The 447375-nt window shown below is 70.5% G+C and carries 447 protein-coding genes, 4 tRNA genes and 5 pseudogenes; 255 read left to right on the top strand and 201 right to left on the bottom strand.

Features of this window, described 5'->3' with window-relative positions; genetic code table 11:
- Nucleotides 1–137 precede the first annotated feature (137 nt).
- From ACIBP6_RS41880 to ACIBP6_RS41870, 3 genes are all read left to right on the top strand, one after another.
- A complete protein-coding gene (locus tag ACIBP6_RS41880; protein ID WP_043629845.1) occupies nt 138–488 on the top strand; it encodes an STAS domain-containing protein in 351 nt (116 codons plus the stop codon).
- Between the two features lies 1 nt (nt 489).
- Entirely contained in the window at nt 490–909 is a 420-nt protein-coding gene (locus tag ACIBP6_RS41875) for an ATP-binding protein (protein WP_132623740.1), read from the top strand.
- A gap of 3404 nt (nt 910–4313) precedes the next feature.
- Nucleotides 4314–6629, top strand: a complete 2316-nt coding sequence (locus tag ACIBP6_RS41870) for a sodium-translocating pyrophosphatase (protein ID WP_397060140.1) — start codon at nt 4314–4316, stop codon at nt 6627–6629.
- Nucleotides 6630–6837: 208 nt separating this feature from the next.
- Here the strand turns inward: ACIBP6_RS41870 and ACIBP6_RS41865 are convergent, their stop codons facing one another.
- On the bottom strand, nt 6838–7443 hold the full coding sequence (locus tag ACIBP6_RS41865; protein WP_397060138.1) for a TetR/AcrR family transcriptional regulator: 606 nt from the start codon (nt 7441–7443) through the stop codon (nt 6838–6840).
- A gap of 85 nt (nt 7444–7528) precedes the next feature.
- Between ACIBP6_RS41865 and ACIBP6_RS41860 the strand changes: the two genes are divergently transcribed.
- Together ACIBP6_RS41860 and ACIBP6_RS41855 are read left to right on the top strand one after the other, a co-directional pair.
- Entirely contained in the window at nt 7529–8701 is a 1173-nt protein-coding gene (locus ACIBP6_RS41860; protein WP_397060136.1) for a DUF418 domain-containing protein, read from the top strand.
- 168 nt (nt 8702–8869) lie between these two features.
- Nucleotides 8870–9337, top strand: coding sequence for a SixA phosphatase family protein (locus tag ACIBP6_RS41855; RefSeq protein WP_397060134.1), 468 nt, complete (start codon nt 8870–8872; stop codon nt 9335–9337).
- Nucleotide 9338: 1 nt separating this feature from the next.
- On the opposite strand, the gene serB is transcribed toward ACIBP6_RS41855, so the two are convergent.
- From serB to ACIBP6_RS41840, 3 genes are all read right to left on the bottom strand, one after another.
- Nucleotides 9339–10559, bottom strand: coding sequence for a phosphoserine phosphatase SerB (serB, locus tag ACIBP6_RS41850; RefSeq protein WP_397060132.1), 1221 nt, complete (start codon nt 10557–10559; stop codon nt 9339–9341).
- A 110-nt stretch (nt 10560–10669) separates the two neighbouring features.
- Nucleotides 10670–11677 (bottom strand): S-adenosylmethionine:tRNA ribosyltransferase-isomerase, encoded by a 1008-nt coding sequence (locus ACIBP6_RS41845; RefSeq protein ID WP_397060131.1) that lies wholly within the window; start codon nt 11675–11677, stop codon nt 10670–10672.
- Nucleotides 11674–12330, bottom strand: a complete 657-nt coding sequence (locus ACIBP6_RS41840; protein ID WP_397060129.1) for an SDR family oxidoreductase — start codon at nt 12328–12330, stop codon at nt 11674–11676. Before ACIBP6_RS41840 ends, ACIBP6_RS41845 begins: the two co-directional genes overlap by 4 nt.
- 94 nt (nt 12331–12424) lie before the next feature.
- Between ACIBP6_RS41840 and ACIBP6_RS41835 the strand changes: the two genes are divergently transcribed.
- On the top strand, nt 12425–13540 hold the full coding sequence (locus ACIBP6_RS41835) for a GAF domain-containing sensor histidine kinase (protein ID WP_397060127.1): 1116 nt from the start codon (nt 12425–12427) through the stop codon (nt 13538–13540).
- Complete coding sequence (locus ACIBP6_RS41830) at nt 13537–14157, top strand: response regulator (protein ID WP_132608740.1); 621 nt, start codon at nt 13537–13539, stop codon at nt 14155–14157. The genes ACIBP6_RS41835 and ACIBP6_RS41830 overlap by 4 nt, the downstream gene beginning before the upstream one ends.
- Before the next feature lie 3 nt (nt 14158–14160).
- Here ACIBP6_RS41830 and ACIBP6_RS41825 read toward each other — a convergent pair whose 3' ends face one another.
- Entirely contained in the window at nt 14161–14877 is a 717-nt protein-coding gene (locus ACIBP6_RS41825) for a hypothetical protein (RefSeq protein ID WP_397060125.1), read from the bottom strand.
- 68 nt (nt 14878–14945) lie between these two features.
- On the opposite strand from ACIBP6_RS41825, the gene ACIBP6_RS41820 reads away from it, so the two are divergent.
- The 4 genes from ACIBP6_RS41820 to ACIBP6_RS41805 all read left to right on the top strand — a co-directional run bounded on the left by ACIBP6_RS41820 (nt 14946) and on the right by ACIBP6_RS41805 (nt 17757).
- A complete protein-coding gene (locus ACIBP6_RS41820; protein WP_132608741.1) occupies nt 14946–15734 on the top strand; it encodes an ABC transporter ATP-binding protein in 789 nt (262 codons plus the stop codon).
- 95 nt (nt 15735–15829) lie between these two features.
- Nucleotides 15830–16744, top strand: coding sequence for an SPFH domain-containing protein (locus ACIBP6_RS41815; protein WP_223189502.1), 915 nt, complete (start codon nt 15830–15832; stop codon nt 16742–16744).
- Nucleotides 16745–16752: 8 nt separating this feature from the next.
- On the top strand, nt 16753–17508 hold the full coding sequence (locus ACIBP6_RS41810; RefSeq protein ID WP_397060123.1) for a sulfite exporter TauE/SafE family protein: 756 nt from the start codon (nt 16753–16755) through the stop codon (nt 17506–17508).
- A 12-nt stretch (nt 17509–17520) separates the two neighbouring features.
- Nucleotides 17521–17757 carry a hypothetical protein gene (locus ACIBP6_RS41805; protein WP_246074378.1) on the top strand — a complete coding sequence of 79 codons (237 nt, stop codon included), beginning with the start codon at nt 17521–17523 and terminating at the stop codon, nt 17755–17757.
- Here the strand turns inward: ACIBP6_RS41805 and ACIBP6_RS41800 are convergent.
- From ACIBP6_RS41800 to ACIBP6_RS41775, 6 genes are all read right to left on the bottom strand, one after another.
- A complete protein-coding gene (locus ACIBP6_RS41800; protein WP_397060121.1) occupies nt 17750–18565 on the bottom strand; it encodes an SDR family oxidoreductase in 816 nt (271 codons plus the stop codon). The genes ACIBP6_RS41805 and ACIBP6_RS41800 overlap by 8 nt on opposite strands.
- 29 nt (nt 18566–18594) lie before the next feature.
- Nucleotides 18595–19506: a Rieske 2Fe-2S domain-containing protein gene (locus ACIBP6_RS41795; protein WP_397060119.1), complete on the bottom strand. Its 912-nt coding sequence runs from the start codon at nt 19504–19506 to the stop codon at nt 18595–18597.
- 30 nt (nt 19507–19536) lie between these two features.
- Nucleotides 19537–20148, bottom strand: a complete 612-nt coding sequence (locus tag ACIBP6_RS41790; protein ID WP_397060117.1) for an HD family hydrolase — start codon at nt 20146–20148, stop codon at nt 19537–19539.
- Between the two features lies 1 nt (nt 20149).
- Nucleotides 20150–22318 carry a molybdopterin-dependent oxidoreductase gene (locus ACIBP6_RS41785; RefSeq protein ID WP_397060115.1) on the bottom strand — a complete coding sequence of 723 codons (2169 nt, stop codon included), beginning with the start codon at nt 22316–22318 and terminating at the stop codon, nt 20150–20152.
- A 135-nt stretch (nt 22319–22453) separates the two neighbouring features.
- Nucleotides 22454–23104 (bottom strand): hypothetical protein, encoded by a 651-nt coding sequence (locus tag ACIBP6_RS41780; RefSeq protein ID WP_397060113.1) that lies wholly within the window; start codon nt 23102–23104, stop codon nt 22454–22456.
- 1 nt (nt 23105) lies between these two features.
- Nucleotides 23106–23237: a hypothetical protein gene (locus ACIBP6_RS41775; RefSeq protein WP_397060112.1), complete on the bottom strand. Its 132-nt coding sequence runs from the start codon at nt 23235–23237 to the stop codon at nt 23106–23108.
- A 748-nt stretch (nt 23238–23985) separates the two neighbouring features.
- Between ACIBP6_RS41775 and ACIBP6_RS41770 the strand changes: the two genes are divergently transcribed.
- Nucleotides 23986–24849, top strand: coding sequence for a helix-turn-helix domain-containing protein (locus ACIBP6_RS41770; RefSeq protein ID WP_132608747.1), 864 nt, complete (start codon nt 23986–23988; stop codon nt 24847–24849).
- A gap of 44 nt (nt 24850–24893) precedes the next feature.
- A complete protein-coding gene (locus ACIBP6_RS41765; RefSeq protein ID WP_132608748.1) occupies nt 24894–25121 on the top strand; it encodes a DUF397 domain-containing protein in 228 nt (75 codons plus the stop codon).
- An 846-nt stretch (nt 25122–25967) separates the two neighbouring features.
- Here the strand turns inward: ACIBP6_RS41765 and ACIBP6_RS41760 are convergent.
- From ACIBP6_RS41760 to ACIBP6_RS41750, 3 genes are read right to left on the bottom strand one after another with little or no spacing between them, the layout of a single operon-like run.
- The gene (locus ACIBP6_RS41760; RefSeq protein WP_397060110.1) at nt 25968–27416 is read right to left on the bottom strand and encodes a catalase; all 1449 of its coding nucleotides are present in this window, start codon (nt 27414–27416) and stop codon (nt 25968–25970) included.
- Between the two features lie 19 nt (nt 27417–27435).
- A complete protein-coding gene (locus ACIBP6_RS41755; RefSeq protein WP_397060108.1) occupies nt 27436–27843 on the bottom strand; it encodes a Fur family transcriptional regulator in 408 nt (135 codons plus the stop codon).
- 55 nt (nt 27844–27898) lie between these two features.
- The gene (locus tag ACIBP6_RS41750; protein ID WP_397060106.1) at nt 27899–29275 is read right to left on the bottom strand and encodes an MFS transporter; all 1377 of its coding nucleotides are present in this window, start codon (nt 29273–29275) and stop codon (nt 27899–27901) included.
- 133 nt (nt 29276–29408) lie between these two features.
- Between ACIBP6_RS41750 and ACIBP6_RS41745 the strand changes: the two genes are divergently transcribed.
- The 3 genes from ACIBP6_RS41745 to ACIBP6_RS41735 all read left to right on the top strand — a co-directional run bounded on the left by ACIBP6_RS41745 (nt 29409) and on the right by ACIBP6_RS41735 (nt 32603).
- A complete protein-coding gene (locus ACIBP6_RS41745; protein WP_397060104.1) occupies nt 29409–30239 on the top strand; it encodes a helix-turn-helix transcriptional regulator in 831 nt (276 codons plus the stop codon).
- Between the two features lie 60 nt (nt 30240–30299).
- Nucleotides 30300–31373: a CapA family protein gene (locus ACIBP6_RS41740; protein ID WP_397060103.1), complete on the top strand. Its 1074-nt coding sequence runs from the start codon at nt 30300–30302 to the stop codon at nt 31371–31373.
- 666 nt (nt 31374–32039) lie between these two features.
- The gene (locus ACIBP6_RS41735; RefSeq protein WP_397060292.1) at nt 32040–32603 is read left to right on the top strand and encodes a TetR/AcrR family transcriptional regulator; all 564 of its coding nucleotides are present in this window, start codon (nt 32040–32042) and stop codon (nt 32601–32603) included.
- A 4-nt stretch (nt 32604–32607) separates the two neighbouring features.
- Here the strand turns inward: ACIBP6_RS41735 and ACIBP6_RS41730 are convergent, their stop codons facing one another.
- A complete protein-coding gene (locus ACIBP6_RS41730) occupies nt 32608–32928 on the bottom strand; it encodes a hypothetical protein (protein WP_132608754.1) in 321 nt (106 codons plus the stop codon).
- A gap of 171 nt (nt 32929–33099) precedes the next feature.
- Here ACIBP6_RS41730 and ACIBP6_RS41725 point away from each other — a divergent pair, with 171 nt between their 5' ends.
- The gene (locus ACIBP6_RS41725) at nt 33100–33630 is read left to right on the top strand and encodes a tetratricopeptide repeat protein (protein WP_397060101.1); all 531 of its coding nucleotides are present in this window, start codon (nt 33100–33102) and stop codon (nt 33628–33630) included.
- A 48-nt stretch (nt 33631–33678) separates the two neighbouring features.
- Here the strand turns inward: ACIBP6_RS41725 and ACIBP6_RS41720 are convergent, their stop codons facing one another.
- Entirely contained in the window at nt 33679–34233 is a 555-nt protein-coding gene (locus ACIBP6_RS41720) for a TetR/AcrR family transcriptional regulator (protein WP_397060099.1), read from the bottom strand.
- A 95-nt stretch (nt 34234–34328) separates the two neighbouring features.
- Here ACIBP6_RS41720 and ACIBP6_RS41715 point away from each other — a divergent pair, with 95 nt between their 5' ends.
- Nucleotides 34329–35708 carry an MFS transporter gene (locus ACIBP6_RS41715; RefSeq protein WP_397060097.1) on the top strand — a complete coding sequence of 460 codons (1380 nt, stop codon included), beginning with the start codon at nt 34329–34331 and terminating at the stop codon, nt 35706–35708.
- A complete protein-coding gene (locus ACIBP6_RS41710) occupies nt 35705–36070 on the top strand; it encodes a nuclear transport factor 2 family protein (protein WP_397060095.1) in 366 nt (121 codons plus the stop codon). The genes ACIBP6_RS41715 and ACIBP6_RS41710 overlap by 4 nt, the downstream gene beginning before the upstream one ends.
- A gap of 98 nt (nt 36071–36168) precedes the next feature.
- On the opposite strand, the gene ACIBP6_RS41705 is transcribed toward ACIBP6_RS41710, so the two are convergent.
- The 7 genes and pseudogenes from ACIBP6_RS41705 to ACIBP6_RS41675 all read right to left on the bottom strand — a co-directional run bounded on the left by ACIBP6_RS41705 (nt 36169) and on the right by ACIBP6_RS41675 (nt 44284).
- Nucleotides 36169–36858, bottom strand: a complete 690-nt coding sequence (locus tag ACIBP6_RS41705) for a hypothetical protein (RefSeq protein ID WP_397060093.1) — start codon at nt 36856–36858, stop codon at nt 36169–36171.
- A gap of 144 nt (nt 36859–37002) precedes the next feature.
- Nucleotides 37003–39573, bottom strand: a complete 2571-nt coding sequence (gene clpB, locus ACIBP6_RS41700) for an ATP-dependent chaperone ClpB (protein ID WP_397060091.1) — start codon at nt 39571–39573, stop codon at nt 37003–37005.
- A gap of 31 nt (nt 39574–39604) precedes the next feature.
- Nucleotides 39605–39928, bottom strand: a pseudogene (locus ACIBP6_RS41695) (heat shock protein transcriptional repressor HspR); the annotation flags it as partial.
- A gap of 4 nt (nt 39929–39932) precedes the next feature.
- On the bottom strand, nt 39933–41105 hold the full coding sequence (dnaJ, locus tag ACIBP6_RS41690) for a molecular chaperone DnaJ (protein WP_132608761.1): 1173 nt from the start codon (nt 41103–41105) through the stop codon (nt 39933–39935).
- A 21-nt stretch (nt 41106–41126) separates the two neighbouring features.
- Nucleotides 41127–41744 carry a nucleotide exchange factor GrpE gene (grpE, locus tag ACIBP6_RS41685; protein ID WP_397060089.1) on the bottom strand — a complete coding sequence of 206 codons (618 nt, stop codon included), beginning with the start codon at nt 41742–41744 and terminating at the stop codon, nt 41127–41129.
- Nucleotides 41744–43606, bottom strand: a complete 1863-nt coding sequence (gene dnaK / locus ACIBP6_RS41680) for a molecular chaperone DnaK (protein ID WP_132608763.1) — start codon at nt 43604–43606, stop codon at nt 41744–41746. Before dnaK ends, grpE begins: the two co-directional genes overlap by 1 nt.
- Nucleotides 43607–43822: 216 nt before the next feature.
- Complete coding sequence (locus ACIBP6_RS41675) at nt 43823–44284, bottom strand: hypothetical protein (protein WP_397060087.1); 462 nt, start codon at nt 44282–44284, stop codon at nt 43823–43825.
- Nucleotides 44285–44351: 67 nt separating this feature from the next.
- On the opposite strand from ACIBP6_RS41675, the gene ACIBP6_RS41670 reads away from it, so the two are divergent.
- Together ACIBP6_RS41670 and proC are read left to right on the top strand one after the other, a co-directional pair.
- A complete protein-coding gene (locus ACIBP6_RS41670; RefSeq protein WP_397060085.1) occupies nt 44352–45233 on the top strand; it encodes a proline dehydrogenase family protein in 882 nt (293 codons plus the stop codon).
- A gap of 45 nt (nt 45234–45278) precedes the next feature.
- The gene (proC, locus tag ACIBP6_RS41665) at nt 45279–46073 is read left to right on the top strand and encodes a pyrroline-5-carboxylate reductase (protein WP_397060083.1); all 795 of its coding nucleotides are present in this window, start codon (nt 45279–45281) and stop codon (nt 46071–46073) included.
- Between the two features lie 182 nt (nt 46074–46255).
- On the opposite strand, the gene ACIBP6_RS41660 is transcribed toward proC, so the two are convergent.
- The 4 genes from ACIBP6_RS41660 to ACIBP6_RS41645 all read right to left on the bottom strand — a co-directional run bounded on the left by ACIBP6_RS41660 (nt 46256) and on the right by ACIBP6_RS41645 (nt 49742).
- Nucleotides 46256–46996: an ABC transporter permease subunit gene (locus ACIBP6_RS41660; RefSeq protein WP_397060081.1), complete on the bottom strand. Its 741-nt coding sequence runs from the start codon at nt 46994–46996 to the stop codon at nt 46256–46258.
- Complete coding sequence (locus tag ACIBP6_RS41655; protein WP_397060079.1) at nt 46993–47883, bottom strand: ABC transporter ATP-binding protein; 891 nt, start codon at nt 47881–47883, stop codon at nt 46993–46995. The genes ACIBP6_RS41660 and ACIBP6_RS41655 overlap by 4 nt, the downstream gene beginning before the upstream one ends.
- Nucleotides 47884–47964: 81 nt before the next feature.
- Entirely contained in the window at nt 47965–48618 is a 654-nt protein-coding gene (locus tag ACIBP6_RS41650) for a response regulator (RefSeq protein ID WP_397060077.1), read from the bottom strand.
- A complete protein-coding gene (locus ACIBP6_RS41645) occupies nt 48615–49742 on the bottom strand; it encodes a sensor histidine kinase (protein ID WP_397060075.1) in 1128 nt (375 codons plus the stop codon). The genes ACIBP6_RS41650 and ACIBP6_RS41645 overlap by 4 nt, the downstream gene beginning before the upstream one ends.
- Nucleotides 49743–49872: 130 nt before the next feature.
- Between ACIBP6_RS41645 and ACIBP6_RS41640 the strand changes: the two genes are divergently transcribed.
- The 8 genes from ACIBP6_RS41640 to ACIBP6_RS41605 all read left to right on the top strand — a co-directional run bounded on the left by ACIBP6_RS41640 (nt 49873) and on the right by ACIBP6_RS41605 (nt 56202).
- Nucleotides 49873–51036, top strand: a complete 1164-nt coding sequence (locus ACIBP6_RS41640; protein WP_397060073.1) for an acetoin utilization protein AcuC — start codon at nt 49873–49875, stop codon at nt 51034–51036.
- A gap of 16 nt (nt 51037–51052) precedes the next feature.
- Nucleotides 51053–51835, top strand: coding sequence for a phosphatase (locus ACIBP6_RS41635; protein WP_397060072.1), 783 nt, complete (start codon nt 51053–51055; stop codon nt 51833–51835).
- Nucleotides 51836–52147: 312 nt separating this feature from the next.
- A complete protein-coding gene (locus ACIBP6_RS41630) occupies nt 52148–52351 on the top strand; it encodes a helix-turn-helix domain-containing protein (RefSeq protein ID WP_026214222.1) in 204 nt (67 codons plus the stop codon).
- A gap of 174 nt (nt 52352–52525) precedes the next feature.
- Nucleotides 52526–52624 carry a 30S ribosomal protein bS22 gene (locus tag ACIBP6_RS41625; protein ID WP_018654693.1) on the top strand — a complete coding sequence of 33 codons (99 nt, stop codon included), beginning with the start codon at nt 52526–52528 and terminating at the stop codon, nt 52622–52624.
- Between the two features lie 23 nt (nt 52625–52647).
- The gene (locus ACIBP6_RS41620) at nt 52648–53643 is read left to right on the top strand and encodes an NAD-dependent epimerase/dehydratase family protein (protein WP_132608772.1); all 996 of its coding nucleotides are present in this window, start codon (nt 52648–52650) and stop codon (nt 53641–53643) included.
- Nucleotides 53643–54545: a lysophospholipid acyltransferase family protein gene (locus ACIBP6_RS41615; RefSeq protein WP_397060070.1), complete on the top strand. Its 903-nt coding sequence runs from the start codon at nt 53643–53645 to the stop codon at nt 54543–54545. Before ACIBP6_RS41620 ends, ACIBP6_RS41615 begins: the two co-directional genes overlap by 1 nt.
- Before the next feature lie 71 nt (nt 54546–54616).
- Nucleotides 54617–55195 (top strand): RNA polymerase sigma factor, encoded by a 579-nt coding sequence (locus ACIBP6_RS41610; RefSeq protein ID WP_397060068.1) that lies wholly within the window; start codon nt 54617–54619, stop codon nt 55193–55195.
- 2 nt (nt 55196–55197) lie between these two features.
- Complete coding sequence (locus tag ACIBP6_RS41605; protein WP_397060064.1) at nt 55198–56202, top strand: LCP family protein; 1005 nt, start codon at nt 55198–55200, stop codon at nt 56200–56202.
- 122 nt (nt 56203–56324) lie between these two features.
- Here the strand turns inward: ACIBP6_RS41605 and ACIBP6_RS41600 are convergent, their stop codons facing one another.
- Genes ACIBP6_RS41600 through ACIBP6_RS41590 form a run of 3 tightly spaced genes read right to left on the bottom strand, consistent with a single transcriptional unit; the run spans nt 56325 to nt 58583 of the window.
- Nucleotides 56325–57197 (bottom strand): HAD family hydrolase, encoded by an 873-nt coding sequence (locus ACIBP6_RS41600; RefSeq protein WP_132608776.1) that lies wholly within the window; start codon nt 57195–57197, stop codon nt 56325–56327.
- 18 nt (nt 57198–57215) lie between these two features.
- Nucleotides 57216–57884 (bottom strand): DUF5667 domain-containing protein, encoded by a 669-nt coding sequence (locus ACIBP6_RS41595; protein ID WP_397060062.1) that lies wholly within the window; start codon nt 57882–57884, stop codon nt 57216–57218.
- A 60-nt stretch (nt 57885–57944) separates the two neighbouring features.
- Nucleotides 57945–58583 (bottom strand): sigma-70 family RNA polymerase sigma factor, encoded by a 639-nt coding sequence (locus ACIBP6_RS41590; RefSeq protein WP_132608778.1) that lies wholly within the window; start codon nt 58581–58583, stop codon nt 57945–57947.
- A gap of 229 nt (nt 58584–58812) precedes the next feature.
- Here ACIBP6_RS41590 and ACIBP6_RS41585 point away from each other — a divergent pair, with 229 nt between their 5' ends.
- The gene (locus ACIBP6_RS41585; protein WP_132608779.1) at nt 58813–60249 is read left to right on the top strand and encodes a putative quinol monooxygenase; all 1437 of its coding nucleotides are present in this window, start codon (nt 58813–58815) and stop codon (nt 60247–60249) included.
- Here the strand turns inward: ACIBP6_RS41585 and ACIBP6_RS41580 are convergent.
- Nucleotides 60246–60482: a glutaredoxin family protein gene (locus ACIBP6_RS41580; RefSeq protein WP_397060059.1), complete on the bottom strand. Its 237-nt coding sequence runs from the start codon at nt 60480–60482 to the stop codon at nt 60246–60248. The genes ACIBP6_RS41585 and ACIBP6_RS41580 overlap by 4 nt on opposite strands.
- A 119-nt stretch (nt 60483–60601) precedes the next feature.
- On the opposite strand from ACIBP6_RS41580, the gene ACIBP6_RS41575 reads away from it, so the two are divergent.
- From ACIBP6_RS41575 to hemL, 7 genes are all read left to right on the top strand, one after another.
- Nucleotides 60602–61276 (top strand): redox-sensing transcriptional repressor Rex, encoded by a 675-nt coding sequence (locus ACIBP6_RS41575; protein ID WP_132608781.1) that lies wholly within the window; start codon nt 60602–60604, stop codon nt 61274–61276.
- Nucleotides 61273–62529: a glutamyl-tRNA reductase gene (locus ACIBP6_RS41570; protein WP_397060057.1), complete on the top strand. Its 1257-nt coding sequence runs from the start codon at nt 61273–61275 to the stop codon at nt 62527–62529. Before ACIBP6_RS41575 ends, ACIBP6_RS41570 begins: the two co-directional genes overlap by 4 nt.
- On the top strand, nt 62526–63437 hold the full coding sequence (gene hemC / locus ACIBP6_RS41565) for a hydroxymethylbilane synthase (RefSeq protein ID WP_397060055.1): 912 nt from the start codon (nt 62526–62528) through the stop codon (nt 63435–63437). Before ACIBP6_RS41570 ends, hemC begins: the two co-directional genes overlap by 4 nt.
- A gap of 35 nt (nt 63438–63472) precedes the next feature.
- Entirely contained in the window at nt 63473–64981 is a 1509-nt protein-coding gene (locus ACIBP6_RS41560) for a bifunctional uroporphyrinogen-III C-methyltransferase/uroporphyrinogen-III synthase (protein ID WP_132608784.1), read from the top strand.
- Nucleotides 64978–65961: a porphobilinogen synthase gene (gene hemB, locus ACIBP6_RS41555; RefSeq protein WP_397060053.1), complete on the top strand. Its 984-nt coding sequence runs from the start codon at nt 64978–64980 to the stop codon at nt 65959–65961. The genes ACIBP6_RS41560 and hemB overlap by 4 nt, the downstream gene beginning before the upstream one ends.
- Nucleotides 65962–66094: 133 nt before the next feature.
- The gene (locus tag ACIBP6_RS41550) at nt 66095–66724 is read left to right on the top strand and encodes a bifunctional DNA primase/polymerase (protein WP_397060051.1); all 630 of its coding nucleotides are present in this window, start codon (nt 66095–66097) and stop codon (nt 66722–66724) included.
- Between the two features lie 31 nt (nt 66725–66755).
- Nucleotides 66756–68045 carry a glutamate-1-semialdehyde 2,1-aminomutase gene (gene hemL / locus ACIBP6_RS41545; protein WP_397060049.1) on the top strand — a complete coding sequence of 430 codons (1290 nt, stop codon included), beginning with the start codon at nt 66756–66758 and terminating at the stop codon, nt 68043–68045.
- Nucleotides 68046–68048: 3 nt separating this feature from the next.
- Here the strand turns inward: hemL and ACIBP6_RS41540 are convergent, their stop codons facing one another.
- Nucleotides 68049–68897 (bottom strand): EamA family transporter, encoded by an 849-nt coding sequence (locus tag ACIBP6_RS41540; RefSeq protein WP_397060047.1) that lies wholly within the window; start codon nt 68895–68897, stop codon nt 68049–68051.
- Nucleotides 68898–69081: 184 nt separating this feature from the next.
- On the opposite strand from ACIBP6_RS41540, the gene ACIBP6_RS41535 reads away from it, so the two are divergent.
- From ACIBP6_RS41535 to ccsB, 6 genes are all read left to right on the top strand, one after another.
- Nucleotides 69082–70002 (top strand): LysR family transcriptional regulator, encoded by a 921-nt coding sequence (locus ACIBP6_RS41535; RefSeq protein WP_397060045.1) that lies wholly within the window; start codon nt 69082–69084, stop codon nt 70000–70002.
- A 49-nt stretch (nt 70003–70051) separates the two neighbouring features.
- The gene (locus ACIBP6_RS41530; RefSeq protein ID WP_132608790.1) at nt 70052–70693 is read left to right on the top strand and encodes a histidine phosphatase family protein; all 642 of its coding nucleotides are present in this window, start codon (nt 70052–70054) and stop codon (nt 70691–70693) included.
- 71 nt (nt 70694–70764) lie between these two features.
- Entirely contained in the window at nt 70765–71337 is a 573-nt protein-coding gene (locus tag ACIBP6_RS41525) for a TlpA family protein disulfide reductase (RefSeq protein ID WP_397060043.1), read from the top strand.
- Nucleotides 71330–72052 (top strand): cytochrome c biogenesis CcdA family protein, encoded by a 723-nt coding sequence (locus ACIBP6_RS41520; protein WP_397060041.1) that lies wholly within the window; start codon nt 71330–71332, stop codon nt 72050–72052. Before ACIBP6_RS41525 ends, ACIBP6_RS41520 begins: the two co-directional genes overlap by 8 nt.
- Nucleotides 72052–73611 (top strand): cytochrome c biogenesis protein ResB, encoded by a 1560-nt coding sequence (gene resB / locus ACIBP6_RS41515; protein ID WP_397060039.1) that lies wholly within the window; start codon nt 72052–72054, stop codon nt 73609–73611. Before ACIBP6_RS41520 ends, resB begins: the two co-directional genes overlap by 1 nt.
- A complete protein-coding gene (ccsB, locus tag ACIBP6_RS41510; protein WP_397060037.1) occupies nt 73601–74557 on the top strand; it encodes a c-type cytochrome biogenesis protein CcsB in 957 nt (318 codons plus the stop codon). The genes resB and ccsB overlap by 11 nt, the downstream gene beginning before the upstream one ends.
- Nucleotides 74558–74572: 15 nt before the next feature.
- Here the strand turns inward: ccsB and ACIBP6_RS41505 are convergent, their stop codons facing one another.
- Nucleotides 74573–74866 (bottom strand): PLD nuclease N-terminal domain-containing protein, encoded by a 294-nt coding sequence (locus ACIBP6_RS41505; RefSeq protein ID WP_132608795.1) that lies wholly within the window; start codon nt 74864–74866, stop codon nt 74573–74575.
- Between the two features lie 138 nt (nt 74867–75004).
- Here ACIBP6_RS41505 and ACIBP6_RS41500 point away from each other — a divergent pair, with 138 nt between their 5' ends.
- Nucleotides 75005–75994: a hypothetical protein gene (locus tag ACIBP6_RS41500; protein ID WP_397060035.1), complete on the top strand. Its 990-nt coding sequence runs from the start codon at nt 75005–75007 to the stop codon at nt 75992–75994.
- 10 nt (nt 75995–76004) lie between these two features.
- Complete coding sequence (locus ACIBP6_RS41495) at nt 76005–76247, top strand: hypothetical protein (protein ID WP_397060033.1); 243 nt, start codon at nt 76005–76007, stop codon at nt 76245–76247.
- 196 nt (nt 76248–76443) lie between these two features.
- Here ACIBP6_RS41495 and ACIBP6_RS41490 read toward each other — a convergent pair whose 3' ends face one another.
- Nucleotides 76444–76665, bottom strand: a complete 222-nt coding sequence (locus ACIBP6_RS41490; protein WP_026214226.1) for a BldC family transcriptional regulator — start codon at nt 76663–76665, stop codon at nt 76444–76446.
- Between the two features lie 256 nt (nt 76666–76921).
- Here ACIBP6_RS41490 and ACIBP6_RS41485 point away from each other — a divergent pair, with 256 nt between their 5' ends.
- A complete protein-coding gene (locus ACIBP6_RS41485; RefSeq protein WP_397060031.1) occupies nt 76922–77140 on the top strand; it encodes a DUF4229 domain-containing protein in 219 nt (72 codons plus the stop codon).
- On the opposite strand, the gene ACIBP6_RS41480 is transcribed toward ACIBP6_RS41485, so the two are convergent.
- Nucleotides 77137–78342, bottom strand: coding sequence for a hypothetical protein (locus ACIBP6_RS41480; protein WP_397060029.1), 1206 nt, complete (start codon nt 78340–78342; stop codon nt 77137–77139). The two genes, ACIBP6_RS41485 and ACIBP6_RS41480, sit on opposite strands and share 4 nt — an antisense overlap.
- Before the next feature lie 103 nt (nt 78343–78445).
- Between ACIBP6_RS41480 and ACIBP6_RS41475 the strand changes: the two genes are divergently transcribed.
- The 17 genes from ACIBP6_RS41475 (at nt 78446) to ACIBP6_RS41395 (ending at nt 97250) form a co-directional block, all read left to right on the top strand.
- Nucleotides 78446–79162 (top strand): demethylmenaquinone methyltransferase, encoded by a 717-nt coding sequence (locus ACIBP6_RS41475; protein ID WP_397060027.1) that lies wholly within the window; start codon nt 78446–78448, stop codon nt 79160–79162.
- A 557-nt stretch (nt 79163–79719) separates the two neighbouring features.
- A complete protein-coding gene (locus ACIBP6_RS41470; RefSeq protein ID WP_132608801.1) occupies nt 79720–80958 on the top strand; it encodes a geranylgeranyl reductase family protein in 1239 nt (412 codons plus the stop codon).
- Nucleotides 80959–81022: 64 nt separating this feature from the next.
- Entirely contained in the window at nt 81023–81418 is a 396-nt protein-coding gene (locus tag ACIBP6_RS41465; protein ID WP_111175515.1) for an NADH-quinone oxidoreductase subunit A, read from the top strand.
- Between the two features lie 2 nt (nt 81419–81420).
- Entirely contained in the window at nt 81421–81972 is a 552-nt protein-coding gene (locus ACIBP6_RS41460) for a NuoB/complex I 20 kDa subunit family protein (RefSeq protein WP_132608802.1), read from the top strand.
- A complete protein-coding gene (locus tag ACIBP6_RS41455; protein ID WP_397060025.1) occupies nt 81969–82664 on the top strand; it encodes an NADH-quinone oxidoreductase subunit C in 696 nt (231 codons plus the stop codon). Before ACIBP6_RS41460 ends, ACIBP6_RS41455 begins: the two co-directional genes overlap by 4 nt.
- Nucleotides 82661–83986 carry an NADH-quinone oxidoreductase subunit D gene (locus tag ACIBP6_RS41450; RefSeq protein ID WP_397060023.1) on the top strand — a complete coding sequence of 442 codons (1326 nt, stop codon included), beginning with the start codon at nt 82661–82663 and terminating at the stop codon, nt 83984–83986. The genes ACIBP6_RS41455 and ACIBP6_RS41450 overlap by 4 nt, the downstream gene beginning before the upstream one ends.
- Nucleotides 83983–84639, top strand: coding sequence for an NADH-quinone oxidoreductase subunit NuoE (gene nuoE, locus ACIBP6_RS41445; RefSeq protein ID WP_397060021.1), 657 nt, complete (start codon nt 83983–83985; stop codon nt 84637–84639). Before ACIBP6_RS41450 ends, nuoE begins: the two co-directional genes overlap by 4 nt.
- A complete protein-coding gene (gene nuoF, locus ACIBP6_RS41440) occupies nt 84636–85925 on the top strand; it encodes an NADH-quinone oxidoreductase subunit NuoF (RefSeq protein ID WP_397060019.1) in 1290 nt (429 codons plus the stop codon). Before nuoE ends, nuoF begins: the two co-directional genes overlap by 4 nt.
- Complete coding sequence (locus tag ACIBP6_RS41435; RefSeq protein WP_397060017.1) at nt 85922–88297, top strand: NADH-quinone oxidoreductase subunit G; 2376 nt, start codon at nt 85922–85924, stop codon at nt 88295–88297. The genes nuoF and ACIBP6_RS41435 overlap by 4 nt, the downstream gene beginning before the upstream one ends.
- Nucleotides 88294–89595: an NADH-quinone oxidoreductase subunit NuoH gene (gene nuoH, locus ACIBP6_RS41430; protein ID WP_397060015.1), complete on the top strand. Its 1302-nt coding sequence runs from the start codon at nt 88294–88296 to the stop codon at nt 89593–89595. The genes ACIBP6_RS41435 and nuoH (ACIBP6_RS41430) overlap by 4 nt, the downstream gene beginning before the upstream one ends.
- Nucleotides 89582–90097, top strand: coding sequence for an NADH-quinone oxidoreductase subunit NuoI (gene nuoI, locus ACIBP6_RS41425; RefSeq protein ID WP_132608809.1), 516 nt, complete (start codon nt 89582–89584; stop codon nt 90095–90097). Before nuoH (ACIBP6_RS41430) ends, nuoI begins: the two co-directional genes overlap by 14 nt.
- Nucleotides 90090–90890, top strand: coding sequence for an NADH-quinone oxidoreductase subunit J (locus ACIBP6_RS41420; RefSeq protein WP_397060013.1), 801 nt, complete (start codon nt 90090–90092; stop codon nt 90888–90890). Before nuoI ends, ACIBP6_RS41420 begins: the two co-directional genes overlap by 8 nt.
- Nucleotides 90887–91183: an NADH-quinone oxidoreductase subunit NuoK gene (nuoK, locus tag ACIBP6_RS41415; RefSeq protein ID WP_132329277.1), complete on the top strand. Its 297-nt coding sequence runs from the start codon at nt 90887–90889 to the stop codon at nt 91181–91183. The genes ACIBP6_RS41420 and nuoK (ACIBP6_RS41415) overlap by 4 nt, the downstream gene beginning before the upstream one ends.
- 73 nt (nt 91184–91256) lie before the next feature.
- The gene (gene nuoL, locus ACIBP6_RS41410; protein ID WP_397060290.1) at nt 91257–93104 is read left to right on the top strand and encodes an NADH-quinone oxidoreductase subunit L; all 1848 of its coding nucleotides are present in this window, start codon (nt 91257–91259) and stop codon (nt 93102–93104) included.
- On the top strand, nt 93104–94660 hold the full coding sequence (locus ACIBP6_RS41405; RefSeq protein ID WP_397060011.1) for an NADH-quinone oxidoreductase subunit M: 1557 nt from the start codon (nt 93104–93106) through the stop codon (nt 94658–94660). Before nuoL ends, ACIBP6_RS41405 begins: the two co-directional genes overlap by 1 nt.
- Nucleotides 94657–96249, top strand: coding sequence for an NADH-quinone oxidoreductase subunit NuoN (nuoN, locus tag ACIBP6_RS41400; protein ID WP_397060009.1), 1593 nt, complete (start codon nt 94657–94659; stop codon nt 96247–96249). Before ACIBP6_RS41405 ends, nuoN begins: the two co-directional genes overlap by 4 nt.
- A gap of 11 nt (nt 96250–96260) precedes the next feature.
- Nucleotides 96261–97250 (top strand): polyprenyl synthetase family protein, encoded by a 990-nt coding sequence (locus tag ACIBP6_RS41395; RefSeq protein ID WP_397060007.1) that lies wholly within the window; start codon nt 96261–96263, stop codon nt 97248–97250.
- Here ACIBP6_RS41395 and rarD read toward each other — a convergent pair.
- Nucleotides 97218–98141 (bottom strand): EamA family transporter RarD, encoded by a 924-nt coding sequence (gene rarD, locus ACIBP6_RS41390; RefSeq protein WP_397060005.1) that lies wholly within the window; start codon nt 98139–98141, stop codon nt 97218–97220. The two genes, ACIBP6_RS41395 and rarD, sit on opposite strands and share 33 nt — an antisense overlap.
- A gap of 135 nt (nt 98142–98276) precedes the next feature.
- On the opposite strand from rarD, the gene msrA reads away from it, so the two are divergent.
- The 4 genes and pseudogenes from msrA to ACIBP6_RS41370 all read left to right on the top strand — a co-directional run.
- Nucleotides 98277–98927, top strand: a complete 651-nt coding sequence (msrA, locus tag ACIBP6_RS41385) for a peptide-methionine (S)-S-oxide reductase MsrA (RefSeq protein ID WP_397060288.1) — start codon at nt 98277–98279, stop codon at nt 98925–98927.
- Nucleotides 98928–99007: 80 nt separating this feature from the next.
- Complete coding sequence (locus tag ACIBP6_RS41380) at nt 99008–99214, top strand: hypothetical protein (protein WP_397060003.1); 207 nt, start codon at nt 99008–99010, stop codon at nt 99212–99214.
- On the top strand, nt 99211–99627 hold the full coding sequence (locus ACIBP6_RS41375; protein ID WP_397060001.1) for a type II toxin-antitoxin system VapC family toxin: 417 nt from the start codon (nt 99211–99213) through the stop codon (nt 99625–99627). The genes ACIBP6_RS41380 and ACIBP6_RS41375 overlap by 4 nt, the downstream gene beginning before the upstream one ends.
- A gap of 13 nt (nt 99628–99640) precedes the next feature.
- A pseudogene (locus ACIBP6_RS41370) lies at nt 99641–99748 on the top strand (peptide-methionine (S)-S-oxide reductase MsrA); the annotation flags it as partial.
- Between the two features lie 72 nt (nt 99749–99820).
- Here ACIBP6_RS41370 and ACIBP6_RS41365 read toward each other — a convergent pair.
- Nucleotides 99821–100993, bottom strand: coding sequence for a Fic family protein (locus ACIBP6_RS41365; protein WP_397059999.1), 1173 nt, complete (start codon nt 100991–100993; stop codon nt 99821–99823).
- Nucleotides 100994–101304: 311 nt separating this feature from the next.
- Here ACIBP6_RS41365 and ACIBP6_RS41360 point away from each other — a divergent pair, with 311 nt between their 5' ends.
- Nucleotides 101305–101616 (top strand): hypothetical protein, encoded by a 312-nt coding sequence (locus tag ACIBP6_RS41360; protein WP_397059997.1) that lies wholly within the window; start codon nt 101305–101307, stop codon nt 101614–101616.
- The gene (locus tag ACIBP6_RS41355) at nt 101592–102008 is read left to right on the top strand and encodes a PIN domain-containing protein (protein WP_397059995.1); all 417 of its coding nucleotides are present in this window, start codon (nt 101592–101594) and stop codon (nt 102006–102008) included. The genes ACIBP6_RS41360 and ACIBP6_RS41355 overlap by 25 nt, the downstream gene beginning before the upstream one ends.
- Nucleotides 102009–102712: 704 nt before the next feature.
- On the opposite strand, the gene ACIBP6_RS41350 is transcribed toward ACIBP6_RS41355, so the two are convergent.
- The 3 genes from ACIBP6_RS41350 to ACIBP6_RS41340 all read right to left on the bottom strand — a co-directional run bounded on the left by ACIBP6_RS41350 (nt 102713) and on the right by ACIBP6_RS41340 (nt 107003).
- Nucleotides 102713–103807, bottom strand: a complete 1095-nt coding sequence (locus tag ACIBP6_RS41350; protein ID WP_397059993.1) for a helix-turn-helix domain-containing protein — start codon at nt 103805–103807, stop codon at nt 102713–102715.
- A 611-nt stretch (nt 103808–104418) separates the two neighbouring features.
- Nucleotides 104419–105876 carry a M81 family metallopeptidase gene (locus tag ACIBP6_RS41345; RefSeq protein WP_397059991.1) on the bottom strand — a complete coding sequence of 486 codons (1458 nt, stop codon included), beginning with the start codon at nt 105874–105876 and terminating at the stop codon, nt 104419–104421.
- A gap of 14 nt (nt 105877–105890) precedes the next feature.
- Nucleotides 105891–107003, bottom strand: a complete 1113-nt coding sequence (locus ACIBP6_RS41340; RefSeq protein WP_397059989.1) for an ROK family transcriptional regulator — start codon at nt 107001–107003, stop codon at nt 105891–105893.
- 309 nt (nt 107004–107312) lie between these two features.
- Here ACIBP6_RS41340 and ACIBP6_RS41335 point away from each other — a divergent pair, with 309 nt between their 5' ends.
- From ACIBP6_RS41335 to cpt, 6 genes are all read left to right on the top strand, one after another.
- Nucleotides 107313–109151, top strand: coding sequence for a peptide ABC transporter substrate-binding protein (locus ACIBP6_RS41335; protein WP_397059987.1), 1839 nt, complete (start codon nt 107313–107315; stop codon nt 109149–109151).
- A gap of 67 nt (nt 109152–109218) precedes the next feature.
- Nucleotides 109219–110172 carry an ABC transporter permease gene (locus tag ACIBP6_RS41330; RefSeq protein WP_397059985.1) on the top strand — a complete coding sequence of 318 codons (954 nt, stop codon included), beginning with the start codon at nt 109219–109221 and terminating at the stop codon, nt 110170–110172.
- Nucleotides 110169–111068 carry an ABC transporter permease gene (locus ACIBP6_RS41325; protein WP_397059983.1) on the top strand — a complete coding sequence of 300 codons (900 nt, stop codon included), beginning with the start codon at nt 110169–110171 and terminating at the stop codon, nt 111066–111068. Before ACIBP6_RS41330 ends, ACIBP6_RS41325 begins: the two co-directional genes overlap by 4 nt.
- Before the next feature lie 11 nt (nt 111069–111079).
- Nucleotides 111080–112720 (top strand): ABC transporter ATP-binding protein, encoded by a 1641-nt coding sequence (locus tag ACIBP6_RS41320; protein WP_397059981.1) that lies wholly within the window; start codon nt 111080–111082, stop codon nt 112718–112720.
- Between the two features lie 36 nt (nt 112721–112756).
- On the top strand, nt 112757–113680 hold the full coding sequence (locus ACIBP6_RS41315; protein ID WP_397059979.1) for a GNAT family N-acetyltransferase: 924 nt from the start codon (nt 112757–112759) through the stop codon (nt 113678–113680).
- Between the two features lie 63 nt (nt 113681–113743).
- Nucleotides 113744–114283 carry a chloramphenicol phosphotransferase CPT gene (gene cpt, locus ACIBP6_RS41310; RefSeq protein ID WP_397059977.1) on the top strand — a complete coding sequence of 180 codons (540 nt, stop codon included), beginning with the start codon at nt 113744–113746 and terminating at the stop codon, nt 114281–114283.
- Here the strand turns inward: cpt and ACIBP6_RS41305 are convergent.
- Nucleotides 114277–115083: a helix-turn-helix domain-containing protein gene (locus ACIBP6_RS41305; RefSeq protein ID WP_397059975.1), complete on the bottom strand. Its 807-nt coding sequence runs from the start codon at nt 115081–115083 to the stop codon at nt 114277–114279. The genes cpt and ACIBP6_RS41305 overlap by 7 nt on opposite strands.
- A 91-nt stretch (nt 115084–115174) precedes the next feature.
- Here ACIBP6_RS41305 and ACIBP6_RS41300 point away from each other — a divergent pair, with 91 nt between their 5' ends.
- The 6 genes from ACIBP6_RS41300 to ACIBP6_RS41275 all read left to right on the top strand — a co-directional run bounded on the left by ACIBP6_RS41300 (nt 115175) and on the right by ACIBP6_RS41275 (nt 121328).
- Nucleotides 115175–115993, top strand: a complete 819-nt coding sequence (locus ACIBP6_RS41300; RefSeq protein WP_397059973.1) for an SDR family NAD(P)-dependent oxidoreductase — start codon at nt 115175–115177, stop codon at nt 115991–115993.
- A gap of 123 nt (nt 115994–116116) precedes the next feature.
- Nucleotides 116117–117679, top strand: a complete 1563-nt coding sequence (locus tag ACIBP6_RS41295) for an alkaline phosphatase D family protein (RefSeq protein ID WP_397059971.1) — start codon at nt 116117–116119, stop codon at nt 117677–117679.
- 2 nt (nt 117680–117681) lie between these two features.
- Nucleotides 117682–118563 carry a discoidin domain-containing protein gene (locus tag ACIBP6_RS41290; RefSeq protein WP_397059969.1) on the top strand — a complete coding sequence of 294 codons (882 nt, stop codon included), beginning with the start codon at nt 117682–117684 and terminating at the stop codon, nt 118561–118563.
- A gap of 113 nt (nt 118564–118676) precedes the next feature.
- Complete coding sequence (locus ACIBP6_RS41285; RefSeq protein ID WP_132608830.1) at nt 118677–118967, top strand: hypothetical protein; 291 nt, start codon at nt 118677–118679, stop codon at nt 118965–118967.
- A gap of 186 nt (nt 118968–119153) precedes the next feature.
- A complete protein-coding gene (locus ACIBP6_RS41280) occupies nt 119154–119981 on the top strand; it encodes an SDR family NAD(P)-dependent oxidoreductase (RefSeq protein WP_397059967.1) in 828 nt (275 codons plus the stop codon).
- Between the two features lie 66 nt (nt 119982–120047).
- Nucleotides 120048–121328, top strand: a complete 1281-nt coding sequence (locus tag ACIBP6_RS41275) for a CynX/NimT family MFS transporter (RefSeq protein WP_397059965.1) — start codon at nt 120048–120050, stop codon at nt 121326–121328.
- 6 nt (nt 121329–121334) lie between these two features.
- Here ACIBP6_RS41275 and ACIBP6_RS41270 read toward each other — a convergent pair whose 3' ends face one another.
- On the bottom strand, nt 121335–123317 hold the full coding sequence (locus ACIBP6_RS41270) for a glycerophosphodiester phosphodiesterase (protein WP_397059963.1): 1983 nt from the start codon (nt 123315–123317) through the stop codon (nt 121335–121337).
- Nucleotides 123318–123611: 294 nt separating this feature from the next.
- On the opposite strand from ACIBP6_RS41270, the gene ACIBP6_RS41265 reads away from it, so the two are divergent.
- Nucleotides 123612–124712 (top strand): esterase-like activity of phytase family protein, encoded by a 1101-nt coding sequence (locus ACIBP6_RS41265; RefSeq protein WP_397059961.1) that lies wholly within the window; start codon nt 123612–123614, stop codon nt 124710–124712.
- Between the two features lie 86 nt (nt 124713–124798).
- A complete protein-coding gene (locus ACIBP6_RS41260; RefSeq protein WP_397059959.1) occupies nt 124799–125767 on the top strand; it encodes a CapA family protein in 969 nt (322 codons plus the stop codon).
- A 246-nt stretch (nt 125768–126013) separates the two neighbouring features.
- Here the strand turns inward: ACIBP6_RS41260 and ACIBP6_RS41255 are convergent, their stop codons facing one another.
- Nucleotides 126014–126355 carry a hypothetical protein gene (locus ACIBP6_RS41255; protein WP_397059957.1) on the bottom strand — a complete coding sequence of 114 codons (342 nt, stop codon included), beginning with the start codon at nt 126353–126355 and terminating at the stop codon, nt 126014–126016.
- A gap of 199 nt (nt 126356–126554) precedes the next feature.
- Between ACIBP6_RS41255 and ACIBP6_RS41250 the strand changes: the two genes are divergently transcribed.
- The 9 genes from ACIBP6_RS41250 (at nt 126555) to rfbB (ending at nt 131533) form a co-directional block, all read left to right on the top strand.
- The gene (locus tag ACIBP6_RS41250) at nt 126555–126974 is read left to right on the top strand and encodes a VOC family protein (protein WP_132608837.1); all 420 of its coding nucleotides are present in this window, start codon (nt 126555–126557) and stop codon (nt 126972–126974) included.
- 33 nt (nt 126975–127007) lie between these two features.
- Nucleotides 127008–127379: an MmcQ/YjbR family DNA-binding protein gene (locus ACIBP6_RS41245; RefSeq protein WP_397059955.1), complete on the top strand. Its 372-nt coding sequence runs from the start codon at nt 127008–127010 to the stop codon at nt 127377–127379.
- A gap of 11 nt (nt 127380–127390) precedes the next feature.
- Nucleotides 127391–127873: a GNAT family N-acetyltransferase gene (locus ACIBP6_RS41240; protein ID WP_397059953.1), complete on the top strand. Its 483-nt coding sequence runs from the start codon at nt 127391–127393 to the stop codon at nt 127871–127873.
- Nucleotides 127874–127922: 49 nt separating this feature from the next.
- A complete protein-coding gene (locus tag ACIBP6_RS41235; RefSeq protein ID WP_132608839.1) occupies nt 127923–128300 on the top strand; it encodes a hypothetical protein in 378 nt (125 codons plus the stop codon).
- A gap of 53 nt (nt 128301–128353) precedes the next feature.
- Nucleotides 128354–129250, top strand: coding sequence for a DMT family transporter (locus ACIBP6_RS41230; RefSeq protein ID WP_397059951.1), 897 nt, complete (start codon nt 128354–128356; stop codon nt 129248–129250).
- On the top strand, nt 129247–129879 hold the full coding sequence (locus tag ACIBP6_RS41225; protein ID WP_397059949.1) for a GntR family transcriptional regulator: 633 nt from the start codon (nt 129247–129249) through the stop codon (nt 129877–129879). Before ACIBP6_RS41230 ends, ACIBP6_RS41225 begins: the two co-directional genes overlap by 4 nt.
- A gap of 77 nt (nt 129880–129956) precedes the next feature.
- Nucleotides 129957–130307 carry a hypothetical protein gene (locus ACIBP6_RS41220; protein WP_132608841.1) on the top strand — a complete coding sequence of 117 codons (351 nt, stop codon included), beginning with the start codon at nt 129957–129959 and terminating at the stop codon, nt 130305–130307.
- A gap of 63 nt (nt 130308–130370) precedes the next feature.
- Nucleotides 130371–130610: a hypothetical protein gene (locus ACIBP6_RS41215; RefSeq protein ID WP_397059947.1), complete on the top strand. Its 240-nt coding sequence runs from the start codon at nt 130371–130373 to the stop codon at nt 130608–130610.
- Nucleotides 130607–131533, top strand: a complete 927-nt coding sequence (rfbB, locus tag ACIBP6_RS41210; RefSeq protein ID WP_397059945.1) for a dTDP-glucose 4,6-dehydratase — start codon at nt 130607–130609, stop codon at nt 131531–131533. The genes ACIBP6_RS41215 and rfbB overlap by 4 nt, the downstream gene beginning before the upstream one ends.
- Before the next feature lie 52 nt (nt 131534–131585).
- Here rfbB and ACIBP6_RS41205 read toward each other — a convergent pair whose 3' ends face one another.
- The 4 genes from ACIBP6_RS41205 to ACIBP6_RS41190 form a co-directional block, all read right to left on the bottom strand.
- Nucleotides 131586–132659, bottom strand: coding sequence for a 2-oxoacid:ferredoxin oxidoreductase subunit beta (locus ACIBP6_RS41205; RefSeq protein ID WP_397059943.1), 1074 nt, complete (start codon nt 132657–132659; stop codon nt 131586–131588).
- Nucleotides 132649–134496, bottom strand: a complete 1848-nt coding sequence (locus ACIBP6_RS41200; protein WP_397059941.1) for a 2-oxoacid:acceptor oxidoreductase subunit alpha — start codon at nt 134494–134496, stop codon at nt 132649–132651. The genes ACIBP6_RS41205 and ACIBP6_RS41200 overlap by 11 nt, the downstream gene beginning before the upstream one ends.
- Nucleotides 134497–134621: 125 nt before the next feature.
- Nucleotides 134622–134711: a putative leader peptide gene (locus ACIBP6_RS41195; protein WP_369122762.1), complete on the bottom strand. Its 90-nt coding sequence runs from the start codon at nt 134709–134711 to the stop codon at nt 134622–134624.
- Between the two features lie 38 nt (nt 134712–134749).
- Nucleotides 134750–136222: a polysaccharide deacetylase family protein gene (locus ACIBP6_RS41190; RefSeq protein ID WP_397059939.1), complete on the bottom strand. Its 1473-nt coding sequence runs from the start codon at nt 136220–136222 to the stop codon at nt 134750–134752.
- Between the two features lie 109 nt (nt 136223–136331).
- Here ACIBP6_RS41190 and ACIBP6_RS41185 point away from each other — a divergent pair, with 109 nt between their 5' ends.
- The 6 genes from ACIBP6_RS41185 (at nt 136332) to nuoH (ACIBP6_RS41160) (ending at nt 140853) form a co-directional block, all read left to right on the top strand.
- Nucleotides 136332–136703, top strand: a complete 372-nt coding sequence (locus ACIBP6_RS41185) for an NADH-quinone oxidoreductase subunit A (protein WP_111180690.1) — start codon at nt 136332–136334, stop codon at nt 136701–136703.
- The gene (locus ACIBP6_RS41180) at nt 136684–137463 is read left to right on the top strand and encodes an APH(3'') family aminoglycoside O-phosphotransferase (RefSeq protein ID WP_397059937.1); all 780 of its coding nucleotides are present in this window, start codon (nt 136684–136686) and stop codon (nt 137461–137463) included. Before ACIBP6_RS41185 ends, ACIBP6_RS41180 begins: the two co-directional genes overlap by 20 nt.
- A 50-nt stretch (nt 137464–137513) precedes the next feature.
- Complete coding sequence (locus ACIBP6_RS41175; RefSeq protein ID WP_397059935.1) at nt 137514–138773, top strand: M48 family metallopeptidase; 1260 nt, start codon at nt 137514–137516, stop codon at nt 138771–138773.
- Nucleotides 138774–138867: 94 nt separating this feature from the next.
- The gene (locus ACIBP6_RS41170) at nt 138868–139383 is read left to right on the top strand and encodes an NADH-quinone oxidoreductase subunit B (protein WP_132608848.1); all 516 of its coding nucleotides are present in this window, start codon (nt 138868–138870) and stop codon (nt 139381–139383) included.
- Nucleotides 139380–139919 carry an NADH-quinone oxidoreductase subunit C gene (locus tag ACIBP6_RS41165; protein ID WP_397059934.1) on the top strand — a complete coding sequence of 180 codons (540 nt, stop codon included), beginning with the start codon at nt 139380–139382 and terminating at the stop codon, nt 139917–139919. The genes ACIBP6_RS41170 and ACIBP6_RS41165 overlap by 4 nt, the downstream gene beginning before the upstream one ends.
- Nucleotides 139912–140853 (top strand): NADH-quinone oxidoreductase subunit NuoH, encoded by a 942-nt coding sequence (nuoH, locus tag ACIBP6_RS41160; protein ID WP_397059932.1) that lies wholly within the window; start codon nt 139912–139914, stop codon nt 140851–140853. Before ACIBP6_RS41165 ends, nuoH (ACIBP6_RS41160) begins: the two co-directional genes overlap by 8 nt.
- Nucleotides 140854–140859: 6 nt before the next feature.
- On the opposite strand, the gene ACIBP6_RS41155 is transcribed toward nuoH (ACIBP6_RS41160), so the two are convergent.
- Nucleotides 140860–142026, bottom strand: coding sequence for a serine/threonine-protein kinase (locus ACIBP6_RS41155; RefSeq protein WP_397059930.1), 1167 nt, complete (start codon nt 142024–142026; stop codon nt 140860–140862).
- A 207-nt stretch (nt 142027–142233) separates the two neighbouring features.
- Between ACIBP6_RS41155 and ACIBP6_RS41150 the strand changes: the two genes are divergently transcribed.
- The 7 genes from ACIBP6_RS41150 to htpX all read left to right on the top strand — a co-directional run bounded on the left by ACIBP6_RS41150 (nt 142234) and on the right by htpX (nt 150702).
- The gene (locus ACIBP6_RS41150; RefSeq protein ID WP_397059929.1) at nt 142234–143544 is read left to right on the top strand and encodes a 4Fe-4S binding protein; all 1311 of its coding nucleotides are present in this window, start codon (nt 142234–142236) and stop codon (nt 143542–143544) included.
- Nucleotides 143541–144236: an NADH-quinone oxidoreductase subunit J gene (locus ACIBP6_RS41145; protein ID WP_397059928.1), complete on the top strand. Its 696-nt coding sequence runs from the start codon at nt 143541–143543 to the stop codon at nt 144234–144236. The genes ACIBP6_RS41150 and ACIBP6_RS41145 overlap by 4 nt, the downstream gene beginning before the upstream one ends.
- Nucleotides 144236–144721, top strand: a complete 486-nt coding sequence (nuoK, locus tag ACIBP6_RS46855) for an NADH-quinone oxidoreductase subunit NuoK (protein ID WP_449595887.1) — start codon at nt 144236–144238, stop codon at nt 144719–144721. Before ACIBP6_RS41145 ends, nuoK (ACIBP6_RS46855) begins: the two co-directional genes overlap by 1 nt.
- Nucleotides 144718–146634, top strand: a complete 1917-nt coding sequence (locus ACIBP6_RS41135) for an NADH-quinone oxidoreductase subunit L (RefSeq protein WP_397059926.1) — start codon at nt 144718–144720, stop codon at nt 146632–146634. Before nuoK (ACIBP6_RS46855) ends, ACIBP6_RS41135 begins: the two co-directional genes overlap by 4 nt.
- Nucleotides 146634–148277 carry a NuoM family protein gene (locus ACIBP6_RS41130; RefSeq protein WP_397059924.1) on the top strand — a complete coding sequence of 548 codons (1644 nt, stop codon included), beginning with the start codon at nt 146634–146636 and terminating at the stop codon, nt 148275–148277. The genes ACIBP6_RS41135 and ACIBP6_RS41130 overlap by 1 nt, the downstream gene beginning before the upstream one ends.
- Nucleotides 148274–149767 carry an NADH-quinone oxidoreductase subunit N gene (locus ACIBP6_RS41125; protein ID WP_397059922.1) on the top strand — a complete coding sequence of 498 codons (1494 nt, stop codon included), beginning with the start codon at nt 148274–148276 and terminating at the stop codon, nt 149765–149767. Before ACIBP6_RS41130 ends, ACIBP6_RS41125 begins: the two co-directional genes overlap by 4 nt.
- A gap of 83 nt (nt 149768–149850) precedes the next feature.
- Nucleotides 149851–150702 carry a zinc metalloprotease HtpX gene (gene htpX, locus ACIBP6_RS41120; RefSeq protein WP_397059920.1) on the top strand — a complete coding sequence of 284 codons (852 nt, stop codon included), beginning with the start codon at nt 149851–149853 and terminating at the stop codon, nt 150700–150702.
- On the opposite strand, the gene ACIBP6_RS41115 is transcribed toward htpX, so the two are convergent.
- The gene (locus ACIBP6_RS41115) at nt 150699–151163 is read right to left on the bottom strand and encodes an NUDIX hydrolase (RefSeq protein ID WP_397059918.1); all 465 of its coding nucleotides are present in this window, start codon (nt 151161–151163) and stop codon (nt 150699–150701) included. The genes htpX and ACIBP6_RS41115 overlap by 4 nt on opposite strands.
- A gap of 156 nt (nt 151164–151319) precedes the next feature.
- On the opposite strand from ACIBP6_RS41115, the gene ACIBP6_RS41110 reads away from it, so the two are divergent.
- Nucleotides 151320–151778 (top strand): hypothetical protein, encoded by a 459-nt coding sequence (locus ACIBP6_RS41110; RefSeq protein WP_397059917.1) that lies wholly within the window; start codon nt 151320–151322, stop codon nt 151776–151778.
- A 632-nt stretch (nt 151779–152410) separates the two neighbouring features.
- Here the strand turns inward: ACIBP6_RS41110 and ACIBP6_RS41105 are convergent.
- Nucleotides 152411–152911: a YajQ family cyclic di-GMP-binding protein gene (locus ACIBP6_RS41105; protein ID WP_397060287.1), complete on the bottom strand. Its 501-nt coding sequence runs from the start codon at nt 152909–152911 to the stop codon at nt 152411–152413.
- Nucleotides 152912–153145: 234 nt separating this feature from the next.
- On the opposite strand from ACIBP6_RS41105, the gene ACIBP6_RS41100 reads away from it, so the two are divergent.
- Nucleotides 153146–153230 (top strand) — tRNA-Tyr (locus ACIBP6_RS41100).
- A gap of 918 nt (nt 153231–154148) precedes the next feature.
- Here the strand turns inward: ACIBP6_RS41100 and ACIBP6_RS41095 are convergent.
- A complete protein-coding gene (locus ACIBP6_RS41095; protein ID WP_397059915.1) occupies nt 154149–154718 on the bottom strand; it encodes a DUF6461 domain-containing protein in 570 nt (189 codons plus the stop codon).
- Nucleotides 154719–155095: 377 nt separating this feature from the next.
- Here ACIBP6_RS41095 and ACIBP6_RS41090 point away from each other — a divergent pair, with 377 nt between their 5' ends.
- The 3 genes from ACIBP6_RS41090 to ACIBP6_RS41080 all read left to right on the top strand — a co-directional run bounded on the left by ACIBP6_RS41090 (nt 155096) and on the right by ACIBP6_RS41080 (nt 158774).
- The gene (locus ACIBP6_RS41090; RefSeq protein WP_397059913.1) at nt 155096–155851 is read left to right on the top strand and encodes a hypothetical protein; all 756 of its coding nucleotides are present in this window, start codon (nt 155096–155098) and stop codon (nt 155849–155851) included.
- 1383 nt (nt 155852–157234) lie between these two features.
- Nucleotides 157235–157696 carry a hypothetical protein gene (locus tag ACIBP6_RS41085; protein WP_397059911.1) on the top strand — a complete coding sequence of 154 codons (462 nt, stop codon included), beginning with the start codon at nt 157235–157237 and terminating at the stop codon, nt 157694–157696.
- A gap of 373 nt (nt 157697–158069) precedes the next feature.
- Nucleotides 158070–158774: a hypothetical protein gene (locus ACIBP6_RS41080; protein ID WP_397059909.1), complete on the top strand. Its 705-nt coding sequence runs from the start codon at nt 158070–158072 to the stop codon at nt 158772–158774.
- Between the two features lie 572 nt (nt 158775–159346).
- On the opposite strand, the gene ACIBP6_RS41075 is transcribed toward ACIBP6_RS41080, so the two are convergent.
- Nucleotides 159347–162157, bottom strand: a complete 2811-nt coding sequence (locus tag ACIBP6_RS41075; RefSeq protein WP_397059907.1) for an AfsR/SARP family transcriptional regulator — start codon at nt 162155–162157, stop codon at nt 159347–159349.
- A gap of 121 nt (nt 162158–162278) precedes the next feature.
- Here ACIBP6_RS41075 and ACIBP6_RS41070 point away from each other — a divergent pair, with 121 nt between their 5' ends.
- From ACIBP6_RS41070 to ACIBP6_RS41040, 7 genes are all read left to right on the top strand, one after another.
- Complete coding sequence (locus ACIBP6_RS41070; RefSeq protein WP_397059906.1) at nt 162279–162860, top strand: dihydrofolate reductase family protein; 582 nt, start codon at nt 162279–162281, stop codon at nt 162858–162860.
- 326 nt (nt 162861–163186) lie between these two features.
- A complete protein-coding gene (locus tag ACIBP6_RS41065) occupies nt 163187–163699 on the top strand; it encodes a group II intron maturase-specific domain-containing protein (RefSeq protein WP_397059904.1) in 513 nt (170 codons plus the stop codon).
- Nucleotides 163700–164441: 742 nt separating this feature from the next.
- Complete coding sequence (locus tag ACIBP6_RS41060; protein ID WP_397059902.1) at nt 164442–165110, top strand: alpha/beta hydrolase; 669 nt, start codon at nt 164442–164444, stop codon at nt 165108–165110.
- A gap of 46 nt (nt 165111–165156) precedes the next feature.
- Nucleotides 165157–165363, top strand: a complete 207-nt coding sequence (locus ACIBP6_RS41055; RefSeq protein ID WP_397059900.1) for a hypothetical protein — start codon at nt 165157–165159, stop codon at nt 165361–165363.
- A gap of 649 nt (nt 165364–166012) precedes the next feature.
- Complete coding sequence (locus ACIBP6_RS41050) at nt 166013–166246, top strand: lipopolysaccharide assembly protein LapA domain-containing protein (RefSeq protein ID WP_397059898.1); 234 nt, start codon at nt 166013–166015, stop codon at nt 166244–166246.
- A 164-nt stretch (nt 166247–166410) separates the two neighbouring features.
- Nucleotides 166411–167415 (top strand): DUF389 domain-containing protein, encoded by a 1005-nt coding sequence (locus ACIBP6_RS41045; RefSeq protein WP_397059897.1) that lies wholly within the window; start codon nt 166411–166413, stop codon nt 167413–167415.
- Nucleotides 167416–167496: 81 nt separating this feature from the next.
- A complete protein-coding gene (locus tag ACIBP6_RS41040; protein WP_397059895.1) occupies nt 167497–169302 on the top strand; it encodes an alkyl/aryl-sulfatase in 1806 nt (601 codons plus the stop codon).
- 16 nt (nt 169303–169318) lie between these two features.
- Here ACIBP6_RS41040 and ACIBP6_RS41035 read toward each other — a convergent pair whose 3' ends face one another.
- From ACIBP6_RS41035 to ACIBP6_RS41025, 3 genes are all read right to left on the bottom strand, one after another.
- Nucleotides 169319–169867 carry a DUF6114 domain-containing protein gene (locus ACIBP6_RS41035; RefSeq protein ID WP_397059893.1) on the bottom strand — a complete coding sequence of 183 codons (549 nt, stop codon included), beginning with the start codon at nt 169865–169867 and terminating at the stop codon, nt 169319–169321.
- A gap of 51 nt (nt 169868–169918) precedes the next feature.
- Nucleotides 169919–170515: a DUF6230 family protein gene (locus tag ACIBP6_RS41030; protein ID WP_397059891.1), complete on the bottom strand. Its 597-nt coding sequence runs from the start codon at nt 170513–170515 to the stop codon at nt 169919–169921.
- 343 nt (nt 170516–170858) lie between these two features.
- Complete coding sequence (locus ACIBP6_RS41025) at nt 170859–171719, bottom strand: SDR family NAD(P)-dependent oxidoreductase (protein ID WP_397059889.1); 861 nt, start codon at nt 171717–171719, stop codon at nt 170859–170861.
- Between the two features lie 50 nt (nt 171720–171769).
- Between ACIBP6_RS41025 and ACIBP6_RS41020 the strand changes: the two genes are divergently transcribed.
- On the top strand, nt 171770–172219 hold the full coding sequence (locus ACIBP6_RS41020; RefSeq protein WP_397059887.1) for a GbsR/MarR family transcriptional regulator: 450 nt from the start codon (nt 171770–171772) through the stop codon (nt 172217–172219).
- A 148-nt stretch (nt 172220–172367) separates the two neighbouring features.
- Here ACIBP6_RS41020 and ACIBP6_RS41015 read toward each other — a convergent pair whose 3' ends face one another.
- The 6 genes from ACIBP6_RS41015 to ACIBP6_RS40990 all read right to left on the bottom strand — a co-directional run bounded on the left by ACIBP6_RS41015 (nt 172368) and on the right by ACIBP6_RS40990 (nt 177711).
- Nucleotides 172368–172523, bottom strand: coding sequence for a hypothetical protein (locus ACIBP6_RS41015; protein ID WP_397059885.1), 156 nt, complete (start codon nt 172521–172523; stop codon nt 172368–172370).
- Nucleotides 172524–172578: 55 nt separating this feature from the next.
- Complete coding sequence (locus tag ACIBP6_RS41010; protein ID WP_397059883.1) at nt 172579–174135, bottom strand: ABC transporter permease; 1557 nt, start codon at nt 174133–174135, stop codon at nt 172579–172581.
- Complete coding sequence (locus ACIBP6_RS41005) at nt 174132–175004, bottom strand: ABC transporter ATP-binding protein (RefSeq protein WP_397059882.1); 873 nt, start codon at nt 175002–175004, stop codon at nt 174132–174134. Before ACIBP6_RS41005 ends, ACIBP6_RS41010 begins: the two co-directional genes overlap by 4 nt.
- A complete protein-coding gene (locus tag ACIBP6_RS41000) occupies nt 174997–175668 on the bottom strand; it encodes a TetR/AcrR family transcriptional regulator (protein WP_397059880.1) in 672 nt (223 codons plus the stop codon). Before ACIBP6_RS41000 ends, ACIBP6_RS41005 begins: the two co-directional genes overlap by 8 nt.
- Nucleotides 175669–176178: 510 nt before the next feature.
- Entirely contained in the window at nt 176179–176547 is a 369-nt protein-coding gene (locus tag ACIBP6_RS40995; protein ID WP_397059878.1) for a hypothetical protein, read from the bottom strand.
- Between the two features lie 546 nt (nt 176548–177093).
- Nucleotides 177094–177711: a TetR/AcrR family transcriptional regulator C-terminal domain-containing protein gene (locus tag ACIBP6_RS40990; protein ID WP_397059877.1), complete on the bottom strand. Its 618-nt coding sequence runs from the start codon at nt 177709–177711 to the stop codon at nt 177094–177096.
- A 58-nt stretch (nt 177712–177769) separates the two neighbouring features.
- Between ACIBP6_RS40990 and ACIBP6_RS40985 the strand changes: the two genes are divergently transcribed.
- The 3 genes from ACIBP6_RS40985 (at nt 177770) to ACIBP6_RS40975 (ending at nt 180375) form a co-directional block, all read left to right on the top strand.
- Nucleotides 177770–179194, top strand: a complete 1425-nt coding sequence (locus ACIBP6_RS40985) for an FAD-dependent monooxygenase (protein WP_397059875.1) — start codon at nt 177770–177772, stop codon at nt 179192–179194.
- 275 nt (nt 179195–179469) lie between these two features.
- On the top strand, nt 179470–179799 hold the full coding sequence (locus ACIBP6_RS40980; RefSeq protein ID WP_397059873.1) for a PadR family transcriptional regulator: 330 nt from the start codon (nt 179470–179472) through the stop codon (nt 179797–179799).
- Between the two features lie 108 nt (nt 179800–179907).
- Nucleotides 179908–180375 carry a hypothetical protein gene (locus tag ACIBP6_RS40975; RefSeq protein WP_397059872.1) on the top strand — a complete coding sequence of 156 codons (468 nt, stop codon included), beginning with the start codon at nt 179908–179910 and terminating at the stop codon, nt 180373–180375.
- A gap of 304 nt (nt 180376–180679) precedes the next feature.
- On the opposite strand, the gene ACIBP6_RS40970 is transcribed toward ACIBP6_RS40975, so the two are convergent.
- The 3 genes from ACIBP6_RS40970 to dnaE all read right to left on the bottom strand — a co-directional run bounded on the left by ACIBP6_RS40970 (nt 180680) and on the right by dnaE (nt 186370).
- On the bottom strand, nt 180680–181978 hold the full coding sequence (locus ACIBP6_RS40970) for an MFS transporter (RefSeq protein ID WP_397060285.1): 1299 nt from the start codon (nt 181976–181978) through the stop codon (nt 180680–180682).
- A gap of 224 nt (nt 181979–182202) precedes the next feature.
- Nucleotides 182203–182622, bottom strand: a complete 420-nt coding sequence (locus ACIBP6_RS40965) for a YciI family protein (RefSeq protein WP_397059870.1) — start codon at nt 182620–182622, stop codon at nt 182203–182205.
- 205 nt (nt 182623–182827) lie between these two features.
- Nucleotides 182828–186370, bottom strand: a complete 3543-nt coding sequence (dnaE, locus tag ACIBP6_RS40960) for a DNA polymerase III subunit alpha (protein ID WP_397059868.1) — start codon at nt 186368–186370, stop codon at nt 182828–182830.
- A gap of 68 nt (nt 186371–186438) precedes the next feature.
- On the opposite strand from dnaE, the gene ACIBP6_RS40955 reads away from it, so the two are divergent.
- From ACIBP6_RS40955 to ACIBP6_RS40920, 8 genes are all read left to right on the top strand, one after another.
- Complete coding sequence (locus ACIBP6_RS40955) at nt 186439–187437, top strand: LysR family transcriptional regulator (RefSeq protein ID WP_397059866.1); 999 nt, start codon at nt 186439–186441, stop codon at nt 187435–187437.
- Nucleotides 187438–187683: 246 nt separating this feature from the next.
- Complete coding sequence (locus ACIBP6_RS40950; RefSeq protein ID WP_397059865.1) at nt 187684–188820, top strand: HupE/UreJ family protein; 1137 nt, start codon at nt 187684–187686, stop codon at nt 188818–188820.
- Nucleotides 188821–188850: 30 nt separating this feature from the next.
- Nucleotides 188851–193551: an outer membrane protein assembly factor BamB family protein gene (locus tag ACIBP6_RS40945; protein ID WP_397059863.1), complete on the top strand. Its 4701-nt coding sequence runs from the start codon at nt 188851–188853 to the stop codon at nt 193549–193551.
- Nucleotides 193552–193726: 175 nt separating this feature from the next.
- A complete protein-coding gene (locus tag ACIBP6_RS40940; protein ID WP_397059861.1) occupies nt 193727–194272 on the top strand; it encodes a methyltransferase domain-containing protein in 546 nt (181 codons plus the stop codon).
- A gap of 70 nt (nt 194273–194342) precedes the next feature.
- Nucleotides 194343–195242 (top strand): AraC family transcriptional regulator, encoded by a 900-nt coding sequence (locus tag ACIBP6_RS40935; RefSeq protein WP_397059859.1) that lies wholly within the window; start codon nt 194343–194345, stop codon nt 195240–195242.
- A 178-nt stretch (nt 195243–195420) separates the two neighbouring features.
- The gene (locus tag ACIBP6_RS40930) at nt 195421–195864 is read left to right on the top strand and encodes a nitroreductase/quinone reductase family protein (protein WP_397059858.1); all 444 of its coding nucleotides are present in this window, start codon (nt 195421–195423) and stop codon (nt 195862–195864) included.
- An 84-nt stretch (nt 195865–195948) separates the two neighbouring features.
- Nucleotides 195949–196977, top strand: a complete 1029-nt coding sequence (locus ACIBP6_RS40925) for an aldo/keto reductase (protein WP_397059856.1) — start codon at nt 195949–195951, stop codon at nt 196975–196977.
- A gap of 78 nt (nt 196978–197055) precedes the next feature.
- Nucleotides 197056–198108 carry an aldo/keto reductase gene (locus ACIBP6_RS40920; protein ID WP_397059854.1) on the top strand — a complete coding sequence of 351 codons (1053 nt, stop codon included), beginning with the start codon at nt 197056–197058 and terminating at the stop codon, nt 198106–198108.
- A 155-nt stretch (nt 198109–198263) separates the two neighbouring features.
- Here the strand turns inward: ACIBP6_RS40920 and ACIBP6_RS40915 are convergent, their stop codons facing one another.
- Entirely contained in the window at nt 198264–199238 is a 975-nt protein-coding gene (locus ACIBP6_RS40915) for a GlxA family transcriptional regulator (RefSeq protein ID WP_397059852.1), read from the bottom strand.
- Between the two features lie 343 nt (nt 199239–199581).
- Between ACIBP6_RS40915 and ACIBP6_RS40910 the strand changes: the two genes are divergently transcribed.
- The 6 genes from ACIBP6_RS40910 to ACIBP6_RS40885 all read left to right on the top strand — a co-directional run bounded on the left by ACIBP6_RS40910 (nt 199582) and on the right by ACIBP6_RS40885 (nt 204854).
- Entirely contained in the window at nt 199582–200220 is a 639-nt protein-coding gene (locus tag ACIBP6_RS40910) for an HD domain-containing protein (protein ID WP_397059850.1), read from the top strand.
- A 222-nt stretch (nt 200221–200442) separates the two neighbouring features.
- On the top strand, nt 200443–201381 hold the full coding sequence (locus ACIBP6_RS40905) for an NADP-dependent oxidoreductase (protein WP_397059848.1): 939 nt from the start codon (nt 200443–200445) through the stop codon (nt 201379–201381).
- On the top strand, nt 201378–201839 hold the full coding sequence (locus ACIBP6_RS40900) for a cupin domain-containing protein (RefSeq protein ID WP_397059846.1): 462 nt from the start codon (nt 201378–201380) through the stop codon (nt 201837–201839). Before ACIBP6_RS40905 ends, ACIBP6_RS40900 begins: the two co-directional genes overlap by 4 nt.
- Before the next feature lie 300 nt (nt 201840–202139).
- Nucleotides 202140–202784, top strand: coding sequence for a pyroglutamyl-peptidase I (gene pcp / locus ACIBP6_RS40895; RefSeq protein ID WP_397059844.1), 645 nt, complete (start codon nt 202140–202142; stop codon nt 202782–202784).
- Entirely contained in the window at nt 202768–203802 is a 1035-nt protein-coding gene (locus ACIBP6_RS40890) for a DUF2891 domain-containing protein (protein ID WP_397059843.1), read from the top strand. Before pcp ends, ACIBP6_RS40890 begins: the two co-directional genes overlap by 17 nt.
- Before the next feature lie 251 nt (nt 203803–204053).
- Nucleotides 204054–204854: an SAM-dependent methyltransferase gene (locus ACIBP6_RS40885; protein WP_397059841.1), complete on the top strand. Its 801-nt coding sequence runs from the start codon at nt 204054–204056 to the stop codon at nt 204852–204854.
- 221 nt (nt 204855–205075) lie between these two features.
- Here the strand turns inward: ACIBP6_RS40885 and ACIBP6_RS40880 are convergent, their stop codons facing one another.
- The 3 genes from ACIBP6_RS40880 to ACIBP6_RS40870 all read right to left on the bottom strand — a co-directional run bounded on the left by ACIBP6_RS40880 (nt 205076) and on the right by ACIBP6_RS40870 (nt 207371).
- A complete protein-coding gene (locus ACIBP6_RS40880) occupies nt 205076–205342 on the bottom strand; it encodes a hypothetical protein (RefSeq protein WP_397059839.1) in 267 nt (88 codons plus the stop codon).
- A 294-nt stretch (nt 205343–205636) separates the two neighbouring features.
- Entirely contained in the window at nt 205637–205993 is a 357-nt protein-coding gene (locus ACIBP6_RS40875; protein WP_397059838.1) for a hypothetical protein, read from the bottom strand.
- Nucleotides 205994–206474: 481 nt separating this feature from the next.
- A complete protein-coding gene (locus tag ACIBP6_RS40870) occupies nt 206475–207371 on the bottom strand; it encodes a YihY/virulence factor BrkB family protein (RefSeq protein ID WP_397059837.1) in 897 nt (298 codons plus the stop codon).
- A gap of 317 nt (nt 207372–207688) precedes the next feature.
- On the opposite strand from ACIBP6_RS40870, the gene ACIBP6_RS40865 reads away from it, so the two are divergent.
- A complete protein-coding gene (locus tag ACIBP6_RS40865) occupies nt 207689–208699 on the top strand; it encodes an acyl-CoA desaturase (RefSeq protein ID WP_397059836.1) in 1011 nt (336 codons plus the stop codon).
- Here ACIBP6_RS40865 and ACIBP6_RS40860 read toward each other — a convergent pair.
- Nucleotides 208656–208871, bottom strand: coding sequence for a hypothetical protein (locus ACIBP6_RS40860; RefSeq protein ID WP_397059834.1), 216 nt, complete (start codon nt 208869–208871; stop codon nt 208656–208658). The genes ACIBP6_RS40865 and ACIBP6_RS40860 overlap by 44 nt on opposite strands.
- A gap of 299 nt (nt 208872–209170) precedes the next feature.
- On the opposite strand from ACIBP6_RS40860, the gene ACIBP6_RS40855 reads away from it, so the two are divergent.
- Complete coding sequence (locus tag ACIBP6_RS40855; protein ID WP_397059832.1) at nt 209171–210568, top strand: FAD-binding oxidoreductase; 1398 nt, start codon at nt 209171–209173, stop codon at nt 210566–210568.
- A 573-nt stretch (nt 210569–211141) separates the two neighbouring features.
- Here the strand turns inward: ACIBP6_RS40855 and ACIBP6_RS40850 are convergent.
- From ACIBP6_RS40850 to ACIBP6_RS40830, 5 genes are all read right to left on the bottom strand, one after another.
- The gene (locus tag ACIBP6_RS40850; protein ID WP_397059831.1) at nt 211142–212341 is read right to left on the bottom strand and encodes a cytochrome P450; all 1200 of its coding nucleotides are present in this window, start codon (nt 212339–212341) and stop codon (nt 211142–211144) included.
- 233 nt (nt 212342–212574) lie between these two features.
- A complete protein-coding gene (locus ACIBP6_RS40845) occupies nt 212575–213336 on the bottom strand; it encodes an ABC transporter permease (RefSeq protein ID WP_397059829.1) in 762 nt (253 codons plus the stop codon).
- A complete protein-coding gene (locus ACIBP6_RS40840; RefSeq protein ID WP_397059827.1) occupies nt 213333–214130 on the bottom strand; it encodes an ABC transporter ATP-binding protein in 798 nt (265 codons plus the stop codon). Before ACIBP6_RS40840 ends, ACIBP6_RS40845 begins: the two co-directional genes overlap by 4 nt.
- Entirely contained in the window at nt 214130–214543 is a 414-nt protein-coding gene (locus tag ACIBP6_RS40835) for a DUF1048 domain-containing protein (protein ID WP_132607870.1), read from the bottom strand. Before ACIBP6_RS40835 ends, ACIBP6_RS40840 begins: the two co-directional genes overlap by 1 nt.
- Before the next feature lie 2 nt (nt 214544–214545).
- On the bottom strand, nt 214546–214875 hold the full coding sequence (locus tag ACIBP6_RS40830) for a PadR family transcriptional regulator (RefSeq protein WP_397059825.1): 330 nt from the start codon (nt 214873–214875) through the stop codon (nt 214546–214548).
- Here ACIBP6_RS40830 and ACIBP6_RS40825 point away from each other — a divergent pair.
- Complete coding sequence (locus ACIBP6_RS40825; protein WP_397059823.1) at nt 214874–215146, top strand: hypothetical protein; 273 nt, start codon at nt 214874–214876, stop codon at nt 215144–215146. The two genes, ACIBP6_RS40830 and ACIBP6_RS40825, sit on opposite strands and share 2 nt — an antisense overlap.
- 243 nt (nt 215147–215389) lie before the next feature.
- Here ACIBP6_RS40825 and ACIBP6_RS40820 read toward each other — a convergent pair whose 3' ends face one another.
- The gene (locus tag ACIBP6_RS40820) at nt 215390–216139 is read right to left on the bottom strand and encodes an SDR family NAD(P)-dependent oxidoreductase (RefSeq protein ID WP_397059821.1); all 750 of its coding nucleotides are present in this window, start codon (nt 216137–216139) and stop codon (nt 215390–215392) included.
- 124 nt (nt 216140–216263) lie between these two features.
- Between ACIBP6_RS40820 and ACIBP6_RS40815 the strand changes: the two genes are divergently transcribed.
- On the top strand, nt 216264–216698 hold the full coding sequence (locus ACIBP6_RS40815; protein ID WP_397059820.1) for an Rrf2 family transcriptional regulator: 435 nt from the start codon (nt 216264–216266) through the stop codon (nt 216696–216698).
- Nucleotides 216699–216736: 38 nt separating this feature from the next.
- Here ACIBP6_RS40815 and ACIBP6_RS40810 read toward each other — a convergent pair whose 3' ends face one another.
- Nucleotides 216737–217051 carry an SCO4225 family membrane protein gene (locus ACIBP6_RS40810; RefSeq protein ID WP_397059818.1) on the bottom strand — a complete coding sequence of 105 codons (315 nt, stop codon included), beginning with the start codon at nt 217049–217051 and terminating at the stop codon, nt 216737–216739.
- 280 nt (nt 217052–217331) lie between these two features.
- On the opposite strand from ACIBP6_RS40810, the gene ACIBP6_RS40805 reads away from it, so the two are divergent.
- Nucleotides 217332–218765: a cellulase family glycosylhydrolase gene (locus tag ACIBP6_RS40805; RefSeq protein ID WP_397059817.1), complete on the top strand. Its 1434-nt coding sequence runs from the start codon at nt 217332–217334 to the stop codon at nt 218763–218765.
- Between the two features lie 244 nt (nt 218766–219009).
- Nucleotides 219010–219483, top strand: a complete 474-nt coding sequence (locus ACIBP6_RS40800) for a hypothetical protein (protein WP_397059815.1) — start codon at nt 219010–219012, stop codon at nt 219481–219483.
- 126 nt (nt 219484–219609) lie between these two features.
- On the opposite strand, the gene ACIBP6_RS40795 is transcribed toward ACIBP6_RS40800, so the two are convergent.
- Nucleotides 219610–220308, bottom strand: a complete 699-nt coding sequence (locus tag ACIBP6_RS40795; protein ID WP_397059813.1) for a winged helix-turn-helix transcriptional regulator — start codon at nt 220306–220308, stop codon at nt 219610–219612.
- A 100-nt stretch (nt 220309–220408) separates the two neighbouring features.
- On the opposite strand from ACIBP6_RS40795, the gene ACIBP6_RS40790 reads away from it, so the two are divergent.
- Nucleotides 220409–220771: a DsrE family protein gene (locus ACIBP6_RS40790; protein ID WP_397059812.1), complete on the top strand. Its 363-nt coding sequence runs from the start codon at nt 220409–220411 to the stop codon at nt 220769–220771.
- Nucleotides 220772–220796: 25 nt separating this feature from the next.
- Here ACIBP6_RS40790 and ACIBP6_RS40785 read toward each other — a convergent pair whose 3' ends face one another.
- Genes ACIBP6_RS40785 through ACIBP6_RS40765 form a run of 5 tightly spaced genes read right to left on the bottom strand, consistent with a single transcriptional unit; the run spans nt 220797 to nt 223879 of the window.
- A complete protein-coding gene (locus tag ACIBP6_RS40785) occupies nt 220797–221075 on the bottom strand; it encodes a muconolactone Delta-isomerase family protein (protein ID WP_397059810.1) in 279 nt (92 codons plus the stop codon).
- 13 nt (nt 221076–221088) lie between these two features.
- On the bottom strand, nt 221089–221796 hold the full coding sequence (locus ACIBP6_RS40780) for an alpha/beta fold hydrolase (protein ID WP_397059808.1): 708 nt from the start codon (nt 221794–221796) through the stop codon (nt 221089–221091).
- Nucleotides 221793–222644 carry a class III extradiol dioxygenase subunit beta gene (locus ACIBP6_RS40775; RefSeq protein WP_397059806.1) on the bottom strand — a complete coding sequence of 284 codons (852 nt, stop codon included), beginning with the start codon at nt 222642–222644 and terminating at the stop codon, nt 221793–221795. The genes ACIBP6_RS40780 and ACIBP6_RS40775 overlap by 4 nt, the downstream gene beginning before the upstream one ends.
- Nucleotides 222637–222987 (bottom strand): protocatechuate 3,4-dioxygenase, encoded by a 351-nt coding sequence (locus ACIBP6_RS40770; protein WP_397059804.1) that lies wholly within the window; start codon nt 222985–222987, stop codon nt 222637–222639. Before ACIBP6_RS40770 ends, ACIBP6_RS40775 begins: the two co-directional genes overlap by 8 nt.
- Before the next feature lie 10 nt (nt 222988–222997).
- Nucleotides 222998–223879, bottom strand: coding sequence for a methylenetetrahydrofolate reductase (locus tag ACIBP6_RS40765; RefSeq protein ID WP_397059802.1), 882 nt, complete (start codon nt 223877–223879; stop codon nt 222998–223000).
- A gap of 221 nt (nt 223880–224100) precedes the next feature.
- Here ACIBP6_RS40765 and ACIBP6_RS40760 point away from each other — a divergent pair, with 221 nt between their 5' ends.
- From ACIBP6_RS40760 to ligM, 3 genes are read left to right on the top strand one after another with little or no spacing between them, the layout of a single operon-like run.
- Entirely contained in the window at nt 224101–224823 is a 723-nt protein-coding gene (locus tag ACIBP6_RS40760; RefSeq protein WP_397059800.1) for a PIG-L deacetylase family protein, read from the top strand.
- The gene (locus ACIBP6_RS40755) at nt 224820–225515 is read left to right on the top strand and encodes a 4-carboxy-4-hydroxy-2-oxoadipate aldolase/oxaloacetate decarboxylase (protein ID WP_397059799.1); all 696 of its coding nucleotides are present in this window, start codon (nt 224820–224822) and stop codon (nt 225513–225515) included. Before ACIBP6_RS40760 ends, ACIBP6_RS40755 begins: the two co-directional genes overlap by 4 nt.
- A gap of 53 nt (nt 225516–225568) precedes the next feature.
- Entirely contained in the window at nt 225569–226972 is a 1404-nt protein-coding gene (gene ligM, locus ACIBP6_RS40750; RefSeq protein WP_397059797.1) for a vanillate/3-O-methylgallate O-demethylase, read from the top strand.
- A gap of 55 nt (nt 226973–227027) precedes the next feature.
- On the opposite strand, the gene ACIBP6_RS40745 is transcribed toward ligM, so the two are convergent.
- The 3 genes from ACIBP6_RS40745 to ACIBP6_RS40735 form a co-directional block, all read right to left on the bottom strand.
- Nucleotides 227028–228491, bottom strand: coding sequence for an aldehyde dehydrogenase family protein (locus ACIBP6_RS40745; protein WP_397059796.1), 1464 nt, complete (start codon nt 228489–228491; stop codon nt 227028–227030).
- A gap of 215 nt (nt 228492–228706) precedes the next feature.
- Entirely contained in the window at nt 228707–229345 is a 639-nt protein-coding gene (locus ACIBP6_RS40740; RefSeq protein WP_223189376.1) for a response regulator, read from the bottom strand.
- 57 nt (nt 229346–229402) lie between these two features.
- Nucleotides 229403–230917, bottom strand: coding sequence for a sensor histidine kinase (locus ACIBP6_RS40735; RefSeq protein ID WP_397059794.1), 1515 nt, complete (start codon nt 230915–230917; stop codon nt 229403–229405).
- Nucleotides 230918–231048: 131 nt separating this feature from the next.
- Here ACIBP6_RS40735 and mdlC point away from each other — a divergent pair, with 131 nt between their 5' ends.
- Nucleotides 231049–232650, top strand: coding sequence for a benzoylformate decarboxylase (mdlC, locus tag ACIBP6_RS40730; RefSeq protein ID WP_397059793.1), 1602 nt, complete (start codon nt 231049–231051; stop codon nt 232648–232650).
- Between the two features lie 142 nt (nt 232651–232792).
- Nucleotides 232793–234115 (top strand): MFS transporter, encoded by a 1323-nt coding sequence (locus ACIBP6_RS40725; RefSeq protein WP_397059791.1) that lies wholly within the window; start codon nt 232793–232795, stop codon nt 234113–234115.
- A 44-nt stretch (nt 234116–234159) separates the two neighbouring features.
- Here the strand turns inward: ACIBP6_RS40725 and ACIBP6_RS40720 are convergent, their stop codons facing one another.
- From ACIBP6_RS40720 to ACIBP6_RS40700, 5 genes are all read right to left on the bottom strand, one after another.
- Nucleotides 234160–235689, bottom strand: coding sequence for an FAD-dependent monooxygenase (locus ACIBP6_RS40720; protein WP_397059790.1), 1530 nt, complete (start codon nt 235687–235689; stop codon nt 234160–234162).
- A 469-nt stretch (nt 235690–236158) separates the two neighbouring features.
- Nucleotides 236159–236605: a hypothetical protein gene (locus ACIBP6_RS40715; RefSeq protein ID WP_397059788.1), complete on the bottom strand. Its 447-nt coding sequence runs from the start codon at nt 236603–236605 to the stop codon at nt 236159–236161.
- A gap of 57 nt (nt 236606–236662) precedes the next feature.
- Nucleotides 236663–237451: an SDR family NAD(P)-dependent oxidoreductase gene (locus tag ACIBP6_RS40710; protein ID WP_397059786.1), complete on the bottom strand. Its 789-nt coding sequence runs from the start codon at nt 237449–237451 to the stop codon at nt 236663–236665.
- Between the two features lie 51 nt (nt 237452–237502).
- Complete coding sequence (locus ACIBP6_RS40705; protein WP_397059785.1) at nt 237503–238078, bottom strand: TetR/AcrR family transcriptional regulator; 576 nt, start codon at nt 238076–238078, stop codon at nt 237503–237505.
- A gap of 89 nt (nt 238079–238167) precedes the next feature.
- Nucleotides 238168–239265: a hypothetical protein gene (locus ACIBP6_RS40700; protein ID WP_397059784.1), complete on the bottom strand. Its 1098-nt coding sequence runs from the start codon at nt 239263–239265 to the stop codon at nt 238168–238170.
- Nucleotides 239266–239440: 175 nt separating this feature from the next.
- Between ACIBP6_RS40700 and ACIBP6_RS40695 the strand changes: the two genes are divergently transcribed.
- Entirely contained in the window at nt 239441–240295 is an 855-nt protein-coding gene (locus ACIBP6_RS40695; protein WP_397059782.1) for a hypothetical protein, read from the top strand.
- 9 nt (nt 240296–240304) lie between these two features.
- Here the strand turns inward: ACIBP6_RS40695 and ACIBP6_RS40690 are convergent, their stop codons facing one another.
- The 3 genes from ACIBP6_RS40690 to ACIBP6_RS40680 form a co-directional block, all read right to left on the bottom strand.
- Nucleotides 240305–240496, bottom strand: a complete 192-nt coding sequence (locus tag ACIBP6_RS40690; protein WP_397059781.1) for a hypothetical protein — start codon at nt 240494–240496, stop codon at nt 240305–240307.
- 155 nt (nt 240497–240651) lie between these two features.
- Nucleotides 240652–241017, bottom strand: a complete 366-nt coding sequence (locus tag ACIBP6_RS40685) for a hypothetical protein (protein WP_397059780.1) — start codon at nt 241015–241017, stop codon at nt 240652–240654.
- Between the two features lie 80 nt (nt 241018–241097).
- Nucleotides 241098–241649 (bottom strand): hypothetical protein, encoded by a 552-nt coding sequence (locus ACIBP6_RS40680; RefSeq protein WP_397059778.1) that lies wholly within the window; start codon nt 241647–241649, stop codon nt 241098–241100.
- 234 nt (nt 241650–241883) lie between these two features.
- On the opposite strand from ACIBP6_RS40680, the gene ACIBP6_RS40675 reads away from it, so the two are divergent.
- Complete coding sequence (locus ACIBP6_RS40675; RefSeq protein ID WP_397059776.1) at nt 241884–242321, top strand: ester cyclase; 438 nt, start codon at nt 241884–241886, stop codon at nt 242319–242321.
- A gap of 44 nt (nt 242322–242365) precedes the next feature.
- Here the strand turns inward: ACIBP6_RS40675 and ACIBP6_RS40670 are convergent, their stop codons facing one another.
- The 3 genes from ACIBP6_RS40670 to ACIBP6_RS40660 all read right to left on the bottom strand — a co-directional run bounded on the left by ACIBP6_RS40670 (nt 242366) and on the right by ACIBP6_RS40660 (nt 245529).
- Nucleotides 242366–243529, bottom strand: coding sequence for an NAD-dependent formate dehydrogenase (locus ACIBP6_RS40670; RefSeq protein ID WP_397059774.1), 1164 nt, complete (start codon nt 243527–243529; stop codon nt 242366–242368).
- Nucleotides 243530–243624: 95 nt separating this feature from the next.
- Nucleotides 243625–244554 (bottom strand): LysR family transcriptional regulator, encoded by a 930-nt coding sequence (locus ACIBP6_RS40665; protein WP_397059772.1) that lies wholly within the window; start codon nt 244552–244554, stop codon nt 243625–243627.
- Between the two features lie 51 nt (nt 244555–244605).
- Nucleotides 244606–245529: a substrate-binding domain-containing protein gene (locus tag ACIBP6_RS40660; protein WP_397059770.1), complete on the bottom strand. Its 924-nt coding sequence runs from the start codon at nt 245527–245529 to the stop codon at nt 244606–244608.
- A gap of 55 nt (nt 245530–245584) precedes the next feature.
- On the opposite strand from ACIBP6_RS40660, the gene ACIBP6_RS40655 reads away from it, so the two are divergent.
- From ACIBP6_RS40655 to ACIBP6_RS40615, 9 genes are all read left to right on the top strand, one after another.
- Nucleotides 245585–246433, top strand: a complete 849-nt coding sequence (locus ACIBP6_RS40655; RefSeq protein ID WP_397059768.1) for a substrate-binding domain-containing protein — start codon at nt 245585–245587, stop codon at nt 246431–246433.
- Nucleotides 246434–246442: 9 nt separating this feature from the next.
- Complete coding sequence (locus tag ACIBP6_RS40650; RefSeq protein WP_132607930.1) at nt 246443–247144, top strand: ABC transporter permease; 702 nt, start codon at nt 246443–246445, stop codon at nt 247142–247144.
- Nucleotides 247141–248148 carry an ABC transporter ATP-binding protein gene (locus tag ACIBP6_RS40645; protein WP_397059766.1) on the top strand — a complete coding sequence of 336 codons (1008 nt, stop codon included), beginning with the start codon at nt 247141–247143 and terminating at the stop codon, nt 248146–248148. Before ACIBP6_RS40650 ends, ACIBP6_RS40645 begins: the two co-directional genes overlap by 4 nt.
- Nucleotides 248149–248180: 32 nt before the next feature.
- Entirely contained in the window at nt 248181–249026 is an 846-nt protein-coding gene (locus tag ACIBP6_RS40640) for an NTP transferase domain-containing protein (protein WP_397059764.1), read from the top strand.
- A gap of 53 nt (nt 249027–249079) precedes the next feature.
- Nucleotides 249080–250846 carry an aldehyde ferredoxin oxidoreductase family protein gene (locus ACIBP6_RS40635; RefSeq protein WP_397060283.1) on the top strand — a complete coding sequence of 589 codons (1767 nt, stop codon included), beginning with the start codon at nt 249080–249082 and terminating at the stop codon, nt 250844–250846.
- 136 nt (nt 250847–250982) lie between these two features.
- Nucleotides 250983–253910 carry a formate dehydrogenase subunit alpha gene (fdhF, locus tag ACIBP6_RS40630; protein WP_397059762.1) on the top strand — a complete coding sequence of 976 codons (2928 nt, stop codon included), beginning with the start codon at nt 250983–250985 and terminating at the stop codon, nt 253908–253910.
- Nucleotides 253911–255656: an NAD(P)H-dependent oxidoreductase subunit E gene (locus ACIBP6_RS40625; RefSeq protein WP_397059760.1), complete on the top strand. Its 1746-nt coding sequence runs from the start codon at nt 253911–253913 to the stop codon at nt 255654–255656.
- The gene (locus tag ACIBP6_RS40620; protein WP_397059758.1) at nt 255653–256873 is read left to right on the top strand and encodes a molybdopterin molybdotransferase MoeA; all 1221 of its coding nucleotides are present in this window, start codon (nt 255653–255655) and stop codon (nt 256871–256873) included. The genes ACIBP6_RS40625 and ACIBP6_RS40620 overlap by 4 nt, the downstream gene beginning before the upstream one ends.
- Nucleotides 256870–258789 carry a molybdopterin biosynthesis protein gene (locus ACIBP6_RS40615; RefSeq protein ID WP_397059756.1) on the top strand — a complete coding sequence of 640 codons (1920 nt, stop codon included), beginning with the start codon at nt 256870–256872 and terminating at the stop codon, nt 258787–258789. Before ACIBP6_RS40620 ends, ACIBP6_RS40615 begins: the two co-directional genes overlap by 4 nt.
- A gap of 65 nt (nt 258790–258854) precedes the next feature.
- On the opposite strand, the gene ACIBP6_RS40610 is transcribed toward ACIBP6_RS40615, so the two are convergent.
- From ACIBP6_RS40610 to ACIBP6_RS40595, 4 genes are all read right to left on the bottom strand, one after another.
- On the bottom strand, nt 258855–259709 hold the full coding sequence (locus ACIBP6_RS40610) for a hypothetical protein (RefSeq protein WP_397059754.1): 855 nt from the start codon (nt 259707–259709) through the stop codon (nt 258855–258857).
- 92 nt (nt 259710–259801) lie between these two features.
- The gene (locus tag ACIBP6_RS40605; RefSeq protein ID WP_397059752.1) at nt 259802–260944 is read right to left on the bottom strand and encodes a serine hydrolase domain-containing protein; all 1143 of its coding nucleotides are present in this window, start codon (nt 260942–260944) and stop codon (nt 259802–259804) included.
- A gap of 87 nt (nt 260945–261031) precedes the next feature.
- Nucleotides 261032–261436, bottom strand: coding sequence for a hypothetical protein (locus ACIBP6_RS40600; protein WP_397057241.1), 405 nt, complete (start codon nt 261434–261436; stop codon nt 261032–261034).
- 269 nt (nt 261437–261705) lie between these two features.
- Entirely contained in the window at nt 261706–263007 is a 1302-nt protein-coding gene (locus tag ACIBP6_RS40595; protein WP_397059750.1) for an aminotransferase class V-fold PLP-dependent enzyme, read from the bottom strand.
- Nucleotides 263008–263302: 295 nt separating this feature from the next.
- On the opposite strand from ACIBP6_RS40595, the gene ACIBP6_RS40590 reads away from it, so the two are divergent.
- The 3 genes from ACIBP6_RS40590 (at nt 263303) to ACIBP6_RS40580 (ending at nt 266060) form a co-directional block, all read left to right on the top strand.
- Nucleotides 263303–263656, top strand: a complete 354-nt coding sequence (locus tag ACIBP6_RS40590) for a hypothetical protein (RefSeq protein ID WP_397059748.1) — start codon at nt 263303–263305, stop codon at nt 263654–263656.
- A gap of 92 nt (nt 263657–263748) precedes the next feature.
- Nucleotides 263749–264828, top strand: a complete 1080-nt coding sequence (locus tag ACIBP6_RS40585) for a PLP-dependent cysteine synthase family protein (RefSeq protein ID WP_397059747.1) — start codon at nt 263749–263751, stop codon at nt 264826–264828.
- Complete coding sequence (locus ACIBP6_RS40580) at nt 264825–266060, top strand: MFS transporter (RefSeq protein WP_397059745.1); 1236 nt, start codon at nt 264825–264827, stop codon at nt 266058–266060. Before ACIBP6_RS40585 ends, ACIBP6_RS40580 begins: the two co-directional genes overlap by 4 nt.
- A 22-nt stretch (nt 266061–266082) precedes the next feature.
- On the opposite strand, the gene ACIBP6_RS40575 is transcribed toward ACIBP6_RS40580, so the two are convergent.
- Complete coding sequence (locus tag ACIBP6_RS40575) at nt 266083–266670, bottom strand: TetR/AcrR family transcriptional regulator (protein ID WP_397059743.1); 588 nt, start codon at nt 266668–266670, stop codon at nt 266083–266085.
- A gap of 90 nt (nt 266671–266760) precedes the next feature.
- Here ACIBP6_RS40575 and ACIBP6_RS40570 point away from each other — a divergent pair, with 90 nt between their 5' ends.
- Nucleotides 266761–267945 (top strand): cytochrome P450, encoded by a 1185-nt coding sequence (locus ACIBP6_RS40570; RefSeq protein WP_397059741.1) that lies wholly within the window; start codon nt 266761–266763, stop codon nt 267943–267945.
- Nucleotides 267946–267974: 29 nt separating this feature from the next.
- Here ACIBP6_RS40570 and ACIBP6_RS40565 read toward each other — a convergent pair whose 3' ends face one another.
- From ACIBP6_RS40565 to ACIBP6_RS40550, 4 genes are all read right to left on the bottom strand, one after another.
- Nucleotides 267975–269165, bottom strand: a complete 1191-nt coding sequence (locus tag ACIBP6_RS40565; protein ID WP_397059740.1) for an RNA polymerase sigma factor — start codon at nt 269163–269165, stop codon at nt 267975–267977.
- A complete protein-coding gene (locus ACIBP6_RS40560) occupies nt 269162–269500 on the bottom strand; it encodes a YciI family protein (protein WP_165969497.1) in 339 nt (112 codons plus the stop codon). The genes ACIBP6_RS40565 and ACIBP6_RS40560 overlap by 4 nt, the downstream gene beginning before the upstream one ends.
- Before the next feature lie 20 nt (nt 269501–269520).
- Nucleotides 269521–269919 (bottom strand): VOC family protein, encoded by a 399-nt coding sequence (locus ACIBP6_RS40555; RefSeq protein ID WP_397059738.1) that lies wholly within the window; start codon nt 269917–269919, stop codon nt 269521–269523.
- 142 nt (nt 269920–270061) lie between these two features.
- On the bottom strand, nt 270062–271867 hold the full coding sequence (locus ACIBP6_RS40550; RefSeq protein ID WP_397059736.1) for an LVIVD repeat-containing protein: 1806 nt from the start codon (nt 271865–271867) through the stop codon (nt 270062–270064).
- Between the two features lie 196 nt (nt 271868–272063).
- On the opposite strand from ACIBP6_RS40550, the gene ACIBP6_RS40545 reads away from it, so the two are divergent.
- Nucleotides 272064–272702 (top strand): DUF305 domain-containing protein, encoded by a 639-nt coding sequence (locus ACIBP6_RS40545; RefSeq protein WP_397059734.1) that lies wholly within the window; start codon nt 272064–272066, stop codon nt 272700–272702.
- A 78-nt stretch (nt 272703–272780) separates the two neighbouring features.
- Here ACIBP6_RS40545 and ACIBP6_RS40540 read toward each other — a convergent pair whose 3' ends face one another.
- Complete coding sequence (locus ACIBP6_RS40540; protein ID WP_397059732.1) at nt 272781–273506, bottom strand: alpha/beta fold hydrolase; 726 nt, start codon at nt 273504–273506, stop codon at nt 272781–272783.
- A gap of 133 nt (nt 273507–273639) precedes the next feature.
- Here ACIBP6_RS40540 and ACIBP6_RS40535 point away from each other — a divergent pair, with 133 nt between their 5' ends.
- Complete coding sequence (locus tag ACIBP6_RS40535; RefSeq protein WP_397059730.1) at nt 273640–274458, top strand: helix-turn-helix domain-containing protein; 819 nt, start codon at nt 273640–273642, stop codon at nt 274456–274458.
- 43 nt (nt 274459–274501) lie between these two features.
- Here the strand turns inward: ACIBP6_RS40535 and ACIBP6_RS40530 are convergent, their stop codons facing one another.
- Nucleotides 274502–277822 carry a S8 family serine peptidase gene (locus ACIBP6_RS40530; protein WP_397059729.1) on the bottom strand — a complete coding sequence of 1107 codons (3321 nt, stop codon included), beginning with the start codon at nt 277820–277822 and terminating at the stop codon, nt 274502–274504.
- 328 nt (nt 277823–278150) lie between these two features.
- Here ACIBP6_RS40530 and ACIBP6_RS40525 point away from each other — a divergent pair, with 328 nt between their 5' ends.
- Nucleotides 278151–278987 carry a helix-turn-helix domain-containing protein gene (locus ACIBP6_RS40525; RefSeq protein WP_397059728.1) on the top strand — a complete coding sequence of 279 codons (837 nt, stop codon included), beginning with the start codon at nt 278151–278153 and terminating at the stop codon, nt 278985–278987.
- A gap of 5 nt (nt 278988–278992) precedes the next feature.
- Complete coding sequence (locus ACIBP6_RS40520; protein WP_397059726.1) at nt 278993–279388, top strand: VOC family protein; 396 nt, start codon at nt 278993–278995, stop codon at nt 279386–279388.
- Here the strand turns inward: ACIBP6_RS40520 and ACIBP6_RS40515 are convergent.
- Nucleotides 279383–280471 carry a winged helix-turn-helix domain-containing protein gene (locus ACIBP6_RS40515; protein ID WP_397059724.1) on the bottom strand — a complete coding sequence of 363 codons (1089 nt, stop codon included), beginning with the start codon at nt 280469–280471 and terminating at the stop codon, nt 279383–279385. The two genes, ACIBP6_RS40520 and ACIBP6_RS40515, sit on opposite strands and share 6 nt — an antisense overlap.
- 253 nt (nt 280472–280724) lie before the next feature.
- Here ACIBP6_RS40515 and ACIBP6_RS40510 point away from each other — a divergent pair, with 253 nt between their 5' ends.
- Together ACIBP6_RS40510 and ACIBP6_RS40505 are read left to right on the top strand one after the other, a co-directional pair.
- Entirely contained in the window at nt 280725–281147 is a 423-nt protein-coding gene (locus ACIBP6_RS40510; protein ID WP_397059723.1) for a peptidase inhibitor family I36 protein, read from the top strand.
- 354 nt (nt 281148–281501) lie between these two features.
- Nucleotides 281502–282158 carry a maleylpyruvate isomerase N-terminal domain-containing protein gene (locus ACIBP6_RS40505; RefSeq protein ID WP_397059721.1) on the top strand — a complete coding sequence of 219 codons (657 nt, stop codon included), beginning with the start codon at nt 281502–281504 and terminating at the stop codon, nt 282156–282158.
- A 153-nt stretch (nt 282159–282311) separates the two neighbouring features.
- Here the strand turns inward: ACIBP6_RS40505 and ACIBP6_RS40500 are convergent, their stop codons facing one another.
- The 5 genes from ACIBP6_RS40500 to ACIBP6_RS40480 form a co-directional block, all read right to left on the bottom strand.
- Nucleotides 282312–282776: an ABC transporter permease gene (locus tag ACIBP6_RS40500; RefSeq protein ID WP_397059719.1), complete on the bottom strand. Its 465-nt coding sequence runs from the start codon at nt 282774–282776 to the stop codon at nt 282312–282314.
- 1 nt (nt 282777) lies between these two features.
- Nucleotides 282778–283509 carry an ABC transporter permease gene (locus ACIBP6_RS40495; RefSeq protein WP_397059717.1) on the bottom strand — a complete coding sequence of 244 codons (732 nt, stop codon included), beginning with the start codon at nt 283507–283509 and terminating at the stop codon, nt 282778–282780.
- An 11-nt stretch (nt 283510–283520) separates the two neighbouring features.
- Nucleotides 283521–284426 carry an ABC transporter ATP-binding protein gene (locus ACIBP6_RS40490; protein ID WP_397059715.1) on the bottom strand — a complete coding sequence of 302 codons (906 nt, stop codon included), beginning with the start codon at nt 284424–284426 and terminating at the stop codon, nt 283521–283523.
- Between the two features lie 93 nt (nt 284427–284519).
- Nucleotides 284520–285170: a response regulator gene (locus ACIBP6_RS40485; protein ID WP_397059713.1), complete on the bottom strand. Its 651-nt coding sequence runs from the start codon at nt 285168–285170 to the stop codon at nt 284520–284522.
- A complete protein-coding gene (locus tag ACIBP6_RS40480; protein ID WP_397059711.1) occupies nt 285167–286330 on the bottom strand; it encodes a sensor histidine kinase in 1164 nt (387 codons plus the stop codon). The genes ACIBP6_RS40485 and ACIBP6_RS40480 overlap by 4 nt, the downstream gene beginning before the upstream one ends.
- Before the next feature lie 544 nt (nt 286331–286874).
- Here ACIBP6_RS40480 and ACIBP6_RS40475 point away from each other — a divergent pair.
- Nucleotides 286875–287222, top strand: coding sequence for an STAS domain-containing protein (locus ACIBP6_RS40475; protein WP_397059709.1), 348 nt, complete (start codon nt 286875–286877; stop codon nt 287220–287222).
- Here the strand turns inward: ACIBP6_RS40475 and ACIBP6_RS40470 are convergent.
- Nucleotides 287204–288127 carry an SDR family oxidoreductase gene (locus ACIBP6_RS40470; RefSeq protein ID WP_397059707.1) on the bottom strand — a complete coding sequence of 308 codons (924 nt, stop codon included), beginning with the start codon at nt 288125–288127 and terminating at the stop codon, nt 287204–287206. The genes ACIBP6_RS40475 and ACIBP6_RS40470 overlap by 19 nt on opposite strands.
- An 83-nt stretch (nt 288128–288210) precedes the next feature.
- On the opposite strand from ACIBP6_RS40470, the gene ACIBP6_RS40465 reads away from it, so the two are divergent.
- Nucleotides 288211–288777, top strand: a complete 567-nt coding sequence (locus tag ACIBP6_RS40465) for a TetR family transcriptional regulator (RefSeq protein ID WP_397059705.1) — start codon at nt 288211–288213, stop codon at nt 288775–288777.
- A gap of 28 nt (nt 288778–288805) precedes the next feature.
- Here the strand turns inward: ACIBP6_RS40465 and ACIBP6_RS40460 are convergent, their stop codons facing one another.
- Together ACIBP6_RS40460 and ACIBP6_RS40455 are read right to left on the bottom strand one after the other, a co-directional pair.
- Complete coding sequence (locus ACIBP6_RS40460; protein ID WP_397059703.1) at nt 288806–290545, bottom strand: ABC-F family ATP-binding cassette domain-containing protein; 1740 nt, start codon at nt 290543–290545, stop codon at nt 288806–288808.
- 212 nt (nt 290546–290757) lie between these two features.
- Nucleotides 290758–291441 carry an NADPH-dependent F420 reductase gene (locus ACIBP6_RS40455; RefSeq protein WP_397059701.1) on the bottom strand — a complete coding sequence of 228 codons (684 nt, stop codon included), beginning with the start codon at nt 291439–291441 and terminating at the stop codon, nt 290758–290760.
- Between the two features lie 98 nt (nt 291442–291539).
- Here ACIBP6_RS40455 and ACIBP6_RS40450 point away from each other — a divergent pair, with 98 nt between their 5' ends.
- A complete protein-coding gene (locus ACIBP6_RS40450; protein WP_397059699.1) occupies nt 291540–292517 on the top strand; it encodes a hypothetical protein in 978 nt (325 codons plus the stop codon).
- 67 nt (nt 292518–292584) lie between these two features.
- On the opposite strand, the gene ACIBP6_RS40445 is transcribed toward ACIBP6_RS40450, so the two are convergent.
- Nucleotides 292585–294048, bottom strand: coding sequence for a SulP family inorganic anion transporter (locus ACIBP6_RS40445; protein WP_397060281.1), 1464 nt, complete (start codon nt 294046–294048; stop codon nt 292585–292587).
- A gap of 445 nt (nt 294049–294493) precedes the next feature.
- Between ACIBP6_RS40445 and ACIBP6_RS40440 the strand changes: the two genes are divergently transcribed.
- Nucleotides 294494–294895, top strand: coding sequence for a MerR family transcriptional regulator (locus tag ACIBP6_RS40440; RefSeq protein WP_397059697.1), 402 nt, complete (start codon nt 294494–294496; stop codon nt 294893–294895).
- Between the two features lie 85 nt (nt 294896–294980).
- Here the strand turns inward: ACIBP6_RS40440 and ACIBP6_RS40435 are convergent, their stop codons facing one another.
- On the bottom strand, nt 294981–295217 hold the full coding sequence (locus ACIBP6_RS40435) for a hypothetical protein (protein WP_397059695.1): 237 nt from the start codon (nt 295215–295217) through the stop codon (nt 294981–294983).
- Between the two features lie 127 nt (nt 295218–295344).
- Here ACIBP6_RS40435 and ACIBP6_RS40430 point away from each other — a divergent pair, with 127 nt between their 5' ends.
- From ACIBP6_RS40430 to ACIBP6_RS40420, 3 genes are read left to right on the top strand one after another with little or no spacing between them, the layout of a single operon-like run.
- The gene (locus ACIBP6_RS40430; protein ID WP_397059693.1) at nt 295345–295785 is read left to right on the top strand and encodes a PadR family transcriptional regulator; all 441 of its coding nucleotides are present in this window, start codon (nt 295345–295347) and stop codon (nt 295783–295785) included.
- Nucleotides 295728–296429 carry an RDD family protein gene (locus ACIBP6_RS40425; protein WP_397059691.1) on the top strand — a complete coding sequence of 234 codons (702 nt, stop codon included), beginning with the start codon at nt 295728–295730 and terminating at the stop codon, nt 296427–296429. Before ACIBP6_RS40430 ends, ACIBP6_RS40425 begins: the two co-directional genes overlap by 58 nt.
- Nucleotides 296426–297067, top strand: coding sequence for a CPBP family intramembrane glutamic endopeptidase (locus ACIBP6_RS40420; protein ID WP_397059690.1), 642 nt, complete (start codon nt 296426–296428; stop codon nt 297065–297067). Before ACIBP6_RS40425 ends, ACIBP6_RS40420 begins: the two co-directional genes overlap by 4 nt.
- On the opposite strand, the gene ACIBP6_RS40415 is transcribed toward ACIBP6_RS40420, so the two are convergent.
- Together ACIBP6_RS40415 and ACIBP6_RS40410 are read right to left on the bottom strand one after the other, a co-directional pair.
- Complete coding sequence (locus ACIBP6_RS40415) at nt 297060–298610, bottom strand: hypothetical protein (protein ID WP_397059688.1); 1551 nt, start codon at nt 298608–298610, stop codon at nt 297060–297062. The two genes, ACIBP6_RS40420 and ACIBP6_RS40415, sit on opposite strands and share 8 nt — an antisense overlap.
- A complete protein-coding gene (locus tag ACIBP6_RS40410) occupies nt 298607–299362 on the bottom strand; it encodes an ABC transporter ATP-binding protein (protein WP_397059686.1) in 756 nt (251 codons plus the stop codon). The genes ACIBP6_RS40415 and ACIBP6_RS40410 overlap by 4 nt, the downstream gene beginning before the upstream one ends.
- A gap of 200 nt (nt 299363–299562) precedes the next feature.
- Here ACIBP6_RS40410 and ACIBP6_RS40405 point away from each other — a divergent pair, with 200 nt between their 5' ends.
- Entirely contained in the window at nt 299563–300240 is a 678-nt protein-coding gene (locus ACIBP6_RS40405; protein ID WP_397059684.1) for a carbonic anhydrase, read from the top strand.
- A 223-nt stretch (nt 300241–300463) separates the two neighbouring features.
- Here ACIBP6_RS40405 and ACIBP6_RS40400 read toward each other — a convergent pair whose 3' ends face one another.
- From ACIBP6_RS40400 to ACIBP6_RS40380, 5 genes are all read right to left on the bottom strand, one after another.
- Nucleotides 300464–300904 carry a hypothetical protein gene (locus ACIBP6_RS40400; RefSeq protein ID WP_397059682.1) on the bottom strand — a complete coding sequence of 147 codons (441 nt, stop codon included), beginning with the start codon at nt 300902–300904 and terminating at the stop codon, nt 300464–300466.
- A gap of 53 nt (nt 300905–300957) precedes the next feature.
- Nucleotides 300958–301704, bottom strand: coding sequence for an ABC transporter ATP-binding protein (locus ACIBP6_RS40395; RefSeq protein ID WP_397059680.1), 747 nt, complete (start codon nt 301702–301704; stop codon nt 300958–300960).
- Entirely contained in the window at nt 301701–302783 is a 1083-nt protein-coding gene (locus tag ACIBP6_RS40390; protein ID WP_397059678.1) for a FecCD family ABC transporter permease, read from the bottom strand. Before ACIBP6_RS40390 ends, ACIBP6_RS40395 begins: the two co-directional genes overlap by 4 nt.
- Nucleotides 302780–303787, bottom strand: a complete 1008-nt coding sequence (locus ACIBP6_RS40385; RefSeq protein WP_397059676.1) for an ABC transporter substrate-binding protein — start codon at nt 303785–303787, stop codon at nt 302780–302782. The genes ACIBP6_RS40390 and ACIBP6_RS40385 overlap by 4 nt, the downstream gene beginning before the upstream one ends.
- 108 nt (nt 303788–303895) lie before the next feature.
- Nucleotides 303896–304795: a LysR family transcriptional regulator gene (locus tag ACIBP6_RS40380; RefSeq protein ID WP_397059674.1), complete on the bottom strand. Its 900-nt coding sequence runs from the start codon at nt 304793–304795 to the stop codon at nt 303896–303898.
- Between the two features lie 74 nt (nt 304796–304869).
- On the opposite strand from ACIBP6_RS40380, the gene ACIBP6_RS40375 reads away from it, so the two are divergent.
- Nucleotides 304870–305262 (top strand): RidA family protein, encoded by a 393-nt coding sequence (locus tag ACIBP6_RS40375; RefSeq protein WP_397059672.1) that lies wholly within the window; start codon nt 304870–304872, stop codon nt 305260–305262.
- A gap of 106 nt (nt 305263–305368) precedes the next feature.
- On the opposite strand, the gene ACIBP6_RS40370 is transcribed toward ACIBP6_RS40375, so the two are convergent.
- The 3 genes from ACIBP6_RS40370 to sigJ form a co-directional block, all read right to left on the bottom strand.
- Nucleotides 305369–305869, bottom strand: a complete 501-nt coding sequence (locus tag ACIBP6_RS40370) for a nucleotidyltransferase domain-containing protein (RefSeq protein ID WP_397060279.1) — start codon at nt 305867–305869, stop codon at nt 305369–305371.
- A 51-nt stretch (nt 305870–305920) separates the two neighbouring features.
- Entirely contained in the window at nt 305921–306850 is a 930-nt protein-coding gene (locus ACIBP6_RS40365) for an NAD-dependent epimerase/dehydratase family protein (RefSeq protein ID WP_397059670.1), read from the bottom strand.
- A 102-nt stretch (nt 306851–306952) separates the two neighbouring features.
- Nucleotides 306953–307840 carry an RNA polymerase sigma factor SigJ gene (sigJ, locus tag ACIBP6_RS40360; protein WP_397059668.1) on the bottom strand — a complete coding sequence of 296 codons (888 nt, stop codon included), beginning with the start codon at nt 307838–307840 and terminating at the stop codon, nt 306953–306955.
- A gap of 99 nt (nt 307841–307939) precedes the next feature.
- Here sigJ and ACIBP6_RS40355 point away from each other — a divergent pair, with 99 nt between their 5' ends.
- The 3 genes from ACIBP6_RS40355 (at nt 307940) to ACIBP6_RS40345 (ending at nt 310280) form a co-directional block, all read left to right on the top strand.
- Nucleotides 307940–308371 carry a nuclear transport factor 2 family protein gene (locus ACIBP6_RS40355; protein WP_223189401.1) on the top strand — a complete coding sequence of 144 codons (432 nt, stop codon included), beginning with the start codon at nt 307940–307942 and terminating at the stop codon, nt 308369–308371.
- Complete coding sequence (locus ACIBP6_RS40350) at nt 308368–308919, top strand: YceI family protein (protein ID WP_397059666.1); 552 nt, start codon at nt 308368–308370, stop codon at nt 308917–308919. The genes ACIBP6_RS40355 and ACIBP6_RS40350 overlap by 4 nt, the downstream gene beginning before the upstream one ends.
- Nucleotides 308920–309047: 128 nt before the next feature.
- Nucleotides 309048–310280 carry a M14 family zinc carboxypeptidase gene (locus ACIBP6_RS40345; RefSeq protein ID WP_397059664.1) on the top strand — a complete coding sequence of 411 codons (1233 nt, stop codon included), beginning with the start codon at nt 309048–309050 and terminating at the stop codon, nt 310278–310280.
- Between the two features lie 337 nt (nt 310281–310617).
- Here ACIBP6_RS40345 and ACIBP6_RS40340 read toward each other — a convergent pair whose 3' ends face one another.
- Complete coding sequence (locus ACIBP6_RS40340) at nt 310618–310839, bottom strand: hypothetical protein (protein ID WP_397059663.1); 222 nt, start codon at nt 310837–310839, stop codon at nt 310618–310620.
- 41 nt (nt 310840–310880) lie between these two features.
- Here ACIBP6_RS40340 and ACIBP6_RS40335 point away from each other — a divergent pair, with 41 nt between their 5' ends.
- Entirely contained in the window at nt 310881–311450 is a 570-nt protein-coding gene (locus ACIBP6_RS40335; protein ID WP_397059661.1) for a hypothetical protein, read from the top strand.
- A gap of 116 nt (nt 311451–311566) precedes the next feature.
- On the opposite strand, the gene ACIBP6_RS40330 is transcribed toward ACIBP6_RS40335, so the two are convergent.
- Together ACIBP6_RS40330 and ACIBP6_RS40325 are read right to left on the bottom strand one after the other, a co-directional pair.
- The gene (locus ACIBP6_RS40330) at nt 311567–311821 is read right to left on the bottom strand and encodes a hypothetical protein (RefSeq protein WP_397059659.1); all 255 of its coding nucleotides are present in this window, start codon (nt 311819–311821) and stop codon (nt 311567–311569) included.
- Between the two features lie 188 nt (nt 311822–312009).
- Nucleotides 312010–312750 (bottom strand): annotated as a pseudogene (locus tag ACIBP6_RS40325) (glycoside hydrolase family 11 protein); the annotation flags it as partial.
- Between the two features lie 368 nt (nt 312751–313118).
- Here ACIBP6_RS40325 and ACIBP6_RS40320 point away from each other — a divergent pair.
- Nucleotides 313119–313529 (top strand): hypothetical protein, encoded by a 411-nt coding sequence (locus ACIBP6_RS40320; protein WP_397059657.1) that lies wholly within the window; start codon nt 313119–313121, stop codon nt 313527–313529.
- 212 nt (nt 313530–313741) lie between these two features.
- Here ACIBP6_RS40320 and ACIBP6_RS40315 read toward each other — a convergent pair whose 3' ends face one another.
- Entirely contained in the window at nt 313742–315016 is a 1275-nt protein-coding gene (locus ACIBP6_RS40315; RefSeq protein ID WP_397059656.1) for a flavin-dependent oxidoreductase, read from the bottom strand.
- A gap of 154 nt (nt 315017–315170) precedes the next feature.
- Here ACIBP6_RS40315 and ACIBP6_RS40310 point away from each other — a divergent pair, with 154 nt between their 5' ends.
- The 6 genes from ACIBP6_RS40310 to ACIBP6_RS40285 all read left to right on the top strand — a co-directional run bounded on the left by ACIBP6_RS40310 (nt 315171) and on the right by ACIBP6_RS40285 (nt 320932).
- Nucleotides 315171–315929, top strand: a complete 759-nt coding sequence (locus ACIBP6_RS40310; RefSeq protein ID WP_397059654.1) for an IclR family transcriptional regulator — start codon at nt 315171–315173, stop codon at nt 315927–315929.
- A gap of 204 nt (nt 315930–316133) precedes the next feature.
- Nucleotides 316134–317624 (top strand): UbiD family decarboxylase, encoded by a 1491-nt coding sequence (locus ACIBP6_RS40305; protein ID WP_397059653.1) that lies wholly within the window; start codon nt 316134–316136, stop codon nt 317622–317624.
- On the top strand, nt 317621–318658 hold the full coding sequence (locus ACIBP6_RS40300; protein WP_397059651.1) for an ABC transporter substrate-binding protein: 1038 nt from the start codon (nt 317621–317623) through the stop codon (nt 318656–318658). Before ACIBP6_RS40305 ends, ACIBP6_RS40300 begins: the two co-directional genes overlap by 4 nt.
- Nucleotides 318655–319455 (top strand): ABC transporter ATP-binding protein, encoded by an 801-nt coding sequence (locus tag ACIBP6_RS40295; RefSeq protein WP_397059649.1) that lies wholly within the window; start codon nt 318655–318657, stop codon nt 319453–319455. The genes ACIBP6_RS40300 and ACIBP6_RS40295 overlap by 4 nt, the downstream gene beginning before the upstream one ends.
- On the top strand, nt 319452–320294 hold the full coding sequence (locus ACIBP6_RS40290; protein WP_397059647.1) for an ABC transporter permease: 843 nt from the start codon (nt 319452–319454) through the stop codon (nt 320292–320294). The genes ACIBP6_RS40295 and ACIBP6_RS40290 overlap by 4 nt, the downstream gene beginning before the upstream one ends.
- Nucleotides 320291–320932 carry a UbiX family flavin prenyltransferase gene (locus tag ACIBP6_RS40285; protein WP_397059645.1) on the top strand — a complete coding sequence of 214 codons (642 nt, stop codon included), beginning with the start codon at nt 320291–320293 and terminating at the stop codon, nt 320930–320932. The genes ACIBP6_RS40290 and ACIBP6_RS40285 overlap by 4 nt, the downstream gene beginning before the upstream one ends.
- A 74-nt stretch (nt 320933–321006) precedes the next feature.
- Here the strand turns inward: ACIBP6_RS40285 and ACIBP6_RS40280 are convergent, their stop codons facing one another.
- From ACIBP6_RS40280 to ACIBP6_RS40270, 3 genes are read right to left on the bottom strand one after another with little or no spacing between them, the layout of a single operon-like run.
- A complete protein-coding gene (locus tag ACIBP6_RS40280) occupies nt 321007–321696 on the bottom strand; it encodes a maleylpyruvate isomerase family mycothiol-dependent enzyme (protein WP_397059644.1) in 690 nt (229 codons plus the stop codon).
- Entirely contained in the window at nt 321693–322520 is an 828-nt protein-coding gene (locus ACIBP6_RS40275) for a fumarylacetoacetate hydrolase family protein (protein ID WP_397059642.1), read from the bottom strand. Before ACIBP6_RS40275 ends, ACIBP6_RS40280 begins: the two co-directional genes overlap by 4 nt.
- Entirely contained in the window at nt 322517–323593 is a 1077-nt protein-coding gene (locus tag ACIBP6_RS40270) for a cupin domain-containing protein (RefSeq protein WP_397059640.1), read from the bottom strand. Before ACIBP6_RS40270 ends, ACIBP6_RS40275 begins: the two co-directional genes overlap by 4 nt.
- A gap of 100 nt (nt 323594–323693) precedes the next feature.
- On the opposite strand from ACIBP6_RS40270, the gene ACIBP6_RS40265 reads away from it, so the two are divergent.
- Nucleotides 323694–324449, top strand: coding sequence for an IclR family transcriptional regulator (locus ACIBP6_RS40265; RefSeq protein WP_397059638.1), 756 nt, complete (start codon nt 323694–323696; stop codon nt 324447–324449).
- On the opposite strand, the gene ACIBP6_RS40260 is transcribed toward ACIBP6_RS40265, so the two are convergent.
- Nucleotides 324427–325647 (bottom strand): MFS transporter, encoded by a 1221-nt coding sequence (locus ACIBP6_RS40260; protein ID WP_397059636.1) that lies wholly within the window; start codon nt 325645–325647, stop codon nt 324427–324429. The two genes, ACIBP6_RS40265 and ACIBP6_RS40260, sit on opposite strands and share 23 nt — an antisense overlap.
- 141 nt (nt 325648–325788) lie before the next feature.
- Here ACIBP6_RS40260 and ACIBP6_RS40255 point away from each other — a divergent pair, with 141 nt between their 5' ends.
- From ACIBP6_RS40255 to crcB (ACIBP6_RS40230), 6 genes are all read left to right on the top strand, one after another.
- Nucleotides 325789–326784: an ArsR/SmtB family transcription factor gene (locus tag ACIBP6_RS40255; protein ID WP_397059634.1), complete on the top strand. Its 996-nt coding sequence runs from the start codon at nt 325789–325791 to the stop codon at nt 326782–326784.
- 34 nt (nt 326785–326818) lie between these two features.
- Nucleotides 326819–327223 (top strand): ArsR/SmtB family transcription factor, encoded by a 405-nt coding sequence (locus tag ACIBP6_RS40250; RefSeq protein WP_397059632.1) that lies wholly within the window; start codon nt 326819–326821, stop codon nt 327221–327223.
- Nucleotides 327223–328134, top strand: a complete 912-nt coding sequence (locus ACIBP6_RS40245; RefSeq protein WP_397059630.1) for a cation diffusion facilitator family transporter — start codon at nt 327223–327225, stop codon at nt 328132–328134. The genes ACIBP6_RS40250 and ACIBP6_RS40245 overlap by 1 nt, the downstream gene beginning before the upstream one ends.
- 156 nt (nt 328135–328290) lie before the next feature.
- The gene (gene crcB, locus ACIBP6_RS40240) at nt 328291–328755 is read left to right on the top strand and encodes a fluoride efflux transporter CrcB (RefSeq protein WP_397059628.1); all 465 of its coding nucleotides are present in this window, start codon (nt 328291–328293) and stop codon (nt 328753–328755) included.
- Nucleotides 328752–329096, top strand: a complete 345-nt coding sequence (locus ACIBP6_RS40235; protein WP_397059626.1) for a DUF190 domain-containing protein — start codon at nt 328752–328754, stop codon at nt 329094–329096. The genes crcB (ACIBP6_RS40240) and ACIBP6_RS40235 overlap by 4 nt, the downstream gene beginning before the upstream one ends.
- A complete protein-coding gene (gene crcB / locus ACIBP6_RS40230) occupies nt 329093–329467 on the top strand; it encodes a fluoride efflux transporter CrcB (RefSeq protein WP_397059625.1) in 375 nt (124 codons plus the stop codon). The genes ACIBP6_RS40235 and crcB (ACIBP6_RS40230) overlap by 4 nt, the downstream gene beginning before the upstream one ends.
- A 4-nt stretch (nt 329468–329471) precedes the next feature.
- Here crcB (ACIBP6_RS40230) and ACIBP6_RS40225 read toward each other — a convergent pair whose 3' ends face one another.
- Nucleotides 329472–330959 carry a phosphoesterase gene (locus ACIBP6_RS40225; RefSeq protein ID WP_397059623.1) on the bottom strand — a complete coding sequence of 496 codons (1488 nt, stop codon included), beginning with the start codon at nt 330957–330959 and terminating at the stop codon, nt 329472–329474.
- A gap of 184 nt (nt 330960–331143) precedes the next feature.
- Here ACIBP6_RS40225 and ACIBP6_RS40220 point away from each other — a divergent pair, with 184 nt between their 5' ends.
- The 3 genes from ACIBP6_RS40220 (at nt 331144) to ACIBP6_RS40210 (ending at nt 333777) form a co-directional block, all read left to right on the top strand.
- Nucleotides 331144–332139, top strand: a complete 996-nt coding sequence (locus ACIBP6_RS40220; protein WP_397059621.1) for an acetamidase/formamidase family protein — start codon at nt 331144–331146, stop codon at nt 332137–332139.
- 344 nt (nt 332140–332483) lie between these two features.
- A complete protein-coding gene (locus ACIBP6_RS40215; RefSeq protein WP_397059619.1) occupies nt 332484–332840 on the top strand; it encodes a hypothetical protein in 357 nt (118 codons plus the stop codon).
- A gap of 34 nt (nt 332841–332874) precedes the next feature.
- The gene (locus ACIBP6_RS40210; protein WP_397059617.1) at nt 332875–333777 is read left to right on the top strand and encodes a TIGR03619 family F420-dependent LLM class oxidoreductase; all 903 of its coding nucleotides are present in this window, start codon (nt 332875–332877) and stop codon (nt 333775–333777) included.
- A gap of 4 nt (nt 333778–333781) precedes the next feature.
- On the opposite strand, the gene ACIBP6_RS40205 is transcribed toward ACIBP6_RS40210, so the two are convergent.
- The 6 genes from ACIBP6_RS40205 to ACIBP6_RS40180 form a co-directional block, all read right to left on the bottom strand.
- Nucleotides 333782–334192 carry a VOC family protein gene (locus ACIBP6_RS40205; RefSeq protein WP_397059616.1) on the bottom strand — a complete coding sequence of 137 codons (411 nt, stop codon included), beginning with the start codon at nt 334190–334192 and terminating at the stop codon, nt 333782–333784.
- The gene (locus tag ACIBP6_RS40200; protein WP_397060277.1) at nt 334189–334650 is read right to left on the bottom strand and encodes a helix-turn-helix transcriptional regulator; all 462 of its coding nucleotides are present in this window, start codon (nt 334648–334650) and stop codon (nt 334189–334191) included. The genes ACIBP6_RS40205 and ACIBP6_RS40200 overlap by 4 nt, the downstream gene beginning before the upstream one ends.
- Nucleotides 334651–334785: 135 nt before the next feature.
- Nucleotides 334786–335937 (bottom strand): GEVED domain-containing protein, encoded by a 1152-nt coding sequence (locus ACIBP6_RS40195; RefSeq protein ID WP_397059614.1) that lies wholly within the window; start codon nt 335935–335937, stop codon nt 334786–334788.
- An 86-nt stretch (nt 335938–336023) separates the two neighbouring features.
- The gene (locus ACIBP6_RS40190; protein ID WP_397060275.1) at nt 336024–337190 is read right to left on the bottom strand and encodes an NAD(P)-binding domain-containing protein; all 1167 of its coding nucleotides are present in this window, start codon (nt 337188–337190) and stop codon (nt 336024–336026) included.
- Between the two features lie 45 nt (nt 337191–337235).
- Nucleotides 337236–338348 carry an ATP-grasp domain-containing protein gene (locus tag ACIBP6_RS40185; RefSeq protein WP_397059613.1) on the bottom strand — a complete coding sequence of 371 codons (1113 nt, stop codon included), beginning with the start codon at nt 338346–338348 and terminating at the stop codon, nt 337236–337238.
- A gap of 545 nt (nt 338349–338893) precedes the next feature.
- The gene (locus ACIBP6_RS40180) at nt 338894–339100 is read right to left on the bottom strand and encodes a hypothetical protein (protein ID WP_397060300.1); all 207 of its coding nucleotides are present in this window, start codon (nt 339098–339100) and stop codon (nt 338894–338896) included.
- Here ACIBP6_RS40180 and ACIBP6_RS40175 point away from each other — a divergent pair.
- Nucleotides 339099–339182 (top strand): annotated as a pseudogene (locus tag ACIBP6_RS40175) (hypothetical protein); the annotation flags it as partial. The gene ACIBP6_RS40180 and the pseudogene ACIBP6_RS40175 overlap by 2 nt on opposite strands.
- 245 nt (nt 339183–339427) lie before the next feature.
- On the opposite strand, the gene ACIBP6_RS40170 reads toward ACIBP6_RS40175, so the two are convergent.
- The 8 genes from ACIBP6_RS40170 to ACIBP6_RS40135 are packed head-to-tail and all read right to left on the bottom strand — an operon-like array spanning nt 339428 to nt 348288.
- Nucleotides 339428–340651 carry a glycosyltransferase gene (locus ACIBP6_RS40170; protein ID WP_397059611.1) on the bottom strand — a complete coding sequence of 408 codons (1224 nt, stop codon included), beginning with the start codon at nt 340649–340651 and terminating at the stop codon, nt 339428–339430.
- Entirely contained in the window at nt 340642–341772 is a 1131-nt protein-coding gene (locus ACIBP6_RS40165; protein ID WP_397059610.1) for a GNAT family N-acetyltransferase, read from the bottom strand. Before ACIBP6_RS40165 ends, ACIBP6_RS40170 begins: the two co-directional genes overlap by 10 nt.
- Nucleotides 341769–342323, bottom strand: coding sequence for a hypothetical protein (locus ACIBP6_RS40160; RefSeq protein ID WP_397059608.1), 555 nt, complete (start codon nt 342321–342323; stop codon nt 341769–341771). Before ACIBP6_RS40160 ends, ACIBP6_RS40165 begins: the two co-directional genes overlap by 4 nt.
- Nucleotides 342320–343420 carry a glycosyltransferase gene (locus tag ACIBP6_RS40155; protein WP_397059606.1) on the bottom strand — a complete coding sequence of 367 codons (1101 nt, stop codon included), beginning with the start codon at nt 343418–343420 and terminating at the stop codon, nt 342320–342322. The genes ACIBP6_RS40160 and ACIBP6_RS40155 overlap by 4 nt, the downstream gene beginning before the upstream one ends.
- A complete protein-coding gene (locus ACIBP6_RS40150) occupies nt 343417–344118 on the bottom strand; it encodes a polysaccharide deacetylase family protein (RefSeq protein WP_397060273.1) in 702 nt (233 codons plus the stop codon). The genes ACIBP6_RS40155 and ACIBP6_RS40150 overlap by 4 nt, the downstream gene beginning before the upstream one ends.
- A 5-nt stretch (nt 344119–344123) precedes the next feature.
- A complete protein-coding gene (locus ACIBP6_RS40145; RefSeq protein WP_397059604.1) occupies nt 344124–345626 on the bottom strand; it encodes a lipid II flippase MurJ in 1503 nt (500 codons plus the stop codon).
- A complete protein-coding gene (locus ACIBP6_RS40140) occupies nt 345623–346945 on the bottom strand; it encodes an O-antigen ligase family protein (RefSeq protein ID WP_397059602.1) in 1323 nt (440 codons plus the stop codon). Before ACIBP6_RS40140 ends, ACIBP6_RS40145 begins: the two co-directional genes overlap by 4 nt.
- A 2-nt stretch (nt 346946–346947) precedes the next feature.
- The gene (locus ACIBP6_RS40135; protein WP_397059600.1) at nt 346948–348288 is read right to left on the bottom strand and encodes a sugar transferase; all 1341 of its coding nucleotides are present in this window, start codon (nt 348286–348288) and stop codon (nt 346948–346950) included.
- 346 nt (nt 348289–348634) lie between these two features.
- On the opposite strand from ACIBP6_RS40135, the gene ACIBP6_RS40130 reads away from it, so the two are divergent.
- On the top strand, nt 348635–348997 hold the full coding sequence (locus ACIBP6_RS40130; protein WP_397059598.1) for an ArsR/SmtB family transcription factor: 363 nt from the start codon (nt 348635–348637) through the stop codon (nt 348995–348997).
- A 140-nt stretch (nt 348998–349137) separates the two neighbouring features.
- On the top strand, nt 349138–349590 hold the full coding sequence (locus ACIBP6_RS40125) for a hypothetical protein (protein ID WP_397059596.1): 453 nt from the start codon (nt 349138–349140) through the stop codon (nt 349588–349590).
- Nucleotides 349591–349685: 95 nt separating this feature from the next.
- Here the strand turns inward: ACIBP6_RS40125 and ACIBP6_RS40120 are convergent, their stop codons facing one another.
- Both ACIBP6_RS40120 and ACIBP6_RS40115 read right to left on the bottom strand, forming a co-directional pair.
- Nucleotides 349686–350327, bottom strand: a complete 642-nt coding sequence (locus ACIBP6_RS40120; RefSeq protein ID WP_397059594.1) for a class I SAM-dependent methyltransferase — start codon at nt 350325–350327, stop codon at nt 349686–349688.
- A 107-nt stretch (nt 350328–350434) separates the two neighbouring features.
- Nucleotides 350435–351160, bottom strand: a complete 726-nt coding sequence (locus ACIBP6_RS40115; RefSeq protein ID WP_397059592.1) for an SDR family oxidoreductase — start codon at nt 351158–351160, stop codon at nt 350435–350437.
- Between the two features lie 242 nt (nt 351161–351402).
- On the opposite strand from ACIBP6_RS40115, the gene ACIBP6_RS40110 reads away from it, so the two are divergent.
- On the top strand, nt 351403–351798 hold the full coding sequence (locus tag ACIBP6_RS40110; RefSeq protein WP_397060272.1) for a nuclear transport factor 2 family protein: 396 nt from the start codon (nt 351403–351405) through the stop codon (nt 351796–351798).
- A gap of 7 nt (nt 351799–351805) precedes the next feature.
- On the opposite strand, the gene ACIBP6_RS40105 is transcribed toward ACIBP6_RS40110, so the two are convergent.
- A complete protein-coding gene (locus tag ACIBP6_RS40105; RefSeq protein ID WP_397059590.1) occupies nt 351806–352267 on the bottom strand; it encodes a GNAT family N-acetyltransferase in 462 nt (153 codons plus the stop codon).
- Here ACIBP6_RS40105 and ACIBP6_RS40100 point away from each other — a divergent pair.
- The 3 genes from ACIBP6_RS40100 to ACIBP6_RS40090 all read left to right on the top strand — a co-directional run bounded on the left by ACIBP6_RS40100 (nt 352266) and on the right by ACIBP6_RS40090 (nt 354071).
- Entirely contained in the window at nt 352266–352868 is a 603-nt protein-coding gene (locus ACIBP6_RS40100; RefSeq protein ID WP_397059588.1) for an NUDIX domain-containing protein, read from the top strand. The genes ACIBP6_RS40105 and ACIBP6_RS40100 overlap by 2 nt on opposite strands.
- A 61-nt stretch (nt 352869–352929) precedes the next feature.
- Complete coding sequence (locus ACIBP6_RS40095; RefSeq protein ID WP_397059586.1) at nt 352930–353307, top strand: DUF2255 family protein; 378 nt, start codon at nt 352930–352932, stop codon at nt 353305–353307.
- 62 nt (nt 353308–353369) lie between these two features.
- Nucleotides 353370–354071, top strand: coding sequence for a flavin reductase family protein (locus tag ACIBP6_RS40090; RefSeq protein ID WP_397059584.1), 702 nt, complete (start codon nt 353370–353372; stop codon nt 354069–354071).
- Here ACIBP6_RS40090 and ACIBP6_RS40085 read toward each other — a convergent pair.
- The 3 genes from ACIBP6_RS40085 to ACIBP6_RS40075 are packed head-to-tail and all read right to left on the bottom strand — an operon-like array spanning nt 354008 to nt 356226.
- A complete protein-coding gene (locus tag ACIBP6_RS40085) occupies nt 354008–354541 on the bottom strand; it encodes an NUDIX hydrolase (RefSeq protein ID WP_397059582.1) in 534 nt (177 codons plus the stop codon). The two genes, ACIBP6_RS40090 and ACIBP6_RS40085, sit on opposite strands and share 64 nt — an antisense overlap.
- Nucleotides 354542–354557: 16 nt before the next feature.
- On the bottom strand, nt 354558–355301 hold the full coding sequence (locus ACIBP6_RS40080; protein WP_397059580.1) for an ABC transporter permease: 744 nt from the start codon (nt 355299–355301) through the stop codon (nt 354558–354560).
- Complete coding sequence (locus tag ACIBP6_RS40075) at nt 355282–356226, bottom strand: ATP-binding cassette domain-containing protein (RefSeq protein ID WP_397059578.1); 945 nt, start codon at nt 356224–356226, stop codon at nt 355282–355284. The genes ACIBP6_RS40080 and ACIBP6_RS40075 overlap by 20 nt, the downstream gene beginning before the upstream one ends.
- Nucleotides 356227–356709: 483 nt before the next feature.
- Here ACIBP6_RS40075 and ACIBP6_RS40070 point away from each other — a divergent pair, with 483 nt between their 5' ends.
- The 6 genes from ACIBP6_RS40070 to rpmG all read left to right on the top strand — a co-directional run bounded on the left by ACIBP6_RS40070 (nt 356710) and on the right by rpmG (nt 359343).
- A complete protein-coding gene (locus ACIBP6_RS40070; protein WP_397059576.1) occupies nt 356710–357714 on the top strand; it encodes a GH25 family lysozyme in 1005 nt (334 codons plus the stop codon).
- Between the two features lie 43 nt (nt 357715–357757).
- Nucleotides 357758–358279: a C40 family peptidase gene (locus ACIBP6_RS40065; RefSeq protein WP_397059574.1), complete on the top strand. Its 522-nt coding sequence runs from the start codon at nt 357758–357760 to the stop codon at nt 358277–358279.
- Between the two features lie 67 nt (nt 358280–358346).
- Entirely contained in the window at nt 358347–358577 is a 231-nt protein-coding gene (locus ACIBP6_RS40060) for a transposase (protein ID WP_397059572.1), read from the top strand.
- A gap of 39 nt (nt 358578–358616) precedes the next feature.
- A tRNA-Thr gene (locus ACIBP6_RS40055) sits at nt 358617–358692 on the top strand.
- Nucleotides 358693–359033: 341 nt separating this feature from the next.
- Nucleotides 359034–359107: transfer RNA gene (locus tag ACIBP6_RS40050), tRNA-Met, on the top strand.
- Nucleotides 359108–359178: 71 nt separating this feature from the next.
- Nucleotides 359179–359343, top strand: coding sequence for a 50S ribosomal protein L33 (gene rpmG, locus ACIBP6_RS40045; protein ID WP_019632658.1), 165 nt, complete (start codon nt 359179–359181; stop codon nt 359341–359343).
- Nucleotides 359344–359449: 106 nt separating this feature from the next.
- Here rpmG and ACIBP6_RS40040 read toward each other — a convergent pair whose 3' ends face one another.
- Entirely contained in the window at nt 359450–360352 is a 903-nt protein-coding gene (locus ACIBP6_RS40040; RefSeq protein ID WP_397059571.1) for a LysR family transcriptional regulator, read from the bottom strand.
- A 113-nt stretch (nt 360353–360465) separates the two neighbouring features.
- Between ACIBP6_RS40040 and ACIBP6_RS40035 the strand changes: the two genes are divergently transcribed.
- The 6 genes from ACIBP6_RS40035 to ACIBP6_RS40010 all read left to right on the top strand — a co-directional run bounded on the left by ACIBP6_RS40035 (nt 360466) and on the right by ACIBP6_RS40010 (nt 365609).
- Complete coding sequence (locus tag ACIBP6_RS40035; protein ID WP_397059570.1) at nt 360466–361683, top strand: MFS transporter; 1218 nt, start codon at nt 360466–360468, stop codon at nt 361681–361683.
- A 117-nt stretch (nt 361684–361800) separates the two neighbouring features.
- Nucleotides 361801–362250, top strand: a complete 450-nt coding sequence (locus ACIBP6_RS40030; RefSeq protein ID WP_397059568.1) for a MaoC family dehydratase N-terminal domain-containing protein — start codon at nt 361801–361803, stop codon at nt 362248–362250.
- A gap of 1 nt (nt 362251) precedes the next feature.
- Nucleotides 362252–362680, top strand: coding sequence for a MaoC family dehydratase (locus ACIBP6_RS40025; RefSeq protein WP_397059566.1), 429 nt, complete (start codon nt 362252–362254; stop codon nt 362678–362680).
- Between the two features lie 79 nt (nt 362681–362759).
- Nucleotides 362760–363767 carry a hypothetical protein gene (locus tag ACIBP6_RS40020; RefSeq protein ID WP_397059564.1) on the top strand — a complete coding sequence of 336 codons (1008 nt, stop codon included), beginning with the start codon at nt 362760–362762 and terminating at the stop codon, nt 363765–363767.
- A gap of 11 nt (nt 363768–363778) precedes the next feature.
- Nucleotides 363779–364816 (top strand): UDP-N-acetylmuramate dehydrogenase, encoded by a 1038-nt coding sequence (locus tag ACIBP6_RS40015; protein ID WP_397059562.1) that lies wholly within the window; start codon nt 363779–363781, stop codon nt 364814–364816.
- A gap of 223 nt (nt 364817–365039) precedes the next feature.
- A complete protein-coding gene (locus ACIBP6_RS40010; RefSeq protein ID WP_132608127.1) occupies nt 365040–365609 on the top strand; it encodes a TMEM165/GDT1 family protein in 570 nt (189 codons plus the stop codon).
- Here ACIBP6_RS40010 and ACIBP6_RS40005 read toward each other — a convergent pair.
- Together ACIBP6_RS40005 and ACIBP6_RS40000 are read right to left on the bottom strand one after the other, a co-directional pair.
- Nucleotides 365606–368461 (bottom strand): ATP-binding protein, encoded by a 2856-nt coding sequence (locus ACIBP6_RS40005; protein ID WP_397059560.1) that lies wholly within the window; start codon nt 368459–368461, stop codon nt 365606–365608. The genes ACIBP6_RS40010 and ACIBP6_RS40005 overlap by 4 nt on opposite strands.
- Before the next feature lie 123 nt (nt 368462–368584).
- Nucleotides 368585–368731 (bottom strand): hypothetical protein, encoded by a 147-nt coding sequence (locus ACIBP6_RS40000; protein ID WP_397059558.1) that lies wholly within the window; start codon nt 368729–368731, stop codon nt 368585–368587.
- Between the two features lie 199 nt (nt 368732–368930).
- On the opposite strand from ACIBP6_RS40000, the gene deoC reads away from it, so the two are divergent.
- From deoC to ACIBP6_RS39980, 4 genes are all read left to right on the top strand, one after another.
- Nucleotides 368931–369860, top strand: coding sequence for a deoxyribose-phosphate aldolase (gene deoC, locus ACIBP6_RS39995; RefSeq protein ID WP_132608177.1), 930 nt, complete (start codon nt 368931–368933; stop codon nt 369858–369860).
- A complete protein-coding gene (locus ACIBP6_RS39990; protein ID WP_449595886.1) occupies nt 369860–371314 on the top strand; it encodes an aldehyde dehydrogenase family protein in 1455 nt (484 codons plus the stop codon). Before deoC ends, ACIBP6_RS39990 begins: the two co-directional genes overlap by 1 nt.
- A gap of 179 nt (nt 371315–371493) precedes the next feature.
- Nucleotides 371494–372339 carry an aldehyde dehydrogenase family protein gene (locus tag ACIBP6_RS39985; protein WP_397059556.1) on the top strand — a complete coding sequence of 282 codons (846 nt, stop codon included), beginning with the start codon at nt 371494–371496 and terminating at the stop codon, nt 372337–372339.
- Between the two features lie 377 nt (nt 372340–372716).
- Nucleotides 372717–377147, top strand: a complete 4431-nt coding sequence (locus tag ACIBP6_RS39980; protein ID WP_397059554.1) for a ThuA domain-containing protein — start codon at nt 372717–372719, stop codon at nt 377145–377147.
- Between the two features lie 66 nt (nt 377148–377213).
- On the opposite strand, the gene ACIBP6_RS39975 is transcribed toward ACIBP6_RS39980, so the two are convergent.
- Entirely contained in the window at nt 377214–378632 is a 1419-nt protein-coding gene (locus ACIBP6_RS39975; RefSeq protein WP_397059552.1) for an amidase, read from the bottom strand.
- 91 nt (nt 378633–378723) lie between these two features.
- Complete coding sequence (locus ACIBP6_RS39970) at nt 378724–379359, bottom strand: hypothetical protein (RefSeq protein ID WP_397059550.1); 636 nt, start codon at nt 379357–379359, stop codon at nt 378724–378726.
- Nucleotides 379360–379592: 233 nt separating this feature from the next.
- Between ACIBP6_RS39970 and ACIBP6_RS39965 the strand changes: the two genes are divergently transcribed.
- Nucleotides 379593–380129, top strand: coding sequence for a GNAT family N-acetyltransferase (locus tag ACIBP6_RS39965; protein ID WP_397059548.1), 537 nt, complete (start codon nt 379593–379595; stop codon nt 380127–380129).
- A gap of 4 nt (nt 380130–380133) precedes the next feature.
- Here the strand turns inward: ACIBP6_RS39965 and hrpB are convergent, their stop codons facing one another.
- Together hrpB and ACIBP6_RS39955 are read right to left on the bottom strand one after the other, a co-directional pair.
- Complete coding sequence (hrpB, locus tag ACIBP6_RS39960; RefSeq protein WP_397059546.1) at nt 380134–382605, bottom strand: ATP-dependent helicase HrpB; 2472 nt, start codon at nt 382603–382605, stop codon at nt 380134–380136.
- A 51-nt stretch (nt 382606–382656) separates the two neighbouring features.
- The gene (locus ACIBP6_RS39955; RefSeq protein ID WP_397059545.1) at nt 382657–382986 is read right to left on the bottom strand and encodes an ArsR/SmtB family transcription factor; all 330 of its coding nucleotides are present in this window, start codon (nt 382984–382986) and stop codon (nt 382657–382659) included.
- Between the two features lie 44 nt (nt 382987–383030).
- On the opposite strand from ACIBP6_RS39955, the gene ACIBP6_RS39950 reads away from it, so the two are divergent.
- The 3 genes from ACIBP6_RS39950 to ACIBP6_RS39940 all read left to right on the top strand — a co-directional run bounded on the left by ACIBP6_RS39950 (nt 383031) and on the right by ACIBP6_RS39940 (nt 385482).
- Nucleotides 383031–384224 carry an MFS transporter gene (locus tag ACIBP6_RS39950; protein WP_397059543.1) on the top strand — a complete coding sequence of 398 codons (1194 nt, stop codon included), beginning with the start codon at nt 383031–383033 and terminating at the stop codon, nt 384222–384224.
- 45 nt (nt 384225–384269) lie between these two features.
- Nucleotides 384270–384704, top strand: a complete 435-nt coding sequence (locus ACIBP6_RS39945; protein ID WP_397059541.1) for a hypothetical protein — start codon at nt 384270–384272, stop codon at nt 384702–384704.
- Between the two features lie 79 nt (nt 384705–384783).
- On the top strand, nt 384784–385482 hold the full coding sequence (locus ACIBP6_RS39940; RefSeq protein ID WP_397059539.1) for a hypothetical protein: 699 nt from the start codon (nt 384784–384786) through the stop codon (nt 385480–385482).
- Here the strand turns inward: ACIBP6_RS39940 and ACIBP6_RS39935 are convergent.
- From ACIBP6_RS39935 to ACIBP6_RS39910, 6 genes are all read right to left on the bottom strand, one after another.
- Complete coding sequence (locus tag ACIBP6_RS39935) at nt 385451–386281, bottom strand: undecaprenyl-diphosphate phosphatase (RefSeq protein ID WP_187368252.1); 831 nt, start codon at nt 386279–386281, stop codon at nt 385451–385453. The two genes, ACIBP6_RS39940 and ACIBP6_RS39935, sit on opposite strands and share 32 nt — an antisense overlap.
- Before the next feature lie 100 nt (nt 386282–386381).
- Nucleotides 386382–387257 (bottom strand): Gfo/Idh/MocA family protein, encoded by an 876-nt coding sequence (locus tag ACIBP6_RS39930; protein WP_397059537.1) that lies wholly within the window; start codon nt 387255–387257, stop codon nt 386382–386384.
- A 17-nt stretch (nt 387258–387274) separates the two neighbouring features.
- On the bottom strand, nt 387275–388474 hold the full coding sequence (locus ACIBP6_RS39925) for an ROK family transcriptional regulator (protein WP_397059535.1): 1200 nt from the start codon (nt 388472–388474) through the stop codon (nt 387275–387277).
- A gap of 20 nt (nt 388475–388494) precedes the next feature.
- Nucleotides 388495–389361 carry a carbohydrate ABC transporter permease gene (locus tag ACIBP6_RS39920; protein WP_397059533.1) on the bottom strand — a complete coding sequence of 289 codons (867 nt, stop codon included), beginning with the start codon at nt 389359–389361 and terminating at the stop codon, nt 388495–388497.
- Nucleotides 389358–390374: a carbohydrate ABC transporter permease gene (locus ACIBP6_RS39915; RefSeq protein WP_397059531.1), complete on the bottom strand. Its 1017-nt coding sequence runs from the start codon at nt 390372–390374 to the stop codon at nt 389358–389360. The genes ACIBP6_RS39920 and ACIBP6_RS39915 overlap by 4 nt, the downstream gene beginning before the upstream one ends.
- A gap of 20 nt (nt 390375–390394) precedes the next feature.
- On the bottom strand, nt 390395–391789 hold the full coding sequence (locus ACIBP6_RS39910) for an ABC transporter substrate-binding protein (protein WP_397059529.1): 1395 nt from the start codon (nt 391787–391789) through the stop codon (nt 390395–390397).
- Nucleotides 391790–391942: 153 nt separating this feature from the next.
- On the opposite strand from ACIBP6_RS39910, the gene ACIBP6_RS39905 reads away from it, so the two are divergent.
- From ACIBP6_RS39905 to ACIBP6_RS39890, 4 genes are read left to right on the top strand one after another with little or no spacing between them, the layout of a single operon-like run.
- Nucleotides 391943–392989 (top strand): zinc-binding alcohol dehydrogenase, encoded by a 1047-nt coding sequence (locus tag ACIBP6_RS39905; RefSeq protein WP_397059527.1) that lies wholly within the window; start codon nt 391943–391945, stop codon nt 392987–392989.
- Nucleotides 392990–392992: 3 nt separating this feature from the next.
- Complete coding sequence (locus ACIBP6_RS39900; RefSeq protein ID WP_397059525.1) at nt 392993–393793, top strand: TIM barrel protein; 801 nt, start codon at nt 392993–392995, stop codon at nt 393791–393793.
- Nucleotides 393790–395142, top strand: coding sequence for an MGH1-like glycoside hydrolase domain-containing protein (locus ACIBP6_RS39895; RefSeq protein ID WP_397059523.1), 1353 nt, complete (start codon nt 393790–393792; stop codon nt 395140–395142). Before ACIBP6_RS39900 ends, ACIBP6_RS39895 begins: the two co-directional genes overlap by 4 nt.
- Nucleotides 395139–397070: an amylo-alpha-1,6-glucosidase gene (locus ACIBP6_RS39890; protein ID WP_397059521.1), complete on the top strand. Its 1932-nt coding sequence runs from the start codon at nt 395139–395141 to the stop codon at nt 397068–397070. The genes ACIBP6_RS39895 and ACIBP6_RS39890 overlap by 4 nt, the downstream gene beginning before the upstream one ends.
- 2 nt (nt 397071–397072) lie before the next feature.
- Here ACIBP6_RS39890 and ACIBP6_RS39885 read toward each other — a convergent pair whose 3' ends face one another.
- Nucleotides 397073–397552, bottom strand: coding sequence for a cupin domain-containing protein (locus ACIBP6_RS39885; RefSeq protein ID WP_397059519.1), 480 nt, complete (start codon nt 397550–397552; stop codon nt 397073–397075).
- 64 nt (nt 397553–397616) lie between these two features.
- Between ACIBP6_RS39885 and ACIBP6_RS39880 the strand changes: the two genes are divergently transcribed.
- The gene (locus ACIBP6_RS39880) at nt 397617–398261 is read left to right on the top strand and encodes a TetR/AcrR family transcriptional regulator (RefSeq protein WP_397059517.1); all 645 of its coding nucleotides are present in this window, start codon (nt 397617–397619) and stop codon (nt 398259–398261) included.
- Here the strand turns inward: ACIBP6_RS39880 and ACIBP6_RS39875 are convergent.
- Nucleotides 398258–399061, bottom strand: coding sequence for an NmrA family NAD(P)-binding protein (locus ACIBP6_RS39875; protein WP_397059515.1), 804 nt, complete (start codon nt 399059–399061; stop codon nt 398258–398260). The two genes, ACIBP6_RS39880 and ACIBP6_RS39875, sit on opposite strands and share 4 nt — an antisense overlap.
- A 75-nt stretch (nt 399062–399136) precedes the next feature.
- Between ACIBP6_RS39875 and ACIBP6_RS39870 the strand changes: the two genes are divergently transcribed.
- The 4 genes from ACIBP6_RS39870 (at nt 399137) to lipB (ending at nt 401526) form a co-directional block, all read left to right on the top strand.
- Nucleotides 399137–400057 (top strand): AraC family transcriptional regulator, encoded by a 921-nt coding sequence (locus ACIBP6_RS39870; RefSeq protein ID WP_397059514.1) that lies wholly within the window; start codon nt 399137–399139, stop codon nt 400055–400057.
- On the top strand, nt 400054–400560 hold the full coding sequence (locus tag ACIBP6_RS39865; protein ID WP_397059512.1) for an HAD domain-containing protein: 507 nt from the start codon (nt 400054–400056) through the stop codon (nt 400558–400560). The genes ACIBP6_RS39870 and ACIBP6_RS39865 overlap by 4 nt, the downstream gene beginning before the upstream one ends.
- 60 nt (nt 400561–400620) lie before the next feature.
- The gene (locus tag ACIBP6_RS39860; RefSeq protein ID WP_397059510.1) at nt 400621–400812 is read left to right on the top strand and encodes a PspC domain-containing protein; all 192 of its coding nucleotides are present in this window, start codon (nt 400621–400623) and stop codon (nt 400810–400812) included.
- Between the two features lie 78 nt (nt 400813–400890).
- Complete coding sequence (lipB, locus tag ACIBP6_RS39855; protein ID WP_397059508.1) at nt 400891–401526, top strand: lipoyl(octanoyl) transferase LipB; 636 nt, start codon at nt 400891–400893, stop codon at nt 401524–401526.
- A gap of 4 nt (nt 401527–401530) precedes the next feature.
- Here the strand turns inward: lipB and ACIBP6_RS39850 are convergent, their stop codons facing one another.
- The 5 genes from ACIBP6_RS39850 to ACIBP6_RS39830 all read right to left on the bottom strand — a co-directional run bounded on the left by ACIBP6_RS39850 (nt 401531) and on the right by ACIBP6_RS39830 (nt 405224).
- A complete protein-coding gene (locus tag ACIBP6_RS39850) occupies nt 401531–401920 on the bottom strand; it encodes a type II toxin-antitoxin system VapC family toxin (RefSeq protein WP_397059506.1) in 390 nt (129 codons plus the stop codon).
- Nucleotides 401917–402069 carry a hypothetical protein gene (locus tag ACIBP6_RS39845; protein ID WP_397059504.1) on the bottom strand — a complete coding sequence of 51 codons (153 nt, stop codon included), beginning with the start codon at nt 402067–402069 and terminating at the stop codon, nt 401917–401919. Before ACIBP6_RS39845 ends, ACIBP6_RS39850 begins: the two co-directional genes overlap by 4 nt.
- 64 nt (nt 402070–402133) lie before the next feature.
- Entirely contained in the window at nt 402134–403666 is a 1533-nt protein-coding gene (locus tag ACIBP6_RS39840; protein ID WP_397059502.1) for an amino acid permease, read from the bottom strand.
- A 591-nt stretch (nt 403667–404257) separates the two neighbouring features.
- On the bottom strand, nt 404258–404803 hold the full coding sequence (locus tag ACIBP6_RS39835) for a type 1 glutamine amidotransferase domain-containing protein (protein ID WP_397059497.1): 546 nt from the start codon (nt 404801–404803) through the stop codon (nt 404258–404260).
- Nucleotides 404804–404867: 64 nt separating this feature from the next.
- The gene (locus ACIBP6_RS39830) at nt 404868–405224 is read right to left on the bottom strand and encodes a ribosomal maturation YjgA family protein (RefSeq protein ID WP_132610723.1); all 357 of its coding nucleotides are present in this window, start codon (nt 405222–405224) and stop codon (nt 404868–404870) included.
- A gap of 148 nt (nt 405225–405372) precedes the next feature.
- Here ACIBP6_RS39830 and ACIBP6_RS39825 point away from each other — a divergent pair, with 148 nt between their 5' ends.
- Genes ACIBP6_RS39825 through ACIBP6_RS39805 form a run of 5 tightly spaced genes read left to right on the top strand, consistent with a single transcriptional unit; the run spans nt 405373 to nt 411089 of the window.
- Nucleotides 405373–407190 carry an ABC transporter substrate-binding protein gene (locus tag ACIBP6_RS39825; RefSeq protein WP_397059495.1) on the top strand — a complete coding sequence of 606 codons (1818 nt, stop codon included), beginning with the start codon at nt 405373–405375 and terminating at the stop codon, nt 407188–407190.
- A complete protein-coding gene (locus ACIBP6_RS39820; protein ID WP_397059493.1) occupies nt 407187–408239 on the top strand; it encodes an ABC transporter permease in 1053 nt (350 codons plus the stop codon). The genes ACIBP6_RS39825 and ACIBP6_RS39820 overlap by 4 nt, the downstream gene beginning before the upstream one ends.
- Nucleotides 408236–409117, top strand: coding sequence for an ABC transporter permease (locus ACIBP6_RS39815; RefSeq protein WP_397059491.1), 882 nt, complete (start codon nt 408236–408238; stop codon nt 409115–409117). Before ACIBP6_RS39820 ends, ACIBP6_RS39815 begins: the two co-directional genes overlap by 4 nt.
- The gene (locus ACIBP6_RS39810; RefSeq protein WP_397059489.1) at nt 409114–410088 is read left to right on the top strand and encodes an ABC transporter ATP-binding protein; all 975 of its coding nucleotides are present in this window, start codon (nt 409114–409116) and stop codon (nt 410086–410088) included. The genes ACIBP6_RS39815 and ACIBP6_RS39810 overlap by 4 nt, the downstream gene beginning before the upstream one ends.
- Nucleotides 410085–411089 carry an ABC transporter ATP-binding protein gene (locus tag ACIBP6_RS39805; RefSeq protein WP_397059487.1) on the top strand — a complete coding sequence of 335 codons (1005 nt, stop codon included), beginning with the start codon at nt 410085–410087 and terminating at the stop codon, nt 411087–411089. The genes ACIBP6_RS39810 and ACIBP6_RS39805 overlap by 4 nt, the downstream gene beginning before the upstream one ends.
- On the opposite strand, the gene ACIBP6_RS39800 is transcribed toward ACIBP6_RS39805, so the two are convergent.
- Together ACIBP6_RS39800 and ACIBP6_RS39795 are read right to left on the bottom strand one after the other, a co-directional pair.
- Nucleotides 411086–411733, bottom strand: a complete 648-nt coding sequence (locus ACIBP6_RS39800; protein ID WP_397059485.1) for a response regulator — start codon at nt 411731–411733, stop codon at nt 411086–411088. The genes ACIBP6_RS39805 and ACIBP6_RS39800 overlap by 4 nt on opposite strands.
- Nucleotides 411734–411758: 25 nt before the next feature.
- Nucleotides 411759–412883, bottom strand: coding sequence for a sensor histidine kinase (locus tag ACIBP6_RS39795; RefSeq protein ID WP_397059483.1), 1125 nt, complete (start codon nt 412881–412883; stop codon nt 411759–411761).
- 109 nt (nt 412884–412992) lie between these two features.
- On the opposite strand from ACIBP6_RS39795, the gene ACIBP6_RS39790 reads away from it, so the two are divergent.
- Complete coding sequence (locus ACIBP6_RS39790; RefSeq protein ID WP_397059481.1) at nt 412993–414051, top strand: alpha/beta hydrolase family protein; 1059 nt, start codon at nt 412993–412995, stop codon at nt 414049–414051.
- On the opposite strand, the gene ACIBP6_RS39785 is transcribed toward ACIBP6_RS39790, so the two are convergent.
- Entirely contained in the window at nt 414048–414683 is a 636-nt protein-coding gene (locus ACIBP6_RS39785) for a maleylpyruvate isomerase N-terminal domain-containing protein (protein ID WP_397059479.1), read from the bottom strand. The two genes, ACIBP6_RS39790 and ACIBP6_RS39785, sit on opposite strands and share 4 nt — an antisense overlap.
- Before the next feature lie 83 nt (nt 414684–414766).
- Complete coding sequence (locus ACIBP6_RS39780) at nt 414767–415495, bottom strand: nucleotidyltransferase domain-containing protein (protein ID WP_397059477.1); 729 nt, start codon at nt 415493–415495, stop codon at nt 414767–414769.
- A gap of 25 nt (nt 415496–415520) precedes the next feature.
- Between ACIBP6_RS39780 and ACIBP6_RS39775 the strand changes: the two genes are divergently transcribed.
- The gene (locus tag ACIBP6_RS39775; protein WP_397059475.1) at nt 415521–416318 is read left to right on the top strand and encodes an SDR family NAD(P)-dependent oxidoreductase; all 798 of its coding nucleotides are present in this window, start codon (nt 415521–415523) and stop codon (nt 416316–416318) included.
- Here ACIBP6_RS39775 and ACIBP6_RS39770 read toward each other — a convergent pair.
- A complete protein-coding gene (locus tag ACIBP6_RS39770) occupies nt 416305–417243 on the bottom strand; it encodes a ribose-phosphate diphosphokinase (protein WP_397059473.1) in 939 nt (312 codons plus the stop codon). The two genes, ACIBP6_RS39775 and ACIBP6_RS39770, sit on opposite strands and share 14 nt — an antisense overlap.
- 21 nt (nt 417244–417264) lie before the next feature.
- Nucleotides 417265–417891 carry an HAD family hydrolase gene (locus ACIBP6_RS39765; RefSeq protein WP_397059471.1) on the bottom strand — a complete coding sequence of 209 codons (627 nt, stop codon included), beginning with the start codon at nt 417889–417891 and terminating at the stop codon, nt 417265–417267.
- A 109-nt stretch (nt 417892–418000) separates the two neighbouring features.
- Between ACIBP6_RS39765 and ACIBP6_RS39760 the strand changes: the two genes are divergently transcribed.
- Nucleotides 418001–419797, top strand: a complete 1797-nt coding sequence (locus ACIBP6_RS39760) for an alkyl/aryl-sulfatase (RefSeq protein WP_397059469.1) — start codon at nt 418001–418003, stop codon at nt 419795–419797.
- Here ACIBP6_RS39760 and ACIBP6_RS39755 read toward each other — a convergent pair.
- Nucleotides 419787–420257, bottom strand: coding sequence for a hypothetical protein (locus ACIBP6_RS39755; RefSeq protein WP_397059467.1), 471 nt, complete (start codon nt 420255–420257; stop codon nt 419787–419789). The two genes, ACIBP6_RS39760 and ACIBP6_RS39755, sit on opposite strands and share 11 nt — an antisense overlap.
- A gap of 27 nt (nt 420258–420284) precedes the next feature.
- On the bottom strand, nt 420285–421706 hold the full coding sequence (locus ACIBP6_RS39750) for a purine-cytosine permease family protein (protein ID WP_397059465.1): 1422 nt from the start codon (nt 421704–421706) through the stop codon (nt 420285–420287).
- 84 nt (nt 421707–421790) lie between these two features.
- On the opposite strand from ACIBP6_RS39750, the gene ACIBP6_RS39745 reads away from it, so the two are divergent.
- Nucleotides 421791–423200 (top strand): MFS transporter, encoded by a 1410-nt coding sequence (locus tag ACIBP6_RS39745; RefSeq protein WP_397059463.1) that lies wholly within the window; start codon nt 421791–421793, stop codon nt 423198–423200.
- Here ACIBP6_RS39745 and ACIBP6_RS39740 read toward each other — a convergent pair.
- Nucleotides 423183–424166, bottom strand: coding sequence for an NAD-dependent epimerase/dehydratase family protein (locus tag ACIBP6_RS39740; RefSeq protein ID WP_397059461.1), 984 nt, complete (start codon nt 424164–424166; stop codon nt 423183–423185). The two genes, ACIBP6_RS39745 and ACIBP6_RS39740, sit on opposite strands and share 18 nt — an antisense overlap.
- Before the next feature lie 239 nt (nt 424167–424405).
- Here ACIBP6_RS39740 and ACIBP6_RS39735 point away from each other — a divergent pair, with 239 nt between their 5' ends.
- Together ACIBP6_RS39735 and ACIBP6_RS39730 are read left to right on the top strand one after the other, a co-directional pair.
- Nucleotides 424406–425767: a sensor histidine kinase gene (locus tag ACIBP6_RS39735; RefSeq protein ID WP_397059459.1), complete on the top strand. Its 1362-nt coding sequence runs from the start codon at nt 424406–424408 to the stop codon at nt 425765–425767.
- Nucleotides 425768–425790: 23 nt separating this feature from the next.
- The gene (locus ACIBP6_RS39730) at nt 425791–426099 is read left to right on the top strand and encodes a pyrophosphatase (RefSeq protein WP_397059457.1); all 309 of its coding nucleotides are present in this window, start codon (nt 425791–425793) and stop codon (nt 426097–426099) included.
- Between the two features lie 6 nt (nt 426100–426105).
- Here the strand turns inward: ACIBP6_RS39730 and ACIBP6_RS39725 are convergent, their stop codons facing one another.
- On the bottom strand, nt 426106–426654 hold the full coding sequence (locus tag ACIBP6_RS39725) for a YciI family protein (RefSeq protein WP_397059455.1): 549 nt from the start codon (nt 426652–426654) through the stop codon (nt 426106–426108).
- Nucleotides 426655–426736: 82 nt separating this feature from the next.
- Nucleotides 426737–428524: a bifunctional metallophosphatase/5'-nucleotidase gene (locus ACIBP6_RS39720; RefSeq protein ID WP_397059453.1), complete on the bottom strand. Its 1788-nt coding sequence runs from the start codon at nt 428522–428524 to the stop codon at nt 426737–426739.
- A gap of 109 nt (nt 428525–428633) precedes the next feature.
- Between ACIBP6_RS39720 and mshD the strand changes: the two genes are divergently transcribed.
- Nucleotides 428634–429515, top strand: coding sequence for a mycothiol synthase (gene mshD / locus ACIBP6_RS39715; protein WP_397059451.1), 882 nt, complete (start codon nt 428634–428636; stop codon nt 429513–429515).
- 1 nt (nt 429516) lies between these two features.
- Here the strand turns inward: mshD and ACIBP6_RS39710 are convergent, their stop codons facing one another.
- The 3 genes from ACIBP6_RS39710 to dcd form a co-directional block, all read right to left on the bottom strand.
- A complete protein-coding gene (locus ACIBP6_RS39710) occupies nt 429517–430521 on the bottom strand; it encodes an anion permease (protein WP_397059449.1) in 1005 nt (334 codons plus the stop codon).
- 4 nt (nt 430522–430525) lie between these two features.
- Nucleotides 430526–431143, bottom strand: a complete 618-nt coding sequence (locus ACIBP6_RS39705; protein WP_090770239.1) for a DUF47 domain-containing protein — start codon at nt 431141–431143, stop codon at nt 430526–430528.
- A 247-nt stretch (nt 431144–431390) separates the two neighbouring features.
- Complete coding sequence (gene dcd, locus ACIBP6_RS39700; RefSeq protein ID WP_397059447.1) at nt 431391–431966, bottom strand: dCTP deaminase; 576 nt, start codon at nt 431964–431966, stop codon at nt 431391–431393.
- A gap of 100 nt (nt 431967–432066) precedes the next feature.
- Here dcd and ACIBP6_RS39695 point away from each other — a divergent pair.
- Nucleotides 432067–432137: transfer RNA gene (locus ACIBP6_RS39695), tRNA-Gly, on the top strand.
- Nucleotides 432138–432230: 93 nt separating this feature from the next.
- On the opposite strand, the gene ACIBP6_RS39690 is transcribed toward ACIBP6_RS39695, so the two are convergent.
- Nucleotides 432231–432404, bottom strand: coding sequence for a hypothetical protein (locus ACIBP6_RS39690; RefSeq protein ID WP_397059445.1), 174 nt, complete (start codon nt 432402–432404; stop codon nt 432231–432233).
- 151 nt (nt 432405–432555) lie between these two features.
- On the opposite strand from ACIBP6_RS39690, the gene ACIBP6_RS39685 reads away from it, so the two are divergent.
- Both ACIBP6_RS39685 and ACIBP6_RS39680 read left to right on the top strand, forming a co-directional pair.
- Nucleotides 432556–433356 (top strand): DUF5919 domain-containing protein, encoded by an 801-nt coding sequence (locus tag ACIBP6_RS39685; protein ID WP_397059443.1) that lies wholly within the window; start codon nt 432556–432558, stop codon nt 433354–433356.
- Nucleotides 433353–434177: an inositol monophosphatase family protein gene (locus tag ACIBP6_RS39680; RefSeq protein WP_397059441.1), complete on the top strand. Its 825-nt coding sequence runs from the start codon at nt 433353–433355 to the stop codon at nt 434175–434177. Before ACIBP6_RS39685 ends, ACIBP6_RS39680 begins: the two co-directional genes overlap by 4 nt.
- Before the next feature lie 135 nt (nt 434178–434312).
- On the opposite strand, the gene ACIBP6_RS39675 is transcribed toward ACIBP6_RS39680, so the two are convergent.
- The 4 genes and pseudogenes from ACIBP6_RS39675 to ACIBP6_RS39660 form a co-directional block, all read right to left on the bottom strand.
- Nucleotides 434313–435173, bottom strand: a complete 861-nt coding sequence (locus ACIBP6_RS39675; protein WP_397059439.1) for a TIGR02391 family protein — start codon at nt 435171–435173, stop codon at nt 434313–434315.
- Nucleotides 435174–435480: 307 nt separating this feature from the next.
- The gene (locus ACIBP6_RS39670; protein ID WP_397059437.1) at nt 435481–435810 is read right to left on the bottom strand and encodes a helix-turn-helix domain-containing protein; all 330 of its coding nucleotides are present in this window, start codon (nt 435808–435810) and stop codon (nt 435481–435483) included.
- A gap of 157 nt (nt 435811–435967) precedes the next feature.
- Nucleotides 435968–436294: pseudogene (locus ACIBP6_RS39665) on the bottom strand (replication initiator); the annotation flags it as partial.
- An 8-nt stretch (nt 436295–436302) separates the two neighbouring features.
- A complete protein-coding gene (locus ACIBP6_RS39660) occupies nt 436303–436521 on the bottom strand; it encodes a hypothetical protein (RefSeq protein WP_397059435.1) in 219 nt (72 codons plus the stop codon).
- A gap of 305 nt (nt 436522–436826) precedes the next feature.
- On the opposite strand from ACIBP6_RS39660, the gene ACIBP6_RS39655 reads away from it, so the two are divergent.
- The 6 genes from ACIBP6_RS39655 (at nt 436827) to ACIBP6_RS39630 (ending at nt 443971) form a co-directional block, all read left to right on the top strand.
- A complete protein-coding gene (locus tag ACIBP6_RS39655; protein ID WP_397059433.1) occupies nt 436827–437660 on the top strand; it encodes an ABC transporter permease subunit in 834 nt (277 codons plus the stop codon).
- Entirely contained in the window at nt 437657–438949 is a 1293-nt protein-coding gene (locus ACIBP6_RS39650; protein ID WP_397059431.1) for an ABC transporter substrate-binding protein, read from the top strand. The genes ACIBP6_RS39655 and ACIBP6_RS39650 overlap by 4 nt, the downstream gene beginning before the upstream one ends.
- Nucleotides 438942–439952 carry an ABC transporter ATP-binding protein gene (locus tag ACIBP6_RS39645; RefSeq protein WP_397059429.1) on the top strand — a complete coding sequence of 337 codons (1011 nt, stop codon included), beginning with the start codon at nt 438942–438944 and terminating at the stop codon, nt 439950–439952. The genes ACIBP6_RS39650 and ACIBP6_RS39645 overlap by 8 nt, the downstream gene beginning before the upstream one ends.
- Complete coding sequence (locus ACIBP6_RS39640; RefSeq protein WP_397059427.1) at nt 439949–440830, top strand: carbohydrate ABC transporter permease; 882 nt, start codon at nt 439949–439951, stop codon at nt 440828–440830. The genes ACIBP6_RS39645 and ACIBP6_RS39640 overlap by 4 nt, the downstream gene beginning before the upstream one ends.
- An 18-nt stretch (nt 440831–440848) precedes the next feature.
- Entirely contained in the window at nt 440849–441319 is a 471-nt protein-coding gene (locus tag ACIBP6_RS39635; RefSeq protein WP_397059425.1) for a hypothetical protein, read from the top strand.
- Between the two features lie 258 nt (nt 441320–441577).
- Nucleotides 441578–443971 carry a WD40/YVTN/BNR-like repeat-containing protein gene (locus ACIBP6_RS39630; protein ID WP_397059423.1) on the top strand — a complete coding sequence of 798 codons (2394 nt, stop codon included), beginning with the start codon at nt 441578–441580 and terminating at the stop codon, nt 443969–443971.
- A gap of 369 nt (nt 443972–444340) precedes the next feature.
- On the opposite strand, the gene ACIBP6_RS39625 is transcribed toward ACIBP6_RS39630, so the two are convergent.
- From ACIBP6_RS39625 to ACIBP6_RS39605, 5 genes are all read right to left on the bottom strand, one after another.
- A complete protein-coding gene (locus tag ACIBP6_RS39625; protein WP_397059422.1) occupies nt 444341–444859 on the bottom strand; it encodes a DUF4240 domain-containing protein in 519 nt (172 codons plus the stop codon).
- Between the two features lie 247 nt (nt 444860–445106).
- Nucleotides 445107–445520: a type II toxin-antitoxin system VapC family toxin gene (locus tag ACIBP6_RS39620; protein WP_397059420.1), complete on the bottom strand. Its 414-nt coding sequence runs from the start codon at nt 445518–445520 to the stop codon at nt 445107–445109.
- Entirely contained in the window at nt 445517–445744 is a 228-nt protein-coding gene (locus ACIBP6_RS39615; protein WP_397059419.1) for a CopG family transcriptional regulator, read from the bottom strand. The genes ACIBP6_RS39620 and ACIBP6_RS39615 overlap by 4 nt, the downstream gene beginning before the upstream one ends.
- Before the next feature lie 234 nt (nt 445745–445978).
- A complete protein-coding gene (locus tag ACIBP6_RS39610) occupies nt 445979–446413 on the bottom strand; it encodes a hypothetical protein (RefSeq protein WP_397059417.1) in 435 nt (144 codons plus the stop codon).
- 8 nt (nt 446414–446421) lie between these two features.
- The gene (locus tag ACIBP6_RS39605; protein WP_397059416.1) at nt 446422–447168 is read right to left on the bottom strand and encodes an SDR family oxidoreductase; all 747 of its coding nucleotides are present in this window, start codon (nt 447166–447168) and stop codon (nt 446422–446424) included.
- Nucleotides 447169–447375 lie beyond the last annotated feature (207 nt).

The raw sequence follows: 447375 nt of genomic DNA, 5'->3' as shown, positions 1-447375 counted from the left end.
CCGGGAATCGTGATTTCGTATAGACACAAGCCAGGCGCGTGGTTGAATGCCGCGCGTCAGGATCGGACAGTCTGGGGCCACGTTCCAGATTGCCAGTCCCAAAAGGGTAGTTTCGCAGGCGAGGCGCTGGAGGATCTGTGGATCTGAAGTTGGATCACCGCACCGAAGACCGACTCACCATCGTGGAGGTCGAGGGTGAGATCGATGTCTACACGGCGCCGAGATTGCGTGAGCTCCTCATCGACCTGGTCAACAAGGGCAACTTCCACCTTCTCGTCAACATGGAGAAGGTCGACTTCCTCGACTCCACGGGCCTCGGTGTCCTGGTCGGGGGGCTCAAGCGGGTCCGTGCCCACGACGGCTCGCTCGAGCTGGTCTGCACCCAGGAGCGGATTCTCAAGATCTTCCGGATCACCGGTCTGACGAAGGTCTTCGGGATCTACGCTTCGGTCGACGAGGCCAAGGAAGCTCACGGCAAAGACAAGTAGCATGGCTACCGTCGAGCTGACGTTCAGCGCCCTCCCCGCGCATGTGCGCACCGCCCGGCTGGTGGCGACGGCCATCGCTCGCCGCACCGGCGTGGAGGAATCCCTGCTGGACGAGGTCAGGCTCGCCGTGGGTGAGGCGTGTTCCCGGGCAGTCGAGGCGCATCGGGTCCACTGTCCGGGTGAGCCCATCCGCATCGAGCTGCGTGACGATTCCGGACGCTTCGAGGTCACGGTCAGCGACCAGGCCCCCAGCGAGGAAATCAAGCAGGAGCAGCCCCTCGACCTCGGCATGCTCTCTGACTCGTTCATGTCCAACTTCGGCATCGCGGTCATCGAAGGACTGGCCGACGACGTCGAGGTCTTCCCCAGCCCCAAGGGGACCAACATCCGCATGAGCTGGCCCGCCGCCGTGGCGGTGTGACCGCCGTGCCGGTGTGCCGGCCCAGGCCCGGTGCGGCCTCGGCCGGCTGACGGCTTCTCGCCGGGTCTCGACTGCCCCTCGGCTGGATGTGAGCGGGCAGACCCTCGTGGGGCCTCGGGTGGTGGTCGAGCGTGCCCGTGAGGATGCCTGGCGCCCGCCTCGCCGCTGGGCGCCCTCGCGGGTGCGCGGTGTCCCGCCGTACAGGGCGAAAACCCGCATCTTGTACGGCGGAGCCGACGGCACACCCCTCGCCGACCGTGGCTGAGCACCTCCAGGGAGACGCCCGCTGACCCGCACGGGGCGGGCCGCCGTCACGGCGCATGGTGGGCTCGGCCGCCGTGACATGCATCAGCCGGATGACGCACCGGCTTTTCGGGCACCTGAAACCCCGGGCGATTACGGACACCAGGAATCCACTGATGCGGCCTCCGGAAGGCCGCGTATGGTCCCAAGCGCTTCGACCGAGGGCGGCAGGCTCTCGCAGCCCGCTTGAGGGCATGGAGGAAACCATCCGAGGTGGTCTGGACCGGCCGCCTTGACACACCTTGTTGCCGGTCGGCACCAGCAGGCGGGGGCACACAGCCTGCCACGCTAGCCATCAACACTCGGCACGACCCGCGGGCCATCGAGCGGGAAAGCACCCTGCCCCGGCCGGCCCCTCGGCATGGCCTGCGTCCTGCGGTGCCTGGCATTGCCTGCGGCCTGTGGTGCCTGGCATTGCCTGCGGCCTGTGGTGCCTGGCATGGCCTGCGGCCTGCGGTGCCTGGCATTGCCTGCGGCCTGTGGTGCCTGGCATGGCCTGCGGCGTGCGGTGCCTGGCTGGCCCGCGGCTTGCGGCCCGGCATGGCCTGCGATGCCTGGCTGGCCTGCGGCCTGCGGTGCCCGCAGCCCTGGGGACGCGCTGGACGCAAATGCGCCGAACCTGTCCAGCGCAAGATGGCAAACACCATCCTTGGGCGCACCTGCCATGTCCAGACGGCCATGTCCAGACGGCCATGTCCAGACGGCCATGTCCAGACGGCCATGTCCAGACGGCCATGTCCAGACGGCCATGTCCAGACGGCGAAATCACCGGCCGTCGCTGTTCGTCATGCTCACTCTGCCCTTGTACGGACGACCTTGTCGGCCGACGTTTCTATGCCCGATCCATAACGATCACTACACCGTGCTCGCCGGCATCCGTTCCGGCTGGAAGGGCGCGCTGATCGGCAACGTGGGCGGGAGCCGCACCGCGAACACCGGCAGGGGAGGGTGAGGCGGTCCTCGCCTTTCGCCGTGTGGTTGTGCTGTTGGAGTGGGCTTGAGGTGCTTACATCGGGCCTGCTTACCTTCCTAGCCATGGATGTGGTGAAACCCGGGGCGGGCCCAGGGCGGGAAAACGGAGGCGGGCCTAGCGCGGTAAAGCCGAGGCGGTCTAGGGCGAGGCGGGGGCCCAGGGGTCGGAAAGCCGGGGCGGGCCCGGGGCGGGAAAGACGAGTCGGGTTCTGCGGGGGGCCGGGGGCCCGGGGTGGGAGGCCGGGGCGGCCGAGGGGGAGGCCGGGGCGGCCGAGGGGGAGGCCGGGGCGGCCGAGGGGGAGGCGGGGGGCCCAGGGGTTGCCGGGGCAGCCCGGGGTGGGAAAGGCGAAGCGGGTTCTGAGCGAGGCTGGGGCTCGGGCGGTGGGAAAGCCAGGGCGGTCAGAGCGGGGAAAGCGGGGGCGGTCCAGAGCAGGAAAGCGGGCGGTCCAGGGCAGGAAAGCCGGGGTGTGCCCGGGGTGGGAAAGGTGAGGTGGGTTCTAACTGCCGAGGCGGCCCAGGCGGAGGCCGGGGGCTCAGGGGTTGGAAAGCCGGGGCGGGCCTGGGGGTGGGAAAGGCGAAGCGGGTTCGGAGCGAGGCTGGGGGCTCGGGCGGTGGGAAAGCCAGGGCGGTCAGAGCGGGGAAAGCGGGCGGTCCAGAGCGGGGAAGAGGTGGCGGTTCAGAGCAGGAAAACGGGCGGTCCAGGGCAGGAAAGCCGGGGTGGGCCCGGGGTGGGAAAGGGGAGGTGGGTTCTGGGCGAGGTGGGGGGCCGGGGTGGGAAAGGTGAGGTGGGTTCTAAGCGCCGAGGCGGCCCAGGCGGAGGCCGGGGGCTCAGGGGTTGGAAAGCCGGGGTGGGCCTGGGGTGGGAAAGGTGAAGCGGGTTCTGAGCGAGGCTGGGGGCTCGGGCGGTGGGAAAGCCAGGGCGGTCCAGAGGGGGGAGAGCGGGCGGTCCAGGGCAGGAAAGCCGGGGTGGGCCCGGGGTGGGAAAGGTGAGGCGGGTTCTAAGCGCCGAGGCGGCCCAGGGGGAGGCCGGGGCCCAGGGGTTGGAAAGCCGCGGCGGGGCCGGGGTGGGAAAGGCGAGGCGGGTTCTGAGCGGGGCCGGGGGCCTGGGGTGGGAAGCCGAGGCGGTCCAGGGCGAGGACCGGGCGCAGGGGTTGGAAAGCCGGGGTGGGCCCGGGGTGGGGAAGGCGAGGCGGTTCTGAGCGAGGCTGGGGGCTCGGGCGGTGGGAAAGCCAGGGCGGTCAGAGCGGGGAAAGCGGGCGGTCCAGAGCGGGGAAGAGGTGGCGGTCCAGGGCAGGAAAGCCGGGGTGGGCCCGGGGTGGGAAAGGGGAGGTCGGTTCTGAGCGAGGTGGGGGGCCGGGGTGGGAAGCCGGGGGTGGGCCCGGGGTGGGAACGGCGGAGGCGCCTTCATGGGGAGTCAAGGTGCTTTCGTGAAGATGCAGAGAGTCCCCTCCTGAAGATGTAGAGGTCCTGAAGATGTCGACGGTGCTCGTGAGAAGTCGGGGGCGTTCTCGTGGGGAAGTCGAGGGTGGCCTCGCGGGCAAGTCGAGGGTGGCCTCGCGGTAAGTCATGGTCGCCTTCGGGGGCAGCCGGGGGAGTATTTGTGCGGGTCAATGGGGACCCCGGTCCGACCCCGGTCCGGGAGAAAGGGTGGATTTCTGCCGATTCATATTCCGCCCGTACACTTGCCATGCGCCAAGATCTGTCAGAGCTTCGGTCAAGCTACGGTTAGGGTCCTGAACAGCGCCTTCGTAGGCGCGGGGTGCCGTGGGCGCGAGTGCTCGCGTGGCGGCGCCGAGGCGTTCTCAGGATTCACTCGTGTCCATGTCGCCCTAATTTCGGTCTGGCCGAATTATCGCCTTGCAGTGACCCCAAACCTCCGGAAATTTCGCATGTCAGGTCCCAAACCCGGGCGCTGGCAGGGGATTGCTAGACACTCGCACAATTAGCGACGCTCAGAGCCTTCATATCGGTTGTGCGCCTGCGTAGACTCCGGGAACCGGCCAAGGTGATCCGGCGGAACGCGGATTCAACCGGAAGCGGCACCCACAACCCGGATGGTGCCGCAACACCCGCCGAGGTAGCCGGGAGGCACCGCCCGGGCAGGACGACCGGTCTTGCCGAGGAGAACGATGAGCAGGCACATGCTGGCAGCTGAGCCAGCGTCCAATCTGGTTCTGAGCGGAAACAATCTCACCATCGTGATCGTGGTCGCCGCGGTCGCACTGATCGCGCTAGCCGTCGCCGGCGGACTGGTGCGGGAGGTGCTGTCCGCCGGCCAGGGCACCGAACGCATGCAGAACATCGCGCGCGCCGTACAAGAAGGCGCCAGCGCCTACCTCGCGCGCCAGTTCCGCACGTTGGCGATCTTCGTCGTCGTGATTCCCTTCCTGTTGCTCCTCCTGCCGGGAGAAACAGACGTACGCATCGGGCGTTCCATCTTCTTCGTGGTCGGAGCGGTGTTCTCCGCGCTGACCGGGTTCCTGGGCATGTGGCTGGCCGTGCGCGGCAACGTGCGCGTGGCGGCCGCGGCCAAGGAGTCGGGCGAGAAGCGGGCCATGCGCATCGCGTTCCGCACCGGCGGCGTGGCGGGCATGGTCACGGTGGGCCTCGGCCTGCTCGGAGCGGCCGTCGTGGTGTTCGTCTACCAGGGTGACGCGCCCTACGTGCTCGAGGGGTTCGGGTTCGGGGCGGCGCTGCTGGCGATGTTCATGCGGGTCGGCGGCGGCATCTTCACCAAGGCGGCCGACGTGGGCGCCGACCTGGTGGGCAAGGTCGAGCAGGGCATCCCGGAGGACGACCCGCGCAACCCCGCCACCATTGCCGACAACGTGGGCGACAACGTCGGTGACTGCGCCGGCATGGCGGCCGACCTGTTCGAGTCGTACGCGGTCATGCTGGTCGCGAGCCTCATCCTGGGGCGGGCGGCGTTCGGCGAGGAGGGGTTGATCTTCCCCCTCATCGTCCCGATGATCGGTGTCCTCACCGCGATCATCGGCATCTTCGTCACCGGCATGCGCGACCGCGACCGCAGCGGCATGGCGGCGATCAACCGCAGCTTCTTCATCTCGGCCGCGATCTCGGCGGTGCTGGTGACCGCGGCCGCGTTCTGGTACCTGCCGGACAGCTTCGCCGGTCTGACGGGCGCCACCGTGCAGTCCGACGCCGACCCGCGGCTCATCGCCATCGTCGCGGTGCTGATCGGGCTCGTGCTGGCCAGCGCCATCCAGCTGCTCACCGGGTACTTCACGGAGACGACGCGGCGTCCGGTCCGGGAGATCGGCGAGAGCTCCGTCACCGGCCCCGCCACCGTCATCCTGTCCGGCATCAGCGTCGGCCTGGAGTCGGCGGTCTACTCGGCGCTCATCATCGGCGGCGCGGTCTACGGCGCGTTCCTGCTCGGCTTCGGGAACGTCACGATCGCCCTGTTCGCGGTCGCGCTCGCGGGCACCGGTCTGCTGACCACGGTCGGCGTCATCGTCTCCATGGACACCTTCGGCCCCGTCTCCGACAACGCCCAGGGCATCGCCGAGATGTCCGGCGACGTCGACGGCGAGGGCGCCCGCGTGCTGACCAGCCTCGACGCCGTCGGCAACACCACCAAGGCCATCACCAAGGGCATCGCCATCGCGACCGCCGTGCTGGCCGCGACGGCGCTGTTCGGAGCATTCCGTACGGCGGTCGAGGGCGAGCTGGCGGCGGCGACCACGTCCGTCAAGGAGGCGCTCGGCACGTTCTCCACCTTCAGCCTCAGCATCGACCAGCCGAACGTCCTGGTCGGTCTGATCATCGGCGCCGCGGTCGTGTTCCTGTTCTCGGGACTCGCGATCATGGCGGTCGGGCGGGCCGCGATGCGGGTGGTCTTCGAGGTACGCGAACAGTTCCGCAAGAACCCCGGCATCATGGACGGCACGCAGAAGCCGGAGTACGGCCGGGTCGTGGACATCTGCACCCGCGACTCGCTGCGCGAGCTGGCCACGCCCGGTCTGCTGGCGGTCATGACGCCGATCGCGGTCGGGTTCGCCCTGGGGTACGCCCCGCTGGGCGCCTTCCTGGCGGGCGCCATCGCCTGCGGGACCCTGATGGCCGTCTTCCTGGCCAACTCGGGCGGCGCGTGGGACAACGCCAAGAAGCTCGTCGAGGACGGTCACCACGGCGGCAAGGGCTCTCCGGCGCACGAGGCCACGATCATCGGCGACACGGTCGGCGACCCGTTCAAGGACACGGCCGGTCCGGCCATCAACCCGCTGATCAAGGTGATGAACCTGGTGGCGCTGCTGGTGGCGCCCGCGGTCGTGCTGTACGCGGGCAACCCGGTGCTGCGCATCGGCATCACCGTGGTGGCGGTGGGCGTGGTGGTCGCGGCCATCGTCGTGTCGAAGCGGCGTTCCGTGACCATCGCGCCGACCAGCAACAACGACCGCACCCACGAGCCCGTCGCCTCGTAGACGGCGACCCGAACCGGCGACGCCCGCTTTCCCGCCCGCAGCTGGGGAGGCGGGCGTTTCCATGTCCGAGGTGGCGGCGGCGTTCGGCGTGGGTGGCGTGGCGGAGGTAGGCGGCGAGTACCTGTCGGGCGCTTGACGGGTGCCGGGCCACCGCCGGCAGGTCACGGCGGAGAGCGCCGGGCCTGGCGGTGCCGGCTTGGGGATGAGGTCACTCCGGTTCGGCGGGCATCAGGCCGATGGCGGGGAGGATGGCCTGGTCGACGATGGCGGCCAGGTCGGTGTCGGTGGGTGGCTTGCCGGTGTCGAGGAGGCGTTTGGTGATGAGGGCTTCGCCGATGTCGGCCACCACCGGGGTGAGGAGTTCGGCGGGGAAGTGGCCCCTCTCGGCGTAGTGCCGCAGCACGGTGCTGGTGAACGTGCCGCCCCGGTTGGCGAAGACCTTCTCGAACAGGGCGTCGGAGACCTTGGCCGAGCCTTTGGGGTCGGTGAGGATGGCCGCGACCGCGAGGCCGGCCGGGCTGAGCGTCCACCTGACCATGAGCTGGAGTGCGCGGATCAGGTCGCCGCGCAGGTCGTCGGCCCCCGGCGTCGGCTCCTCGACCGGATGGGCGTGGTAGAGCGCGTCCACGAGCACCTCGATCGGGTCGGACCAGCGGCGGTAGAGCGTGGTGCGGGCGGTGGCCGCCCGCTTGGCGATGCCGTCCATGGTCAGCCGCCCGACGCCGACCTCCAGCACCTCCTGCAGCACCGCGGCGTGGATGGCGCTGATCAACTCCTCGCCGCGCCGCCGGGTGCGTCCGTCGCGTTCGCTCATCGTTGCCCCCTTGCTTAGCTACAGCGATGTAGCCTACCGTCGAAGAAGTAAGCTACAGTCGTGTATCTAATTGCTAGGGATACCCATGTCCATCACCGCGTCGGCCCCCACAGGCAGGGCCGTGCCGCTCGCTCAGCGGTCACCCGCTCCCGACCTCGCGCGTGGCTTCATGCTGCTGCTCATCGCGGTGGCACACGCGCACATGTACCTGTCCGGCCATGAGGTCGGCTTCCGCGGCTACACCCTCGACGGAGGGACCCTCGACCGGCTGGTGGCCGGGGTCCAGATCCTCCTGGTGGACGGGCGGGCGCTGCCCATGTTCGCCGCGCTGTTCGGTTACGGTCTCGTCCAGATCGCGAACCGGCAGGCCGCCGCCGGGCGGAGCTGGCCGGAGGTGCGGCGGGTGCTGCGCGCCCGGAGTCTGTGGCTGCTCGCGTTCGGGTTCTGCCACGCGCTCCTGCTGTTCTTCGGCGACATCCTGGGCGCGTACGGGCTCATCGGCCTGCTGCTCGTCGGCTTCGTCCGACGCAGCGACCGGGCGCTGTTCTGGGCCGCCGGGATCGGCGCCGTCCTGCACGTCGTCGTGCTCGCCGGGTTCGGGCTGCTGACTCTGAGCGCGCCGAAGGGTGACACCCCCGCGGCCATGGCCGACCCGATGGAAGCCCTCATGACGCGGGTGATCGGCTGGGCCGGGATGACGCCCACCTACTTCGCCGTCGGCGTCGTGTCGGCCTTCTTGCTCGGCATCTGGGCGGCCCGCCGCCGCCTGCTGGAGGAGCCGCGGGCGCACCGGGCGCTGCTCGCCCGCGTCGCCACGTTCGGCACGGCGATCGCGGTCGTCGGCGCGGTGCCGCTGACGCTGATCGACACACGGCTCTGGGGGCCGTCGGACGCGGTCAGCGTGTCGGTGTACGCGTTGCACAGCGTCACCGGCATCGCCGGCGGCCTCGCCTACGCCGCGCTGGTCGGGCTCTTCGTGGCGGGCAGGGAAGGACGGACGGGCCCGGTCGGCAGGGCGCTCGCCGCCTGCGGCCAGTGGTCGCTCACGTGCTACCTGCTCCAGTCCGTGGTCTTCGTCGCGCTCTTCACGCCGTACCTGGGCGGGCTCGGCACCCGCGTCGGCGACGCGGCCGCGTCCGGCGTCGCCGTGCTGACCTGGCTGGGCACCGTGCTGCTGGCCGCGTCACTGTCCCGTACGGGCAGGCGCGGACCGGCGGAGACGGCGCTGCGGAAGCTGACGTACCGCCGCGCCGGCTGAATCCGGCTTCCCCTGGGGGCCGGAGGGGCGGGGTGGGATGGGAAACTGGGCGCGTGGACGATGACAAGCGGCCCAGCGGCGGGAAGACCCTGGGCCTGATCCTGCTGGCGATGATCGCCATCCTGGCCGTGATCGTGGGCCTGTCCGTGTGGGCCACGAGGTGATCTCGTGCGGACCTTGATCGTGCTGCGACACGCCAAAGCCGCGCAGCCGGACGGACTGGCCGACCGCGAGCGACCGCTGACCGACCGGGGCGAGCGGGACGCCAGGCGAGCGGGCGAGGAGCTCAGGGCGGCCGGCCTCGGCCCCGACGTGGTGCTCTGCTCGCCGGCGCTCAGGACCCGCCGTACGGCCGAGCTGGCCTTCCCCGGCGCGGACATCAGCTACGAGCGTGACATCTACGAGGCGTACCCGGACGAGTTGCTGGAGCTCGTACGGCGATGCGACCCGGACGCGCGGACGGTCGTGCTGTGCGGGCACAACCCGGGCGTGCACGAGCTGGCCATGGGACTGGCGGGCGGCGACTACGTGTTCCGGCCGGGGGCGTTCGCGGTGATCCGGGTGGGGACGCCCTGGGAGGAGCTCACGCCGGGCGAAGGCCGCCTGGTGACCCACTGGGACCCGAAGGAGCGGTGAGTCACCGCGGCGTGAGGACGCCGTCCTCCGCGTCGGCGGCCTCGACCTCGTCGCGTGAGATGCCGAGCAGGTAGAGGATCGAGTCGAGGTACGGCGTGTTGACCGCCGTGTCGGCCGCCTGCCGCACCACCGGCTTGGCGTTGAACGCGATGCCCAGCCCCGCGGCGGCGATCATGTCGAGGTCGTTGGCCCCGTCGCCGATGGCGACCGTCTGCGAGATCGGCAGCCCGGCCTGGCGCGCGAACCTCTCCAGCGCCCGGGCCTTCCCCGGCCGGTCGACGATCTCGCCCACGACCCGCCCGGTCAGCCGGCCGTCGACCACTTCGAGGACGTTCGCCGCCGAGTAGTCGATGCCGAGCTCCTCGACCAGCCCGTCGGTGATCTGGGTGAACCCGCCGCTGACGATGGCGAAGCGGTAGTCGAGGCGCTTGAGCGTGCGCACGAGCGTACGGGCGCCGGGGGTGAGCACGACCTCTTTGCGCACCCGGTCGAAGACCTCGGCCGGCAGGCCCTCCAGCAGGGCCACCCGGCGCTTGAGCGACTCGGCGAAGTCGAGCTCGCCGCGCATGGCCTCCTCGGTGACCCGGGCGACCTCCTCCAGGCAGCCCGCGTGCGCCGCCAGCAGCTCGATGACCTCGCCCTGGATGAGGGTGGAGTCGACGTCCATGACGATGAGCCGCTTGGCCCGCCGCGACAGGCCGGTGCGCTGGACGGCGACGTCCACCTCCTGCGCGGCGGCCTCGGCGGCGAGCTCGACGCGCAGCGCGGCCGGGTCGGCGCCGGAGACCGACAGCTCGATGCAGGTGACCGGCCACTGGGCGAGGCGTTCGATGCGGTCGATGTTCGCGCCGGCGGCGGCGATGCGGCCGGCGATGCCCGCGATGGCGGCCGGCTGCAGGGTCGCGCCGAGCACGCTGACCGACAGGCGGCCGCGGCGGCGCTGCTCCCTGGCCTGCGAACCGGTGGACAGTTCGATCTCCATGCCGAGGTCCTCTGCCAGCCGCTCGACGGCGGTCCACAGGGCGCCGAGGGTGCTGCCGGTGCCGGTGGGGACGCCGCCCGCGTAGGAGACGAGGACGCCGAGCGTGAGCCGGCCTCGGATGACGACCTGTTCGATGTCCGCGACCGTCACCGGGAACTTCGACAGCACCGAGAAAAGTCGCGACGTGACGCCCGGACGGTCGGGGCCGGTCAGGGTGATCAGGAGGGTGCGCTGGTCCACATCCAGCCACGGTACTGCGCCTGGCGCGGTGCTCGCGCGGCAGGTTGCGCATTCGTGCGCCGGTGCGCGGATGGTGACGACGCTGGATGGAAAAATCTCAGTAAAGCTGGCTACTTCAGGATCAGGTGGGTGTCGCCGAACTCGTGCCACAGATACCCCATGCTCAGCGCCTCCTCGTAGGCGCGGGCCAGGGCCGCTTCGCCGGCGATCGCGGTGAGCATGAGCAGGTGGCTGGAGCGCGGCTCGTGCAGGCCCGTGATCAACCCCGTGACCGCCCGTACGCCGGTTTCCGGGGTGACGACGTGGCGGGTCCATCCGGCGGAGGGGGAGACGTGCCCGGGTGCGTCCGCGACCGTCTCCAGAGCCCGTACGACGGTCGTGCCCGCCGCCACCACCCGGTTGCCGCTCTCCAGGGCCAGGTTGACCAGGCGTGCGGTGGCGGCCGGCACGTCGTACCGCTCGTCGTAGGGCGGCTCGTCCTTCTCCGGCGACGCCACGCCCGTGTGCAGGGTGATCGGCGCGATGCCCACCCCGCGCGCCACCAGCGCCGTGACCAGTCCGGTGGTGAACGGCCGGGCCGCGCTCGGCATCTCGGCGCTGCCCGGCACGGTCGCGAACACGGTCTGGTACGCCTCGATCGGCCAGTCCCGCTCCACGTACGAGTAGCGGATCGGCACCCCGTGCACCCGCAGGTACGCCTGCACGTCCCGGTTCAGCGAAGCGCGCCACAACCGCGGCGTCTCGCGGTCGATCAGGCGCAGCGTGGCCCGTCCCGGCATCGGCAGCCACTCGCCAGGTTCGCCCCCGGCGTACGGCTCGGTGCCCTTCGTGGTGCGGCGGCGCAGCTCGACCAGCCAGGTGCCGTCCGGGCGGGAGGTGGAGAAGTGCACGGCCAGCCGGTCCAGCCGGACGGCCGCGGGCAGGGTCGCCGAGTTGTTCACCACGATGAGGTCGCCCGCGTCCAGCAGGTCGGGCAGGTCGCTGAAGAGGTGGTGGGACGGCGCCAGGTCGCCGCGCGAGACCAGCAGGCGCACCGCGTCCCTGGCCAGGCCCCTGGCCTCGGCGGGTTCGCGGGCCGACAGGCCGGGCGGCAGCGTGAAGTCCAGCGAGGCGGTCATTGCAGGCTCACCCTTCCGCCGGCGGGGCGGGAGGCGATCAGGTCGTACAACGCCGCGGCGACCTTGGCCGGGTCGGCGGCGGAGGCGGCCTCCTCGGCGCCCACGGCGGCGGCGAGCATCCGGGTGTTCATCTCGCCCGGATCGACCCACCAGACGCGCACGCCGGGCTCCTCGGCGGCCAGCACGTTCGACAGCTGCTCCAGCGCGGCCTTGGTGGCGCCGTAGCCGCCCCAGCCCTCGTACGCGCCGGTGGCGGCGTCCGAGGTGACGTTCACGATCGCGCCGCCCGAGGCGCGCAGAGCGGGCAGCGTGGCCTGGACGAGCGTGAGCGGCGCGGTCACGTTCGTCTCCAGCAGCGCCCTGAACGCCGCCGGCGGGTAGTCCGCGAGCGGCGGCAGCGGTGTCACGCCCAGGTCGGAGGCGTTGTTGACCAGCAGGTCCAGGGACGGCGCGGCCGCGGCCAGCCGCCGGACGTGCGCCGGGTCGGTCACGTCGCCCGGGATCGCGGTGGCGCCCAGCTCGGCGGCGGCCCGTTCCAGGTCGCCGGCCCCGCGGGCGGTGAGCACGAGGTTCCAGCCGGCGCCCGCCAGCGACCTCGCCAGGGCGAGGCCGAGTCCGCGGGAGGCGCCGGTGATGAGTGCGGTCTTCGTCATGGATCCGACGCTAGGCACGCGGCGGCCGGCGGACATCGGGCCGCGGACCGGCTCAGGGCTCGGCACATGGTCCTAGGACCCTAGAGTTGGTCGCGTGACCTCCGACCGCGACGAGATCCTCCAGGCGGTGAGCTCGGCGGTGCTCGCCGTCACCCGCCACCTGTCGGTCCGCGAGGTGCTGCAGGTGATCGTACGCTCGGCGCAGCGCCTGCTCGACGCCCGCTACGCCGCCCTCGGCGTGCCCGACGACGACGGGTCGTTCGGCGAGTTCGTCGCGGAGGGCCTCTCCGACAAGCAGTGGGATGCGATCGGGCCGCTGCCCCGCCAGCACGGCATGCTCGGCGCGATGCTGCGCGACGGCGATCCGGTCAGGCTGCCCGACCTGCGCGAGGACCCGCGCTTCGAGTGGTGGCCGAAGGCCCACCCGGTGATGAAGGACTTCCTCGGTGTGCCGATCCGCGACGGCGACCAGGTGCTCGGCATCATCTTCCTGGCCAACAAGCGCACGCCCGGCGGGTTCACCCAGGACGACCAGGAGCTGCTGACGCTCTTCGCCGCCCACGCCGCGATCGCGCTGGCCAACGCCAGGCTCTACGAGCGCGGGCGCGAGCTCGCCATGCTGGAGGAGCGCAACCGGATGGCCCAGGAGCTGCACGACGCGGTCACCCAGAAGCTGTTCTCGCTGCGGCTCAGCGCCCAGGCCGCCGGCGCGCTGCTCGGCAAGGCCCCCGACAAGGCCGCCGCCGAGCTGGAGCGCGTCCAGCGGCTGGCCGGGGAGGCCCTGTCGGAGCTGCGGGCGGTCATCGTCGAGCTGCGCCCGGCCGAGCTCGACCGCCACGGGCTCAACGAGACGCTGCGCAAGCACGTCCGCCTGCTCGACCGGCTGCATCCGTCGCTGGTCGCGTTCGAGTGCGGCGAGCTGCCGCCGCTCGACTCCGCGGTCGAGGTCGCGCTGCTGCGGGTGGCCCAGGAGGCGCTGCACAACGCGCTGCGCCACTCGGGGGCCACCGCCGTGTCGGTGTCCCTGGTGTACGAGGGCGGCAGGCTGGTGCTGACCGTGCGCGATGACGGCAGCGGGTTCGAGCAGGCGGGTTCGCGCGGTCTCGGCCTGGTGTCGATGCGCGACCGCGCCGAGTCGGTCGGCGGCGTGATGACGGTCGAGTCGGTCCTCGGCCGGGGGACCATCGTGCGCGTGGAGGTGAGCGTGTGATCCGGGTGCTGATCGCCGACGACCATCCGGTGGTGCGGCAGGGGTTGCGGACGTTCCTCGACCTGCAGGACGACATCACCGTGGTCGGGGAGGCCGCCGACGGCGAGCAGGCCGTCGCGCTGGTCGCCGAGCTGGCGCCCGACGTGCTGCTGCTCGACCTGAAGATGCCGGTGCTCGACGGGCTCGGGGCGCTGCGGCGGCTGTCGGAGGCCGAGACCAGGGTGGTCGTGCTCACCTCGGTGAGCGACCGGTCCGACGTGGGCCCGGCCATGCGGGCGGGCGCGGCCGGCTTCCTCTACAAGGACGTCGACCCCGGCGCGCTCGTCCAGGCCGTGCGGGCCGTCCACGGCGGGCAGGTGCTGCTCGCGCCCGAGGCGGCGGAGGCGATGCTGACCGTCTCCGGCGGAGTCGCCGCGCCGGGGCCGATGCCGCTGACCGAGCGCGAGCGGGAGGTGCTCGCCCTCATCGCGGCCGGCCGCTCCAACAGGGAGATCGCGCGCAGCCTCGCCGTGGCCGAGAAGACCGTCAAGACCCACGTCTCCAACGTGCTGATGAAGCTCGGCGTCCAGGACCGCACCCAGGCCGCGCTCTACGCCGTGCGCCACGGCCTGGCCTGACGGTCACATGTTCCTGACCGGCTCGAAGATCGCGTGGTGGGCGGCCACGAGGGCGCGGCGTACGGCGCGGTCGAGCTCGCGCAGCGCGGCCCCGCGTACGGCGGTCTGACCCGAGGTGAGGCCGCGCTCGTCGGCCAGGCTCAGCGCGGAGGCCAGCCGTGTGGCGAGAGTGGAGACGCGGTGGGCGCGGGCCGGGTAGCCGGGCGCCAGCTCACCGCCCCGGTCGAGCCGGTCGGGGCGGCCGGGCATGGGGCCGTCGACGGAGGTGAGGGCCTCGGTGGCCGAGCGCATCGCGTCCGACAGCTCCCGCTCGGCCTCCGCCAGCGACGGCAGATCATGACGTACGGGGCCGGAGCCGTGCACATCCAGGCGTACGCCGACATAGGACGATCCGCGCCGGTCGAGTGTCGGCACGAGGCCGAGGTTGCGGTCGTCGAGCACGGCGATCGCGGCCTGCCCGGCGTCGACGGCGGCCGCGTTGAACGGCGCGGGCCCCGACAGCCCGAGTGGGTCGCCCGGCGCGGGCAGGGCGAGCCGCAGCTCCCGCAGCCCGCCCACGCGCAGGTTCGCGAGGTACTGGCGCAGGGGGACGTCGCCCGCGACGACGGGGCCGCCGGCGGCTTCCACGTGGTCGGCCGCCTCGTCGAGGCTCGCGTGACCCGCGAGCCACGCGTTGCCCCAGGCGACCAGGGATGAGCAGACAGTCGATTCAGGGCGCACCGGTCCACGATAAGCGCTCGCCCTGCAATAGGTTTGTCCCGAGGGTGACTCCTAAGGAGGGATCGGGGATGGGTGGTCAGGTGCTGCGGCTCCAGGACGTCGCCGTCAGGCGAGACGGAGCGGCCCTGCTGCGCGGCATCGACTGGGAGGTCAACGAGGACGAGCGCTGGGTCGTCATCGGCGCCAACGGCGCGGGCAAGACCACGTTGCTGCAGGTCGCGTCCACGTTGCTCTATCCGAGCGAGGGCGTGGTCGAGGTGCTCGGCGAGCGGCTGGGCCAGGCCGACGTCTTCGAGCTGCGGCCGCGGATCGGGCTGGCGAGCGCGGCGCTGGCCGAGCGCATCCCGCCGGAGGAGAAGGTCATCGACCTCGTCCTGACCGCCTCGTACGGCGTCATGGGCCGCTGGACGGAGGAGTACGACTCCAACGACGTCACCAGGGCCGTCGAGCTGATCGACATGATGGGCGCGGCCCACCTCATCAGGCGCCGGTTCGGCACGCTGTCGGAGGGCGAGCGCAAGCGGGTGCAGATCGCCCGCGCCCTCATGCCCGACCCCGAGATCCTGCTGCTGGACGAGCCTGCCGCCGGGCTCGACCTGGGCGGCAGGGAAGACCTGGTGCGCCGCCTTTCGCTGCTGGCCGGCGACTACCGCTCGCCGACGCTGGTGCTCGTGACGCACCACGTGGAGGAGGTGCCGAGCGGGTTCACCCACGGGCTGCTGCTGCGGCACGGCTCGGTGGTGGCCCAGGGGCCGCTCGAGCACGTGATGACGGCCGACCACCTGACGCAGACGTTCGGCGTGCCGCTCACGCTCGACCGCGGCGGCGAGGGCCGCTGGTACGCACGCGCGCTGTAGATCCCCTGCTTATGCGTCCCGCCGAACCACCTCGGTGGAAAGGCCGCACCAAATAGGATCTACGGAATCGGTTCCCTCGGCTTCGGAGCGTGGCCATGTCCGTGGAGCAGCTCATCGTCGCCCTCGTCCTGGTCGCGGCGGTCGGCTTCGGCGTGGCGCGTACGGTCCGCGTCATCCCGCAGGCCACGGCCGCCGTCATCGAGCGGCTCGGCCGCTACCACCGCACGCTGGCGCCCGGGCTCAACCTGGTGGTGCCGTTCATCGACCGGGTCAAGGAGATGATCGACCTGCGCGAGCAGGTGGTGTCGTTCCCGCCGCAGCCGGTCATCACCTCCGACAACCTCGTGGTCTCCATCGACACGGTCGTCTACTTCCAGGTCACCAACCCCAAGGCGGCCACGTACGAGATCGCGAACTTCCTCGTCGGCGTCGAGCAGCTCACCATCACGACGCTGCGCAACGTGGTCGGCGGCATGGACCTCGAACACACGCTGACCTCGCGCGAGGACATCAACACCGCGCTGCGCGGCGTGCTCGACGAGGCGACCGGCAAGTGGGGCATCCGGGTCAACCGGGTCGAGCTCAAGGCCATCGACCCGCCCGCCTCCATCCAGGACTCGATGGAGAAGCAGATGCGCGCCGACCGCGACAAACGCGCGGCGGTGCTGGCCGCGGAGGGGCAGCGGCAGGCGGCGATCCTGGCGGCCGAGGGGGAGAAGCAGGCGTCGGTGCTGCGGGCGCGCGGCGAGGCGGAGGCGGCGGTGCTGCGCGCCCAGGCGGAGGCCGAGGCCCAGGCCATGCGGGCCAAGGGGCAGGCCGACGCGATCCACATGGTGTTCAAGGCCATCCACGAGGGCAAGCCCGACCAGCACCTGCTCGCCTACCAGTATCTGCAGACCCTGCCGGAGATCGCCAAGGGCGACGCCAATAAGATCTGGATCGTCCCATCGGAGATGGGCAAGGTCTTGGAAAATCTCGGCGGCCTCTTCACACCCCCCAAGGACACGTAAGGAGCCTCGTGACGGGGTGGGAACTGGCCGCGGTCTGCGCGGCCGGGGTGGTGGCCGGTGCCATCAACGCGGTGGTCGGGTCCGGCTCGCTGATCACGTTCCCCACTCTGGTGGCGCTGGGCGTCGACCCTGTCACGGCGAACGTCTCCAACTCCATCGGCCTCGTCCCGGGCAGCTTCACCGCCGCGTACGGCTACCGCGCCGAGCTCGCCGGCCAGCGCGCCCGGCTGCTGCGCCTGGGCATGGCCTCGGCGCTGGGCTCGCTGATCGGCGGCATCCTGCTGCTGCTTCTCGATCCCGGCGTCTTCGAGGTCGTGGTCGTGGTCCTGATCGCGCTGGCGTGCGTGCTGGTCATGGCGCAGCCGCGGCTCAACGTGTGGGTGGCCGCGCGGCGCCGCGACCCCCATCCTCACGGGGGCGCGGAGCTCTGGCTGGGCGTGCTGCTCGCCGGGGTCTACGGCGGCTACTTCGGCGCCGCCCAGGGCGTGTTGCTCATCGGCCTGCTCGGCGTCTTCCTCGACGACGGCCTGCACCGGGTGAACGCCGCCAAGAACGTCCTCGCGCTGCTGGTGAACGCCGTGGCGGCGGCGCTGTTCATCCTGGTCGCCGACGTGGACTGGCAGGCCGTGGCAGGGGTGGCGCTGGGGGCCGTGGCCGGCGGGTTCGTCGGAGCGCGGCTGGGCCGGCGCATCCCGGCCCGGATCCTCCGCGCCGTGATCGTCTTCGTGGGGATCGCGGCGATTATCGTACTGGTGTACGGATAGTAGTTTTTGGGTATGAACCTGGGCATGAAGGGTGACCGGGTGGAGATCGTCATCGACGCCGGCAACGGCACTCCCCGTACCTACGAGATCACGGCCACCCGCGCGGGCCGGCGGGTCGAGGTGGCCAACCGGCGAGGGCTCGTGGAGGTGAGCGAGGTCACCCGCAGCGGCACGCCGGTGCGTACGGCCAGGTTCATGTCCAGCCGCATCCTCGCCCTCGTGGAGCACCCCGCCGACGAGGTCAGCTGAAGTCGGCGGCGTGGTCCTCGGCCCACTGCCGGAACGACAGCGCGGGCCGCCCCAGCAGCCGCTGCACGGTGTCGGTCGCCCGCTCGGGGCTCGCCACGAAGCTCTCCCACGTCCGCAGCGCGCTGTCCACGAACGCCGGCTCGCCCCAGGCCGCCATGAGCCGCTCGCGGGCCTCCCGCGGTGGCTGCTCCTCCCAGCGCACCTCGCGCCCGACCACCTCGCCGATCACGCGTACCTGGTCGGCCTGGGTGAGCTCGTCGGGGCCGGTGAGCGGGTAGGCGGCGCCGTTGTGGCCGGCCGAGGTGAGCGCGTGCACGGCCACCGCCGCGATGTCCTTCTCGTGGATCAGCGCCCTCGACGCCTTCCCGTACGGCCACCGGACGACGCCCTGCCTGATCTGCTCGGCCCACATCAGCGTGTTCACCGCGAAGCCGCCGGGACGCAGGAACGTCCAGCTCACCCCGGAATTCCTGATGAGCTGCTCGATCTCCCCGTAGTGCGAGGAGGAGTCCGCGCCCAGCGCCGACAGGTAGACCACCCGCCGCGCGCGCCCGGCGATCCTCGCCACCACCTCGGCGGCGTCGCCGGTGGTGAAGCCGGGCCAGAGCAGGAAGACGCTGTCCACGTCGTCCAGCGCGGGCTCCAGACTCCGCGGGTCGGTCAGGTCACCGCGTACGGTCTCCACGGGCAGCCCGGCCCGCTCGGGGTCGCGGGCCAGCGCCCGCACCTCCAGCCCGGCCTCGGAGAGCCGGGACACCACATGCCTGCCCACATTGCCGGTCGCGCCGGTCACGAGAATCGCACTCATGGGCCCGACCGTAGAACCTCAATCGAACTTCAGGTCAAGCCCGGACGCACCTGGACCGTGCCGTCGCGCCTGAGCCGGGTCTCGAACATCGGCGCGGGAGCCGTCGCCGGTCCGTGCTTGACCGAGCCGTCGACCAGGCGGAAGGTGCTGCCGTGCCAGGGGCACACCACGCAGGGGTCGCCGTTCTCCATCACGAGCCTGCCCTGGTGCAGCGGGCCCGCCAGGTGGGGGCAGCGGTCGGCGAGCACGCTCACGTTCTCGCCGCGGCGCAGCACGAAGAGCTGGATGTAGCCGAGCCGCCGCGCCACCGGCCGCCCCTCGGGCAGGTCGCGCAGCAGGCAGAGGTCGTGCCAGCCGAGCGGCACCAGGTGGGTGACCTGGGGGGCGTGGTTCGCGCCCGCGGCCTGCCGGTAGGCCAGGTGCCCGCCAAGATAGGCGCCCAGCCCGCCCACCGCGAGCCCGGCGTACGACAACGCCCGGCCCGGCCGCTCGCTCCCGCGTACGCGGGCGAGGAGGGAGGCGGAGAACAGGCCGAGAGCGGTCAGGTTTGACAACATGTGGACAAAACCGACGCGCTGCTGCTCGCGATGGAGGGAGGACCAGTCGGTCAGCCCGGCCGCCGCCGTCGGCAGCGCGTTGACCAGGCCGGTGGCCAGCAGCAGCCGCGCGGCGCGGGGGTCGGCCCCGGCCAGGTCCAGGATGGCTGTGGAGAGCCAGCAGCCCAGGCTGACCGTCGCGAGCGGCGGGTGCACCGGCTCGCCCAGGGGGACGCCGTGCAGCATGTCACGGAGCCGGCCTGGGCGCAGGCGCTGGCGCACGGCCTTGGCCAGCACCCTGACCGGTTTGTCCATGGCCTTCGACTTCTCCAGCCGGTCGGCAAGGGCAACGGGTCCGGCGAAACGCCCCAACTGCCAGCGCTTCGCTCGTACTTGCTCTTTCACGACAGGTCCCCTACCCCAGCCTCGCTGGCATCACTCGGCCAGGTGACCCCTCGCGACCGAGAGCTCCACGAGCTGCAGGGCGTACGCGCCCAGCGACGGGGAGCCCTCCTGGATGATGCGCACCTTCTCCTTCACCTGGGCGGCCTTGACCTTGAACAGCGGCCACGTGCCGCCCTCGGTGAGGTGGTTGGCCAGGATCGGGGCGAACCGGTCGAGCGCCTTGGCGAACCTGGCCTCCGGCGTCTTCATGGCCTCGAACTCCTCCCACAACTCCCGCATCCACACCCCCTGATCGGCGGGCAGCAGGCCGAAGATGCGGTCCGCGGCGGCCCGCTCGGCCTCGGCCTGCGCGGCCACCTCCACGGGGTCGTAGATGAACGTGTCACCGGCGTCGATCTCCACCAGGTCGTGGACGAGCAACATGGCGACCACCCGCTGCAGATCCGTCCCCGGCGGGGCATGCTCGCCGAAGACCATCGCCAGCATGCCCACGTGCCATGAGTGCTCGGCGGTGTTCTCCCGCCGGGAGCCGTCGATCAAGTGGTTGCGGCGGATGATCCGCTTCAACTTGTCGATTTCGACGGCGAAGGCGATCTGAGCGTTCAGGCGGTCCTCTTCTGGCGCGATAGTCACGCGCGACACCCTAATGTGCGCTGATCACCCCGGTTGGTGAAATCGTGACCGGAACTCCGTTGAACACTGCGTTACCACTCGGAACGTCGATCGTGGAATCGTCGGTCAGCGCGTTGGCGCTGACGCCCGCGTGCCGGGCCGCGACGCTCTGCGCGCTGTCCTCGTGCCCCCAGCCGTGCGGCAGGCTGACCACGCCCGGCATGATCGTCTCCGTGGGCTCCAGCACCACCGTGACCTGGCCTTTCGCCGAGCGTACGACCGCCTCGCCGGCCAGGCCCAGCCGGGCCGCGTCGGCCGGGTTGATCTGCAGCGTGCAGGTGTTGCTCCCGCCGACCAGCGGGGCCACGTTGTGCATCCAGCTGTTGTTGGAGCGCAGGTGGCGCCGTCCGATCAGGACGATCTCCGGCGGCTCCTCCTTCAGCTTGGCGCGCAGCCGCCGCACGTCCTCGACCAGCAGCGGCGGGGCCAGCTCGACCAGCCCGGAAGGCGTCCTGAGCAGCTCGTCCAGCCGGGGCTCCAGCGGGCCCAGGTCGATGCCGTGCGGGTGGTCGAGCAGCCGGCGCAGCGACAGGTCGCCCTTGCCGGACCACTCGCCGTACGGGCCGAGGCGCAGCATGAGATCGAGCCGGCGTTCGGCGCCCGTCGCGCCGTCCAGCAGGTCGCGCAGCTCGGCCGGGTCGCGGCCCTCGACGCCGGAGCCGGGCGTCTGGGTGGCCTTGCCCAGCAGGTCGTCGATGACGTACGCGTCGAGGTCGCCGTCCATGCCGGAGGCGATCTGGGCCAGCCGCGCCAGGATCCCGCCCTCGGACGGCCGGCCGTCCAGCGGCAGCGCGGGCGGCGAGTACCGGGCGTAGTTGCGTACGGCGAAGCCGAGCAGCGCGAAGTCGTAGTGGCCCGACTGCAGCATCCGCGGCGGCGGCAGGATCACGTCGGCGTGCCGGGTGGTCTCGTTCAGGTACGGATCCACGCTCACCATGAAGTCGAGCCCCGCGAACGCCCGGTCGAGGCGGTCGCCGTGCGGGGCCGACAGCACGGGGTTGCCCGCGACCGTGATCAGGGCCTTGACCTGGCCTTCGCCGGGCGTCTCGATCTCGTCGGCGAGCGTGGCCACCGGCAGCTCGCCGTTCACCTCCGGCAGCCCCCGCACCCGGCTCCTCCACCGCCCCACCGCATGGGGACGCCGTCGCGCGAGGAACTCCGTGGCCGGCTTGGGGAACATCGCGCCGCCCGGCCGGTCGAGGTTGCCGGTCAGGACGTTGAGCACGTCCACCAGCCACTGGGCCAGCGTGCCGAACTCGGCCGTGCAGGTGCCGATCCGCGCGTAGACGGCCGCCGTACGCGCCGCCGCCAGCTCCCTCGCCAGCCGCACGACCACCTCGGCCGCCACCCCGGTACGCCGCGCGACGTCTTCCGGCGGGAAGTGCTTGGCCGCCTCGCGCAGCTCGGCCAGCCCGTTGACCTCGTGCGACGGCGTGACCAGGTCCTCGGCGAACAACGTGTGCACCATCCCGAACAGCAGGTAGGCGTCCGTCCCCGGGCGGATGAACACGTGCTCGTCGGCCAGTGCCGCCGTCCGCGTACGGCGGGGGTCCACGACGACGAGCCGGCCGCCGCGCCGGCGCAGGGCCTTGAGCCGGCCCGGGAAGTCGGGCGCGGTGCACAGGGAGCCGTTCGACTCCAGCGGGTTGGCGCCCAGCATGAGCAGGTGGTCGGTCCTGTCGAGGTCGGGCACGGGGACCGCCATCGGATGGCCGAACATGAGCCCGCAGGCCACGTGCTTGGGCATCTGGTCGGCGGTGGCCGCGCTGAAGACGTTGCGCGTGCCGAGCGACTTGACCAGCGGGGCGACGTAGAGCGCGCCGGCCATGGTGTGGGCGTTCGGGTTGCCGAGGTAGACGGCGACGGAGCGGCGGTCGGCGACGCGGCCGAGACCCGCGCGCACCGCGGCGAACGCCTCCTCCCAGGTCGCCTCGCGGCCCCCGACCAGCGGTGTGCGCAGCCGGTCGGGATCCTCGTCGAGCCGGCCGAGGCTGGCCCCCTTGGGGCAGATGAAGCCCTTGCTGAAGGGGTCGTCCTTGTCGCCGCGGACGCTGGTCACGTGCCCGTCTTCGCCGAGGGTCAGCGTCAGGCCACAGACGGCCTCGCAGAGGGGGCAGGTCCGGTGGACGATCGACGTCATCGCGACTCCCTGAGTTCGTTAGATGAACTCATCTTGGCGCGTACCCCCGGGCATGGGGAAGCCCCGGAGCCCCCGCGGTCTCCGGGGCTTGCACCCCTGGGAATGGCCCCTATCCCCAGGCTTCACCGCGTCGCCTCAGGCGGCGACACGCGGCAGGAGGACCTCGGTGCGCAGATCAGGCGGCTCCTCGAGGTCGGACCTCAGGCAGATCCAGGAGCGGCGCCCGTACAGGCGTTCCAGGCCGGGGGAGAAGGCGCCGGGCGCCTCGTCGCGGCGGACGATCTCCACGATGAGGAACTGGGCGCGGGTGCGGTGCCGGTAGACGTTGACGCTGCGCGCCCAGCAGGCCGCCGCGATCTCCTCGCGGTACGCCTCGAACTCCTCGGCGGAGATGCCCGCCCTGGTCATGATCAACGCCTTCTCGCCCGCGGTCGTCGGCGTGATCCACCACACCAGCGGGATCCGGCCCGCCCTGGTGTGCATCGTGGTCTCCAGGCAGACCCGCTGGACGCGGTGCCGGGAGACCACGCACCAGAAGTGGGCGGCGATCCAGCTCCGGCCCGTCCTGGTGGCGGCGGGCGCCGAGATCGCGCTGGTCAGCACGACGAACGGCAACCACCGTCCCTCTCCGGCGGCCTGCATCAGGGCCACTGCGACCAGCCCCAGCCCGGCGAGCATCAGCAGCTCGGTACGGGCCCGCCAGAGCCTGAGCAGGAGACCCGCGCGGCCGGCGGCGGGGAGATCCTCGATGGCGGGGTAGATCTGGTTACGCGGGTTCCTCGGCATGTCAGGACACCTCCTCGGTCACTCGGCTTGGGCTGCGCAGCTGGTCGAAGCGTGGGTCACGGTAGCGGCGGGAGCCGAACCCGGTGCGGGCCACGGTCCAGCCCATGCGGTGTGCGAACTCGTCGGGCTCCATGCAGATTTCGCGATCCGCCCACACGATGAGTTCCCGGATCCGGGACTTGATTCGGTGGATTGCCTTGGTACCTTGTGAGTACATGAGAAGACCCCTTTCGCGGCAATTCAGAGGTGGCTTCTTGGCTGGTCCGCAGGCTGATTGACCGGTCGGCCGCAGGGTGGCAGCCCATAATGCGGTGACCTGGTGGTCAGCCTCGGTCCGGCTTTGTGCGTGCTCGATCGAGCAGAGATGCGCTGAATTCGTCAGTCGACGGTGTGATCCTTCCGGCAAACGGCCTCCCTGGTGCACAGCTTCTTTTCCGGGACGGCGCCGTTGCCGGTGACGCGAGCCCCGCGGGGCCGCTTGATCGATGCTGGAAAGCCCGGTGTGTACGGCCGTGTCGTCATCTCCGGCCTCCTCGCCACTCGAGAACCTTCCTGGTTCAGATCGTCCCCCGAGCTTGCCGATGCTGCAATACTTCGAGCAACGGAAGATTTAATTTTCTTCGCTTCTTGTTCTGCAACTTGCACCGGAAGTATCGACTCAGGAAGGGTTGCCCGGCAGTCGCCGGAAAACCTGATCCACTCCGGGCATCCTCGCGGAGGTTGTCTTGCCTACTACGCTCTACCCATGAAAGCCTTCTGGCAAGGCTGTGTGGGACTCCTCGTGCAAGTTGCAGTGTAAGATTGAGCGAACGGCCCCGAAAGCCGGGCCCCAAACAATCCTTCCGGCTACACCTCCATTCCCCCGAGAAGGAGTGTCGACGGTGCCATCGCAGCAGGGCAGTCCGACGGTCCGGCGGCTTCGGCTGGGCCAGGAGTTACGCCTCCTCCGAGAGCGTTGCAAGCTCACAGGCGCCAAGGCGGCCCGAGACCTCGGCTGGTCGGCGAGCAAGGTGAGCCGCATCGAAGCGGCCAAGACCATGCCGAGCACCGACGACATCAAGGCTCTGGCAAAGCTCTACCGCGTCGACGGTGACAAACTTGACGAACTCTTCGGCCTGTTGCGAGATGCGGAGCAGCGGGGCTGGTGGGAAGATTACGAAGACACCCTGCCCGAGGAGTACACAAGATTCCTCGGGCTGGAGGCTGAGGCGACGGTCCAGCGCAACTGGGAACCCCAGATCGTGCCTGGCACCCTGCAGACCGAGGATTACGCCAGGGAGGTCATTCTGGCGACCCGTGGCATCGCTCGCATCACGCACAGCGGTGTCCGGAGCCGGGTCGAGGCGCGCCTCAGCAGGCAGAAGCGGGTCCTGCACCGACCGGACCCGTGTGAGGTCACCGTGGTTCTCGACGAGTCGGCGTTGATGCGCCGCTTCGGAGAGCCCACGGTGATGCGGGAGCAGATGGAGCACCTCCTGGAGGTCTCCCTGCTGCCGCACGTACGCATCCATGTCCTGCCGCTGGAGGCACTCCATGCGGTCAATACCGGCGCGTTCATCCACCTGAAGTTTGCGGCGTTTGACGATGTCGTATATCTAGAGCAACTGTATTCTGCCGATTTCGTCGAAGACCGCGGGCGCGTGGCGGGATATGAAGCAGCTTTCGACCACATCCGGTCGGAGGCGCTGGACGAGGACGAGTCGCGAGTTCTCATCCAGCGAAAAGCCATGATCTGGCGACGATAAACCAAAGAGGGGCAATGGCGCCCCTTTACGTATTTGGGGAGAGCATGGACATCCACACCAAGGTGGCGGCCTGGCGGAAGAGCAGCTTCTGCAACGGCGCATCCGCCTGCGTAGAGGTCGCCCCGCTGGCCGACGGCAACGTCGCGCTGAGGGACAGCAAGGAGCAGGACGGCCCTGTCCTGGTCTTCACTCCGGCGGAGTGGGCCGCGTTCACGGCCGGCGTCCGCGACGGTGAGTTCGATCTGGCCTCGTTGCAGGTCAGCGCGTCCTAAGAGAACGGCCCTGGCGAGTTGCTGGCACAACCAATCAGGGCCGTTCGGATGGAGACAGCGCCTCCGAGAGGCTCCCCCGCTCCTTGGCCTCGAGCGTGGAAGACCCGCACAGCATGGCACATCCTCCACCATGTTGATCAAGCTTCGGCACACCTCATCGGCCGGTGTTGACCGGGTGCTCCCCAACCGGATGCCCGCCGAGCATGCCCGGCACCTTGACGAAGAAGCCGACTGGCCGGCTGCAGCGGGATGCGCGCACAAGAAAGCTCGGCACCACCGGTGAGCCGGATCGGCATCTGGATGATTTGGCGGCCATTTCTTGCCGAAAAGCATTGACGTCGAAAGAAACGGCCCGCGTTCTGGAGATCGGCCGGCCGCGCCCAGACGGTATTGGACGCGGCCGGCCGATTCCGTATTCGACGGCGTGCCGTCTGGTTCTGCCGAGAAGCCATCGGGCGGCTCTTGCCGCCGACCGGGGTGCCGGCGGGCGTGGCAGTCCGCCGGTGTGCCCGGGCGATCAGTCCGAGGCGCGACCGATGAGCATCACAGTGGGTTGAGGCGGGCGCCGCGCAGTACGCTCGGGGGCGCCTCGGTGAGCCGGAGGACGTCGCCCAGGCGGCGCTCTTCTTCGCCGGCCACGGACGCGAGCTCGTACGTGACCGGCCAGACCGTGAGCGTCGACGGAGGCTGGGTCTCCGCGCTCGTGCGCTGTGCCGCGTCCGGTCAGCGGGCACCCGCGTCGTTCTCCCTGCCCGGCCTCGGCCGGAAGCGTTCATCGGCGGGAACGCGCGTCACAGGCACGGCCCGCGTTTCGCGGAAACGCGGGCCGCGCCGGGGTGTTTCGGGTCAGGCGATGCCCAGGCCCTGGGCTACGCCGTGGCCGAGGTCCTTGTGGATGTTGGTCCAGTACTCCACGACGCGCTTCTTCATGTCGGAGGTGACCTCGGGGGCCGAGGCGTGGCCGACGATGTTGCTCACCAGGTGGGCGCGGTCCGTGTCGGACAGCACGTTCTCCCAGAGGGTGCGCGGCTGGACGTAGTCGTCGTCCTCGGCGTGCTTGGTGTACGCCGAGCGGATGATCTCGCCCGTGACGTGGTAGTTCTCGCCCTCGTACAGGGACGGGTCGGCGGCCGGGCCGCCGAGGGAGTTGGGCGCGTACACCGGACCCGCCGGGTTCTGGAAGGTCATCGGCCCGTCGAAGTTGTAGGAGTTGACGGGGACGCGCGGCTTGTTGACCGGCAGCTGCAGGTAGTTGGGCCCGATCCGGTAGCGGTGGGCGTCCGGGTACGAGAACAGCCGGCCCTGCAGCATCTTGTCCGGCGAGGCGCCGATGCCGGGCACCAGGTTCGCCGGCTCGAAGCCCGCCTGCTCGACCTCGGCGAAGTAGTTCTCCGGGTTGCGGTTGAGCACGAACCGGCCGATCGTGATCTCGGGGTAGTCGCTGTGCGGCCACACCTTGGTCAGGTCGAACGGGTTGAACCGGTAGTCGGCCGCGGCCTCGAACGGCATGATCTGCACGTTCACCGTCCAGGACGGGTGCTCGCCGCGCTGGATCGCGTAGAACAGGTCGCGGGTGTGGTGGTCGGGGTCCGTGGCCTGCAGCGCCGCGGCCTCGGAGGCGGTGAAGTTCTGGATGCCCTGGTCGGTCTTGAAGTGGTACTTCACCCAGTACTTCTCGCCGGCGGCGTTGTACCAGAGGAACGTGTGCGAGCCGAAGCCGTGCATGTGCCGCCAGCTGGCCGGCGTGCCGCGGTCGGTCATCAGGAAGGTGACCTGGTGCGCCGACTCGGGCGAGAGCGTCCAGAAGTCCCACTGCATGTTGTTGTCGCGCAGGTGGTTGTCCGGACGCCGCTTCTGGCTGTGGATGAAGTCGGAGAACTTCTGCGGGTCGCGGATGAAGAAGATCGGCGTGTTGTTGCCGACGATGTCGTAGTTGCCGTCCTCGGTGTAGAACTTGATCGCGAAGCCGCGCGGGTCACGCGCGGTGTCGGCGCTGCCGAGCTCACCGGCGACGGTCGAGAAACGCAGGAAGAGCGGGGTCTCCACGCCCTTCTGGAAGAGCTTGGCCCTGGTGTACTGACTGACGTCCTCGGTGATCTGGAGGGTGCCGTAGGCGCCGCCGCCCTTGGCGTGCACCACCCGCTCCGGGACGCGCTCCCTGTTGAAGTGGGCCATCTTCTGGATCACGTAGTGATCCGCCAGGAGCAGCGGGCCGTTCGGACCGACGGAGAGCGAGTGCTCGTCGCTCGGCGCGGGGATGCCGGCGTCGTCGGTGGTGACAGGCCTGTTCGTCATAGCGCGGTCCTTCCGGAAATCATCTTTGACAGCTCGGGCACACGCCCCAGAACGTGATGTCGGCTTCGTCCACGACGTAACCCGCGTCGTCCGCGGGTTCGAGGCAGGGGGCGACGCCCACCGTGCAGTCGACGTCGGTCACGGTTCCGCACCGCCGGCACACCAGGTGGTGGTGGTTGTCGCCGACGCGCGACTCGTAGCGGGCCGGACTGCCCATGGGCTCGATCTTGCGGACGAGCCCGGCCCTGTGGAGCGCGTGCAGCGAGTCGTAGACGGCCTGGAGCGACACCTGCCCGACGCGCCGGCGCACACCGCGGTGGACGCCGTCCACGTCGAGGTGGTCGCCGTCGCGCACGGTCTGCATGATCGCCAGCCGGGCCGCAGTGACCCGCAGCCCGGCCTTCCGGAGCAGGTCGTCATCCCCCATGGAGCACAACCTACGCCCTTAACTTGAGTTGTTCAAGTTTGCGAGCAATCCAAGTTTAAAGCGTGGCAGGGGCGCGGCGGCGGGCCAGGAAGAGGGCGCTCAGCCCGGCGAGGACCGCGAGGCCCGCCATGGCGAGGGAGGAGACCAGCGAGGCGGAGGCGCTGCGCCCCTGCAGCGTGATGAACAGCGTTCCCACCGTGGCGACGCCGATGACCTGGCCGAGCTGCATGACGGTGAGCAGCGCACCGCTGGCGTCGGCCGCGTACGCACCGTCGACCTGCTCGGTCGCCATGTTCGTCACCGCGACCTGCACGCCCAGCCCGGCGCCGATGAGGGCGCTCATGATCGCGTACGACAGGCCGCCACCGGCGGCGAGGCCGAGCCCGACATAGGCGGGCGCGGCGACCACGTAGCCGACGGGCACGAGCGGGCGCTGCAGGCGCATGGGCAGGCGCGGCCAGGCGAGCCCGACCAGGCCGAAGGCCAGCGCGCAGGGCACCATCATCATCCCGGAGGCGAGCGGCGTCATGTGCAGGTCGCCCTGCAGGTGCAGGGCCGAGACGAACAGGAACGCGCCCCAGGTGGCCGGGCCGAACAGCAGGATCGCCAGCCCGGGCCGCATGCCGGGCGCGCGCAGCACCCGGGCGTCCACCAGGGGACGGCCGCCCCGGGACGTCACCCACCGTTCGATCGCGACGAACGCGCCGAACATCACGACGCTCAGCCCCATCGAGAGCCAGCCCCACACCGGCCAGCCGAGGTCGCGTCCGAGCACGAGGGGAACCACCAGGAGCAGCACGGCGGCGGACAGGGTCACCAGGCCGGCCGGGTCGAGCCCCGCCTTGCCGCCGCCGCTGTCGGACGGCAGCACCCGCATCCCGGCCACCAGCAGCAGCACCGCGACGGGAACCAGCACCAGGAACAGGATCCGCCAGCCCAGGCCGAGGCCCAGCAGGATGCCGCCGAGCGCCTGGCCGACCACGATGCCGCCGCTGATCACCAGCGACCACAGGCCGATCGCCCGGCCGCGCGCCTGGCCGTGGTAGTTGCGCTGAATCAACGTCATGACCTGCGGCATCATCATCGCGGCCCCGGCGCCCTGGATCAGCCGGGAGGCCACGAGCCAGCCCGTCCCCGGTGCGAGACCCGCCGCGAGTGTGGTGACCGTGAAAACCGCCAAACCGCCGAGGAACGCCCTGCGATAGCCGAACAGGTCGCCGACCCTGGCTCCGGTGATCAACAGGACGGCGTAGACAATGGTGTATCCGGCCACGACCATCTGCAGCCCCGCGCCGGAGGAGTGCAGGTCCGACTCGATGGTGGGGGTGGCCACGTTCACGATGTTGACGTTCAGGATGGCCAGGAACTGCCCGACGAGGATGATCGCCAGGAGCAGGCCGCCGGCCTTCGATCCCGGTGACGTGGTCGTCACACGAGAGGAAACTGCGGCAGTTTGCGACATGGTGACTAGTGTGTGGCAGGCTGGATACCAGTAACGAGAGCCTCTTTATACTGGTATTACGAGCACCTGGATAAACGCTGCCGTATGCCCCCATAGTGGAAAGGTGAACGTGGCAGAGGCGAGGCGTACGGACCTGTCGGCGTTCCTGCGCAGCCGGCGCGAGCGGATCACCCCCGAGATGGTCGATCTCGCCCCCGGGCCCCGCAGGCGCACGCCGGGCCTGCGCCGCGAGGAGGTCGCCCAGCTCGCGGGCGTCGGGGTGACCTGGTACACGTGGCTGGAGCAGGGGCGGCCGATCAACGCCAGCAGCCAGGTGCTCGACGCGATCGCGCGCACCCTCCGGCTCGACACCGCCGAACGCCGCCACCTCTACCGGCTGGCGGGCCAGACCGAGGAGCCGGTCCCGGTCGACTGCAGCCAGGTGACGCCCGAGATCCGGGAGATCCTCGACCGGCTCGGCGACATGCCGGCCTGCGTGGCCAACAGTCGTTGCGACGCCCTGGCCTGGAACGCCGCGTACGCGGGGCTGTTCCCCGAGCTGACCGGCGCGCCGGAAGGAGAGCGCAACTCGCTCTGGCAGAGCTGCCTCAACCCCTCGCCCACCACCCTGCTGCTCGACCGCGACAACGAGCTCGCACGGGCGGTGGCCGTCTTCAGGGGCGCCTACAGCCGGCATGCCGACGACCCCAGCTGGCAGGACTTCGTCCGGCGGCTCAGCGAGGAGAGCGCGGAGTTCGCGCGGCTGTGGGCGCGGCAGGACGTCGCCGAGCCCGGGCCCAGGGTGAAGGCGTTCCGGCATGTGGCGTACGGGACGTTGCGCTTCAGCACGACCAGCCTCACGGCGGTGCCCGAGCTCCGGCTGATCGTCTACACACCTCTGGACGACGAGACCCGTACGGCTGTGTCCGCATTGATGGGGGAAGCTGCACGTTAGTCCGCCCTGCATGGCATGCTCGGATGCTAAATGTCAGGATTCGAGCGGAAGTGGCGGTAGATGAGAATCCCCCATGCCCTCCCGTTGTTCGCCGTGGTCGCCTTATTGGCCGCGTGCTCCCCGGCTCCGGAGCGGGAGCCGCAGCTGGCCCCGGTCGACCGGCAGGCGGTGGCAGAGCCGACCGAGGAACCGACGCCGGAGCGGCGGCCGTTCACCATCGCGTTCGGCGGGGACGTCCACTTCGAGGGGATGCTGCGCGGCCGTCTCGCCAACCCGCGCACGGCGCTCGGGCCGATCGCCGGCGTGCTGCGCAAGGCCGACCTGGCGATGGTCAACCTGGAGACGGCCGTCACCACGGGGGGCACTCCCGCGCCGGGCAAGCAGTACACCTTCCGTGCCCCGTCCAGCGCGTTCACCGCGCTGAAGGCGGCCGGGGTGGACGTCGCGTCGATGGCCAACAACCACGGCATGGACTACATGCAGTCGGGGCTCGCCGACTCGCTGGCCGCCGCCAAGAGCGGCAAGTTCCCCGTCGTGGGCATCGGGAAGGACGCGGCGCAGGCGTACCGGGCCTTTCGCAAGACCGTGAACGGCAACCGGGTGGCGATCATCGGAGCCACCCAGGTGATGGACGCCGAGTTCATCCAGTCGTGGACGGCCACCGCCGACCAGGGCGGCCTGGCCTCGGCCAAGGAGGAGGCCGCGCTGCTGAGGGCCGTCAAGAAGGCGCGCAAGGACTCCGACACCGTGATCGTGCACCTGCACTGGGGCACCGAGCTGCAGAAGTGCCCCAACGAGGCACAGCTCTCGCTCGCCCCCAAGCTGGTGGAGGCGGGGGCGGACGTGGTCGTCGGCGGACACGCGCACATCCTGCTCGGCTCCGGCTACCTGGACGACGCCTACGTCAACTACGGCATGGGCAACTTCGTCTTCTACAACTCCAACCCCGCCACCACCGGCAGGACCGGGGTGCTGACCCTGACCATCGAGGGCCGGAAGATCCTCAAGGACGCCTGGACGCCCGCCACCATCCAGGGGGGCATCCCCGTACCGATGAAGGGCGCCGCCCGGACCCAGGCGGTGGCCGACTGGAAGGCGCTGCGTTCCTGCACGGGGCTGTCCGCGAAACCCTGACAAGGGCGTTGCGCGGTTGGGTGGAGTCCGGCGCCGACCTGCCTGCGCTCGGGGCGCTGACAGAGGCGGCCACACGTGAGGCGGCCACACGTGAGGTGGCACGGCACACGTGCAGGTAGATGTCGCCGATATCGAACAGGTGGAGGAATTTCCCCGAAATATCGACGATGAATATGTGCGTGTCGGACATTATGGTGAACAATGCTCGCGGCGCCGCCATGATCGAACGGCCGGAGGCGGGCAGCCGGCCGCGTTCGTGCCGTCTCGGATGCCCACGCCGGTCTCGACGGCGGCCGTGGAGACGATCGGCGACCGAACCGGCCGGTCAGGGCGCCGAAGGCGGCGTCGGCTGTCCGGTGGGGGCGCGGGTGTCGGGAGATCGGGTGGCGGCGCACATTCTGCGAACCGTGACCGAAATCAGCCTGTTGTATCGGTCGTCCTGGAGGGGAAAATCGGTTATGCCCTGTCCGGGATTTCGCCGCCTGCGATGCGCAGGCCGGCCAGGTCGGGGCGTCCCCCGAGAAATCCGTAAATTGGCAGGTAATGATCGCCCAAACAGGAGAAGATAAGTTCGTGTCTTCGCCGCAAACGGATGACGAGTGCGCCGCCCCCCAAGCCCTCAGACGCAAACCCGCGCAGCGCCGCAGCGCCCGGCGCGTCGAGCGCATGCTCGACGCCTGCGCCGAACTGCTCGACGAAGCAGGCTACGAAGCCTTGTCGACGACGCGCATCGCCGAACGGGCGGGTGTGGCGATCGGGTCGGTCTACCAGTTCTTTCCTGACAAACGAGCCATCACCCAGGAGCTCACCCGGCGCAATGTCGAGGAGTTCGTCCGCAGAGTCGACCGCCGCTTCCTCGAGGAGGACTACCGCGGCTGGTGGGAGGCGGTCGACGCGATCATCGACATCTACGTCGACATGCACCGTACGGTCTCAGGCTTCAAGAGCCTGCACTTCGGCGACGTCGTCGACCTCAACCTGCTCGACTCCGACTCCGACAACAACACCGTGATAGCGGGACGGCTGCGCGGGCTGTTCCTGAAGGAGTTCGGGCTGGCCGACAGCGCGGCGCTCGACCTGGCCGTGCTGGTGGGGGTGGAGGCCGGCGACGCCGTACTGAAACTGGCCTTCCGCCGCGACCCCGACGGCGATCCCGAGATCATCGACGCGGCCAAACACCTGATCAGGGGCTTCCTGTCACGTCAGCTCAAGTCGTGGTCGCCGCACTAGGCGGTCAGTTGCGGCCGGCCTGCTCGACCTCTTCGAGCCAGGCCGGCATGTCGCGGGCCCAGCGTTTCCTGCTTTCGTCGTCTCCGAGCGCGGTCGCCGGCAGCTCCTGCAACCGCGGTGCGTCGGGCGTGCGCCCGCACGGCGCGAACGAGACCGGACGCGCGCCCCTGGCCTCGCGCACGTCGAGACGGGCCTCGATCGCGCGCAGGTTGCGTTCGGCTGATTCGATGGCCTCGAAACGGGCCGACAGATAGCCGGCCACTCCGGGAACGACGGCCGACATGACGACAGCACAGGCCAGCGTGAAGGTCAGCTGCTTGGACATGCCCATACAGTCCCTCCGCTCGCGTGGCGGCAAAGTGCTTGGTATATGCCCTCTGACCTGCGTGGACACGCCCATCCGCGGGGCGATTGGGCAAGACGTTACCTAATTTGTGCGGGACCGGCGATGCGGATTGACCGGGCAAAGACCCGAGTCGCTCGGTAGTCTCGCGGTGTGGCGCATGTGACCCGTGAGCACCTTGATCATCTGCTTGAGCAGGCCCTGCTGGCCGACGACCACAGTTCCCTGGCCAGTCGGCTCTACGACGTCGCGCTCGACTACTCGTCCGGCGACGTCTCCAGGGCGTCCATCCTGGTCCTCGCCGCTGAAGAGTGGCGAGCGGCGGGCCAGCCCGCGCGTGCGATGGAGTGCTTCCAGCGCGCGGTCCAGGACGGCGGCGACGCGGGTTTCGACCCGCGGGCCGGCATCGCCGACACGCTGTTCGAGCTCGACCGGCCTGATGAGGCGAGGGAGGTCATCGAGACCATCCGTGGCGAGGGCGACGTCTCCACGGCGACCGCTCACACGATCGCCGAGACGCTGGTCGCCTACGGCGATCTGCAAGGGGGGCTCGACTGGGCGACCCAGGCCGCCCTGGGGTGTGACGAGGGAGATCCCGAGCAGGTGGCGGTGTTGCGCACGCGCTACCGCATCCGGGTCGACCTCGGGCTGCCCGAGGACGAGCTCGACGCGCTCGTCTCCTGACGGCTGAGCCCCCGCGAGGGCCCGCCGTCATCGGCAGGGCCCTCGTCGTCATGCCCTGACGACCAACTCCGCCAGCTCGCGCGCGGCCAGCGCCGGATGGGCCTCGGGCCGGGTGACGGCGTGCGCGAGCACTCCGTCCACGAGCACGAGCAACTGGTCGGCCCCGCGCTCGGGCGCCGGATGCCCGTGCCGGCGCAGCTCGTCGGCGAACATCTGATGCATCCCGTCCTTGTACGCGCGGACCTCGGCGTGGGCCGGATGATCGGGATCGGTGAGGGCGAGCTCCGCCGCCGTGTAGCGGCAGCCGTGGAACGAGTCCGCAGTCGTGATCTTGTCCAGCTCGTCGAAGACGGCGCGGATCCGCTCGCGTAGATCGTCGCCGGCGTCGTCCATCACCTGGCGGTAACGGGCCGCGACGCCGGCGTGCTTCTGCCGCAGCGTCTCGGCGATCAGCCCTTCCTTGCCGCCGAAGTGCTGGTAGAGCGAACGGCGCGCGACGTCGGCGCGCTTGAGTATCGCATCGACCCCGACGTGAACACCCTGTTCGTACGTCAGGTCGCCGGCGGCTTCGAGGAGCCGTTCGCGAGGTCCGGGTCTGCTCATCACACCATCGATTCCTGGCACGCGGTTGACAGTAGATCGCTCATTCTATCTAATAAGCCCTGCGTATACCAACCGTTCTATCTATCGGAGTCGCCATGCCCCGCGCGGGCACCCTGCCCACCGTGTTGACCGGCGTGTTCCTCACGATCCTGGACTTCTTCATCGTCAACGTCGCCATTCCCGCCATCCAGCGCGACCTGCACGCCGGCCCCGCCGCGATCGAATGGGTCGTCGCCGGGTACGGCCTGGCCTACGGCTCAGGTCTCGTCCTCGGCGGACGGCTCGGCGACGTCCTCGGCCGGCGCCGCATGTTCGCGGTCGGCCTGGCCCTGTTCACCCTCGCCTCGATCGGCTGCGGCCTGGCTCCCGGCGCCGGCGCGCTGATCGCCGCCCGGATCGCCCAGGGGATCGCCGCCGCCGTGCTCGCCCCGCAGGTGCTGGCCATCCTGCGTACCGCCTACAGCGGGGCCGCCCAGGCCAGGGCGCTCAACGCGTACGCCATGACCATGGGGCTGGCCGCCGTCTTCGGCCAGCTCATCGGCGGCCTGCTGATCCAGGCCGACCTGTTCGGGCTCGGCTGGCGGGCGTGCTTCCTGGTCAACGTGCCGATCGGCGTGGCCGCGCTGGCCCTGACCCGCCGCGTGGTCCCGGAGAGCCGCACCGGCGCTCCCGTACGGCTCGACCTGGGTGGTGCCGTCCTCGTCACGCTCGCGCTGGTCGCGATCCTGCTGCCGCTCATCGAAGGGCGCGAGCAGGGCTGGCCGCTGTGGACGTGGTTGTCGCCGGTCGCTGCGGTCGTGCTCTTCGTCGCCTACGGCAGGCGGCGGCACGCCTCGCCGCTGATCGACCTGACGTTGTTCCGCGAGCGGGCCTTCACCGCCGGCCTGCTCACCCAGCTCGCGTTCACCATGGGCATGGCCGCGTACTTCCTGATCTTCGCCCTGTACGTCCAGGACGGGGTCGGGCTGGACGCGTTGCAGGCCGGTCTGGTCTTCGCGCCCATAGGCGCGGGGTATCTGGCGGCCTCGCTGCTCGCGCCCCGGTTCGTCGCGTGGTTCGGCCGTCAGACGATCGCTCTGGGCGGGCTGATCAGGGCCGCCGGCCTTGTCGCCATACTCGCCATGGTCGCCTCGGGGGCGCCCGTCGGCTGGCTGGCGCCCGCACTGGCCGTGGACGGGTTCGGCATGGGGCTGGCGCTCGCCCCGATCATGGGCACCGTGCTGGCCAGGGTCGCCCCGCAGCAGGCCGGCGCCGCGGCCGGGGTGCTCACGACCACCCAGCAGGTCGGCTCGGCGCTCGGCGTCGGGATCGTCGGGATCGTCTACTACGGCAGCCTGCCGGACGGCGTGAGCCAGGCGTTCCAGCACGGGCTGATCTACCTCGTCGCCATCGCCATCGCCGTCGCCGGGCTCGTCCAGCTGGTGCCGAGCGCCGCCGGCGCCCGTACTCGTGTCAAAGAGGAGAGCATCGCATGACAGACCTGAACGACCTCGCGCGCCGCTACGCCGCCCTCTGGAACGAACCCGACGCCGAGGCCCGCCGCGCGGCCGTCGCCGGGCTGTTCGCGCCGGACGCCGCCCACTACACGCCCACCCGCGAATTCCACGGCCACGCCGAGCTGGAAGAGCGCGTCGCCGCCGCGTACGAGCAGTGGGTCGCGCCCGGGGTCTACATGTTCCGTGCCGGGCCGGGCGCCGACGGGCACCACCAGGCCGTGCGGTTGACGTGGGAGATGATCAGGCGCGACACCGGCGAGGTCGACTCCGTCGGCTACGACGTCCTCCAGCTCGACGAGCACGGGCTGATCCGCAGCGATCACCAGTTCGTCGGGCGCTGAGTCCCCACGCGAAGAGGCCGCGGTCGCCGGTGACCGCGGCCTCTTCGGTTATGGGAATCCGGGCGCGGCAGGCACGATCCGCGCCCGGACAGGGTGGCTCATCGCGCTCCGAGGCCCGGCGCGATCGCCGTGACGCCGCCCACCAGCATCTGGGTGCCCTCGACGCTCTCCACCGCCTTCGGCAGCACGTCCATCACCTTTTCGCTGACCTCCTGCACGGGCTCGGCGAGGTGCTGCGGCGATTCGAGGTCGGAGCGGGCGATGCCGCTGCCGCGCAGGCCCTCGTCGAACCGCGCCTCCGGCAGGCCGGCCCTCAGCGCCGTCCCCGCCATCTCGGGCACCTGCGGCAGCACCGGCAGCGAGGCGACGCCCGCCGCGGTCGACAGGTCCTTCAGCGTGCGCGGGTCGGGAGCGAGCGGGAGACCGGCGGGCGAGGCCGAGGTCAGCGCCGGCATGCCCCAGGTGGCCGCCACGCCGCCCAGGTCGGCCGTGCCCAGCACCGGCTTCGCCGCCGCCAGGCCGGTCAGCCCGAGGCCATGGGCCAGCTCGCCGGCCGCCATGGCCAGCCTGGCGCTCTCGCCGGTGACGAACCGGCTGCTGCCCGAGACGGTCTCGCCGAGCCGCGGCGCGGCGTGCCGGTCGCAGTAGGAGGCGATCGCCGTGGATGACAGCAGCGCGGGGTCTGCTTTCGCGCAGGAGTCCGCGGCCGCCGGGCCGGTGGACAAGCAGCCGACCCCTGCGGCCAGAGCGGCGGTCGCGACGATGCTCCGGATCTTCTGCACTGACACTGCACGTCCCTCTGATCGGTTTCGCTGATCTGACGAAACGTGACCGTAGTGACGCGGCTCGGCGGGGGAGCGCCGCTTGTCCTAAGGGTGGAGCGAACCTTATGCGTTCATGGGCCTCGCTCCGCGGCGGCTCCCTCGCCCGGATCAGGCGCGTTGGACGAGGAGTTCGTCGTCGCCCAGGTCGACGTTGACCTTGTCGCCGTCGATGATCTCGCCCGACAGGACCGCCTTGGCCAGCTTGTCGCCGATGGCGGACTGGACCAGGCGGCGCAGCGGGCGGGCGCCGTACATCGGGTCGTAGCCGGTCAGGGCCAGCCAGTCGCGGGCCGCCGGCGTGACCTCCAGCGTCAGCCTGCGGTCGGCCAGGCGCCGGGCCAGGCGGTCGACCTGCAGGTCGACGATCCGGGTCAGCTCTTCGGTGCCGAGCGCGTCGAAGACGATCACGTCGTCGAGCCGGTTGAGGAACTCCGGTTTGAACGCGACCCGCACCGCCCCCATCACGGCCTCGCGCTTGGCGTCGTTCTCCAGTTGGGGATCGACCAGGAACTGCGAGCCGAGGTTGGAGGTGAGGATCAGGATCGTGTTGCGGAAGTCGACCGTACGGCCCTGGCCGTCGGTCAGCCGGCCGTCGTCGAGCACCTGCAGCAGGATGTCGAAGACCTCAGGATGGGCCTTCTCCACCTCGTCGAGCAGCACCACGGTGTACGGGCGCCGCCTGACGGCCTCGGTGAGCTGGCCGCCCTCCTCGTAGCCGACGTAGCCGGGAGGCGCGCCGACGAGCCGGGCCACGCTGTGCTTCTCGGAGTACTCGCTCATGTCGATGCGGGTCATCGCCCGCTCGTCGTCGAACAGGAACTCCGCCAGCGCCTTGGCCAGCTCGGTCTTGCCCACGCCGGTCGGCCCGAGGAACAGGAACGAGCCCGTCGGCCTGTCGGGGTCGGCGATGCCCGCCCGGCTCCTGCGTACGGCGTCGGAGACCGCCTGGACGGCCTGCCGCTGGCCGATGAGACGCCTGCCCAGCTCCTCCTCCATGCGCAGCAGCTTGGCCGTCTCGGCCTCCAGCAGCCGACCGGCCGGGATGCCCGTCCAGGACGAGATCACCTCGGCGATGTCGTCGGGGCCGACCTCCTCCTTGACCATGGCGTTCTCCGGCGGCGCGGCCTCGGAGGCGGCCTGGAGCGCCTGCTCCAGCCGGGGCACCTCGGCGTACATCAGGCGGGAGGCGGTCTCGAAGTCGCCGTCGCGCTGCGCCCGCTCGGCCGCGCCGCGCGCCTCGTCGAGCTGCTTCTTCAGCTCGCCGACCTTGTTGAGGCCGGCCTTCTCCTGCTCCCAGCGGCCGACGAGGGCGTTGAGCTCCTCCTGGCGGTCGGCCAGCTCCTGGCGCAGCCGCTCCAGCCGCTGCACGGAGGCCTCGTCGGTCTCCTTGGACAGGGCCAGCTCCTCCATCTTCAGCCGGTCGACGCCGCGCTGGAGCTGGTCGATCTCCACCGGACGGGAGTCGATCTCCATGCGCAGCCGCGAGGCGGCCTCGTCGACCAGGTCGATGGCCTTGTCGGGCAGGAAACGGCTGGTGATGTAGCGGTCGGACAGCGCGGCGGCGGCCACCAGCGCGCTGTCGGCGATCTGCACCTGGTGGTGGGCCTCGTAGCGGCCCTTGAGCCCGCGCAGGATCGCGATGGTGTCCTCGACGGACGGCTCGCCCACGTAGACCTGCTGGAAGCGGCGCTCCAGCGCCGGGTCCTTCTCGATGCGCTCGCGGTATTCGTCGAGCGTGGTCGCGCCGATCATGCGCAGCTCACCGCGGGCCAGCATCGGCTTGAGCATGTTGCCGGCGTCCATCGCGCCCTCGGCGGCCCCCGCGCCGACGACGGTGTGCAGCTCGTCGATGAACGTCACGACCTGCCCGTTGCTCTCCTTGATCTCGGAGAGCACGGCCTTGAGCCGCTCCTCGAACTCGCCGCGGTATTTCGCGCCGGCCACCATCGCGCCCAGGTCGAGCGCGATCAGCCGCTTGTTGCGCAGCGACTCGGGCACGTCGCCGGCCACGATGCGCTGGGCCAGGCCCTCCACGACGGCGGTCTTGCCGACGCCGGGCTCGCCGATCAGCACCGGGTTGTTCTTGGTGCGCCGGCTGAGCACCTGGATCACGCGGCGGATCTCGGAGTCGCGGCCGATGACCGGGTCGAGCTGGCCGCTGCGGGCCCGCTCGGTCAGGTCGACGCCGTACTTCTCCAGCGCCTGGTAGGTGTCTTCAGGGGTCTCGCTGGTGACGCGGGCGTGGCCGCGTACCTTCTCGAACGCGTCGAGCAGCGCCTGCGGGGTCGCGCCCTGCGACTTCAGCAGCTCGGCCGCCTGGCCGCCGTCGGCGGCCAGGCCCACCAGGAGGTGCTCGGTCGAGACGTAGAGGTCTTCGAGGCGGTTGGCGTGATGGGCGGCGGTGTTGAGCACCGTCAGCAGCTGACGCGAGCTCGACGGGGCCCCCACCGTCGCGCCCTGCGCCTTCGGCAGCGCCGCGAGCTGCTCCTCCGCGCGGGTGCGGATCGCGCGCCAGTCGGCGCCGACCGCCTCCAGCAGCGGCACGGCGGTGCCGCCCGTCTGGGTGAGCAGCGTGGTCAGCAGGTGAGCCGGGGAGATCTCCGGGTTGCCCTCGGCGGCGGCGCGCCGCATGGCACCCGAGAGCGCCTCCTGGCTCTTCTGGGTGAGCTTGTAGTCCATGTCCTTAGGCCCCCGGTGGCAGCTCGTAGCGGATCAGCGCCCGGACCATCCGCATCTCGGCGCGCAGGCGGTGGACCTCCTCGCGCAGCCGGAGATTCTCGTTCTCGAGCTCGAGGATCCGCTTGATCCCCGCGAGGTTGATGCCCTCCTCCTGGGAGAGCCGCTGCACCTCGCGGAGCTGGATGATGTCTCTCGTGGAGTAGAGGCGGCCGCGCCCCGCCGTGCGCCCGGGGCTGACCAGCCCCAGCCGGTCGTACTGCCGCAGGGTCTGCGGGTGCAGGCCCGACAGCTGCGCGGCCACCGAGATCACATAGACAGGGGTGTCGTCTGACAGGTCGAAATAGTTGGCGTCCATCGGCTTACTCGCTTCTGGCTCGCTGAATGAGCTCAGCGCGCGGGTCCTCTCCCGCGGTCGCGGTGTTGAACTCGGTGAGCAGCTCACGTGACTTGTCGTCGAGCGTCTGCGGCACCACTACCTCGACGGTGGCGAGCAGGTCCCCCTTGGTGCCGTCCTTGCGGGTGACGCCCCTGCCGCGTACGCGGAACGTGCGGCCGTTGGGTGTGCCCGGCGGGATGCGCAGCGTGACCGGCAGGCCCTTGAGCACGGGCACCTTGATCTCGGCGCCGAGGGCGGCCTCCGTGAACGTCACCGGCACGGTGATCGTCAGGTTGTCGCCCGCCCTGCCGAACACGGCGTGCTGCTTGACGTGCGTCTGGATGTAGAGGTCGCCCGCCGGGCCGCCGTTCTCGCCCGGCGCGCCCTTGCCCTTGAGCTTGACGCGCTGGCCGTCGGCCACGCCCGCCGGGATGCGGGCCTGGATCGTGCGGGTGCTCTTGGCCCGGCCGCTGCCCTCGCACACGGGGCAGGGGTCGTCCACGATCAGCCCGCGGCCCTTGCAGTCGCGACAGGGCTCGGAGAAGGCGAAGTTGCCCAGGTTGCGGCTGGCCGCGCCGGTGCCCTCACAGGTGGGGCAGACCCTGGGGGTCGTGCCCGCCTTGGCGCCGGTGCCGCTGCACGCGGTGCAGGCGGCCGAGCTGGTCAGCCTGAGCGACACGGTGGTGCCCTCGGCCGCTTCGGTGAACGTCAGCGTGACCTCGGACTCGACGTCCTGGCCGCGCCGCGGGCGGGTGGTGGTGCCGGTACGGGTGGCTCCACCCCGGTTGAACAGCCCGCCGAAAAGATCGCCGAGCCGATCCCCCGTACCCCCGCTCGTGCCCTGCCCGGTGCCGCCGAACAGGTCGCCGAAGTCGAACGGGAAACCGCCACCGCCGGCCCGCTGGCCGCCCACCCCGGAGCCGAACAGCGTGCGCGCCTCGTCGTACTCCTTGCGGCGCTTGCTGTCGGACAGGACGTCGTAGGCCTCGGAGACCTCCTTGAACTTGGCCTCTTTGGTCGCGTCGCCCTGGTTGCTGTCGGGGTGGTACTGGCGCGCCAGCTTGCGGTACGCCTTCTTGATCTCGTCGGCGGTGGCGGTCTTGGGCACACCAAGGACGGCGTAGTAGTCCTTCTCCAGGTAGTCCTTGGTGCTCATCTACGGCCCTTCGTCCTGGTGTCAGTTGTCTTCTTCGTCATGGGACGCGGGAGGGGCGTCCTCGGGCTCGGCGACGGCCACCCGCGCCGGGCGCAGCACCCGCTCGCCCAGGCGGTAGCCGGGCTGCAGCACCTCGATCGCGGTCGGCTCGGTCACGTCCGGCGAGTAGCTGTGCATCAGCGCCTCGTGGACCATCGGGTCGAAGGGGTCGCCCTTCTGCCCGAACGGGGTGAGCCCCAGCTTGGCGACGGCCGCCTCCAGCGACTCGGCCACCTTCGCGAAGCCCCCCGTGAGCTCGCCGTGGTCGCGCGCCCTGCCGATGTCGTCGAGCACGGGCAGCAGCTCCATGAGCGTGCCCGCGACCGCCTGCTCCTTGACCGCGACGCGGTCGCGTTCGACGCGCTTGCGGTAATTCACGTATTCGGCCTGGAGGCGCTGCAGGTCGGCGGTGCGCTCGGCGAGCTGCGCCTGCAGCTCCTCGCTGCCGGCGGCCGCCTGGGCGGGCGGCGCCTCCGCGGCGGGCGGCTGCTCGGCCGCCTCCTCCGCGGGGGCGTGCTCGCGGACCTGGCCCGTCTCCGGGTCGATCTTGCGGTTGTCGCGGATCACCGGCTCCTCGTGCCCGTTTTCACGCGGCGGCATCACTTGTCCTTCGGCTCGTCGTCGACGATCTCGGCCTCGACCACGTCGTCGTCGGCCTTCTGGCCGTCACCGGTCGTGGTGTCCTGCGGGGCGCCCTCGGCGCCGCCGGCCTGCTGGCCCTGGGCGTAGATCGCCGAGCCCATCTTCTGGCTGACCGTCGCGAGCTTCTCGGCCGAGGTGCGGATGACGTCGGTGTCGGTGCCCTCCAGAGCCTTCTTCAGCTCGGCCAGGGCGTCGTTGACCTCGGTCTTGATGTCGGACGGGACCTTGTCGTCGTTCTCGCGAAGGAACTTCTCCGTCTGGTAGGCCAGGCCGTCGGCGTTGTTGCGGACCTCGGCCTCCTCGCGGCGCTTCTTGTCCTCCTCGGCGTACGACTCCGCCTCGCGCATCATGCGCTCGATGTCGTCCTTCGGCAGCGCGGAGCCGCCGGTGATCGTCATCGTCTGCTCCTTGCCCGTGCCGAGGTCCTTGGCGGAGACGTTGACGATGCCGTTGGCGTCGATGTCGAAGGTGACCTCGATCTGCGGGATGCCGCGCGGCGCAGGCGCGATGCCGGTCAGCTCGAAGGTCGCGAGCTTCTTGTTGTACGCGGCGATCTCGCGCTCGCCCTGGAAGACCTGGATCTGCACCGACGGCTGGTTGTCCTCGGCCGTGGTGAAGACCTCGGAGCGCTTGGTGGGGATCGTCGTGTTGCGCTCGATGATCTTGGTGAAGATGCCGCCCTTGGTCTCGATGCCCAGCGACAGCGGGGTCACGTCGAGCAGCAGGACGTCCTTGACCTCACCCTTGAGCACACCGGCCTGCAGGGCGGCGCCGATGGCGACGACCTCGTCGGGGTTGACGCCCTTGTTGGGCTCCTTGCCGCCGGTCAGCTCCTTGACCAGGTCGGTGACGGCGGGCATACGGGTCGAGCCGCCGACGAGCACCACGTGGGCGATGTCGGAGACCTTGATGCCGGCGTCCTTGATGACCTGGTGGAACGGGCCCTTCGTCCGCTCGAGGAGGTCGGCCGTCAGGCGCTGGAACTCCGAGCGGGTGAGCTTCTCGTCGAGGTGCAGCGGGCCCTCGGACGAGGCCGTGATGTAGGGCAGGTTGATGCTGGTCTCGGACTGGCTGGACAGCTCGATCTTGGCCTTCTCGGCCGCCTCGCGCAGACGCTGGAGCGCCATCTTGTCCTTGGCCAGGTCGACGCCGTGGGCGTTCTGGAAGCGCTTGACGAGCTCGTCGACCACGCGCTGGTCCCAGTCGTCGCCGCCGAGGTGGTTGTCACCGGAGGTGGCCTTGACCTCGACGAAGCCGTGGCCGTCCTCCTGGCCGACGTCGAGCAGCGAGACGTCGAAGGTGCCGCCGCCGAGGTCGAAGACCAGGATGGTCTGGTCCTGCTCCTTGTCGAGCCCGTAGGCGAGGGCCGCCGCGGTCGGCTCGTTGATGATGCGGAGCACGTTGAGGCCCGCGATCGTGCCGGCCTCCTTGGTGGCCTGGCGCTGGGCGTCGTTGAAGTAGGCGGGGACGGTGATCACGGCGTCGGTGATCTTCTCGCCCAGGTACGCCTCGGCGTCCTGCTTCAGCTTCTGCAGCACGAAGGCGCTGATCTGCTGCGGCGAGAACTTCTTGCCGTCGATCTCCTGGGACCAGTTGGTGCCCATCTCCCGCTTGACCGAGCGGATCGTCCGGTCGACGTTGGTGACGGCCTGCCGCTTGGCGACCTCACCGACCAGGACCTCACCGTTCTTCGCAAAGGCGACCACGGACGGCGTGGTCCGCGAGCCCTGCGCGTTGGCGATGACGGTGGGCTCACCGCCCTCGAGGATCGAGACGACGGAGTTGGTCGTCCCCAGGTCGATACCTACCGCACGTGCCATGAGTACGTCCTTGTAGTCAAAGTTGAGTCGGTCAGACTCAACGTATGGATGCGTGTCGTCTTTGTCAAACGACTTGAGCCTATGCGACTCAACCCTCGTGAGCGCAAAAGCATTCCCCGGATTCAGCGGCGCATACCCGGCTCAACGGGGCTCATGTCACAGAAGGTTCCGCTCAAGGAACGGCGTACAACGACGTAGCTGGATTTGTCGGGAGGCCTACCGTTTGGCGCCGTCCACGAGTTTGCGCTTGCCGAGGGCCTTGTCCAGGTCGACCGTCGTGGTCTTCTCGATGGCGATCATGATGCACGACATGTCCTTGGCCTTCGGTGAGGCGCCCTCGTACAGCGTGATCGTGACGTCCTTCGCCGTCTCCTTCACCGAGACGCGGTCCAGCACCGTGCACGGGGCCACGCCCGACCACCACGTGAGGCGGACCTTCCTGCCGTCCGAGACGGGCTCGGCCTTGGTCCAGCGGACCTCGCGGACGTTCACCGCGTCGCCCACCGGCTTGACGGTCTCGGGGCCGTTCGGAGGAGCGGTGGACGGGGCGCTGGCGACCGGGCTCGACACGACCGGCGGCCGCTCAGCCGTCGAAGAGGCGGCGGGCTCGGCCGACGGCCCGCCCTGCGCGCCGCAGCCCGCCGCGAGCACCAGACCGGCAAGGAGAGTCGCTGTCATAGTCCGCATACTCCTACGACGGCTCACGCGCGTCACCGGTTCAGCGGCGCGAGTTAGTGTGGTCCACGTGCTCCGTCAGGCCATGCTCGCCCTTTCCAAGAGCCGACGCGCCGAGCGGCTCGTCTCCACCTCGCCTCTGACCGCAGGCGTCGTCGAACGCTACGTCGCCGGCGACGTGGCCGCCGTGGTGCGCGAGCTGACCCGCAGGGGCCTGCTCGTCACCGTCGCCCACCTGGGCGAGGAGGTCACCGACGAGAGCAGGGCCGCGGACGCCGTACGCGGCTACCTCGCACTGCTCGGCCTGCTGCCCGCCGGCGCCGACGTGTCGGTCAAGCTCACGGCCCTCGGCCTGCGGCTGTCGCAGCGGCTCGCGCTCGGCCACGCCGCCGAGATCTGCGCCGCCGCCGCGGCCAGGGGCCTGACGGTGACGCTCGACGCCGAGGAGCACGACACCGTCCCCGCGCTGCACGCCGTGCACGCCGCGCTGCGCCGCGAGCATCCCGACGTGGGGGTGGTCGTGCAGGCGTACCTGCCCGACTCGCTCGATCGCTGCGAGAAGCTCGGCGGCGCCCGCGTACGCCTGTGCAAGGGCGCCTACACCGCGCCCGGGGCCTACAAGCGGCCCGCCGACATCGACCGCTCGTTCGTACGGTGCCTGAAGGTGCTCATGGCCGGCACCGCCTACCCGATGGTCGCCACCCACGACCCCCAGCTGCTGCGCATCGCCGCCACGCTCGCCGTGCTCGACGGCCGCGACCAGACCGGCTACGAGCTGCAGATGCTCTACGGCGTACGCCCCGCCGAGCAGGCCCGCCAGGGGCAGCGCGGCGCGCGGATGCGCGTCTACGTGCCCTACGGCGACGAGTGGTACCCCTACCTCGTGCGCCGCCTCGCCGAGCGCCCGGCGAACCTGGCGTTCTTCCTGCGGTCGCTGGTGTCGCGGCGCTAGCCGGATAGGCTGCCAGACCAGGCAGTATCCGTCGAGGGGCGAAAGATGATCGCGATTTTGGGCACGGGCAAGATGGGCGAGGCCCTGCTGTCCGGACTGCTGCGCGCGGGGCTCCAGCCGGACGACGTCATGGCGACCACCCGCAGGGCCGAACGCGCCCAGACGCTGCGCGAGACGTACGGCGTGCGCACGGTCTCCAACGCCGAGGCGGCCAAGGCGGCCGACACGCTGATCCTGGCCGTCAAACCGCAGGACATGGCGACGCTGCTGGCCGAGATCGCACCCTACGTGCCGGCCGACCGCCTGGTGATCAGCGCGGCGGCCGGCATCACGACGTCGTTCGTGGAGCAGCGGCTCGGCGTGGAGGTGCCCGTGGTGCGGGTGATGTCCAACACGCCGATCAGGTTCGACGAGGCGATGAGCGTCATCTCGGCCGGCGCCCACGCCGGGGAGGAGCACCTCCGGCGCACCGAGGAGCTGCTGCGGCCGGTCGGCAAGGTGCTGCGCATCCCCGAGTCGCAGCAGGACGCCGCCACGGCGTTGTCGGGCAGCGGGCCCGCCTACTTCTTCTACCTGGTCGAGGCCATGGTCGACGCGGGCATCCTGCTCGGCATGCCGAGGGCCGCCGCGCTCGACATGGTCACCCAGTCGATCGTCGGGGCGGCCGTGATGTTGCGCGACTCGGGCGAGCATCCGGTGATCCTGCGCGAGGCCGTCACCTCGCCGGGCGGCACGACCATCGCCGCCATCGCGGAGCTCGAACGACACAAGGTGCGGGCCGCGTTCCTGGCCGCCATCGAGGCCGCCCGCGACCGCGGCCGCGAACTCGCCTCGGGCTGACCCGCGCCCGTGAGCTCGGGCTGACCCGCGCCCGTGAGCTCGGGCTGACCCGCGCCCGTGAGCTCGCCTGGGACCGGCCCGCGCCCGTGAACTCGGGCTGACCCGCGCCCGTGAGCTCGCCTGGGCCGGCCCGCGCCCCGGCGCGGAGGGCGAACCGGTCTCGTCCTCCTCGTCGAGTGGGCTCAGGCGTCCCGGCGGCGCAGCAGGATCGCGCCGGCGGCCACCGCGACCGCGATCCACGCCAGGTACACCCCGAACCCGCTCCACGGTCCCAGGTACTCGCCGGACCGGCCGAAGATCACCAGCATGCCGGCGTTCGTGGTGAAGAACTCGGCGACGACCCCGCCCCACTCACCCGGGAGCTGGTTCGTCAACGGAGGCAGCACCAGGATCAGCGCGACGGCCGAGACGATCGCGCCCGGCGTGTGCCTGACCAGCGTGCCGAGGCCCAACCCGAACAGCCCGCACGCGGTCAGGTAGAGGCCGCACCCGAGCGTGGCCCGCGCCACCTCGGCCAGCTCCACCGACGGCGGCCGGGAGATCGCCAGGCCGATGCCGACCGCACCGGCCGACGCGGCCAGGCAGACGACCAGCGCGACCGCGGTGAAGACCACGAGCTTGCCGGTCAGCAGGCGCAGGCGCCTGGGCACGGCCATGAGGGAGGTGCGGATGCCCCCGGTGCGGTACTCGCTGGAGATCACCAGCACGCCGAGAGCGGCCATGGACAACGAGGCGAACATGCCGCCGGCCAGGCTCATCGCGACGGCCTCGTGGCCCGGCATCGGCTCGTCGGCCGAGTTCGCGGCCGTGGCGCCGAGGAGGGCGGACAGGCCCAGCATCAGCAGGGCCGTGACGGCCAGCGTCCACACCGTCGAGCGGACAGAGCGGATCTTGGTCCATTCGGACCGGATGATGTCGATCATGAGGTGAACTCCAGGCTGTCCTTGGTCAGCTCCATGTACGCGGCTTCGAGCGACGGCTGCACGTACGTCAGCTCCTCCAGCGGGATCCCGGCCCGAGCGGCGAGGGTGCCGATCTCCAGCGGGGTCATCGCGGTCACCTGCAGGTGGTCGGGGTGCAGCTCGCCGATCTTGACCAGCTCGGCCATCTCGGCGAGCCGGGGCGAGCGCACGCGTACGAAGCCCTGCGAGCTGCGCCCGATGAACTCGCGCACGCTCGTGTCGGCGATGAGCCGGCCCTTGCCGATCACCACGAGGTGGTCGGCCGTCTGCGCCATCTCGCTCATGAGGTGACTGGAGACGAACACCGCCCGCCCTTCGGCCGCGAGCTTGCGCATGAGCGTGCGGATCCACAGGATCCCGTCGGGGTCGAGCCCGTTGACCGGCTCGTCGAACAGCAGGATCTCCGGGTCGCCGAGCAGCGCCGCGGCGATGCCCAGCCGCTGCGCCATGCCCAGCGAGAAGCCGCCGATCCGGCGTCCCGCGACGGCGGTCAGGCCGACGGTCTCCAGCACCTCCGCCACCCGGGCGGCCGGGATGCCGTTGCTCTGCGCGATGGCCAGCAGGTGGTTGCGGGCGCTGCGCCCGCCGTGCACGGCCTTGGCGTCGAGCAGCGCGCCGACCTTGCGCAGCGGATGCCGTAACTCCTCGTACGGCCGCCCGTCCACGAGCACCGAGCCGCCGGACGGCCGGTCGAGCCCGAGGATCATGCGCATGGTGGTCGACTTGCCGGCGCCGTTGGGGCCGAGGAAGCCGGTCACCTGACCCGGCTCGACGTCGAACGACAGATCCGCCACGGCGAGGGTGCGGCCGTAGCGTTTGCTCAGGTTCGTTGCGCGGATCGCTGTCATGAGGATCAGCGTGCCGTCGCGGGAGGCCGGATTCTTCCTGCTGGGGAACCGTCTTGCCGGGGCCGTTCTGGGAGCGTGGTCCTACTCACCGGGGCGGATCAGTGCCGCCTCGTACGCGATGATCACGGCCTGTGCCCGGTCCCTCACGCCGAGCTTGGCGAACAGGCTCGTCACGTGGTTCTTGACGGTGGAAGGGGAGACGGCGAGGCCCTCCGCGATCTCCGCGTTCGACCGGCCGCGCGCTATGAGCACGAGGATCTCGCGTTCGCGGTCGGTGAGCCCGGCCAGCGTGGTGGGGGCCGGCCGCGGTGGCGTGGCGCGGACGTACGTGCCGATCAGCCGGGTCAGCAGGCGCGGCGCGACGGCGGACTCGCCGCGGTGCACCACGCGCACGCCCTCGATCAGCTCCTCGGGGGAGACGTCCTTGGGCAGGAACCCGTCCGCGCCCGCGCGCAGCGCCGCCACCACGTTCTCGTCCAGGTCGAACGTGCTCAGCGCGAGCACCCGCACGCCGGGCAGTTCGGCGGTGATCAGCTCGGTGGCGCGGACGCCGTCCATGTCCGGCATGTGCAGGTCCATCAGCACGACGTCGGGCCGCAGCCGCCGGCTCAGCTCCACCGCCTGCCCGCCGTCGGCGGCCTCGCCCACCACGGACAGGTCGGGCTGGGCGTCCAGCATCAGCCGGAAGCCGGTGCGCACCAGCGCGTGGTCGTCCACCAGCAGCACCTTGATCATGTGGTCTCCAGCGGGATGCGGGCGTGCACGCGGAATCCGCCCTCCGGACGGGGGCCGGTGGACAGCCGGCCGCCGCACAGCGCCACCCGCTCGGCCATGCCGCCCAGCCCGAACCCGGGCGTTCCGCCGCTCTTCGGCCGACCGTCGTCGACCACCTCGACCTCGACGGCCCCGGGCTCGTACGCCAGACGTACGCTCGCCCTGGCCCCCTCGGCGTGCTTGCGGGTGTTGGTCAGCGCCTCCTGCACGATCCGGTAGACCGCGTGGTCCACGGCGGCGGGCAGCTCGACGGGCTCGCCGGTCACGGTCAGGCCGGTGGGCAGCCCGGCGGACCTGGCCTCCTTGACCAGCTCGGGCAGCCGGTCGGCGCCGACCCCGGTGGCCGCGTCGGGCCCCTCGTTGCCGTCGGCGCGTAACACGTCGAGCAGGCGGCGCATCTCCGTCATCGCCTGCCGGGCGGTCTGCTCGGCGCTCTCGAGCGCGTTCCTGGTGACCTGCTGGCCGGGCGGCAACGTTGCCCGCGCGCCCCCGACCAGCGCGTTGATCACGGTGATGTGGTGGGCGACCACGTCGTGCAGCTCCCTGGCGATGCGCCGCCGCTCTGCCCGCACGGCCGCGTCCGTGACCTCCTGCCGGGTACGCGCGGCCAGCTCCGCCCTCAGCCGGACGATCACCCCGACGCCGACGGCGGCGACGACGAAGAGCAGGGCCCCCAGCGCGTTGCCCCGCCCCGGCCAGAAGTACTCCAGCGCCACGGCGTAGACGGCGTAGCCCACCAGCGCGCCCGCCACGGTCGTGCGGCCGCTCGTATGGCGCCCCACGCCGTAGTAGGCGATGACCGAGGGGAGGTTGTTGACCCGGACGAGGTGCGTGGCGAAGCCGACGACGTCGAGCGTCGTGATCAGGGCGGCGGTCAGGAGGGGCCGGCGTCGTCGCATGAGCAGGAGCAGCGCGCCCACCAGGTAGTGCGCCGCGCCGAGCGCCGTGCGCGTCTCACCTTGCACGATCATGGAGATCAGGCCGATGACCGCCGGGACGGAGATCACCGCCACCAGGGTGACGTCGAGGACCCGAGGCCGTCGCAGGAAACGCACGATCTTCATGGACTTTCGTGCCACGCGCACGTTGAGAACACTAAGTCATGAGATTTCGCCGTGGCTGGGAGTTCTCGCCTCATGAAACGAGGGCTACAGCCGGGCATGTGCGCTGCGGTAACGTCGGCGCCAAGGCGAGGCAGTACGCGGAGGGATGGGCATGAGCCGTACGGCACGGGTGGTCTGGGACGACGCCCTGACCTCCTACAACTTCGGCCCCAGCCATCCGATGGCCCCGGTGCGCGTCGAGCTGACCATGGCGCTCGCCCGCGATCTGGGCGTGCTCGACAAGGTGGAGCTGGCCGGCTGCGTCCCCGCGACCGACGAGGAGCTGGCCCTGGTACACCGGCCCTCCTACGTCGAGGCCGTCAAGCGCGTGTCCGCCTCCGGGCAGCCCGACCTGGGAGCCGGGCTCGGCACCATCGACAACCCCGCGTTCAAGGGCGTCCACGAGGCGTCGGCGCTGATCGCGGGCGCCTCGCTGTCCGCCGCCCGCGCGGTCTGGGAGGGCACGGCCGAGCACGCGGTCAACGTCGCCGGCGGCCTCCACCACGCCATGCCCGCGGCGGCCAGCGGCTTCTGCGTCTACAACGACCCCGCGCTGGCCATCGCCTGGCTGCTGCGCCAGGGCGCCCGCCGCATCGCGTACGTCGACGTCGACGTCCACCACGGCGACGGCGTGCAGGCGGCCTTCTACGACGACCCCCGGGTGCTGACGATCAGCCTGCACGAGAGCCCGCGCACGCTCTTCCCCGGCACGGGGTTCCCCGAGGAGACCGGCGCCGACGGCACGGCCGTCAACGTCGCGCTCCCGGCCGGCTGCGGCGACGCCGGCTGGCTGCGGGCCTTCCACGCGATCGTGCCGCCGCTGGTGCGCGAGTTCGCGCCCGAGTTCATGGTCACCCAGCACGGCTGCGACAGCCACGCGCTCGACCCGCTGGCCAACCTGATGGTGAGCCTCGACGGCCAGCGCGCCGCGTACGCCGCCCTGCACCGCCTGGCCCACGAGGAGGCCGGCGGCCGGTGGATCGCGGTCGGCGGCGGCGGTTACGAGCTCGTCCAGGTGGTGCCGCGGGCGTGGACCCACCTCATCGCCGAGGCCGCGGGACACCCCGTCGACCCCGCCACACCGACCCCGCAGAGCTGGCGCCAGTACGTACGCGACCGCACCGGCGAGACCGCGCCGCTCACCATGACGGACGGCAGGAACGCGGAATTCCGCGACCTGTCCGGTGGTTATGACCCTGCGGACCCCATTGACCGTGCTGTCATGGCGACCCGGAATGCGGTGTTCCCCCTGCACGGCCTCGATCCGATGCCCTGACCTGAGGAAAGATGCAGTGCTGAGCCGCGACGAACTCCGTGAGCACCTTGTCCGAAGCCGCATCGCCGGCGATGTCGCGACCTCCCGCGAGAACAACCTCGACCACTACAGCTCGCTGGCCAACGGCGACCCGTACTACGCGCTCGGGCTGACGTTCGACCAGCCGTGGTCGTACCGCGACATCCTCGCGCTGATGGCCAAGTCGGCGGGCGTCGTCCCCGATCCCGGCCATCGTTCGGGCCAGGACACCATCGACCCCGACCTGACGATCGACGCGATCGACGCCATGGCCGAGCGCATCGCGGTGGTCCTGTCGCGGCCCGCCCCGCGCATCCTGCTGGCCACCGGCCACCCCACCGGGCTGCTGGCCGTCCACCTGCCGCTGGCCGCCCTGTGCCGGGCGAACGGCGCGGTCCTGCTGACCCCCGCCGAGGGCTGGACGTACGCCGGCTCCGGCTTCGGGCGCCCGCGCCGGATCCGCTACCTGCAGGACATCGCCATGCTCGACGACAAGGGCAACTTCGTGCACACCCACGACGCGGCCCCGATGCGCCACATGCTCGGCGAGCTCGGCGGCGACCTGCCCGAGCTGGTGATCGCCGACCACGGCTGGGCAGGAGCGGCCGGCGAAGCCGGGGTGCCGACCGTGGGCTTCGCCGACTCCAACGACCCCGGGCTCTTCGTGGGTGAGGCCGAAGGCAAAATCGAGGTGGTCGTCCCCCTCGACGACAATGTGTTGCCGCGCTATTACGCTCCGCTGACAGAGCGATTGGTCACACAGGTCTCACGAGCCCTTTGAGTCGAATTCGGTCCTCCCGATACCGTCTTTTCGCGCCTGCATTCCAAGAGGCTCGCTGTCCCTTTGCCAACTTTTGACCGGTCTCCGGCGACTCTTATGTGTGGCAGCTTGGACAGTTCCAAGGTCCAAGTGAGGTGCTCGGCCTGGCTGCTGGCCAGCGATTTCGCTGGTTCGCCTGACAGTCGACTCCGTGGACTGAGAAAATAGGGGGTTTGCGCACTCGGAGTCCCGACTTACGCTGACGGCAGTACACGTGCGTGAGCAATGGCACCAGTGGGGATAACCCGGAAACACGTGCGGAAGAGGCGTCCGATGGGTGCAGGCGAAAGACCTCTCAGCGAGGTGAAGTTCCTGACCGTCGCGGAAGTGGCGACGGTCATGAGGGTGTCCAAGATGACGGTGTACCGGCTCGTCCACTCCGGCGAGCTGCCGGCCATCCGCGTCGGCCGCTCGTTCAGAGTCCCTGAGCAGGCGGTACACGACTATCTTCGGGAGGCCTACATCGAGGCAGGTTGACGTAGCGGCACGTCGAACCGTGCCGTGAGTGCTGACGCGGGAGAGGCCCGGTCGCCGCGGCGCGTCCGGGCCCTCACCCCCCAGTGGGGCGATCTACCATGGATCGCCGGTAGTCTGTGAGCCGGTGTGCGCTCGCACTCCGGTCAGACTTGCTAATCACCACCTGGGGGTCCCGTGGGCTCTGTGATCAAGAAGCGCCGCAAGCGGATGGCTAAGAAGAAGCACCGCAAGCTGCTCAAGAAGACGCGCATCCAGCGGCGTAACAAGAAGTAACCGACGCCAGCTGCGAGGCGCTGATGACCCACACCGTGCTAGTCACCGGGGTCTCGCGCCACATAGGCGCCCGGGTGGCGAGTGTTCTGGCGGCAGATCCCGACATCACCCGTGTCATCGGAGTGGACACCGTGCCGCCGCCCTCGCTCACGCGAGAAGGCGGCATCTCCCTCGGCGGAACGGAGTTCGTCCGGGTGGATCTGCGCAGCCCCGACATCGCCCAGGTGATCGCGGCCGCGGACATCGACACCGTTGTGCACATGAGTCTGGTCAGCGCTCCGTCGAGGAGCGGGGGCCGGGCGGCGATGAAAGAGCACAACATCATCGGCACCATGCAGTTGCTCGGTGCCTGCCAGCGGTCGGCGACCGTGCGGCGCGTGGTGGTCCGCTCCACCACCGCCGTCTACGGCTCGTCGCCGCGGGATCCCGCGGTCTTCACCGAAGACCTGGAGCCTCACGTCGGCGGGCCCGTCCACGGCTACGCCAAGGACGCTGCCGAGGTCGAGGGCTATGTCCGGGGTTTCGCGCGGCGCCGTCCCGACGTGACGGTGTCGCTGTTGCGCTTCACCAACTTCATGGGTCCGGGCGTCGACTCGCCGCTGACGCGTTACTTCACCCAGCCGGTGCTGCCGACCGTGTTCGGCTTCGACCCGAGGCTGCAGTTCATCCATGAGGATGACGCGGTCGAGGTGCTGCGCCGGATGGCGACCGAGGATCACCCCGGCACGTTCAACGTGGCCGGGGCAGGCGTGTTGCTGCTGTCGCAGTGCGCGAGACGCGCGGGGCGGCCGTCGATGCCGCTGTTCTCTCCCGCCTTCAGGGCCCTGGGCAACGCCGTGCGCAGGCTGGGGCTGGTCGAATACTCCCCCGAGCAGGTCAGGCTGATGAGTTACGGCCGCGTGGTCGACACCTCGCGGCTGGAGGCGGCGCTGGGGTGGAGGCCGAAGTTCTCCACCGGTGCGGCGTTCGACGAGTTCCTGCGTTCGCGGGGGCTGCGGCCGTTCGGAGGTTCGCGGTGATGGGCGTTCCCGGAGAGCGGGAGGACGGCCGGGTGATCCCGATCACCGCCGCGCCGTCGTACGCGGAGCCCGAGCCGCTGGCCAAGGCGCTGGCCTTCCTGCGCCGGCGGATCACCGGCGACTACGAGGTCGACGAGTTCGGCTACGACCCCGAGCTGACCGACAAGGTCGTGCTGGAGCTGATCAGGCCGATCTACCACCGCTGGTTCCGGGTGGAGCCGCTCGAGGTGAAGAACGTGCCCGAGGAGGGCGGCGCGCTCATCGTCGCCAACCACTCCGGCACACTCCCGCTCGACGCGCTGATGCTGCAGGTGGCGATGCACGACGAGGCCGGCCGGGCGCTGCGGCTGCTCGGCGCCGACCTGGTCTACCAGCTGCCGGTGCTCAGCCACGTCGCCCGCAAGACCGGCCACACGCTGGCCTGCCGCGAGGACGCCGACCGGCTGCTGCGCAAGGGCGAGATCGTCGGGGTGTTCCCCGAGGGCTTCAAGGGCGTCGGCAAGCCGTTCTCCGAGCGCTACAAGCTGCAGCGCTTCGGACGGGGCGGCTTCGTGGCCTCGGCCATCCGCGCCGGGGTGCCGATCGTGCCCACCGCGATCGTCGGCGCCGAGGAGATCTACCCCAAGATCGGCGATCTGAAGTTCCTGGCCCGCACGCTCGGGTTGCCGTACGTGCCGATCACCCCGTTCTTCCCGCTGCTCGGGCCGCTCGGCCTGGTGCCGCTGCCGTCGAAGTGGATGATCGAGTTCGGCGAGCCCATCCGCACCGACGAGTACGACGACGCGGCGGCCGACGACCCCATGCTGGTCTTCAACCTCACCGACCACGTACGCGAGGCGATCCAGCAGCTGCTCAACGAGCTGCGGCTGCGCCGGGGGCACGCCTTCCCACCGTTCCTCTGAGCGGCCGCCGTGAACCCGTGAGGCGGGTTGCGGCAAGACATGCGTGACCGATCCCCCACAGAAGGGCGGAGATGATCACGCAACCCGCCGTCAGGGGCGCGGACGCCGAGCTGGTGAGCGCCTCGTGGACCGACCCCGAGGCGTTCGCCGAGCTCTTCGACCGCTACTCCGCCATGCTCTACCGCTACGTCTCGAAACGCCTCGGCCCGGAGCCGGCCGAGGACCTCGTCGGCGAGACGTTCCTGATCGCGTTCTCCCGCCGCAGGAGCTACGACCTGGCGTACGCCGACGCCCGGCCGTGGTTGTTCGGCATCCTCACCAAGCTCGTCTCGCGGCACCACCGCAAGGAGGCCGCGCGCTACCGCGCCCTGCTGCGCGCCCCCGTCGACTCCGAGGTGGAGTCGCCCGCCGACCGGGTGGCCGCCGGGGTGACGGCCCAGGCCGTGCGCGCGGAGCTGGCCGGCGCGCTGGCCGCGCTGCCCGCCAAGGACCGCGACGTGCTGCTGCTGATCGCCTGGGGCGACCTCACGTACGAGGAGGTCGCGCGGGCGCTCGGCATCCCCGTGGGGACCGTGCGCTCCCGCCTCAACAGGGGCAGGCGGAAAGTACGGGCCGCGCTCGGCGACACCAACCCCATGGAGGAGGAGTGACGATGGACGACCTGAAGCTGCTCCGCGACCTCGGGGCCGAACTGGAGCACCAGCCGCCGCCGACGCTGGCCCGCCGGCGCCATCGCCTGTTCACCCCCCACCGGCCGCGCAGGTCGGGGTGGTGGGCCGCCGGGCTGGTGGCCGTCGCCACCGCCGTCGCGGTCGCGGTGCCCGTCGTGCTCGTCGGCAACCGCCACGAGCCCGAGCGCACGACCGCCGCCGAGCCCGTGGACATGAGCGGCACCCGCAACGTGCTCGTCATCGGCTCGGACACGCGCGAAGGGGAGGGCAACGCCGAGTACGGGCCGGGGCAGGCCCGCTCCGACGTGGGTGCGCGATCCGACACCATCATGATCGTCCACCTGCCGGCGGACCGGAGGACGGCCACCGCCGTCAGCGTTCCCAGGGACTCGATCGTGCGCATCCCGCGCTGCGGGTCCGCCCGGCCCCGCGTGGACATGATCAACGCGGCGTACGACACCGGCGGGGTCACGTGCCTGAGGGCGACGCTGGAGCAGCTCACGGGGCTGCGCCTGGACCACACGGTCGAGGTGGACTTCGCAGGTTTCAAGGACATGGTGGACGCCCTCGGAGGAGTGACGGTCACGCTGCCCCGGCCGGTGGACGACAAGGCGTCGAAGCTGAAGCTGCCCGCCGGCAAGTGGCTTCTCGACGGCGAGAAGGCGCTCGGCTACGTCCGCCTGCGCCACTACGGCGACGGCTCGGACATCGCCCGCGTCAAGCGGCAGCAGTCGGTGGTGGTGGCGATGGTGCGCAAGGCGAAGAGCGCGCTCGGCGAGCCCGCCACGCTGGAGGCGCTGCTGAAGGAGATGCGGGAGTCGGTGAAGACGGATCTCAGCGTCGAGTCGATGTACCAGCTCGCCACGGAGCTGTCGGGTGCCAAGCTCGACGTGGTGTCCGTGCCGTGGGTGCCGCATCCGGACGATGCGCACCGGATCGCGTGGAAACAGCCGGAGGCGGACAGGCTGTTCGCCTCACTGCGCTGACAGCCGGAGGGCGCGGCGGGTGACGGTCAGCCGGTTGCGGTAGCTGACAGAGCCGGAGGGCGCGACGGGTGACGGTCAGCGGTCGGGGTAGCTGACAGAGCCAGAGGGTGCGGCGGGTGACGTCAGCGGTCGCGGTAGTGGCGGCGCAGGGCGATGCCGGCCGCCACACTGCCGGCCAAGGCGCCCACGCCGGCCGCTATCGGCAAGGCGGCCATCGTCGCCTTGCGGCCGGTGCGGAAGTCCTTGACCGGCCAGTCGTGCTTCCTGGCGTACTCGCGCAGCTCGCTGTCGGGGTTGATGGCCACGGCGTGCCCCACCAGCGAGAGCATCGGCAGGTCGTTGGCCGAGTCGCTGTAGGCGGTGCAGAGGGTGAGGTCGAGGCCCTCGCGGCGGGCCAGCGCCCGCACGGCCTCGGCCTTGGCCGGCCCGTGGAGCAGGTCGCCGACCAGCCGCCCGGTGTAGACGCCGTTGCTGGTCTCGGCGACCGTGCCGAGCGCGCCGGTCAGGCCGAGCCGCTGGGCGATGACCCGGGCCAGCTCGATCGGCGTGGCGGTGACCAGCCAGACCCGCTGACCGGCGTCGAGGTGGCTCTGCGCGAGCGCGCGCGTGCCGCCCCAGATGCGGTCGGCCATGACCTCGTCGTAGATCTCCTCGCCGAGGCGTACGACGTCGTCGACCTTGGTGCCGGCGACGAACGCCAGCGCGGTCTCCCTGGCCACGGCGATGTGCTCGGGGTTCTCGTTGCCGCGCAGCCGGAACACCGCCTGCCCCACCGCGAACTTGAACAGGTCGGACGAGGTGAACAGCCCGCGCGTGGCCAGCCCGCGGGCGAAGTGGTAGATCGACGCGCCGCGCATCATGGTGTTGTCGACGTCGAAGAAGGCCGCCGCGTCCAGATCGGGCTCGACCGGGGCAACAGTGACCGCAGCCCGTGCCGCGGCCTCGCCGGCGACCTCCGGCTGCACTTCCTGTCGTCGTCGTATGAGCCGCCACATGCGGTTCAGCTTAACTTCCTACTCAGGGGGGACCAGACCGTCGATGTAGTCCAGATAGTCCTGAGCCTGGGCGAGCTGGGAGTCGTCGAGCTCCTGCAACATCGGCTTGACGGTTTCTTTCTGGTCCTCCGCGAATGTCTTGATCTTCGGCGAGCGGGGCTCGACGCGTTCGAGCCGCTCGATGCCGGACTTCGTCGACTTCTCCATGTCCTTCAGCGTCCTGCCGACCAGCGGCCCGCCGCTGGATGAGCCGAGCAGGCTCGCGACCTCCCTGGCGCGGGTCTCGGCCGAGGCGAGCTCGCGCCGCCCGCGTTCGGCGTCGTCGGTGCTCAGACGGACGAACGTGCTCTCGGCGGCGCGCTTGAGCGGGTAGAGCGTGTCGCCCGGCACGGCGTGGTAGGTGGCGAAGGAGGAGACCATCATCGCCCCCGCGAGCCCGACCGCGGCCAGCTGCGACAGCAGCGGCCGGCGCCGCGACGGGCGCCGCGACGGGCGCCGGTGGGCGGGCCCCGAGGCCGGGCCGGCCGCGCGTCCGGCCGGCTCGGGCCGCTCGCCGAGCGCGCCGGAGGCGAGCTCGGCGCGCAGACGTTCGCGGAAGGCCGGCGCGGGGCCGCCGCCGAGCGGCGTCTCCCGCAGCTCGGTGAGGTGTTCGAGCACGCGCTCCCGCCGTCTGCGCGCCCTGCTCATGAATGCCCCCTGACCGCTCCGGTCGTGACACCGTTCCTAACGAGAGGCCGGTGGCGGAGGTTACGCCAGGTCTGGCTTGAGCGCCCTGGCCAGCGCTCGGATGGCACGGAACTGCAGCGCTTTGATCGCTCCACTCTTCTTCCCCATGATCAGCGCGGTTTCCGCGAGCGAGAGGCCGTGCAGGAAACGCAGGACGACGCATTCCTGCTGTTCGGGATTGAGATCTCGGACGGCGCGCAGCACCCGGTCGTTGATGATGGCCGTGACCACGGCGTTCTCGGGGATGTGGGAGCCGTCGAGGGGGACGTCGATCACCTCGCCCGTGGTGACCTCTAGCCGGTAGCGCCCCGACTTGAAGTGGTCGGCCACCAGATTCCTGGCGATGGTCACGAGCCAGGCCCCGAAGTCGCGGCCCTGCCAGCTGAAGTCGCCGATCTTGCGTAACGCCCGCAGGAACGTCTCGCTGGTCAGGTCCTCCGCCAGCGGGTGGGAGCCGACCCGGAAGTAGATGTAGCGGTAGACCAGGTCCACGTAGCGGTCATAGAGCGTGCCAAAGGAGTCCGTGCATCCGTTCTTGGCGTGCAGCACCAGCGTACGAAGGTCGTCGGTCACGTCTTCGAGCACGGCGAGCTCGCCCGTCCGGGCAGGTCCAGCGATCGCTGGAGCGAGCAGCCCGGCGAACGGCGACGAGTCAGGCATCCGATATCCCTGGGGGTAAGGGGTGCGGCGTGCTCGAACACTCTAGAAATCAACGGGAAATTCCACAATCCACACCGTGCTGGCATGGCACCCCTTCACCGGCGGATACCGTGGAGGCGCACACCCCTGAAATCCGCGGTGCGCCGTCGTACGCGCTCGCCGTGGTCCGGACCTCGTTCCCTCTTCGGCTACCGGCTGGGAGGCATCGTCCGGCAGCATTGGAGTCACCATGGAGATCCTCGTTGCTGTCCTAGCCTTTGCCGGAGCCCTGCTCGCCGCAGTCGCGGCCGGCGCGCTGATCCAACGACTACGCGAGGAGTCCGAGGGGTGGCTCATCGCCTGGACCGTTGCAGTCGTGGCGCTGGCCCTGTCGCTGGGCGCGGTCGGTCTCGGCTCTCTGGCGGGGTTCGGCGACGTGACCTTCCGGGTCTACCAGGTGGCGGGGTCGCTGCTGGCGCCGCTGTGGCTCACCGTCGGGCTGGTGCAGCTGCTGTCGGAGAAGGTGCCGCCGCGGTTCCTGGCCTGGCTGTTCGGCATCGCGCTGACCATCGTCTCGGTGGTCATCATGGTCTTCGACCCGCTCAAGACCGACGAGATGGGCGAGTCCCTGCCGTCGGCCGCCGACCACTGGAACCTCTTCCCCAGCTACCTGCTGGTCGGCGTGCACACCATCGTCCTGGTCGTGATGCTCGCCATGCTGGTGGTGGCCGGCCTGAAGTGGCGCAACGGCGACGAGTACGACACCGACAACCTCCATGCGACCGCCGTCGTCGTGCCGTCGGGCCTCGCGCTCGTGGGCGCGATGCGCTTCACCGTGCCCGCGCTGTTCACCACGGCGCTGCTGGCCGTGGCGGCGGCCGCGGTGTGGTACACCGTGCTGCGCCCGCTGGCGCCGTACGAGGACGACGAGGACGACTTCGGCCCCGAGCCCGACGAACGGCCCTCGCGCCGCGAGGAGCGCTCTCAGCGCCGTGACGAGCGCGTCCCCCACCGCGAGGAGCGGCCCATGATCCCCGAAGACCGCCCGCTCTACCGCGACGAGCCCCCGCGCAGGGGGATGCCCGAGCCGGTGCCGGCCGCCGACGTGCCGCCCGCGCCGCCGCGCCGCGCCTCAGGGCTGGGCGACCTGGTGGCCGAGTACCGGGCCGGTGACAGGGAGGTCGACTACGCCGCGCGCATGTCGCCGGCGTCCGACCCCGGCCCCTCGACCGGCTACATCATGAACGGCGCCGCGGCCGACTACACGATGGCCCCGCCCGCCCCGGCCACCGGCGCCGTCTACCCGGGCGCCGAGCTGTTCACGCCCACCCAGCAGCAGCCCGCCTCGGGCAAGCTGTCGCCCAACATCTACGGCCTGCTCACGGTCTTCACGATCATGGACGGCGCCGGCGCCGCGTTCGACCGGCTGGCCGAGGCCACGGTCGAGGCCGTGCGCAGGGGCGAGCCCGACACGCTCGTGTACGCCTGCCACGCCGTCAAGTCGGCCCCGCTGCAGCGCATCGTCTACGAGCTCTACCGCGACGAGGTGGCCTACCGCGACCACCAGCGCCAGCCGCACGTGGAGCGGTTCGTCAACGAGCGGCAGGCGATGGTGCTGGCCACCAACGTCATCGAGCTCGACGTCAACGCCGCGAAGGTGGTGCCGCTCCCGACGGTGATGTTCTAGCCGGTCAGAGCGGCGCGCAGGCGGCTCTCGTCGACCCGCCAGAAGTCGTGCTGCACGCCGTCGATCAGCGTGACCGGGATCATCTCCCAGTACTTCTCCGTCAGCTCCTCGGAGGAGTCGATGCTGACCTCCTCCCACGGCACGCCCAACTCGCCCGCGACCCGGGCGATGACCTCGCGGGCGTCGTCACACAAGTGGCAGCCGGGCTTGCCGAGCAAGGTGATGCGATGCATACGGCCACGCTACCCCGGGCGACTTTGTGCATCGGTTCACAAAGGGCTTAACCTGAAAGACGGTTCGATTCCGTTCACGCGGTCCCCAAGCCGCCCGTTCCCTGGAGCACCGGCACGTGATGAGCCCGTCCCAGCCCCGTGACCGTGGCATCCCCGAGGCGACGGTCGCCAGGCTTCCGTTGTACCTCCGGGCGCTGCACGGGATGGCGGAGCGGGGCGTCGCGACCGTCAGCTCCGAAGATCTCGCCGTGGCCGCCGGAGTCAACTCGGCCAAGCTGCGCAAGGATCTGTCTCATCTCGGCTCGTACGGCACTCGCGGCGTAGGCTATGACGTGGAATACCTCGTCTACCAGATTTCCCGCGAGCTCGGCCTGACGCAGGATTGGGCGGTGGCGATCGTCGGAGTCGGTAACCTCGGTCGCGCGCTCGCCAACTACGGCGGGTTCGTCTCCCGGGGCTTCAGGGTGGCGGCGCTCGTGGACGCCGACCCCGAAGTCGTGGGCGACACCATAGCGGGGTTGAATGTTGAGCACATCGACGAACTGGAAGCCGTGATCAAGCGGCGTGGAGTCTCGATTGTGGTGTTGGCCACACCGGCGGCGGCGGCGCAGGAAGTCTGCGACCGCGTCATCGCGGTGGGCGTGACCAGTATCCTGAACTTCGCCCCGGTTGTTCTTTCCGTCCCGGACACCGTCGATGTCCGTAAGGTCGACCTATCCATCGAACTGCAGATTCTGGCGTTCCACGAGCAACGCAAGGCTGGGGGGCCACTCATGGCAGTGGACAGTCAATGAGTGTTCTGGCTATCGGACTCAGCCACCGGACGGCACCGGTGGCCCTGCTCGAACGTGTCTCGATGACCGGTGACGCTCTCGTCAAGCTGCTGCACGACGTGCAGCGCGATCCCTGCGTGGCGGAGGCCATGGTGGTCTCGACCTGCAACCGGGTCGAGGTCTACGTCACGGTCGACCGCTTCCACGCCGCCGTCACGTCGATCAGCAACCTGCTGGGCGTCCATTCCGGCGTGCCGGTCGACGACCTGACCCCGCACCTCTACGTCCACTACGAGGAGCGGGCGGTCGAGCATCTGTTCTCCGTGGTGTGCGGCCTCGACTCCATGGTGGTCGGCGAGGGCCAGATCCTCGGGCAGGTCCGCCAGGCGCTCAAGCTCGCCCAGCGCCAGGGCACCGTCGGCGCCACCCTCAACGACCTCGTCCAGCAGGCCCTGCGGGTCGGCAAGCGGGCCCACCACGAGACCGGCATCGACAAGGCCGGAGCCTCCCTGGTCTCCGCCGGCCTCGCCCTGGCGGGCGAGCTGGCCGGCAAGCGCGCCCTGGTGATCGGCGCGGGCTCCATGAGCTCGCTGGCCGCCGCCACGCTGGCGCGCGACGGGGTCACCGACATCGTCGTGGCCAACCGCACGTACGAGCGCGGCGCCCGGCTGGCCGAGTCGGTCGGCGGGCGCGCGGTGCACTTCTCCTCCGTGGCCGGCGAGCTGGCCGCGGCCGACGTCGTCATCACCTGCACGGGCGCGGGCCGCCACCTCATCACCCCCGACCTGCTTTCCAGGCCGGCCTTCCTCCTCGACCTGGCGCTTCCCCACGACATCGACCCCGCGGTCCGCGCCGTGCCCGGGGTCACGCTGGTCGACCTGGAGACGATCCAGAAGTCCGGCATCGGCTCCCGCGAGGGCGACGCCGTCCAGTCCGTACGCGCCCTCGTGGCCGAGGAGCTGCGCGCCTACCTCGACGCCGAGCGGGCGGCCAAGGTCACCCCGACCGTGGTCGCGCTGCGCAGCAAGGCGGCGGACGTGGTCGAGGCCGAGCTGGGCCGCCTGCGCATGCGGCTGCCCGGTCTCGACGAGCGGGCCCGCGACGAGGTCGCGATGACCGTGCAGCGGGTGGTCGACAAGCTGCTGCACGAGCCGACCGTGCGTGTCAAGCAGCTCGCCACCTGCCCCGGAGGCGATCATTATGCGGAGGCGCTGCGTGAGCTGTTCGACCTCGATCCGAAGATGCCCGAGGCCGTGAGGGAGGTGGAGCTGTGACGTCCCCGCTCCGGCTCGGCACCCGCCGCAGCCTCATGGCCACCACGCAGTCCCAGATGGTGGCCGACGCCTACACCCATCGCACCGGCCGCGCGGTCGAGCTGGTCGGCGTCACGACGTTCGGCGACGTGACCAAGGCCCATCTCGCGCAGCTCGGCGGCACGGGCGTGTTCGTCAGCGCGCTGCGCGACAAGCTGATCGACGACGAGGTCGACTTCGCCGTCCACTCGCTGAAGGACCTGCCGACCAAGCAGGACCCACGCTTCACGCTGGCCGCCCTGCCCGCCCGCCACGACCACCGCGACGCCCTGGTCGGCTCGTGCAAGTTCGCCGACCTGCCGCCGGGGGCGAGGGTCGGCACCGGTTCGCCGCGCCGCGTCGCCATGCTGAGCGCGCTGCGCCCCGACCTCGAATACGTCGCCATCCGCGGCAACGCCGACACCCGTATCGGCAAGGTCGCCTCGGGTGAGCTCGACGCCGTCGTGCTGGCCTCGGCGGGGCTGACCCGCATCGGCCGCGGCGGCGAGGTCGCGCAGATCTTCGAGACCGAGGAGCTGCTGCCCGCGCCCGGCCAGGGCGCGCTGGCCGTCGAGTGCCGCACCGACCGCCCCGACCTCATCGAGTTCCTCAGCGTGCTCGACGACCCGGCCACCCGCTCCGCCGTGACGGCCGAGCGCGCCGTGCTGGCCGCCCTCGAAGCGGGATGCGCCGCTCCGGTGGGTGCTTTCGCGGTCGATGACGGGCACACTCTGAACCTGACCGCTGTTGTCGTCTCCATTGACGGCCGCGAAGCGGTCCGCAAGTCCGCCGCCGGCTCTCCTTCGGAGGCTGCGAACCTCGGCCGCCTCCTAGCGGCCGAGATGATCGCCGAAGGTGCCGACAGATTGATGGGGGAGCATTCCCATTGAGCTCCGATAGTCCAACCTCCGGTGTCGTCGCGTTCGTGGGCGCGGGACCCGGCGATCCCAATCTGCTCACGCTGCGCGCCGCCGAGCTGCTCGGCAAGGCCGACGCGGTGGTCCTCGGCGCGGAGGCCCACGCCCCGCTGCTGCGCCACTGCCGCGAAGGCGTCGAGGTCGCCACCGAGGGCGACTTCGTCCAGCGCGCCGCGCGCGGTCAGCTGGTGGTGCGCCTCTGCGAGGGCGACCCCATGCTCTTCTCCTCGGTCGTCGAGGAGGTCGCGGCCTGCACCGCGGCGGAGGTGGACTTCGAGATCTCTCCCGGTGTGCCGCCCGCGACGGCGGTGCTGACCTACGCCGGCATCCCGGCGGCGACCGGCGTGCCCGAGTTCCGCGTGATCGACGCCGCGCAGGAGCAAGACTGGGCCGCCCACGCCGCCACCCGCGGCACCCTGGTCATCTACAACGGCATCGGCGACGCCGTGTCCATCGGCAAGGCGCTGATCGCCAACGGCAAGCCCGACACCACGCCGGTCGCCGTCAGCAGCGGCGGCACCACCACCGAGCAGTACACCGTGGTGTCCTCGCTCGGCCGGCTGCAGGCCGACCTCAAGCACGCCGGTTTCACCGAGCCGGCGCTGATCGTCGTCGGCGAGGCCGTGGCGCTGCGCGACAAGCTGTCGTGGTTCGAGACCAAGCCGCTGTTCGGCTGGCGGGTGCTGGTGCCGCGGACGAAGGAGCAGTCGCGCGCACTGGTCGAGCAGCTCACCTCGTACGGCGCGGTGCCCGAGGAGGTGCCGACCATCTCGGTCGAGCCGCCCCGCACGCCGCAGCAGATGGACCGCGCGATCAAGGGCCTCGTCACCGGCCGCTACGAGTGGGTCGCCTTCACCAGCGCCAACGCCGTCAAGGCGGTCCGCGAGAAGTTCGAGGAGTACGGCCTCGACGCCCGTGCCTTCGCCGGCCTCAAGGTGGCCGCCGTGGGCGAGGCGACCGCGCAGGCCCTGGTCGACTTCGGGGTCAAGCCCGACCTGCTGCCGACGGGGGAGCAGTCGTCGGAGGGGCTGGTCGCCGAGTGGCCGCCGTACGACTCGATGCTCGACCCGATCAACCGCGTGCTGCTGCCGCGGGCCGACATCTCCACCGACACGCTCGTGGCCGGGCTCACCGAGCTGGGCTGGGAGTGCGACGACGTCACCGCCTACCGCACCGTGCGGGCCGCGCCGCCGCCCGCGCCCATCCGCGAGGCGATCAAGGGCGGCGGGTTCGACGCCGTGCTCTTCACGTCGTCGTCCACCGTGCGCAACCTCGTGGGCATCGCCGGCAAGCCCCACAACGTCACCGTGATCGCGGTCATCGGGCCGCAGACGGCCAAGACGGCCGAGGAGTTCGGGCTCCGGGTCGACGTCATGGCAGACAAGCCGTCCGCCTCCGCCCTGGCCGCCGCACTGGCCGAGTTCGGAGCCAAGCAGCGCCAGGCGGCCCTGGCGGCGGGCGACACCCCGCGCCGGCCCTCGCAGAACCGCCGCGGCGCGAGAAGGAGAGTCAAATGAGCGCGCAGTATCCCGTCGCCCGCCCCCGCCGGCTGCGCCGCACCCCCGCGCTGCGCCGCATGGTGTCGGGCACGCGCCTGCACCCGGCCGAGCTGATCCTGCCGGCGTTCCTCAAGGAGGGCATCTCCGAGCCGCAGCCGGTCGCCTCGATGCCGGGCGTCGTCCAGCACACCCGCGACTCGCTGCGCAAGGCCGCCCGTGAGGCCGCCGAGGCGGGCGTGGGCGGCATCATCCTGTTCGGCATCCCCGCGGTGAAGGACGCCCGCGGCTCGGCCGCCGACGACCCCGACGGCATCCTGCAGGTGGCGCTGCGCGAGGTGACCGCCGAGGTCGGCGACGCGCTCGTGGTCATGGCGGACACGTGCCTCGACGAGTTCACCGACAACGGCCACTGCGGCATCCTCACGCCGTCCGGCGACGTCGACAACGACGCGACCCTGGAGCGGTACGCCTCGATCGCGGTGGCGCAGGCGGAAGCGGGCTCGCAGATGGTGGCGCCGAGCGGGATGATGGACGGCCAGGTGGGCGTGATTCGCGCGGCGCTCGACGCCGCAGGCCACGGCGACGTGCCGATCCTCGCCTACGCCGCCAAATACTCCTCCGCCTTCTACGGGCCGTTCCGTGACGCGGCCGAGTGCGCGCCGCAGTTCGGCGACCGCAGCACCCACCAGCAGGACCCAGCGGGGCCGCTGGAGGAGGCGCTGCGCGAGGTCCGCCTCGACCTGGCGGAGGGCGCCGACGCCGTGATGGTCAAGCCCGCGCTGGCCTACCTCGACGTCATCACCCGCTTCCGCGACGAGGTGGACGTGCCGGTGGCCGCCTACCAGGTCAGCGGCGAGTACGCGATGATCGAGGCCGCCGCGGCCAACGGCTGGGTCGACCGCGACCGGATGATCAAGGAGTCGCTGGTCGCGATCAAGCGCGCCGGAGCCGACCTGATCCTGACGTACTGGGCGACGGAAGTGGCACGCGGGCTCTAACCCAGGGGTTTCCCGCCGACTCCTGTGGCGTGTGCGTTAGAGTGCGATGACAAGTGCTGGTGTGTCCCGCGTGTGCTAAGTGCAGCCCGGAGCCGGGACCTCCTCAGGCGCTGACACTCTGACGGGAGACACCATGGTGGGGGTACCACTGGTTCGGCGTACCAGAAAGCGGTCCCGGCCGACGCGCATCGCGACGGTGCTCGAATACGCCGCCATGGGCTGGCCCGTCGTGCCGGGCGCCTATCCGCTGCGCCACGGGCCGCGCGCGTGTTCCTGCGACCGCGTCGGGTGTCCCGACCCGGGCGCCCACCCGCTCTCGCCCGCCTGGAGCATGCAGGCCACGACGGACGCCGCCCAGCTCACCCGCTGGTGGCAGGCCGAGCCCGAGACCAATGTGATCCTGCCCACGGGACGCGTGTTCGACGTCTTCGACGTACCGCTGTCCACCGGCCTGTCGGCCCTCACCCGGATCGACGAGGCGGGCGCCCATCCCGGCCCGGTCGCCACACACGGCGACCGGGTCTTGTTCTACGTGGCCACCCGGGGCAACCCGGAGGACGAGGACGAGTGGTGGACGTGCCACCTCGACACCGGCCCGGCCGCCATCGACGACACGCCGGGGCTGCGCTGGCACTGCCGCGACAGCTACGTCCTCGCCCCGCCCTCCACCCTCGTGGGCGGCCAGGGCGTCTCCTGGCTGCGCGCGCCCGACGGCCGGCCGCTGCCCGACCCGGTACGCATCCTGGAGTGGCTCGCCGACTGACCCGCCGGGTCGCGCGGCTAACCTGGATCAGGTGAGCCGTACACACAACTCCGAGGAACTGTTCGCCCGCGCCCGCGCGATCGTGCCGGGCGGCGTCAACTCGCCCGTGCGTGCCTTCGGCGCGGTGGGCGGGACGCCCCGCTTCATGGCGGAGGGCCAGGGCCCCTACATCACCGACGTCGACGGCAACCGCTACGTCGACCTGGTCTGCTCCTGGGGCCCGATGATCCTCGGTCACCGCCATCCCGCGGTCGTCGAGGCCGTCTCCGACGCGGTGGCCCACGGGTTCTCCTACGGCACCGCGACCCAGGGCGAGGTCGAGCTGGCCGAGGAGCTCGTCGCCAGGGTCGCCCCGATCGAGAAGGTGCGCCTGGTCAGCTCCGGCACCGAGGCCACGATGAGCGCGGTCCGCCTGGCCAGGGGCTTCACCGGCCGGTCCAAGGTGATCAAGTTCGCCGGCTGCTACCACGGCCACGTCGACGCGCTGCTGGCCTCGGCCGGCTCGGGGGTGGCGACGTTCGGGCTGCCCGACACGCCGGGCGTGACGGGGGCGTCGGCGGCCGACACGATCGTGCTGCCGTACAACTCCGTCGAGGCGGTCGAGGAGGCGTTCGCGGCGGCCGACGTCGCGTGTGTGATCACCGAGGCGTGCCCTGCCAACATGGGCGTCGTCCCGCCGCGCGACGGGTTCAACGCGCGGCTGCGCGAGCTCTGCACGGCCCACGGGGCGCTGCTCATCGTCGACGAGGTGCTGACCGGCTTCCGCGTCTCCCCGGCCGGCTGGTACGGCCTCGACCCGGTGGAGGCCGACCTGATGACGTTCGGCAAGGTCATGGGCGGCGGGCTGCCGGCGGCGGCGTTCGGCGGCCGGGCCGACGTCATGGCGCACCTCGCGCCGGAGGGGCCCGTCTACCAGGCGGGCACGCTGTCGGGCAACCCGCTGGCCTGCGCGGCCGGCCTGGCCACGCTGCGCAACCTCGACGCCGACGCGTACGCGCGGATCGACGCCGCCGCGCTGGCGATCGGCCAGGCGGCGTCCGAGGCGCTCGCGGCGGAGGGCGTCCCGCACCGGCTGCAGCGGGCGGGGAACCTGTTCTCGATCTTCTTCACCGACGCCGAGGTCACCGACTACGACCAGGCCCGCACCCAGAACACCGCCGCGTTCACCGCGTTCTTCCACGCGATGCTGGAGCAGGGCGTCTACCTGCCGCCCTCGGCGTACGAGGCATGGTTCCTGTCGGCCGCGCACGACGACGAGGCGGTCGGCCGGGTGGCCGAGGCGCTGCCGTCCGCGGCGAAGGCGGCGGCCGCCGTTCTGTGAGGTTCAGCGCAGGCGGCGGGGCCGCGCGCCGGCGTAGAGCACGCCGGAGACGATGAGCGCCGCCGCCACGATCTTGAGCCACGACAGCGGCTCGCCGGTCACGAACGCCGCCGATGACATGCCGAACACCGGCACCAGCAGCGTGTACGGCGCCACGGTCGAGGCGTCGTAGCGGCGCAACAGGAAGCCCCACACGCCGAAGCCGCCCAGCGTGGCGACGAAGGCGACGTACACGAGGGAGAGCCAGCCCTCCCACGACGGGCTCAGCACCGGCACGCCCTCCAGCGCCAGCGACAGCACCAGGAGCGGGGGCGCCGAGAGGGCGCTCACCCACACCATGAAGCGCAGGGAGTCGGGCGGTGCGGCACGCCGCTGGACGACGTTGCCGAGCCCCCAGGCCGCCGCCGCGGCCACGCACAGGACGAACGCGCCGACCGGCCCCGACACCCCGAAGTCGTACGCGACCAGGGCGAGTCCGCCGAAGGCGACGGCGAGCCCGGTGACGCGGCGGGCGGTGAGCCGCTCACCGAGCAGCGTCACCGCGAACACCACGGTGAACAACGCCTGCGCCTGCAGCACGAGCGAGGTCAGCCCGGCCGGCATGCCGGCCCGCATGCCGACCAGCAGCAGGGCGAACTGCCCCACGCCGAGCGTGGCCGCCACCCCGGCGACCCACCGCCACGGCACTCCCGGCCGCCCGACGAGGAGCAGGGCGGGGAACGCCGCCATCGCGAACCGAAGGCCCGCGTACAGCAGGGGCGGGAAGTGCCGCAGACCCGCCTGCATGACCACGAAGTTGAACCCCCACGCCGCTGCGAGGGCGACGGCGAGCGCGAGGTGACGGGGGCTCACTCAGCGAGTGGGCTTCTGGTAACGGATGCGCTGCTCGCGCGCCTGCTCGGCGAGGACCTTCAGGTACGAGACGGTGCCGTGCTGCTTCTTTTCCATCTTCCGGATTCGCATGCAACTATTTTCATCCGCTACACATTCAACCACAAGCGAGACTTTCTACGCTAAACCGTTTAGGCTGGCTTACATGTTGGACTTGAACCGGCTCAAGGCGCTTCACGCTGTCCACGTGTACGGGTCGGTCGGGGCGGCGGCCGACGCGCTCAGCGTCACGCCGTCGGCCGTCTCGCAGCAGATCGCCAAGCTGGAGCGCGAGACCGGCGCCCGGCTCATGGAGCGCAACGGCCGCGGCGTGCGCCTCACCGACGCCGCCGGGCTGCTCGCCGAGCACGCCGAGCGCATCCTGGCCCTGGTCGAGACCGCCGAGGCCGACTTCGAGGCGCTGCGCGGCGAGGTCGTCGGCCGGCTCAACGTCGCGGCCTTCCCCACGGCCGCCCGCGGCCTCATGCCGGCGGCCATCGTCCAGCTCAAGCAGCGCCACCCCGACCTGTGGGTGCAGCTCAACGAGCGCGAGCCCGACCGGGTGATGCGCGAGGTGTCGAGGGGCGAGCTCGACCTCGGCATCGTCCAGGACTGGCTCAACCGGCCGATCGCGATGCCCGAGGGCCTGTCCAAGGCCATCCTGCTCGACGACATCGCCGACGTGGCGGTGCCCGTGAGCCACCCGCTGGCCGGGGCGCGCGAGATCGAGCTGCGCGACCTGTGCGGCGAGCAGTGGATCAGCTCCGCGCCCGGCACGGTCTGCCACGACTGGCTCGTCTTCACGCTGCGCAGCGCCTCGGTGGAGCCGGTGATCGCCTGTATGGCCGACGAGTACCCGACCCAGCTCGCCCTGGTCGCCGCGGGCCTCGGCTGCGCGATCGTGCCGAGGCTGGGCCGCGACTGCGTGCCCGACGGCGTAAGGCTCGTCCCGCTGCGCCCGCGCCAGTCACGGCGCATCTACGCGGTGTGGCGCGCAGACGCGGCGCGGCGGCCCGCGATCAGGGCCATGGTCGACGCGTTGACCGAGGCCAGCAGAACACAGGAGAACTCCTGGGCCGTCGCCTGAGCCGGGCCGCCGCCGCACGGGCCGGGCGAGCGGATAGGCTGTGCCCACCATGGCTGAAACCACCGTCGTCCACCTGCTGCGCCACGGCGAGGTGCACAATCCAGGAGGCATCCTCTACGGAAGGCTGCCCGGCTACCACCTGTCGGAGAACGGCAGGCTCATGGCCGAGACGGTCGCCAAGGCCGTCGGCGGCCGCGACATCGTCGCCCTCTACAGCTCGCCTCTCGAGCGCGCGCTGGAGACCGCCACCCCGCTGGCCGACAAGCTGGGGCTCGACATCCGGCAGGACGCCCGGCTGATCGAGGCCGGCAATCTGCTGCAGGGCCGTCTGGCGACGGACGGCGGCATGGCGCTGCTGCGCGACTGGCGCAACTACCGCTATTTCTGGAATCCGCTCCGGCCCTCCTGGGGCGAGCCCTACCCGGTGATCGTCAGGCGGATGAAGTCGGTGATCGACGACGTGCGGGCCGAGGCGCGCGGGCACGAAGCGGTGCTCGTCAGCCACCAGCTGCCGATCTGGGCGATCAGGATCGCCGCCGAGGGCCGCAGGCTCTGGCACGACCCGCGGCGCCGGCAGTGCACCCTGGCCAGCCTCACCACGCTCACGTTCGACGGCGACCGCCTGGTCAGCATCGGCTACAGCGAGCCCGCCGCGTCGCTGCAGAGGGGTCGCACCCTTCCCGGGGCCTGATGTCCGGGGCGTACGGCGGCACCGGTAGAGTTGCAAGCTCTACCGCTTGTAGTACAAGGAGATCTTCCTCCGTGCGCGCCAAGTCCCTCTCCCTCATTCTTCTGGCCGTCTCCGCGCTGGTCGGGGGCTGTGCCGACGGCCAGAGCGGCCAGCCGCAGGCGGGTGACACCCGGTTCGTCGCGGGCGACGGGAAGATGCAGGTGTTCGACGTGACCGAGCGCAAACCCGCGCCGCCCGTCGAAGGGCCGACCCTCGACGGCTCCACCGCCTCCCTCGCCGCGCACAAGGGCAAGGTCGTCGTGCTCAACTTCTGGGCCTCCTGGTGCGGCCCGTGCCGGGCCGAGGCGCCGGTGCTCAAGGAGGTCGCGGCCAAGACGAAGGACACCGGGGTGCAGTTCCTCGGCGTCGACTTCAAGGACCGCCAGGCCGACGCCAAGGCGTTCGAGCGCAACGAGCAGACCGGCTACCCCCACATCTTCGACCAGCCCGGCAAGGTCGCGCTGGCGTTCCAGGGCACGGTGCCGCCCGCGGCCATCCCGTCCACGCTGGTCATCGACAAGCAGGGCCGCATCGCGGCCAGGGCGCTGGGCGCGGTCAAGTACACCGACCTGTACGACACGGTGACCAAGGTGCGCGATGAGTGACGTCGTCGCCTCTGGCTCGCTGTTGCTCGCCGTGCCGATCGCGGTGCTGGCCGGGGTGGTGTCGTTCCTGTCGCCGTGCGTGCTGCCGCTGGTGCCGGGCTATCTGTCGTACGTCACCGGCATGAGCGCCGACCCCAGGCGGGGGCGGCTGGTGCTCGGGACGGCACTGTTCGTGGCCGGGTTCGGGCTGGTGTTCGTGCTCAGCGGGGCGCTGTTCGGCGGCCTCGGCTCGGTCATGCTGGGCAACGCCGACGTCATCACGCGCGTCCTCGGCGTGCTCACCATCCTGCTCGGGCTGGCGTTCCTCGGCGTGCTGCCGGGGCTGATGCGCGACGTGCGCATCCATCGCGTCCCGGCCGCGGGCCTCGCGGGCGCGCCGCTGCTCGGCGTCGTGTTCGGCCTCGGCTGGACGCCCTGCATCGGCCCCACCCTGGCGGTCGTGCTGGCGCTCGGGCTCAACGAGGGCAGCGCCGCACGGGGCGCCCTCCTGGCCGTCGCGTACGCCCTGGGGCTCGGGCTGCCGTTCGTGGCCGCGGCGCTGGCCTACAGCAGGGCTCTGCGCACCTTCCGCGCCATCCGCAAGCACTCGCGCCTGATCACCCGCATCGGCGGCGGCATGATGGTGGCCGTCGGCGTGCTGCTGGTGAGCGGGCTCTGGGGAGAGATGATCGCGGCCATGCAAGGACTGATCGGCGCCTTCGAGCCGGTGATCTGATGAGCGTCCAGGAGCTGGCGAAGAAGCAGGCACCCCAGCAGGCGGCGCTCGGCCCGGTGGGCTGGCTGCGCTGGACCTGGCGCACGCTCACCTCGATGAAGACGGCGCTGATCCTGCTGTTCCTGCTGGCGCTGGGCTCCGTGCCCGGCTCGCTGGTGCCGCAGCGCGGCGTCGACCCCGACAAGGTCGCCCGGCTCTACGAGCAGAACCCGACGCTGGCCGAGTGGTACGACCGCTTCCAGCTCTTCGAGGTGTTCACCTCCGTCTGGTTCGCGGCGGTCTACCTGCTGCTGTTCACCTCGCTGATCGGCTGCATCATCCCGCGCACCGCGGTCTACCTGCGCGAGGTGCGCCGCAAGCCGCCCGCCGCGCCCAAGCGCCTGTCGCGCCTGCCCCACTCGGCCTCCATCGAGGGCGAGCTGAGCGTCGAGGAGGTCGCCCGCCGGCTGCGGAAGATGCGCTTCCGCGTCGTGACCGGCGACGGCTGGGTCTCGGCCGAGAAGGGCTACCTGCGCGAGACCGGCAACCTCGTCTTCCACGTCGCCCTGCTGGGCATCCTGCTCGCGATCGGCTCCGGCTCCCTCTTCGGCTACCGCGGCAACGTCCTGGTCGTCGAGGGGGCCGGTTTCGCCAACACCGTGGCCGCCTACGACCGGTTCATGCCGGGCAACCAGGTGTCGGCCGAGTCGCTGGAGCCGTTCTCGTTCACGCTCGACAAGTTCGACGTGGCCTACCAGGTGACCGGCGACAAGCGGGGGCAGGCGCTCGACTACACCGCCCACCTCAAGGTCAACGACTCGCCGCAGGCGCCCGCCCGCGACTACGCGCTCAAGGTCAACGAGCCGCTGGAGATCAACGGCACGCAGACGTACCTCATCGGCAACGGCTACGCGCCCCTCTTCAGGGTCACCGACGGGGAGGGGCAGGTGGCCTTCGAGGGCGCCGTGCCCTGCCTGATCGAGGAGAAGGCCACGATGACCTCGGGCTGCGTGGTCAAGGTGCCCGACGCGAAGCCGGGGCAGCTGGGGTTCCTGCTGCAGTTCCTGCCCACCAGCGTCCCGCTGGTCGACGGCCGATACGCCTCTGCCTTCCCCGGGGAGCTCAACCCCGAGGTGCAGGTCCTCGGCGCCTTCACCGGTGACCTCGGCATGCGTTCCGGCGAGCCGCAGTCGGTCTACACGCTGGCCGAGCCCGAGGACATGAAGAAGCTCAAGCCGCTGCTCATGGGTGACGACGTGCCCAAGCCGCTGGCCGTGGGCCAGTCGGTGCAGCTGCCCGACGGCCTCGGCAAGCTCGAGTTCACCGGGGTCAAGCAGTGGATCACGCTCCAGACGGCCTACGACCCCGGACGCGTGCCCGCACTGGTGTCCGCCGCCGCGGCCGTCGTCGCCATCGCGGCCTCGCTCATGATCCGCCGCCGCAGGGTCTTCGTCCGCGTCGGCGAAGGCAGGGTCGACGTGGGTGGGCTGACCCGTACGGAGGGCTCCGCGGCGGGCTTCACCGAGGAGTTCGCCGAGATCGTCCAGGTTCTATCAGCAGGAGACAAGGATGTCCGCTGAGCAACTCGCCGAGGTGAGCGACCTTTTCGTCGTCGCCGCGGTTCTGCTCTACGTCGTCGCCATGGTGGCTTTCGCGATGGACCTGGCCTTCGGTCGCGTCCGACCGGGCAAGGCGGTCGCGAAGAGCGCCGCCAGGCAGCCGGTCGCGGTCGGCGCGTCAGGGGCCGACGTGCTCCCGGAGACCGGGAGCACGTCCGTGCCCGCCGCGCCCGAGCCGCCGCGTCTCGCCGCGGTGGCCGGGACGGCCGGCCTCGTACTGGCCTGGGTCGGCTGGGTCGCCAACCTCGCCGCCATCGTCACCCGCGGCCTCGCCGTCGGCCGATGGCCGTGGGGCAACATGTACGAGTTCGTGGTCGCGATCTCCTTCGCCGCCGTGACCGCGTTCCTCGCCACCCAGCTCCGCCACAACGTACGGTTCCTCGGCGGCTTCGTCATGGTGACCGCCGCGCTGGGGCTCGGCCTGGCCTCGAAGATCTTCTACACCGCGGCCGGTCCGGTGGTGCCGGCGCTCGACTCGTACTGGATCGCCATCCACGTCACCGCCGCGATCGTGGCCAGCGGCCTGCTGACGCTGGCGGGCGTGACCGGCATCCTCTACCTCGTGCGCGGTGACGGGATGTCGCGCCTGCCGTCACGGGCCGATCTGGAGCGGGTGGCCCACCGGGCGATCGTCTTCGCCTTCCCGCTGTGGACGTTCGCCGTCATCGCGGGTGCGCTCTGGGCGGACCGGGCGTGGGGGCGTTACTGGGGGTGGGACCCGAAGGAGGTCTGGTCGTTCATCACCTGGGTCGCCTACGCCGCCTACCTCCACGCGAAGGCGACGGCCGGTTGGAAGGGCCGGGCGGCGACGATCGTGCAGCTCGTGGCGTTCGGTTGCCTGCTGTTCAACCTGATCGGGGTCAACATCTTCATCGACGGCCTGCACAGCTACGCCGACGTCGACTGACCCCTGGGGGAGGGGTCAGCTCACGTCGTCGCCGCGCATGCGGCGCTCGAGGTCGCGGAGGAAATCAGGGTCGTCGTCGGGTCCTTTCGGCATGCCCGGGCCAGGGGTGACCGGCCACGCCTGCCGCGGCGCCCGCGGACGGCCGCGGGCCATCCACACCATGCCGCCGAGCAGCGGGATCAGAACGACGATGAGAATCCAGAGGGCTTTTGGTACGTTCCGTACCTCGTCTTCGGGTGTCGTCACCACGTCGAAGAGGGAGAAAAGCCAGAAGGCCAGCAGAGCCAGTCCGATGAGAACACCTGCCATGCCCGAACTGTAAGCCATGCACAGGACTGATCGTGCGGTCCGATGTCCCATTTCGGGTGACTACCGGAAGATCCACGTCGTACGGTGGAAACCCATGCGGCGGTGTCCACGGGGCTCCAGAGGCGTGGAGAGGTGGCGATGGCCTTTTCTCAGGACAAAGGGCGACATCGGCGCGGTCGTTGGTGGCGGCGTGGATCGTACCTGTTCTCGCGCCGCACCGAGGCGCCCCCCGAGGCCGACCGTTCGTTCTGGTCCAGCGTCCGTGAGAGGCGCCAGGAGGCGCGCACGGCGGGGCGCGGGCGCGGTGGTCCGGAGCAGCGCCGCCGGCCGCGCGAGAGCGAGCTGAACGGCGCCCGTCCCGCGGTGGAACCTCCTGAACGGCGGCGGGTCGGCTGGGACGCCCCCCGCGAGCGCCGCGAGCGGCTGTCCGCGGCCGTGACCGAGCGCCCCGGCTACACCTGGTACGACTTCGAGCTCGACGACCGGCCGGCGGAAGCCCGGCCGCACCGGCCGGAGGCCCCATCGCTGGGCGACGGCCTGCGCCACTGCGGCCGGCTGGAGGAGGTCCTGCACCGGCAGTGGGACGCCCAGCTGGGCCCGCCGCCGCCCGAGGTCGTGCACGCCGTGGAGAGCCTGGCCCGGCTGCCCGACCGGCTCAAGGACAAGCTGGCCGACGGGCTGGAGGGCATCTACGTCGGTGCGGGCGGCGTCCCCGACCTCGACGACATGGGCTACTTACGCGGCGCGCCGCTCCCGTCGGGCCGCGCGACCTGGGACATCTGCGCGGGCGCGTACGGCGACCGCAAGATCGTCGTGGGGGACCGGCCCTCACCCACGCCGGACGTGATGATGCACGAGGTCGGCCACGCCATCGACGACATCGACGCGGCGTACGGCACGTGGGTCTCGGACTCGCCGGAGTTCGTCCGGCTCTACGAGGCGGCCCTGCCGCTGCTGGCCTCGTCGTTCCACCGCCAGCGCGGCGGGCTCGGCCGCAAGGAGTTCTTCGCCGACGCCTTCGCCGCCATCGCCTCCCGCCAGCGCCCGGCCCTCGTGGACATGCTCGGGGGCGACACGCGTATGGCGCTCGACATCATGCTGTTCTTCAACCGGCGCTACGGAATCTAGGTGATCCGCCATGTACGTCATCCGGCTCGCGGACGGGACCCTTCGCGTGCCGCGGAGCCTGACCAGCGAGGACGGGCGTCTGATCGGCAACGCGTACGTGGAGGTCCAGCCCGGCGATCCCGACTACGAGCAGTGGCTGCCGGAGTCGCTGACCGAGGAGGAGGCGCAGGTGCGCCGCCAGCGCTGGGAGGAGGAGAACGACGAGCTGGAGCGTGAGTTCCTGGCCTACAAGGCCGAACAGGAAGACGCCTGATCGAGAGGGAACCGGACAGGCGCCAGCCACGGTCGGCGGTTGGCGCCGCCCCGTGCTCCACCGTACGGAGGTGTGGTGGCCGGGAAGCACACGAACAGTGGTCCCGCCAGCGGTGATCCTGGGACAGTGGCTGCTCCCGTGCGGCGGGACCGTTGTGCACGGCCCGCCGACGCGGGATCACCTGCTGGACGGAACGTCAGACGCGCGGGGACTCACCTGCAGGCCTGTCGGCCGTGAGAACGTCCTCGCCTCGGAGAAGGGCGTGCACTTCCGATTCGCGGAAGCGCCGGTGCCCTCCGGGGGTGCGGATACTGCTGATGCGGCCTGCCGCTGCCCAGCGCGTAACCGTCTTTGGGTCTACCCGGAAGAGGGCGGCAACCTCTCCTGGGGTCAGCAGACGCTCGCTGCTACTCTCCACCAATCTCTCCCCCTCGCATCCCGCTTCCTGCCAGCGGGCGGACAGGTAACCAGTGTGTCGAGCGAAGCCTGATTTATCCGTGGTTTTCTACAAAGATCACGGGTTGTTATCAGCTGACTGCCCGATTGTTATATGATAGAGCCTCTTTGGGGCTCTCGTGGGTGTTTCTTTACGAAACTCCCTAACTGGGAACAGTAGCAGTGCTCGCGTTCGGTGCGAAGAGCGACCTGTGCACAGGTCCGAGTAACCTCGACGTGTGCGTCCCGTTCTCGTTTACACACTGTGCCGGATCGGCCTGTTTGGCGTGACCCTCTTGGTGCTGTTGCTGCTCGGCCTGCATAACCCCTTCGTGCTGATCATCGCGTCGTTTGTGATCAGCGGGGTGGCGAGCTACGTCCTGCTGTCCAAACAGCGTGACGCTGTGAGCGAACGCATCAGCGGCAAGATCGACCGACCGAAGCCGCAAAGCGACTAGAGCAGGGGGAACATGCCAATCCGGGCATGGTACTCCCGTCCCAGCCGCGTGGTGTCGCTACCCACAAGTAGTCCGCGACTGTGGGTGTAAAACGCCTTCACGCCGATGCCGCGCTCCCGCCCCGGATTCCAACTCAGGGCCTTTCCGGTGCGGGGATGAATGGCCCCGATGCCCGGCCGCGCCACCGCGCCCGGGCCGGCCGAGTCACGGCCCTTCGGATTGTCCAGCCAGCGCTGGTGGCCGCCGACGTAGACCGCGGCGCCGGTCACGGCGACGGAGTAGAGCGAGTCGCCGCCGGTGTGGTTGACCCAGGTCGGTTTGACGGCCGAGCCCTTGGCGTAGGTCTCGAACCTGGCGGTCGTGTCGCACATCCCGCTCTTGGTGCCGCCCGTGGTGACGACCGCGAAATAACGCCCGTCGGGGGAGAAGTCGATGCCCCGGACGTACGAGGGGAACGCCTCGTCGCACGTGCGGGCGTACGCGCCGGTCCGCCAGGGGGCGACCTTGGCCGTGCGCCCGCTGACGTCGATGAGCCCGACCTGCGGCCTCGACTTGCCGTCGAGCGTGGTGAACGAGCCGTCCACCGCCAGCCGGTCGCGTGAGAGCGCCATCGCGTAGACCTTCACCCGCGACGACAGTGACTTGCCCGGGGTCACGGTGAACGTCGGGTCGAGCGCGCCCGTGGCCGCGTCGAGCCTGGCCAGGGCGGTGCGCGGGCTGACGAAGTCGCCGCCGGCGTAGAGCCGGGCGCCCTGCCTGGCCAGCGAGGAGACCATGCCGCCGCCGATGCGCGGCGCGAAGCCGGCCACGGTCGCGCCGTCCGTCAGGCGCAGCTGGGCCAGCGCCCGCGGCGCGCGGTGGTTGACGCCCCAGAAGTCGCCGCCGACGTAGACGGTGCCGCCGTCGCCGGGCTCCAGCGCGTGGACGGTGCCGCCCACGTTGGGCGCGAAGCCCGGCAGGATGCGGCCGGTGTTCAGGTCGTAGGCGAAGAGGTTGGCCCGCGCGTGGACGGTGCGGCGGGAGGCGTCGCTCACTTCGCTGAACGAGCCGCCGACGACGACGGTGCGGCCGACGACGGTGATGGCGTTGACGATGCCGTCGAGCACGTGGGGCGTGTTGTCGACCGGGTTGGCCGCGACGACGCGGGTGTGCGCGACGGGGGCCGAGGCGAGGAACGCCGCAAGGGCGACACGAGCAAGCATTCACCAATTTCTAGCAGACGTTGCGTAGTGTCGTGGCTACTTTCCGTTGATTGTCCTGATAGCAAGGGACGTGGCCGGGACGCGGCCCCCATAGGCTGTCGGCATGACGCGCGCTCAGTTGGACAAACAGCCGGATGAGGTCGCCGCGATGTTCGATCGCACCGCCCGGCGCTACGACTTGGTCAATGACGTGATCTCGCTGGGCCAGGTCAGGCTCTGGCGCAAGGCGGTGGCCGCCGCCGTCGACGCGGGGCCCGGCGAGGTCGTCCTCGACCTGGGGGCCGGCACCGGCACCTCGACCGACGCGTTCACCACGCTGGGCGCGCGGGCGATCGCCTCCGACTTCTCGCTCGGCATGCTCCGCACCGGCGTGCGCCGCCACGGCGGCAACGCGCTGGCCGGTGAGGGGGTGCCCTTCGTCGCGGGCGACGCGCTGCGGCTGCCCTTCGCCGACGAGGCGTTCGACGCGGTGACGATCTCGGTCGCGCTGCGCAACGTCCACGACACCGCGCAGGCGCTGCGCGAGATGCTGCGGGTCACCAAGCCGGGCGGGCGTCTGGTGATCCTCGAGTTCTCGCACGTGACGTTCGCGCCGTTCGATCTGGTCTATCGCGAATATCTGATGAAGCTGCTGCCGAAGATGGCCAGGGTGTTCGGATCCAACGACGACTCCTACGAATACCTGGCCGAGTCGATCAGAGACTGGCCCGACCAGGCGACGCTGGCGCGCACCATCCAGCAGGCCGGTTGGGAACGCGTCGCCTGGCGCAACCTCACGATGGGGATCGTCGCGCTGCATCGCGGCTTCAAGCCCGCCTGAGGTTTTCGCGGTTCGTCGACAATCTTCTTTTCCGGCAGGCCGCATTACCGGGGCGGGACATGCCGACGCGCGGAATTTCCCGCCGCGACGGCGAGTCTTCGTCTCTAGTTGAAAAGCCAATCATTTTCCGGATGGCCGTCGCGCTCGTGGATAACCGAAAGCGGGCGCGCCCGGCGAAATCAATCGGCGCCGCCGGGCCGGGCGGGTCCCCGACGTGAAGCGGACCCGCCCGGCGCGGCCCGCCGTACGCTCCGCGGACGCGGCGAACCGGTGCGACCCGAAAAGATGATCATGATGGCGTGGCACAGGCGACACGCCACCCCCTCTGATCACGATCCAGCCCCCCGACTGCCACTTTGTACAGCAAAAGCAGTAGACTGCGGGCCGATAAGTTTGTGAAGGGGTTCACAAAGGAACGAAGGCGCCAAACCCCGAGGCCTTCGGAGCGTGTAGGGACAGGACAGTCCAGTGACCGTGCCAACAGCCGCCCGCCAGGCGCACGAGCCCGCCGCGAGACAGCGCTGTCCAGGCGCACCCATGGTGAAGCGGGCGCGATCATGAGCGCCGTTGACGCCGACGTCATCGTCGTCGGCGCAGGGCCGGCCGGCTCCGCGAGCGCCTTCTACCTGGCCGCCGCCGGGCTCGACGTCCTGGTGCTGGAGAAGACCAGGTTCCCCAGGGAGAAGGTCTGCGGCGACGGCCTGACCCCGCGCGCCGTCAAGCAGCTGCTCAACATGGGCGTCGACGTCGACGCGCCCGGTTGGGTCAGGAACAAGGGCCTGCGCATCGCCGGCGGCGGCATGCGCTTCGAGCTCGACTGGCCGCAGCTCGACCGCTTCCCCGACTTCGGCCTCGTCCGCACGCGCCAGGACTTCGACCAGATCATGGCCGCCCACGCCGTCAAGAACGGCGCGCGGCTCATGGAGGGCGTCACCGTCACCGGCCCGATCCTCGACGACCGCAGCGGCCACATCGTGGGCGTCACCACGAAGGACGGCCGCGAGTTCCGCAGCCGCGTGGTCGTCGCCGCCGACGGCAACAGCACCCGCCTGGCCCTCGGCATGGGCCTGCACAAGCGGGAGGACCGCCCGATGGGCGTGGCCGTGCGCACGTACTTCGACAGCCCGCGCCACGACGACGACTACCTCGAGATCTGGCTGGAGCTGTGGGACGCCGACACGCTGCTGCCCGGCTACGGCTGGATCTTCGGCGTCGGCGACGGCACCGCCAACGTGGGTCTCGGGCTGCTCAACACGAGCGAGCAGTTCAAGAACATCGACTACCGCGACCTGCTGCGGCGCTGGTGCCGGTCGATGCCCGAGGAGTGGGGCTTCACCCAGGAGAACATGACGGGCCCGATCCGCGGCGCCGCGCTCCCGATGGCCTTCAACCGGCAACCCCACTACACGCGCGGCCTGATGCTCGTGGGAGACTCCGGCGGGTCGATCAACCCGTTCAACGGCGAGGGCATCGCCTACGCCATGGAGACCGGAGAGATCGCCGCCGAGATCATCGCCAAGGCTCTCAAGGGCACCACACCCGCCCAGCGGGAGCGGATCTTGCGGACCTACCCCCAGGTGCTGAAGGACGCCTACGGCGGATACTTCACCCTCGGCAGGTGGTTCGTCGAGGCGATCGGGAAGCCCGGTGTCATGAGCTTCGGCACCAGGCACGGGCTACCCCATCCGAGGCTGATGCGCTTCGCGCTCAAACTCCTTGGTAACCTCACGGACCGGCGAGGCGATGCGTCGGACTTGATCATTAACGCACTCTCGAAGGTCGCGCCACCAGCATGAATCTCAGAACTGACAGATCCGGCTGCGCGCCCGCGCGCGCGGCGATTCCGGAGGAGGCGTAGCGATGGACCTTTACGTGCCCATCCTGGTGCTCGCCGTTCTCGCGGGGGGCTTCGCGATCTTCTCGGTCGCCATCGCTCCCTTCACCGGTCCCAAGCGCTGGAACCGCGCCAAGCTCGACGCCTATGAATGCGGCATCGAGCCGACGCCCCAGCCTGTCGGTGGTGGACGGTTCCCGCTCAAATACATGGTCACGGCGATGCTCTTCATCGTCTTCGACATCGAGATCATCTTCCTCTACCCGTGGGCCGTCTCGTTCGCTCCGCAGACGGACGACCTCGGCCGCGTGCTCTCCTCGGGCCTCGGACTGTTCGCGCTCGTCGAGATGCTGCTGTTCATCGTCACCGTGCTCGTCGCCTACGCGTACGTGTGGCGCCGCAAGGGTCTGGACTGGGACTGAAAATGGGACTTGAAGAGAAACTCCCCAGCGGGTTCATCCTCAGCACGGTCGAAGCGGCCGCCGGGTGGGCGCGGAAGAACTCCGTGTGGCCGGCCACGTTCGGCCTCGCGTGCTGTGCCATCGAGCTGATGGCCACCGGCGGCCCCCACTACGACCTCGCGCGCTTCGGCATGGAGCGCGCTTCGGCGTCTCCCCGTCAGGCCGACCTGATGATCGTGGCCGGTCGCGTGTCGCAGAAGATGGCGCCGGTGCTGCGTCAGATCTACGACCAGATGGCCGAGCCCAAGTGGGTCATCTCCATGGGCGTGTGCGCCTCCAGCGGCGGCATGTTCAACAACTACGCCATCGTGCAGGGCGTCGACCACGTCGTGCCGGTCGACATCTACCTGCCCGGCTGCCCGCCGCGGCCCGAGATGCTGATCGACGCGATCGTGAAGCTGCACGACAAGATCCAGAACATGAAGTTCGGCGCGCACCGCGCCAAGCAGATCGAGGAGCTCGAGCTGCAGGCGCTGCGCACGCTGCCGCTGATCGATCAGGGGGCCGCGAAGTGACCTCGCCCGACAACCTCCCCGAGGTCCCGGACGCGCAGGTCCCCGAGGTGCCGGCGGCGCAGGAGCCGCCGATCGCCCGGCAGGGCATGTTCGGCGCCACGGACTCCGGTGACACCTCCGGCTACGGCGGGCTCGTCGTCCGCCGCCCGCCGCAGGTCTCGACGCCCCGCCCGTACGGGAGCTACTTCGACGAGGTCGTCGACGCCCTGGCGCTCGACGACGCGATCGAGCGCGTGGTCGTCGACCGCGGCGAGCTGACCCTGCACGTCAAGCGCGAGCGCCTCGTCGAGGTCAGCCAGAAGATGCGCGACGACCCCGCCCTGCGCTTCGAGCTGTCGCTCGGCGTCTCCGGGGTGCACTACCCGCACCTGACGGGCGAGGAGCTGCACGCGGTCTACCACCTGTGCTCGATCACCCACAACAGGCGCGTGCGCCTGGAGGTGAGCTGCCCGGACGCCGACCCGCACATTCCATCGACCGTGGGCGTTTACCCTGGTCACGACTGGCATGAGCGTGAGACGTACGACTTCTTCGGGATCATCTTCGACGGTCACCCCGCGCTCACCCGGATCATGATGCCGGACGACTGGGAGGGTCACCCCCAGCGGAAGGACTACCCGCTCGGCGGCATCCCGGTCGAATACCGCGGCGCCACCATCCCGTCGCCCGACCACAGGAGGAGCTACTCGTGAGCACCGCTTATGACGAGGCCACCGAGGGCAAGGTCTACTCGGTCAACGGCGCCGACTGGGACCAGGTCGTGGCCGGCGTGCGCGAGACGGAAGAAGAGCGGCTCGTCGTCAACATGGGCCCCCAGCACCCGTCCACGCACGGCGTGCTCCGGCTGGTGCTGACGCTCGACGGCGAGACGGTGACCGAGGCGCGCGGCGTCATCGGCTACCTGCACACCGGCATCGAGAAGAACATGGAATTCCGGACGTGGACGCAGGGCACCACGTTCGTGACCCGCATGGACTATCTCTCGCCGATCTTCAACGAGACCGCCTACAGCATGGGCGTGGAGAAGCTGCTCGGCATCACCGACCGCATCCCCGAGCGGGCGCAGGCCATCCGCGTGATGATGATGGAGCTCAACCGCATCTCCTCGCACCTGGTGGCCATGGGCACGTTCGGCATGGAGCTGGGCGCGACCACGCCGTTCCTGTTCGGCTACCGCGACCGCGAGCTGATCATGGACCTGTTCGAGTACATCACGGGTCTGCGCATGAACCACGCCTACGTCAGGCCGGGCGGCGTGAGCGTCGACCTGCCCGCGGGCGCGGTCGACAAGGTCGGCGAGTTCCTCAAGGAGATGCCCAAGCGGATCAAGGACATCCGCAAGCTCCTCGACGCCAACCCGGTCTACGTGCGCCGTACGAAGGACGTGGCCTACCTCGACCTGACCGGCTGCATGGCGCTCGGCGTCACCGGCCCGATCCTGCGCGCCGCCGGCCTGCCGTGGGACCTGCGCAAGTCGCAGCCCTACTGCGGTTACGAGACCTACGAGTTCGACGTCGCCACCGAGCGCGGCTGCGACGTGTACTCGCGCTACCTCGTGCGCATGAGGGAGATGGAGGAGTCCCTCAAGATCATCGAGCAGGCCCTGGACCGGATCGCCGGTCCGCTCAAGGGCGACCCGGTGATGATCGAGGACAAGAAGATCGGCTGGCCCGCGCAGCTCGCGCTCGGCCCCGACGGGTTGGGCAACTCGCCCGACCACATCGCCCACATCATGGGCACCTCGATGGAGGCCCTCATCCACCACTTCAAGCTGGTGACCGAGGGGTTCCGGGTGCCGGCCGGGCAGGCGTACGCCAGCATCGAGTCGCCCAAGGGCGAGCTCGGCGCCCACGTGGTCAGCGACGGTGGCACCCGCCCCTTCCGCGTGCACTTCCGCGAGCCGTCCTTCTGCAACCTGCAGGCTTTCCCCGCGATGGCGGAGGGCGGCCAGGTCGCCGACGTGATCGCCGCGGTGGCTTCTATCGACCCCGTCATGGGAGGTGTGGACCGGTGACTTACTCACCGGAAGTCCGTGAGCGTCTGGAGCAGGACGCCAAGGAGATCATCGGCCGCTACCCGAAGACGCGGTCCGCCCTGCTGCCGCTGCTCCACCTCGTGCAGTCGGAGGACGGTTACGTCTCCGACGACGGGCAGGAGTTCTGCGCCGAGATGCTGGGCCTCAGCAAGGCCGAGGTCACCGGCGTGGCGACCTTCTACACCATGTACAAGCGCAAGCCCGCCGGCGACTACCACGTCGGCGTGTGCATCAACGCGCTGTGCGCGGTCATGGGCGGCGACCAGATCTGGGAAGAGCTGACGGAGCACGTCGGCGTCGGCCACGAGGAGGCGACCGGCGACGGCAAGATCTCGCTGGAGCGCCTCGAGTGCAACGCGGCCTGCGACTTCGCGCCGGTCATGATGGTCAACTGGGAGTTCTTCGACAACCAGACCCCCGAGTCGGCCAAGCAGCTCGTCGACGACCTGCGCGCCGGCAAGGAAGTGCGCCCCACGCGCGGCCCGAACGGGCTGTGCACCTTCAAGGAGGCTTCGCGCGTGCTGGCCGGCCTGCCCGACGACCGCGCGGGCGAGGGCCCCTCGGCCGCCGGCGCGTCGCTTGAGGGCCTGAAGGTCGCCAAGGCCAACGGATGGAAGGCCCCCGAGGCATGAGCACGACGCTGACACCGGTCCTGACCGCCAACTGGGACCAGCCCGACTCCTTCACCATCGACGCCTACGGCGAGTACGCCGCGGCGCGCAAGGCCCTGGGCATGGACCCCGACGCGGTCATCCAGGCCGTGAAGGACTCCGGCCTGCGCGGCCGCGGCGGCGCGGGCTTCCCCACCGGCATGAAGTGGGGCTTCATCCCGCAGGGCGACGGCAAGCCGCACTATCTGGTCGTCAACGCCGACGAGTCCGAGCCGGGCACCTGCAAGGACATCCCGCTGATGATGGCCAACCCGCACTCGCTGGTCGAGGGCATCATCATCACGTCGTACGCGATCCGCGCCAACCACGCCTTCATCTACGTGCGCGGCGAGGTGCTGCACGTCATCCGCCGGCTGCACGCGGCCGTGCGGGAGGCGTACGAGAAGGGGTATCTCGGCAAGGACATCTTCGGCTCCGGCTTCGACCTGGAGCTGGTCGTGCACAGCGGCGCGGGCGCCTACATCTGCGGCGAGGAGACGGCACTGCTCGACTCGCTCGAGGGCTTCCGTGGTCAACCCCGGCTCAAGCCTCCGTTCCCGGCCGTGGCGGGCCTGTACGCCTCGCCCACTGTCGTCAACAACGTCGAGTCGATCGCGAGTGTTCCCTCGATCATCGGCAAGGGCGCCGACTGGTTCGCCGGGATGGGCACCGAGAAGTCCAAGGGCTTCGGCATCTTCTCGCTCAGCGGCCACGTCACCCGCCCCGGCCAGTACGAGGCCCCGCTCGGCATCACGCTGCGCGAGCTGCTCGACATGGCGGGCGGCGTCCGCGAGGGGCACCGGATCAAGTTCTGGACCCCGGGCGGCTCCTCGACGCCGATCTTCACCGACGAGCACCTCGACGTGCCGCTCGACTTCGAGGCGGTCGGCGCCAAGGGCTCCATGCTCGGCACGCGCGCGCTGCAGATCTTCGACGAGACCACCTGCGTGGTCCGCACGGTGCTGCGCTGGACGGAGTTCTACGCCCACGAGTCCTGCGGCAAGTGCACGCCCTGCCGCGAGGGCACGTACTGGCTCAAGCAGGTGCTCAAGCGCCTGGAGGCCGGTCAGGGCACCGAAGAGGACCTGTCCACGATCACCGACATCGCGGACAACATCCTGGGCCGCTCGTTCTGCGCGCTGGGTGACGGCGCGACGAGCCCGATCCACTCCTCGGTGAAGTACTTCCGCGAGGAGTACCTCAAGCACTTCGAGATCGGCGGCTGTCCGTTCGACCCGAAGAAGTCCACTCTCTGGGGTGAGCAGTGACCGTCGTAGAGACCGAAACGAACCTGGTGACCCTGACCATCGACGGGTTCCAGGTCAGTGTCCCCAAGGGCACTCTGATCATCAGGGCCGCCGAGCTCCTGGGCATCCAGATCCCCAGGTTCTGCGACCACCCGCTGCTCGACCCGGCGGCCAACTGCCGCCAGTGCCTGGTCGACATCCCCGACGCGGGCAACGGCCGCGGCTTCCCCAAGCCGCAGCCGTCGTGCGCCATCGAGGTCGCCGAGGGCATGGTGGTGCAGACCCAGCTCACGTCCCCGGTGGCCGAGAAGGCGCAGCGGGCGGCGATGGAGTTCCTGCTGCTGAACCACCCGCTCGACTGCCCGGTCTGCGACAAGGGCGGCGAGTGCCCGCTGCAGAACCAGGCCATGTCCAACGGCCGCGGCGAGTCCCGGTTCCAGGAGCAGAAGCGCACCTTCCCCAAGCCGCTGCCGCTGTCGACGCAGGTGCTGCTCGACCGCGAGCGCTGCGTCCAGTGCGCGCGCTGCATCCGCTTCTCCGACCAGATCGCGGGCGACCCGCTCATCGAGTTCTTCGAGCGCGGGGCGAAGGAGCAGGTACGCACGGCCGACGGTAAGCCGTTCAACTCCTACTTCTCCGGCAACACGGTGCAGATCTGCCCGGTGGGCGCGCTCACCGGCGCCGCCTACCGCTTCCGCGCCCGCCCGTTCGACCTGGTCTCCACGCCGAGCGCGTGCGAGCACTGCGCCTCCGGCTGCAGCATGCGCACCGACCACCGGCGCGGCCGGGTCACCCGCCGCCTGGCGGGCAACGACCCGCAGGTGAACGAGGAGTGGAACTGCGACAAGGGCCGCTGGGCGTTCACCTACGCCACGCAGCCCGACCGGCTCAAGCAGCCGCTGGTCCGCAACGAGGAGGGCGTGCTCGTGCCCACCTCGTGGCCGGAGGCGCTGACGGTGGCCGCGCAGGGCCTGGCCAACGCCCGCGGCAAGGCCGGCGTGCTGGTCGGCGGCCGGGTCACGGTCGAGGACGCCTACGCCTACGCCAAGTTCGCCCGCATCGCCCTCGGCACCAACGACGTCGACTTCCGCGCCAGGCCGCACTCCGCCGAGGAGGCGCAGTTCCTGGCGCACGCGGTGGCCGGCAAGGGCATCGAGATCGGCTACGCCGACCTCGAGAACGCCCCCCACGTGCTGCTCGTCGGGTTCGAGCCCGAGGAGGAGTCGCCGATCGTCTTCCTGCGCCTGCGCAAGGCGTGGATGAAGAAGGGCCTGAAGGTCACCGCGATCGCGCCGTTCGCCACCCCCGGGCTGGAGAAGATGGGCGGCACGCTCATCCGCACCGCCCCCGGCGCCGAGGCCGACGCCATCGGCGACCTGGTCGGCACGCTGGCCCCGGGCACGATCGTGCTCGCCGGCGAGCGGCTGGCCACCGTCCCCGGTGCGCTGTCCGCCCTCGTCCGCCTCGCCGCCGCCTCCGAGGCCAGGCTCGCCTGGATCCCGCGCCGGGCCGGTGAGCGCGGCGCGATCGAGGCCGGCGCGCTGCCCAACCTGCTGCCGATCGGCCGCCCGGTGGACGACGAGACCGCCAGGGCCGAGGTCGCCCGGCTGTGGAACGTCGCCTCGCTGCCCGCCACGCCGGGCCGCGACACCTCCGCCATCCTGGCCGCCGCCCGCGACGGCGAGATCGACGCGCTGGTCGTGGCCGGCGTCGACCCGTACGACCTGGCCGACCCGGGTGAGGCGCTCGACGCGCTGGAGCACACGCCGTTCATCGTCAGCCTGGAGATCCGTGCCAGCGCCGTCACCGACCGCGCCGACGTGGTGCTGCCCGTGGCCGCCGTGCAGGAGAAGGGCGGCACGTTCGTCAACTGGGAGGGCAGGGGCCGCTCGTTCGAGGCGCCGCTGAAGGTGCCCGGCCTGCAGTCCGACCTGGCCGTGATCGTCAACCTGGCCGACCGGATGGACGTCCACCTGGCCCTGCCGGACGCCAAGGCGGTCCGGCGCGAGCTGTCCACCCTGGGCTCCTGGCGCGGCAGCCGCGTCCCGGCGCCGAGCGTGCTGAGCCGCTCGCCGGAGGTGCCGGAGACCGGCCAGGCGCTGCTGGCCACCTGGCACCAGCTGCTCGACGAGGGCAGGCTGCAGGACGGCGAGCCGTACCTCGCGGGCACCGCCCGCCCCGCCGAAGCGCTGCTCTCCGAGAGCACGGCCGCCGAGCTCGGCGTCACCGACGGCGACAAGCTCGTCGTCGGCGGCATCGTGACGCTGCCGCTGCGCGTCGCCGACCTGCCCGACCGCGTGGTCTGGGTGCCGGCGAACTCCGGCGGCTGCTCGGTCACCCGTGACCTGCGCGCGGTGGCCGGCGACATCGTCACCATCGGGAGCGCCTCATGAAACACGTACTCGCGGCCGATCCCACCCTCGCCGACTTCGGCAAGGACCCGCTGTGGATCACCATCATCAAGGCCGTGATGCTGTTCGCCTTCCTGATGCTGGGCATCCTGTTCGGCGTCTGGTACGAGCGTAAGCTGATCTCCTGGATGCAGAACAGGCGCGGCCCGAACAGGGCGGGCAAGTTCGGTCTCCTGCAGTCCGCGGCCGACGGTCTGAAGATGGGCCTCAAGGAGGACATCTTCCCGACGACCGTGGACCGGGTGCTCTACCTGCTCGCACCGGTGATCATGGTGGTGCCGGCGTTCCTGGCGTTCTCGATCGTGCCGTTCGCGCCGATGGTCAACCTGTTCGGCGTGCAGACGCCGCTGCAGCTGGTCGACCTGCCGGTCGCGGTGCTGTTCATGCTCGCGATGGGCGCGGTCTCCGTCTACGGCGTGGTGCTGGCCGGCTGGTCGTCGCGCTCGCCGTACGCGCTGCTCGGCGGTCTGCGGTCGGCGGCCCAGGTGGTCTCCTACGAGATCGCGATGGGCCTGTCGTTCGTGGCGATCTTCCTGTTCGCCGGGACGCTGTCCACGTCGGAGATCGTGGCCGCGCAGGAGCAGACCTGGTTCGCGGTGCTGCTGATCCCCTCGTTCCTCATCTACGTGGTGTGCATGTTCGGTGAGGCCGCCCGCATCCCGTTCGACCTGCCCGAGGGTGAGGGCGAGCTGGTCGGCGGCTTCCAGACCGAGTACTCCTCGTCGCTGAAGTTCGCCCTGATCATGATGGGCGAGTACCTGCACACCTTCACCGCCTCGGGCATCGCCGTGACGCTCTTCCTGGGTGGCTGGCGGGCGCCGTTCCCGATCTCGTTGTGGGAGGGCGCGAACGTCGGCTGGTGGCCGGTGTTGTGGTTCTTCATCAAGTTCGTGCTGGTCTTCAGCTTCATCGTGTGGGTGCGGGCCTCGCTGCCGCGCGTGCGCTACGACCAGTTGATGTCGCTGGGCTGGAAGGTGCTGATCCCGGTCAACCTGGCCTGGATCCTGCTCGTGGCCGCCGTGCGCAACCTCGTGGTCAACGAGGGCGACCGGATGATCGGGCTCGGGCTCGCCGGGGTGATCGTGATCGGCGCGCTGGCCATCTGGCTGCGGTTCGACACCGTCAACCAGCGGCGCAAGGAGGCGCAGAAGGCACAGGTGGACGCCGAGTTCGAGGAACTGTCCAACGAGCCGACGGCCGGCGGATTCCCTGTGCCGCCGCTCGACCTGCCGCACTACCACGGGGTGCAGCACAAGGAGATTCCCAGTGGGACTAACTGATTGGCTGAACCCCGTCAAGGGCTTCGGGGTCACCTTCCACACGATGTTCAAGAAGCCCGTCACGGTGAACTACCCGGAGGTCAAGAAGCCGACGGCTCCTCGCTTCCACGGGCGTCACCAGCTCAACCGCTGGCCTGACGGGCTGGAGAAGTGCGTCGGGTGCGAGCTGTGCGCCTGGGCGTGTCCCGCCGACGCGATCTTCGTCGAGGGCGCGGACAACACCGAGGACGAGCGCTACTCGCCGGGCGAGCGTTACGGGCGCACGTACCAGATCAACTATCTGCGGTGCATCCTGTGCGGGCTCTGCATCGAGGCGTGCCCGACCCGCGCGCTCACCATGACGAACGAGTACGAACTCGCCGACACCAATCGCGAGAGCCTCATCTACACCAAGGAGATGCTCCTCGCGCCTCTGACGCCCGGCATGGAGCAGCCGCCGCACCCCATGCGGCTCGGTGAGACGGAAGAGGACTACTACCGGCTGGGGCGGACCAATGGGTGAGACCATCACGTTCTGGGTGCTCGCCGTCGTCTCCGTCGGCGCCGCACTCGGCATGGTCTTCAACCGGAAGGCCGTCTACTCCGCGCTGATGCTCGGCACGGTGATGCTCTGCCTGGCGGTCCTGTACGCGGTGCAGGACGCGCCGTTCCTGGCCGCCGTGCAGATCATCGTGTACACCGGCGCGATCATGATGCTGTTCCTGTTCGTGCTCATGCTCGTGGGCGTCGACTCGTCCGACTCGTTCGTCGAGACGCTCAAGGGTCAGCGCTTCTGGGCGATCCTCGCGGGCCTCGGGTTCGTGGTGCTCATCGTCGTGGCCATCGGCAACGTGGTCTTCGCGCCGCAGGTCGGGCTGACCACGGTCACGGAGCAGGGCGGCGGCTACATCCGCTCGATCGCGACCGAGCTGTTCACCACGTACGTCTTCGCGTTCGAGATCACCTCGGCGCTGCTGATCACCGCGGCGCTCGGCGCGATGGTGCTGGCGCACCGCGAGCAGCTCACCGACAAGCCGACGCAGAAGGACCTCTCCCGCGCCCGTTTCCGCGGCGACCACCCGTCGCCGCTGCCGGGGCCCGGCACGTACGCGCGCAACAACGCGGTCGACATGCCCGCGCGGCTGCCCGACGGCTCGGCCGCCGAGTCCTCGGTCAACCGCTACATCGCACGCTACGACGTCGAGCACGGCCGGCTGCCCCAGGACCCGGAGCTCGCCGAGGCCATCCGGCATACGGCCGAGGAGAACGTCCCGCAGACCGAGGCAGAGCAGAGCAGCAATGAGGTGACCAAGTGACGACGCACTACCTCATCCTTTCCGGCCTGCTGTTCGCCATCGGCGCCATGGGCGTGCTGATCCGGCGCAACGCGATCGTGGTGTTCATGTGTGTGGAGCTCATGCTCAACGCCTGCAACCTCGCGTTCGTCACCTTCTCCAGGCAGGTCGGCAACCTGGAAGGCCAGATCATCGCGTTCTTCGTGATGGTGGTGGCCGCGGCCGAGGTCGTGGTCGGCCTGGCCATCATTGTGACGATCTTCCGAACCCGCAGGTCCGCGTCCGTTGACGACGCCAACCTGCTGAAGTACTAAGAGGTGACTGGTGGAATCTCAACTCGCTGAGATCGTCCAGCACACCGGCGGAGTGATCGGCAACGCCTGGCTGATGATCGCCTTCCCCCTCGTGGGGGCGTTCATCCTGCTGGTGTTCAACCGCTTCACCAACCGGTGGGGGCATCTGCTGGGCGTGGCCATGTCCCTCGCCTCGTTCGTGGTGGCGGTGCTGGCGTTCGTCGAGCTGCTCGGGTTCGGGGAGGAGGAGCGCCGCCGGGCCGTACACCTGTACGAGTTCATCCCCGGCATGGTCGACATGGGGCTGCTCATCGACCCGCTGTCGATCAGCTTCGCGCTGCTGATCACAGGTGTCGGATCGCTGATCCACATCTACTCGATCGGCTACATGGCCCACGACGAGCACCGGCGCAGGTTCTTCTCCTACCTGAACCTGTTCGTCGCCGCGATGCTCCTGCTCGTGCTGGCGGACAACTACGTGGGCCTGTTCATCGGCTGGGAGGGCGTCGGCCTGGCGTCGTACCTGCTGATCGGGTTCTGGCAGTTCAAGCCGTCGGCGGCGACCGCGGCGAAGAAGGCGTTCGTCGTCAACCGCGTCGGTGACTTCGGGCTGCTGGTCGGCATGTTCGTCATCTGGACGACGTTCGGCACCCTGACCTTCAAGGGACTCGGCGAGCAGATCGCGCCCGGCACCGAGAACGGCACGATGCTGGCCATCGGCCTGCTGCTGCTCCTCGGCGCCTGCGGCAAGTCGGCGCAGCTGCCGCTGCAGTCCTGGCTCCTCGACGCCATGGAGGGCCCGACCCCGGTCTCGGCCCTCATCCACGCGGCGACCATGGTCACCGCCGGCGTCTACCTGGTGGTCCGCTCGGGGGCGTTCTTCTTCCCCGAAGGCTCGGGCGCGGCGCTCGCCGTCGCCATCGTCGGCGCGGCCACGCTGCTCGCCGGTGCGATCATCGGTTGCGCGAAGGACGACATCAAGAAGGGCCTGGCCGGCTCGACGATGTCGCAGATCGGCTACATGATGCTCGGCGCGGGCCTCGGCCCGGCGGGCTACGCCTTCGCGATCGGCCACCTGATCACGCACGGCTTCTTCAAGGCCGACATGTTCCTCGGCGCCGGCTCCGTCATGCACGGCATGAACGACGAAGTCGACATGCGCAAGTACGGCGCCCTGCGCAAGGTCATGCCGGTCACGTTCGTCACGTTCTTCATCGGCTATCTGGCGATCATCGGGTTCCCGCTGCTGTCCGGTTACTTCACCAAGGACGGCATCATCGAGACCGCGGTGCACCACCAGCCGATCCTGGGCTGGCTGGCCGTGCTCGGCGCGGGCATCACCGGCTTCTACATGTCGCGGATGGTCTTCATGACCTTCTTCGGCGAGAAGCGGTGGGCCGACGACGCCCACCCGCACGAGTCGCCGCTCGTCATGACCGTGCCGCTGATGATCCTGTCGCTCGGGTCGATCTTCCTGGGCGGTTACCTCATCCTGAGCAACCGGCTCCTGGACTGGCTCACCCCCGCGGTGGGCGCGCCGGCGGTGCGGCCGGAGTTCCACTTCACCAGCGTGCCCGGCCTCACGACCCTCGCGCTCGTCGCGGTCGGCGCGATCATCGCCTGGATGAAGTACGGCAGGGTCCCGGTGCCGGCGGTGCAGCCGCGCGGCTCCTTCCTCACCACTTTCGCCCGGCGCGACCTGTACGGTGACGCGCTCAACGAGTCGCTCTTCATGCGTCCCGGCCAGTGGCTCACCCGTCTCGCGGTGTTCTTCGACAACCGCGGCATCGACGGGGTGGTCAACGGACTGGCGGCGGGCATCGGCGGCAGCTCCGGGCGCCTGCGGCGGATCCAGACGGGCTTCGCCAGAACGTACGCGCTGTCCATCCTGATCGGTGCCGCCCTGCTGACCGGCGCCCTGCTCTTCGTTGGGAACATCTGATGTCACCCTGGCTTCCGATACTCATGGCGGTGCCCGTGGTGGGCGCCATCGTGGTGGCCCTGCTTCCCAAGGGCAGTGACAAGCTGGCCAAGCAGGTCACCCTGCTGGTCTCGCTGCTGGTGCTGGTCCTGACGGGTGTCATGGCCGCCGGGTTCGACCCGTCGGGCGACCGCTTCCAGTTCGTCGCCGAGTACAACTGGATCCCGAGCTTCGGCGTGAAGTTCGGGGTCGGCGTCGACGGTGTCGCGCTCGTGCTCATCGCCCTGTCGGTGGTGCTGGTGCCGCTCGTGGTGCTGGCCTCCTGGCACGACGCCGACGGCGTCAAGGCGGCCGACGGCACGCTGATCACGCCGAAGCGGTCGGTGAAGACGTACTTCGCGCTGCTGCTGGTGCTGGAGACGATGATGATCGGCGTTTTCGCGGCGACCGACATCTTCCTCTTCTACGTCTTCTTCGAAGCCATGCTGATCCCGATGTACTTCATGATCGGGTCGTACGGCGGGGCCCAGCGGTCGTACGCGGCCGTCAAGTTCCTGCTCTACTCGCTGTTCGGCGGCCTGCTCATGCTGGTCGCGGTCATCGGCCTCTACGTGGTCGCGGGCAAGCAGACGTTCATGTTCCCCGAGCTCGTCGGCGCCATCCAGGACCCGACGATGCAGAAGTGGCTCTTCGGCGGCTTCTTCATCGCCTTCGCGATCAAGGCGCCGCTCTGGCCGGTGCACACCTGGCTGCCCGACGCGGCGGCCCAGGCCCCGGCCGGCGCCGCCGTGCTGCTCGTGGGCGTGCTCGACAAGGTCGGCACGTTCGGCATGCTGCGCTTCTGCCTGGAGCTCTTCCCCGACGCCGCCAAGGCGTTCACGATGCCGATCGTCGTCCTGGCGGTCATCAGCATCGTCTACGGCGCCATCGTGGCCATCGGGCAGACCGACATGAAGCGGCTCATCGCCTACACGTCGATCTCGCACTTCGGCTTCATCGTGCTCGGCGTGTTCGCCATGTCGTCCGTCGCGCAGTCCGGCGCGACCCTCTACATGGTCAACCACGGCTTCGCCACCGGCGCGCTGTTCCTGGCCGCCGGCTTCCTCATCGCCCGCCGCGGCTCGCCGTACATCGGCGACTACGGCGGCGTGCAGAAGGTCGCCCCGGTGCTCGCGGGCTTCTTCCTGATCGCGGGCCTGGCTGGCCTGTCGCTGCCAGGTCTGTCGTCGTTCGTCAGCGAGTTCATGGTCATGATCGGCACGTACTCGAGCCAGGCGCACGGCTCCGGCGCGCTCACGGCGGCGGCGATCGTGGCCGCGGTGGCCGTCATCCTCGCGGCCGTCTACATCCTGTGGATGGTCCAGCGGACCATGAACGGGCCGACGGCCGAGCCGGTCAAGGCCTTCAAGGACCTGAGCGCGCGCGAGGTGTGGGTGCTGGCCCCGCTGGTCGCGCTGATCATCGGCTTCGGCTTCTTCCCCAAGCCGCTGCTCGACGTGATCAACCCGTCAGTGCAACAGACGCTGACCAACGTGCAGGTTCCCACCTCCACCATCGCTGAAGGGACAGGTCAGTGAACGGGGACTTCCAAGCGCCGACGATCGAGTACGGCACGCTCGCGCCGTTGCTGGTGGTCTTCGGCGCGGCCATCATCGGCGTGCTGGTCGAGGCGTTCGCGCCGCGTTACCTGCGCAAGCCGATCCACGTGCCGCTCACCCTGCTGAGCCTGGCGGGCGCGTTCGCGCTGGTCCTCGTGCAGGTGATGGGCGGTCAGGTGTCCACCGCGCCCTCCGCCATGGGCGCACTGGCCGTCGACGGGCCCTCGCTGTTCATCTGGGGCGTCATCCTCGTCCTGTCGTTCGTCTGTGTGCTGCTGATCAACGACGAGGGCCACTTCGTGGCCTCCGCCGCGGCCGTGCCCGGCAGCGCCGACGAGGAGGAGGCCGAGGCCCACTCGGGCGGCGTCGGCCACACCGAGGTCTACCCGCTGGTCCTGTTCGCCGTGGGCGGCATGCTGCTCTTCCCGGCCTCGCACGACCTGCTCATGATGTTCGTGGCCCTTGAGGTCATGTCGCTGCCTCTCTACCTGCTGTGCGGCCTGGCCCGCCGGCGTCGCCTGCTGTCGCAGGAGGCGTCGATGAAGTACTTCCTGCTGGGCGCCTTCTCCTCGGCGTTCTTCCTGTACGGCATCGCCATGGTCTACGGCTTCGCGGGCACCGTCTCGCTGCCGGGCATCAACCGCGCCATGGCGGCGGGCAACACGCTCGACCCGCTGCTGCTGCTCGGGCTCGCGCTGCTCGGCGTGGGCCTGCTGTTCAAGATCGGCGCGGCGCCGTTCCAGGCCTGGAAGCCGGACGTCTACCAGGGCGCCCCGACCCCCATCACGGCCCTCATGGCCTCCGGCACCCTCGTCGCGGCCTTCGGGGCCGTTCTGCGGGTGTTCTGGGTGGGTCTGGGCAACCTTGACTGGAACTGGCGTCCGGTCATCTGGGTCGTGGCCGCGCTCACCATGGTCGCCGGCTCGATCCTGGCCATCACGCAGACCGAGATCAAGCGCATGCTGGCGTACTCGTCCATCGCGCACGCGGGCTTCCTGCTCGTCGGCGTGATGGCCACGTACGGCTCGGCCGAGCGCAACGCCGACTCCCTCAAGGCGATCCTGTTCTACCTCGCGGTGTACGGTGTCACCACGGTCGGCGCGTTCGCGATCGTCACGCTCGTCCGCGACCCGGGCGGCGAGGCCGGTCACCTGTCGCGCTGGGCGGGTCTCGGAAAGCGCGCGCCGCTGCTCGCCGGCGTGTTCGCGTTCTTCCTGCTCGCCTTCGCCGGCATCCCGCTGACCAGTGGCTTCTTCGGCAAGTACGCCGTGTTCGCGGCCGCTCTCGACAGCGGCACGCAGGCCGGCGACTCGATGGGCGGCTGGATGGCCGGCCTGGTCGTCGTGGGCGTGGTGGCCTCCGCGATCGCCGCGTTCTTCTACGTCCGCGTGATCGTGCTGATGTTCTTCAGCGACCCGGCCGCCGACGGCCCGGCCATCGCGGTCCCCAGTATGGGGACCGTGGCGGTGATCGCGGTTTCGCTGCTGGTTACCGTAGGGGTGGGGCTCTATCCGGAGTCCGTGCTCGGTATCGCCAACCAGGCAGCTAGCAGCCTGTTCATCAGATAAGGGGTTCTCGTATGTCCGCGCCTCCCGTGGTTGACCTTCCCATCGAGGACGAGCGGTTGGCGCTGGACGTGGCCAACGGGCTGGCCGCGGTCGAGAAGCTCCTGCGCTCGTCGGTGGAGACCGAGGACGCCTTCGTCACGGAGGTGTCCAAGCACCTCATCGAAGCCGGCGGCAAGCGTTTCCGCACGTTGATGGTGCTGCTGGCGGCGCAGTTCGGAGACCCGTCGGCGCCGGGCGTCGTGCCCGGCGCCGTGGTCATCGAGCTGACCCACCTCGGCTCGCTCTACCACGACGACGTCATGGACGAGGCCGAGGTGCGCCGCGGCTCCCCGTCCGCCAACGCCCGGTGGGACAACACTGTGGCGATTCTCACGGGCGACTACCTGTTCGCCCAGGCCTCCGACCTCCTCGCCGACCTCGGCCCCGAGCTGATCCGCATCCAGGCGCAGACGTTCTCCCGCCTGGTTCAGGGGCAGATCCGCGAGACGGTCGGGCCGCGCGAGGGCGAAGACCCCATCGCCCACTACCTGTCCGTGCTCTCCGACAAGACCGGCTCGCTCATCGCCGCCTCCGGCCGCTTCGGCGCCCTGCTCGCCGGCGCGCCGGCCGACGTGGAGGAGCGCCTCAGCCGCGCGTGCGAGGCGATCGGCGTGGCCTGGCAGCTCGGCGACGACCTGCTCGACGTCGCCTCCTCCGGCGCCCAGTCCGGCAAGACGCCCGGCACGGACCTGCGGGAGGGCATCAAGACCCTCCCCGTCCTGTACGCGCTCGCCGCCGGCGACTCGCCGCGCCTGATCGAGCTGCTGTCCGGCCCGGTGCCCGAGGAGCACGTCGAGGAGGCGCTCACCCTGCTGCGCGCCCATTCGGCGATGGCCAGGGCCCACGCGGAGCTGGACGCCTGGGTCGACCGGGCCCGTACCGATATCTCTGGCCTGCCCGACATCCCGGCCAGGAGCGCTTTTCTCGCCCTATGTGACTACGTGGTCGAGCGCAGCGGCTGATCTGCGGTTCCGGGCGGCCGTGCGCGCCGCCCGGAGGCTGTCGTACGTGAAGACGGCCAGGGCCAGCCAGACGATCGAGAACCCGATCCACCGGCTGGACGGCATGACCTCCTTGAAGACCAGCACGCCCGCCGCGAACTGCAGGACCGGCGCGATGTACTGCAGCAGCCCCATCGTGCTCAGCGGCACCCGGATGGCGGCGGCGCCGAAGCAGGCCAGCGGCACCGCCGTGATGAGCCCGGCGCCGACCAGCAGCACGGCGTGCCAGGCGCCCTCCTGGCCGAACGTGCCCGTGCCCGTCCCGTGCAGGAACAGCAGGTAGCCCACGGCGGGCAGGAGCAGCACCAGCGTCTCGACGGCCAGGCTCTCCGTGGCCTGCACGTTCGCCTGCTTCTTCACCAGGCCGTACAGACCGAAGCTGAACGCCAGCGTCAGCGCCATCCAGGGCAGGCGACCGTAGTCGACGGCCAGCACCAGCACCGCGAGCGCCCCGAACCCGACCGCCGCCCACTGCAGCGGACGCAGCCGCTCGCGCAGCAGCACCACCCCGAACAGCACGTTGACCAGCGGGTTGATGAAGTAGCCGAGGGCGCCCTCGACGACATGGCCGGTGTTGACCGCGTAGATGTAGGTGCCCCAGTTGACGGTGACGATCACGGCGGCCAGCGTCAGGAGGGCCAGCTTGCGGGGCTGGCGGAGGAGCGCCTTGATCCAGGACCAGTGCCTGCGCACGGCGAGCGCGGCGAGGACCGCGACCAGCGACCACGCCACGCGGTGAGCGAGGATCTCGATCGCGCCCGAGGGCTTCAGGAGAGGCCAGTAGAGGGGGAAGAGCCCCCACATCGTGTAGGCGGCGATCCCGTAGAGCACACCGCGCCGGTGGTCAGGCATGTAGCCAATCTTCGAGCATTACCACCTTTAAATACAAATTTCGATGCCTGTACGGAAATGTGTAGAAACGCTTAAGTGTGGGTGGGTGGGTGGGTAGGCTGGCTGGAGACCTATGGAGGTTGTGCTATGGGCTGGATGTTCGGCAACAAGACGTCGATGGTGCGCCCGGAGGACGCCCTTCCGGGCCGAGCGGAGCGCATGCCCGTGCCGGCCCGCCACGCGGTCCTCGACGCGCCGCTCGCCCCGCCGTACCCAGAGGGTCTGGAGGTCGCCGACTTCGGCCTCGGCTGCTTCTGGGGCGCGGAGCGCATTTTCTGGCAGACGCCCGGGGTCGTCACCACGGCCGTCGGCTACCAGGGCGGCTACACGCCCAACCCGACGTACGAAGAGGTCTGCAGCGGCCGAACCGGGCACGCCGAGGTCGTCCGGGTGGTCTTCGACCCGGCGAAGGTGTCGTACGAGGAGCTGCTGAAGGTCTTCTGGGAGGGCCACGACCCGACCCAGGGCATGCGCCAGGGCAACGACGTCGGCTCCCAGTATCGCTCGGCGATCTACCACCACTCGCCGGAGCAGCAGAAGGCCGCGGAGACGTCGCGCGACGCGTACCAGCGCGTCCTGAACCAGGCCGGCTACGGCGAGATCACCACCGAGATCACCTCGGCGGGCCCCTTCCACTACGCCGAGGACTACCACCAGCAGTACCTGTACAAGGTTCCGAACGGCTACTGCGGCATCGGCGGCACCGGCGTGGCCTGCCCGGTCGGACTCACGTCCGGCGAGGCGTGAGGAGCCCAACCCGGAGGCCTGCAAACCCACATGCCTGCGCATGAGATGTGCTTGGGATACGTGTCTCCTACACTCATCGTATGAGCGTGATGCGCGAGGAGCTCCATCACTTGGTGGACCGGCTGCCAGAGGAGAAGGTCGCCCCTCTGCTTCGGCTTGTCCGTGATCAACTTGATGAGCCGCAAGCGGTTCGTGAGTTGCCGTTCATCGGCATGTTGGAGGCGGAGCCGGATTTCGCGGAACGTGCCGAGGAGATCCTCCGGTTGGAGGACAATCAGGCCTTGTGATCGTCCTCGACTCAGGACCATTGGTGGCCGCGGTCAATCGCCGCGACAACCATCATGAGGCTTGCGTGCGGCTTCTGCGGACCCATCCAGGTCCCCTGCTCGTCCCGCCTACCGTGGTCACCGAAGTGTGCCAGCTTGTTGAGAGGACACAGGGCAGCAAAGCGGAGGCAGCGTTCCTTCAGTCCTTCGGGTCGGGTTTGATGCTGGTCGATCTCGTCGTCGACGACTTGGCCCGAATGAGCCATCTGGTGGAGACGTACGCAAACCTTCCTCTTGGTGCGGTGGACGCCTCTGTGATCGCGATCGCTGAGCGACTGAACATTGCCGAAGTCGCCACGCTCGATCGCCGTCACTTCACCGTGGTCCGGCCCGCGCATGTGGGCTCGTTCCTCCTCCTCCCGGAGGAGCCATGAATCACTGCCTGGAGCGAAGCGCTACCACCAGCAGTACCTGTACAAGGTTCCGAACGGCTACTGCGGCATCGGCGGCACTGGCGTCGCCTGCCCTGTCGGCCTGACCTGCGGCGAGGCCTAGTCAACCCGCCGAGGAGAGCGGCACCAGATTGAGTTGATGTGAGCTTAGGCGCTCTGTCTCCCGAGCGGGACCTCAAGGAGCTGTGGCAAGACGCGGGCGCATCCACGGATACGGATCAGTGAGCGGAGTGCGTCTTGCCCGACGGTTCTGCTGAATCTGCTGCAGCGGCTCTCCGGCGGTGTAGAAGCGCCCTCTCCCGTTGCCATGAGGGACAAGGAATCCAGCGTTGGCAAGGGCTGCCAGATCGCGCGTGGCGGTCTGATCCTCGACGCCGGTTCGCTTCAGGTAGCCGGCGCGCCGTACCCGGTAGCCCAGGACGGCCTCGAACATGGCGTCAAGCGCGCGCTCGGGCAGCGAGTTCTCCGCGATGAGAGTGTCGAGTTCGGGCCAGGTAGTTCCCGCCTCCCGTACTCGCTGAGCCACAGTCTGGGCCTGCATGTGGTGGGCGCGTAGATTGACGGAGATCCAGAGGTGGGCATCGTCGCGTGGCTGCCACGAACCGTGGCCGGTGAGGGCCAAGGCGGCGTAGTAGTCCTCGGTGTTCACCCCCAACCACTCTTCGATACTTGAGAACTCCGGCTCGCCGATGTCCGATCTCGTCAGTACGGAAGTCGCAAGTGCGCGGGCCATACGGCCGTTGCCGTCGCGAAATGGGTGGATCATGACGAGGTTCAGATGTGCCATGGCTGAGCGCACCACGGGATCGATCCCTGGTTCGGCATGAAGACTCTCGACCAGCGCTTCCATGAGTGCCGGCACATCGGCAGCGTCTGGGCCCTCGTAGACCACTTGATCCTTGCGATCATCGTGTACGAAAACCGGGCCCTTGCGGTAGCGGCCGGGGGACTTCGACGGCTCATGTTGCAGCATCATGTAGTGCATCGCGCGCATCTCGGTGGAGTCGAACGTCGAATATTCGTCTTCGCCCATCGCGAGAACGTAACCCAGCACCTGACGGTAACCCTGAATCTCCAGAAAGGTCCGCTCGTCAGCGCTGATCGGCTCGTCGCCGTCCAGCGCGGCCACGGCGTCATCCTCGGCGACTTGATAGCCTTCAATGCTGTTGGATCCGCGGATGGCCCGGGCCAAGGCGGACCGACGCAGCCCGCCTTGCCAGCGTTTGGGCGTCTTCAGTACATGTCGAAGCTGCTTGCGCATCTGGTGAATCTCGCTCAGGACGCTGCGGTCCTCTGTGGTCAGCGCAGGGGTGACATAGATCGCAGGATGTCGGGATGATGTCTTCATCTAGTCGGGATACTCGCCGCTTGACTACTTGAACTAAACATCGTGCAGCGCTCACGTGGCCACAGACAGGCGGTGGTTCGTCGAACAACAACGAAGAACGCGGCCGCTGGGGACTCAGTGTTCGGTGCGCGAAGTGAAGCGCTACCACCAGCAACATCTGTACAAAGCCCAACGGGTGCTGCGGCATCAGTGGCACCGGGGTCTCCTGTCCGGTCGGTCGACCTCCGGTGACGCGTAAGGCATGCGTAGCGGCCCTCCCTTGGGCAGAGCGAGGACCGGCATTTTGCTACTTCGAGTAGTAAACTGAGCTCATGAGCATGCCAGAGCGAGACTTCGGCCCGGGAGACGGCCCGGCCGCCAAGGTCAGTGTGTCTCTGAGAACGGGCAACATTCGCGCTGTCCGAGAGCGAGTCGGGGCCCGCGGATTCTCCGCCTACGTTGATGCCGCTGTGGAGCGTCAGATCGAGCGGGATCTCCTGGAGGAGGCCCTGCAGGCGAACGAGGCCGCCTCTGGGCCGATTCCACAGTCCTTGCGTGATGAGGCGGCGGAGTTGTTCCGCCGGGTGAAGTCGGCGCCCGAACTCCAAGAGGAGCACGGATGGCGCGCGCACGAAGCCGATTGAGCGCGGGCACCGTCGTTCTCGATTGCGAGGGGCTCGTGAAGTGGTGCGAGGCCGACCAGCGAGTGACGGCGTTCGTACGGGAGGCGCAGGACAACGATTTTCGAGTTGTGGTCAGCGCCATGACACCGATCGAGGCACAAGACGTCCGGGTCAGAAGCGATCGTCTCGGGTGGTATCTGTCCCGGTTGAAGATCGAGCCGGTGACCGAGGACATCTCCTCGCGAGCGATCGAGCTTCTTCGAGATGCCCGCCTGCACGGTCACAAGTACGCCATCGATGCTGTGGTCGCGGCCACCGCACTGCGCTCGGTGCGCCCTGCCATCGTCCTGACGTCTGACGAGGACGACATGAGCAAGCTGTGCGGGAAGGTAGTGCAGGTGGTCGCTGTCTAGGCGGCTTGCGGGCCGTGCGGGAGTCTCCGGATCTATCGCAGGAGGTGAACCGCTACCACCAGCAACATCTTTTTGAAGATCCGAACGGTTACTGCGGCATCGGTGGCACGGTCGGCCTGACATCCGGAGAGGCATGAACGGTCGTCGCAGGGACGATCTAGAGAACCTGCGGTCTCTGGCCCAGCCCGGAAGCTCAGGTCCTGTGCAGGGAAGGCGCATCCCAGAGGCTCGTAGAGCGTCCACGTGGTTGCAAATCTCGACCAGAGTCATCTTGCCGAGCCTCTGCAGCCGGGTCAGCAGCCATATGGTGCCGTGGACCTCAAGTCCGTTCGCCCGGCCGACCCTCGTCGCGTCTCGGTCATCCGTGAGTGCGACCAAGCCATGCACCTGAGCCGCTGCGAAGATACTGGCTTCTCCCTTGTCGTAATCGTCGCTGGTGCCGAGTAGCTGGCTCCATGTGTCGAAGGCGATGAGCTCTTCGACCGAATCCTGAGGTTGGATTTGCAGCCACTCGAGTTTTGTAAGGCGCCGCAGCAACGGACACTCATCGGAGTGTTTGCCCAGCTCGTCGGCAACGACAAGAGTCGTGGACATCTCCGTGACACTTGCTCCTAGAACATCGAGCCGGTCGGCCTTGGCAAAGTGAAGGAGCACCATGGTGTCGGTCACGAGCGGAGGCAAAGGGCCGCCAGGCTTCGATTCGGTCACGGGCGCTCATCCGGCTCAGCTGTCGGAGGCAGATCTGTCTCGCTTTCGAGCTGCCCGTGCATGAGCTCCAGAGCTCGGTGACCAGTGATCCGACCGTTCTTGTACGCCGTCATCACCGCGTGGGCGAAGATTGGAGACACGCGGATCTCGTCCAAATCCGGCTGAGGTGTCCAGCCCAGGGAATCCCTGAACTCCGCGAAGGTCGGTGGACAGGTCCGCAGATCCTTCTCTTCGTTCTGGCTTATTGCATTGGCGACTCTTGCCTGCCGCAGCGCGAGACTCCAGGACGTCCGGTACTCCGCCGCGAGACGAACCAACTCTGCCCTGGTGAGGGCAGTCGATGTCACAGCACGCCGGATCGCCTCAACCGGCAAGAGAAGCTCAGCAGCGAAGGCGTCTATCACGGCTTCGCGAGCTTCTCGGGAGGTGCCTACTCCCAGGTCGGTGGAGTATTCATCGCCCAGGATCAGGTGCCCGAGTTCATGGGCGGCAGTGGTGCGCCGCCGTCCGGGATCACCACTGATGCTGACGACGGCGGCAGCCACATCACCGTCTACCGCCGAAGCACCTTCTCCAGAAAGACCGGTCACCAGGACGAACTGGCCACACTGTTCACACAGGCCGGCGAGCGATTCGATGGGAGCGAGCCCCAAATTCAGTTCTGCTCTCAGCCACCGGGCTGCATCTGCAGCCGCCGCTGGTCCATCGACCTTGCCGTTGTATCGCTTGATGGGGATGAGTTCTAGTGCCCCGAGAGAAACCAGGAGTCGGATCTCCCGAATCCAGGCCGCGAGAGCCACATCCATGCGATAGGAAACTTGTGCGGCAGGTGACGCCGTGTCCTCGGTCAGAGGCGGGCGGTGGGACATTACGGCTGGAGGCGCGCTGAGGAAATGACCCGTTGGAAGATCGAGCGCCCGGGCCAGTCGGACGAGTTCCAGGGCGTCGAGACGCCTTGTTCCGGCCTCGATCTTACTGACCATGGTTCTGTCCAGGCCGGTCATCTCGGCCAGCTGCTCCTGGGAGAGCCGCATGGCTAGCCGGGACTCGCGGACTCGCGCGCCGATGTCGGTCCAATCCAGCGTGCTCATGGTGCGATAATCGCACACTCGTCGGTGAGGTGACCACCGATGCGCACCTCGAGTGCGGCTTCTTTACCTAAGGCCGCCGCCAAGGCGTGCCATGGCCAGCCGGTCCGCTGCTCATGACCACTCCGGCGTCCGCGAGCTTGAGACGTCGCCCAAGAGTCCGGCCGCCACAGATACTTCACTAGAAGCCGGCCCCAGTCGGTTTCTGGGCCTGGAATGCGGGATTCGCGTTGTCGTCCATCACCTCGGTGGCCGGCGTCCGAAGTCGTCGGCCTGCTCCAGCAGGCGCTCGCTCAAGTCGCGTACGGCCTGCCCGCGATGCTCAGCCCTGAGCGCGGCAGGGGCTTCGTCGATGTCCGGCCCGTCGAACTCCGCGGCCCGCGGCCAGTTCGCAGGCGATCAGCATCAGTTCCGTCAGATCATCTTCGGGAGGATTCCGCGGCGACGGCGGCGGGGCTGGGTTGCCATCGGGACACCGACGACTGGGCGATGCGCCACGGCGAACATTGCCGGCGTTGATCTGTTTCGGAGCGGCGCTCGGCTTCTGGTGGGGGGTGCCTGCCGGTGCGGCGCCGGGGATGCACCGGTTGCCTTGGCCGGCCACGGCTGAGAAGTCAGAGGAGTTCGGGTGTCAGGTCTGGGGCCGGCATGTCGGTGTCGAAGGGGAACAGCGGTCGCCGTACGTTGTGGTGTCCGAGGCGTAGCAGGTCCTGGTCGACGCCTCCGGGGGTGAGGGCCAGTTTCCAGTCGGCGGCCAGGTCGTAGAGTTCGGGCTCCAGGTAGCCGATCTTGACGATCACCAGGTCGGTCTCGGCGGGGTCGAGGTCAAGCCGGGTGAAGTCGGCGATCTCGTGGTACGGCTTGCGGCGCGAGGTCAGGATGGCGCGCAGCCCGCCCGTCTCGATCACCGCGATGTCGCCTCCGACCGGGTCGTCGCGCAGCAGCGAGTAGACGGTCCCGGACAACTCGACCGGGCCGGCGGGGCCTGAGTCGATCTTTCCGCCCGCGTGCACGGTCACGGGCGCGCCCTGGCCCGCGGCGAATGCGGCGGCGACGGCGTCCGGATCGACGATGCTCGCGTAGATCCCGCTCACCGCGCCCGAGCGCAGCTCCTCGACCCGGAGGAGCTTGCCGAGTGTGGCGGACACGTCGCCGGCGCCGCCCGCGGTCGGGTTGTCGCCGGAGTCGCTGATCAGGAACGGCTTGGCCCCGGCGATGCCCGCCGCGACGCATTCCTCCAGCGTGGCGGTGGGGGCGACGAACGCGAAGTCGTCCCTGGCCTGCCAGTACGCCTCCGCGAGCTTGCGTGCCTGCTCGGTGATGACCTGCCGGTCGTCGCCGGTGACCACGACGGCGGCGCGGCAGCGGGGCTCGTCCGCCCAGGCGTATCCGACCCAGATCGCGGCGTCGAGCACGCCGGGCATCGCCTCCACTTCGGGTACGCGGGCGTAGATGCTCTTGGCCGGCTCGATACGTGTGCTGGTCTTCTCGCCGGGGAGCAGCACCGGCACCTGGATCCATGCCTTCTGCGGCCGGCCACCGTCGCGCAGCCGGGTGACGAGGTTGCGGGCCGCGCGTTCCCTGGACTCCCACGCGTCCTCGTGCGGCGCCATGCGGTAGCAGGTGATCAGGTCGACGGCCGTGGCCAGCTCGCGGGAGACGTTGCCGTGCAGGTCCATCGAGGTGGAGATCAGGGTGTCCGGGCCGACCGCCGCCCGCACGACCTGCGCGAGCCGGGCCTCGGCGTCGGTACGGCCGACGACGCTCATGGCGCCGTGGATGTCGAAGAACAGCCCGTCCAGCGGCCCGGCGGCGGTGGCGCGGGCCACGATCTCGGCTTCCAGTTCGTCGTACACCTCGGGCTCGACGGCGCCGCCGGGCAGCGACACGGCGTGCAGCAGCGGCACCCAGGTGACGTCGGCGGACCACGGCGGCGGCTCCTGGATCCAGGAGTACCGGGCGAGCAGCGCGTCGTCGCGGGTGACCCTGAAGTCGGACAGGCCGGTGCGATGCGGTGAGAAGGTGCTCGATTCGATGGCGATGCCGGCGATGCCGATGCGCAGTGATGTCACGGAGATTCCTTGTGTCAGGAGGTGGGCTGGGTCAGTGCCTCTTCGACGACGAGCCGGCCGATGCCGAGCAGCCCGGCGTCCGGGCCGGCGGTGCTCACCTCGATGTCGAGTTCCTGCGTGGTGAGGGGCAGGCAGCGCTCGTAGAGGACGCCGCGGGCCGCGGCCACGAACAGATCGCAGCTGGACAGTGTGCCGCCGAGGATGACCGCCTGCGGATTCAAGAAGTTCACCACCGGGGCCAGGACCTCGCCGAGATTGCGGCCGGCGAAGCGCACGTTCGTGGTGACGGTCGGATTGCCGTCGAGGGCCAGGCGCACCAGGTCGGTGGTGTTGCGCACGTCGACGCCGTCTCGCCGTACGGCCGCGACCAGGGCGGCGCCGCTGGCGATGGTCTCCAGGCAGCCGAAGTTGCCGCAGCTGCACGGCTGGTCGCCGCCGGCGGGGACGCGCAGGTGGCTGATGTCGCCGGCTATCCCGCGGGCGCCGCGGCGCAGCCGGCCGTCGATGACGACCGCCGCGCCGACCCCGGTGCCGGCTTTGACGTAGATGAAGTCGTGCAGCTCGGGGCCGCGGGCGGCCGCCTCGCCCACCGCCATCAGGTTCGCGTCGTTCTCGACCACGAGGGGCACCCCGAAGCGCCGGGTCAGCCAGTCGTGTACGGCGAAGCCGCTCCACCCGGGCATCCGGGAGGGGCCGATCACCGTTCTGGTCAGGCTCACCGGTCCGGGGAGTCCGATTCCGATGCCGCGTATCGGCCGCCCCGCCCCCAGCTCTTCGAAGGCTGCGGCGACCTGTTCCAGGACGGCTTCTGGACCGGTCGCGATGTCGACCTCGATGTCCTGGACCGTGTGGGGGCGGCCGGAGCCGTCGAGGGTGGCGATGCGGCCGTGGTGCCCGCCGAGGTCGGCGCCGAGGATCACCTCCTGGCCACCGCGTACGGACAGCAGGCGGGGCCGTCGGCCGCCGCGGGAGCTGCCTTCCCCTGACTCCTTGAGCAGGCCGGAGTCGAGGAGTTCCTGGACGTGGGCCGAGATCGTCGAGGGGGCCAGCCCGAGCGCGCGCGACAGTTCGGCCCGGCTCGTGGCCCGGCCGGACGCGACGAGCCCCATGATCTGCGCGGCCGACATTCTGGCTCCTTCGCGGTTGCTGATCCGGCTGTCGTGGTCCGGCCACGGCGTGGATCAACGAGCCGAACTAAGTCTCAACTTACTTCGATTCCGAAGGTTGAGGAAGCAAGTTGGGCTGAACCATAGCAAAACGAGATTCTGCCGGTCTACCACAAACCGGACAAACGACTGCATGTGCCCCCAAAGCGACAGTGCGTAGTGGAGGGACTTTATTCGGACAAAGGTTGTTTTTGGGAAAAGTAGCGGAGTATCGTCGCCGCCAACGTCTAGCCGCACGTCGCAGACGATGCACGCCTTCCAGGAGCCCCGATGAACAGATCCCTGCGCCCCTCTCTGAGAGCCGCCCGCCCGCTGGCCGTACTCGGTGTGGCCGCGACGCTCCTGGCGGCCGGATGCTCGTCGGGCGGCTCCGGAACGGCTCCGGGTGACCCGGCGAACGGGGGCACGCCGCAGCAGGGCGGCTCGGTGACCTTCGCCATGCCGCCGAACGCCACGCCCAACTGGATCTTCCCGATCGCCACCCCCGGTCACACCCAGGCGTACAACGGCACGATCCGCCAGCAGGTCTTCCTGCCGCTGTACGTCTACGACGGCACCGACACCAGCAAGCCGGACGTCAGAGCGGGCGCCGCGGAGCTGCCGAAGTACTCCGAGGACGGCAAGTCGGTCACCATCACCATGAAGGACGACCTCACGTGGGCCAACGGTGAGAAGGTCACCGCCAGGGACGTGGAGTTCTGGTTCAACCTGATCAAGGCGAACAAGGAGAAGTGGGCCACCTACAACGAGGGCCAGTTCCCCGACAACATCGCCAAGTTCACCTTGGTCGATGACAAGACGTTCACGATGGACCTGACCCAGGCGTACAACCCCGACTGGTTCACCGCGAACCAGCTCACGCGCATGTCGCCGATGCCGCAGAAGGCATGGGACATCCAGGAGGCGGGCGGCCAGGTCGGCGACCACGACCGCACCCCCGAGGGCGCCAAGAAGGTCTTCGACTACCTGATCGGCGAGGCGGGGAAGCTGTCGGAGTACGCCACCAACCCGTTGTGGAAGGTGGCCGACGGCCCGTTCACGATCAAGGAGTTCACCACCACGGGGCAGGTCACCCTCGCCAAGAACCCGAAGTACACCGGTGAGGACGCGGCGCACCTGGACACCGTCACCCTCAAGCCGTTCACCTCGGCGCAGGCGGAGCTGAACGTGCTGCGCTCGGGCGGCGTCGACTACGGCTATCTGCCCGCCCTCGCCCTGTCGCAGCAGAAGACGATCGAGGGCATGGGGTACAAGGTCGAGCCGTGGGACGGCTGGGCGATCAGCTACATCCCCTACAACTTCAACAACCCGGAGATGGGCCCGGTCTTCAAACAGCTCTACATCCGGCAGGCGGTGCAGATGTCGGTCGATCAGGACACGATCGCCCGGGTCATCTGGCACGACCAGGCCACTCCTGGCTACGGCCCGGTGCCGCAGGTCCCGCCGGGCTCCTACCTGGGCGAGAAGCAGAAGACCAACCCGTACCCGTTCGATCTCAACAAGGCCAAGGCGCTGCTCACCTCGCACGGATGGGAGATCCAGAACGGCGTGGCCACCTGTACCCGGCCGGGCGGTGGCGACGACCAGTGCGGTGCGGGCGTCGAGCAGGGCACGCAGCTGAAGTTCCAACTGCTGACCGAGAGCGGCAGCACCGAGACCGACAACACGATGCAGGAGCTGCAGTCGTCGCTGTCCAAGATCGGTATCGCTCTGTCGATCAAGTCGGAGCCGTTGAACTCGGTGCTCGACCACTCACCGGTCTGCAAGCCCGAGGAGGCGGCCTGCTCCTGGCAGCTGTCCTTCTTCGGCACGCAGGGCAGCTGGTACTACCCGGCCTACCCGAGCGGCGAGGACATCTTCGCCGGCGACGCCGGCACCAACCTGGGCAGTTACCGCGACCCCAAGGCCGACGAGCTGGTCAAGGCGAGCACGAGCAGCACCTCGCCGACGGCCATGCAGGACTACAGCAGCTACCTGGCGGAGAACCTCCCGGTGATCTGGATGCCGAACCCCGCCTACCAGGTGTCGGCGATCAAGAAGACGCTGGGCGGCGTGGTCCAGGACCCGATGGCCGGTATGACGCCGCAGCGCTGGTACCTGGTCAAGTAAGCGAGATCCGCCTCTGGGCCGGCCGCGCATCGGCCCCAGAGGCCCAACCCTGGTCGGAGGCTCCCTCGTGACCCGCTTCCTGGCAAAGCGGATCGGGCAGGCGCTCGTCGTCGTCGCGCTGGTGACGGTGATCGTCTTCCTGCTGCTGCACACGGTCCCCGGCGGGCCCGCGCGCGGCATCCTCGGTCCGCAGGCCACCGCCGCGGCGATCGCGGCGTTCAACCACGAGCACGGCTTCGATCGCTCCCTGCCGGAGCAGTACTGGATGTACGTCAGCGGGCTGCTCCACGGCGACCTCGGCGCCTCGTACACGCTCAACCAGTCGGTGAGCTCGCTGATCGAGCAGCGCATCCCCAAGACGCTGGTGCTGACCGGGCTGTCCACGCTGGTGGCGTTGCTCGTCGCCATCCCGCTCGGGGTGTGGCAGGGGCGGCGGCGCAAGGGCCTGACCGATTACTTGATCACCACGCTGGTGTTCATCGGGTACGCCACCCCGGTCTTCTTCCTCGCGCTCATCCTCGTGATCGTGTTCGCGGAGAAGATCCCCATCCTGCCCGTGCAGGCGCCGCAGGCGGAGACGCTGGCGGGATTGTTCGCCGACTCACGCGGGCTGGTCCTGCCGATTCTCGCCGGGGCGATCGCCAGCGTCGCGGTGTTCAGCCGCTACATGCGCTCCGCCGTGCTGGACAACCTCGCCGAGGACTATGTACGGACCGCGCGGGCCAAGGGAGCCTCCGAACGGCGGGTCGTGTGGTTGCACATCATGCGCAACTCGCTGACCCCGATCGTCGCGATGCTCGGTTACCAGCTGCCGGTGCTGTTCTCCGGCGCGCTCGTCATCGAGTCCGTCTTCAACTACCCCGGTATGGGGCTGCTGTTCTGGAACGCCGCGCAGACGTCGGACTATCCGATCCTGCTCGGCGCGGTGCTCGTGATCGCGGTGGCCACCGTCATCGGGTCCCTGATCGCGGACATCCTCCAGGCGTTCATCGATCCGCGGGTCCGAGGAGCCATCAAGTGACCGCTTCAGTGCCGTCGCCCGTCGTCGCGGCGCAGCCCGCCCCGGTGGTGGGACCGTACCGGCGCATGGTCCGGCTGTTCTTCGCCAACCGGCTCGCCGTGACCGGGCTGGTGCTCCTCGCCCTGCTCCTGCTGTTCTGCTTCGTCGGCCCGCTGGTGCACCCCACCGACCAGATCCACACCCAGCTCGCCGACGCGAACCTGGCGCCCGGGGTCAAGGGTCATCCGCTCGGCACCGACGACGTCGGACGTGACGTGCTGGGCCGGCTGATGGTCGGAGGCCAGACCTCGCTGGAGATCGGCATCGCCGCCGGGCTGCTGGCCACCCTGATCGGCACCGTGTGGGGCGCCATCGCGGGATACACCGGCGGCTGGCTGGACGCGATCATGATGCGGGTGGTGGACGCGGGCATCGCCATCCCGGCCCTGTTCCTGCTCCTCGTGAGCGCGACGATCTTCCGGCCGACCGTGACGACGCAGATCCTGATCATCGGGTGTGTCTCGTGGCTGGTGCCGGCCCGGCTCGTGCGCGCCGAGGCGCTGTCGCTGCGCAGCCGCGACTTCGTGCAGGCGATGATGGCGATGGGCGGCAGCCATCGCCGCGCGGTGTTCCGGCACATCATCCCGAACGCCATCGGCACCGTCGTCGTCAACGCCACCTTCCAGGTGGCCGACGCGATCCTGCTGGTCGCGTACGTCAGCTTCCTCGGACTCGGCGTGGCGCCGCCCGCGACCGACTGGGGCGCGATGCTGAGCAACGGCATCTCCTACACCTACGACGGCTACTGGTGGCTGATCTTCCCGGCCGGCATCGCCATCATTCTCGTGGTCTCCGCCTTCAACTGCATCGGCGACGGCCTGCGCGACTCGTTCGAAGTCCGGCTGCAAGGCCGATGAGGGAGGGTTCCGTGACAGAATCCCCAGCACTCGCGATCAAGGACCTCCGGGTCACGTTCGGCGACACCGTACGGGCGGTCGACGGAGTCAGCATCGAGGTGCGGCCGGGCGAGATCGTCGCCGTGGTGGGCGAGTCCGGGTCCGGCAAGAGCGTCACGTCGATGTCGACGCTCGGGCTTTTGCCGCCCACCGCCGAGGTGAGCGGGGTGATCCAGGTCGGCGGCGTCGACGTCACCGCCCTGGACGGGGCCGGGCTCCGCGCGATCCGCGGCGCCGAAGTGGCGATGGTCTTCCAGGAGCCGATGACCGCGCTGAACCCGGCGTTCACGGTGGGGTGGCAGGTCGCCGAGGCGCTGCGCCTGCACTTCGCCGACATGTCGAAGAAGCGGGCGTACGAGCGGGCGGCCGAGCTGCTGGAGATGGTCGGCATCCAGGACGCGAAGCGGCGGCTCGGCCAGTTCCCGCACGAGCTGTCCGGCGGCCTCCGCCAGCGCGTCATGATCGCGATGGCGATCGCGTGCGAGCCGAAGGTCCTCATCGCCGACGAGGCCACCACCGCGCTCGACGTCACCGTGCAGGCCGAGATCCTCGACCTGCTGCGTGACCTTCGGGCCGGACTCGGCATGGCGATCCTCGTCATCACCCACAACATGGGCGTCGTCGCCGACATCGCCGACCGGGTGGTCGTCATGTACCAGGGCAAGGTGGTCGAGCAGGCCACCGTCGAGGACCTGTTCGCCCGGCCCCAGGCCGAATACACCAGGAGGTTGCTGACCTCGGTGCCCCGGCTGGAACGCGGCGCCCACCGCGCCCGCACCGCGCGCCGTGAGCCGGGACAGGCGGCGGCCGGCACACCGGCGCTGGCTCTGTCGGACCTCGTCGTGGAGTTCCGCGGCGAGCGCGGGAGCAAGGTCCGGGCGGTCGACGAGGTGTCGCTCACCATCGGCGCCGGCGAGGTCGTCGGCCTGGTGGGGGAGTCGGGGTCCGGCAAGTCCACGGTGGGCCGGACCGCGATCGGCCTGATCAGGCCCGCCTCCGGCTCGGTGCGGCTGCTCGGCGAGTCGCTGACCGGGGCCAAGGGACGCGATCTGCGGCGGCTGCGCCGCCGGTGCAGCATCGTCTTCCAGGATCCGGCGTCATCGCTGGACCCCAGGATGACGGTGGGTGACTGCATCGCCGAGCCTCTGATCATCAACAAGATCGGGGACCGGGACGACCGGGTGGCCGCCCTGTTGGAGAGCGTGCGGCTCGACCCGTCGGTACGGGCCCGTTACCCGCACGAGCTGTCCGGCGGGCAGCGGCAGCGGATCGGCATCGCCCGGGCGATCGCGCTCGACCCGGAGCTCGTCATCGCCGACGAGCCGACCAGCGCGCTGGACGTCTCGGTGCAGGCGACGGTGCTCGACCTGTTCCTGGAGCTGCAGGACCGGCTCGGTTTCGCCTGCCTGTTCATCACCCACGACCTGGCCGTCGTCGGGCTGGTCGCGGACCGGGTGGCGGTGATGAACTCCGGGCGCCTGGTCGAAGAGGGGCCGCGCGAGGAGGTGCTCTTCGACCCGCGGGAGGACTACACCCGGCGGCTGGTGGCCTCGGCGCCGGTGCCCGACCCGGCCGCCCAGCGCGAGCGGCGGGCCCAGCGGCTGAGCCTGTGACGCGGACCTCAAGCAGGGCTTCGCTAGGGTCTGGGCATGATCTCCTACCGTGCCGCCGTTCCCGCCGATCTCGACCGTGTGACCGCGTGGGTGGTGAGCGAGCCCGTCGGCTGGATCCCCGCCGACCGTTATCTCGCGGAGCTGGGCGAGAACATGTACCGGCCGGAATGGACGTGGATCGCCGAGGACGGTGACCGGGTCGTGGGGCGGGCGCTGTGGTGGGGGCCGGGAAACAGCTCGTACCCGGTCGCGCTCGACTGCCTGGACGTGGATCCCGCTGTGGGCGACCGTACCGCCGTCGCCGCCGAGTTGATCGGGGCCGCGCTGGCCGGCTTCACGCAGCCGGTGCAGTACGCGATCAAGGTGGCGGGCGGCTGGCGCGCGGATCCGGTCGCGTCGGCGGCCGTGGAATGGCGGCGCGCGGCGGCACACGCGGCGGGCCTCACCCTGGAGGTGGAGCGGCTGCAGTTCGCGTGGGCGCCGGCCGACGGAGTGCCCTCCGCGACCGCGGCGCTGCGGTTCGCCGAGGCGTCGGATGAGGCGTTCCTGGCGGTGTTCGGGAGGATCGCCGAGGGCAGCCTGGACGCCCAGACCCGTGCGAACCTGGCGGCCAAGGGCGTGGACGCCACCGCGCGTGAGGAGATGGGCTTCTATCTCGGGGCGCCGGGCAAGCGGGAGTGGTGGCGGATCGCCTACACGCCCGAGGGGGAGGTGGCGGGCATGGCGATCCCCTCGGCGACGCCGTACAACGTGAACGTCGGGTATCTCGGGGTGGTCCCGGAGTTCCGGGGGCGCGGCTACGTGGACGAGATCCTCGCCGAGATCACCCGTATCCATGCGGCCAACGGCGAGGTGCTCGTGACCGCGACCACCGACATGGGGAACGCGCCGATGGTGGCCGCGTTCGAGCGCGCCGGCTACCGCAACACGGAGATCCGGATCAACCTCTCGCAGCCCTAGACCGTCGTCGAGGGCGCCGACAAATCGGTTTCGGCGCCGGTCGTGGGACTCTACGGTGGTGGGGTGACTCAGGTGATCGTGCTCAACGGTGGTTCGAGTTCGGGGAAGTCGGGGATCGCCCGGTGTCTGCAGGCGGTGCTGCCGGATCCTTGGCTGAGCCTCAGCGTTGACACGCTGGTCGACGCGATGCCCCTGTCCCTGCGGTCGTCGGATGCCGGGATCGACTTCGCCGCCGACGGCGAAGTGATCGTGGGGCCGGAGTTCGCGAAGCTGGACGCGGCGTGGACGGAGGGGGTCGCCGCGATGGCGCGCGCGGGCGCCCGGATCGTCGTGGACGACGTCTTCCTCGGGGGAGCAGGGTCCCAGCAGCGGTGGCAGAAGCGTCTCGACGGGCTGGACGTGCTGTGGGTGGGCGTCAGGTGCGACAGCGCGGTGGCGGCGGCCCGGGAGGTGGCGCGAGGCGATCGGGTCGCCGGGATGGCCGCGTCGCAGGCGGACGTCGTCCACGAGGGCGTGTACTACGACCTGGAGGTGGACACGACGCGTCGCGAGGCCCTGGACTGCGCCCGCGCCATCGCCGAGCGGGTCACGCGGGCTCAGTGACGCAGGCGGCTGAGGGCGGCGGCTGACGGGGAGCCGGGCGCCGGGTGGTAGGCGATGATGACCTGGCCGTCCGTGCCGGCCACGTCCAGGGTGTGGCGCTGCAGGGTCAGGGGACCGGCGACAGGGTGGTGGAATTCCTTGGTCTCGTCGCGGGTCGGGCGGACGTCGTGGCGAGCCCACAGGCGACGGAAGTCTTCGCTGGACGACGAGAGCTCCTCGACCAGGCCGCGCAGGGCAGGGTCGTCGACGTCGGAGACGGTGGCGGCGCGCAGGGCGGCCACCGAGTCGGCTGCGACGGCCGCCCACCGCGGGAACAGGTCGCGGGTGCCCGGGTCGAGGAAGACGTCCCGGACGAGGTTGTGGCCGGGGCGGTACATCGGGGCCAGGGCGACGGCGGCGGCGTTGGCCGCCAGCACGTCGAAGCGCCGTCCGCGGAGGTAGGCGGGGATGTCCGTCCAGGCGTCGAGGAGTCGCCGTGTGCCGGGGGCGGCGCGTTCCGCCGACCGGTGCGGCGGCCGGGCGGGCCGTTTCGACGTGGCGCGGGCCAGGGTGTGCAGGTGGGCCGTGAGGTCGGCGTCGAGGCGCAGGGCGGAGCTGAGCGCGTCGAGCACCTGCTCGGAGGGGTGGCGGTCGCGGCCCTGCTCCAGACGGGTCAGGTAGGCGAGACTCACCCCGGCGAGCGCGGCGAGCTCGTCGCGGCGCAGGCCCGCGACCCGGCGGCGTCCGGCCGAGCGCAGCCCCACGTCCTCCGGGCGCACCCGTCCGCGGCGAGCCTGGAGGAAGCTGCCCAGAGCATTCATGACTTCTCCACTTTACGCCGCCCGCGGTCGGCGAGGGTGCACCCTGTCGCGGTACTGGTTGCCCAGGAGAGCGCCCGGCAGAGTCGTCGGCATGACACGAAACCTGACCTGGTTCATCACGGGCGCCTCCCGCGGCCTTGGAGACGTGTGGACGCGGGCGGCGCTGCGGCGCGGCGACCGGGTGGTCGCCACGGCCCGGGACGTCGCCGCGCTCAAGCCCCTCGCCGACGAGTTCGGCGACGCCGTCCTTCCCCTGCCCCTGGACGTCACCGATCGGAAGGCCGCCTTCGCCGCCGTGGCGCGGGGCGTCGAGCGGTACGGCGGGATCGACGTGGCCGTCAACAACGCCGGGTACGGCCTGTTCGGGGCGGTGGAGGAGGTCACCGAGGAGCAGGCGAGGGCGCAACTGGAGACCAACCTCTTCGGCGCGCTCTGGGTCACGCAGGCCGTGCTGCCCGGGATGCGCGAGCGCGGGAGGGGTCACATCCTGCAGGTGTCGAGCCTCGGCGGCGTCGCCGCGTTCCCCATGCTGGGGCTCTACCACGCCTCCAAGTGGGGCCTGGAGGCGTTCAGCGAGTCGCTCGCCCAGGAGGCGGCCTCGTCGGGGATCAGGGTGACCATCATCGAGCCCGGCCCGTACGGCACCGACTGGAGCGGGGCGTCGGCCGTGCACACCGAGCCGCTGCCCGCGTACGACCAGGTGCGGGAGGCGCGCCGGGCCGCCGCCGCGGGCAGGGAACCGATCGATCCCGAGGTCACCGCGCAGGCGGTGCTCGCGGTCGTGGACGCGGAACGGCCGCCGCCGCGGGTGTTCCTCGGCGGGTACTGCCTGCCCATCGTCGAACGGGTCTACGCCGAACGCCTGGCCGGCTGGCGGGAGTGGCACTCGCTGTCGGAGTCCGCAGGCTAGACGCGTTCTTCGCGGTGCCGACCGGCCGGGTTCACTCGATGGTCAACCCGCTACCACTCTTGCGCTATGTGCCGATGGTCTGCTTTGGGGCGTTCTATCTGTTCTGAGCCGAAGGCTGCCTAAATGACAGACTCTGTGCAAGAGGATGAGGTTCGCCGGGCCGCACTGCACACCCGACGCCGCTTCCTGACCGTCAGCGGCGCCGCGATGGCGCTCGCGTTCGGTACGAACCTCGCCAGCCGGGACACCGCCGAAGCCGTGGCGGTCAACCTGCGGTCGGACCCGTTCACGCTGGGTGTGGCTTCGGGGGACCCGCTCCCGACGGCGGTGGTGCTCTGGACCCGCCTCGCCCCGGAGATCTTTGATCCGATGGGCGGAATGCCGGACAAGACCTTCGAGGTCCAGTGGCAGGTGGCGACGGACGAGCGGTTCCGGCATGTCGTACGCGCCGGAACGGCGACCGCCCGGCCGGAGTACCGCCACTCGGTGCACGTGGACGCCCGCGGCCTGGAGCCGGGGCGGGAGTACTTCTACCGCTTCCGTTCCGCGAACCACCTCAGCCCGACAGGGCGGACGAAGACCGCGCCCGAGCGCCGGGCCTCCGCCCTGCGGTTCGGGATCGCCTCCTGCCAGGCGTACCCGGACGGCTACTACACCGCGTACCGGCACCTGGTCGAGGAGGACCTCGACGTCCTGCTCTTCCTCGGCGACTACCTGTACGAGAACGCCGTGAACACGGTGGCGGGCGACCGGTTCGACACCTCCGCCAACGTGCCCGACGTCTTCCAGACCTCGCCGGTCACGCTCGACCAGTACCGGCTGTTCTACTCGCTGTACAAGGCCGACCCCGACCTTCAGGCCGGGCACGCGGCCCTGCCCTGGATCGTCACCTGGGACGACCACGAGGTCGTCGACAACTACGCCGGCGCGGTCAAGGGCGCCGTCCCGACCGAGGACTTCCTCGTGCAGCGCGCCAACGCCTACCGGGCGTACTGGGAGCACATGCCGCTGCGGACGGAGCAGCTGCCGGAGGGACCGGACGCCAAGCTCTACCGGCGCTTCGACTTCGGCGACCTGATGCAGGTCAGCGTGCTCGACACCCGGCAGTACCGCAACGCCTCGCCGAGCCCCACCATCACCGGCGAGGAGCAGATGAACTGGCTGCTCGACGGGCTGGGCGAGTCGCGGGCGCGCTGGAACGTCATCGCCAACCAGGTGATGATGGCCGAGCAGCGCACCACGCTCACCGACCCGCCCCGGCTCAACGTGGACGCCTGGGACGGCTTCACCGAGGACCGCAGGCGGCTCTTCGACGGCATCGTCGAGCGCGAGGTCGAAGGCGTCTGCGTCGTCACCGGCGACACCCACACCAACTACGCCAACGACCTGAGGCAGAACTTCGCCGACGCGAACTCGCGAACGGTCGGCGTCGAGTTCGTCGGCACCTCGATCAGCAGCGGACGCGACGGGTTCGACACCAGCCCCCAGCTGGACCTCCAGCTGCAGGCCAACCCGAACACCAAGTTCGTCAACGGGCAGCGCGGTTACGTCACCTTCGAGGTGAACCGGGACCGGATGCGGGCCGACTACCGGGTCCTGCCCTACGTGACCCAGCCGGGGGCTCCCGTCTCGACCCGGACCTCCTTTGTCGTCGAGCGGGCCGAGCCCGGCCTGAAGGATGTGTGACGATGACCCCTCTCACCTCAGCGCGCCGGACGTGGTACGTGCCGGCGGTCCTCGTGGCGGCGCTGGCCGTCTTCATGACCGCCCCGGCGTACGCGAGTGCTCCAGGCCACGGGAAACCGCCGCGAGAACCGGCCGTCCAGGTCTCGATCGGCTCGCCGGAGCTGGGCATCGCCACCGGCCAGTGCGCCGGCGCCCCGATCACCGTGCGGCTGACCAACCCGGGTGAGCAGGCGGTCTACGCCGACGCCACGCTGTCGGCGCCCGACGACCTGGTCCTGCAGCGCACCATGATCTCGACGTACCTGCCGGCGGGTTACACCGCCCAGGTGTCCGTCCCGGTGATGGCGCCGCTGGAGACGGAGCCGGGGACCTACCCGGTCGAGGTCTCGGCGGGCCGGTCCACCGCGACCGCGTCGATCGCCGTAACCGCCACGGCTCCCGACCCGAGCGGCAACCTCGCGCGGTCGGCGTCCAAGGTCTCCGCCTCCAGCGTCCACTCCGGATACCCGCTCTGCGGCGCCGTCGACGGCGACACCGACAGCGAGCACTGGGGCACCACGGGCTGGAACGACGGCAACTCCACCATCTGGCCGGACTGGTTCGAGCTGCAGTGGAACCAGCCGCAGACCGTCGGCCGCGTCACCCTGCACACCCTCAACAGCACGCGCTACCCGGTCGCCCGCTACGGCCTGAAGGACTGGGACGTCCAGACGCTCCTGGACGGCCAGTGGAAGACCATCGCGTCGGTACGCGGCAACAGCCAGGGGGTCGTCGACACGACGTTCGAGCCCGTGCGGACGAACGCCCTGCGGGTGCTCCTGCTGGCGGGCAACGGCGCCAACGACTACTCCCGCATCGTCGAACTCCAGGCGTTCGCCTCCTGACGCCTGTGGCGGGGTCCTTTCCTGGAAAGGTCTTCACTCTCCGTAGTGATCACTTACTATCTGTTACCAAGGGGTGGTAAAGAACGGCCCCTTGATCTCACAGGAGGTTGACCATGCGACGCATCTCCATGATCCTCTGCCCGCTCGCCGCGGCGGCCGTGCTGGCCGTCCCGCAGGCCGCCCAGGCGGCGGAAGGTGTGCTGATCATCAATGAGGAGTCGTTCGTCGATCCCAGCGGTTGCTATCCGATCAGCGGGGACCCGCTCTACATCACCAACAGGACCGACACTCCCGTGTACGTGCACTACGGCGAGAACTGCACGGGCGCCATCGTGACGGTGGTCGGCGCCGGTGAGTCGCAGGCGTCCCAGCACGAGGAGGGCAAGAGCTTCCGCATCAGGTAGACCGCCCTGGACCGCACCCCAGGGCGCGGCGCCCTCTGCTCCCCTTTCGAGGGGGGCGGAGGGCGCCCTTTTTTGCTCTGTGTGCGGACATCTTTGACACTACTGTCAAACTGTGCGAGCCTGTCAAAGATGACAATGATGTCAAAGATGATGTCTTGGCGCCCTGTTTCCCTGAAGGGATCTTCGATGAGCTCTCCTCGCTTCGACCTGCGCGGACGCCGCACCCTCATCACCGGGGCGGGCAGCGGGATCGGCCGTGCCCTCGCCCTGGAACTCGCCGCCCGTCAGGGCGTGCTGGCCCTGGTCGGCCGGCGTCCCGAGCCACTGGCCGAGACCGCGGCCCTGGTCGCCGAACGCGGCGGCACCGCCCACCCGATCACCGCCGACCTCGCCGCCGACGGGGAGGCCGAACGCGTGGTCGAGACGTCCGCCGCCGCGCTGGGCGGCCTCGACATCCTGGTCAACAACGCCGGCAACGTACGGGCCGGGGCGCTGGAGGACATCAGCGTGGCCGACATCCGGGCCATGGTCCAGGTCAACCTGCTCGCCCCGATCCTGGCGACGCGGGCGGCGCTGCCGCATCTGCGTGCTGCCGCGGACCGGCACGGACAGGCCGCCGTGGTGGGCGTCGCGTCGATCGCCGCCCAGGTCGGTCTGCCCTATTACGCCGCGTACGGGGCCGTCAAAGCGGGCGTGGCCCGGTTCGACGACGCGATGCGCCGCGAGCTGAGCGGCAGCGGCGTCCACGTCGTCACCGTCTACCCGGGCCCGGTCGACACGCCCATGATGGCCTCCGCCCGCCCGGCGCCCGGTCTCGGCCGCCGTCCCGTCGACGAGGTGGTGGCCGAGATCGTGGCGGGCATCGAGGCCCGCGAGGCGGCCATCGTCCCGCAGCTGCCCGAGGGCCGGGCGATGAGCGACCTCGAAGCGCGCGACCCGCTCGCGGTCGACGCCTCCATCGCGCCGACCCTCGGCGAGTTGCTGGCCGCCGTGAGCTCCCATCGCAGCATGTGACGTCCCGTGTCCCCAGGAGCCGTCCGGGCGGCGGCGCCACTCACCCCGAACCCCCGAGGAAGTTCTGTGCAGCAGTCAGTCAACGAAGAGCCGCTGGATCGCAGCGAGTCGCCCCCTCGGGCGCCGGCGGCACCGGAGGGCGCCCGCGCGGCGCGGCACAGGCGCGGGTCGAACGCGTTGATCGCCGTGAGCGTGATCCTGCTGGCGGTGAACCTGCGTCCCGCCCTGGTGGCGGTCTCCCCTCTGCTCGGCGCCATCCGGGCCGACACCGGCATGTCGGCCACGACGGCGGGGCTGCTGACGACGCTGCCGGTGGTGTGCTTCGGCGTGCTCTCCCCTTTCGCGCCGCGGATCGGCAACCGGCTGGGCGCGAACGTCGCCCTGCTGCTCGCGATGGTGGTGCTCGTGGCCGGCACGGCGGTGCGGTTGCTGCCCTCGATGACCGCCCTGCTGCTCGGCAGCGTCGTCATCGGCCTGGCCCTCGCCGTGGCGAACGTGCTGCTGCCCAGCGTCATCAAGCGGGAGTTCCCGTCACGGGCCGCGCTCATGTCCGGGGTCTACTCGATGTCGATGTTCGGCGGGGCCGCGCTCGCCGCCGGGGTGACGGTGCCCGTCCAGCACGCCGCCGACCTCGGCTGGCGAACCGCGCTGGGGTTCTGGGGGCTGCTGGGCGTGCTGGGCGTGCTCGTGTGGCTGCCCCAGGTGCTGCGCCGTACCGGCGCCGCGGGTGCGCCGGCGAGGCCTGCGGACAACCGGCCGGTACGGGGGTTGTGGAAGCACCCGGTGGCCTGGGCGGTCGCCGTCTTCTTCACCGGGACGACGCTGATCTTCTACGCCTCGTCCGCCTGGCTGCCCACCATGCTGACCGACGCCGGCATGCCGAGCGGAACGGCCGGCTGGATGCTCTCGTTCATGAGTCTGGTGGCCATCGCCGGGGCGTTCTTCACGCCGATCCTGACCGGGCGGAACGTGCCGTCCGGAGTGCTCGTGGTGCTGAGCGTCCTGCTCACCATGGCCGGGTTCGCCGGTGTCCTGGCGGCTCCGGCGACCGCGACGTACCTGTGGATGGCGCTGCTCGGTCTCGGGCAGGGGGCGATGCTCAGCCTGTCGGTGCTGTTCTTCGTGCTGCGCGCCCCGGATGCCCGGCACACGGCGCAGCTGTCCAGCATGTCGCAGTGTGCCGGGTACATCCTCGGCTCGGTCGGCCCCTCCGCCGTGGGCGCCGTCCATCAGTGGACCGGCGACTGGGCCGTGCCGTTGGTCGTTCTGATCGTGCTCGGAATCCCGATGATCTGGTCGGGGCTCGGCTCGGCCCGCAAGCGCTACGCCTCGTACGAGATCACCTGACGGATGTCAGCGGGTGACGGTGGTGGTCACCGTGGTGGACTCGCCGGTGGCGGCGGCCAGGGTGGCGGTGAGAGCGTGCGGGCCCTGCGGCAGGGCCGCCAGTACGTCCGCGCCGAGGGCGAGGGTGAGCATTCCGGTGGCGGGGCGGGAGACCGTCCGCACCGGTGCGCCGTCCAGGAGCAGGGTCAGGGCGCGCAGGTCCTGGCCGCCGAGCTTGACCTTCACGGTCAGGTCGTCGCCGAGGGACGCGCCGTCGTGCGGCTGCACGAACATGAGCGTCGGCGCGGCCGGTCCGGCGGTCAGCGGGGTGACGGTGAACGTCCGGCTGACGGGTTCGGCGGCGGCGTGGCGTTCGTCGCCCGCCTGGGTGGCCGTGATCGTGCACCGGCCGGGGGCGAGCAGGTAGACGGTGGCGCCGCTCATCGCGCAGGAGCCTTCCGACGTGGCCGCCAGGACGACGGGGTTGCCCGAGGCGCCGCCGGTCGCGGTGACGGTGAACGGCTCCGCGCCCACGGCTCTGTCGGCGACGGCGTCCAGCGTGATGGTCTGCTGCTGCGGCGCGGGGACGGCGGGCTGCTGGTTGTAGCGGGCCATCCAGCCGATCAGCTCGCCGACGGAGTTCGACATGATGCCGTCCACGCCGACCTCGGTGAGCTTCGCCCAGTCGGCGGGGTTGTCGACCGTCCACACGACGACGGCCAGGCCGGCGGCGTGCATCGTGCGCATGAGATGGGGGGTGACGAGGTTCGCGGCCGGCAGCAGCGCCTGGCCGTGGAACGCCTCGACGTACGCCACCGGGTCGGCCGGCAGCGAGCCGCTGACCAGCCCCGCGCGGGCGATGGACGGGTCGAGCTCGTAGGCGTACTCCAGCGGGACCGGGTCGAACGACTGCCAGACCGTGTGGCTCTGCAGGCCGTACCTGGCGACGAGATCGGTCACGATCTTGACCTCGTCCTTCGTCCAGCCGGCCTTGAGCTCGGGCATGATGAAGCCGCCGGTGCGCTTGGCGTACTGGAGGATCTCCTCGAACGTCGGCACGCGCGTGCCCGCGTACGCCGCGTCGAACTTCACGCCCGCGTCGAGCCGCTTGATCTGGTCGAGCGTGAGGGCGTCGATGCGGCCCTTGCCGTCGGTGGTGCGGTCGACGGTGTCGTCGTGCATCACGATCGGGACCTGATCCTTCGTCAGGTGCAGGTCCAGCTCCATGAACGCGCCGCCGAGCCGGAAGTTCTGCACCTCCGAGACCAGGGTGTCCTCGGGCGCGGCCTTCGGGTTGCCGCGGTGGCCGATCGCGAGGCCCGTACGGCCCGGCTCCACCAGCGGGATCATCGGGCGCGGCGGCAGCTGAGTGACGGTGATGTGCCGGAACGACGCGGTGGCCTGGTCCATGATGAGCCCGAGCACGCCGTCGTCGGTGCGCTGCAGCGACTGCGTCGTCTGGATCTCGCGGCCCTCGAACGTCCAGGTCGCGTTCGTGCCGTGCACCTCGATCGAGACGTCGAACGGCTTGCCGTCGGCGACCGAACGCGGCGCGCCGTGCGCGGCGACCACGCTCCAGCTGTTCGACGGCGTCCTGTTGGCGAACTCCAGGCCGTTGCTCGCGGTGGTGACCCGGCGTACGGCGGCCTGCGACCACGGAGCGGCGCCGGCCGGGTTCACGTCGAGGCCGAGGGCGACCCAGCGGGTGTCGTTGGCGGCCGAGTCGAAGCTGAGGGTGGCGTCGATCCGGAAGTCGTCGAGATGCTGCCCGAAGGTCAGCACCGTGGTGCCGGTGCGGGCGGTCTGCTTCAGGGCGCCGTCGGCGACCGTCCAGGTGCCGCTCTTCGGCGTCCAGCCGTCGGGGATGGTGGTGCGGGCGCCGAAGTCCTCGTCGATGAGGACCTTCGGCTGGTCGGCCTGGGTGGCCGAGGCCGTGCCGGCGAGCGGGGTGAGCGAGACGAGCGCGACGCTCGCGAGGGCGGCCAGGCCGGTCGCCGCGAGTCGAGGCACGCGGAATCTTCGTGTGTGGTGCACGGAGCCGAGTCCATCGGCCGGGATGAACCGCCGGGTGATCCTATACCGGCGGAGACGTCACGCTCGCGGGAACATCTGGCGTCGCGGCGGTGCGGGGAAAGCCCGTCGTCAGGGGCCTGCGTTCCTTCCGGTGGATCGTTCTCACGTATCACGGCGGGAGCTCTGGCGAGTTCGTCGGGGGTGTCATATCACGACAAATCCCGCTGTGGTTTGATCGACCTGCCGTGTGGGCGGGGGCCCGGGCGGATTTTGTTCTCAGGGGGATGTTCAATGATCAAAAGCGTCGTTCGGCGTCTGGCCGTCGTGGCGGTCGCCGGTGCCTTGAGCGCCACCGGCGCGGGGAGCGCCGCGCACGCCGCCACCGCGGGAGAACCCCGCGAGGCCGCGTGCCCGCCCGCGGCCACCGCCGTCGGCTTCAGTGACGCGCTCGACAAGACCACGGCCGGCACGACCAAGGTCGGCGGCCTGTCGGCGCTCGCCTACGACCGGCGCACCGGGGAGTACGTGAGCGTGGAGGACCGCAGCGGCACCGACGCCGCCCGCCTGTTCTTCTTCCACGACCCCGCCAAGCCCGAGATCACCCGTACGCTCGCGCTGACCAAGCAGGACGGCACCGCCTACGACGTCGGCAACTTCGACGGTGAGGGCGTGGCCGTGCTGCCGGACGGCGACTACCTGGTCAGCTCGGAGACCGAGCCGTCGATCATGGTCTTCGACCGTACGGGCAGGCAGCGCGGCTCGCTGGAGGTCCCGGCACGCTTCCGGATCGCCCCGAACGGCGAGGGCGCCGACAACGCCGGGCTGGAGGGGCTGAGCGTCTCCCCGGACGGCCGGCACGTGTTCGCCGCGATGGAGGGCACGCTGAGCGGCGACAAGCCGGCCATCGGCGAAGCCGTCTGGCGACGCCTGCTGGTCTACCGGGCCGAGCACCACGGCGGCGGCTACGCGCTCACCCGCCAGATCGGCTACCGCGTCGACCCCGGCAACCGCATCGCCGAGGTCGCCGCCTACGGTGACGGACGGCTCCTCGTCATGGAGGCGGCCTACGACGCGGCCATGGGCAACTCGGTCCGGCTGTACGCCGTGCACGGCGTGGACCGGGCCTCCGACGTGAGCGCGGTGCGCGACCTGTCCGCCGCGCCGTCGCGTGCCGTCGTACGCAAGGAGCTCGTCTCCGACCTGGTGCACTGCCCGTCGCTGGGCGCCACCAGTCCCGAGCCGCAGACCAATCCCCTCATGGACAACTACGAAGGGCTGCAGGTGGACGTGTCCGACGGCCGGCACCGCGCCCGGCTCCACCTCATCAGCGACGACAACTTCAACGCCCTCCAGGTGACGCGGGTGCTGACCCTCACCGCCCGCCTGCCCTGACGGGTGAGGCGCGGGCCCCGTCCGCCACCCGCTCTGCGTCGCATCCCGCCCGGCGTCCGCGCCGGGCCAGGTGATTAGCTGGACGTGTGGCCGTCACGGTGGCGCTGGCCGGAGACACGATGCTCGGGCGCGGAGTGGCCGAGCGGATCGACGACGCCCCTGACGTGCGGCGGTTCTTCTCCGGTGACGTACGCGCCCTGGTTGCCGGGGCCGACCTGTTCCTGCTCAACCTCGAGTGCTGCGTCTCCGATCGCGGGAAGCCCTGGCCGGCGCCCGGCAAACCGTTCTTCTTCCGCGCCCCGCCGCAGGCCGCCGACCTGCTGGCGGAGCTCGGCGTCGGCTGCGTCACGCTGGCCAACAACCACGCCCTCGACTACGGCTACGACGCGCTGGCCGACACGTTCGCCCACCTGTCCCGCGCGGGGATCCGGTACGTGGGCGCGGGGGCGTGCGACGCTGCCGCCCGCCGTCCGGCCGTGCTGACCGCCGGCGGGCTGCGACTCGGGGTCGTCGGCTTCAGTGACCATCCCGCCGACTTCGCGGCCGGCGCCGAACGCCCCGGCATCGCGTACGCGCGGCCGGCCGGGCGCGGGCTGCCGCCATGGCTGCAGGCGACCCTCGCCGGGCTGCGCCCGCAGACGGACGTGGTGCTGGTGACGCCGCACTGGGGGCCCAACATGGTCGCCGAGCCCCGCCCCGCGGTGCGGGCCGCGGCCTCCGCGCTGCTGGCGGCGGGCGCCGACCTGGTGGCCGGGCACTCGGCGCACGTCTTCCACGGCGTGGCGCCGCCGATCCTGTACGACCTGGGCGACTTCATCGACGACTACGCCGTGGACCCGTACCTGCGCAACGACCTCGGCCTGCTGTGGCTGGTCACCCTCGACGTACGCGGCCCGGTCCGCCTGACGGCCTTCCCCCTCAAGCTGGACTACACCTTCACCCGCCTCGCCGACCCCTTCGACCGCCGCTGGATCCGCGACCGCCTCACCACCGCCTGCGCGGCGATGGGCACCCAGGTCCACGACGAAGGCACCTCCTTCACCATCGACCTGTGACCGCCTGAAGAGCTGGAGCAGTGGGAGTTCGAGGTCACCAGCGGCGGTCGCGTTCGCTACGTCATCGACGATGAGACCCGTACCGTGTGGGTGATCTACGCCTCGCCCCGGCTTCCCGAAGACACCGAGTGATCGACGTGTCAGCCCATGAGGACAATGTGCGGTCGTTCGGGCTGATGAGCTTCAGGCGTTGGAGGTGTTCCAGGCGGGGCGGGCTCGACATCGCGCTCGCCGGGCCGCGCCTGATCACTCGCCGCCTCGAAACCAGCGGCCGGCCGCCGGCAGGAGCAGGCAGACGATCACGATCATCGGGAAGAGCGTGCTGGGCCCGATCAGCCTTGGCCAGGTCAGGTCGCCGTCGATGGCCGGCATCGAGACGGAGATCACGATGAGGACGGACTCGGTCGTCACGATCGCCCACCGGAGCCTCCTGGTACGGCCGTTCCAGCGGTGCAGGAACCAGCCGATGAGGCCTGGGGCAGCGGCGGCGTAGACGCTCAGGAGAAGGAGCGGCCGGTCGGACGTCGCGGCGAAGGCTCCGACCATGAAGGCCAGGCCCACGAGGCCGAACGCGACTTGGAGCGTCATGAGGAATCTCGCCGTTTTCACGGCGGTCGGCATTTGCTCCGGCCCGACGTCGATCACCTCGCCATTGTGACGCGAAACCGGGCCTGCGAACCCGGCGTGAACCGGTCGTTTCGGGGAGACGGACATTCGCGGATGGCCGCCGTCCCAGGTGGACATCGGGATTGGTGCAATAGATATTGGAAGGGAGCGGAGGTGTTTCATGGACGTACGTCTTGACCATCTCGTCTGCTGGGTCTCCGACCCGCTCGCTTCCTTGCACTTCTACGAGCAGGTCATCGGCCTGCCCGGGGTGAGAGCCGACGAGTTTCGCGACGGGAAGGCGCCTTTCCCGAGCGTACGGATCTCGCCCGAGACCATCATCGATCTGATGGCCTTCGAGGCGATGCGGGGAGTGGACGAGGGCACGGGAGTGAAGGGCAGCGCCGGGCATCCGGTGAACCATTTCTGCCTGGCGGTGAGCAAGGAGGAGTTCGACGCGCTGAAGGGCAGGTTGAAACAGCACGACGTCGAGGTCACCGGCGACTCGACGAATTCTTTCGGGGCCCGCGGGATCGCGCCGGAGACCATTTACTTTCCGGATCCCGACGGCAACGTCATCGAGGTCCGCTGGTACGAATGAGAAGTGTCGCCCGCGTCTGGTACACAGGCGGGCATGGGTGTGAGCGTCGATGAGTTCCTCGGGCTGCTGGACGAGTTGCCCGAGGTGCGGATGAGTCAGGGCGGCGAGTGGGTCGGCCTGAAGGTGCACGACAAGGGGTTCGGCTACCTGTGGGAGGCGACTGAGACGGTCGGGCTCAAGGCCACGATCGAGGAGCAGATCGCGCTGGTGTCCGAGCGGCCCGAGGTGTTCGAGGTGCAGTTCACCGCGGGGCGGTTCGGGTGGGTCGTGGTCCACCTCGACAAGATCGACGCTGATGAGCTGTTCGAGCTGATGGTCGAGGCGTGGTCCTTGACCGCGCCGCAGCAGCTCGTGGAGGAGTTCGAGGCCAGCCACCCGATCGGTCAGAAGGTGCAATCAGGGTAATCTCCGACATTGTGCACATCGGGTTGCGTGAATGGCGTGAGGACGACGCGCCTGCCGTCTTACGGGCCTTCCAGTCGCCCGACCTGCGCGACCAGGCGCCGTGGCCGGTCGTCACGCCGCAGGACGCCGTGGGCTGGATCGCCTCCTGGCACGGAGCCGGCCACGCCTTCGCCGTGACGGCCGACGACCGGGTCGTGGGCAACGTGGCGGTGACCAAGATCGACGGCCACGGCACCGGATGGGTGTCCTACTGGGTGGTGCCCGAGGTCCGCGGGCGCGGGATCGCCGTGGCGGCGACCCGGCGGCTGGCGCGGTGGGCGTTCGACGAGCGTGGGCTCTTCCGGCTGGAGCTGGCGCACCGTACGAACAATCCGGCGTCGTGCCGAGTGGCGACGCGGGCCGGATTCCGGTCCGAGGGCATCGAGCGCGGCGAACTCTGCTACGGAGGCGTGCGCTACGACGTCGAACGCCACGCCCGTCTCGCCACCGACTGACCGGCCGAGCGGGTGGTCAGGCAGTAGGCCGCTGAATTACCCTTTTCGGGTGGACGGCGAGAGTCTGGCCGCGGTCGGGTTGCTGGAAGCCCTGAGCCGGGCGTCGGAGATTCTCGCGGAGTTACGTCATCCCTTCGTGAGAAGCGAGCATTTTTCGTATTTCCTCCCGTCCGGAGGCGCCCGCGTCGGGGCCGCGTTCATCCTGCCCGACGGTCGTGAGGTGCGTTTCGAGGTCTCGATCGTGGCGGCCGGTGACGCCTTCCACGTCGAGGGTGGCATCACCGCCGAGGACGAGACCCTGCTGGAGCTGCCGCGCAGGACCGTGAAGGACATCCGCGACGGCGTGGCCGTGCTGGACGACTACGTGGCGGAGGTGACGGCGCCGGCCGGGCAGGTGCTCGACCGGCTGCTGGAGGAGATTGTCTGACAGCCACACAGTCAATTGGACTCTTGGTGTCTGGTTGTCAGACAATGGATGGCATGAACAAGGGACCGCTCGCCGTGGTCGGCGCCGCCGTGCTCTGGGGTACGGCGGGAACCGCCGGCCTGCTCGTCTCCGCCGACTCCGTCGCCCTGGCCGCCGCCCGGCTGGTCATCGGCGGAGCGGCGCTCGCCGTCGTGGCGCGCGCCGCCGCGCGGCGGTCCACGAAGGTGATCACGCCGGGCCTGCTGCTGGGCGCGGTCGCCGTCGCGGCCTACCAGCTCTGCTTCTTCGCCGCCGTCAGCCGTACGGGGGTCGCCGTCGGCACCGTCGTCGCCATCGGCAGTGGACCGGTGTTCACGGGGTTGCTCTCCTGGGTCCTGCACGGCCGGCGACCGAGCGGGCGGTGGGCCCTGGCCACCACGGCGGCCGTCTGCGGCTGCGCGGCGCTCATCGTCGGCGGCGGGACGCAGGCCGGCGCGCAGGTGGTGTCCGGGACGCTGTTCGCCCTGCTGGGCGGGCTGCTCTACGCCTTCTACGCCGTCATGGCGGCCGGCGCGATCGGCCGGGGTGCAGAGTCGAACGCCGTGATGGGCGTGATGTTCGGCGGCGCCGCGCTGATCATGCTGCCGGTCCTGGCGCTGCACGGCGCCGCCTGGCTGACGGAGCCGCGGGCGCTGCTCGCCGTCCTCTACCTGGGCCTCGGCACCACGGCGCTGTCCTACCTGCTGTACGGTCTCGGCCTGCGCACCACCCCCGTGGCCACGGCCGCCACGCTCGCCCTGGCCGAGCCGGCCGTCGCCGCGCTGCTCGGCCTGGTCGTGCTCGGCGAGCGGCTGGCCCCGATGTCGCTCGCGGGTCTCGTCCTGCTCGCCCTGGCTCTCGTCGCGGTCGCCGTACCGGAAAAGCAGGAAGGGAAAGCCGTGCCGGAAAGGGAGCTAGAGTCACGGGCGTGACGTTGCCCCTCAGACCTGTCTCCACCGTCGGCGCGCTGGCCGACGCCCTGCGCAGCAGGGTGCTGTCCGGGGAGATCGCGCCCGGCACCGCGCTGCCCGAGCAGGAGATCGCCGCCTCCTACGGCGTGGCCAGGCCGACCGTCAGGGAGGCGCTCGCCACGCTGGTGCACGAGGGGCTGCTCAGGCGCGAGCGCAACCGCAGCGCGTACGTCCCCGAGGTGACGCTCGCGGACCTCGACGATCTCATGTACGTCCGCCGCCCCCTCGAAGACCTCATGGCGCAGGCCATGGCCGGGCACGACGTGCCGCAGGCCGAGGCCGCGCTGCAGCGTATGGCCGCCCTGCCGGCCGACGCGCCGTGGTCGGAGACCGTGGCCGAGCACATGGCGCTGCACGAGGCGCTGGTCCAGGCGGTCGGCAGCCCCCGCCTGGAGCGCCTCTACGGCGTGCTGGCCGCCGAGACCAGGCTCGGCCTCGTACGGCTGCGCGAGGTCTACGGCGATCGTGACGTCCTCGTCCGCGAGCACCGCGAGCTGCTCGACGCGATCGCGAACGGCCCGCGCGACGCGGCGCGGGCGGCCGTGGCCGAACACCTGAGCCATTCCTGGGGCGAACAACGCGACGGATGAGACGGTTGGGGCGGGCCTGAGCACCATTGAGCGGTAACCCTTGCGGTACCGCCCCGGAAGTCGCAAGAATCGCGGCCATGCACGGCAATCCGATGCCGGACTCCTACGTGTACGTCACGGAAGAGGGCGTCACCCGTCACTACGCGGACGGCAGCGTTGAGGCTCTCGCCTGGGAGGACGTGGTGGAGGTCCGGGTCGTCACCGAAGCCGGGGCAGACGTCCACTACATCCTTCTCGACCGCGACGGCGAAGGCTGCGTCGTGCCGCGTTCGGCCACGGACGCGACATTCCTCGCAAGGTTGCGCTACCTGCCGGATTTCGACCTGGAACGGCTGAACGTGGCCGCCGATTCGGTGCACGACGGCGTCGTGGTCGTCTGGCGCAGCCCCGACCCGCCGTCCGCGCTGCCGGACCTCGAGTATGACTGACCGGCCGGAGAGCGCCAGGGGCAGCGAAGCGGCAAAGACCCCTGTGTGGTGAAATTTCCGACCATGGTGCTTGATGTGGAACGTCCGGGGCCGGGGCATCGACCCGTCATCGGCGCCGCCTGCCGGATCACCGGCAACGAGATCGAGTACTCGATCGTCCTGCCCAGGGCCTCCATCGCCGGCGTCGGCCGCATCGCGTCGTCGCTGATCGGCCACGACGCCGAGGTCATCCCCGCTCCCCGCACGCCCAGAGCCCACCGACTCGTGCTGGGCGATCACAGCAAGGTGCAGATCAGCTCATGAAACGGATCCTGGTTACCGGGGGCGCGGGATTCATCGGCTCCCACTTCGTCCGCGGCCTGGGCGGCGCGCACGTCACCGTCCTCGACAAGCTCACGTACGCGGGCAACCGGGCCAACCTCGACGGGGTGCCGCACGACTTCGTGCACGGCGACATCTGCGACGCGGGGCTGCTGGCCGAGGTCGTCCCCGGGCACGACGTCGTGGTCAACTTCGCCGCCGAGTCCCACGTCGACCGCTCGATCGCGGAGGCGGCGGCGTTCATGCGCACCAACGCGCTCGGCACCCAGACCCTGCTGCAGGCGTGCCTGCACGCCGGCGTGCCGAAGGTGGTGCAGGTCTCGACCGACGAGGTGTACGGCTCGATCGACGTCGGCTCGTGGGACGAGTGCGCGCCCGTGCGCCCGCGTTCGCCGTACGCGGCCTCGAAGGCGTCCGGCGACCTCGTCGCCCGCGCGTACGCCACCACGTACGGGCTGGACGTCTCGATCACCCGGTGCGGCAACAACTACGGCCCCCGGCAGTACCCGGAGAAGATCATCCCGCTGTTCGTCACGAACCTGCTGCGCGGCCGGAAGGTGCCGCTGTACGGCGACGGCGGAAACGTGCGCGACTGGGTCCACGTCGAGGACCACTGCGCCGGCATCCGTCTGGTCGCCGAGAAAGGCGAGCCCGGCGAGGTCTACCACATCGGGGGCACCACCGAGCTGACCAACCGGGACCTCACCGCCCGCCTGCTGGCCGCCTGCGGCCGGGACTGGGACCTGGTCGAGCACGTCGAGGACCGCAAGGGCCACGACCGCAGGTACTCCCTGGACGACTCCAAGCTGCGGGCCCTCGGATACGGGCCGAAGATCCCGTTCGAGCGGGGGCTGGCGGACACCGTCCGCTGGTACGCCGAGCACCGCGACTGGTGGGAGCGCTGACACGCGAAAGGGGCCCGCTCCACCGGAGCAGGCCCCCTCACGTGGCGTACGTCTAGCCGATGCGCCAGGTGTCGCCGCCCATCAGCAGCTCGCTGAGGTCACCGGGCCCCTGCTGGGCCACGGCGTCGTCCAGCTGCTCGGCCATGAGCGTGTCGTACGACGGCCGGTCGACACTGCGGAAGATGCCGATCGGCACGTGCTCGAACGCCGGCTCGTCCAGCCTGCTGAGCGCGAACGCCACCGACGGGTCGGGGTTGTGGGCGTCGTGCACGAGGATCTGGTCGGCGCTCACGCTGTCGCGGGCCGCGACCTCGATGCCGCCGTTGGCCGCGCGGACCACCGCCTTGGTGGCGCTCACGATCGGCTGGCCGTGCTCCAGCCGCAGCGTGATGTCGTCGCGGACGTCGGGGTCCTTCAGCTGCTCGAAGGCGTTGTCGTTGAAGATGTTGCAGTTCTGGTAGATCTCGACCAGCGACGTGCCGCGGTGGGCGGTCGCCTCGCGCAGCACCGACTGCAGGTGCTTGCGATCGGAGTCGAGGGTGCGGGCCACGAACGACGCCTCGGCGCCGATCGCCAGCGAGATCGGGTTGAACGGCTTGTCCAGCGACCCCATCGGCGTGGACTTGGTGATCTTGCCGATCTCGGAGGTGGGGGAGTACTGGCCCTTCGTCAGGCCGTAGATCCTGTTGTTGAACAGCAGGATGTTCAGGTTGACGTTGCGGCGCAGCGCGTGGATCAGGTGGTTGCCGCCGATCGACAGCGCGTCGCCGTCACCCGTGATCACCCACACGCTCAGGTCCGGCCGCGAGGCCGCGAGCCCGGTGGCGATCGCCGGCGCCCGCCCGTGGATGGAGTGCATGCCGTACGTGTTGAGGTAGTACGGGAACCGCGACGAGCAGCCGATGCCCGACACGAACACGATGTTCTCGCGCCTGAGGCCGAGCTCCGGCAGGAAGCTCTGCACCGCGGCCAGGATGGCGTAGTCACCGCAACCCGGGCACCAGCGCACCTCCTGGTCGGACTTGAAGTCCTTCAGGCCCTGCTTGACGTCGGTCTTGGGGATGAGCGTCAGGCCCTTCCCGTTGACGGAAGTTTTGCCGGAGGCGAACAATGGTTCACTGGTCACTGTCGATCACGTCCTGGATGACTCCGGCCAGCTCCTCGGCCTTGAACGGGAGCCCGCGCACACGGTTGTAGCTGATCACGTCGACGAGGTACCGCGCCCGCAGCAGCAGGGCGAGCTGGCCGAGGTTGATCTCGGGCAGCAGCACCTTGTCGTAGCGCTTGAGCACGTCGCCGGTGTTGGCGGGCAGCGGGTTGAGGTGGCGCAGGTGGGCCTGGGCGACCTTGCCGCCGCCGTTCCTGATGCGCCGCACGGCCGCGGCGATCGGGCCGTACGTCGAGCCCCAGCCGATCACCAGCACCTTCGCGTCGCCGTCGGGGTCGTCGACCTCCAGCTCGGGCACGTCGATGCCGGCGATCTTGGCGGCACGCGTGCGGACCATCAGGTCGTGGTTGTTCGGGTCGTAGGAGATGTTGCCCGTGCCGTCGGCCTTCTCGATGCCGCCGATGCGGTGTTCGAGCCCCGCGGTGCCCGGGATGGCCCACGGGCGGGCGAGGGTCTCGCTGTCACGCTTGTACGGCAGGAACGCGCCGTCCTCGCCGTTCGGCTCGGTGGTGAACTTCTGTGAGATGTCGGGCAGCTCGGAGACCTCGGGCAGCCGCCACGGCTCGGAGCCGTTGGCGAGGTAGCCGTCGGACAGCAGCATGACCGGCGTGCGGTACTTGACCGCGATGCGGGCCGCCTCGATGGCCGCGTCGAAGCAGTCGCTCGGCGACATCGGCGCCACGATCGGCACCGGCGACTCGCCGTTGCGGCCGAACATGGCCATCAGCAGGTCGGTCTGCTCGGTCTTGGTCGGCATGCCGGTGCTCGGCCCGGCCCGCTGCACGTCCACGATGATCAGCGGCAGCTCGGTGGTGACCGCGAGGCCGACCGTCTCCGCCTTCAGTGCCACGCCGGGCCCCGACGTGGTGGTGACGCCCAGCGCCCCGCCGAACGCGGCCCCGAGCGCCGCGCCGACGCCCGCGATCTCGTCCTCCGCCTGGAAGGTGCGCACGCCGAACTGCTTGTGCCGCGACAGCTCGTGCAGGATGTCGCTGGCCGGGGTGATCGGGTACGAGCCCAGGAACAGCGGCAGCTTCGCCTGCACGCCGGCCGCGATCAGGCCGTAGGCGAGGGCCTGGTTGCCGGAGATGTTGCGGTAGACGCCCGGCGCCAGCCGGGCCGGCTTGACCTCGTACGAGACCGAGAAGGACTCGGTGGTCTCGCCGTAGTTCCAGCCCGCCTGGAAGGCCGCGATGTTGGCCTTGGCGATGTCGGGCTTCTTGGCGAACTTCTGCTCGAGGAACTTGATGGTGTGCTCGGTCGGCCGGTGGTAGAGCCACGACAGCAGGCCGAGGGCGAACATGTTCTTCGACCGTTCGGCGTCCTTCTTGGACAGGTCGAAGTCCTCAAGGGCCTTGACGGTGAGGGAGGTCAGGGCCACCGCGTGCACCCGCCACTCACGCAGCGAGTCGTCCTCCAGCGGGTTGGTCGCGTAGCCGACCTTCTGCAGGTTGCGCTTGGTGAACTCGTCGATGTTCGCGATGATGTCGGCGCCCCGAGGCAGGTCGGGCAGGTTGGCCTTGAGCGCCGCCGGGTTCATGGCTACGAGCACGTTCGGCGCGTCGCCGGGGGTGAGGATGTCGTGGTCGGCGAAGTGGAGCTGGAAGCTCGACACGCCGGGAAGGGTGCCTGCGGGGGCGCGGATCTCGGCGGGAAAGTTGGGCAACGTCGACAGGTCGTTGCCGAACTCCGCCGTGCCCGCCGTGAAGCGGTCGCCGGTGAGCTGCATGCCGTCGCCGGAGTCACCAGCGAACCTGATGATCACGCGGTCGAGTTGCTGGACCTGCTTTGTCACAGATCAGACCTCCTCGACGCGCCACTGCGCGGTTGCCGTAGGCGCGTTCTCTTTGTCCATGCTAGATCCTCGGAAGGTCACGCGTTTGCATGCCGAGCTCGGCGGGTAAACGCGGTCGGAGTCAGTCAGGCTGAGGCGGGAGAACGACGACACAGCCCAGACGCAAGCCTGCAGAGGTCGACATGCAGGCGGGCGAACAGGACGGTTCGGGTCACGAGCGCCAACTATACGTCCCCCCCACACGTGTGTTACGTCAGGGGTTGCTTACCGGAAGCTCGCTCCCTGACCGGTACAGGCGGCCGGCCTGCATCCCTGTAACGCCGTACAACTCTGGAACGGTCACGAAGGTGTAACCCTTCCCACGCAGCCGTTTGAGGATGTCCGGAACCGCGTCTACGGATCCCTGATGGATGTCGTGCATGAGAATGATCGCACCTGGATGGGCTCCACGCACGGCTCGGTCCGCTATGTCGCCCGGATCGCCGCCGCTTTCGTCCTTCGTGTCCACGTCTCCGGCGACCAGGGACAGCCCCATCCGGGTCGCGACGGAGACCAGCTCCGGGCTCACGCTCCCGTACGGCGGGCGCAGCAGCCGCGGGGTCTGCCCGATGGCCGCCGACACCGCGGCGTCGGTGAGCCTGAGCGATTCGGCGACCTTGCTGCTGGTCTGCTTCGACAGGTCCCTGTGCGACCAGCTGTGGCCGCCGACGAGATGGCCTTCCTCGCTCATGCGGTGCAGGAGCGCGGGCTGCGCGGCGGCGTTGACACCCAGCACGAAGAACGTGGCCCGCGCCTGCTGCCCGCGCAGGACGTCGAGCAGCCTGCCGGTGTACATGCCAGGCCCGTCCTCGAATGTCAGCGCCACGCACTTGGCGACCGAGCAGTCCACGCTGCCGGCCCGGCTGCTGACGGCGTCGGGGTCGGCGGTGGGGACCATCCGCGGCGTCTCGTACGGCGTGACCCTCTGGGCGGCCTCCCGTACGGCCGTCTGGGCCCGGCCCCCGAGGTCCGACAGCAGCGGCGCGGCCTGATCCCGCGGCACCGCCACGGCCAGGCGGCCGAGTGAGCAGGGCCCGATCTGGCAGTCGTCGAACTCGACGACGAGGTCGCCGGAGCGGTTGAAGGCCATCGAGTCGAACACGTCGTCGTTCGCCGTCACGCTCTCCTGCTCGACCTGGGAGCCGCGCTCGTCCAGCTGCTCCCTGACCAGGGCCGTGAGCTCTTCGAGTGCGCGTTCACCGGCGAGCAGGCCGGTGGAGCCGACGGTCTCGCCGGTGCTCGGGTCGAACCAGAACGTCCGCATGGAGTTGCCCCAGTCGGCGCCCACGTATTCGCCGGTGCGCAGCCGTACCCCGATGACCTGGGAGGAGACGGTGGGGAGCTGCCAGTCGACGTTCAGCTCGACCCGGGGGTAGGTGGCCCGGCCCTCGGTACGCTGGTTGAAGTTCGCCAGCTGCCGCTCGGCCTGGACGCGCAGGGCCTTGTTGAGCGCCGGGGCGGCGGCGATGACGGGATAGTTGACGTGCGCGTAGCGGTTGCCGGGGGAGTCGCCCTCGGTCAGCGTTCCGACGGACAGGCCGGCGACGGTCGCGGGATCGACGAAGTCGATCATCGTCGGCTCTGCCGGGACCATGACGTGCTTGCCTGGTGAGGCGGCGGCCAGGCCGCAGCCGGAGGCCGAGATGGCCAGCAGAGCGATTCCGGAGAAGAATCGCGCTTTATGCATGCATGTCAGAGTATGGGGCTGATGTTCCTATTTACCTCTATTTTGGAGGATGGGACCCGAGCCTTTGACCGGGCTGGGTAGCAGGCCCCGTCGGAGTTACGATCGCCTCATGGACGGCTACTTCGGGTCGTACGCGCTCGTCGCCGCGCTGCTCGCGCTGGGCGTCGCGATCGTGGCCGGGGCCCTGCTGGCCAACCGCCTCCTGCGCCCGTCCCGGCCCACGCCGGAGAAGCTGACGACGTACGAGTGCGGGGTCGATCCCGTCGGCGAGGGGTGGGCCCAGTCGCAGGTGCGCTACTACGTCTTCACGTACCTGTACGTCGTCTTCGCCGTCGACGCCGTCTTCCTCTTCCCGTGGGCCACCGTGTTCGACGCGCCCGGCTACGGGATGACCACCCTGGTCGAGATGTTCGTCTTCCTCGGCTTCATCGCCCTCGGCATCGTCTACGCCTGGCGTAAACGTGTCCTCAGCTGGACCTAGCGGCGACTGGTCGCCCGTCACAACGGGCGAGTCCGGAGCCGCCGTCTTCCGCGGCCCGGACGCCTATGCCAAGTGTGTGCCGGCTTCCGGGATTGCCGATCTGGAGGACGAGCGCGACCGGGTCGCCTGGCTGGCGGAGCACGGTGTGCCGGGGCCTCGGGTGCTCGACTGGCACTCCGGTGACGCGGGGGCCTGCCTGGTGACCAGCGCCGTCTGCGGCGTGCCCGCCGACCAGGTGTCCGCCGCGGACCTGCGGATCGCCTGGCCACACCTCGCGGACGCGGTCCGGCGGCTGCACGAGCTGCCTGTGGACGATTGCCCGTTCCGCCGGGACGTGGACACCATGGTCGCGGTGGCGCACGACGTCGTGGCCCGTGGCGCGGTGAACCCGGCGTTCCTCCCCGTCGAGCAGCGGCACACGCCGGCCTCGGAACTGCTGGCCCGGCTCGTCCCGCAGGTCGCTCGGCGACGCGGCCAAGAGGCCCTCGACCTGGTCGTCTGCCATGGGGACCTGTGCCTGCCCAACATCATCCTCGATCCGCGGACCTTGGACGTGTCAGGCTTCGTCGACCTGGGCCGCCTCGGGTCGGCCGACCGGTATGCCGACCTGGCCCTGCTGCTCGCCAACGCACGGGAGACCTGGGCGGACGAGCAGCGGGCGCGTTCCGCGGACCGGGCGTTCGCCGAGAGGTACGGCGTCACCCTCGATCATGACCGCCTGCGCTTCTACCTCCATCTCGACCCGCTCACCTGGGGCTGACCGCTGCGTCGTTACCCGGGTGCGCCCGCGTTCTGGCATCTTGCCGTGCTGTGACCGCCTGCCCCCAGTGCGACCAGCCGCTCAAGAGCGAGCCCCCGTATGCCGGCTGGTGCCCATCATGCGACTGGAACGTCGTCCGCGCCCCTTCGACCGAGAAGACGCGCTTCGCCCGATTACAGACCCACCTCGTCCGCGGCCTCTACGCGGACATCACCCACCCGAAGGGCGCCGCACCCGATGCCGCACGCGAAGCGGCGACGGCCGGCCTGGGGGGCGGTGTGGCGGGTGGGGCGGCGCGTGTCGCCGGGTACGTCCTCGCGTGCCTGACCCATCTCCTCTGCCCCGCCTTCTTCCTGATCGGCGTGTACTTCGTGACGCGCTGGACCTTCCTGTCCTTCGTGCCGGCGTTCATCGCCTTCGACCTGGCCTGGCTGCTGCGCCCACGGCCCGCACCGTTCCCCGCCGGGGGTCTGCCCCTCACCCGCGAGGCGGCCCCCGACCTGTTCGCGCTGCTCGACCGCGTCGGAGCCGAGGTGGGCGCGCCCAGGACCGACCTGGTCGCCGTCAGCGGCGCGGTGAACGCCTCCTTCATGACGTACGGCCGGCGGCGTCGCCGCGTGGTCGAGATCGGCTACCCGCTGTGGCTCGTCCTCACCCCGCAGGAACGCGTCGCGCTGCTCGCCCACGAGATGGCCCACTCCGGCAACGGCGACGGCCGGCACGGGCTGGTCGTCGGCAGCGCCCTGCACTCGCTCGGCGTGCTGCGCGACGTGACCAGGTTCGACTGGCAGGAGGGGGACGGCATGAGCCGCCTGGTCGCCGAGGCCTTCCTGGCCGTCCTCGGCCTCCCCGTCAGAGGGCTCATCATGGCGATGGAGCTGCTGCTGTACCGCTCGGCGCAGCGGGCCGAGTACCGCGCCGACGAGCTGGCGGCCAGGGCGGCGGGCACGACGGCCACGATCTCGCTCCTGGACGCGCTGATCACCAGGGCGGACCCGGTCCACCACTTCCTCGACGCCGGCGTGGTGGCCACCAGGACCGACGACCTGTGGACGGCGATCCGCTCGTACGTCGAGAGCCTCCCCGAGTCCGAACGCGAACGCCTCCGCCGCGCCGCCCGCCTGGAGGAGTTGCGGGTGGACCGTACGCACCCGCCTACGTACCTGCGGATGTCCCGCCTGGCCGCGCTCCCGCATGAGGAGGGCCGCGTCCGCGCGCCGGGCGGTGCGATCGGAACGGAGCTGGCCCCGCCTGCCGCGCGCGTGGCCGAAGCCATCAGAGAGGACGCCCAATCGGCCCTCTATCACTGACAGCCCGCCCCCGCAGGGCCAAATGTCCGTAGTCGTAACCCCCGTCCCGGGAAGATTCCTTTGCCTGACCTGGGATCCGCGCAAGAATGGTCACATGGCAGCAACGGATCTCCCGACACCCACCGTCGGCCCGGTCTCCAAGCTGGCGCCCAAGCCGATGCGCTTCGTGCTCAACTGGGGCCGCCGCTATTCGCTGTGGGTGTTCAACTTCGGGCTGGCCTGCTGCGCCATCGAGTTCATCGCGGCCTCGGCCAGCCGCCATGACTTCATCCGCTTCGGCGTGATCCCGTTCGCGAACGGCCCCCGGCAGGCCGACCTCATGATCGTCTCCGGCACCGTCACCGACAAGATGGCCCCGGCCGTCAAGCGCCTCTACGAGCAGATGCCCGACCCCAAGTACGTGATCTCGTTCGGCGCCTGCTCCAACACCGGGGGCCCCTACTGGGACTCCTACTGCGTCACCAACGGCGTCGACCAGATCATCCCGGTCGACGTCTACGTCCCCGGCTGCCCACCCCGTCCGGAGGCCCTCCTGTACGGCATCACGAAACTCCAGGAGAAGATCGCGGCCGAGAACCTCGGCGACCGCTACGGCGCGGAGCGCGCGTGAACGGCCTCGCGGAGCGGTTCGGCGACCGCGCCCGCGTCTCCGAGTCGTACGGCGACACCACGGTCGACGTGGCCCCCGCCGACTGGATCGAGCTGCTGACGTACGTCCGTGACGACCTCGGATACGCCTTCTTCGACTGGCTGACCGGCGTCGACGAGCCGCCCGAGTCGTTCGAGGTCGTGGCGCACGTCTACCACCCGGCGGCCGGCCGGCGGCTGCTCCTGCGCACTCGCGTGCCGCACGACGACCCGCATCTGCCGAGCGCCGTCGCCGTCTACCGCGGCGCGAACTGGCACGAGCGCGAGACGTACGAGATGTTCGGTGTGATCTTCGACGGACACCCCCACCTGGTGCCTCTGCTGCTCCCGGACGGCTTCGAAGGACACCCGCTGCGGAAAGACTTCATCCTTGCCGCCCGCGTGGCCAAGCCCTGGCCCGGCGCCAAGGAGCCCGGCGAGTCGGGCCACGGCGCGCCGAGCCGCCGCAGGACCCTTCCGCCCGGAGTCCCGGCCGACTGGGGGCCACCCGATGCTTGACGTGCTGCTGAGCTTCGCCGTCATCCTCGTCGTCTTCCTGGTGCTGCCGCTGATCGTGGGGCAGACCGAGCACAAGGTCATGGCTCACATGCAGTCGCGGCTGGGCCCGATGTACGCCGGCGGCTTCCACGGATGGGCGCAGCTCATCGCCGACGGGGTGAAGTTCGCCCAGAAGGAGGACGTCATCCCGGCCGCGGCCGACCGCCGCGTCTTCATGATCGCGCCGGGCGTGGCGCTCGTTCCGTACCTCGTCGTCCTGATCGTCATCCCGTTCGACCGCGACTTCGTGGCGGTGGACCTCGATCTCGGCCTCTTCTTCGTCCTCGCCGTCATGGGCGTCGGCGTGCTCGGCTCGATCATGGCCGGGTGGGCGTCGGCCAACAAGTATTCGGTGCTCGGCGGCATGCGTTCGGCCGCCCAGCTCATGTCGTACGAGCTGCCGCTCGTGCTGGCCGCCTCGTCGGTGGCCATGGCGGCGGGCACCCTGTCGTTGTCCGGGATCGTCGAGGCGTGGCAGTGGTGGTGGCTGCCGTGGCAGGCGATCGGCGGCGTGGTCTTCTTCCTGGCCGGGCTGGCCGAGCTGCGCCGCCCGCCGTTCGACATGCCGATCGCCGAGTCGGAGATCATCATGGGCCCGATGACGGAGTACACGGGCATGCGCTTCGCGCTGTTCATGCTCGCCGAGTACGCCGGGATCGTGGTGTTGTCGTTCCTCACCACCGTGTTGTTCCTGGGCGGCTGGCACGGCCCGCTGCTGCCCGGCTGGCTGTGGACGCTGGTGAAGGTCTTCCTGCTGGCGTTCCTGGTCATCTGGGTACGCGTGACGTTCCCCCGGCTGCGCGAGGACCAGCTGCAGAAGCTCGCCTGGGCCGTGCTGGTGCCGCTGGCCCTCGTCCAGCTGGCCCTCACCGGAGTCGTCAGGGTGCTGACCTGACCCGGCTCAGCGGACGATCGCCAGCATCACGTCCGACGCCGACGGCCGGTCGGCGGCCCGCTTGCTCAGGCACGCGCCCACGACGCCGCGTAACGCGGGCGGCAACGGCGACAGGTCGGGGTGGAAGTTGAGCACCCGGTTGAACACCGCGGGCACGGTGTCCTCCCCGAACGCCGGCCGCCCCGTCGCGGCGAACATCATCGTCACCGCCCAGCTGAACACGTCGGAGGCCGGCCCCACCGCCTCCCCGCTCAGCTGCTCGGGAGACATGTAGGGCGGGGTGCCGACCATCTTCCCGGTCGTCACCGTCACCTGGTCGAGCGCCCGCGCGATCCCGAAGTCGATCACGCGCGGCCCGTCGGGGCCGATCAGCACATTGCTCGGCTTGAAGTCACGATGCACGATGCCGGCCTTGTGGATGGCCGCCAGCGCGCCCGACGTGGACAACGCCAGCCGCGTCAGGCTGTCCTCGTCGCGCGGGCCGTGCTTGCGTACGAGCTGCTCCAGCGACGGGCCCTCCACGTATTCGCTGACGATGTAGGCGTGCGGGCCCCCGATGTTGACGTCGAGCACGCGGGCTGTGGAAAACGTCGCCACCCGCCGCGCGGCCTCCACCTCCCGCGCGAACCTGGCCCGCGCCGTGTCGTCGACCAGGTCGTGCAGCACCTTGACGGCGACCCGCACGCCGTTGGGCGCCATGGCGAGGTAGACGGCGCCCTGCCCGCCCCGCCCGAGCGACCGCAGCACCCGGTAGTGGCCGATCCACTGCGGCTCGCCCGGCCGCCGCTGGTGGGACGGCGCGGTGGTGCGCTGCCGCAGCTCGACCGGTTGGTACACCGGCCGCCTCGGCCGCGCGCGCACCATGAAGGGCACCAGCACCGCCGAGTGGACGACACCCCCGAACCAGCTCAGGAGCAGCCCCAGCGTGAACAGTATGGCCAGGTCTTCGGGCGCCTCGGCGTCGGCGTACATGAGGGCCCCGAGCGTGAACGAGCCGATCGCGATCAGGTAGATCGACGCGGCGAGGGCATGCCAGACGCTGCGCATCCAGTAGGCCGCGAACCCGATGCTGAACGGGGTCGCATAGCCGCACGTGACCAGAGGCAGGCAGGCCCACGCGACTGCGGCGGCCCACGCGGTGCCACTGGGACGGACAGGATGGCTGTGCTGCATGGCGGAGAGACTATCGCCATGGCCTATCCCATATCGGGCATGCGCACAGGTTGTGGATAACTCCTCCCTGGCCTGTGGACAGCTGTGGAAAACCTGGGGACAACGCGCTGGTGCATTCACCTGGGCGGTCAAGTGCGCCATGATGGTCTTGTGGGGCGTATACCGGGAGTCGGGCTGGCAAAGGGGCTGTCCATCACCCTGCGCCACATGCTGCGCAAATCGGTTACGCAGCAATATCCCGAGGTAAAACCGGACCTGCCGCCGCGCAGCCGGGGCGTCATCGCGCTGGTCGAGGAGAACTGCACCTCGTGCATGCTGTGCGCCCGCGAATGCCCCGACTGGTGCATCTACATCGACTCCCACAAGGAGACGATCCCGGCCCCCGAAGGCGGCCGTCCCAGGCAGCGGAACGTGCTCGACCGCTTCGCCATCGACTTCTCGCTGTGCATGTACTGCGGGATCTGCATCGAGGTCTGCCCGTTCGACGCCCTCTTCTGGTCCCCGGAGTTCGAGTACGCGGAAGGCGACATCCGTAACCTCGTCCACGAGAAGGACAAGCTCGCGGCCTGGACCCCGACGGTCCCGCCTCCTCCCGCTCACGACCCCGGCGCCAACCCCCCGAAGGAACTGACCGCCACCCCCCGCCGCCCCGCCGCGTCCGCAGACCGTCCGGCGCGGGCCGACCGCCCGGCCGCAGCCGATCGGCAGGCCACCACCGATCGGCAGGCCACCGGCCGCTCGGCGCCGGCGGGTCGCTCGACGCCCGCCGACCGTTCAGCCGGAGCCGATCGGCCTGCTCAGGCCGATCGGCCTGAGCAGGCCGATGGGCCTGACCGCACCAACGGGCCTGACCGCACCAACGGACCTGACCGCACCAACGGCCCCGACCGTTCCGACGGCCCTGACCGCACGGCCGGGCCGCAACGTGGCCACACCCCGCCGCCGGCCACCGGCGAGGGCGACCGGCCGGCACCGGAGTCGGCCACGTCCGAGCCCGCAGGGGAGTCGGCGCGACCCCGCACTCCTGGCGGCCGCCCCAGACGCCCGATGACGAACGTACGGGGAATCCGCCCGCCCGGAGCTCTCCCTCAGCCGACGGAACCACCCGCCACGGGTCCCGCGGACCAAGGGCCGGGCTCCACCGCGTCCGCGAAGCCCGGGCAGGCCGCCGCCGGCTCGGAGCCGGAGGAGACGGATCCCGGCGCCGGAGCTCCGCCGGGCGGCGCCGGCCCTTCCTCCGTCGAGCCCGGAGCTCCGCCGGGTGAGAACGCGGCGGACGACGCCTCAGCGGAGGAGCGATCGGAGGGCCCGGGAGTGCGGGACAAGGGTTCATCCACAGGAGAGCCACCTCCAGGCCAGTTATCCACAGGCTCGAGCGAGCCGCCGCCGGCCACCCGGCCGGAGGAGCAGACTTCTGCCGCGAGCCTCCGCAGGCGGAGGATGGCCGATCCGCGGTCCATCCGCCCGCCTGGGCGGCTCGATCCTGACGCACCAGGGGAGTCAGAGGAGGAGTCGTGACCGAGGCGGTGCCCTCCTACCTGTCACCGACCGGGCAAGAGATCGTCTTCTTGCTGCTGGGGGCGGTGGCGGTCGGCTCGGCGCTGCTCGTCGTCACGACCAGACAACTCGTTCACGCGGCCCTGTGGCTGGTGCTCTGCTTCGGAGCGCTGGCCGGCGGCTATCTCGTGCTGACCGCCGAGTTCGTGGCCTGGGTCCAGGTGCTCATCTACGTGGGCGCGGTGGTCGTGCTGCTGCTGTTCGGCATCATGCTCACCCGCGCCCCCATCGGCCGCTCGGCTGACCTCGACAGCGGCAATCGGCTGGTCGCCGCCGTGGTGGCGATCGCGACCGCGGCCGTCCTCGTCACGGTCGTGATCGACGCCTTCCGCACGGCCTACACCCCCCTCACACCAGGGCAGGGCGCCGCGAAGGAGCTGGGCGCCAGCGTGTTCGCCACCTGGGTGCTGCCGTTCGAGGCGTTGTCTGTGCTGCTGCTCGCCGCGCTGATCGGCGCCATCGTCCTGTCCCGCACCGACATCCCCGGCGGCACCCCCACCCACCCCTCACCGCCTCCGGACCCGCCCGCTTCCCACACCCCCGATCCAGTTCCCGACGGCCCTGCTCCCTCTTCGACCGGCCCGGCGCCCCCTTCCGAGCCGGGAAGCGCACCGCCGTCCGGCACGGCGCCCGACCAGTCCGGGGGTGTCTAGTGCACATCGTCTATCCGGCGGTCGTCTCCGCACTCCTGTTCTCCATCGGCGTCTACGGCGTCCTCGCCCGCCGCAACACGATCCTCGTGCTGATGTCGGTCGAGCTCATGCTCAACGCCGTCAACCTCAACCTGGTCGCGTTCGACGTGTGGCTGGGCGACCGCCTGCACAGCGGCCAGGTGCTCACGCTGTTCGTCATCGTGATCGCGGCCGCCGAGGTGGGCCTGGGCCTGGCCATCATCCTGGCGCTCTACCGCAACCGCCGTACGGTCGACATCGACCACCTGCGCGCCCTCGCCGAACCGGCCGACGACGGCGCGCCACCCCCGCCGACCGACCCTCCGGCCCTCTCGGACCCACCCCCGACGAACGCCGGCCCCTCCGGCTCGTCCGGCCGCGCGGCCGACCGGTCGGGTGGCGGTGCGGTCGAGAGGGAAGCGGAGCAGGTCGCTGAGGGGCACGTCAGGCCAGGGGGGACACGATGACGATCTTTCCCTTGCTGGCCGTGTTGCTGCCGTTCGCGGCCGCCTTCGTCGGGCTTCTGTTCTCGCGGGTGCCGCATCGGGCGCCGGTGACCACCCGGCCACCGGACCGGGCGGCAGGTGAACGGGCCAACACCCGGGCCGTCTGGATCGCGACCGTCCCGACGGCGGCATCGGCCGTGCTGGCCGTCGTGCTCGCCTGGGGGCCGGGGTTCGCCTACTTCACCGGTGACGCCACGCCGGAGGCGACAGGTCAGACGTACGGCACGATCGTCACCGGCGGCATCCCGATCTGGCTCACCCTGCAGGCCGACGCCCTGTCGAGCGTCCTGGGCGTCCTCGTGACCCTGGTCGCCCTGGCCGTCCAGGTCTACTCGGCCGGATACCTGGCGGACGACCCCCGCTATCCCTCCTACAGCGCGTTCGTGAGCCTGTTCACCAGCGCGATGCTGCTGGTCGTCTACTCCGGCGACCTCCTGGTCCTCTACGTGGGCTGGGAGATCATGGGCCTCTGCTCCTATCTCCTCATCGGACACTGGTGGGAAGATCGGGGCAACTCGCGTGCGGCGGTGAAGGCGTTCCTCGTCACCCGCCTGGGCGACGTCGGCTTCCTGTTCGGCATCTTCGTCCTGGGCGCGGCGGCGGACAGCTTCCGCATCGCGGACGTGCTGACGGCAGTGCCCGACATGTCCCCGGCCACGCTCGTGACCGCCACGATGCTGCTGCTGGCCGGCGTGGCGGGCAAGAGCGCGCAGGTGCCGCTGCACACCTGGCTCCCCGACGCCATGGCCGGCCCCACCCCGATCAGCGCGCTCATCCACGCCGCCACCATGGTCGCCGCCGGCATCTTCGTCGTGGCCCGGCTGTTCCCGGCGTTCACCGCCGCCCCGCCCACGCTCGACGTGCTCGCCGTCATGGCCGCGCTCGGCATGCTCGGCGCGGCGCTGGCCGCACTCGCCCAGGACGACCTGAAACGTGTCCTCGCCTACTCCACCGTCAGCCAGCTCGCCTACATGGCGGGCGGCCTCGCCGCGGGCTCCGACACGGCGGCCGTGTTCCACCTGCTGACGCACGGCGCGTTCAAGGCGCTGCTGTTCCTCTGCGCGGGCGTGGTGATCCACCACGTCGGCTCCAACCTGATGACCCGGATGGGCGGTCTGCGCCGCGAGCTGCCGGTCACGTTCGTGACGATGACGGTCGGGCTCGCCGCCCTCACCGGCATCCCACCGACCAGCGGTTTCTTCAGCAAGGACGGCGTGCTGGCCGCCATGGACGACGCCCTGTCGACGGGCCGCCTGACCGACGCCGCGGCCCTCCTGCTCTACGGCTGCGCGCTCGCCACCGTGGCCGTCACCGGCGCGTACGCCGCCCGAGCCTGGCTGCGTACGTTCTTCGGCCGGCCCAGGGCCGTGGCGCTCCCCGAGCCCGAGCCCGGCACGGCCCACGTCGTGGACGTCAGGGAAGCACCCCGCACGATGCTCGTCCCGCTCGTCCTGCTCGCGGTGCCCGCCCTGCTGCTGGGCTTCGCCGGCGAGCCCCACCTCGACCTGGGCGTGGCCGCCCTCAGCGTCGTCCTCACGCTGCTCGGCGCCGGCGCCGTCTACGCGTCCTGGCGCGCCGACCCGCTCTCCGACCCCGCCCGCCTGCTGGGCCCGCTGCGGGTGCCGTGCGAGCGGGCGTTCTACCTCGACGCCGTCTACACGGCCCTGGTCGTACGTCCCGTCCAGGCGCTGGCCGGGCTCGTCGTCACGACGGACGACAAGGTCGTCGACGGCGCGGTACGCGGCTCCGGAGCCTCCGCCCGCCGCCTGTCCGGAGTGCTGCGGCTCACCCAGAACGGCAACGTCCAGCTGTACGTGAGCGGCGTGCTCGCCGGAGTCCTGCTGATCGCGGTCGGGGCGGTGATGTTCACATGATGGGCTGGCTTCCCGTCGCGCTGCTCGCCGTGCCGCTGATCGGTGCGATCCTGCTGCTCCTCGCACCCCACGCGCTGCGTCACGTCATCCGCACGTACGGCGTGGTCGTCTCGGGGGTCACGTTCGCGCTCAGCGTGCTGCTGGCGGCGACGTTCGACTACGGCGCGGCGGCGCGGACGCAGTTCGAGGTCGACCGCCCGTGGATCCCCGGGCTGGGGCTCCGCTTCCACCTCGGCGTCGACGGCATCTCCTTGCCGCTGGTGGTGCTGACGGCCCTGCTGACGTTCCTGTGCTTCGTCTACCTGTGCTGGCGCGGCGGCCGGTCGCCCGACCAGCTGATGGGCGACAAGCCGAGAGAGCTCGTCTTCACGCTGCTCGTGCTCGAAGTCGGCATGGTCGGCACGTTCCTCGCCCTCGACCTGCTGCTCTTCTTCGTCTTCTTCGAGATCGTGCTCATCCCGATGTACTTCCTCATCGGCACGTGGGGCGGCAAGGGCCGCAGGGCCGCGTCGATCAAGTTCATCCTGTACACGCTGCTCGGCTCGGTCGTGATGCTGCTCGGCCTGCTGATCATCTGGGCCCAGACCGGCACGCTCGACATCGAGGCGCTGAGCGCGTCCCACGGTGCCGGCATGTCCAGGTCCGTGCAGATCCTGGCGTTCGTGGCGATCGGCGTCGGCCTGGCGGTCAAGACGCCCATGTGGCCCCTGCACACCTGGTTGCCCGACGCCCACACCGAGGCGCCCACCGTCGGCTCGGTGCTGCTCGCCGGGGTGCTGCTGAAGATGGGCACGTACGGTTTCGCCCGCATCGCCATCCCCGTCCTCCCGGAGGGCGCGATCGCGGTGGCGCCGTGGCTGGGCGCGTTCGCCGTCGTCGGCATCGTGTACGGCGCGCTGGCCTGCCTCGCCCAGCGCGACCTGAAACGCCTGATCGCCTACTCCTCCATCGGCCACATGGGCTTCGTCCTGCTCGGCTTCGCCACGTTGACCCCCGTGGGCGTCAACGGCGCCCTGTTCGCGAACGTCGCCCACGGCCTGATCACCGGCCTGCTGTTCTTCCTGGCCGGAGCGATCAAGGTGCGCTACCCCGGGTCCGACATGCCGTCGATGGGCGGCGGCCTGCTGGCCACGATGCCGCGGCTCGGCTCGGTGCTCACGTTCGCCTCGATCGCCTCACTCGGGCTGCCCGGCCTGGCGGGCTTCTGGGGCGAGATGCTCGCCCTGTACGGCGCCTTCCGACCGGCCGACGCGCTGCCGCGCGGGCTCTTCCTCACGTACATGGTGATCGGGGGCCTCGGCGCGGTCCTCACGGCGGCGTACTTCGTGCTCATGCTCTCCCGCGTCACCCACGGCCGCCCCCGAGCCGAACAACCACGCGACGAGAGCGCGCCCGCCGACGACCGCCTCGTGCGCGCCGCGCCCGACGAGCGTCCCGTCGTGCCCCTCCGCTCACCGCACTCCGTACGCGCTCTTTTGGGCCCGCCGCCGAGCCGCGCCGAGCTGACCGCCGACATCCAAGGCCACGAGCTCGTGGCGTGGACCCCGCTGGTCGTCCTGATCCTGCTGTTCGGGCTCTGGCCGGGCCTGCTGCTGTCGCTGACCACGCCGCCCGTGCTGACCCTGCTGGGGGCGCTGCCATGATCCAGCAGATCGACTACTTCGTGATCGCGCCGTCGCTGGTGCTGGCCCTGGTGGCCGGGCTGGTGCTGCTGCTCGACGCGTTCCTCCCGGCCCGCCCCCGCACCCAGACCGGGCTGGGGCTCGTCACGCTGGCGGGCGTCCTGCTCTCCCTGGGCTTCGTCGTCGCCCAGGCCGTACGGGGCGGCCCGGCGTTGTCCACCTTCTGCGTGCCGCCCGGCACGTCGCCCTGCTCGTACGTCGTCGACCGGTTCACCCTGGCCTTCGCCGGGCTGGTGCTGGTGGCGGCCGTGGTCGTCGTCCTGCTGTCGATGACCGAGCTGGCCGGCGGCGGCATCCCCGTCGGCGAGTGGCACTTCCTGCTCCTGTGCACCCTCGTCGGCGCCGTGACCCTGCCCGCCTCCCGCGACCTGGTGATGCTGGTCGTGGCGCTCGAGCTGGTCTCGCTCCCCGTCTTCGCCCTCACCGCACTGAAACGCTACGACGGCCGCGCCTCCGAGGCCGCCGTCAAGCTGTTCGTCGTCTCCGTGGTCTCCACGGCGATCATGCTGTTCGGCGTGTCCCTGCTGTACGGCGTCACGGGCAGCGTCTACCTCTCGCGCCTGTCCGCCGTCCTCGCCGGGCAGGCGCCCCCACCCGGACTGCCCGCGGACGCCCTGCCCGCCGTCGTCACGGTCGGCGTCGTGCTCGTCGTGGCCGGCTTCGCCTTCAAGATCGCCGCCGTGCCGTTCCACTCCTGGGCGGCCGACGTCTACCAGGGCGCGCCCGTCCCGGTGGCGGCGCTGCTGTCGGTCATCTCCAAGGCGGCCGGGTTCGCCGGGTTGATCCTCGTCCTGGTCACCGGCCTGTCCGGCCAGGCCGGCACCTGGGCGCCGATCATGGGGATCCTCGCCGCGCTCACCATGACCGCGGGCAACCTGCTCGCCCTGCGGCAGCGCTCGGCCGTACGCCTGCTGGCCTGGTCCTCCGTCGCGCAGTCCGGCTACATCCTGGCCCCGCTCGCCGTCGGCACCGCGGAGGCGGCCGGAGCCTCCACCGCGTACCTGATCATCTACGCCGCCATGAACCTCGGCGCTTTCGCGGTCGTCATGCTCGTTTCCCGCGGGTCCGCGCGCAACGAGCTCGACGACTACCGGGGGCTCGCGTTCCGGCGGCCGGCGGCCGGCATCGCGCTCGCGTTCTGCCTGATCTGCCTGGCCGGGCTCCCACCGGGGCTGGCCGGGCTGTTCGCCAAGGTGTTCGTCTTCCGCGAGATCGTCGCGGCCGGATCCGGCTGGCTGGCGCTGGTCATGGCCGTCAACACGGTGATCGGCCTGTACTACTACGCCCTGTGGACGGCCCGCCTCTTCGCCCCGGCGACCGGCGCGGCGGCCCCGGCCGGGCGTCATGTGGCCACTTCGCTGGCCGTGGGGCTGGCGCTGGCGGCGGCCGTGCTGTTCTCGGTGGCCCCGCAGCTCGTCCTCGACATGACCTTGCTGTCCGCCACGGGCTGAGCCCCAGGTCGAGCGCCTCAGGGAACGAAGGACCGGGGCATCGTCGTTGGACGTCGTGAACCCACACCACGAAGGGGGGCACCTTGCACCACAACGGTCTGCGCACCGCCGTTCTGCTCGGCGGGCTGTCGGCGCTGATCATCGCGGTGGGCTCGTGGTTGGGCGGCGGCACCGGCGTGCGGATCGCGCTCGTGCTCGCCCTGGTGGCCAACGGCGTCGCGTACTTCTTCTCCGACCGCATCGCCCTGTCGGCCATGCGGGCCAGGCCGGTCAGCGAGGTCGAGCACCCGACGCTCTACCGGATCGTCCGCGAGCTCTCGACCCAGGCGCGCCAGCCGATGCCACGCCTGTACATCTCGCCGACGGTGCAGCCGAACGCGTTCGCGACCGGCCGAAACCCCCGCCAGGCCGCGGTCTGCGTGACAATCGGCCTGACCAAGCTGCTCGACGAGGCCGAGCTCCGCGGCGTGATCGGCCACGAGCTCTCCCACGTCTACAACCGCGACATCCTCATCTCCTCCGTCGCCGGCGCGCTCGCCACGATGATCACCTGGCTGAGTTACGTGGCCGTGTTCTTCGGCGGTTCCGACGACGACGAGGGCCCCGGTTTCTGGGGCGCGCTGCTGATGATGCTGCTCGGCCCGGTGGCGGCCGGGATGGTGCAGATGGCGATCTCCCGCACCCGCGAATACCAGGCCGACGAGGCCGGAGCCAGGCTCACGGGCGAACCGCTCGCACTGGCCTCGGCGCTCCGCAAGATCGAGATGGGCGCCCGCCGGCTTCCCCTCCCCGAGAACAGCCGCCTCACCTCGGCGTCCCACATGATGATCGCCAACCCGTTCGCGGGGTCGGGCTTCGGCCGCCTGTTCTCCACGCACCCGCCCACGTCCGAGCGCGTCGCCCGCCTCGAACGCATGGCCGGCTACCGCCGCTAAAACCCCTGCACGATCTTCCTGAGCAGTTCCCCGAGGTTCTCGGGGTGGACGGTCTCCTCCGTGGCGTCGAGCTCGTCGGCGCTCCACCACCGGTAGGAGAGCGTGGTCTCCTTCTCGATCTGCTCCATGTGATCGAACGACACCGCCGCCTCGCCGTCCACCCGGACGGCGAGGAAGGTCTCGTCCTGGGTGATCGCGTACTGGGCGAAGTCGAACGACGTGATCCTGCTCCCGTGCGGCCCGGTGATCTCGCCGACGCCGGCCCGGATCCCGACCTCCTCGTAGAGCTCACGCGCGGCGGCCTCCTGCGGCGTCTCACCGCCTTCCAACGCCCCGCCGATGGTGAACCAGAAAGGACGATCCGGTACGGCCGGATCGAAGCCGTGTAGGAGGAGGACCCGGTTCTCCCGGTCGATGGGCAGGACACGGGCCGTGAACCGGCGCACGGGGATCTTTGTCACGGTTATCGAGCATAAGGGGCCGCTGTTTTGTGTCGTTGTGCACGCCGGGGCTGATCTGTGTGGTTGTACGCAGAACGGGAGATCGCGGCTGCCTAGATTGAGGGTCGTCCGGAGAGATCGCTCCGGAGGTTCTCCTCACAGCCAGGGATGGATGTCATGTCGAAGCTTCGTAGCCTTCTCGCCGGTACGGTCCTGGCCGGCGCCGTGGTGGCCGGTGCGGCCGCCGCCCCGGCCCAGGCGGCCACCGCCACGACCGCGTCGGTCGCTCAGGCGTCGTTCAGCAAGCACTGGTTCGAGGGCTACTCCGGTTACGGCCGGGGGGAGTCGAGCGGTCACCGTTCGTACTACAAGGGCTTCTACTACGCCGCGAACGGCCGCTACTACTTCGACGTGGACGTGTGGGACCGTGACCGCGACCGTGAGAACACCTACGTGGACTTCTGGTACCACGACGACCGCGGCTGGCACCAGGGCCGCCGTCTGGTGACCGGCGGGCACGGCAAGTTCCGGTTCAGCTACAGCGCCCGCGGCGGATTCGACGGCTACAAGTTCCGCATCGGCGAGGGCCGCGTGGGTCACTACGACTGGAGCAACTACGGCCAGCGCTCCTGGTGACCGCTGAACTCCTGCCGACAGGCTCCCGCCTGGCTCGTTGTGAGTTCCCGCACGGGGCTCGCCCAGCTTGTGGGGCTGGGAGCCCGGTGGACACCGCATATCAGCCCATTGCTGAGGCCGGCCTGTTTCGGCCGACCCGGTCCTACCTTGAGACCCGGCGACCATCGGACATCTCCGGCAGAGACGGCAGTCGTGGGCGCTGGAGCAGCCACTGCCACTCTGCCTGACAAACGACGTTATTCACCTGGACAGCGGCTGGTGGGGACGGACCGGCGCCGCGTAGGAGGGAAGCACCTCCGGCGAGAGGCGGGCGTGGTGACGCAGGTGGGATGGGCAGCCCGTACGGACTGGACGGCGGCACCCGCGTTTACAGGAGCGGGGGACGCGGCACGCCGCGTTGGTGCCGGGTCAGGTACTGGAGGGCGCGGCAGCTGAGTGGGGCACCGGTGTACGGGGCGGCGGCCCGGGGCACCGGTGTACAGGGCGGCGGCCCGGGGCACCGGAGAGACTCGCCGCCCGCCTTCGAGAAGGCGTGTCGCTGAATCCCCGTGTGCCCCGGGATGTAGAGGAAAGCCCCGGATGCGCTCATCCGTCGTCCTGACGCCCGCTCAGAGCCGTACAGCATGCCTCTGTCAGCGGTAGTTCACGAATTGGAGGGCGATGTCCAGGTCCTTGCCCTTCAGCAGGCTGATGATCTCTTGGAGGTCGTCCTTCTTCTTCGAGCTGACACGGAGCTCTTCGCCCTGAATCTGCGCCTTGACGCCCTTCGGCCCCTCGTCGCGGATCATCTTCGAGATCTTCTTCGCGTTCTCCTGGTCGATGCCCTCCTTGAGGCTGACCATCATGCGGTATTCCTTGCCCGACAACTTGGGCTCGCCCGCGTCGAGGATCTTCAGCGAGAGACCTCGCTTGACCACCTTGTCCTTGAACACGTCGAGCGCCGCACCGGCCCGCTCTTCACTGTTCGCCTTGATCTCGATGTTGTTCTGCCCGGACCAGTTGATGCTCGCCCCGGTGCCCTTGAAGTCGAAGCGGTGCCCGATCTCCTTGACCGTCTGGTTCAGAGCGTTGTCGACCTCCTGCCGGTCGATCTTGCTGACGATGTCGAACGATGAATCGGCCAAAGCACCCATCCTCTCAGCCGTGCTGGAATCGGTCCGGCCCCGGAACGCACGGACCCAGCGAACGAGCCTAGCCAGCATCCGCGTCACATGCAGGCCACGACCACCCTCAAGCCGCCCTCCCGCAGGCACCGCCGGCCACCCGCAGCCGTACGAACCCCACGGGACACGGCCCGGCAAACGAGTGTCACGTGCACCCCCGAAGTCCGCTATCCTTCTATCTGTCGCCGCGAGAGCGGATGGCACGGCAGGTTGCCCGAGTGGCCAAAGGGAGCGGTCTGTAAAACCGTCGGCTCAGCCTACGCAAGTTCGAACCTTGCACCTGCCACCAGCAGTAAGCGCAGTTCAGAGGCCCTACGGGGCCTCTTCTGCATTTCAGGGGTACGCAGCCGTGAGCAGTCCTGAGCGGCTGTTTGTCGCTGGTCGCGGAAAATACGCGGAATGGATCTTGAGGCGTACCCGCAGGTCGGGCCGCATGATCCGGGATATCTGCGGGATGCTTCCGGCCTGAGAACGCCGAAAGGTCCCGGTGAGGTTCCGGGACCCTGGCAGCAGTACGTGATCATGCGGGGAGGGCAGCCTCTATCCGCTTGTTGGCGATGTCCTGTTGGCCGTCGAGGCACTTGGCGTAGACCCGAAGAAGCACGTCCACACCGTGGCCCGCGCGCTCGGCCACGTCCGGCGCCGGGGCACCAGCGTTCAGCCAGAGCGAGACGGCCGCGTGCCTCAGGTCGTACGGTCGGCGGGCCAGGGGGAGAAGCGAACTGGGCGGGCGTGAGAACCAGCTTTCTGGCTTCCTGCCAGACCTCCGTGTAGGCCGTCGAGGCGATCACCCCGCCGCGTTCACTGCCAAGGAGCCGGCCATCCTTGCCCACACCGAACTCCTCGATGTGTTGCCGAAGGATCTTGACCATCTTGGGCGGGATGGGCACGGGCCGCACGTCATCACCCCCCGATGTTTGAGGCCGCGTTCCTCGTGGGCGTTTCTGTGTCCGTCCAGCGGGTGTTCACTTCAGGACGGGAGACGTCAACGAGAAGACGGCCCCAGCCGGTTGCCGGAAGTTCGCAGTCCTGCTGCCTGAGCGCTACAGCCTCGCCGGGGCGCAGTGCCGCGTAGTACATGCAGGCGAACATGGCCATCAGTCGCCGCCCACGGCCCCGCCCGCCAACGGAGGCAACCGCGGCCAGCAGCGCGCGGTGCGGCGACAAAACCGCACGTCACGGGCTGGTTGCCCTGCCGTAACGACGGCTATAGGGGTGGTTCTGGCACGACCCCCCAGTAAAAGGTGGATTCTGCCAACAGTTGCTGGGTCAGCGTTATCCCGGTGAGGCGCTCGGCGAGTAGGAAGGCCGGCCCTTCGTAGAGATAGGGTAACCCGGGGTAGAGCTTGTCGATCTCCGCCATGATGTCCACGAGTTCGTCCGGTGTCTCCATCATGTATCCCTCTTGTGCCCAGAAGCCGAATCTGATCTCGCCGTCCTCGCACCAGTAGAAGTAGTCCAAGCCCTTGATGCTGAGCGCGAACTGGGAGACGAGGCGGGTGCCCTTGGACAGCGAAGTGAGCACGTCCTCGCGGGTGCCAAGCGAGCCGGATTCGACGATGAACGACCATTCGCCGATGGAAGCGATGCCGATCGGGTCGCCAGGAAATGGGAACTTGTCGGGGTTGCCGGGGAATGGGCCGGGCGTGAAGTCCTCCCATCGGCCGCCGAGGCGAGCGATTACCTGCTCGGGTGCGTCACGGACGTAGATGAAGCTGTAGCCATACTCGGTGTACTCCCCGCAGAGCCAAGAGACGTCAAGGGGATGCGTAGTCATGGCGCCATGCTTCCAGCCGCCACCGACAGTCGCAGACTCCCGGTAGTTCGAGGCTGCAGTTGCCGCTTGGGACGGCCCCTCAGGCATTCGCCGGGCACCGCCTGCGCAAGGCCGCCATGGCAGTAGCTTCTGGTGATCGTCGTGCCATGAGCGTGCCATTAACCCCGGTAACGACGGGTCAACCACGGTCATTCACGACCGGCCCGAGACCAAGGCTGACCAGGCGACCCAGGGGCCAGAGCCCGTGATACTGCAATTCCCAAGCTGACAACGCCGCTTCCATCTCCTTCACCGCTGGCCGGGGAGCGCGGATCTCGCTAAAGTAGCAATCTTCGGATGGCGTAACCTTCCGGAGTCTTTGAAGGCGAACGCCCACGATGAACCTCGACCAGAAGTCCGCGCGATTCCGTCTCGACGCCGCGTTGAACCACATGGCGATCACTTTCCGCGGCATGACCGCCCGCCCCGACGAGAACAACTGTCCGTGCCACTGGGGCAGCGCAGAAGAGCTGGGGCAGTTGAAGGTTCCGGACGTGGAGCTGGACCTTGATCTCCTTCGTCGCACTTGGCCCAGCGATTGGAATGACCATGCATCCGTGTTGCGCCGCATTCTGCCCCAGTTGTCGAGGGCCCTCGTCAGCGGCCTCGTCGAGCCTCTCTTCGGCATGGACGAGGTCGGACGTTCATTCGCTCGCGGCGACTGGCAGCACTGGCCTACCGAGCAAGCCGCAACGGTGCGGGAATTCCTGAACGCCTGGTGGACCCACACTCTCATCGACCCGGATCCCTCTGTGCCCGCGCACGAAGTCCTCGCTCTGTGTACCGAAGCCTCTGCCGCAATCAGCCCATGGCTGCGTGTCTGGGAAGCGCAGACGGGCACCGTTGCCGACCACCACCTGGCCGAAGCTGTGGCGCACTGGGAGTACGACTTACTGGGAGACCAACTCCCCTGGGAAAGCTGGGAGAACAAGGAAGAGACGCGTACCGCGTTGACGGCCTGGCTGATCCGCCACGCCTATGCCCGGCTCCATGCCCGGAATGCCCCGGTAGAGCTGCTCCACCGGATCTGGCTGCTCGGCCTTGCCGGCCCCGCCCGCTGGGAGGACCCGCACTGGCCTGGGCACCGTTACTAAGTCACCGCCCAGCACGAATTCATCCCTCGTCATACGGAACAAGATCCGGAACACGCGCGGAATGACCTTGCCGCAGTGGAGGGGGACCGAGCGATCACGCACAGGTCAGCACATTCTTGGTCCGCGAAAGGGTGATCCACTTTTGATCCGTAGGTTCCGGGTCCGAGCCCCGGGCACCCTGGCACCGATGACCTAGCGCGATTGCTGTCTGCTTCCGAGTTGCGGCTGGTACCTACGCGGACTCAGGCTCGTCTTTCATGATCCGGAATATGTGCGGAACGATCTACGGGGGGCGGCGCCCTGTCGACTGGCTGCGCCGCAGGTCAGGGGTCGTGGGGGAGCCTCGGCATACGCGGTCCAGGTCGCGACCCAACTAGGGCTGAATTGCTATGACCCTCAGGAGGACCGGCTTCGAACCTGACGCTGTGGCTCAGAGCTGAACCCAGGGTCTGTCCAGCACGTGATCGTCGTGTCATTAGGGTGACAATAAAGGCAGTAACGAGGTGCCAACCACGCTCATTCATGACCGGCCTTAGCCGCAGGTCCACGCCCCTACGAGCCCAAATCCCTGCAATTCCAAGCTGACAGCCGAGTTCACATCCGGCAGGCAGCTAAAGAGAGGCTGACTCGGCGAGGGTCGCTGTTTTGCCTTCCTCGAAGTCAGCCATGGCTTGCGGGTTTCGGTCGAAGTAGTCGTTCCAGAAACCAGATCGGTGCCAGCTCAAAGGTGCCGCGCGAAGGCAGCCGTCTTCGAGTGTCATCGTCCAGCACGTGGGGATCTGCGGATCTACGGTTTCGAACATCGACGGGTCCCAGAGAGTGCCGGGGCTCTCGCCGTCATCGTCAAGGATGCGGATGTAGTAGACCTCTGCGTCCGAGTATGTTTCCAGGACGACGTATTCTCCGCCCACATGCACGCCCGGATAGGCATCCGTGGGTTCGCCCTGCGGGCTGATGATCCGAACGCAGCGTATGAAGACTCGCCGATCGTATAAGTAGGCGCACCGAGGAGAGCAAGATCCGGAAACGACAGCTCAGAGGCCCTACGGGGCCTCTTCTGCATTTCAGGGGTGCGCAGCCAGATGTCGCCATGAGCGGGCTGTTGTCGCAGGTCCCGGAATATGTCTGAATGGATCTTGAGGCGTTCCCCTGGTCGGAAGGCATGATCCGGAGGATTCCCGAATCGTGCGGGCGTGGGAACGCATCGGGAACGGCGAAGGGCCCCGGTGGCGTTCCGGGACCCTTCGGGGCGGTGCTGGATGATCATGTGGCGACGCTGACGTGCGTGCGAGAGATGATCTAGGCTGGGCGCCCCCATCTAACGATCACATGGCGGCGATCTTGCTTCCGTTATCGGCGATTCCCCCGCGCTGGGGAGTGCCCTTGCTGACTTTGGCGGCTCTGGCGGCCCCCGCCTTGCGTACCTTTTCGTTGTACTTCCCCGAAGGACCGACCTACTCAACGGAGGGCTTTACCTGCCCGTTGAGTTCTGAGCCGCTTGTCCTTACGGATGTCGGCTGGCTGATAGAGATCAACTGGCGCACCATCTCTGCGGAGTTGAACGGCTGGCCCACCGCGGTGATGGCGCTTGGTTTGTGTGCAGTTCTCGCTCTTCGGGGCAGGTGGGGCGTAGCCGCCGCGTGGCTGACAGCGGCGCTGTTCGTGGTGATCGCCGGGGTGTTCACCATTCCCTACGCCGTTCAGATCATCTCGGACGGCTGTACGGACACGATCCAATTCGGCGGTTGGGACATCGTCATGTATGGCCCGATCCTGCACTATGTGGCGGGCGCAGTGCTGGTTACCTTCTTGGCGTTCATTCGGCGCCAGGAGCCGGGCTTGTAGCCCCGCGCTCAGGGGAAGCTTGCCGTAGCCCTTCGTCCTCCATGCCCAGGCGAGGTTCCGGGATCCTTCGGTGTTGTGTTGGAGATCATGCGGCAAGGGCGTCCTCAATCCGCTTGTTGGCGATCTCCTGGTGACCGTCGAGGCACTTGGCGTGGACCCTGAGCAGCACGTCCACGCCGGTGGTGGAGATGTGCACGTTCGCCACGTGCAATGATCACGCACAGCACGGCTGGGAGGCACGCTGGCGCAAGACCTCTTTTAGCCAGGAGCCTTCACCACGGACCACGCCCCACTACGCATGGAGCGCGCCACCGATCGTCATGTTCACAACGACTTAATGAGGAACAGAATTGCTGTTGGCTTGGAGTACAGGATGAGCAAGGACCCGGTTGTGGACTGGTCGCGGCAGAGCTTGAGATTCACCTCTGAGCAGCCGGTCCGAGGCGCGGCGCAGACGCTGGCGGCGACGCTCGGCATCGTGCTCGAGGAGAAGCACCACGACCAATATGGGATTAGCTTCCATGCCCTCGGTCCAAATGGAGAGTCCATCGGCATCATGAATACCGACTCCCAGCGCGCCATGTCCAACCGCATGTTCGACCACCTGCCCGCCAAGCAGCGAGAGGCGCTGATCGATTCGATTCCGCGCGAGCCAACGAGGGTTCTCGTCCATGCCACGAGTCGGGCTGACAGCATCATCGATGCGCTGACCTCGGCGGGCTTCACTCTCACGAGCCGTAACCCGCATCCTTCGGCCGACGTTCAAGAAGCCGACGCGGCCTGGCAGCGACTGCTGCCCGAACTGCGGTCCCAGGGCTGGACGATCGAAATCACTGGGTTTGCCGCGCCGATCCAGCTCGAAGGCACCCTCCCATCAGGGGATCGGTTCTACTACCGGTGCCGCTGGGACACCTGCTCACTCGACATCGGCGGCGATGACCCCGCTGCCCTCGCCAACTGGACACGCGAGCAGATCCTCGAAGGCGAATATGCAGCAAGCTATCTCCATCCAGACAAGGCTGTCCGCATTCTGCTGGATCTGTACGCACAGTGGCTTCAGCAGCCCAGCGTCGACTGATGAGACCTTCTAAATACACAGAAGGTCAGACCGTTCCTGTCCGTGGCCGTCGCGGGTCGCCAGGGTTGCAGTTTGAGTTGCAGTACGAGGCCGTTCAGAGCCGTTCAGAATGGATCGGGTGCAGGCGTTGACCTGCATTGAACGATCTGGAACGGCTCGAAGTGGATTCTTTTAATCCGCAGGTTGCGGGGGATCGTGCCTGGTTCGCCGTCTACGACGATCACCGGTGTCCTACGGCCTGTCGCGGCCGATACGCGGCCAAGTTACCGACCAGCATCATGATCGTAGTGCCGCCGCTGATGAGGCTGTGGGAGCAGCGACGTCATTTCGCCCGCGCCCTCGTGGGCGTCGCCGGTGTCGGTCCACTACGTGTTGACCCCCCCGGCCGGGAGGTGTTGATGAGGAGACGTCCCCAGCCTGTTGCGGGAAGATCGCGGTGCTCCCGGCGCAGGGCGATGACCTCGGCCGGCTGGAGGGCGGGGTAGTACATGGATGTGAACAGGGCCATGAGGCGCCTGCCACGTCCCCGCCTGCCGACGTAGGTTGCTGATGCGCCGCCGACGGGGCGCAGGTCAACGTGGAGCGCCCGCACGCCGATTCAGCGGCCCGAGGAAGGCATCGGCGGCGAACTTGTCGATGGTGGTCAGCTGGGTGTGGATCTGATCGGTGGCGGAGGGGTCGAGGTTGCTGAGGAGCGTGTGGGCGTCACGCCAGTGCCCGTAGGCGGCGGCGTGGTCGCCGGCGTGGTGGTGGCAGGCGCCGAGGTGGGCGAGGGTACTGGCCTCGGCGTACGGGTCGTCGAGTTCCCGGAACAGGTCGACGGCCCGGCGGTAGCGGGGGAGGGCCCCAAGCGGGTCTCCCATCTGGAGGTGGGTGTCGGCAAGGCAGGACCAGGTGTGGGCCTCGTAGGGGCGGTTGCCGAACTTCCGGTGCAGGACCAGGGCCTGCTCACACAGGTCGAGGGCGAGGCCGTGATCTCCTAGGCGGCCGTGATACCAGCCGAGATCGGTGAGTGTGATGGCTTGGCCGACGTGGTCGCCGACCTGGTCGAAGAGGTCGTGGGCCCGGCTCGCGGCGTCGAGGGCGTCGGACTGTCGGCCTTGGAGGCCGTGGACGAGGTTCCGGTAGTAGTGCGTCCATGCCTGGTCGGCGGGGTCGTCGTGTGATCGTTGCAGGGCGGCGTCGAGGTTGGTGTGGGCTTCGTTGAAGCGACCCAGGTCGGCCAGTGCGGCGGCCAGGTTGCGTAGTGCGCGGGTCTCTTCCATCGGGTCGCCCAGCCGTTGTGCGGCGGCCAGGGCGGCTCGCTGGGTCTCGGCGCGATCGTGCCAGTGGCCCCGCCGGTGCAGGATGACGGATACAGCCTGCGCCAGATGGCAGATGTGCTGGTCAAGGCGCAGGTCAGCGGCAATCCTCAGGGTGGCGAGCAAGGCGGGGCGCTCGGCGGTGAACCAGGCCGTCGCCGCTTCGGGACTGGCGAAGTCGGTGACGGAGACACCGGTACCGGGTGCGGCGGGGGCGAGGGTGTCGAGGTGCCTGTGATGGTGCAGAGAGGCGGCGTACGCGGTATGGACGTAGTGGTCCACGATGCGGTGTCGCGCGGCGTCCCGGTCGGCGTCGTGTGCCTCACATAGTTCGGAGGCATAGGCGCGCAGCAGGTCGTGACACGCGTAGCGGCCCGGGGCATGCTCGGTGAGCAGGTTGGCCCGGGCCAGCTCGGCCAGCGGCGCCCGTACCAGCGCCACAGGGACGCCAGCCAGGCTTGCGGCAGCGTCGACCGTGCTGCCGAGACCCGGACGCAGCCCGGCGACCAGCCGGAACAGCCGCGCGGCCGTGCTGCTGAGGATCTGGTACGACCAGGAGAAGATCGCCCGTACGTCAACAGCACGGTCCAGCGCGCCGAGCGTGTCCGCGAGTTCGTCGGCGAGCTCGGCGAGCGGATGCGTGGGATGGATCGCGGCGCGGGCAGCGACGATCGCCAGCGCCAGCGGTAGCCCGGCGCAGCGGCGGACGATCTCATCGGCGGCGGCGGGCTCGGTGGCGATCCGGTCATGGCCGAGGCGGTCGGCCAGCAACCGCCTGGCCTCCTCCGGCGGCAGCAGGCCGAGGGTGAGCGGATACGCGCCGTACGTCATGACCAGTTCGGCGAGGTGGTCCCGGCTGGTGACGAGCACCAGGCAGCCGGAAGCCCCGGGCAACAGCGGGGCGACCTGGGCGGCGTCGCGGACGTTGTCCAGTACCACCAGCATGCGCCGCCCGGCCAGCAGGCTGCGGTAGAGTCCGGCCTGCGCGGCCGAGCCGTCCGGGATCTGGTGGGGCGGCACCTGCAGCGCGTCGAGGAGCTCGCGGATGGCCACCCCCGGTGGAATGACCGCTCCTGACGGGTCGTATCCACACAGGTCGATGTAGAGCTGGCCGTCCGGGAAGCGCCCGGCAACGCGGTGCGCCCAGTGCACGGCCAGTGTCGTCTTCCCGACCCCGGCCGTGCCGGCGATCAGCGCGATCCGTGGCGGTCGGGACCTCCTCTCGCCTGGCGGGCCGAGCAGCGTGTCCAGCGCCGTCAGCTCGGCCTCCCGCCCGGCGAGTCCGTCGACGGCGGGGGGCAATTGTCTGGGCACGCCACCGCGTCCGCCGGGCAACGCCTGCCGGGCGATGGCACCAGGGGCGCCGCCGGCCAGCAGGTCGGCGTGGAGCTGCCGCAGCTCAGGGCTTGGATCGGCGCCGAGCTCCGCAGCGAGCCGGCGCCGGATCGTCTCGTACCGCTCCAGCGCCTCGGCGGGGCGGCCGGCCGATTCCAAGACCCGCAGCAGCCGCGTCCAGAGGGATTCCCGCAGCGGATGACGCTCGGCCAGCTCGGCCAGCTTGGTCGGGTCGGGATGGGATCGGCTTGCGAGGTCCAGGTCGACCCGCCGCTCCAGCGCGGTCAGATACCGCTCCTGCAGTGCGGGGGCCACGGACTGCTCCAGCCAGTCCGATCGGATCCCGTCGAAGGGGGTACCGCGCCACAGCTCCAGCGCGGCAGCCAGCCGGGACCGCTCGGTAACCGGGTCCGGCACCGCCTCCGCCTCATCGAGCAGACGGCCGAAGCGGAGCGCGTCCACGTGGTCCGGCTCGGCCGCCAGCAGGTAGCCTCCAGGCCGGGCCGCGATCAGCTCGGCGGTTTCCAGGGCGCGGCGCAGCCGTTTGATGTTCGTCCGGACGTTGGCCCGCGCGTCCCCGCGCACATCCGTCCCCCACACCGCGGTCGCCAGCCTGTCCGCTGAGACGGTACGGCCCGCCGACATCGCCAGCACGGCCAGCAACGCGCGCAGCCGCCCGGCGGGCAGCTCGACCGGCCGCCCGGCCACCGACACATGCAGCGGCCCGAGCAGTTCGACGGTCAGCACGCGGATCGCACTCTCCTTCCTGGGCTGGAAGCGAGTTTCACGGAACTGACACAACTTTGCCACCCGTGGTTCGCCAAGCTGGTGTTCGTCCCGCATGAGCGAAATTCACCGAGGGAGTCTCATGAGCAAGGTTATTTACGATATGAGCACGTCGCTGGACGGGTTCGTCGTGGCGACCGGCAGCACGCCAGAGGAGCCGCTCGGCAAGGGCGGCGAACGGCTGCACGAATGGGCGATGGGCGGCGACGAGGCCGCACACGGGCTCATGGACTCCGCCGGGTCGGAAGCGGGTGCGTACATCTGCGGGCGGCGGACGTATGACGACTCGTTGCGCTGGTGGGGGGCCGACGGGCCGACCGGTGCCCGACGGCTGCCGCTGTTCGTCGTGACCCACCGGTCACCTGAGGACGCGCCCGGGAACAGCGTCTACACGTTCGTGACGGACGGGATCGAAAGCGCTTTGCGCCAGGCCAGGGAGGTCGCCGGTGGCCAAGATATCTTCGTGATGGGCGGCCCGGACCTTGGGCGTCAGTTCATCAGGGCGGGGCTGGTCGACCATATCGGGGTCCACGTGGTGCCTGTGCTGTTCGGCGGGGGCAAGCGGTTCATCGACGACATTGGGGATGGCCACATCGGGCTTGAGGTGGTGAGCGTGGTCGATACCCCGCTGGCCACCCATATCCTCTACCGCATCGTGAAATGACTCGTAGCGCTGCCTTGGCCACCCCTGCCTGCAGGGTTCCTGATCCGGGCCGCAGTCCCGGGCGCTGTCAGGCGGCACGTGGCGGCGCAGCGTGACGATCAGCACCGCGATCGGCTGGCAGCACGGCGCTCATGGCCGCCGTGATGCGGACCACGGGGTGAAGACCCCGCGAGCCGCATCCAGTACGGCCTGCCACAGGTCTCGCAGGGCAACTGGGGCGCTGCGGCGAGGCTCTTCCGCGCGGCGTCCGCGGTCACGGCGCTGATACCACCGGGGAGGTGGATCTGGCTGCGACAGGGGGTGGTGCCGGAGCTACCGACGCAACGATGCCCAGCGCGAAGCCGATCATCGCCGCGGAGGAAGGCCCGGCCCCACCGGGTGGGGCCAAAATCGTCCGTGCAAGATCCCCAAGATCGCTTAAGACTCACCCCCACGGGCGTGGGACCGCTTCGATCATGCGCGGATGGGTCAACTATCTCAAACACGCCGTGGCCAAGTGGACCTTCGACAAGCTGGATGTCTTCGCCTGGTGGAGACTCGTCCACATGTTGCGGGTCAGACACGGCTGGAACTGGGGGCAACTGCGCCGTCACCTGAAAGGCGGCTCCGGCCGGTGGGTGATAGCCGCAGGCGGGGTCGAGTATTTCAGCCTCAGTAAGCGCATGACCGTCACCCGCTACGCCTACCGAGGCAACAAGACCCCCTGCCCATGGCCTCCTGCGAACCCCGGTGACGACCGAGAGCGTGGAGAGCCCGTTGCCGGGAGATCGGCACGGCGAGGATCGCGACGCGATGGGGGCAGCGTTCACCACTCCGGTCTCTCCGGATCCGCGCGCTGACCGGCCGGACCCCGGCGGCAGCGACCGCCGTCGGGTGGGCGATGCAGGAGGCGTGGACACCGTTCATCGGTAGCACACCGTTCCTACGGGGCCCTCGTGGGCGGGGTGCGGGTCGTCACGAGAGTCAGTGCAGCCGTCGTGGTGGAGCAATCGGCTGCGATTCCTCTGTCCGGATATAGGTGGTTCCTGGCCGGACGAAGGCGGCATCGCACGCCGACGCGCGGGCAGCATGGACGTCGGCCGCACGGTCCACAGCCGACTCGTTTCCCGGAAGTTCAGAGGTCATGCCAGAGGTCATCGCGGGGTTGGAGATTCCTGAGCCGGCGGCGGTCGCCGATCTACCGGCCGTAGTGGGAGCGTTGGGCCTCTCGGTAGCGATGCTGACGGTGATCTTCGCCGTGTACGTCGCCGGTCTGCTCGGCGTCTTGCTGACGGTCGGGTCGCTCAGCGATCACCTGGGCCGCCCTCCGGTGCCGATCGCCGCCCTCTCGTGGCGGCGGCCGGCACGGCGATCCTCTGGGCTGCCGACGGGGTGGGGTCGCTGCTGATCGCCCGCGTGCCACGCTGAACGACCCGCGCGCGCTTTTCCCGGGCTTTATGGGTCACCGACGCCTGGGAAAGGCTTCCCGGCAGGGCGTTCTCCTGGCCAGCGCTTTCTCCCGGCCGGCCGGCGTCGCGGGGGCCGGCGCCCCCGCCGCCCACGCCACACAATCCGACACCTGAGAATTCTGGAGTACCTTTTATGACTACCGTGATGATCGTCCACGGCGCCTGGCACCGGCCGAGCCACTGGGAGAAGCTCGAAACCGAGCTACACGCACTCGGCTATGGCACCCACGCACCCGCATTGCCGAGCGCCGGAGAGCGTCCCACCGGGGGCATGCATGACGACGCCGCCGTGGTGGCCAAGGAGTTGGCCTCGATCGAAGGCCCGGTCGTGCTGCTCGGCCACTCCTACGGGGGCATTCCGATCACCGAGGCCGCCGCCGGTGCGCGGAACGTCGAGCGACTGATCTACCTTTGCGCGTGGATGCCGGACGAGGGCCAGTCACTGTTCGACCTCGAAGGCTCGGCCACTCCTGACGACGTGAGCGGCCTGCTCCCGCTCCTCAGCCGACCACGTACTTCGTTTTACGGCGATATGCCCGACCTCGAGGCAGAGCAGGCGATGAGCATGTTGGTCGAGCAGACCCTTCGATCGTTCGCCGAGAAGGTCGGCGCGGTCGCCTGGCGGGACATCGCGTCCACCTACATCGTCGCGGAGCAGGACCAGGCCATCCCGCTCGCCCTGCAGGAGAAGATGGCAGCCCAGGCTGCCGAGATCCGCCGGCTCACCAGCGGTCATTCCCCGTTCCTGTCGCAGCCGCGCGTTCTGGCCGCCCTCATCGACGAGATCGTGCGATCGAGCTGAGCTGAACGGCGTCACGGTCGAGAGGGCCGGCCTGTCTCCTGCCTGGGTGGCCGCCTACCAGGTCGATTGGACACGCGAGGAGGTACTGAATGACGCGCACCTGCTGATCCAGACAGGTGTACCGACGGATCTTCACCACTACAGCGGAGCGTTCCACAAGGCCCACGTGATCGCCGGGACAGCCCTTGGCGCCCGCATGATTGCCGAACGGGTCACCGCCATCCAGCGGCTGCTGCGCACGCCGTCCGCCTGACGAGTTGGACCGAGGGCGCGGGATCTTCCCCGCGACCTCACCAGCAGACGCAACCAGGGTGTCTCCCGGTCGGTACCGCAACAGTGACCGCTATGGGGTGCCGGCCAGGGCATTGAGCTTAGGCGGCTCGTACGATCCCTCGATGAGCGCGGTAGACGGTGCGGCTCTCCGAAGTCGGACTGCGCGGGTATTCCGTCCGAGCCCATGGCGTCGTCGGTGTCGTCGACGAGGTACGCCTGCGATAGTGGACGCCGAGATCGAACGACACAGTGCGTGGATCGGTCATGGTCGGCAAGCCTACGATCATGAACTGACGTTTCTGGCCATGCAGGGCCGTGCAATATGCGTGCAATGATCTTGCTCGCTAGAGGCGGACGGCAGCTCGAAGCCTATGTGAGGGTCAGGGGTATGCGGCCGTGGGCCGCTCTGACCGGCCGTTTGTCACTGGTCACGCGATATACGCGGGGTGGATCTGGGGGCGTTTCTCCAGGTGGAGGCCCATGATCCGGAGTAGTTGTCGTCACGGAAAGCTGCTTTGGGGCTGGTCGACGAACCCGGGTGGAGGGCCTGGGGGTTGCCTGGCGAGCAATCACCTGCGATTTCGGGGTAGGGCAGGAATTGAAGACGCTGTAGGCATCCGGGGGAATTCGTGGCAGAGCAAGGGCCGGCGAGCCGTCTTGGGGCGGTGCCGCCACGCGTGTGGCTCGCGATCGTCCTGGTGGTGCTGACGGTCGTGTTCATCCTGCAGAATCGGCAGGATGTAGTGATCCAATTGTTCATGATCGTGGTGACTGCCCCGTTGTGGATCACTCTGGTGGTGTGCACCGTCATCGGGATTCTTATCGGTGCTCTGGCTGGCCACAGGAGTCGAAAGGGGCGGTAACGCGCCCTATCCGGGTTCGATGTACGGCGCCACCACCGTCTGGGCAACCGTGCCGTCGGCGCCCCAGCCGGTCGCCCCAGACAGGATGGTTCCTGGGGAAGAGATCGCAGGCCGTCCGTGTCGTTGCCCTTCGACCCGCGGGACATGCTCGGATACTCGATGGCATGCTGAGCGGTCTTCGAGAGCGGGTACTGCCCGAGGCGCAGCGCCGCCCGCTGGAGGAACTGACCGAGAGCCTGGATCTGTCCTCTGGGGACATCGGCGCGAAACGCTCGGCGTTCTGGACGATGCTGGCCCTGTCGGCGGTCATCGCCTCTGCCGGCGTGCTCACCGACTCGACGGCCACCGTGATCGGCGCGATGATCATCGCGCCGCTGGCCACGCCCATCATGGGCATCGCTCTGGCGACGGTACGTCACCGCGGCCAGGCCGCGATCGGTTTCGTGTTCTTCGGCGGCCTGCTGGTGGTCGCCACGGGGATGGCCTTCTCGGCGCCGCTGCCCGCCTCCTACGAACTGCTCGCCAACAGTCAGATCGCCGGACGTACCTCTCCCAAGCTGATGGACCTGGTGGCCGCCCTCGCCACCGGGCTGGCCGGCGCCGTGGCCCATGCCCGTCGCGACGTCGCCGCCGTCCTGCCGGGCGTGGCGATCGCGATCTCCCTGGTCCCGCCGCTGGCCGTGGCCGGTGTGTGCCTGGGCCGAGGCGCGGGCTGGCTGACGCTCGGCGCGCTGGTGCTCTTCCTGTCCAACCTGCTGGCCCTCGTGCTCGGCGGCATCGCGGTGTTCACGGCGACGGGTTACGCCGCGGAGGCTGTGGCCCTTTCCGGCCGGAGCCGCCGCCGCACCCGGCTCACGCTGGCTCTGCTGCTGGTCGTGGTACTCCTACCGCTGTCTGCCAACACTGTGGTCAGCTACCTGCTGACCGCCTGGAGCGCGCAGGCCAGAACGGTCGCCGCCGACTGGATCTCCACCGTGCCGAACTCGTCGGTCGCCGGCGTCGACGTCATCTCCCGCGAGCTCCACATCCGCGTGCGGGCACCAGGGATGCCACCGATCCGCAGCCTCCTCAGCGCTCTCCGCGGACGGATTCCGGACGGAGTGCCGATCGTGGTCGAGACCACGCAAGGGAGCACGATCCATGTCGGCCGGGTGGGAGCGCCCTCGTGAGACCCGCGATCAGGCCGAGACATGCTCTTCCTTAACCCTCTTCTTGCCTTATGGAAGGCGGTCGCGGGCAGCAGCCGTCGCATGGCAGACCTTCCTTTCCACGATCGAACTGACTTCGACAACGCCGAGCGCGGCTTCGTCGCGAAGCTGACCCCCGCAGTGGTCAAGGCCGCCGACGGGAAGATCGTCTGGGATAACGACTCCTACGATTTCCTCGACGCCGACTGCCCTCCCACCGCGCACCCGAGCCTGTGGCGGCAGGCGCAACTGTGCGCCAAGCAGGGGCTGTTCGAGGTGACCGACGGCATCTACCAGGTGCGCGGCCTGGACCTGTCCAACATGACCCTCGTGGAAGGCGAACGCGGCGTCATCGTCATCGACCCGCTCATCTCCACCGAATGCGCCGCCGCCGCGCTGCGGCTCTACCGCGACCATCGCGGGGACCGCCCGGTCACCGGTCTCATCTACACGCATTCCCACGCCGACCACTTCGGCGGCGCTCGCGGAGTCACCGACGGCGACGGCATCCCCGTCATCGCCCCGGCCCATTTCATGGAACACGCCGTCTCCGAGAACGTCTACGCCGGCACCGCCATGAACCGCCGCGCCCTGTACATGTACGGTCAGCTCCTGCCGCGTTCCGGCGACGGGCAGCTCGGCTGCGGGCTGGGCATGGGCACCTCGGCCGGCACCGTCTCCCTCATCCCGCCCACTCTCGACATCACCCGCACCGGGCAAGAGGAGACGGTCGACGGCGTACGCATCGTCTTCCAGCTCACCCCCGGCACCGAGGCCCCGGCGGAGATGAATTTCCTGTTCCCCGACCGCCGCGCCCTGTGCATGGCCGAGAACGCCACCCACAACCTGCACAACGTGCTCACCCTGCGCGGGGCGCTGGTCCGCGACACCCGCATCTGGTCCCGCTACCTGACCGAGACCGTCGCCCTGTTCGCCGACCACGCGGAGGTCGCCTTCGCCTCCCACCACTGGCCCACCTGGGGCAAAGACAACATCGTCACCTTCCTGACCCAGCAGCGCGACCTGTATGCCTACCTGCACGACCAGACCCTGCGCATGCTGAACCGCGGCATGACCGGCAGCGAGATCGCCGAGGCCATGCAGATGCCGCCCGCCCTGGAGGCGGCCTGGCACACCCACGGCTACTACGGCTCGGTCAGCCACAACGTCAAAGCGATCTACCAGCGCTACCTGGGCTGGTTCGACGGCAACCCCGCGCACCTGTGGGAACACCCCCCGGTCGAGCAGTCGCGCCGCTACGTCGAATGCCTCGGCGGCACCACCGCCGTGCTCGCGCAGGCGGAACGCTACATCCGGGAGGGCGACCTACGCTTCGCCGCCACCCTGCTCAACCACGCGGTGTTCGCCGACCAGGGCAACTCGCCGGCCCGTAAGATGCTGGCCCAGGTCTACACCCGGATGGGCCACGGCGCCGAGAACGCCACCTGGCGCAACTTCTACCTGACCGGCGCCACCGAGCTGACCGGCCGCCCCTCGGCGGGCATGACCACAACCACCTCTCCGGACATGCTCCGAGCGCTCACCGCGGAACAGATCTTCGGCTCCCTCGCCATCCGCGTCAACGGTCCACGCGCCTGGAACGAGCGCTTCGCCATCGACTGGCATCTCACCGACACCGGCGAACGCCACCGGATCAGGATGTCCAACGGCGCCCTGATCCACGAGCAGACCCCGTCCGGCGACGACGGAGCGGATCTCACGCTGCGCCTGACCCGGCAGCGGCTGCTCGGCCTGCTCGACGGAGAGGACACCGACGGCATCGACCACGACGGCGACATGACCGTCCTGCAACGGCTGCGCGCCGTCCTGGAAGACCCCACACCCGACTTCGCCATCGTCACGCCCTGATCGCACCCGAAATGCGCTACGGCCCGGTCGGCTCTCGCAGCTTCTCCTCGGAGCTCGCGTCCGCCGCGAGAGGAGCGGTCTGGGCACGGGCTCGCCGGCTGCACTTCAGACGCCGGCAGTGCCGCCCCGGCGCGGCGGCCGCCGCCCAGCACCGCACGCTCGCCCGCGAAGCGAACCTTCGACAGGCGGCCAGCACGCTCCGAACGTTGACGGCGTCCAAGCCGTCGGCGGGCCGGCTGTCGGGGGTCCAGGCCACCGTCAGCATGCCGCCCAGCAGGCCCAGGATCATGCCGATCAGGAAGCCGCCCAGGTTGGAGTAGACGAACGACGCCATGGACAGCAGCACGGCGATCAGGCCGAGGAAGACGCGCTGGCCGGGCTGCAGCCACACGAGCACCCCCGCGATCACCATGACTAGGGCGAGCAGGTAACTGGCTCCGACCGTGCCGAACACGAGGGCCACCGGCAGCGCGTCGAGCGCGAGCGGGATGGACAGCAACTCCATCCCCGCCACCACGATGAACAAGCCGCCCCAGAACGGCCGTGAACGCCGCCACGACTTCATGATCTTCCATCTTCCGGTTCGCGTCATGTCCGAGCCTGCCGCGGGCCCGTCCTAGAAGCACTCGTGCGCGCCGCGCACCATTTTCAGCCCGAGGTCAGGCAGGCTGAACGTCGCCGCGGTGACGGCCCACGCGCTCAGCCGGACGTCGCTGAGGGTGAGCGATCTACCTTGCCCGCCGAAACTGCCGGCCGGGCCCCTGACGCCGGGGACCTCGTCCAGGGTGCTGGCGTCGCGGCCCAGCTCGATGTCCCGCAGGGTTGCCGCGCTCTGCGCTGCGGCCACGTCGATCACGAGGTTCTCGACCGTCACCTTGTTGCCGTGCTGTCCACCGGTGATCCTGATCGTCACCGTGCCCACCGGTGTCTTGGCGAGCACGCTCTGGCACAGGTCGCTGATCACGGCTTTGCGGACGCCGGTCGCGATGACAGGGATCAGCCGGCCCTTCTTGTCCCGCACCACGTCGCCGGCCAGCGCGAAGCCCTGGCCTCGCAGCTCGCCGCTATAGATCTTGAACGTGTCGCCGGACACCACGAACGTGGCGCCGATGACGCCCTGGGCCGTGGCGCCGATCAGCAGCGACGTCATCACTGCGACAGGGGCGAAGACCAAGGCGAAGCGCCTCCAGCGCACACGTCCCTGCTCGGCCATGATTCCGCTCCCCATCACGCTGCTGCCACATGAGCCAGCGGTCCATTACGGGAAGTGACAGGCTGGCCTGCTGACGAGCATGAGAGACGTTCGCCACGTTTGTCGAGCTACGCGCCAGGCGCCGCTGCACTTATGGCGCACGGCTGGACAACCTTGCCAAAAAAGAGAAGGACAGCCGCTCACGGTACGGGTCGAGCGCTGAGACGAATCCCGGTACGGAGCTCCGGCGCGGCGGCTGCAAGCGATGCGCAAGCAGTTACTGACCCACAACGCTGCAGCGCCCAACTCCAGGGCAGGGCCATATCGGCCCGAATTTCCGCGAGTGCTGCGGCAACCCCCACGGTCACCAGGCCCAGGTGGGGTCACCGGTAGCGGCCTGGGACACCGACCACAGCCGTTCGCGGGCGGCCTCGTCGTAGGCGGAGGTTGGAGCGCGGACGGGGCGGAGGTCTTCATCCACGTACGGCCCGGGCAGGCTCCCGTCCCAGGCGGCCAGGCGAGCGTAGGTCTCGCCTAGGCGTTCGGCGGGGACGGCCATGCGGTTCTTGGGCGCGTACAAGGTGCGCAGCAACCATGGCATGGCCGCCACCCGATCCGGGTCGAGACGTACGGCGGGGACGCGCACGCAGGTCGCCTCCAGACGTCCGGCGGCTTTCTCGGCCAGGGAGAAGGTGGTCATGATCTGGGCGAGTTTGGCGTGGTAATAGGCACGGGTGGGGCTGTACCAGCTCGGGTCGTCGAGTTGGTCGAAACGGATCCGGACGCGTGGCATCGAGACCAGCCCCTTGCTGGCGATGTTGATCACGCGAGGCTTGTCCGCGGCGGCGAGCAGCGGACTGAGGCGTGCGGTGAGCAGGAAGGGGCCCAGGTGGTTGGTGGCCCAGAACAGCTCATGCCCGGTTGCGGTGAAGTGGGGCTCGCGGAGCGTCTGGTCGAAGACGGCGGAGTTGTTGATGAGCACGTCGAGGTGGCCGACGGTCTGCGCGAGCTGGTCGGCAGCGGCCTCGATGGAGTCGGGCGTCGACAGGTCTGCCTGGATCAGGCCGGCCGGATGCACGGCGTGGGCGTTGATGTCGGCCAGAGCGGCGCGGCCTCGCTCGGGGTTCCGGCACAACGCCACTACGTGGTGGCCCGCGGCGGCGAGGGCGCGGGCGGCGCGCAGGCCGATCCCCGAGTTGGCGCCGGTGATGGCGATGGACAGCATGCGCCGATTCTATTCTGTTCGGAACGATCCGAACAGAATAGAATCAGTGCGTGGCGAGTGTTGAGGAGTTCGTGGAGAGCGCCGGGCTGTACTTCGAGCGTTTGGGGCTCAGCCGTACGGCAGGCCGGGTCGTCGGCGTACTCCTGGTCGATCCGGACGATTCCGCCGACGCCCCGAGGTTGTGCGAGCAGCTCGGTGTGGCCAAGAGCAGCATGAGCGTCGCCCTGGGGCAGCTCGAACGGGGAGGGCTCGTCGAGCGTTTCCGCCCGCCCCGGGGTCGCCGCGATCACTACCGGCTGACCGAGGACGTCTTCGGACGCGCATTCCGGGCCAAGATGGCCGAGTTCACCGCATTCGAGCAGCTCGCGGAGCAGGGGCTGGCCGCAGTCGGCGACAATCCCAAGAGCAGGGCCAGGCTGGAGCTGATGCGCGACATGTACGGCTTCATGGGCCGCGAGTTCCCCAAGCTTCTCGACCAGTGGGATCGAGAGCGCCTCTGACGGCCGAGGACGATGCCATGCACGCGGAGAACCGGCAGCGGCCTGTGGTCCTCCTTCCAGGTGCGCGTGGCAGTGCCGGTGTCACCTTTCAGTACGCGTAGCAGACAGCTGCGGTGGCCGCCGGCGGTCTCGACCGACGGCTCGGCGGTCAGGGCGGCGGCGAGCACGACGGCGTCCTCCGGCGATGCCCGGCGCCTTGGCCGCGGCCGGGGCCCATGGCGTGCGCGGCGTCGCCGAGCAGCGCCACCCGGCCGTTGACGGCGAACGGCAGGGGGTCGAGGTCGTGGATCTCGACGTGGATCACGGCCTCTCCCGCGGGCATGCCGAGAGCCGCCCATCGGCGCGTTGCGCGGCTGGAGTCACAGGGCCAGATCGCGGCGGCGGAGCGCGTACAGCCCGGCGGCCGTGAATCCGCAGGCCACGAGGGTGAGCCCGAGCAGCGTGCCGGGTCCCGGGTCGGCCAGCGTGGAGTAATGCACGTGGGCGAACGGGGAGATCATGAAGAGCGAGTCGCTCACCAGCCCGACCTCCCAGGCGACTTCCATGGCGATGGCCAGCACCAAAGCGGTCCACCCCACGACCGCTCCGGCCCGCCGGAACAGCCCGAATGCCGCCACGGCTGTCCCGGCCATCACCCAGACGCCGGGCAGGATGACCGTGGTCATGGCCAGGCCACCGGCGAAGTCCCCGTCGCCGAGGCCCAGCCCGAGGCCGGCGATCACCAGCACGAGCACGGGTACCGTCACCGCGAACACGAGATGGCCGGCCGCCCAGCGTGCCCGGCTCACCGGGCCGGACAGCAAGAGTTCCGCAGCCTCGTCGCCACGCAGGCGGAGCACCGTCATGATCGCGTACAGGGAGACGGAATACACCCCCAGCTCGTACACGACGAGCTTGAAGAAGATCTCCGCAGGATCATCCGCTCCCGTCCGCCCGGCCCAGAAGTCCAGCGCTCCGCTTTGACCGAACGTTTCGACGGCGGTCTGCCCGCCGAGCCCGATCCCCGCACCGATGAAGGCGCCACCCGCGATCCACGCCAGCGCCATGCCCCGGTGCATCCGCCACGCCAGCCCGAACGGTCCGCGCAGGCCGTTCGGCGCACGGGCGGGACCCAGCCGTGGCGGCACGAGGCCGGCGCCGATGTCCCGGCGGGCCGACAGTGCGTAGGCCAGCCCGACCATGGCCGCGACGAACCCCGCGACCAGCAGGAACACCCACCACCGCTCGCCGCCGAAGGCGTGGGCTCGCAGGATCCAGCCGTTCGGCACGAGCCAGCCCAGCCATTGCATGCCCGGCCCGCCCAGATCGCTCACCCCGCGGACCAGGTACGCCGCGAAGAACACCGTGAAGGCCACGGCTCCGGCCACGCGGGCGCGCTGGGTGACCTGTACGGCCACCGCGGCCAGCGCGGCCCCCACCCAGCCGGCCGAAGCGGCCATCAACCCCCAGGCGAGGGATCCGGCCAGGGGGAGCCCGGCGCTCGCGCACACCGCGGTGATCAGCCCGGCCAGGGCCACGTTCGCGCCAAGCACGACGGTGAGGGCGGCGGTCAGCGGCGCGTGCCGCCCTACGGCGGCCGAGCCGACGAGCTCCCGCCGCCCTTGCTCCTCGTCGGAGCGGGTGTGCTTGACCAGGAGGATGATGCTGGCCAGGGCGGCGAAGATCGTGGTGGCGGCGCCCCGCTGTTGAGCGGCGGCTGCGCCGAGGCTGTCGCCGTATGCCGGTCCCTGTAGCAGCAGGATCACGGGGTTCTTCGCGATCTCGTTCGCGTAGTGCAGGATTGCTTCCTGCGTCGGGAGCAGCTCCCGGATGGTGGCCACCGTGGTCCCGACGAAGAGGGCGACCGACAGGATCCACAGTGGCTGCCAGACGCGGTCGCGGCGCAGGATCAGCCGGATCAGTGCTGTGGTGTTCATCGGTAGTGCCTCATGAACAGCTCTTCGAGAGTGGGGGGCTGGGCGGTGATGTCGCGGACGCCGCATTCCGCCAGCCGGGCCAGCACGTCGCCGATGTGCTCGGTGTCGGCCTGGAAGCGCACCCGGCCACCGTCGACCCTGAGGTCGTGGACATGCGGCAGCCCGTTGCCCGGCACCCTGGCCAGCTCCGCCGTGACCGAGATGCGCGTGAGATGGCGCAGTTGCGCGAGCGTGCCGGATTCCACGATCCGGCCGTCGCGGATGATGCTCACCCGGTCGCAGAGCGCCTCGACCTCGGCCAGGATGTGGCTGGAGAGCAGGACCGTACGGCCGGCGCGCCGTTCCTCGGTGATGACCTCGCGGAAGACCGCCTCCATCAACGGGTCGAGGCCCGAAGTGGGCTCGTCCAGTAACAGCAGCTCCACCTCGGAGGCGAGCGCGGCGATCAGCGCGACCTTCTGCCGGTTGCCCTTGGAATACGTCCGGGCCTTCTTGCGCGGATCAAGGGCGAAACGCTCGATCAGCTCATCGCGCCGCTTGGCGTCGGCGCGGCCGCGCAGGCGGCCGAGCAGGTCGATCACCTCGCCACCGGACAGGCTCGGCCAGAGGGTGACGTCACCGGGGACGTACGCCAGCCGCCGGTGCAGTTCGACGGCCTCGGCCCAGGGGTCGCCGCCCAGCAGTTCGACTTCGCCGGCGTCCTTGCGCAGCAGGCCGAGAAGGATGCGCAGGGTCGTGGTCTTGCCGGCGCCGTTGGGGCCGAGGAACCCGTGCACCTCGCCTTCCCGCACGGTCATGTCCAGGCCGTCCAGCGCGCGGACCCGGCCGAAGGTCTTGACCAGCTGAGTCATCCGGATCACATCAGGCATCGGGGTGCTCCTTCGTGTGGAAGTCGGTGACGGCCTGACGGAGCCGGCCGCCCTGCTCCGCTGCGATCCACTGGCCCATGTGGGCGTAGACGTCGGCCAGGGCGGTGCCGATCAGGCTGGAGTTCGCGCCCTGCAACACGTCGATGCCGAGCCGCCGGGACAGATGCTGATGAAGCACGATCGTGCCGAGGTGCATCGCCGCCATCACGGCGGCGCGTTCGCGCACCCTCGCTTCGCCGGGAGAGAACTCCTCGGGCCAGGTCGCGGCGAAGAATCGCTCGGCGGCTTCGGCGCCTTCGTCGAACAACGCCGCCGCCACCGGCGAGCCCTCGACCAGGGCCCGGGCGAGATAGCGGACGCTGAGCCCGCTCGCCTCGTACATGCCCCGGAGGAACTCAGGGCTGACGTCGGCCCCGTCCTGGACCTCGCCGGCCGCGCCCAGGATGACGTCGCGAACATGCTGGTCGCAGGCCTCCCGCAGGCCGTCCTTGGAGCCGAAGTGGTGCTGCACCAGGCCGATGGAGACGCCGGCGGCGTCGGCGACGGCCTTCATGGTCGCACCTTTGAAGCCCTTCTCGGCGAACTCGGCCAAGGCGGCGTCGCGGATGCGGGCGCGCGCGGTCAGGTCTTCCGGGGGACGGTCCTTGCCCGACGATATCGACATACCGGGGACAATATATACATATTGGCAGCCATATCAAGATATTGGCTTCATTCATTGCCGGACAGCTGGCACCACGGCCGACGCGCCTGGCGGATCGAGGTGGACGAGGCAGCCGCCGCGGTCGGTGTCATCCGGCGGGACATAGGCGCCAAGAGAGACCCGGCGGCGACGGCCAGGAGCGTGCCGCGCCGCCGTACTCCCGGCCCTCCGCCTGCCCGCCGTCCGGGCGTGCCGCCTGGGCAGGTCCCGGACGGCGCGGGACACCAGGCCGGGCACCGCGCGGTCGCCCCGCCGTACCAACCGAACGCACCGGCCGGGGTTGCCACGCCGCCGATTCGGCGGGTGCCACTCAGCGCCGCAGGTGCGGGTCTTGCTCGTGCCGAACCGGGAGAGCACGACAGCAATTCACGACGCGGTACGTGACCCGGTCGAAAGCTGACAGCGGTGGTCGATTCGATGGTCCTCTGATCCACTCGAGCGTGCTGGTGCATTCACCAACAGCAAGAGGGATCATTCACAGTTGGCCCAATTCTGGCCCTCGCGGTCGAAGTTCTCCCGGGGGATCACCTTGTCCACGAAGACGATCTCTGAGTCAACCCCGTTGGCCTCTGGAGTCTTCAGCGGAACGCTTTCTCCCCGCTGGATGAGGACCTGGCCGGGTTTGAGCTTCGCGAAGTCGGTCGCCCTGAAGCTGACATCGCGGATGTTGACCTGGCTGGAGGAACCGCCACGCTTCTGGTAACCACTGGCCGAATAGAGCACCCCTGGGCGCAGCACGAGCGGTTTCGGCTCTACCGTCCAACCGTCTTCGGGTGCATCCAGCCGGACAGATGCGCTCTGCCCATTGAGGGACGGTGCGATGAAGTCCACGTCGCTCACGACCGTCGCGGACGACGAAGGGCCTGGCAGCGAATCCAAGGCGCCCGAGTCGTCCTCGCGGTGGGAGATTGTCACACGCTCAGGAGCCGCTCCCTCGCACCATGACAAGACGATGACGGGGTGTCCCTGAGCGTCGATACTGACTCCGGACCACCCGCCTATGGGAGGCGAGCAACTCGTAACGCTCATGATTCCGATGACTGCCAGCCCGAGCCCGCACAAGCGCCGCATATACGCACGCTAGGCAAGACCAACGTTCATGGCACGGGGCGTGATCATAATGCCGTTCAACCGTGGCGGGGCCGTGCAGGGTGACCGGCGAACCCGGTCGGTTGGCCAGGGCGCTTACGAATCGAGCGGAACAGCGTCCGGAATCACCGTAGCCCCTCACCGGTCTTCACGTGGCTTCCGAGGGCCATCGTCGGCCCAGCACGGCTGCAAGGACAACTCGGGGAACACGCGGCCTGATCCTCACGGCGGTGGCGGGCGAGGAGAAGTTCCCGGCGCAACAGTGGTCGCTCCACCCGAGGTCAAGGTGGAAGGCGCTTACTCCATCCCGAGCCACCGGCGGGCTCCGTCGAGGACCATGGACAGCCCGTCGTCGAACCGCGCGTCGACGTTCCCGAACACCGCTCCACCCGGTGCCCCGGCGTAGCGCTGGTCCAGCTTGCCCGGCTCGGGGTACACAGCCTGCTCCTCGATCGTGAACCCGATGACGAAGCTGTAGACGGTGAACAACGCCATCGCCGCGCGCCGCTCGTCCAGCCCGGAGGCGATGCTCCGGCTCAGCGGCTGCTCGTCGTCCGGGTCCACGTCGCCGAGGTAGGTCCCGGAGAAGACCTTCGCGCCGTCGCGGTAGGCGAGCATCATCCGGCGTAGTACGCGGGCGCGGTGCGCGACGAGGTCCCACTCCTCCAGCGGCTCGGGCGGCTCCCGGTCGGCTGCGGCGTCCCTGTACATCTGCGTCGCCATCTCGTCGAGCAGTTCCTGCTTGTTCTTGACGTGCCAGTACAGTGCCGGCGCCTTGACCCCGAGATCGGCGGCGATCAGGCGCAGCGTCAGCCCGTTGAGCCCGACGTCCTTGAGCAGCTTCAGCCCGGAGCGGGCGATGTCCTGCCTGGTCAGGGCCATCTGTCGGAGCTCCTCGGGACGCGGGGTTGACACTTAACGATGTTAAGGGCATCCTCGGCAGAGTTCAATTTAACGCCGTTAAGGAGGCGGAATGATCGAGCTGACCGCAGAGGTGGTCGTCGCCGGGGCAGGGCCGACCGGGCTGATGCTGGCGAACGAGCTGGCGCTGGCCGGAGTCGACGTCGTGGTGCTGGAACGGCTCAGCGCGCGGAGCGGGTTGTCGAAGGCGCTGAACCTGCAGCCGCGCACGGCGGAGGTGCTCGACCTGCGGGGACTGCTCGGACGGGCGGAGCAGCGGTCGTTCGCGACCGTCGGGGAGGGGCATTTCGCGGCGATCCCGGTGAGCTACGCCGGCTGGGACACGCGGCACCCGTACCAGGTGGGCATCCCGCAGGGGGAGGTCGAGGCAACGCTGGAGGAACGGCTGGTGGAGCAGGGTGGGACAGTGCTCCGCGGGCACGAGCTGACCGGGTTCGTCCAGGACGCGACCGGCGTGACGGTCACGGCGGACGGCGCGCGCGTCCGCGCGGACTACCTCGTCGGGTGTGACGGTGGGCGCAGCGCCGTGCGGCGCGGCCTGGGGCTGTCGTTCGACGGCGTGCAGGGCCGGGGGTACGGCGTGGTGGCGGACGTGGTGTTCCGGGTGGCGCCCGCCGGTGTCCCGGAGCAGTGGCGGTCGATGCGGAACATCGTCGCGTCACACGGCGCGGGGGTGTTCCACACCCTGATCCCGTTGGGCCCGCCGGGTCTGTACCGGCTGGGGTACGGCGACCGCCTGCGCCGTCCGGCCGACATGCGCGCGAAGGTGACCGACGACGAAATCCGCCAGGTCGTGCGCGAGCGTTACGGCGAGGAGGTGGAGATCGAGGAGATCCGCTGGGCGTCCCGGTTCGCGGACGACTCGCGGCTGGCGCAGCGGTACCGTAGCGGCCGGGTCCTCCTGGCGGGCGACGCGGCCCACATCCACTTCGCGGCCGGCGGTCAGGGCCTGAACCTGGGCCTTCAGGACGCGATGAACCTGGGCTGGAAACTGGCGGCGGTGCTCCGCGGCCGGGCCCCCGCGGGTCAGCTCGACACCTACGAATCGGAGCGCCGCCCGGTGGCGGCCCGGGTGATGGACAACGTGGCAACCCAGTCGGCGCTGATCCCGACGACCGCGGAACAGCGGGCGGTGCGCGCTCTCGTCACGGAGCTGGCCGCCCTGCCAGAGGTCCAGCGCCACCTGTCCGGCCTGGTCTCGGGCCTGGACGTCCGCTACCCGGCCCCGCCGGACGCCCACCCGGCGACGGGCACCCGCCTGCCGGACTTCGAGCTGGAGCATGGCTACGCGAGCGACCTGTTCCACAGCGGCAGGTTCGTCCTCCTGACGACGGAGCCCGCACCGGCACCCCATCCCGACGTGACGGTGGCCGTCGTACCCCGACTGCCCTGGCCCGGCGTCACACGGGCGTTGATCCGTCCGGACGGCTACGTGGCGTCGACGACGGGATCGACCGAAGGCTGGATCGCCGCCTGAGGCGTACACACACCGCGATCACAAGGGAGCCACCGTGGCAGCTCACCCAGACGAAGGCAAGCTGGTCATCCCGACGGGAAAGAACAAAGGGCACGTTTTCCTCAGCGGTCCGCATCTATCGAGTGCTCGTCGACGACGAGGCTTCCGTGGCGTCGGCGTGAGCGGGCTCGGAGTACTGGGCCGCCCTCCCTCTCCAGGGACTCCAGCGAGTGGCCACGTGGTCATCACCGGCGAGGTGATGTCACGTTCCGTGTGGGATGTCTAGAGTCCTCCCTATGGCGGATGGTCCGCGGATGACCCTGCAGACGATGCTCGTGCTGGAAGAGCTGTTGTCCGACCCGGCCAAGCGCCGCTACGGGCTGGAGCTGTGCGAGAAGACGCGCCGGCCCAGCGGCACCGTCTACCCGATCCTGGCGCGACTGGAGCGTGACTTCGGGTGGGTCGAGCGCCACAAGGAGTCCGCGGCCGAGCACCTGGCCCAGGGGCGCCGCGCCCGGTACTCCTACACGCTGACCGAGAAGGGTGCACTCCGGGGTCGCGCCGCCCTCGATCGAGCCGAGCGGTCCCGCGGACCGGTCGCGGACGTGCGGTTGAGCGCCTTGTGAGCGGGGCGGAAAAAGATCGCCAAGGCCGCGAACCTTCCTCACCCGAGCGCTGTCCAACCCGCATGTACGACGGACATAAAGAACAGACCTCGGAAAGGGCATCCACAGATGCGATCGAAGCTGGCCACCCTGTTCCTCGCCACGCTCACCGCCGGCAGCTGTGTCCTCGCCGGCGCCTCTCCTGCCTCGGCCACGTCGCACTACGGCAAAAGCAAATGGATCAGCTCCGAGAGGGGCTGGCAGCACGCGGGAGTGTACGTCGAACCCGGTGACATGGTGCGGATCCACTACGTCAGCGGCCGGTGGACGGTCGACTACCGCGAGTTCCCCTACGTGTCCTCGGCCGGCTACGCCAGGCACATCGACCGCAGGATCTACCAGGAGTGCAAGATCTTCAGCAGGCATCCGCACGGCTCGATGATCGCGAAGATCAACGGAGACCACTACCGGGTCGGCAGCAGGGGCTTGATCCGGGCGCGCCAGGCGGGCTTCCTCCAGCTGCGCGTCAACGACGCCGACGGTTGCCTCAGCGACAACGACGGCTCCGTCCGTGTGAAGATCATGGTCACCGACTAGGGAGCCGTGTTTCCCGGAAGCGGCCTGGGGGCCGGTTCCCGGCCGCCGACGCCAGGCCGGCCACCGCACACTTGCCGCGCCGTACCAACCGAGCGGGTTGCCGCGCCGTCGTACACATACAGCCCTACGGCCAGCAGGCGTGAGCCGGCCTCTCCTGATGGCCGGGGCATGCTCGGTGAGCCGGTGCTTCGTTCCTCGGCACCGGCTCAGGGCACGGGTCACCTGTCCGTACGTTCTCACGCATGCCCACGTCGGAAATACGCCATCCGGCCGATGAGGCGCGCCGCAAGCTGGTGCGCCGGTGTCAGACGATCGGCTGTCGGGTGAGCCCCAGGTCGGTGCCCTTCGGCTCCTTGACCGCCGTGACGGCCGCCAGGGAGATCACGCAGAGCGCCATGATGTAGGCGCCGACCGACAAGGCGGATCCCGTGCTCTGCACCAGTGCCTGGGCGATCGTGGGTGCGAAGGCTCCGCCCAGGATGGCGCCGAGCGCATAGCCGATGGCCACGCCGGAGTAGCGCACCGAGACGGGGAACATCTCGGCGTACATGGCCGACATGGGCCCGTACGACAGGCCCAGGCCGATGCTCAGGACGATGATCGCCGCCGTGAAGAGCCAGATGCTGCGGGTCTCCATCAGCAGGAAGAGCGGAATCATCCAGACGAACACGAGCACGTAGCCGATCTGGAAGGTGCGGACCCGGCCGATCCGGTCGGACAGCACCCCGCCGTACAGGGTGAAGACCAGCCAGCCGACCGATCCGACGACCGTGGCGAGCAGCACGGACGGCCGGGACAGGCCCAACGTGGTGGTGCCGTAACTGATGAAGTAGGCGATGAGGAGGTACCCTGCGGCGTTGTTGGCCACGAAGATCAACGCGGTGAGCATCACGTTCTTGCTGTTGCCGCGGAACAGGTCGCGCAGCGGCGCGGAGGACGTCCTGGTGCGCTGCTGCAACTCCTGGAACACGGGGCTCTCCTCGACGGCCCGCCGCACCAGATAGCCGATGACGATCAGGGTCAGGGAGAGCAGGAACGGCACCCGCCAGCCCCACGTCTGGAACTGCTCCGGCGTGGTCACCGTACTCATGATCCACAGAACGCCGGTCGCCAGGATGAGGCCGATCGGCACGCCGATCTGGGGGAAGGCGCCCCACCATCCACGGCGGTCGCGGGGCGCGTGCTCCACCGCCAGCAGGGCGGCGCCGCCCCATTCGCCGCCCGCGGAGAAGCCCTGCAGGACGCGCAGGAGGATGAGGGCGATGGGCGCGGCCACGCCGATCGACCCGTAGGTGGGCAGCAGGCCGATGAGGGTGGTGGCCGCGCCCATGAGGAGCAGGGTCAGCACGAGCATGCGCTTGCGGCCCAGCCGGTCGCCGTACCGGCCGGCGACGATCGCGCCGAGCGGGCGGAACAGGAAGCTGATGCCGATCGTGGCCAGCGAGATGAGCGTGGCCAGGCCGGGGGCCTGCTCGTTCACCGGGGCCAGGAAGAGCGGGCCGAAGACCAGGCCGGCGGCCTGGGCGTAGATGAAGAAGTCGTACCACTCGATGGTGGTGCCGGCCAGGGTGCCGGCGAGGACCTTGCGGTCGTCGCGCGTCATGGCGCGTGGTTCGCTCGTCACGTGGGGCTCCGTTTCTTACTTCGGGGGGTTTGGCGCCCGGGTTGTCTGGACACCTGACTCGGGCCACTGGTCGAGCGCCGCGGCGAGTGCGTCCTGCGCGAGGTCTTCGGCCAGCCAGACATCGCGAACGACACCGGCCAGGCCGGTCCGGCGGATTTCGATCCGCCAGACCGGGTCGATCGCCTGCCGGGTCGCTGACGTCACTACTGCGCGGCGGTGCGCTCCGGGCGCATCCGCTGCTCGGCCGCCGCGATCTCGGCCGGGAAGGAGTCGTCGAAGTCCTCAGCGTCGAGGACCTTTCGGAGCTCGATCTCGCCGCCGCGGACCGGCGAGCGCTTGATCCACTCGATGGCCTCCTCCATCGAGGCGACCTCCCAGATCGAGTAGCCGGCGACCAGCTCCTTCGTCTCGGCGAACGGGCCGTCGATCACCGTGGTGTTGCCGTCGGCGTCGAAGGCGACCCGCTTGCCCTTGCTGGTCGGCTGGAGTCCGTCGCCGGCCACCACGACGCCCGCCTCGACGAGCTCCTTGTTGTAGAGGTCCATCGCCACGAACTCCTCGGCTGTACCGAACTCGCCGGACTCGGACCGCTCCGTAGCCTTGACCAGAACCATGACCTTCATCGCTGTGTTCCTTCGCGTCTGCCCGGGATCGGCCCCACTGGCCGATTCAACCGTGGCTCACCATGCGTCAAACGGGAAGGGACGGATTCGACATGACGCCGAAGCTTTTCTCGTCATCAACACCCGTCTGGAGCACCTTTTCGCGCTCGGCCGCACGTTGACGCACGGCCTGGGGGTACGGCAACGGGACACGCCAACCAACCGGTCATGCTCCGCCGATCGCTCCGGGGCCGAACAGCGCCTTGAGGTCGCCGTAGAACGCGGGCCCCGGAGTGACCTGGAAGGGTACGAGGTTCAGCAGCACGCTCCTGGCGCCCCGGCGATGCAGGCACACGTGGACGGGCGCCCGGCCGGGATGGGCGATCAGGATCTGCTTCAGCTCCTGCACGACCCGCAGGTTCAGCTGTGCCTCCTGGACCGAGATCACCACGGGGGGATGGGTGCCCGCCTGGGAGACGTCCAGGGTCGCGATCTCCTCGCTGTAGATGCTCATGGTCTCTTCGCGGACGTTGATCCGGCCGCGAACCGAGATGACGCGGTCCTCGACCAGCGTCTCGCCGTACAAGGTGTAGGTCTTGGGGAAAACGAGGCACTCCACGGAGGCGTCGTGGTCTTCGAGGGTGACGATCGCCCATGGGCTGCCCTGCTTGGTGACCTTGCGTTGCAGGCCGGAGACGATGCCGCTGATCCTGGTCATGCCGTCTTGACGTCCGGACGCGAGCAGGTCGGCAATGGTGGTGTCTCGGTTGGCGGACAGGACGCTTTCCGCGTCGTCGAGCGGATGGCTGGAGACGTAGAGCCCGAGCATCTCGCGTTCGAAGGTGAGCAGGGTGGCCTTGTCCCATTCGCCTTGGGGGATCGTGACCGAGAAGGCGCTGCGTTGGCCGGGCTCGCCGAACAGCGAGTCCTGGCCGTGCGCCTCGTTCCGCTTGACGTCGACGACCGCGTCGACGGCCTGCTCGTGCACCGCGACCAAGCCTTTTCTATGGTGCCCCATGCTGTCGAAGGCGCCCGCCTTTGCCAGCGACTCGATGACGCGCTTGTTGCAGACGACGGACGGGACCTTGGCGAGGAAGTCGTTGAAGTCGGTGTAGCGGCCCTCAGCTTCACGGGTGCGGACGACGGCGTCCACGACGCCGGCCCCGACGTTGCGTACGGCGCCCAGGCCGAAGCGGATCTCGGATCCGACAGCGGTGAAGTCGAGCCGGCTGGCGTTGACGTCGGGCGGTAGCACCTTGATGCCCAGGCGCCGGCAGTCCGACAGGTAGACGGCCATCTTGTCCTTGTCGTCGCCGACGGAGGTCAGTAGTGCGGCGAGGTACTCGCACGGGTGGTTGGCCTTGAGGTAGGCGGTCCAGTAGGAGACCAGGCCGTAACCCGCGGTGTGGGACTTGTTGAAGCCGTAGCCGCTGAAGGGGACGAGGACGTCCCAGACTGCCTTGACGGCCTCTTCGGAGAAGCCGCGTGCGCCCATGCCCGTCGAGAAGCGGTCCCATTCGGCGTCGAGGACCTCCTTCTTCTTCTTGCCCATGGCCCGCCGCAGCATGTCGGCGGCGCCGAGCGAGTAACCGGCGAGCTGCTGGGCGATGGCCATGACCTGCTCCTGGAAGACCACCAGGTGGTAGGTGTCGCCCAGGATGGGCTCCAACGCCGCTTCCAGCTCGGGGTGGATCGGCTCTACCGGTTGCCTGCCGGTCTTGCGCAGTGCGTAGTTGGTGTGGGCGTTCATCTCCATCGGGCCAGGCCTGTACAGCGCGTTCACCGCGGCGATGTCGGTGAACGTGGTGGGCTGCATGAGCCTCAGCAGCACCCGCATGCCGCCGCTGTCCAGCTGGAAGACGCCGAGCGTGTCACCGCGGGCGAGCAGCTCGTACGTCGTGGGGTCGTCCAGGGGAATGCCGAGAACGTCGATGTCGACGCCCTTGTTGGCGCGGACGTTCGCGATGGCGTCGCCGATGACGGTGAGGTTGCGCAGGCCGAGGAAGTCCATCTTCAGCAGGCCCATGTCCTCGGCCTGGGTGAAGGGGAAGCCGGTGATGACGGGCCCGTCCGCTTTGGGCTTGACCAGGGGGATCACGTCGATGAGCGGCTCGCGGGAGAGGATCACGCCCGCGGCGTGGATTCCGGTGCCGCGCGTGAGGCCCTCGATGCCGGCGGCGGTGTCGATCACTTGTCTGACGTCGGGGTTCTGCGCGTACATCTGGCGTAGCTCGGTGGCCTCGCCGTGGCGCGGGTGGCGCGTGTCGTGGATGGCGGCCAGCGGGATCTCCTTGCCGCCGTCCGCGGCCGGGAACGCCTTGGTGATGCGGTCGCCCAGGGCGTACGGCAGGCCGAGCACCCGGCAGGAGTCCTTCACCGCGGCCTTGGCCTTGATGGTGCCGAACGTGACGATCTGGCAGACCCGGTCCTCGCCGTATTTACGGGTGACGTAGTCGATCATCTCGTCGCGCCGCCTGTCGTCGAAGTCGAGGTCGACGTCCGGCATGGTGATGCGCTCGGGGTTGAGGAAGCGTTCGAAGATGAGTTTGTGCTCGATCGGGTCCAGCTGAGTGATGCCGGTGCAGTAGGCGACCATCGAACCGGTGGCGGATCCGCGGCCGGGGCCCAGGCCGATGCCGTTCTTCCTGGCATACCGGCAGATGTCGGCGACCACCAGGAAGTAGCCGGGGAAGCCCATGGCGTCGATCACCGAGAGTTCGTAGTCGATGCGGTCCAGCACCTCCTGGGGAGGGTGGTCGCCGTAGCGGTGGCGCGCCCCCTGCAGGGTTTCCTTGCGGAGCCAGGTTGACTCGGTCTCGCCCTCGGGCACGGGGAAGCGGGGTGTCAGATCCCGGTGAGCGAACACCTCGCCGTAGTCGCCGACCCGTTCGGCCACCAGCAGTGTGTTGTCGGTGGCGCCGGGGACCTCGGCGTCCCACAGCGCGCGCATCTCCTCGGCGGACTTGACGTAGTAGCCGCTGCCGGTGAACCGGAAGCGGTCGGGATCGGCGAGCCGCTTGCCGGTGCCGACGCACAGCAGCGCGTCGTGCGCCTGTGCCTGGTCCTCGGTGACGTAGTGGGAGTCGTTGGTGGCCAGGGGAGGTAGGTCGAGCTCCTTGCCGAGCTTCATGAGCTCGTCGCGGACGCGGCGTTCGATGGCGAGACCGTGGTCCATGAGTTCCAGGAAGTAGTTGTCCTTGCCGAAGATGTCGCGGTAGCGGGCGGCAGCCTCGACTGCCTGGGCGTACTGGCCGAGCCTGAGTCTGGTCTGCACCTCGCCGGAGGGGCAGCCGGTCGTGGCGATGATTCCTTGGCCGTGTTCGGCGAGCAGTTCATCGTCCATGCGCGGATATTTCTGCACGTGCCCTTCGAGCCAGGCCCGGGACTGCAGGCGGAAGAGATTACGCAGGCCCCTTGCGTCGGCCGCCCACATCGTCATGTGCGTATACAGGCCGCGGCCGGAAACGTCCCCGCCCTCGCCGGTGTCGTCGTCGGAGCGGCGCAACGAGACGTCCTCGCTGTAGTACACCGGCTTGCGGTAGTGCCTGGAGGCGGGAGCGACATACGCCTCGATGCCGATGACCGGCTTGATGCCCGTCCTGCACGCCGACCGGTAGAACTCGTAGGCGCCGTGCACGTTGCCGTGGTCGCTCATCGCCACGGCCGGCATGCCGAGTCGCGCCACTTCGTCCATCAGCAGGCCCACCTTGGCGGCGCCGTCGAGCATGCTGTACTCGGTGTGCACGTGGAGGTGCACGAAGGACCCCATCGGAAACCACGCCCCCTGGTTGTAGGCTCGGCTGCGAACCCGAGCATTCGACCCGAGAGCAGGCGTGGTTGTCCAACAATCGACACACCGATTCTTCACAACCAGAAGTTGTCCATAAGGTGCCGCTGGATCTGGATCTCGGTGCTGTTCGAGCCTTCACCGCCATCACCGAGGACCGATACTTCGGCGAGGCCGCGACCCGGCTGGGAATCAGCCAGCAGGCCATCTCCAAGCGCATCGCGAAGCTGGAGTCCGATCTCGGCGTCCGCTTGTTCTTCCGCACCCGTGCGGGGGCGGACCTCACCGAGGACGGCAGGGCGTTCCTCCATCACGCGCGCTCCCTGGTCAGCCTTGCCGACCAGGCGGTCGACCTGTTGCGCGGTCGTCGCCGCGCACTTCGGGTCGACGTCCTGGACACCCGGCTGCGGTCCGTCGAACTGCTCCGGGCGTTCCATCAGACCGTCGAGGACGTGGACATCGAGATCCTCACCTCGAACGGGCTCAGATCGGCGCACGGCGCGCTCACCCGCGGATCCGTCGACGTGTTCTTCAGCCGTGTCATCGGGACGCTGGACGAGGAGCTACGCCACATCCCGGCGTATCTGGAACCGGTGCATCTTCTCGTGAGCCGTGATCACCCGCTTGCGGGCCGGCAGCACGTCGAGATGGAACGCCTGTCCGGATCGACCGTGTGGATGCCCGGGAACACCCCTGGCAGCGAGTGGGCAGACTTCTACAACGTCCTGGGCGCGGCGTTCGACATCCAGATCGACACCTCGGGGCCCGACTTCGGCTGGGAGCACTTCATGGAGCGGATCGGCTCCGGTGAGTGCATCGGCTTCGGCGGTGAAGAGCTGCGGTTGCCATGGAATCCGCGCACCGTGCAGATCCCGCTCGTCGATCCCGCGCCCGTCTATCCGTGTTCACTGCTGTATCACCGGCAGAACCACCATCCGGTGCTGGCTCTGCTCACCCGTTTCATCCAACGCGGTTTCCGACCGTTCGACTCGGAACGCCAATGGCTGCCGGCCCCCGACCGCGCCGCCTTCACCGTGGACCCCACCTGAACATCGGGCACACGCCGCCGACGTCACGACGTCATGCTCCACTCGTGCTGGCGCGCCCTGGGAGCCGGCTCATCCGGCTTCGTAGCCGGGCCCGGAAGCCGGCTTCGGGCGAACAGAAACCCGGCTTTCGGCCGGTGGGTGACCGGCAGCGGAAGGGTCGGTGAATTGGGTCGTCACCAGTTGCCCGGTGTGGAGCGATCACTGCAGGGTGGGGTATCGACCGCCGTTCCCCCACGACGGAAGTGCGTGCCCGTGCGTCTGCTGGCGTTCCTCATCCCTGTTGTTGCCTTGCTCCTCCTCGCCGCTCCGGCGCAGGCGCACATCCGCGCGACCTCGGTCGCGGTCGACCTGCGCGGCCAGGGCGACGGCGTCGCGGCTGTCGTCGACGTGGAGTACGACGTCCTTGGCCGGCTGCTGGGCCTCGACGGTGTCCTGGCCCCGGACGCGGTCGGCGTGGACGGTGCGGCCGCCGAGGTGCCGACCGAGGTGCGGCGCAGTTCGCTGAACGCGCACGCGAGCGACGTGGCGGCGTACGTCGGCGGGCGGCTGCGGCTGAGCCGCGGCTTGATCGGGTGCACCGCCCAGGACGACGCCCGCGTCGAACTCGCCGACTCAGGCGCGGTGCAGGTCGCGCTCGCCTACGACTGCCCGGCCTCCGGCGCGCTCACCGTCCGCAGCGACATCTTCCACGCCTCCGACGGCGTCGTCGACGAAACCACCACGATGGTCGCCTACGACGTCGATGGCCACCGCGGTTCGACGTTGCTCGACATCGCCCGCACCAGCGTCACGGTGGGGAGCACGGACCTGCTCAGCGAGATCCCGCGGTTCGTCCGGCTCGGGGCAGAGCACCTGCTCTTCGGGCTCGACCACGTGCTGTTCCTGCTGGCGCTGCTGCTGGGTGCGAAGCGGCTGCGGGACGTCGTCAAGGTCGCCACGGCCTTCACGGTCGCCCACTCGGTGACCCTGGTGCCGGCCGCGTTCGGCTGGGTCAGCGTGCCCGGGTGGATCGTCGAGCCGCTCATCGCGCTGTCGATCGCGTTCGTCGCGCTCGACAACCTGCTCTCGCCGAGGACGAGCCACCGGCTGCCCGTCGTCTTCGGCTTCGGGCTGCTGCACGGGCTCGGCTTCGCGGGCGCGCTCAGCGTCGACGGGCCGCTGTCGGCCGCCACGCTGGCCGACCTGGTCTCCTTCAACGTCGGCATCGAACTCGCCCAGTTGGCGATCATCGCGCTCACCTTCCCGGTGCTGCTGTTCCTGCGCAGGGTCGCGACCACGCCGGTCGCCGCTCGCGCCCTCACGCTCGGCACCGTCGCGGCGACCGTCGCCGTCGCCGGTGCCGGTCTGGTCTGGTTCGTGGAACGCTCCCCGCTCCTGGCCTGACACCCCCTCTCCCCACTCAGAAGGATCCCGATGTCCGCGTTAACCTGGACACGCGCGCGCCTGCGCGTCGTCCTGTACACCACCACGCTGGCGCTCGCCGCCAGCGTCGTGGCGGGCCCGCTCACGTCGTACGCGGCGAACGCGATCGACCCGCCGGAGGCCACCGTCAGCGGCGTCGTGTACGTCGACGCCAACGGCGACGGCCGGCGAGACCCCGACGAGGCCGGCCTGGCCGGCGTGCGCGTCTCCGACGGCAGGGTCGCCACCACGACCGCCACCGACGGCTCCTACTCGCTGACGATCTCCACCGACCGTCGCAAGACGGACATCGTGTGGGCCGGCCAGCCGCGGGGCTACCGGTTCGGCCTGGACGCGTACAAGGAGCCGAGGTTCTGGGCCAACCTCGGCGAGCTCGCCGACGACGCCACGCCGACGGCGGACTTCGCGCTCATCCGTGACGAGCTCTCCGACGGCGACACCTTCTCCTGGGCCAACATCGCCGACCCGCACGTCAACGCACAGCTGCCCGACCAGATCCGCGAGATCAACTCCACGGGCACCGACCTGCGCTTCATCGCGGTCAGCGGCGACCTCACCAACGACGCCAGCCAGGGGCAGTTCGACACGTATCGTCGCGGCACCCAGCAGTCGGCCGTCGGCGTGTGGCCGGCCGTCGGCAACCACGAGTACGCGAGCGGCTCGGCGTACGCCGACAAGATCGACAACTATCGCAAGAACGTCGGCCCGGAGTGGTACTCGTTCAACTACGGCAACCGGCACTTCGTGGTGCTCGAGAACAACGGCTCGGCGCCGTTCGACGAGGAGCTGAACTGGCTCAAGGACGACCTCGCCGCGAGCGTTCCGCTCGACGACGACCCGACCAACGACATCGAGGTCGTCGTCCTCACCCACCAGCCGATGAACGTCCCGTTCGGCTCGCCGTCGACGTACGACGCCTTCGGTGACGTGCTCGAGCACTACAAGGCGCAGCTGATCCTGGTCGGCCACGAGCACTCCAACCACGTCGAGAACAACTCGGCGTTCGCCTCGACCGCCAAGCACATCCAGACCGTCTCCAGCTCGTACACCATCGACAACGCGCCCCGCGGCTTCCGCTACATCCACATGACCGGTCCTGGCTTCGACAACCCGTTCCGGATGTACGGCGAGAACGAGCACCTCACCATCGTCAGCCCCGCGCCGGGCTCGAAGGTGCCGGCCAAGGACTTCCCGGGCATCCAGATCAACGCCTACGACACCGGCGACGAGGTCGTCTCGGCGCGCTACCGGATCGCCGGCGAGAAGAACTGGATGCCGCTGCACCACAGCGGCGAGTTCACCTGGCAGAGCAACCTGCCCAACAGCCTGCAGACGGTCGGTGAGCACAACATCGAGGTCAAGGTGGTCGACGCGGCGGGCAAGACCTGGACCAGGTCGGCGGACTTCACCCTCACCGACGAGCCGGCGCTCAAGCCGGTCCCCGGCGGTGACTGGGGCCAGCACCACGGCAACGAGGCCCACTCCGGGGTGGCGCCGGCGCAGGAGGCCGGCCGCCGCCTGGCCTGGAGCTTCCGCACCGACGGCACCTTCCTCACCGGGTCGCCGGTCATCCACGACGGCGTCGTCTACGCGGGCACCCGCGACGAGAACGGCGACGGCAACAGCCGGATCCACGCCGTCCAGCTCAAGAACGGCAAGGAGCTGTGGAACTTCGAGGTGCCGCAGTCCATCCACGGCAGCCTCGCCTACGGCGACGGCCTGATCTTCGCGCCGACCCTCGGCTCGGAGCTCTACGCCGTGGACGCGGTGACCGGCAAGCTGCGCTGGAAGGCCGTGCCCGAGCAGGCGCCGGCCCCCAACAACCAGCGCACCTACGGCTACTACTCGCCGGCCGTCTCCGGCCACACCGTGCTCTGGCCCTACCAGACCCGCTTCGGCATCGGCAGCCAGGGCGTACTCAAGGCGCTGGACACCCGTACCGGGCGGCAGATCTGGGCCTCGCCGATGTCCGGCGCGACCATGAGCGACGGCACGCCCGCCGTCATGGACGGCACCGTGTACGTCGGCAACGAGACCGCCGACCGCGTGCTCGCCTACGACCTGGCCACCGGCGCCCGCAAGTGGACCGGAGCCGAGTCGCTCGGCAGCTGGCAGGACGGCGTACCGACCGCGGCCGAGGGCAAGGTCTTCATCGGCGCCAACAACGGCATCGCGGCCCGTGACGCCAAGACCGGCGCGACGCTGTGGACGTACAAGAGTTCGCGTTCTTCGCTCGTCTCGAGCGGCTCGACCCCGAGCGCCGCGGCCGTCAAGGACGGCGTCGTCTACATGGGCTTCCCGAGCGGCGCCGTCGTCGCCCTCGACGCCAAGACCGGCAACGTCTTCTGGGAGCGGGTGCTGCCCGGCGACGTCTACCACGGTGGCGTCATGTCCAGCCCGGTCGTGGCCGGCGACACGCTCTTCGTCGGCGCCAACAACGGCAGGTTCTACGCCCTGGCGACCGACACCGGCCAGATCCTGTGGAGCCACGAGATCGGCACCTGGGTGGGCGCCGGCCCGGCCGTCAGCGGCAACACCGTCGTGACGGGCGCCTGGGACGGCAACCTCTACGCCTACGTGCCGGGCGGCGAGTCCGCGCAGCGCTGGGCGACCGTGACCGGCACGGTCAGCGACCCGGAGACGGGCGCTCCGATCGCCGGCGCGAAGGTCACCGCCGTCGCCGCCGGTCAGGACACCGCGGTGACCAGCACCGACGCCCAGGGCCGCTACCGGATCGGCCTGACGGCGTCGACCTGGACCGTCACGGCGGCCAAGCGGGGCCTGATCGCCGACGACCGCTCGGTGGCCGGCGTCACGGTCGGCACCACCGGCAGCGCGACGGCCGACCTGAAGCTGATCAAGGTGAGTCACCCGGTCGCCGGCAAGTCGACGTACGCGCCGGACTACGGCAACGGCAGCACGCGCACGGACGTCGTCACCGGCAACGAGTACTACTACCTGGCCAACGACAGGATCCGGGCGTCCGTGACGCCGTACACCGCGGGCAACAACGGCGCCGGCGGTCTGGGGCAGGGTGCGCTGTCGGACCTCATGCTCAACGACGCCAACGGCGCCGAGACCCTCGACTGGGGCGAGATGCTGCTGCGTCCGAGCCTCACACCGCCCGACTCGTGGGACCGGCCGAACGACCAGCTCGACCTGCCCGACCTCGCGGTCGACGGCGCTGCCGTGGTCGGCAACGGTCAGTACCGGGCGAACCCAGCCATCAAGGCGCAGGTCCGTTACGAGACCCTGCCCGACGCTCCGATCGTGAAGATGACGGTCAAGCTGACCAACACCGGCACGACGGGCTACCAGGGCTACTTCACCTACATGATCGACCCGGACAGCTCGGTCGACAACGGCCGGATCCCCGGGTTCAGCGGCGTCAACCCGGGTCTGAAGACCTCGGGCTGGACCGGGAACTACGTCTACGTCGGCGCCGACGCGGCCACCACGAACGGCCAGGCCGCCCACGGTCTCGCGTGGGCGCTGGACACGCCGACCGCGGTCGGTGCGTACGGCTACGTCGAGGGTCTCTACTACGACGCCACGATGGCGCCCGGTGCCACCAAGCAGTTCAGCTTCTACCACCTGACCGACTACGCGACCGCCGGTGGCGACCCCACCCGCGACATCGCGAAGTGGGTCGACGACATCGACCTGCACGACGCGGCCGTCCCGGACACCGCTCGCGCGGCCGGCACGATCACCGCGGGCGGCGCCACCGTCTCCGGTGCCCGGGTCGCCCTTGAGCAGGCCGGCAAGGTGGTCGCGAGCACGAGCACCGACGCCCAGGGCAAGTACCTGGTCAAGGCCCCGACCGGTCAGTACGACGTCCGGGTGGCCAAGCTGGGCCACCAGACGGCCACCGGCACGGTCACCGTGCCGGCGGCGGGCAGCGGCGTCGCCGACGTCGCGCTGAGTCCGGTCACGGTCGAGGCGAGCTACGGCAAGCAGATCGGCTCGGGCCTGGTCGAGGCGGGCTACGGCGACGTCATGCTCGAGAACGACAAGCTCTCCATGGCGATCGCCGACGCTTACGACGACGCGCAGCTCTCCGGTGGCACCCGCGGCAAGCCGGTCGACCTCGCCGTCCGCGGCATGGCCGACCAGTTCGACTGGATCAACCTGCCCTACGTCTCGGCGACCCAGCCGACCGGCGGTAGCGCCTGGGACATCCGGTCGGTGGCGGCGACCGACGTCCAGATCGTCCAGGCGACCGGCGACAAGGCAGTCGTCCGGGTATCCGGGCCGGTCAACGGCTTCACGGGTCTGACGGCGACGACGACGTACACCCTGCAGCCGGGCGACGACTTCGCCACGGTCTCGACGGAGCTGAGCAACTCCGGGACGGCTCCACTCAGCGTGTGGACCGGTGACGCGATGGACCACGACGTGGCCGGCCAGGCCAGTGTCATCCCGGGCGCCGGCATCGTGGCGCCGGGTGCGACGGCGGCCTACGTCCCGACCAAGCCGTACATCGGCATGACCGGGACCGACCCGCAGGTCTTCGGTCTCGTCTACGGCACCCCGGCCGGCGCCTTCGACGTCTACGCCGCGGGCAACTGGGTGATGAGCCGGTTCCACGTCGACGTGCCGGCGGGCGGGTCCTACACCCTCACCCGCAAGCTCGTCGTCACGCCGGGCACTGACGCGGTGGGCATCCTCGACGGCGTCCCCGCGCCGTAACGCACCCCCACCACACGGGGCCGGCCCGGACTCCAACCGGGCCGGCCCCCGTGCGCCGTCGAATGGCCGGTCCACTAGCACTCTCGTCCGTGGCCGATCCATATGGTGAAATGCGCTCAAGCGACATCCCGCGCAGCCGCACGCCACCGAGGGCACACAGGCAGGGTGCGGGACGATGGGTCCGGACGCGGCGCCGTGCCTGGTCGGATCCGCCGAGAGCCTGCCGTTCGATGACCAGTCCTTCGACGCCGCGATGGCTGTTTCCTCCGTTCATCACTGGCAGGACCCGATGGCCGGCCTGCGCGAGATGCGGCGGGTCGCCCGCCGCGTGGTGGTGTTCACGCACGACACCAGTGACGCCGGATGGCGTCATCGGTTCTGGCTTACGCGCGACTACCTGCCCGAGGTCGCGGACCTCCTTGTCGGCCGGCCTTCGGTGACCGAGCAGGCCGACGTGATCGGAGCCCGGACGGAACCGGTGCTCATCCCGTGGGACTGCGCTGACGGCTTCTTCGAGGCCCACTGGCGTCGGCCGCGGGCGTACCTGGACGAGAACGTCCGTCGCGGGGTGTCGGTCTGGGCCAGAGTCGGGCCGGAGGCCGAGCGGCGCGCGGTGCACAGCCTCCGTGATGACCTCGCATCCGGCCGGTGGGCCGAACGCAACCGAGATCTCGTCGATCTCGACGCGGCAGAGCTCGGCCTTCGCCTGCTGATCGCCTGAACCTCTCATCCGGGCGTGTGTTCGTGCACCTTCCTCCGGCCGTCGACGGCCCGCGTGCTGCAATGGTGGCATGTCTCTGGACGAGCTTCGTGACCTGCTGGAACGGCATGCGCGTCCCGGTTTGGCCACCGCCATCGACGGTGTCCGGGTCTGCAAGGTCGACCACGCCGTTCCGCCGGAGTCCTCGATGTCCGGCACGGTGCTGGCGGTCGTCGCTCAGGGCCGCAAGCGTCTGGCGCAGGGGGACCGCGTCTACGACTACGGTGCCGGCCAGTACCTCGTCGCCTCGGTCGACCTCCCGGTGACCGGGCATTTCGTCGACACTGCCCGCCCCTCCCTCGCTTTCGGGATGACCCTGGAACCTGCCGTCATCGCGGAGCTGCTGCTGCAGACCGGACCGGGAGAGCTGCCGCGGTCCACCGGCACCGCGCCGCCGGGCATCGCGGTCAGTGACGCCCCGGACGAGTTGCTCGACGCTGTCGTACGGCTGCTGCGCCTGCTCGACCGGCCGGGGGACCGGAAGGCGCTCGTCCCGCTGGTCAAGCGGGAGATCCTCTGGCGGTTGATGACCGGGGAACAGGGTGACGCCGTCCGTCAGCTCGGCCTCGCGGACAGCAGCCTGAGCCACATCGAACGCGCTGTGCGGTGGATCCGGGAGAACTACACCCAGCCGTTCCGGGTCGAGGAGCTGGCGCGGCTGGCGGGGATGAGTGTCTCTGCTTTCCACCGGAACTTCCAGGCGGTGACGGCGATGAGCCCGATTCAGTTCCAGAAGCAGATCCGGCTGCAGGCGGCGAGGTTGTTGCTGGCGAACCGCCCCAACGACATCACCGGCGTAGGCCAGCGCGTCGGGTACGACAACCCGTCGCAGTTCAGCCGGGAGTACCGGCGCCAGTTCGGCGCCCCGCCCAGCGTCGACGCGGCGCGCCTGCGAGGTGGAGCCGGTCCGGCTGCGCCGGCGCTGCCGTGACTCCCCCTGAGCGAAGAGGATTGTGCAACCACGCGAAAGGATCGTGAAGGCCCGGCGCGCGCCGTGTTGCTTGCATGGATGTACCGGAACGAGCCACGAATTCCGCGACAATCACCACCAGCAGGAGACGCGTAATGAACGGCGCCATGCCACTCGACGACGAGCGGCAGACCGAACGGTGACTCCGAACGCAGCCATCGCCCGCGCCCTCGCCGTCGGGCCGGACTCCTCCGCGGCCGAGCGCACGATCGACATCACGACCCTGGGCGCACGCACCGGCCTGCCGCGCCGTATCGAGATCTGGTTCCACCGCGTGGACGGTCGCTGGTACCTGACCGGCATGCCCACGCCCCGCGGCTGGTACGCGAACTTGCGGGCCAATCCGCGGTTCGTCGTGCATCTCAAGCACGGGGTCAGGGCCGACCTGCCCGCGACCGCGGCGCCGGTGGACGAACCGACACGGCGGCGAGTGATCACCGCGGTTCTCGACCTGCAGAACCGGCCCGAGATCGCGGCGCGGGTCGGCCGGCGTCAGAGCCTCGACGAGTGGCTCGCGCACAGTCCACTGGTCGAGATCGTGTTCGACGACGAGCGGTTACGGACACTGCCGACGTCCGAATAGTCCTCATTGATCGGCACGCCGCACCCCAACCAGAGCCCAGCGCCACCATGCCGATCACTCACCGAACGATTCCAAGGGAGAATCATGAAGTACCGTACGCTGGGCCGGACCGGAATGCAGGTCAGCCCGTACTGCCTGGGCACCATGATGTTCGGGGCGCTGGGCAACCCCGACCACGACGAGTCGATCCGCATCATCCACAAGGCATTGGACGCGGGGATCAACTTCGTCGACACCGCCGACGTGTACTCCGGCGGCGAATCCGAGGTGATCGTCGGCAAGGCGCTCAAGGGCCGCCGCGACGACGTCGTGCTGGCCAGCAAAGTGCACTATCCGATGGGCGACGACCCGAACCACCGGGGTAACTCACGGCGCTGGATCATGACCGCCGTCGAGAACTCCCTGCGCCGCCTGCAGACCGATCACCTCGACCTCTACCAGATCCACCGCCCCGACCCGACGGTCGACGTGGAGGAGACGCTGTCAGCCCTGTCCGACCTCGTCCACAGCGGCAAGGTACGCGCGATCGGCACGTCCACCTTCCCGGCCTCGGAGATCGTGGAGGCGCAGTGGGTCGCCGAGCGGCGCGGCCTTGAGCGTTTCAGAAGCGAGCAGCCGCCGTACTCCATCGTGAACCGGAGCATCGAACGCGAGGTCCTGCCGATCGCTCAGCGCTACGGGATGGGCATCCTGGTCTGGAGCCCGCTCGGCCAGGGTCTGCTCACGGGTCGGCACCGCAAGGGCCGGCAAACCGACACCCACCGGTCCGGCTATACGCCGCAGCACTTCAGCGACGAGCGCAAGCTCGAGGTGGTCGAACAACTCATCCCGCTCGCCGAGAAGGCCGGCCTGCCGATGACCCACCTCGCGATGGCGTTCGCGATCGCCCACCCGGGCGTCACCTCGGCGATCATCGGCCCGCGCACCATGCAACAGCTCGACGACCTGCTGGCCGGCGTCGACGTCACCCTGGACGACGACATCCTCGACCGGATCGACGAGATCGCCCCGCCCGGCACCGACGCCGGCCCCAACCAGGCCGAGTACACCCCGCCGGCCGTCTCGACCGTGAGCCTGCGCCGCCGCCCGATCGCCGAGCGCTCCGCTGCTTGATCCATGAACGCACCACTGTCGGCGCGACCGCCAGGCGACGGTCGCGCCGCTTTCCCCTACGAAAGGGTGATATCAGCGATGTCCCTGGACTCCTACCGCACACTCGGCAACTCCGGCCTACGCGTGAGTCCCCTCTGCCTGGGCGCGATGACCTTCGGCAGTGAGGTCCTCGGCACCGACGAAGGCACCTCGCACGATCTGATCGATCGCTACACGGCGGCCGGTGGCAACTTCATCGACACCGCCAACGGCTACTCCCAGGGGCGCTCCGAGGAGGTCATCGGCGCGTATCTCGCCAAGCGGAGAGACCTGCGGGACCGGCTGGTCATCGCCACCAAATTCGCGGCCAGCCTGTTCCCCGGCGACCCCAACGGCGGCGGTACCGGACGCAAGGCGATCTACCACCAGGTCGAGGGCTCGCTGCGCCGGCTGGGCACCGACTACATCGACCTCTACTGGCAGCACAACTTCGACCGGCACACCCCGGTGGAAGAGACCATGTCTACCCTCGACGATCTCGTTCGCGCCGGGAAGATCCGTTACATCGGGTTGTCCGACACGCCTGCCTGGGCCGTCGCGCACGCCGCCACCATCGCCGGATTCCGCGGCTGGACGGGCGTGGCGGCGATCCAGGTCGAGTACTCCCTGCTGGAGCGTACCGTCGAAGGAGAATTGTTCGGCGCGGCTCGCGCGTTCGGGCTCGGCGTCACCCCATGGAGCCCCCTCGCCAACGGCCTGCTTTCCGGCAAGTACACCCGGGACGATCCGGCACCGGCAGGCTCGAACCGGGCCCACCACGTCGCATCGCGGCTGACCGAGCGGACGTTCACGGTCGTGGAAGCGCTTCAGCGCATCGCGGACGGCCTGGGGGCGTCGATCGCCGCCGTCGCCCTCGCCTGGGTACGCCAGCAGCACCCGGTGACGTCCACCATCATCGGCGTCCGCACCCCCGCGCAGCTCGACGCCAACCTGGCCAGCCTCGACGTCACGATCCCCGACGAGAAGCTCGCCGAGCTGGAGGCGCTCACCACACCCCACCTGAACTTCCCAGCCGACTTCCTCAAACAGGTGGCGGTCGACTACCAGCAACGCGGCGCCACCGTCAACGGCGTCACCTCCCGAGCCCGGTAAGGCCCGAGTCGGGGAGTAGGAGCTCGACCTGATCGCCCGTCATCACCTGAGGAGCCAATGCTGCTGCACCAGAAGGCGCGCCATCGCCGAGGGGCGTCCGGCGGAAAGTCACCGGGCCGCACGGCAGCTGCCGGCGATGACTTACGGCACCGGCTCTAACCCGCGTTGGCGCGGCGGGTCGTGCTGAACCGGCGTTGGTAGGCGGCAGGACTGATCGACAGCTTCCTGGTGAAGACCCGCCGCATGCTTTCGTAACTGGGGAACCCGGCGAGGGTCGCGGCCTGCGTCGCGGTGTGTCCTTGGTCGAGCAGCGCCCTCGCCATGTCGAATCGGATGTTCTCCACGTAACGGGCCGGTGTCGTGGACAGCTCGTCGTGGAAGAGCCGGGTGAGGTGCCGCGTGCTCACGTTGAGGTGTTTCGCGAGTTCACCGAGCGAGTGGTCTCCGTGGGGGTTCGCCGTCACCAAGCCGACGATGTCGCGCAGAGCCGGCGAGCGGGGCGGTGGCCCTTGCAGCGGTGCGGAGAACTGGGACTGGCCGCCCGCACGCTGCATGTACACCACCAAGGCGCGGGCGACGTCACGCGCCAGGTGGGGCCCGTGGTCCTCCTCGACGAGAGCGAGCGCCAGATCGATGCCGGCCGTCACCCCGGCCGACGTGTACGTGGTGCCATCGCGAACGTAGATCGCGTCGGGCTCGACGCGGCATGTGGGGCACCGGACGGCGAGCTCGTGCACGACCTGCCAGTGCGTGGTCGCGCGCTTGCCGTCGAGGAGGCCGGCGGCGGCGAGGAGGAACGCCCCGGTGCAGATCGACGCGACCCGGCCGGCCGCGGCCGCCGGTATCCGCGTGGCGTCCGCCAGGTCGCCGGGGACACGGGCGCGTGGATAGAGATCGGACCCGGCCACCAGTACCGTGTCGAAAGCCGGCTCCGCGGAGACGGCGCCGTCGACCGCGATCCGGACCCCGAGGCTCGACGTGACGTCCGCACCGGTGGGCGACAGCAGCACGATCCGGTAATCGGCACCGAACCGGTTCGCCTCCTTGAACACCTCCGCGGGACCCGCGACGTCCAGCAACGTCACCCCGTCGTAGACGAGGATCGCGACCCGGTGGGGAGCAACGTTCACCGGTCCGGCCCCTGGGGAGCCGGATCCGCGCGGTGACCGGCCCGGCGGGGCACTGGCCGCCGTCGATGCCGCGACGTGGGAGGCATGGACACCGTTCATTGGTAGCACACCGTTACCGGGTGATCCGCGTGGGCGGGGTTGCTCAACCTGGCAGGCGCCGAAACCACCCCTCGACCGCCCCTGGGTGGCCTCGCCGTGCCGGCGAGGTGCGGCTGGATGTCGCCCTGTCCGGATATAGGTGATTCCTGGCCGAACGAAGGCGGCGCCGTGCCCGGATCGGTGGGCAGCATGGAAGTCGGACACAGAGCCCACAAGACGACATGCTTCCCGAAAGTCAGACGTCATGCCAGCAGTCATCGCGGGGTTGGAAGTTCCTGAGACAGCGGCGGTCGCCGAAGCGACCATCCTCATCCAGGAGACGACCAGCCCTCTCATCTACCACCACTCCCGGCGGGTCTTCCTCTTCGGCCTGATCCACGCTCACAAGCTCGGCGTGAAACCGGACCCGGAGCTGCTCTATTTGGCGGCCATGTTCCACGACGCCGGCCTCCTGGCTCCCTTCTCCGACGTCGAGCAGCGCTTCGAAGTCGATGGCGCCGACCACGCGCGCGAGTTCCTCCTGGACCGGGGTTTCTCGACGGCCGCGGCCGAGACCGTCTGGACGGCGATCGCGCTGCACACCACGCCGGGCATCCCCGGCCGGATGGCCCCGGAGATCGCCACCACGCACCTCGGCGTCTTGACCGACGTGCTCGGCTTCGGCCTGGACGGGCTGGAACCCGATCAGCTGGGCGAAATCCTCGCGGTCCACCCGCGAGGGGACTTCAAGAACGAGTTCCTGCGAGCCACCGTCGACGGGCTCAAGAACCGCCCAGAAACCGCGAACGGCACCGTGAACTCCGACGTGCTCGAGCACTTCATCCCCGGCTACCAGCGCGTGACGACGGTCGAGCGCATCGTCGGCTCGCCCTGGGCGAGCTGACATCACCAGAGGCCACGCGATCAACGGGGTGAGCCGCTTCGGCAACGGACGTCGTGATGCGTTCGCCGGCTGCGCCGACGTGGTGATGACGGCGACCGCCAGACGTTCTACGGGACCTTCGGCGTCATCAGTGCGGCGACCAGCGCGAAGGCCCGGTCGGAGGTGCGTGTCGAGCCCTCGCAGAAGCCCCATACCGACGAATATTCTGGAAAGGATCCGAGCATGCGAGCGATCACCGTGCGAGACCGTGACGCGGGTGTCGGCGGCCTCACCCTGGCAGACATGCCTTACCCCCACGCTGCGGAGAACGACGTCATCGTGCGCGTGCACGCAGCGGGCTTCACCCCCGGAGAGCTCGACTGGCCGGCAACGTGGTCCGATCGCGCCGGTCGCGACCGGACGCCCAGCATCCCCGGGCACGAGCTGTCCGGCACCGTGGTCGAGCTCGGCTACGGAACCACCGGCCTCACCGTGGGCCAGCGGGTGTTCGGACTGACCGACTGGGCCCGCGACGGATCCCTGGCCGAATACACCGCGGTGGAGGCTCGCAACCTCGCCCCCCTCGCGGCCGACATCGACCACGCCGTGGCCGCCGCGCTGCCCATCTCCGGACTGACCGCATGGCAGGGACTGTTCGACCACGCCCACCTCACGACCGGCCAGACCGTCCTCATTCACGGCGCCGCGGGCGGTGTCGGCTCGATCGCCGTCCAACTCGCGCGGGAGGTGGGCGCCCGCGTGATCGGCACCGGCCGAGCAGACGACCGCGATGTCGCGCTCGGCCTCGGCGCGCAGACCTTCCTCGACCTGGACGCCGACGATTTGCACCATGTCGGCGAGGTGGACGTGGTGTTCGACGTCATCGGCGGCGACATTCTCGAGCGATCGGCCGAACTGGTACGCCCGGGTGGCACCCTGGTCAGCGTCGCCGTGCCACCTACCGTGCAGCCCAAGAACGGGCGAGCCGTCTTCTTCGTCGTCGAACCCGACCGCGCCCGGCTGACCGACCTCGCCGAGCGCGTCAGAGCCGGACGGCTCAACCCCATCGTCGGCGCTGTGCGACCGCTTTCCGAAACGGCCTCGGCGTTCGCCCGCCACCGCCGCACCCCCGGCAAGACGATCATCCAGGTCGCCGACGACCAAGGGGTGCAGCACTCATGATCAGTGCGCGAATCGCCGGCGGCGTGCTGATCGCAGGCATGGCGGCCGCGCTGGTCGGATGCGCCCCCGCGACGGGGCGTCCGACCACCCAGGCCATTTCGGCCGTGGCTTCGGAGCACCCTTCCGAGACCCTGACACCCCTGTTCCAACAGGCGCTCCCGAACGTCCGCGGCAAGACCTTCACCTCGGCGACCGTGACCTTCCCGCCGGGCGCCGAAGCGGCGCCCCACCGACACGGCGACGCGTTCGTCTACGCCTACGTGCTCGAAGGCACGGTACGCAGCCACGTCGAAGGCGAACCGATGCGCACATACCACCAAGGCGAGAACTGGATGGAGCAGCCGGGAGCCCACCACGTGGCCACGGAGAACGCCAGCGACACAGAACCAGCCGAGCTCCTCGTCGTCTTCGTCTCCACCACCGGAGAACAGCTCAAGACCGACGACCGGCACCAGTAGCCCCCGTCACGACAGTGTGATCAGCCCGTCCCCCAGAGGCCCTTCGCCGGCGGAAACGCGGTGAAGGGCCGCTCGCTTCGTGCCCGGCCGGCTACGGCTGACACCGGGAGACTACGGTTGACCGTTCCCTATGAGTTGTTTCCCCGCCTTTTGAGCACCACCCCGATCAGGACCTTGTCGACACGACCTTCCCCGGCCCCCGCCGGGGGACCGGGGCCGCGAAACGGCGGAGCCGGGTCTGCCGAGAGTCTCCGCAGGCCCCCGCACCGCTGACCGGCGCCGGCGAATGAGAGGAGACACATGACCCACGTGCTGCTCACCGGATTCGAGCCGTTCGACGGCTCCGGCGTCAATCCGTCGTGGCAGGCGGTGCGACTGGCCGCGACCACGCCGCCGGAAGGGGTGTCGCTGACGACGGTGATGCTGCCGGTGGTCTTCCACGACGCCATCGCGCGGCTGCGCGCGGCCGTCGAGGAGTCCGGGGCCGAGGTCGTCGTCTGTGTCGGGCAGGCGGGCGGGAGGCCGGGCATCACGGTCGAGCGCGTCGCCATCAACCTCGATGACGCTCGCATCCCTGACAACAACGGCGCCCAGCCCGTCGACGAGCCCGTCGTCGTGGACGGCCCGGCGGCGTACTTCTCCACTCTCCCGGTGAAGGCGTGCGTGGCCGCCGTCCGCGACGCCGGCCTGCCGGCGTCCGTCTCGCACACGGCGGGCACGTTCCTCTGCAACCACGTCTTCTACGGGCTGATGCATCTCATCGAGTACGGCCGGCCGGGGGTGCGCGGCGGTTTCGTGCACGTGCCCTACCTGCCCGAGCAGGTCCCGGGCGGCGACCAGCCGTCGATGTCCGTCCACTCGATCGCCGAAGCGCTGACGGCGATCGTGTCCGTGGCGGTCACCACGACCGCGGATCTGAAGGAGACCGGTGGCGCTCTCCACTGATCCGCTGCCGACCGTCGCCGATCTCGCCCCCCGCTTCGCCGGCCTCGCTCTGGAGAACGTGACGCGGGAGTTCCCGAACGCTCCGCAGCACCTCGTCACGGGTCCGGGCGACATCGTGCCGCCGCGCGTCCACCATCCGGCTTTCTACGGCTCCTACGACTGGCACTCCGCGGTGCACATGCACTGGCTGCTGGTCCGGCTGCTGCGGCGGAACCGGACGGAGATCGACGAGGCCGCCGTTCGCGAGGTGCTGGACCGGCACCTGACGCCCGAGCACCTGACGACCGAGGCCGTCTACCTGCGCGCCCACCCGACGTTCGAGCGGCCCTACGGCTGGGGCTGGCTGCTCGCCCTGGCGGCTGAATGCGCATCGGCCGGTGGCGACGGTGCACGGTGGGCGGGCGCGCTGCGCCCGGCGGTGACGGCCGTCGCCGAACTCGTCGAGGGGTGGCTGGCCAAGGCCACCTATCCGGTCCGTCATGGCGTTCACGCCAACAGCGCGTTCGCGCTGGGACTGGTCCTGGACTCGGCCGAGCCGGCCGGGTGCGCGGCACTCGCGGGTGTCGTCTCCGAGACCGCCCGGCGTTGGTTCGGCACCGATCGCAACTATCCGGCGGCCTGGGAACCGTCCGGGCAGGACTTCGTGTCGCCGGCACTCACCGAGGCGGATCTGATGCGGCGGGTGCTGACTCGGGAGGAGTTCGCGGCGTGGCTGTCGGCGTTCCTGCCGGGGCTGGCACACGGTGAGCCGCAGGCTCTGCTGGAGCCGCCGATCGTGTCCGATCCCCGCGATCCGCACATCGGGCACCTGATCGGGCTCGCGCTCAGCCGCGCGGCGGCGCTGTGGGCCATCGCCGCCGCGCTACCGGCGGACGATGGGCGGAGTCCCAGGCTCACCGCCGCTGCCGAGGCGCAACTGAAGGCCGCTCTTCCCCAGGTGATCGCCGGCGACTTCGTCAGCGATCATTGGCTCGCCACGTTCGCCGTGCTCGCCTTGGACGCCGCCGATCCGGTATGACACCTCGGCCGCGGCCAGGGCGACGCTCAGCGTGCGTCCGCCCGCGCGTGCCGTGACCACGGCGGGCCGTACGGGATCAGAGATCGACATAGATCACCATTTGTCGCTACGCTCCCCGTAAGGGCACGTCGCTGGTCACCGGCTCGTCCGGAGCCCATGGCCGTACGCCGAGGACACCGCCCGACGGCTGCCGCGCCATGACGGCCGGCGGGACAGACGATGGACGAAGACCGGCTGGCACGAGGTGAGTTGTGGCTGAGACATCGCCGAGGGAGTTCAACCCCGAAGTCGCGCACAACGCGCGCGTATGGAACTACTGGCTGGGCGGGAAGGACAACTTTCCGGCCGACCGCGTGGTAGGCGACCAGGTCCGCGAGATGTTCCCCGCCATCGTCGACGTGGCCCGCGCCGACCGTGAGTTTCTCGGGCGAGCCGTACACCATCTCGCCGGCGAGGCCGGCATGTGGCAGTTCCTCGACATCGGGACGGGCCTGCCGACCGCGAACAACACCCACGAGGTCGCCCAGCGGGTGAACCCCCGGGCGCGGATCGTGTACGTGGACAACGACCCCCTGGTGCTCGTGCACGCGCGCGCCCTGCTCACCGGCACAGAGGAAGGCGCGACCGACTACATCGACGCCGACCTGCGCGACCCGGACGCCATCCTGCGGGAAGCCGCGAGGACGCTCGACCTCACCCAGCCTGTGGTGATCATGCTGCTGGGCGTCGTCAACTTCATCAGCGACACCGGCGAGGCCCAGCGGATCGTGAAACGTCTGCTGGAGGCGGTGCCGTCGGGAAGCTACCTGGCGCTCACCCATCCCACGATGGACATAGGAGGCGGGTCCAACGCCGAGGCGCTGGACTTCTACAACGCCCACGCCACACCACAGATCACGGCGCGCGGCAAGGAGGAGCTGTCCGGCTTCCTCGACGGGCTGGAACTGCTGGAACCCGGCCTCACGTCGTGCTCGCTGTGGCGGGCCGAGGAAACCCCCTTCGGCCCTCCCGACCCGGTGGCGCAATACGGCGTGGTCGCCCGCAAGCCCTGATCGAACACCTCCAGCCGTAGGACCCGCCAGCAGAAAGGCCCGTCACCGGCGGGAACGCGGTGGCGGGCCTTTGCCTGGCTGTCTGTGGTGATCGTCGGAGTTCTACGGCTGCTCACGGCTATGACGCGGCTGAGCACGCCCCCCGCTGGACGAGTTCGCGGAACCAGGGCCGGCTGGTGCCGGGAGATGCGTGGAGGCGAGCTGCGCCTTTCGTGTCGATGTCAGTCTGTGGGCCCCAGCCCGGCGATGCGTTGCTCGCGCACGTCCTGCAGGGCCCGCAGGTAGCCGATCTCCAAGGCACGACAGATCAGGTTGTTCATCTCGGCAGAGCCGTCGAGGCGTCCCCAACCGGTGAACTCGTTGGACACCGCCTCATCGGCCAACCGCTCGTCGCCGGCATCACCGGAACGTGGCCCGTCGTAACGGATCCGGCCGATGAACTCGCTCCATTCCTCCAGCTCAGCACGCGCGTCTTCATCGTTGCTCATACTGGCCATCGTGACCCATGATCACTTTCTTCGCGAGCTCATCCGGCGTGCTCGGCCGGGAGGGCGTGGTCAAGACGGTCGAACGATGTCTCGCCGGGGCCTTCGTGAGGATCAGGCCGGAGCCGTCGGTTTTGCCGGCCGTCCTTCGCGCCAAGACGCCCTACCCTGTCCGACCAGGAGCGAGGTCTTGCTGCAGCGATCATCGCGGTTCGACCCTGAGAGCATGAGCCCCGGCCGGGACCGACGCCGCAGCGGCGTCCACCCACCGCAGGGGACTCGTTGCCCTTGCGGCGCTCATTCACCTACGCTCTCGTCGGGCTGCCCCTCTCCCACGCTGGTGTCGAGGAGGTACGCCCCGGCATCGTGCAGGGTGATGCCGTAGCCCGGTGCCTGGTCGGGAGGCGACCATTCGTTGGTCGCGCCGACCGCCTTGAAGCGGGTGTCGCGGGTCGGGCCGTCGCCGACGAGGTGGCCGCGCAGATGGCCGGCGCGGTCGTACACGGCCCACCGGCCGGCGCCCACCTGCGGCATGGCGTCCGGGTTGTCCTTGAGCCACTGAGCATTGGCCGCGTGATCGGGCCGCTCGTCGGGCCCGTTCGGCTGGGAGGGGTCACCGGTGGCGTGATCTTCGGTTTTGCGAGCACTGCCCATGTCGCGTCTCGCTCTCTGCTTGTGGCTGTTGCCTCCGAGAGGTCGGAGAAGCATTCTCAGCCTAGGAACACACGGTATGGCACACTCGGCCCGGCCACGTCCGCGTGCCCACCGCCGGCGGTGCCGGCCTGGCGGGGCGGCGCTCGCCGCGGCGGTACCAGGCGTTGACGTGAGATACGCGCCCGGCGAGGTCAGGCCCCAGGGAAGTGGCCCTGCCGATGCCTGCGGCCCCACCGGTGACCGGCGTCGTCCTGCGGGTCAGGCCCGTCGCGGATCCGCTTCATGGCCTGCTCTCTTGGCGTACGCGGGCGCCTGTCGGGTCGCCGAGACGGTCATCACCGCGTGACGGCGGCGTTGGACCCGCTCGTGGTCGGGCCAGTGCACGTCGCTCGCCCAGCCGAGCCGTTCGAACAGGCCGATCAGGCCGGCGGCCGGGTCGAACCTGCTGACGAGCCGCGTCCGGCTGAGTCGCCCAGCGTGATCACTTCCGACCTGGCCGGGTGGCCAGGTCGGTCACATCGCCGGTGGCGCTGGTGGCCGCCAACGCGGTGGCGAACAGGATGAGCTGGTTGAGCACCTTGAGGAAGAGCAGCATCGCCACCGCTCCGGTGACGACCTGGTAGGCGGGGTTGGCGGCGGTGAGGTTGAGCAGGGCTTGGCCGAGGGTCTTGAGGATCTCCAGGCCGATCGTGATGACGAGCGCCGGGCCGATCACCCGGCGCAGCGGCAAATGCAGCCGGGGCGGCGCGGTCAGCAGCGCCATGGCAAGCAAGGTGTTGATCCCGATTCCCAGCACGAACGCCGCCACCGACAGCACCCCGCGAGCGGGCATGGCGTCCACGCCCACGGTGTTCACCGCAAGCCAGGTCAGCACCCACTCGGCGGCGAAGGCGACGGTGAGCGACAGGGACAACAGCACCCCGAGCCCGGCCACCACGCCCAGGTCGATGATCTGGCGCAGGAAGAAGTTGCCCGGGTACTCCTCGAGCCCCCAGATCGCCCTGGTCGCCGAGCGCAGCGTGTCCATCCAGAACAGGCCCGCCAGCGGCAGCACCACGCAGGCCACCAGCCCGGCCGTTCCACCGGCGGTGCGAAGCGCTTGGACGTCGAGGCGGGGGAAGGTGTCGCTCAGGTAGCGCTGCACCTGGGCCAGCGCCTCCGGATAGTCCAGAATGCGGCCGAGGATGGCGAACCCCAACAGGGCCAAGGCGAAGGTGGCGAAGAAGGCGTAGTAGGTGAGGGCGGCCGACAGCCGGCCGGCGTCGGCCCTGTCGTAGCGGATCAGGGCGCGCACCGCGTGATCCAGCCAGCCGTGCCGGCTCCTCGCTCGCTTCCAGCCTGTGGCCATCCGGGCGGCCCAGCGCCGAGCGGCGCTCATGGCCGGGGCCGGTACGTCGGCGGGATGCGACCGTGAGCGCACGCCGCGCTCGTTTCACAGAGAATGGCTCACCGTGCCGTCATGAGAAAGCTGGTAGGGCGAAATGCCCCTACCCATGACGCAAATTTCTCCAACATTTTTCTGGGTCCAGCATGGAAGCGCGCACGCCGGTTCCGTTCGGTTTCACAGCGCGACATTGACGGGCGGCTCCTCTGAAGCCCGTTATCGGGCCAAGGGTGTGGCCACCGTGCGCGTGGGCAGGTGAACGGGCTCCAAGGGGGTGAAAGGACGCTGCACGCGTGATGGGGGGAACTGGCATGGCTTCGACGGGTGCAGGCAGCGTCGACCGGGAGCGGGACGGCGCGGCGCCGATCGTCGACGGACGTAAACCGGTCGCGGCGGTGGTCGCGTTGTGGGTGTTCGTGCTGGTGCCGTTCGCGGCGCTGGTCGCCGCGATCCCGGTGGCCTGGGGGTGGGGGCTGAGCTGGGCCGACGTGGCGATCGCCGCCACGGCCTACGTCCTGACCGGGCTCGGCGTCACGGTGGGCTTCCACCGGTGTCTCACCCACGGCGCGTTCAAGGCCCGGCGGTGGCTGCGGATCGGCCTGGCCGTGGCCGGGACGCTGGCCGTGCAGGGCTCGGTCATCCAGTGGGTGGCCGACCACCGGCGCCACCACGCCTTCGCTGACCGCGACGGCGACCCGCACTCGCCCTGGCGTTACGGCCACAGCGTGCGCGGCCTGGCCAAAGGACTGCTGTTCGCGCATGTCGGCTGGATGTTCGAGCGTGACCGCACCAACCGGCGGCGCTTTGCCAAGGACCTGCTCGCCGATGCCGACATGGGCCGGGTGGACCGGCTGTTCTGGCCGCTGGTCGCCGCCTCGCTGCTGCTGCCGCCCGCCGTCGGTCTGCTGGTCACCGGCACCTGGCGCGGAGCGCTGACCGCGTTCTTCTGGGGCGCGCTGGTGCGGATCGCGATGCTGCACCACGTCACCTGGTCGATCAACTCCATCTGCCACGTCTTCGGCGAGCGGCCGCTGAAAACCCGCAACGGGGACCAGGCCGCGAACTTCTGGCCGCTGGCGATCCTGTCGTTCGGCGAGAGCTGGCACAACGGCCACCACGCCGATCCCACCTGCGCCCGCCACGGCGTGCTGCGCGGCCAGCTCGACATCTCCGCCCGGCTGATCTGGCTGATGGAAAGGCTCGGCTGGGCCCACGACGTACGCTGGCCGACCCCGGCGCGCCTGGCCGCCCGGCGCCGCGAGCCTTCCCCCTCGGCCGTCACCGCTCCCTCCGGGCGAGCGCCTGCTCGGCCTCCGCGCTGAGCAAGCGCGCGGCGACGGTCACCTCGGTGAGCTGACCAGGCGTCATCGCATCCAGACAGGCGGCGAGCCGCCGCCTGTCACCGTGGCAGGCCATGCTCGCCGCGCTCTGGACAGCGAGCGCGCGAGAGGCGGTGCCGATCGCTTCCAAGACGTCGGCCAGCGCCTGATCCACGTCATCGCTCGGACCCGGCCGCCGTGGCGGTGGAGCATTCAACGTCGTTCACCTTGCCGTCCTCGATCGCGGAGGGTGGCCCACCCGTCGTGCGGAAACGCGGAAACGCGGTGCCGGGCCTCTCGCGTTGCGATCGTTCTCGAGCGATCATGTCAGTGGATCTCAGCCCCGGTGATGTGTCCGCGGCGACACTGGCTCCCTCCACGCGCGCGTCTACCGTTCAGGAAGAGCGTCACAGCACCCCGGCCACAGGCGATCGCCGCGGCCGATACGCGTCAAGACGCACGACCGGAGGGTATATGGGTACGAGCCGCACGGACGTGGCGGTGCTCGAAAGGGACTTCGCGGGGCAGGTACTGCTGCCCGGTGACGAAGGCTATGACAGGCACAGGAGCGTGTGGAACGCGATGGTCGACCGGCGCCCGGCGGTCATCGCCCGCTGCACCGACCGCGGCGACGTCGCCACCGCGGTGCGCTTCGGGAGCGCCCACGGCCTCGAGATCGGGGTGCTCTGCGGCGGCCACAGCATCCTGGGGCTTCCGGTGACCGACGGCGGCCTGCTGATCGACCTGTCGCCCATGGACGCCGTACGCGTGGATCCGGCGGGCCGTCGCGCGTGGGTCCAGGGCGGCGCGCTGCTCGGCGCCCTGGACCGCGCGACGCAGCCGTACGGCCTGGCCACCACGGCGGGGAACGTGTCCCACACCGGCGTGGGCGGGCTGACGCTCGGCGGCGGGATGGGCTGGCTGGCCAGGGCGTACGGCCTGTCGTGCGACAACGTGACGTCCTTCGAAATGGTGACCGCCGACGGCGACGTGGTGCGCGCGGACGCGAAGGAGAACGCCGACCTGTTCTGGGGGTTGCGCGGCGGCGGTGGCAACTTCGGCGTGGTGACGGAGTTCGAGTTCCGGCTGCATCAGGTGGGCACCCGGTCGCTCCTGGTGGACCTGTACTTCCTCCCTGAGGACGCCGCCACGGTGCTGCGCGGATGGCGCGATCTGATCGGCGCCGCGCCGCGCCACGCCACCTTGACCGCGTGGGTCGGCACCACGGACGACTGGCCGCACCTGCCGCCCGCGCTGCACGGCCGGCCGCTGGCCGGCGTGGGGTATGTCTGGGTGGGCGACCCGGACGAGGGACGCCGCCTGCTGCCGGCGCTGCGTGACCTGGGAGCGCCGGTCGCCGAACGCGTCCAGGAGTTGTCCTATCTCGACCTCCAGACGATGGACGACAGCGCCGAAGGCCACAGGCAACGCCGGTATTGGAAGGGCCACTACTTCAGCGAGTTCCCCGACGACGCCGTCCGCGCCTTCCTGGCCCGCGGCACCGGCGACGCCGACGCGTCCTGTCTGCCGTCGGCCGGCCTGCAGTCGTACGGCGGTGCGATCGCGGACGTGGCCGACGACGAGACGGCCTTCAGCCATCGCGACACGCTCGTCGAGTTCGTCGCGGCGGCGCGCTGGTCGGATCCCGCCGAGGACGCGGAACGCATGGCCGCCGCACGCCGATACGCGGCGTCGCTGGAGCCCTTCGCCGCCGGGGCCTACGTCAACACCCTTGCCGACGAGGGCGAGACGGGCGTGCGGCGCGCGTACCCCAAGGAGAAGCTCGCCCGGCTGACGGCGCTCAAGGATCGCTATGACCCCGGCAACGTCTTCCACCTCAACCACAACATCCCACCGACGTCACGGGGCTGAGGCCTGGGCGGCGCCGTGCAGGCGGCAGCGGCTCCAGCGCCGACCACTGCGCATGGATCGGGTCAGCCGCGCCGTCACCGCCAAATGGGCACGAGGTCTCCGGATGTCATGAACCGTCTTCCGGAGACCTCTCGGCTCGTCCGGCTACGAAGCGCCGCCTCCCGATCTTTTGCGACACGTTTCGGCTAGGCGGAGGCGGGTGTCCTCCCGCAGGTGTGCGAGTGCTCGTGCCCGGGCCCGCAGGCGGGGCGATAGGTGTTGGTGATGGAGACCTGCTGGGTCTGGTTCGTTGACGATGCCGGTGACCGTGGCCTCGGTGAACAGGCCGGGCGCATCGGTGAGCCGGGTTTCCGGCTGCGGCTCGGCGAACGCCGTGACCGGGGCCAACGCGAGGGTGAGACTGCACAGAGCGATGATCACAGCGTGGTTCTCTGCGTGGCGACGGCCCCGTGAACGGCGTACCACGGGGGAGAGGTTCGTCACCAGCGGAAACGCGCTGACGGGCGCTTCGCTTCGTGGCCGGCCGGTCACGATGATCGCCGGCTGTCCACGGCCGAGTCCACCGGTTCGCGGTCACACCTCCCAGGTGACCGGGAGGCTCTTGACCCCGTAGATGTCCGCGGTCTCCGGGCGCAGGGCGACCTCCTCAGCCGGTACGGCCAGGCGCAGGGTGGGGAAGCGGTTGATCAGCGCGGGGAGCGCGACGCGCAGCTCGACGCGGGCCAGTTGCTGGCCGAGGCACTGGTGGATGCCGTGGCTGAAGGCCAGATGCCCGCCGTTCTGCCTGCGCAGGTCGAGCACGTGGGGGTCGGTGAAACGTTCGGGGTCGCGGTTGGCGGTGTTGAGCGACAGGATGACCGTCGTTCCGGCCTTGATGGTCTGACCGCCCAGCTCGACGTCCTCCAGCGCGACCCGCTGGAACTGCTTGGCGACGCTCAGGTACCGCAGCAGCTCCTCGACGGCGTTGTCGGTGAGCGTGGGGTCGGCGCGCAGCGCGGCGAGCTGCTCCGGGTTCCGCAGCAGGGCGAAGGTGCCCAGCGCCAGCATGTTCGCGGTGGTGTCGAACCCGGCCGACAGCAGGATCAGGGCCATGCCCCGCAGTTCCTCGTCGGTCAGGTCGCTGTCGGTCAGGTCGCTGAGCACGTCGTCGGTGGGGTCGGCGCGTTTGGCGGCCACCAGGTCAGCGAGGTACTGCTGGGTCGCGGTGTAGGCCGCGAACAGCTCCTCGTCGCCGACCTCCCCGCCGAGGAACTTGTCGATGTTGTCCTGGAAGGAGCCGCGGTCCTCGTACGGCACGCCCAGCAACTCGCAGATGATGACGGCGGGGATGGGCTTGGCGAACGCGGTGACCAGGTCCGCCGTGGGCCCGGCCTTCTCCATCGCGTCCAGGTGCTCGGCGGTGACCTGCTCGACGCGTTCGGTGAGCTGCCGCATCCGCCGGACGGTGAACTTGCCCACCAGCGGTTTGCGGTATCGGCTGTGCTGCGGCTCGTCCATGAGGAGGAACTCGCCGGGCGGCGCCGGCGGGACCTCGATCTCGCCGTAGTCGATGGTCGGGTGGTGGCGCATGAGCTCCCTGCGGGAGCTGAAGCGTTGGTCGGCCAGGACCGACCTGACCAGGTCGTATCCGGTGATCAACCAGCCCTGGTGTCCGTCGGCGAAGGGCAGGCGGCTGATCGGGCCGTGCTCGCGGGCCTCGATGAGGTCCTTGGGCGGGTCGAAGGGGCAGCCGGGCTGACGCGTGGTCGGCAGCGTGGGGACGGTGTATACCATGATCATTCCTTGCTCGCGAAAAGTCGCGTCGCGTTCAGATTTCCTGTCGATCGCGGGAAGTGCGTTCAGGCAGCTGTCGGAGTCACGGAAAGCGATGACGCTCTTGAACGGTGATTCGACTGTCTCGATCAACGGCGCGGTATCGCGATGCGCACCGACGAAGTCGCGCGCGACCCCCGCGCCGCGATCTGCCTGTCCGCCATGTTGATCAAGACGGGCTCGATCAGTACGGCCTAGGCGATTTTGCGGCGGTAAGCGGCCATGGCGAAGAGGTACGCGATGATGAAAATGGCGACGCACCAGGCCAGGGCGATCCAGATGTCGGCGCCGACCGGCTGCTGGGTGAACAGGTCACGGATGGCGTTGACGATGGAGGTCACCGGCTGGTGCTCGGCGAAGGCGCGCAGCGGGCCGGGCATGGTGTCGGTGGGCACGAAGGCCGAGCTGAGGAACGGCAGGAAGATGAGCGGGTAGGAGAACGCGCTCGCCCCGTCCACGGACTTCGCCGACAGACCGGCGATGACGGCGATCCAGGTCAAGGCCAGGGTGAACAGGATGAGCATGCCGGCGACCGCGAGCCATGCCAGCACACCCGCTCCCGAGCGGAAGCCCATGAGCAGGGCGACGAGCACGACGACCACGAGCGAGACCAGATTGGCGACCAGCGAGGTCAGCACGTGCGCCCACAGCACGGACGAGCGGGCGATCGGCATGGACTGGAAGCGCTCGAAGATGCCGCTCTTCATGTCCATGAAGAGCCGGAACGCGGTGTAGGCGATGCCCGAGGCGATCGTGATGAGCAGGATGCCGGGCAGCAGGTAGTTCACATACGAGACCGGGCCGGTGTTGATCGCGCCGCCGAACACGTAGACGAACAGCAGCAGCATGGCGATCGGCATGACCGTGGTCGTGATGATGGTGTCCGCGCTGCGCGTGATGTGGCGCAGGGATCGTCCTAACAGGGCGGCGGTGTCGACGAAGAAATACTTGGTCATCGTTGTTCCTTGATCGTCCGTGTCGCGTTCTTGCCGTTGGCGCCGACGAGCGTGAGGAACACGTCCTCAAGGGTCGGCTGTTTTTCCACGTATTCGACCTTGGCGGGCGGGAGCAGCTGCTTGAGCTCGGCCAGGGTGCCGTTCACGATGATCCGGCCCTCGTGCAGGATCGCGATCCGGTCTGCGAGTTGTTCGGCCTCGTCCAGATACTGGGTGGTGAGCAGCACCGTCGTGCCCTGGTCGGCGAGTTCCTTGACGGCCTGCCACACCTCGATGCGCGCCTGGGGGTCGAGCCCGGTCGTCGGCTCGTCGAGGAAGACGACCGGCGGATCGCCGATGAGGCTCATCGCGATGTCGAGGCGCCGGCGCATGCCGCCGGAGTACGTCGACACCTTCCGCGCCGCCGCGTCGGTCAGCGAGAAACGCTCCAGCAGGTCATCGGCGATCCTGCCGGGATCCTTGAGGTGCCGTAAACGGGCGACCAGCACGAGGTTCTCCCGCCCGCTGAGGATCTCGTCGACGGCGGCGAACTGTCCGGTGAGGCTGATCGACTCTCGCACGTTCGCCGGTTGCGCGGCGACGTCCAAGCCGTTGACCCTGGCCGTGCCCGCGTCGGCCTTGAGCAGCGTGGACAGGATTTTCACGACCGTGGTCTTGCCCGCCCCGTTCGAGCCGAGCAGGGCGAAGATGCTGCCTCGCGCCACGTCGAAGTCCACGCCGCGCAGCACCCGCAGCTCCTTGTACGACTTCTCCAGGCCCTGCACGTGGATCGCCTGGGTTTGCTGTGCCGTCATCAGACGGTCCTCTCTTCTTCTCCGGTGTCTTCACCGGCGGCCCGCTCGATGGCGCTGGTGAGCCGTTCGCGCTCCCGGCTGATCCACCGCCCCGCCGAGTAGTTCTGCGCGAACGCCTCGACGAACTCCACGGGGTCCTCCCCGAAGATCTCGCGGATGGGGGTTCCGTCCGCCGCGCTCTGCTCGAACAGATCGGCAAGGTCCTCGTACATCGAGGCCGCGTCGGCGCCGTCCCCCGGCCCGAAGTGCATCAGGTACCGCTCCATCGCCTCGACCGCCGTGCGATAGCTCTCGGGAAGCTGTTTGGTGCGCGCTTTGTACCGCCGCCAGCGCCTCTTGTCCTCGAGCGGTCCGGTGACCACCTCCAGGTACTGCAGGTAGCGACTCTTCGGCTCGTTCGACCCTGTGTCCATGTCTACTTACCTTCTTCGCGGAGCTGTTCGAGCCGTTCTGCGAGGAAGCTCCAGGTCCTCCAGAACTCTTCGAGGTACGCCCGGCCCTGAGCGTTCAGGGAATACACCTTGCGCGGCGGCCCCTTCTCGGACGGGACCTTCTCCACGTCGACGAGACCGCGCCGCTCGATCCTGACGAGCAGCGCGTAGACGGTGCCCTCGGCGATGTCGCTGAAGCCCTGATCCCGCAGCCATGCCGTGATCTCGTAGCCGTAGGCGGGCCGGCCGGACAGGATCGCGAGGACGATGCCCTCCAGCGTTCCCTTGAGCATCTCCGTCAGGAGCTTGCCCATGGAACACCCCTTCCTTGAGCTACTTGGTGTTACTGACTACCAGTACATAGTAACGCTGAATACCGGCGGCGCAAGCCCCACGAACGGGTCGCTCGTGGCGCACGGCGAGCTTGTCGTAGCGGGTGGCCGCAGCGCGGTGACGGAACCGGCGGCGATGAGCGGGGACGGCCGTCCAGCAGAAGTCGGCGACGAAGAGGAGGAAGAGCGCGGCGAGGACGTTCTTGGCGGCGTTCAGACCTCGCGTGCTCTCGTCGAGCAACATGCGCGGTGACCGGGGCCGCGGAGCCCTTGACGGGCGGCGAGGGTTCGCCGGCGGTGCGCCGCGTGCGCACCGCCGGTCACCCGGGATGAGGAAACAACGGCTACTTGCAGAGATCACGCGCATGCGTGCGACTGGCCTGCTGGTGAGGGCACGATCTGACCCCGGGACCCAAGATCCAGGCGTCGGGAGTCCTCACTCACCAGCGGCTACCAGGCACCGACTCTGCCCCGACGGCAGAGCCGGTGGCTCTCGTCAGGCGTTGTAGCCGCCGTGGGCGTCCAGCACCGCGCCCGTGATGTACGAGGCGGCGGGGCTCGCCAGGAAGGCGATCGCTGCGGCGATCTCCTGCGGATGGCCCTTGCGCTGCAGCGACAGCGTGCTGAGCAGCGCCTTGAGGGTCTCGGGGGTGGTTTCCATCCCGCCCTCCATCAGTCCGGCTTCCACCACGTTGGCCGTGATGTCCCGGGGTCCGAGGTCGCGGGCGACGCCCATGGTGTAGCGCTCGATCCCGGCCTTGGTCGCCGAGTAGTCGGCATTGCCGGGGAGGCCGACCCGGGTGCCTAGTCCCGAGCTCACCGTGATGATGCGGCCGTCCGTGCGCAGAACCCGGGAGGCGGCCCGGATGATCGCGATCACGCCGAGGTAGTTCGTGGCGTGCATGCGGTCCAGCGCGGCGGTGTCGGCGTCCGGATCGTCCACCGTGCGGCCGGCAACCGAGATCGCCGCGTTGTTGACGAGGATGTCCAGGCCGCCGAAGTGCGCGACCACCTCGTCGATCAGTGCCGGCGCCCCGCTCGTTTCCGCCTGGTCGGACCTGAGGGCGACGGCCTTCGCCCCGTTGCCGCGCACCTCCTCGACAACGGCCTGCGCCCGGTGCTCAGAGCTGACATAAGTGAACGCGACGTCGGCGCCCTGCTCGGCCAGCAGTCGTACGGTCGCGGCTCCCAGCCCGCGGGAACCCCCGGTGACCAGGGCGACCTTGCCCGTGAGGGGCTTGTTCATTGTTCTCACCTCGCTGATTCGTGTTGTCGCAACGCTATTGGTTACGACAATCCGATCGCAACTTTTCTTGTTACGACTGAGCTGGTCGTAACATGGAGCGTTACGGCCGAGGGGAGGAGGGTGCGTGAGCGCCAACAGCAGGTTGACCATCGCCGCCCACGCGCTGGCCTGGATCGGCCTCTACCAGCGCCAGGGCCATGAGGTGGCCACTTCCGAGCAGATCGCGACCAGCGCCAACACCAATCCCGTGGTGATCAGGCGGCTGCTGGGCGAACTGCGCAGGGCGGGGCTCGTGGAGTCCCGGCGAGGCGTGGGCGCGGGCTGGTCGCTGGCGCGCGAGCTCGCATCGATCACCCTGCTCGACGTGTACGAAGCAGTGGAACCCGGCCCGCTGTTCGCGATGCACCGCGCCACCCCGGACCAGGAGTGCGCCATCGGTTACGGCATCCAGCCGGCGATGCAGGGAATCTACGAGAGCATCGAGGAGACCCTGAGGCGCGAGCTCGCCCGCGTCACGCTGGAGGACGTACTGCGGGACGTCCTCGCCGCACCTCGCTAGAGCGCTACAGGCGTCGTTCACGCGCTGCCGCCGCAGGATCAGGCGGCTCCGTCCTGGGGGATCGCAGGGCCACGTGAGATGCGCCAGATCAGATACGACTGCAGCAGGCCGGCGGCGGTGAGGATCACTGTGAGAAGTACGGGGTCCGCCATCTGAGGTGGGACCGCAGCCCATCCCCACCAGATGAGCGGCCCAAGAGGGAACGTCAGGAGCATGAGAGCGACGCCGGACAGCAGGATCGGGTCTGACACGGTCAGGAGGATCACCACCGAGACGACGCCGAGAAGCACCACCAGACTGGCGTACACGCCGGCGAGAACCGCCGCGACCCGGCCATTCCTGTAACGCGTCATGCGGTCACTTCCTTGGATCCGTGGGCTCAGCCTAGCCACGGGCTCGAAAGCTCCCTCCCGGACCTCGGTCGACACCGCGCGAGCGGGCGTGACGGTGAGCGGACCTGCCTGGAACTTTGGGTCTTGCGTAAGGGTCGCTGTCAATTTACGCTGCGCCGCAAGTTAGGAAACTTTCTTAACGGAGCCAGGCAGTGGCGGCCTTCCCGGTGGTTGGGCGAGCGGTCGCCCGTGACCGCGAGCTCCCGAAGAATCGGAGTCGTTCGTGAGGCGAAGTGCAGGTGTGAGGGTCTTCGCGGTCGTGGCCGCGCTGATGGTGCCGCTGATGGTGCCGTCCGGCGCGAGCGCGGCCGGAGCGCGGCCGGCGGCGGCCGACCCGCTGGTGTCACACGGCAAGACCGTGACGGCCTCCTCGGTCGAGGCCGCCGGGCTGGAGCCGGGCAAGGCGGTGGACGGCAGCGCGTCCACGCGGTGGGCCAGTGCCGAGGGCGTGGACCCGCAGTGGATCCGGGTGGACCTCGGCTCCACGCACGCCGTCTCCCGCGTGCGGCTGACCTGGGAGGCCGCCTACGCCAGGGCGTACCGGGTGCAGACCTCGCCTGACGGGACCACCTGGAGCGACGTCTACTCCACCGCCGCCGGCGACGGGGCGACCGACGACCTCACGGTCAGCGGCAGCGGCCGGTACGTGCGGGTGTACGGCACGCAGCGCGGCACCCCCTACGGCTACTCCCTGTGGGAGATGGAGGTCTACGGCACTCCCGCGGGCGGCGGGGGCGGCGGCACCCCGGTCCAGGCCAACGGGCAGCTACGGGTGTGCGGTATCAAGCTCTGCAACGAGAACGGCAAGCAGATCCAGTTGCGCGGCATGAGCAGCCACGGCATCCAGTGGTACGACCAGTGCCTCAACAACGCGTCGCTCGACGCGCTGGCGAACGACTGGAAGGCCGACGTCCTGCGCATCTCGATGTACGTCCAGGAGGGCGGCTACGAGACCGACCCCCGGCTGTTCACCGACCGCGTGCACTCCCTGATCGAGATGGCCACCGCCCGCGGGATGTACGCGATCGTGGACTGGCACATGCTCACCCCCGGTGACCCGATGTACAACCTCAGCCGGGCCAGGACGTTCTTCACCGAGATCGCCCAGCGGCACAACGGCAAGAACAACGTCCTGTACGAGATCGCCAACGAGCCGAACGGTGACGCCGTCACCTGGTCCGTCATCCGCGACTACGCGCACCAGCTCATCCCGGTGATCCGGCAGTACGACCCCGACGCCCCGGTCCTGGTCGGCACCCGCGCGTGGTCGTCGCTCGGCGTCTCCGGCGGCGGCAACGAGACCGAGATCGTCAACAACCCGGTCAACGCGGCCAACATCATGTACACGTTCCACTTCTACGCGGCCTCGCACGGCACCGAGTACCTGAACACGTTGTCCCGGGCCGCCGACCGGCTGCCGATCTTCGTGACCGAGTTCGGCACCCAGAGTGCGTCCGGTGACGGGCCCAACGACTTCGCCAGGTCGCAGCAGTACCTCGACCTGCTGGCGCAGAAGAAGATCAGCTGGGTGAACTGGAACTTCTCCGACGACTTCCGTACGGGCGCCGTCTTCACCACCGGGACCTGCCCGAACGGCTCGTTCGCGGGGACGGGCAGGCTCAAGGAGGCCGGCGTCTGGGTCCGTGACCGGATCCGCACCGCCGACGACTTCTGACGCGGGACAGGTGTGTGGCGCGGGCGCCCCGATGCGGGGCGCCCGCGTCCGGCATGTCGTCGCCGTCTTCAGGCGGCCGCGCCCTGTGGTGCCAGGGTGAGAGCGGACCTCGCCGGGGGCTCGTGATGCCGCGCGAGGTACGCTCCACGGTGGACTATCGGGAGGATCCGTACCGAAAGGTGCGCAAGGGTGCAGCGGGAGGCTGCTGTCCATCGGGGTTCTCACGGCGACGGGAGGCTGAACGTTGGCGCGCCGGATAACGCTCTTCGACGCAGTGATCATGGCCGGGGGCCTGATGCTCCTGGCGGTCGGTGTCCACCAGGCGGGCCCCGCACTGGCGGCGGCACGCGGTGACGGCACGCCGGGCACGTTCACCGCCGTACGCGCGGATTGCTTCGAGCACCATCCCGGCAAGCAAGTGTGCACCTGGCTGGGCGACTTCCGGTCCGACGACGGCAGGGTGCTCCGCAAGGGGCTCACCCTCTACGACCCCGAGCAGGACTCGCTCACCGCCGGGCGCACGGTGTACGCCTTCGACACCGGGCGGCCTGATCACGTCTACGGCGCGCACGGATCCAGGGAGTGGGTCACCGTGGTCATTCTCGTCGTGCTGGGCGTGGTGCTGCTGGCCCGGCCGCTGCTGTTCCGGCGCCGCCCCCTCGACACCGCTCGGGAACCTGTGGCGAGCGGCGACGCCCGCGAAACCGGCCGTGCCTAGCGGCGAATTCCGTCGATCCGCCGCGCATGATGGCGGGAACAAGCAGGTTCTGCTGCCCCGGGAAAAAGCATCTCTGGTCCGCGCGGGCGTGCACAGGATCTCTCACAGGCCTCACAGGGCCGGCTCTCAGGGGTGGCGGGGAAGCGGCGACTCCGCCCGTTCGACGGCGGCGAACGGGCTGACGTGCAGCCACCCGGGCAGCGCCCGGCACGCGTCGCGGTCGCCGGTCAGCCGGAGTGTCTCGTCGCGCAGCGCCGCCGACCAGGTCACGTCGCCCATCCAGACGCGGGTGAGTGACGGGACCTCGGTGTCCATCCACACGCTGACCGGGAACCCGGGATCGTGGTCGCACACGTCGAGGCCGCCGGAACGGGACAACACGAGCCACCACCGCCGCTGGCCGCTCGGCGCGTCACCGAAGTGCACCTGCACCGTGGCCGCCCGCTCCGGCATGCGGGCGGGCTCGGCCTCCCGCTGGATCTGGAGCATCAGCAGCGCGGGATCGAACTCGTCCGGGCGTATCTCCTGCATCCAGCGAGCACCCCAGGCGGCCATCTGCTCCATCAGCGGCGCCAGCTCCCGCCCGGCCGGCGTGAGGAGGTAGCGCGGCTCGCCGTCGACCACGTCACGTCGTACGAGACCGGCCCGGCTCAGCTCCCGCAACCGGGTCGCCAGCAGGGAGGGGGACATCCTCGGGACGCCCCGGGCGATGGCGTTGAACCGGTCCTCGCCCCAGAGGAGCTCACGGATGACCAGCAGGGTCCAGCGTTCCGCGAGGATCTCGGCGGCTCGCGCGACCGGGCAGTGCTGACCGTACCGCTTCATGGGCCACGCTCCCGGAGGTCGCTACAGAAAACGTACTAGGCCGCGACCCGGGCGTCACGCAGTCTCAGGAAGGAAGCGAACGTATCCGAGAAGGAGTGACATGCCGGGAAAAGCAGTCGTCAGCCTGACCACCGGTCTGGAGGACACGGAACGGGTCACCGTGGCGTTCCTGGTGGCGGTCGGCGCGGCCGAGGAGGGCCGGCCGACGTTGATGTTCCTGACCAAGGAAGCCGTCCGGCTGGCGTTGGAGGGGTTCGCGGTCGGCGTGGCGTGCGCCGGTTGCCCGCCGCTGCCGGAGCTGGTCGAGCGCTACCAGAACGCGAGCGGAACGTTCCTGGTGTGCCCGATCTGCTTCAACGCCAGGGGGCTCGACGAGGCCGGGCTCATCAAGGCCGCCACGCTCGGCGGCACCGTGCCGATGTGGCGCTGGATCGGGGACGGCGCCACCACGTTCAGCTACTGACCCGTCCGATCCCGGGCGAACGGCGCTACTTCCGCTCCTGCGGGTGGGTGGCCAGGGGCTCGACGGACACGTCCATCCATTTCCACATCGGCAGCGAGGCCAGCGCCTCGTGCAGCGCGGTAGCGTCGTCGGCCTCGTAGAGGCCGATGGTGGCGTTGCGTCCGGGGACCCGCCAGAGTCGTTTGAGTATGCCCGCCTCCCGCAGCTGCATGGCGCGCTCACGCTCGGCTCGGCGCAGGCGCTCGCGGGTGTCGTCCGGTGTGTCGGCCGGCATCAGGTTCTCCGTGCGTACCAGGAACTCCACTCGGCTTCTCCTTTCACGACGCGTTGACGGCGAGCAGCAGCTCAGCGAGTTCCTTGGGCGCGGTGACCATGGCCTCGTGGCCGGTGGCGAGGTGGTGCACCGGCCAGCCGAGTGCCGCCGCCCGCTCGGCATGGGGCTGGAACACCCGCATCCAGTCGGTGCACTCGACGTACGCCGCCGGCACCTCGCCGGAGCCGCCCCCGAGCCGCAGGGGCTCGGCGTACGTGAGCCACGGGTGCGGGGTCAGGCGCGGCCCCAGCCACTCCAGGTCCGCCTCCTCCGTCACGCCGAGCACGGTCAGCGAACGCACGGGGATGAGCCAGCCGAAACCGGGGCCGGCGACCGATTCCCGGTAGTGCCCGGCCACCGTCTCCGGAAGCAGGTCGATCGCGGCGTCGCCGTCGCCGCCCACGAAAGCGTCCAGGTAGACGCGCTTGGCCAGCCGGTCAGGGACGCGGTCGGCGACGCCGGTCACCACCTGACCGGCGTAGCTGTGCCCCACCAGCACGACCTCGCGGAGGTCGTGCGCCTCCATCAGCGCCACCACGTCCTGGACATGGGTGGACAGCCCGACCGACGGGTTGAGGAGATGGGCGCGATCGCTGACGCCGGTCAGGGTCGGCGTGTGGACCTCGTGGCCGGCTTGGAGCAGCGACGGGATCACCCGCCGCCATGCCCAGCCGCCATGCCAGGCGCCGTGCACCAGGACGAACGTGCTCATGCCTCTCCCAGGTCTTCGAACAGGGCGAGCGCCGCGGCCGTGTTGGAGGCGGGCACGTGATAGGTGTCGTGGACGCGCGCGATCCGGTCGCTGAGAGCGCCGCGCATGACGAGCCACATGATCAGCTCTATGCCCTCGGTGCCGGCCTCGCGGATGTACTCCTCACGCGTGAGCGCGGCCAGTTTCTCCGGCTCGGACTCGATCGCCTGGAGGAACATGCGGTCGAACTCGGAGTTGATGAGCCCGGCCCGCGCGCCGGCGAGCTGGTGCGACATGCCGCCCGTACCGAAGACCGCGACCTTGAGATCCTGCGGGAACGACCGGATCGCGCGGCCGATCGCCTTGCCCAGCGCATGGCAGCGGGCTGCCGTCGGCTGCGGGTACTGGATCACGTTGACCAGGACCGGCACCACCGCACACGGCCAGGCCTCACCGGGATCCGGGCAGTACACCGACAGCGGCACGGTCAGGCCGTGGTCGACGTCGAGCCGGTGGAAGGTGGCGATGTCGAACCCGTCGTCCACGAGCTCACCCACGAGGTGGGCGCTCAGCTCGGGCGCTCCCACCACCGGGGGCACCGGTCGGGGGCCCCATCCTTCGTCGGCCACGTCGTAGGACTCGGCGGCGCCGATCCCGAACGTGGGCACGAGGTCCAGGTCGACCGCGTTCGCGTGGTCGTTGTACACGATCACCGCCACGTCCGGCCGGTGCGCGGCCATCCAGGCGCGGGCCGGCTCGTAGCCGTCGAACAAGGGCTTCCAGTAGGGATCGGTGGTCTTGTGGTGGTCCATGGCGGCGCCGATGGACGGCACGTGCGAAGTCGCCAGACCCCAGATGATCTCAGCCAAATCTCCGTCCTCCCGACCGCATGGCCGCCGTGAACTCCTCGGCCGACATCCCGGTGAACACGCCGCCGAGATGCTGCATCGACTTGCCGTCCAGCACCGCGAGCTTGAACGTGTAGAAGATGGACGCGCCCAGGTCGAGCATCGCGGTCCAGTCGCGCTCCAGGATCGCCTGCTTCTGCTCCGGCGAAAGGCCGTAGGCGTCGCAGTAGGCGGCCTCGTCCTCGCTGAACCGGCGCCGGTTCTCCGCGTCCTTCAACGACCCGCACAGCCGGTTGATCGCGTAGCCTCGTCTGCTCGCCGCCAGGTCGAGCAGGTAGTTGTCCTGGGCCTTGGTCATGGTCATCCCCGCTCGCTCATGGCTGATCGTCCTTTTCGGCGACCGAGTCGAGCAGCCGCCGCCGCCAGAGCTCGGTCTCGCGCAGGTCGCCGAACGTGAAGATGTGCAGGCCGCGGAGGTTGCCGCCGGTCTTCGACGCGGCGACGGCCAGCCGCCGGGTCAGCTTCGTCGGGTCGTAGCCTCCAGGAAGCAGGAAGCGCCACAGCAGGCTCTGCTGCTTGCGCAGAAACCGCGCGGACTGCCCCAGCCCGATGCCCGCCGAGATGCGCATCAGCTTCTGCCGGTTCACCGGGCCCGGTATTCCGACGTGGATCGGGAGGTCGATGCCCGCTCCGGCGAGGTCGGCGGCCCAGCTCGCCGTCGTGCCGGCGTTGAAGCAGATCTGGGTGATGATGTGCGTCGCCATCGGCGCCTTCTGCTTCAGCGACAGATCCAGGGCCTGCTGCGAGATGGCCGGGTGCCCCTCGGGATACCCGCCGATGCCGATCTCCTCGAAGGGGTGGTGAACCTCTTCCATGGCTCGCAGCAGCGCGTACGCGTTCTCGAACGCTCCGGCCGGCTTCGGCGCGTCACCGCCGATCACGAACACCGACCGCACTCGCGCCTCGCGCAGGCGCGCCACGACGTCGGCGACGTGCTGCTGGTCGAGGAACTGGCGCGCGGGCAGGTGCGGAGCGACGGCGTAGCCGTGCCGCACCAGGCGCTCGGTGAGATCCAGCGTCGTGTCGATGCCCTTCGCCTCCGTGACCGTGACGGTCAGCGGGACGGCGGTCGGCACGTTCTCCAGCACGTCGCGCTCGGTGTTCCTGACCGGTACCACCTCGTAACCGATCTGGTGCAGCAGATCGGCGGGGCGGCGAGCCGGCGGATCCGCGGCCTCCGAGCTTTCGCATCTCACAGTGCATCAGTAGAGCAAAGCGCCCGCAGAGTTTCGTCGGGCATTGAGGCAGAGCCGAATGCGACAAATGACGGAGACGTGGATGGCTCCTGTCAGGACAGAACGGTCAAGAACTCTAGGCCGAATGACGTAGTCCGGACCGGACTCCAGGGCCTGCCCCTGGAGGCGCGGTGGCTCCTACCGTCCTAAAGGGCAGCCGAGGACTTCGAGGGAGACGCCGGATGGGTTCGTTGCTGGTGATCAGTGCCCACGCGGGCGACTTCGTGTGGCGGGCAGCGGGGGCGATCGCGCTGGCGACCTCACACGGCGACCGGGCCAAGGTGCTGTGCCTGACCTTCGGCGAGCGGGGCGAGTCGGCGAAGGCCTGGCGCGAGGGCAGGACGTTGGAGGAGGTCAAGGAGCTCCGGCGCGCGGAGGCGGCCGCCGCGGCCGACGTGCTGGGAGCGGAGATCGAGTTCCTCGACGCGGGGGACTATCCGCTGCTGGAGAGCCCGGCACTGGTGGACCGGATCGTGCGCGTCTATCGCGAGGTCGACCCCTCCGTGGTGCTGACTCACCCACCGGCGGACCCCTACAACCAGGACCATCCGGCGGCCGCCCGGATGGCGCTGCAGGCGCGGGTGCTGGCCCAGGCGATCGGATACGACGCGCCGGGTGAGCCGCTGGGGGCGCCGCCGGTGTTCTTCTTCGAGCCGCACCAGCCCGAGCAGTGCGACTTCAAGCCGGATGTGCTGCTGGACATCACTCCCGTGTTCGACACCAAGCGCAAGGCGATGGAGTGCCTGCCGGCCCAGCGGCACATGTGGGACTACTACACCGACCTGGCCAGGCGCCGCGGCGTGCAGCTCAAGCGGAACGCCGGCCCGAACCTCGGCCTGCCGCACACCACCATGGGAGAGGCCTACATGCGTCTGTACCCGCAGGTCACCGGGACCCTGTCATGAGGAACGTCATCGTCACCGACCCGCCGCGCGCCGACCTCGACCACGTCACCAAGCTGGCCGGCTACGGAGTCGCGACCGTTCACGAGGCCCTCGGGCGCGTCGGTTACCTCGGCCCGAGGCTGCGCCCCGTCCATCCGGGAGCACGCGTCGGCGGCACCGCCGTCACGGTCCTGTGCTGGCCCGGTGACAATCTGATGATCCACGCCGCGGTCGAGCAATGCCGGCCCGGCGACGTCCTCGTCGTCACCACAACGTCCCCGTGCGGCGACGGGTTGTTCGGAGAGCTGTTCGCCACCGCCTTGCAGCCACGCGGGGTGCGCGGGCTGGTCACCACGACCGGCGTACGCGACGTCGCCGAACTGCGGGCCATGGGCTTTCCCGTGTGGTCGGCCGCCGTCAGCGCGCAGGGCACGGTCAAGGCGACGGCCGGCTCGGTCAACGTGCCGATCGTCGTCGAGGGGCAACTGATCCGGGCCGGTGACGCGATCCTGGCCGACGACGACGGCGTCATGGTGGTGCCCCGCCTGGAGGTCGCCTCCGCCCTCGAGGCCGCGCAGGCCCGCGTCGACAAGGAATCGGCGTCGCGAGAGGCGTTCCGCAACGGCGAGCTCGGGCTCGACCGTTACGGCCTGCGCGCCAAGCTCGCCGAACTCGGCGTGGAATACGTGAGCGCCGCCAGCTATCTCGAATGAGCCATTCGACTCGCACAGGCAAGTCGACGGTGTCGCACAGGAACGGGCTGTACATGAGCGCGAAAAACCTCCAAGAAATCCTCGACCAGGCCGGCAACACGGTAGAGCTGCTGCGGAACTCCCAGCTCGGGGCCTACATCTATCCGGTCGTCCCGTACGAGTTCACCAACTTCCGCCGGGAAGTGATCGCCTGGCGCGAGACGGCGGTGCTGTACGACCAGTCGCACCACATGGTGAACCTGTTCGTCTCCGGCCCGGACGCCCTGCGGCTCATTTCCGACACCGGCGTCAACAGCGTCGCCAATTTCCCGGTGGACTCGGCCAAGCAGTTCGTCCCCGTCTCCCCCGAGGGAGGCGTCATCGGCGACGGCATTCTTTTTCGGGAGGCGGCCGAGGAATTCATCTTCGTCGGACGCGCCCCGGTCGCCAACTGGCTCACGTTCCGGGCCGGCGCGGGATACGACGTCGAGATCCGGCTGGACCCGCGCTCACCGTCGCGGCCCTACGGCAAGCAGGTGAGCCGCGACCTGTGGCGTTTCCAGATCCAGGGGCCCCGTGCGTGGGAGATCATCGAGAAGGTCAACGGCGGCCCCGTGGAACGGCTGCGGTTCTTCCGCATGGCGCACATGAACGTCGCCGGCGAGCGGGTCCGCACCCTGCGTCACGGCATGGCCGGCGCGCCGGGCCTGGAGTTGTGGGGGCCGTACGAGACCTATGACAAGGTGCGGGACGCCATCCTGGAAGCGGGCCGCGAGTTCGGGCTCGAACCTTGCGGAGCGCGTGCCTACTCCTGCAACACCCTCGAATCCGGGTGGATCCCGTCGCCGCTCCCCGCGGTCTACACCAGCGAGGAGCTCCGGCCGTACCGTGAATGGCTCGGCGCCGACAGCTACGAGGCGACCAACGCCCTGGCCGGCAGCTTCGTCTCCGACAAGATCGAGGACTATTACGTCAACCCGTGGGACCTCGGCTACGGACCGTTCGTCAAGTTCGATCATGATTTCATCGGGCGCGACGCGCTGGCGGCCGTCGTCCCGGAGACCCAGCGGCGCAAGGTCACCCTGGCCTGGCACGCCGAGGACGTGGCCCGGCTGCTGGCCGCCCCCGTCGACCTGAACGGCCCCGGCTACCAGTTCTTCGACCTGCCCAACGCCAACTACGGCTCGTCCAACTACGACTCGGTGACCGACGCCGACGGCAACCTCGTCGGCCTGTCGATGTTCACCGGCTACAGCGCGAACGAGCGCAGAGCCCTGTCCCTCGCCACCGTCGATCCGGACGTCCCGCTCGGCGCCGAAGTCCGCGTCATCTGGGGTGAGCCGGACGGCGGCAGCCGCAAGCCGACCGTGCAGCCGCACGAGCAGTTCGCCGTGCGCGCCATCGTGAGCCCCGCGCCGTATTCGGTGATGGCCCGGGAGAGCTACCGGCCCGGCTGGCGTACTGCCGCCACCGTCTGACGCGCTCGCCCAGCCCCGCCGTGCCTTCATCAGGGGCACGGCAGGGCCCGGGTGATCACGCCGGAGCGGTCACCACGTGGGATTCGGTGAACTCCAGAAGCCCGTCCGGTCCCATTTCCCGGCCCACACCGCTCTGCCGGAAGCCGCCGAACGGAGCCCGGTCGTCGCAGGCGGACGCGTTGGCCTGGTTGATCCAGGTCGTGCCGGTGCGCAACCGCGCGGCGACGGCCGTGGCGCGGTCGACGTCGGGAGACCAGACCGAGGAGCACAGCCCCGACCATTCGGAGTTCAGCCGCTCCACGAGGGCGTCCAGGTCGTCGTAGGGCAGGATCGGCAGGGCCGGGCCGAACTGCTCCTCCGTGACGACCCGCAGGTCCTCCGCCGGATCGAGCACCAGCGCCGGACGGAGGAAGTGGCCGCCGCCGGCGACGGCGTCCTCGTCCACGCTGCCGTACTCGCGTATCTCCGCGCCCTTCGCCCGCGCCTGCTCCAGCATCTGCTGGACGACGTCGCGTTGCCGTGCCGTGTTCAACGGGCCCATCGTGCTCCGGGAATCGAGGCCGTCGCCCACACGGTGGCCGTCCAGCGCGGCGCCCATGGCCTCGACCAGCTCCGCGTAGCGCGAGCGGGGAACGTAGACACGTTTGACCGCCATGCACACCTGACCGGTCGTCATGAAGGCGGCGCCGGCGAGGGCGCCGACCATGCCCTCGTCCAGCCGGACATCGTCGAGCAGGAGCGCCGGGTCGTTGCCGCCGAGCTCCAGCGTGATCCTGGCCAGCGACTGGGACGCCAGCGCCATGACGGCGCGGCCACCGGCGGTGCTGCCGGTGAACACGACGTGTTGCACGCGAGGATCGGTCAGGAGCGGCTGGACGGCGTCATTACCGCCGGTGATGACGTTCAGCACCCCCGGCGGGAGCTGCTGCGCCATCACTCTTAAGGTCTCGACCATCGCGAGTGGCGCGGTGGGCGGCGGCTTCACCACGACCGTGTTGCCGGCGATGAGCGCGTACGGCAGGCTCGCCCCGAGGATGGCCAGCGGCCAGTTGAACGGCACGATGACGGTGACCACGCCGACCGGCACCCGGTGAATCTGTGTGGCGAAGGGTGGCGCCGCCAGCGTGCTCAGCGGGGGGAAGCCCTCCGCCAGCGTGGCGGCCACGCGGGAGCGTACCTCGAAGACGGCCAGGTCGATGTGTGACTCCTGCAGGCACTTGCCGTTCTCCCTGGTGAGGATCTCGGCTCGGGCGGCGGCCGATCCGGCGAGCGGTTCGAAGGCCGCGAGCACCAGCTCGGCTCGCTCGGCCGCGGACCTGGCGGCCCAGCCGGTGAAGGCCCGCTGAGCGGCTTCGACGGCGCGTTCGCAGTCCGCGGGAGTGGCCGCCGCCGCCCAGCCCACGACGGTGTCCGGACGGCTGGGATCGTGGACCGGGATTCTTTCCGCGGTGGCGACGGTCTCGCCGTCGATGACCAGACCTGTCACCAGGTCGCCGGCGGACATCGGGTCAGCAGTCATCGAGATCGCGGCGCGGACACCACATCTCCGGCTCGGAGAGGGTCCAGGCCGCTCCCTCCCTTCTGTCGCGTTGTGGGATGCCGCGCCAGCTTTCGGCTAGGCGTGTTGCCTGGACGCTATAGCGCCCTACGGAGCGCGTCTTCGCGATAATGACGACCTGGACCTGTCGATTCCGCACGGTCCACTGCGACAAATGACGTACGGCGGGACAATGATCAGCTCGGTGGGACGAGCCCTTCGCGGATGGCCAGGAGCGCGGCCTGCGTCCGGGAGGACAACTGGAGCTTGGCGAGCACGTTGCTGACATGCGTGCGGGCCGTGCGCTCGCTGATGGTCAGCTGGCCGGCGATGTCCCGGTTGGATTTCCCCTCGGCGATCAGGATGAGAATCTCCCGCTCCCGGGCTGTCAGCGAGGTGAGGCCGGCAGGCGGGGCCGTCATCCGCCGGGTGAGCTGGCGGGCGATGGTCGGATTGAGGTGCATCCCTCCGGTCACCGCCGCGCGAATGGCCATGGCCACCTCGTCGGGGTCGGCGTCCTTGAGGAGATAGCCCGCCGCGTCGGCGGCGAGCGCGCTGTGCACCCTCTCGACCTCCCCGAAGCTGGTCAGCGCCACGACCTTGACGTCCGGATGCGTTCTGGTGATCACTTCGGTGGCCGCGATCCCTCCCATGCCGGGCATCTGCAAGTCCATCAGCACGACGTGGGGCAGCGGCTGACCGAGAGTGCGCCACTCGTTCAGCAGGGCGATGGCCTGCTCTCCGTTGGCGGCCTCTCCGATCATGTGAAATGTCGGAATTGTCGCCATATAGGCCAGGAGGCCGCGCCGTACGATCGCGTGGTCGTCGACCACCATGACGCGGATGACCTCTGGCCTGGAGGTGCTCATCGACATTCCTTCTCCGCCGCCGTTCTACCTCGCCGACGGTAGCGTGACCGTGACGGTCCAGCCGCCGGCCTGCCGAGGACCGGCCGCCAGCCGTCCGCCCCAACGCTCGGCACGTTCGCGCATCGACACGAGCCCGAGTTTGTTCCGCAGGGTCGCCGCCGCCGGGCCGGGCGCCAGGCCGAGCCCGCATCCGTCGTCGGCTATCTCGACGACCATGCCGCCCTCACCGGCCCTGGCGAAGCGGATGTCCACCGAGGTCGCCCGGGCATGCTTCACCACGTTGTGCAGCGCTTCCTGGACGATGCGGTAGACGTCCTCCTGAAGATCGATGCCGGCGTCCGGGTCGAGGTCGGATGAGACCCGCACGTGTACGGCCATGCCGGTGCGCGTCTCGACACTCGCCGCATGCGTGCGGACGGCGTCGATCAGTGACTGCGCGCCGAGGTCCAGGGGGCGCAGCTCGAACACGAGCCTGCGAAGATCTGCCAGCGCGCTCTCGGAGAGCTGGGCGATCTCCTCCGCGGCGTTGCAGACGGTGGCGGGGCCGGCGCTGGCCCGGTCGAGCTCGGCACGAAGCGCCTTGGCCTGCATGCGCATGGAGAACAGCTGCTGGACCGCGGAGTCGTGCAGCTCGCGGGCAAGCCGACGGCGTTCCTGCTCCTGTGCCTGGGACCGGGTCTGGGAGAGGAGCGAGGCGGTGTCGATGGCGACCGCGGCGTGATCGGCCATGGCCTCCAGGAAGGCCAGCGAATTCGAGCAGGGATCCTCGCCGGGGACGTAGTAGGTGTTGATCACACCGACGATGCGGTCCCGCACGATCAACGGCAGCGACACGAAGTCGTCCCAGTTCGGGCGATCCATGATCTCGTGAAGCGGCGCCCAGCGCGGATCCGCCATGATGACGGCCCTGCGGTGCCGGACCACGACCGGTTTCCTGGTCCTGATGGCCTCCATGAAGAGCACCTGTGCGCCTCGCCGGCGGCAGGCGCCCAGGCGCTGGATGAAGTCGGGGGCGTCTCCGAAGCCCGCCATCCCCAGCACCCGGAGTTCGTCCGCGGGATCGTCCACGGCCAGGATCTGAACGGCCGCGATGTTGGCGGTCAGCACGATCTCGTGGGCCACCGCGTCAAGGGTCGCGCGCAGCGAGCAGGAGCCGGCGACCCGCGATGCCGCCCGGGTGATGGCGGCCAGCCGCCGCTGCTGGCGCCGGGCTTCGGTCACGTCGCTGAACCACACCGCATACCCTTCGCCCCCCACCGGCGAGATGCGGTATTCGAGGTCGCAACGGCGTCCGTCCGGAGCCGTCCACGCGTCGGTATGGCGTGTGGACGGCCCGTTCCGGTCCGGGGCGGTGACGAACGGAGCGGTCCGCCCGACCAGTTCCGCGGCGGGCAGGCCGAGCACCTGCGTGGCCGCCTCGTTGACCATGACGAAGCGGCCTTCCACGTCCAGCAGGGCCAGGCCGTCACCCGACACCTCGACGAGCGCCTGCATCGTGTGGTGGCCGGTACGGATGGACGGGTCCAAGGCTTGGGGCACACCCACATCATCGCCCCGGCCCTCCTCCGCGCCAACACTTCCCCGCAGCGGGAAGTGCGGCTCATGACGGCCGGTCCTGGACACGCGGTCGGGCATTGACACGTTCGAGGTGAATCTGGAGAGTGCACCACATGCCGACCGTGCGCGAGACCACGTACCACCTGCTGCGTACGTGGGGGCTGACGACTGTCTTCGGCAATCCCGGCTCGAACGAGCTGCCTTTCCTGGACGGCTTCCCACCGGACTTCCGCTACGTGCTCGGGCTGCACGAGGGGGCGGTCCTGGCCATGGCCGACGGCTACGCCCAGGCCCGCGGCCGACCGGCGCTGGTGAACCTGCACTCCGCGGCAGGGCTGGGCAACGCGATGGGCAATCTGGCCAACGCCCGTGCCTCCCGGACGCCGCTGGTGATCACCGCCGGACAGCAGGCGCGGTCCATGATCGGGCTGGGTGCGGTGCTCGGTGAGCCGGCCATGACGCGCGTGCCCGAGCCGCACGTCAAGTGGGCGTTCGAGCCGTCCAGTCCGCAGGACGTGCCGCGTGCCCTGTCGCAGGCCTTCCACCTGGCCACGCTGCCCCCGGCCGGTCCGGTGTTCGTGTCCCTGCCCTGGGACGACTGGGCACAGGAGGCGGACGCCGACCAGGTCGCGCACCTGGCCTCGCGCCGCGTCCGTGCCGCCGGTGCCGCGTCCGCGGAGGTGGTGGCGGAGCTGGCCGGCCGCCTGCGGCAGGCGAAGGCGCCTGTGCTGGTGATCGGTCCCGAGGCGGACGAGGAGAACGCCTTCGCCCAGGTGGTCGCGCTGGCCGAGCGGCTGCGGGCGCCGGTGTGGACCGCGCCCACCCCGCCGCGCTGTCCGTTCCCCACCCGGCACCCGCTGTGGCGAGGCGTGCTGCCGCCGAGCATCGCCGGCGTCGCCGAGCGCCTCGCCGGCCACGACCTGGTTCTCGTGCTGGGTGCCCCCGTCTTCCGCTACCACGCCTACCGGCCGGGTCCGTGGCTGCCGGAGGGCGCCGAGCTGATCGCGGTGAGCCTCGACCCGGAGGCGGCGGCCAGGAGCGCGTTCGGGGACGCGCTCGTCGCCGACGTCGGGGCGGTGGCCGGCCAACTGCTCGACGCGATCCCGGACTCGCCCGCGCGGCCCGCGCCCGCGCCCGTGGACCGGCCCGATCCGCCGCTGGAGGACACGGCGCCCTTCACCGCCGGTGCGGTGTTCGCCCGCATGGCGCGCACCCTGCCTCGCGACGTCCGCCTGATCAACGAGTCGACCTCGAACACCTCGCAGTTCTGGGAGCAGCTCGACCTCGACCGTCCGCGCAGCATGTTCTTCCCGGCCGCAGGCGGGCTCGGGTTCGGGCTGCCCGCGGCGGTCGGGGTGGCGCTCGCCGACCCCGGCCGGCCCGTGGTGGCCGTGCTCGGCGACGGCGCGGCCCAGTACGGTGTGGCCGGCTTGTGGACCGCGGTGCGGGAGCACCTGCCCATCACCTTCGTCGTGCTGGGCAACGGCACCTACGGAGCGTTGCGCGGCTTCGTCTCCCAGCTCGGCGTGACGGACGCTCCCGGCCTGGACCTGCCCGGCCTGGACGTCGCACGCATCGCAGAGGGCTACGGCATGCCCGCGCGACGCGTGTCGGACGGGAACGAGCTGGCCGCCGAGCTGGCGAAGGCAGGGCCGGGACGCGGGCCGCGGCTGCTGGAGGTGCCGATCAGGGCGGAGACCCGCCCGCTCGGGTGAACTCCCGCGGGGTGCGACATATGACGTAGACGGGCCACCGTCAGAAGACTGACGAACGGCCGTGGCGGCGAGTTTACATTTAGGTCACCTGTGAGATCTTCGTAACGCAGGGCCCCCTCCGCCTGTTCGAGGAGCACCCCCCGTGGCTTCCCCCGCATCCACCAGGCAACCATCGACCAAGAGTCTCTTCGCGGCGAGCTTCGTCGGCACGTCGATCGAGTGGTACGACTACTACATCTTCGGCACTGCCGCGGCGCTGGCGTTCGGCAGTCTCTTCTTCCCGCAGGCCTCCAGCGCGGCCGGCACGCTCGCCGCCTTCGCCACGTTCGCGGTCGGATTCGTCGCCCGCCCGCTCGGCGCGGCGGTCATAGGCCACTTCGGTGACCGGATCGGCCGCAAATCGATGCTGATCCTCACCCTGATGCTGACCGGTGGGGCGACGTTCGCGATCGGCCTGCTGCCCACCTACGCCGCCATCGGCATCGGGGCGCCGCTGTTGCTGGTCGTCCTGCGCATCGTGCAGGGCTTCGGCGTGGGCGGAGAGTGGGGCGGCGCCATCCTGATCGCCACCGAGCACGCCTCGCCACGTCGCCGCGCCGTCTTCGGCAGCTTCGCCCAGTTCGGTGTGCCGGTCGGGGTGCTCACCTCGAACCTGGCCTTCCTCGCCGTCTCCGGCCTGTCCGACGAGGCCTTCATGTCGTACGGCTGGCGCATCCCCTTCCTGCTCAGCGTGCTGCTGGTGATCCTCGGCGTCGTGGTCCGCACCCGGCTGCAGGACGCGCCGGAGTTCGAGCGCGTCAAGCGGCGGAACGCCACCAGCAGGGTCCCCTTCACCGAGCTGGCCCGGCGGCAGCCGCGCAACCTGACGCTGGCGAGCCTGGCCTCGATCGCGGCGCCCGCGATCGGCTACACCGTGATCGTCTACATGCTCACGTACGGGACGACCGTGGTGGGCTTCGAGCGCAGCACCTTGCTCACCCTGATCCTGGCCTCCACCGTGGTGTGGATCGGCACGATCATGGCGTCGGCCGTGCTGTCGGACCGATTCGGCTCCAAGCGGATGTACATCCTGGGCGCGGTGACCGCCGTGATCTGGCCGGTGCCGATGTTCGCCCTGGTCAACACGGGTGACTGGAGCGCTGCGCTGCTGGCGTTCGTGGTGGCCGCGATCGTGCAGGGCCTCATGGCCGGCGCGCAGGGCGGCCTGTTCACCGAGATCTTCGACGTGCGCTACCGCTACAGCGGCATCTCCATCGCCTACCAGCTCGGCGGCATGATCGGCGGTGCGCTCACCCCCATCGTGGCCACCGCCCTCTTCGAGACTTATCAGTCCTCGACCGCGATCGCCCTGTACGTGTCCGCGCTGTCGTTGATCACCTTGCTGTCCCTGTTCGGCATCCGGAAGATCACCGCACCGGAGGGGGAGAGCGCCGAGCGAAGGACGCCGACCCCTTCGACCGGCTGAAGGAACCGGACCGCGGGGCTCTCCTGCTCGACGGCGGCCTCCCGTCACCCCCGAGCACGCTGGTCAGACCGGCCTGAGGGTGCGGAGCCGAGGTGGTGATCAGACGACGTCGGAGGCGCGCCGCACCATGCTGTGAGGGCCGAACGCAGACCGGAGAGACGGGTGGCGGGATCCTCGGCGGTGCTCGCCCAGGCGATGTACCCGTCCGGGCGGACGAGCATGACCGGCAGACGGCCGCTCATCGGCGTGGCGTGCATCACTGTGGCGGGCAGCGGGATTCCCATCACGGCGGGCTCGTCGGCGGAGGCCAGGAGCACGAAACGCCCGGCGCGCAGTGCCTCGTACAGCCGCTGCGCTTCGCCGGTCAGGAGAACGTCCGGCACTCGTCGGCCGACCAGGGGGTGCGATCCCGGAGGCACGGAGTAGGAGATCGAGAGGCCCGACATGGTCTCCCGCAGCCGCCGGGCGGCCGGCGGGAGCAGGTTGATGATGGGGAGCGTCGCACGTATGGCCCTGGCACGCCGGGTACGGGCCAGGGCCGTCGTGAGCAGGCGACCGCTGAGTGCCAGAACCATGCTGCCGACCGGATGCCGTTCGGCGTGGTAGCTGTCGAGCAGGCCGTCCGGCGCCCAGCCCTGGACCGCCGCGGCGAGCTTCCAGCCGAGGTTGGCCGCGTCTTGCAGGCCGGTGTTCATCCCTTGCCCGCCCAGGGGAGAGTGAACGTGCGCGGCATCGCCCGCCAGGAACACCCGGCCCACACGGTAGTCGGGAACCTGCCGCTCGTCGCTGTGGAACCGCGTCAGCCAGCGCACGTCGTGCAGGCCGAGGTCACTACCCATGACGCGGCGGGCGATATCGCTCACTTCCTGGAGAGTGACCGGTGCACTGCTGGGAAGCGGCCGTCGCCGGTCCCACGCGATGATCCGGTACCGCCCGTCTCCGAAGGGGGCGATGAAGCAGAAGCCCTCCCCGCTGGTACTGAGAAGGGCCAGCTCATGGGCTGGGAGCCGGCTGAGGCGGACGTCGGCCAGCATGACCGAATCCACCGCGGAACGCCCGAGGAACGGAACGCCGAGCGTGTCTCGTACGACGCTGCGCACACCGTCGGCGCCCACCGCGAATTTCGCTCGCCGGGTGTGTACGGTGCCGGCGATGCGCATGCTCACGTCCACACCGTCGGCGTCCTGCCGGAGACCGACGACCTCGATTCCCCGCAGAACCTCCACGCCGAGCCTGGACGCACGGTTTTCCAGCACGCGTTCGGTGTTGTACTGCGGGGTGCACAGCAGGAACGGGAACCGCGACCGCAGAAGGGACATGTCGAGTTCCAGGTTGCCGAACAGCCGCATCGTCTCGAAGATCGCGCCGGTCTCGATCAGTTCGTCGGCCACGCCCCGGGCGTCGAGCTGTTCCAGCGTCCTTGCGTGGACGACGAATGCCCGGGAGAGCTTCGAACCTCCGGGCTCCCGCTCCACGATCATGCACGCGACGCCTCTCGCGGCGAGGTCACCCGCGAGCAGCAAGCCCGTGGGGCCGGCTCCGACGATCAGCACATCGGTGTCAAAGAGCGCCATCAGCGTCTCCCGTTCCTATGAGCGACTTGCCATGTGATCGCCCGGGAGGAGACGGCGACTTGTTGTACGGCGACTTGTTGTCACGGCTACGTTTGCGGGCCTCGGCCTGCGAGCCCTCGATGCTGATCACCTGGGTCGGCACCAGCCACCTGTCACGACAGCCTTTCTTTCACTGTACGACCGCGCTGTTCGCGAGCGCCCCGGGCGTGGCCTCGCCTCCGGCTGAGGAACGCGACGTCGGCGACCGGCCCGCCCCAGGCACCGGCCACCGCCGGCAAGCACATCGACCCGGGCGCCGAGAGGATGCGACGTTCGCGTGGCCGAAGCGAACGGACGCGCTGCTGTGCACGTTCCCCGCGACCACACCGACGGATACGCCGTTACGGTCGGGGTGTCAGCGGGGCCTGCGCCAGTAAGCGAGTTGTCCGCTCGTGCTCTTGATCGTGCGCGGTGTCGACTCCTCCTGAGGTCAGATCTGCAGGAGGTAGCGGTCGATGATCTCGTCGGAGGTGTCCACCTCCGCGGCCTCGTCCATGTTCTGAGCGTGGTGGCGCAGCCGGTACCAGCCTGGTCCCGCGGGCAGCGTGGGCAGTTCGTGGACGTCATCGCCGCCCCACTCGTGCAGGGACAGGTGTCCGGCCTCCGACCTGAAGCTGATCTCCACGATGTCCTCGTACCCGTCGGTTTCCGCGCCCGGGTCGTGGGCGGCCACGGTCACCGAGAAACCGACCGCTCCGGTGTGCAGGCCCGTGATCAGGAAGGCGCCGCCCTGATTCACCCGTATGATCCCGACAGGATGCTCAGGGTGATCGGCGGGTAATCCGTCCGGCCCCAGGGCGTCGTCGGTGTCGTCGACGAGGTACGCCTGCCTGTAGTGGACGCCGAGATCGAACGACGCAGTGCGAAGATCGCTCATGGCCGCAAGCGTACGATCAACCGAGTACCGTCCCCGCCCCCCGGATTTCGGTAGAGGTCAGAGGGTCTTGACCTGGCCGCCGTCGAGGGTGAACTCCGCGCCGGTGGTGTTGGCTGAGCGGGCGGAAGCGAGGAACAACACGAGGTCGGCGACCTCGCCGGGCTCGGTGATCCGGCCGGTGCTGATCCCCATGCTCTGCGGCACCACCTCGTCGAGCGCCTGCTGGGCGGTGACACCGGCGCCGGCCGCGACGGCGTCCGCGAAGCCGCCCGGGGCGGTCCAGAACGGCGTGCGCACCGGGCCGGGCGCCACGGCATTGACCCGCACGCCGCGCGGTGCGAACTCCTCCGACAGGGCCTTGGTCAGGCTGGCCACCGCGGCCTTCGCCGCAGAGTAGTCGACCACCATCGGGAACGGCAGCCGGGCGTTGATGCTGCTGATGTTGATGATCACCCCGTGGCTGTCCAGCAGAGCGGGCAGAGCGGCCCTGCTGGTGCGAACGGCGCTGAAGAACGTCACGTCGAACATCCGCGCCCACGCGGCGTCGTCGATGTCGAGGAAGCCTGACCGGACACCGCCGATGCCGACGTTGTTGACCAGCACGTCCAGGCGCCCGTGCGTCGACAGCGCGGCGTCGACGAGCCGCTGCGGGGTGTCCGCGTCGGAGATGTCGGCGAGCACCACGGTGACGCCACGGGCGGCCAGGGCGTCGAGCTCAGGGGTGCTCGTACGACTGCTCGCCACCACGTGCGCGCCCTCCCCGACCAGCGCCGCCGTGGTGGCGAGACCGATGCCTTTGCTCGCGCCGGTGACGATGGCGACCTTGCCCCGCAGTTCGAGATCCATGACTACTCCCAAGTTGTTGACTGTTTGATTCCAAATTCGGGTAACAAAAAATCAGTCGAGCGCGCCCAGGGCGACCTCGACGGCGTTTTCGAGGAATGCGCGATCCGCGCGGGCCTTGCCCATCACCCGCAGACCTTGCAGGAACGTGGTGAGGAACTGGGCCAGCTCCCGTGGATCCTTGTCCGCTGCGATCTCCCCACGGGCGCGGGCCCGCTCCAGTGCTCCGGCCATGGCCGCCTCGATCTGGCCCATCGTGCGGGAGACCTGCCGCACCGTGTCGGGGTGCGCCGAGCGCTCCGTGGCCGCGTTGACCAGCAGGCACCCCCGCTCCGGATCGCTCAGGTCGGCCTCCACTAATTCCAGGAGCGCCGCCCTGACCGCCGGACGCACCTGATCCGCCCGCTCCAGGATCTCGATCAGCCCCACCGCGTGGCGCTCGCAGTAACGGCGAAGCGCCAGCGCGTAGAGCTGCTCCTTGGAGCCGAACGCTTTGTACAGGCTGCCCCGGGCGATTCCGAGGCCCTCCACGAGATCCTCCGTCGAGGTGGCCTCGAACCCCTGACGCCAGAACAACTCCATCGCGCGATCCACCGCCGTGTCGATGTCGAACGTCCTTGGCCTGCCCATGTGAAGAACCTAGCAATAAGGAACTGATCGGTCAACAAACGTGGGCGCCCAACTGACGCGGTGGCGCCGCAGCTCCCTGCCGCCGGCGGTCATCCGGCCATTTCGTCCGGCTCACTCCACGCCGCTTCCGCGCAGCGGAGACGGGCTGCTTCGGCCGGTGTGGCGTCGCGTACCTCATAGCCGCCCTGCCTGTCGCGGCCCAGGACCGTCACGATGCCGGTGACCAGCACCTTTCCGCTCATGGTGTCGTGGCAGACGACGCGTCGGTCGACACCGAAGGTTTCATGAGCGGGCCGATTGGCGTAGTCCCAGCGCCAGCCTCGGTAGGTTCCGCCCGGCTGCGGCTCGTACGCCTGGATGTCGGCGGTGAAGGCGCCGCCGTCCGGGCTGAGGATCTCGGCGGTGTGCAGGGACTCGGCAAGGTTCCGGACCCGCTCCTCACGCCCCTCGGGGGCCCACTGCTCGACCGTCTCCGGCAGGCGATGCCGGTGGCCGATGATCTGCGGGTGTTTCTTGACGAGCTCGGTCAGCCAGTGTGGCCATCCTTCGCGTTCGGCGAGGGCGGGCGCCTCCCGCTCCGCCATCGCCGCCTGCCACCGGTCGAAGGGCATGTCCGGCGGCAGGCCCTGGGCGGTGAGGAAGTCGGCCATGGTCATCCCCTGGCGGGCGAGCTGTTTGTGCAGGGCCGCCTGCCGGTGGCCGAGCCGTGCCACGGGCCAGTGCTCGGCTGCGGAGACCGGCACTTCGACCGCGCGCGGCCGCCGGCCGTGCGCCCTGTCGGGACGCGCGTGCCGGGCAGGGTCGAAGACGTCCCGGAGGGGCCAGAACCTGATCAGCCATCGCTCGGGCGCGCGCTCCTCCCACGCCCGCTCGAACTCTTCCTCGAAGATGAACTCCGGCAACTCCTCACCCCGCTGAACGTGCGCGGTGACGCCGTACAGGAAGTGGGGCGGGCCGATGATCAATCGCCGGCTCGCCTCTTCGGCCACCGAACCCACGGTGACGAACCCGGTGCCGCCCTCGATGGTGGTGTCCTCGACCGGGAGCCAGGGAGCCCCGGGATCGGGCGGCGGTGTATCCCACGCCTCCAGCCGGACGGTTGCGGGGTGATCCTCGCCGTCGGGGCTTTCGAGCACGAGATCGCCCTCGTTGCGTTCGAAGAAGACCGCCAGCTGTCCGAATTGCACCCATATCTCGTCATCGCAACCGCGTAACAACCGCGCCATGGACCCCGTCTCCTGCCGCCATCCCATTGATCAACAGGGTCGGAGCGTAGAGGACGGCGGCGACAAAAAGCTGGACCGCCCGACCACTGCCCGTACCTCTCCGCCCTTGTCGCCGGTGACCCTCGACAATCTTCGGATGCTGCGCTTGCTCGTGACGCTCCTGGCGGTGACGCTGCTCCTCAGTGACGGCCACCTCCTCATCGGACGACTCACCTTCGACGACCACGCCGCCCGTGCCGTCCGGACCTGGCGGACCAGCGGTGCGGCGGAGATCTGGCGCGACGGGTTCGTGCCGGTGGAGGGCCTGAGCAAGATGCCGCGGGACGTCGAGACGCAGATCTTGAGTGACGAGGAGTACGGCTTCGCCGTGGCCGGCCCGCTCCCCGCGACCCCGGACGAGGCGTGGATCCGCTGGGACGACGGCTCCACCATGCGGGTCCCCGTGATGGGCGCGCGCCGGGCGCTGGTCGCGCTGTCCCCCTACGACGAGGAGGCCTCCGTGAAGGACGACCGGGCGTACAAGATGACCGCTGCCACCTTCGCGACCATGCGCGTGCGGACCCTGCGCGGCATGGCCACCGTCCCGGCGTGGCGGATGTCCTTCTCGAACCTGCCGGGCGCGGTCGAACACGTCGCGGTCGACCTGGCCACGGCCGGCACCGTCGAGGACGCCGTCGGCCGCCACCTGCCCGCCGACGTCACAAGCTTCGAAGTGCTCGACGAGCGCACGCTGCGGGTGAGCTACGAATACGGCGTCTGCGACAGTCGGGACAGGCCGGCCGTCCGCTCGCGGACCGATGAGCGGCGCGACGTCGTGGTCCTCGGGATCGAGGTTCAGGAGCACATCGGCAGTCGCCTGTGCGCGGGCGTCGGCCGGTCCGGTGCGGACGTCGTCCGGCTCGGGCAGCCGCTGGGCGCCCGCGTGGTGCTGGACGCGAAGAGCCGGCTCCCCGTCTGCCTCCACTCATCGGCCCCCTGTCACGCCGGGTGACCGCCGAACTCATGAGCCGGCGTCGTCCGGCCCGTCCGGCCCGTCCGGCCCGTCGGTCGCCCGACGCGCTCGCCGGCGGATGACGAGCATCCCGGCGAACCAGCCGACTCCGAACACAACAAGCCGGGCGATGAGATGGTCCGCCGTGAATCCTTCGGTGACGAGATCCGAGACCAGCAAAGCCACGAAGATGGTCGCCATCCAGGAGGTCCAGGCCTGCAGGGCCTTGTCCGCTTTCCGGCCCCCCGTCATGGGAGATCAGCCACTCATGCCTCCGGCCACATCCGGGCGAGTGGATTCTAGGCGGCTGACGTTCGGCGAGGGCGAGGGCGGTCGATGGGCGAGGGCTTCGTTGCTCAACGCCAGGCGTCGGCGGGGTCGCGTAGTGCCAGTGCTTCGGCGTCGGTCAGTCCCTTGCGGGCCGCGATCCTGCGCCGGGCTCGTACCTGCGCGCTTGTGCGCGGACGGTATTTCGGCTCCTGGCCACAGCCGCACGGCTCGAACCCCTCGTAGCGGAGTCCCGCTCCCAGGACGGCCGCGACGGCTGCCCACTCGCGGTCCTTGGACTTGCGTGGTGCGGCGAAGTCGTGGCCGGCGAAGAGCATGGGCCGGCGGCAGTGCGTGCAGAGGTGCTCTGCGCCGTCCCAGGGCAATTTGTGGCTCTGCCGGCAGGGAACGCACACGTAGTGGACCTTGTAGGTGACCATCCCGTATGTGCACACAGGAGCAGACTACTCCTGAGCATTGTCGTCGGCCCTTGCGTGCGAGCGATCATCCCGCCCGACGTGAGGGGTGGTGGGGGCTAGCGTGCCGTCAGTGCGCGGAGTTGTCGCCACGCGTAGAAGAGCGATCCGGCCAGGAGGACCAGGCCTGACAGTACGCCGCTCACGAACGGCACCCAGGTGACGGCCTGCGTCCACACCATGACGAGCCCGGCCAGGCCCAGAACCGTCAGGCCGATCCCGGGGATCAGGATGCTGACCGCGCGCCAGACCGGCCAGAGCGCGACGAAGTGCACCCCGACGATGAGGGCCGTCCAGGCGACGCCCGCCTGCGACGGCCATCCCAGCAGGCGTAACACCTGGATGCCGCCGAACAGGGCGATCGCTTCGAGAGCGACGATCACCACGTATTTGCGGTTGAACATCCCGGGACGGGGGTCTCCGCCGGTGTCCGTGCCGCCCCTGGTCCGGCGCATGGCGACGAACCACATGACGATCACGGCCGCGAGGCCCAGGGTCGCGAGAGCGCGGAGAATCGTGCCGGCCACGGGTGGGAGCGGTGCGTTGGCGTTGACGGCCACGAAGACCATCCCGAAGACAGCGCCGATCAGCACCCCGTTCAGACGTCGCATGATCGGGCATCGTATCGGCGGCGCCGGCGTCGAGGACACGCGCGATGCCGCGTTGTGTCCTGAGCCGGCCGTCGGGGGATCGAGTGCTTGGAGATCACTGACGAAGGGCGCGAACGGTGACGTGTTACTTCGACCACGTCGGGGGTCGGGCGTAACTTGGCCGCGCTATGGTGGCGAAGCATGACATATCGGGCAATTCGCCCACGTCTGTTCGTTCTGACAAGGGAACCTCTCATGTCCGATCCTCTAGACGTGCTGGTCCAGCTCCGTAGGACGTTCAACCGGCACGACCTCGACGGCCTGGCCGGATGCTTCAGTCCACGCGCCGTTCTGGTGGCGCCCGACGGCATCGGTCAGGACCGCGAGGAGGTCGCCTCCTACTACCGGCAGTTCATGGAGGCGTTCCCCGACTCGATGTGCACGCCCAAGTCGGTGACCATCTCGGGCGACACCCTCGTGGCGGAGTACACCCTGACCGGCACCCACAAAGGCCTCTACCTGGTCCCGGGTGGTGAGGTGCTGGAGCCGACGGGGCGGCCCATCGCCGTGCGCGCGTGCAGCCTGTCGGAGGTCGCGGACGGCTACATCACGTCGCACCGCATCTTCTACGACCAGCTCGAACTCGGCGCCCAGCTCGGCGGTGTGATCACCTTCGGCCGGCAACGCGTCTGACACGGGCGCGGCCTCCTGAGGACAGGCGGCCGCGCCCGCCGCCGCTAGCGCGTCCGGGTGCTGTAGGAGTGGGCTCCGGTGCCGGCCAGGGCGCCGCCCTCGACGATCAGGTACTCCTCCCGGATCGGCGTGCCGTCCAGCCACGCCTCCAGGATCTCGCGGGTGCCGGCGGCGTAGCGGGCTTGCGCCGACAGGGAGGAGCCGGAGATGTGCGGGGTCATGCCGTGGTGCGGCATCGTCCGCCACGGGTGGTCGGCCGGGGCGGGCTGGGGGTACCAGACGTCGCCGGCATAGCCGGCGAGCTGCCCGCTCTCCAGGGCGCGCACGATCGCGTCGCGGTCGGCGATCCGGGCGCGGGCGGTGTTGATCAGGTACGCCCCGCGCTTCATCGTGGCGATGAGCCGGTCGTCGAACAGCCCTTCCGTCTCCGGGTGCAGCGGCGCGTTGACGGTCACCACGTCGCAGTGCGGCAGCATGGCGGCGGCGTCGGCGTGGAAGGTGAGCCCGAGCTCCTCCTCCACCTCGGCCGGCAGGCGGTGCCTGTCGGTGTAGTGCAGGTGCACGTCGAACGGCTTGAGCCGCCGGAGCACGGCGAGCCCGATCCGGCCGGCGGCGACGGTGCCGATGTGCATGCCCTCGACGTCGTAGGAGCGGCTGACACAGTCGGCGATGTTCCAGCCGCCGTCGAGCACGGTCCGGTGCGAGGGCAGGTAGTTGCGGACCAGGGAAAGGATCATCATCACCGCGTGCTCGGCGACGCTGATGCTGTTGCAGTACGTGACCTCGGCGACCGTGACGCCGTGGGCGATGGCCGCGTCGAGGTCCACGTGGTCGGAGCCGATGCCGGCGGTGACGGCCAGCTTCAGCCTGGGGGCGCGGGCGATGCGTTCGGCGGTCAGGTACGCGGGCCAGAACGGCTGGGAGATCACCACGTCGGTGTCGGGCAGCTCGCGGTCGAAGACCGACCCGTCGCCGTCCTTGTCGGAGGTGACCACCAGCGTGTGACCGCGTTCCTCGAGGAAACGGCGGAGCCCCAGCTCGCCGGAGACGCTGCCGAGCAGGTGCCCGGGGGTGAAGTCGATGCCCTTGGGGCTGGGCAGCGTCTGGCCGCCCGGGTAGCCGGCCAGGTCGGGCAGGCCGTCTCGCGCGTAGGCCGTCGGGTGTCCGTCGATCGGGTCGTCGTACAGCACGCACAGCACTTTCGCCATGGTCTCCGCTCCTCGTCGTCGGGGGTTGATCACACTGTCCGCCGAGGAGTTTCCGCAGGTCAAAACGTTTGTCCCTATCGAGTGATAGGCGGTGTCTATGCCAGGTGCCGGCCGGCGAGCCGGTCGAACACCTCACGCAGGTCGAGGTCCCTGGCGATGTCCAGCATGGCTCTGGCGATCACGGACTCCGGGCCTGTGCCGGCCAGCACGAGCCCGACGCGCGGCTCGCGGGCGGGCCGCTCCAGCCGCACGACCCGCATCCCCTCGGGCACGCCGAACATGTGCAGCCACGCGTGGGCGATGACGCTCGACCAGCGGTGGGTCGCCACGTGCGCGAACAGGGCCGAGACGGTGTCGGTCTCGATCGCCGGCACGGCCACCGCCCCGGACCGCCGGAAGTTGGCGTCCAGGATGCGTCGGTTGCGCATCTGAGGGGCCAGCAGGCACAGCGGCAGCGCGGCCACCTCGGCCCAGCGGGCCACCTGCCGGTCGGCCAGCTCACCGTCGGACGGGGTGAGCAGCAGATAGCGCTCCTCGTACAGCGGGCTGACGCGCACCTCGCCGAGGTCCTCCTCCTCGTCGTCGAGGTACGTCATCGCCATGTCGATCTCGAACTCGGCCAGCCGCCGGGCGATCTCCCGCGACGACAGCGAGGTCAGCAGCACCCGTACGTGCGGATATCGCTCGCAGAACGGCGTGGTCAGCAGCGAGGCGGCGGTCAGCGCGGTCGGGATCGCGCCCATGCGCAGCGTGCCGGACAGCCCTTCGCGCATCTTCGACAGGTCCTGGCGCAGGGCGTCGGCGTCGGCGAGGATGCGGTGCGCCCACAGCAGCACCCGTTCGCCCTCCGGGGTGAGCCCGGCGAACCGCTGCCCCCGCCGGACCAGCGGCACGTCCAGCTCGCGTTCGAGCTTGCGGATGGCCGCCGACAACGACGGCTGGGAGACGTGACAGGCCGCGGCGGCGCGGGCGAAATGCCGCTCCCTGGCCAGGGCGACCAGATACTCCAACTGGCGCAACAGCACGCCACAGGATGTCCCGGGCGTGCCCGTCCCGTCCACCCCGAGATCGCCGCACTACGCCGGGTCGGGCACTTTCGTGACGTCGCCGGACCTGGAGGTGTCGTAGCCGCCCAGTGCGGAGATCCTGTCGCGCAGGGCCGGCGTGCGCAGTGCGTCGACGAGATGAGCGGCCGGGTCGAGGGCGTGCTTGTCCAGCCCGATGTCGAAGTCCTCCCAGGTGACAGGGATGAAGTCGAGGTCCAGGTCGGTCGCGGCCGAACGGACTCCGAGGCCGGCGTCGACGGTGCCGGTGGCGACGGCCAGGGCGACCTCGAGATGGGTGCCGACCTGCGGCCCACGGAGGTCGTCCGGGTCGTGACCGGCGGCCAGCAGCAGCCGGTCGAGCAGGATCCGGGTACCGGTGCCCGGGCGTCGCGAGCAGACCCGCCGCCCCGGGAGATCGGCGATGCCGGTGATGCCGTGGGGGTTGCCCGGCGCCACGATCAGGCCCTGCTCGCGTCGCCAGAGGTGGATCAGGTACGGCTCCAGGCCGCGCAGCATGCCCCGCGCGAAGGGCGCGTTGTAGACGCCGGTGTGGTGCAGCAGATGGACGGCGGCGCCGTCGGCGCGACCCTGGCGCACCGCGCCGAGTCCGGCGACGCTGCCCTCACCGGTGACGATGCGCAGCTTTCCGTGCAGCGCGCCGGCGAGCAGGTCGAGAGCGGGGTCGTCGCTGCCCGCCAGGGTGAAGATCGACTCCGCGTGCAGGAACCGCCGGGCGGCGAGCACGGCCCCAGGGGCTATGCGCGCACGGCGGCGGTCGGCCAGCTCCAGCACTCCCGCCTCGGCCAGCTGACGTTGCGCGCGGCTGACGGTGGAGGCGGTGGTCTGCCACTGCTGGGCGAGCTCGCGTACGCCCGGCAGTTCGTCGCCGGGCTGGAGAGTCCCCGCGCCTACCCGCTGGGCGAGATCGTTGCAAATTTCCCGATATCGGGTCACACTTGCGCAGCTTACTCTTGCACTCCTCTGAAGTAGCACAGATAGGGTCACCTCAATGCGTAGCAGGATCTTGGTTGTCTTGGCCTCGCTGGCGATGGCCTTACTGGCCGGGTGCGGAGCCGCTCCAGGAGACCCGGCGCCGAAGTCGCTGATCCTGGCCACCACGACCAGCACGCAGGACAGCGGGCTGCTCGACGAGCTGCTGCCGGTCTTCACCCGCGACAGCGGCTGGCAGGTCAAGACCGTGGCGGTCGGCAGCGGTCAGGCCATCGAGCTGGGCCGTCGCGGCGAGGCCGACGTGCTGCTGGTGCACTCCCCCGCCGCGGAGGAGAAGTTCGTGGCCGAGGGCGGCGCCGGCGCGCGACGGCTGGTGATGCACAACGACTTCGTGCTGCTCGGTCCGGAGGCGGACCCGGCCAAGGTGCGGGGCACGAGCAGCGCGGAGGCGATGAAGAAGATCGCGGACGAGCAGGCGGTGTTCGTCTCCCGGGGCGACCAGTCGGGTACGCACTCCAAGGAGAAGGACCTCTGGTCCAAGGCCGGGGTGACCCCGGGCGGATCCTGGTACCAGTCCACCGGGCAGGGCATGGGCGAGACCCTGCGCGTCGCCAGTGAGAAGGCCGGCTACACCCTGTCGGACCGGGCCACCTATCTCACCCAGCGCGACACCCTGTCCCTGGAGGTGCTCAGCGAGGGCGACCCGGGCCTGCTGAACGTCTACCACGTCATCGAGATGACGAAGAAGGCAGGCGACCGGGTGCGGACCGACGGCGCGAAGGCGTTCGCCGACTGGATCGTGGCCCCGTCCACGCAGCGGCTCATCGGTGAGTTCGGGCGGGCGAAGTACGGCCAGCCGCTGTTCACTCCCGACGCCGGCAAGGACGAAGCGAAACTGGGCCTGTGAGGTCACGCGATGGACGTGCTGTTCGGCGGGCTGGCGGACGCGATCAGGCTGCTGCTGTCCGGGGACGAGGACAGCTGGTCGATCATCGCGCTGACCTTGCGCGTCTCGCTGACCGCGACCGCGATCGCCCTGCTCGTGGGGTTGCCGCTGGGCGCGGCCGTGGCGCTGGCCCGGTTCCCTGGCCGGCGGGTCATCCTGGCGGCGGCCAACACGGGGATGGGCATGCCGCCGGTGGTGGTCGGCCTGTTCGTCACCGTGCTGCTGTGGCGCAGCGGGCCGCTGGGCGGGCTCGGCCTGCTCTACACCCCGACCGCGATGGTCATCGCCCAGGGCGCGATCGCCACCCCGATCGTGGTCGCGCTGGTCGCGGCCGCGCTGCAGCAGGCCGACCCCGACTTCCGGGTACAGATGCAGGCGCTCGGAGCGACCCCGATCCGCGCGCTCGCGGCGCTGCTGGGGGAGGCCAGGCTGCCGCTGCTGGCGGGGGCGATGGCCGCGTTCGGCGCGGTGGTGAGTGAGGTCGGGGCCGCGCAGATGGTCGGCGGCAACCTGGCCGGCCAGACCCGGGTGCTGACCACCGCCGCGGTGCTGGCCACCAGCCGGGGCCAGTTCTCGCTCGCGATCGCGTTCGGCCTGATCCTGCTGCTGATCGCGTTCGGCGTGAACCTGTCGCTGACCCTGATCCAGCAGCGGCAGACGGTGCCGCGATGAGCGCCGGGATCGGGTGCCGCGACCTGCGCGTGCACGCCGGCGGCCGCGAGCTGCTGAGCGTGCCGGAGCTGCACGTCGCGTCGGGGCGCACGCTGGCCGTGCTGGGCCCCAACGGCGCCGGCAAGTCGACCCTGCTGCGCGCGCTGGGCCTGCTCAGCGGCCATCGGGTCAGCGGACAGGTCCTGCTCGACGGCCGTCCCGCGACGCGGTCAGTGATGCGCCACGCGCTCGTGGCCGTGCTGCAACGGCCGATCCTGCGCCGCGGCACGGTGGCCGCCAACGTGATCAGCGGGCTGCGTTTCCGCGGCGTGGGCCGCCGCGAGGCCCATGCCCGCGCCTGGCCGTGGATCGAGGCGCTCGGCCTCGCGCCCCTCGCCGGCCGGGACGCCCGCAGTCTGTCCATCGGCGAGGCCCAGCGGGTCAGCATCACCCGCGCGCTCGCGGTCGGACCTCGGGTGCTGCTGCTCGACGAGCCGTTCAGCGGGCTGGACAGCACCACGCGCGCCGACCTGCTCGCCGACCTGCGCGCCGCGCTGACCGGGCAGCCCACCGCCACGATCCTGGTCACCCACGACCGGCAGGAGGCCCTCGCCCTGGCCGAGGACACCGCGCTGTTGATCGGCGGCCGGATCCGCCAGCACGGCCCGACCGCCGAGGTGCTCGACCACCCCGGTGACGCCGACACGGCCCGGCTGCTCGGTTACACCAACCTCCTCCCGCCGGCTCTCACCGGCCGGCCGCACACCCTCGTGGCCAGGCCCGAGCACACTCAGCTCGTGCTCCATCCGTCCGACGACTCCGCCGAGGTGACCGGAACGCTGCGCAGGACCGTCGCGCTCGGCATCGCCACCCGCGTCGACGTCGACACCTCCGCCGGCCCGCTCACCTGCCTGCACCCCGGCGACCTGCTCACCACCGAGCTGCCCCCGATCGGCAGCAGCGTCCGCGTCAGGATCAGGCACGCCCGGCCGTTGACCGAAATGAGCCATGCTGCCCCGTTGTGACCGCGTTCCGCATCGTGGCCTACCATGCGGACATGCAGACCTCTGCGGGCGTTGTGCTTGCCGGCGGGCGCTCCACGCGGATGGGCCGGCCGAAGGCCTGGCTGGAATGGCACGGCTCGACGTTGCTGTACCGGGCCACCGCGGTCCTGGCCAGGACGGTCGACGGCCCGGTCGTCGTGGTGGCCGCGCCCGGGCAGGAGCTCCCGCCGCTGCCCTCTGGGGTCTCGGTCGTCGAGGATCCCGTGGAAGGGCTGGGCCCCATGCAGGGGCTGGCCGTGGGGCTCGCGGCGGTGGCCGACCGGGCCGAGACGGCGTTCGTCTGCTCGACCGACATGCCGTTCCTCCACCCGGCGTTCGTCCGCCGCGTCCTGCGCGCCCTGACGCCGGGGACGGACGTCGCGTTGCCGGTGGCCCGGGGATTCCGGCAGCCGCTGGCCGCCGGCTACCGGACCGCCCTGGCCGGGCTGGTCAAGGACCTGCTGGCCGCGGGCGACCTCCGTCCGGGCATGCTCTTCAAGCACTGCGAGGTGGCGCGGCTCAGCGACGAGGACCTGCTGGCCGACGCCGAGCTCGCACGGCACGACCCGACGCTGGAGTCCGTGGTCAACGTCAACTCCCCGGACGACTACGCGGCGGCCCGGGACCGGCAGCCGCCGGAGGTCGTGGTGGAGTGCTTCGGCGCGCTCGCGAGGAACGGCGGCCATCGGCCGCGCGGTGTCCGGGCCGCCACGCTCGGGGCCGCTGCGGCCGAGGCCGGGCTGACCCTGAACCGTCACGTCGTGGCCGCGCTCAACGGCGATCAGGTCACCCGGGACGAGTCGCTGCCCCTGGTGGCCGGAGACACCGTCGCCTTCCTGTCCGCGGACGCCGGCGGCTGAGGTCGTAGGGTCAGGACATGGCGCCTGGTGGATTTTTCGGACAAGCGTTGCTCGTGGACGTCCTCGGCAGCGAGGCGAGCAGCGCCCCCTACAAGCTGGACGAGCGGGTGCTGCGGTCCTATCTGGGCGGCGTGGGCCTCGGCACGTGGTTGATGCACCGGCTGGCGCCCGCCGGGGTCGATCCGCTGGCCCCGGAGGCGCCGCTGGCCTTCGTCTTCTCCTCGCTGGTCGGCACTCCGCTGACGACCAGCGCGAAATTCGCGGTGGTGGCCAAGTCGCCGTTGACCGGGCTGCTGACCGACGCCCTCGCGTCCAGCCAGTTCGCCATCGCCGGCAAGCTGACCGGGCATGACGCGATCGTGATCCGCGGTCGCGCCGACGAGCTGTCGGTGCTGCTGATCGACGGCGACGGCGTGCGGCTCGAACCGGCTCCCGAGCTGGCCGGGCTGTCCGCGGCCGAAGCGGAGTCCGCGGCGAAGGAGCGGTTCGGCCGCAACTGGCGCACCGCGGCCATCGGCCCGGCGGGCGAGCGCCAGGTGAGATACGCGACCATCAGCCATGACGGCCGCCACGCCGGCCGGGGCGGCCTGGGCGCGGCGATGGGCGCGAAGAACATCAAGGCCGTGCTGGTCAAGGCGGCGACCAAGGTGTCGGTCGCGGACCAGGCAGGGGTTCTCGCCGCCGCCCGCGACCTGCGCCGGCGCAGTTTCGGCCCGGCCACCGCGAAGTACCGGGAGCTGGGCACACTGGCCAACCTGCTGGCCTTCAACGCCGTCAGCACCCTGCCCACCCGCAACTTCACCGCGGCGACCTTCGAAGGCGCGCCCCGCCTGGCCGCCGAGGAGCTGCACGAGCTGCGCGGCGTGGCGCGCAACAGCTGCGCGTCGTGCTCCATCGGTTGCGAGCACATCTACTCGCGCAAGGGCGGCGGCAGCCAGCGGATGGAGTACGAGAACGTCTTCGCGCTCGGCCCGCTGTGCGGGGTGTCCGACCCCGACGAGGTGTTCGCCGCCAGCGCGCGCTGTGACGAGCTGGGCCTCGACACCATCTCCGCGGGCGGCACGATCGCGTGGGCCATGGAGTGCGCCGAACGCGGCCTGCTCGACGAGCCGTGGCTGCGGTTCGGTGACGGCGCGGCGCTGTTGCGCGCGCTGGACGCGATCGGGGAGCGGTCGCCGGGCCTGGGGGAGCTGCTCGCGCAGGGTTCACGCCGGGCCGCCGAGGTGGTCGGGCACGGCTCGATCGACTTCGCGCCGCAGGTCAAGGGGCTGGAGCTGCCCGGTTACGAGCCGCGCAGCCTGCAGGCGATGGCGCTCGGCCTCGCGGTGAACGCCAGAGGAGCCGACCACAACCGCTCCGGCGCCTACGAGGCCGACCTGTCGGGTGACCTCGACCGGCTGGCCGGTGGCGCGGCCCATGTCGCCGCCGCGGTCGACACCGAGGACCGCGCCGCGGTCATGGACTCGATGATCCTCTGCAAGTTCCTGCGTGGCGTCTTCGACGACCCCTTCACGGAGTGGGCCAGGCTGCTCGCGCTGGTCACCGGATGGCAGACGGACGCCGCCGAGCTGCGCGACACCGCCCGGCGGATCGTCCGCGCCAAGCGTGCGTTCAACCTGCGCGAGGGGGCCACCGCGGCCGACGACACGCTGCCGGCCCGGATGCTGGAAACGCCGCTGGAGCTCGGCTCCGGCCGTCGCGCGGCGCTGGACGCGGACCGCCTGCGGTCGATGATCTCCGGTTACTACGCCGCGCGCGGCCTGGACGAGGAGGGGCGGGTCGCGGCGGCTGATCTCGCGGACCTGCTCCTCGACGCGTGACCATGCTGCCGGCAGGTCGTGCGTCCTGGAGCGGGCCGAGGTGTGGACACGGGTTTCCCGAAGAGGGGCAAATTGCAGTGAAGAATTGTATGCCGTATTCTGTATGCCATTACACTGCTCGACTGATGAGGTTGAGATGACGATGCTCGAGGAGTCCGCTACGGCCGTACGGACGGTGTCTGTCGAGATCGATGGCCGTGCTGTGACCGTGCCGGAAGGCACCAGCATCTACGATGCCGCGAAGCTCGTAGACGTAGATATTCCGGTGTTGTGCCACAACGAGCGCTATGACCCTGTCGGGGTCTGCCGCATGTGCGTGGTCGACACGGGCGGGCGGGCCTTCGCCGCCGCATGCGTGCGCCCCTGCGAGGAGGGCATGGAGGTCAAGACCAGCACCCCGGAGCTGGAGCGCAACCGCGCCACCCTGACCGAGCTGCTGATCTCCGACCAGCCGCCGCGCGCGGAGGATCCGAAGGAGACGACCACCGGCGACAACCTGCTGCTCGACCTCGCCGACCGGTTCGACGTGGCCAAGGAGACCACCGACCTGCCGTGCGGCTCGGGCCGGGGCATGGACATCTCCAACCCGGTGATCTCGGTCGACCACGACGCGTGCATCCTGTGCGACCGCTGTGTCCGCGCGTGCGACGACATCCAGGGCAACGATGTCATCGGGCGCTCGGGCAAGGGCTACTCGACCAAGATCGCCTTCGACCTCAACGACCCGATGGGCACCAGCTCGTGCGTGACCTGCGGTGAGTGCGTGCAGGCCTGTCCCACCGGAGCCCTGACCAACAAGGCGATCAACGAGATCCCCATCCGGCCCCGCGAGGAGCTGGACGCGGTCGACAGCGTCTGCCCGTACTGCGGCGTGGGTTGTGCGCTCACCTACTACGTCGACCGGTCGCGCGGCGCGATCGCCTTCGCGGAGGGCCGCGACCAGCCCGGCTCGCAGAGCCGGCTGTGCGTCAAGGGCCGCTACGGCTGGGACTACGCGGCCTCGCCGCAACGCCTGACCGTGCCGCTGATCCGCAAGGAGTCGTCCTACCCGAAGGGCCCGCTGTCGGCGGACGTGCGCGGCGACGCGAACAACGGCCGCGGCCGCGCCGGCGGCAAGCTCAGCAAGAACGGCAAGGACGGCCGGCGCAAGCCCGGCGGCCTGGTCGACTACGACGAGGTGCTGCCGCACTTCCGCGAGGCCACCTGGGAGGAGGCGCTCGACCTCGTCGCCCGGCGGCTGAAGGAGATCCACGCGGCGGGCGGCCCGGGCGCCATCGCCGGGTTCGGCTCCGCGAAGTGCTCCAACGAGGAGGCGTACCTCTTCCAGAAGCTGATCCGGGCCGGCTTCGGCACGAACAACGTCGACCACTGCACCCGGCTCTGCCACGCCTCGTCGGTGGCCGCGCTGTTCGAGGGCGTCGGCTCGGGCGCGGTGTCCACCACGTACGGCGACGTCACCAACGCCGACGTCGTCATCATCACCGGGTCCAACCCGACGGCGAACCATCCCGTCGCCAGCTCCTTCTTCAAGCAGGCCCGGCGGCGCGGCACGAAGATCATCTATGTCGACCCCCGGGCCAGCACGGTCTCCGAGCACGCCGACTACCACTGCCAGGTCAAGCCCGGCACCGACGTGGCCTTCTACAACGCGGTCATGCACGAGGTGATCCGGCTCGGCCTGATCGACATGGAGTTCATCAAGGCCAGGGTCTCCGGCTTCGAGGAACTGGTCCGCACGGTCAACGAGTACCCGCCCGAGCGCGCCGCGCAGATCACCGGCGTCGACGCGGACCTGATCCGGCAGGTCGCGCGGGTCTGGGGCGAGGCCAACGCCGGCGTCATCTACTGGGGCATGGGCATCTCCCAGCACACCACCGGCACCGACAACGCCCGCTGCCTGATCGCGATGTGCTCGATCACCGGCAACGTGGGCCGGCCCGGCACCGGCCTGCACCCGCTGCGCGGGCAGAACAACGTCCAGGGCGCCTCCGACGCCGGGCTGATCCCGATGTTCTACCCCGACTACCAGGGCGTCGACCAGGACGCCACCCGTCGGCGGTTCGAGGAGGCCTGGGGCACGCAGCTCGACCCCAACCGCGGTCTCACCGTCACCGAGATCATCGGCTCGGTGCTGAAGCCCGACGGCGTGCGCGGCATGTACATGCTGGGCGAGAACCCGTTCCTGTCCGACCCCAACATCAACAAGGTGCGCAAGGCGCTGTCGCAGCTGGACTTCCTGGTGGTGCAGGACATCTTCCTGACCGAGACCGCGGAGTTCGCCGACGTCATCCTGCCGGCGTCGTCGTACCTCGAGAAGGAGGGGAGCTACACCAACACCGACCGGCGTGTGCAGCTCGGCCGCAAGGTGCTGGACCCGCCCGGCCAGGCCCGGGTGGACTGGGAGATCGTCCAGGACATCGCCCGGCGGATCGGGCTCGACTGGTCGTACTCCTCGCCCAGCGAGGTGTTCGACGAGATGGTCGAGCTCATGCCGTCGTACGCGAACCTGCGTCACGAGAACCTGGGGCTGACGGGCAAGCTCTACCCCAACGACGACCCCGAGCACTCCGACGGGACCGTGGTCCTGTTCGACGAGCGGTTCAACACCAACGACGGCCTCGCCCACCTCGTCCCGGCGGAATGGCTGCCGGCGAAGGAGCTGCCGGACGGGGAGTACCCGCTGGTGCTCAACACCGGCCGCTTGCTCGAACACTGGCACACAGGGTCGATGACGCGGCGGTCGTTCGCGCTGGACACGATCGCGCCGATCGCCGAGGTGTACATGCATCCCAAGGACGCCGCCGACCGCGGGCTGTCGCACGGCCAGATGGTCCGCGTACGGTCCCGGCGCGGCTCCATCGAGCTGCAGGTGCGCGTCTCCCACCGCGAGCAGCTGGGCAACTGCTTCATCCCGTTCCACTTCCGGGAGGCGGCGGCGAACCTGCTGACGATCGACGAGATCGACCCGTATGGCAAGATCCCCGAGTTCAAGTTCTGCGCAATTCAGGTCGAGGCGTTGAGCGTGGAAGACGCGGAGCCCCTCAGCAACATGGGAAGTGTCTAAATGACTCTGAGTTTCGAGGTGGGACGTCCGCGGGTGCCCGGTGTGGAGGCACGAGCCGGCAAGTTCCCCGGGCCGTCGCTGATCCCGGCGCTCAACGCCATCCAGGCCCGGCTGGGCTGGTTGCCGCGAGAGGAGCTCGAGGAGCTCGCCCGCACCATGCGGCGGCCGCTCTACGAGATCGAGGGCCTCGTCTCGTTCTACCCGCACTTCCGCACGACCCCGCCCGCCAAGGTCGCGATCAACGTCTGCCACGACCTGTCGTGCTGGCTGCGCTCCGCGGACGACCGCATCGCGGAGGTGCGTGAACGTTACGGCGACGACGCCGAGATCGAGCTCGTCGAGGTGTCCTGCCTGGGCCGCTGCGACAGCGCCCCGGCGCTGGCGGTCAACGAGCACCCGGCGCCGGTCGCCGACGTCGACGCGCTGGTCAGCGCCGCGCGGGACGACGGGCTGGCCGAGGCCACCGTCACGGGACGGGCCGAGCCCTGGCCGAACGACCCCTACCCGGCCGGGTCGGACGTCTCCACCCGGTACGCGAGCCTGCGGGCGCTGCTGACCGGCGAGCTGAGCGCCGAGAGCGTGGTCGCCACGCTGGAAGCCTCCGGGCTGCGCGGCATGGGCGGCGCCGGCTTCCCCACGGGCCGGAAGTGGGGCCTGGTCGCCTCCGCCGAGCCCGGCAGCGTCAAGTACGCGATCTGCAACGCCGACGAGTCCGAGCCCGGCACGTTCAAGGACCGTCAGATCCTGACCGACCAGCCGCACCTGGTGATCGAGGGCCTGCTGCTCGGCATGGCCGTGGTCGGCGCCGAGCAGGGCTGGATCTTCATCAGGCACGAGTACGGCCCCGAGGAGCACGTGCTGCGCGCGGAGATCGCGGCACTGCGCGAGACCGGCATGATCGGCGAGGACGCCTGCGGCAGCGGCCGCCGCCTGGAGCTCGACATCTTCGTCTCGCCCGGCGGCTACATCCTCGGCGAGGAGACCGCGCTGCTGGAGTGCATGGAGGGCCACCGCGGCGAGCCGCGCAACAAGCCGCCCTTCCCGGGCAACTACGGCCTGCACGGCCGCCCCACGTTGATCAACTCGGTGGAGACCTTCGCCGACGTGCCGGTGATCCTGCAACGCGGCGCCGAATGGTGGGCCGAGCAGGGCGAGGGCGACTCCGTGGGCTGGAAGTTCTTCGCCGTGTCCGGGCACGTCGAGAACCCCGGCGTCTACTGCGTGCCGATGGGCACCACGGTGCGCAGCCTGATCGACCTCGCCGGCGGTGTGCTCGGTGGCGCCCAGGTCGGCGCCGTGCAGCCGGGCGGCGCGTCCTCCAACTTCATCGGCCCCGACAAGCTGGACCTGGCGCTGGACTTCGGGACGCTCGCCGAGGCCGGGACGATGCTCGGCTCCGGCGCCCTGGTGGTGCTCGCCGAGGGCACCGATCTGCTGGCCGCCTCGACGAACGTGCTGCGCTTCTTCCGCAACGAGTCGTGCGGCAAGTGCGTGCCCTGCCGGGTCGGCTCCACCAAGGCGCACGATGTCCTGCGCGGCGTGCTGGACTCGGGATCCGCCACCCTCGACGATGCGCAGAAGGGCCGGATCCTGCAGCTGGAGGAGACCATGCGCAAGACGTCGATCTGCGGGCTCGGGCAGGTGGCGCTGGGCCCGGTGGTGTCCGTGCTCGGGCTGAGCAAGGGAGCCGCGGCGGCTCGCCCGCAGCCCCGGCCCGAAGGCTCGACGGAGCAGCCGGACCGTTGAGCGGCAGGGAGTTCTTCACCGCCCGTACCCTCGCCGAGGTACGGGCGGGATTCCGGCCCGCGCATCGCACGCCCGAGGAGCGCGTCCCGTTGTCCGCGGCGCTGCACCGGGTGCCCGTCGCGGACATCACGGCACCTGCCGCCCTGCCCGGCTTCGCGCGATCGACCGTGGACGGCTTCGCGGTCCGGGCGATGGACACCTACGGCGCCTCCGAGGGGCTTCCTTCCTACCTCGACCTGCTCGGCGCGGTGCGGATGGGCGCCGAACCGACCGTGGCGGTCAAGCCGGGCGGATGCGTGGCGATGCCGACCGGGGGAGTGATCCCGGCCGGCGCCGACGCGGTGGTCATGGTGGAGTACACCGCGGAGACGATGCCGGGCACGATCGAGGTGACCCGCCCCGTCGCGCCGGGCGGCGGCATCGTCCGCGCCGACGAGGACGTCGCCTCGGGCGGCGTCCTGGCGCCCGGCGGGCGGCCGTTGCGCGCCCCCGACCTCGGCTTCCTCGCCGCCGCGGGGGTGACCACGGTCACCGTGCACCGCCGCCCCCGGGTAGTGATCATCTCCACCGGTGACGAGGTGGTGCCGCCCGGCACCGTGGAGCTCGCACCCGGGCAGGTACGCGACGCCACCGCCTCCGCGCTGGCGGGGCTGGTCGCCGACGCGGGCGGCGAGCCGGTGATCGCCGGCATCGTCCCGGACGAACCTGGCGCGCTCGAAGGCCGGCTGACCGAGGTCGTCGGCGAGGCCGACCTGGTAATCGTGTCGGCGGGCTCGTCGGTCGGCGCGCGGGACGAGACGGCGGGCGCGGTGGCCGCCATCGGCGACATCTGGTGCCACGGGATCGCCATCAAGCCCGGCAAACCGACGCTGCTGGCCGAGTGCTCCGGGATCCCGATCATCGGGCTGCCGGGCAACCCGCTGTCCGCCTTGGTGGTGTTCGGGCAGGTCGGGGTACCGTTGTTGTGGCGCATCGCCGGGTGCGAGGCCCCGCCGCCGCAGCCGAGCACGCGTGCGCGGCTGTCGCGCGACCTCGCGTCCGCGGCCGGCCGGCTCGACGTCGTCCAGGTCGTGGTCCGCGACGGTGTGGCGGAGCCGATCTTCGGCCCGTCGGCGCTGCTGTCGGTGCTGACCCGCGCCGACGGATACGTGATCGTGCCCGAACCGGCCACCGGGCTGGACTCGGGCACCGAGGTAGAGGTCATCCTGTACCGATGAGCGCAGAAAGTCCCTTCGTCTCAGACGTCCCCGCGGCGCAGGCCCTCTCCGTCTGGCGCGCGACGCGGGCCGCGGCGGGCTGCCCCGCGCGGGTCGGCGTCATCCGCGTACCGGTCGGAGACGCCGTGGGCCGGGTGACGGCCGAGCCCGTGTGGGCCCGGCGGTCCTCGCCCGCCTTCGACTCCGCGGCCATGGACGGCATCGCCGTACGCGCCGACGACACCGTCGGCGCGGCCGAGACCAGCCCGGTGCTGCTCGCCGCCGGCGACTTCGCCGTCGTCGACACCGGCGACCCGCTGCCCGACGGCTACGACGCGGTGGTCATGCGTGAGCACGTGCACCGCACCGCGGCGGGGGAGGCCGAGCTCCGCGCGGGCGTCCCGCCCTACCAGCACGTCCGCTCCATCGGGGAGGACATCAGCGCCGGCGAACTGCTGCTCCCCGAGGGCCACCGGCTGCGCCCCGTCGACGTCGCCGCCTGCGCCGCGGCCGGAGTCGTCGAGCTCGGCGTCCGGCGCGCGCCGCGCGTGGTGATCGTGCCGACCGGCGACGAGATCCGGCCGATCGGCGCGGAGCTCGCCCCCGGCGACATTCTCGACACGAACTCGATGATGCTGGCCGCGCAGGCACGGGAGGCGGGCTGCGCGGCCCGCGTCACCGAGATCGTCCCCGACGACCCCGAGGTCATCACCACGGTGCTCCGGGAGGCCACCCGCGACGCCGACCTGGTGCTGCTCATCGCGGGCTCCAGCGCGGGGCGCGACGACTACACCGCCCGCGTGGTCGCCGGGGCCGGCGTCGTCGCGGTCCACGGGGTCGCCGTGCGTCCCGGCCATCCCGTCGTCCTCGGCGCGGTCGAGGAGACGCCCGTGATCGGCGTTCCCGGCTATCCGGTGTCGGCGGCGCTGACCTTCGACATCTTCGCCGCTCCGACGCTCGCCGAGCTGGAGGGCGCCGCGCCGCGCGAACGCCCGTCGGCCACGGCCCACCTGGCCAGGAAGCTGCCGTCCGCCATCGGCATGGACGACTGGGTACGCGTGCGCCTGGGACGGGTGCAGGACCGGCTCGTCGCCACCCCGCTGCCGCGGGGCGCGGGCGTGCTGACCTCGCTCGTCCGCGCCGACGGCCTGCTCGTCGTGCCGTCGGGCGTGGAGGGCCACCACGCGGGGGAGCAGGTGCGGGTGGAATTGCTGCGCGGCCTGTCCGAGATCGGCCGGACCATCGTCGCCATCGGCTCGCACGACCTGGTGCTCGACCTGGCGGCCTCCGCCCTGCGCGCCGCCGACCCGCTGATCACTCTGGCGTCGTCGAACGTCGGCTCGCTCGGCGGTCTCGTGGCGCTGCGCGACGGCCTGTGCCACATCGCCGGATCACACCTGCTGGACCCGTCCACCGGCGAGTACACCCTGCCCTACGTCGACCGGCTGCTGGGCACGGACGCCGACGTCGCCGTGGTCAGGCTGGTCCACCGCGACCAGGGGCTGATCGTCGCTCCCGGCAACCCGCTCGACCTGGGCGGGATCAAGGACCTGACCAGGCCAGACCTGCGCTACGTGAACCGGCAGCGCGGCGCCGGCACGCGGGCGCTGCTCGATCACGAGCTGACCTGCCTCGGCATCGACCCGGCCGAGGTGCCCGGCTACTCCCGCGAGGAGCACACCCACCTGGCGGTGGCCGCGGCCGTGGCCGCCGGGCGCGCGGACGCCGGTCTGGGGATCCTCGCCGCCGCCCGCGCCTTCGGGCTGGACTTCGTCCCGGTGGCTCAGGAGCCGTACGACCTGGTGGTGCGTACCGGCGCGCTCTCCGACGAGCTGCTGGCGCCGCTCTGGGAACTCCTGGAGAAGCCCGGCTTCCGGGCCGAGGTGGAGGCGCTGGGCGGGTACTCCTGCGCCGAGACGGGTCGCCGCATTCGCTGACCTGCGCCGCAGGTGGCGTTCGGCTCCTGCCCGCCGGGATCGCCGGGTCTCGACCTGCGCCGCCTTCACGACCCCACCGGCTTGAGGTAGCCGTCGAGGACCACCAGGCCCTTGCCGTACGTGGCGTCGACCTGGCGCTGCAGCTCCGAGGTGGCCACCCAGACACCGACCCGGACGTGACCGGCCCGCTCGTCCGCCGACACGGAGTAGGCGCCCGTGAGCTCCTGCCGCACCTTCTCCTGGACAGTACGCAGCTCCGCCGCGGTGTGCTCGGCCCGGCTCAGGCAGAGCGCGCCACCCCAGAGCTCCCGGATCGCCGGCTCATGGGCGCCCGGGTCACCGGTGAACCGCAGGTTCAGCACGAGCCGCTCGGGGTCGTCGGCGTGTCGTTCCACCGATCGGGGGTCGTCGGAGTCGTAGCCGTCGATCTCTTCGAGATAGCTCTGGTCCAGCCGGCTGCCCGCGTACCCGGGGAGCTGCTCGGCCCGGGCGATCGCGGCCGCCATCGCCTCCTGGGTGGCCTTCGCCGGATCCACCGTGCGCCGGCCGCCCGCGGGCTTCGGGCAGGGCGTGGTGAAGGACGTCTGGTCACGTGGCGCGTCGTGGGGCTCGGCGGGGCGCGCCGGCTCGGTCAGCGTCAGCCTTTCACCGTCCCAGGTGCCGACCACGCGGTACTCGCCCCAGCGGGTGCCGCGCCGGTGGGAGTGCTCGACGGCGTTCCAGTCCCAGCCGATGATGTCGGGCCCGCCGCACTGGGGTGGCAGGGATTCCAGGACGCCGGCGCAGAGCTGGGGGCCGTGGCGTGCGTCGGCGAGTACGGTCGCGTCGGCCTGGTACCGCGTCGCGGGCGCGGTCGCCGCCGGCGCCGTCCCACAGGCGGCGAGTGCGACGAGCACGGCCACCAGCCAGCTGGCTCTCATGCTCTTCCAGACGGGCGGTCGCCCCCAGGGGTTCACCCTTGGAGGCCCTCCGCTCGGATCCGTACGCCGCGCCCGCCGGTGCTCAGCCCTGTCTACTGAGCCGGCTCGGCGGCGTCGGCCTGCCCGCCGCCGAACACCTCCTTGAGGAGCCGCTGCGTCACCTGCTGGAAGGCCGCGGCCATGGACAGCTCGGCGTCGTCCACGTAGTTCACCGCGGCGGTCAGGGTCGTGCTGCCGTCGGGCGTGCTGTACATCAGCGCCGCGTGGCCCGCGATGCCGCCGTTGTGGGTGATGACGGTGCCGCCGTCCGTGTTCTGTACGAACACCCCCAGGCCGTAGCCGGCCTTGGACTCCGGCGTGCACATCTCGGCCAGCAGCGAGGCCGGCAGCAGCTTGCCGCCCAGCAGCGCGGAGATGAACGTGTGCAGGTCGCGCGTGGTGGAGATCATGTCGCCGCCGCTGGAGATCCACGAGGGGTTGTGACGGGTGACGTCGACCGTCCGGGTCTGGCCGTCCTCGTCGTACCGGTAGTAGGCGTGGGCGTACGGCTCGGGGATGTCCGTCTGCGTGGTCGGCGCCACCGTGCCCGACAGGGCGAGCGGCCCCAGGATCAGCCGCTGCATCTCCTCGGCGTAGGGGCGGCCGGTGACCTTCTCGATCAGCAACCTGGCCACCACGTAGTTGGTGTTCGAGTAGCTCCAGTCCGTGCCCGGCTCGAACCGCGCCGGCTTGGACAGTGCCAGCCGGATCAGTTCCTCCGGCTGGTAGGTCTTGAACCGGTTGTCCACCCATTCCTTGCCCGCGGGGGTGGCGGGGATCCCCGGCACGTACGTCCCGTCGGGGTCGTAGTCGCCGGTGAAGTTGAACACCCCGCTGGTGTGCTGCAGCAGCCTCCGCACCGTGATCCGCCGGTCCAGCCCGAACTCGGGCAGGTAGTCATCCACCGGGGTGTCCAGGGCGATCCTGCCCTCGGCCACCAACTGCAGCACCACGGTCGCGATGAAGGTCTTGGTGTTGCTGCCGATCCGGACGTGCCCGTCGGCCGGCGGGGTGTCGCTCTCACCCAGCTCGCGGACCCCGGCGCTGCCGACCCACTCGCCCCGCTCGTCGTGCACGCGCAGCTGCACGCCGACGAAGCCGGAATCGACGATCTCCTGCATGATCTTCTGCAGCTCCGGGCGATCCTGCGCGGTCCGCGGGGTCTGCTCGTCGTGGACGTCAGGGACGATGGACATGGTGGTGCTCCTTCAGTTTGTTACGAAATTCCAGTCGATGGGGGTCCGGAGCGGACCCCGTGACGAGCTGCGCAGGACGACATCGGATCAAGCGGCGTCGAGGGCCTCGGTGATCTTGCGGGCCATCTCCGTCATGGTGGGGCTGGGCTCGCCCTGCTGGGGGCGGGAGGCTGCCGCGACGGCGACGATGACGGTGCTGCGGAAGTTGTCGGCCTCCGCCGGTGACTGCTTCTTGAGCAGGCTCATGGCTGCGGTCAGGGCCGGCAGCACCTGGTCGGCGAGGTCGGCCACGGTCTTGCCGTACTTCACGCCCTTGGGGGCCTTGGCGAGCACGTGCCCGACCGGGCCGGTCGCGGAGGTCAGGGCGATGGAGCCTTCGGTGGCGACCTTGTGGGCCGAGCCGGCGGCGCCGGCGGCGGACATCAGGGAGACGGCGCCCCACGCGGCGGTCCGCAGGGTGAGCTTGTCCTGGTCGGTAAGGGTGACGGACATGGTGGTGTGCTCCTTCGAATCTGTTACGGAATTCCGTTGAACGGACGGGGTGGAACGCGGTGCTGAACCGTTCATGGGTCCACCATCGCCGACCGCTCTGATACGGGGCTGTCACCGTCCTGACGCGGCCGCTGACACGACACCGCGTGGTCGGCGAGGACCGCGTCGGCACAGCAGGATGTCGGTGGCCGCGTCGTCGCGGCTCCAGCCGATCCGGGGTGTCGAGCACCTCATGGAAGCCCGGACAGGTGGTGAAGGAACGGCGGGAGTTACCGGGGCGGGAAGCGTCCGATGATGTCGCGCAGGGCGGCTGCCAGGCGGTCCACGTCGTCGGCGGTGGTGTAGAGAGCCGGCGTGACGCGTACGGCGTCGCCGCCGCTCATCCCGCCGCGGGCGACGGTGAAGATCCGGTGGCGGTTCATGAGATGTTCGGCGATGGCCTCGTTGTCGGCCTTTGAGGTGCGGCCGTTCACCCGGAAGGCGGTGATCGCGCCGTAGGCGTCCGGCTCGTCCGGGGTGAGGATCTGGACGGAGCCGAGGGCCTGTGCCTGGCGTACCCAGCGATCGCGCAGATGGCGCAGGCGGGCCTGCTTCGCCTGGGCGCCCAGGGTCTCGTGGAAGTCGAGGGCGGCGTCCACGGTCAGGAACGGGGCCACGTTCATGGTGCCGGAGTGCACGCGCGAGCGGATGTCGGTGGCCGGGTAGGTCTCGTCGATGTAGCAGGGGTCGATGTCGGCCAGCCGCTGCTCGCGGATGTGGAGGAACCCGGCGCCCAGTGGCACGCCCATCCACTTGTGCAGTGAGAAGACGGCGAAGTCGGCGTCGAGGTCGGTGAGGGTGAAGTCGAGCTGGCCCCACGAGTGGGCGGCGTCCACGATCACGTCCACGTCCCGTTCGCGGGCCATGGCGACGATCTCGCGGACCGGCGTGACCAGGCCGGTGCGGTTGTTCATGTGGCTGAGCAGGAGCATCCGTGCTTTCGGGTGCTCGCGCAGCGCGCGTTCGTAGGTGTCGAGCACCGCCTGGCGGGTGGCGGGTTCGGGGATGACGATGCGCGCCACCCCGACGCCGCGGCGGGACGGCAGCCAGTTCATGACGTACTGCCCGCTGTGGTAGTCGAGATCGGCGTACATGACCTCGTCACCGGGGCGCAGGCGGTTGTAGCCGGCGATGAGGTTCTGCAGGGCCTCGGTGCCGCCCCGGGTCAGCGCGATCTCGTTCCTGGTGACGCCGAGCAGGGCGGCGAGGCGGTCGCGGACCACGTCGGCGCGGGGCTTGTAGACGTTGCGCAGCAGGTGGGAGCTGCGCTCGTTGAGGTGGTCGACGTTGCGGTGGTAAGCCCGCCGGACCGGGTCCGGCATGATCCCGTAGTAGCCGTTCTCCAGGTTGACGAAGTCGGGGCTCACCTGGAACTGGCGGGCGACGGTCCCCCAGAAGCGCTCGTCACCCGCCAGCCGGTCGGCGGGCACGTCGCGGGGCGCCGCCAGCGCCTCGGCCGGGGTGGGGAAGGTCACGGCGCCGGCGGCGAGCCCGCCGAGGCCCGCGACGACCTGGCGTCTGGACATGGTCATGAAGAACACCACCTGTATCGACGGGATTTCGCGGCTCTCATTTTCGTGGAATCTCATCGAGGGCCATGTTCATTAAGCCGGTCGGCGAGCCTTGCCATGGCAGTGGAAAATGCGCAGGTCGGAAAGTATTCCGGGCATGATCGACGCGCTTCCGGGCACGAAACAAATGCGTCGGCTTTACCGGAACCTTTGCCGCGGCCGGGCGCGTCGGCCCACCCAGCGGGCATTACGATCGGTGATGGTGACGACACGATCAGCTCGCGTTCGCCGACCGGCGGCATCCTGCGCCGGCCGGGTGACGGCCCATGCGCTGCTCGTGATCGCGCTGGTCGTCGGCGCGGTGTTCACCCACGGCGGCGCGTGCGCGGCCGTGGAGCTGGCCGAGTCGGCGAGCCACAGCGCCCACGCGGAGTGGCCGGATCAGCACGACGGGCACTGCCTGCACAGCAGCCTGCCGGAGCACCATCGGCACGGCACCGAGCAGGACTGCTCGGCCAGCGGCCCTGCCGGTTCGACGTCTTACGTGGCCATGCCGGCGGAGCTGTGCACCTCCGTGGCCGGCGCCGCCGCCGCGCCTGCGCCGAGCGCGCCGCAGGCCGCTCGTCTCGCCGCGGCGTGCCTGGGAAATCTCTGCGTGATGCGCATATAGGACCGGCGACAGCCAGCAGTCGCCCATGTCCGCACTCGGTTCGCGGCTATTCCGTCATGCCGTCGATCGCGTTGTTATCCGGAGATTCATCAATGTCATCACCAGCGATTTTCGCGCGCCCGCACGAGGGATACAACGCGCTTTCTCTTACCGTCGGCAACACGCCGCTGGCGTTCATTTCGGAGCCGTTCGTCCCGGGAGGAGGAGGGTTCTGGGCCAAACTCGAAGGCTTCAATCCGGGCGGGATCAAGGACCGGCCCGCGCTGCACATGGTGCGCCGGGCCCGCGCCCGAGGCGAGCTGGCGCCGGGCGCCACGATCATCGAGTCGACCAGCGGCACCCTGGGTCTCGGCCTCGCCCTGGCCGGCATCGTCTTCGGCCATCCCGTCGTGCTGGTCGGCGACCCCGGCATGGAGCCGCTGATGTGCCGGCTGCTCGCCTCGTACGGCGCGCGTCTGGAGATCGTCACCGAGCCGCATCCGGACGGCGGCTGGCAGCAGGCCCGCCGGGAGCGGGTCGAGCGCCTGCTGGCCGCGAACCCCGGCTCCTACTGCCCCGACCAGTACAACAACCCCGACAACGTGGACGCCTACGCCGGACTCGCGCACGAGCTGCTGGCCCAGCTGTCCCACATCGACGTGCTGGTGTGCTCCGTCGGGACCGGCGGGCACAGCGCGGGCATCTCGAACGTGCTGCGCGGCCACTTCCCCGGCCTGCGCCTGGTCGGTGTCGACACGGTGGGCTCGACCATCTTCGGCCAGCCCGCCCGTTCCCGGCTGATGCGCGGGCTCGGCTCCAGCATCCATCCGCGCAACGTCGCCTACGACGCCTTCAGCGAGGTGCACTGGGTCGCCCCGGCCGAGGCGGTCTGGGCCTGCCGCACCCTGGCCGCCCGGCACTACGTCTCGGGCGGGTGGAGCACCGGCGCCGTGACCCTGGTGGCGCGCTGGCTGGCTCGCGGCAACCCCCGCCAGACCATCGTCGCGATCTTCCCCGACGGGCCGTGGCGGTACTGGAACACGGTCTTCGACGACGACTACTGCCGCACGCACGACCTGCTCGACACGGTTCCCGCGGACGAGCCGGACCTGCTGGACAAGCCGGCGGAACGCGAAGTGCGCCGCTGGACGCGCTGCGCCAACGTGGTCGACCCGCTGGCGGGCATGCGATGAGGGACACACTGCGGCAGTTCCGCTCGTTCGACCGGCCGATCCAGCTCCTGCAGATCAACCAGGCGGGCATCAACCTCGGCTTCTACATGCTCATGCCCTATCTCGCCCAGTACCTGTCCACGGGCGCGGGCCTGGCCGCCTGGACCATCGGGCTCGTCCTGGGCCTGCGCAACCTGAGCCAGCAGGGCATGTTCCTGATCGGCGGCACCCTGGCCGACCGGCTCGGGTACAAGCCGATGATCATGCTGGGGTGCGCGTTGCGTACTGTCGGGTTCGCGCTGTTCGGGCTGACCACCTCGCTGCCGCTGCTCATCGTGGCGGCCGTCGTGACGGGGCTGGCAGGGGCGCTGTTCAACCCGGCGGCCCGCGCCTGTCTCGCGTGCGAGGCCGGCGAGCGCAAGGTGGCGGCGTTCGCCGTGTTCAACGTCTTCTACCAGGGCGGCATCCTGCTCGGGCCGCTGGTCGGCATCGCCCTGCTGAACGCCGGGTTCACCGCCGTGTGCCTGGCCGCCGCGGCGATCTTCGCGGTGCTGACCGTGCTGCAGGGGTTGTGCCTGCCGGCCAGGCGCGGCCCGGCAGGTGAACGTCCGCCGGTGCTGAGCGACTGGCGGCGGGCGTTCGGGGATCGCGCCTTCGTCTCCTTCGCCGCCGCCATGATCGCCTCGTACGCGCTGTCGTTCCAGATGTATCTGGCGCTGCCGCTGGAGGTGGCGCGGCTCGGCGGTGGCGAGGTGGGCGTGATGACGTTGTACGCGTTGTCGGCGCTGCTCGGCATCGCCGGGCAGGTGCGCCTGACCGCCTGGTGCTCGGCCCGGTGGAGCCGGGGGCAGGCGATCAGCCGGGGCCTGGCCCTCATGGGGCTCGCGTTCCTGCCCCAGGCCGCGATGGCGCACCTTTCGCTGCCGACGGGCTGGGCGTTCGTTCCGCTGGTGGTGTGCACGCTGCTGCTCACCATGGGGACGTTGATCGCCTTCCCGTTCGAGATGGCCACCATCGCGGACATGGCGGGAGATCGGCTGGTCGGCACCTACTACGGGGTGTACAACCTGCTGTCCGGCATCGGCATCCTGGCCGGCAACCTGCTGGCGGGGGGCTTGGTCGACGTGGCCCGCTCCTCCGGGGCGGCCGCCGTGCCGTGGGTGCTGCTCGCCGCCGCGGGGCTGGCCTCCGCGGCGGCCGTCCGCCGGCTGGACCGGCGCGCCCCACGAGCGGCCGCCATGGCCGGCGGATGAGAGGAACCCCGGCACTCCGCCGTCAGGGATGGGCGGCGGCCATGACGCCGTGCACGGCCTGCGAGATGCGCTCGGCCGCCTGGTCGGGGTCGGGCCGGCCGGCGTCCAGCCAGGCGATGACGGCCTCGACGGTCATGGAGGGGATCAGGTTCACCGCCCAGTCGAGCCACGGGCCTGCCGGGATCCGCCTGGCCAGGTTGCGGTGGGCGACCTCGCGGGAGGCGGCCGTGATGGAGTCGATCAGGTCGCGGAAGTCGGGCTCGCGGGCGGCGTAGCGGAACAGCAGGCGGAAGCCGTCGGGATCGGCCGCGGCGGCGCGCAGCAGCCCGGGGATGGAGCCGTCGTCGAAGTCGTCGGCGCCGGTGCTCTCCGCGAGCCGCACGCAGGCGCGGTCGAGGACGGCCCGGTAGAGGTCGGCCTTGGAGTCGAAGTGCCGGTAGAGCATGGCCCGGGTCAGGTCGGCCTCGGCGGCGACGTCGTCCAGGCCGGTGGCGGCGTAGCCGGCGCGGGCGAAGGCGCGGGTGGCCGCGTCGAGGATCTGCTCACGCCGCTCGGCGCGCCGCAGCCGGCGCACCGGCGCCTGCGTGGCTTCGTGGTCCGGGTCGCTCATCCCGCCTCCGCTACTTGTCGAACTGGAAGTATACAAGTAGCTTTCTATACGTCGGAGTATACAAATCTCCGTCTACCTCTTGGAGGAGCCGTGCCTGACCCCGTTCAGCTGCCGTTCCCGCACGACAACGGCCCCCTGCGGCCCGCGCCCCTGCTCCGCGCGCTTCAGGTCCAAGGCCCCGTCCACGCCGTCCGGACCGCCGTCGGCGATCCGGCCTGGCTGGTGACCGGGTATGACGAGGTGCGCCGGCTCCTCGACGACGACCGGCTCGGCCGCGCCCACGCCCAGCCCGAACACGCCTCCCGTACGGGAGAGTCGGCGCTGTTCGGCGGGCCGATAGGCGACTTCGACAACGAGCAGGCCGACCATCGGCGGATGCGTTCGCTGCTGCAGCCGCATTTCTCGCCCGGGCGCATGCGCGCCCTGCGCGGCCGGGTCGAGGCGCTCACCGCGGACCTGCTCGACGAGCTGGCCGCCGCCGGGCCGCCCGCCGACCTGCACGCCGCGCTGGCGCTGCCGCTGCCGATCGCGGTCATCTGCGAGCTGCTCGGCGTGCCGTACGAGGACCGTGCCCGGTTCCGTGCGTGGACCCAGGCCGCCGCCGACGTCACCGATCGGGCACGCTCCGAGCAGGGGCTGGGCGAGCTGTTCGACTACGGCCGGCAACTGGTGGCCCGCAAACGCGCCGGCGGTGATCCGGACGCCGATGTGATCGCCCGGCTGGCCGCGACCGACGGGGTCAGCGACGACGAGGCCGCCGCGATGGGCATGTTCCTGCTCTTCGCCGGGCACGAGACCACGGTCACCGCCATCGGGAAGGGCGCGCTGTGGCTGCTGACCACTCCAGGCCAATGGCAGGCCTTGACAGCAGACCCGTCCAGGATCGACGCCGCCGTCGAGGAGATCCTGCGTGCGCCCGGCCTGGGTGGCGGCGGCATCCCCCGCTATGCCCGCAGCGACTTCGAGGTGGCCGGGGTGCGCGTAAGGGCCGGAGACCTGGTGTTGCTGGACACCGGCGCGGCCAACCACGACGCGTCGATGTTCGCCGACCCCGACCGCTTCGACCTCGACCGGCCCGCCGCGCCGCATCTGACCTTCGGGCACGGCGCCCGCTACTGCATCGGCGCGCCGCTGGCCCGCATCGAGCTCCAGGCGGTCTTCTCCCAGCTCACCGCCCGCTTCCCCACGCTGAAACCGGCGTGCGCGGTGGAGGAGCTGACCTTCGACCACACAGTGCTCACCGGCGGACTGACCGCGCTCCCGGTCACCTGGTGAGCGGGAGCCCGTCCATCCGCGGAGGACGTCTAATCCCAGCGCAGTCGTTGCTCCAGCAGGGCCTGCTGGGCCGGGTTGGCGGTGAGTTCGAGGGCACGTTCGTCGGCGCGCCGTGCCTGCTCGCGCCGGCCCAGGTCGCGCAGCAGTGAGGCGCGGGTGGCGTGGAACAAGGCGTGGCGCTCCAGGGGCGCGCCGAGGTTCTCGACCTCGGCCAGCGCCGCCTCCGGGCCTTGGGTGTAGCGAACGGCGACCGCTCGGTGCAGCCGGGTGACCGGGGAGGGCGCCAGGTGCAGCAGCATGTCGTACAGCACGAGGATCTGCGCCCAGTCGGTGTCGGCGAAGCCGGCGGCCTCGGCATGGCAGGCCACGATCGCCGCCTGCACCTGGTACGGGCCCGGCCGTCGATGGGCGCGGGCGGCACGCGTCAGCAGCCTGGTCGCCTCCTCGATCGCCTGCCGGTCCCACAGGCCGCGGTCCTGGTCGGCCAGCAGCACCAGACGGCCTGCTGCGTCGAAGCGGGCCGCGCCGCGGGCCCGATGGAGCCGGATCAGCGCCAGCAGCCCGGCCGCCTCCGGCTCCTTCGGCATCAGGTTCACCAGCAGCGCGGCCAGCCATTCGGCGTCGTCGACGAGGTCGCGCGCGTGGGCCCGCTCCGCCGTGCTGGACAGGTAACCCTCGTTGAACAGCAGGTAGATGACCGCCAGCACCTCGCCCAGCCGATCCGGCAGCTCCTCCTGCGACGGGACGCGGTACGGGATCCCGGCCTCGCCGATCTTCCGCTTGGCGCGGGTGATGCGCTGCGCGACCGTGGACTCGGGCACCAGGAAGGCCGCGGCGATCTGCGCCGTGGACAGCCCGCACACGACCCGCAGCGTCAGCGCGATCTGCGCGGCCCGCGACAGCGCCGGGTGGCAGCAGGTGAAGACCAGGCGCAGCCGGTCGTCGGCGGCGGCGGGCTCCGGCCGGGCGAGCCGGGCCAGTTTGGCCCGGTAGTTCGACTCCCGGCGCAACACGTCCAGGCCGCGCCTGCGTGCCACGGTGAACAGCCACGCGTCCGGCCGCTCCGGCACGCCCTCGGCCGGCCATCGCCGCAACGCCGTCTCGATCGCGTCCTGCACCAGGTCCTCGGCGGCGGCGAAATCGCCCAGCAGTGACACCAGGGACGCGGTCAGCCGGCCCGCGTGCTCGCGTACCACGCGGGCCAGGACCTCTTCGCTCATGACGCGGGGCGTATCTCCACGACCGGGCAGGCCGGCCAGGAGCGGGCCAGCCGCAGCGCCTCGTCCAGGTCGGCCACCTCGACCTCGGCGAACCCGCTGACCACCTCCTTGCCCTCCACGAACGGCCCGTCGGTGATCATCGGCTCGGCGCCGTCCAGCCGCACCGTGGTCGCGGTGTGCACCGGCGCGAGGTGCGTGTGGTGGGTGATCTTGTCGGCGTGCTCGGCGAACCACCGGCCCACCGCCTCATAGGCGGCCTGCTGCTCCAGCTCGCCCATCTCCTCCAGTCGCCTGGCGAACTCTTCGGTCTCGACGAACATCAGCACGTACTTCACGGTGTGTCCCTTCCCCTCTGTCAGCTTGCCGGGAGCGTGGCGTACAGGTCGACACCGCCTCCGTCCGGGTCGGCCACCGTGGCGTACCTCATACCCCAGAAGGCGTCGAACGGCTCCGCGATCCCGCGGTGACCCGCCTCGACCAGCTCGGCGTACTTGGCGTCCACCTCGGCCGGGGCGTCGAACTCGAAGCAGAGCAAGGTCCGGGGTCCGCCGTCCGGCGCGGTCCAGCCCGGCAGGAACGGCGTGCGGAAGCCCTCGGTGTCCAGCATGACGTGCAGGCCGTTCGGCAGGTCGCAGCCGGCGTGCTCGGGCGAGTGCGGGTCGATCGTGAAGTCCAGCCCGAGCCGGGCGTAGAAGGCGATGGACGCGCCCAGGTCGGAAACGATGAGGTCGACGGTGTTCAGCGCGGGTCGCATGAGCTCTCCCTGAGTGGTCGTACGGGGACCGCTCCAGCGGCCCCTCACTGAACAAGACGAACGGCGGGCACGCCCGTACGACACCTCGGCGAGACGTGACGAGGGGACGCCCCTGGCGGAGCGTCCCCTCGTGGTGTGGCCGCTAGTTCAGAGCTCTGGCCAGGTCGTTGAGCGCCTTGGCGAAGGCGGCCTGGGCCGGGTCGGAGGTTCTGAGGAGCTTGGCGGCGGTGCGCAGCTCGATCGCGGCGACCTTCTCGAGCCGCCGGTCGGCCATGCGTTCGGCCGAGTCGATGAGCTTGTCCACCGCGACGGCGATGCCCTTCTTCATCGTGCCGGCCCGCTCAGCCTGGGCCTGGTACGCCCGGACGACCTCGAAGCTGGGCTCGTGGGTCACCTGCGGCTGGTGCTGGGCGTTGAACCGGTCGTACGTGACCGTGGCCGCGGCCTCGATCTCCGCCTTGGCCAGGTCCTTGGTCGGGGTCAGCTCGAAGACGTCCAGACCGCGGGCGATCTCGGAGCCGTAGACGTGGCCGTTGTAGTAGTACGCGGACCAGATGCCGCCGGTGAACAGCTGGGTGGCGCTGATCGGGCCGCGGTCGAAGAAGGCGATCTCCTTCGGGTTGGCCGAGTCGGTGAAGTCGAACGCCGAGACGCCGCCCTGGTACCAGCCCTGGACCATGATGTCCCGACCCGGCACCGGGACCAGCGACCCGTTGTGCGCGACGCAGTTCTCGGTGGTGGTCTGCACGGCGGGCATCTTGTAGTAGCTGCGGAACTCCATCTTGCCGTCCACGATGTCGAAGATGGCGTTCGCGCCCCACGACGGCTCGTCGGTGTCCCGGCAGCGGGCGCCGGTGCCGCCGCCCCACTCGTCGGTGAAGACGACCTTCTTCCCGTCGTTGCTCAGCGTCGCCGAGTGCCAGTACGCGAAGTTCGGGTCGCTGACCTCGTCCAGCCGGACGGGGTTGGCGGGGTCGGAGGTGTCGAGCAGGATGCCGTTGCCGGAGCAGGCGCCGGCGACCAGGTCGAGCGCCGGGAACGCGGTGAGGTCGTGGCAGGCGCTGGTGACCGGCTGCGGCGACCAGTTGCCGCCGGACGGGTGCGTCGGCGCGGGCGGGGTGTTCTGCAGGCCGTTGATCGCGCCGGTCTCCGGGTCGGTGAACACCCGGGGCTGGCTGACGATCGCCGCGTTCTGCGGGGCGGCCAGCGGGACCTTGATGACCTCGATCCGCCACAGGGCGGTGTTCGGGTCGGTCGCCGGCGCGTTCACGCAGCCGGCCAGTTCCTGGCCGTTGCGCACGCCGGCGGTGCCGGAGACGTAGACGTAGACGTTCTCGGTGTCGTTCTTGCCGGTCACCACGCTGTGCGTGTGCGAGCCGCGGCAGGTCTGCACCGCGGCCACCTGGACCGGCTGCTCGATGTCGCTCACGTCGAAGATCCGGACGCCGCGGAAGCGTTCGGGGTTCACGGTGCCGGGAGCGCCCTGGGTGCCGCAGTCGAGCCGGCCCCGGGTCTCCTCGACCGACATGAACAGCAGATTCCCGTACACCGACATGTCGCCCTGGCCGCCCGGGCAGACGACGGATGTTTTCAGGACGGGCTGGGACGGGGTGGAGACGTCGTAGATGTTGAAACCGTGGAAGCTTCCGACGAATGCGTACTTGCCGCTGAATGCGAGGTCGGAATTGGCGAATGCGAGGTTGCCTGGATTGTCAGGCTGGTAGAAGCCTTCCGGCCGGTCCTGGTGGCCGACGAGTTTGAGTCCGTTCGCCGCCTGCTGGGCGTCGTGCCATCCGGCGCCGAGGCCGACCCGTGGGTCGGCCTGCGTCGGAGCCGGCTCGGCGGACGCCGTGGCGGTGGGCAACAATCCGGCTAGGACCACCCCCGCGGCGATCATCACCAAGCCGCGTAACCCGGCACGACGTCGTGCCCTTCTGCTTTCCTGCATGGGCCGCACCCCTCCTTTTCTGGTTCTGGCGAGACCCGACGCGTCGCGCCGAGCCGGGGACGGCCCCGAATGTCCAGCCGGTGATCGGCACAACGGTTATGCGGACACTAACGAGAATGTGATGACTTGTGCTATATCCTGTCCCATTCCGGATACGCCCGATTTTGTGCAGGCACGGTGGAAGCGAGCACCCCTCATGATCTCGTTACGCCTTTTCGTCCCCTCGCTGCTGATCGCGACCGCCGCGCTCACCGGGTGCACGGCGGACGGATCCTCGGCGACGGTCGTACAGCCCGGACGGCCGGGCGAAACCGGCAAGGTGGTGCCGCTGGACCAGGTCGAGGAGCCCGAGACCGGATACACCGACGCGGACGTACGGTTCATGCAGGGGATGATCCGGCACCACGCCCAGGCGCTGCAGATGACGGACCTGGTCGCCGGGCGTACCGAGAGCGCGGGCCTGCCGCGGCTCGCCAAGCGGATCGAGATCTCCCAGCGGGACGAGATCGACCTGATGGTGCGCTGGCTGGGCGAGCGCATGGAACAGGTGCCGAGCGTCGACTCCCCCGACGGGCACGGCCACGGCGGCGAACTGATGCCCGGCATGCTCACCGAGGCCCAGCTCACCGAGCTACGGGGAGCCAAGGGGGAGCAGTTCGACCGGCTCTTCTACCAGTACATGATCCAGCACCACACCGGGGCGCTGCAGATGGTGGAGCGGCTGTACGCCGAGCAGGGCGGCATGGAGCCGGAGATCGACCAGTTCGCCACCCACGTCGACTCGGACCAGCGCATCGAGATCGTCCGCATGCAGCAGCTCCTCGCCGACCTCTGATCGCGCGGGCGAGTTCCGCGTCAAGGCCGGGCCGCGGGGAGCCCGGCCTTGACGGGGGTTCAGGTGAGGTCGGGCGGATCAGCCGAGCTTGAGCAGCAGTGCGGCGAGCTCGACCGGCATCGTGATCATGCAGTCGTGGCCGGTCGGCAACTCCCACACCTGCGCGGGGGAGCCGTTGGGCTGGATCGGGGGGACGGGCCGGTGGGTGATGCCGTCCGGCACGCCGACGGTGCAGTGGATGTGCGTCCGCGGGACCGCGGCGACGGCCGGGTTGTCCAGCCGGACCGGTTGCTGGAGGCAACGCACCGGCTGGTCCGACAGGATCGTGCGCAGCCAGGCGACGTCCGCCGGGTCGGTGACCCCGAACAGGCCCGAGGGCGGCGGCAGCTCGGGCAGCGGCGGGATCCGCCAGCCGCTGTCGGACGTCACGGCGAGGTCGATCAGGGCCTGGGTCATGGGCTGCACATCGACCGCGCTCTCGCCGTCCTCCGGGACCATCGCGTCGAGGTAGACCAGATGCGCGATCCGCTCCGGGACCTGGTTGGCCACGGACGAGATGACCAGCCCGGCGTAGCTGTGTCCCACGAGGACCACCTCGGTGAGGTCTTCCCCGACGATCAGCCGGACGATGTCGTCGACGTGCGTGTCGAGCCCCACCTCGGGGCCGAGCAGATGCGCCTGGTCGCCGTAGCCGGTCAGCGACGGTGCGAGCACCCGGTGTCCGGCCGACGCCAGCAACGGGACCACCCGCTCCCAGCACTCACCGCTATGCCAAGCACCGTGTACCAGCAAATATGTCGACATGGTGGGCTCCTTGCTGCACTGTGGAAAGGCCGCTGACCACACTGCGGCGCACGCTCTCGCGCAGCCAGCACCCCGGCGATCCTGGGGGTGACAGGACCAGGCACGCACGCGGGCGCGAAATTACGCTGGAGAGATGAGCGACGAATCCAACCTTCTGGGCGATTACGTACGCGCCCGCCGGGAGCTCGTCACTCCTGCACAGGCCGGCATCCCCGTTCTGGGGGTACGGCGCGTGCCGGGCCTGCGCCGGGAGGAGGTCGCGATGCTCGCCGGCATCAGCGCCGACTACTACCTGCGCCTGGAGCAGGGCCGCGACCGCAACCCCTCCGTGCAGGTCCTCGAGTCCCTCGCCCGCGTGCTCCAGCTCGACGACGACGCCACGGCGTACCTGCTGCGCCTCGGCGCCGGCAAACCCCGACGGCGACGGCGCCGGCTCCCGAAGGAGACCGTCCCTCCGGGCGTCGCCAAGCTCGTCGCCACGCTCCCGCTGCCCGCGTACGTCGAGGGCCGCTACTTCGACGTCCTCGCGGCCAACGCCTTGGCGACCGCGCTGTCACCGCGTCTCGTGGCGGGCGCCAACCGCCTGCGGGACGTGTTCCTCGACCCCGCCGAGCAGGCCCTCCACAGCGACTGGGAGAACGCCGCGGCGGGCATGGTCGCCGGCTTCCGCGAGTCGGTCGGCACCGACACGGACGACCCCCGATTCGTCGAGCTCGTCGGCGAGCTCTCCCTGGCCAGCCCGCGCTTCAGCCGGCTCTGGGCCCGCCACGACGTGCTGGCGTGCGAAGGCGCGTCCAAGCACCTCGACCACCCCCAGGTCGGTGGTCTGCGGCTGAACCGGGAGAGGCTGGGCGTCGGCGGCACGGCGGGTCAGACTCTCGTCGTCCTCCACCCGGATCCCGGCACCGACAGCGCCGACAAACTGGCGCTCCTCGCCTCCGCCCTGCGATGAACGCGAGCCGCAGGCGGGCGTGCCGCCTGCGGCTCGGCTCAGATCACCGCACGGTCAGCTTGTCGACTTCGACGGTGATGCCGCGGACCTGGGGCGTCGAGGTGACCGTCGTCACGTCGCCGACACCCGTCCTGACCCCCTTGACCTTCATCGAGTACGTCAGACTCCCGCCGGGAGCGGCGGGTGTGCTCGTCACGACCAGGTTCTCGGTGGGCGGCCCGGTGATCTGGGCGCCGCCGGTGCCCTCCTCGTTCTCGGCGCCCACGGTCAGGCCGTAGCTCGCCGGAGGCGCGCCGGGAAGGTTGCCCGGATCGTAGACGTAACTGACGTCCTCCGTGCCGTTGAGCCCGATCCACTGCTGGAACACCTTGGTGGCGGTCGTGCCGAAGAGGTTCACCCGCCACTCCACCACCACCCAGCGGTTCGTCCCGTCGGACAGGATCGTGGCGAAGACTCCGGGGGCGCCGGTGCCGTCCAGGTCGGTCCAGTACGGGGCGAGCACGCCGTTCGGGTTCGCCGGATCGGGCAACGTCTGCGGGGTGAAGGAGATGTCGCCCGACTCGGTGCCGCCCACGACGCTGTAGCCGTTGGAGGTCACGCCGAGCCTGGTGTAGGTGTTACCGGCGAACGTGAACGCCGGGAGGGTGAAGTTCACCGCCTGCTCGTCGCCGATCGGGATCGGGGTGACGCCGAACGAGTCCAGCGGGCGGTAGCCGGACGGTCCCGCGCCCGGCGCGATCGTCGGGCTGGCGGGCTGCCGGGCGGCCAGCGTCGCCTTGGTGGTCGCGATCTGCGTGCCGACCTTGGTGGCTCCGGTGACGCCGTTCAGGCGCAGGCGGGTGTCGAGCGTGCTGAGCGCGGTCACCTCCGCGTCCTCGAGCGTGTTGTTCTGCACGGTGACCGTGCAGGTGGACTCGCCGGTGTTCCTGGTGACGGTGGACGGCGTGCAGGTCTGGTCGACCGGCACCGCGCCCTCCTGACGGAAGAACGCGACGGGCAGGTGCAGCGCGCGCGAGCCGCCGACCTGCTTGAGGTTCACCTGCCCGAAGTACTGCCCGTCGGGCAGCTCCGGGGCCGTGATGACCACGCTCAGCCTGGCGCTCTTACCGGGCGCGACGGAGAAGAGCGGCGGCAGCACCGTGATCTTGGCGCCGTCCACGGTCTTGCCCGTGGCGGTGAACGTCAGCCGGCGGTCGGTGACGTTCGTGACCGTGCGCTTGGCGGTGATGACGCCCGGCATGGTCGGGGCGTTCACCGAGGGCAGGTTGAGGTCGATCCGGTTGAGCGGGTCGGCGGCCGAGGCGACGAAGTCGGCCGCGGTCTCGTCCAGCGTCAGGCCAGGGTCGCCGGCCTTGGTGAGGTCGATGCGCCCGCCGCCCATGTCGAACGGGTCCGCCGGCGTCGTACGGTCCTGCTTGGTGACCGCGGTCTTGGCCGTGGTCTCCAGCGCGGACTTGACCTGCCCCGGCGTCCAGTCGGGGTGCAGCGCGAACAGCAGCGCGGCCGCCCCCGCCACGTGCGGCGCCGACATCGACGTGCCCGAGATGACCTGGTAGAGGTTGCCCGGCGGGCCCTCCAGCACCGACTCGGGCGTCGGGGTCATGCCCGCCATGATGTGCAGGCCGGGCGCGGTGACGTCCGGCTTGAGGAAGTCGCCGCCGGGGCCCCGCGAGGAGAAGTGCGTGATCGCGTCGCCCTGCCACTTGCTCTCGGCGCCCTGGGTGAAGGACGCGGCGGCGTCCGGGTGCTCGGACAGGAAGCTCAGCAGCGTGTCGGCCTCCGGCTTGTCGACGTGCACCGACGGGATCCAGTGGGCGTCGGTGAAGACGTCGAACGGGAAGCTGTTGTAGAGGATCATCCCGGCCGCGCCGCCCTGCATGACGTTGTGGCTCTTCAGCGTCCGGTTCGGGCCGCGTTCGCACGCGACGATCTTCCCGGTGAACAGCCCGGCCGGCGCGGGGGCGTCACACAGCGGCCGCGAGTACGGCGGCGCGGAGGCGAGCACCACGGGCAGCGGCGAGGTGATCCCCGGCGTGATGGAGGCGCCCTTGATCGTCGCCGTGGCGCCGCGGCCGGTCAGCGTGATCGTGGACTGGAACGTCCGGTTCTGCGTGGAGGCGGCCACCGTCGTCGTCCAGGGGCCGAGGTGGTCGGTGGTGTCCGCGCCCGGCCCGGAGTTGCCGGCCGACGCCGAGACCAGCACGCCCGCCGCGTACGCGTCGAGGAACGCCAGCTCCACCGGGTCGCTGTACGGGTCGCTGCCGCCGGAGATCGAGAAGTTGATGACCCGGACGCCGTCCAGGATGGCCCGCGCCACCGCCTGCGCCGAGTCCGACGGGAAGCAGCCCTCCAGGCCGCACACCTTGTAGACCGACACCGCGGCGCCGGGCGCGACGCCGTGGATGGAGCCGCGGCTGATGCCCAGCGGGTTCGCGTCGTCCACCGGGCCGCCGGCCGACGTGCTCGCCGTGTGGGTGCCGTGGCCGTTGGAGTCGCGGGCGCTGTCGGGGTAGACCTCGCCCGGGAAGATCGCGTTGTACGTCTCCAGGAACGGCTGCCCGCCGACCAGCTTGTTGTTGCACGCGAACGGGTCGTCGGCGGGAGTCGCCGGGTTGTCGCCGAAGTCGCACACCCGCGGCGTGCCGTCCTTGGTCGGCGCGGGGTCGGGCAGGCCGGGCCGGTCGGCGAACGACGGGTGCTCGGGCCAGGCGCCGGTGTCCAGGACGCCCACGATCACGCCCTCGCCGGCCGAGTCACTGCCGCCGAGCTTGTCGTAGACGGTGGGGGCGCCGATGAAGGCGGGGCTCGCGTCGGTGAGCAACTGCTGCGGCTTGTCCTCCTGCACGGCGACCGCGCCGGGCAGTTTCAGCACCTCGGCCGCCTTGTCGCCGGGGATGCGGAGCGCGATGCCGCCGTACACCGTCCTGATCCGCTGGCCGACCACGGCCCCGGGGACCTTCTCGGTCAGCTCCGCGAGGAACGTGTTCTCGACGTCCTTGATGTGCTCGTCGTACCGTCTGGCCTCGGCGCTCCTGGTGTCGAGGGCGCGGCCCGTGACGGCGGGGCTCGTGCCCGGCAGGCCGGGCAGGTGGCCCTGGTAGGCGGCCAGCGAGTCGTAGTCGAGCTTGACCACGACGTTGACCGGCGCGGGAGAGGTGTTGCGCAGCAGGGCCGGGTCGCTCTTGGCGAGCTTGCCGGTCGGCGACTTGGCGCCGTCGACGACCTCGGTGGGGGTGAGAGGGGTGGCCGTCCACTGCTTGGCCGGCGGGGTCGGCGTGGGGCCGGCCAGGGCCGCCGCCGGGCCCATGGCCAGGACGACGCTCAGGCCGGCGGCGACTGGGACGAGTCGCCGCGCGTGGGACAAGAGGGAGCTGGGTAACACGGAGGACCTTCCTGGTCGGGGCTGCGGGAACTCGTCAGGCCGCTCAGGAGGCGTCAGGTCACCCGTTCAGAGAGATCGCTGACCCTCCCCGGTGGGTGACGAGTGAGGAACATGGAGCTTGATCGCCCCAGTTCCGAACTGGAGTGTAAACAGTGATCTCTCGCTGAGGAACCCCACTGACTTGCCAGAATCCCGCCGGCGATCCGTCACACTTCACGATCGACAACGACCTCGTCTGCTGCTTCCGGGCCGTAGAAGTGCCGGTGGCCTGGTCGTGACCGCCCCGTACGGCCGGGGCTAGCCTGGCCGTATGGGGCAGCTGCCGGAATACGCCTGGTCCCGGGCCGCGCCGACCTTGCGGGGGCTCGTGTCCGGGTACTCCGGCTATCGGACGCACGGGCCACCGGGAGTGCACCACGGCCTGCCGTCCGGGCACCTGACGGTCGTCGTCTGCCTGTCCGGCACACTCGACGTCGTGGGCGTGCCCGGACCGCCGCGGCCGCCGCGGTCGTTCACGTCGGCCGTCGGCGGGTTGCACGACGGGCCGGTCGTGATGGCGCACGACGGTCACCAGTACGGCGTGCACCTCGATCTGACCTGGCGGGGCGCCCGGGCCCTGCTCGGCCTGCCCGCGAGCGAACTCGCCGGAGACGTCGCCGACCTGACCGCGGTGCTCGGCGGCCGGGCGCGCGAGCTGGGCGAACGGCTGGCCGGCGCCCCGACCTGGCGAGGCCGGTTCCGGATCCTGGACGACACGCTGGCCGAGCTGATCGATCACGGCCGCGGCGGGCCGCCGCCCGAGGTGGCCCAGGCGTGGCGCCGGTTGCGCGAGACGGGCGGCCGGCTGGCCATCGGTGAGCTCGCCGAGGAGCTCGGCTGGAGCCGGCGGCACCTGGGTGAGCGGTTCCGCCGCGAGACCGGCCTGTCGCCGAAGACGGCGGCCCGGGTGATCCGCTTCGAGCGGGCCTGCCGGCTGCTGCGCTCGCCGCGCCGGCCCTCGCAGGCCGAGACGGCGGCCGAGTGCGGCTACTCCGACCAGGCTCATCTGGCGCGGGAGTTCCGCGATCTCGGTGGCACGACGGCGACGCGGTGGCTGGGCGAGTTCCCATTCGTCCAAGACCGGGCGGCGGTCTCCGAACCAGGATGAGCCACATGGAAACACGTACTGACAGGCCCTCGGTGTGGCCCTGCCTCTCCTACCGTGACGCGCGGGCGGCGATCCGGTTCCTGGCCGACGCGTTCGGGTTCGTGGAGCGTGCCTGCTACACGGCGGGCGACGCCGTGGCGCACGCCGAGCTCGCCTGGCCGTCCGGGGCGGGCGGGATCATGCTCGGCTCGGCCGACGCGGCCAGCGACATCGACCGTCCGACCGGCGCCGGTCTCGTCTACATGGTCACCGACGCCCCGGACGCCCTGCTCGCCCGCGCCACCGCCGCCGGCGCGGAGGTCGTACGGGACATCAAGGACGAGGACTACGGCAACCGCACCTTCACCGTCCGCGACCCGGAGGGCAACCTCTGGAGCTTCGGCACCTACCCCGGCTCATAGCGCGTTCTCCTGGATGTAGGCCCAGTGGGCGGCGTTCGCCGGTGGGACGGCGTCTCCGGGCGGCGATGACGTGGCGGTGGGGTGTCCTTCGAGGAGGGCGGTGCCCATCGCGGTGCGGGTGTGCAGGACGGATCGCCCGCGGCGTTCGGTGGTGATCAGACCGGCCTCGCGCAGCGTGGCCGCGTGCCGGCTGGCGGTCGGAGCCGACAGCCGGAGGGTCTCGGCGAGCTGCGACGTGGTCATGGCCCGGTCGAGGGCGTCCAGCGCGGCGGCCCGGGCGTGGCCGATCAGCCGCGCCACGGCGTCATGGTCGGTGGGCTGCCGCGGGTCGTCGTGGCCTGCCGCCTGGAGCCAGCCCACGGTGTGCGGGATGGGATAGGCGAGGGTCGGAGGCTGTTCGGGATCGGCGAACGCCGTGGGCCGGCGCAGACAGAAGAACGACGGCTGCAGCGTCAAGGCTCGTCCGCCGACCCGGAAGTCCGCGTCCACGGGACAGGGAACGTTCAGCCGGCCGTCGTGCCAGCTCAGCAGCTGTTTGGGGAAGCTGCTGAGCAGCCCTTCGACGCCGTTGCCCAGAACGGCCTCCGCGCACCGGGTGCGTTCCGCGTCGAACGCGTGCCGCACGTGAGCGGTGTAGGGGGCGACGGCGATCTGGTGGTAACGGCGCAGGAGCTCGCCGAGCCGTTCGACCGTGGCCAGGTCGCCCGCCGCGAGGTCGCGGGACCACCTCGGCAGGGAGCGGTGCCGGTGAGCCATCAGCGTCATCTCGTGCTTGAGCACCGTGCGAGGCGTCGCCATCACCAGGTCGAGGCCGGTGTCCAGATCCACGGAGTCGTCCGCTGGGACGAGGAAGTCGGGCCAGTAGTCCGGCAGCGGATACAGCCGGGCCAGTTCGGCGACGGCGGCGGTCAGCCCCGCGCGGGCGAGGGCGCGGCGGACCGCCCTGCGCCAGGGGTCGAACAGCAGGGCCGCCTCACGGGTCTGCAGCAGTTGCAGGCTGAACGAGATCTCCCACATCGGGTGCGGCCGGCGGGCCACCCGCACCCGTAGCAGGTCGTCGGACGTGATGTGGAAACGCAGCATCTCTCAACCCCAAAGCAGCTCGTGAACGCGGTGGTGCAGACCTCAGCTTCGAGAGCCGGCGGATTGTCCGACACCCCCTTTCACCAGTGCCGACAAACCTCCGCGACCCCGACTATTGCCCCTGAACGCAAAGGATGGCGGGGCCTCTCGGCCGCTGCGCATACTCGACATCACCTCGCAGGGCGAAGCGGCTCCGGCGGCTTCTGGGGCCCCCTGCGAGGCGACCAAGCTCACCCGACCCATGGGGGAATGCATGCGATCTCTGAGAACCGCAGCGCTCGCCGCCGGCAGCGTCGCCGCTGCCGCAGCTCTGGCGCTGTCCGTGGCGCCCGTACAGGCGGCTTCGCTGCCGGCCGGGGTGCAGGTCGTCCACAACGCGACGACAGTGGACTGCCCGGACGGCTACTTCTGCTCGTACACCGAGCGCAACCAGAGCGGCAAGATGTACAAGACGGAAGGCAACTGGGAGGGCCGGCTGACGGGCATCCGTTCCGTCTTCAACAACGGGCGGCCCTTCCAGGATGCGGATCACGTGGATCTGACCTGGGAGAGCAGCACCGCGACAGACACGTGGTGCTTCCACTACTGGAACGGCTCCGGGACGGATGCGCCCTGGAAGGCGAACTTCTCCAGCCCGGTGACGGTCACCGAGGTCGAGTGGCGCGGGGAGTGCTGACCGTTCCGCGGTCAGCCGTTCGATCTCGTCATGCGGGGGCGCGATCGGGTGGACGACCGAAGTCCTGAACGCATCGGACCCGCACGACCGCTCACGCACACGCCTCGGGCCGGCTTTCGCCAGGCCCGCCGGCGGAGCGGGCGGGATCCGGAAGGCGCAGGATGATCCTCCAGGGCCACGGTCGATCGGGTCGAGCAGCTCCCTCACCGACCCGGTGTCCCTCGGGGAAACCGTCGGCTCACGTGCGCGAGCCCGGATCTCGCACCTGCCGTGACCCGGCAGGAAGAGGCCCGTCACCAGCGGAGGAGGGGTGACGGGCCTCTTGTACGTCCACCGCCGCACTACCTTGTCGAGGTGGATCTCTTCTCCCGCTCGTGGACGGCGTTGCGCACGACGGTCGCCGAACTCGCCGACGAGGACTTCTCACAGCCGTCCGGCTGCGCCGGCTGGCTCGTCCGGGACCTGATCTGCCACCTGATCATCGACGCGCAGGACGTCCTGATCACCCTGGTGACCCCCGCCGAGACCGAGCCGACCCGTGACGCGGTGACCTACTGGGAGGTCGCCGACACGCCGCCGACCGGCGACGACCCGCTCGACGCGCTGGTCGTCCGGCTGGCCGCCGCGTACGAGGAGCCGCGGCTGCTCCGGTTCCACCTCGACGACGTCGGCTCCGCCGCGGGCCGCGCCGCCGAACTCGCCGACCCTGAGCTGCGGGTCGGCACCCGGGGCGAGGTCCTCACCGCGGGCGACTACCTCTCCGCGTATGTCGTGGAGTGGACGCTGCACCACCTCGACCTGGTCGCGCACCTCCCGCACGCGGCCGGGCCGCCCGCCGAGGGGCTCGCCCGGTCGCGCGCGACGCTTGAGGCGATAGCCGGGAGCGCGTTCCCCGCGTCGTTCTCCGACAAGGACGCGCTGCTGGTCGGCACCGGACGGCGTGCCCCGACCGACGTGGAGCGGGCCGAGCTGGGCGAGCTCGCCGCGAGACTCCCGCTCGTCCTCGGCTGATCACCCGCCGCGTCAGGGTTCGCCGCCGATCACGGCCACACCGGCACCGCCGTCCGTGACTCGGCCGGTCTCGGACGCCACCGCGACCCGGGGCCGGGCAGGCGTCCCGGCCAGGGACAGGTCGCCGTCACCCCTCAGCGCTGACTTCCAGCCCTATGGCCGGCTGTGCATGCCATGGGGCAGCACGATCAGGACGCTGATCAGGAAGTACTCACCCGGCGGCATGCCAGGCAACCCGAAGACCAGGCTCCCGACGACGATGACGGCGACGAGCAGCACGACCTGCATCGCCGCCGCCAGCACGGCCACGACGACGGCCTTGGCGGTAACGATCCGCCAGGACGGCGTCGGCCCGCTCATGAGCGCGTTCCAGTTCCCGCCCCGGTGCTCGGCCCGCCACACCAGGGAGGCGAGGATCCCGATCCCGATCGCGAGCGGGAAGAGGCCGTGGAAGACGACCGACCGCAGCCACATCGTGTGCCAGCCGTCTTCGGGTCGCTCGCCTGAGGCGAGCGTGCCGGCCGCTCCGGAGAGCACCATGGCCACCGGCAGCAGCACGACGACCGCCCAGCTCAGTGAACGCCTCACCTTGAGGAATTCGGCGCGAACAGCACCCATGTCAGATCTCCCGGCGGTCGAACGAACCGGTGAGGAGCAGGAAGAGAGCGGCGCCGATGAGGCCGAGCCCCGCGACGCTCGCATATGACGGAGTGAGGGCCACCAGGTCACCGTCCCGGTAGCCGGCGGCGGCCACCAGCGCGTAGTACCCCCAGGGGGACGCGTGCGCGAGCCAGGGCGGCAGACCGGAGGCGAACACCGCGACCACGGATCCGAGCACCCCGATGCCCAGCCCGGCCAGCTGGTTGTCGATCCGGGCGGACAGCATGACGTGCAGGGCGAGGACGACGAGGTTCGCCACGAGGACCGAGGCGGTGTAGCCGAGCCACGGCCCGGCCGGAACGGCGGCGGTGACACCCAGCAGGAGCCCGGCCCCGATGACGAGCACGCTCTGGAGCACCGTCGCGACGGTCACGACGGCGCCGACGGCGACGAGCTTGACCCGGCAGAGCCCGCCCGGCGTGATCCCGGAGGTCTGGGAGAGCAGCCAGCCGCCGCCCTCGTGCTCGATGTCGACCTGACGGCTGGCCAGCACCGCCAGCATGATCGGCGAGACCATCGGCACCGCGAGCGACATGCCACCCAGCAGCAGCTCCCAGGAGCGTGCGGCAGGATCGGCGAAGTCCGGGCTGGTGATCGCGCTGAACATGACCAGGCCGGTCACGGCGGCCACCATGACGATCGCCACCGGGGCGATCCGCAGGTGGCGCATCTTGGCGAACTCGTTCGCCACGACACGGTCCATCACAGGCCCCCGCCCCCGGTGAGGTCCATGAACACGCCTTCGAGCGACTGCTCCTCGCGGCGCACCCCGTGGACGCCGATGCCGGCGCCGACGAGGCGCGCGACGGCCTTGGCCGTAGCGTGGTCGTCGAGCCCGGACAGACGCACCGAACGCCCGTCGAGGCGGCTCTGGAACTCGCCGGTGAGCAGCGCGTTCGCGTGCGTGGGGTGGGAGGTGTCGATGAGCGTGTCCGGGGTGGAGGCGGCGAGCAGCTCGGCGCGGGTGCCCTGGAACAGCAGCCGCCCGTTGCTGAGGATGCCCAGCATGGTCGCGGTCTTGTCGATCTCCCCGAGCAGGTGGCTCGACACCATCACCGTCACCCCGCCCCCGGACAGGCGCCGCAGGAGGTCACGGATCTCCTCGATGCCGGCCGGGTCCAACCCGTTCGTCGGCTCGTCGAGGATCAGCAGCCGGGGCTCACGCGCCAGCGCCATCGCGATCCCCAGCCGTTGCTTCATGCCCAGCGAGTAGTCGCGGACCTTCTTGTCGAGCTGGCCCTGCAGCCGCACCGTGCGCACCGCGCGGCCGACCTGATCGTCGTCGATGCCCAGGAGGCGTTGCACCAGGCGCATGTTCTCCCCGCCGGTGAGGTGCCCGTATCCGGGCGGGGATTCGATGAGGGAGCCGATCCGCCCCAGCAGCTCCCGCCGCGTCGAGCGGTTCATCGGGCGCCCCATGACCTCGACCTGCCCGCTCGTGGGCCGGATCAGGGACAGGAGCATCTTCATGGTCGTGGACTTGCCCGATCCGTTCGGCCCGAGGAAGCCGTACACGCAGCCTTGCGGGATGCGCAGGTTCAGGTTCTCCACGACGGCACGTTTTCCGTACCGCTTGGTGAGTCGATCCGTGGACACGATGCAGGACATGCGATCCACCGTCCCAACGTCGGCGGCGCGAATCGTCTCCCAGAAAGCGGATCTTTCACGTACGGCGTATGCCTCAAGGCATACTCCCCTCGGTCAGCGCCGGCCCGCCCGCACGAGGCCGCTCTCGTAGGCCAGGACGACCGCCTGCACCCGGTCACGCAGGTGGAGTTTGGTGAGGATCCGGCCCACATGCGTCTTCACGGTGCCCTCCGACACGCTCAGATCCTCGGCGATCTCCGCGTTCGACAAGCCACGGGCGACGAGACGCAGCACCTCCAGCTCCCGCGGGGTCAGCTCCTCGAACCGCCGCGGGTCCGGTTCGGGGGCGCCGGTGAAGTGGTCGAGAAGCCGGCGGGTGGTGCTCGGGGCGACGACCGCGTCGCCGAGGTGCACGTGCGTGATCGCCGAGACCAGGTCGTTCAGCGGTGCGTCCTTGAGCAGGAAGCCGCTCGCACCCGCCCGGAGCGCGTCGTAGGCGTACTCGTCCAGATCGAACGTCGTCAGGATCAGCACTCTCGGCCCGTCGGAGGCGCGGATCGTCCGGGTCGCCCGCACGCCGCTCATCCGTGGCATCCGGACGTCCATGAGCACCACATCCGCCTCCACCGTCCGGAGCAGTTCCAGTGCGGTGTCGCCGTCGTCGGCCTCGCCGACGACCTCGATCTCGGGACGGGACTCGAGGACCATCCGCAGTCCCATCCGGATCAGCTCCTGGTCGTCGACCAGCACGATGCGTATCGTCATTCCGCCCCTCCAACCGGGAGCACCGCCACCACCTCGAACCCCTGATCGGCCCGAGAGCCGGTCCGCAGCGTGCCGCCGTAGGCGGCGACCCGCTCGCGCATCCCGACCAGCCCATGGCCGTCGGCGGCGGGGCCGTCGCGTACGCCGTGCCCGTCATCGGTGATCCGCACCTCGATCTCTCCCTCCCGGTGGCGCAACGCGACATCGACCCGGCGCAGCCTCGGGCCGGCGTGTTTGCGGGCGTTCGTGAGGGCTTCCTGCACGACCCGGTACACGACCAGATCGAGGCCCTCGGACAGATCCCCGGGCTCGCCCGACACCGTCATCCTGACGGGAAGCCCCGCCGCGCGCGACTCCTCCACCAGGCGATCGAGCTGGGCGATGCCCGGCTGCGGCGCGTGCGATCCCGGTTCCCCGTCGCGCAGCACGTCCAGCATCCGGCGCATCTCCGCCAGTGCGGTCCGGCCCGTGTCGCGCACGGTGAACATCGCCTGTTCGGCACGTTCCGGCTCACTGCGCACTTTCAGGGCCGCGCCTTCCGCCATCAGTACGACCACGCTCAGGCTGTGGGAGACGATGTCATGTATTTCCCGGGCGATCCGGGCCCGCTCCGCCGCGGCCGCGATCATCGCCTGGGCCTCGCGCTCCCGTTCCAGCTGGAGCGCTCGCTCGCGCAGACCCGCCACGTGGTCACGACGGATCCGGACCGTCGTTCCCCACGTCCACGCCCAGACGGCCACAAGAACGAGCAGGCCCAGGTCGAAGACGGACAGGTCGTACTCCTCCAGGCGCGGCGCCACCGCGACCAGCGACCAGAGCACCACCGCGCCGGCCGCCGGCAGCGAAGCCGTCCACGGGAACCGCACCGCGACGTTGTAGAGCGCGAACGCCACCATGATGTTCGCCGGGAGGATGCCCACGCCGAGCACGAGCTGCACGCAGGCGGTCAGCAGGATGATGCCGAACACCGCGAACGGCTGCTTCCGTCGCAAGACGTACGGCGCGCACAACCCGGCGGAGACGGCGACCCCGATGGGCGACCCGTCCGGGACGTACGCCACCTGGATCGGCAGGTTGTAGCCGAACACCGCCAGCGCCACGACCAGATCGACGACCCACGGACGCTCCCGCAGCCACGACGCGTTCGCCCTTCGTCTCATCCGGCCCAAAATAACCGCCGCGACGCGCCACGTCTCCATGGCGATCCCCGACCGTGCTGACCGCGTCAAGCGGGCACGACGCCGTCCCACTCGCCAAGGGGGCGCAGTGCCAGGCGTCAGCGCGTTGTGGGGATGCCCTCCGCGGGCCCCGGACGGCGAGCCGTCGACGACGCTCGCCAGACCGCGGCGGAGCCCAGGGTGGCGATGAGGCCCGCCGGATCGCTCTCGGTCCGGGCCCGCATGTCCATGGTGCTGGGCCTGCGACGAGATCGGCGAGTACCACAACAGGCACTCGCTGATGTGGGTCACGGTCCGCGCGACCGCTGAGTCCATGCCGGGAACGGGGGTCGTGGCCCATTCCCGGTCCGCGGCCGAAGTGCAGGAATGCCCGCATTTCGCCCGCCGTCCGGAGCACCAGGTCGCCGTTCACGCCGGCATCCCCGTACGCGGCCTGTAGAGTTCAGGAATTCCAGTGGTGACTTGCCCAGCACGCGACATGCGGGCGCCAGGCGATTTCTCTCGCACCGCGGATCGGACACCCGGTATGACCGTTCTCACGGTAGACCTGGTTCATCACCCCGCCCACAGCGTGCTGACGCTCCGCGGCGACCTCGACTTCTCCTCCTCCGAGCTGGTCCCGCCGCTGATCGACGCGGTGATCGAGGCGGGTCTGCGACACCTCGTGGTGGACACCGCGGAGCTGACGTTCTGCGACTCTCGCGGGCTGCGGGCGCTCATCCACGCCGAACGGACCCTCGCCGCCCTGGGCGGCGGCATGGAACTGGTCAACGTGCACGGCAGGCTGCTCCGCATCCTGGCCGTCACCGGTCTGGCGGGCGTCTTCACCATCACCCCCGACCCCGGTGGCACTGGTCAGACAGTGCGGAAGTAGTGGCCCTTGCCCAGTTCGTCGATGAGGCCGGGGCGCGTGGGCTGCCAGCCCAGCAGCTCGCGCGTCAGCGCGCTGGAGGCCGGGCCGTCGGTCGCCAGGAAGCCGGCCAGCCACCCGAAGTGCGCGCCCGCGTCTTCCTGGGGGATGGAGACCACCGGCAGGTCCAGATGGCGGCCGATCACCTCGGCGATGGCACGGGTCGGCACGCCCTCGTCGGTCACCGCGTGCAGCACCGATCCGGCCGGGGCCTGCTCCAGCGCCAGACGGAACAGGTGTGCGGCATCGCGCTGGTGCACGCCGGGCCAGCGGGCCGACCCGTCGCCGACGTAGCCGGAGACGCCCTTGTCGCGGGCGATGCCGACCAGGGCCGCCACGAACCCGATGTCTCCTTCGCCGTACACCGTGGGGGACAGCCGTACGACGGATGAGCGGATGCCGCGGGAGGCGAAGGCGAGCGTCGCCTGCGCGGTGGCCTGCCGGGCCTGCGGGCCGGCGGCAGCCGCGTCCGAGGCGGGTTCGCGACCGTCCCGTTCGGTCGCCACCCGCCCCGGGGTGAGCCCGAGCAGCCCGGAGGCGAGGACGAACGGCCGATCGGAGCCCGCGAGCGCCTCGCCGAACGTCTCGACGGCCCGGCGGTCAGCGTCGGCGGCGGCCTGGAAGCCCCCGGAGAAGGCGATGTCGTGCTTGAACGCGAGGTGGATCACGCCGTCCGACGCGGCGGCCGCACGCAGCAGGACGTCGAGATCGTCCAGGGTGCCACGCAGGACCTGTGCCCCGGCCGCGGTGAGGGCGGCGGCGGAGGCGTCCGAGCGTGCCAGCCCGGTGACCTGGTGACCGGCGCCGATGAGCTCGGGAACGACGGCGGAGCCGATCCAGCCGGACGCGCCGGTGACGAATACGCGCATGAGAAACACTCCCAATGATGTCAGTGACTGACATCAGACTAGCACTTGATGTCAGTGACTGTCATCGGGATACGATGCAGGGCATGGGTCGATGGGAGCCGAACGCGCGTGGCCGGCTGGAGCAGGCGGCGCTGGAGCTCTATCTCGAGCGCGGGTTCGAGCAGACCACGGTGGCGGAGATCGCCAAGCGGGCGGGGCTGACCGAGCGCACGTTCTTCCGGCACTTCGCCGACAAGCGCGAGGTCCTGTTCTGGGGCTCGGGCACGCTGCAGGAGCACCTCGTGAACGCCGTCGCGGACGCGCCAGAGTCGGCGGCGCCGATGGACGCGACAGCGGCGGCGATCGAGTCCGTCGGCGCCCTGTTCCAGGAACGCGGTGAAAACGCCCGGCGGCGCCAGGCCGTCATCGCGGCGAACGCGGAGCTGCGGGAACGCGAGCTGGTCAAGCTCGCGACGCTCTCCGCGGCGCTCGCCGAGGCGCTGCGGCGGCGCGGCGTCGCGGAGCCGGCCGCGAGCCTGGCCGCCGAGGCCGGGATCGCCGTCTTCAAGATCGCGTTCGGGCGCTGGATCAACGAAACCGGCGGGGCGGACCTGTCGCACCTCATCCGCGAGTCGCTCGACGAGCTGAAAGCCGTCACCGCGGGCAGGTGAAGAGGTCGCGACGGCGGCCCGGGTCGATTCATGGCCGCGGCGCGCCGACCTGCGCTGAGCAGGGAGTCGCCGGCACACCTCCGTCCAGCTCCAGGCGGCGGCCGGTGAACGCGGCCCGCAGGCGGCGATCGTGCGTCACCACCACCAGCGCGCCCTGGTACGAGTTCAGCGCCTCCTCCAGTTGCTCCACGAGCATCGGCGACAGGTGGTTGGTCGGCTCGTCGAGCAGGAGCAGGTCCACGGGCTCGCTCACCAGTCGGGCCAGCTCGATCCGGCGCCGCTGCCCGTAGGAGAGGTCCTTCAGGCGCAGCCCCAGATCGGACGGCCGGAACAACCCCAGAGCCAGCAGCGCGTCCGCGTGCTCGTCCAGGGTGCCGGGACGCCGGTGCGCGTAGGCCCGCAGCACGGTCCACTCCTCCCGCGCAACGACGTCGGCGCGGCCGTTGTGCGGTCCTTCCTGCCCAAGCACCTCAGCGGGACCGTCGTGCGGCGCGGCCTGCCGTGCGTCGGCGGTGTCGAGTTCGTCCTGTCGGAAGAAGCCGATCCGGCCGGACCGCCGTACCTCGCCCTCGTCCGGACGCAGCTCTCCGGCGAGCACCCGCATCAGGGTGGTCTTGCCGGCTCCGTTCGGCCCGGTGACGAGCAGCCGTTCGCCGGCGCGGACGGTCAGGTGATCGAGGCGCAGCCGTCCCGCCACCTCCACGCCGTCGAGCGCCGCCACCTCGGCCGCGCCACGGCCAATGGCGGCGGCTCCCGCGGTGGGGAGGGCGGTGGTGAAGCGCAGCGGCTCGGGCGGCGGCGGCGCCGGGTGGTCGGTGAGCCACCGCAGCCGCTGCTGCGACTGCCGGATGCGGCTCGCGGCCCCGTGCGTACGGGAACGCGCCCGCCAGGTCCCGGTGCCCATGCCCGCCTTGGCCGTCTTGCGCGGGATGACCGCCAGCCGGCCCGCGTTGGCCGCCACCAGCGTGGCATGCCGGTCCAGCTCCGCCTTCCACTCCTCATGGGCCCGCGCCTGGGCGGCGCGTTCCGCGGCCTTGCCCGCGAGGTATCCGGCATACCCGTCGCCGTAGCGGCGCACCTGCCCGTCGGCGACCTCCCAGATGGCGTCGGTCACCCGCTCCAGGAACACCCGGTCGTGCGTGATGGCCACGACCGTGCCCCGGTGGGCGCGCAGGCGGTGTTCGAGCCAGGCCACGGCCTGGTCGTCGAGGTCGTTGGTCGGCTCGTCGAGCAGCAGCAGCCCGGGGTCGGACGCCAGCGTGGCGGCCAGCGCGAGCCGGGAGCGTTCGCCTCCGGACAGCGTGCCCAGCGGGCGGTCGCGCTCCAGCCCCGGCAGCCCGAGCCCGTGCAGCGCGATCTCCACCCGGGCGTCGGCCTCGTAGCCGTCCCGCGCTTCGAACTCCGCCACCAGCCCCGCGTACACCTCGTCCATGCCCGGCTCGCCGAGCAACCGCTCGGCCGCCCGCATCCGGGTTTCCAGCTCGCGAAGGTCGGCCAGTGCCAGGTCGAGGGCGTCGGCCACCGTCGCGTGCGGCGGCAGCGCGAGCGACTGCGGCAGGTATCCGACGCCGCCGGGCGCGACGACCACGAGCTCGCCGTTGTCCGGCCGCTCCGCGCCCGCCATGAGCCTGAGCAGCGTCGACTTGCCCGACCCGTTGTCGCCGATCACGCCGATCCGCTCGCCGGGTTTCACGGTGAGTGACACCCGGTCCAGGACGACGCGGGTGCCGTAACGCTTGGTGATCTCGTTGAGTGCCAATTGCCGCATCAAGGGCCCACATCCTTGCCTCGTCAGCGCGGTACCTTCCTGCTCAGGTGCTCCCGGGCCCCGCTCCTCCGTACGGGTCCGCTCCAACTGCTGAAGTAAAGACGATACGTTTCGTCTCGTTGAATCAGTATGGAGCCGCACGGCTCGAAATGCAAGACGAGACGTTCCGTATCGCTAGGGAGGTCACGTGCCGGCGGCGACCGGCAGAGCGGTCAGCGCCGGGCGGCTTCGAGCAGCTTGGCGATCTCGGTCGCCGGGGCCGGCCCCGCCGGCAGCTCGGTGAACCGCGGCGACGCCTCCGCCGCGTACGGGATGCCGTAGACCGGGGTCCCGGGCTCGAAACGCCACCCCTCGGCGAGCGGACCCGCGTCGACCACGTCATAACCCAGCAGATCGAGCAGCTCGGTCGCCCGCGCCTTCGCGCCCGCGTCGTCCCCCGCGATCGGCAACGCCGTCCGGTCCTGGGCGCCCGCCGGGCGGGGCAGGTCGGCGAGGTGGCGGAAGAAGATGTTGTTGAACGCCTTCACCACGTGGGCGCCCGGCAGGTGCCGCTGGAGCAGCTCGCTGGTGGTGGTCTCCTTGGCGTCGAGCTCGGGGAAGGCGCCGTCGCGCTGCGGGTAGTAGTTGTTGGTGTCGAGGACCGTCTTGCCCGCGAGCGGCTCCTGCGGCACGCTCCGGTAGGCCTTGAGCGGGATGGTCACCACCACCCAGTCACCCGCCGCGGCCGCCTCCCGCGGCGTGCCCGCCCTGGCCCGCGGACCGAGGTCCGTCACGAGCTCGGAGAGGGTCTGCGGCCCCCGGGAGTTGCTGAGCACCACGTCAAGGCCGCTGTTCACCGCGAGGCGGGCCAGCGTGCCGCCGATCAGGCCGCTGCCGATGAGTCCAAGTGTCGCCATGTAGGGGGCAACCTCGTGGCGAGCCGCTTCTGTTCCCTGCCGGGGCGGATGGCGTATTTCGCTCGTGTTCGCGCGATGCGATCAATAGCGTACGTCGCATGTCAGGTCGCCTCGCGGTGCTGCGCCGCCATGCGGTGCTGACCCCGCCATCCGACGGCGCGTCGCTGGTGAGCGCCGCGCCGGGTCCCGACGGAGAGCTGGTCGCCCTGTGGGCGTCGCGGGAGAGCGCCGAGGCGCTGACCTCGCGAACCGTCCAGCCCGGGTGGGCGTCCTTCCCCGACCCTCGTACGGCCGCGCCTGTCACGGTGTACGTCGCCACGTACCGTCCCGAACTGGAGGCGGTGGTGACCATCGCCGAGCAGCCACTCGCGCACGCCCGCGTCCAGCCGCTGCACGGGGGACACGTGCTGCTGGTGGGGGCGCGATGCCGCTGGCGTGACGGGCGCGCCGAGCCCAACGCCGCGGTCTATGACGCGGAGGGCGAGCTCGTGCGCGAGGGCGTGCTGGGCGACGGGATCGCGTACCTGCAGACGACACCCTCCGGAGAGATCTGGGCCGGCTATACCGACGAAGGCGTGTACGGCAACTACGGGTGGGGCGGCAGGAACAGTCCCGAGCCGATCGGCGCCCCAGGGCTGATCCACTTCACGTCAGACCTGGAGATCGCGTGGCGCTACCCGGCCGGCGACGAGTTCGGCGGCATCTCCCACTGCTACGCCCTGAACGTGACCGGGCAGGACGCGTGGGCGTACTACTACACCGACTTCCCGGTGGTACGGATCCGCGCCGGCGCGGTCACCGGGCGGCTCACCGGGGTGGGCGGCGCTCGGGCGCTCGTGGTCGCGGACGACCGTGTCGTCCTCGTCGGAGGCTACGGCAGGGGCGAGGGCCGGGTGGTCGTCGGGAGCATGGCGGGAGAAGACTTCCAAGTGGGCGACCCCGGCCGGCTGGCGATGCCGGGCGACCGACCGGTTCCCCCGGAGGCGACCGTCGTGGGCCGAGGCGGTGAGCTCCATGCCGTCGCCGGCCGGTACTGGCTGAAGCTGGATTTCGAGGACCTCGTACAAGGCGCGTGACCGACGCGCTCGGGCCGAAGGAGCGCGCGCTGGTCCTCGTAGAGTGCGGGATCCTGTTCCTCCGCCGTCAGTGGCTGCCGGACAGCTCGCCGGACAGGGTGGCGTGGATGCGGGCGCTGGGCTGGTTGAGGCCGATGATCTGTACGGTCTTGCCGCGCGCGGCGTACTTGGCCTCGACGGCGTCCAGCGCGGCGACCGACGAGGCGTCCCAGATGTGGGCGTCGGTCAGGTCGATGACCACGTGGCCGGGGTCGCCGGCGTAGTCGAACTGGGAGACCAGGTCGTTGCTGGAGGCGAAGAACAGCTCGCCGGTGACGGCGTAGACGACCTGCTCGCCGTCGGGGTCGAGGCAGGCGGTGACGTCGGCCAGGTGGGCGACGCGGCGGGCGAAGATGACCAGGCCGGTCAGCGAGCCGACGACGACGCCGATGGCCAGGTTGTGCGTGGCGACCACGACGGCGACGGTGACGACCATGACGGTGGTCTCGCCGACGGGCATGCGCTTCAGGGTCGCCGGGGCGACGGAGTGCCAGTCGAACGTGCCGAACGAGACCAGGATCATGACGGCGACCAGGGCGGCCATCGGGATCTGCGACACCCAGGGGCCGAAGACGACGCACAGCACCATGAGCAGCACGCCGGCGGTGAAGGTGGACAGCCTGGTACGTGCGCCGTTCCGCACGTTGATCATCGTCTGGCCGATCATGGCGCAGCCGCCCATGCCGCCGAAGAAGCCGGTGACGATGTTGGCGATGCCCTGGCCGATCGACTCGCGGGTCTTGGACGAGCGGGTGTCGGTCAGGTCGTCCACCAGCTTGGCCGTCATCAGCGACTCCATCAGCCCGACCAGGGCGAACCCCAGTGCGTACGGGGCGATGAGGGTGAGCGTGTCCAGCGTGAAGGGAATGTCCGGCAGGCCGGGGACGGGCAGCGACGAGGGGAGTGTGCCGCGGTCGCCGACGGTCGGCACGGCCAGGTGGGCGCCGACGGTGAGCGCGGTCAGCGCGGCGATGGAGATCAGCGGCGCCGGGACCACCTTGGTCAGGCGGGGCAGGAGCACCATCAGCGCCAGCGCGACCCCGACCAGGGGATAGACGACCCACGGCACGTCGACGAGCTCGGGCACCTGCGCCATGAAGATCATGATGGCGAGGGCGTTGACGAAGCCCACCATGACGCTGCGCGGCACGAAACGCATCAGCTTGGCCACGCCGAGGGCGCCGAGCGCGACCTGGATGAGACCGCCGAGGATGACGGTGGCGATCAGGTAGCCCAGGCCGTGCTCCCGCGCCAGGGGCGCCACGACGAGGGCGATGGCGCCGGTGGCGGCCGAGATCATGGCGGGCCGGCCGCCCGCGACGGCGATGACCACGGCCATGGTGAAGGAGGCGAACAGGCCGACGCTGGGATCGACGCCGGCGATGATCGAGAACGAGATCGCCTCGGGGATCAACGCGAGCGCGACGACCAGCCCGGAAAGGATCTCGGTACGGGCCACCGCGGGCCTCAGCCAGGCGGGCCGGGCGGACATGAGAGAGGAACTGGGCAACGCGACATCCTTAGCGGCAGGCGCTCTGCCGCAGCGGGCACGACGGCGGCGCCTGACAGACAGAGGCGGAAAGCGGCAGGGGGAGTGACTACTGTGAGGAGGTCACGGCGGGCAGCCGGTGGTCATGGTCACGGGCATGCGTCGCGTCGGAGTCCCTTACCTCGGTAAACGGGTGGCGGGCCGGCGGGTGTCGGCGGCCGCACGCGCTGTGCGATCATGTCCCGCGCTCGTGGCCACCGGGAGCCGGTAACGGAGACCCGTCCTGGCCACCGGCAACTCTACCCTAACGTTAGGGTAGAGATCTGGCGGGGCCAGGCGTGCCTGCCCGCACAACCGCAGCCAGCCGAGCAGTGAGGTCGTGCGCATGATGGACGGACCAGAGCTCTCCGCCGTTGACCCTGCCGCTCCTGGGGGTGGCGGAGATCACATGCACATCGGAGAGGTGGCCGCCCGTACGGAGCTGTCGCTGCGCACCATCCGGCACTACGACGAAGTCGGCCTGGTGCGGCCGTCGGCGCGCAGCCAGGGCGGTTTCCGCCTGTACACCGAGGCCGACGTGGCCCGGCTGATGGTGATCCGCCGGATGAAGCCGCTCGGCTTCACCCTCGACGAGATGGGCGAGCTGCTCGCCGTCACCGACCGGCTCGACGACACCGCGACCGCGCTCGGCACGGCGGAGCGCGAGCAGCTGCTGGGCCGCCTGCGCCGGTTCGAGCAGGCCGCCCGCGAGCGCTGCGAGGCGCTGCGCACACAACTGAGCCGCGCCGAGGAGTTCGCCGCCGACCTCCACCGCCGCGCCGACCAAGCCGGAGGTCACGCCGTACGCTGACGTCCCTGTCGGGGAGCGGCGGGCGGCCTTCGCGGCCGATGAGGCGCCCGAGCCCGAGTACGGGATCGGGCGCCTCTCCCGGACGTCACGCGGCCAGACGGCGGCGGAGCAGGTCCTTGGCCTGTTCGGCTCCCTTGCGGCTTTCGCCCTGAGCGCGCCGGAAGAACTCGGCCAGCTCGCTGTCGCCGGCGCGTTCGGCGTCGGCGACGTAGGTGTCCAGTCGCAGCACGTTGCTGAGGCACTGCTCGACGAACCAGATCAGGTTGTAGTCCTTGTCCCGCGTACCGGTGACGTCACCGGTCTCCTGCCGTGTCGGATCCATGGGCTTCTCCTCTTTTCTCGGATGGGTTCGTCGCTGATTGCCTCTTTCCTGGCAGGTGCGCTCTATGCCTGTGCCTCGTTCGGCTTGATACCTTGCCACGTAAGGTATCGGGTCGTACTGTGGTGTCATGCCCGAGGACACGGAGGCGACGCCGGGATCGGCGACCATCGCCCGGCTGCGTCGCGAGCTCGCCCGCGGCACCACCGAGCTGGCCGTGCTGTCCGTCCTCAGCGTGCGCCGCCGATACGGCTACGAGCTGCTGAAAGTGTTGCGGGAGACGGGCGAGGGGGTCCTGGAGGTCAAGGAGGGCACGCTCTACCCGCTGCTGCACCGGCTGGAGGATTCCGGCCACATCCGCGCTTCCTGGGAGGCCGAGGGCCGCGCCAGGCCGCGCAAGTACTACGTCCTCACGCCAGACGGCCGTGCGTATCTCGGCATGTTGCGCGCCGAATGGGGCGGCCTGGTCGACGGGATGCGACAGCTACTCGACACTCTTGGTGAGGTGCAGGAATGGCCGACGAGCGGCAGATCATCGACGACTACACGGAAAGAGTCGGACGCCACCTGACCGGCCCCGCCCGGGAGAGGGCGAAGGCCGAGCTCGGCGAGCACCTGTCCGACGCGGCGGAGGCGGGCGAGTTAGACCAGGCCCTGAGCCGGCTCGGCAAGCCGGAAGAGGCGGCGGCCACCTTCGCGGAGCTGCGGGAGACGCCACCCGCCCCCGTCGACGTCCGGTTCATCGCGGTGGTGATCGACAATCTGCCGCTGGTCGGCGTCACGATCGCGCTCCTCGTCCAGGGGATCGTCAGGACGGTGGAGTTCGGGCAGGGCTTCGGGCTGGCGTTCCCGCCATGGGTGTACGTCGAGATCGGCGACGGCTGTGTGGCCGTCGGGCCCATGATCTGCAACGTGGCCACCTATGACCACGCGGGGCTGCTCTACAGCCTGGGCGTTCCGCTCGCCCTGCTCTGGTCGATCGTCGGGCTGGGGCTGCTGGAGGCGCGGAACGGCCTGACCCCCGGCAAACACCTCATGAAACTCCGCGTCGTGAGCGAGACCGGGCTGCGCATCCACCCCGTCACCGGTGTCGTGCGGCGGCTCAGCCTGCTGCTCGGGCCGCTCGCCTGGCTGGACTGGGCGCCCGTCGTGTGGGGCGACCGGCGGCGGGTGCTCGACCGCCTGACCGAGACCAAGGTCGTGAGGGCGAAGTGAAGACCGCCGTCCGCGTCCCGCCCCTGGTGGCGCTGGCCGCCGGCGTGGGGCTGTGGTATCTCCCCACGCTGGTGGACTGGCTGCTGGGCGGGGTCGGCTTCGGCGTGATCCTGGCGTTGCGCTGGCTCGCCGCCGCGCTGCTGCTGGGCTTCGTCCTGGCCGTGGAACGGCGCCCGCTGTCGTCGGTGGGGTTGCGCGCTCCTCGCGGGCGCGACGTCCTGATCACTGTCGGGCTGTCCGTCCTGACGCTGGTGGTCGCCTACTCCCTGTACGGTCTCGTCGCCGGCGCGGGCCCCGACCAGCAGACCCAGTCGGGGCAGATCATCATGAGCCTGTCCGTCGTCGGGAGCGTCCACCTGATCCTCAACGCGGCCGTCGTCGAGGAGCTCTTCTACCGCGGCTTCCTCATGGAGCGGGTCATCGACCTCACCGGGCGGCCCTGGGCGGCGGCGCTGGTGTCGTACGCGCTGTTCGTCGGCGGGCACCTGCCCGGCTCGGGCGGGATCACCACGCTGACCGTCGTCGCCGTGGGATCGCTGCTCTTCGTCGGCCTCTACTGGGCGCGCCGCAACCTGCTGTTGTGCGTCGGCGCGCACGCCGTCATCGACCTCCCGATCCTGGCCGTCGCCCTCACCTGACGGACGCGGCGTCGCGGGAGGCCATCGCGTCGAGCAGGCCGGTGCCGCGCCGCCGGAGCAGGCGCAGCGTGAGGGCTGGGGCCGCGTACAGGACGGCGGCGGCCGGCAGGAGGGCCGCCCACCACAGAGAGCCGGCGACGGCGGCCAGCGCCACCACGGGGAAGACCGTCATCTGCCCGCCGGTCGGATCGCCGGCCTGCTGGCCAGGGTAGACACGATCGCGGGCGTCGGTGCCCACGGCCGGCATCACGACCGCGAGCAGCGGCGCCGCGGCGCAGCCGACCGCGGCGGCGGCGACGGCGCCGCAGACGGCCGCGCCTCCCAGGGGCGAGCCGGTCACGGCCCACAACACGGCCGCCAGCACGACGGACGGCGCCCCGAACAACAACGCCCACGCCGCCATGCGCCCGCGCACGTCGGCCTTGAGCGCGCCCGGTGTGGTGAGCAGCTGCCACAGGGCGGTGCCGTCCAGGGCGTAGGTGTTGATCGCCACCATCGCGCCGAACACGGCCGCCGCCGGGCCGACCAGCGGCAGCGCCCAGCTCCAGTCGGTCAACGCGATGATCGCCGCCATCAGCGGCGGCGTCAGCCACGCGCTGCGCAGCTCGACGCCCCGCGCCGGGTCACGGAACCAGGTGGCCAGCTCGCGCGCGACGACCGCCGACACCTGCGGCGACACGAACGGCAACGACAACCCCCGCCCTGGTCCGGCGGGCCGCGGCGGCGTCGCCCGGCGAGGCGGCCGGCGCAGGGCGCGAGCCGTGAGCGCGATCCAGCCCAGCTGCAGCAGGGCGCCCAGGGCGAGGGCCGCCATCGGCAACACGACGGCGCCGGCCCCGGCGCCGTCGCGGGCGGCGACCACCGCGCCGTAGCCCCAGCCGGTGGGCAGGGCGGCGAGCCCGTCCACCACCGGCTCGGGCAGCCGACCGAGGGAGGGGGCGGCCAGCTCGGCCTCGCCCTCGCCGAGCCGCGGCAGCAGCCAGGCCGCGATCGGCACCCACCCGGCGAACGACACCGCGAGCATGACCGCGGTCTGTACGGCGGCCAGCGTCATCCCGGCCCGGGTCTGCAGCAGCCAGGACGCCAGCGCCGCCACCGTCTTGCCCGCCCAGACCAGCAGATAGAGCTGGGCCACCACCGCGACGACGGCGATCGCCACCGCGACGGGCCCGCCCGGCGCGGCCAGGACCACCAAGGAGAGCAGGCACGCCAGCGTGATCAGCGGCCCGACGCCGAGCAGTTCCGTCCACGACAGGGCGCGCGCCAGCCGCCACGGCCGGATGGGGTAGCCGCGCAACCACTCGCGGGAGATGACCGACGGGTCATGGCGGGGCTGGGCCAGCGGCCCGAACAGCCACATGCCGCCCCACACCGTGAGCGCCAGCGCGATCCAGCCCTCCCCGACCAGGCCGCGCACGGCCGGTGACGCGCCCGCGACCACGAGGGCGGCCAGGAGGAGCCCGGTGACCAGGCTGAAGGCTCGCTCGTCGTGCGGGCCGTTGCGGAGCAGGCGCAGCTTGAGCGCGAACAGGGCCCGGGTCATGCCAGCCACTCCAGCGGACGCACCGGGTCGGCGCCCACCAGCTCCACGAACCGCTCGTTCAGCGTGGATCCCGCGGTCACCTCGTCGACCGGCCCCTCGACCAGCACCTGCCCACCGGCCACCAGCGCCACCCGGCGGCAGTTGCGCTCGACGAAGTCCATGATGTGGCTCGACATGACCACCGTGCCGCCGGCTTCGACGTACTGCTTGAGCACCTGCTCGATGGAGTGGGCCGAGACCGGGTCGATCGCCTCGAACGGCTCGTCCAGCACCAGCACGCGGGGCCGGTGCAGCATCGCCAGCGCCAGATTGATCTTCTTGCGCATGCCGGTGGAGTACTCCACGATCAGCGTGCGCGGGACCGCGTCGAGGCCCAGGATCTCCAGCAGGTCGCGGGCGCGTGCCCGCCAGCCGTCGTCCAGTCCGCGCAGGCCGGCGCTGTAGCGCAGGACCTCGGTGGCGGTCAGCCGCTCCGGCAGCGACAACCCGTCCATCATCACGCCGAGCTGGGCGAGGGCGGTCTCGCGGTCGGTCCGCAGGTCGTGGCCGGCGATCCTGATCGAGCCCGAGGTCGGCTCCCGCAGCCCGCACACGGCCGTCAGGGTGGTGGTCTTGCCGGCTCCGTTGGGGCCGACGATGCCGTAGAACATCCCCGGCGGGATGGTCAGGCTGAGGTGGTCGACGGCGACCACGGAGCCGAAGCGCTGGGTGAGGTCGGTCACCTCGACGGCGGGGGTGGAGAGATCAGGCACAGTGGGGGGTCCTCAGAGAGACATCACGACATTCCGCCCATTTCTATCTGATCGGCGCAGGGGCCGCCTCCTGAGCTGACCGTTCTGCCCACGCGAAGGGCGGGAGAGGTGCTGGGATACCTTGTCGGCCCCTAACGAGGAGGGCCGTGGAGAGTCGGGGAGCGCTCGCCATGCCGAAGACGCCGGATCGTACGGGATCCATGAACGCGCAGACCGTGAACCGTCGGGCGGCCCTCCGCACCACCGGGCTCCTCACCGCCGGCCTGCTCTTAGGCGCCACCCCCGCCGCGGCCGTCACCCGCCGCCCCACCCCGGCCGGGGCCTGGGCGGAGCTCAGGCGGGGCAACCGCCGCTGGGTCTCCGGCAAGGTCGTCCACCCGCACCAGGACCGCGCCCGGCGGGACGAGGTCGCCGAGAAGCAGGAGCCGTACGCGACGGTCGTGTCGTGCATCGACTCGCGCGTGGCACCGGAGCTCGTCTTCGACGCGGGCCTCGGCGACCTGCTCACGGTGCGCAGCGCCGCCCAGACCATCGACCCGCTCGTGTCGGGCGCCATCGAGTACGGCCCCGCCCAGCTGGACGTCCCGCTGATCGTGGTGCTGGGCCACCAGCGCTGCGGCGCGGTGTCGGCCGCCGCCCACGCCCTGAACGAAGGCCGCGAACTCCCGGGACGTCTCCAGGACATCGTCGAGGCCCTGCGCCCCGCCTACGAACACGCCGACGGCGACGTGGAGAAGATGACCAAGCTCAACACCATCGGCGTCGTCACCGAGCTCAAGGCCGACCGGCTGCTCGTCCGCCGGATCACCACGGGCCGACTCAAGATCGTCGGAGCCTACTACTCCCTCGACACCGGCCTCGTCACCCGCCTCGTCTAGGCCCAAGGCGCGTGGCCGACGGGAGCCGGCCCGGGCCTCACCGGCAAGGCGTTCAGCCAGATCGAGCTCGTCCGGCAGGGCAGCCCGCTCATGGCGGAGGACACGTCCCTCACGCTCATCGGCCCGCGGCCCGGTCGCCACGGGTTCGGTCGCGTCGCCGGCGCGTACGTCCGCTCCGTCGAGGGGCGTCAGACCGGCAGATGTACGCGACGCAGCCGCCGGATCAGGGGCCGTGGTGCTGGTGTTCGCGGATCTCGCCGCCGAGCTCGGCGCGGAGTTCGCCGAGGAGGGCCGGGGTGGAGACGACCGCCCACCGGTCGCCGACGAGGTACGTCCCGCCGTACGGCTCCGCCGCGTCGAGCCAGGCGTCCTTACCGGCCGGCGTCGTGAAGGTCATGATCGTGTAGCGGCCCTGCGGCGACTGGCACACGACCTGACGGTAGTCGGCGGCCCGCCCCTGCTCCTGCGGTCGCGGGCATCGCGTCACGGCGACGATGCGGTCCATGTCCACCGGCGGATGCGTTTCGGGCACGGTCGGGTGATGGTCGTGGCCTCCGGCCGTCGTCGGTTCCGAACCCCAGAACGTCACCACGGCCAGGCTCACGCCCAGGGCGGTCAGGCAACAGGCGGCGACGGCTCGTAATCGGTGCAGTGGAAGTTTCACGTTGAACCCAGCTGTCGGTACGGCTCTCATGCCTGGGTACGCAGCCGGCGCGCTCAGGGTTCAGCTTCGTCCTTGAGGCGTTCGAAGACGAGCTGGGTGCGCTGGACGGCGCGCACGCCGTACACCTGGCTGATCAGCTCGGGGGTGAGGACCTCGCTGGGCGGGCCACCGGCCAGGATGCGGCCGGAGCTCATGACGTACAGGCGGTCGCAGAAGGCGGCGGCCTGGTTGAGGTCGTGCAGCACGGCCAGCGTGGCCACGCCCAGCTCCCGCACCAGGTGCAGGATCTCCAGCTGGTGGCGGATGTCGAGGTTGGAGGTGGGCTCGTCGAGCAGCAGCAGGCGGGTCTCCTGCACCAGGGCACGGGCGATGAGCGCGCGCTGCTTCTCCCCGCCGGACAGGGTGGCGTAGACCCGGTCCTCCGCGCCGGCCAGGCCGACGCGGTCGAGCGCCCGCGCGCAGCGCTCCCCGTCGGCGGCGTCGCGTTCGTACGGCGTGCGGCCCATGAGCACGATCTCCCAGACGGTGAAGTCCAGCTCGGCGGGCGTCTCCTGGGCCACCACGGCGGTCCGCCGGGCGGACTCGCGCCACGGCAACCGGTGCACGTCGTCGCCGTCCACGCTGATGAGCCCGGCCGAGGGCCGCAGCGCCCGGTAGATCGTCCGCAGCAGGGTGGATTTGCCGCACCCGTTCGGGCCGACCAGTGCGACGAACTCGCCGTCGTCCACCCGCAGGCCGGCCTCGTGCACGATGGGGCGGCCGTCCAGGTTCACGGTGACGCCACGCAGGTCCAGCCTCATGTGACGGTCACCGCCCGGTCGACCGAGCGGCGGCGCAGCAGCCACAGGAAGAACGGCACGCCGAACAGCGCCGTGACGATGCTCAGCGCCAGCTCCTGCGGCGCGGCGACCGTACGGGCCGCCACGTCCACGAGCTGCAGGAACGCCGCCCCCAGCAGCGCCGTCACCGGCAGCACCCGGCGGTGGTCGGCGCCGACCAGCAGGCGGGCGGCGTGCGGCACGATCAGCCCGACGAACGCGACCGCGCCGCTGGTCGCCACCAGCACGCCGACCAGCAGCGAGGTGAGCACGAACAGCGTGATCCGCAGGCGGTGCACGTTCACGCCCAGCGAGACGGCCGTCTCCTCGCCGGCGCTGAGCGCGTTGAGCGGACGATGCTGCAGCAGCAGGTACGTCAGCCCCGCGGCCAGCACGACGGACGGCAGCGGCAACATCTCCCAGCGGGCGCCGCCCAGGCTGCCCATCAGCCAGAACAGCACCTGCTGAGCCGCCCGCCCGCTCTGCGCCTGCTGCAGCACGAAGCTGTAGGCGGCCTGGAACAGGTAGGCCAGCGCCACCCCGGCCAGCACCAGCCGTGACGGAGTGAGCCGCCCGGAACGCTGGGCCAGCACGTACACCAACGCCAGGGCCAGCAGCGCCCCCCCGAAGGCGGCGGCCGACAGCGACAGCCCGCCCAGCGTGGAGGCGCCCATGATGAGCACCACCACCGCGCCGAACGACGCCCCGGAGGAGATGCCGAGCAGGAACGGGTCGGCGAGCGGGTTGCGCACCAGCGCCTGCAGCACCGCTCCCACCACCGCCAGCCCGGCCCCGACGAGCAGCGCCAGCAGCGCGCGCGGCAGCCGGAACTGCCAGACGATCTGCTCCTGCACCGGCGTCCACGTCCGCGGCACCAGGCCGGGCATGAGGCGGTCGGCGACGATGGCCCACGCCTGCGGCAGGGCGACGTGCACCGCGCCGATGCTCACGGCCAGCCACGTCGAGGCGACCGCGGCCACGGCCAGCACGGTGACGAGCAGGGTGAATCGGCCGTTCCTGCGAGGCTTCACGGGAGCGACCGGCGCCGTCTCGGTGATCATCGGGTGAAGGCGTCGGGGTGCAGGAAGCGGGCGATGTCCACGACGGCCAGCAGGTTGCGGTAGCCCGGGTGCTGGGCCGCCACGGGCAGCGCGAGCACCCGGTCGTCCTTCGCGGCGGGGCTGTTCGCGGCGACGGCGAGGGTGTCGGCGGCCTTGGCCTCCACGGTCGGCTTCTTCTCGCCGCGCAGCGTGGCGTACTCGCTGATCAGGACGGCGTCGGGTTGCGCGGCGGCGATCGCCTCCGGGTTCACCTCGGTGTAGTCGGCCTTGACGTCGGCCAGCACGTTCTGCCCGCCGGCGGCGGTGATCAGCTGGTGCGTCACCCCGGCGCCTCCGTACGCGTTGACCGGGCCCTGGCCGCCGTCGGTGGCCAGCACCTTGACCGGCGGCCGGCCGCTGACGCGCTCGCGCACGTCGTCGAGGTCGCCGCGCAGCTCGGCGATCAGCCGGTCGGCGCGGTCGGGGACGCCGAAGATCGCGCCGAGGTTGCGCAGGTCGGTGAGGGTGTCCTCGAGGGTGAACGCGAGCGTCTCCTCGGGGCTGCACCAGCCGCCCATGATGTAGACCGGGGAGCCGGCGGCGTCCAGCTCCTCCACGGTGGCGTAGCCGCCGCCCGCGTCGAAGCTCGCCATGCTGTTGTCCAGGACGAAGTCGGCGCCCTGGGCCAGCATGATTTCCTTCTGCGGCAGCATGATCGTCGGAGAGATCTCCGGAATCCTGTCGTACAGCTCCTCGTGCCCGGGCAGGAACGCGCTCTCCGAGAAGTTCGTCCGGCTGGCGACCTGGTCGCCCAGGCCGAGGGCGAACAGCGTCTCCAGCGCGGGGTGGTAGCCGGTCACCACCTTGCCGGGCGGCTGGTCGAAGGTGAGCGTGCGCCCGCAGTTGGTCACCGTGACCGGGAACCCGGCCTGCGGGGCCGCGGCCGGCTCGGCCTCGTGCGTCGCGGGGGTCTGCCCGCAGGCGGCCAGCGTCAGCGCCATCACCAGGACGAGCAACTTCTTCATGACGCGGCGCCGTCGTGGGCGGTGCGGGACATGCGGCGGGCCTCCGGGATCGGACGATCGTGATGCGATGCCATTTTGCGCATAATTCGCAATTGCTAGCAACCTGCATCAAGCCTGACCTTGGCGTACGGTCGCCAGCAGGTTCGCGACCAGCGGATTCGCGTCGTCCCTGCGCCAGGCCACGGCCACCCGGGTGCGGACGGCGCTTGGCTCGATCCTGCGGAAGGCGACCCCTTTGAGGCGGATGCGCCGGATGCTCGCCGGAGCCAACGAGACGCCCAGCCCGGCCCCGACCAGCGCGCAGACGGTCTGCCATTCCACGGCGCGCTGGGCGACCCGCGGGGTGAAGCCCGCCGCCGCGCACAGGCCGACGATCTGGTCGTGCAGCCCTGGGCCGGCCGTCCGGGGGAGGAGCACGAACGGCATGTCCGCCAGCTGCCCGACCCGGACCGTGCGTCGGGAGGCGAGGAGGTGCTCGGCGGGCAGGACGGCCACGAAGGGCTCGCTCAGCACGGTCTCGCAGCCGAGCTCGGTCTCGCCGGCAGGCGGTTCCCGCAGCAGCCCGACGTCGATGGCCCGGTCGCGCAGGGCCGAGAGCTGGGGCGCCGTGGTCATCTCCAGGATGTCCAGCCGCACGTCGGGATACTCCCGCCGGAAGGTACGCAACAGGCCGGGCAGGAACGTCAAGGCGAGGGAGGCGGCGAAGCCGATGCGCAGGCGCCCGGCTCGGCCGCTCCCGGCGGCCCGGGCGGCGGCCAGGCCGTCCGCGAGGCCGGTGAGCGCGCGCTGAGCGGCGGGCAGGAGCTCCCGGCCCGCCGCCGTGAGAGCGACGCGTCCCGGAGTGCGGTGGAACAGCGCATGGCCGACCTTCTCCTCCAGCCGCCGGATCTGCTGGCTCAGCGGGGGCTGGGCGATGCCCAGGCGGGCGGCCGCGTGGCCGAAGTGGAGCTCCTCGGCGAGCACGACGAAGGCGTGCAGTTGCGCGAGGGGGAGTTCGGGCCGGTCCATACGTGTAGAGATATCAGTCGATGGCCGTGACTGTATTAGACGTATCCACGCTGGTCGTCCTAGTGTCCTGACGCATGACAGAGCGACGTGCGATCCTCAGCGGCTCGACGTTCGAGGAGCAGATCGGTTATGCCCGGGCCGTGGTGGACGGCGACTGGGTGCACGTGTCCGGGACGACCGGGTTCGAGTACACCACCATGACGATCTCCGACGACGTGGTGTTGCAGGCCGAGCAGTGCCTGCGCAACATCGAGGCCGCGCTCGCCGAGGCCGGGTGCGCCCTCGCCGACGTGGTGCGGGTGCGCTACCTGCTGCCCGACCGGGACGACTTCGAGCCCTGCTGGCCGGTGCTGCGCCGCGCCTTCGGCGAGGTACGGCCGGCCGCCACGATGCTCGTGTGCGGCCTCGCCGACCCCCGCATGAAGATCGAGATCGAGGCGTACGCCCGCAGGCCGCCTGCGCGTTGAGCGCGACCGGCGTCCTCGGCAGGGGCCGACCTGCACGCTCCGGCTGCCCCTGACACGGTGAAGCCCGGTCACCGGCCGTCTCCTGCCGGGACTGAGCCGGCGATGACTACGAATCGGTCGCGACACCGAAGGCGGCGCGCAGCCGGGCCATGTCGTGACGGTCGCGGTCGCGTGGCTCGTACCCCTGGTGGAAAGCGATCTGCTGGGCCACCGACAGGCAGTTCACCGGCACGCCCTCGATCACGCCCGTGGCGAAGGCGTCCGCCGGGTAGTGGAAGAAGCCGCCGTGATCGTCGGCCTGCTGGACGGCGGACCCGTCCGGCCGGAACCGCAGCGGATGCAGGTCCAGCTCGTGGCCCTGGTGATCCTTCATGACGAACCGGGCGGGCCGGCCGGGCTCGGCGCCGGGCTGCTCGGCGAACCCCGCGTGCTCCAGCGCCGTGATCAGCGACGGCTCCTGCTCGACGCGGTGCAGCAGGTCAAGGTCGCCGTGTTCGCGCGTGACCTCGCCGACCAGGGCGTCGACGCCCCATCCGCCGGCGACCCAGACCTCGCACCCCGCCTCACGCAGCAGGGCCAGCACCCGCAGCACCGCACTCGTATCCATCACGCGAGGCATTCTGCCCGCTGCGCGCGCCGGCCGCGCGGCTCGTGCCGCCTAGGACGCGGTGCCGCGCAGGTCGGCGCCGGTGATCCACTCGATGACGGAGTGGTGCCGGGGGCGCCAGCCGAGGAGGTCGCGGGCGCGGGTGGCGCGTACGCGGCTGTTGGAGCCGAGAGCGTGCAGGGCGAACTGGGGATCCCAGACGTTGCCGGGCGAGTCGGGATCCCAGGGCTGCGGAGCGGTCATGCCGAGGGCACGGGCGAGGGCCGCCACCATCGCGGCGAAGGACTCCTCGCCGTTCTCGACGAAGTAGAACGCGCCGGGAGGGGACTTCTCCAGGGCCAGGGCGTACAGGTCGGCCATGTCCTCGACATGGACGTTGGACCAGATGTTGCGGCCCGCGCCGACGTGGCGGACGACGCCGTCCGAGCGCGCCTGCCGGATCAGCGCGTCGATCAGCACGCTCTGGCGGCCCGGGACCCTGCCCGGCCCGTAGACGAGGCTGTTGCACAGGACGGCCGAGCGCACGTCCTGCTCGGCGGCGGCCAGCACCAGCCGGTCGATGGCCACGCGTGCCGCGCGGATGGGGTGATCGGGCTCCCAGCCGCCGAGGACGTCCTCGCCGAAGACGACCTCCGATCGTTCGCCGGTCGTGCCGGTGGCCACGAAGCCGGAGCCGCTGGTGTGAAGCAGCGGCTTACCGGAGCCGGCCAGGGCGGCGATGAAGGTCTCGACGGCGCCGCGATGATCGCTGTCGGCGGCGTTGACGACGCCGTCGGCGCGGCGGGCGAGCTGAGTGAGCACCTCCGAGTCGTCCAGGGTGCCCACCACAGGCTCGATCCCCAGGCGGGTGAGGGCCGCGGCCTTGGACTCGTCGCGAATCAGCCCGGTGACGGTGTGGCCGGATTCGATCAGCCGCGCGGCGACGGTGCCGCCGATGAGACCGCTCGCTCCGGTGACGAAGACGTGCAACGGGACCCCCATGCCGGTTCGCGTGTTCGGACCAGGAGATCCTCGTCCTACCTCCCCTCCGGGGCCAAGCCATGTTGCCGATCCGGCAAAGGCGCCTTCCCGCGACGCCTCCCGTCAGTCGTCGAGGACGGACAGGTCGAGGCGGGAGAGGCGGTCGGGATCGGCGATCGCGTCGATACGGACGATCCTGTCGTTCGTGATGGTGAACCCGAGCACCGCGACCGCCCGCCCGCCCAGCGTCACGACGGCACCCGCGGATCCGTTCACCAGCGCCGGGTGAGCCAGCGCGGCGTGCTGGTGGAACGTGAGCACCTGACCGGCGACGGACGCCGCGCCGCGGACCACCACGGACGCCTCCGGACGTCCCGTCCCCCCGTCGGCCCGCAGCACGGCGTCCGGGTCGAGGGCCGCGACGAGCGCGTCGAAGTCGCCCCGGCGCGCCGCGGCGTAGAAGGCGTCGACGATCTCCCGCTGTCGGCCGAGGTCGGCGTCAGGAGCCTGGACGTCGGCTCCGCGCACCCGGCGCCGGGCCCGGCTGGCGAGCTGCCGGGCCGTGGCCGGGGAACGCCCGACCATGGGGGCGATCTCGTCGAAGGGGAGGTCGAACATGTCGTGCAACACGAACGCCAGCCGTTCGGCGGGGGTGAGGGTTTCGAGCACCACCAGCAGTGCGAGTCCGACGGAGTCGGCCAGCAGCGCCTCCTCCTCGGGGGTCGTTCCGTCCGTCCGGCTGATGACCGGGTCCGGCACGTGCACGCCCATGAGCTCCTCGCGCCGGGTCGCGCGCGAGCGGAGCACGTTCAGGCACACCCGGGCGACGATGGTGGTCAGCCAGGCGCCGAGGCTGTCGACCCGGCCGGCGTCCGCCCGGCTGGCCCGCAGCCACGCCTCCTGTACGGCGTCGTCGGCCTCGGTGATCGAGCCGAGCATCCGGTACGCCACCGCTCTGAGGCGGATCCGGTTCTGCTCGAAGCCCTCCGTCAGCCAGTCTGACTCGGTCATCGGTCACATTCCTCCGCCGCTAGGGGTCATAGAGGTGACACCTCGAATCCGCTGGATGTGACAGGGCGGCAAATCATGCAGGTACGGAACGTTCAGACCATGGTCGATCGCTTCGAGATCGAGGCGCTGCGCGGCGAGTTCACCGACGCGGGGACGATGCGGGACTATGACCGCTTCGCGGCGCTGTTCACCCAGGACGGCGCGTGGCGGATGCCGCACATCGGCGTCGAGTTCGGCGGCCGGGAGGAGATCCGCGCCGGGATCGAGCGCTTGCAGGGCCTTTGGGAGTACTTCGTGCAGAACGTGCACCCGGGCACCATCCAGCTCGACGGCGACACCGCGCTCGGCCGGGCGTACGTCGCGGAGTTCGGGCGCCTGCGCGACGGGCGTTCGCACCTGAACCACGCCGTCTACCACGACCGCTACCGGCGCACCCCCGACGGCTGGAGGTTCGCCGAGCGCGTCTACCAGGTCAGATACGCCGACAGCACGCCGCTGGCCGGCTCGGCGGTGGAGGAGCGGCACGGATGACCACCACGACCGGTCTCGGCGAGCTGACCGGCGACTACGTCATCGACGCCGCCCGAACGCGGATCGGCTTCGTCGGCCGGCACAGAATGGCCACCAGGGTGCGCGGGTGGTTCGACGCGTTCGAGGGCGGCGCGTACCTGGACGGTGACGACCCGTCGAAGTCCGACGCCGAGCTCACGATCCAGGCCGCGAGCGTCAGGACCGGTGACCGGCGGCGCGACGCGCACCTGCGCGGCAGGTTCCTCGACGCGGACGCCCATCCGGTCATCACCTTCGCCTCGACCGGGGTGGTGCGGGCCGGCGAGGTCTTCAGGGTCACCGGCGACCTGACCATCCGCGGCGTGACCAGGCCCGTCACCGTGGACTTCCGGCTGACCGGCGCCGGGGACGACCCGGAGGGCGGTTTCCGGGTCGGCTTCGCGGGCGGCGTCACGATCGACCGCGACGACTGGGGGGTGAACGGGAATGCCGTCACGGGAGTCCTGATCAGCGGGAAGGTGACGCTGCAGCTGGAGGTCTCGGTGGTTCGGCGGCTCGGTGCCACCTGACATATAAAGCGCGATATGTCCAACCTTGTGTTAGTTGGGGGCTCGTGTAAAGGTCGCTTGTGACCTTCCGTCAGCGGGTGCGTAAGCCCGTTCGGCGGGCGTACTTGGACCTGTGCGAGGAGCAGTAGGTGCACTTACACCGGGCATTTGTCAGTAAGAGGCTGGCGACGGTCGCCGTCGCGGCGGCCCTGACCGCGTCAGTCCTCACCGTTCCGCCCGCGCAGGCGGCGAAGGCGGCCGACCCCGGCAGCTGCAAGACCCAGGACGACCCGTCCTGGTCCGGCTGGTCCGACCACGCGGAGGTCGGCGCGGCCCTGGCGCAGATCGAGGCGAGCAGCGGCGGGCGCGTCGATGTCGAGGTCGCCGGCCGATCCGCCCAGGGCAGGGAGCTGTGGGTGGCCCGCGCCGGCACCGGCGACCGGGTGTTGTTGGTGACGTCCGCCATCCACGGCAACGAACGCACCGGCACCGAGGCCCTGCTGGGCATCCTCAAGGACGTCGCCAGGGGCGGTGACGCGCGCACGGAGCGACTTCTCGACGAGATCACCCTCGTCGCGATGCCGATGGTCAACCCCGACGGCGGCGAGCTCAACCGGCGCGTCAACGTGGTGCCGTGGGAGGACACGGTCGCCGCGTTCCCGCAGCTCGAAGGCGCTCCCCGCGCCTGGTACCACCGCCTCGGCGGAGACGGCATCGACCTGCCCGGCTACGACCTGAACCGCGACTTCAACCCGGACCTCGACTACGTGCCGCAGGCCGCGGACCTTCCCGGCGAGGAAACGGACGCGGGCTTCTTCCTGTCTTCCGAGTCCCGCGCGATCCGCGACGTGTACGTGGCCATGCGGGAGGAGAAGGGCGCCGTGGACGCGTACGTCGACCTGCACCACATGGGGCCGTGCGACATCCTCACCGGCGGCCCCCAGGACGGCGATCTCATCACCTTCTCGCTGGACTACCCGCCGCTCGGCGTCCAGGACGGCGCCGCGTACCAGGACGAATGGCCGGCGCTCGACCAGGACAAGTCGCGCCGTTACGCGCTGTCCGTCTACAAGGGCCTGATCGAGAAGTACGGCGCCCAGTCGCCGCACGTGGCCGTCGGCCGCTACTTCCACCCGGACACGCGCGAGTACGCGGGCCAGGGCCGCTCGGCGTTCGCCCTGAACGGCACCGGCACCGTGCTCTTCGAGGTCCGCGGCCAGCAGGACGACCTGGGCCAGAAGCAGAAGGGCATGTTCGTCCAGTCGGTGCGCACGGGCATCGAGTCCCTGATGGACGGGCTGGCGACCGGCAGCGCCGACACCCTGGACGGTGACGACTTCTTCGACCTGCCCGACTACGGCTGGGACACCGCCGCCGACTGACCGAACCCGGTGACGGCCGCGGAGCCCGCGCTCCGCGGCTGTTGCCTCTTCCTCATGGCTGAGAGCCACGTCACCGGCCAGGTCATCACCGTCGACGGCGGCGAATCCCGCATCGGAGCACCGGCGCGGCGATGAGGATGCCCGGATGCTTTGGGGAGACAAGCGGAAGCTTCCTGATATCTGCCGCGAATTGGTTTCGGCTTCGGAGGAGCAGGACTGGGCGTCGGCGGCGAAGCTGTCCGGGCGTGCGGTCAAGCGGGCCCGGGCAGCCGACACCGCCGAGCGCAGCGCGGCCGTCGAGGTGCTCGGGACGGCGCTGGCGAGCGTTCGGCTCGCTTCAGGGCGGGATCTGGCGCGGTTCGCCGGGCAACTGATCGAGGTGGGCTCCGATCCGGGCGACGTGCTCGGAACGCTGTCGGCCCGGATCGCCGAGGGCCTCGAACTCGCCGCCCGCCTCCCCGGCCTGTGCGGAGAGGGTGAGCTCCCCGACCCTGACAGCGAGGAGCAGGCCGGCCTGGCCCTGGCACGCCTGCCGACGACGGACAGGTCGTCGAGGCATGGTTCACCGCCGGCGAGTGGGTCCAGGGCCTGCTGGTGCCCATGCAGCGCAAGGACGTGCGGCTGGCGTTGCCGTTCCGTGAGCGCCTCACCGCCGCCGTCGCGGCCGCGCCGGAGGAGATCGACAGCGCCCACTGGCTGTACGGGCTCCTCCAGGTCCTCGACATCCTCGTCCTCGACCGTCCGGGCGGACGCGGATACGAGGTGACCATCAGCGGGATCGGGGACAACTTCCAGCTGCACACCCTCCTGGCCGCCACCCTCATCGGCGACCCGTCCGAAGGGCTCATCCCGGGCGAGCCACCCGCGCCCGCCTGGATCGCCGCGGCGACCGACGGGGAGATGCAGCCGCCCGGCGGGATCTCAGGCCGGTTCAACCTGGTGGACGCGACAGGCGAGTGGATCTGGAACGAGGGCCGCCCCGCCGACATCCCCTTCGCCGAAGGCCGCCGCGTCGTCGTCCTCGATCCGCCGCCGTACCCCCGCTCCTGGAACGCCGGCCGCGTCTACCCCCTGATGGAGCCCACCCTCGTCCTCGACCGCATCCTCACCCCCGCCGAGACCGCCGACCACCTGTCCCGCATCGTCCCCGACCGGAGAACGCCCGCATAGGCGACGCGATCATCGGGGCGGCCGAACACGAGCGGATGACGTCGTCGCGAAGAAACGTCTCTTGAGGGTTCCCGATTTCATTCCGCTGTTCGGCCAGGTGGCCGAGGGCTCCGTCGTCACCGGCGGCGGACGTAGTACTCGTCGAGGGGGAGGACCAGGGCGTACAGGTGGGGTCTCGCCCAGGGCGGCAGGGCGATGAGGGCCTGCTGGAGGCGGTGGCGGGGGGCGGCGCCGGTGCATTCATCGCACGCGCATCTGCGGAGCAGGCGCTCGGCGGTGCCGACGAGGGCCGCCTCCTGCCAGGCCACCAGGGCTTGCGCGACCGCGCCCGGCCACATCCGGGTGTGTTCGAGCGCGATCACCGCGCTCATGGGGCGGCGGCCGAGCCCGGGGACATGATGGATCCACGCTCTGTGGGCCCCGCACGCCGATCCAGGCGTACGGACCTTGGAAGGGCGCCTACGCGGCATGGCCCTTTCCGGCCGAGGTCATGCGCACGATGATCGCATGCCTGGAGCGCGGGCTCCAGGCATGCGGCCGGTGGATGCGAAGGTATGGGTCAGCCGGCGCTGCAGGAGACCGTGGGCCAGGTCCGGTTGCCGTTGTGCCGGATCGTCACCCCCCAGTTGTTCCCGTTGCCGTCGGGTCTGGCGACCAGCACCTGCGGGCTGGGGTAGCTCGCGCTGACGTTCCAGGTCGACATGATCCTCGCCGGAGACGGAACGTTCATCGTCACGGTCCAGTCGCTGGAGCCGCTGACCGAGACGTTGAGGTTGTAGCGGTCACTCCACTGCTGACCGGCCGACAGGGTGGCCGTGCAGCCCCCGCCGGGGTTGCCGGGGTTGCCCGGGTTGCCGCTCGCGCCCACGGTGATGTTCGAGCTGCCGCTGCTCTGGTAGCCCTCGGTTGCGAGGATCATGTAGTCGTGGGTGCCGAGGTTCATCCCGTTCCTGGCCCACGCGTCGAAGTGGTTGCCGGCGGTGATGGTGCCGCCCGTCCGCTTCGACTGCCGGACGCTCCAGTATTGGCCGAACGTTCTGGCGCCCTCGATGGAGGGGGCGTTGTAGCGCGTCGTCCGGTAGATGTCGTACGTGCCGCCGTCGCTGGTCACGGCGCCCATGTACGTTCCGGTGGGCCGGTAGGTGCCCCAGTTGTCGACGACGTAGTACTCCACGAGCGGGTTCCTCGTCCAGCCGTAGAGCGTCAGATAGGCGTTGCCGGACGGGTTGAAGCTGCCGGAATACGTGACGGTTCTCCGGCCGCCGGGGTTCCAGCCCTTGCCGGCCACGAAGTCGCCGGTCTTGTCGCGGCGGCGTAGAGCCTGCTCAGCGGCACTGTCCAGGGAGCCGAGCCCGGAGCGGAACCATGAAACTTTCAGTGATCACTCGAAATGTTCGGTCTCCGAGCATCGCTGAGGGGCGACACGCCGGGGTTCGGGAGCAAGGTCCTTAAACATCAAAATCGTGGTTGAATAACACCCTTTCGGTTTTGACGGGTTGTTTGGGCTTGAAGAGGTAACTGAGAAGATCCGTATGGGTATGTCTGCTCGCGTCTGAGTCTTTCGCTGAAATGGCGGATGTCAGATTTCAAGCCGATCTATCCATGAACGGAAAAAAGAACGTGAATACTGAAAGTCGGCGGTCACGAATGCCGCGCCATGGGCGTTTCGTGGCACTAGCTCTCACCGGCGCGGTCGCCGGTGTCATGTTCCTTCCGCTCGGCCAGGCGGTGGCCGGAGCCTCCACGGGCTTCCCGGCCGTCGAGGCCGGCGGGCCGCCGCCGCAGCCGGCCAAGGCCGCTCCTCGCCCGGCGCCGCGCGCCAAGCCGAGGGTCGTGACGCGCGTCCGTAAGGAGAAGCCCGTCATCGTCATGCCTCCGCGGCACCGCCACCACAGGCACCACCGCAACATCGAGGCCTTCATCGAGAACGACAACTTCAACAGGGGCCACAAGCACGATCGCCACCAGAGGCGCGACAAGCACGACTTCCACCGTCACTACTTCAACACCATGCCCCCGGAGATCGAGGACGAGCTCGAGCCCGAGGGCGACGTCGAGATGAACGACGGCCTCAACTAACCGCGCAATAAGGGCAAATGGCGCAATTGGCGCCGGCCGCTGATATCACGGTCGGCGCCAGCGATAAATCGCCGGCACCCTTACCGATAACGGTGGGCGAATACGGCGCACGTCGCCGGAGCGCACCACCCTCGCAACGGAGCTGTCGTGGATCCACGATCCGCGGCAGCTCCGTCATGTGGCGGGGCCTCAAAAGGCGCTGGAAAAACCGGTCACTGATCGGTGCGCAGGGCGTCGGTGGAGTAGCCGGCGATCTGCTTGTACCGCTGGGAGATCTGCGCCAGCTCCTCCACCTTGATCACGTCGTCGATGGAGTCGAACGGCTGGTCCCCGGTCCGCTGCCACACCTCGCGGATGATCACGTCCGGGGGCATGCTCCGGTTGGCGAGGACCACCTGGGTGGTCGCGGGCAGCCGTTCCGCCTCGTACGCGCGCAGCGCGGTCGCCGGGTCGGGCGTGGTGCCCAGGTGGTTGCGGAGCGCCCGCGCGTCGAGGATGGCCTGCCCCGCGCCGTTGGAGCCGCGCGGCACCATCGGGTGGGCGGCGTCGCCGAGCAGGGTGATCCGGCCCTGGCTCCAGTGGTCCAGCGGGTCCTGGTCGACCATCGGGTACTCGAGCACGGTCTCGGAGGCCCGCATCATCGCCGGCACGTCGAGCCAGTCGAAGTGCCAGTCCTCGAAGGCTCCGATGAAGTCCTCCAGCTCACCCCGCCGGTTCCAGTCGCGCTGCAGGTGGCGTGGGGTCTGGATCTCGACGACCCAGTTGAGCAGCTGGTCGCCGTCCGGCAGGTTCCTGATCGGGTAGGTGACGAGCTTGCCCCGGTCGATCCAGCCGGCCCGCACCATGCTGGCCCCCGACAGGAACGGGCGCCCCTTGGTGACACCGCGCCACATGTTGATCCCGGAGTAGCGCGGCTCGCCCTCGTCCGGGTGGAGTTGCTTGCGCAGCACCGAGTGGATGCCGTCGCAGCCGACCAGCACCCGGGCCCGTACGGAGGGCAGCGGGTCGCCGCCGGGGCCGGCGAAGTGGGCGGTCACGCCGTTCTCGTCCTGCTCCGCCCGGACGAACCGGTGCCCGAGCACCACCGCGTCCGCGCCGATCCGCTCCCGCACCGCCGCGAGCAGCACCGCCTGCAGGTCGCCGCGGTGGATGGAGTACTGGGGATGCTCGTAGCCGGCGTGCAGACCGGACGGCTCGCGGTAGATGAGCTGGCCGAAGCGGTTGAAGAACACCGACTCCCTGGTGACGACACCGGCCGCGGCCAGGTCGTCGCCGAGGCCGAGCCGGTGCAGGACGCGCGTGGCGTGCGGCAACAGGTTGATGCCGACACCCACCGAGCCGAGCTGCGGCACGGCCTCGTAGAGGCGGCAGCCGATTCCGGCGTCGTGCAGTTCGAGCGCCAGCACCAGGCCGGCGATGCCGGCTCCGACGATGACGACCTCGTCCTCGGTCGAGCGGCTCGCGGGATCGGGGGACCGTCGCGGCATGAAGACTCCTGGCTTCTGTGCGGGATTGCGTCGGCAGGCGGGGGTGGGGGCCGTTGCCGTGGCACTGGCGCCTGGGTGAGCGCCGAGCACATGGTGCCATCGTGTTGTCGAGAGCAGACGGAATCATCGTAAAGTTTCTGCTATACAGAACAATATGCTTGACCCCCTGCCTCCTTACGCCATCGGATCGGTGGACAAGGCGCTCCTCATCCTGCTCATGATCAGAGCCCGCGGTGAGGTGCGCGTCACAGACGTCAGCGACGAGCTGGGAGTCGCCCGCTCCACGGCCCACCGGTTGCTGCTCACCCTGGCCCACCGCGGCTTCGTCGCCCAGGACCGCGTCACCCGGGCCTACCGCGCCGGCCGGGTGGTGGTGGAGATCGGCCTGTCCGCGGTGGGCGGGCTCGACATCCGGCGCAAGGCCAGGCGGCACATGGAGTGGCTGGCGGCCGAGCTGCACGAGACGGTCAACCTCATCGTGCTGGAGGGCAACGGCGCCCGCTTCATCGACGGCGTGGAGGGTGACCGGCCGCTGCGGGTGTCGTCCCGTACGGGCACCCTGCTGCCGGCGCACAGCACCTCGGGCGGCAAGGTCCTGCTCGCCGAGCTGTCCGACGACGAGGTGCTCGCGCTCTTCCCCGACGGCCTCATCCGGGTCACCGACCGCACCATCACCGACCCCGAGGCGTTGCGCATGGAGTTGCGGAGTGTGCGCGACCTCGGCTACGGAGTGAATCACGAGGAGAGCGCCGCCGGGCTGGACGCCGTGGCGGTGTGCGTGCGCGACCACCTCGGCCGTGCCCTCGCCGCGCTCGCAGTCAGCCTGCCCCACCAGCGGATGACCCACGGCAACCTGCACATGATGCTTCCGCCGCTGCGCCGTGCGGCCGAGGCCATCAGCCAGGATCTCTGATCCGGTGGAGCGGCGGCCGGGCCGTCACACGGGCCAAGTTGTTGCGCTGTGCAGAATCTATGACCGTTCGATTCCCTTTTACGAAAACCACCCGTAACTTCTGGCATCGAACAGCAGATCCGGGCGCCCTGCCACGAAACGGGTATATGTCATGATTCAGCATGGAAACGGTCGCGTCAGCATGCTCTCGCGCGGGTGGCGCCGGTGACCTACAACGACTACGACGCCCCCCACGCCGACCTGCGCGAGCTGATCGAGCGGATCGACCGGTCCGGCCAGCTGGTGCGCGTGGGCGGCGTCGACCCCCACCTTGAGCTCGGCACCCTCATCGAGCTCATCGCCCACCGCGGCGGCGAGGGCGGCCCGGCCGTCCTGTTCGACGACCTCGTGGGAGCCAAGCCCGGTCACCGGGCCTTCTCCGGCGCCACCAACTCGGCGGAACGACTCGCGCTCACCCTCGGACTTCCAGCGCCCGGCCATCCGCTCGACGTCGTGCGCGCCTACCGCGACCGGATGAAGACCCACGAGCCCATCCCGCCGGTCACCGTGGACGACGGCCCGGTGCTGGAGAACGTCCTGCGCGACGACGAGGTGGACGTGACCGCCCTGGTCGCCCCCTTCCTGCACGAGCGCGACGGCGGCCGGTACATCGGCACCGACGACCTGATCATCATGCGCGACCCGGACGACGGCTGGGTCAACATCGGCACCTACCGCAGCATGGTCCACGGACCCGACCGGGTGGGCCTGTGGATCTCTCCCGGCAAGCAGGGCCGGCAGATCAGGGAGAAGTACTTCTCCCGCGGCGAGCCCTGCCCGGTCCTCATCTCGTGCGGCCACGACCCGCTGCTCTTCCTGGCCTCGGGCAACGAACTGCGCTACGGCCTGTCGGAGTACGACTACGCGGGCGGCCACCGCGGGCAGCCGTTCGAGGTGGTGAACTCCGAGCTCTACGGGCTGCCCATGCCGGCCAGGGCCGAGCTGGTGCTGGAGGGCGAGATGTACCCTGGCGACGTCGCGCCGGAGGGACCGTTCGGCGAGTTCACCGGCTACTACGCCGGCGGGCGCTCGGACCAGCCCGTGGTGCGCATCCGCCGGATCTACCACCGCGACGACCCCATCGTCACGGTCGCCTCCCCGATCAGGCCGCCCTCCAACTTCTCGTACAGCAAGTGCGTGATGAAGGCGGGGATGATCTGGGACGAGGTGGAGCGGGCGGGTCTGTCCGGCGTGCAGGGCGTGTGGTGCCACGAGGCGGGCGCCGCCCGGCTGTTCAACGTCATCTCCATCAAGCAGGCCTACGACGGTCACGCCAAGCAGGCCGGCCTGCTCGCCGCGTCGTGTCAGTCGGGCTCCTACCTGGGGCGTTTCGTGGTCGTGGTGGACGACGACATCGATCCGACGAACACCTTCGACGTCCTGTGGGCCATGTCCACCCGATGCGATCCGGCCGAGGACATCGAGATCATCCGCCGGGCCTGGAGCGGGCCGCTGGACCCCCGCATCCCGCACGGGCAGACGCACAACTCGCGGGCCATCATCACGGCCGTCCGCCCCTACGACCGCATCGCCGACTTCCCGCCTGTGGCCGAGGCCAGTCCGGAGCTGCGCGACCAGGTCGCGCGCAAGTTCGCCGACGTCCTGTCCGCGCTCGGCGCCCCCACCCCCCACCTGCAGCAACCGGAGGAAGAATGAGCAGGCTCCGCCCGGCCGCGATCGGGGCGGCGACCGTCGCCCTGGCCCTCGGCCTCGCCGCGTGCGGCGGCGACACCTCCGCCACCGCGAGCGGTGACGACGCCACCATCACCTACGGCATCTACGAGCCCGGCGCCGACTCCGGTTACCTGCTGATGGGCCAGGAGAAGGACTTCTTCGCCAAGCACGGCGTGAAGGTGAACGTCGTCCAGCTGAAGAGCGCCCAGCAGGCGTTCCCCGCGCTCCTGGCCCAGCAGGTCGACGTGATCCAGGGCAACCCGAGCGAGGCGCTGCTCGCGATGCACAAGGGCGCGAAGCTGAAGTTCGTCGGCTCCACCATGCCCGGCCAGAACTACGCGCTCTACGCCAAGAACGAGGTCGCCTCCCTGTCGGCCCTGTCCGGCGTGACGCTGGGCGTCTCCACCCCGACCGGCCTGCCGGCGGTGGTCGCCAAGGCGATGATGCTCCAGTCCTCCGTCGATCCGGCCTCGGTGAAGCTGGTCAACTCCGGCGGCTCGTCCGACCGGTACAAGGCGGTGGTCGGCGGGCAGATCCAGGTCGCCTCCGCGCCGCTGGACTATGTCGCGCAGGCCACGAAGGACGGCGTCAAGCTGCTCGGCCGGGCCAAGGACGTGGTGCCCGACTTCCCCAGGTACGCCCTGATCACCAGGGACGACGTGCTCCAGTCCAAGGGCGCCGCCGTCACCGGGCTCATCGCGGGGCTCGTGGAGGGCATCCGCTACGCCGACGCCCACCCGGACGAGGCCAAGGCGCTGGCCGCGAAGACGCTCAAGGTCGCGCCCACCGACCCGATGATCGGCGAGACGTACAAGGAGTTCCACGACGGCGGCTACCTCGCCATGAACGGCGAGATCCCCGTCAAGCAGATCAAGTACCTGGCCGACCTGCAGGCGAAGCTCGGCATCACCGAGGCGCCCATCCCGGTGGACCCGATGGTGGACGACAGTTACCGCCAGAAGGCTGTCGCGGAGATCGGTGAGGTCCCCTCCAAGTACTACGGAGACGCCAAATGAGCGGCGACCTGGCGGTGGACGTACGGGGCGTGTCCAAGGTCTTCCGCGACGACAAGGGCCGCGAGGTGCACGCGCTGCAGGACGTGTCGTTCCAGGTGCGCCGCGGTGAGATCGTGGCGCTGACCGGGCGCAGCGGCTGCGGCAAGACCACGCTGCTGCGCATCGTCATGGGCCTGGAACAGCCGTCCTCCGGCACGGTCCTGGTGGAGGGCGTCCCGGTGCGCGGCTGCGGGACCGACCGGGGCATCGTCTTCCAGAACGCCGAGCTGCTGCCCTGGCGTACCGCGCTCGGCAACGTCGAGTTCGGCCTGGAGGCCCGCGGCCTGCCCAAGGCGGAGCGGCGGGCGGCCGCCGAGCGGGCGATCGAGCTGGTCGGCCTGGGAAACGCCGCCGGCCGCCGCCCGCACGAGCTGTCGGGCGGCATGCGGCAGCGGGTCGGCATCGCCCGCGCGCTCGCCATCGACCCGGCCGTGCTGCTCATGGACGAGCCCTTCTCCGCGCTCGACGCGCAGACCAGGGAGAAGATGCAGGCCGAGCTGCTGGAGATCCACGAGCGGACCGGCAAGACCATCGTCTTCGTCAGCCACGACATCGACGAGTCCGTGCTGCTCGCCGACCGGGTGGTCACCCTGGTGCCCGACCCAGGACGGGTGCACGGCGTGCTCGACACCACCTTCGGCGCCTCCACGTCCCTGGACGAGCGCCGCGGCTCCGAGGAGTTCGCCCTACGCCGCCACGAGCTGCTGCAACTCGTGCACGGCCGGGAGATCCAGCAGCAGGATGGAGTGTCCGCATGACCGCCCTGGCAGACAAGGCGGCGCCGGCCGTCGACGACGAGACCTCCCTGTCCAGGAGGATCCGGGCCCAGCGCCGAGGCGGCCGCGACCGCCTGATCACAGCCGGCACCGTGGTCGTCCTGCTGCTCATCTGGGAGGTCGCCGCCCGGCAGGTCAACCCGATCCTGGCCGCGCCGCCCAGCGCCGTCCTTCAGGCGCTGATCTCCATGATCGGCGACGGTTCGCTGCCCAAGGCGGTGTGGGAGAGCGCCCAGCCGTTCCTGGCCGGCTACCTGCTCGCCATCGTGGTGGGGGTGCCGGTGGGCCTGCTCATCGGCCGCTTCCGGGTGGTGGAGGCGGCGATCGGCTGGCTGGTCATCGCCGGCTACGCGATGCCGATGATCGCGCTGACCCCCGTCTTCATGCTCTGGTTCGGGCTGGGCTTCGCGGTCAAGGCGGCGATGGTGATGACCATGACGGTCTTCGCGATCTCCATCAACACCTGGAACGGCGTGCAGAACGTGCCCCGTACGCTCATCGAGGTCGGCACGGCCTTCTGCGCCTCGCAGCCGCGCATCCTGAGCCAGATCGTGATCCCCTCCGTCATCCCGTCGATCATGACGGGCCTGCGGATCGGCATCGGCAAGGCCGTGGTCGGCATCGTGATCGCGGAGTTCTTCACCGCGATCGGCGGGGTCGGCGGGGTCATCGTGGACGCCGGCCACAGCTTCCAGCCCGACCGCATGTTCGCCGCGGTCGTCGTGCTGATGGTCGCCGCGGTCGCGCTGACGGGGCTGATCGGCCTGGTCGAGCGGTGGCTGGCCCCCTGGAACCGGTCGATCGCCGGAGGTGCGCATTGAACACCCCGATCATCGCGGGAGCGCCGCGCCGAGTCGTCGTCGGGGTCTCCGGCGCGACCGGCACGGCGCTGGCCGTACGGACACTGCAACTGCTCGGCGCGGCCGGGGTGGAACGCCACCTCATCGTCAGCCCCGCCGCCCGGCGCACGGCCGCGTACGAGATGCCGGACGCGACCTTCGACGCCGAGGTGGTGCACAACTTCCGCGACATCGGCGCCTCCATCGCGTCCGGCTCCTACCCGGTGGACGCGATGATCGTGATCCCGTGCAGCGTCAAGACCCTGGGCGCCATCGCCTCCGGCGTCTCGGAGAACCTGCTGGTACGGGCCGCCGACGTCACGCTCAAGGAGCGGCGGCGCCTGGTGCTGTGCGTACGGGAGACGCCCCTGCACCTCGGGCACCTGCGGGCGATGGTCACCGCGACCGAGATCGGCGCCATCATCGCGCCGCCGATGCCCGCGTTCTACGCGGCGCCGGAGTCGCTGGACGACGTGGTGGACCACATGGTGGCCCGGGCGCTGTCGCTGATCGGCGTGACCGTGCCGGGCGCGCCGCCGTGGCAGGGTGAGCCCGCCTCGGCGGCGCGCCGGGAAAGCGGCACCCACGATCAGGACCAGCCGACCGGCGAGCAGCGCTAGTTGTCCGGGCCGCCCGGGCCGGGCGGCCCCGCGTCAGAGCCGGCCTGGCCCGGAGCGGTGCGCTCTGCCGCGCGTCAGAGCCAGGCCGGGAGCGGCGGGCCGGTGGCGGCGCCGGGGCGGCCCAGCAGGTAGGCGGTCAGTTCCGCCAGCTCCCCGCGCACCTGCGACGGGGAGCCTTCCTTCGTGCCCAGCTCCCAGTGGTCGCCGGTGTCGGTCGCGGTGAGCGCGACACGAGGGGCGTCGGCGGCCGCAGCGAACGCCGCCATGGCGTCCCCGGCGAGCGCGCGGAGCAGGTCGGCGGGGAAGTCGCGCAGGCCGGCGCCGGCGCCCAGGTCGACCGCGTGCACCCACACCTCGCGGGTGCGCATCCACGCCACCTCGGAGGCGGGCACGATCCGCCCCTTGGCGGTGCGGACCTTGGCGTCCCACGCGGTGGCGGGCATGGCCGCGAGCTCCCGGGCGAGCCGGGCGTGCCCGCCGGCCAGCTTCGCGCGCAGGTCGGCGGCCGGGAGCGCGGCGCCCGCCTCGATGTCGGCCGCCCGTTGCCCCGGCGAGGAGTACATCGGGCTCTCCACCCCGGTACGCGCCCAGTCGAGCAGGTTGACCAGGGCGTCGGCGTTGCTCGCGACGTGCGCGACGACCTGGCGGCGACGCCAGCCCGGCAGCGCCGAGGGCGCGTCCAGGCCGGCGTCGTCGATCGTGCTCAGCGTCCGCTCGAACAGCGCGGTGCCCTCGTGGACCCGCTCCAGCGCGGGCACGGTCACGCCTTCTCCTGCCGGCAGACGTTGCGGCACTCGCCGATCCCGCCGATCGACGTGGTGACCACCGTGCCGTCGCTCAGGTAGCGCGGGGGCTTGCGGGCGTGCCCGACGCCACCCGGGGTGCCGGTGGCGATCACATCGCCGGGGGCCAGCGTGATGATCGTCGAGATGTAGGAGACCAGCTGCACCGGGGTGAAGAGCAGGTCGGACAGGTCGGTGCTCTGCACCACCTCGCCGTCCAGCTCGCAGCGCAGCTCCCCATCGGTGGCCGGCGCCTCGTCAGGGGTGACCAGCCAGGGGCCGATCGGCGTGGTGGCCTCGAACGTCTTGCCCTGCAGCCACTGGAGGGTGCGGTACTGCCAGTCCCTGGCGGTCACGTCGTTGAGCACGGTGTAACCGGCGATGGCGGCCCTGGCCTGCTCCTCGTCGGCGTTCCTGACCTCGGCGCCGATGACGAGGGCGAGCTCGGCCTCCCAGTCCATCGCGTCGGAGACGGCGGGCAGTGCGATCTCGTCGTTCGCGCCGATCAGCGCGCGGCCGTACTTCGCGAACAGCGTCGGGTACGCGGGCAGCTCGCGGCCCATCTCCTGGATGTGGTTGCGGTAGTTGTGACCGACGCACACGATCTTCTCGGGCGCGATCACGAGAGGCGCGTAGTCGAGCCCGTCCAGCGGATGGGCGGGGCCGTCGGCGGTGGCAGCGGCTTCGCGCCAGCCGGGCCGGCGCAGCACCTCCACCAGGTCGGCGGCGCCGAGCTCGACGGCGGCATCGGCGTCGACGCGGACCGCCCTGGTCCCGCCCGCGGTGCGGATGGTGGCGAGTTTCATGCCTGCCTCCCTGCGGCCTGCCGCGCGAGGCGGGTGAAGCCGAGCGCGTCGTACACGGGCTCGTCGCTGAAGCGGAACAGGTCCACCTGCGTCACCGCCTCCAGCGCGAACTCACACCAGGACGGCACCACGAACAGGTCGCCCTTCTTCACGGTGAACCGCTCCTGGCCCAGGCCCACGGTGGCCTCGCCCTCGAAGACCTGCCACACCGCCGAGCCGACGATGCGCGCGGGCTCCGTACGCGCGCCCGCCCGCAGCCGGTGGAACTCGGTGCGGATGGTCACCAGGGCGTCCCCGCCGGTGGTCGGGTTGCTGTAGCGCACCCCGGCGTGGCCGGGGCCGAGGGCCGTCGGGTGCCCTTCGTCGGCGAGTTCGAGCTGCGCGGTGAGCGCGGCGTCGGTGTGCGCCCAGCGGTAGGCCATCAGCGGCGAGCTGGGCTGGTCCGGCGCCCCGATCGGGCGCAGCCCCGGGTGGCCCCACAGCCGCTCGTTGCGCGAACGCTCGGGGGTCTCGGTGACCGTGAGCCGGTCGGGGCCGAACTCGAAGAACCCGGCGTCGAGCTGGTGCACCAGCGGGATGTCCAGCCCGTCGATCCAGGCCATGGGGCTGTCGGTGACGTTCTGGTGCTCGTGGAAGGCCCAGCTCGGGGTGAGCAGCAGGTCGCCCCTGCGCATCGCCACGGGGTCGCCCTCGACGTTGGTCCAGACGCCCTCGCCGTCGATCACGAAGCGGAACGCGGTCTGCGAGTGGTGGTGCGACGGTGCCGTCTCACGCGGGCCGAGGTACTGGATGGCGGCCCACAGGGTCGGGGTCGCGTACGGCAGGCCGGGCAGCCCCGGGTTGGCCAGCGCGATGGCCCGGCGCTCGCCCCCGCGTCCCACCGGGACCAGCTCGCCCGAGCGCTGCGCCAGCGGGTAGAGGTCGGACCACCGCCACACGTACGGGACGGCCGCCGGCTGCGGGACCGACGGCATCAGGTCGTCCCTGGCGGTCCACAGGGGGATCAGGTTGTGCGCGCTGAAGTCTCGGTAGAGCTGGTCGAGGGCGACCTGCTCCTGGTCGATCGTGGTCATGGACTCCGCTCCTTGCGTCTGCAGAACCGGTCGGAGACCGGCGTTTCGACGGTAATGCAGCTGATCGCAGAGCGGAACTTTGCCCTGTTAGGATTCCAGAATGCAGAATCAGCCCACTTATCCGCTTAAAGCGGTGGAGAACGCGCTGGTGACGCTCAAGTTCCTCCAGGAACGCGGCGACGTCCGGGTCGCCGACGTCGCCGATCACCTGGGAGTGGCCCGCTCGACCGCGCATCGGGTGCTGGCGATGCTGGTGTTCCACGGCTTCGCGGTCCAGGACGCGCGGCGGGTCTACCGGCCCGGGCCCGCGCTGAGCCCGCTGCGCCCGGCCGGCGTCGCTCCGCCCGACCTGGCCACCGCGGCCCACCCGTACCTGCGCGAGCTCAACCTCCAGGTGGGGGAGACCGTGCATCTGATGGTGCTCCAGGGCAACGGCGTGCGGTTCGTCGACGGGGTCGAGGGCCCGCAGGCGCTGCACGTGGGCAGCCGGATCGGGATGCTGCTGCCCGCGCACGCCACCTCGGGCGGCAAGGCGCTGCTGGCGGAGCTGCCCGACGAGGAGCTGCGTTCCCTGTATCCCAGGGGTGTGTCCAGCGGCGCGGCGGCGATCGGCGACCTGGCGGCGCTGAGGCGCGAGCTGGACGGTGTCCGCCGCCGGGGTTACGCCGTCAACAGCGAGGAGAGCGAGCGCGGCGTGCGCGCGGTGGGCGCCTGCGTGCGCGACGGCGCGGGCCGCGCCATCGCGGCCGCCGCGGTGGCCGTGCCGAGCGTTCGCTGGCCCAAGCGCCGACTGTCCGAGCTGGCCGTCCCGTTGATGAGCGCGGTCGCCGGCATCAGCGCTGCTCTGGCCGCCTAGCGGCGGCGACGGCGCGGATCAGGACGGGAGCGGCGGCGAGCAGGGCGAGGCCGCGCAGGCCGGCCGAGACGAGGTACGGCGCGCGCAGCCCCAGCGCGTGCGCCACCAGACCCCCGGCCAGCGCTCCGAGCGGCATCAGGCCCCAGCCGAGCATCCGGTAGACGCTGTTCACCCGGCCGAGCAGCTCGGACGGCACGCTCTCCTGACGGAGGCCGACGGTCACGATGTTCCACAGCGTGGTGACGAAGCCGTTGACGGCGAGCAGGGCGCCGAGCACGAACGCGTTCGGGCTCAGGCCGATCCCCGCGAAGACGGCCACGTTCGTGACCAGGGCGGCGAGCAGCGCCGGGAGGGCGCCCATCCGTTCGACGAGGCGGGCGTTGACCAGGGCGCCGAGCAGGCTGCCGATCCCGGCGGCCGCGAGCAGCAGGCCGTAGACCTGCGGGCTGAGGGCCAGCGTCTGGGTCGCCAGCAGGACGAGGGTCGCGTTGGCGAGCTGGCCGCAGAAGTTGTTGACCCCGAGCAGGATCGCGAGGGTGCGCAGCAGCCGGTGCCCGGCCAGCCAGCGCAGGCCGTCCGCGATCGCCTTGCCCATCGGCGGGCGGTGCCGGGGGCCGCCTCTCGGGAGCGTCGCCAGCAGCGCGGCGGCCAGCGCGAACGAGCCGGCGGCCGCCCCGTACGGCAGCGCCGCCGCGACCGCGAAGAGCAGGCTGCCGATCGGCGGTCCGGCGAACTGCAGGCCGATCGTGTTGATCGCCTGCTGGTGGCCGTTCGCCCGGTGCAGCAGGGGTTTGGCGACGAGGTCCGGCAGCAGCGCCTGGGCCGCGTTGCCGACGACGACCGCGCACGTCCCCAGCCCGAACGCGGTGATCGCCAGCGCCGGGACGCCGGCCTGGCCGAGCGCGGCGAGGACCGCGACCACGCCGGCCACCGCGGCCTGCACGATCTGCGCCCGCCACAGCAGGGCGACCCGGTCGTACCGGTCGACGAGCGCGCCGATCGGCAGGGACAACAACAACCACGGGACGTACGTCGCCGCGGACACGATCGACACGAGCCTGGGGTCGTGCGTGACCGCGACGGCCAGCAGGGGAACGGCCGCCGCGAACACCCCGTCCCCGACGGTGGCGAACCCCGTCGCCCACCTGAACCGCCAATAGCGCGCGGACAGGCGTGAACCGGCATCCGTGAGCGTCATGCCAGGAGCTTCGAGCCCCGTCCCGCCCCCGCGACACCCTTCAGCCCATGGCTACACCATCCGGCTCACCCCGGGGCTCCGAGAAAGACCTCACCCCGAGCCGCCGCCCTGCGCGGCCGGCCGGGGATTCATAATCCGACCATGGCCCTGACGATCCATCTCGGTGTGGAGGAGCTGGCGGCGACCCGGTTCGCGATCTCGCCGTTGTCGGAGACGGTGTCCTGTCTGCGGCAGCTGGGCGACCGCGACAGGCACGCGGTCCACCGGCCGTGGTTGCGGTGGGCGCTGGACGGCCTCGCCAGAGAGCCGCTCGACCTCCCGCACACCTGGCCGCTGCTGGTGAGCGAACGGCTGAACTGGCCGGAGTTCCTCGTTCCCGCCCCGCGCGGCGCGAGCACCTCCATCGATCAGGACCTGGCGGCCCTGTGCCGGACGAGTGCCGACCAGGTGAGAACCAGCCTTCGGCGGGTGTTCGGCGAGCGACCCTCCTCCACCGTCGCCGCGCTCGCCGCCGACCCGGAGGAGGGTCTGCGGAAGATCGCCGCGGAGCTGCGCGTGGCACACGACCGGCTCATCGCGCCGCACTGGTCGCGGATCAGGGCCGTACTCGACGCCGACGTCGGTCACCGCGCCAGGCGGCTGGCCGCCGGCGGGGCGGCGCGGTTGTTCGCCGACCTCCACCCCGACCTGCGCTGGCGCGACGGCCGGCTGCTGCTCGGGGGAGCGCGGTGGCGGTCCGAGCTGGTCGTGGACCGCGGGCCGGGCGGGCTGGTCCTCATGCCGGTCGCGCTGGGGTCGCCGCACGTACTGATCAAAAAAAGGACGTCCACGCAGACCACGGTGCGCTACCCGGCCCGTGGTGTCGGCACGTTGTGGACGGCCGGGACGCGGGCGCCGTCGGCCGGCGCCGTCCGGCTGCTCGGCCGGGCCAGGGCCGAGCTGCTGGAGGCGCTGCGCTCCCCGGCGACGACGACCGACCTGGCGCGGACGTTCGGCGTCACCCCGAGCGCGGTGTCGCAGCACCTCGGCGTGCTGCGCGACAGCGGGCTCGTCGCGCGGGAACGGTCGGGGCGGAGCGTCCTGTACCGGACGACCTCTCTCGGCGAGTCCCTGTGCGCTTCGACGGGTACGTCTTGACACGCCGTCACCGCCACGCCCTACTCTTGCTCATATGAAGAGTTCTTCAGACGTGCGCGTGGACGGGTGCACGGTCAAGGTCGTCGACGCCGACCGGGTCGCCGCCGTCTGTGAGCGCATGCCGCCCGCCGACGACCTGGCCGACACCGCCGACGTCTTCGGCCTGCTGTCCGACCCCAACCGGCTGCGGCTGCTGGTCGCCCTGCTGGACGGCGAGCTGTGCGTGTGCGACCTGGCCGCCGTGACCGGGCAGAGCGAGTCGGCCGTCTCCCACGCGCTGCGGCTGCTGCGCGCCCACCGCATCGTGGCCGCGCGCCGTTCGGGCCGGATGGCCTACTACCGGCTGGAGGACCCGCACGTACGGATGCTGCTCGACCTGGCGCTCGCCCACACCGAGCACACCGAGGCCGTCCACCCCGAACGCGAAGGAGCCCCGTGATGGGCGCCGGTCACGGGCATGGGCATGGTCACGGGCACGCCGGCGGCAGGCACCGCTGGCGGCTCGCCGTCTCGTTCGTGCTGATCGGCGCGTTCTTCGTGGTCGAGCTCGTCTACGGCCTGATCTCCGGCTCGCTGGCGCTGCTGTCGGACGCCGGTCACATGGCCGCCGACGTGGTCACCCTGGGCGCGGCGCTGGTCGCGACCCGGATCGCGACCCGCCCCGACACCACCGGCCGGCGCAGTTACGGCTCCTACCGGGCCGAGGTGTTCGCATCGCTGCTGGCCGTCGTGCTGATGCTGGTGGTCGCCCTGTACGTGGTCACCGAGGCCGTCGGGCGCATCGGCCGCGCCGCCGAGGTCTCCTCGGGCCCGATGCTCGTCGTCGGCCTCGCCGGCCTGGCGGTCAACGTCGCCGCCCTGGTCCTGCTGCGCGCCGGGGCGGGCGAGAGCCTCAACGTCAAGGGCGCCTACCTCGAGGTCGTCGCCGACACGGCCGGCTCCGTCGGCGTCATCGCGGCCGGCTGGCTGATCGCCGTCACCGGCCAGACCGTGTGGGACACCGTCATCGCCCTGGCCATCGGCGTCTTCGTCGCCGTACGCGCCGTCGCGCTCGGCCGCCAGGTCTTCGCCGTCCTCGGCCAGCACGTCCCCGAAGGCGTCGACGCCTCCGCCGTCGCGGCCGACCTGGCCGCCATCGACGGCGTACGCGACGTGCACGACCTGCACCTGTGGACGCTCACCTCCGGCATGAACGTCGCCACCGCCCACCTCGTCACCGCCGAGCTCAGCGACAACCACGCCGTCCTCGACCAGGCCAGGGACGTGCTGCGCCGCCGCCACGACATCGCGCACGCCACCCTTCAGGTCGAGCCCGCCGACCACCGCGGATGCGACGAACTCGGCTGGTGACCCCAGATAGGTATAGTTGCTGATGAACCTCCCTTTTCGAGGTCGCGGTGGTGGGGCCCACCGCCCCGTCGATCAGACCGGCGGGCAACCGCGGCGCGAGGCCGCCAACGGTCCCTACCAGAGGTGATGTCGTGCTGCTGGTAGGAGGAACCGAGAATGTCCCGTCCCGAAGTGGAACGTCCCGCCGATGTCCGCACACCGGCCCAGCGCCCGGCGTTTCGCCGGGTTCCCTGGCCGACGCTGGGGGTGATCGCGCTCGGCGGCGCGGCGGGCGCGCTGGCCCGCTACGGCCTCGGCGTCGCCTTCCCGCACCAGGCCGGGGCGTTCCCGTGGACGACGCTGGCCGTCAACGTCTCCGGATGCCTGCTGATCGGGGTGCTCATGGTGGCCATCACCGAGATCTGGTCCGCGCCCGGATGGGTACGCCCGCTGCTCGGCGTCGGCGTGCTGGGCGGATACACGACGTTCTCCACGTACGTCCTGGAAGCCCGCCGGCTGCTGGACGGCGGGGCGGCGCGCGCGGCGCTGGCGTACCTGGTGATCACCCCGGTGCTGGCGCTGGCCGCGGTCTGGGCGGGCAGCGCGGCGACGCGGGCCCTGAACCGCCGGAGGCGGGCATGAAACTGGCCGGAGCCGCCCTGCGGCTGACCATCTTCGTCGGTGACACCGACACCTGGCATCACCAACCGCTCCACCACGAGATCGTGCACCGGGCGCACGCGGCCGGGCTGGCCGGCGCGAGCGTGTTCCGCGGCGTGGAGGGCTACGGCGCCGCCAGCCGCATCCACACCACGCGCATCCTGTCGCTGTCGGAGGACCTGCCGATGGCGATCGTCATCGTCGACGAGGCCGAACGCGTCCGCGCCTTCCTCCCCGAGCTGGACGAGCTGATGTCCGAGGGATTGGTCGTCGTGGACGAGGTCGAGGCGATCCGCTACGTCGCCGACGGGACATCCGGATGAACGGCCCGCTCGCGGTCGTGCTCGTGGCGGCCGGCGCGGCGATCGGCGCGCCGCTGCGCTACCTGGCCGACCGCTTCGTGCAGGCCCGCCACGACACGGTGTTCCCGTGGGGGACCTTCACCGTCAACCTGGCCGGGTCGGCGCTGCTGGGCTTCCTGGCCGCGCTGCCCGCCGACCCGGCGCTGATGACCGCCGCCGGAATCGGGTTCTGCGGGGCGCTGACCACCTACTCCACGTTCGGCTACGAGACGTTGCGGCTGACCCAGGAGGGCGCCCGGTTCACCGCGGTCGCCAACGTCGCCGCCAGTGTGGCGGGCGGGCTGGGCGCGGGCGTGTGCGGGTTCGCACTCGCCCACGCCCTGACCGGATGACGTCCTAGCGGACGCGGATGAAGATCGGGTTGGAGTAGAACCAGAGGTCCTCCCACGGGCTCTCCTTGCCGTCCGCCGCCGGCTCCATCTCGTCGGTGCTGGTGCCGCGCACCCGCAGGTAGCTGTCCTGGCCCACGTCGCGCAGGGTGTACCGGATGACGCAGTCCTGGCCCTGCCGCCGCCAGTCGTTCGGGCCGAAGCGGGCCACCACCTTGGTGGTGGGGTTGGTGTCGGCGTCGAGGTCGGCGCTCACGCCGGTGACCTGGCCGACGATCAGGTCGACGCGGCGCACCTCCGGACGGTCGCCGTTGGCGTTCTCCCCGTCCAGCGGGCGGAAGCGGATCTCGACGTCGACGTCGGTGCGGTTGCGGCTGCTGACCACGAGCGTCTCGCTCACCGTGGCGCGGTTGCCCCGGCTGCTCGCCGTGACGTCGAGCGCCGTGACCAGGTCGCCGGTGGTGACGAAGATCCGGCCGTTGCGCAGGGCGTCCATGATGTCGCCGTAGTCCTGGCGGGCGGCCACGTAGGTCTTGCTGTACTCGCCGGGCCAGAAGTCCGAGCCGCCGCGGGTCCAGTGCACGTGCGAGTCGGAGGTGGCGGTGATCCACCAGTGCCGGCCCTCGCCGAGCAGCGCGTCCCACAGGCCGCCGACCCGGGCGGTCATCTGGTCGAAGCCGCCGTACGTCGGGTGGTTGCCGTATCCGCCGCGCGAGCCGCCGTTCAGCGGGCCCGCCTGGTGGCCGGGGGCGCCCTCGAAGCCGACGTAGACGTCGGGCGCGACGTTGTTGCCGTTGCGGAACTCGCGCGGGGTGTCCTGGCCCCACACGCCCAGGCCGGTCGCCGAGCGGGAGGCGTGGTGCGCGATCACCAGCGGCTTCTGCCGCATGCCGCGGGCGGCCTTGAGGAACTCCACCATCTTGGCCTCGGTGTCCCGCGTCGGGTCGCTGGGGAAGGCGTCGTGCTTGGCGAAGCGGCTCTCCAGCTCGAACAGCTGCTGAGCCTCCTCCGCGTGGTGCGGGATCATCAGCGTGTGGTGGTCCAGCGCCGGGGCGTCGAACTCCATGCCCCAGAACTGCAGGACCTCCGGCACCAGCACGCGCGAGCGCAGCAGGTCGGGGTAGGCCAGCTCCAGGTTCACCTTCGAGTGCGTCGGGCCGCCGTGGTCGGTGCACATCGCCCAGCTCAGGCCGAAGTACTTCGCCATGATGGCGTTGGTGACGATCGGGTAGACCGCGTCGGCGCCCTTGTGGAAGGTCGGCGGGTTGGTCTTGGTGTCGAACTCGCCGCTGTACTCCGAGTGGATGTGGTGGTCGCCGGCCCGCCACATGCGCCCGGAGTTGCCGCCGTTGCCGAACGTGCGCTCGTCGTCCGCCTGCGCCGGGGTGCCGCCGACGAGCGGGGCCGCGGCGGCCAGGGTCGCGCCGACGCCGGCGTATTTGACCAGGCGGCGGCGGGACAGCGCGGACTGCTCGGGATCTTCGGCCTTCTTCACGGGTGAAGCCTTCCTGGAGGGTGAGAGTGCTGGTCCCAAACTTCTAAGAAGGCCATGAACGGGACGTAAACGGTAAAAGGGGTGATCGGAAACGGCGGCTTGCCGGTGATCATTCGGGGCGAGAGATCGCGGCGCGGTATAAACGGGCGATACCGTGATGAAACCTGCCTGGAGGTCGACCTCCGTGATTTCCCCCCGTACCGCCGTCGTGCTGCCCACCACGAAGGAGACCGCGATCTGGGGATATTTCCCCACCGACCGGGCGCCAGTGCTGACCGTGGACTCCGGCACGATCGTCAGGATCGACGCCGTGAACCAGACCGGGGTGTCCGCGGCGGACGGGCCGGTCGCGTACTTCGAGGCGCTGGGCGTACCGGCCGACGAGGTGCTGCCCGAACTGGCCGAGATCGCGCGGAACCCGCGCCCGGCGGGCTCCAGCGGCCACGTCCTCACCGGCCCCGTCGCGGTGCGGGGCGCCGAGCCCGGCGACGTCCTGGAGATCAGCATCCTCGACGTGTCCCCGCGCGTCCCGTACGGCGTGAACATCTCCGGCCCCGGCAGCGGCGTCTGCGGCGACCTGCTCGACACGGCCTCCACCCGCCTGCTCCGGCTGGACGGCGACGGCGGCCACTACGCCTTCGGGCACGGCATCGAGGTGCCGTTCCGGCCGTTCGCCGGGATCATGGCGGTCGCGCCGCCCACGTCGGCCGGCTTCGTCTCCGCCAACCCGCCGGACCGGTGGGGCGGCAACATGGACTTCCGCGACCTGGTCGCCGGCACGACGCTCTACCTGCCGGTCTTCCAGCCGGGCGGCCTGTTCTACGTCGGCGACACCCACGGCGCGCAGGGACACGGCGAGGTGAACCAGACGGCCGTCGAGCACTCGATGGCGTTCACCGCCCGGTTCACCGTGCGCAAGGACCTCCACCTGGAGTGGCCCCGCGCGGAGAGCGACGCGTACGTCTGGTGCATGGGCATCGACGCCGACCTCGACGTGGCGCTGCGGATCGCGGTCGAGGAGGCGGTCGGCTACCTGGTCGAGCACTCCGGCGGCGCGCTCACGACCGCCGACGCGTACGCGCTGTGCAGCATCGCGGTCGACTTCGTCGTCGCCGAGGCGGTCGACGGCAACAAGGTCATCGTCGCCTACCTCGCCAAGTCCCTGCTGCCCCGGCGCTGAGCGCCGGGGCGGCGGTCGGGAGGCCGGAGTCCAGGCGGTACGCGGCGAGCGCGCCGGCGGCCTCCCCGATCGACCACCCGCCCGGGTGCGGCCGGTAGGCGCCGTTCGGGTGGTGCCGATGTTCTTGTTCGCCGGCAGGAGGTCGACCACCGTCACAGGAGTTGGGCAAAAGTCGCACAACCGATGCGCTCGGAAGCACCCACAGACGATCACGTGCCGGGGAGCTGATCGTTGTTGGCCGACCGGTTGTCGCCGGCCCTGCCGGCGCTGCTCGGCGGGACGCTGCCGGCCGTCATCCTGTTCGTGCCGTTCGTCTTCCACAACTACCGGCGGCGCGGTGAGGTGTGCTCTCCCTCCCTTCGCCGGGCCGGTCCCGCGCCACCCTCGGTCAGCACGCCGTACGGCCGCGCCGCACCCGCCCCGACGGCGCGCGGCCCGGCGCCCGGATCGCACCCGACCGCGACGGCGCGCGGCCCGGCGCCCGGATCGTCCCCGCGCTGCTGTCCGGCGGCTTCGGCTACTGCCTGCTCATCGGCCTCGCCCCCTTCGCCCCGGCGGCCGGCGGCCCGGCCACCCTGCTCCTCCTCGCCACCTTGACCTCGCCCTGCCCCGCCCCCACCGCGGCCTTTCCCGGTCTGGTCGCGGGACCGACCGTCACGGATTCCCGGCCCGGCGGGGGCGAGCGCCGGGAGATGGCGTAGGTTCTGTCGCGTTTCCTCTGGGCTAGGAGTTCTGATGAAGATCGGTTTCACGCTTCCGCACCTGCACACGCAGGCGCACCAGATCGACAAGGCCGCCTACTTCGCCCGGGAGGCGGAGAACGCCGGCGCCGACAGTCTGTGGGTGGGCGACCGCAATTTCGCCGCGGTCAATCCGAAGGTGGGGGCCGGCGGGTTCGGCAACACGATCCCGGTCGAGTACAACACCCCGGCGGACCCGTTCGTGGTGCTCGGCGTGGCGGCGGCTGTGACGGAGCGGGTCAAGCTCGGCACCCACGTGCTCATTGCGCCCTTGTACCCGCCCGTTCAGCTGGCCCGGTCGCTGACGTCGATCGACCTGGTCAGCGGCGGACGTTTGATCCCGGGTTTCGGCATCGGCTGGTCGCCAGAGGAGTACGAGGCGACGGGGCTGGACTTCGCGACGCGCGGCGCCCGCCTGAACGAGCTCCTGGACGCCTTGGAGATCCTCTGGACGCAGGACCCCGCGGAGTACCACGGCCGGCTGATCGACCTGCCGCTGCACCACTCGCCGCTGAAGCCCGCCCAGCGTCCCCGGCCGCCGATCTACCTCGGCGGCTCGGCGGAGACCGCGCTGCGGCGCATCGGCCGGCGCGGTGACGGCTGGCTGCCCCTGTGCATCGTCCCCACCTTCGTGAGCGTCGAGATGATGCGGGCGCAGCGCGCGGTCATCGACGAGGCCGCGCGCGAGGCGGGCCGCGACCCGGCGGCGATCGACACGATCCTGCGCGTCAACGTCGACCGAGGCGTCCCGGCGGGCCAGATCGCGGACGCGGTCAAGTCGATCGGCGAGCAGACCGGCGTCGACCACTTCCTGATCGAGCTGACGTACCTGGCCGACACCGCCGAAGCCGCCCTCGACGTGGTGCACGACCTGATGCCCCGCATCGAACGCGGCTGAGGCCTCAGGGGGTCTGGTTGATGCGCACCATGTTGCCCGCCGGGTCGCGGAACGCGCAGTCGCGGACGCCGTAGGGCTGGTCGGTCGGCTCCTGGACGACGTCCGCGCCGCTCGCCCGCACCCGCTCGAAGGTGCCGTCGAGGTCGGGGGTGGCGAGCACGATGGTCGCGTAGCTGCCCTTCGCCATCAGCTCGGCGATCGTGCGCCGCTCGTCGTCGGACAACCCCGGGTCGACGGCCGGGGGCTCGAGGATGATCGACGTCTCCGGCTGGCCCACCGGCCCGACGGTGATCCAGCGCATGTTGTCGTAGCCCACGTCGTTACGCACCTCGAATCCCAGCGCGTCACGGTAGAAGGCGAGCGACTTGTCGGGGTCGTCGGCCGGCAGGAACGTCTGGTGGATGATGAGGTTCATGCTGACGAGGTTAGGTCGGCGCGGGAGGCCGCCGCTTCTCGATTCCTGATCGGTCGCATGACCTGCTTGGCGACGCAGCTGGGGATGCCCTCGGCGTCTCCGGCGGCCAGCCGGCGGTAGGTGCTCGGCGACATGCCGACCAGCTCGGAGAACCGCGTGCTGAAGGTGCCGAGCGACGAACACCCCACCGCGAAGCACACCTCGGTGACCGACATGTCACCGCGCCGCAGCAGGGTCATGGCCCGCTCGATGCGCCGGGTCATGAGATAGCTGTAGGGCGACTCGCCGTAGACGGCGCGGAACTGCCGGCTCAGGTGTCCGGCCGAGAGATGGACGCCTCGTGCCAGCGCCTGCACGTCCAGCGGTTGCGCGTACTCGCGATCGATCCGGTCGCGGACGCGGCGCAGCAGGACGAGCTCGCGCAGGCGGGCGTCTTGGCTGCTGGTCACAGATGACAGCCTGCCCTGTGGACGGCCTCGCTGTCCACGCGGTGTGACAGGAGGTAGGGATGCCCGGGCCCCAAGAGAGCGGTGTGACAGGAGGTAGGGATGCCCGGGCCCCAAGAGAGAGGCCCGGGCATGCGAGGTGACGGGTCAGTGGTCGAGGCTGATGCGGTGGTCCTCGACCTCGCCGCTGTCCGCCCAGCCCGTCGCCGTGCCGGTCGCCGTGCTTGTGGTCGCGGCGGACAGGCGCAGGCGCATCCAGGTGGGGCCGCTGCCGATCGGCCGCGGCGTGGCCCAGCGCAGCGTGGCGGTCGTCGCCCCCGCGGCGACCTGGGCCGTGGCGCGCTCGTTGGGGTCGAAACGGCCGTCGCGGTCGAAGTCGATCCAGCCGGCGACGTTCGACGGGGACCCCGGCGTCACCGGGATCGCCAGCGTGTAGCTGCCCCCGTGGCCGCCGATCCTGGCCGGCGAGCCGGTCACCGCGTCGTCGGCGTCCGTGTCGGCGGTCAGGCCGCGCGGCGTCAGGCTCACCGTGTCGGGGTGGTCGGCGGTCGCCGTACGTCCCAGGAAGGAATCGCCGATCGCGTGGGAGGCGGCGCCGTACGAGGTGGGCGCGTCGGAGGCGTCCTCGGCCAGTGACAGCTTGAACGCCGCCCACAGCTGCGGGGTCGTCCCGCCGGTGCCGTAGCGCACGTCCCGCGCCCGCAGCTTGATCGTGAACGAGGTCAGCGTGCCGTTCAGCTTGACCGTGCCGCAGGTGTAGACGATCCCGCACGTCGTGGACGACACCGTGTACACCCGCTCCGGCGTGATCGAGGCGGACGTGACATGGAACCCGGGGAAGCCCGCCGCCTTGCTGAAGGTGGGCTTGACCGGCGCGCCGCTGACAAGATCGACGGCGGGCCAGTAGTCGTCGCGGTTGCGCACGGAGGTGCCCGAGGAGCCGCCGGTGCCGAACACGTGCAGGTGCGGGTCGCGTACCGGCCTGGAGAAGGTGAACGTGAGCGTGGCCACGTCGCTCCAGCCGCCGCGCTTGACCGTGAAGCCCTCGTAGAGATCGACGAACCCGGCGGTCGCCTTGGCGTTGGCGGGGATGAGGTACTCGTCGGCGGGCGCCGCGGCGTTGGCGGCGGTGGCCTCGGCCGAGGCCACCCGAGTCTGCCCGATCATCGTCTTGCTCACGGTCACCTTCACCCCGGACGGGGTCAGGCCCGAGGCGGTCTTCGCCGAGTTGGTGAAGGTGGACGACGTGTCGGTGGATGACGTGTCCGCGACGGCCACACCTCCCAGAGCGACCGCCATCGCCGTAAAGGCGAATGTTCCACGAAGAATCATGCGTGCTGCCCCCGATTGATGATGTGTTGCGATACGAAGCTGAAGGGGATGGGTCAAGGTGACCGTGGTACGCGCAGGCGGTTCACGAGCCCCCTCGTCACCCGGCGGGCGGCGAAGTCGCACCCGTAGACGAACCGCATGGCCGGTCCGAACGTGGCCGCCGCCGCCAGCCCGACCAGGTGGAGCCCCGCGACGGGCGTCTCGAAGACGGGGCTGAGCCGCGGCGCCGGGCTCGTCGCCGCCACCGCGCGCCGCAGGCCGTCGTCGAGCACGCGCAGCCTGGCCAGGTCCACCCGGTAGCCGGTCGCCGCGATGACGTGCTCGGTGTCCAGCGTGGTGGCCGTCCCCGACCGGTCGTGAAGGTGCAGCCGGACCCCGTCGCCGTGCTCGGCGGCCGCCAGCCGCGCGCCCAGGATCACCGGTACGGCGCCGTCGAACCGCCCGCGCAACCACCACGATCCCGCCGGCCCGAGCGCGGTGCGTACGACGTGCCCCCGCGCCCGCTCCGGCAGGTACCGGAACGCGCCCGGCACCCGCGCCCAGGCCAGCGAACGCCAGCCGCGCCCGAGCCCGGACCGCGGCGCGAGCAGGCGGGACACCGTGGAAGGCCGCGCGACGGGCACGTCGTTCCACGCCAGCGCGCCCCTCCGGGTGACGACCCGGACGCTGGCCCCCGCCTCCGCCAGCAGCGTCGCCGTCTCCAGCGCGGACTGTCCCGCGCCCAGCACGGTCACGTCCCGGCCCGCGAACCGGCCGAGGTCGTGGTGGTCGGAGCTGTGTGAGACCGCCTCGGGCGGCAGCCCCACGAGTGGGTCCGGGCGGTGCGCGAACGGCAGGAAGCCCACGGCCATGACGACCGTCCTGGCCAGCACCTGCTCGCCCTGCGACAGGGTGAGCGCGAACGACCCGCCCTCGACGCCGACGGCCGTCACGTCCGATTCCCGCAGGGCCGATCCGACCGCCCGCCCCTGGAACCACCGGCCGTAGCCGACGAACCGCTCCACCGGCACCGGCTCGCCGTAGGAGCAGGGGTGGAAGGCGTCGAGCCCGTGCCGGCGTTCCGGGTCGGCGAGATGCGACGCGTCCGGCTCGGATTTCAGCAGCATTCCGCTGGGCATGTTTTTTTCCCACGCCCGCATGGGCGTGCCGAATACCCGTGCGTCCAGCCCTGCGTGCAATGCGTGTGCGGCCACGGACAGCCCGTACGGGCCCGCGCCCACAATCGCCACGTCGATGATCGGGGTACGCAATTCTCCTCCACAGTGCTATTTCCGGGAGCGGGTGAGCCGGGCGAGAACGCGCTTTGTCGTCTGCCCGGCCATGGCCGCGAACGGGCGGGGATCGTCGGCCGCCAGCCAGGCCAGCTCGTCGGCCGTGGCCAGCGCCCGCAGGGCCTTCGGGCCCGCGGTGAACAGGTCGTAGTTCTCCACCGCGTACGTCCGGCCGTGCGCCGCGGGTCCGCGCGCTGTCCAGCGGCCGGTCAGGTGCAGGTGCGCGGCCCGGACCAGGTCCAGGCCGCCGCCGTCGGTGAACAGCCGGAACTGGGCGCCGAGCCTGGGGTTGCAGTCGAGCAGGTAGTAGACGTCCTCGGCCGCGTCGTAGCGGAAGTCGATGTCGAGGACGCCCCGGTAGCCGACCTTGGCGGCCAGCTCGTGGGCCGTGCGCTCGACGTCCGGGTTGCGCAGCCAGCGCCCGTACGTCGTGAGCCCCGCGCCCTTCGGGTAGGCGCGCTCCTTGCGCCCGGCGCCGTCGTACAGGCTCTGCGCGTGCTCGTCGAAGTAGCCGTGGAAGAACCAGTCGCAGTCGGGACCGCCCCGCACGTACCGCTGGAAGAGCAGGTCACGGCCGCGTACGTGGCGCAGCAGGCGCACCACCTGGCGTGGATGCCCGACGAGCGTGGTGTTGCGCAGCCCGAGACCGGGCGGCAGCAGCCACGGCTGGGCCCACTTGGCGACCAGCGGCAGCCCGAAGTCGGCGACGGCGGCCGTGGCGTCGCGTTCGCCGGTGATCAGCCGGGTCTCCGGCTGGGCGATCCCCAGCCCGGCACAGAGCTCGGCCAGCAGCCGCTTGTCCGCCAGCGTCCGCGGCAGCCCCGGCTCCTGCTCGGGCAGCAGGTAGTACGGCCGCAGCTCGGCCGCGTGCTCGGCGACGGCGATGGCGCCCGCGTCGTCCAGCGCCAGCAGCACCGCCCGGCGCCCGATGCGGCCGGCCACCTCCCGCAGCGCGCCGACGACGTCCACGTCGCGCGGCCAGGTGTGCACGCGGGCCAGATATCGGGACCGGGCGGCCGGTTCGCCGCCGTGGGGGACCAGCCCGTGCACCTCGACTCCCGCCCTGCCGAGCGAGCGAATGGCGCCGAGCGTCCCGTGGTGAAACATATTGGAGTCCAGCCGCAGTACGAGCGCCGGGACGGTGCAATCGAGCATGGTTTTACGTTCTGCTCCTTCGCGGAATTCTATGGATCGGGCAATTCGCGAGTCGGATATCCCGGCAGCCGTCGCACCCGGTGTAGGCAATGAGGAAAACGCGGCGATGGGGGGTGTGCGGTGGCGAGAGCGAGGATTGTCCTGCACATTGCCATTGCTGCCGTCACGGCGGCGGTGGCAGCGGCATGGCTCGGTTTCGGTGAATGGCTCGGCTTCGACGAGCAGGAGGGCCGCGCGCGGGACGCCGGATCCGGGCCGGCGGTGGGCGTCTTCCTCGCCTCCGACGAGCGCGGGACGCGCGATCTGCCCGGGTTCGAGTCGTGGCTGAGCCGCGAGGTGACGGTGGGGCGCACGTACCTGCCGGGCGAGCGCTGGGAGTCGATCCAGGGCCCCGCGTTCGTCCTGGATCCGTGGCTGCGCTGGAAGGCCGCGGCTCCAGGCCGGGTCCTGGCGCTGAACGTGCCGATGGTCGCCCCCAACGAGGTGGGGATGCCCGACTACGCGGTGTCGCGGGAGCTCGCGGCGGGAGCGAGCGGCGTGCGCGACCGTCTCTTCGCCGAGCTGGCCCACAGGCTCGTCGCCGGCGGCGGGGCCGACACGATCATCGTGCTCGGCTGGGAGATGAACGGCACCACGTACTCCAGCAGGTGCGCGCCGAACCCGCCGGCGTGGAAGGAGTACTGGCGGCGCATCGTGGCGACCATGCGCGCCACACCCGGCCAGCAGTTCCGCTTCGACTTCGCGCCCAGCCGCGGGCACGATGCGATCCCGTGGACGGAGTGCTACCCGGGCGACGACGTCGTCGACATCATCGGCATGGACACCTACGACCAGGGCCCGGGCGACGACTTCTCCGACTACGTCAACCAGCCGTACGGGCTGCGGGCGCAGGCCGAGTTCGCCGCCGAGCGGGGCAAGCCCATCTCCTTCCCGGAGTGGGGCCTGTTCCGCTACGGCGACCGTCCCGAGTTCGTCCGCGACATGCTCGACTGGATCGAGCGTCACAACGTGGCCTATCACTCGATCACCGACTACTGTCCCCATGGCGTCTGGCAGTGCCCGTCGAACCCGCGCTCGGCGGAGGAGTTCCGCCGGCGGCTGTGGGTCGAGCCGTCACCCGAGCAGACCGCGGCGCCCGCGCCCGATCCCGATCCGGTGGCCACGCCCAGCGTGTGCCCCGAGAGCGAGTCCAGCGCCTCCGACACGTCGAACCCGGAGGCCAGCGACGCGGCGGCCACGCCCTCGGCGGCGGCCAGCGCGGGCTGCTCCAGCCGCAGCAGCAGCGCCTCGGCCAGCGCCGCGCCGTCCCCTGGGGAGACGGCCGCGCCGACGCCGGAGGTCACCAGCTCGGCCAGCCCGGGCACCGCGGAGGCGACCAGCGACCTGCCCGAGGCGAGTGCCTCCAGCGCGGTGAGCGGCAGCCCCTCCCAGCGCGACGGCAGCACCACCACGTCGGCCGCGGCGTACCAGGAGGCGACGTCGGAGGAGGGGCCGGCGAAGTGAACCCGGGGCACGGCGCGTGAACGCAGCGCGCCGAGCAGCGGGCCGTCGCCGACGACCGCCAGCCGGGCCAGCCCGTTGCGGGCGGCGACCCGCTCCCATGCCGACAGCAGCAGGTCCTGACCCTTCTGACGGGTGACCCGGCCGACGCAGACGGCGAGCGGCGTCTCGCCGGCGATGCCGTGGCGGGCGCGGGCCGCCGCCCGCTCCCGCTCGCCGGCGGGGCGGAAGCGGCGCAGGTCCACGCCGTTGCGGACCACGACGAGGTCGCCGCGCACGCCGTGGCGCCTGGCCAGGGCGGCCTCGTCCGCGCCGACGCAGACGATCCTGTCCGTCCAGCGGGCCGCCAGCCGTTCCCAGCCGAGGGCCGCGCCGGCGGCGGCGCCGCGTACGGCCAGCCACGACCAGCCGTGCGGCTGGAACAGCGTCGGCACCCGGCCCCTGACCGCCAGCCTGCCGGTCAGCCCGGCCTTGGACGAGTGCAGGTGCACGACGTCCGGGCGGAACAGGCGGACGAGCTGCCACAACCGCGCGGCCTGGGCGGCGTCGCCGATCCCGGGCGCGCGCCGGGCCGTCCAGTCCAGGTGCGGCACGCCGAGCGCGTCCAGTTCGCGGGCCAGCGGGCCGGTGCGCGGGCAGGCGACCGCCACCGGCCAGCCGCGCCGGGCCTGGTCGGCGACGGCCGTGGCGACGTACGCGCCGACCCCGCCGTCCACCGGCTGCGTGACGTGCAGAACTCTCGGTGTCACCGCCATGACGCGACCTTCTGCACGAGGCGCGGGCAGCGCCGCTTCACCAGGTCGCGGCCGGCCGCGCGCATCCGGGCGGTGGCCGCGTAGGCGGCGGCGCGCACGCCGCGGCCGAGCAGCACCCGCTGGTTGGCGACGGCCTCGCACTCCCACTTCGCCTTGTACGGCTCGTCGCCGCGCAGCAGGCTGAGCACCGGCTTGCCGAGCCGGTGGGCCATCGTCAGGTTCTGCCGCAGCAGCATCATCAGGACATCGGCCTCGGCCCGCAGGTCGGGGTGGGCGCCGTACAGGTAGCCGCCCACGAAGTCCTTGCCGATCACCGTGAAGTCGCAGGCCAGCAGCCGCCCACCGATCCGGAACTCGGCCAGGGCGGCGTGGCCGTCCGCCACCATCGACTGCGCGGCCCGGGTGAGGTGCTCGCGGAACCGCGGATGCGTGTGGTGGGTGTTGATGGGCCGGCTCTCCCACTGCAGGGCGTGCAGGCGCAACAACTCGGCCATCGTGTGCTCGGCCCGGTCGGCCCCGACGGGCGTCACCGACAGGTCGAGGGTGTCGAGCTTGCGCAGCGCCGAGCGCAGCCGGCGCGCCCGGCTCGCCTTCAGCCCGGCGAGCACCTGGTCGACCGGGCGTCCGGGCAGCTGGAGGCAGGTGGAGGCGGGCAGCGTCCAGGACCGGCCGTCCCAGAGCTCGGCCAGGCGGCGGATCGCCGCGCCGGGCCGCGCCTCGGGCACGTCGATGACGTCCCAGCCGGGCTGGGCCAGCAGGCCGGCGCGCAGTTCGAGCAGGCCGGCGTCGTCCTCGGCGTCGTCCACCACGATGTCGGTGAAGTCCGACTGCTCCCCGCCGACGGGGGTGAGCACCCGGCAGCCCATCCGGTGCTCCAGCCGGAACGGCGCAGCCGCCACCAGGCGGCCGTCCCGGCGGGCCAGGAACACGCGCAGCCGCCCCGAGACGCCGTAGACCCGCCACCAGGAGCACAGCCAGCCGTACGACTGGAACGGCGTGGCGGCCGAGCTGCGGGCGTACAGGTCGGCCCACTCCGCCGACAGCGCGGCCAGGTCCTCGCCCTTGGTGATGACCTGCACCGCCAGCCGGGCTCCTGAGGTCCGCGAGGTGGTGCCGGTCACGCGTGCGCTCCCCTCAGCACCGCTGCCGGCTCTCGGCGGGCGAACGGCCCGGCCAGCCGGACCAGACCGGTCACCAGCGCGGCCGCGCAGCCTCCGGCGGCCATGCTGACCAGCGGGATCGGCGAGGAGGGGCGGGACGGGGCCAGCGCCTCGGCGAAGGACGCGAGCCGGACGCGGGTGTCGGTGGCGTGGGTGTTGGCGTACCTGATCAGTGCGGCGGCGGCGCTGTTGGCGCGCTCGGCCGCCTCCGACCCGGTGGGCGCCTCGGACGTCAGCCGCACCAGCGGGGCGTCGGGCGAGGCCGCCACGCTGAGCGCGTCCTGCTCGGCCCGGTCGGTGGTGAGCAGGCCGGGGTGGCCGGCGATCCGGGCGTACGCGGTGGCGAAGTGGGCCGCCTGCACCGGGTCGACCCCCGACACCACGACGTAGGCGTCCGCGGCGTAGACGGCGTCCCTCGCCATGGCGTACGCCAGGCCGCCCAGCGCCCCCACCGTCAGGGACAGCACGAGCCACCATCGCGAGAGCCGGCCGGTGATCCGGGTCAACGTCATCGTTCCTTCTCCGTGGGTGAGGCGCCCAGCAGGCGCAGATAGAGCGACTCCAGTTGCTCCGCCTGGCGGCGGACGTCGTAGAAGCGGACGGCGTCGGGCGGGGCCAGCCGGGCGGGCGGGCTCGCGGCGAGCGCGGACAACTCCGCGGCCAGCAGGTGCGGCGGGACGCGCCGCGCACCCGGGGCCGAGCCCGGCGGCAGGTCGTCGACGGCCGGGCAGGAGTCGTACAGGACCGGCAGGCCGCTGGCGAGCGCCTCCACCACGGCGAGGCCGAACGTCTCCTCCGCCGAGGGCGCGACCAGCACGTCCATCGCCGACAACAGGGCCCGCACGTCGAGCGACTCGCCCGCGAAGACCACCCGCCGGTCGACCCCCAGCGCGCGGGCCTGGTCCCGCAGCCGTGCCTCGCACGTGCCGGAGCCGACCAGGAGCAGGGTCGCGCGGCCGAGCGACGGCATCGCCGCGACCAGCCGGTCGAAGCGCTTGACCGGCTCCAGGCGGCCGACCCCGCCCACCACGAACGCGTCCTCCGCCAGGCCCAGCCGCTCCCGGGCGCTCCGGCGCAGCCCGGCGTCGAAACGGTACGCGGCGCCGTCGAGGCCGTTCGGGATGACGACCATGCGCCGGCGTGGGACGCCCCACGCCGCCAGCCGCTCCACCACCGACGGCGAGACGGCCACCGTGCGGTGCCCGAGCCGCTCGCTGGCCAGGTAGAGCGCCCTGACGGGGCGGGTGAGGCGGCGGCCCTCGATGTGCCGGTGGCCGATGGAGTGCTCGGTGGCCACGATCGCCGGGACGTTCGCCAGCCGCGCGGCCAGCCTGCCGTACACGCAGGCGCGGTAGAGATGGGTGTGCACCACGTCGTAGCGGCGCCCGCGCATCAGCCGGGCCAGCCGGCCGACGGCGCGCACGTCGCGGTTGCCGCGCATGCCGACGTGGTGCACGGGCACGCCGGCGCGTTCGATGGCCTGCGCCAGCGCGCCGTGCCCGGTGAGCACCGCGACCTCGCAGCTCGCCCGCAGGTGCGGCAGGAGCGAGCGCAGCTGCTGCTCCGCGCCGCCCGCCGCCAGGCCGGTGATGACATGCAGGACCTTCACCGTGCCCCCCGTGCCCACCGCACCCGGTGCCGCGCCCGCTTCGCCCACAGTCGCAGCGCGCCGTCCCGCTCGCCGACGTACGTACGCGGCAGTGCGTGCGTGCCGGTGACCGGCGACCTCCAGATCGCGCAGGCGTAGGAGTAGCCCGCCCGGCGCACGGCCTCCGCCTCGCGCTCGGCGACGTGCCCGTACGGGTAGCAGAACCCGCTGACCTCCAGGCCGAGGGCGTCCTCCAGCGCCTTCTTGCTGTCGGCCACCTCGTGCCGCAGGTCGGCGTCGCCCAGCCCGGTCAGCGACCGGTGGCCGGCCGAGTGGGAGCCGACCTCCATGCCCTGCATGGCCGCCCAGCGCACGCCCTCGGCGTCCATGAGCGCCTTGCGCGGGGCGCCGGCGTCCCAGACGTTGTGCTCGCCGAGCAGGCCGGAGACCACGAAGACCGTCGCCGTGAACCGCAGCCGGAGCAGGACGGGCACGACCTCGCCGATGAAGTCGGCGTACCCGTCGTCGAAGGTGAGCCCGACCAGGCCGGCCGCGTTCCCCGCCGCCCGGGCGCGCAGCAGGTCGCGCATCGACACGCCGGTCAGCCTCCGGTCGTCCAGCCAGCGCAGCTGCTGGGCGAAGCGGGCGGGGGAGACCGTGATGTGCAGCGGGTCGCTGTCGCACTTCTCCACGGAGTGGTACATGAGCACGTACGGCATGGCGGTCACGCGCGGCCTCGCATCCTGGTCGGGGTGTCGTCGGTGAGCGCCGTCACGGCCCGCGTCGCCACCACGACGGCGCAGAAGACGGCGGCGATGGCGGCGCCGGTCACGGTGAGGCGGACCAGCTCGGGCAGGTCCGCGGCCGGCGCCCGCACCGCCCAGCCCGCTCCGGCGGCGGCCGTGGCGGCCAGGAGCAGGCCGCCGATCGGCCGGGCGACCGCGCGCGGCGGCAGGGTGATGACCCGCCGCCGCAGCCCGGCGACCAGCAGCAGGGCGGTGAGCGTGATCCCGGCCGCGTTGGCCGCGGCGATCCCCGTGGTGCCCCAGGACGGGCGGGCCAGCACGACCGTCACGGCCAGGCCCGCGGCCATCGCGGCCGTCGGGTACCAGTACGAGCCGGCCCGGCAGAAGTACGCCCGGCTCACGGCCCCGACGACGGCCTGACCGAGCAGGCCCAGCGCGTACACGCGCATGATCTGCGCGGTGGCCTCGGTGTCGGCCGCGGTGAAGGCGCCGTACTGCAGCAGGACGGCGACGAGGTCGGGAGCGCAGACGATCAGGACCGCGGCGGCCGGGAGCACGATCGCCGAGGCGGCGACCAGGTCCCGCGTCATCCGGCGGCGCGCCCGCCCGTCGTCCCCGGCACTGATGGCCCGGGCCAGCTGCGGGAAGCTCACGGTCGCCACGATCAGCGACAGCACCATCGGCACCTGGGCGATCTTCTGGGCGTAGTTGAGGTGCGAGATCGAGCCTTCGGGCAGCGACGATCCGACGAAGCGTTCGACGAAGACCTGGCACTGGCGGGCCAGCGTGAAGACCGCGACCGGCAGGAACGCCAGCACCGGCAGCGGCACCCGCCGCGCGGTCCGGCGCGGGGTCCCGAAGCGCCGCAGGAAGGCCGGCGCCTGGACGAGCACCATGCCGAGGCCGCCCGCGGCCACCCCGACCGCGGCGGCGTACGCGCCCTGCTCCCGCAGCGCGACCACGCAGGCGACGATCCCCACGTTGTACGCCACGTAGATCGCGGCCGGCGCGGTGAACGACTGGTGGGAGCGCAGCGCCGCGCTGAGGTACCCGGCCAGCCCGAACGTCAGGATCGTCACCGAGGCCACCCGCATGCAGTCGACGGCCATCTCCGGTCGCGGGATGCCCGGCGCCAGCACGCCCACCAGCCACGGTGCCGCGGCGGCGGTCAGCACGCTCAGCGCCACGAGCCCCAGACACAGGTACGGCAGCGTCGCGGAGACCAGCTCGCGCACGTCGTGACCCAGCTCGATCCACCGGCTGAACAGCGGCACCAGCACGAACGCCATCGCGCCCTCGATGAGCAGGGGCGCGGCCGTCTCCGGGATCGTCCAGGCGACGAGGAAGGCGTCGGTGCCGGCGTCCGCCCCGAACAGCATGCCGAGCAGCAGGTCGCGGACGAACCCGAGCAGTGAGCCGAGCCCGGTCAGCACGGCGGTGATGCTGACCGCCTTCACGGTGGCCGACGTGGCTGCCGTCATCGCGCCGCCCCCACCGGCGTGGCCGCCTCGACCGGGGCGGTCGTCTCGCGGCGGCCGGCGACGAGCGCCAGAGCCAGTCCGAGCGCGACGGACATGACCGTCGTCGAGGGGCCGCCGATGTCGCCGTACGCGAAGCTGATGGTCTGGCAGGTCAGCAGCCCGGCCGCGACCAGCGCGCCGCCGCGCAGGGCCCACCAGGTCAGGCAGCCCAGGAACGCCACGAACGCACCCAGCCCGAACAGCCCCTGCTCGCTGAGGGTCAGCAGGTACATGTTGTGCGGCGACAGCAGCGGCCGGCGCTGGTATCCGTGCACCGGGTCGTCGGTGTCGCTGCCGGAGGACAGCTCGATCGGGGCGTAGGTGTCGCGCAGCTCACCGAACCTGCGCGGGCCGACCCCGGTCGCCGGATGTTCCGCCCACATGCGGGTGGCGGCGAGCCAGAGGCTGTAGCGGTCGCTCACCGACTGGTCGGGGTCGCTGACGGCGGAGGCGATCGAGGCCAGCCGCCGGTCCATCAGGTCGGACCCGGTGCCGGTCGCGAAGGCGAGCACCGCGGCCGCCGCCCCGACGAGGACGACCCGGGCGGCGAGCACCCGGCTGCGCAGGAAGACCACCACCAGGGCCGCGCCCAGCACGGCGATCCAGCAGCCGCGGCTGAGCGAGAGCGCGAGCGGCACGCAGAGCAGGGCCGCGCCCGCCAGCGCGAGGACCCGGCCCCGACCGCGCAGGGTCAGGCCGGCGCCCAGCAGGATGACGATCCCGTAGCTGACCATGGTCGCCATCGCCATGACGTCGGGGGCGCCGAAGGTGCCGACGGCGCGTACCCGCTCGCCTCCGTAGGCCGCGCCGGTGCCGGTGAGGACCTGGACGCAGCCGATCACTCCCTGCAGCGTCGCCGCCCCGACGAGCGCCCCGCCGACGATCACGACGTCCGCCCGGTCCCGTACGGTCACCAGGACGGCCAGCGGGACCAGCACGAAGACCTGGAGGAAGCGTACGAACCCCGGCAGGCTCACCAGCGTGTCGGGTGAGGCCAGCAGCGCGAGCGCGGCCGCCCCCGCGACGGGAGCGAGCACGACGGCCCGCACCGGCAGCACCCCCTGGCCCGCCCAGCCGCCCGTCCCGCGCCCGAGGCCGGGCGAGAGGGCCCGGCTGGTCGTGAACAGGACGCCGGCCGCGATCGCGACCAGCAGCACCGAGGCCACGTCCGACGCCGTGACGTCCACGCCGGCGGGCGCGTCCGCCCCGCCCGCCGGGAGGCAGGCGAGCAGCACCGTGACGGCGGCCGCCAGACTGGGTCGCCCACGCAGAGCCCCCATGGCTAGCTCCCGCCCGGCCGGAGCATCGACCACACCGTCAGCAAGATGATCTTGAGGTCGGTACGGAGGCTCCACCCGTCGATGTAGTGGTTGTCGAAGCGGGCACGGTCCTCGATCGAGGTGTCCCCGCGCAGCCCGTGGATCTGGGCCCATCCGGTGATCCCCACCGGCATCCGGTGCCGCAGCTCGTAGCCCGGGACGGTCCTGGAGAACTCCTCCACGAAGTAGGGGCGCTCCGGCCGGGGCCCGACGACGCTCATGTCGCCCTTGAGAACGTTCCACAGCTGGGGGAGCTCGTCGAACGACGTCCGGCGGAGCATCCGGCCGACCGGCCCCACCCGGGCGTCGTGGGCGATGCTCCACAGGGTCTCCGACTCGTGCGCGTCCACGGGCTTCAGCGTGCGGAGCTTGACCAGCTCGATCGGCTCGCCGAGGTAGCCCACCCGCCGCTGCTTGAACAGCAGGCCGGGGCCGGTCTCCCAGCGGACGAGCAGCGCGCAGACCGCCAGGATCGGCGCGCTGACGATCAGCCCGGTCAGGGCCAGCGCGACGTCGATCGCCCGCTTCAGCGGCCAGGCCAGGCTGTGCTGCGCCTCGGCGCGCATGCGGACCAGCGGGAAACCGCGTACGTGCTCGCGCAGGCTGACGAAGTCGGCGACCGGCTCGCCCGGCTCGGGGGCGAGGAACACCTGGCAGCCGAGGGCCCGCGCCGTCCTCGCGACCGACGGGTGCCCCTGCCCGGTGACGACCACCGCCCGTACGTCGTGGGCCCGGATGACGGCGCCCGTGTCGGCGGGACCGCCGAGGACGGGCAGGAGCGGCCTGTCTCCGGCGGCCTCGTCCAGGAAGCCCAGGGGGAGGAGGCCGTACTCGGGGTGGGCGAGCAGGGTGGCGGCCAGTTTGTGCGCGTGCGGGCCGGCGCCGATCACCACGGCGGGGGCCGACCTGCCGTTCATGCGGGCCCTGCGTACCAGGAAGTACAGGACGCTGCGCAGGCAGAGGGCGCAGACGGTGAAGAGCGCCGCGCTCAGCCCCACCACGGTGAGCGTCGCCGGCCAGAACGCGGCGAGCGCGGCGGCCGCCCCGGCTCCGGTGAGCCAGAAACCGCGATCCAGGGTTGAGGGCAGGATCCGCGCAGCGTAGACGTGGCCGACGCAGCCGAAGGCCACGACGAGGACGGCCGCGAGCCCGATGCGCAGCGCTTCCTGCCCGGCGACGGCCGCGGTGAACGCCATGCAGATCAGGTCGATGCCGGCCAGGCCGAGCGGCTGGACAGCCACCCGGGGCCTGCGGTGCATCACCTGCCGCCTGACCTGGCGGTCACCCCCAACACGAACAGCCACTACTTCTCCGGAAATATCTAGTCGGACCAGATCAGCGGATGATCGGCTGGCCTAATCCACCGAAAAAGCCAATAGTCACCTTTTAGGCAACTTGCCGTTATATAGGCATTGAGCAGGGTTTTCCTAGGTAATACGCGAACAATGGCTAGCGAAACCTTGATCGTAGTAGCGCTCTCGGGCGAAATCGAGAACATGAAGGCCCGGTTGCCCGGAAGGTCACGCAAGATTTCATTGATTGGCCGTTGGTGATGTGAATGCCGGAGTGAGGTTTGGCCGACGAATTGCCACGGAGAGTCCGTCGCTGCCCCCAAAGCTCCCGCGCCCCGCGAGGGGATACCATCGCCGTATGGCGATTGATTCAGAGCGTTGCGTCACCGCCGGCATCGCGGCCGGTCTGTCGCCGGCGGCGGCGCTGTTCCACTCGCTGGCCGACGAGACCCGGCTGCGCATCGTGCAACGGCTGGCCCGGGGCGAGGCCAGGGTCGTGGACCTGACCGGCGAGCTCGGGCTGGCCCAGTCGACGGTCTCCAAGCACCTGGCCTGCCTGCGTGACTGCGGCCTGATCGATTACCGCGCCGAGGGGCGCCAGTCGTTCTACTCGCTCACCCGGCCCGAGCTGATGGACGTGCTCTCCTCCGCGGAACACCTGCTCAGCGCCACGGGCCACGCCGTGACGCTCTGCCCCTCTACGGCCCGTTCTGTGGAGTAATGCACGTTCAGCGGGTTATGCGTATTTGGCCACAGAACTGATCGCCTGTCCTCCCTAACGTGAGCGTTGTCCGGAACACGTGTCCGGTACGGGGAAACCGGCGTTCTCGTCCCGAGGACGCCCTCTCACTGGAGGAAACTGTGCGAAACGTTCGCAAGCTGCTCGTCGGCACCGCCCTCGCCGGTGCCCTGGCCACGGGGATATTCGCGGCTCCGGCTGCCTCCGCCGCCACGGCCACCACGGCGAGCGCCCCTGTCGCCGCCTCGGCCCAGTCCTTCTCGGGCGGCTGGAAGTACTTCAACACCGGCGGCCACGACGGCCGCATCGCCTACCAGTGGGGCCGTAAGGGCGGCCACTACTGGCTGGACTTCAAGCTGTGGGACCAGGACCGCCGTGACCGCGGGTTCACGTACTTCGACGTCTACTACAAGCGGCACGGCGAGTGGTACCACTTCAACCGCTACTCCACGAAGGGCTTCTTCGACAAGGGCAGCCCGATCATCTTCCCGAAGGACGTCCAGGACATCCGGTTCAAGGGCGGCTACGGCTGGAGCAACCACTACGGCTGGGGCGGCTACCGCTCCTACAACTGATCACACCTTCCCGCCTCAGTGAGGGAGGCGGGAAGCGGGGGAGAACCGGGCGGGCGCCTCTTCGACGGGGCGCCCGCTCCGCTTGTGTGCGCGGCTCAGGGACGGGTGGCGGTGCCGCGCATGTGGAAGGAGAACGGCGTGCCGCCGAACGGGAACCGGTAGCGCTCCAGCGTACGGATGGCGAAGCCGGCCCGCTGCACCTCGGCCACGATGTCGCGGCCCGTGTGGCAGCCGCCCGCCAGGCGCGGCCAGAAGGTGGCGTCCATCACCTGCTGGACGCGTACCAGCCCCGGGGTGTCGGCGCGGCCGTGCTCCAGGAAGCGCAGCTCGCCGCCCGGCTTGAGCACGCGCCGCGCCTCGGCCAGCGCCGCGGCGGGATCCGGCACCGAGCACAGCACCAGCGCGAACACCGCCGCGTCCATGCTCTGGTCGGTGGCCGGCAGACGGTCGGCCACGGCGTCGACGACCTCGACCGGCACCGGCGCCCTCGCCGCGGCCTCGGCGGCGCGCCGGCGCAGGTGGGGCTCGGGCTCGACCGCCAGCACCCGGGTGACCGCGGGCGGGTAGTGGGCGAACATGACGCCGTGACCCGCTCCGATCTCGACGACGTTCCCGCTCAGGCCGGCCAGCAGCGCCTTGCGGTGCTCGTCCATGCCGCCGCGTCCCATGACACGGCTGAGCAGCGGCCACACGCTCGCGAAGAACGGGTGGTTGACGCGGGTGGTGGTCGTGGGCATCGCTATCACCAGATCACTGGTCGGAACCACGGTCGCACAATGTGCGTATTTCGTCACCGTACCCCGATGGAGGGCCCGTCACCGGGGCGCGGTGACGGGCCGGTGGCTCACTTCTCGCGCGTGCCGCCGTCGAGCCGGAGGTCGACGCCGTTCACCGCCCGGTTCTCCAGCAGGAAGACGGACGCGTCCACGACGTCCGCCGTGGTGGGCAGCCGGTCGGTCAGCGAGCGGCTGCGGACCTGCGCCAGCTGGTCGGTCTTGTCCCGCCAGAACGGCGAGTCGCCGACGATGCCCGGATGCAGGGAGTTGACCCGGACCGGGGCCAGCTCGACGGAGAGTGTCCTCGTCATGCCCAGGACACCGGCGTTGATCGTCGACACCGTCGTGGACCCCGGGTACGGGAGGTCCTTCGCCACCCCGCCGAACACCAGCACCGAGCTCTCGGGCGTGAACCGCGGCAGCAGCGCGCTCACCACCGCGTGGTAACCCACCAGCTTGAGCGTGGTGAGCCGGATCGCCCGGTCCACGTCGTAGTCCTTGATGGAGTTGAGGTCGCGCTCGATGGCGGCGAGGGCGAGCCGGTCGACCGGGCCGACGCCTTCCAGGGCGGCGGCGACCTCCTGCGGGCGGCTCAGGTCGACGGCGAGACCGCGGGCCCGTGGAACGTTCCCGTCGGCGCCCCCGCGCGCGACGGCATCCACCTCGGCCGCGGCCTTCTCGGCCCGGGATCGGTCGCGGCCGGTCACCACGACGGACCGGCCTCTGGCGGCGTACTCCTTCGCCAGCTCCAATCCGATGCCCGAAGTGCCCCCGATGATGATCACACTGCTCACTGGTGTTCCTCTCACTTCGCGGTCAGGTCACGTACTGGCCGTCATGAACCCTTGCAACACACGAGCCGCCTACGGCGTTCCGCCCGGACGGCGGCGGACGACCACAGGGGGCCGCTGCATGGCCTTGACGAGCCGGTCCGGCGGGGCGCGGAGGCCAGCGGGGCGGCGCCGTCGGGGCGCAGCGCGTCGAGAGCCAGGGCCAGGAAGCGCGGGGAGCTCTCCGGCGCCTCGTCGCCGAGCGACTGCACGATGGCGGCACGGCCGTCTCCCGGAACCTGAACGCCGCGTTCGCCGCCGGGAACGCCGAGGCCGCCGCCCGGCTCTTCGCGGCCGACGCGGTGTTCGAGGACCTCACGCTGCGCACCACGATCCAGGGGCGGGCCGCGATCGGCCGTTACCTCGGCCGCGCCCTGCGCGAGCTGCCGTACGGCACCGGCGCCTCCGTGCGCCACGTCGTGGCCGGCGACCAGGGAGGCGGCTACGAGTGGAAGGCCGACGGCCACACCGTCCCGCGCGGGGTCGTGGCGCTGGAGCTGGGCAAGGCCGGCGAGATCACCCGCCTGACCACCACGTGGGACGGCGGCCTCATGGACGAAGGCGCCCTGTCGTCCCTGGCCGCCCTCTCCTTCGACCGCTGACCGGCCCTCACACCAGGTCGAGCACCCCGACCGTCTGGCCGCCGCTGATCTCACCCGTGAGGTGGAAGCCCAGCTTGCGGTAGAAGCCCTCGGGGCCGCCGTCGCCCGGCTCCCAGGTGACGTACATCCGGGTCGCGCCGCGCCTGCGCAGCTCGCCGGCCACGGCTTCGACGGCGAAACGGCCGACGCCGCGCCCCTGGGCCTCGGGTGTCACGTTCAGCCGCCACAGGCCGGAACGGAAGTCGACGCCCTTGTCGTCCCAGTCGATGTCGATGAACGCCATGAGGAAGCCCACGGGGGTGTCGCCGTCGAGGACGAGGCGGGGCCACGCCTCGGGGTGCACGTACGCCTCGGCGAGCGACTTCACCACCGGCGAGACGAATCGCTCCTGGTCGGGCCGGACCCGGACGGCGATGGCACGGTCGATGTTGGCCCGGGTGATCGGGGCGAGCCTCAGACTTGTGGTCATGGAGCACACCATAGGGGCCGACGTTCCGGACATCGAAAGGGACGATCTCGTACGGCGGATCGACGAGATCGTCCCCTGGGACGAGCAGGAGGCCGCCCACGTCGCACGGGCGTCGTCGTGGGCGGCCGGCGGCGCGCCCCTCTACCGCACGCGGGAGCCCGACGTCCCCGACCCTCACCTGGTGAGTTACTTCGTCGCCCTCAGCCCGCGCGAGGAGGTGCTGCTCGTCGCGCACCGCAAGGCCGGCCTCTGGCTGCCGAGCGGCGGCCACGTCGAGCCGGGGGAGTCCCCGTGGCAGACCGTCGTCCGCGAATGCCAGGAGGAGCTGCACGTCCCCGCGGTGCCGTCCGCCGTGGCGGGAGACCGGCCGTTCTTCATCACCGTGACGCCGACCCGCGGCCCGCGCTCGCACACGGACGTGTCCCTCTGGTACGTCGTGGACGTCGAGGCGGTCACCTCCTTCGACCGGGACGAGTTCTCCGCGGTCAGGTGGGTGGCGTTGCCGGAGGTCCTCGACTTGCCGATCGAGGGCCTCGATCCGCATATGCACAGGTTCGCGCGGAAAGTGATGGCCGCGCTGAGCGGCGAGCCTGCCGCCTGAGCGCGTCCCCCAGCGGTCAAGATCAAGGGACCAGGCCATTGACCACGAGGGGGACGGACCGATGACGACCTGGACGAGTGACGAGATCAACAGGATCGCGACGGCGGACGAGCTGGAGGTCGCGCCGCTGGGCGGCGACGGCACGCGGCTGCGGCCGGTCCCGATCTGGGTCGTCCGCCACGACGACGACCTCTACGTCCGCTCCTACAAGGGCGACGACGGCCGGTGGTACCGCGCGGCCAAGGCCAGCGGCCAGGGACGCATCCAGGCGGGCGGCGTCGACCGGGACGTCAGCTTCGTGGCGGAGGACGACCCCGGCCTCAACGAGCAGATCGACGCCGCGTACCGCAGCAAGTACCACCGCTACGGCCAGAACTACGTCGCGACCATCGTGTCGTCCGGCGCGCGCACGACGACGCTCAAGCTGCTGCCGCGCTGAGCTCGAAGAGAGGTCCGAAGGCCGCCAGCACGCGGCCCGGCCTGCGGTGAGAGTGGACGGTCATGAGCATTGACACGCGTCCGGTTGCCCGCGCGCACACCTCTCTCGAACCGAACATCCTTTACTTCGGCACCCCCGTCGTCCTGATCTCCTCCTGCGACGAGGACGGGACGCCCAACCTGGCCCCCATGTCGTCGGCCTTCTGGCTGGGATGGCGGGCCGTGCTGGGGCTGGGGGTCCGGTCGAAGACGGCCCAGAACCTGCTCAGGACCCGCGAGTGCGTCCTGAACCTGCCCTCCGACGCCCTCGCCGGGGCCGTGGATCGGCTGGCGCTCACCACGGGGGCGGACCCCGTTCCCGAGCGCAAGCACGAGCGCGGCTACCGGTTCGTCCGGGACAAGTTCGGCCGCGCGGGGCTGACCGCCGTCGCGTCGGAGACGGTGGCGCCGCCGCGGGTGGCCGAGTGCCCGGTGGCCATGGAGTCCGTGCTCGAACGCCACCACCCCGTGGACGACGGCGGGGTGGTGGCGTTCGAGGTGCGGGTGCAGCGCGTCTGGGTACACGAGGAGATCCGTATGGCCGGTACGGACGACCGCATCGACCCCGACGCCTGGCGCCCGCTGATCATGAGCTTCCAGCAGTTGTACGGCCTCGGCCCCCGGGTGCGCCCGTCGACCCTGGCGACGATCCCCGAGCGCCTCTACCGCAGCGACGACGTGGACCGCGCCCGCGCGATCTCCACCAGGGGCAGCCAGGTGCTCTGAGCGCAGACGCGCCCGATCTCGGTCGCGGACAGCCAGTCGGCCCGGGTGCTCTCCGACCCGGCCGGCGGCCGCGTCGGCGCCCCCGGCCCCGGCACGCTCCCGCGGAACATCACCATGTACGCCAGCTCCGGATACCGGTATCCGTCGGGCGCCGGCTCCAGCAGCTCGATCCGCTGCCAGGCGAAGGCCGACAGCGAGGAGACGGGCACGCGCAGCCCCGTCTCCTCGTACAGCTCCCGGGCCGCGGCGTCGGCGGCGTTCTCGCCGGGCTCCAGGTGGCCGCCGGGGATGTCCCAGCCGCGGCCCTCGCGGTCCACGCAGGTCATGAGCGTCCTGCCCGGCTCGTCGGCCACGAACGCGAACGCGGACGTCGTCCGGTCCACGGGCGGGAGGGTCTCGGAGAGGAGGAGGTCCAGGCGGTGGGCCACGGGGATCCACGGCACGGTGTGGGTCGCGACGAGCTTCGTCATGGCCCCATCCTGCCGGTCAGACGCCCTTCCGGATCGCGCGGTTGCCCAGGTGGAGGCCGATCGCGGCGATGGCGCAGACCGAGATGGTGCCGTACAGGACCGAGGGGTCGGCGAGGTGGCCGGCGAACAGCGCCCGCTGCGCGTCCACGATGTACGTCACCGGGTTGAGCTGTCCCAGGATGCGCAGCCACCCGGGGGCGGTCTCCAGCGGCAGCAGCACCCCCGACAGCAGCAGCAGCGGGAAGAGCACCGACTGGCTGACCATGTAGAACAGGGTGCCGTTGGGCGCCGACTTGATGGCCAGCACGAACGACAGCGAGCCCAGGCCCACCGCGAAGACCGCGAGCTGGGCCAGCCCGGCCAGCACCCCTGCGACGTGCAGCTCGAAGCCGAGCGGCACGGCCACGACGATGATCAGCACCGCCTCCACGAGCAGCGTGATCGTGGCCTTCATGCTCTTGCCCACCAGCATCGCCGTACGGTTCAGCGGCGTCACCAGCATGCGCTCCAATGCGCCGCCGAGCAGCTCGACCAGCAGCGAGTACCCGGCGCCCAGGGGCCCGGTCAGGCACATCATCACGAGGATGCCGGGCACGAACCACTGCCACGACGACCCGACCGCCCCGCTCAGCAGCGTCCCGAACAGGAACAGGAACAGCAGCGGCTGCCCCATCTCGAACAGCAGCCCGACGGGATTGCGCAGGCTCGGCCTGATCTCGCGGGAGAAGACGATGGTGGTGTCACGCAGGAATGTCGTCATCGGTGAGGCTTCTCCCGGTCAGGCTGAGGAACACGTCGTCGAGGGTGGGCCGGATGGTCTCGGCGGTGACGACCTTGACGCCGGCCGCGTCGAGGGTGCGCAGGTGGTCGGGCAGCGCGGCGGTCGCCCGGTCCACCCGGAGCGTCACGGTGGTGCCCTCGGCCGTCCCGCCGCCGATGCGGGCGGCCTTCTCGGCGTCCTGGTCGGTGCCGGTGGTGATGACGACGCGGTCGCCGGCCAGGTCGTTCTTGAGCTGCTCTGCCGTGCCGTCGGCGATGATGCGCCCGCCGTCGATGATCACCACCCGTTCGGCCATGTTGTCGGCCTCCTCCAGGTAGTGGGTGGTGAGGAACAACGTGGTCCCGTACGCCTCCCGCAGCCGCAGGATGTGCTGCCAGATCTCCGCGCGGCTCTTCGGGTCGAGCCCGGTGGACGGCTCGTCCAGGAACAGCAGGTCGGGGCGGTGGATGAGGCCGAGCGCGATGTCGACGCGGCGGCGCTGTCCGCCCGACAGGGTGCCGGGCAGCCGCTTGGCCAGCGGGGTCAGGTCGAGCAGGTCGAGCAGTTCGTCGGCGCGGGCGGCGGCCTCGCTGGGGCGCAGGCCGTAGCAGCGGCCCTGGGTGACGAGCTCGTCGCGGATGCGGTACTCCTCGCCGGCGCTGTTGTGCTGGCCGACGTACCCGATGCGGGAGCGCACGCCGGCGGGATTATCGGCGACGTCGTGGCCGGCCACGGTGGCGGTGCCGGAGGTGGGGGGCAGGAGGGTGGTGAGCATGCGGAGCGTGGTGGACTTGCCGGCGCCGTTCGGGCCGAGGAAGGCGACGAGCTGACCGGCCTCGACGTCGAGGTCGATGCCGCGTACGGCTTCCACTTTCTCCTTTCGTCTCATCGTGAAGACTCGGGTGAGGCCCCGGGTGTGGATCATGGTTGAACTCCTCCGGGCATGGCGAAGAAACCCCTGGTCGGGGGCGCAATCGAGGATCAGCACCAGTGTGAGCAGGGCAAACCGGTTTGGCAAACGTGAATGTCACGTTTACGAAGCGCCCTGACCTGCGGAAACGCCGTTCGCGGCGGCGGCGCCCGGGAAGCTTTTTCACGCCTCTGAGGTGCGGCTTCTTGCATGTGAGCAAGATTTCTGCGCAAGCCCTGCCATCATGCGGTCACGCGGCGGACGATCGTGCCCGTGCACGGCCTCGACCCCGCCGGCACGGGCCCTCGGACCCGCGCTGGGCCTTCCCGTTCAGCAAGGACGATCACCGTGACGCTGAGGGCGCGGCGAGCGGTGGCGGGAGTGGGTCGCCGGGGCCCGGCCGCTCCCGTTGGGGCCGGTCTATTGCCTCGATACGACAAAAGCAGTTGATATTTCGCGACTTGCGGAATTGTGTGTGGCTCCGCAATGATCTCCGGCGTGAAACGTCTGTTATTCATTGCGGTAATCGCCACGGTCGGGATGACCGGCGTCGCCCAGGCGGCCGACGGAGTCCCCGGCGTGGACGTGAGCAACTGGACCGGCGACATCGACTGGGCCACCGCCGCCGCCGGAGGCGCCAAGTTCGCGTTCGTGCACGCCACCGAGGGGACCGACTACCGCAATCCGCGTTTCGAGGCCCAGTACGGCGGCGCCGCGGCGGCCGGGCTCTTCCGGGGCGCGTACCACTTCGCGCAGCCGCACGAATCCGACGGCACCGCCCAGGCCGACTTCTTCCTCCAGAACGGCGGCACCTGGGTCAGCGACGGCCGGACGCTGCCGGGCGTCCTCGACGTCGAGGACAACCCGTACAAGGACCGGAACGGCAAGAACAACTGCTACGGGCTCTCGGCCAAGGACATGGTCACCTGGCTGAAGGACTTCACCGGCAGGTACCGCGAGGTGACCGGCCGGCACGCGATCATCTACACCACCACGAGCTGGTGGCGGACCTGCACGGGCGACTCCAAGGCGTTCGCGGCCAATCCGCTCTGGCTGGCCCGCTGGGGCAGCGAGCCGGGGGAGCTGCCGAAGAGCTGGAAGCGGCACACGTTCTGGCAGTCGGCCGAGAAGGGCCCGCTCGTCGGCGGCCAGAACGCCTTCAACGGCACCGAGTCCGCGCTTGAGTCGCTGGTCAACCCGCCGGCCGAGGTGCGGGTGTCCGGCGCGGCGAAGAGCCGTACGCGCTATCGGGTCACCGTCGCCAACACCGGCCCGCACCCCGTCAAGGACATCAAGGTCTCGGGCCGGGCGTTCGGCGGCCAGCGCGTGGTCAAGGCGCCCGCCTGCAAGTTCAGCGGCACGGCGGTGTCGTGCCGGGTCGAGGAGCTGCCGCGCGGGAAGCAGGTGACGTTCGAGTTCACCACCAAACCGAGCAAGAGCAAGGGCACGGTCGGGATGAACGTCACAGTCGGTTCGGTGAAACTCACTCTCAAGTCTCGATAAGGCAGGATAAATCCCAAGCCCATGTTTTTTCGGGGGGTGTGGGATGAAAAGGCGGCCAGCCGTGGCGGTGGCGCTGCTCGTGCTGGCCGCCACGGCCTCCGCCCCACTGAGCCTGCCCGTCCCGCCGCCGACGGTGCGGATCGCGTACGAGCTCGAACAGCTCGGGATCGTCTACTCGTGGGGCGGCGGCCACGCGGCGTCTCCCGGCCCCTCGAAGGGCACCTGCGTGGGCTACCAGGGCAGCATCAAGCCCTGCCCGGCCGCCCGGACGACCGGGCTCGACTGCTCGGGGTTCGTGCGCTGGGTCTACGCCCTGGCCCGGGGCGAGGACGTCCTGGGCCCCGGCAACACCGACGACCAGGTGCGCAAACTGCGCCGGGTCGCCTCCGCCCGCCCCGGTGACCTGGTGTTCTTCGGAAAGGTCACGAAGCGGAGGGTCAGGACCCACCACGTGGGCCTCTACCTCGGCAACGGGAAGATGATGAACGCCCCCGAGACCGGCGCCGTGGTGCGCGTGGACGACATCGCGCCCAAGAAGGACTTCGCCGGGTTCTACCGGTACTGAGTCGGTATGGCGGTAACGCCTGTGGCGTGGCGAAAAATGAGAGACCCGGCGGCTAAGGTGTGCCGCTGTGGAAAGACGATGGGTGGGCCTCGACGGTTACGAGGTGGTGGGCGCCGTGCTCGCGGGTCGACAGGTGCTGCGGGTGCGCAGAAACGGCCGGGTGGTCGCCGACTGCATGTCCGTGGCCGAGGTGGCCAGGCACGTCGACCTGGCGGATCTGTGCGAGGTCATCGACTTTCCCGTGCGGCGCGCGATCGACGAGCCGGCGGAGGCCCGAACGAGTTCGCATCATCGCTGAGTGCCGTGTATGGTTACACCTGTCCGCAGCGCCGGACAGGCCCCTATAGCTCAGTCGGCAGAGCGTCTCCATGGTAAGGAGAAGGTCAACGGTTCGATTCCGTTTGGGGGCTCCACTTCTGAACAGCCACAACGCCCGGGCCGCGAGAAACGCGGAGCCGGGCGTTCGTCGTTGTGAGCTGGAACAATGTCCCCTTTTCCGGCGTTATGCCCACCCAGAGGATGCTTGCTTCGGCTTCCCGGGTTCCCGGCCGCTGTGGCCGGGTTCGCGGGGTGTGGCGGGCGCTGCTACGCTGATCACCCTCGATGCGGTGGCGGGCGGGGGTTCGCCGCTTATTGATTTCGAGTGACGGGGGTTCCTGAGGCATACTGGGAGCACCCCACCCGATCGGGCGAGTTACTAATGTGCTCACCGCTTCGGGTATCCTCTACGAGGCCGGGTCGTTACCGGCCCAAAGGCGGAGTAGCTCAGTCTGGCAGAGCAAACGGCTCATAATCGTTGTGTCGCCGGTTCAAGTCCGGCCTCCGCTACTGCCCTCACCCAGGTCCACCGACCTGGGTACGGGCGTGTCCATGTCCCAAACGTAGAAAGGCACTCCCAAGTGGCTGCCACCGACGTTAGGCCGAAGATCACGCTGGCCTGCCAGGAGTGCAAGCACCGCAACTACATCACGCGGAAGAACCGGCGTAACGACCCGGATCGGCTTGAGCTGAAGAAGTACTGCCCCAACTGCCGCTGCCACCGCGCGCACCGCGAGACCCGCTAGGTCCCCGGGCAGAGCCTCTTCCCCCTTATCCTCCATAGCGCACCAACCGGCGTCCTGTGACAGGGCGCCGGTTCGTCGTGTCTGCCCCCGGATATCGGGGCGTGCGTCAGGGGCGGTTCTGCTGGGTGACGAGGCGCATCTCGTTCGCGACGGCTTCGGTGAAGGCTCGGACCACGCGTCTTCCTGAGCGGGCCGTGGCCGTGGCCAGCGACATGGTCCAGCACAGCTCCTCGCCGCGCAGGCGCTGCACGCGGACCCCGTCGAGGGGCACGAAACCCGGCACCAGCGCCACCCCGAGCCCGGCCCGTACGTACGCGGGCATCATCGTCACGTCGGCGGTCTCCAGCGTGATCGAGCGCTGGAGCGACGCCCGGGCGAACACCTCGTCCACGATCGCCCGGTTGCCGAACCCGGGCGGCGAGTCGATCCACCGGTCCCCGCTCAGCTCGGCCAGTGAGACGTCCGGTGCGGAGGCGTACGGATGACCGGGCGGCAGGATCAGCCGTAGCGGGAGGCGGGTCAGGTCGCGCAGCTCCACCCCGGCCGGCGGCGGCGTGGTGATCGAGACGAACGCCGCGTCGAGCAGGCCGTCCGTCAGCGCCCGGATCAGGCCGGCCGACCCGTCGGGGAACGCCCGCATGCTCACCGTGACCTGCGGATAGGCGGCCTGGAAGCGGGCGAGCAGCCGGGGCAGGTCGAGCACCCGCAGCGGCGTCATCGTGCCGACCACGAGCGGCCCCCGCACCTCGGCCAGCGTCTCCGCGACGGCCTGCCGGGCGCGGTCAGCCGCGGCGAGAGTGGCCCTGGCCTCCGGCAACAGCGCGAGCCCCGCGTCGGTGAGCACCGCCCTGCGCGCCGTACGGATGAACAGCGGCGCGCCGAGCTCGCTCTCCAGGGCGCGCAGCGTGCTGGAGACTCCCGACTGCACCAGGTGCAGCCGCTCGCCGGCCGCCGTGAGAGTGCCCTCCTCGGCGATCGCCAGGAAGACCTCCAGATGGCGTAGGTCCATCATCCCTCCCATCTCTGTTGGAGATGGTTGTCAACATAATCAATTGTTGGCGGAGATGACATACCGTCCCGCATAGTTGCGAGGTACATAGTTGATGATTTCAAGGAGTTAGCGTGGCCACGCGCAGCGCCGTGGTGCGGGCGTCGAGCTCCCGCCACGGCATCGGGTTCTGGATCGTCGCTTACGTCTTCGCCGTCGAGATGGCCTTCTCGGCGGCGCCGACGCCGATGTGGAACCTCTATCGAGAACGTGATCACTTTTCCACGATGATGGTGACGGTGGCCTTCGCGGCCTACTCCGTCGGCGTCGTGATCAGCATTTTCCTGGCCGGCCATGTGTCCGACTGGCGAGGGCGGCGGCGCATCCTGCTGCCCGCGATCCTCTTGCAGACCGTTTCGGCCGTGCTCTTCCTTGTTTGGCCGGACCTGCCCGGCCTCATCGTGGCCCGGGTGGTGAGCGGGCTGAGCGTCGGCATGGCCACCGCGACGGCGACGGCGTACCTCGCCGAGCTGAACGCCGTCATCCGGCCGGGCAGCTCGCACAACCGCCCGACGCTGGTCGCCACGGCGGCCAACCTGGGCGGCATCGGCCTCGGCCCGCTGCTCGCGGGCGTGCTGGTGCAGTACGCCGACGCCAAGCTGACCGTGCCGTTCGTGGTGTTCCTGGTGCTGCTCGTCCTGTCGCTCGTGGGGTTGTGGCTGGTGCCGGAGACCGTCAGGGTGCGGCAGGCGCGGGCGTACCGCCCGCAGCGGGTGGTCGTGCCGTCCCACGCCCGGTTGCGTTACTTCGCGGTCGCGGGCGCGAGTTTCGGGCTGTTCGCCATCCTGGGCCTGTTCACCTCACTGGCGCCGAGCTTCCTGGCCGCCATCGGGCAGCCGTCGCCCGTCGTGGCCGGGGTGGCCGCGTTCCTGGTGTTCGGCGGCGCCGCCGTGGCGCAGATGGGGCTCGGCCGGCTGACGTTGCAGCGTCAGCTCGCCGTCGGCTTCTGGATGACCGCGGTGGGCGTCCTCGTGCTGGCCGCCGGCGTGCTGGCGGCCAGCACGCCCGGCTTCCTCGTCGGCGGCCTGGTCGCCGGCAGCGGCTCGGGGATCCTGCTCAAGGGCGCCCTGGGCACCGCCGCGATGCTCGCCCCCGCCGACGCGCGCGGTGAGGCCATCGCCGGGATCTTCCTCGCCGGGTACGTCGGCCTCGCGCTGCCGGTCCTCGGCATGGGCGTCGCGACCGGTCTCGGCGCGTCCCTGGACGCCTCGCTGATCGGCCTGGCGGCGTTCGTCCTGGTGGTCGTGGCGGCGGCCGCCGCGATGCTCCGCCGCAACCCCGTCACCGGCTGACTCCCGGGCGTGAAAGCCCTGGCTGTGGGCAAAATCAAGGCCATCAACCCCGCCGGCCGAACGTTGTTCCGTTAGCGTTCGCCGACGGCAGTGCTCGGGAGAGATGCGAGGGAGCAGATGGCCTTGAACCGTGACTTCGTCGGCAAATCGTACGGGCCCACCGCCCCCTACGAGGTCAGCCGGGTGAAGATCAGGGAGTTCGCGGCGGCGATCGGCGACGGCAACCCGCTCTACCGCGACCAGGAGGCCGCCCGGGCCGCAGGTCACCCCGACGTGATCGCGCCACCCACGTTCCCCATCGTGTTCAGCCTGCAGAGCGGCGGGGAGGCGCTGGTGGACCCCGGCCTGGGGGTGAACGTCGCCATGGTCGTCCACGGTGAGCAGCGCTTCGAGTACGTCCGCCCCATCCACGCCGGCGACCGGCTGGTCCTGACCTCCACGATCACCGACATCCGCACGGCCGGGCAGAACGAGCTGCTGACGATCAGGAGTGACGTGACGACGGTCGACGGCGAGCCGGTCTGCGTGACGTACAACACGATCGTCGAGCGCGGAGGGGCCGCCTGAGATGACCGCCGCGGTGAGGTACGACGAGGTCGAGGTCGGTCAGGAGCTGCCGCCCGTCGACTACAACGTGCGCCGGCTGGACCTCGTGATGTACGCGGGCGCGTCCGGCGACTTCAACCAGATCCACTGGAACGAGCGTTTCGCCAGGATGGTCGGGTTGCCGGACGTGATCGCGCACGGGATGTACACGATGGCGCAGGCCGGACGATTCATCACGGACTGGGCGGGTGATCCGGGGGCGGTGGTCGACTTCGGGGTGCGGTTCTCCTCGATGGTGGTGGTGCCCGACGACGACATGGGGGCCGTGATCACGGTCAGCGGCGTGGTGGAGGAGAAGCTCGAGGACAAGCGGGTGGTGATCGCGCTGACCGCGAAGTCGGGCGACGTGCGGGTGTTGTCGAAGGCGCGTGCCGTGGTGCAGCTCACCTGATAGGGCGGCCCTCTGCCGGGTAGCGGGTTCAACTATGAGTGATGTCTGGCCCACGGTTCGATCGATCCCCGTCTCCGCTGTGACCGACGCCCGGAGTCCCGGACACCTGCGCCCCGCGCGGGTCGAGCAGATCGCCGGGACGGTCGGCACCGGGCGTGACACGGCGGGCGGCGCGACGGCCCCCGCCCGGGGGAGGCGGCCCGGCGCGGCGACCGGCGTGGGTACGGCGGGTGCCAGACCGGCGGGAGAGCACGCCCGGATGAACCCGGCCGCCGAGCTCGGCTTCTCCGGCGACCCCGAGCAGCACGGCGACCGCGGCGACGGCATGCTGCACGCCCAGCGCACCTGGGACGGCACGCTGGCCACCAACCGCCTCGACACCCTCGGCGTCAACGTCGAGCGGCAGCGCGTGGAGACCCAGGAGGTCACCGCCACGGTGAGCCTGCTGGTCGACGGCTGGCCCGACGACGTCATGAAGAGCGTGTTGTCGGTGATGGACCACACGCGCGCCCGCGTGCTCGCGCTCGACCTCGGCAACGTGGACGGCGCCGGCGACGTGTTGCGCGAGCTGGCCGAGCGGTATCCGGAACGGATCACCGCCTGGCACGTCGCCGAGACGCCGCACTGGCGCGGCGGCACCGCGACGTGGGGCGAGAGCCGGATGAAGCTGCTGCAGCTGGACGAGTCCGAGGTGCACGTGCTGATGGAGACGTACGTCCTGCTGCGCGGCGACGCGCTGACCCCGCTGATCGCGGCGGTCGCGGAGGGCGCGGTGGCGGCCGGCTGGAAGGGCGCGGAGCCGGGGGACGGCGAGCCGCGGCCGGCCGGGCCGGGCAAGGTGCGGGCGCTGACCGGGGAGCTCATGGCGGTGCGCAGGGCGCAGGCGTTCCGCGCGCTGCCGGCGGAGGCCCGCTATGCCGGCAACGCCGACCTGGAGCTGTCGCTGGCGCTGCCGGGCGACCTGGTGGTGCCGCAAGAGCCGCTGCCGGTGGTCGCGCTGGAGCCGCACGCCGTCGCGCCCGACTACCGTGACCGGGAGGCCCGGCGCAACTACGGCGAGGTGTTGCGCATGCTGCGCGCCTCCTAAGCTAGGTGCTCATGGAGATGATCGCGCCGTACACCACGCTGCGCCTGGGAGGGCCGGCCCGCGAGTTCGCGGAGGCCGCGACGGCGGAGGAGCTCGTGTCGCTGGTCGCCGAGGCCGACAGGAACGGCGTGCCGACGCTGGTGCTCGGTGGCGGCAGCAACGTCGTGGTGGCCGACGAGGGCTTCGACGGGCTGGTCATCAGGGTGGTCACCCGGGGCGTGTCGGTCTCGCGCGACGGCGAGCAGGTGGTCGTCACCGCCGAGGCGGGCGAAGACTGGGACGCGCTCGTGGTCCGCGCGGTGGGTGAGGGCTGGTCGGGCATCGAGTGCCTGTCCGGCGTGCCCGGCCTGGTCGGCTCGACCCCCATCCAGAACGTCGGGGCGTACGGCCAGGAGGTCTCCCAGACCATCCGGTGCGTCCGCGCCTACGACCGGCTGACGCGGCACGTCGTCGACCTGGAGGCGCGGCAGTGCGGCTTCTCCTACCGCGACAGCGTCTTCAAGCGCGACCCGGCGCGTTACGTCGTGCTGGCGGTCACGTACGCGCTGGAGGTCTCCGAGCTGTCCGGGCCGGTGGCCTACGCGGAGCTGGCCGCCAGGCTGCAGACCGAGATCGGCGGCCGGATGCCGCTCGCGGCGGCGCGTGAGACGGTGCTGGAGCTGCGCCGCGGCAAGGGCATGGTGCTCGACCCGGCCGATCCCGACAGCCGCAGCGCGGGCTCGTTCTTCACCAATCCGCTGCTGCCGGCCGAGCAGGCCGCGGAGCTGGCGGTGCGCGCTCCCGGGCATCCGCGCTGGGAGATGCCCGGCGACCTGGTCAAGGTGCCTGCCGCGTGGCTGATCGAGCAGGCCGGCTACCCGAAGGGCTACGAACGCGGGCCCGTACGCATCTCCACCAAGCACACGCTCGCGCTCACCAACCCCGACGGGAGCGGCACCACGGACGACCTGCTGGCGCTGGCCAGGGAAGTGCGCGACGGGGTGCGCGAGAAGTTCGGGGTGACGCTGGTCAACGAGCCGGTGCTGGTCTGCTGCTCCCTCGGGGAATAGGCGCGCCGCCGCTCCTGTTAAGGTGTCTGAGAATTTCCGAAGGGGAGTAGTCCCAATCGTGTGATCGACACACTGGCGCGTTCGCGCGCCCGGTCACGCGGGCCTCATACGGGCGGACGAGACCTTCGGCCTGGCAGCCATTCGACACGATGCTGCCGGGCCGAAGCCGTGCCCGAAAACTCCCCGGGTTTCGCTTCCGGCCCGGTCGCGCGGAAGGGGACCGTTGGAAGCGTTCTGGATCAGTCTCGTCGCCATTTTCGTGGCCGAGCTGGGTGACAAGAGCCAGCTGATGGCGATGACGTTCGCCACCCGTTTCAAGATCGGCCCTGTGCTCCTGGGCATCACGATCGCGACGACCGTCGTGCACCTGCTGAGCGTCGCCGTGGGCGGCCTGATCGGGGACGCGCTGCCGACCACCGCCATCGAGGTGGTGGCGGGGGTGGCCTTCCTCGGGTTCGCGCTGTGGACGTTGCGCGGCGACGAGCTGACCGAGGAGGAGTCGCGCAAGGCCCAGCGGGTCACCAGGAACGCGCTCATCGCGGTCACCGTGGCGTTCTTCCTCAGCGAGCTGGGTGACAAGACCATGCTGGCCACGGTCACACTGGCCACGCAGCACGGCTGGGTGGGCACGTGGATCGGCTCCACGGTGGGCATGGTCGCGGCCGACGCGCTCGCCATCCTGGTCGGCCGGCTGATGGGCCGCCACCTGCCGGAGAAGGCCGTCCGGTACGGCGCCGCGGCCGCGTTCGCGATCTTCGGCGTCGTCCTGCTGGTGCAGGCGCTCGCTCGTTAGCGGGACAGCAGCGACAGGCGGTGTCCCGCCGCGGCGGCCTCGCCGCGGGTGGTGACGCCGAGCTTGGCCAGGATGTTGGACACGTGCACGCTCACCGTCTTCGCCGAGATGAACAGCTCGGCGGCGATGTCCCGGTTGGTGCGGCCCTGGGCCACCAGGCGCAGCACCTCGCGCTCGCGCGGCGTCAGCAGCTCGGACTGCTCCGGCGCCGCCGGGCCGCCGCCCACCCGACGCAGGAGCGTCTCGATCCGCTCGGTCAGCGGGGTCGCGCGCAGCGCCTGCGCCAGCGGCAGCGCCTTCTTCAGCCGGGCCGCCGCCCCCTCCCGGTCGCCGCCGTGCGCGGCGGCCGCGGCGGCCCGGTGCAGGGCCATGGCCGCGTTGTGCGGGCGCTGGAGCCGCTCCCAGGCCGCCGCCGCGGCGTCGAAGTCCCCGCTGTACGACAGCCGGTACGCCTCCACGACGGGCCCGATGACCGACAGCTCGGTGGCCACCCCGGCGGCGTGTTCGCGCAGAGCCGCCGTACGCTGCGGCTCGATCTCCTGGGCGGCGTCGCAGACGGTGCGCAGCAGCGAGAGCAGCCGCCAGCTGAGCACGGCCTTGCTCGACTGCCGGGGATGCGCGAGCACCCGCTCGGCCTCCTCCAGCGCGGCGCCGCGCTCTCCCCGGCTCAGGAACCAGCCGATGCGCATCCGCGCGTTGCTGATGACGTCCTGGATGTACTCCTCGCGGCGGCCCTTGAAGACGCCGATCTCCGACAGGATGCTCTCGACGAGCGTCAGCTCGCCCCTGGCCAGGGCGATGTCGGCGCGCACCCGCAGCAACGAGTGCCGGGTGCGCAGCACGGGGCCGTGGCTGAGCGCGCCTTCGACGATCTCGACGGCCTCGTCCCAGCGGCCGAGCGCCTCCAGCGACTCGGCCCAGTTGTTCTTGATGAACAGGCCGCTGGCGCGCAGCCGGCCGTACTTCTTGGCGATCCGCCAACCGTCCTCCGACATGCGCAGGGCCTCGTCGTGGCGGCCCATGTCGAGCAGGGCGTCGATGCTGTTGCCGATCGCCCGCAGGATCACGCGGCCGGAGTCGGCCTCCCGGCCGATGCGCAGCGCCTGCTCGTTGACCCGGATGGTCGACTCCATGTCGCCGCGGAGCGAGTGGCCGAGCCCCATGTTCAGCAGCAGGTCGGCCTCCAGGCAGGCGTCGCCGTACTTCCTGGCCAGTCGCAGGCCCTCGTCGATGAGCTCGTTCGCCTCGTCGATCTCGCCGCGCAGCATCAGGTGGCGGCTCAGCGGCGTGAGGACCTCGGCGCGGTCGCGGCTGGAGCCGGAGACGAGGCGCAGCGCGTGGCGGAGGTCCTCGATGACGCCGGGCTTGCCCTTGGAGTCGATGAACGGCGTGCGGCGCACGATGAGCTGGGCCACCCGCTCCGGCTCGCGGGTCTCGTCCAGCTCCGCCAGGGCGGCCTTCACGAACTTCGCGCCCTTGTCCACGTCGCCGCCCGCGCCGCCGGCCTCGGCCGCGCGTTCCAGGACGGCGGTGTGGTCGGCGCCGATGAGCCCCGCCGCGTCGTCCACCCGGTCCCACAGCATGAGGACGCGTTCGAGCAGCGGGATGGCCTCGGTGTAGGCGAACGACTTGAACGACTCCAGCGCCGCGTCCCAGGCCGAGATCAGGGCCCAGCGGTCGTCGCGGGCGCCGAACCAGTGGTGGGCCAGCTCGACGGCGGCGCGGCCCGGCGGGACGAGCCCGCGGTCCTTCGAGATCTCCTCGGCGAACCTGCGGTGCAGGCGCTGGTGCTCGCCGGGCAGCAGCTCGTCGTGGACGGCCTCGCGGATGAGGGCGTGCCGGAAGACGTACGCGCGGCTGTCGGCGATCTGCAGGACGTTGCCGGCGATGGCCGGGCGCAGGGCGGTCTCCAGCTCGACGTCGGACAGGCCGCTCACGGCAGCCAGCAGCGCGTGGCCGACCCGGATGCCGCCCGCGGCGGCGACGCGCAGCACACGCTGGGTCTCCTCCGGCAGGCGCTCGACGGAGCCGAGGATGAGGTCGTTCATGGAGTCGGGGAACGTGCACTCGTCGCCGCTCTCCAGCATGGCCTCCACGAACAGCGGGATGCCCTCGCTGCGTTCGTAGACCTTCTGGACCTTGGCGTACTCGGGGGTGCTGCCGAGGATCGCGGTCATCTGCTGGCCGACCTCGTCACGCGACAGGCGCGGCAGGTCGAGCCGGTGCACGCCCTGGACCCGGCCCAGCTCGGCCAGCACCGGCCGCAGCGGGTGCTGGCGGTGCAGGTCGTCGGAGCGGTACGTCATGACGATCAGGGCCCGCGGGATGTACAGGTTGCGGCTGAGGAAGGCGATGAGGTCGCGGCTGGAGCGGTCGGCCCAGTGGATGTCCTCGATGACGAGGACAGTCGGGCGGCACTCGGAGAGGCGTTCGAGCAGGGTGAGGAACTGCTCGAAGAGGCGGGCGCGGCCGGTGTCGGTCTCGCCGTCGCCGCTCGGCTCGCCGAACTCGGGCAGCAGCCGGGCGAGGTCGCGCTCGGCGCCGTCGGGCAGCAGCTTGGTGACCGCCGCCGGGCCCAGCTCGCGGACGAGCTGGCGCAGCGTGGCGGTGAAGGGCGCGTACGCCAGGCCCTCGGTGGACAGCTCGATGCAGCCACCGAACAGCACGTGGGCGCCGAGGGCCGTGCACTGCTCGGCGAAGCGCTGGACGAGCCTGGTCTTGCCGACCCCTGCCTCGCCACCCAGCAGGACGGCCGTCATCGCCCCTTTCCTGGCCTCCTCGAAGCACTCGGCCAGAGTGGCGACCTCCTCTTCCCGCCCCACGAAGACGGGACTGACAGAACGTCCCCGCATGTCATTCAGCATTTCACGTCCCATGAGCAACTTTCGACACCTTTTGGGGGTATCTGCCGCCCGGTCAAGGGGGCGCTGAGGCCCGGCCATGGGTGAGCAGATGGCCGGGCTCTCGTGGGGCGGTCATGAGGTACGGCGCTTGCCGAACACCGAGCGGCGCTCGGCCTTGTTGTGCCGCTGCGCGTCGCGTACCAGCCGGTGTTCGGCGGCCGCGCGGTGCAGTTCGTCCGTGGTGGACTTCATGAGCTGGTATCCGATCTCGGGATTCACGGAAGTTCTCCTGCCGATTCGCACTTTTTCCTGACATCTTCAAGATTCGCGCTAAGACCCCCTCGCCCACATCGGGTGGATGCCCTATCTCCGACGCTCAGGGGCGTACGGCATACCTAGGACCGCGGGGGCGAGTGCCCTAGGGTGATCCGGTTTGGAAGTGGCGGCCCTGGTCGGCGATGCTGTCTAGGTGTCAACTGTGACTACCTCGCTCACCGACGTCGCTTCGTCCGACGCGGCGTTGCGAGCCTTCCTGCACGGCCTACCCGGGGTTGACCGGGTCGGCGCCGACCAGCGGGCGGCGATGCTCGGCACCCGTTCGATCAAGACCACGGCCAAGGCCCAGGCCATCGACCTGGCCATCTCCATGGTCGACCTGACCACCCTCGAAGGAGCCGACACGGCCGGCAAGGTGCGCGCGATGTGCGCCAAGGCCGTCCGTCCCGGCGGCGGCGCCCCCTCGGTGGCCGCCGTCTGCGTCTACCCCGACCTCGTCGCGGTCGCGGCCGAGGCGCTCGCCGGCACGCCCGTCAAGATCGCCTCGGTGGCCACCGCGTTCCCCAGCGGCCGCTCCACGCTCGACGTCAAGATCGCCGAGACGGAGCGGGCCGTCGCCGACGGCGCCCACGAGATCGACATGGTGATCGACCGCGGCGCGTTCCTGTCCGGCCGCTACAAGAAGGTGTACGACGAGATCACCGCGGTGAAGGCCGCCTGCGGCGACGCCCACCTGAAGGTGATCCTCGAGACCGGCGAGCTCGCCACCTACGACAACGTGCGCCGCGCGTCCTGGCTGGCGATGCTGGCCGGGGCCGACTTCATCAAGACCTCCACCGGCAAGGTGTCCCCCGCCGCCACGCCGTCGGTGACGCTGATCATGCTGGAGGCGGTGCGTGACTTCCGCGCGGCCACCGGGCGGCAGATCGGCGTCAAGCCCGCGGGCGGCATCCGTACGACGAAAGACGCGATCAAGAACCTCGTGCTGGTCAACGAGACGGCCGGCGACGACTGGCTGACCCCCGAGTGGTTCAGGTTGGGCGCGTCCTCGTTGCTCAACGACCTGCTGATGCAGCGCGAGAAGCTGGCCACCGGCCGCTACGCCGGCCCCGACTACTTCACCCTGGACTGATGATGGCGATCTTCGAGTACGCCCCCGCGCCGGAATCACGTGACGTCGTCGACCTGCGGTCGTCGTACGGGCTGTTCATCAACGGCGAGTTCGTCGAAGGGTCGGGCAAGCCGTTCAAGACGGTCAACCCGGCCACCGAGGAGACGCTGGCGGAGGTCGCCACGGCCACCTCCGACGACGTCGACCGGGCCGTCCAGGCGGCGCGCAAGGCGTTCGGCGTCTGGAGCGCGCTGCCCGGCGGCGAGCGCGCGAAATACCTGTTCCGCATCGCCCGCATCATCCAGGAGCGGGCGCGGGAGCTCGCGGTGCTGGAGTCGCTCGACAACGGCAAGCCGATCCGCGAGTCGCGCGACTTCGACCTGCCGCAGGCGGCGGCCCACTTCTTCTACTACGCGGGCTGGGCCGACAAACTGGAGTACGCCGGGTTCGGCCGGAGGCCGACAAACGGGCAGGGTGGCACCAAGCCGCTCGGGGTCGCCGGGCAGGTGATCCCGTGGAACTTCCCGCTGCTCATGCTGGCCTGGAAGATCGCCCCGGCGCTGGCCTGCGGCAACACGGTGGTGCTCAAGCCGGCCGAGACGACGCCGCTGACCGCGCTGCTGTTCGCCGACATCTGCCGCCAGGCCGAGCTGCCGCCCGGCGTGGTCAACATCGTCACCGGCGCCGGCGAGACGGGCGCGGCCGTCGTGGCCCACACCGACGTCGACAAGGTGGCCTTCACCGGCTCCACCGAGGTCGGGCGGATCATCGCCCGCACGGTCGCCGGCACCGGCAAGAAGCTCACCCTGGAGCTGGGCGGCAAGGCCGCCAACATCGTGTTCGAGGACGCCGCCATCGACCAGGCCGTCGAGGGCATCGTCAACGGCATCTTCTTCAACCAGGGTCACGTCTGCTGCGCCGGGTCGCGGCTGCTGGTGCAGGAGTCGATCCAGGACGAGCTGCTCGCCGCCCTCAAGCGGCGCGTCGCCACGCTGCGGGTGGGCGACCCGCTCGACAAGAACACCGACGTCGGCGCGGTCAACTCCGCCGAGCAGCTGGCCAAGATCCGCCGGCTCAGCGAGCTGGGCGAGTCGGAGGGCGCCGAGCGCTGGTCGCCCGCGTGCGAGCTGCCCGACAAGGGCTTCTGGTTCCCGCCGACGTTGTTCACCGGGGTCGCGCAGTCCCACACCATCGCCCGTGAGGAGGTCTTCGGTCCGGTGCTGTCGGTGCTGACCTTCCGCACCCCCGCCGAGGCGGTCGAGAAGGCCAACAACACGCCGTACGGGCTCTCGGCCGGCGTGTGGACCGAGAAGGGCTCGCGCATCCTGTGGACGGCCGAGCGGCTGCGGGCCGGCGTCGTGTGGGCCAACACGTTCAACAAGTTCGACCCCGCCTCGCCGTTCGGCGGTTACAAGGAGTCCGGCTTCGGCCGCGAGGGCGGGCTGCACGGGCTGGAGGCGTACCTTGATGTGTGATCACCGCCGGCGCCGGCGGGCCGCGCGGCGCGCCCAGGCCACCCGGGGGCACGCCTTCGCCAGGGCCGGCCGTCCCACGCGGGTCGGCTGGTACGCCCACCGCTGCGGCGTGAGCCGGTGCGGTCAGGTCTTCGTGCCCGTCCAGATGTCGCAGGAGTCCACGTGGAGGGGTCGGGGCGATGAGTAGGTTGTCCGTCAGAAAGACCTACAAGCTGTACATCGGAGGGGCGTTCCCGCGCTCTGAGAGTGGGAGGTCCTACCCCGTGACCTCGGCCAAGGGAGACTTCCTCGCCAACGCCTCGCTGGCCTCGCGCAAGGACGCCCGCGACGCGGTGGTGGCCGCGCGCAAGGCGTTCGCCGGCTGGTCGGGCGCGACCCCGTACAACCGGGGGCAGATCCTCTACCGCGTCGCGGAGATGCTGGAGGGGCGGCGCGCGCAGTTCGCCGACGAGCTCGGTGGCGGCAAGCGAGCCGCGCTGGAGCGGGTGGACGCCGCCATCGACCGGCTGGTCTGGTACGCGGGGTGGTCCGACAAGATCGCCGCGCTGCACGGGGCGGCCAACCCCGTCGCCGGGCCGTACTTCAACCTGTCGACGCCCGAGCCGACCGGGGTGGTGGCGATCGTCGCGCCCGCCGATCCGCTGCTCGGCCTGGTGTCGGTGGTCGCGCCGGTGATCGTGACCGGCAACACCTGCGTCGTGGTGGCCTCCGAGCCGGCGCCGCTGCCGTCGATCACGCTGGCCGAGGTCCTGGCCACCTCCGACCTGCCCGGCGGCGTGGTCAACATCCTCACCGGACGGCAGGCCGAGCTGGCCCCGTGGTTGTCCGCGCACATGGACGTCAACGGGCTCGACCTGACCGGGGTGGCCGATCCGGACCTGGCGCTCTCGTGCGAGCAGGCGGCGGCCGAGAACCTCAAGCGGGTGGCGCGACCGGTCGAGGAGGACTGGAGCGCCGATCCCGGCATCGGCCGGATGACGCGGTTCCTGGAGACCAAGACCGTCTGGCATCCGATCGGCGTCTGAGCCTTCGGTCAGGTCCGAGGCTCGGACCTCGACCGCGAGCGCGGCGAGTGGTGCGTGGCCGTCCAGCCCTGCGGCTGGGTGGCCACGCACGCTTTTGCCGATGGTCGGCGAAAGTCCTTCGAATATCAGAAGAAGCTCTTCACAGATCGCCAAAAGCGGCTTACCTTCGGGGCAATCACGGCATATGCGGAGGAACTGTGAAGCGAATGCCCTCGGCGGCATGTCGCTCTCCTCTCCGCTGATCCCGTGCCGGGCCATACCGCCGATCAGTGAAAGGAAGCCCGCCCATGCCCCCCAGGCGGACCCCTCGCGCCTCCCGATGGACGGCGCGGATCTGCGCCTTACTCCTGCCCCTCGCGGGGTTGACCGTGCTCCCCATGGCCGCTCCCGCCCAGGCACACCCGGCGGCCGTCGATCCTGCGGACTACCAGCGAGTCGAGCTTGCCAAGGGCGTCGACGAGATGGGCGAACCCCTGACGATGGCCGTGCTGCCCGACCTGTCGGTGCTGCACACCTCGCGTGACGGGACCCTGCGGCGCACGGACGCGACCGGCGACACCGGCGTGGTCGGCGCTCTGAACGTCTACACGCACGACGAGGAAGGGCTCCAGGGGGTGGCGGCCGATCCCGGCTTCGCCACCAACCGGTTCATCTACCTCTACTACGCGCCCCGCCTGGACACCCCTGCGGGCGACGCCCCGGCCACGGGCACCGACTTCTCCGCCTGGCAGGGGGTGAACCGTCTGTCGCGGTTCACCGTCAAGCCGGACTGGACGCTGGACATGTCCAGCGAAGTGAAGGTGCTCGACGTGCCGGCCGACCGCGGCATCTGCTGCCATGTCGGTGGCGACATCGACTTCGACGCCGCGGGCAACCTCTACCTGTCGACCGGCGACGACACCAACCCCTTCGACTCGGCGGGCTACTCGCCGATCGACGAGCGCACCGACCGGAACCCGGCCTACGACGCCCAGCGCAGCTCCGGCAACACCAACGACCTGCGTGGCAAGATCCTGCGGATCAAGGTCAATCCCGACGGGACGTACGACGTCCCCGAAGGCAACCTGTTCCCGCCGGGAACCGAGAACACCCGGCCCGAGATCTACGCGATGGGCTTCCGCAACCCCTATCGCCTGAGCGTCGACAAGACGACCGGCATCGTGTACGTCGGCGACTACGGCCCGGACGCGGGCAGCTCCGACCCCAACCGCGGGCCGAGCGGCCAGGTCGAGTTCAACCGCGTGACCGGCCCCGGCAACTACGGCTGGCCGTACTGCACGGGCACCAACACGCTCGCCGAGACCTACAACGAGTACACCTTCCCGTCGGGGCCCGCCGGACAGAAGTACGACTGCGCCACGGGCGGCCCGGTCAACAACTCCTTCCGCAACACCGGTCTGCCCAAGCTGCCCCCCGCGCAGCCGGCGTGGATCAAGTACGGAGGTGACAGCGGCTCTCCGCCGGAGTTCGGCGGCGGCTCGGAGTCCCCGATGGGCGGCCCCGTCTATCACTACGACGCCGACCTGAAGTCCGCCGTCAAGCTGCCCGAGGACATGGACGGCCACTTCTTCGCGGGCGAGTTCGGCCGCCAATGGATCAAGGCGATCGACGTGAACGCCGACGGGACGGCCGGCGCCATCTCCGACTTCCCCTGGACCGGCACCCAGGTGATGGACATGGCGATCGGCCCGGACGGCGCGCTGTACGTGCTCGACTACGGCTCCGGCTACTTCGGCGGCGACGAGAACTCCGCGGTCTACCGGATCGAGTACATCAAGGGCCGCGACCGCTCGCCGGTCGCGGTGGCCGAGGCCGACAAGACCTCGGGGAAGACCCCGCTGACCGTCACCTTCTCCTCGGAGGGCTCGGCCGACCCGGAGGGCGCGGCGATCACGTACGCCTGGGACTTCGGGGACGACACCACGTCCACCGACGCGAACCCGGTCAAGACCTACACCGAAGACGGCACGTACACCGCCACGCTCACGGTGAGCGACCCGGCGGGTAACACCGGCACGGCGAGCGTGCAGATCACGGTGGGCAACACCGCGCCCACCGTGACCCTGGAGACGCCGGCCGAGGGCCGGCTGTTCCAGTGGGGCGACACCGTGCCGTTCACCGTCAAGGTGACGGACCCCGAGGAACCGGAGATCGACTGCGAGAAGGTCACGGTGACCTACGTGCTCGGACACGACGGCCACGGTCACCAGATCAGCTCGGAGAACGGCTGCTCGGGCGAGTTGACCATCCCCGTCGACGGTGAGCACGACGACGCCGCGAACATCTTCGCGGTGTTCGACGCCTCGTACACCGACAAGGGCGGGCTGACCACCAAGACCCAGCACATCCTGCAGCCGCGGCACCGGCAGGCCGAGCACTACACGGCGATGTCGGGCGTGTCCAAGATCGACAAGGCCCCCGCCCACGGCGGCAGGACGGTCGGCGACATCAACAACGGCGAGTGGATCTCGTTCAAGCCGTACGAGCTGAGCGACGCCAAGATGTTCACCGCCCGTGTCTCCTCCGGAGGCGTCGGCGGCACCATCGAGGTGCGCGCCGGCTCGGCGACCGGCACCCAGCTCGGCAGGGTGAGCGTCCCGGTGACCGGCGGCTGGGAGACCTTCGTCGACGTCTCCACGCCGCTGTCGCAGGCACCGGCCGGCGCGACGGAGCTCTACCTGGTCTTCACCGGCGGCTCCGGCGCGCTGTTCGACGTGGACGACTTCACCCTCCTGGCCGAGGGCGGCGGCGAGGGCGAAGGCGATGTCCTGGTCTTCTCGCGTACGGCCGGCTTCCGGCACGACTCGATCCCGGCCGGCATCCAGGCGATCAAGGACCTGGGCTTCAACGTCACCGCGACCGAGGACCCCGGTGCCTTCACCACGGACAACCTGGCGAAGTACAAGGCGGTGATCTTCCTCAGCACGACGGGCGACGTGCTCGACGACGCCCAGCAGGCCGCCTTCGAGAGCTACATCAAGGCGGGCGGCGGCTTCGTCGGCGTGCACGCCGCGGCGGACACCGAGTACGAGTGGCCGTTCTACGGCGCGCTGGTCGGGGCGTGGTTCGCCTCCCACCCGGCGATCCAGCCGGCGACGATCAAGGTGGAGGACCGGGCGCACCCGGCGACCGCCCACCTCGGCTCGTTGTGGAACCGCACGGACGAGTGGTACGACTACCGGACCAACGCCCGCTCCACCGCCCACGTGCTGGCCACGCTCGACGAGTCCTCCTACTCCGGCGGCCGCATGGGCGACGACCACCCGATCGCCTGGTGCAAGGAGTACGAGGGCGGCCGGTCCTTCTACACCGGAGGCGGACACACGAGGGAGTCCTTCGCCGAGCCCGACTTCCTCAAGCACCTGCTCGGCGGCATCAACTACGCCATGGGCGAGGTCAATGCCGACTGCCGTCCCGAGGCCGGTTACACGTCGATCTACAACGGCGACACGGAGGGCTGGGAGCAGGCCGGGCCCGGCAGCTTCGCCAACGCCGACGGCACCCTCACCTCCCAGGGTGGCATGGGCCTGTTCTGGTACAAGGCGAAGGAGTACGGCTCCTACTCCCTCAAGCTGGACTGGAAGATGGACGGCGACGACAACTCCGGCGTCTTCATCGGCTTCCCCGCCTCCGACGACCCGTGGTCCGCGGTGAACAACGGCTACGAGATCCAGATCGACGCCACCGACGCCCCGGACCGGACCACGGGTTCGGTCTACGGCTTCAAGTCGGCCGATCTGGCCGCCCGCGACGCCGCGCTCAACCCGCCGGGCCAGTGGAACGCCTACGAGATCCGGGTGGAGGGCGAGCACCTGCAGATCTTCCTCAACGGGGTGAAGATCAACGACTTCACCAACACCGACCCGGCGCGTTCTCTCGAGCAGGGGTACGTGGGCATCCAGAACCACGGCGCCGGTGACGAGGTGGCGTTCCGCAACATCCGCATCAAGGAGCTCACCCCCGAGGACGACAAGGCCCCGGTGACGAAGGCCGCGCTCGACCCGGCGGAGCAGCCGACCGGCTGGTACACCGCGCCGGTGACCGTCACCCTGACGGCCGCCGACGAGGGCTCCGGAGTCGCGAAGACCGAGTACAAGGTGGACGACGGCGACTGGGCCGCCTACACCGACCCGTTCAAGGTCGACGACGACGGGACGCACAAGGTGTCCTTCCGGTCCACCGACAAGGCCGGTAACCAGGAGGAGGCCAAGGACGTCACGCTGAAGCTGGACGCCACCAAGCCCGAGCTGACCGTCGGCGGGTTGACCGGCGACGGGAAGTACGGCGACAGCGCCCAGGTCACGGTGACCGCCGAAGGAAAGGACGAGGGTTCGGGCATCGACACGGTGGCGGCCACTCTGGACGGCGAAGAGCTGAAGCTCGGTGAGCGGCTCGACCTGTCCACGCTCGCACTCGGCACGCACCAGATCACCGTGACCGCCACCGACAAGGCCGGCAACGCGACCGAGCAGGCGGTGACGCTGACGGTGACCACGTCGTTCGGCGACCTCGCCACGCTGCTCGGCAGGTTCGAGGTCGACGGGCCGCTCGGAGCCCAGCTGGCCAACTTCCTGAAGTCGGCGAGCACGAGCGACGTGAAGGCTCATCCCGAGCAGGCGCTCCACCACCTGGGCAAGTTCCGGGAGGCGGCCGCGAAGGTGGCCGACGAGAACGCCAGGGCCGTACTGGTCCGCGACGCGGATGCCTTGATCGTCCTCCTGGGTGGCCAGGCCTCCGCCGAGGGGACCGCCGCCAACGGCGGCCGATCCTTCGAGGATCTGGCGAGGCTGACCGACCAGGTTCAGTGACCGAAGAGCCCGTGGCCCGATCGCGGATCGGGCCACGGGCCCCGTCGCTCTGAGCAGCGAGAACCCTCAGAAGGAGAAGCCGGGCGCTCTGGTCGGGGGGTGGACGGCCTGGAGCTGGGCGGCCAGGCCGAGCAGTTGCGGCTCGCCGCCCGGCGGGGCGACGAGCTGCACGCCGATCGGCATCCCGGTGGAGTGGGTGGCCAGCGGGACGGTCATCGCGGGCCAGCCGCACATGTTCCACGCGCCGGTCGCCGATGCGTACCTGACGTTGGTCAGGGCGTTGCGCAGGAACCCGCGTTCGCCCCAGCGCTCGGCCCCGGGCGGCACGGCGGCCAGGGCCGGCATGATCAGCACGTCGGCCCTGCCCAACCACTGGTCGGCGCCGTAGCCGCTCCAGCGCTGCCGGCCGCGTACGCCGTTCAACCCGAGCGCGCCGAGCACCCGTCCGGCGCGGGCGAGCGCGCGCGTGCGTCGTTCGAGGCCAGGACGGTCGAGGTCACCGGCGGAGGAGGCGGCGCGGCCGAGCCAGGTCGCGACCGTGGCCGGTCCCAGCCAGAAGGGCAGCCGGTGGTCATGCTCGACGATCGTGTGCCCGGCCACCCGCAACGTCTCCGCCGCCGCGCGTACGGCCGCCCGGAACTCCCGGTCCATCGGCAGGCCCACCGGCAGCGGCTGCGGGGCGTAGGCCACCCGCAGGTCGAACGGCTCGGGCCCGTCCGGCGGCGGCTGCGGCTCCCATACCTGGTCCTCGTCCGCCCAGACCGAGCGCAGCATGGGCTTCGGCGGCTCCACCCGTTGCCCGCCGCGCCACGCCTCCGCCAGCGACGGGTCGCCGGCCAGCACCGACAGCGCGAGCGCCAGGTCGGCCGCGGTGGTGGCGAAGGGGCCGTTCTCGGCGAGCCGGTCCCAGTCGTCCGACGGCGGCGGCACCAGCCCGGGGCCCGGCTTGATGGCGAGCACTCCGCAGCAGGCCGCCGGGATCCGCAACGATCCCATGCCGTCGTTGCCGAGCGCGAGCGGCACCATGCCCGCCGCCACGGCCGCGGCGCTGCCGGACGACGAGCCGCCGGCCGTGCGCGAGAGGTCCCACGGGTTGCGGACGACGCCGTACGCGCTGTCGCCGAACGCGACCAGGGCCAGCTCGGGCAGGTTCGTCAGCCCCACGATCACGGCGCCCGCGGCGCGCAGCCGGGCCACGGCCGGGTGGTCCTCCGGAGCGGGCGCGTCGGACGTCGCGGCGGACCCGGCGCGGGGGGCCTCGCCGGCCACCTGCAGATTGTCCTTGACCGCCACCGGCACCCCGGCCAGCGGCAGCTCGGCCAGGTCACGCCGTTTCCGCAACAGCCGCGCCTCGTCCACGGCCCGCTCCCGGACCAGCCGGAACGCGCGGATCCGGGGATCGCGCTCGGCGATGACGTGCAGGTGCTCCTCGACGACGGTCGTGGCGGCGACCTCCCCGCGCCGGACGGCCGTCGCGATCTCCACAGCGGACCTGCCTGCCCACACCATGTCTTGAGTGTGCAGGTTCAGGTACGGTCCGTCCATGTGAACGGGGCCCCATGAAAGCGCCCGGCTCTCATGGCTTGAGCCAGACGCGGAGGGGGCCGATGGTGGTGAAGCCGTGGTGGAGGGCGGGCTCCGGGTCGGTCTCGTAGCCGACCAGGGGGCGGCCGGGGAACAGGGCGGCGGCCGTGGCGAGGAGGCCCGGCCAGGGGTCGGGGCCGAAGACGTTCGACACGCCCACGGCCGGGCCGGTGGCGGTGAGCACCGCGCCATGGGCGTTGACACGGTCGTGCACGATCGTCGCCTCCGTCAGGAGGGCGGGCGGGAACAGGTCCGTGACCTCGCCCGCGAAGCACGCCCGCTCCCACCCCTCCAGCGCGGCGGGGTCACGGACGACCTCCCACGGCATCCCCGCCGCGGCGGGCGCTGCGCGGTGGATCCACCGGGCCTCGAACAGCACGTCGAAGCCCGGCAGGTCGAGCACGGCGAAGCTGTCCTTGACCGTCGCCCCGGTGCCCGCGTCGATGCCGCCGAGCACGTCGGCGGCCGTCGCGTCGGGGGAGAGCGTGACGGCGTCGGGGTAGAAGGGCGGTGTCCTGACCGGGTTGGTCCACGCCCGGCCGGTGAACGCCCCTGGCCTGCCGTGGGCGCGGCACATCAGGTCACACCACGCCGCGTTGTCGCGGGCGGCCTCCGTCAGCACGTTCACGATTTGCCTTTCGCACGGCGGACGCGGTCAACGGAACGGTAGCCGCCGGAAGCAGCATCTTCAGTCCGAAATGCCGGTGGGTAATCCCCACCCGGCCGCCGTGACCGCCATCCCCGGCTCCTCACGCCCCGGTCACGTCGCCGAGGACGTCGCGTGCTGGAGGAGCACGTCCCGGCCGCGTTCCGGACGGCCCTGCGTCTCGTCTCACCGGCCTGCGCCCTTACCATCCGGTCATGACAGCTGAGTGGAACGGCACGGAGGTCGTCTTCCGGCGGGTCGGCGTCGACCGCATGGACGAGGTGCTGAGCGTGCTCGACGAGGCGGCGGGATGGCTCCACGGTCGCGGGATCAGCCAGTGGCCCGCGCGTTTCGAGGCCGTCTGGGTGCAGGACGCCATCTGCCGGGGCGAGACGTGGCTCGTGGCCACGGGGGACGAAGTGGCGGGGACGGTCACCCTGGACTGGTCCGATCCACTGTGGGCGGATCACGATGACTCGGCGGGATACGTCCACCGCATGGCCGTGCGCCGATCGGCGGCGGGGCTCGGGGCCCGCATTCTCGACTGGGCGGCCCATGCGGCGCGGCAGCGGGGCGCCCGCTCCCTGCGGCTCGACTGCGTGAGGTCCAATGCTCGGCTGCGCGCCTACTACAAGGCCCACGGCTTCGCGCACCGCGGGGACGTGCCGGTGGGCGGCGCTCCTGGCCAGCGGACGCAGGACGGTCCGGTCACCTGGGTCAGCCGCTACGAGCTGGCCCTGCCCCGGCGGTGACCCTTCACGGTCTGCCTTTCGTACGGCGGGTGGGGGGCGCGGTCAGCGGATCCTCCGGCCACGGGTGCTTGGGGTAACGGCCGCGCATCTCCGCGCGTACGGAACGGTAGGCGTCACGCCAGAACGACGCCAGGTCGGCCGTGACGGCCAGCGGCCGGCCCGCCGGGGACAGCAGGTGGACGAGCACCGGCACGCCCGCGATCCGCGGCGTCTCCTGCCAGCCGAACACCTCCTGCAGTTTCACCGCCAGCACCGGCTGCTCGCCCGAGTAGTCGACGCGGACGCGGGATCCGCTCGGCACCTCGATGCGTTCGGGGGCGACCGCGTCGAGGCGTTCGCTCCACGGGATCAGGCGCCTCAGGGCGGCGGCCACGTCGATGCGTTCGAGGTCGGCGCGGCGGCGGGCCCTTGAGAGCTCGGGTTCGAGCCACTGGTCGGCCAGGTCGGCGAGCGCGTCCATCGAGGGCCAGGGGTCGCCGATCGCCCGGTGGCAGAACGCCAGCCGGTCTCTCAGCTCGTTCGCCTGCTTCGTCCAGGTCAGGACGTCTTCGGTACGCAGGCCGTACCGGATGGCCTCGCGGACGTCGGCGTCCCGGAGCGGGGTGGCGGACAGCTCGATGGCGCCCAGCCGTTCGACCCTGCGGGCGGACACGTCGCCGCGCCGCTCGCCCGGCGGGACGCGCCAGGCGACCTCGTCCTCGACGGTCGGCTCGACGGCCAGCCGCGCGATGGCCTCGTCGATGACCACGGCCTGCCGGACGCGGGCCGACGCCGAGCCCGTCGGCCGGTCGGCCACGGCGATGGCCAGCCACTCGGCGGTCCGCAGCTTGGACCCCTCGGCGAGCTGCGCCTGCGTCCCTGACGCCATCAGGTAACCGCCCCCACGCCGCCGCGCCACCCGCTCGGGAAACGCCAACGCCACCACCATCCCAGCCAGCGCATCCTCTCGCGGGACGCCCTCACCGCGTCCCCCTCCCGCCGCTACGTAGGCGCGCTCTGCGGTGGCTGGGGTCTTGGAGGGGGTGGATGGCGGGGCGGGGGTGTGGTGTGGGGTTGAGGTCTGGGTGGTGCTGCGGTGGAGGCGGTGGGATTCCTGGCGCCAGCGGGTGGCGAACGGGGTGCCGCCGCGGCGGGCCGTACGCCAGACCTCCGCCAGATCGTCGGAGGCGTCGCGGGGGAGCTGCTCCGAGAGGAGGGCCACCACGTCGGCGGCCTGGGGGCCCAGGTCGATGAGGGCGCGGGCCAGGCGCGGGTGGACGCCGGCGAGGGCCATGCGGCGGCCCCGCTCGGTCACCCGGGAGCCGGTGAGGGCGCCGAGCGTCTCCAACGTGCGGACGGCGGCCGACATGGCGGCGGGCGGCGGGCGGTCGAGCAGCGCGAGCCCCGAGGCGTCCGGCGTGCCCCAGCAGGCCGCCTGCAGCGCGAACCCCGTCAGGTCGGCCAGCGCGATCTCCGGCCTGGCGTGCTCGGCCAGCCGCTCGTGCTCGGCCGCCGGCCAACAGCGGTAGACCGTGCCGGGAGCCTCGCGGCCCGCGCGCCCGGCCCGCTGGTCGGCCGAGGCCTTCGACACCCTGACCGTGGTGAGGGAGCCGAGCCCGCGGGCGTGGTCGGTACGCGGCTCTCGGGCCAGCCCGGAGTCCACGACCACCCGCACCCCGGGCACGGTCAGGCTCGACTCGGCCACCGACGTGGCCAGCACCACCCGGCGGGCCACGCCGGGTGACAGGACGGCGTCCTGGACCCGGGCCGGGGCCTGGCCGTGCACCTGGAGCACCTCGACGCCGCCGGAGAGCATCCCGGCCACCTTGGCGATCTCGCCCACGCCCGGCAGGAAGCAGAGCACGTCGCCGTCCCGCTCGTCGAGCGCCCGGCGGACGACCGCGGCCACGTGGGACAGCAGCGCCGGATCGACGCGGAGCCCGTGCGGCGGCGCGACCGGCCGAGGCGGCGGCGCCCAGACGATCTCGACGGGGTGGGCGGCCCCGGTGGCGGCGACGACGGGCCCGCCGACCAGCTTCGACCACGGCGCCGCGTCGGCGGTCGCGGACGTCGCCAGCAGCCGCAGGTCGGGCCGGAGCGCTTCGCGTACGTCGAGCAGGAACGCGAGCGCGGTGTCGGCGTCGAGGTGGCGTTCGTGGCATTCGTCCAAGATGACCGCGTCGACCCCGGGCAGCTCCTGGTCGCGCTGGAGGCGCTGGAGCAGCACGCCGGTGGTGACCACCTCGACGCGGGGGTTCGCGCCGGTGTGTCGTTCGCCGCGGATGGTGTAGCTCACGCCCATCCGTCGGGCGGCCGCGCGTACGGCGAGCCGCCGCGGCTCGGCCACCAGCACCCGCAGCCCCGACTCGGCCAGGGCGAGCGGCACCACGGTCGTCTTGCCGGTGCCGGGCGGCGCGGTCAGCACCGCGCTGCCGTGCCGGTCGAGCACGGACAGGAGCTCGGGCAGGACGTGCCGGATGGGCAGGCCGTCGGTCATGAGCTCTCGTCCTGGCATGCGGCGGGCAGGGCGTGCCGGCTGGGCTGGCCGTCAGTCATGGGGTCCGGCGTGCGGGCGCGCGGCGGACAGGATCGACTCGAGCAGGCCGGGGAAGCGGGCCTCGAGGTCGGCGCGGCGCAGGCTCATGTACTTCAGCCGGCCCTCCTGCTTGGTGAAGACCAGCCCGGAGTCGCGCAGCGACTTGAAGTGGTGGGACGCGGTCGACTTGTGCACGCCGAGCTCGTCGCCCACGGTGCCGCAGGTCAGCTCGCCGCGGGCGGCCAGGCGCGCGACGATCTCCAGCCGCACGGGGTCGGACAGCGCCCGCAGGACCTCCGTGAGCTCGATGTCCTCGGTTGCGGGATGCGGTAGCAGGCGCATGTGGACACCCTACCTCCGTCGCATTGTTTGACAACGATCAAACAATGCGCCAGTTTGATGAGCGTCCAACTTTTTGTCGCTGGAGGCTTCTCTTGGGTTCGCGGCTCTATCCGCTCGCAGTAGGAAATTTCGCCATAGGTACGGGCATGTTCGTGACGGCCGGGCTGCTCGCGCCCATCTCCGCGGACCTGGACATCTCCACGTCCGCGGCGGGGCAGCTCATGACCGTCTTCGCGCTGGCGTACGCGGTGTTGTCGCCCGTGCTGGCCGCCGTGACCGCCCGGTTGTCGCGTAAAACGTTGTTGTTGCTGGCCATGGGCGTGTTCGTGGTGGGGAGCGTGCTGACCGCGCTGGCACCGACGTACCCGCTGGTCCTGGTCGGCCGGGTGATCGCGGCGGCGGGGGCGGCGATGTTCACGCCGACGGCGTCGGCCGTGGCGAACGCGCTCACCGCGCCCGAGCGGCGCGGGCGGGCGCTGGCGCTCGTGATGGGCGGGCTGACCGTCTCGTCGGCGATCGGCGTGCCGCTCGGCACCTGGCTGGGCGGCGCGGTGAGCTGGCGGGCCACGCTGTGGATGGTCGCCGCGATGGGCGTGGCCGGGTTCGTCGGGGTCGCCGCCATGGTGCCCAAGGTCGCGGTCCGGACGCCGGGAGGGCTGCGCGAGCGGTTCGCGCCGCTCGGCGACCGGCGGATGCTGGCGGTGCTGGGGACGCAGCTGCTGATGTTCGCCGCGGTGTTCAGCGCGTACACCTACATCGGGTCGCTGTTCGACCTGCCGCTGACGGCCGTGCTCTGGGCGTGGGGCATCGGCGGCGTCGTGGGCGCCCAGCTCGGCGGGCGTCTCACCGACGCGTACGGTCCGCGCCGCATGGTGCTCATCGGCATGGTGTTCAGCACCGTGTTCCTCGCCCTCATCCCGGTCGCCAACCTGGCCCTGCCGGTCGCGCTCGTGTGGGCGTTCCTGTGGGGCGGGCTGGGCTGGCTGGTGGCCCCCGCGCAGCAGTTCAGGACGGTCGCCGAGGTGCCCGGCAACGTGCCGATCGGCCTCGGCCTGCTGTCGTCCGCCCAGTACGTCGGGCTCTTCGTGGCGGGCATCGCCGGCGGCGCGGCGCTGGACGCGTACGGCAGGACCGGCGTGATCGTGATCTCCACCGGGTTCGCCCTCGTCGGCTTCCTCTTCACCCTGTCCACCTACCGCGCCGCCCCGGCGCCGGCCAAGCAGACCGTGCCGGCTTGACCGCGAGGCCGCCGCCGCGGCGGTTCGTCGGCCAGAATGTCGGCTGTGGCCGACGACATCGACGCGACCCCTGATGACGACCCGCGCGCGAAGACCGGCGGCGACCCCGAGCCGGCCCCTGCCGCCGATCCGCGGAACGAACCGGCGCCCTTCGGCACCGTCGTCGCGCTGACGGCGGGGTCCGCCGTGGCCGTGATGGGGCTCACCGTGCTCCTGTCCGACCCGCCCAGCATGAAGTTCCTGCTGTTCGGGCCGCTCGCCCTCGTCGTGTGGGAGGTGATCGCGTTCGAGGTGTGGTGGCGGCGCTGGTGGGGCGCCGTCCCCGGGGCGGTGGCGGGCCTGCTCGTCTACGTCGAGGGGCGTCAGGCGCTCGCCGACGTCATCGGCGACACCTGGGCCCACCCCGTCGCGTACGTCACCGCCTGGACGCTCTTCGCCGTCGTCTTCGCCCTCTGCAGCCGCTACCCGCGTACCCTCTGACGCCTCACCCTGGTGAGGGAGGCCGGGTCGCCCGGCGGGCGGACGACGGCGGGCGTCCCGTCGCCCTACCGTCGGCCCCATGTTGAACGATCAGGTCACCTTCCGCCGTGTCGCGGCGGGTTCGCTGCTCATCGTGGCGCCGCTCCTTCAGGCCGTCGCCGCCTTCGTCGACCCCGGCACCTGGGGCGACGACCGGGAAATGATCAGCTTCGGCGACAACCCGGCGCTCGCCCAGCTGCAGTCCGTGCTCTACCACTGGAGCTGGATGCTCATGGCCGTCGCCGTGCTCGGCCTCGTCCATCTGACCAGGCGCGGGCTCACCGGGCTCGGCAACGTCGTCGGAGCCCTGACGATGATCGGCTACCTGTCGCTGTCGGGGTTGCTGCTGACCGACCCCGTGGAGTGGTGGCTCGGGCAGAACCACACCCCGCGGGAGGCGCAGCGCATCATCGACGAGATGCTGGGCCTGCCCGGCGTGGTGTTCGGCTTCCAGCTGCCGTGGATGTTCCTCGGCATGTTCGGCCTGCCGGTGCTGACGGCGGTCGTGTGGCGGACCGGGTTCGTCGGCTGGTGGGCGCCGGTCGTGGTGGCCGCCGGCTATCTCGGGTCGTTCGCGGTGCCGTACGGGCCGTTGACCGCGGTGTGCTGGACCGCCCCCGTCGCCGGCCTCGGCTGGATCGGGCTGAGGATCCTGCGCATGGGCGACGGGGACTGGGCGGCGTACTATCCGGCCGTGCGGCAGCCGGTCAGCCGATCGCCGGAATCCACCCCGCGGTGACCGCGAGGATGATGAAGAAGCCGAGGATGATCCGGTAGATCACGAACACCGTGAAGCGGTGGGTGCTGATGTAGCGCAGGAACCACGCCACCGCCGCGTAGCCGACGACGAACGAGATCACCGTGGCCAGGATCGTGGGGCCCCATTCGGGGGACGGCCCGTTACCGATCTCGCTCAGCTCCAGCACGCCCGCGCCCAGCACGGCCGGGATGGCCAGCAGGAACGAGTATTTCGCGGCGTCCTCGCGGCGGTAGTCGAGCAGCAGGCCGGCGGTCACCGTGCCGCCGGAGCGCGACACGCCGGGCACCAGCGCCAGCGCCTGCGCGAAGCCGTACACGACGGCGTGCGGGGCGCTGAGGTGCTTCTCCAGCGTGAGCTTGTTGCGGGCGGTGCGGTCGGCGAACCACAGGATGATCGCGAAGACGATCAGCGTGGTGCCGACCAGGCGCAGGTCACGGAAGGGCGTCTCGATCTGTTCCTTCAGCACCAGGCCGAGCACGACGATGGGCAGGGTGCCGAGGATGATGTACCACCCCATGCGCGCCGCCCAGTGGCCGCGCAGCTCGCGGTTGAACAGCGAGCGCGTCCAGGTGGAGACGATCTCCCAGATCTCCTGACGGAAGTAGATCAGCACGGCCGTCTCCGTGCCGAGCTGGATGACCGCCGTGAACGCCGCGCCCGGGTCGGGCCAGCCGGCGAAAGCGGACACCACCCGGATGTGGGCGCTGGAGGAGATCGGCAGGAACTCCGTCAGCCCCTGGACCAACCCCAGAATCACCGCTTCCAGCCAGCCGATCACGACGACACCTTTCCAGAGCCTCAGGAGTGACGAGGGTGAGGCTAGCGGAAACGGAGACCGAGGTTTGTCGCCTCATGCGGTGAAAGGCCCGCAGCCGGCGTCACTGTGAGACGGCGGCCTCGATGAGTTCCTGCAGCCGGAGCCCCCTGGCGGCGCTCAGCTCGCCGGAGCGGCCCGCGCGTACGGCGGCGGCGAATTCGGCGCGCAGCACCGGCCAGGCCTCCTCGTGGTCGAGCCCCGCGGTGTCGTAAACCAGCTCGCCCTGCTCCCCGAAGAGCTCCACGCGGGTGCGGGCCCGCGGCAGCCGGACGCTGCCCGACAGCGACGCCTGGCTGACGGCGCCGTTCTCGTGCTCGCAGGACAACTCCACCCACCGGCGCGGATCGCCGGTCGCGCGGATGCGGGCGATGCGGCCGACGGCGGTGTCGAGCAGGTCGAGCAGGTGAGGGCCGAGGTCGAGCAGGGCGCCTCGTTCGAGTCGCCACCCGGTGGCGAGCTCCCCGCCGAGGAACGCGCCGTGCAGGTAGCAGGAACGCGCGCCGGTGGCCGCGAACCCTTCCGCCTGCCGCAGGAACTCCCTGGTGGCCGGGAGGTAGCGCTTGGTCAGCACCATCTGGGAGACGACGCCGGCCTCTTCGACGGCGTCGGCCACCGCGCGCGCCGAGGCGAGGTCGAGCCCGAGCGGCTTCTCCAGCAGGAGCGCCTTGCCGGCCTTGGCCGCGCGTACGGCCAGCTCCGCCTGGACGGACGGCGGGACCGCGAACGCCACCGCCTCACACCGGTCGAACAGTTCCTCCGGGGTGGCCGCGGCGACCGCGCCGTACTGCTCGGCGACCTCGCTCGCGGCGTCGGCGCGGCGGGCCCAGACGGCGGTCAGCCGCGTCTGCGGCCCCTCGGCCAGCATTCGCGCGTGCATCGTACGGGCCCACGGGCCGGCGCCGATCAGGCCGACCTCGACAGGGGCGGTGGTGGTCACGACTTCACTCCATGCTTTCAGGGTGCCGGCGCCGCGACGGCGAGGCGGGCGTCGGCCTGGTCGGGCGCGTACAGGTGCTCGACGACCATCGCGGTGGCCCCGGCGAGCGCGGTGTGCTCGCCGAGCCGGGCGGTGACTATCTGCAGGTTACGCGTCGCGCGGGGCAGCGCGCGCTGGTAGAGCAGCTCGCGCACCCCGGTGACGAAGTGGGTCTCGGCCAGATCCCCGGCGATCATCAGGACGCCCGGGTTGAGCAGGCTGACGACGGTGGCGAGCACCTCGCCGCAGCGCTGACCGGCCTCGCGGGCCAGGCGTACGGCGTCGGGGTTGTCCGCGTCGAGGTGCGCGCGGACGTCGGCGGCGGACGCGGCGGGCACGCCGAGCGCGGCCAGCTGCCCCGCCAGCGCCCGTCCGCTGGCGACGGCGGCCAGGCAGCCGTAGGAGCCGCACATGCAGCGGGCGTCCGGCCGGTCGTGCAGGCGGACGTGGCCGATGTCGCCGGCGCCGCCGTCGATGCCGCGGAAGACCTTGCCGTCGATGACGACGCCCGCGCCGATGCCGGTGGAGACCTTCATCAGGATGAACGAGGAGCAGTCAGCGAACGACTCGCGCTGCTCGCCCAGCCCCATCAGGTTGGCGTCGTTGTCGACGAGCACCGGGACGGCGGCGTGCATGCCGGCGTGCAGGCCGAGCGCCCGCTGCATCAGCTCGGGCACCGGGCAGCCGTCCCAGCCGGGCATGATCGGCGGCCGGACGACCCGCCCGGACGGCCAGACGACCGGGCCGGGCAGCGACAGGCCGACGCCGCAGACCGTGGCGGGGCCGATCCCGGTCTCGCTCAGCAGCTTCGCGAACCACGTGCCGAGCCGGTCGAGCACGCGTTCCGGCCCCTCGTCGATGCGCAGGTGCTCGGCGTGCTCGGCCAGCAGGCCGCCGGCCAGGTCGAGGACGGCGGCCCGCGCGAAGGTCGTGTCGAGGTCGGCGGCCAGCACGACCGCGTGCCGCGTGTCGAACTCCAGCTGGGCGGACGGCCGCCCCCCGGTCGACTGCACGCCGGGGACGTCGCGCAGCCAGCCGGCGGCGAAGAGCTGGTCGAGCCGGTGGCCGACCGTGGAGCGGGACAGGCCGGTCATGCGCTGGAGCTCGATCCGGGTGGTCGCCTGCCCGGTGCGGATCAGTTCCAGAAGGTGGCCTGCTGTGCTCCATGGGGATGCCATCGGGGATGCCTCTCCTTGCCTCAGCTCTTGTCCGCGCCGCTGGTGAGGCCTTCGGTGAGGAGGCGTTCAACAGCGTAAAAAAGAAGTACCACGGGGATGGTGAGGATGACCGAGCCGGCCATCAGCACCGTCTTGGACACCTCGATGCCGTTGGAGAGCTGGGAGAGGCCCAGCGAGACCGTCCAGTTGCCGGGCTCGGCGGCCAGGAACAGCAGGGCGAACAAGAACTCGTTCCAGGCGATCATGAACACGTACAGGCCGGTGGCCACGAGGGACGGCGCGGCGAGCGGCAGCACGATCTTGCGCAGGATGCGCAGTTGCGAGCAGCCGTCCAGCGCCGCGGCCTCCTCGACGCTGCGGGGGATGGTGACGAAGTAGTTCCGCAGCATGTAGATGGAGACGGGCACGGTCTGCGCGATGTAGACGATGGCCAGCCCGATCAGGCTGCCCTGCAACCCGATCCGGGCGAAGATCACGAACAGCGGCACCGCCAGCAGCGTGGACGGGAAGAGGTACAACGCGAGGAACAGCGCGCTGACGTGGCGTCCGCCGAAGAACTTCAGGCGGCTGACGGCGTAGGCACCCGGCACGGAGGCCAGCAGGGTCAGCGCCACGGTGATGACCGCGACGACGCCCGAGTTGGCCAGCATGCGCAGGAAGCCCTGGCCGCCTTCGTCGGTCGACTGCAGCACGTTCTGGTACGTGCTCACGGTGAACTCCGACAGGCTCACCCACAGCTTGCCGGGGGCCAGCAGCAACTGGTCGATGGACTTCACCGACAGCAGCACCATGTAGTAGAAGGGGAAGATCGTGATCACCGCGAGGAAGGCGATCACCACCCAGCGCAGGACCCCGAAGATTCTCTGTTCGGCCTGTTCGCGGCTCATACTTCCTCCTCCTGGGCCTTCTTGGCGAAGAACACGAAATAGATGCCGAGCAGCACGGCCAGCACCAGCGCCAGCACCAGGGCCTGCGCGGACGCCGCGCCCACGTCGTAGCGGGCGGTGAGGAAGTCGTAGACGCGCACGGCGACGACGTCGGTGCCGGACCCGCCCCCGGTGAGCAGGTAGACGTCGTCGAACTTGTTGAACGTCATGATGAAGCGCAGCACCGACAGCAGCGCGATCACCGGCAGCAGCTGCGGCAGCAGGATGTGGCGGAAGCGCTGGGTGAGCGTGGCGCCGTCCACCGTGGCGGCCTCCTCAAGCCCCGCCGGGACGGCCTGCAGCCGGGCGAGCAGGAACAGGAAGGCGAACGGGAAGTAGCGCCAGGTCTCGAAGGCGATGACGACCAGCAGCGCCAGCGGCACGTGCACGTCCCAGCCGAGCAGCGTGATCTCCTGGGACCGGGTCGACAGGAAGGCGATCGGCTTGTCCCAGCCGAGCAGCTTGGCGCCCCACTCGTTGACGATGCCGAACTGCGGGCTGAGCGCGATCTCCCAGACGAACGTGACGGCCACGACGGGCGCGACGTACGGCAGCAGCATCGAGCCGCGCAGCAGGGCCCGCCCGCGGAACGGCCGGCGCAGGGCGAGGGCGGCGACGAGCCCGAGGACGATCGAGCCGGCGGTGGCGCCCACGGTGTAGACGAGCGTGGTCCCCAGCGAGGACCAGAACCCGGCCGAGGCGAAGACCTGGGTGAAGTTCTCCAACGTCCAGCCGGACAGGAAGCTCATGGTCTGGATGTCGACCAGCCGCGCGCGCTGGAAGGCGAGCAACACCGTCCAGGCGATGGGCAGGACCACGACGACCAGGACCACCAGCACCGTGGGGGACACGAACGCCAGGCCGGTCCGGTTCTCGCGCTGGGCCAGGGTCGGCGTGCGCCGGGGCCGGCCGGGTGGCTTCTCCGGGATCGCCGGGGTGGAGGGTCGCTGCTCGGCACTTCGCAGGGTGCTCATGGTGGTTCCTCAGCAGGAGTTCATCGGAGGGACGTCTGCAAGGCCGAGACCTCCTCGCCGGCCTGCTGTGCGGCCTCGGCGGGAGAGATCTGGTCGGAGGTCATGGCGCCGACCGCCTTCGGGATCGGCAGCTCGCCGAGCGTCGCGCCGACCAGCGCGCCCTGTCCCTGGGTGATCCCCCAGCGCCGCATGTTGCTGACGCCGGAGGCGAGCTTGTCGAGGAGGTCGGCGGAGTAGACGGCCTGCAGGGGCTTCCTGGTGTCGACCCCGATGACGCCGGCCCGCCAGGCCTCGCGGTACTTGTCGGGCTCCTCGGCCGTGCCGTCGCGAACCGGGATCTTGCCCTCGGCGGCCAGGCCGAGCCAGCCCTCGTAGCCGGTGCTCATCATGTACTCGACGAACTTCTGCGCGGCCGCGGTCTCGGCGGTCCTGCTGATCACCCAGGAGGTGATCTCGCCGAACTGCGCGGGCTCGGCGGCGCCCGGCCCCTTCAGCGCGGTGACGATCCCGCTGTTGTCGGAGAGGAACCGGGGGTTGCCGGCGCACTGCGGGCAGCTCGGCAGGGCGTCGTCGCGCAGGCCCGCCAGCTCGTCCAGCAGGAAGGTGGACCAGACGATCATGGCGGATCGGCCGGCGAAGTAGGTGGCGCGGGTGGAGTCCACGCTCTGGGTGCCCGGGGCCCCGTAGTCGGAGGCGAGCTGGTCGTAGGTGGTGAAGGCGGAGCGGCACTGCGGGCTGCCGAGGCCGACGGCGCCGTCGGCGCCGACGAGTTCGCAGCCGCCGGCCAGCGCGATGTCCTCGAAGCTCTGCTGGGTGAAGACGTCGCTGGGGTCGGTGGCGAGCGAGATGCCGCTGACGCCGCCCGCATTCAGCGTCCTGGCGGCCTTGAGCATGGCGTCGTAGGAGTCGGGGACGGGCAGCCCCGCCTTGGCGAACAGGTCCTTGCGGTAGACGAGGATCTGCAGCCAGGCGTCGCTGGGCACGCCGAGCCGGGTGGACCCGTCGCCGGTCAGCCGTAGCGCGTTGGCGTTGAAGGTGCCGGCGCCGAGAGCGTCGACCACCTTCTCCGTGGCCGCGGTGTCGAGCAGCCCGTTGGTGTACATCTGCCACACCGGGGCGAGCGGCACGCCGCCGATCACGTCGGGCAGCGTCCCGGCGGCGGCCGCGGACATGATCAGCTGGGGGAGCTGGCCCTCGTCGACGCCGACGAGCCGCACGTCGACGCCGGTCTCCTTCTCGAAGCCGGCGACGATCTTCTCGGTCGCCGCCATGCGCGGGGTGAGGTTCTCCAGACTCCAGACAGTGATCTTGTTATCGGGCTGACTTCTCGCCTGCGCGCCACATCCGGACAGCACACCGGCTGCCAGCGTGGCGGTCAGACCTGCCGCCAGGGCCCTCGACCATCGAGGCCACATGCGTATGAACCGTCCTCACTGCACCTCATATTTCATGTGTGATGCATCAGAGCACCACTTTCGTCTGTTGACAAGACCTAAGTATCGGCTATCTTCGACAAAAGCCCCACACATAGGGTCGATCACGAGCAAAAACAACCCCACGGAGCTCCTGTGGAACGCGTCGTCCAATTCACCGGCCCCCGCCAAGTGGAGGTCGCCACCGCCGAACCGGTCCCACTGCCGCCCGGGCATCTCCGCGTCCGGACGCTGTACTCCGGGATCTCGGCGGGCACCGAACTCACCGCCTACCGGGGCACCAACCCCTACCTGACCCGCACCTGGGACGCCGAGGCCCGGCTGTTCCGCGACGGCGGGCCGGGCATCGCCTACCCGGTGGTGGGCTGGGGGTACTCCGAGGTCGGCAAGGTCCTGGAGGTCTCGCCGGAGCTCGCGGACACTCCGGGCGTGCCGGCGCCGGGCACCGTGGTGTGGGGCATCTGGGGGCACCGCAGCGAGGCCGTCGTACCCGCGGAACGGCTGGTCGGCCACGCGCTCCCCGAGGCGCTGGCGCCGCTGGCGGGCGCCTTCGCCAGGGTCGGCGCGATCGCCTACAACGCCGTCCTCGCGGCCGACATCCACGTCGGCGAGGACGTCGCCGTCTTCGGCCAGGGCGTGATCGGCCTGCTCACCACCCGGCTGGCGCAGCTGAACGGCGCCCGCGTCACCGCCGTCGACGCCCTGGAGACCCGCCTCACCAAGGCCGTCGAGTACGGCGCCGCCCGCACGCTCAACGCGCGCACCGACGCCGTCGCCGAGCGGATCCGCGAGGCCACCGGCGGACGCGGCGCCGACGCCGCCATCGAGATCAGCGGCTCCTACCAGGCCCTGCACGAAGCCCTGCGCGCGGTCACCGTGGCCGGGCGGGTCGTCGCCTCCGGCTTCTACCAGGGCGACGGCGTGGGGCTGCGACTCGGCGACGAGTTCCACCACAACCGCGTCCAGCTCGTCAGCTCGCAGATCGGCGGAGTGCCGCCGCAGCTCGTCGGCCGCTGGAGCGTCGAACGGCTCCAGCAGGGCTTCTTGCGGCTCGTCGCGGACGGCCTGATCGACGTGAAGTCGCTGGTGAGTCATGTGGTGCCGGTCGCCGACGCGGCCGAGGCCTACGTCCTGCTGGATGAGCGTCCCGCCGACGCGCTCCAGGTCGTGCTGGAGTTCTGAACCATGCTCAAGATCGCCTGCCAGGAGCAGCTGCTTCCCGGCGAGACACTCCAGGACAAGTGGGAGTTCGCGCGAAGCGCCGGCTACGACGGCATCGAGCTGCGCGGCAAGGGTGACTTCCACTTCCGCGACCGGCTGCCCGAGCTGCGCAAGGCCCAGGCCGACGGCGTCGTCATGCCCACCGTGTGCGTGGAGATGCCGCACTTCTTCGGCGCCTTCGACGACGCGCTGCGCCGCGACGCCGTCGAGCAGATGAAGTCGCAGCTGTCGGTCATCGGCGAGCTGGGCGGGCTGGGCGCCCAGACCCCGGCGTCCTACGGGATGTTCTCCCGGCGGCTGCCGCCGTTCGAGCCGCCGCGCAGCGCGGAGCGCGACCGGGAGGTGCTGCTGGAAGGGCTCACCGAGCTCGGCGAGCACGCCCGCAAGGAAGGCGTCACGCTCTTCCTCGAACCGCTCAACCGCTACGAGGACCACATGGTCAACCGGCTGGCGCAGGCCGCCGACCTGATCCGCGAGGTCGGCCTGGACTCCGTCCGCATCGGCATCGACAGCTACCACATGAACATCGAGGAGGCCGACCCGCCGGCCGCCATCCTCGAGGCCGGACCGCTGATCGGCCACGCGCAGGTGAGCGACTCCAACCGGTTCCAGCCCGGAGCCGGCCACCTGGAGTGGGCCGCCTGGCTGAGCGCACTGGACGCGACCGGTTACGACGGTTACCTGGCCGTCGAGTGCCGGCTCACCGGAGACCCGGTGGAGGCCGTCCGGTCGATCCCGTCCTTCCTGCGCCGAGTCGCGGGATGACGACGTTCGCCGAGACGACCGCCACCGCCCCCTGTGACTCCCTGCGCAGGAGCGCGACCCAGGTGCTGCTCGGCAACTGGACGGGAGCGGCGACCGTTCCCTCCCGCGCCCTGTATCCGCACCAGTGGAGCTGGGATTCGGCGTTCATCGCCCTGGGCCTGCGGCACGTCTCCCCGCGCCGGGCGCAGCGCGAGCTCGAGACGCTGCTGAGCGCGCAGTGGGGCGACGGTCGCATCCCGCACATCGTGTTCAACCCGGCCGTGCCGGACGGCGCCTACTTCCCCGGCCCGGACTTCTGGCGCTCGGCCACCGCCGGCCGGGCGGCCGGAGCGTCTCCGTTCATCCAGACGTCCGGGATCGTCCAGCCGCCCGTGCACGCCCTGGCCGCCTGGCTGGTGCACGCGGCCGATCCCGCCGAGTCACGCCGCCGGGGCTTCCTGCCGCGCGTGTACCCGCGGCTGGCGGCCTGGCACCGCTACCTGGGCGGCGCCCGTGACCTGGGCGGCGGCGGGCTCGCCTCGGTCGTGCATCCCTGGGAGCCGGGGCTGGACAACAGCCCGTGCTGGGACGCCGCCCTGGCCCGGATCGAGCCCGCGCCCCCGGGCTCCTTCGTCCGGGCCGACCTGCGCCACGGCTCCGCCGCCGACCGTCCCACCGACCTCGACTACGCGCGGTACGTACGCCTGGCCACGACCTACCGCGACCACGGCTACGACGACGCGCGCACACCGCACGCCTTCGCCGTCGAGGACCCGTCCTTCAACGCCCTGCTCATCGCCTCCGAGTACGCCCTCGCCGACATCGCCGACGCGATCGGCGCGGACGCGGGCCCGCACCGGCGGCGGGCCGAGGCGGCGACCGCCGCCCTGATCGGCCGTCTGTGGGACCCGGTGGACGCGATCTTCCACGCCCGCGACCTGGTGACCGGCGCCGCCATCGCCGGTCACAGTGTGTCCGGGTTGATCCCGCTGGTCGTGCCGGGTCTGCCGGCGACCATCGGCAAAGCTCTCGCGCGTACGCTGCATGGACCGCGCTTCGGGTTGGGAAGGGTGCATCTTGTGCCCAGTTACGATCTGACCGCCCCTGAGTTCGACGGCAACCGCTACTGGCGGGGCCCCAGCTGGTTCAACACCGCCTGGCTCGTCCATCGTGGCCTGGCCGCGCAGGGCGAGGAGGAGGCGGCCGGCCTGCTGCGCGAGCAGTTCCTGACCTCGGCCCACCGCTCCGAGTTCGCGGAGTACCTGGAGCCGTACACCGGCGACGCGCGCGGCATCCTGCGTTTCAGCTGGACCGCCGCCCTGGCGCTCGACCTGCTGCACGCCCCCGTCGCACAGGATGCGGCCCGGTGAGCCGGCTGCTGGTCGGCGGGGGGACCTTCGCCGTCACGACCGCCGACGGCGACATCCGCGGGCTGAACGGCGCCTCGACCGACGGCCTGTTCATCCGCGACGGACGTCACCTGAGCCGGTGGCTGCTGACCGTGGACGGCACGGCGCCGCCCCTGCTGACCTCCTCCGCCGACGGCTGCGTCCTGGCCCCGGCCGGCACCCGTGACCGGCCGCCCGCGTACACCGTCTTCCGGCGTCAGGCCGTGGCGGAGGGCGCGCTGACCGAGCACATCCGGCTGGTCGGCAACCTGGGCGAGCCCACCGTGGTGCAGCTCGAACTGCACGTGGACGCCGACTTCGCCGACCAGTTCGAGCTGCGCGCCGACCACCGTACGTACGACAAACCGGACGCGGTCCGTACGGTCCAGCCCACCACGGACGGGGTCGCCTTCCACTACCGGCGAGGTGAGAGCTGGCTCTCGCGGACCACGGTCGGCGCCGTGCCCGCGCCGGACCGCGTCCGGCCGGCCGGCGAGGACGGCACCGCTCAGGTGCTGTCGTGGACGTTCACCCTGCCCGCCCACGGCGCGGCCGACCTCGCGCTCACCGTCCTCGCCATCCCGTCAGGCACGCGGGAGCCGGCCCCGCCCGGGCCGCCCGGCGCCGTGCGCGGCCGCCAGGAGGCCGAGGCGCGCGCGTTCACCGGGGCGCGGCCCCGCCCGGCTGACCTCACGTCGTGGCCGGAGCTGGCCCGCGCCTGCGAGCAGGGCCTGGCCGACCTGACACGGCTGCTCATCCCCGCCGGGGGGCCCGGCGGCGAGGAACTGCGCCTGCCGGGGGCGGGCATCCCGTGGTTCCTGGCGCTCTTCGGTCGCGACTCCCTGCTGACCTCGCTCTTCGCCCTGCCGTACCGGCCGGAGCTGGCCGCCGCCGTCCTGCCGGCCCTCGCGGCCGCCCAGGGCACCCGCTACGACGACGCCCGCCTGGAGCAGCCGGGGAAGATCGTGCACGAGGTGCGCCACGGCGAGCTCGCCCACTTCGGCCAGGTGCCCTACGGCCGCTACTACGGCAGCGTCGACGCCACCCCGCTCTTCCTGGTGCTGCTGGACGCGCACCGCACGGCCACCGGCGACCCGCGCCTGGCCGAGCGCCTGGAGCCGCAGGCGCGCGCGGCCGTGGAGTGGATGTTCCGCGACGGCGGCCTCGGCACCAGCGGTTACCTGCGCTACACCTCCGACGAGGCGCGTGGCGGCCTGGTGAACCAGAACTGGAAGGACTCCGCCGGCGCGATCTGCTTCTCCGACGGCGCCCAGGCCGAGGGCGACCTGGCGGTCGGCGAGGTGCAGGGCTACGTCTACGACGCCCTGGTGCGTACGGCGCGGCTCGCCCGCGAGGTGTGGCGGGACCCACGCGAGGCCGACCGGCTGGAGGAGGCCGCGGCTGACCTGCGGGCCCGCTTCCGCCGCGACTTCTGGATGCCGGGAGCGGCCTTCCCCGCGCTCGCGCTGGACGGGCGGAACCGGCAGGTCGACGCGCTCGCCTCCGACGCCGGGCACCTGCTGTGGTCGGGCATCCTCGACCCCGGCGAGGAGCGGATGGTGGGCGACCGGCTGCTGCAGAAGGATTTCTTCTCCGGCTTCGGCATCCGCACGCTCGCCGCCGGACAGGCTCCCTACCACCCGCTGTCCTACCACCGGGGCACGATCTGGCCGCACGACAACGCCGTGATCGTGCTGGGGCTGGCCCGCTGCGGGCTGACCGAGCAGGCCGCCACGGTCGCCAAGGGGCTGATCAGGGCGGCGGCCCACCACGACTGGCGGCTGCCGGAGGTCATCGCCGGGTACGGCGACGACGAACACCCCGATCCGGTGCCCTATCCCCACGCCTCCTCCCCGCAGGCGTGGGCGGCCGCGACCCCGCTCGCCCTGCTCACCGCCCTGCGGGAGTAGTGCTACGGCGTCGCCCCCGGCGGGCCGAGCAGTTCGATCGCGTGCCGTGCGTGCGCCTCGGCCAGCGCCGCCACGTCGATGGGGCCGGGGTCGGGCAGGCGGCGTTCCACGGCCGGCACGCCGACGTCGGCGACGAAACGCTCGAACCCGGCGGGCGTGGTGATGACCAGGGAGCGCATCGGCTCGTCCGGCCCGACGGTGAACGTGTGCGGCAGCCCGACCGGCAGCAGCACGACGTCGCCGGGGCCGGCGGTGAAGGTCTCGCCGCCGCACATGTAGCGGGCGGTGCCGGAGATCACGTACGAGATCTCGTCGGCGTCGAGGTGGCGGTGCAGCGGCGGCGCGAAGCCCGGCGGGTTGACGAACTCGCTCAGCGACAGGCGGCCGGAGGTGTGCTCACCGGCGACCTTGACGGTGACGAGGTTGCCGAGGAACCAGATGGCCTCACCCTCGTCGCGGCCCAGCACGTACGGGCGTGACATCGTCAGATCACCTTCTATTCGATAGACAGCAGTATGTTGAACATGCTGCCAGTATCTTTGAACGGTGAGCGATGTCAAGGGAGGCCCCGCCAGGCGGCGCTACCGGTCGCCGCTGCGCGAGGAGAGCGCGCGCCGCACGCGTCAGGCCGTCGTCACGGCGGCCAGGGAGTTGTTCGTCGCCCGAGGTTACGCCGCCACCTCGCTCGCCGACGTGGCCGCCGCCGCCGGCGTGGCGCGGCCCACGGTCTTCGCCGCGTTCGGCTCCAAGGCGGCCCTGCTCCACCAGGTGGTCGACGAGGCGCTGGCCGGCGACGACGAGCCGGTGCCGGTGGCCGAGCGCCCGTGGTTCCGTCCCGTCTTCGAGGCCGCCGGCCAGGAGGCGGTCCTCGACGCGTACGCGCGGGTGGCCGAGCTGATCGGCGCGCGGGCCGCCCAGGTCTTCGAGACGGTGCGGCGCGCCGCCGACGCCGCCCCCGAGGCGGCCGAGCTCTGGCAGACCATGGTGGACAACCGGCGCGCGGGCGCCCGCATGGTCGTCGAACGCCTGACCTCGCTGGGGCCGCTCGCCGTCGAGACCGACCGGGCGATCGACGTGGTGTGGTTCTACAACGACCCCGCCCACCACGCCGCCCTGGTGACCGGCTGCGGCTGGCCCCCCGACGCCTTCGTCGCCTGGCTGTCGTCCCAGCTGCGGCAGGCGCTCCTCTAGGGTTTCCAGAGATGGGCGTGGGCCCCGGCGTAGTCGGCGAAGTCGCGGGCCGGGCGGCCGAGCGCCTCCCGCACGCCGTCGGCCACGAAGGCGTTACGGCCGTCCAGGGTCTCGGCGAAGAGCGCGGACAGGTTCTCCGCCGCCTCCTGCGGCAGGCCGTCGGCGACCGCCGCCGCCACGTACTCCTCCGGGGTGACAGGGGTGAAGGTGATCTCCCGGCCGGTGGCCCGCGACAGCTCCCGCGCCACGTCGCGGAAGGTCAGCAGCCGCGGACCGGTCAGCTCGTACAGGCGGCCGGCGTGGCCGTCCTCGGTGAACGCGGCCACAGCGGCGTCGGCGATGTCCTCCACGTCCACGAACGGCTCCGGCACGTCCGGGGCCGGCAGCGCGATGACCCCCGCCAGCACCTGGCCGAGCAGGAAGTCCTCGCTGAGGTTCTGCATGAACCAGGAGCAGCGCAGGATCGTCCACTCCGCGCCCGACTCCCGCACCGTGCGCTCGCTGGCCTGCGCCCCCTGCTCGCCGCGCCCCGACAGCAGCACCAGCCGCCGCGTACCGCTCCGCACGGCCAGCTCCGTGAACGCCTTGACGTCGTCGTACGCGCCGGGGAAGGCGAGGTCGGGATGGTAGGACAGGTAGACGGCCGTGACTCCGTCGAGCGAGGCCGCCCACGTGGAGCGGTCGCGCCAGTCGAAGCCGGTCGAGCGGGACCCGACGCGTACGGGGAGGCCGAGAGAGATGAGGCGGTCGGCTATGCGGCGGCCGGTCTTGCCCGTGCCGCCCAGCACCAGAATCGTCATGCCTCTAGTAAGGCCCGATAACGATAAGACTCTCCATGGTTGAGAAGCGCGTACGCATATGCGATCGTCTAGCGCATGGATCAGCTCGCGGCCCTGCTCGACGGCCCGCGAGCCCGCGGGGCCTTCCTGCTGCGTTCGGTCCTCGACCCGCCGTGGTCGCTGCGCATCCAGGACGAGGCGCCGCTGGCGGTGACCGCGCTCGTCCGCGGCGAGGCGTGGGTGATGCCCGACGGCGGTGAGCCGGTCAGGATGCGGCCCGGCGAGGTCGCGGTCATCCGGGGGCCCGAGCCGTACACCGTGGCCGACGACCCCGCGACCCCGCCGCAGATCGTCATCCACCCCGGCCAGCGCTGCACCACCCTCGACGGCGAGTCCCTCTACGCGTCCATGGACCTCGGCGTGCGGACGTGGGGGAACGACCCCGACGGCGACACCGTGCTGCTCTGCGGCACGTACACCATGGAGGACGCGGTCAGCAGGCGGCTGCTCGACACCCTGCCGCCGCTCATCGTGCAGCCCGGCGGCCCGGTCATCGAGCTGCTCGGCGCCGAGATCGTCAAGGACGAGCCCGGCCAGGAGGCCGTCCTCGACCGGCTGCTCGACCTGCTGCTCATCGCCGTGCTGCGGACGTACTTCGCCGCCCACCATGCGCCCGGCTGGTACCGCGCGATGAGCGACCCCGTGGTGGGCAAGGCCATGCGCATGTTGCAGAACAACCCCTCCCACGCGTGGACGGTCGCCTCCCTGGCCGCCGAGGTCGGTGTGTCGCGGGCGTCGCTGGCCCGGCGCTTCACCGAGCTGGTCGGCGAGCCGCCGATGGCGTTCCTCACCGACTGGCGCCTGGCCCTGGCCGCCGACCTGCTGCGCGAGCCCGACGCCACGATCGGCTCCGTCGCCAGGAAGGTCGGGTACGGCAGCCCGTTCGCGCTCAGCGCGGCCTTCAAACGCGTGCGCGGCGTCAGCCCGCAGGAACACCGGGCCGGAGCCGTACGGTGAGATCCCTGATCCTGCTCGACGTGGACGGCGTGCTGAACCCGATGGGGCGGCCGGCGCCGGAGTTCCGGCCGTACCGCTGCACGGTCGACGGAGTCCTCTACACCGTGCGCCTCGACGCCCGGCACGGCCGCCGGCTGCTCGACCTGGCCGTGTCGACGGGAGCCGAGCTCGTCTGGGCCACCACCTGGGAGGAGCACGCCAACGACTGGATCGGCCCGCGCATCGGCCTGCCGGCGCTCCCCGTCATCCCGATGACCCCGGTCGTGCCGAGTGAGCACGGCGAGATGTTCAAGACCCGGCACGTGGCGGCGTACGTGGGGCGCCGGCCGTTCGTCTGGTTCGACGACCAGGTGTGGGCGCAGGACGAGGAGTATCTCAGGGTGCGTCAGGGTCTCGACTCCTTTCTCCTCGTCCACGTGGACCCGGTCGAGGGACTGACCAGGCGTCATCTGGGCATGGCACATGAGTGGCTGACCCTTACAGGGTTTTCTCAGGGTTCCTGACGGGAGTCTGCCGCCCCGGCCGTCCGTTGAACCGATAGAACGTCGAACACGGAGGAGACCATGTACCGCTCACGAGAGCACAGGATCATCGCCGGGGTCTGCGGTGGCATCGCCGACAAGCTCGGCCTGCCGCCCACCCTCATCCGCATCCTCTGGCTGATCCTGTCGCTCATCCCGGGGCCGCTGTGGGTCGTCTACATCGCGATGTGGATCCTCGTCCCGGAGCAGCCGAAGGGCTACCGCACGGCGTGAGGCCGTCGCGGAGGGCGCCGCGCGCGCCCTCCCGGCCCTCGTGCGCCCGCATTCGGCAGGCGGCATATCCTCTGAAGAATGAGGGCAAGGCCGCTGACGCTCATCCAGGATGAGCTCGTCGACTACGACAAGGCGATGGAGCGCATGTCCGACCTCGTCGGGCAGCGCCAACAGGGGGAGCGGCCGGACACGCTCTGGCTGCTCAGCCATCCGCCCGTCTACACGATCGGGCGCCGCACTCCGCTGGCCCACCTGCCCGACCCCTCGCGCGGCATCCCCGTGATCGAGACGGGCCGCGGCGGTCAGCTCACCTACCACGGCCCCGGCCAGCTCGTCGGCTACCTCGTCGTCAAGCTGGACGAGGCGGAGCGCATCGTCGACTACGTACGCGAGGTCGAGCTGCGGCTGGTGGAGGCGCTGGGCAAGCTGGGGCTGCCGGCCGAGCGCCGCGACACCCCGCCCGGCTCCGAGCTGCTGACCGGGGTGTGGACGGCCGAGACCGGGCGCAAGATCATTTCTATCGGGATGCGGCAGAGCCGGGGCGTCACCAGCCACGGGTTCGCGCTCAACGTCGACAACGACATGACGCCGTGGAACTGGGCGGTCGCCTGCGGCATGCCCGACGTCCAGATGGCGTCGCTCCAGAGCGAGCTCGGCACGGCCTCGATGGACGAGGTGCGGCAGGTCGTCGCGGCGGCCTTCGAAGCGTCCTGAGCGATCAGCTGCGGGGGAAGACCTGCACGTCGGCGGCGTGCCCGCCGCTGTCGAGCTTGCCGTCGCAGGTGTAGAGCGGCACGTCGAGCGCCTCGGCCAGCGCCAGGTAGGAGGCGTCGGAGGCGGTGTAGTTATGCCGCAGCTCCCAGATGCGCTCGGCGATCCCCACCGCCCCGTGGCGGGTGATCTCCAGCGCGAGGTAGTCGGCGCGCGCCTGCTCGGCCGCCGTCGCGCCGAGCTTGCCGCCGAGCACGAGCCCCCGCAGCGTCGAGAGCACCTCGACGTCGAGCAGGTGGGGGGCGTGCGGGCCGGTCCGCAGGGCGTCGATCAGCTCGGCGTCCGCGTCGTGTCCCGTCAGGGCCTCGACCATCGCGGACGAGTCGATGATGATCATCGCCGGCCCTCGTGGACGGCCCGGACGATGTCGGCGGCCGACGGCCCGCCGGAGCGGTCGCGCGCCCTCAGCCGGGCGACGATCTCGGCGTTCGGCGGGTCCGGCTCCGTGGCGGGCTCTGGTGACTCGTTGTCGCAGAGGGTGGCCATGGCGGCAAGCTAGCAGGCCGGGGGGCGGGTACGGCCCGTGCGGAGCCGTACCCGCGCGTCGGGCTCAGGGAGCGGGGACCTCCTCGTCGATGGTGCGGCGGGGGCCGGCGAACCACTTCCGCGCCGACAACCGCCACCACAACGCGATCCCGATCAGCACGACGCCGACCGCGATCGGCGCGTAGTTGACCGACGTCCAGGTGAAGTCGGGGTTGCCCGGCACGCCGGCCGGCGAGAACGGCATCACGAAGTAGATCGACACGACGGCGATCTCGACGCACGCGATCCAGCACAGCACCTTGTACTTCTTGCCGAGCGTCCACGGGCCGGGCTGGAAGGCGTCGCCCATGCGCAGCCGCAGCCAGATCGGGATGAAGAACGCCAGGTAGAGGCCGATGACCGCGATCGACACGACGGCGTAGAACGCGACCGGCGTGGTGTGCCCGGGAGGGGCGTAGAGCGCGGGCAGGGTCAGCAGGGCGGCGGCGACGCAGCCGGCGACGATCGCGTTCACGGGCGTCCGGTTGCGGTCGACCTTCGCCCACAGCCGCCAGCCCGGCACCGCGCCGTCGCGGGAGAACGCGTACGTCATCCGCGACATCGACGTCACGCAGCTCATCCCGCAGAAGAACTGGCCGATCGTGGAGATCGCGAAGATCGCGGTGGCGAGCGGCGACGACAGCGCGGTCTCGAAGATCGCTCCGACGAAGCCGCCGTCCGCGTTGATCGCCTCGACGTCGGTGGCGGCGAACAGGAACGACAGCAGCACGATCCAGCCGCCGATGGCCGAGTAGAAGATCGACTGCCACAGGCCGCGGGCCGCGCTCTTCGCCGCGCCCTGGGTCTCCTCCGACACGTGCGCGCAGGCGTCGAAGCCGGTGATCGTGTACTGGGTGAGCAGGAAGCCGAGCGGCAGCACGTAGAACCAGAAGGGCAGGCCGTCGGAACCGTCGCCGAAGCCCGAGTTGTTGATCGTGCCGCCGAAGACGAACCCGGGCGACTGGTGGCTGTCGGGGGCGAAGACCAGGATGGCGACCACGATCGCGGCGCCCGCGACGTGCCACCAGACGCTCACGTTCTGCAGGACGGAGATCAGCCTGTGGCTGTACACGTTGATCAGCGCGTGCAGCGCGAGGATGATCACGAACAGCAGGAACGTCTGGGACAGCGTGCCCTCCCAGGCGCCGCCGGTCAGCCGGGTGAGCGTGATGTTGAGGAACGTCGCGCAGCCGTAGCCGACCGACGCGGTGACGGCGATGAGACCGATCAGGTTGAGCCAGCCGGTGAACCAGCCGTGGATCGGCTTGCCCAGCTTGGCGGCCCACCAGTAGATGCCGCCCGCCGTCGGGTACGCCGACACCAGCTCCGACATGCAGAAACCGATGATCAGGATGAACGCGGAGATCAGCGGCCAGCCCCACGAGATGGCGATGGGGCCCCCGTTGTTCCAGGCCTGCCCGAACGTGGTGAAACAGCCGGCCAGGATCGAGATGATCGAGAACGAGATGGCGAAGTTGGAGAAACCGCTCCAGGTGCGGGCCAGCTCCTGCTTGTAACCGAGCTCGGCGAGTCGCCTGGAATCCTCGTCAGTGGTCATTGAGGTCTCCCTGGGGGGTGGAGGACGCTCCATTTGGTCTACGTCTAGACCATTTCCGGACAGGACACAAGGAGTTACAGACCGGTTTCGTCACCGTCATGCCCGTCGGTGGGTGACGTCCAGGACGACCTTGCCGGTGATCTCCCGGTCGAGAACTACGGGCACCAGCGGTCCGGTTGCACGCGAGGGTGGGCGTGCGGGCTGACGCGGCGTGACCGGGAGGCGATCCTGCGCACGACCGAGGAGTTGCTGGGGGCGCACGTGTCACTCGAGCGGGTCGCGGCGGCCGCCGGGGTGGGGAAGGGAACGGTGTTCCGGCGGGGTTGTCACAGGAGTTGCCGGCCGAGCGGGCGGCATCGCGATCCGACCTGTCTCCGCCGGCACGCCCGCGTGAGCGCGTTGATCGCGGAGGCCCGGGCGGGCATGGACGCCGGGTTCGCCGCCCATGCCCTGCTCGGCCCGTTCGACGCTGATCTGGCGCGGCACGTCATGGCGGACGGTGGCGCGGCTCAAGTCCTCCGTCAGGGGACTCGTCCGGGCACTCCTGACCTGAAAGGGGTTACTCGTCCGAGCGCCCTGACCCTGAAAAGATCACGTGCCGAACGCGTCGGTGGCCGCCTGGCAGAACGCCTTGAGGTCGTCCGGCTTGCGGCTGGTCACCAGCGTGTTGGGCCCCTCCGTGTCCACCACGATCTCCTGGTCCACCCACGTGGCGCCGGCGTTGCGCAGGTCGGTCTGCAGGCTCGGCCAGGACGTCAGCGTACGACCGCGCACCACGTCGGCCTCGACCAGCGTCCACGGCGCGTGGCAGATGGCCGCCACCGGCTTGCCCGAGTCGAAGAACGCGCGGACGAACTGCACGGCCTTCGGCTGCGTACGCAGGAAGTCGGGGTTGGCGACGCCGCCGGGCAGCACCAGGCCGTCGAACGAGGCGGCCTCGGCGTCGTCCACCGTCTCGTCCACGGCGAACCTGTCGGCCTTGTCCAGGTGGTTGAAGCCCTGGATCTGGCCCGACTGGGTGGAGACGAGCTTCGGCGTGCCCCCCGCCTGCTTGACGGCCTTCCACGGCTCGGTCAGCTCGACCTGCTCCACACCCTCGGGAGCGACCAGGAACGCGATGGTCTTTCCGTCCATCATGAGAATCCCCCTTGGACTGCGACTTTTCTTTTCCCCTATCCGGGGTTGGGGGTTGTATGCATCTTTACCCCCGTGGGGTATGTCTGGTCATCCACAGGGTGTGGGCGACGGCGGCAGCGGCGGCGCCGGCGGCGTACCAGAGGAGGTCTGGAGGGTTGAACGTGCTGCCCAGCAGGGGGTGCAGCCACCGGGGGATGCTCGCGAGCTGGGCGAACTCGATCGCCCAGCTGAGCGCCGCCGAGGCGAGGCCGGCCGCCCACGGGCGGATCCGCGGCCAGAGCAAAACCAGCAGCATGTAGATCAGCGCTGTGTAGAGTGCGTCGCCGGCGTACTTCGGAACCGGTCCGTCCCACAGCGTCCGCACGCCGAGCCCGCAGATCACGATGACGACCGCGGCGATCGCGGCGAAAGGTCGGGGCACCAGCTCACGCTACTGCCATCGGTGGTTGAAAATTTACACCGGAAATGGAAACGAGACTGAAACAATTTTCCGTCATGCGTTGACATGCGGTCTCCGTATGGTGTGGCTTTCTCTACACAGGAACCCCCCGCCTGAAGGTGAGGCACTTATGAGGAAATGGTTCGCACGCCTGGCTGCGCTGGGCGTCGCGCTGTTAATAGCAGGGCAGGGCTCCACAGCGCTCGCCCAGGACCCGGCGGCGGGTAAGAAGGTGCTCCGCGTCGGCGCGACGCAGGCCATGGACTCGATGAACCCGTTCCTCGCGGTCCGCCTCGTCTCGACGTCGATCCACCGGATGATGTACGGCTTCCTGACGGTGCCGGACTCCAAGACGCTCCAGCCGAGCCCCGACCTGGCCGAGTCGTGGACGACCTCGGAGGACGGGCTGACCTGGACGTTCAAGATCCGCCAAGCGAAGTGGTCCGACGGTCAGCCGGTCACGGCCGAGGACGCCGCCTGGACCTTCAACAAGATCATGACGGACGAGGCGGCCAAGACGGCCAACGGCCCCGCCGTGGAGAACTTCGAGAGCGTCACCGCCAACGGCCAGGAGCTGACCATCAAGCTCAAGGCCCCGCAGGCCTCGATGCTGGAGAACCCGATCCCGATCATGCCCAAGCATGCCTGGGAGTCGGTCACCGACATCGCCAACTACGACGCCGAGAAGTACCCCACGCCGAGCAGCGGCCCCTTCATCGCGATCGAGCACAAGAAGGACCAGTACGTCAAGCTGCAGGCCAACCCCAACTACTGGCGCGGCAAGCCCAAGCTCGACGAGCTGCAGGTCATCTTCTACGCCAACCCGCAGGCCGCCATCGCCGGGCTCAAGACCGGTGAGATCGACCTGATCGGCCGGCTCAACCCGCCGGAGTACGAGGCCATCCTCAACGACCCCCAGATCACCGCCTGGAACACCCAGGGCCGGCGGTCGGTGTACCTGCAGATCAACCACGGCGCCACCACCAACGACGACAAGCCCGTCGGCGACGGCCACCCCGCGCTGAAGGACGTCAAGGTGCGGCAGGCGCTGCACTACGCGATCGACAAGCAGAAGCTCGTCGACGACGTGCAGAACGGCCTGGCCAGGCCGGCCGACGGCTCGATCGTGCCGCCCATGTACAAGGACTTCTTCTGGGAGGCCACCGGCGACACCAAGGTCGGCTACGACCCGGCCAAGGCCAACCAGATCCTCGACGACGCCGGTTACAAGAAGGGCCCCGACGGCATCCGCACGATGCCCGACGGTGACCGCAAGCTGGAGTTCCGCTTCAGCATCCACACCGACACCCCGATCGAGGACAAGCTCGCCGAGTACCTGACCGGCTTCTTCAAGGAGGTCGGCATCACGCTGACCACCAAGAAGCTCGACTCCAGCAAGTTCACCGAGGAGACCGGCGTCAGCGGCCTGTTCGACATCGCGATCAGCGGCTGGTCGGTCAACCCGGACCCCGAAGAGGTCCTGGCCACCCACCTGTGCAGCCGGCGGCCGTCGCCGACCGGTGAGGGCGGCGGCACCGAGTCGTTCTTCTGCGACGAGACCTTCGAGGAGCTCTACCAGGAGCAGCTGAAGGAGCTCGACCGGCCCAAGCGCGCCGACATCATCAAGCAGATGCAGGAGCGCCTCTACACCCAGGCGCCGGTCATCGCGATCTACTACACGAAGGACCTTGAGGCCTACCGCAAGGACCGCCTCGTCAGCATCACGCCCATCCCCGAGACCGACGGCATCCTGTACGGCGGCAGCGGCTACTGGCCGTGGTTCACCGCCGACGTCAAGCCGACGGGGACGGCGGCCGGGGCGGCCTCGGCCGAAGGCGGCTCCAACACCGGCCTCATCGCCGGGGTGGTGGGCGCCGTAGTGGTCGTGGGCGCGGGCGCGTTCTTCCTGACCAGGCGGCGCAAGAGCACCGCAGACGAACGCGAATGACCGCACCACTCGACGCATTGGAGCCCGCCGCCCAGGCGGCGGGCTCCGCCGAGGAGCCCCAGGCCCGTCGCGGCACGCTGCGCTACGCGCTGTCGAAGGCGGCCGGGGCGCTGTTCAGCATCGCCATGGTGATCGTCGGCACGTTCTTCTTGTTCCGGCTGCTGCCCGGCGATCCCGTGCGCAACCTCGCGCAGGGGCGCAACATGACCCCTGCGCAGCTCGACCTGGAACGCCACCGGCTCGGCCTGGACAAGCCGCTGATCGACCAGTTCTTCGACTTCGTCGGCGACACCCTCCGCCTCGACCTCGGCACCTCCTACGAGTACAAGCGGCCCGTGCTCGACCTCATCGGCGAGCGGCTCGGCCCCACCCTGCTGCTGGCCGGCACGGGCCTGGTCATCGCGGTGAGCCTGGGCCTGTGGCAGGGCACCCACGCGGGCTGGCGGCACGGCAGCCGGTTCGACCGCTTGTCGACCGGCGCGTCGCTGGTGCTGTGGTCGGTGCCGACGTTCTGGCTCGGCCTGCTGCTCATGATGGTGCTCGGCGTCGGCATCGGGCCGATCCCGGGCCTGTTCCCGTTCCGGGGGATCGAGAGCATCGACGCGCCCGACGGGTTCGCGTACGTGCTCGACGTGGCCTCCCACATGGTGCTGCCCACCCTGACGCTGGTGGCCGTGGTGTACGCGCAGTATCTCCTGGTCATGCGCTCCTCCCTGCTGGAGGAGGTCAGCCAGGACTACGTCACCGTGGCGCGCGCCAAGGGCCTGCGCGACGACGAGGTACGCAAGCGCCACGCGGTGCCCAACGCCCTGCTGCCCACGGTGACGCTGGTCTTCATGCGCATCGGCTTCGTGGTCGGCGGCGCGGTCACCGTGGAGACGATCTTCACCTGGCCCGGGCTGGGCCAGCTGTTCTACGAGGCGGTCAGCGTGCCCGACTTCACGCTCATGCAGGGCACGTTCCTGCTGATCACCGTCGCGGTGATCGTCATGAACACCCTGGCCGACGTGGTTTACCACATGATCGACCCGAGGGTGAGGTCGGCATGACCAGCGTCGCCATGGTCCGCAGGCGGCTCGCGCTGAGCCGCTTCTGGGCCGACTTCCGCAGGCAGCGGGCCGGAGTCGTCGGCCTGGCCATCCTGATCGTCGCGGTGGTGCTCGCGCTGGTCGCGCCGCTGTTCATCGACGAGAGCGTGACCAGCGTCGTCACCGGCACCGGCCCCAAGTGGGCGGCGCCGAGCCTGGCCTACCCTTTCGGCACCGACGAGTCCGGCCGGTCCATCCTGCTGATGGTCTGGTGGGGCTCGCGTACGTCGCTGCTCATCGGCTTCCTAGCCGCGCTGCTCAGCATCGTGATCGGCATGGTCGTGGGCATCACCGCCGGGCACTTCCGCGGCTGGATCGGCGCGTCGCTGATGCGCGTCACCGACTGGTTCCTGGTGCTGCCCTCGCTGGTGACGGCGATGGTGCTGGCGGCCATCCTGGGCGGCAGCACGTTCACGATCATCATGGCGATCGGCGTCACCACGTGGCCCACGACCGCGCGCCTGATCAGGGCGCAGACCCTCGCCGTGGAGGCGAGGCCGTACATCGAGCGCTCGAAGGCCCTCGGCGGCGGACACTGGCACATCACCACCCGCCACGTGCTGCCCAACGTGGCGCCGCTGCTGCTGGCCAGCACGACGCTGGAGGTGGCCAGCGCCATCGTCACCGAGTCGACGCTGGCCTTCCTCGGGGTCAGCTCCAACAAGACCTCGTGGGGCACGATGCTGCGCGGCTCGTACGACTGGGGCGCCCCCACGCAGGGCGCCTGGTGGTACATCCTCATCCCCGGCCTTGCCATCCTGGCCGTCGTCATGGCGTTCATGCTGGCCGGACGGGCACTCGAAGCCGTGCTGAACCCGCAGCTCAGGAGGGCCTCATGAGTCTGCTCGAACTCGACGACGTGTCGGTGACGTACCGGATCGCCGCGGGCGAGGTCCCCGCGGTGCGCGGCGTGTCGCTGAGGCTGGACTCCGGAGCGGCACTCGGAGTCGCCGGCGAGTCGGGGTCCGGCAAGTCGACGCTGGCCATGGCGCTCCTGCGGCTGCTGCCGAAGGACGCGCGCGTCGGCGGCCGGATCCTGCTCGACGGCGACGACGTGCTCACCATGAAGTGGGGCCGCATGCGCGCCGTACGGTGGGCGGAGGCCTCGATCGTCTTCCAGGGCGCCCAGCACGGACTGAACCCGGTACGCAAGATCGGCGACCAGATCGCCGAGCCCCTGCTCGTGCACGGCCTGGCCAAGCCGGACGCGGCCCGCAGACGCGTGACGGAGCTGCTGGAGCAGGTGGGCCTGCCCGCCTGGCGGGCGCGCAGCTACCCGCACGAGCTGTCCGGCGGGCAGCGGCAGCGGGTGATGATCGCGATGGCGCTGGCCTGCTCGCCGCGGCTGATCATCGCCGACGAGCCGACCACCGCGCTCGACGTGATGGTGCAGGCGCAGGTGCTGAGCCTGATCAAGGAGCTGGTGGCCGAGCACGGCATCTCGCTGATCATGATCTCGCACGACCTGTCGGTGCTCGCCGACGTGTGCGACCAGCTCGCCGTCATGTACGCGGGCCGCGTCGTCGAGCACGGCCCGTCCCACGAGGTCTTCCACGACGCCAGGCATCCCTACAGCAAGGCGCTGGCCGCCGCCTTCCCGACGGTCGGCGACCCGGTGTCGCGGATGGCGCCGAAGGGGCTGGGCGGCGACCCGCCCGACCCGATGCAGCTGCCCGGCGGCTGCTCGTTCCACCCCCGCTGCCCGGTCGCCCTGGACGAGTGCGCGACCCTCGACGTGGCGCTGTGGCCGGCCGCTCCGGGGCGTACGGCGGCGTGCGTGCACGCCAGGGCCAACGAGGAGGTCTCATGACCGAGACGCAGACCACCGAGGACGCGGTCGGCACGACCAGGCCGGCCCTGCTGGAGGCCCGTGACCTGCACGTCGAGTTTGCCGCGCGGGGCCGCCGGGCCCGCGCCGTGGACGGCGTCAACCTGGCCATCGGCCAGGGCGAGATCGTGGCCCTGGTCGGCGAGTCGGGCTGCGGCAAGACGACGCTCGCCCGCACCCTGCTCGGCCTCGAACGCCCCACGTCCGGCGAGGTGCGCTTCGGCGGCGCCGCGCTCGACTACCGCTCCAAGGCGCTCAAGGACTACCGCAGGCAGGTGCAGCTCGTCCTGCAGGACCCGACGGGCTCGCTCAACCCCCGCCAGACGGTGTACGAGGCCGTCGCCGAGGGCCCGCGCATCCACGGCCTGCCGGAGGAGCGGGAGATCGTCTCCTCCGCCCTGTCCAGGGCCGGGCTGCGGCCGCCCGATCGGTTCTTCCTGCGTTACCCGCACGAGCTGTCGGGCGGGCAACGCCAGCGCGTGGTCATCGCCGGCGCGCTCGCGCTCGACCCGAAGGTGCTGATCGCCGACGAGCCGGTGGCCTCGCTGGACGCCTCCGTACGCGGTGAGATCCTCGCCCTGCTGCTCAAGCTGCGCGAGGAGCTGGGCCTGTCGGCGCTCGTCGTCACCCACGACCTGGGCCTGGCCTGGAACATCGCCGACCGGGTGGCCGTGATGTACCTGGGCAGGATCGTCGAGTCGGGGCCGGTCGAGCAGGTGCTGACCGCTCCCCGGCACCCGTACACGCAGGCGCTGCTGTCGGTGCTGCCGGAGTCGCCCGAGCGGGTGGTGCTGACCGGCGAGCCGCCGGACCCGACGCGCATCCCCGGCGGGTGCCGCTTCCACGCCCGCTGCCAGGTGCTCGCCTCGGGCAAGGCGGCCGAGGCGGGGGTGGACGGCGGGTGCCGCTCCGAACCGCTGGACATCCTGCCGGCCGTGCCCGGCGCCCAGGCGGCCTGCCACTACGCGGAAGCCGTCTCCTAGCCGAGGTCGGCGTCGTGGACCAGGATCGCCGCCTGGACGCGGTTGGCCAGGCCCAGCTTGGCCAGCACCCGGCTGACGTGGGCCTTCACCGTGGCCTCGGTCAGGCGCAGCTCGCGGCCGATCTCGGCGTTGGACAGGCCGCGGGCCAGCGCCCTGATGACGTCCTCCTCCCGGCCGGTGAGGGTCGCCAGCTGCCTGCGGGCGGTCTCGGCGCGCGAGGGGGCGCGGTCGACGTACGAGGCGATCAGGCGTTTGGTGACCGACGGGGAGAGCATGGCCTGGCCGTCGGCGACCGTGCGGACGGCGGCGGCCAGCTCGCGGGGCGGGGTGTCCTTCAGCAGGAAGCCGACCGCGCCGAGCCGCAGCGCCCGGTGGACGTACTCGTCGAGGTCGAACGTGGTCAGCATGATCACTTTGGGTGGCCGCGGCTCGGTCAGGAGACGGCCGGCGGCGGTCAGGCCGTCGGTGCCGGGCATGCGGACGTCCATCAGCACGACCTCGGGACGCAGGCGCCGCACGGCCGAGACCGCCTCGGCGCCGTCGCGGGCCTCGCCGACGACGGCGATGTCACCCGCGGCCTCCAGGATCAACCGCAGCCCCGAGCGCACGAGCTCCTCGTCGTCGACGACGAGCACCCTGATCACGCGAGCCTCCCGCGGCTCCCGCCGGTCATGCCGGGATCCTGGCGCTGACGAGGAAGCCGCCGCCGTCCTCGGAGCTGGTGCGCAGGGTGCCGCCGAGCAGCTCCACGCGTTCGCGCAGGCCCACCAGGCCCCAGCCGGCGCCGGGCAGCTCGCCGCGCGGCGCGCCCGGCGCGTCGTTGCGCACCTCCACCTCCAGCGCGTCCGTCCCGTAGCGGATGCGGACCTGCGTGCCGGCGTCGCCCGCGTGCTTGTGCACGTTGGTGAGCGCCTCCTGGACCACCCGGTACGCCGTCCGCTCCACCGTCGACTCCACCGGCCGAGGCTCGCCCTCGTCGTGCCTCGTCACCGCGATCCCGAGGGACCTGGACTGGTCGAGCAGCTGGTCGAGGTCTCCCAGCGTGGGCGGCGGCCGGAGCTCGGCCTCCTGCCGGCCGGTGCCCTGGGGCGAGCGCAGCACGCCGAGCACGTCGCGCAGGTTGGACAGCGCCTCCCGGCCGATCCCGCCGATCAGCGCGGCCGCCCGCGCCGTCTCCTCGTCGGACGCCCGCACCTCCAGCGCCCCCGCGTGCAGCACGATGAGCGAGACCCGGTGCGCCACGACGTCGTGCATCTCGCGCGCGATCCTGGCCCGCTCCTGGGCCCTGGCCTGCTCGGCCCGCATGACCTGCTCGCGTTCGAGCCGCTCGGCGCGCTCCCTGGCCGCCTCCAGGACCTCGTGGCGGGCGCCCGTCCACAGCCCCACCGTGACCGGCAGCCCGATCACGCCGAGCATCATGAACAGCGCGTTGCCCAGGGTGGCCGTGAGGATCTCCTGCAGGCCGTTCCGGGCCTCGCCGACCAGCGCGCCGATCGCGCACACGACCACGCCGCCGCCGAGGTAGGCGGCGATGCCGCGGCCTCTGTCGAGGGTGCGGCCCGCGTAGTAGGAGGCGATCATCAGCGGCGGCCACATCACCAGCCAGGCGTAGGCGACGGCGCCCACGACGGCCAGCGGCCACCACGCGCGGCGCGCGTGCCAGGCGGCCAGCCCGGCCACCGCGACGATCGCGAGCAGCACCGGCTGCGGCAGGTCGGACGCCACCCCCATCTGCCCGTGCACCACGGCCAGCGAGAGCAGGGACGTGCCGACCCCGAGCAGAACGAACCGCATGGTCACAGCGTACGGGCGGCCGGACGACGTGCTTTACGACGAAAGTAGGGGATGCCGGTCGACGTTCGGAGCGGACGATCGGGCGGTCCCGGCCGCCAGAGTGATCGTCATGCGCACCGCACTCGCCCTGACCGTCCTGTCGTCGCTCGTCCTCACCGCCACCCCGGCGCAGGCCGCCGACCTTTTCGCGCTGCCGGAGCCGACCGGCCGCAAGCCCGTCGGGCTGGCCACCCTGCACCTGGTGGACAAGAGCCGTCCCGACCCGTGGAACCCCGAGGCGGACCGGCGGGAGCTCATGGTCTCGCTCTGGTACCCGGCCAAGAAGGCCGCCGGCAAGCCCGCGCCGTACGCGCCGCCGCAGGTGTCGCAGGCGGTCCTCGCGGACTATCCCGTGGCGGACAAGGACGCGCTCACCAAGGTGAAGACGCATGCCCGTCTCAACGCCCCCGCCGCGGAGGGCAGACGTCCGCTGGTCGTCATGTCGCCCGGCTTCAGCTTCCCGCGCGCCACCCTGACCTCGCTCGCCGAGGACCTCGCCAGCAGGGGATACCTGGTCGCGGCCGTGGAGCACACCTACGAGTCGGTCGCCACCACCTTCCCCGGCGGCCGCACCACCTCGTGCCTGGCCTGCGTGAAGGGCCAGGACTACCTCAAGGTCGCCGCGGGCCGGGTGAAGGACGTCCGGTTCGTGCTCGACGAGCTGTCCGAGGGCCGCTGGGGCAGGCTGATCGACCGGTCGAAGATCGCCATGATCGGCCACTCCATCGGCGGGCGCGCCGCCGCCGAGGCCATGATCGCCGACTCCCGGATCAAGGTCGGCGTCAACCTGGACGGCACGTTCCAGCCCACCGGCTCGATCAAGCGGCCCTTCATGCTGATCGGGGCGCCCGCGTCCCACACGCCGGACGGCACGGACGACTCCTGGAAGAAGGCCTGGCCCCGGCTGACCGGCTGGAAGCGCTGGATCACGGTGAAGGACACCGACCACTCGTCGTTCGTCGACTACGCCGTCCTGCGGACACAGCTCGGCCTGCCGACGCAGAAGCTCGACGGCGAGCGGGCGCTGGAGATCACCCGCGCCCACCTGGCGAGCTTCCTCGACCGGCACCTGCTCGGCAGGCGCACCCCGGTCGAGGACTACCCCGAGGTCGCCGACCACCGCCCCTAGAACGCGCTGATGGTGGCCGGGGCCCGTTCGGCGCGGCTCAGGGTGCGGATGACCGCCGTCGGGCCGTGGCGGTGCACGGCCAGCTTGGCCAGCAGCTCGACCACCGGGTCGATCACCGTGGCGGGCAGCGCGGGCGTGGCCAGGCCTACGCTGGCCGCCAGGTCGTCGGCGTGCACGACCAGCTCCACGCAGCGGGTGAGCAGGAAGTCGTCCAGCAGCAGCGACCAGCCCGACGGCAGGCTCACGACGCGGTCATCCGGCTCGCCGGGCAGCACCGAGCTCTGCAGGTCGAGCATCGCCTGCGCCCGCTCCACCAGGATCGCGGGCCCGGCCGCCGCGGCCGCCTCCCCGCCGCGCCGGATGCCGAGGTTGCTCTCGTGGTCGAGCCCGGCCTGCACCCACGGGGAGCGCGAGTAGTGCTCGAGCAGCGAGATGGGCTCGGGGACCTCGCCGTTCCGGGTGAGCACGTCGCCGACCCGGACGAGTTGGTGGGCCAGGTGCCCGGCCAGGCCGGCCACGCTGAACTCGGTGAGCGCGCTCGGCTTGTCCCAGGACGCCGACACGGCCGGGTCGCCGAGGAGCGACACCGCCGACTCCGCGGCCACCAGATAGGACTGCCTGCTTTCCCCCATGTGCCACCCTTTCCGGATAGAGCTGTTCTCGGAGAGAGACAACCAGGCGCGCGCGGTCATGCTTCCTGCCCGGGACGGATTTCTCAGGCCAGGGCCTTCCTGATCGCCGACCTGACGAACGCCCGCGCCAGCCGTGCCCGCCGGAACCTGCTCAGCACCGGGGCCGGGGTGCCGTACCTGCGGGCCCGGACGTCGGCCACCACGTTCTCGGGGGCGCCCAGCTCGGCCAGCACGTCGAGGGCCTCCCGCTTGGTGATCAGGCGGCCCTCGCGCAGGGTGACCGTCGCCCTGGCCACCGTCAGCAGGCCCAGGTCGACCCAGACGTCCCGCAGCCAGCGCCGCCGCGTCTGCGCCTTGACCAGCCAGTAGTCGCGCAGATCCGTCCGTACGAACCGGATCAGCTCCGCGTCGGCCACCGGCGGCAGCAACTCCGCGGGCGGCGGCCCGTGCAGCACGAGCGCGTCCTGGTGCAGCTCGCGCCGGGTGACGGCGGTGACGGGACGGCGGAAGATGCGCTCGTGCGCCCACGTGACGTGCTCGGCCGCCGGGTCGTCCAGCTCCTGCCGGGCCAGGTACGAGCAGTGCAACCGGTCCGCCAAGGGCAGGCCGAGCCCCCGGTGCACCGCCTTGATGCGCCGCCACTGCTCCATCGTCACGGGCGCGTCCAGCACCGCGACCAGGTCGAGGTCGCTGAGTCCCGGCTGGTGGTCGCCGGTGGCCAGCGAGCCGTGCGCCCAGAGCGCGACCAGCGGGACGGCCGGCTCGACGCGCTCCAGGAAAACCCTTAGCAGACGATCCGTGTCGGCTTGCATGATGGTCACTATGATCGATACTGGCTTGGCTGGGAAGGTCGCGCTGGTCACAGGGGCCAATCACGGCATAGGCGCCGCCACCGCCGTCGCGCTGGCGGCCGAGGGCGTCGCGGTCTTCCTGACCTACAAACGACTCGCGCCGCTCGACGAGCCCGCCTACCCCGAGGCGTACGACCGGGCCAGGGCCGGCACCGCCGACGACGTGGTGCGGCGCATCCGAGAGGCGGGCGGCGCGGCCGAGGCCGCCGAGGCCGACCTGTCCGACCCCGAGGTCCCGAAGGTGCTGTTCGACCAGGCGGAGAAGGCGTTCGGCCCGGTCGAGATCCTGGTCAACAACGCCAGCGGCTGGCTCAGCGACACCTTCACGCCCACCGAGCGCGACCAGTTCGGCCGCCCGCTGCGCATGGTCGACGCCGAGACCCACGAGCGGCAGTTCGCCGTCGACGTACGCGCCCCGGCGCTGCTGATCGCCGAGTTCGCCCGCCGCCACGTGGCGCGCGGCGCGGGCTGGGGCCGCGTCATCGGGCTGACCTCCGGCGGTCCCGAGGGCTTCCCGACGGAGGTCAGCTACGGCGCCGCGAAGGCGGCCCAGGAGAACTACACGGCGTCCGCCGCCCGGGAGCTGGGCCGTTACGGCATCACGGCCAACATGGTGCACCCGCCGGTGACCGACACCGGCTGGGTCAACGACGAGGTCGTCCAGTACGCCGCGACGCTCCCGCTGGGCAAGGTCGCCGAGCCGGAGGAGGTGGCCGAGGTGATCACCTTCCTCGCCTCACACCAGGGGCGGCGGGTCACCGGTCAGGTCATCAAGATGTACTGAACAGCGCGCTCACCGACTCGCCGTCGTGGATGCGGCGCATCGCCTCGGCCAGGGCGGGCGCGATCGACAACACCGTGAGTTTGTCGCCGGGCTTGGGCGGCGGCACGGTGTTGGTGCAGACGATCTCCCGCACCTCCGGCAGGGAGCCCAGCCGTTCGACCGCCCCGCCGGAGAACAGCCCGTGCGTGCAGGCCACCCGTACGGACCGCACGCCGCGCTCGCGCAGCCGGTCGAGCAGCTCGATGACCGTGCTGCCCTTGGCGATCTCGTCGTCGAGGACGATCACGTCCATGCCCTCGACCTGGCCGATCACCGAGCTGATCACCACCCGGTCGTCGCTGAAGCGCTGCTTGGCGCCCATGGCGACGCCGGTGCCGAGCAGGCGGGCGAAGTGGGCGGCCTCCTTGGCGTTGCCCAGGTCGGGGGAGACGACGACGGTGTTCGACAGGTCGTACTGGCGGAAGTGGGCGGCCAGCTCGCGCAGCGCGTGCAGGTGGTCGACGGGGACGCTGAAGAAGCCGTGCACCTGCGGCGAGTGCAGCGTCATCGCCAGCACCCGGCTGGCGCCCGCCGCGACCATGAGGTCGGCCACCAGCCGTGCGCCGATGGAGATGCGCGGCGCGTCCTTCTTGTCGGAACGCGCGTACGCGTAGTGCGGCAGCACGACCGTGATCCGGGCCGCGGACGCGCCGCGCGCGGCGTCGAGCATGAGCAGCAGCTCGACCAGGTGCTCCTGCGTCGGCGGCACGAGGGGCTGGATGAGGAAGACGTCACGCTCGCGGCAGTTGGCCTGCAGTTGCACTTCGAGCACGTCGTTGGCGAAGCGGTTGATCTGGACGGGGTGAAGTGGTGTGCCGAGGTGGGCGCAGATCTCCTCCGCCAGTTCGGGATGGGCGCTGCCGCTGAAAACCGTGATGTCTCGCACGGTTCCCCAATCGTAGTCACCTCAGGCGAGCGACTCCGGAGTGAGCCCGTCGAGCGCGGGCACGACGCGCCAGGCCAGCGCGAGCGCGTCCGGCGCGGGCGGGTAGCGCGGGTGCGGCACGGCGACCACGCGCATGCCGGCCGCGTGCGCCGAGCGCAGCCCGTTGCTGGAGTCCTCGACCGCCACGCAGCCCCGCGGGTCCACGCCCAGCCGGCGGGCGGCCTCCAGGTAGCCGTCGGGCGCCGGCTTGCCGCGCGGCACCTCCTCGGTGGAGACCGTGGCCGCGAAGCACTCCGTCAGCCCCGCCGCGTCCAGCACCACGTCGATCAGCCGCCGCGGTGACGAGCTGGCCAGCCCCAGCGTGACCGCGTCGGACAGCCGCCGCACGGCCGCCACCGCACCGGGCATCAGCGGCACCCCGTCGCGGTAGCGCGCGGCCATCTGGTCGACCACACCGCGCGCGATCTCGGCGGGCTCCATCCGCACGCCCAGCTCGCGCAGGTACGCGGCCCACTCGGCGGTGCTCATGCCCATGAGCCTGGACTGCGTGTCGGCCTGCCAGGTGCCCCCGTGATCGGCGACGAACCCCCGGCGCACCTCCTCCCAGACCGGCTCGCTGTCGACCAGCACGCCGTCCAGGTCGAACACGCACGCGTCCATCGGTCCCCCCGCTGATCAAGCTCCTTGCCCAAGATTCATCCTATTAGGGGCACTCTGTTGAGCTACCTGGCGTCGTTCCCCGGGCATGCGGCTTGGCATGGCAGACCTTCCATGGCACGACGTGGGCGACTTCGAGGATGCCGACCGCGGATTCATCGCGGAGCTCAGCCCGGCGGTGATCAGATCCCTGGACGGCGGCGTCGTGTGGGACAACGACGCCTACGACTTCCTCCAGGGGGACTGCCCGGCCACCGCCCATCCGAGCCTCTGGCGCCAGGGACAGCTCTGCGCCCGCCAGGGCCTGTACGAGGTCACGGACGGCGTCTACCAGGTGCGCGGGCTCGACCTGTCGAACATGACCCTGGTCGAGGGCGAGCGCGGCGTCGTCGTCATCGACCCGCTGGTCTCCACCGAGTGCGCCGCCGCCGCGCTGAAGCTCTACCGGGCCCACCGCGGCGACCGTCCCGTCACGGGCGTCGTCTACACGCACTCGCACGCCGACCACTTCGGCGGCGTACGCGGGGTCACCGGCGGCGGCGTGCCGATCCTGGCGCCCAAGGGCTTCATGGAGCACGCGGTCACGGACAACCTCTACGCGGGCCCCGCCCTGACCCGCCGCACCCTCTACATGTACGGCGCCGCCCTGCCTCGCTCGCCGGAGGGCCAGATCGGCGCCGGTCTGGGGATGACCCTCTCCACGGGCACCATGTCGCTCATCCCGCCCACGGCCGAGATCGAACGCACCGGCCAGGAGGAGACGGTCGACGGCGTCGAGATGGTCTTCCAGCTGACGCCGGGCGCCGAGGCCCCCGCGGAGATGAATCTGCTCCTCCCCGCCCACCGCGCCCTCTGCCTGGCCGAGAACGCCACCCACAACCAGCACAGCATGCTGCCGCTGTGCGGCACCGTCGTCCGCGACGCCCGGGCCTGGGCGCGCTACCTGACCGAGGCCATCGCCCTGTTCGCCGACCGTGCCGACGTGGCCTTCGCCTCGCACCACTGGCCGACATGGGGCCGCGACCGCATCGAGCGCTTCCTGTCGCAGCAGCGCGACATGTACGCCTACCTGCACGACCAGACCCTGCGCCTGCTCAACAAGGGCCTGACCGGAGCGGAGATCGCCGAGGTACTGCGGCTGCCGCCCGCGCTGCAGCAGGCTTGGCACACGCACGGCTACTCCGGCTCCCTCGCCCACAACGTCATGGCCGTCTACCAGCGCTACCTCGGCTGGTTCGACGGCAACCCGGCGCACCTGTGGGAGCACCCGCCGAGGGAGAGCGCCGTCCGGTACGTCGAGTGCCTCGGAGGCGGCGCTGCCGTGGTCGAGCTCGCCCGCCGCTACCTCCGGGAGAACGACCTGCGCTTCGCCGCCCAGCTCCTCAACCACGCGGTCTTCGCCGACGAGGGCAACAAGGAGGCCCGGGACCTGCTGGCCGAGGTCTACACCCGGCTCGGCCACGGCACCGAGAGCGCCACCTGGCGCAACTTCTACCTGACGGGGGCGCTGGAGCTGTCGGACGGCATCGTGCCGGCCGACGTGGAGGTCACCCCGGCCGACTTCCTGGCCGCGCTCTCCGTGGAGCAGATCTTCGACTCGATCGCCATCCGCGTGGACGGGCCGCGCGCCTGGAACGAGCGCCTGTCCATCGACTGGCACCTGACGGACCTGGGGGAGCGCCACCGGACGACGCTGACCAACGGCGTGCTCGTGCAGCAGCCGGAGCCGCGCGGGACCGCCGACCTGACGCTGCGGCTGACGAAGGCGCAGCTCGTCGGACTGCTGTCGGGCCAGGGCGTCGAGGGCGTCGAACGCGAGGGGGACACGAGGGTGCTGCGCCGGCTGGTCGCCGTGCTGGACCGTCCGCTGACCGACTTCGCCGTCGTCACGGCCTGACACGCGGCTCGGCGCGCAGGGCCCGGCACGCGAGGGCGAGCAGGGTCACCACGACCGCCGCGCCGCCGGGCCCGAGCAACACCGGCAGGCTGAGCCCGCCCGCGTGCCAGGCCGCGGCCGCGACCGTCGCTGACGTGAGCACCGTCACCCCGAACATCGCCGCCCACAGCGGCAGTACGTGCGGGTAGGCGAACAGCAGTGGGAGGACCACCCACACGAACGGCGGCGCGGCCGCGGCGAGCACCAGCCACCCGGCGGTGACCAGCCCGAGCCAGACGCGGGCGAGCGGCGGCCGCTCCTCGACCGCGGGGCCGGCCGCGTAGAGCAGGCCGAGCAGCGCGCCGCCGAGGGCCTCGGCGGCGCGGCCCTCGCGCAACACGGAGACGACGGCGAACAGCAGCAGCCCGCAGGCGGTGACGTGCACCGCCCACCGGACCAGCCGCAACGGATTGTCCATCATGGCTGACCCAGCGTAGCGACACGGGGCTCAGCCAGCGCGGCGCTCCCGCGAGCGGGGCCGCACGACGGCGGTGATCGCGACGTACAGGAGCCCGGCCAGCACGAGCGCGATCACCACGCCGATGTTCGCGCTGCCGAACGTGCCGCCGCGCATCTCCTCGCTCATCAGGAAGCCGACGACGCCGGCGATGTGCTCGTCGCCCGAGGTGATCAGGCCGAGCCCCGCGAAGGACGCCACGACCAGCGATACCACGCCCGGCCAGTTCACCGCGGGCGCGCCCGTCCGCAGCAGCCCTTCGTCGTACGCCCGGCCGCCCGCCCGCAGCCGCCACATGTCCACCAGGAAGATCGCCGCCCAGGCCGCCATCACCACGCCGACGATCGCCAGGAACGCCTGGAAGGTCGCCAGGAAGCTGGTGGAGACGAACAGCAGGTAGTAGCCGCCCAGCACCATGAGCAGCCCGTCGATCAGCACCGCGTAGTGGCGCCGGATCGGCACGCCGAGCGCCAGCATCGACAGCCCCGAGGAGTAGATGTCGAGGATCGCCCCGGCCAGGAACCCGCCGATCGCGGTCAGCAGGTACGGCACCAGGAACCACGTCGGCAGCGCCCCCGCCAGCGCCGTCACCGGGTCGGTCCCGGCCGCCTCGGCCAGCTTCGGGTCGCCGCCCGCCAGCAGCACGCCGAAGACCAGCAGCACCATCGGCGGCAGCGCGCCGCCGAGCATCGTCCACAGCGCCACCGACCGGCCGGGCGAGGCGCTCGGCAGGTAGCGGGAGTAGTCGGCGCCGCAGTTGACCCAGCCCAGCCCGAGCAGCGTCATCGCGAAGATGACCGCGCCCACCCACTCGCCGGGCCCGGCCGTGCTCGCCAGCGACCCGCCGAGCCGCGGCGCCATGAGGACCATGTAGACGACCGTCAGCACCACGAACGCGTACGTCAGGTAACGCTGCACCACCATGATCATCGCGTGTCCGTACACGCCGACCGCGATCACCACGAGGGCGGCGACGGCGAAGCAGACGGCGGTGGCCGTGGCGGCGGGGACGCCGGGCGCGAGGCGCGCGAGGATGGCCGCGCCGGCCTGCGCGGCCAGCGTGACCAGCACGATCTCCCAGCCCACGTTGGAGACGTACGAGAAGAGGGTGGGCAGCTTGTTGCCTTGGTAGCCGAACGGGGCCCGGCCCAGCGTCATCGTCGGCACGCCCGAGCGGCTGCCGCCGACCGCGACCAGGCCGACGAGCAGGAACGACAGCGCGTACCCGAGTGCCCCGGTGACGATCGCGGGGATCACGCCGAGCCCGAGCCCGACGATGTACACGCCGAACGCGACGCCGAACAGCGACAGGTTGGAGCCCGCCCAGGGCCAGAACAGGTCGCGCGGCCGGCCATGGCGCTCACCCTCGGGGACGGCGTTGATGCCGTTCTGCTCCACCGCCATCGTGTCCATGATCGGACGGTACCCGGCGTATGGCGGGAAAAGGAAGTTTGTGATCCTTGAGGGGGTGAAGGGACAACACGGAGAGGTGCCGTGATGGGGGTGTCCGGAGGCGACAACCGCAGACGTGCGCTGGCCGTGTGCCTGACGGCCGCGTTCATGACCGGCCTCGACGTCAGCATCGTCAACGTGGCGCTGCCGTCGATCCGCCACGGTCTGCAGGCCTCGGACGACGGCCTGCAGTGGACGTTGTCCGGCTACGCGCTCACGTTCGGGCTGCTCCTCGTCCCGGCCGGTCGGCTGGGTGACGCCAGGAGCCGCCGGACCATCTTCATGTGGGGCGTGGTGCTCTTCACCCTCGCCAGCGCCGCCTGCGGCTTCGCCTGGAACATGAACGTGCTCATCGTGGCCCGCCTGATCCAGGGCATGGCCGCCGGCATGCTCAACCCCCAGGTCTCCGGCCTGATCCAGCAGATGTTCCAGGGGTACGAACGCGGCCGGGCCTTCGGCGCGCTCGGCGCCACCATCGGGGTGTCCACGGCCGCCGGGCCGCTGATCGGCGGCACGCTGGTGACCGTGTTCGGGGCCGACCACGGGTGGCGGTGGGTGTTCCTGGTCAACCTGCCGATCGGGGCCGTGCTGCTGCCGCTGGCCTGGCGACTGCTGCCCCGTCCGGTGACCGTGCGCCGCCACGAGAGCATGGACCTGGTGGGCGTGCTGCTGCTCGGCGTCGGCGTCGCCGGGCTGCTGCTGCCGTTCGTCCAGCGCAACCAGTGGGAGGGCGAGGCCAAGTGGCTGCTCGTGCCGGTCGCGCTGCTGACCCTGGCCGGGTTCGTCGTCTGGGAGCGTTACTACGGGCGTGAGCCGCTGGTCGACCTGACGTTGTTCCGGAAGCGGTCGTACCGGCTGGGGTCGACGATCGCGCTGTTCTACTTCGCCGGGTTCACCGGCATCTTCTTCGCCTTCACGCTCTACCTGCAGAGCGGCCACGGTTACAGCCCTCTGCTGGCCGGGCTGTCGATCACGCCGTTCGCGCTCGGCTCGGCCTCGGCCGCGGTGGTCGGCGGCCGGCTCGTGTGGAAGGCCGGGCGGTGGCTGACCGCCGTCGGGCTGACCATGGTGATCGCCGGGCTGGCCGCCACCATGGGCGCCACCTTCCTCGTGCCCGGCCAGAACGTGGGCCTGGCCACCGCGCTGCCGCTGCTGCTGGCGGGCATGGGCAGCGGCCTGGTGATCTCCCCCAACCAGGCCATCACGCTCTCCGAGGTGCCGCCCGAGGGCGGCGGCAGCGCGGCCGGCGTGCTCCAGACGGGCCAGCGGCTCGGCTCGGCCATCGGCATCGCGGCGGCCGGCTCGACGTTCTTCGGCTCGCTGGGGGAGGGCTGGTCGACGGCGTTCCGGCACGGGCTGCTCGTCGTGCTCGTCTCGGTGGGGATCGCGCTCCTGGCCGCCTGCTACGACCTCGTGCGCACGACCATGGAAGCGCGCTCAGCCGCGCTCGAGTAGCCGGGCCTCCAACGCGGGGTCGAGCCCCACCCGGGGCCGGTCGGGACGCATGGGCGCCGCGCCGCCGATGCCGCGCAGCCAGGCCCAGGTGTCGGCCACCGTCTCCGCCACCGGACGGCACCGCAGCCCCGCCGCGACCGCCCGCGACACGTCGCCCCCGTGCATGTAGGCGTGGTCGTCGCCCGTCAGCCAGATCGGCAGGTCGATCCACGGCCGCACGCCCTCGGCCAGCAGCCGGTCGGCGCCGATCCAGCGCAGCTCCGCGTCGCCCCCGGTCACCCGCGCACAGGTGTCGAGCAGCTCGCCCATCGTGGTGAACCCCGGCGGGCTCACCACGTTGAACGCACCGCCCACGCCGCGGCCGCCCGCCTCCAGGCACCACCGGGCCAGGTCGCGGGCGTCGACGTACTGCAGCCCCAGACCGGTCGGCGCCGGCGCGACCACCGGGCCGCCGCGCGCGATCCGGTTCAGCCACCACGGCAGGCGCCCGATGTTCTCGTACGGCCCCAGGATGAGCCCCGCGCGGGCCAGCAGCGCCCGCGCCCCGAACGCGGCCACGGCGCCCAGCTCGGCGCCCGCCTTGTTCTTCGCGTAGTCGCCGTCGCCGTCGTCGGGCGAGGCCGCCACCACGGGCGCGCTCTCGTCGGCCCCGAACCCCGCCCCGTCGGCGTAGACCGAACGGCTGGAGACGTAGACGTAGTGACCCGCCCGATCGGCCAGCAGCGCGGCGGAGTCGCGGACCGCCGAAGGCGCCCACGACCAGGTGTCGACCACGACGTCCCACTCGCCGTGCTCCAGTGCCGCCAGCCCGCCGGGGAGCGACCGGTCGCCGCGCAACGCCGTCACCCCCGCGGGCGGCTCATGGCTGCCGCGGTTGAACGTCGTCACCTGCCACCCCATCGCGCGCGCCTCTTCGACGACCGCCCGCCCGACGAACTCCGTACCGCCCAGCACCAGAACCCTCATGGCACCCACCCTGGCCGCCGGAACGCCCGGGCGGAAGGCGTCCACGCCCTCAGCGGAATCGCCACGGGCGTAAGGCGCGGAGGCGGGGCCCGGTCGTCTCCCGGTCAAGGCCGGGTATGTACACTCAGCGTATCCAGTCCCCATCTCCTCAATCGGTATAAGGCCAGATCAGCAGCCGTCATGTTGCGATCGCCCTGAGCGGGTAGATGTCACTCGCAGTGATGCACGGGGGTGGGAAGATGGCGCGGTTCCCGCGTTCTATTCGGGGTCGCCTGACCACGATCGCGATCCTGGTGGTCGCCGTCGTCCTCGCCGCCGGGTCCTCCCTCACGCTGTCCACCGTGCCCGACAACCTCTACGGCGTCGTCCACAGCAGAGTCGAGCTGGCCGTGCGGCGGGTGGCGGCCGAGGCGCGGGCGGGAGACCTTCCCACCGTGCTCACCCCACCGGCCCGCATCCATTTCCTGCGCGTCGTGTCGTCGGACGGCCGGATCGTCGCCTCCACTCCCGCCACGACCCTGCAGGACGCTCACATGACGGAGTTCCGGCCCGGCACGCCCGACACGATCATGACCGTCGAGCGAACAGCGGCCAACGGCTTGGAGCCGGAGATCCACTACCTGGTCCAGGCCGTCACGGTGGAGACGCCCGACGGCCCCGTCACCGTGTACGGCGCCTCCTCCCTGTCCGACGTCGACCGGGCGCTCGCCTGGATCAACCTGTTCGTGTTCGTCGGGTCCCCGATCGTGCTCGTGATCGTCGGCGCCATCACCTGGGCCGCGGTCGGGTCGGCCCTGCGCCCGGTCGAGCGCATCAGCGCCGAGCTGGCCGAGATCACCGGGCGCGACATCAGCCGGCGCGTCCCCGTGCCCGACACCGGCGACGAGATCAACGCCCTGGCCCGCACCACCAACCACACCCTCGACCGTTTGGAACGTTCCGCCGAGACCCAGCGCCGCTTCGTCGCCGACGCCTCCCACGAGCTGCGCAGCCCGGTCTCGGCGCTGCGCACCCAGCTGGAGGTCGCCAACGCCTACCCCGACGAGACCGACTGGAAGGCCACCGGTGCGCGGGCCCTGGCCGCAGCCGACCGCCTGGCCACGATCATCGACGAGCTGCTGATGCTGGCCAGGCTCGACGCCGGCGCCGTCGCGCCGCGCCGGGTGGTCGACATCTGCCGCGTGGTGAAGGACCAGGCGCGCGACCGCGAGTGCGGCCGCGTGCCGATCTTCCTGGGGCTGTGCATGACCGCGCCGGTCTGCGGCTCGCCGGTGCAGCTCGACCGGCTGCTGACCAACCTGCTCGACAACGCCACCCGGCACGCCGCCACCCGGATCGAGGTGGAGGTGTCCGTACACCAGGGGCAGGTGGTCGTGACGGTCACCGACGACGGCGACGGCATCGCGCCGGAAGATCGGGAGCGGGTGTTCGAGCGGTTCACCCGGCTGGAGAGCGGCAGAGCGAAGGACAAGGGCGGCAGCGGGCTCGGGCTGCCGCTGTCGAGGGAGATCGTCGTCGCCCACGGCGGCAGCCTCACGGTGGCCGACCACCACCCGGGCGCCCGCTTCGTCGCGGTCCTCCCGCTGTACGAGGGCGTCTGAACCCCCGGCTCTACACTTCGGGCATGGATCTGCGCGAGCTCTCCGACGAGATCGAGTCCATCTCCCGCCGCTACGCCGCGCACGTCGGCATCGAGCGTGACGACACCTGGTTCCTGCTCAAGCTCCAGGAGGAGATGGGCGAGCTCACGCAGGCGTTCCTGATGCGTACCGGCCGGGCCAGGCGGAAGGGCCGCACGGACGAGGAGCTCGACGCGGGGTTCCGCGAGGAGCTGGCCGACGTGCTGTGCCACGTGGTGCTGCTGGCCCGCCACCACGGGGTCGATCTCACCGGCGAGATCGAGCGCAAGTGGCTGGCCTGGAAGGACGCATAGGCCTCGTCACCGCCGCCCGCCGAACTGCCAGTCGTGGACCTCGATGCCGGCGTACCTGTCCGGGGACAGGACGGCGCGTGCCGCCTCCGGGTCCGGCGCCCGCGTCAGTGCCGCCGTACCCAGCCAGGTGGTGCCGTCGTCGGACAGCAGCGGCCCATACGCGATCAGCTCGTCCCGGTCGGACGGCGGGTCGAGGTCGGCGGCCTGCCCGGAGCCGAGGCCCAGCACCAGATACCGGTTGCCGCCGTCCCGGCCGCCAGGGAAATCCCACATGGTCCGCCCCAGCACGTTGCGCCATCGGCGCAACACCACGTCCCGGTACACACCGGCCTGGTAGTTGGGCTCGTCGAAGACGAACGCACGCGCGGTGGCGACATCCGGCAGGTCGACGATGTGCACGCTGCCGGTGGCCGTGTCGCCGCCGCGGACCAAGGTCGGGCCACGGGCGATCAGCTCCGCCGCGTACCGGTCCATGTAGGACCAGTGCTCTTCCACCAGCTCGTCGCGCAGCGCCGCGGAATCAGGCCGATCGCGGTGATAACAGAAGAATTCCATGGCGACAGACGTACCATGCGGCCCGTCCTCTGGCTTCCGACTGGGGTCCCGTCAGGGAACCCCAGTCGGGTCCCATGGGTGGTCAGCCGGCGACCGTGATGCGGTTCGTGGCGGGCGGAGCGATGGGGTTGTTCTGGCCGAGGTAGTCGACGAAGGCGTCGATGTCCAGCGGCCCGCTCCACAGGTCGGTCCCCTCGGTGAAGGCGAGGAACGCGTCGCCGCCGCCCACGAGGAAGTTGTTCGCCGCGACCCTGACGGTCTGCGTGTCGGTCACCGGAACCCCGTCGATCTTCATGTCGGAGACCTTCGAGCCCCAGGGAGCGCTCGCGCTGTAGGAGTAGGTGAAGTTCGCCGACGGCTGCAGGATCTTGGTGAACGCCTGGTTGTTCGGGCCGCCGGTGAACTGCTGCTCCAGCACCGTCTTCAGCTGCGCCCCGGTCAGCGTGACCACCTGCATGAGGTTGTTGAACGGCTGCACCGTGAACGCCTCGCCGTACGTGACGACGCCGTCGCCCTCACCGGCCGGCGAGCCGGCGTAGGACAGTGAGGCCCGTACGCCGCCCGGGTTCATCAGGGCGATCTGGGCGTTGCCGCCGGTCCGGGTGGCGGCCAGCTGCGCGTCGGCGATCAGGTTGCCGAGCGACGACTCGCCGGACGGCCCCGCGGTGTTGGTGATGTCACCGGTGATCGTGCCGACCGCCCGGTTGGCGACGGGCGCCACGCGGTCCTTCCACGTCTGCACGAACGTGGAGATCTCCCGGTCCGGGTCGACCGTACGGGTCACGACGTGGTTGTCGGCGACGACCGAGGAGCGCACGATGTCGCGGCTCCTGGTGTTCACCTTCAGGTCGACCTGCGTGATCACGCGTCCGAACGAGCCGCCCTGCGAGTACAGCCGGTCCTCGCCCGCCGGGTCCTTGACCGTGCACAGGTACGCCTGGTGGGAGTGGCCGCTGAGGATCAGGTCGATCTCCGGGTCCACCTGCGTGGCGATGCGGTTGCCGGCTCCGGGGGTGGCGGCGCAGGCGTCCGGCGACTGGCCGGCGTTCACCTGGTCGCCCTCGTGCACCAGCACGACCTGGGCCTTGACGCCCACGAGCTTGAGCAGCTTGGAGGCGACGTCGGCGGCCTTGACCTCGTCCACGAACTTGAGGTCCTTGATGCCCTCGCTCGTGACGATGTTCGGCGTGGTCTGCGTGACCAGGCCGATGAAGCCGATCGGGACGCCGTTCATCCACTTGACGCTGACCGGCGGCAGCGCGGGCACGCCCCAGCCGTCCAGGAGCTTCTTGACCTTGGCCGAGTCGGCGCCGCCGAGCGCGGCGAGCGCGTCGGTCTTCTCGTGCGGGTTCTTGAACAACACGTTCGCGCCCACGTAGTCGAACCCGGCGCCCTTCCACGTGCCGGCGGGGGAGCAGCCGTCGACCGGGTGGCAGCCGCCGTTCATGATGCGGCGCAGCTCGGTGTAGCCCTCGTCGAACTCGTGGTTGCCGACCGCGGCCACCTTGAGGCCCAGCTTGTCCATGAACTCGATCGACGGCTCGTCGTGGTAGGCGGCCGAGATCAGCGGGGAGGCGCCGATGAGGTCGCCCTGGGCCACGGCGATGGTGTTCCGGTCGGTCAGGGCCTTCATGTGCGTGGCCACGTACGCGGCGCCGCCCGCGTCGACCGTGTTGCCGTGCTCGTCCACCATGCGGCCGGAGGAGCCGGTCGGGGGCTCGAGGTTGCCGTGGAAGTCGTTGAGCGCGAGCAGCCGGACGGGGACCGTCGGAGGGGCCTTGCTCGCGTTCGCCGGGAGGGTGGCCAGCAGGACCGCGCCCGAGGTGACGGCTCCGGCAAGCGCCAGCCGGAGTAAGGAACGAGACGTCATGCCCCAAGACGTTACGACCTGATCTTGAGCAGCCGATGCCGCAAAGGTAACGATTTATCCGGATACCTGCTGGCGGTGTTTGCCAATGGTCCGCCTAGAGTGGCGTTCTGTGAACGTGCACGTGAAAGTCTCCGCCCAGCTGGACGACGAGGAGATCGCCGAGGTGCTCGGCCTCGTGGAGGCGGCGGCGCGAGCCGACGGCGTCCACCCGCTCAACGAGCAGTCGATGCTCCACGTCCGCTACGGCGGTGACTCCGGGGCCCGCTCCCTGCTGCTGCACGCCGGAGCCGACCTCGCGGGCTACGCGCACGTCGATCCGGCCGACGAGGGCCCGAGCGTCGAGCTGGTCGTCCACCCGGACCACCGCCGGCACGGCCACGGCACGCGCCTGCTGCGCGAGGTCATGGACGTCACCGCCGGGCGCCCGCGCCTGTGGGCCCACGGCGACCACGCGGGCGCGGCGGCGCTGGCGGCCTCGTTCGGGCTGAAGCGCGTACGCTCCCTGTGGCAGATGCGCCGCCCGCTCGACGTGCCCCTTCCGGACTACACGCTGCCGCCGGAGGTTTCGCTGCGCACGTTCGTGCCCGGACGTGACGAGGAGGCGTGGCTCAAGGTCAACGCCGCCGCCTTCGCCCACCACCCGGAACAGGGCGCCTGGACGATGGACGACCTGCTGCGGCGCGAGCGAGAGCCGTGGTTCGACCCCGAGGGCTTCTTCCTGGCCGTCCGCGGCGACCGGCCGGCCGGCTTCCACTGGACGAAGGTCCACGACTCCCTGGGAGAGGTGTACGTCGTCGGCGTCGACCCCTCCCAGCAGGGCACCGGTCTCGGCCGGGCCCTCACCCTGGCCGGCCTGACCCACCTGCGCTCGCGCGGCCTCGCCCAGGCGATGCTCTACGTGGACGAGGCCAACACGGCGGCCATCAGGCTGTACGAGTCACTCGGCTTCTCCCGCTGGGACGTCGACGTGATGTACGCCCCCACCGGCTGAACTACTCGATGATCGCGTGCATGATGAAGTACGAGACCGCGGCGACGAGGGCGGCGGCCGGGATGGTCAGGATCCACGCGGTCACGATGTTGCCCGCCACGCCCCACCGCACGGCGCTGAGCCGCTTGGTGGCGCCCACGCCCATGATCGCCGAGGTGATCGTGTGCGTGGTCGAGATGGGAGCGCCGAACCCGATGGCGGCCACGTACAGCACGGTCGCCGCCGCCGACTCCGCGGCGAAGCCCTGCGGCGGGTCCAGGGCGATGATGCGCCGCCCCAGCGTCCGCATGATGCGCCAGCCGCCCGCGTACGTGCCGAGGGAGATCGCCGCGGCGGCGGCCAGGATGACCCACTGCGGGATGGGGTCGCCCGGGTCGGCGAAGTCACCGACGACGAGGGCCAGGAAGATGACACCCATCGTCTTCTGGGCGTCCTGCAGGCCGTGCCCGAGCGCCATGGCGGCGGCCGAGACCGTCTGCGTGTAGCGGAAGCCGCGGTTGGTCTTGCCGGGCTGGCTGTTGCGGAAGATCCAGTAGATTGCAATCATGATCAACGCCGCGAGGGAGAACCCGACCAGCGGCGAGAGGATCATCGGGATGACGACCTTCTCGAGAACGCCGTCCCAGTGCACGACGCTGGCCGAGGCCAGCGCTGAGCCGACCAGGCCGCCGATGAGCGCGTGACTGGAGGAGGAGGGCAACCCGAAATACCACGTGATCAGGTTCCAGACGATCGCGCCGATGAGCGCCGCGGCCACGATCACCAGGCCGTGCGAGCCGTTCGGCGCGTCGATGATGCCGCTGCCGACGGTCTGGGCGACCTGTGTGCCCAGGTGAGCGCCGATGAAGTTCATGGCCGCCGCCATGAACAACGCGGCCCTGGGCGTCAGGGCCCGGGTCGAGACGGAGGTCGCGATGGCGTTCGCCGCGTCGTGGAAGCCATTGGTGTAGTCGAAGACGAGCGCGATGACGACCACACCGATGACGAGGGCGAGCGTGAGGTCCACGGGCCTAGCTTTCCTTGACCGCGATCGACTCGACGGTGTTGGCGACGTGCTCGAAGGCGTCGGCCGCCTGTTCGAGGGCGTCGACGACCTCCTTCATCTTCATGACCGTGAGTGCGTCGTACTCGCCGCTGAACAACTTGGCCAGCAGCCTGCGGTAGACCTGGTCGGCCTGGTTCTCCAGGCGGTTGACCTCGATCCAGTACTCGTTGAGGTTCTTCATCGAACGCAGCCGGGGCATGGCCTCGGCGGTGAGCTCGGCGGCCCGCTCGAGCACCTCGACCTGACGGACGACGTCCTTCGGCAGGTGGTCGAGCTGGTAGAGCACGATCAGGTCGGAGGCGGCCTCCATCGCGTCCATCACGTCGTCGAGGTTGGAGGCGAGGCGGTAGATGTCCTCGCGGTCGAACGGCGTGATGAAGCTCTCGTTGAGCCGGTTCATGATGGCGTGGGTGCGTTCGTCGCCGGCGTGCTCGCAGGCGCGCATCTTCTCGGCCAGGGCTTCCCTGTCCGAGCCGTCACTGATGATCTCCACCAGCAGGCGGGATGCCGTGACCAGGTTGTTCGCCGAGTCGGCGAACAGGTCGTAGTAGCTGTCCTCACGTGGCGTGAGACGCAGGCGCACGTCGTTCTCCAGATGTGCGGGGATGGTCCGTGGAAGAGGGTATGGCCTACCAGGCGAAATGCGAACTTCACATCCCGTTCGCCTTCTGGCTACCCGACGTAGGTTGTGCAACACCGAGGATGTACGTACTTTTGGGGCTTTTTTGGCAGCTCGGACTGCCCTCGACGTCGTTCAGAACAGTTGCTGGCAGTACGAAAACGAGACCTGATTACCGAGACGTTCCTCGAACGTTCACCTGATGTTCATCTCAAACCTTCGTGCGGTGGAAGTTGCGGTACGACCGCGACGGGGTGGGGCCGCGCTGCCCCTGATAGCGCGAACCGTACTTGCTGGACCCGTACGGATGCTCGGCGGGGGAACTGAGCCTGAACACGCACAGCTGCCCGATCTTCATTCCCGGCCACAGCTTGATGGGCAGCGTCGCCACGTTCGACAACTCCAGCGTGACATGCCCGCTGAACCCCGGATCGATGAACCCGGCCGTCGAATGCGTCAGCAACCCCAGCCGGCCGAGCGAACTCTTGCCCTCCAGCCGCGAGGCCAGATCGTCCGGCAGCGAGACGACCTCGTACGTGGAGGCCAGCACGAACTCCCCCGGATGCAGGATGAACGGCTCATCCCCCTGGGGCTCCACCATCCGCGTCAGATCCGGCTGCTCCTCGGCCGGGTCGATGTGCGGGTAACGATGGTTTTCGAACACCCTGAAGAAGCGGTCGAGCCGGACGTCGATGCTGGACGGCTGGATCATCTCGGGATCGAACGGGTCGAGCGAGAGCCGTCCGGCGTCGATCTCAGCAAGGATGTCACGGTCAGATAGCAGCACGGTGAGCAACTTACCGCCCGCCCGGAAACTCTGCGGGCCCGGGATTGCTGAAGAGCGCCAAGTTTCCGCTACAGTGGTGGACGGCGGCCGCGAGTCGCACGCGGGTGTAGTTCAATGGCAGAACATCAGCTTCCCAAGCTGACAGCGCGGGTTCGATTCCCGTCACCCGCTCTCATCATGAAAGCCCAGGTAGACCGGTTGATTCGGTACCTGGGCTTCGTTGTTTCATAGGACTGTTGATCTTTGCGTGCCATTAGCGTGCCATTAGGGCCGGTGATCATCCGGTGGGAACCAGCAGGCCAGGCGGGTCGTCCTCGTCGTCGTCCCGTGCCCGATGAGGTGCTTGTCGATCGCCTCGGTGATCAGCTTGTCGGCTCCCCGTACGGCGTGCTGATAGATCATCGCGGCCCGGACGTTGTCGTGCCTCATCCGTGCCATGAGGTCCTTGAGTCCGGCGCCCGAGTCCGCCGCGATCATGTTTCCCGTGTGACGGAGATCATGGAAGTGCAGCTCTGGAACGCCGATGCCTCGTACCACGCATGATCGCCGTTACCGCGCTTTCGTCCTCCTGGCCACGTTCGAGCCTGCGATGGAGCGAGACGACAAGGCGGCCAAGAAGGCGGACCCGTCGTTGCAGGGTGGCTGGCCGAGCCGGGCGCAGCTCCACCGATGGCTGAACGGAGAGCTCAAGGGTTTGCCGTACTCGGGCCACTGCCGCGTCTTGGAGGCGATGTTCCCGGGCAGATCGGCGCATGAGCTGTTCGCCACGGCCGCCGTCGAGATCCCCGCCCAGAGAACAGAGCCGGAGCCAGCCAGAAGCGCCGGGCCCGACGTCGCAGCCAACGCCCCACAGCTGGCTGACGTGACCGCCGTCTTCAGTAGCCGCTCGGCCTTCTCCTCCGCATATCCGGCCTCGTCGCTGCTCGACGACGCGAAGGAGATCAACGCAGCAGGCCTGTCGCTCAACATCCTCTGCCAGAGCTGCCCCGATCATCAGCTCAAGCGTCTGCTCGACTCCGGCACGCGCATCCGCTGCCTCTTCCTCGACGTGAAGGGCCAGGCGATCCGCGCCCGCGAAGCAGAAGAGGGCTACACCGACAGCACCCGGACGACCCTCACGGCGCTCAACATCAGCATGCTGACCAGGCTGCGCGATCGGCTCGACACCACGTCGGCCCAATGCCTTGAACTGCACGTCTACGACGAGACGATCCGATTCAACTTGCTCATCGTGGACCGGGCGTTGTGCGTGGTCCAGCCGTACCTACCGCAGGCACGCGGAGTCAATTCACCTACCTTTGTGATCACGGACAACACCGCCGCAGAGGGGCTGTTCCCCGTCTTCGACCAGGTGTTCAGGGATATGTGGGAGCGGAGCAAACCTGTATGACCATCGCCGCCCGATCGCTGCTCCCCATCGGTGAACAAGCTGTGTCGATCGCCAGCGAGATTATCCGTACCAAAGCTCCCGGGATTGTCACGGCCAAGGGTGACCGGGACATGGCGACGGAGGTGGATTACGCCGTCGAGCATGCTGTGCGGGAGTTCCTGTCTCGTGAAACTCCTGGGATCGGCTTTTTGGGTGAGGAGGAAGGTGTCAGTCGCTTGGGTGATGGCCTGATGTGGGCGCTGGACCCTGTGGACGGGACGGCGAACTTCCTGCACGGCATCCCGCTCTGCGGCGTCTCCCTGGGCCTCGTCGATAAGGACGCCCCCACGCTTGGAGTGATCGACCTGCCGTTCCTCGATCTTCGCTATGCGGCGGCCGAAGATGCCGGCGCTGCCGTGAACGGCTCCGCGATCCAGGTGGGCGATGCCCGCGACCTGCGGAGCGCGATTGTGGCGATCGGTGACTATGCCGTGGGGGAGAATGCCGAGGAGCGTAACCGGCCGAGGTTCGCCCTGACCGAAGAGCTTGCCGCGCGCGTTCAGCGCATTCGGATGTTCGGCGCAGCCGCGGTCGATCTCGCGTGGGTGGCACACGGCAGGATTGATGCCGCCATCATGCTCAGCAACAACCCGTGGGATACCGCAGCAGGCGTCATCATCGCCAGGGAAGCGGGGGCAACGGTGATTGATCTCGACGGCAGTCCGCACAGCAAGACCGCCCAAGCGACCATCGCCGCAAGCCCGAAGCTTGTAGCCGATCTCGTCGAACTCATCGCAGAGGCCCGCAAGGCCGGGATGTTCGACCGAAGGATTGCCGAATAGCTCTTGTAGGTATCAAGGGCGGCGCTGCGCGCCGCTACGCGGCCCGCTCGCGGCCGCACGCTGCGCGTGCGGCCTGGGGGCCGTTCTCGCGCGCGGCCGCGCTCGGGCCGCGTCTGTCTTCTAAGCGCTGAACACTCAGACGTCCTCGGTCGTCTCGACTTCGCATTCATCCACCCAGCGCGCCAGCACGCTGAATGCGGTCAGGTACTGAAATGCTTCCTGTTCGTCCCAGTCGAGCATGTGCTGGTGGGTAGCGACATTCCGAATGCCAGTGAAGCAGCCGAAGGCAAAAGCTACCGCACCTTCTTGTCTGCTCCGCCAGGTCTCAGTGCTTCGATCTCCGGTAAATCGCAGCCTTGGGGCGCCGGGCTTGGGATCTTCCTTGCTGAAGGCCTGTTTGAGCAAGTTCCCTTCAGAAATATCCGTACGGCCGATCTTTGACTGCGTGTGCGCACTTATCGAGCGAGCAGCCTGAGCCACGGCCTCGCGGTAGTGACCAGCGTCCCAGAACGTAGAAGCTGCGTCCCAAACCCAAGGGTGCAACTGCGCTGCATATATCAACGGCCCTCCAGGACCAAGATTTTCCTCTACCTCCTTCCAGTCGTGCAGCATGCCAATCGTAGCGTTGACATCCTGCTCGATCTGCCATCGGTCGTCCCATGAAAATCGATCGCTCATCGTGGGATCGAGCCTGCGCATGATCGTATGTGCGGTACGGGAAAGTTGCTGCACATTCCGAAGAGCATCTTCTAGGGAAAGATGCATGCGGCTTTCTCCGCGATGATCTAGCTCTTCAAGAGCGGAGGCATATAGTTCTAAGCGCTCGATACACCATTGAATGTTCACGAGAGTGATTTTAGCGGCGGCGATCAATGGTTGCTCGTGATTTAGTAACCCTGGGCGCTCCGGCTCCGGGATGGTCGCCGCGCCTAAAGAGGGGCCGTAGGCGGCTGAGGCGGAATCCTGATCATCCCGCCCACCATCGACCCGGGACAAGCCGAGCAGACCAGGGCCACGGGGACAAGGTCGTTCGTCCAGTGGGGCGCTCCACCTTGTCCCCGTGGCCCTGGCCCGCTTCCCCTTCGGGCGGGTCGACGGCAGACGAGATGATCAGGCGGGCGAGGTGCGCGCGTCGCGCGGGGAACACCAGGTCGCGGGCTGATCGTCGTGCCATTAAGGGCGGTAACGAGGGGGCAACCACGGTCAGTCATGACCGGTCTCAGCCGCAGGTCAGCGCTCCTACGAGGCAAGATCCCTGCGATTCCCAAGCTGACAGCGCGGGTTCGATTCCCGTCACCCGCTCTCATCGCGAAAGCTCAGGTAGACCGAGGGATTCGGTACCTGGGCTTTGATCTTGTCGGGGCTTAATTCCACTCGCGTGCCAGATCCGTGCCATGCCCTCACGGGACTTGGCCGCCGCGTGCGGCCACCAGGCGCGAACGTACGCGACGGCGAAGGAGTACCAGGTACGAGCGTCCTTCGCCTTCACCATCGAGGCCGGAGTTCGCCGTTGGGCAGGCGGATGTCCTCCGGTGCCTTTCCGATTTCGCCAGCGGTAGAAGGTGCGGCGGGAGACGCCGCCGAGTTCGTCGAGGACCTGGGCCACGGTCAGCAGGTCGTCTCGCTTGGTCATGCGGCCCTCCCCACGTCCTCGATCGCCGAAAGATCTTGTCCGGCTGCTCTGGCTTCCAGCTCTCTGAGGGGGGCTCGCCGGCGTTGGCGTTCGTGGACCGAAGGAGCCGCATGGTCAGGGGCGGCACGTTGGCGTCTCCGGCCGGGACGGGTCGCCAGATGTAGCGGTGTGGGTCGGTGGGTTCATCGGCCTGGCCGAGGGCTTCCAGGACCCAGGTGCGGCGGTCCTGCTTGTGTTCGGCCAGGGTCTTGTTGGACCACTTGCGGGAGACCGGGCCGCGACGGCCCGCGTAGCCGAGGTGTTCGGGCTTGTGTGCCTGGGAGCGGCAGCGGCCGGGCTGCATACCGGGCTTGGTGTTCTTGGGCTGTACGCCGTAACGCAGCCAGTTCGGGCAGGCTGGCGAGCACGGTTCGTAGCGCAGGGCATCCAGCATGCGGGCGGCGTGTTCACGGTGGGCCTGGCCGCCGTCGAGGGTGTCGCTGATGGACTTGGTCAGATACCGGATGCGCTGTCGGTGTCCGAGGTCCCGGCGAGGACGCCCTGCACGTCCACCTGTTCGCCGAAACGGATCACGTGGAAGGGTTTGGCGTCCTCGTCGGCATCGAACTGGTCGAGAGCTTTCTCCCAGGTGGGCAGGACCTCGCCGGTTGCCGGATCGAGGTAGCCGGCCTCCTCGTCCCACACCGGCAGATGATCGCCGTCGAAGCGCACCTCGTCAGCTTGGGGCCACCACACCTGGTGATAGGTGGCTGCGGGCGTAGACCAGCCCGCTGGGCTGAGGGCCACCACGGGCCGCGACCATCCGATCGGGCACGGCCACGGCCGACGGCCTACGACAGGCGTAGGAGCGGCCGACGCGGGATTCCAACAAGTGACCGATGACCTGTGGGCCGCCCGGTCATAGGCTCAGCCGAACCACCGCCGGCCGGCCCCAGCCTGCCCGCGGTGTGAGACCCGGACGAGGAGCGCCAACCGGTTGGCGAGAAGGGCGGGACGTGCGGTCCTCGGGGCCCACCGTGATACCGCGGTTCATCGGGCGGTTCGTGCTTCCGGCGCTGTTCGCGGCGCTCTTCGCCGCCCCGCTGTGGTTCATGGTGGTCGGCTCGCTCCGGCCCGCCGGCTGGCCCCCGCCCCGCACCCTGGAGCTGCTTCCACCCGAGCCGTCCGTGGCCGCGTACGCCCGGCTGCCGGAGCTGATCCCGCTCTTCCGCTACGTGGCGAACTCCGCGATGGTCGTCGCGGTCGCCGTACCGGTGACGGTCGTCGTCGCCTCGCTGACCGGTTTCGGGCTGCGGCTGCTCACGCCGGCGGCCCGGCGGCGGGCGGTCCTCGGCCTGCTGGCGGTGCTGCTCGTGCCGGTCACCGCCGTGTGGGCCACCCGCTTTGAGCTGTTCCGGTTGGCCGGCGTGGTCGACACGTACGTCCCGCTGCTGGCCCCGGCGCTGCTCGCCGGCAGCCCCTTCCTGGTGCTGCTGTACACGTGGGCCTTCGGCGGCGTGCCGGACAGCCAACTCGGGGCCGCCCGGTTGGAGGGGGCCGGGTGGCTCACGATCTGGCGTCGGGTGGCCCTGCCGCAGGTGCGCCCGGCGACCCTGGCGGTGGCCGTGCTCGCCTTCACGTTCCATTGGTCCAACCTGATCGACCCGCTGCTGTACCTGCAGAGCGGCGATCGTTACACGTACCCCCTGGGTCTGCAGTTCCTGCGACTGCTGAACCCGACCGACTGGCCGCTGCTGATGGCCGGCTGCGTCGTGGCGACCGTGCCATGCGTGGTGGTGTTCCTGCTGGCCCAACGGATCCTGCTGAACGACGATCCGCTGGCCGCTCTGAGATCTGGAGGTCGTAGGTGAGCCGATTCCGACGGTACGTCGCCCTGGTCACCGCCGCGCTGCTGCTCGGCGTCGCCGGCTGCGGCGGCGGGAATCGCACGGAGGACCAGGACGGGATCACCGTCGTGCTCTTCGGCGACGCCGAGGAGATCGCCGGCTACCGCAGCCTGGTTGACGCGTTCACCGACGCCCACCCCGACGTGGCGGTCACGCTCTCCCCGGTCGCCAGCCAGGACGAGCTGATGGCCCGGCTGACGACCTCGTTCGCCGGCGGGCAGCCACCCGACGTGTTCCTGCTGAACTACCGCCGCTACGGCCAGTTCGCCGCCCAGCAGGCCATCGAGCCGGTGCAGTCCTACCTCGACCGCAGCACGGCGCTCAACGAGAGTGACTTCAGCCCGCAGGCGTTGGACGCCTTCCGGTTCGATGGTAAGGCCCTGACCTGCCTGCCGCAGAACATGTCCTCGCTGGTCGTCTACTACAACGCCGACCTCTTCACGGCCAAGGGCGTGCCGCTGCCGAAGGCCGGCTGGACCTGGGACGACTTCCTCTCCGCCGCCCGCGCCCTGACCGGCGACGGGAAGTACGGCGCCGGCGTCGAGCCGTCGATCGCGCGGCTCGCACCGTTCGTCTGGTCCAACCGCGGCGAGTTCGTCGACGATCCGACGCGACCGACCGCCCTCACCCTCACCGGCGACCCGGCCACCCGCACGGCCGTCGACTGGTTCCTCGACCTGCAACTGAAGCACCACGTCGTGCCCCCGGACGCCGAGGAGCAGAGCGAGTCGAGCGAGGCCCGGTTCCTGCGCGGCACGCTCGGGATGTATCTGAACAGCCGGGTGGCCGTCCCGACGCTGCGCACCATCGACGGCTTCACCTGGGACGCGGCACCGCTGCCGGTGGCCCCGGGCGGCGTGCCCGCGTCGATCCTGCACAGCGACGCGTACTGCATGAGCGCCGGCCTGCCCGACCACGACGACGCCTGGCGGTTCATCGAGTTCGCGATGGGCGAGCAGGGCCAGCGGATCCTCGCCGACTCGGGGCGCACCGTGCCGTCGCGGCTCGACGTGGCCAACTCCCCTGCGTTCCTCGACCCGGCCAAGCCCCCGAAGTCGTCGCAGGTCTACCTCGACGCCGAGCCGCACCTGCGGGCCACCCCCCGCACCGGCACCTGGTCGCGAGTGGAGCGTGAGACGGACGCCCTGCTCGAGGAGGTCTTCTACGGCCGGGTCGGCCGCGAGGAGGGGCTGCGGAACCTGGAGGAGAAGATCCGCCCGCTCTTCACCCTGCCGGTGGGCGCGGATGGGTGACCGCGGCGCCATCCGGCTCGAGTCGCTGACCAGGTCGTACGGGCAGGTCGTCGCCCTCGACGACGTCGACCTCGAGGTGCGGGCCGGCGAGATGATGACCCTGGTCGGCCCGTCCGGCTCGGGAAAGTCGACGATCCTGCGGCTGATCGCCGGGCTGGACCGGCCGGACCAGGGTCGGATCGTCGTCGACGGGCAGGACGTGGTGCGGGTACCGCCGCACCGGCGGGCCGTGGCGATGGTCTTCCAGGACTACGCGCTCTACCCCCACCTCACCGTCCTGGGCAACCTGCTGTTCGGGCTACGCGTACGGCGGGTCCGACGCGCCGAGGCCGAGCGGCGGGCCCGGGCGGCCGCCGACCGGCTGGGGATCGCTGACCTGCTCGACCGCTACCCCGACCAGACCTCCGGCGGGCAGCGCCAGCGGATCGCCCTGGCCCGTGCGCTGCTGCGCGAGCCGACCGTCTACCTGCTCGACGAGCCGCTGGCCAGCCTGGACGCGCCGCTGCGCTTCGCCACCCGCGCTGACCTGCTCGCCCTGCACCGGGAACTCGGCACCACGACCATCCACGTCACCCACGACCAGGCGGAGGCGATGACCCTCGGCGACCGGGTCGCCGTCCTCGACCGCGGCCGGCTCCGCCAGATCGGGCCACCGCAGCAGGTGTACGACGAACCGGCGGACACCTTCGTGGCCGGCTTCCTGGGCAGCCCGCCGATGAACCTGGTGCCCGGCGGCGGCGTGCTCGGCGGCGCCGCCGGCCTGATCCTCGGGGTGCGGCCGGAAGACCTGGCGCTCGACACCGACGGGCCGATCGAGGCCACGGTCGAGGCGGCGGAGGCGCTCGGCAGCGAGACCATCCTGCTGACCCGCTGCCCGGACGGCACCCGGTTGACGGTCCGCACCGGCCCGCGACCCGGCGTCCGGCCCGGCGAGGGGGTGCGGCTGCGCCCCGACCCCAGCCGCCTGCACCGGTTCGACGCGGAAACCGGACGGCGGAGGTGACGTCCGGCCGGGCCCGCCCGCCGCTGACCGCATGGGCGTTCATCGCCCCGTACGCGGTCGCGGTCGGGCTGCTGATCGTGCTGCCGGCCCTGCTCAACCTCGGCTACGCGTTCACCGACCACACCGGGCTGACCCGCGACCCCCAGTTCGTCGGCCTGGCCAACGTGCGCCGGATGCTCTCCGACGGCTTCCTGCTCGACAGCGTGCAGGCGTCGGCGATCCACCTGGCGCTGGCCGTACCGCTGCGACTGCTGGCCGCCGTCGGGCTCGGCCTGCTGCTCGCCGCGCCGCGACCGGGCGGGCGTTGGTTCCGGGTCGCGGTGTACCTGCCGACGGTCGTGCCCGACGTGGCCCTCGCGGTGCTCTTCCTGTGGGTGCTCAATCCGCTGTACGGCCCGCTCAACCAACTGCTCGGGCTCTTCGGCCACCCCGGCTTCACCTGGCTCTCCGATCCCGGCACCGCACGGGTAGGGGTGGCGCTGATGCTGGCCTTCCCGATCGGGGAGGGCTTCCTGGTCGTCCTCGCCGCCCGGCGCCTGCTGGACGGCCGGCTCTACGAGGCTGCGGCCCTGGAGGGCTGCGGCGCGTTCGGCCAACTGCGCCGGCTCACCCTGCCGATGCTCGCACCCGTGCTACTGCTGCTCGCCGTCCGCGACACGATCCTGACGCTGCAGGTCAACTTCGTGCCCGCGTACGTCCTCACCGACGGCCGGCCCGCCAACGCCACCCTCTACCTGCCGGTCTACATCTTCGACCAGGCCTTCGAGTTCTCCAGTTTCGCCTATGGCGCGCTGATCACAAGCGTCCTCATGGTGGTCACCGCGGTCGTCATCACCGCCCTGCTGCTCGTCGTACGGCGCTGGCGCGTGCTGCGCTGAGCGTGCCATGCTGCGGCGGTGAGACTCCGCATGTTGACCGTCGTCGTCACGGTCCCGCTGCTGCTGGCCGCCTGCGGCGGCACCGAGGCCGGGCAGCCCATCGGTCGCGAGGCGGGGATGCTGGCGAACCTGCCCAGCTGCGACCGGGTGCCATTGGACGCCGACGCCGAGGTGAGCGCCGATGTCGCCGGCCTGATGCTGCCCGACGGCGCGCGGGTCACCTCGGTGGTCCCGCAGGGCGCACTGACGACGGTCGAGGCCACCGTCCGCATGACCCCGTTGGACGTGCGCGCCCACTACGAGCAGCTCAGCGACATCGACCTGCTCCGCGTCGAGGACGAGGTCTTCGAGGCCGAGGTGCTGATGCGGGCACAGCAACGACGGACGTACCTGCGTGCCACCGCGGTCTGCGCGGATGCGACGACGCTGACCGCCGTGGTGGGACCGGACTCGGACGACGCGGGCCTGCCCGAGTTCCAGAGTTACTGACCGCGATCCCGCGCCGCGGGCGCGCTCCCGTGCCCGTTCCGCGCTTGTCCACCGCCGCTGAACCCGCCGACCCTGGCCGGCCGCGTGACCTCGGACGGGCTGCTCAACCGGCTCGGTGGCCAGGGCGTCCCGACAGGTGTCCTAAGCGAAGGAAGTTAATCCCAACAGATGCTCGGTGACGTGACTCACCTCGCTGTCTAACGTGCCGACTGGCGACCGCTTTCCCGGTCGCCACGACGTGTGGACAGGGAGATCCGCATGAACCTCACGTTCGTCCGACGATATCGCGGCCTCGGCATCACAGCGGCGCTCGCGTTATTCGCCTCGGTCGCGCTGACCGCATCCTCGACACCTCGACCCGCCCAGGAGTTATCTTTAGCCACCAACACCCCCACCGGGCCGATGGAGCTGCCCGACGAGTGGATGACCGCCCAGCGGATGAGCGACGGCAGCACCGATCTCTCCACCGCGAAGTACACCAAGGCCCGCGGCGAGGCCAAGCAGATCGCCGCACGCACCCTCAATGCGTACCGCCCCCTGGCCGAGCGGAAGTGGAACTTCTTCGGCCCGAGCAACATCGGCGGGCGGGTCGTCGACATCGCCGTCGACCCGCAGGTGCCGGACCAGGTCTTCATCGCCGCCGCCTCCGGAGGCATCTGGAAATCCAGCGACGCCGGCGCGACGTTCGAAACGGCGTGGCCGGACGACGGCACGCAGAGCATGGGCGCGGTCGCGATGACCAGCAAGGGCGTCCTCTTCGCCGGCACCGGCGAGCCTCAGCCGGGCGGCGGCTCGATCACCTTCGGCGGTGACGGCATCTACCGCTCGAAGGACCGCGGGAAGACCTGGCAGCACGTCGGCCTCAGGGACAGCCACGCCATCGCTCGCTTCGCCATCGACCCGAGCAACGAAGATCGCATCTTCGCCGCGGCCAGCGGCAACCTCTTCATGCCCGGCGGCGAGCGCGGCGTCTACCTCTCGGAGGATGGCGGGGACAGCTGGCAGCTCGTGCTCGCGCCGCCGAACCCCACCACCGGCGCCACCGAGGTCGTCATCGACCCGACCAACCCCCGCCGGATGTACGCAGCGATGTGGGACCACCTGCGCGAGCCGCACCAGCGCACCTACGGCGGCCCCGGCTCCAGTCTCTGGCGCTCCGACGACGGCGGCGCGACCTGGCAGCGGATGACCAACGGCCTGCCCACCGACGCGGACCAGGGTCGCTGGGGCATAGCCCTCGCCCCGAACAACCCGCAGCGCCTCTACGCGTACGTCGGCACCGCGCTCGGCCCGTTCCGCGCCTTCTACCGCTCCGACAACGGCGGCGACACCTGGACCCAGACCCCGGTCACCGCCGGCCAGGCGTCGCAGTCCACGTTCAGCTGGTGGTTCGGCAAGCTCTACGTCGACCCCACCAACGCCGACCACGTCTTCCTGACCGGCGTCAACCTGAGGCGCTCCACCGACGGCGCGCAGAGCTTCTCCTCCGTGGGCGGGGTGCACGCCGACCAGCACGCCATGCGCTGGGACCCCAAGGTGCCCGGCCGGGTCTACCTGGGCAACGACGGCGGCTTCTACCGATCGGAGGCCAACGGGGGCAGCGACTGGGTCAAGTCCACGTACGAGCCGTACACCCAGTTCTACACCGTGGACGTCGCGGAGACCGACCCGGTGCTGAAGGTGGGCGGCGCCCAGGACAACGGCTGCAACCGCGGCTACACCGGCGTCGGCGGCGACTGGGACGACATCGGCTGCGGCGACGGCCTGCAGGTCATCATCCACCCGGAGCAGCCGAACATCGTCTTCGGGTGCAGCCAGTACGGCAGCTGCTACCGGTCGGAGAACTCCGGCGCAGCGCCGCGGCAGACCATCGGCTCCGGGCAGACGACGTCCCAACGGCGCAACTGGCAAACCCCGTTGCAGTTCGACCCGAGCGACCCGAACGTCATGTACTACGCCGGCAACATCGTCAACCGGTCCACCGACAACGGTCGCACCTGGACGCCGATCAGCCCCGACCTCACCGGCGGCGGCCCCAACGACCCGTCCGGCTACCCGTGGGGCACGATCACCACGATCGCGGCCGCGCCCACCGACGGCAACAAGCTCTACGTCGGCACCGACGACGGCCGGCTGTGGTGGACCGACGACCTGGGCGGCACCTGGAACCGGGTGGACCCGGCACAGGTGCCTGGCACCTGGGTGACCCGGGTGGCGGTGCACCCGACCGACAAGAACATCGCCTACGCGACGTTCTCCGGGTTCCGCTCCGGCAGCGACCGCGCGCACGTGATGATCACCCGCGACGGTGGCCGGACCTGGAGCGACATCGGCCAGGGTCTGCCGGACGCCCCGGTGAACTCCGTCGTCCCGACCTCCGACGGGCTGCTGCTGGTCGGCACCGACGTCGGGGCGTTCATGTCGGCGTGGAACGGCGGCGAGTGGGCCGCGCTCGGCACGAACCTGCCGCAGGCGCCGATCATGTACCTGCGCTACCACGAGCAGAGCCGGCAGCTCACCACGGCGACGTTCGGCCGCGGCGTCTACGACCTCACGGTCCCCAAGTGCCCGGCCGCGTCGACGAAGCTTCCCCTGAAGGACACCGGGAAGGGGGCGGTCGGCGTGCTCGCCTCCTGCCACGCGACCGCGTAGCCACCCAGCAGTTCCACTGAGCAAACCACTGGTTCGACAGACGTAGCACCAGGCAGGCCAGAGGCCACCTCCCGGACCCGGGAGGGGGCCTCTGGCCATGCTCCCGCCTCGAGGCAGCCGGCCCGCTGGGTGCGCGGCCCAGCCATCTCCCAGTCGCCAATATTGAAGACAGGCCAGTTGGTGATGTCTCTGACGAAGTCGACTACGGAAGCGCCGGGAGGGACCAGCTTGTGACCATGCTCGGTCGAACCCTCCCTCTCGTCCCATGGCGCACGAGCGAGGGCCGTCATCGTACCGATGAGATCTGGTGTCAGGGGATGCCAGGCGAGTGCCATGGGCCTACAGTCTTGACGTTCCCCAAGGATGAGATCAAGGCTCTGACCTATGCAGTGGGAACATGCGGCTTAGCCGGGGGAATCTCCGTGCCACCTCTGCCGGATTCCGGGGGTCCCGCGGAAGTCCTGTGGGGTTGAGATCGCTCTGGTCGGCGTACCCGCGCTCTGCCATCGCGTCATAGACGCCCTCTTCTGCACCGGTGGCCTCTTCGTAGGCTCCGGCGGCCACGTAGGACAACGCCTCCCACTCTGGCCACTCATCATCGGCCCAGTCCTGCCTTGGACGGTCTGCCGGCCGTCGCACCTCGGGTACGTCGGCCAGGTTGTCGGGGTCGGCTACTACGAGCTCGAAGGTGTCACGGCCAAGCCCGATCAGCCAGGCCTGGAAGTACCAGAAGCTGTCGGTGGAACAGTAGCCATCGAGGATCAGGTCGGCGGCTTCCCGTGCATGGTGCCTGGCTCGACGGACAATGCCGCGACGCGGAAGACCTCGATGGCGTGCCAGATCCGTGCCAGAACAGTCGGACAGTCGCGGTCTCTCACAGTCACTCACGGGCAAGCGATCCGTGCTGACTTTTCCCGGGCCAGGACGCCAAGATCACTAGCCGGTTCCCAAGCTGACAGCGCGGGTTCGATTCCCGTCACCCGCTCTCAACGTGAAAGCCCAGGTAGACCGATGGATTCGGCACCTGGACGGGGCTGTAAGAAGAGGCAGAGCCGTTATCTAGACAGACCCACCTGGACTTCTGATCTCCTGTCCATTCATGTCGACTGTTCGCCCGGCGGAGCCAGCAGGGGACTCAGACCTTGATGACAGTGACGCGTACGCCGCAGAGGGCGGCGAGATCCTCGGGGTCGGAGGTGAGGACCGTGACAGGACCTGGGGCAGCGAGGGCGGTGGCACTGAGCATGGCATCAATGGCGTACTTGTGCCCGTGCAGGCCGGCATCGGACAAGAGCGTAGCGGCGTGGCGGGCGATTGGTTCGGTGACCGGCTCGACAACAAGGCGGGAAAGTGTCCACTCCAGGGCCGGCCGGTTGACGCGGGGGTGCACCACCTCGACGAGGGTGGCGGCAGAGGTGATGACGCGAAGGTCGTCGGCACGGGCGAGAGCAAGCCATGCGGTGACCGTGCGGTCACGTAGCACGGCCTTGGCCAGTCCCTCGCTGTCGAGAACGAGGCTGCCACCGGGAGCGGCGGGAGCACGGGTCACGCGGCCGCCCCACCCTTGGCCTGTCCCTGCCGAGCCTGGTGGAGTTGGTCGCGCAGTGCCTGGACCTCATCGTCGGTGATGGGGCCGTGCTCGGCCTCGGCGACCTGGATGAGTTCGTTGAGGTTGTCGCGCTCGATCTGGCGGGCGACGGCGGCGGCAACGTAGGCGGACAGGCCGGAAGGGCCGCTCCGGGACCGGGCGGCCTCGGCAATGTCGCGAGGCATGGTGATCGAATACTTTCCAGTAGGCTCACTCATGCTCTTTATCCTACCTCTTATCCTCCTACCCGTCATGGCCGGCATGCTCACGTCAAGAACGCCGCCATCAGTGAGTAGCGCACCGGCGGAGGCCGAGCGCTCGTTCGAAGAGGACCTGGATAGCGATGTCGTTGGCGTGCCCGTTCGTAGAGCAATCGGCGGAGAGTCACGGGGACACACGGCCACTCGACCGGCATATGCTCAGGTCGGTGTCTTCCCTGTTCGGGTCCATAAGCGCGAAAGAGTTCCCAAGCTGACAGCGCGGGTTCGATTCCCGTCACCCGCTCTCAGTACGAAAGCCAGGTCAGGGATGGATTCCCGATCTGGCTTTGATCGTTTCCGATGCTGTTCTCGATCTTCCGTGCAACTAACGTGCAATTGGCCCACGGGGGCCAACGCCTCTGATGAACCGTCATCGTCATCCTGCTTGAGCTGCTGATCGATGGCGTTCGTGATCGCTTGATCGGCGCCCCTGACCGCGTGCTGGTAGATCATGGCCGCCCTGACGTTGTCGTGCCCCATCCGCGCCATCAGGTCCTTGAGGCCGGCCCCCGACATCGCGGCCAGCATGTTCCCCGTGTGACGGAGATCATGGAAGTGCAGGCCGGGCAGACCCATGTCCTTGACCACGTCCACCCATCGCGTCAGATGGCCAAGCCTGCGCCCCCGGACACGACGATCTCTTGCCCGGTGACGTACGCAGCATCGTCCGAAGCCAGGAAAGCGACCGTCCCGGCGACGTCTTCTGGCGTCCCGAGGCGGCCGAACGGGTTGTGCTCGGCCATCGCCGTCATCGTCCCTGCGACGTCTTCGGTTCCCGTCCGGATCGAGGCCCGCGTCATCGGGGTGTCGGTCATTCCCGGGCTGACCGCGTTGATGCGGATGCGGCGCGGCGCGAGCTCGAGGGCCAGAGTCGGGATCATGGCCAGCATCGCGCCGTGGGACCCGGCAGCGACGCTGCTACCGGTCAGGCAGCGTGTTGCTCCGATCCCCACGGTGACGATGACCGAAGCACCGTCGGACAGCAACGGCAACGCCTTGACCAGGGTGAAGAACACCCCTTTGGTGTTGACGGCGAACACTTCGTCGTACGCGGCTTCGTCCCAATCCTCCAGCGTCATCGGATGGTTCACGCCGGCGTTCAGGAACAGCGTGGTCAGATTGCCGAATTGCGCTCCGACTTCGGACACGACCCGGTCAGTGTCCGAGAGCGACCGTACGTCAGCTTGCAAGACCAGGACATCGTCGGGCAACTCCTCCCGCGCCCGAGCGACGCTCTCCTGACGCTGTCCGGTGACAGCGACGCGGTAACCGCGCTCGTGCAGAGTCCGCGCGGTCGCCTTCCCGATCCCGCTGGTGCCGCCCGTGATCAGAGCTGTACGTGCCGACATGACAATCACTCCATCCTCGTTGTTGGCTCGACTGGACAGCCCAAGGGCATCGCGTCAGTGCCAGGCGTGCAGGAGAACGTGCCGGCAGTCATTGAGCTCGCAGGCTGGCGAGACAGTTTCCTGCCCTCATCATGTACCAAGATGTCTAGCTGGTCCGTCCAGAGTATAAAACCTCTACTGGACTATAGCGTCCAAGTTTGCGAGGCT

It is taken from the genome of Nonomuraea terrae, assembly GCF_044465245.1.
GTDB classification, from domain to species: Bacteria; Actinomycetota; Actinomycetes; order Streptosporangiales; family Streptosporangiaceae; genus Nonomuraea; species Nonomuraea terrae.
Note: the sequence above shows the minus strand (reverse complement) of the source record. Positions and strands in the feature narration are given on the sequence as shown.

Coding starts and splice junctions, on each gene's coding strand:
- ACIBP6_RS40795 (WP_397059813.1), bottom strand. CDS start 220,308: ATGAAGCGGTACGGTCAGCACTGCCCGGTCGCGCGAGCCGCCGAGATC.
- ACIBP6_RS41480 (WP_397060029.1), bottom strand. CDS start 78,342: ATGCTTGCTCGTGTCGCCCTTGCGGCGTTCCTCGCCTCGGCCCCCGTC.
- crcB (WP_397059625.1), top strand. CDS start 329,093: ATGAACGGCCCGCTCGCGGTCGTGCTCGTGGCGGCCGGCGCGGCGATC.
- ACIBP6_RS41620 (WP_132608772.1), top strand. CDS start 52,648: ATGACCCACACCGTGCTAGTCACCGGGGTCTCGCGCCACATAGGCGCC.
- ACIBP6_RS39720 (WP_397059453.1), bottom strand. CDS start 428,524: ATGACGTCTCGTTCCTTACTCCGGCTGGCGCTTGCCGGAGCCGTCACC.
- ACIBP6_RS41640 (WP_397060073.1), top strand. CDS start 49,873: ATGAGCCGTACGGCACGGGTGGTCTGGGACGACGCCCTGACCTCCTAC.
- ACIBP6_RS39730 (WP_397059457.1), top strand. CDS start 425,791: ATGGATCTGCGCGAGCTCTCCGACGAGATCGAGTCCATCTCCCGCCGC.
- ACIBP6_RS40975 (WP_397059872.1), top strand. CDS start 179,908: ATGCGATCGAAGCTGGCCACCCTGTTCCTCGCCACGCTCACCGCCGGC.
- ACIBP6_RS41675 (WP_397060087.1), bottom strand. CDS start 44,284: ATGACAGCGACTCTCCTTGCCGGTCTGGTGCTCGCGGCGGGCTGCGGC.
- ACIBP6_RS39910 (WP_397059529.1), bottom strand. CDS start 391,789: ATGTGGCCTCGATGGTCGAGGGCCCTGGCGGCAGGTCTGACCGCCACG.
- ACIBP6_RS41605 (WP_397060064.1), top strand. CDS start 55,198: ATGGACGACCTGAAGCTGCTCCGCGACCTCGGGGCCGAACTGGAGCAC.
- nuoH (WP_397059932.1), top strand. CDS start 139,912: ATGCTTGACGTGCTGCTGAGCTTCGCCGTCATCCTCGTCGTCTTCCTG.
- ACIBP6_RS39940 (WP_397059539.1), top strand. CDS start 384,784: ATGTTGAACGATCAGGTCACCTTCCGCCGTGTCGCGGCGGGTTCGCTG.
- ACIBP6_RS40310 (WP_397059654.1), top strand. CDS start 315,171: ATGCTTGACCCCCTGCCTCCTTACGCCATCGGATCGGTGGACAAGGCG.
- ACIBP6_RS41280 (WP_397059967.1), top strand. CDS start 119,154: ATGAGCTCTCCTCGCTTCGACCTGCGCGGACGCCGCACCCTCATCACC.
- ACIBP6_RS40335 (WP_397059661.1), top strand. CDS start 310,881: ATGCAGCGCAAGGACGTGCGGCTGGCGTTGCCGTTCCGTGAGCGCCTC.
- ACIBP6_RS41860 (WP_397060136.1), top strand. CDS start 7,529: ATGTCCATCACCGCGTCGGCCCCCACAGGCAGGGCCGTGCCGCTCGCT.
- ACIBP6_RS40600 (WP_397057241.1), bottom strand. CDS start 261,436: ATGTCCGTCACCCTTACCGACCAGGACAAGCTCACCCTGCGGACCGCC.
- ACIBP6_RS40605 (WP_397059752.1), bottom strand. CDS start 260,944: ATGTCCATCGTCCCTGACGTCCACGACGAGCAGACCCCGCGGACCGCG.
- msrA (WP_397060288.1), top strand. CDS start 98,277: ATGTTCGGCAACAAGACGTCGATGGTGCGCCCGGAGGACGCCCTTCCG.
- ACIBP6_RS41355 (WP_397059995.1), top strand. CDS start 101,592: ATGGCGCGCGCACGAAGCCGATTGAGCGCGGGCACCGTCGTTCTCGAT.
- ACIBP6_RS41595 (WP_397060062.1), bottom strand. CDS start 57,884: ATGAGCAGGGCGCGCAGACGGCGGGAGCGCGTGCTCGAACACCTCACC.
- ACIBP6_RS40655 (WP_397059768.1), top strand. CDS start 245,585: ATGCGTAGCAGGATCTTGGTTGTCTTGGCCTCGCTGGCGATGGCCTTA.
- ACIBP6_RS41735 (WP_397060292.1), top strand. CDS start 32,040: ATGCTCGACGCCTGCGCCGAACTGCTCGACGAAGCAGGCTACGAAGCC.
- ACIBP6_RS41130 (WP_397059924.1), top strand. CDS start 146,634: ATGGGCTGGCTTCCCGTCGCGCTGCTCGCCGTGCCGCTGATCGGTGCG.
- ACIBP6_RS41150 (WP_397059929.1), top strand. CDS start 142,234: ATGCTGCGCAAATCGGTTACGCAGCAATATCCCGAGGTAAAACCGGAC.
- ACIBP6_RS39845 (WP_397059504.1), bottom strand. CDS start 402,069: ATGGCCACCCTCTGCGACAACGAGTCACCAGAGCCCGCCACGGAGCCG.
- ACIBP6_RS40095 (WP_397059586.1), top strand. CDS start 352,930: ATGACGACCTGGACGAGTGACGAGATCAACAGGATCGCGACGGCGGAC.
- ACIBP6_RS40835 (WP_132607870.1), bottom strand. CDS start 214,543: ATGGACACAGGGTCGAACGAGCCGAAGAGTCGCTACCTGCAGTACCTG.
- ACIBP6_RS40865 (WP_397059836.1), top strand. CDS start 207,689: ATGGCTTCGACGGGTGCAGGCAGCGTCGACCGGGAGCGGGACGGCGCG.
- pcp (WP_397059844.1), top strand. CDS start 202,140: ATGACCCACGTGCTGCTCACCGGATTCGAGCCGTTCGACGGCTCCGGC.
- ligM (WP_397059797.1), top strand. CDS start 225,569: ATGAGCGCGAAAAACCTCCAAGAAATCCTCGACCAGGCCGGCAACACG.
- ACIBP6_RS41045 (WP_397059897.1), top strand. CDS start 166,411: ATGCTGAGCGGTCTTCGAGAGCGGGTACTGCCCGAGGCGCAGCGCCGC.
- ccsB (WP_397060037.1), top strand. CDS start 73,601: ATGTCCGCTGAGCAACTCGCCGAGGTGAGCGACCTTTTCGTCGTCGCC.
- crcB (WP_397059628.1), top strand. CDS start 328,291: ATGTCCCGTCCCGAAGTGGAACGTCCCGCCGATGTCCGCACACCGGCC.
- ACIBP6_RS40535 (WP_397059730.1), top strand. CDS start 273,640: ATGAGCGACGAATCCAACCTTCTGGGCGATTACGTACGCGCCCGCCGG.
- ACIBP6_RS41870 (WP_397060140.1), top strand. CDS start 4,314: ATGAGCAGGCACATGCTGGCAGCTGAGCCAGCGTCCAATCTGGTTCTG.
- ACIBP6_RS40340 (WP_397059663.1), bottom strand. CDS start 310,839: ATGCCTCGACGACCTGTCCGTCGTCGGCAGGCGTGCCAGGGCCAGGCC.
- ACIBP6_RS41060 (WP_397059902.1), top strand. CDS start 164,442: ATGACTACCGTGATGATCGTCCACGGCGCCTGGCACCGGCCGAGCCAC.
- ACIBP6_RS39840 (WP_397059502.1), bottom strand. CDS start 403,666: ATGACCACTGACGAGGATTCCAGGCGACTCGCCGAGCTCGGTTACAAG.
- ACIBP6_RS40105 (WP_397059590.1), bottom strand. CDS start 352,267: ATGACCACAAGTCTGAGGCTCGCCCCGATCACCCGGGCCAACATCGAC.
- ACIBP6_RS40330 (WP_397059659.1), bottom strand. CDS start 311,821: ATGAGCGCGGTGATCGCGCTCGAACACACCCGGATGTGGCCGGGCGCG.
- ACIBP6_RS40140 (WP_397059602.1), bottom strand. CDS start 346,945: ATGGGGGCTCTGCGTGGGCGACCCAGTCTGGCGGCCGCCGTCACGGTG.
- ACIBP6_RS39685 (WP_397059443.1), top strand. CDS start 432,556: ATGGAGCGAGACGACAAGGCGGCCAAGAAGGCGGACCCGTCGTTGCAG.
- ACIBP6_RS40850 (WP_397059831.1), bottom strand. CDS start 212,341: ATGGTATACACCGTCCCCACGCTGCCGACCACGCGTCAGCCCGGCTGC.
- ACIBP6_RS39785 (WP_397059479.1), bottom strand. CDS start 414,683: ATGGGGGAAAGCAGGCAGTCCTATCTGGTGGCCGCGGAGTCGGCGGTG.
- mdlC (WP_397059793.1), top strand. CDS start 231,049: ATGCCGACCGTGCGCGAGACCACGTACCACCTGCTGCGTACGTGGGGG.
- ACIBP6_RS41575 (WP_132608781.1), top strand. CDS start 60,602: ATGAGCCCGTCCCAGCCCCGTGACCGTGGCATCCCCGAGGCGACGGTC.
- ACIBP6_RS39690 (WP_397059445.1), bottom strand. CDS start 432,404: ATGGCACGGATGAGGCACGACAACGTCCGGGCCGCGATGATCTATCAG.
- ACIBP6_RS41110 (WP_397059917.1), top strand. CDS start 151,320: ATGTCGAAGCTTCGTAGCCTTCTCGCCGGTACGGTCCTGGCCGGCGCC.
- ACIBP6_RS41845 (WP_397060131.1), bottom strand. CDS start 11,677: ATGACCGCCTCGCTGGACTTCACGCTGCCGCCCGGCCTGTCGGCCCGC.
- ACIBP6_RS40025 (WP_397059566.1), top strand. CDS start 362,252: ATGACCGCCGCGGTGAGGTACGACGAGGTCGAGGTCGGTCAGGAGCTG.
- ACIBP6_RS40880 (WP_397059839.1), bottom strand. CDS start 205,342: ATGAGCAACGATGAAGACGCGCGTGCTGAGCTGGAGGAATGGAGCGAG.
- ACIBP6_RS41500 (WP_397060035.1), top strand. CDS start 75,005: ATGGCCTTTTCTCAGGACAAAGGGCGACATCGGCGCGGTCGTTGGTGG.
- rfbB (WP_397059945.1), top strand. CDS start 130,607: ATGAAACGGATCCTGGTTACCGGGGGCGCGGGATTCATCGGCTCCCAC.
- ACIBP6_RS40925 (WP_397059856.1), top strand. CDS start 195,949: ATGAAGTACCGTACGCTGGGCCGGACCGGAATGCAGGTCAGCCCGTAC.
- rarD (WP_397060005.1), bottom strand. CDS start 98,141: ATGCCTGACCACCGGCGCGGTGTGCTCTACGGGATCGCCGCCTACACG.
- ACIBP6_RS40870 (WP_397059837.1), bottom strand. CDS start 207,371: ATGAGCGCCGCTCGGCGCTGGGCCGCCCGGATGGCCACAGGCTGGAAG.
- ACIBP6_RS41815 (WP_223189502.1), top strand. CDS start 15,830: ATGTCCGTGGAGCAGCTCATCGTCGCCCTCGTCCTGGTCGCGGCGGTC.
- ACIBP6_RS41285 (WP_132608830.1), top strand. CDS start 118,677: ATGCGACGCATCTCCATGATCCTCTGCCCGCTCGCCGCGGCGGCCGTG.
- ACIBP6_RS41290 (WP_397059969.1), top strand. CDS start 117,682: ATGACCCCTCTCACCTCAGCGCGCCGGACGTGGTACGTGCCGGCGGTC.
- ACIBP6_RS40545 (WP_397059734.1), top strand. CDS start 272,064: ATGATCTCGTTACGCCTTTTCGTCCCCTCGCTGCTGATCGCGACCGCC.
- ACIBP6_RS39795 (WP_397059483.1), bottom strand. CDS start 412,883: ATGCGGTTCGTTCTGCTCGGGGTCGGCACGTCCCTGCTCTCGCTGGCC.
- ACIBP6_RS41315 (WP_397059979.1), top strand. CDS start 112,757: ATGATCTCCTACCGTGCCGCCGTTCCCGCCGATCTCGACCGTGTGACC.
- ACIBP6_RS41550 (WP_397060051.1), top strand. CDS start 66,095: ATGGTGGGGGTACCACTGGTTCGGCGTACCAGAAAGCGGTCCCGGCCG.
- ACIBP6_RS39810 (WP_397059489.1), top strand. CDS start 409,114: ATGAGTCTGCTCGAACTCGACGACGTGTCGGTGACGTACCGGATCGCC.
- ACIBP6_RS41025 (WP_397059889.1), bottom strand. CDS start 171,719: ATGCTGTCCATCGCCATCACCGGCGCCAACTCGGGGATCGGCCTGCGC.
- ACIBP6_RS40355 (WP_223189401.1), top strand. CDS start 307,940: ATGGTCGATCGCTTCGAGATCGAGGCGCTGCGCGGCGAGTTCACCGAC.
- ACIBP6_RS41420 (WP_397060013.1), top strand. CDS start 90,090: ATGGGTGAGACCATCACGTTCTGGGTGCTCGCCGTCGTCTCCGTCGGC.
- ACIBP6_RS39790 (WP_397059481.1), top strand. CDS start 412,993: ATGCGCACCGCACTCGCCCTGACCGTCCTGTCGTCGCTCGTCCTCACC.
- ACIBP6_RS39895 (WP_397059523.1), top strand. CDS start 393,790: ATGACGACGTTCGCCGAGACGACCGCCACCGCCCCCTGTGACTCCCTG.
- ACIBP6_RS40745 (WP_397059796.1), bottom strand. CDS start 228,491: ATGACTGCTGACCCGATGTCCGCCGGCGACCTGGTGACAGGTCTGGTC.
- ACIBP6_RS40755 (WP_397059799.1), top strand. CDS start 224,820: ATGAGGAACGTCATCGTCACCGACCCGCCGCGCGCCGACCTCGACCAC.
- ACIBP6_RS41720 (WP_397060099.1), bottom strand. CDS start 34,233: ATGAGCAGACCCGGACCTCGCGAACGGCTCCTCGAAGCCGCCGGCGAC.
- ACIBP6_RS40415 (WP_397059688.1), bottom strand. CDS start 298,610: ATGACCCGGGCCCTGTTCGCGCTCAAGCTGCGCCTGCTCCGCAACGGC.
- ACIBP6_RS40525 (WP_397059728.1), top strand. CDS start 278,151: ATGGGGCAGCTGCCGGAATACGCCTGGTCCCGGGCCGCGCCGACCTTG.
- ACIBP6_RS41775 (WP_397060112.1), bottom strand. CDS start 23,237: ATGGAGCCCGACGAGTTCGCACACCGCATGGGCTGGACCGTGGCCCGC.
- ACIBP6_RS40695 (WP_397059782.1), top strand. CDS start 239,441: ATGCTGCGCTTGCTCGTGACGCTCCTGGCGGTGACGCTGCTCCTCAGT.
- ACIBP6_RS39850 (WP_397059506.1), bottom strand. CDS start 401,920: ATGATCATCATCGACTCGTCCGCGATGGTCGAGGCCCTGACGGGACAC.
- ACIBP6_RS41245 (WP_397059955.1), top strand. CDS start 127,008: ATGGGTGTGAGCGTCGATGAGTTCCTCGGGCTGCTGGACGAGTTGCCC.
- ACIBP6_RS40075 (WP_397059578.1), bottom strand. CDS start 356,226: ATGATCCACACCCGGGGCCTCACCCGAGTCTTCACGATGAGACGAAAG.
- ACIBP6_RS41730 (WP_132608754.1), bottom strand. CDS start 32,928: ATGTCCAAGCAGCTGACCTTCACGCTGGCCTGTGCTGTCGTCATGTCG.
- ACIBP6_RS40710 (WP_397059786.1), bottom strand. CDS start 237,451: ATGGATCTCGAACTGCGGGGCAAGGTCGCCATCGTCACCGGCGCGAGC.
- ACIBP6_RS39835 (WP_397059497.1), bottom strand. CDS start 404,803: ATGATGGACGGAAAGACCATCGCGTTCCTGGTCGCTCCCGAGGGTGTG.
- ACIBP6_RS40445 (WP_397060281.1), bottom strand. CDS start 294,048: ATGTCCGCCCGGCCCGCCTGGCTGAGGCCCGCGGTGGCCCGTACCGAG.
- ACIBP6_RS40255 (WP_397059634.1), top strand. CDS start 325,789: ATGGCCCTGACGATCCATCTCGGTGTGGAGGAGCTGGCGGCGACCCGG.
- ACIBP6_RS40650 (WP_132607930.1), top strand. CDS start 246,443: ATGGACGTGCTGTTCGGCGGGCTGGCGGACGCGATCAGGCTGCTGCTG.
- ACIBP6_RS40015 (WP_397059562.1), top strand. CDS start 363,779: ATGGAGATGATCGCGCCGTACACCACGCTGCGCCTGGGAGGGCCGGCC.
- ACIBP6_RS41805 (WP_246074378.1), top strand. CDS start 17,521: ATGAACCTGGGCATGAAGGGTGACCGGGTGGAGATCGTCATCGACGCC.
- ACIBP6_RS41080 (WP_397059909.1), top strand. CDS start 158,070: ATGAGCAAGGACCCGGTTGTGGACTGGTCGCGGCAGAGCTTGAGATTC.
- ACIBP6_RS41590 (WP_132608778.1), bottom strand. CDS start 58,583: ATGCCTGACTCGTCGCCGTTCGCCGGGCTGCTCGCTCCAGCGATCGCT.
- ACIBP6_RS40470 (WP_397059707.1), bottom strand. CDS start 288,127: ATGCGCGTATTCGTCACCGGCGCGTCCGGCTGGATCGGCTCCGCCGTC.
- ACIBP6_RS41780 (WP_397060113.1), bottom strand. CDS start 23,104: ATGCCGAGGAACCCGCGTAACCAGATCTACCCCGCCATCGAGGATCTC.
- ACIBP6_RS40825 (WP_397059823.1), top strand. CDS start 214,874: ATGGAACACCCCTTCCTTGAGCTACTTGGTGTTACTGACTACCAGTAC.
- ACIBP6_RS41365 (WP_397059999.1), bottom strand. CDS start 100,993: ATGAAGACATCATCCCGACATCCTGCGATCTATGTCACCCCTGCGCTG.
- ACIBP6_RS41460 (WP_132608802.1), top strand. CDS start 81,421: ATGGGACTTGAAGAGAAACTCCCCAGCGGGTTCATCCTCAGCACGGTC.
- ACIBP6_RS41035 (WP_397059893.1), bottom strand. CDS start 169,867: ATGAAGTCGTGGCGGCGTTCACGGCCGTTCTGGGGCGGCTTGTTCATC.
- ACIBP6_RS40370 (WP_397060279.1), bottom strand. CDS start 305,869: ATGGATACGAGTGCGGTGCTGCGGGTGCTGGCCCTGCTGCGTGAGGCG.
- ACIBP6_RS40265 (WP_397059638.1), top strand. CDS start 323,694: ATGCAGAATCAGCCCACTTATCCGCTTAAAGCGGTGGAGAACGCGCTG.
- ACIBP6_RS40245 (WP_397059630.1), top strand. CDS start 327,223: ATGGGCGCCGGTCACGGGCATGGGCATGGTCACGGGCACGCCGGCGGC.
- ACIBP6_RS40450 (WP_397059699.1), top strand. CDS start 291,540: ATGTCAGGTCGCCTCGCGGTGCTGCGCCGCCATGCGGTGCTGACCCCG.
- ACIBP6_RS39755 (WP_397059467.1), bottom strand. CDS start 420,257: ATGATGGACAATCCGTTGCGGCTGGTCCGGTGGGCGGTGCACGTCACC.
- ACIBP6_RS41170 (WP_132608848.1), top strand. CDS start 138,868: ATGGCAGCAACGGATCTCCCGACACCCACCGTCGGCCCGGTCTCCAAG.
- nuoH (WP_397060015.1), top strand. CDS start 88,294: ATGAAACACGTACTCGCGGCCGATCCCACCCTCGCCGACTTCGGCAAG.
- ACIBP6_RS39980 (WP_397059554.1), top strand. CDS start 372,717: ATGGCCGCTCCCGCCCAGGCACACCCGGCGGCCGTCGATCCTGCGGAC.
- ACIBP6_RS41125 (WP_397059922.1), top strand. CDS start 148,274: ATGATCCAGCAGATCGACTACTTCGTGATCGCGCCGTCGCTGGTGCTG.
- ACIBP6_RS41600 (WP_132608776.1), bottom strand. CDS start 57,197: ATGTGGCGGCTCATACGACGACGACAGGAAGTGCAGCCGGAGGTCGCC.
- ACIBP6_RS39870 (WP_397059514.1), top strand. CDS start 399,137: ATGGATCAGCTCGCGGCCCTGCTCGACGGCCCGCGAGCCCGCGGGGCC.
- ACIBP6_RS39985 (WP_397059556.1), top strand. CDS start 371,494: ATGAGTAGGTTGTCCGTCAGAAAGACCTACAAGCTGTACATCGGAGGG.
- ACIBP6_RS41520 (WP_397060041.1), top strand. CDS start 71,330: ATGAGTGACGTCGTCGCCTCTGGCTCGCTGTTGCTCGCCGTGCCGATC.
- ACIBP6_RS40130 (WP_397059598.1), top strand. CDS start 348,635: ATGGCGATTGATTCAGAGCGTTGCGTCACCGCCGGCATCGCGGCCGGT.
- ACIBP6_RS40760 (WP_397059800.1), top strand. CDS start 224,101: ATGGGTTCGTTGCTGGTGATCAGTGCCCACGCGGGCGACTTCGTGTGG.
- fdhF (WP_397059762.1), top strand. CDS start 250,983: ATGACGATGCTCGAGGAGTCCGCTACGGCCGTACGGACGGTGTCTGTC.
- ACIBP6_RS39900 (WP_397059525.1), top strand. CDS start 392,993: ATGCTCAAGATCGCCTGCCAGGAGCAGCTGCTTCCCGGCGAGACACTC.
- ACIBP6_RS40480 (WP_397059711.1), bottom strand. CDS start 286,330: ATGAGACGAAGGGCGAACGCGTCGTGGCTGCGGGAGCGTCCGTGGGTC.
- ACIBP6_RS39915 (WP_397059531.1), bottom strand. CDS start 390,374: ATGAGCACCCTGCGAAGTGCCGAGCAGCGACCCTCCACCCCGGCGATC.
- ACIBP6_RS41360 (WP_397059997.1), top strand. CDS start 101,305: ATGAGCATGCCAGAGCGAGACTTCGGCCCGGGAGACGGCCCGGCCGCC.
- ACIBP6_RS39950 (WP_397059543.1), top strand. CDS start 383,031: ATGCGCCAGTTTGATGAGCGTCCAACTTTTTGTCGCTGGAGGCTTCTC.
- ACIBP6_RS41580 (WP_397060059.1), bottom strand. CDS start 60,482: ATGCATCGCATCACCTTGCTCGGCAAGCCCGGCTGCCACTTGTGTGAC.
- ACIBP6_RS39815 (WP_397059491.1), top strand. CDS start 408,236: ATGACCAGCGTCGCCATGGTCCGCAGGCGGCTCGCGCTGAGCCGCTTC.
- ACIBP6_RS39615 (WP_397059419.1), bottom strand. CDS start 445,744: ATGCCTCGCGACATTGCCGAGGCCGCCCGGTCCCGGAGCGGCCCTTCC.
- ACIBP6_RS40920 (WP_397059854.1), top strand. CDS start 197,056: ATGTCCCTGGACTCCTACCGCACACTCGGCAACTCCGGCCTACGCGTG.
- ACIBP6_RS41765 (WP_132608748.1), top strand. CDS start 24,894: ATGGACATCCACACCAAGGTGGCGGCCTGGCGGAAGAGCAGCTTCTGC.
- ACIBP6_RS41380 (WP_397060003.1), top strand. CDS start 99,008: ATGAGCGTGATGCGCGAGGAGCTCCATCACTTGGTGGACCGGCTGCCA.
- ACIBP6_RS41335 (WP_397059987.1), top strand. CDS start 107,313: ATGAACAGATCCCTGCGCCCCTCTCTGAGAGCCGCCCGCCCGCTGGCC.
- ACIBP6_RS39965 (WP_397059548.1), top strand. CDS start 379,593: ATGACAGCTGAGTGGAACGGCACGGAGGTCGTCTTCCGGCGGGTCGGC.
- ACIBP6_RS41300 (WP_397059973.1), top strand. CDS start 115,175: ATGACACGAAACCTGACCTGGTTCATCACGGGCGCCTCCCGCGGCCTT.
- ACIBP6_RS40840 (WP_397059827.1), bottom strand. CDS start 214,130: ATGACGGCACAGCAAACCCAGGCGATCCACGTGCAGGGCCTGGAGAAG.
- ACIBP6_RS41070 (WP_397059906.1), top strand. CDS start 162,279: ATGAGCAAGGTTATTTACGATATGAGCACGTCGCTGGACGGGTTCGTC.
- ACIBP6_RS39990 (WP_449595886.1), top strand. CDS start 369,860: ATGATGGCGATCTTCGAGTACGCCCCCGCGCCGGAATCACGTGACGTC.
- ACIBP6_RS39780 (WP_397059477.1), bottom strand. CDS start 415,495: ATGCAAGCCGACACGGATCGTCTGCTAAGGGTTTTCCTGGAGCGCGTC.
- ACIBP6_RS41655 (WP_397060079.1), bottom strand. CDS start 47,883: ATGACAGCGATCCGCGCAACGAACCTGAGCAAACGCTACGGCCGCACC.
- ACIBP6_RS40555 (WP_397059738.1), bottom strand. CDS start 269,919: ATGCGACCCGCGCTGAACACCGTCGACCTCATCGTTTCCGACCTGGGC.
- lipB (WP_397059508.1), top strand. CDS start 400,891: ATGAGGGCAAGGCCGCTGACGCTCATCCAGGATGAGCTCGTCGACTAC.
- ACIBP6_RS41660 (WP_397060081.1), bottom strand. CDS start 46,996: ATGATCGACATCATCCGGTCCGAATGGACCAAGATCCGCTCTGTCCGC.
- ACIBP6_RS40425 (WP_397059691.1), top strand. CDS start 295,728: ATGGCCGACGAGCGGCAGATCATCGACGACTACACGGAAAGAGTCGGA.
- ACIBP6_RS40405 (WP_397059684.1), top strand. CDS start 299,563: ATGAACGCGCAGACCGTGAACCGTCGGGCGGCCCTCCGCACCACCGGG.
- ACIBP6_RS39925 (WP_397059535.1), bottom strand. CDS start 388,474: ATGGCATCCCCATGGAGCACAGCAGGCCACCTTCTGGAACTGATCCGC.
- ACIBP6_RS41395 (WP_397060007.1), top strand. CDS start 96,261: ATGTCCGCGCCTCCCGTGGTTGACCTTCCCATCGAGGACGAGCGGTTG.
- ACIBP6_RS40770 (WP_397059804.1), bottom strand. CDS start 222,987: ATGACCATGACCAAGGCCCAGGACAACTACCTGCTCGACCTGGCGGCG.
- ACIBP6_RS41220 (WP_132608841.1), top strand. CDS start 129,957: ATGCACGGCAATCCGATGCCGGACTCCTACGTGTACGTCACGGAAGAG.
- ACIBP6_RS40365 (WP_397059670.1), bottom strand. CDS start 306,850: ATGGGGGTCCCGTTGCACGTCTTCGTCACCGGAGCGAGCGGTCTCATC.
- ACIBP6_RS41710 (WP_397060095.1), top strand. CDS start 35,705: ATGACAGACCTGAACGACCTCGCGCGCCGCTACGCCGCCCTCTGGAAC.
- ACIBP6_RS41000 (WP_397059880.1), bottom strand. CDS start 175,668: ATGTCGATATCGTCGGGCAAGGACCGTCCCCCGGAAGACCTGACCGCG.
- ACIBP6_RS39820 (WP_397059493.1), top strand. CDS start 407,187: ATGACCGCACCACTCGACGCATTGGAGCCCGCCGCCCAGGCGGCGGGC.
- ACIBP6_RS40170 (WP_397059611.1), bottom strand. CDS start 340,651: ATGGCGGTGACACCGAGAGTTCTGCACGTCACGCAGCCGGTGGACGGC.
- ACIBP6_RS40455 (WP_397059701.1), bottom strand. CDS start 291,441: ATGGCGACACTTGGACTCATCGGCAGCGGCCTGATCGGCGGCACGCTG.
- ACIBP6_RS41090 (WP_397059913.1), top strand. CDS start 155,096: ATGAACCTCGACCAGAAGTCCGCGCGATTCCGTCTCGACGCCGCGTTG.
- hrpB (WP_397059546.1), bottom strand. CDS start 382,605: ATGACCGACGGCCTGCCCATCCGGCACGTCCTGCCCGAGCTCCTGTCC.
- ACIBP6_RS41155 (WP_397059930.1), bottom strand. CDS start 142,026: ATGCAGCACAGCCATCCTGTCCGTCCCAGTGGCACCGCGTGGGCCGCC.
- ACIBP6_RS40435 (WP_397059695.1), bottom strand. CDS start 295,217: ATGGATCCGACACGGCAGGAGACCGGTGACGTCACCGGTACGCGGGAC.
- ACIBP6_RS39825 (WP_397059495.1), top strand. CDS start 405,373: ATGAGGAAATGGTTCGCACGCCTGGCTGCGCTGGGCGTCGCGCTGTTA.
- ACIBP6_RS41615 (WP_397060070.1), top strand. CDS start 53,643: ATGGGCGTTCCCGGAGAGCGGGAGGACGGCCGGGTGATCCCGATCACC.
- ACIBP6_RS40580 (WP_397059745.1), top strand. CDS start 264,825: ATGAGGGACACACTGCGGCAGTTCCGCTCGTTCGACCGGCCGATCCAG.
- ACIBP6_RS41530 (WP_132608790.1), top strand. CDS start 70,052: ATGGCTGAAACCACCGTCGTCCACCTGCTGCGCCACGGCGAGGTGCAC.
- ACIBP6_RS40720 (WP_397059790.1), bottom strand. CDS start 235,689: ATGGCGCTCTTTGACACCGATGTGCTGATCGTCGGAGCCGGCCCCACG.
- ACIBP6_RS40385 (WP_397059676.1), bottom strand. CDS start 303,787: ATGAAGAAGTTGCTCGTCCTGGTGATGGCGCTGACGCTGGCCGCCTGC.
- ACIBP6_RS39805 (WP_397059487.1), top strand. CDS start 410,085: ATGACCGAGACGCAGACCACCGAGGACGCGGTCGGCACGACCAGGCCG.
- ACIBP6_RS40475 (WP_397059709.1), top strand. CDS start 286,875: ATGACCGTTCTCACGGTAGACCTGGTTCATCACCCCGCCCACAGCGTG.
- ACIBP6_RS40300 (WP_397059651.1), top strand. CDS start 317,621: ATGAGCAGGCTCCGCCCGGCCGCGATCGGGGCGGCGACCGTCGCCCTG.
- ACIBP6_RS39750 (WP_397059465.1), bottom strand. CDS start 421,706: ATGGACACGATGGCGGTGGAGCAGAACGGCATCAACGCCGTCCCCGAG.
- ACIBP6_RS40740 (WP_223189376.1), bottom strand. CDS start 229,345: ATGGTGGTCGACGACCACGCGATCGTACGGCGCGGCCTCCTGGCCTAT.
- ACIBP6_RS40670 (WP_397059774.1), bottom strand. CDS start 243,529: ATGGCGAAAGTGCTGTGCGTGCTGTACGACGACCCGATCGACGGACAC.
- ACIBP6_RS41040 (WP_397059895.1), top strand. CDS start 167,497: ATGGCAGACCTTCCTTTCCACGATCGAACTGACTTCGACAACGCCGAG.
- ACIBP6_RS41230 (WP_397059951.1), top strand. CDS start 128,354: ATGAACAAGGGACCGCTCGCCGTGGTCGGCGCCGCCGTGCTCTGGGGT.
- ACIBP6_RS41105 (WP_397060287.1), bottom strand. CDS start 152,911: ATGGGTGCTTTGGCCGATTCATCGTTCGACATCGTCAGCAAGATCGAC.
- ACIBP6_RS40820 (WP_397059821.1), bottom strand. CDS start 216,139: ATGAACAAGCCCCTCACGGGCAAGGTCGCCCTGGTCACCGGGGGTTCC.
- ACIBP6_RS40100 (WP_397059588.1), top strand. CDS start 352,266: ATGGAGCACACCATAGGGGCCGACGTTCCGGACATCGAAAGGGACGAT.
- ACIBP6_RS41465 (WP_111175515.1), top strand. CDS start 81,023: ATGGACCTTTACGTGCCCATCCTGGTGCTCGCCGTTCTCGCGGGGGGC.
- dnaK (WP_132608763.1), bottom strand. CDS start 43,606: ATGGCACGTGCGGTAGGTATCGACCTGGGGACGACCAACTCCGTCGTC.
- ACIBP6_RS41305 (WP_397059975.1), bottom strand. CDS start 115,083: ATGAATGCTCTGGGCAGCTTCCTCCAGGCTCGCCGCGGACGGGTGCGC.
- ACIBP6_RS39740 (WP_397059461.1), bottom strand. CDS start 424,166: ATGAGGGTTCTGGTGCTGGGCGGTACGGAGTTCGTCGGGCGGGCGGTC.
- ACIBP6_RS41535 (WP_397060045.1), top strand. CDS start 69,082: ATGTTGGACTTGAACCGGCTCAAGGCGCTTCACGCTGTCCACGTGTAC.
- sigJ (WP_397059668.1), bottom strand. CDS start 307,840: ATGACCGAGTCAGACTGGCTGACGGAGGGCTTCGAGCAGAACCGGATC.
- ACIBP6_RS40350 (WP_397059666.1), top strand. CDS start 308,368: ATGACCACCACGACCGGTCTCGGCGAGCTGACCGGCGACTACGTCATC.
- ACIBP6_RS39860 (WP_397059510.1), top strand. CDS start 400,621: ATGTACCGCTCACGAGAGCACAGGATCATCGCCGGGGTCTGCGGTGGC.
- ACIBP6_RS40500 (WP_397059719.1), bottom strand. CDS start 282,776: ATGGGTGCTGTTCGCGCCGAATTCCTCAAGGTGAGGCGTTCACTGAGC.
- ACIBP6_RS41865 (WP_397060138.1), bottom strand. CDS start 7,443: ATGAGCGAACGCGACGGACGCACCCGGCGGCGCGGCGAGGAGTTGATC.
- ACIBP6_RS40270 (WP_397059640.1), bottom strand. CDS start 323,593: ATGACCACGATCGACCAGGAGCAGGTCGCCCTCGACCAGCTCTACCGA.
- ACIBP6_RS41405 (WP_397060011.1), top strand. CDS start 93,104: ATGTCACCCTGGCTTCCGATACTCATGGCGGTGCCCGTGGTGGGCGCC.
- ACIBP6_RS40040 (WP_397059571.1), bottom strand. CDS start 360,352: ATGGACCTACGCCATCTGGAGGTCTTCCTGGCGATCGCCGAGGAGGGC.
- ACIBP6_RS41610 (WP_397060068.1), top strand. CDS start 54,617: ATGATCACGCAACCCGCCGTCAGGGGCGCGGACGCCGAGCTGGTGAGC.
- ACIBP6_RS40610 (WP_397059754.1), bottom strand. CDS start 259,709: ATGAGAGCCAGCTGGCTGGTGGCCGTGCTCGTCGCACTCGCCGCCTGT.
- ACIBP6_RS40810 (WP_397059818.1), bottom strand. CDS start 217,051: ATGACGCGTTACAGGAATGGCCGGGTCGCGGCGGTTCTCGCCGGCGTG.
- ACIBP6_RS40485 (WP_397059713.1), bottom strand. CDS start 285,170: ATGACGATACGCATCGTGCTGGTCGACGACCAGGAGCTGATCCGGATG.
- ACIBP6_RS41505 (WP_132608795.1), bottom strand. CDS start 74,866: ATGGCAGGTGTTCTCATCGGACTGGCTCTGCTGGCCTTCTGGCTTTTC.
- ACIBP6_RS39920 (WP_397059533.1), bottom strand. CDS start 389,361: ATGAGCCGCGAACAGGCCGAACAGAGAATCTTCGGGGTCCTGCGCTGG.
- ACIBP6_RS40005 (WP_397059560.1), bottom strand. CDS start 368,461: ATGCGGGGACGTTCTGTCAGTCCCGTCTTCGTGGGGCGGGAAGAGGAG.
- ACIBP6_RS41570 (WP_397060057.1), top strand. CDS start 61,273: ATGAGTGTTCTGGCTATCGGACTCAGCCACCGGACGGCACCGGTGGCC.
- ACIBP6_RS41095 (WP_397059915.1), bottom strand. CDS start 154,718: ATGACTACGCATCCCCTTGACGTCTCTTGGCTCTGCGGGGAGTACACC.
- ACIBP6_RS40565 (WP_397059740.1), bottom strand. CDS start 269,165: ATGAGCGAAGAGGTCCTGGCCCGCGTGGTACGCGAGCACGCGGGCCGG.
- ACIBP6_RS41295 (WP_397059971.1), top strand. CDS start 116,117: ATGACAGACTCTGTGCAAGAGGATGAGGTTCGCCGGGCCGCACTGCAC.
- ACIBP6_RS40550 (WP_397059736.1), bottom strand. CDS start 271,867: ATGCAGGAAAGCAGAAGGGCACGACGTCGTGCCGGGTTACGCGGCTTG.
- ACIBP6_RS40490 (WP_397059715.1), bottom strand. CDS start 284,426: ATGTCCTGCATCGTGTCCACGGATCGACTCACCAAGCGGTACGGAAAA.
- ACIBP6_RS40290 (WP_397059647.1), top strand. CDS start 319,452: ATGACCGCCCTGGCAGACAAGGCGGCGCCGGCCGTCGACGACGAGACC.
- ACIBP6_RS41135 (WP_397059926.1), top strand. CDS start 144,718: ATGACGATCTTTCCCTTGCTGGCCGTGTTGCTGCCGTTCGCGGCCGCC.
- ACIBP6_RS39885 (WP_397059519.1), bottom strand. CDS start 397,552: ATGTCACGCCCGTACGTGCTGGGCCGCGACGAGGGTGAGGCCATCTGG.
- ACIBP6_RS40780 (WP_397059808.1), bottom strand. CDS start 221,796: ATGAGCACGTTCGTCCTGGTGCACGGCGCCTGGCATGGCGGCTGGGCA.
- ACIBP6_RS40945 (WP_397059863.1), top strand. CDS start 188,851: ATGTCCGCGTTAACCTGGACACGCGCGCGCCTGCGCGTCGTCCTGTAC.
- ACIBP6_RS40645 (WP_397059766.1), top strand. CDS start 247,141: ATGAGCGCCGGGATCGGGTGCCGCGACCTGCGCGTGCACGCCGGCGGC.
- ACIBP6_RS41840 (WP_397060129.1), bottom strand. CDS start 12,330: ATGACGAAGACCGCACTCATCACCGGCGCCTCCCGCGGACTCGGCCTC.
- ACIBP6_RS40180 (WP_397060300.1), bottom strand. CDS start 339,100: ATGGTCGCCACGATGCGCCGCCAGTACTCCTTCCACGCCGGCGGGTTC.
- ACIBP6_RS40315 (WP_397059656.1), bottom strand. CDS start 315,016: ATGCCGCGACGGTCCCCCGATCCCGCGAGCCGCTCGACCGAGGACGAG.
- ACIBP6_RS41715 (WP_397060097.1), top strand. CDS start 34,329: ATGCCCCGCGCGGGCACCCTGCCCACCGTGTTGACCGGCGTGTTCCTC.
- ACIBP6_RS41755 (WP_397060108.1), bottom strand. CDS start 27,843: ATGGGGGATGACGACCTGCTCCGGAAGGCCGGGCTGCGGGTCACTGCG.
- ACIBP6_RS40845 (WP_397059829.1), bottom strand. CDS start 213,336: ATGACCAAGTATTTCTTCGTCGACACCGCCGCCCTGTTAGGACGATCC.
- ACIBP6_RS40275 (WP_397059642.1), bottom strand. CDS start 322,520: ATGAAACTCGCCACCATCCGCACCGCGGGCGGGACCAGGGCGGTCCGC.
- ACIBP6_RS40625 (WP_397059760.1), top strand. CDS start 253,911: ATGACTCTGAGTTTCGAGGTGGGACGTCCGCGGGTGCCCGGTGTGGAG.
- ACIBP6_RS40540 (WP_397059732.1), bottom strand. CDS start 273,506: ATGTCGACATATTTGCTGGTACACGGTGCTTGGCATAGCGGTGAGTGC.
- ACIBP6_RS39735 (WP_397059459.1), top strand. CDS start 424,406: ATGGCGCGGTTCCCGCGTTCTATTCGGGGTCGCCTGACCACGATCGCG.
- ACIBP6_RS41470 (WP_132608801.1), top strand. CDS start 79,720: ATGAGCGCCGTTGACGCCGACGTCATCGTCGTCGGCGCAGGGCCGGCC.
- ACIBP6_RS40830 (WP_397059825.1), bottom strand. CDS start 214,875: ATGGGCAAGCTCCTGACGGAGATGCTCAAGGGAACGCTGGAGGGCATC.
- ACIBP6_RS41065 (WP_397059904.1), top strand. CDS start 163,187: ATGCCCAGCGCGAAGCCGATCATCGCCGCGGAGGAAGGCCCGGCCCCA.
- ACIBP6_RS40615 (WP_397059756.1), top strand. CDS start 256,870: ATGAGCGCAGAAAGTCCCTTCGTCTCAGACGTCCCCGCGGCGCAGGCC.
- ACIBP6_RS41785 (WP_397060115.1), bottom strand. CDS start 22,318: ATGACGTCGATCGTCCACCGGACCTGCCCCCTCTGCGAGGCCGTCTGT.
- dnaJ (WP_132608761.1), bottom strand. CDS start 41,105: ATGAGCACCAAGGACTACCTGGAGAAGGACTACTACGCCGTCCTTGGT.
- ACIBP6_RS40380 (WP_397059674.1), bottom strand. CDS start 304,795: ATGGACCGGCCCGAACTCCCCCTCGCGCAACTGCACGCCTTCGTCGTG.
- ACIBP6_RS40390 (WP_397059678.1), bottom strand. CDS start 302,783: ATGATCACCGAGACGGCGCCGGTCGCTCCCGTGAAGCCTCGCAGGAAC.
- ACIBP6_RS41495 (WP_397060033.1), top strand. CDS start 76,005: ATGTACGTCATCCGGCTCGCGGACGGGACCCTTCGCGTGCCGCGGAGC.
- ACIBP6_RS40715 (WP_397059788.1), bottom strand. CDS start 236,605: ATGAGCGATCTTCGCACTGCGTCGTTCGATCTCGGCGTCCACTACAGG.
- ACIBP6_RS40675 (WP_397059776.1), top strand. CDS start 241,884: ATGTCCGATCCTCTAGACGTGCTGGTCCAGCTCCGTAGGACGTTCAAC.
- ACIBP6_RS40065 (WP_397059574.1), top strand. CDS start 357,758: ATGAAAAGGCGGCCAGCCGTGGCGGTGGCGCTGCTCGTGCTGGCCGCC.
- ACIBP6_RS40875 (WP_397059838.1), bottom strand. CDS start 205,993: ATGGGCAGTGCTCGCAAAACCGAAGATCACGCCACCGGTGACCCCTCC.
- ACIBP6_RS40160 (WP_397059608.1), bottom strand. CDS start 342,323: ATGACGTTGACCCGGATCACCGGCCGGCTCTCGCGATGGTGGCTCGTG.
- ACIBP6_RS41010 (WP_397059883.1), bottom strand. CDS start 174,135: ATGAACACCACAGCACTGATCCGGCTGATCCTGCGCCGCGACCGCGTC.
- nuoF (WP_397060019.1), top strand. CDS start 84,636: ATGAGCACGACGCTGACACCGGTCCTGACCGCCAACTGGGACCAGCCC.
- ACIBP6_RS41190 (WP_397059939.1), bottom strand. CDS start 136,222: ATGCATAAAGCGCGATTCTTCTCCGGAATCGCTCTGCTGGCCATCTCG.
- ACIBP6_RS40440 (WP_397059697.1), top strand. CDS start 294,494: ATGCACATCGGAGAGGTGGCCGCCCGTACGGAGCTGTCGCTGCGCACC.
- ACIBP6_RS41800 (WP_397060121.1), bottom strand. CDS start 18,565: ATGAGTGCGATTCTCGTGACCGGCGCGACCGGCAATGTGGGCAGGCAT.
- ACIBP6_RS40235 (WP_397059626.1), top strand. CDS start 328,752: ATGAAACTGGCCGGAGCCGCCCTGCGGCTGACCATCTTCGTCGGTGAC.
- grpE (WP_397060089.1), bottom strand. CDS start 41,744: ATGCCGCCGCGTGAAAACGGGCACGAGGAGCCGGTGATCCGCGACAAC.
- ACIBP6_RS40905 (WP_397059848.1), top strand. CDS start 200,443: ATGCGAGCGATCACCGTGCGAGACCGTGACGCGGGTGTCGGCGGCCTC.
- ACIBP6_RS40080 (WP_397059580.1), bottom strand. CDS start 355,301: ATGACGACATTCCTGCGTGACACCACCATCGTCTTCTCCCGCGAGATC.
- ACIBP6_RS41740 (WP_397060103.1), top strand. CDS start 30,300: ATGAGAATCCCCCATGCCCTCCCGTTGTTCGCCGTGGTCGCCTTATTG.
- ACIBP6_RS40515 (WP_397059724.1), bottom strand. CDS start 280,471: ATGCTGCGTTTCCACATCACGTCCGACGACCTGCTACGGGTGCGGGTG.
- ACIBP6_RS40260 (WP_397059636.1), bottom strand. CDS start 325,647: ATGACGCTCACGGATGCCGGTTCACGCCTGTCCGCGCGCTATTGGCGG.
- ACIBP6_RS40145 (WP_397059604.1), bottom strand. CDS start 345,626: ATGACGGCAGCCACGTCGGCCACCGTGAAGGCGGTCAGCATCACCGCC.
- ACIBP6_RS40575 (WP_397059743.1), bottom strand. CDS start 266,670: ATGAGCGACCCGGACCACGAAGCCACGCAGGCGCCGGTGCGCCGGCTG.
- ACIBP6_RS41875 (WP_132623740.1), top strand. CDS start 490: ATGGCTACCGTCGAGCTGACGTTCAGCGCCCTCCCCGCGCATGTGCGC.
- ACIBP6_RS40985 (WP_397059875.1), top strand. CDS start 177,770: ATGATCGAGCTGACCGCAGAGGTGGTCGTCGCCGGGGCAGGGCCGACC.
- ACIBP6_RS40375 (WP_397059672.1), top strand. CDS start 304,870: ATGACAGAGCGACGTGCGATCCTCAGCGGCTCGACGTTCGAGGAGCAG.
- resB (WP_397060039.1), top strand. CDS start 72,052: ATGAGCGTCCAGGAGCTGGCGAAGAAGCAGGCACCCCAGCAGGCGGCG.
- ACIBP6_RS39875 (WP_397059515.1), bottom strand. CDS start 399,061: ATGACGATTCTGGTGCTGGGCGGCACGGGCAAGACCGGCCGCCGCATA.
- dnaE (WP_397059868.1), bottom strand. CDS start 186,370: ATGGGGTCCTTCGTGCACCTCCACGTGCACACCGAGTACAGCATGCTC.
- ACIBP6_RS40640 (WP_397059764.1), top strand. CDS start 248,181: ATGCAGACCTCTGCGGGCGTTGTGCTTGCCGGCGGGCGCTCCACGCGG.
- ACIBP6_RS40465 (WP_397059705.1), top strand. CDS start 288,211: ATGGGTCGATGGGAGCCGAACGCGCGTGGCCGGCTGGAGCAGGCGGCG.
- ACIBP6_RS41185 (WP_111180690.1), top strand. CDS start 136,332: ATGGACGGCTACTTCGGGTCGTACGCGCTCGTCGCCGCGCTGCTCGCG.
- ACIBP6_RS40210 (WP_397059617.1), top strand. CDS start 332,875: ATGAAGATCGGTTTCACGCTTCCGCACCTGCACACGCAGGCGCACCAG.
- ACIBP6_RS40295 (WP_397059649.1), top strand. CDS start 318,655: ATGAGCGGCGACCTGGCGGTGGACGTACGGGGCGTGTCCAAGGTCTTC.
- ACIBP6_RS40705 (WP_397059785.1), bottom strand. CDS start 238,078: ATGGGCAGGCCAAGGACGTTCGACATCGACACGGCGGTGGATCGCGCG.
- ACIBP6_RS40460 (WP_397059703.1), bottom strand. CDS start 290,545: ATGCGGCAATTGGCACTCAACGAGATCACCAAGCGTTACGGCACCCGC.
- ACIBP6_RS41760 (WP_397060110.1), bottom strand. CDS start 27,416: ATGACGAACAGGCCTGTCACCACCGACGACGCCGGCATCCCCGCGCCG.
- ACIBP6_RS40595 (WP_397059750.1), bottom strand. CDS start 263,007: ATGACCATGTCCAGACGCCAGGTCGTCGCGGGCCTCGGCGGGCTCGCC.
- ACIBP6_RS39725 (WP_397059455.1), bottom strand. CDS start 426,654: ATGGAATTCTTCTGTTATCACCGCGATCGGCCTGATTCCGCGGCGCTG.
- ACIBP6_RS41215 (WP_397059947.1), top strand. CDS start 130,371: ATGGTGCTTGATGTGGAACGTCCGGGGCCGGGGCATCGACCCGTCATC.
- ACIBP6_RS41350 (WP_397059993.1), bottom strand. CDS start 103,807: ATGAGCACGCTGGATTGGACCGACATCGGCGCGCGAGTCCGCGAGTCC.
- ACIBP6_RS40090 (WP_397059584.1), top strand. CDS start 353,370: ATGAGCATTGACACGCGTCCGGTTGCCCGCGCGCACACCTCTCTCGAA.
- ACIBP6_RS40940 (WP_397059861.1), top strand. CDS start 193,727: ATGGGTCCGGACGCGGCGCCGTGCCTGGTCGGATCCGCCGAGAGCCTG.
- ACIBP6_RS40520 (WP_397059726.1), top strand. CDS start 278,993: ATGGAAACACGTACTGACAGGCCCTCGGTGTGGCCCTGCCTCTCCTAC.
- ACIBP6_RS40790 (WP_397059812.1), top strand. CDS start 220,409: ATGCCGGGAAAAGCAGTCGTCAGCCTGACCACCGGTCTGGAGGACACG.
- clpB (WP_397060091.1), bottom strand. CDS start 39,573: ATGGACTACAAGCTCACCCAGAAGAGCCAGGAGGCGCTCTCGGGTGCC.
- ACIBP6_RS40205 (WP_397059616.1), bottom strand. CDS start 334,192: ATGAACCTCATCATCCACCAGACGTTCCTGCCGGCCGACGACCCCGAC.
- nuoL (WP_397060290.1), top strand. CDS start 91,257: ATGATCGCCTTCCCCCTCGTGGGGGCGTTCATCCTGCTGGTGTTCAAC.
- ACIBP6_RS40195 (WP_397059614.1), bottom strand. CDS start 335,937: ATGGCGGTCGCTCTGGGAGGTGTGGCCGTCGCGGACACGTCATCCACC.
- ACIBP6_RS41005 (WP_397059882.1), bottom strand. CDS start 175,004: ATGCCTGATGTGATCCGGATGACTCAGCTGGTCAAGACCTTCGGCCGG.
- ACIBP6_RS41475 (WP_397060027.1), top strand. CDS start 78,446: ATGACGCGCGCTCAGTTGGACAAACAGCCGGATGAGGTCGCCGCGATG.
- ACIBP6_RS41650 (WP_397060077.1), bottom strand. CDS start 48,618: ATGATCAAGGTGCTGCTGGTGGACGACCACGCGCTGGTGCGCACCGGC.
- ACIBP6_RS40980 (WP_397059873.1), top strand. CDS start 179,470: ATGGCGGATGGTCCGCGGATGACCCTGCAGACGATGCTCGTGCTGGAA.
- ACIBP6_RS40680 (WP_397059778.1), bottom strand. CDS start 241,649: ATGCGACGTCTGAACGGGGTGCTGATCGGCGCTGTCTTCGGGATGGTC.
- ACIBP6_RS40965 (WP_397059870.1), bottom strand. CDS start 182,622: ATGAAGGTCATGGTTCTGGTCAAGGCTACGGAGCGGTCCGAGTCCGGC.
- hemB (WP_397060053.1), top strand. CDS start 64,978: ATGAGCGCGCAGTATCCCGTCGCCCGCCCCCGCCGGCTGCGCCGCACC.
- ACIBP6_RS39630 (WP_397059423.1), top strand. CDS start 441,578: ATGAACCTCACGTTCGTCCGACGATATCGCGGCCTCGGCATCACAGCG.
- ACIBP6_RS40935 (WP_397059859.1), top strand. CDS start 194,343: ATGTCTCTGGACGAGCTTCGTGACCTGCTGGAACGGCATGCGCGTCCC.
- ACIBP6_RS39605 (WP_397059416.1), bottom strand. CDS start 447,168: ATGTCGGCACGTACAGCTCTGATCACGGGCGGCACCAGCGGGATCGGG.
- ACIBP6_RS41630 (WP_026214222.1), top strand. CDS start 52,148: ATGGGTGCAGGCGAAAGACCTCTCAGCGAGGTGAAGTTCCTGACCGTC.
- ACIBP6_RS40085 (WP_397059582.1), bottom strand. CDS start 354,541: ATGACGAAGCTCGTCGCGACCCACACCGTGCCGTGGATCCCCGTGGCC.
- ACIBP6_RS40395 (WP_397059680.1), bottom strand. CDS start 301,704: ATGAGGCTGGACCTGCGTGGCGTCACCGTGAACCTGGACGGCCGCCCC.
- ACIBP6_RS39680 (WP_397059441.1), top strand. CDS start 433,353: ATGACCATCGCCGCCCGATCGCTGCTCCCCATCGGTGAACAAGCTGTG.
- ACIBP6_RS39645 (WP_397059429.1), top strand. CDS start 438,942: ATGGGTGACCGCGGCGCCATCCGGCTCGAGTCGCTGACCAGGTCGTAC.
- ACIBP6_RS40970 (WP_397060285.1), bottom strand. CDS start 181,978: ATGACGCGCGACGACCGCAAGGTCCTCGCCGGCACCCTGGCCGGCACC.
- ACIBP6_RS41250 (WP_132608837.1), top strand. CDS start 126,555: ATGGACGTACGTCTTGACCATCTCGTCTGCTGGGTCTCCGACCCGCTC.
- ACIBP6_RS40690 (WP_397059781.1), bottom strand. CDS start 240,496: ATGGCGACCATCTTCGTGGCTTTGCTGGTCTCGGATCTCGTCACCGAA.
- ACIBP6_RS40855 (WP_397059832.1), top strand. CDS start 209,171: ATGGGTACGAGCCGCACGGACGTGGCGGTGCTCGAAAGGGACTTCGCG.
- ACIBP6_RS39670 (WP_397059437.1), bottom strand. CDS start 435,810: ATGACCAAGCGAGACGACCTGCTGACCGTGGCCCAGGTCCTCGACGAA.
- ACIBP6_RS41340 (WP_397059989.1), bottom strand. CDS start 107,003: ATGTCGGCCGCGCAGATCATGGGGCTCGTCGCGTCCGGCCGGGCCACG.
- ACIBP6_RS40185 (WP_397059613.1), bottom strand. CDS start 338,348: ATGTTTCACCACGGGACGCTCGGCGCCATTCGCTCGCTCGGCAGGGCG.
- ACIBP6_RS39760 (WP_397059469.1), top strand. CDS start 418,001: ATGGCAGACCTTCCATGGCACGACGTGGGCGACTTCGAGGATGCCGAC.
- ACIBP6_RS41265 (WP_397059961.1), top strand. CDS start 123,612: ATGATCAAAAGCGTCGTTCGGCGTCTGGCCGTCGTGGCGGTCGCCGGT.
- ACIBP6_RS41030 (WP_397059891.1), bottom strand. CDS start 170,515: ATGGCCGAGCAGGGACGTGTGCGCTGGAGGCGCTTCGCCTTGGTCTTC.
- ACIBP6_RS40430 (WP_397059693.1), top strand. CDS start 295,345: ATGCCCGAGGACACGGAGGCGACGCCGGGATCGGCGACCATCGCCCGG.
- ACIBP6_RS41585 (WP_132608779.1), top strand. CDS start 58,813: ATGGAGATCCTCGTTGCTGTCCTAGCCTTTGCCGGAGCCCTGCTCGCC.
- ACIBP6_RS40120 (WP_397059594.1), bottom strand. CDS start 350,327: ATGCCCACGACCACCACCCGCGTCAACCACCCGTTCTTCGCGAGCGTG.
- ACIBP6_RS40030 (WP_397059568.1), top strand. CDS start 361,801: ATGGCCTTGAACCGTGACTTCGTCGGCAAATCGTACGGGCCCACCGCC.
- ACIBP6_RS40910 (WP_397059850.1), top strand. CDS start 199,582: ATGCCAGCAGTCATCGCGGGGTTGGAAGTTCCTGAGACAGCGGCGGTC.
- ACIBP6_RS39745 (WP_397059463.1), top strand. CDS start 421,791: ATGGGGGTGTCCGGAGGCGACAACCGCAGACGTGCGCTGGCCGTGTGC.
- ACIBP6_RS41820 (WP_132608741.1), top strand. CDS start 14,946: ATGGGTGGTCAGGTGCTGCGGCTCCAGGACGTCGCCGTCAGGCGAGAC.
- ACIBP6_RS40900 (WP_397059846.1), top strand. CDS start 201,378: ATGATCAGTGCGCGAATCGCCGGCGGCGTGCTGATCGCAGGCATGGCG.
- ACIBP6_RS40150 (WP_397060273.1), bottom strand. CDS start 344,118: ATGCCGTACGTGCTCATGTACCACTCCGTGGAGAAGTGCGACAGCGAC.
- ACIBP6_RS39955 (WP_397059545.1), bottom strand. CDS start 382,986: ATGCGCCTGCTACCGCATCCCGCAACCGAGGACATCGAGCTCACGGAG.
- proC (WP_397060083.1), top strand. CDS start 45,279: ATGATCGCGATTTTGGGCACGGGCAAGATGGGCGAGGCCCTGCTGTCC.
- ACIBP6_RS40585 (WP_397059747.1), top strand. CDS start 263,749: ATGTCATCACCAGCGATTTTCGCGCGCCCGCACGAGGGATACAACGCG.
- ACIBP6_RS40510 (WP_397059723.1), top strand. CDS start 280,725: ATGCGATCTCTGAGAACCGCAGCGCTCGCCGCCGGCAGCGTCGCCGCT.
- ACIBP6_RS41255 (WP_397059957.1), bottom strand. CDS start 126,355: ATGACGCTCCAAGTCGCGTTCGGCCTCGTGGGCCTGGCCTTCATGGTC.
- ACIBP6_RS40250 (WP_397059632.1), top strand. CDS start 326,819: ATGAAGAGTTCTTCAGACGTGCGCGTGGACGGGTGCACGGTCAAGGTC.